This window comes from Micromonospora sp. NPDC047756 (assembly GCF_055587245.1).
Genome location: NZ_JBVJGQ010000002.1, coordinates 351,073 through 812,445 on the forward strand (window position 1 = coordinate 351,073; position 461,373 = coordinate 812,445).

A 461,373-nucleotide genomic window follows, 5' to 3' on the forward strand; every position below is an offset into this window, starting at 1 on the left:
GCCCCCCGGTGCCCGTGCGGCGCCGGCCGCCTCCCCGCCGGCGGCAACCGCGGGCCGCGGCCGTTCGGGCCCGCGGGGGGGGGGGGGGGGCCCCGCCCCCCCCCCCCCCCCCCCCCCCACGGCCGGCCGTCGTGTCAGTCGTGCCGTCGGGTCAGTCGGTCGCCTTGGCGGCGGCCTCGATCTGGTTGGTGACCACGCCCGCGTCGGTGACCATGGACAGGTGAGGCGCGTTGATCTCGGTCGTGTGCGCCTTGGCCCTCCTGGACATGGCGATCTGCTGGGCGGCGGGGATGACGGCGTCCTGCTTGCCGACCACCGACCACGAGGGGATGGTCAGCCAGGCGGGCTCCTTGGACTCCTCGACCAGGGCACCGAAGGCCAGCGGACGCTGCCGGGAGGCCAGCACCGCCACGTCCTTGGCGGAAATGCTCTTGTCGGCGAACGCCTTGCCGAAGATCGACGGCTTCACGTAGAGGTTCACGTTGTGCGGGTCGTCACCGGGGATCGCGACCTGGTCGAAGACGGTGGACACGTCGGCGGCGAAGATCGAGCCCGGCACGGCCGAGGTCAGCGACAGCACGGTGTCGTGCTCGTCCGGGATGTACGCGTCGACGTAGACCAGGGCCTTGACCTGCTCGTCGCCCCGGGCGGCGTTCGTGATGACCATGCCGCCGTACGAGTGCCCGACGAGGACGATCGGTCCGGTGATGGTGTCCAGGTAGGCGCGCAGGTTGGCGGCGTCGTTCTCCACGCCGGACAGCAGATTCGGCGGCGTGACCACCCGGTAGCCGTCGTGCTGGAGCTTGGCCGCCACCTTGTCCCAGCTCGACCCGTCCGCCCACGCCCCGTGCACGAGCACGACTGTCGGCTTGGCCGTTGCGGGCCGTGAGTGCAGGGTGTGAGCCGTCGAGGCCTGTGCGGTGCCGATACCGGCACCACCCAGGGTGAGCGCGCCGATGACCACGCCCACGGAGATGAGACGCCGCCGGGAAAACAATTTCACGGTGTTTCCTTTCACTTACTTCGCGCAGAAGTCGAGCAGGGCGGCGTTGACCTGATCGCTGTGGGTCCAGGCAATGGCGTGCGGCCCGCCCTCGATGACGAGCAGGCGCGAATCCGCGATGAAGGCGGACAGTCGCTGGCCGGTGACCCCGATGGGTAGGACCCGGTCCTGGTCGCCCTGGATCACGAGGACCGGCACGTCGATCTTGGGCAGGTCGGCGCGGAAATCGGTGAGCCACGTCGGGATGCAGGCCACCGCGGCGACGGGGGATCCGGCCACCGCCACGTTCACACTCGCCTGGAACGCCTCCTCGCTCACCAGCGAACCGCCGTAGACGTCGACGTTGTAGAAGTTCTCCAGGAACTGCTTGAGCCATCCGTTCCGGTCCGCCCGCGCGGCCTGGATGAACCCGTCGAACAACGACTGCGGTGCGCCTTCGGGGTTGTCGTCGGTCTTGAGGAGAAACGGTGGGATCGGCGACATCAGCACAGCCTTCGCGACCCGGTCGGTGCCGTGACGACCCAGGTAGCGGGCAACGTCGCCGGTCCCCATCGAGTGACCCACGAGGATCGCGTCGCGTACGTCCAGTTGCGTGAGCAGCGCGTTCAGGTCGTCGGCGAACGTGTCGACGTCGTATCCACCGTCGGGCTGGCTGGAATTGCCCCAACCCCGCCGGTCATACGTGATGGCCCGGTAACCGGCCGCGACCAGTGCGGAGACCTGCTTTTCCAGGCCTGCCCACTCAGCGGGTAGCCGTGGCTGAGTACCACCGGCCTACCGGCACCGTGATCCTCGTAGTAGATCTCGATCGGGTCGGCTCCCTCTGAGCCAACTGTGACATGGGGCATGCGCACTCCTTGGGCTTGCGTTCCGCGTTGGAACCATGCCGAAGGTACGGAGATGGCACTGTTTCCCGAATCACCCGAACCACGTAGTCCCCGTTTCGGCGACCGACTCGACGGACAACGAGAAATGGGCGATGCGGTGGCGCCGCGGCGAATCGCAGGCTGGGCCGAAAAGCGAAGCCGCTGCCCTTCCATCCCTAGGATGTCAATCGTGACGACGCCCGACCGCAGGCCCCCGGACGCGCCGCGGTCCCGCTGCGAGTTCAAGGTCTTCGGCGGTCTCGGCTGTCGGCGGGACGGCTCGGATGTCGATCTCGGCCCGGTGCGCCAGCGGATCATCCTGGCCAAGCTCCTTGCCGCCGGCGGTGACGCGGTCAGCCTCGACGCCATCATCGACGGCGTATGGGACGAACAGCCGCCGCCCAGCGCCGCCAACCAGGTCCACCGGCACGTCGGGCAGATCCGGCGGATCTTCGAACCGGATTTGGACGTCCGCGAAACCGGTCGCTACCTCCTACCGGCCGGTACGGGTTACCGATTGGTCCTTGCGACCGAGGACTCCGATCTGGCCATGTATCGCGAGTTGGTTCGACGGGCCCGCGCAGCGCTCGCCGGCGGTGACGTCATGGCCGGCGTCCGGGCGTACCTGACCGCTCTGGAGCTTGGCCGCAGCCCCGCGTTCACCGACCTCCCCGCCAGTGCGTCGAGTTCGCCGGAGTTCGTCGCCATCGAACGGGAGCGTGTCGCGGTGGCGATCGCCGCCAGCGAGGCGGCGATCGCCAACGGCATGGCCGACACCGTGTTGACCCCACTGCTGAGCGTGGCCGCCGCGGTGCCGCTGGACGAGGCGCTACAGGCGTGCCTGATGCGCGCGTACGTGGCCACCGGTCACCGGGCGGAGGGGGTGCGGGTCTTCGAGCGGACCCGTCAACGTCTCGCCGAGGAGCTGGGGGTCGACCCGGGGCCGGAGCTGCGCGAGGCGTACCGGGAGCTGCTCGCCAGCGGCTGGACTCTGCAGGAGGAACTGCGCCCGCCCGAGGCTCTCCGGCCCGCGCAGCTGCCGCCGCAGGTCGCGGGCTTCGTGCGCCGAAGCGACGTGGCCGCCGTGCTCGACGAGCAACTGTCCGACGGTTTCGGCGACGCGGCCGTCGTGATCACCGTGCTCGGCGGCATGGGTGGCATCGGAAAGACCGCGCTCGCCGTGCACTGGGCCCACCAGATCGCCAGCGACTTCCCCGACGGCCAGTTGTTTCTGAACCTGCGGGGTCTCGATCCGGACGGGCGCGTCATGTCACCGGAGGAGGCGCTCGCCACGTTGCTGGCGTCCCTGGGCGAGCCCGCGGTCTCGTCACCGCAGGAGACCGTCGACGCGCAGGCAGCCCGTTACCGCAGCCGCCTCTTCGGTCGTCGACTCCTGATCCTCCTGGACAACGCGCGCGACTCCGCCCAGGTCCGCCCGCTGCTGCCGGCCACCCGGGGCTGCCTGGTCATCGTGACGAGCCGCAACCGGATGGCCAGCCTGGCGACCCGGGAGGGCGCACGGTACCTGCACGTCGATCGGCTGACCGGGGCCGAGTCCCGACAGCTTCTGATCAACCGCCTCGGGGCCCGTCGCGCCACAGCGAATCCGGAGGCCCTGGACAGGGTCGTCACGCTCTGCGCCGGGCTGCCGCTCGCACTGGCGATCGTCGCGGCCCGCGTGGCCCTCAACCCGGCCCTGCCGTTGAGCGCGGCCGTCGACGACGTCTCCGCGCCCTCCGCCCGACTCGACGCGTTGTCCAGCGTGGACTCATCCGACGATGTCCGATCGGTGTTCTCGTGGTCGTACCGGGCCCTTGATCCCGCCACGGCGCAGGCGTTCCGTGCTCTCGCCGTCCACCCGGGGCCGGGGATCCCGCTGGAGTCGGCGGCCAGCGTCGCCGGAGTCGGTCGCGCACAGGCGCGCGCACTGCTCATGGACCTGGTGACCGCGAATCTGCTCGACGAGTCCCAGGCCGGGCGGTACGTGCTGCACGACCTGTTGCGGGCCTACGCGGGCGAACTCCTCGACGAGGATCAGGAACGACCGGAGTGCGAGCGGCGGCTCATCACGCATTACCTGCACTCGGCCCGCGCCGCGTACGCGAGACACCACCGACAGCCGATCGGCGACGTCGGCGAGCCGCCGTCAGAGGTGACACCTGAGTCGTTCGACAGCGTGCCACAGGCTGCCGCCTGGTACGCGCGGGAACGCGCCGCGCTGTGGGCGACCATCGACCTGGCCCTCGCGCACGGCCTGGGGCGTGACGCGGCGGCCATGGTCCTCGCCGCCTCGGCACCGGGCAGCAACTCCATACCCCCGGGCCGGACACCGACCGTACTCGCGATCCTCGATCTGGTCAGCGTGCTCGGTGAGCCGCTGGTGGAGGCCGAACTTCTGCGTACCGTCGGTGAGGTTCTCGCCCCGCTGCCGCAGGCCGACGACCACCTGCGTCGAGCCCTGTCCATCTTCGAGGGCGCCGGAGAGTTGACCGGACAGGCCGAGGTCCTGCGTAACCTCGCCGTGCTGTCGTTGTCGCGTGGCGACCACGACGCCGCCACCGCGTACGGCGACCGCTCGGTGGCTCTTGCCCGCCGGACGGGGCACCAGGAACTGCTGGCCGTCTCGCTGCTGACACTCACGAGGGCGCTCCTGGGGTCCGACCGGTTCGAGACCGGCACCCGGCTCGCCGACGAAGGACTGGCCATAGCCGTGGCGCAGCACCTCGATCACCTGAAGATCTACTACGCACAGCTCGTCGCCGAGTCGTCCTGGAAACTCGGCCGCCTCGACCAGGCGGTGAAGGTGTCGGAGTGGGGACTGACGGAAGGCGTCTGTGAGTCGGACGGTCCCCGGTGTGCCGTCGCGGCGATCCTCGCGCGGGCCGCGTTCGATCTGGGTGACCTGGTGCGTGCGGAACGGGGGTGCCAGCAGTTCGAGAACCTGATCGCGGACAACGGCTTCCGGGAACTGATCGAGTTCGCCGGCATGGAGCAGGCCGAGACATACCGGACAATGGTCGCGTATGTCCGGGCCCGCCTGAGCTTGATGAGGGGCGCGTCCTGAGCGCGTAGGGCGAGCACTCAGTCTGCACTCGTCGTGCACCACGGCGCGATCGGATGGTCGTCGAGACCCCGAACCTCGCCCGAGGAGCACCATGCGCCGTGTCGTAGCCGAGCCTGCCCGAGTCCGTCCCGACGCGGTACTGACCCCGCGGCAGGAACAGATCGCCCTCCTGGTGGCGGCCGGCTCCACGAACGTCGAGGTCGCGACGGACCTGGTCATCAGCACTCACACCGTCAAACATCACCTCCGCGGAGTGTTCCACCGGCTCGGCGTCGCATCCCGCCGCGAACTACGCAGCAGGCTGGCCGGCCACGACACGACCAACCACCTCACCCAGAGCCGCTGCCTGACCAGCCAGGAGCGGGACATCGCCCGGCGGGTCTCGAACGGCGCCTCCAACCGTGAGGTGGCGGCCCAGATGTTCATCAGCCCGAGCACTGTGGACTATCACCTGCGCAAGATTTTTCGCAAGCTCGGCATCACCTCGCGCCGCGAGCTGGCGGGACGGGACGCACCTGCCGTACCCCGATCGGACGGCGCACCGCCGGTCGTGGCGAGGCCGTTGCGGTGTGAGGCGTAACGAGGTGTTCGTCTGACCGACGACTCGGCTTGACGTCTCCGTCAGAACTATCTACATCAATATGATGATGACGGAACAGCACCCACACCACTGCCATCACGACCACGGATCCGACGACGACGCGCCGTACGGTCAGGTCGAGCTCCCCGCGGGCTTCGGCCGACGGGCGCTTCTGGCCGGCGCTGGCGGCACGCTGATGCTGGCCGCGCTGCCGACCGCCGCCAGAGCGGCCACCACGACGATGGCCGGCGGCCCGACCGCGGCGGACGGCGCCAGCCGGTCGTCCCGGATCACGCAGGGCACGACGTTGGTCCACGCGGACATGCACAACCACACGGTCATGTCCGACGGTGACGGCAGCGCCCAAGCCGCGTTCGCGTCGATGCGCGAGGCCGGTCTGGACGTCGCGGCCCTGACCGATCACGCCACTCTCTTCGCCATCGACGGGCTCAGCTCGTCCGAGTGGCGGACCACCGGCGACCTGGCCAACGCCGCCAACGACCCGGGTCAGTTCACCGCCGTCCGCGGGTTCGAGTGGTCGCACCCGTTGCAGGGGCACATCAACGTCTGGAACACCTCCGACTTCGCCGACCTGTTGCGGGCCAGCAGCCCCGGCAGCCTGTACGACTGGCTCGCCGGCCGACCCGGGGGCCTGGCGAGCTTCAACCACCCCGGCCGGGAGGCGGGCCGGTTCAACAACTTCTCCTTCAACGCCTCGGCCCGGAATCAACTCGTGGGGCTGGAGATGTTCAACCGGACCGACGACTTTCTCTTCGAGGGTTGGTCGTCGGGCGCGACGTCACCGCTGGTGGCCTGCCTGAACGCCGGTTGGCGGCCGGCTCTGACCGGCGTCACCGACGAGCACGGCACCAGTTGGGGCTTCCACGAGGGTAAGGGCCGCAGCGGACTGTGGGTCGCCGAGAACACCCGGGCCGCGGTGTTCGAGGCGATGGCCGCCCGCCGCTCCTTCGCCACGCGCGTCTCGGGCCTACGGGTGGACGCCACCGCCAACGGCGTACGCATGGGTGGGGTGCTGAACGTGACCTCTGGCGACGTCCGGTTCCTGCTGGATCTGGACCGCGGCCCGGCCTGGGACGGTAAGCCCCTGCGGATCCAGGTCCTCCGTCCCGGCACCTCGGTGCCGACCGTCGTCGACGTCATCGACACCGTCAACGGTCAGGTCACCGACTTCACAGTGCCCCTCGACGCCACCGACGGCGACTGGGTGGTGCTCCGGATCTCCGACCCGTCGGCGCCCAACGCCACCCCCGGCCCGGTCGGCCACCCGTGTAACGACTTCGCGGTGGCCTACACCAGCCCCTGGTGGCTCCAGCCCTGACCGGCATCCCGATCGGGATGCCGGGCAGCGTGACGGGGAGGTGGCTCTCGCCTCGGTCTGTCTACGATCGGCGACAGCACGGTCGGTATTCTGCACCCGTCATCCGACAACCTCCCCTGCGCGTGTTCGTGCTCGGTGACCTGAGCGCCCAGGGATGCGGCCCCTGAGAGGACCCGGCGATGAGCCTGTCGTTCCCGTTGCACCAGAATCCGAGCCCGGCGAGCGCGCAGCGGCGAGCCGAGATCATGGCCAATCCGGGGTTCGGCACGTACTTCACCGACCACATGGCACGGGCGGTGTGGAGGCCCGACGGCGGCTGGCAGGACTCCGAGATCATCCCCTTCGGTCCGATCCTCATGCACCCGGCGGCGGCCGTACTGCACTACGCCCAGGAGGTCTTCGAGGGGATGAAGGCTTACCGGCACCGTGACGGCTCGATCTGGTCGTTCCGGCCGCATGCCAACGCGGAGCGCTTCGCGCGGTCCGCCCGGCGACTGGCACTGCCCGAGCTGCCGGTGCCGGACTTCATGGCCTCGGTCGAAGGGCTGGTCCGCGCGGATCAGGTGTGGGTGCCGAACGAGGACGAGTACAGCGTCTACCTGCGGCCCTTCATGTTCGGCTCCGAGCCGTTCCTGGGGGTTCGGCCGGCGAAGGAGATCACCTACATGGTGATCGCCTGCCCGGTCGGCGCGTACTTCTCCGGTGGCGTCAAGCCGGTCTCCATCTGGCTCTCCACCGAGTACACCCGGGCGGCGCGGGGCGGCACGGGCGAGGCGAAGTGCGGCGGCAACTACGCCTCCAGCCTGGCGCCGATGGTCGAGGCCGCCGAGCACGGCTGTGAGCAGGTCTGTTTCCTGGACGCCGCCGAGGGTCGCTACGTGGAGGAGCTCGGCGGCATGAACCTCTACTTCATCACCGCCGACGGACGGATCGTCACCCCGGCACTCGGCACCATCCTCGAAGGCGTCACCCGGGCGTCGATCCTCATCCTCGCCAAGGATCTGGGCCTGGAGGTCGAGGAGCGCCCGGTGGAGATCCGGGAATGGCAGGAGGGTGTGGCCTCCGGCGCGATCACCGAGGTCTTCGCGTGTGGCACCGGCGCGGTGGTCACGCCGGTCGGACGCCTGGTCTGGGAGGGCGGCGAGGTGACGGCCCCGAACGCCGGCGCGGAGGACTCGGTGACCATGCGGCTGCGCAGCCACCTGCTCGACATCCAGTACGGTCGGGCCGCCGACCCGTACGGGTGGATGACCCGCCTCGTCTGACGGGGAACGCCCGGCCCCATCCCGACGGCCGCTCGGGCCAGCCGCTGCTGCCCGCTGTGGCTCCACCGGCGGGCGTACGCCTCACGGCGTGCGGTAATGGCCGGTGAGCCGGCCGAGCTTCATGGCCAGGTGCAGGCACAGCCGTTCGTTGCCGTCCTTGAGGTCGGTCCCGGCGAGCTGTTCCACCCGTTGCAGCCGGTAGTAGAGGGTCGTCCGGTGCAGGCGGAGCTTCTCGGCGGTGGCGTGCGCGTTGCCCGCCAGGTCCAGGTAGGCCTCCAGGGTCTCCAGCAGCACCTGGTGGGCATCGTCGCGCAGCAACCGCTCCAGCCCGGGGTGGACGCCCGCGACGGTGAGGTGCCGACTGTCCAGTTGGGACAGCACCCGGTAGATGCCGAGGCCGGCCCAGGAGACCACGCCGCCCAGCGCGGGCAGTTGCGTGCCGACCCGGGCGGCCTGCGCGCCCTCCTGGTAGGACTCCAGAGCGTCGGACAGCCCGCCACGGGGCTGGCCGATTCCGGTCACCGTCCGTTCCACCGAGGCCAGGCCGCGGGTCGCGGTGCCCAGCGCGTCGTTGAGGTGCGCGGCGGAGGCTTCCGGCGAGGGTCGGCCGGCGACCCGGTCGCCGCAGACCAGCAGCACCCCGTGGTCGTGCCAGACCAGGTGCAACGTCTCCCGCACGCCGATCCAGCGGCGGGTGTTGACCAGGGCCTGTTCCAGGGCGATCCGGGCCACCTCGTCGGGCTGCCGCCCGGCCGCCGGCACGAGCTGGGCGACGAGCGCGACCGTCGGCCCGTCGGCGACCACCACGCCCTCCTCCAGCAGCGCCCGCGCCGCGTGCTCGCGCGCCTGCCGGCTCTCCACCAGCAGGGTGCGGGTGGCCTCGGTCTCCCGCTGGGAGGCGAGCTCACCGAGCAGGTTCTCCCGGTACAGGGCCAGCGACAGGTCGGCGAACGGGCCGGTCGCGGTGGCGATGTCGGCATCGGTCATCGAACCGTCCGCGTCGATGAACCAGACGAACCCGAGCAGCAGGTCGTCGTGCCGGATCGGCACACACACCCTGGCCAGCAGGTCCAGTTCGGCGCAGGCGGGGGTACGGATCGGCGCGTGGGCCGTGAGCACGCCCATGCCCCGGAACCAGGCGATCACCTCCGGCGTCGTCTGCCGGCGCAGGATCGACGTGCGCCGGACGTCGTCCATCGGACCGTCGTGCTCGCTGTAGGCGACCACCCGCTGCCGGCGATCCTCGATGAGGGCGGGTCGCCCCACCCGGGCGGCGACGGCGTCGACGATTCGCTGGAGCTCACCGTGCATAAAACTCCCCTGGTTGCGCTGCGTGACAGGGATCGCGCGACCGCCAGTCCTTACCCTCCGGTGCCGATGGGTCATCGCGCAAGGTCCACTGTCGAAGTCACGACAAAAAGACGGGCGATGACGCGGCTGTTCCGGCATCTGTCCGAAGACCGCGGCGACGGGCGTTCCTAGGGTTCCGGTACGGATCACGTCGGCGCGCCACACCTGGCGGCGCCGGCGGAGAGGGGGCTTGCGAGTGGAAACTGGTAGGCCCTGGCGGGGCGTGTTGGTCTCCATCACCACGCCGTTCCGCGCCGACCTGTCGGTCGATGTCGACAAGCTCCAGGAACACGTGCGCTGGCTCGCTGCCGAGGGGTGCCACGGGGTCGTGCCGTGCGCGTCGGTGGGGGAGTACCGGGCGCTCACCGACGACGAGCGGGCCGCCGTGGTTCAGGCGACGGTGCAGGCCGCGCCGCCCGGCTGCGCGGTGGTGCCCGGCGTCGGTGGCTACGGCAGCAGGCAGGCCCGCCGCTGGACCCAGCAGGCCGCCGAGGCCGGTGCCCACGGCGTGCTGGCGCGGCCACCCGAGGGGCCCGCTGCCCGCGCCGCCGACGTGGTCGCCCACTATCGGGAGGTGGCGGCGGTCGGCCTGCCGGTGGTCGCGCACAACGATCCGTACGACACCCGGTTGGACCTCACGCCGGACCTGCTGGCGACCGTCGCCGAGATCGACGGGATCGTCGCGGTCAAGGAGGTCACCGGCGACGTCCGCAGGTTGCATCGCCTGCGGGACCTCTGCCCCCACGTCGACGTGCTGGTCGGCGCCGACGACGTGGTGCTCGAACTGATGCTGTGCGGCGCCACCGGATGGGTCGCCACCCTGCCCAACGCGCTGCCCCGCCAGGCCGTGCGCCTCTACGAGCTGTGCGTCGCCCGCGACCTGGGCCGGGCGCTGCCGCTCTACGCCGAACTGCACCCCATCCTCGGTTGGTCCTCCCGGCCCGAGTCGGTGCAGGCCGTCAAGCTCGCCATGGAGTGCGCCGGACGCTTCGGAGGGCGGTGCCGCCCACCGCGCGGACCCCTGTCCGAGGCCGCCCTCGACCGGGTACGCCGCGACGTGCGGCGGGCCCTGGCGGCGAGCACCGAACCGGTTCCCGGAGCCTCCCCTGGCGCAGCCGTCGGGGCGTCGGTCCTTCAGGTGTCGGAAGTGGCCGGCTCACCTGCCGACATCTGCACGGTGACCGGCACCGACCCGCCCTCCTAGATTCGCTGCGCGGCTTGCTGACAGGCGCTCCGCGAAAGCCCCCACCGGGGCGCCGGCACCGCGTTTCCTCCGACGAGAGGTGATTTCGTGCACCGTACCCCCAACCGAGCCCGGCTGAGGCGGGCCGTGCTGGCCGCCGCCGTGGCGACCACGCTCGTGGCGACCGGGGCGGCGCAGGCCGCCGCGGCCCCGGCCAACCCGGCCGGCGGCACCGCGCCGTTCCAGGTCCTCGATCCGCAGGCCTGGCAGAACCCGGACACGATGACCTGGAACGACTACAAGGCCGTGCCCGGCAAGAACTGGGCCGACCCGAGCGTGTCCGGCTCGGTCCGCAACTTCAAGATCGCTTTGGTGGCGCTCGACTATCCGGACGAGACGTTCGCGGTCTCCCAGCGGGCCCGATCGACGGTCTTCGGCAACCCCCAGTCCGTCGCGACCAACATTCCCCGGGCGGACGTGCCGACGTTCTACCAGGACTTCCTGAACACCCCGAACACCCTCAACAAGGGTCACACCCTGCACGAGTACTGGATGCAGGACTCCAACGGCCGCTACGGCGTCGACCTCACCGGGTTCGGGCCGTACCAGATGCCGGCCAAGTCCTACCAGTACGGTCTGGACAACGGGTTCAACCCGGGCGCCTGCCCGAGCGGGGACGTCTGCGGCAAGAACATCCGCACCGACGGCCTGGGCGCCTGGCGGGCGGCTGTCGGCGAGGAGGTCGCCAACCAGTACGAGTTGGTGTTCATCCTCAGCGCCGGCCAGGACGAGTCGTCGACCTGGCAGGAGTTCGGTCAGATGATCTTCCAGAACAAGGAGGACGTGCCGGACGCCTGGGGCCCGCCGGACCCGAACCTGCCGAACTGGGCGAAGACCCGCTACGTGGACTGGACCTCGTGGAAAGCGGCGGCGACACTGTGGCCGAACGCCGGCGGCGGCTCCTCGACGCAGGGGGAGAGCTCCGGCATGGGCGTCTACGCCCACGAGCTGACCCATCTGCTGGGCATCGGCGACAACTACAACAACCCGTACGGCGAGCCGCTGCGCAGGGCGTACACCGGGATCTGGAGCATGATGTCGCGCGGGTCGTTCAATGGCCCGGGCGGTCCGCACACCCGCTGGCAGATCCCACCGACCAACGGCGGTTCGATGGGCTCACTGCACACCGTGCGGGACAAGCTCAAGATCGGCCTGCTCGGTGAGGAGCACGTGCTGCGGTTGTCGCGGGAGTCGTTGGCCTCCTCGGGTCTGGTGGTCGCACAGGTCACGGCTCGGGCGGTCGACGCCGGTCCGAAGGGTCTGACCGGCGTGAACATCGCCCTGAACAAGGACCTGTCGCCGACGTGCGGTGTCACCACCGACCCGTTGTGCGACGGTGGCAACTTCAACAACTACACCGTCGAGGTCGTCGACCGGATGGGCGCGGACTCGTTCACCCCGGACAGCGGTGTGCTGCTCAGCAAGACGAAGAACGCCGACAGCGCGCCGTTCCAGTGGGTGGTGGACGCCAACCCGCAGGACATCGACATGATCGACTTCTACCGGCCCGACGGCACCCCGCAGAAGATCACCATGGGGGACTACCGGCAGCTCTCCGACGCGCTGTTCCACGCCGGCGCGGACACCGGCAGCCAGTACGAGTACGTCGACGAGGCCAACCGGCTGCACTTCTACATCATCGACCTCAAGCGGGACTCGGCCGGCTCGCTGACCTACACCGTGGCGGTGCGTTCGCTCGACGGCACCGGCGGGCCGAGCAGCCACGGCGTGACGCTGGGCAAGGGCGAGGCGACCGGTGCCGGAAAGCCGACCAACCGCGGCGTGACCTGCTCGTTCGAGCTGACCAACACCGGCTCGTACTCGGCCGGCGGGCAGCAGCACCCGGAGAACGTCAGCGCGTACCTGAAGTCGGACGTCTACCGCCTGTCGGCGGAGGTCGCCGGCAAGGGCTGGCGGACCTGGCTGCCCAACCAACTCGCCACCGCGCAGTTCGGTAAGGCCACCACCGTCAAGGTGTCGGTGGGCGCCACCGCCGCCGCCGCGAACACCGGCTTCGTGAAGCTCACCGCGACCTCGGAGAGCGACCCGACGAAGACGGAGACCAAGCAGTGCCGGGTCGAGAAGTCCTGACCGACGCCCACGGATGACCCCGCTCCTGCCGGGTCCGCGACGGCCTGCCGCCGCGGACCCGGCAGGCGGACGGAAGGAGGATGACGTGCGGCGAAGCACCATGGCTCTGCTGCCCCTGCTGCTGGTCGGCGCGACCGGCTGCGGTGCCGTCGGCGCTGCCGAGGAGGCGGTCTCCCCGACGACCGTCCGGGTCCTTGTTCGCGACATCAACATCCGGGCCGCGGGCGTGGACTGCGCCGGTACCGGCCCCTACCAGCACTTCCACAACCGGGCATCGTTCCGGGTGCTCGCCCCCGACGGAGCGGCGCTGGCCAGCGGGCGGCTGCCGGCGGGGACCGCCGTGGCCGCCTTCGCCGAGGACCTGGGGGTCGAGCGCCTACCCACCTACTGCGAGTTCGCCGTCGGTGTGCGCGTGCCGCAGCGGGACTCCTACCGGCTGGAGGTGGACGGCCAGCCGGCGCTCGACCTGACGCCGGACACCAGCGAGGGCCCGGCGCTGGTGGCGGTGGTCCCCTCATGAGGCGGGCACTCCTGCCGCTGGTGCTCGCGGCGGCGCTGCTGGGCGGATGCAGCACGCCCGAGCCAAAGCCCGCGCCGACGCCCGTCGGCGGCGCGGCGGCGCTGCCCGGGCCGGTCCCCGCCGACCTGGCGCTGCGCCCGGTGCCCGGCACCGCCCCGGCCGCCCCGGCATTCACCGGCGCGCTGACCGACGGCACACCGTTCGCCGCCGCCGAGCTGTGGGCCCAGCGCCCCGTCGTGCTCACCTTCTTCAGCTCCTGGTGCACCACCTGCGCCAGCAACCAGGCCGCCCTCAGTGAGCTGGCCCGCAGCTACCGGGACCGGGTGGTCTTCGTCGGCGTGGCCGGCGCGGACCAGGCCGACGAGGTCCAGGACTACCTCCGCGCCCACCGGGTGGAGTATCCGATCGTCGTGGACGACCAGCAGACGATCTGGCGTTCGTACGCGGTGCGGGAGCCACCCGCCGTCGTGCTGGTGGCCAAGGGCGGCGCCCTGCTCCGCGGCTGGCCGGGCGGTCTGGACGCCCCCACCCTCGACCGACGGCTGCGGGAGCTGGTGCTGGCCGACCAGCCGTAGTCCCGTCCCCCAGCACCTCGGTGCGGCGCCGACCCGGCACCGGTCGGCGCCGCACCGAGGCACGTGCGTACCCCGAGCGCCGCTGCCCGGCGACGACGGCCGCGCCCCGTCGAACCACATCCGGTGAACTTCCTACACGTGCAGGTGGTGGCACGAGGCCGTCGGCTCGTAGCGTACGCAGCCTCGGACACATCAAGGAGATTGCATGCCTACAGTGGGAACGCGCTGGCGCACCGGCGTGGCCGTACTGTCCGCGACCGTGCTCGCCGCCGCCCTCGGCGCGGCGCCGCAGGCGCAGGCGGCGGACGGCCCGCCGTCGATCGTCGTCCAGGACGGTGTCACCCAGCCGGTGTTCGGCTACGCCGACGCCATTCGGGAACGCCTGTTCATCGACTCCACCTTCGACAGCGACAACGACGGTCTGCGCGACATCATCGCGTTCGACCTGATGCGGCCGGCGGCCACCGCGCAGGGGCTCAAGGCCCCCGTGGTGATGGACGCCAGCCCGTACTACTCGACGGTCTGCCGAGGCAACGAGTCCGAGTGCAAGGCGGACCTCGACGGCGACGGGCTGCTCGACAAGTGGCCGCTGTTCTACGACAACTACTTCGTGCCGCGCGGCTACGCGGTCATCCTGCTGGACATGGTCGGCACCAACAACTCCACCGGCTGCCCGACCACCAACGCCAACCAGGACAACCTCAGCGCCAAGCAGGCCATCAACTGGCTCAACGGTCGGGCCACCGCCCGTAACGCCGCCGGTGAGGTCGTGAAGGCCGACTGGCACAACGGCAGGACGGGGATGATCGGCAAGTCGTACGACGGCTCGCTGGCCATGGCCACGGCGGTGACCGGCGTGAAGGGCCTGACCACCGTCGTGCCCATCAGCGGACCGACCGAGTACTACGACTACGTGCGCAGCAACGGCGTGGTCACCCGTGGCAACAGCTACGTGTCGTCGCTGGCCAACACGGTCACCAACCCCGAGCGACGGGAGTACTGCAAGCCGGTGCGCGACGCGATCGGCGCCGCCGACGGCGACGAGCACGGCGACTACACGGCCTTCTGGAACGAGCGCAGCTACGTCAAGAAGGTCCCCAACGTCACCGCGAGTGTGCTGCTCTACCACGGTCTCAACGACGACAACGTCCGGCCGGACCACTTCAGCAAGTTCTGGTACGCGCTGGCGGAGAACAACGTGCCGCGCAAGCTGTGGCTGTCGCAGGAGGGCCACGTCGACCCGTTCGACTCGCGCCGCGCGGTGTGGGTGTCGACGCTGCACCGCTGGTTCGACTTCTGGTTGCAGGGTGTCGCCAACGGCATCATGGACGAGCCACGGGTGGACCTGGAGCGCTCCGCCGACGTGTGGGAGACCCACGCCGACTGGCCGATCCCCGGCAAGGCGGACACGGAGGTGTTCCTACAGCCCGGCACCACCGGCGCGGGCGGTCTCGGGCTGGTGCCCACCGCCAAGCCGGCGACCGGGGCGTTCCAGGACAGTCGCACGCAGAGCCAGAACACCATGATCCTCAACCCGGACGTGGTGCAGCCCAACCGGCTGGCCTTCCTCTCCGCGCCACTGACCGCGCCGCTGCACATCTCCGGCACGCCCACGGTGCAACTGCGGGCCTCCGCCGATCAGACCGACACCAACCTCGGGGCAATCCTGGTCGACTACGGCACCGACGAGCGGGTCGCGCACCGGGCCTCCGGCGAAGGGATCATCACCCTGGACACATCGGACTGCTGGGGCGAGAGCAGCCCGACCGACGACGGCTGCTACAAGCAGACCGCGAAGCGGGTGGCCACCGCCGACTACGAGCTGGTCACCAAGGGCATCATGGACGCCCAGAACCGGCAGTCGATCCGCGTCGCCGTGCCGCTGGTGCCGGGGGAGTCGTACAACTTCAGCTTCCCGCTGCTGCCCGAGGACTACGTCTTCAAGCCCGGCCACCGGATCGGCGTGATCATCGTGGCCAGCTACCCGCAGTACTCCAGCCAGGCGGACACCACCGCCGCGAACCTGCAGGTCTCCCTGAAGAGCAGCAACATCGTCCTGCCCGTGGTCGGCGGAACCGCCGCCGCGCACGCCGCCGGCCTCTGACCGGCTGATCGACGGGCCGGCGCGGCTCGTCACCGGGGCGGCCCGGCGATCAGTCCTCCCGCGAGGGCGGACGATCGCCGGGCCGTCCCGCTGGCCACACCTGGCTGCCGCGCGTTGCGCCTCGACGAACACTGGGTACGCGGCCGCCGGAGGAACCCCGTACGCTGGCGTGGTGATCGACTTCCGCGCGGCAGTTGAAGCACGCGATCCCGATGCCATGACGGCGGCCCTCGCCGACGACGTGGTCTTCCGCAGTCCGGTGGCGTTCAAGCCCTACCCGGGAAAGGCCATCACCGCGGCGATCCTGCGCGGCGTGCTACGGGTATTCGAGGACTTCCGCTACACCCGTGAGCTGAGCGGTGACGGGGGTCGCGATCACGCGCTGGTGTTCGAGGCGAGGATCGGCGACGTCGCCGTCGAAGGCTGCGACTTCCTGCACCTGGACGAGGCCGGCCTGATCGACGAGTTCACGGTCATGGTTCGCCCACTGTCCGCCGCGCAGACGCTGGCCGCCGCGATGGCCGCCCAGTTCGCGCAGATCCAGCGGGAGGCGAGCGCCGGTCGCTCGTCGGAAACCTCCGTCTGACCCACACCTCCCAGGTCGATGATCCACCGCGAGCGCCGGTCCACCACCGCGCCGGCGGCAGCGCGAGTGCCACCGCCGGCGCGGAGCGGCGTCACAGCCGGGAGGTGAAGGTGGCCAGGAACCTGTGCGGAGTCACCGCGCCGGTGTTGTCGAAGCAGATCACGTCGACGTCGGCGTTGGTGGTGTACGGCCAGGGTTGGGTGAGGTGGCAGTAGTTGCTGCCGGCGCCCTGCGCCACCACCTGGGCGTGCGTCTCCTTGATGCCGATCTGCGGGAAGGTCGCCAGGTAGCGACCGGAGGGCGCCAGCGGCGCCACGGTGTTCGCGCCGACGCCGAGCACCGAGTTGTCGTTGGTCGGCCCGCCGACGGCGGTACCCAGGTAGCCGAAGTACGAGGGTGGGCCGAGAGAGCCGATCACCGGCCGCCGGCGGTGGTACGAGAGGGCGAAGTCGGTGTTGACGAACGCGCCTGCCTGGTCGTAACAGAAGACGTACACCTGCACGCCGGTGCCGACCGCGTTCCAGGAGTAGACCTTGCAGCGGCGGGGACCGGCGTTCGGCTGCACGGCGGTGACCTGCACGTTGCCGGCCAGCAGATCGGCCAGTCCCACCCCGGGCAGCCGCACCAGGTACTGCCCGACGCCCAGCGGCCCGACCGTGTTCACGCCGCCGGTGGAGTTGTACGACTGCGCCACCAGGCCGCTGCTCCACTGCACGTACGCGTGGGAGGTGCCGGCCGGCAGTACGCCCGAGCTGGTCGTCCAGAGCACTGTGAACGGAGTGTCTTCGCGCGTGCCGCCCGGCCGGTGGCACTGCACGTCGACGATCTCGTCGGTGCCGGACTGGAACCAGCGGACCACCTCGCAGTAGTGACCGGTCCGGTTCACCGGGGTCACGTGCGGTACGCCACGTGAGCTGGCACCGATCTGTGGGAAACGGACCTGGAACCGGCCGGGTGCGAGCTTGATGCCGTCGGCCCAGGCGGCGGGGAAGGCGGTCTTCCAGCTGCCCCACTGCCGGCTGGTGTCCAGCACGGTCCAGACCGGCACGGTGGGGTCCTTGACGTACGCGAAGCCCCAGCGGTCGGCGGTGGCCGCCGCGGCCGGCGTGGGCGGCGCGAGTGCGCCGGCGGCCAGGACGGCCGCCAGTGCCGTGGTGACGAACGATCGGAGACGCATCTGTTCCTCCAGTCGACGGGAACATGTCGGAGAGGAGTGTGCGCGCAGTGATTCGATGGTCACAGTCGGCAACATCGCGCTCCGGTGTCGGCTGTGAGACCAACGCGGAGCAGCCGGCGCGCGACCGCCTGCTCAGCGGAGTTGGTCGGCCAGGTCGCGCACCGCGTCAGTGAACGCCTTCTCGGATTCGCACGGCCGGTGTCCTTTGATCGCTGGCGGGAAGATGTCGCCGGACGGAGGTGTGACGGCGTACGGGTCGCGTAGCCGCCGGTCCACTGTTGCCTCCCGGTCGAACGCCGCGGATGCCTTGTCGGGGCCGTGCGGTGCAAAGACGCGACCCCCGATGGGGTCGGTTTCCCGCCACAGATTCACCCACCGCCAGTCCACCCGGTCGGCGATCTCGTGGATCACCTCGTCACTGACGTACGCGGGAAAGAGGCGGGCGTACAACCGTCGCAGGGGCGACCCGTGGGTCAGCAGCCCGACCCGGTCGGTGACCCGCGGCGGCAGTTGGAGCAGTGTCGCGGCGAGCAGGACGGAGCCGTGGCTGTGCCCGGTGAGCACCACCGCGTTGCCGGAGTCGACGAGGTGGGTGATCCGGCAGGTCAGTTCGGGAACGGCACGTTCGGCGTAGCACGGCGGCGCGAACGGGTGCGCGGCTCTGGGCCAGAACGTGCCCAGGTCCCACAGCACGCCGACGTACCGGCGGAACCCGGGGGTGCGATGGGCGAAGATTCCACCGACGACCAGGCCGAGGATGAGGGCGGCGATCAGATAGCTGCCGACACCGATGACGAAGTAGACGAAGCTGACCGGCAACCCGACGTAGCGCTGGACCAGTTCGCCGGGAGGCGTCGGCAGCAGGCCGAGCGCGACCGCTGCCATACCGATCCCGGCGAGGCAGGCGTAGAGCACCGCAAGCGGCAACAGCCGCTCGGTGAACCGGGCCCGGGCCAGGGTTTTGCGCACCTGCCGCAGTCGCGGTGTGGCATCGGCCGGCGCGTCCGGAAAGTCACGAGCAACGCTGGCGGACGCGGCCCGGAACCGTCCCGGTCGTGACGCCACGGACACCACGCCGGCGACGGCCAGCGTCACCAGCACCGCCAGCGAGAAGCCGAGAATCGCCCAGACGCAGGCACGGGGCGGGCTGGTTATCAACGCCTCGGCGGTGGGCGCGCCCCTGTTCAGAAAATCGGAGACCCGATAGACCAGCTCAGCGGAGAACGTGATCGCCAGACTGATCGCGGCTACGGAGCTCGCCAGGGCGCCGAACCCGAGCGTGGGCGCGACATCGGGATCTCGACCCCGGTGCCAGAACAGCACCACCCCCAGGGCGGCCAGCAGCACTGCCTGACCGATGAACAGCCCGACGATGGTCAGGTTGTATCCGGGCAGCCCGTTCCGCTCCGGCCAGGAGTCCGAGCTGGTCAGGACGAGGATCCAGACCAGCACTGTCAGAGCGAGGGCGATCGTGCGGAGCGCGCCGACCAATCGGTCGAGCCGCAACTCCGTGGGCATGGTCAGGGGCGGGGTGCAGAGCAGAACCGCGCAGGTGATCAGCAGAAGCCCGGCGGCTGCCGTCAGCGCGACGGTGACGATCGACAGACCCTGTGCGGAGCGGGCTCCGAGCAGGCTGAGGTCCAGCGCGGCAAACGCCGCCGCGACGTGAATCGAGCGCAGTCGACCGACCAGCGGCTCGTTGTCCCACCGGCCGACGGCGGTGAGCCGGTCCGCCGCACGAGGCTGGTCGGCCGCGCGGAAGACGTCAGCGGGAAGCGCCGGGCGGGCGCTGAGCCCCCACACCAGGCTGATGGCCGCGGCCGGTGCCAGTGCGAGCACCGCCAGGCGTAGTCCGGCAGGACGCCCTCCGAGCCAGGAGAGCCAACTACGGCCGGCCAGGCACTCCGGTGAGGACATGCACTTCCACGCGACCACGTCCAGCGCTACCCCCACGATGCTCAGCACGTACATCAAGGTCAGGGTGAGCGCCAACAACCGGCACAGGGCCTTGATCACTGGGTCGGAGCCGGCTCCGGTGGGACGCATCCAGATGGCGAGGTTGATCAGCATGAAGGGCAACAGGATCACCATCGACAGCGTTCGCAGCGCGTTGCCGGCGGGCAGGTTGTTCCAGCGGTAGGCCTCGAGCGTCACCGCGCCCGCCTCGCCGTCCTCGCGGTTCTCCGGCCGCGGCCGGTAGAAGCCGCCCCGGTGGTCACCCGCCACCTGCTGCACGTGCGGTCGATCCAGCAGGTCATCCGGGCCGGTGGCGGACACCCCGTGCACCCGCAGTTCCACCAAGCCGTCGGCCCCGGCGCGCCCGCCCCCGTCTCGATGATCCATCCGGTAGCGGCCCCCCGGCGTGTACGAGGCTCACACCGACCCGCTCGGGTGATCCGACGGCGCCCGTGTGGCCCAACGGGCGTACCCCGCGAAGGAAGATGCAACCCCGTGCCCGGGCCGCGAGGTCGACATCCGGGCGGCGATTTCGCCGGGCATTCTTCGGATATCGACCCGACGGCCTGCCCGGCGTGGTACCAATTACCCCGAAGGGCGAAGCCGGCAGGAATGGGCGGCCCATGTCGACAAGGGCAGCAGCGCTGCTTCGGAAACCGGGGCAACCGCAGCGACCAAGCCTTCTGGAACTCTTCTTCGACCTGGTATTCGTCTTCGCTCTCAATCGCGTCTCACAGCAGATCGTCGAGGAGCTGACCGAGCGGCGGATCGTGCTCGTCGACGCCGGCCAGATGCTCCTGTTGCTGCTGGCCTTCATGGTGCTGTGGTTCGTCACGGCATGGGTCACCGACCTCTACGATCCGCAGCGGCCCCAGCTTCAGGTGCTGGTCTACACGGCCATGCTCGGCGCGATGATGATGGCAGTCGCGGTGCCGGAGGCGTTCGCTGACCGCGGTCTGGCCTTCGCTGGTGCGTACGTCGCGGTCCACGTCATCCGTGGTCTGGTCATCGTGCCGATACTGCGCGGCCACGAAGCTCAGCGCCGAGCAGCTGGAGTGTTCTTCTGGTTCACGGTGTCGGCCGTGCCGTGGATCGCCGGCGCGATCATGACGGACACGGTCCGCGGCGTGCTCTGGACGCTCGCGATCGCCATCGACGGCACGGCACTGCTGCTGTTCTATCCCGCGCCCTGGTCCCGCCCCACCCCACGGCAGTGGCCGGTCCTGGCCGAATACCTGTCCGAGCGCTACCAGCAGTTCTTCATCATCGCGCTCGGCGAGCTGATTCTGACGACCGGCTCGGCCTACAGCGACACCTCGTTCCGGGGCGGCGGAGCCGCAGCCGCCTTCGCGGTCGCATTCATCACGACCGTGCTGCTGTTTCGCGTCTACATTTTCAGAGCAGGCCAACTGTTACCCGAAGCCATCAGGGCTGCCAAAGAGCCCGCGCACCTGATTCGGGAGGCTTTCCTCGCCCACGTACTCATGGTCGTCGGGATCGTCGTCGTCGCCGTCGGATACGAAATCGTGATCGAACATCCGTTCGGGGAGAACCACGCGGCCTGGATCCTCGTTGTTCTCGGCGGACCGATGCTTTTCCTGATCGGGCGAGCCCTGGTGGAACATGCCGTGTTCAGCCGGGTGTCCCGCTCCCGCATCATCGGCGCTCTGGCGCTCGCCGCCGCCTCGCCGTTCATGATCCCACTACCGCCGCTGGCCGTGGGCGTCACCGCCGTCGCCGTCCTCGCCGGCATCGCCGCCTCCGACGCCGTCCACGCCAGGGGGAAACCGCCCGAGGGACCGCACCCGCGCAATCCCAGACAGTGAGTGGCGACAAGCCGGTGCCGGGTGAGGAAACGGGTCGGACACCGTCCGGCTGTCTGCTCATGACCCCGTGGTTTCCGCTCGCTGTCCACCCCCGGGGCATTCTTCGGGCGGGGCGTAGGCACGAATGGTGCCGTTGTGCCGCGCAACCCCACCGTCAGCGGTGAGGGGGACGAGGCGTTTACAGACGGGGCACCGGCCCAGTTGGTGCTGCGGGCGCTGAATCACGGGGCCTCCCAGGTACGTCGTGCGCTCATCCGCGGAGCCGTGTCGCCCATCGTCGCCGATCGAGGCTCGCCGGCGCGCTGAGCGCGGTAGGCGCCGGCCACTCTCGGGCGGCCTGGCGCGCAGGCGCCGCTAAGGTCGCGGCAGCACGCTGATGGCCGCGACGGCGCTGTTGATGACGGTGGCCGTCACGGTGCGGGTCACGGCCGCCGCCGCTGCGTCGGCGCCCCAGTCGCCACGCTCGAGTTCCTTGGCCCGTGTGATGACCGGCGACGTCCACGGGATCTCGCGGTGGAACTGCGGGAGCGTTCCGCTCGCCGAGAGCAGCGCCGCGAGCGCGGCGACACGCGCCTGCGGCTGCGCACCGTCCACCAGGACCTGCCGGACGTCGGCGAGCAGGCGGGCCCGTCGTTCGGTTCTGCCCTCCCGTAGGGCCGTCGTCCGGAACAGGCCGAGCACCTTACGGGGCTCCTCGTCGATGTCGCCCCGACCGATGAGCCGCTCCAACACCGGCTTGCGCAGGCCGGGACCGACCGCGGCCAGGGCTGTCTGCACCCCTCTCGGTTTCTTGGCGAGGTAGTCCCACGCCGGCCGTAGGAGGTCAACCGAGGGTGGGCGACCTGCCACGCTGCTGACCCGACCCCGGCCCTCGGCGCTCAGGTGACCGCCGAGGGCGAGGTCCGCGAGAACCGCCCCGCCGAGGACGTAGTAGAGGGTGTTCTCGCCCGCGATGGTTCCGGAGTCGGGTTGGAACAGGAGCAGCAGAAGATCTTCCGCGACTGTCGGCGTTGCCGGCCGGGCTTCGGTGGTCATCGGCGGGGCTCCCAGCGGAAGAGTCGGGTGGCCAGGGCGACGGCGACGACTACCCAGCCGAGAGTGGGCGCGAACAGGGCAAGCGAATCGGTGACGGCGATGCCGCCGTTCCAGGCGTTCATGGTCAGTTCGGTGGCCGCGCCGCCGGGCAGCAGCCGCTTGAGCCCGGCGAGATTCTCGGTGCCGGTGATGCCGACCCAACTGGCCACGGCGATCACGCCGAGGGTGACCGGCAGGGTGGTGACCTGAGCGTGTTCGGGTGAGTTCGTCAGCCCGGCCGTGGCCAACGCCAGGGCGATCATCATGGCCAGGGTGGCGATGGTCGCGACCACGAGCAGGGCGATGTTCGCCGGTGCGCCGGCGACCACAGCCAGGGCGGTCAGGATCGCGGTCACCTGGATCATGGCGAGGACGACGACGGGCAGGAGCAGGCCGGCGAGGATGCTGGTGTCGCTTGCCGCGGTGGAGCGTAGGCGTTTGAGGAAGAGGTTCTGGCGTCGGGATGCCAGGGTGGTGACGGCGGTGGTGTAGAGCCCGAAGGCGGTGATCGTGAACAGGATGATCGCGGCGATGTAGCCGAGGCTGCCGAGATCGGCGAAGGTGTCGTGTTGGCGCACGAAGTACGCGCTGACGACGACGGGGATGATGAGGCTGGTGATCAGGACCAGTCGGTTGCGGAAGATCTGGATCAGTTCGCTGGCGGCGATGGGCAACACGGTGGCGCTCCTGTCGAGACGGGGGGTCAGTTGTTGATGGCGCGGAAGACGTCGTCGAGGCGGGTCGGCCCGGCTTCCAGGCCCTGCAGTTCGACGGTGTGGTCCTGCGCCCACCGGAGCAGGAGGTGCAGGTCGTTCTGCAGGTCGAAGGTCTCGACCACGACTTTCCCGTCCACGTCGGCGGCGGCCTGCACCGGCAGCGCCGGGGCCCCCGAGGGAAGGGTGAAGCGGATGACCGCGGGCAGGGTACGGGTCAGTTCGGCCACGGTGCCCTCGCGGTGCAGAGTGCCGTGGTGCATCAGTCCGATGCGGTCGGCGCGTTGTTGTGCTTCTTCCAGATAGTGGGTGGTGAGCACGATGGTGGCGCCGTTTTCGCGGAGCCGGTCGACGATCGTCCAGACGGCGTCGCGGGACTGGATGTCCAGGCCGGTGGTTGGTTCGTCGAGGATGATCAGCTCTGGGGTGCCGTAGACAGCGGTGGCGAAGTCGAGTCGGCGCTTCTCACCGCCGGACAACTGCGCCACCCTGCGGCGGGATCGGTCGGTGAGGTCGACGAGGTCGAGCACCCGGTCGACGTCGTCGGTACGTCCGCTGAGCCGTCCGATCAGGCCCACGGACTCCCGGACGGTGAGGTCGGGGGAGAATCCGCTCTCCTGGAGCATGACGCCCAGTCGGGGACGTACCGCCTGACGGTCGTCGGGGCTGTTCCCGAAGACACGCACCGTGCCGGAGGTCGACCTGCGGTGACCCTCGATGACTTCCAGGGTCGAGGTCTTCCCGGCTCCGTTGGTGCCCAGCAGCGCGTAGAGCTCTCCCGGTCGTACCTCGAAGGAGAGGTCCTTGACGGCGTGGAAATCGCCGTAGGTGAGATTCAGCCGGTCAACGTCGATGACGGGTGTGGTGGACATGCACCTATGACAGCGCGGGCGCGGCCGAACCGTCAGTGGCACCACGTCATCACCGCAAGTGACGTGGTGTCACTGGTCCTCGCCCCTGGCTGCCGGATACTGACCTGGTGACCGCGAGAGCGCCGCGCTTCACCCAGTCGACGCAGGGTAGGCTGCGCCGGCTCAACCTCGCGACATCACTGCCGCCGGTGGTGTTCGCCGCGGTGATCCTGCTCTACAACGACGCCCGCGCCTGGTGGCACTTCGTCGTCCTGGCGCCCGGTGCCGTGGCGGCCGTGGTGGCCTTCGAACGGTGGACAGCAAACGACCTCGCCCGGTTCGCGCTGCCCTGCGTGGTCGTGGCGGCGGCGGTCTGGCCGCTCGGGGTCCTGGTGACCGGCAGCCCCAACGCCTACTGGGGTGTCTGCGCCGTGGGTTCGCTGTCCCTGCGCGAGGTGCGACGGCACCGGGCTCTGACAATCGCCGGACTGTTCACCTACGTCGCCGTGGTCGGCGTGGCGCGGCTGCTGGTGCAGCGGGACGACATCGTGGGCGTCCTGGTCACCTACGTTCTCATCCCGACCGCTCTCACCGTCCTCGTGACGGTCTTCACCGTCGTGGGCGAGCGGTTCTACGACCTCATCCGGGAGCTCGAACAGACTCGGGAACGCGAGGCGGAGCTGGCGGTGGTCCGGGAGCGGGTGCGGTTCGCCAGCGACCTGCACGACATCCAGGGTCACACCCTGCACGTGGTCAAGCTGAAGATCGCCCTGGCCCAGCGGCTGCTGCTGCGCGACACCGATCGGGTGGAGAAGGAGCTGCGGGAGACGTACACGCTGGTCAGCGACACCATCGCGCAGACGAAGGAACTCGCCTACGCGCAGCGGCGACTCAACCTCACCGCGGAGATCGAGAACGCGAAGAACCTGTTCGAGGCCGCCGGCATCCGGGTCCGGGTGACCCGGGAGGCCGAGGTCGACGCCCGCGCCAGCGAACTGCTCGGGCAGGTGCTGCGGGAGACCACCACGAACATCCTGCGGCACGCGCAGGCCACCCAGGTGCAGATCACGCTCGCCGCATCGGGCATCACCATCGTCAACGACGGCGTGACCGCCAGCGCGCCCCCGCAGCTCCGGGGCCTGGCGGCGCTGAGGCAACGGGTGGCGGGCGACGGAGGTGAGCTGTCCGTCGAACAGAGCGACGGGCAGTTCCTGACCGCGGCGACCTTCCCACCCGTCGCAGCCGATGCGGGCCCGACGGCTACCGGGAAGGACGACCGATGACCACCATCGTGCTCGCCGACGACGAGGCGCTGCTGCGCACGGCCCTGGCCGCTTTGCTGCCGCTGGAGGGCGACATCACCGTTCTCGCCGAGGCGCAGGACGGCCGGACGGCGATCGCCGCCACCCTGCGGCACCGGCCCGACGTGCTGGTCATCGACCTGGAGATGCCGGGCGTGGACGGCCTGGGCGCGGTCGCCGAGATTCGCCGCGAACGACCGGAGCAGGTGATCCTCATGCTGACCCGGCATGCGCGCCCCGGCGTGCTGCGCAAGGCGCTGAAGCTCGGCGTCCAGGGCTTCGTCAGCAAGTCCGCCGAGCCAGCCCACATCACCTCGGTCATCGCCACCCTGCACGCGGGGAAACGCTGGATCGACCCGGACGTGTCCGTGCTCGCCGTCACCGAGGACTCCCCCCTCACCGAGCGTGAAGCCGACGTCCTGCGGGTCACCGGCGAGGGCTACTCGGTCGCCGACATCGCCACTCGGCTCCACCTGGCTCCGGGCACCGTCCGCAACTACCTCTCCAACGCGATGCGCAAGACGCAGACCCGGACCCGCCACGAAGCGGCCCGCTACGCCCGCGAACACGACTGGCTGTAGGTGCGTCAACCTCGCCGACCGTGTCCGTGGGGCGTGACTGTTCGACGAAATGTCACGGTGCCGTGGTGACGCGGTGGCACTGACGGCGAAGCGCCACGAGCGCTGCAATGGGAGCTTCACGCCGTCGAGAGGAAGCTCCCCGATGAACGCCCCCAGAGCCGCGCGACCCTGGACAGGGACGAGCCCTTCTGATGGGGGAGGCTCGCGCCCCCAGACGCCGGAGCATCCCCGGCCGGCCGTCGACACCTCCCGGCCGTTCGGTGCCCACCTTCGGATGAGCTGGTGGAAGCCGTTGGTGGTCATCGGCGTGCCGCCGCTGACGATGGTGGTGCTACAGGTTCTGCTCTACCAGCTCGTGGGCGTCGTCGAGGGCAGCGACGAACCGATGTCAGCCACCCTCACGCCGTTGAAGTTCCTGGCCGTCAACCTCAGCATCGGCACGGCGGGCGCCCTGGCGATCCTGCTCCTGGTCTGGATCGCCAGGGTGCCGTGGCGCAGCCTGATCAGTGCACCCCGAGCCTTCGACGCTCGCCGCCTGACGTACTACCTGACCGCGGCGGCGCTGCTGGTGGGTGCCGGGATCGGTGTCGTGGCGCTGGTCGCGCCCGACGCACCGGGCTGGACCGCCTTCGGTGTCACCGGCACGACGACCGGCATGCTGGCGATCATCGTGCTGAGCACCCCGGCGCAGGCCGTCGGGGAGGAGTTGATGTTCCGCAGTGCGGTGCTGCCCGCCGCCGCGTCCTGGGTGCGTGCGGTGCGCCCCGCCCTGGTCGTCGGGCTCGTCGTGTCCGGCCTGGGCTTCGCCGTGGTCCACGGGTCGGCTGATCCCTGGTTGTTCGGTTACTACACCGCGATCGGGGTCAGCACTGGCCTGATGGCCATCATCAGCCGTGGCTTCGAGGCACCGGTTGCCTTCCACGTCGCCAACAACGTCCTGTTCACGACCGTCAACACGGTGATGGCAGACGGCGAGGCATTCGCGATCGACCGGTCCACCGACTCCGGTGACGCGTCCCTGCTGATCCTCGGCGTCGTCAACGTCGCCATGGTGGTGCTGGTCTGGCTGCGCGAGCGGCGAGCCCGGCCGCGGGCCGTCAGTAGTCGGTGAAGGCGTTCACCCAGACGGGCAGCTGCTCGGACGGGAGGAACGTCTTGAGGTCGCCGACCGTATCTCAGTGGCGCACCCGTGCTCCCGCACCTCGCTCTCCTGGGTGAGTGGAACCGCCCGAGGGAGGGAGGCGTCACGCTGTCGGCGAGGCGAGGGTGTTGGTATGCCCACTTTCAGTAGTCGTCGCTGGGCGTACGGCGCCGTGGCTTGGTTGATCGTCTTTGTGGTGTCCCACGTGATCCTGGTGTTCTTCCCTGGTCGCGATCCAACCGGCGACGGACCGTGGGGCATGAGGGCCTATGTGATCTTCAACGTGGTGCTCATCTCGATGTCGGCGCTCGGAGCAGCCGTCGTTCTGGCCACTGTCCGCCCGCCGGCGCGACATCTTCCCCGGTGGCTACTTCTGACCCCTCTGGTGTTCGGCAGCGTGCTGCTCGTCATCCGGGGTGTGCCAGGAATGGCCGAGAACTTTGTGATGGTCAGCGGTGTCCGTCGCGGTGGTTTCGTGGGGGTGGCGGACGTCTCCACTGGCGAGTTCTGGGCCGGCATCGCCATCAACACCTACTTCTTCGCCGGAGCGGCGTTGCTGGTCGGGACAACCGTTTCCTACGGCCGGCGATCAGCGAAGTCGTCTCGCTGAGGCGTACCGGCGTCCGCGCGGCCAACACTCCTGCCGCAACAGCGCCGCCTCGTCGTCGCGGTCGCAGAGCAGCAGCACCTTGAACTCTGGTTGGCCGAACGGCCTGGTCCAGTGGTCTACGGCCCGCGACAGGATCCGCTCTACCAGCTGCTCATCAGACGATGACCAGGTTGGCCATGTCGACGACCGGCCGAAAGCCGAGGGCGGCGTAGATCTTGTTCGACGTCGGGTTGGCCTGGTCGGTGAAGAGGCAGACCTGCGTACCCTCGGCCTGGATTCGGCGGGAGACCTCGGCGACCGCGTTGCTGGCCCAACCGCGCCCCCGTTGGGCCGGCGGCGTGTAGACCGGGCCCAGTCGGGCCACCCCGAACGACGGTGGGTTGGCACCGGTGAGGTGCACCGGCTCCCCGGTCTCGTCGAGCCAGAACCACAGTCGTCCGGCGTGGATCCGGCGCAGCACCTCCGCATGGTCGGGCGCTTCGTGTGCGCTGGCACCGCGCGGGCGGCCCGCCTGTTCGTCGGCGTCGCCCATGAACGCGGCGAGCCACTCGGTGGCCAGTCGCGCGTCGCCCACGGTCGCGGTCACCAGGCTGCCGGGCGCTGGCGGCGGCGGTGTCAGCTCGCCGAGCTGGTGCAGCCGGGTGTGCCGGTTGACCCGGACTTCACCCCCGCCGCGCTGGGCCAACGCGGCGGCGCACAGATCGACCGCGGGCAGGGCGCCGTTGACCGCGAGGACCTCCTCGCCGCGCTCGTGCAGCGCGTGAGCCAGCGCGACGGCCGCCTCGTCGGGCATGGGCAGCAGGAACGGCGGATAGGGGGCGTACGGCGCCGAGCGCATCCCGGCGCCGACCACCGCGCCGGAGTCGTCGCTGACCACCAGCCACCAGTCACGGTCGGGCTGTGGGATCCCCTCGGCCCGCTGCGACAACTGCCGGTGCGCGATGGTGGTCACGACCGTGCTGACGACCGGATCGGCGCCCAGGTGGTGACCCGCGACGGCCAGGAACTCGCCCGGGTCGCTGAGGAAGCGCAGCCGCAAGCCGGTCCTCGGGACGATGCTCATTTGCGTACGCTAGCCACCACCCACCAGAGATCGACACCGGATTTTCCGCATCAACAGTGCGGCGGGCCCACGGTTGGTCTCGGTCGGGCGGGGTACACCGCCGCGAGTGGCGCGGGGGCTGGGTTCACCCGGTGTGCCACCGAAGGTGCTTCGGAGGGGCCGATGTCGGGTGCATCAGCGCGGCCGAGCGGGCCCCGGGCGTCCGATGACGTGGTGGAGCTGCGGGTCCACGGTGCCGCCAACGCCAGCGCCGCTGAGGTGTTGAACGCGGCGCAGGTCGAGCAGGTCGCGGGTGACCGCAATGGAGGCTTCTACCGACCCCACCGCCCATGTTCGTGTGGCAGCGGCGAACGGGTGACGGAGGCGTACCGCTGGGGTGACCTGCCCGCGGGAAGCGTGGTCCGAACACTGTCGCTGGTGTTCCTCCTGCCGTTCATGCTGGCCAACCTGGCGATCTGGATGCGACCGGCGAGCCCCGGCTCCGATGCGATGGTCAGATCGCTGTGCCGGTTGCTGGCGCTCACTCTCACCGCGCTGTATGTGCTGGCCTTCGTCGGCGTCACGCTGGACCTGATCGCGTGGAAGTGCATGGGCTCGCCACGTTGCCTGGACGGGCGCACCTGGTTGTCCTGGTTGGGTGGGCAACCGGTGGGCCTGCGCCTCGCCGTACTCGCGGTGGTTCCGGCCGGCGCCGTCGGCCTGCTCTGGCGGGCCAGCACCCGGCCGGGAAGAATGTTCGAGGCGTTTCGCGCTCCGGCGGACGAGGTCTCCGAGCATCGCCTCGGCGGGATCGGTCAGTGGGACGCCGGGCCGCTGGTGGGTCGGCTGCGCTCGGTTCACGTGGCTGCGGCGTTCGCGACACTGGACGTCGCTCTGCTGGCCGCCCGAGCCGCGAACGGCGCTTCGGCCAGCACCATCGCGTTGGCCGTGGCTACCGGGGCAGTGCTGGCCAGCTGCGTGGTCCTGCTCTGCCTGCCCCCGCTGCTCGACCGGGCCGCCTCGGACCAGCGGCTGGACCGCATCACGAGTGCGGTGCGGACGGTGGCCGTGGCCCTGACCGTCGTGGTGACGGCCCACGTCGTCGCCAGCCCGGCGCCGTGGCGCGAGGGGGGCGGCCTACCCGGCTACGGCCCGGTTCTCACCTCGCTCTTCGTCGCCCAGACGACTGTGCTGACCGCCCTCGGCGCGGTGCTGCTCTGGCGCCGGGTTCGCCAGCGGGATGCCGTCCCGCTGCTCGGGCTGGGCGCACTGGTGATGGCGGCCAGCGCGGTCAGTCTGGCGGTGGCGGTGTCCGCCGAGTTCGTCTACCGGGTGGCGGATTTCCTGGATCGTGACGCACCGACCGGAGAGGGCCTGGCCTCCGGTCTGCCGCCCGCGTTCACCTGGGCGATCTTCGGCTTTCTCCGGACCGTGCTGTTCACGGTGGTGGTGGCGGTTCCGGTCATCCTCATCTCTCGCCGCCGTCGACTCCATGCTGCGGCGGTGATTGTCGACTGCGACTACCCGGAGCGCCCGCCCTCGGCCGCGACCCGACTGCGGCAGGTGCGCAAGGCGATAGCCAGGGCCCGCTTCACGGAGAGACTGATTCCGTTGGCGGTGGTCTACGCCTGCCTGGCCGGGATCGGCACGGCCACCACCACCCTCGGTCTGCTGGACCTGCTGCCGAGCGAGTCCGTGCAGCGGTACGCACGGGTGCCCGGTGATCTGATCACCTTCTCCATCGCGTTCGGAAGCTGGGGGATTGCCGCGATCATTCTCGGCCTGACCATCGGCGGGATCTTCGCCTACCGGACGGTCGAGTTCAGGCGCCATGTCGGCGTCCTGTGGGACCTGGGCACGTTCTGGCCCCGGGCCGCCCACCCGTTCGCGCCACCCTGCTACGCCGAACGCGCCGTGCCGGAGTTGACCCGACGCATCATCCACCTCGTCGGACGCGGCAACCTCGTGCTGCTCACCGCGCACAGCCACGGTTCGGTCCTGGCCGCCGCGACAGTGCTCCAGTTACCGCCCCAGGTCAGCAGCCGAGTCGCCCTGCTCACCCACGGGTCACCACTGAGCCGACTCTACGCGCGGCTCTTCCCCGCCTTCGTCGACGACGAGGTGCTGCACGAGATCGGCGCTCGGGTGGACTGGCGGTGGGTCAACCTGTGGCGCGACACCGACTCGATCGGCGGCTGGATATTCACCGCCCACCGGGCAACCGCGCCGGTGACCGTCGGCGGGACGGCGGCGACGGTGGACCGCCGGCTACGGGATCCCGCCGACGTGGTGCCGCTCCCCGGCGACAGCGTCCCGCCGCCGATCCAGGGACACCGGCCCAGCGGATCGGAGCGGCGGTACGCCGAGGCGGCCCGCGAGTTGATCGAGCGCCTTCGCCACCCGGCGGCTTCGGTGCCGATTCCCGAGGAGCCGCCGAGCGGGGCAGCGGCGGATTCGCGGCAGTGACGCGGGGTGCGACTGTCGGCGCGGTCGGCTCACAGCGTGTCGAACCCCTGCCGCCAGGACGGATGGGCCGGGCTCCAGCCGAGGTGCGTACGGGCGTAGTGATTGCTCGCTCCCCGCGCCCAGCCGTGCCGCTCACCACCGGTCGCCGCTGGCGCCGGCACACCGGCCGCCGTGCAGAACGCGGGCACCCACTGTGCGGCGGGGGCTGGCTCGTCGTCGCAGACGTTGACGACGCCCACCGGCCATCGCAGAGCCGCGACCGCGGCGGCGACGGCGTCATCGATGTGCAGCAGGCTGCTCACGTCCGCGTCGGCGGGCACCTTGCCGGCGGCGGCGAACTGTGCCATCAGACCGTCGCGGGCGTACCAGGTACCCGGACCGTAGAGGGTGCCGTACCTCAACACCACCCACTCGGGCGCCTCCTGAACGGCGGATTCGAGCGCGGCGGCACCGGCCACGCTGGTCTGGCGTGGCTCCGCCGCGCCGAGGTCGAGCGGGGTCTCCTCGGTCGCGGGCTCGTCGCCCGGCTCGTACGCCCAGGCGATGCTCTGCGCCACGATCCGGCGTACCCCGGTGGCGAGCGCCGCGTCGACCAGGTTGCGCGTCCCGGTCCGGCGCAGCCGCGAATTGGCGGCGAAGTCGCCAGTGCTCAGGCTGGTCAGCTGGTGCATCACCACGTCGGGCCGGGCGTCGCGGACGGCAGCCGCGACCGCGTCCCGGTCGAGCACGTCGACGGCGACCGGGCCGTTTCGGGCCAACCCGATGACCTCATGGCCCTGGGCGGTGAGGATGGGCTCGAGTCGACGGCCGATGACGCCCGTCGAACCGGCGAGAAGAATACGCATGACGTGCCTCTCCGTCAGTTCGGCCGGGTCGAGCGGCGGTCCTTGCGCTGTTCGAGCTCGTCGGGGCTCACCAGCACCAGCATTTCCTGGTCGGGCGCGCACACCATCACGACCAGGAACTTCGTCACCCGATCGGACAGGTTGTTGGCGGACCGGTAGTGGATGACGTCGCCGCCCGGCTCCCAGAACGCCTCACCGGCCTTGATCACCCGTTCGGGCTCGCCCTCCAGCTCGAAGATCATCTCGCCTTCGAGCAGGTAGCCGAAGACCGGGCCGGAATGCCGGTGCGGCGGCGTGCCCGGATCGCCCGGTGGCAGTTCGATCGTCGCTGTCATCACATGGGAGCCCTCCGGCAGCTCCGGCGGCATCGCCGTGCCCAGCAGCACGATCTCGTTGTTTCCGATTGTCATGGTCTGCATGGACCGAACGTATCCCCGACCGGACCAGCCGGTTGGACCAGTTGGCGACCGCTCTGATGGACCAGTTGGCAGAGTGCGGACAGCGCCTCCTGCCAGGCATGAGCCGGCGGCGCCGCGTACCCGAGGACCAGCGCTGCGGCCTGCCGCTCGTCCGCGGGATCGTGCCAGTAGCCGTTGCTGTGCAATCCGATCAGGTGCAGTCCCTCGCGGCGTCCGGCCTGGATCAGCCAGCGCTCCTGCGCCACCGAGGCCAGCGGGAGCAGCGCGTGCACGCCGGCAGCGATGCCCTCCAGGGCGGTGGTGGTCACCTCGGCCAGGCGGCCGGCCAGCTCGGTCCGTCGACGCCGGTAGGTCAGGCGCATGCGGCGGATGTGCCGGTCGTAGTCGCCGTGCGTGAGCAGGTCGGCCATGGTGAGCTGGTCGATCGCGGAGACTGCGGCAGCGGCCTCCACGATCGTCGTCGTCAGTTCGCGACGCAGTGGCTCGGGGACGACGAACCAGCCCAGGCGGACTCCTGGCGCCAGTGACTTGCTGGTGCTGCCGGCGTACACGATCCGCTCTGGTGCCAGCGCCCGCATGGCGCCCACCGGCCGCTGGTCGTAGCGGAACTCGCCGTCGTAGTCGTCCTCGATCAGAAACGCGTCGTGCTTCCGGGCCCAGTCGATGAGCCGGTAGCGGTGCCGTGGGGCGAGCACCACGCCGGTCGGATGCTGGTGCGCCGGGGTGAGTAGCGCGGCCTGACCCGCCGCGTCGTCCGGGTCGGCCCCGCCGGGACCGACGGTGAGCGGGGTGACTGTCAGGCCCGCGGCACGCAGCACCATGCGGTGGTGGGCCAGACCGGGGTTCTCGGTGGCGATGGCGCGGACGCCGCGCCGGTACAGCGTCCGCGCGAGAAGGGAGAGGCCCTGGGTGAAGCCCGCCGTGATCACCACCGCACCCGGGTCGCAAAGCACTCCACGAGTGCGCGCGAGATAGCCGGCCACCGCCGCCCGCAATGCGGGTAGCCCGGTCGGTTCGGAGTAGTCCAGCGTGTCGCGCGACGCCGTTGTCAGCGCCCGGCGGACACTGTCCGCCCAGGCCGTACGGGGGAACGACGCGAGGTCGGGAATCCCCGGCCGCAACTCGATCGATGGCCTGGCGGGAGGCGACGGCCGCGGTTGCCCGCGCGAGCCGGGCGGGTCATGACGGACGTCCGCGACCCGGGTGCCTGAGCCGGGTGCCGCCAGCAGCCACCCCTCCGCCACCAGTTGCGCGTACGCCTGCACGACAGTGCCGCGGGCCAAGCCCAGGTCGGCGGCGAGGCTCCGGCTGCCCGGTAGGCGCGACCCGGCCCGCAGCCGGCCGGTCCGGATGCTCTCCCGTAACGCGCCCTCCAGCGAGCGACCCGGGAAACCCGCGCTCCGATCGAACTCCAGATGCAGGTCGAGCGACTTCGTCACGCAGCAACGATCCCACTCGCACGGGTAGCGCCGGCAGGTTCGCCGACTCAGGTGCCAGGCACCGCAGATCGTCGCAGGTGAGGGCTCTCTGGGGTAGTTTGGTCAGTTTTCGCCGCAGTGGGAAGTCCCGAAGAGGTAGAACCAGCAGTGACACCACAGCTGTCGAACTCTGTCACCCCGGTCCGGGTGACGCACTCCTGCGGCGTGACGGCGAGGCGGATCGGGAGGTAGCTCAGTGCGAGTCGGGGTAGCTGGCCGGACCGGCGGACTCGGACGTCCCGGCCAGCGGCTGGCCGGCCCGCAGACGCGGAACACCGCCGGGCGGACCCGATGAACGACGACGGCAGGTCACCCGCCCCGGCCGTACGGCAGGCACGGTCACCAGGTGGGCGGGACACCGTGCTGACCGCGTTGATTCGGATCGCCCTGGCCGTCCTCTTCCTCGACGAACTCGTTGTCGGGTTCTGGAACCAGGTCTTTCCCGAAAGCTTCTACGACAACTTCCCGACCGTCAGCCTCACCCCGCCGTTCAGTGAGCACTACGCGCGTGACTTCGGCGGCGCCACCCTCGGCCTGGCCGTCGTCCTCGGCACCGCGCTCGTGGTACCTCGGGCGGCGTTCACCATCCCGGCGGCGGCGGCCTTCTCCACCTTCGCCATACCCCACTTCTTCTTCCACCTGACCCACCTGCACCACGCCACTCCCGGCGAGAAGGTGTTCCTGACAACCGCCAACGCCGTCGTCGCCCTGCTCGGCCTTCTCGTCATCGCCCTGACGCTCGTCCGGGACGCCGGGCGTCGTCGCCGTCCGGGCACGTGAAGCGGGCGGACCCGGCGTCGCGCCGGGTCCGCCCGTTTCAGTCGTGCTGGATCTCGCCCTGTCGCTGGTCGACCCGCACACCCTCGAACAGGTGCTGCGCGGAGTCGGCCGTGATCAACGTGCGAGGGCGGCGAGCCGGAACTGCTGGTTGGTCTGGCCGTGGCAGTCGTAGAGCTGGATCTGGGCGCCGTTGGCGGTGCTCCAGACGTCCAGGCATCGCCCGGACTGGACGTTGCTGATGGTGCCGTTGGAGTTGACGTTCCACTGCTGGTTGGTCTGGCTGTGGCAGCTGTAGATCTGCACCGCCGCGCCGTTGCCGGTGCCGGCCGCGTCGAGGCACATGTTTCCGTACACCTGGAGTTGTTTGTTCGAGGTGTAGGTCCAGGCCTGGTTGGTCTGCTTGTTGCAGTTGTAGAGCTGGACCCGGGTGCCGTTGTTTCGGGAGGCGTTGGGCACGTCGACGCACCGGCCGGACTGGGTGCCGACGATCTCACTGGCGGAGCCCGGCGGGTTGGTCGGCGGGTCGGTGGGCGGGTCGGTGGGCGGATCGGTCGGGGTCGGCGTCGAGGGCAGCAACGGGCAGGTGCTGCGGTAGGTGACCACGCCGCTGGAGTCCAGCAGGGGGCAGAGGAACTGGCTGTACCGGGTGTCGTTGTCGATGAACATCTTGACGAACGGCAGCATGGTCCGGACCATCACCGGGTTCGACCGCCCGACCATGAAGCCATGATCCGCGCCGGCGACCTCCACGTAGACGCTTTCCGTCGTGGCCGGGAGGCTGTTGTACAGGCCGGTGGCGTAGGACGGGGTGACCACCGTGTCCGCCTGACCGGCGAAGATCATGGTGGGGACCCGGTCGTTGGCCAGGTTCGACGACGGCGAGTACGGCGCGATGCCGACCACTGCCTTCAACGACGGGCGTCGGGTGGCTGCGCTCAGCGCGCCGCCGCCGCCCATCGAGTGACCGGCGACCGCCAACCGGTTGGGGTCGACCCGGTCGCGTACGGGGCTCTGCTGCGTGAGGTAATCCAGTGCGGCGAGCAACTGGGTGCCGCGGGCCGTGTCGAAGTCGTTGCGGCTGTTGGTCTCGATGCCGATCACGACGAAACCGTGGGACGCCAGCCACGGTCCCATCCAGGCCAGCTCGGCGGAGAACAGCGCCGTGTAACCCGGCGAGATCGCGATGGCCCCGAAGGTTCCCTGGCTGGTGTCGGTCGGGTAGTAGATCCGGCCGCCGTTGAAGCCGTACCCGGTCGGGACGCTGACTGAGGTGTTGGCAAAGGGGCCGTTCACGGCGGTGACGCTGGTCCGGGTGGGGTCCGGGCCCCGCTGGTACGGGTTGTCGGCGGCCGACGCCGACCCGGTCGCCAGGGTGATGGTGAGCAACCCGACCGCGGCGGCGATCCCGGCCGCGGCGAGCTTGAACAGTCGGCCCCTCACACCGGTCGACACTCGGTCGGCCTCGGTGTTCCCCGTGGGCGGAGGGTGGTCTGCGGGTCCTCGCACTGTCGGTACCTCCTGGTGGTGGGGGAGCGAGAAGGCGGGCGGGCTCGTCGTGTGCCGAGCCCGCCCGCCCCCGGTGATGTCCGGTCGTCAGCGTTGCAGGGTCAGCAGACCCGGTCGGTACGGCAGGAGGCCGTAGTCACCGCCGGAGCTGGGCGAACGACCCTGGTAGAGCAGTTGCAGGTTGCAGGCGTCGACCGTCATGGTCTGGTCGGCGTTGGTGCGCAGCAGCTCACCGTGGCTGATGTCGTTGGTCCAGGTGGCACCGCTGTTGGCCTTACCCGCGAACGGGTTGCTCTCGCTGGTGGCCTGCGGGGTCCACGACCCACCCAGGCTGCTGGCGGTGAACGAACGGAAGTAGCGCCCGTTCGCGCCGATCGCCTCGACGATCATCAGGTACTTGTTCAGGCCCTGGAGCTTGTAGACCTGCACGGCTTCGAAGAGGTTGTTCGTCGAGTCGGTCATGATGGTCGTGTAGTTGGCGCCGAAGCTGCCGGGGAAGTTCCCGATCGGCATGCTGGCCCGGTAGATCCGGCCGTTGTCACCGGCGAAGAACAGGTACATGTTCTGGTCGTCACCGATGAGGGCCTGGTCGATCGGGCCGGTGTTCGAGTTGGAGATGCTGCCGGTGAACAGCGTCTGCGCCGACGACCAGCCGTTCGGGTTGGTCGGGTCGCTGGAGGTCCGGTACGAGAACGCCGTGCCACCCCACTGGTAGGCCAGCACCCAGATGTTGCGCGGCGCGAAGTAGAACAGCGACGGCGCGACGGTCGCCGAGTTCATCGCGTTCTGGCTGGCCGAGCCCATCTGGGAGTAGTTGTTGAAGAGCCCGAAGTTCATCGAGCCCCACGTGGTGCCGGTGTCGTGGGTGGTGGCGTAGACCAGTTGCTGGCCGTTGTACGGCGCGACGGTGAAGTCCTTCAGCGAGACCCAGCCCGACCTCGGCTGCGCCAGCACGCCCGAGGACGACCAGCGGTACGACGACGGAAGGTCACACGTGCTGGTCGGCGGCGGCGTCGTCGTGGGCGGCGTCGTGGGCGTCGGGGTGGTACCGCCGAGGGCGGCGAGCCGGAACTGCTGGTTGGTCTGGCCGTGGCAGTCGTAGAGCTGGATCTGGGCGCCGTTGGCGGTGCTCCAGACGTCCAGGCAGCGCCCGGACTGCACGCCGCTGATGGTGCCGTTGGAGTTGACGTTCCACTGCTGGTTGGTCTGGCTGTGGCAGCTGTAGATCTGCACGGCCGCGCCGTTGCCGGAGCCGGCGGCGTCGAGGCACATGTTTCCGTACACCTGGAGTTGTTTGTTCGACGTGTAGGTCCAGGCCTGGTTGGTCTGCTTGTTGCAGTCGTAGAGCTGGACCCGGGTGCCGTTGGTGGTTGCCGCGTTCGGCACGTCCACGCACCGGCCGGACTGCGTGCCGACTATCTCGTTGGCGGAGCCCCCCGGCGGGTTGGTCGGCGGGTTGGTCGGCGGGTCGGTGGGCGGGTTGGTGGGGCCCGCGCTGTTCAGCGCCTCCAGGGTGGCCGTGTAGGCGGCCTTCTTGGTGCCGTTGCACTCGAAGAGCAGCGGGGTGCCGCCGGAGCGCCACGAGTCACAGTCCCGCACGCCCCACACGGTGAGCCCGTTGCAGCGAGCCACGGCGAGGCAGTCGTTGACGACACTGCGGTAGGTGTTGGCCTGCGTGGTGCCGGACCCCTCGATGTCCAACTCGGTGACCTGCACGTCCACCCCGAGGGCGGCGAAGCTGGACAGCGTGGTGCGGTAGTTGCTGTTGTACGGCGAGTTGGCGTTGAAGTGCGACTGGAAGCCGACGCAGTCGATCGGAACGCCACGAGACTTGAAGTCACGCACCATGTTGTAGACGGCCTGCGTCTTGGCCCAGGTCCAGTTGTCGGTGTTGTAGTCGTTGTAGCAGAGCTTCGCGTTCGGGTCCGCCGCGTCGGCGGCACGGAACGCGGCCTCGATCCAGTCGTTTCCGGTGCGCTGCAGGTTCGAGTTGCGGCGGGCGCCACTGTTGCCGTCCTCGAACGCCTCGTTCACCACGTCCCACGAGTCGATCTTGCCCCGGTAGTAGCTGGCCACCCGGGTGACATGGTTCAGCATCGCGTTGCGCAGCGCGGTGCCCTCCATGCTCTGCATCCAGCCCGGCTGCTGCGAGTACCAGGCCAGGGTGTGGCCCCGAACCTTCCAACCCCGGGAGATGGCGTGGTTCACGATCCGGTCCGCGTTGCCGAAGGTGAAGTTGTTCTGCTGCGGCTCGGTCGCGTCGATCTTCATCTCGTTCTCGGGAGTGATGCTGTTGAACTCCCGGTTCAGGATCGTCGTGTAGGCGCTGTCGTTGAGCTTGTTGGCGGCGACGGCGGCACCGAAGTACCGGCCGGACTGGGCTGCGGCGGCACCGAGGGTCGTCTCGGCGGCCTGGGCCAGATTGGGCAGCAGCGACACGACCAGGGCCAGAATTATCGCGGCCATTCCGGAAAGAGTGAGTGTTCGTAGTCGGGTGCGCCCGATGGGACGGGTACGGGAAACCATGCTGATCCCTCCAGTGGTGGGGTACGGGATTCGTGTCGCTGGTGCAGCGGGAGGCCCCGCTCGGACGCGGCGGACGCGATGGTGAGCTCGCCCGAGCGAAGGCGGAACTCATCTCGGGTGCCCGCCCGGACCTGAGTGGGCTCGGGCTGTCTGGCCAGCGGATAAAGGGTGGTGACAGGTAGGCCCGGTCGCCCGTGGGGGAGCGGTTGCGGGCGTCGGGCTCGTTCGGTGGTGGACGTGCTCACCTGGCAGGTGGGTGGACCCGACGGTCGCGTGGAGCGCCTCCAGTGCTAACTGATCTTGTTAACGTTCACACTTGTCGATGGCTCTCAGGCTGGCAGAAAATTCCAGAGTTTTCAACCGGTAGTTTCGGACCTGTTACGGATCCGGGCGGAAGGGGTGGAGTCCGCACGCGAAGTGGCTGGTCGACAGCCGTCCGGCGTGGGCCAGGTCGGAGGCGACAGGCTGGACGTCCGCGTCGGCGGGCTCCACCGCCCGGTGGCGGGTCGCGGAACATGCCGGGTGTCCGGCGCGGAGCGCGCGAGTCCGTCGACCTAACCTCCTAGGATGCTCTACGGATTGTGCCTCGACCGACGGCGTCACCCGTTGGCCCGGGGGGAGCCAGACGTTCCAGCTGCTCGAACCGCCTGTGGCGACGCTTCTGGCCGGCGGAGTGTGACGCTACGGAGGTGCCCGCACACGCACGGGAACGCGGCGTTCCGCCGCCACGGGCGGCTGAAAATTCGTGTCGAAATCCGGTAACCAAATCGGCGTGCCAACCCGTCAGGTCAGTGACGGATCGCCACCGCGGGCGGTCGGCCGAGGAGGAACAAGGACATGGGCGACGTGCGTGGGAGTTTCAGGGACGACCTGGACCGACACCCCGCCCCGCCATTGGGTGACCTGGTCCAACAGTCGATGGTGCAGGGCCGCCGACTGCGCCGACAGCGTCGCCTGGCGCAGTTCGGTGCCGGCGGTTCGGCGTTGGCGATGCTGCTCGTGATCGGGCTGGCCGCCGGTCCGCTCGGCAGCGGAGCGGATGACACCGGTCAGCCCGGCGGGCCGAACCTGGTTTTGCCGGGCACCTCGGTCGCCACCGGCACGCCGTCCCCGACCGATTCCCCAACTGACGCCCCGGGCGGTTTCGAGCCGGGCACCGAAGAGAACCCCGCTCGGTCGGTGCCGCCGACTCCCTTCACCACAGTGATCGACACCGTGAGAATCGGGGCGGGGCCGGACGGTGACCTGGTGACCACCACCCCCGAGGGCGCCCTGGAACTGCTGACCCGGCTGCTGCCCACCGGGAAGACCAGCGGTTACGTGGGTCTTGAGAGCAGCGGAGCTGGCCCTGGCATGCCGTACGTCCAGCTCTACCTGGACCGTGGCGATGGACCGGGCATGCTGCGGCTCTCCATCTACCGGGACCGCCTCGGCGGCAACCCTGTCCCGGGGACGGTGGAGCTGACCGAGGTACCCGGCAACTGCGTGCAGACCCAGATGATCACCGTGCATCACGACGCCGGCCTCCAGGTCGATCTCATGATCGCTACCTGTCTGGTCTGGGGCCCCAAGGGAACCGTTCCGGCACCGGCCGTCCTCTCCCTGGAGGAGGCGATCGAGATCGCCGCCAACCCGGCCTGGGGGACGAAACTGCCGGCCGAGTACGTCATCAACGGCGCCAAGAGGTTCCCCAGGTTGGCCCGGTCGAATGGCTGACGAAGACTTCGTGGAGTTCGCGCAGGCGGCCGCCGGCCGGCTGCGCGACGCCGCGTTCCTGATGTGCCGCGACTGGCATCTCGCCCAGGACCTCACCCAGACGACGCTGGCCAAGGTGTACGCCAACTGGAGGCGGGTCCGCCGGGCCGACGATCCCCACGCGTACGCCCGCAAGATACTGCTGCGCTGCATGCTCGACCAGCAGCGACGGCGCTCCAGCCGCGAATTGGCGATGTCGGCGCCGCCGGAGCGGGGCGAGGAACATCCGGCCGAGCTGCGCATGACGTTGCTGGACGCGGTCGCCACCCTGCCGTTGCGGGACCGGGCGATCATCGTCCTGCGGTACTGGGACGACCTGAGCGTGGAGACGACCGCCGAGGTGGTGGGCGTCTCCATCGCCGTCGTCAAGAGCCAGAGCATGCGCTCCCTCAACCGGCTGCGCGAGCTGCTCGGCGAGACCCGTTCCGAGCTGTTCGCCGAGGAACGCCATTGACAGGTCCCGCCTGCGAGCGGGGTGTGCGCAGCCCGGTGGGGCTGGACCGTCGGCCGGCACATCGCCGCGGCGGCGACCAAGGGGCCGCCACGCGTCGTCGGCCGAAGCGCCACGTGTGGTGGCAGATATCTGCGTTTGGGGAGGTTTTCGGTGTCCGTATGGAGCAACCGGACGAGCCGAGGCCGGATTCGCGGCAGGGGCCGCGGTTCGGTGGCGCTCGTGCCGGTGGTCCTGACGGCGTTGGCGGTCATGGTCGCGGGGTGCCATCGGGGGGAGCCCGGTGTCGGCCCCGACGAGCCGCGCAGCGTGAACGCGGAACGGGGCGACCCACGTCTGCTGCTGGGGGCGGGCGATCTGGGAGCGGACTGGCATGCGGACGACGCGCGAGTCGGTCTGGCGTCCTGGCCGTGGGAGCAGGACAGCTGTCCCAACTACCGGAGCAGCGACTACCTGGCCAAGTCGCATCGGCGTGCTGCCGTGCAGCGCTACTACCGGCCGTCCGGCGGCTCGTCGCCGGCCCACCACGTCGTGGAGACGTACGAACCCGGATGGGCCGAGCGGAACGTCGACGACGTCCGTCGGGTCCTCCTGCGGTGTGCGAGCTACCCGGTCCTCGGATCGCAGGTCTCGTTCGACGTCGTGGACCCGCAATATCTGGAGGGCACCGGGATGCTCATTCGAGGTCGTATCGCGCACACGGACACCCCGGACACCGTCACGTACTTCGTGGTGGTGAGACGGGGTGAGACGGTCTCGACGGTCCGCCTGCCCGATCCGGGCAGCCAGGCCGTGGTGGACTCGATCGCCGCGAGGGTGGTGGCCCGCCTTGGCTGAGCGGACAGGGCGGCAGCTGTCGCGACGCTGGGTCCTCTCCGCGGCCACCGTGTCGCTGGCCGGCGTTGCGACGGCCGCCTACGGTGCCACGCGCGGCCGCGACGGTGACGAGGCCGGACCATCGCACGGTTCCTCCCCGACCAGTCCGATCCCCACGACGCCGGCCATCGACTGGATCGGCCAGGCGAGAACGCGCATCGAGGCTTACGTGGAGCGCTACGACGGCCACCTCGCGATCGCGGCACTGGATCGACAAGGGACGGCGTCGGTGACGGTCGGCGCCAAACGCTTCGAGACCGCCAGCATCGTCAAGGTCAACATCCTCGCGGCTCTCCTGCTGCGGCAGAACCCGGCGGGCAAGGCCCTGAGTGCTGGCACCCGACGGTTGGCCGAGGCCATGATCGTGTCCAGTGACAACGATGCGGCGGTGGCCCTGTGGCAGCGGATCGAGGGCTCGCGCGGCCTCACGGCCGCGAATCGCGAACTCGGTCTGCGTGAGACGAAGCCCAACTCGCACTGGGGGCTCACCACGACCACGGTCGCCGACCAGCTCCGCCTGCTGACCGCGCTGACGTCGCCGACGGGACCGCTGACCCCGCAGGACCGCACCTTCATCATGGGTCTCATGAAGAAGGTGACCCCCGAGCAGCGGTGGGGGGTCACCGCCGCGCGGCAGCCGGGCGGTCGTTCCGAGTACGTCAAGAACGGCTGGGACACCGCCGACGTCGACGGGGGCCGCTGGCTGGTCAACAGCATCGGGCGGATCGTCGACGCCGATCATGACTGGCTGATCGCCGTGCTCTCCGACCATCACGTGAGCCAGAAGGCGGGCATCCGCGTCGTCGAGAAGGCCGCCACCTACGTGCTCAAGGAGCTGCGCGCCGCCACCGCGCACGACGGGCTGTCGCCGGGGTAGGCCCCCGGTCCGCTCAGGCCCACAGTGGGTCGGTCGACCGGCCCGGCGGGCGCTTGTCATCGCCGGCAGCACACAATTCCCGATCTTGTACCCATCCGTCTGCGGGTCGGCCTCGAATGCCTCATGACAGCAGCAATCGAGTACAAGCATCTGAGGAGTTCGTATGAAGCGGCGCCTGTTTGCCACGGTCGGCGTGATCGCCGTGCTGGCCCTGTCCGCCTGCGGCGGAACCGACAGCGAGGACACCGCCGGCGGCACACCGAGTACGTCGGCCAGCGCGCCGATGGCCTCGGCGTCGCCGTCGATGATGATGTCGGGTCAGTTCGGCTCGGGGTGCGCGGCCGTGCCGACCGATTCGTCCAACCCGGGCAGTTTCGAGGCGATGGCGAAGGTGCCGGTGGCCACCGCCGCGTCCGGCAACCCACTGTTGTCGACGCTGGTCACGGCGGTGAAGCAGGCCAACCTGGTGGACTCGCTCAACGGCGCGCAGGGCGTGACGGTGTTCGCGCCGACCAACGACGCGTTCGCCAAGATCCCGAAGGCCGACCTGGACAAGGTCCTGGCCGACGACGCCATGCTGAAGAAGATCCTCACCTACCACGTGGTGCCGACCCAGTTGTCCCCGGACACCCTGGCCGGCACCCACAAGACGATGCAGGGCGACGACGTCACGGTGACCGGTAGTGGCACGTCGTTCACCGTCAACGGCACCTCGATGGTGGTCTGCGGGAACGTCTCGACGGCCAACGCCACGGTGTACATCGTTGACAGCGTCCTGATGCCCAAGAGCTGAGGGTGTCCACCCCCGTCGAGCCCCGGCCGGCGAACCGCCGGCCGGGGCCGTCCCGAAGCATGACAGCCATCCGCGGCCTCGTCGTCGGCGTGGTCAGCGCCGGGGTCGCCCTGGGCGTGGCCCACCTCGTCGCGGCGCTGGTCGATCCGGCCGCCGACCCGGTGCTGACGGTCGGTGGTGCCGCTGTGGATCTGGCACCACAACCGGTCAAGGCATTCGCCATCCGTACCTTCGGCACCAACGACAAGGCCGCCCTCCTGGCCGGCGTCTACACAGTGCTGGCGCTGAGCGCGGTTCTGCTCGGCGCGGCGACGTTACGACGCCGCCGGTACGGTCTGGCGGGCCTTGCCGTGTTCGCTGCCGTCGGTGTCGCCGCCGCCCTGTCCCGCCCGACGGCGACACTCGTGGACGTCCTGCCGGTACTGGCGGGGGCCGGCATCGGAATGGCCGCGATGCTGGTGGTGGCACACGCCGCTCGGACGCTCCCGGTTCCTGGCCCGGGTCGGCCGCGGCTGCTCAACCGCCGCCAGTTCCTGGCCACGGCGGCGGGAGCAGCGCTCACCGCCGCCGCCACGGCGACCATCGGCCAGACTGTCGGTCGCGGCAGAGCCGCAGGCGCCCGTTCCCGCGCGGCCGTCCGCATACCGCCGCCGACGCAACCCGCGCCGCCGCTGCCCGGCGGCGTCTCCGCTGGCGTGGACGGTGTCTCGGCGTTCCTCACCCCCAACCGGGACTTCTACCGGGTCGACACCGCCCTCACCGTCCCGCAGGTCGACGCGGAAACCTGGCGGCTGACCCTGGGTGGAGCGGTCGATCGGCCCCGTACCTGGACATTCGACGAGCTCCTCGCCCGCGGCGTGGTGGAGCGCGACATCACCCTCAACTGCGTCTCCAACGAGGTCGGCGGCCCCTACATCGGCACCGCCCGTTGGACGGGGATCCCCCTGGCGCCGCTGCTTCGCGAGGCCGGCATCCGCCCCGGGCAGGATCAGCTCGTCAGCCGTTCCGTGGAGGGCATGACCATCGGCACCCCGCTTCAGGCGATCCTCGACGGTCGCGACGCGCTGTTGGCCGTGGCCATGAACGGCGAACCCCTGCCCCTGGAGCACGGCTTTCCCGTCCGTATGCTCGTCCCCGGGCTCTACGGCTACGTCGGCGCCTGCAAGTGGCTCACCTCCCTGCAGGTGACCACCTTCGACGCGTTCGATCCCTACTGGGTGCAGCGCGGGTGGGCCGCCGAGGCGCCCGTCAAGACCGCGTCCCGCATCGACACCCCGAAACCCTTCGCCCAACGGCGCGCCGGCCCCGTGATGATCGCCGGTGTCGCCTGGGCGCAACGTCGCGGGATCACCGCCGTCGAGGTGCAGATCGACGACGGGCCGTGGCGGCAGGCCCGCCTCGCCGACGGCCCCTCAGCGGACCTGTGGCGGCAGTGGGCCTACCGCTGGGACGCCGGCCCCGGCAGCCACACCCTGCGTGTACGGGCCACCGATGCCACCGGCGCGACCCAGACCGATCAACGGGCCGCGCCCTTCCCGGACGGCGCGACCGGCTGGCACAGCACCACAGTGACCATCACCTGAGCTGGTGCGGACCGGAAAAAAGCCGGGCCGGGACCAATCCGCCGGACCGGAGGCGACGAATCCCTTCCGACAGCACCCGAGCATCGACGCCGTACCCAGGCGGAGACGGAGATTTGTTGTGAGATTGTCCCGAGCCCTGCTCACCGTGCCCGCAGCCGCACTGGTCCTCGCGTTTCCGGGGGTCGCGCACGCCGACGAGAGCGTGCAGGTCCAGTTGCAGGACCTCAACGAGACCGGTGCCACCGGAACCGCCACGTTGACCGCGACGAGCGGCGGTGACCTGAAGGTCATGATCCGGTCGAAGGGCATGACGCCGAACTCGCCGCACGCCCAGCACGTGCACGGCGCGGCGAACGGCATGGACTTCCACTGCCCGGACAAGTCCGCCGACGCCAACGGCAACGGCTTCGTCAGCACCGAGGAGGGCCTGAAGATGTACGGGGACATCTTCATCTCGCTGACCACCACCGGCGACACGACCAAGGCCAGCGGCTTGGCGGTGGACCGGATGCCGAAGGCCGACGCGAACGGCAACCTCCGTTACGAGCGCACCATCCCGGCTGCCGAACTGCCCAAGGGGACCATCGAGCACCTGAAGGACCTGCACCTCGTGCAGCACGGCATCGACGCCAACAAGAACGGCACGTACGACATGGAAGCGCTCGGCGAGTCGACGTTCGCCAAGTCCATCGGCGTCAACGGCATCCCCGCCGAGGCCACCGACCCCGCGACGTGCGGCATGGTCAGCGGCGCGGCCGCCGGCTCCGTACCCGCGGGGGGTGTCGCCACCGGAGATGGCAGCACCTCCGGCGGATCGCCGATGATGATCTACGCGGTGGGTGGTCTCGCGTTGCTGGGCGCTGCCGGTGCGGTCGTCGCGCGACGACGGCTCGCCGGCGAGCGCTGAGCCGGCGGCGATCGTGACGGACACCGGCGACGCACCAGTGCCGGCCGGCCGTCGCCGGGGGCGTCACGCGCTCCTGGCGGCGGCCGGCATCCTCACCGTGACGGCGGTCCTGACGATCGGTGTCGCAGTCGCCAGGCGGGGCGGCGACCCGCCCGGACCCGACAGGTCCGCTGCGGCACCAGCCGCGAACGCGTCGCCTGTCCCGGCGAGCGGGCCGGGCGAGTTGACCTCGGGACCGCTGATGGCCGGTTCACCACCGACGCGGGTGTCGATCCCGTCGCTGAAGGCCACCGCCGCCATCGTCGCGCTCGGTCTGCAGGCGGACGGCGCGATGCAGGTTCCGGACAGCGCCACCGATGTGGGCTGGTTCACCAAGGCGCCGACGCCCGGCGCTCTCGGGCCGGCCGTGCTGGCCGGGCACGTCAACTGGAAGGGCCGCCGCGGGACGTTCTTCGACCTGGGCAAGCTGCCTGTCGGCGCCGGGATCACCGTCGATCGTCAGGATGGCAGCACCGCGATGTTCACCGTCACCAGGGTCGAGCAGCATCCCAAGGACCGCTTCCCCACCACCGAGGTGTACGGGGCGACCGACCATGCGGCGTTACGCCTGATCACCTGCGGCGGCGAGTTCGACGACACCACCCAGCACTACCGCGACAATGTCATCGTCTACGCGCGCCTCGCCCAGGCCCGTCCCGCCTAGACACGAGTGCGGCGGCACACCGGGCCGTCGACAGCACAGGGAGAGGACATGCCGAGAATGAGCGGCGACCCGGAACAGGGGCGGCGGTTGCGAGCGGTGCCGCCGGACACCGCGACCCCACCGAACGCCGACGACTTGCTGACGCGGGTGGCGCGGGGCGACGAGGCGGCGTTCGCCATGCTGTACGACGCCGTGGCGGGCAGGGTCCTCGGGCTGGCCCGGCGGGTCGTGCGCGATCCGGCGCAGGCGGAGGAGGTGACGCAGGAGGTGATGGTCGAGGTGTGGCGCACCGCCGGCCGCTTCGACGCCGGCCGGGGATCCGCGTCGGCGTGGATCCTCACCATGGCGCACCGCCGCGCGGTGGACCGGGTGCGCTCCGAACAGGCCCACACCGACCGTGCTCTGCGGGTCGCCGCGACCGAGACACACGTTCCCTACGACGAGGTGGTCGAGGATGTCAGCGCCCGGTTGGAGCGGGAGCAGGTCCGCCGGTGCCTGGGCCGGCTGACGCCGGTGCAGCGGGAGTCGGTGACCCTGGCCTACTACGGCGGTCACACCTACCGAGAGGTCGCCGAGAAGTTGCAGACGCCGCTGCCGACGGTGAAGACGCGGATGCGCGACGGACTCATCCGGATGCGCGACTGCCTGGGCATCGAGATGGAGGGACGGGCATGAGCGCCGATGTGCACACCCTCGCTGGTGCGTACGTCCTGGACGCGGTCGACGACGTTGAGCGGGCTGCGTTCGAGCGGCACCTGGCCGAGTGCGAGCCGTGCCGCGTCGAGGTGGCCGAGTTGCGGGAGACCGTCGCCCGCCTCGCCGATGACGCCGTCATCGAGGCGACCCCGCCGGGTCTGCGGGAGCGGACCCTCGCTCAGGTGGCCCGGACCCCGCAACTGCGGGTCAGCGCCCCGGGTGCCAGCGGCGGACTGCGGGCAGGCAGGTGGCGACAGCTCGCGGTGGCCGCCGCCGCGGCCGTCCTCGTCGCCGGTGGCGCGAGCGCGGTCACCTGGACCGTCAGCAACGATCGGATCAGCGACGAGCAGGCCGGCAGCGACCAGGACCGGCAGATCGCCGCCGTCCTGAACGCCCCGGACGCCCGGGTGTTCGAGCGGTCGCTGCCGCCCGGTGGTGCGGCCACAGTGGTGGTCTCCCGTGACCGCGACCGCGGTGTGGTGCTGCTGCGCGACCTGCCCGCGCCCGGTGCCGGGCGGATCTACGAGCTCTGGCTCATCCGGGGGAGTGAGCCCCGCAAGGTGGGACAACTCGCCGAGGGGGACAGGGCGTCGACCACTGTCATCGGCCCGGTCGCCGAGGCGGGCACGTTCGGGGTGTCCAACGAGCCCGTCGGTGGTTCCGTCGCCCCCACTCAGATCCTGGGTACGGTGGCGCTGAGCTGAGGTCACCCCACCCATCCGGACGGTGGACCGCTCCGAATCACCCACATGGATGACGAGCTGCTCGCCGGCCGGTACCGCAGGCTTCTGCTGATCGGGGACACCGCGACCTCGGGACGCGTCTGGCTGGCACGCGACGAGGTGCTTGATCGGCACGTCGCGCTCAAGCAGATCACCCTCCCGGGTTGGGTGAGCGACGCGGAGCGGTCCCGGCTGCGGAACAGAACGCTCGGGGAGGTACGCGGCCTGGCCGGGCTGGATCATCCGGGCGTGGTCGCGATGTGGGACGTGCTGAGCACCGACGGATATCTGTGGCTCGTCATGGAGCACGTGCCCTCCCGGTCCCTGTCCGAGGTGGTTGTCGGCGACGGTCCGCTGGCGCCGGCCGAGGTGGCGCGGGTCGGCCTGCACCTGATCGCGGCACTGGGTGCCGCCCACGCGAGGGGAGTCACGCATCGGGAGGTCCGGCCGCAGAACGTGCTGTTCGCCGACGACGGACGGGTCATGCTCGGTGGGTTCGGTCTGTCGATCTTCGACTCCCGGGATCCCACGACCGTCACCGCGGGGAGCCTGTCGACGGTCCAGTACACCGCACCGGAGCGTGCCCGCGACGGCAGGGCCACTCCCGCGACCGACCTGTGGGCCCTCGGTGCGACGCTCTACCTGGCTGCGGAGGGCCGTCCGCCATGGAGCCGGCCATCGACCCTGGCCATGCTTGCCGCCCTGGCCACCGAGGCGCCGGACCGGATGACCGTCCTGCCGCTCGAACCCGCGATCACCGGTCTCCTGCTGCGCAACCCCCGCCAACGCCTCTCCGCGCAGGAGGCCCGCGACCAGCTGGAGCAGGTGGCCGCGGCGACGCCCGTGCCGGTGGCGCGGGCGGGCCGATGGGCGCGGGTGCGCGCCACGTCGCGCCGGCGAACCCGGGCCGTCACGCCGACGGCGTCGACCGCCGCGGACGCGATCACCACAATGGTCATTCCGGTCGTGACCCCCACCACCCGCGATCGGACGACCGGCTGGGCGTTCGCCGGTGCCGTGGTGGGCCTGCTGGCGGTCGCGGCCGTCGTCGTCACGGCAACCGGTGCGGTGATCGGCGGCTGGCGCGGCCAGGACAGCCTTCCGGCGGCCGAACCAGGCGGTGCGGCCGCCGGCGTGGTGGAATCGACTGCGCCGGCACCGCCGGCCCACCCCTGCCTGGGGGACGCCGACTCCAACGAGGCCGAGCCGCTGCGAGCGCCCGGCGCACCGCTGCCGTACGCCCTGCCGAACGGGTGGGCGTGGCACCAGGACCCGGCCGGTTTCCTGTTGGCGGTGCCCGAGGGATGGAGCCGGCACACCGAGGGTGCACTGGTGTGCTTCCGCGATCCCGCCGAGGTCCGAGCCATCGCCGTCGACCCCGCCGCGACAGCTTCCGCCGTACCGTCGAAGCGGTGGGAGGCCGCCGAGCGCGACGCGCTGACCACCGGAGCGCTCGCCGGCTACCAGAGGATCAGTATCGGGCCGGTCATCCGCCCGGGCGGCGCGGCGGAGTGGGAGTACACCTGCGACCAGGCCGGCGGCACGCGGCTGCACGCCCGCCGGCTGCTGATCAACGAGAGCAAGGCCCGCGCTTACAGCTTGTCCTGGATCACTCAGGACAGCCGGTGGAACGAGACCGAGCCGCTCCAACGACTGGCGCTGGCAAGCATCCGCCTCGACTGACGCGGCGGTTGCCGGTGTGCGCCTGAGGGTGGACGCGTGTGGGAGGGGTGCGGCCCGACACCCCACCCGATGGTCACTGCCGCAGGAGCAGGGCGAGGTCGAGGACCACGTGCCCGTTGAACACGCCTGTCGTCTGAGCCGCGCCGGTGAGGAGGTCGACCCGGTACAGCCGGGAGCCGCCGATGCCGTTGAGGACGGCGTAGGCGTTGTTGGCCACCGCGCGGTCTCCACTCAGCGGGCTGTGGATGTCGAAGCCTGCGTGGAGGTTCGCGTTCACCCCCAGTGCGCCGGTGGCGGCCAGTTGCCCCGAGTTCGCGGGGGATTGCAGGACAACCTGGTCGAGGGTGGTGTCGATGTCGAACAGGGTGGTAGCGGTGGCGGGGTTCAGGTCGTTGTTGGTGTAAGCCGCAGCGGTGACGCCGACGGCGGCGGTGCTGGGCGGGTAGGTGAGAGGGCCGTCGACAAGGGTCGTGCCGCCGGGGTTGATGTTGTGGCGTAGGTTCTGCCCGGTGTCGCTGATGATCCGGAGTCGGTCGGCGGCGGGGTTGAAGTCGACGCCGAACGACGTGCCGCTCAGTGCGACGGTCAGCTGGCTGATCTTCGTGGCCGCCGCGGTGCGCGTGTTCAGCGCGTAGATGCCGCCGTTGTTGCCGACGCCGTAGAGCCGTCCGTCCTGGACGCGAAAGTCGATGCCGATGAGCGCTTCGCTGCCGGGCAGGTCGACCGGGCCGATGGTGCAGGCCAGAGCGGGGCGGTTGGCGGCGAACTTGATCAGGCGCTGACCGTCGGTGAGACCGATGGCGACGAGCCCGTTCCGGCCTCCGGCGTTCAGCAGGTCCCACAGCAGGGTGCAGGTCCCAGTGCCCAACGAGGGCAGGCCGCGAGCCGGGATGCTCGCTGCGGTGCGGTGGCTTGGTGGGGCGGCGGTGACGGGCGTCGCGGTGATCGGGATGCTGACGACGATGAGTGTGGCGGCTGCGAGCAGCCCCCGGCGAAGCGTACGGTGCATGAGAGGCACTTCCTTGATCAGATGCACCGTCGGACTCCTCGGCGGAATCCGACGCCGTTGTCCGGCGACGGTGCAGGGATGAATTCCCTGCTCAGAGCCTATGTAGAGGCGATCCGCAGCATCTGTCGGGATTCGGCCTTTCCTTCAACTTTCGCACCTTCTGCACGGTGCAGTCGACGTGCGGCGACCAACCACACCCGACAGGGTCGGAAAAGCAATCCGGCTCAGGGCGTTGGCGCCCTGAGCCGGATCAACTCTTGCCGATCAGGTGACGTTGATGTCGCTGCACCACATGTAGGTCTGGTCCAGGTGCGACGCCCGCCAGAGCACGAACAGGATGTGGTTTCCGCTGCGGGACGGGAGCGAGACGTTGAACGAGATGTTCTGCGCCGGCGCGTAGCGCCCAGTCGTCGTGATCAGGTCGAGGTTGCCCCACCCGAGCTTCTGGGTGGATGGGTTGAACCCCTGCTTGGTGACGTAGACCTGGAAGTAGTCAGCGCCGTGGCTGGCCTGGTCGTACAGCTGGACCGTGAGGTTGCGGCTGACGGTGGTCGTCCTCCACGCCCCTGGCTGGTTCACGCTGTCGTTCCTGGACAGAGCGTTGCTGCACAGCTGGCCGTCCGGGGTGCGGGCCTGGTACTGGCCGCCGAGCCCGTCCCGCAACTGGCTCATCCAGTTCCACATGGTGTCGGGGTTGGCCTGGAACGCCCGCCAACACATCGGGTCCTGCTGCTGCATGGCGGGGTTCATGTGCTGGTTGCCCCACGCCTTCCAGCACTGGTAGGCGCGGCTCATCGGGTTGATGATCGTGCCGTGGGCCTGGGCCGCCCCGGTGAAGGGCAGCATGCCGGCCACGATGGCGAACACCATGACGAATGCTCGCAGGGACCGACGGACTGGTGACCGGGATCGTCCGCCGGATCGATCGGACTTGAGTGAACGCACTGTTCATCCTCCGCTCTTCGGGACTGCAACTCAGAATGGGAACGCTCCCAAGCCAACTGTTGCATCTATCGACTTAGATATCAATGCTTATCTATCTATGGTCGGATGTGGATCGAGCTGACCGGGGTGTCCGCAGCCGCCCGGTTCGCAGCCGGGTGCGGGAGCGACCATGCCACCGGCCGCCCGGCGTGATCAGAGACCGGCTGCGGTGTCGTAGCGGCGCCGAAGGTCGATCATCTCCGACTCGGTCAGTGCTTCCCTGGTCGCCGGCTCGGCGTACTTCGGTGGGAACATCTGCCGCAGTCGGTCGATGAACATGACGTCGGCGGTCGCCTCGACCACCTGGATGCCCGGAGGTGTGGTGGACACGTCCATGATCACCGGGCCGGCCAGCTTGACCGCCACGTCCCAGGGGCGCTGCTTCTCGGCGACCCCGCAGAGGTGGAAGCCGTAGACCGTCTGCACGTCGGCGAGCGCGGTGGCCTCGGTCGGCTCGTAACCGTAGACGCGGACCCCGCAGATCACGGCCGCCTTCTCCGCGGCGGCCGCCGCCTGGGCCCCGTGGCCGGCGTGGTTGTGCTGCCCCGGATCCGCCTTCTCCAGCGTGGTGCGCATCCGAGCGACGATCTGCGACTGCAGATCCGCCGGCTTCGCCTCCGGGCCGGTCCGGTTGACCAGGACGACGGTGCCGGCCGACACCACCAGCAGGATCACCGCTACCCACACGAAGCGGTTGCGGTACCAACCCGCGAAGTTCTCTCGGGAAATCATTGTTGCTTCTCACCTCGTCGCCGGTTCTGGTGCTGGCAGGCCGAATCGGACGCGCCCGGCGGGTCAGGCGTCGAGCGCGTCAACCGTGGGGACACGTGCCGGGGGGGGGGGTTACCTACGGCGGGCGAGGATGATTGCCCGGCAAAGCGCCCGTCGCCGTAGAGGTGGCCCGGCGATCCGCCAGGCGAGCGTCCGCCGAGGCGGCGCGCTGCCGGCGCTGCGATGCTCCCGTGCTGGCCGTTCCCAGCGCGGTTGCCCCCGCGCTGCGGCGATATGAGCCATTCCAACACGTCTGGATCGGCTTCGCAACATCGACGAACATCAGCGAGAGTTCGGCCGGCCACCCGCACCCTCCTCGCCTGGGCGCTCAGCGCCGGCATCGGTGCCGGGTCTTCCGGAACGAGAACCGCGGCGGGCGCAACGGGGATTGGCTATGGTCGGTATAACCCGATTAGCCGCCTTCAAGGGGAAACATGAGTCGCCTGCCGTACGTGAACCCCGCCGACGCCCCGGCGCCGGTCCGCGAGACGTTGCAGGCCGCGCTTCCGCTGGGCTTCTTCCGCGTCATGGCCCACGCCGAGACGGCGTTTCCAGACTGGATGCGCTGGGGCGGCGCGCTGCTCAAGGACCTGGCCCTCGACCCGCTGCTCCGCGAAATCGCGATCCTGCGAGTCGCGCAGTTGAGCGACGTGACATACGAGTGGGTTCAGCACGAGCCGATCGCCCGCTCCGTCGGCGCCACGGACGAGATGATCCACGCGCTCGGCCGCGACGAGATCGGGGACGACTGTTTCACGGCGGAGCAACGGATCGTCCTGCGCTTCACGACCGACGTCGTCCGTGACGTCCGCCCGCCCGACGCCACCGTCACCGCGCTGACCGGGCTGCTCTCCCCGCGCGAGGTGGTCGAGCTGCTGATGGTGATCGGGCAGTACATGATGATCGCCCGGGTCGCCGCGGTGGCGGACCTCGACGTCGACAAGCCGATGGGCGCCGCCGTCTATGGTGCGCGGGCCTGACTAATGTCATGAGTGCCTGTGCGCACCGCATCGAAGGTCGTGACTAAGCGCACTGGAGCCCGCCACGTCCCGTCGATGAGACTCGATTCGACGCCGGAACAACAGCCGGCCGAGTTCGAGAGGCGGCGAGACGGTGGACGAACGCTACGACAGCTACTGCGCCGCGGATCGGTTGTTCTACGACTCGCTCGGCAGCGCCGTCGCGCAGCCCGTCTTCCCGGCCGCCGAACGACCGGTTCCGACCGGCTGGCGTCGTGAGCCGCTCGACGACTGGCTGATCTACGCGCCGGACGGCGGTTCGCTGCCGCAGCAGGGGTGGAAGATTCATGTGTCGGCGGGTCTGGCGAACGCCGAGCGGGTGCTGGACGCGGTCTGGAACTACTGCGTCCCCCGTGGCCTGTCCTTCAAGTTCCTGCGCGGGCCGCGCACGCTGCTGCTGCGCAACTCCAAGTACGCCGCCCGGGCCGCCAGCGGCAAGTTCGTCACCGTCTATCCGCGCGACGACGCGGAGCTGGAGCTGGCCTGCAAGGAACTCGACGAGCTGCTCACCGGCGAGACCGGGCCGTACATCCTCAGTGACCTCCGCTACGGCGCCGGCCCCGTCCACGTGCGCTACGGCGGCTTCGCCGCCCGCTACTGCCACTCGCCCGACGGCCAGGTGGTGCCGGCGATCGAGGACGACTCCGGCACGCTGGTGCCGGACCGCCGCGAGCCCGTCTTCCACGTACCCGCCTGGGTCACGTTGCCCGACTTCCTCGGACCGCACCTGGCCGCCCGCAACGACACCAGTACCAACGAGGTGCCGTACCGGATCGAACGGGTGATCCACTTCTCGAACGGCGGCGGGCTGTACGTGGGCAGGGACCTGCGCACCGACACCGAGGTGGTGCTCAAGGAGGCCCGACCGCATGCCGGCCTGGACGCCGACGGCACCGACGCCGTCGCCCGGCTGGCCGGCGAGGCGCAGGCCCTGCGGAAACTCGCCGACCTGCCGCAGGTGCCTCGGGTGCACGACGAGTTCGCCATCGGCGAGCACCGGTTCCTCGCGCTCGAGTTCATCGAGGGCCGACCGCTGAACAAGGTGCTGGTCGACCGGTACCCGCTGATCGACGCCGACGCGACCGACGGCGACCGGGCGGAGTACGCCCGGTGGGCCCGCCACACCTACGAACAGGTCGAATCCGTCGTGGCGGCGATCCACGAACGCGGTCTGGTCTACGGGGACCTGCACCTGTTCAACATCATGATCCGACCGGACGACCGGGTCGCCCTGGTCGACTTCGAGGTGGCCGCCCCGATCGCCGGGCACCGCCGACCCGGGCTGCGCAACCAGGGCTTCGCGGCCCCGAGGGACCGCAGCGGACCGGCGGTCGACCGGTACGCCCTGGCGTGCCTGCGGTTGGCGCTGTTCCTGCCACTGACCCAGCTCGTCCGGCTGGCCCCGGCGAAGGTGACTCACCTGGCCGACATCATCGCCGCGAACTTCCCGGTGCCGAGGTCCTTCCTCGATCCGGCGGTCGAGGAGATCACCGGTGAGCCGCGTGTCACCGCGGAACCGCAAGGGAATCCCGGCGTCGACGACTGGCGCCCGTCGCGGGACGGGTTGGCGACCGCGATCCTGGCCAGCGCCACCCCCGAGCGCGACGACCGGCTCTTTCCCGGTGACATCGAACAGTTCCGCAGCGGCGGTCTCAACCTCGCCCACGGGGCGGCGGGAGTGCTGCACGCGCTCGACAAGAGCGGCGCCGGACGGTGGCCCGAGCACGAAGAGTGGCTGGTGCGGCGGGCGACAGCGCCACCGTCCGGCACCCGCTGCGGCTTCTACGACGGGCTGCACGGCGTCGCCTACGCCCTCGCTCACCTCGGACGCCGCCAGGACGCGCTGGACGTTGTCGACATCTGCCTGCGGGAACCCCTCGACGGGCTCGACCACAGCCTGGCCAGCGGACTGTCCGGGATCGCGCTCAACCTGGCCGAGATGGCCGCGCGTACCGGTGAGGTGTCGCTGCACGACGCCGCATGGCGGGCCGCCGAGCGTGTGATCGGGCAACTGTCCGACGACCCGGGCCCGGACGTCAGCGGCGGACGAAACCCGTACGCCGGGCTGCTGCGCGGCCGGACCGGACCGGCGTTGATGCTGTTGCGGCTCTACGAGCTCAGCGGCGACGCCGAGTTGCTGGGGCACGCCGCCACGGCGCTGCGCCAGGATCTACGCCGGTGTGTGCTGCGCCCGGACGGTGCCCTGGAGGTCAACGAGGGCTGGCGCACCATGCCCTACCTGGCGCACGGCAGTGTCGGGATCGGGCTGGTCCTCGACCAGTACCTGCGTCACCGGGCCGACGAGCGGTTCGCCGAGGCGAGCGCAGGGGTCCGCCGAGCGGCGCGCTCACCGTTCTACGCGCAGTCCGGGCTGTTCGCCGGTCGGGCCGGCATCATCGCCTACCTCGCCGCCTCGACCGACCCCGCCGACCGCCTCGAACTCCGCGCGCAGGTGGACCGGCTGGCCTGGCACGCGCTGCCGTACCGGGAAGGGACCGCCTTCCCCGGTGAGCAGTTGTTGCGCCTCTCCATGGACTTCGGCACCGGCACCGCCGGCGTGCTGTACGCGCTGGCCAGCGCGCGGCACGACCAGCCGCCGGCGCTGCCCTTTCTCGCGCCCCTGCCGGGCGCGGACAGACTCCCTCGCGACAGCGGGGGCGACCCGATCGGCGAACGGATGGAAGGGAGGTGAACGACATGGCACTTCTGGACCTCCAGGGCCTGGAGATGGCTCCGGCCGACCGTACCGGTGGCGGTAGCCGGGCGAGCCTGCTGCTCTGCGGCGACAGCTCGCTCTCCGTCACGACCTGCAACTGATCCACGCACACGTGGGGCCCTGGGTGGGTAGACGTGCCCACCCAGGGCATCCGTGTTCCAACGGGAGGACCGATGCCGACGTTCGCCGCGGGGGACAGGCTGCTGCGGCAGACGGTCCTGGCGGGCGGCGGCTGGACGGCTGCACTCGCGGCGGTCGCGCTGCTCGGCGCGGCCGCCGAGCTGTTGCTCCCCGCGGTCCTCGGGCGCGCCGTCGACGCCGCCCTCGACGGCGGCTCCGCCGGGTGGGCGGTGTCCGCCGGCGCCCTTGTCGTCGTCCTCATCTGCGTCGACACCCTGACGGACCTGGCCAGCGGGTACGGTGCGGCGCGCGCCACCGCCGGGCTGCGCCGGAGTCTCCTGCGTCACCTGTTCGCCGTGGACGTCCGGGCCACCCGCCGGTACCCGGTGGGTGACCTCGTCGGCCGACTGGTCGGCCAGGCCGCCGACGCGGGACAAGCCGGCAACGCGGTGGTCCTGGCCATCGTGGCGGTGCTTCCGCCGCTCGGCAGCGTCGTCGCGCTCGCCATCATGGAACCGGTCCTCGGAGTCACCCTGCTCGCCGGTCTCGGTCTGCTCGCCGTCCTCATGCGCGCCTTCGTGGCCGACGCCTCGACCGCGACCGCCGGCTACCAACGGGTCCTCGGCGACATCGCCGGCCGGCTGTTGGAGTCGCTCAGCGGTGCCCGGACCATCGCCGCCGCCGGCACCACCCGCCGCGAGGAGGACCGGGTGCTGGCGGCCCTACCGGAGCTGGACCGGCACGGCCGGCGGACCTGGGGACTGCTGGCCCGGGCGAGTGCGCGCACCTCGGCCGTGGCGCCGCTGCTGAATCTGAGCGTCATCGCGGTCGGCGGGTACGCCCTGACCGCAGGCTGGCTCACACCGGGTGAGCTGGTCGCCGCGGTCCGGTACGCGGCCATGGGCGCCGGGCTCGGTGCGGTGCTCGCCACCCTGAACCACCTGGTCCGCAGCCGCGCGGGAGCGCACCGCGTCGCCGAGCTGCTGACACAGCCCTCCACGCCGGTGGGCGATCGGCCCCTTCCACCCGGCGGCGGCGCCCTGCGACTGCGTGGGGTGTGCGTGCACGCCGACGACGGGCGACCCGTCCTGGACGGCGTCGACCTGGACGTGCCGGCCGGCGCGACAGTGGCCGTCGTCGGGGCGTCCGGTGCCGGCAAGTCGACCCTGGCGGCCGTGGCGGGACGCCTGTACGACCCCGACCGCGGTGAGGTGTGCCTCGACGGGGTGCCGCTGCGGGACCTCGACGCGATGGCGCTGCGTCGGGCCGTCGGCTACGCCTTCGACCGGCCGGTGCTGATCGGCGTGACCGTCCACGACGCGATCGGCTTGGCGCTGCCGGTCGACTCGGCGGTGCCGCCGGCCGACGGAAGCCCGGCCACGCCAGCGGTTCTGCGGGCGGCCCGGATGGCGGCGGTCGCCGACGTGATCGAGCGTCTGCCCGGCGGTTACCGCACCCCACTGGTGGACACACCGCTCTCCGGGGGCGAGACCCAACGCCTCGGCCTGGCCCGCGCGTTCGCCGCCGAACGGCTGCTCATCCTCGACGACGCCATGTCCAGTCTCGACACCGCCACCGAACACCGCATCACCGAGGCGGTTCTCGGGCGCGCCGGGGGGCGTACCCGACTGGTGGTCACCCACCGGACCGCGGCGGCCGCGGCCGCCGACCTGGTCGCCTGGCTCGACGGCGGTCGGCTGCGCGGCCTGGCGCCGCACCGGCAACTGTGGGCCGACCCGGACTACCGTGCCGTCTTCCAGCCGGCCGGCGGTGGGTCGTGAGCCGTCCCGGCGTACGCCGGGTGACCTGGCGGGCGCTGCGGGCCCGCCGGTGGGAACTCGCCGGGCTCGGCGGCTGGTCGGTTGTCGAGTCGCTGCCCGCGCTGCTCGCCGGCTATCTGGTCGCCCGCGCCGTCGACGAGGGTTTCCTGGCCGGACGTCTCCTCACCGGCCTGGCCTGGCTGGGGGTCCTCGCCGTGGCCGTGCTGGTCGGCGCGGCAGCCACCGGCCGGACGTACCGGAGCCTCGGCGCGGTGGTCGAGCCGTTCCGCGACGAGGTGGCCGCCCAGGTGATCCGGGGCGCGCTCCGCGACGCCACCAGGGCGGGTGGCCGCCCGGACAGCGCCGCGGTGACCCGGCTGACCCACCAGATGGAGATCGTCCGCGACACCTTCGCCGGTCTGCTGATGGTGACCCGCGGCTTCCTCTTCTCCGCCGGCGCGGCCCTGCTCGGCCTGCTCGCGCTGGCGCCGGTGGTGGCGGCGCTGGCATTCGCCCCGCTGGTCGTCGGTCTGGTCGTGTTCCTCGCCGCGCTGCCGTCGATGGTCACGCACCAGCGCGCCTACGTCCGGGCCGGTGAACAGCTCGGCCAGTCCGCGGCGACCGCCCTGGCCGCTCACCGTGACGTGCTGGCCTGCGGCGCCCAGGCACGCGTGTCGGCGGAGGTGGAACGCTGGGTGTCGGCGCAGGCCGCCGCCGAAGGCATGCTCGCCCGGATGGCGGCGATCCGCAGCCTCAGCCTCGGCATCGGCGGCTGGCTGCCACTGCTGGTGCTGATGGTGACCGCCCCGTGGCTGGTCGAGCGTGGTCTCACCGCCGGCGCGGTGCTGGGCGCGCTGATCTACGTCTCCACCGGGCTGCAACCCGCCCTGCACACCCTGGTGCAGGGCCTCGGCGGAGGCGGGCTGCGCTACGCGGTCACCCTGGAGAACATCCTGCGCGCTCATCCGGCCGCCGACGACCCGCTCCCGTCAGCCCTCACCACCCGGGCGCCCCGCTGCCGGCCACCCGCCGGCCCTGCCGATCGGCCGGCGGCCGTCGAGATCCGGGGACTGACCTTCAGCTACGGCCCGCGCGCCCGGCCCGTCCTGCGGAACTTCTCGCTGACACTGGCCGACCGGGACCATCTCGCCGTTGTCGGCCCGAGCGGTGCGGGCAAGTCCACACTGGCCTCCCTGATGGCCGGCATCGTGCCGTCGCAGGCAGGCACGGTCCACCTGGCCGGCACGGGGGTCACCGAGATCGAGCCGGCCGACCTCGCCCGGATGCGAGTGCTGGTGCCCCAGGAGGCGTACGTCTTCACCGGCAGACTCGCCGACAACCTCCGCTACCTCCGGCCGGACGCCGACGACGACACGCTGGAGGCCGCCCTCGACCTGCTCGGCGCGCGTCCCCTGGCGACCCGCCTGGGCGGCCTGGACGCGCCGGTCACGCCGGCCCTGCTCTCCGCCGGCGAGCGGCAGCTCGTCGCGGCGGTCCGGGCCTGGCTGGCACCCGCCCCGCTGGCGGTCCTCGACGAGGCGACCTGCCACCTGGACCCGGCGCTGGAAGCGACGGTCGAGGCCGCCTTCGCCCGGCGGCCCGGCACCCTCGTGGTGATCGCGCACCGGATCAGTTCCGCGTTGCGGGCCGGACGGGTGCTGGTCCTCGACGGCGACGAGCCCGTCCTGGGGACGCACGAACAGTTGATGGCCCGCTCGGCCACCTACCGGGTGCTCGTCGGCTGCTGGGACGACCCGGTGGTGCCGTCCCCGGCGGCGGCGCGGCAGAGCTGAACCCCGCGCGGCGGCGCCGGTCAGATCCAGCCCGCCTCGCCGGCCATCCGCACGGCCTCCACCCGGGTACGCGCGCCCACCTTGCGGGCGATCCGACCGAGATGGTTGCGGACGGTGCCACGGGTGAGCCCGAGCGACTCCGCCACCTCCGCGACCGGCGCACCCGCGGCCGTCAGCCGCAACACCTCCGTCTCGCGGCTGGTCAGTGGGCCGTCCGAGTGCAGCGCGGCCACCACGAGATCCGCGTCGAGCACGGGCTCCCGGCGGGCGAGCCGGCGGATCCCGTCGATGACCCGCTGGGGGGCGGCGTCACTGCGCAGGATGCCCACCGCCCGGGTCGGGCACAACATGCCTCGCAGGCGTCGGGCCCGATGCGGGTGTGCCAGCACCAGGACGGGACACCGGCCGAGACGGTCGGGATCGACTCCCTCGACGAAGTCGAGGTCGGCCACCACCACGTCGGGGCTCTGCGCGCGGACGGCCGCGGAGACCTCGTCGCCGCGATCCACCTCCGCCACGACACGAATGTCGTCCTCGGCGGCGAGGACGAGCGACAGCGCGCCCAGAACCAGGGCGCCGTCCAAGGCCAGCAGGGTACGGATCACGACGAACCTTCCCGCACTCCGACAATGATCACGTTACGTCAATATTCAAACACGCATCCGGTGGGGTCGCACGGCGACGGGTGGGCTCGGACATCGCCTCCGAACCCACCCCCGACGGCTACAACCAGCCGTTACGCCGCGCGTGCGACACCGCCTCCAACCGGTTGCGCGCCCCGGTCTTGCGCAGAATCACCGACAGGTGATTGCGCACCGTTCCGTGTGCCAGATAGAGGCGGACGGCGATCTCCTTCAGGGGCAGACCGTCGGCCGCCAACCGCAGCACGTCCATCTCCCGAGGCGTCAACGGCATCTCCGGAGGGCTCAGCGCCGCGATCGCCGCGGCGGGGTCGATCGCGCGCTCCCCGACCGCGAGCGCGCGGATCGCGCGCACCAACTCGTCCAGCGAGCTGTCCTTCCCGACCAGACCGCGCGCGCCGGCTGCCAGTGCGGCCTCCACCAGCGCCGGGCTCCAGCGGGGGCTCATCGCCAGCACGGCGGCGTGCGGCGCCTCGACGTCGATGCGGGCGACCACCTCCACCGGGTCGGGCAGCTCCGGTGTCAGTGCCAGCACCACCACCTGCGGTCGGCACCGCCGGACCGCCGTCAACAGCTCACCGACACCCTCGACGTCGGCGACCACCTCCATGTCCTCCTCACGTGACAGCGCGGCGCAGAGCGCCCCGCGGAGCAAACCCATGTCCTCGGCGACGACAACGTGGATCACCACGTCTTCTCCGATCTCCGGTACGCGTCACGACGGCCACCGACCCCGGAACGTCCACGGGTCGTCGGGACGGTCGTGCGCTACAGACAGGTAGGCGTCGGCCCACGGCACCGTCACGGCGGACGGGCGCGGACACGAATCGACCGACCAGCGGGGAAGCAGGCGCTGCGGGCACCAGTCACCGGGGTCGGTCGGCAGGCCTCAGCCGGGGCGGGTGATCGGGGAGAGGTTTCGGCTATCGACCAGGAGCGGCACGAGATCGGCGGGCGGCCCAGCATCGACGTGCGACTGCCTCTCGAGCGGCCGGGCCAGCCCGGGCCCGGGTGTCGAGCCATTGTCGACGCAGGCGACATCCTCGTCGGCGGGCGTGACCGGTTGGCCAGGGAGCACAGCCTGCGGGGCCAGCGGTTTGGGGCGTGCGGCGAGCTGCCCCGTCGGGACCGCGGCACGCGCGGCGTCAACGGCAGACATCGGCGGTGGCGCGGCCGGCGTCGGCGGCACTGCGGCGCGTACCGGGGCCGCCGCCGGACTGACCGGCGTCGGACCGGCCGGTGGCGTCGGCGCTGGCGGTGCGGGCGCCGTCTCGGTCACCGGGACGCCGCCCGGCCCGGGTGCCGGGGGACCGGGCAGTGCGGGTCTCGTCGACGGGACGGTCACCTCGCCGAGAGCCGGTGGTAGAACGGCGTCGGCGACCCGGAGGAGTGTCATGACGACGGGCCTGATCGGCACTCTGCTCACGACGTCGACGACGTACGGCAGTGCGGCGGTGATCGGGCCCACCACCGGTGATTCGCCTGGCAAGTGCAGCGCGGGCGGCGAGGGTGCGGCGGTGGCTGGCTTCCGTGGTGGATCCGCGGCCGGCTGCGACAGCCCGACGCGGTGAGCTGGACGATGAGCCGTGCGAGCGACGGCGGCCGGCCGGAGCTTCTCGCGCTCCGCCGCCGCGCGGGGTGGGACGGGTGCGTCGCGCCTCGACGTGCCCGTCAATCCGCGAGGCTGCGTCGCGGGTGGTTTCTCCCGGGGGGCGGCGGCGTCGCCGGTGGGCCCGGCCAGTGGGGTGCGGACCTCGTCGCGCCGACTGTCGTCGGCAAGTCGAGTGTCGTCGGCAACCGGCGCCAGGTGGCTGCCCTGGTGGGGGCGCTCGGTGACCGTGAGCCGCGCGACCGACTCGACCAGAACGCCGACCGTCCGATGAGGCTCGTCACCGGACCCGCTGCGCATTCCGTCGGCGGCGGCCGGGCCCTGGAACAGGACGGCCACGACGAAACCGGCCCCGGCGGCAGCCGCGATCAGCACCAGCAGCCGGGCGAGCCTGCGCAGCCGGCTGGTCGTGAGCGGCGCGGATCGGCCCGGCGCAGACGCCGACGCGGTCTCGGTGACGGGACTTCGCACGCGGGCACGCCCCCTTCCCTGTGGATTGCTGACCCATAGTAGCGATGTGCTCACGTAGCCGCATCCGGTGGGAGTGCACAGCTTGGCGGATCCGGGCGCGCATCAGGTCCGCAGTGGAGGCCGCCTGCTGACCGTCGTCTGGACCGACGCCCGCCCAGTCGGCTTCAGGCCTGCGCTTGCTCGTGGTCGTCGCAGGGCTCGCCGGCCGCCGTCATCGCGACGGAACCTGATCTCAGAAGCTGCTGACCAGCTTCACGAACGCCTCATCGATCTTGGTGGGATCGGTGGCGTCGAAGGCCTTGCCCGACGACGCCTTGGCGATCCGGTCCAGGGTGGCGAAGTCCGACTCCCGGTCGAAGGCGATGCAGAACACCTTCACCGGCCGCTTCGGGTCGAGGGCGACCTCGGCGAGCAATCCGGCCAGGTCGTTGTCCCTGATGTACTCGTTCTTGCCGTCGGTCAGCACCACGATCGCGTTGATCCGCTGCGGGTCGTACCGGTCGAGCAGTTCTCTGTGCGCGGCCCGGATCGTCGCGTAGAGCGCGGTGCCGCCCGCGACCTGCAGTCCGGCGATCTTGCTGTTGATCCGCTTCTGATCGAACCCGCCGAGAGGGACCTCCTGCCGGTACGGGCTCTTCGGCTGCTGCTGCGTCTCCGAGGAGAACGACCAGAGCCCCACCCGGTCTTCGGTGTTGAGCAGGGCGAGGCCCTTGCCCGCCGCCGCCGAGGCCACCTGGAAACGGGTCCGTGTGCCGACCTTCGCCAGCATGGACCCCGAGGTGTCCAGGGCGATCAGGATGTTCGCCTTCTTGCGGAGCGTGCGCCAGCCGTCCAGCATCGCGCTCACCACCTGCGGGTCCGGTGGCTCGAAGTAGTTCAACCCGCCGGTGGGCTCGGCGCCGACACTGGTCAGCAACTCCGCCGAGGCGCGGCGCTCGTGGTCCCGGAAGCCGAGGCGGGTGAACCTCTGCTGCTGGGTGTCCTCGGTCAGGAACTGCTGGAAGTCGGCTGCCGCCGCGCGCTGCCGCTCGTCAGCGGAGGGCAACACCACGAACGGGTGGTCCAGGTTGAACGTGCCCTCCTTCGGGTGGATGGCGACCAGCGGGACGTTCGGCCGGCGGCCCCGCTCCTGCCCTTCCAGCCGAGGGCTCAGCGCGCCCGTGTTGTAGAGGTCCACCAACTCCTCCTGGAGGACGACGGCGCTCATGTCGTCCGTGCTGCCCGCGCCGCCGGTCAGGTCAGCCTCGGCGAGGCTGCGCAGCAGGTCCACCGAATCGTCGCTGTAGTGCGACACGTTCGCCTCGATCCGGCGGACGAACTGGGTGACCGCCGGGTTGGCCAGGTCGGACTCGGTCAGGTCACTGGCCCGTTGTACGGCCGCGTAGTAGGTGGCGATGGTTGCCGCCAACCCGGAGGTGGACAGGTTCGGGTTGTCCTTGCCGAAGGTGAAGCGACCCCACTCCGGCTTGCCGAAGTCGGCCCAGCCGTCCCGCCCGGAGAGGCCCAGGATCTCGCCCCAGCCCAGCGATCCGCGCTCGCGTACCAGTTCGGCCTTGGGTTGCGGCATCGCGATCACCAGCGGGCTGTTGGCGATCGACGGGTAGTGGTCCGGAGTCTGCAACTCCCGCCCGGCGGCTTCGTCGAGCAGCCGGAGCTGGCCGGTCCACAGGCTCGACGTCGGCAGCCAGACCTGGGGTTGCGGCAGGCCGGTATGGGTCCAGCCGGTGGCCAGCGCCTCGGTGGCCTTGCCCGAGTTCAACGCGCTGACGTGCACCTGGGCGCAGCCACCGCCCTTGATCGACCGGTCGCTGCGGTTGTATTGCTCGGCCAGGTCGACCAGCAGCGCCGCCTTCTCCGTCGAGGAGTTGACCTGGAGGATGGTGGCGCAGTCGTTGCCCGCTTCGCGCTGTCGGACGAACACGAACGCTCCGGCGATGACCACCAGCCCGGCGGTGACGGCGGCGGTGTAGGGCAACCACTGCCGCGAACGCGTAGCGGGTGGGACCATCGGGACGTCCTCCTCGGCGGGTGGCTGGTGGCAGTCAACCTATCGATCGGACGCCAGTCGGGGACCTCGACCCCGGTGCACCCGTCACCCGCGGTCGGAGCGTCCCCCGACTGCCGTCGCGACCAGCAGCCGAACCAGGTAGACCACGACGAAGGCCGCCGCCCCGGTCGCGGCGGCCGGGCCGACCGCGCTCGACGCGACGTAGCCGGCGGCGGCGCCGACCGAACCGAGGAAGAGCGCGGTGGAGATCCCCCAGGCGTCCGGGGCCTCACGACGCAGCCGCCTCATCGCGCCGTCACTTCCCGCATCAACGCCGGGCCCCGTCGACGTAAGGTGCGCCGGTCGGGTCTGCGTCGGCACCGTCGGCTGGGCCGGTCGCTGCGGCTGCGTCGCCCCCGGTTGCGGTGCCGTCGGCGTGACCTGGGGGAGCGCGTGATCCGGCGTCGGTGCGCCGGCGGTCTCGTTGCCGACCTCGAGCAGGCTCTCCCGACGTAGCGGCGCGGTGACCCTGCCGTCCTGCCGGAGCAACCGCACCAACACGCGCTCGGCAACCGGCCGGTCCGCTGGATCCTTGGCCAGGCACTCCCGGATCAGCTCGTCCAGGACGGGAGGCAACGCCGGCAGGTCAGGCGGATCGTGCAGCACCCGGTGCATCACGGCGAAGAGCGAGTCGTTGCCGAAAGGCGGCCGACCACCGGCGGCGAAGGCGATCGTGGCCGCCCAGGCGAAGACGTCGCAGGGTGGACCGATCGCGTCGTTGCGGAACCGCTCCGGCGCCATGTACGCGGTGGTCCCCATGACCCGGCTGGAGGCGGTCTCGGTGTTGCCCAACGCCCGCGCGATACCGAAGTCGATCACCCGAGGACCGTCCTCGCCCAGCACCACGTTGTCCGGCTTCAGATCGCAGTGCACCACCCCGGCACTGTGAATCGCCGCGAGCGCCGTGACGGTGCCGACCGCGAGCCGGTGCAGGGCGTTGCCGGTCACCGGACCACGCTCGCGGACGTGCCGGTGCAGCGTCAGACCCTCGATGAACTCACTGACCACGTACGGTCGCTCGCCGTCCACCTCCGCGAAGAGCACCTGCGCGGTGCAGAACGGAGCGACCCGGCGGGCGGCGGCGATCTCCTTGACGAACTGCGACCGCGCCCGTGGATCACTCAGATCGACGTTGACCATCTTGACGGCGACCCGGTCACCGGCGTCGTCCTCGCCGAGATAGACGACCCCCTGCCCGCCCGCGCCCAACCGCCCGACCAGGCGATACGGCCCGGCGGTGACCGGGTCGTGCGTCCACAGTTTCGCCAACCCTGGCACCGGCGGGCCGGCCAGCTCCGACATCGAGACTCCATCAGTGTCGCGCCCGGCCACCGGCGGCGCAGGACACGGCCATCGTGCCACGTCGGCGGCCGGCGACCGAGGACGTTCGAGCGGCGGACAGTTTCGCCCATCCGCCGGGTACCGCCCCGGTCCGACACGGGAGGAATGCGCTTGTGTTCGTCGGTCCAATCTGGAGTGTGAGCGGTGTACCGTCGCCGCATGACGGTGCTGCAGGAGTTTGTCGCCGCTCTTTCCAGCGGCCGGATCCAGGTTGTCGACCTCACCGCCCCGCTCTCGGACCAGACCCCGATCCTGGGTCTGCCCGAGCAGTTCGGCCAGACCTGGCCGTTTCAACTCAGCGAGATCAGCCGGTACGACGACAGCGGTCCGGCCTGGTACTGGAACAACTTCTCCACCGGCGAGCACACCGGCACCCACTTCGACGCCCCGGTGCACTGGGTCACCGGTCAACAGGGCGCCGACGTGTCGCAGGTTCCGGTGAGCCAGTTGATCGCCCCGGCGGTGGTGATCGACCACTCCGCCGACGCCGCCGAGAATCCCGACTTCCTGCTCGAGGTCGAGCACGTCCAGGCGTGGGAGGCGGAGCACGGTGCCCTGCCCCGGGGTGGCTGGCTGCTCTACCGCACCGGGTGGGACGCGTACGGCGACGACCCGGAGCGGTACGCCAACGCCGGGCGTACCCCGGGTATCTCCGTGGAGTGCGCCCGCTGGCTGGCCGAGGAGTCACCGATCCAGGGCGTCGGGGTGGAGACGGTCGGGACCGACGCGGGCGCCGCGCACTCGTTCGACCCGCCCTTCCCGTGCCACTCGTTCCTGCTCGGTCAGGACAAGTACGGCCTGACCCAGCTCCGCAACCTGGCGCAGTTGCCGGCGACCGGCGCGGTGGTGATCGCCGGGCCGCTGCCCATCGTCTCCGGGTCGGGCAGCCCGTGCCGGGTCCTCGCGCTGGTCGAACGGTAGGCCGGAGCACCGATGCGGGTAGCCGAGGTGGTCGGGCGGGTCCTGTACGGACACGGCGCGCGGCACGTCTTCGGGGTGGTCGGCAGTGGCAACTTCCATGTCACGAACGCGCTCGTCGCGGCCGGCGCCCGGTTCGTGGCGGCGGCCCACGAGGGCGGCGCGGCGAGCATGGCCGACGGGTACGCCCGCACCGCCGCGACGGTGGGGCTGCTCTCGGTGCACCAGGGCCCCGGCGTCACCAACGCGCTGACCGGCCTCACCGAGGCGGCGAAGAGCCGTACCCCGATGGTGGTCCTGGCCCCGGAGGCGACCGCGCCGCGGTCGAACTTCTTCATCGACCTGCCGGCACTCGCCGCCGCGGTCGGGGCCGACTTCCACCGGATACGCGCGATGCACGCGGCGGAGGACGCGGGCGCGGCGTACCGGGCCGCCGCCCGGGGCGCGACGGTGCTGCTGGGCCTCCCGTTGGATCTGCAGCAAGCCGTGACCGGACCCTGGTCCGGCCCGGTCCCCGCGACCGTGCCGACTCCGGTCGCCGCCCCGGACGTCGAGCCGTTGCTGGCCGCGCTCCGGGCCGCCCGTCGACCGGTCTTCATCGCCGGTCGGGGTGCCCGGTCGGCCCGGGAACCGCTGATCCGGCTCGCCGACGCGTCCGGCGCGTTGCTGGCGGTCTCCGCGGCGGCGAAGGGGCTGTTCGCCGGGGACCCGTGGAACCTCGACGTGGCCGGCGGCTTCGCCACCCCGCTCACGGCCGAGCTGATCGGCGGGGCGGATCTGGTGGTCGCCTGGGGCAGCACGCTGAACATGTGGACGACCCGGCACGGCGAACTGATCCCGCCCGCCGCGGTCGTCGTCCAGGTCGACCACGACCCGAGCGCGTTCGGGGTGAACCGTCCGGTCGACCTGACGGTGGCCGGCGCGGTGTCGACCGTCGCCGAGGCGCTGCTCGCTCGGCTGAGCGTCGACGCCGCCGGGCCCGTGGGCGACGGGACCGGCGGGTGGCGTACGCCGGAGCTGGCACAGCGGATCCGCGACCACGGCCGGTGGCGGACCGTCCCGTACCAGGACGAGAGTGCGCCGGCACGTCCCGGCACACCGGCGACGATCGACCCGAGGACGCTCTCGACCGCCCTGGACGACCTGCTGCCGGCCGACCGGACGGTGGTGGTCGACTCCGGCAACTTCATGGGCTACCCGTCGATGTGGCTCGACGTGCCGGACGTGGCCGGATTCTGTTTCACCCAGGCGTTCCAGTCGGTCGGGCTCGGGCTGGCCAGCGCGCTCGGCGCGGCGGTCGCCCGCCCGGACCGGCTCACCGTCGCCGCGGTCGGCGACGGTGGCTTCGTCATGTCCGCCACCGAACTGGTCACCGCCGTCCGGTTGGCGCTACCCCTGCTCGTGGTGATCTACGACGACGCGGCGTACGGGGCGGAGGTGCACCACTTCGGCCCGGACGGGCACCCGTTGCAGACGGTCACCTTCCCCGAGACCGACCTGGCCGCGATCGCCGGCGGCTACGGCTGCGACGGGCTGACCGTCCGGACCGTCGACGACCTGGAACCGGTACGCCACTGGCTCGCTGGTCCCCGTACCCGGCCGCTGGTGATCGACGCCAAGGTCAGCGCCGCGCGCGGCTCGTGGTGGTTGGAGGAGGCGTTTCGTGGCCACTGAGCCACCGTCGTACCCGCACCGACGCGGCCGCCCGGCCGGCTGCTGACACGGTGGTCACCACTCGAGTACGTTGGCCCGGTGGCGACTCTCTGGACCCTGGGATGCGACGCCGACGATCCCCAACGGATCGCTGCCTTCTGGGCGTTGGCCCTCGGCTATGTCAGGGAGCCCGGTTTCGACGAGCCCGACAACGCCTCGATCGTCGACCCGGACGGCCGGGGCCCGGCCATCGGCTTTCTCAAGGTCCCCGAGGGCAAGTCCGCCAAGAACCGCATGCACATCGACATCCGGGTGGCCGGGCCCGACCCCGGCGACATGGTCGAGCGCGCCCGGCTGATCCGGCAGCGGGTGCCCGAACTGGTTGCCGCCGGCGCGACAGTGGTCCGCGAGGAGTGCTACGGCGACGTCCTCGGGCACGTCGTCATGCTCGACCCCGAAGGTAACGAGTTCTGCGTCGCCTGACGCCGCGCTCAGGCGTTTGCGGGTGGAGCCGGAGGGTCCGGTGGCGGGTGGCAGACTCATCGGCGTGGACGACGTGGCCGCATCGACGGTGGATGGTGAGCTGGAGAGCGTCAGCCTGGTGGACCTCGCCGTCTCTCGGCTGACCCGGGAAATCCTCAGCGGCAAGAGCGATCCAGGTGAGCGCCTGGTGGAGGAGCAGTTGACCCGGCGGCTGGGGATCAGCCGGGCTCCGTTGCGGGAGGCGCTGCGGCTGCTGGCCCAGCAGGGGCTCGTCGAGCACGTGCCCCGGCGTGGTGTTCGGGTCGCCACCCTGTCGGACCGCGACGTGCGGGAGCTGTACGAGCTGCGTGACGTGCTGGAACGCTTCTCGGTACGGGCGGGGATCCCGGTCGCCAGGGAGAGTGACCTCGCCGGGCTGCGGGCGACGCTGGACCAGTTGCGGGAGGCGACCCGGGCCGGCGACCGGATGGCGGTCGCCGAGTCGCATCGGGAGTTCCACGTCGCGCTTGTGGCGCTCGCCGGTAACCGTCAGCTTTCCGCCGTGTACGGCTCGATCCTGGTGAAGCTCCAGCTCTACATGGCTATCAACCTGCGCCGGGAGGCGGAGCTGGCGCAGCCGCTGGACGGTGTCCACCGGCATGAGCGGCTGTTCGAGGCGGTCGCCGGGGGAGACCGGGAAGAGGTGCTCACCGTGCTCTCCGGGCACGGCGCCCGCTCGTATCTGGGCTAGCTCGACGTCGGCCGTGCTCCGGCGGGTCGGGGCCACGCGCCGTCATGGTGTCGTTACGTGAGGCGCGGTTTCCCGTAACAGAACAGTCGACAATCGACAGTATGCCAGAGCGAGTGGGATCCATTTCGGAGCTTCGGTCGGCGTACCGTGAGGGCAGCCTTTCCCCGACGGACCAGGCCGAACGAGTCCTGGATGGGCTCGCCGGGCACGACGACGGACCGGTCTGGATCAGCACCGTGCCGGCTGATCGCCTGCGTGAGCGCGCCGAGTCGCTGAGCCGCTGCGGCGATCCCGAGCTGCCGCTGTACGGGATCCCGTTCGCGGTGAAGGACAACATCGACGTGGCCGGCATGGTCACCACTGCCGGCTGTCCCGACTTCGGTTACGAGGCTGTCGAGGATGCGCCCGTGGTGCGGCGACTCCTCGACGCCGGCGCGATGCTTGTCGGCAAGACCAACCTCGACCAGTTCGCCACCGGTCTGACCGGCGCCCGCTCGCCCTACGGCAGTTGCCAGAGCGTGTTCGGCGGCGGCCTCATCTCCGGGGGTTCCAGCTCCGGCTCAGCGGTGGCGGTAGCCGCGGGCCAGGTCAGCTTCGCCCTGGGTACGGACACCGCCGGCTCGGGTCGGGTGCCGGCGGCGCTCAACGGGATCGTCGGCCTCAAACCCACCCGGGGGCTGCTCAGTACGGCTGGCGTGGTGCCCGCCTGCCGCTCACTGGACTGCGTGTCGGTCTTCACCCCCGACGTGGCCGGTGCCCTCGACGTGCTGCACGCCGCCCGGGCGGTCACTTCGGCCGACCCCTGGGGGCGTCCGTTCCCGGCCGAGCGGGTGGTTCCTCGCCTGCCGGGGACGCTGCGCCTCGGGGTGCCCCGGCCGGAGGACCTGGAGTTCTTCGGCGACAGCGGGCAGCAGACCCGGTTCGCGGCGGGGGTGGAGCGGCTGCACAGCTTCGTCGGGTCCCGGCGGTCGGTACCGCTCGGTGCCTTCTTCGAGGCGGGCGACCTGCTCTACCGGGGGCCCTGGGTGGCCGAGCGGCTCGTCGCCCTGGACGGCTTCCTGCGGTCGCACCCCGAGTCGGTCTTCGAGGTGACCCGTGCCGTGCTGGAGACCGGGCGTCGCTACGACGCCATCGACGCCTTCCGCGGTCAGCACCGCCTACGGGAACTGCGCGCCCAGGTCGACCAGCTCTGGCAGGACGTCGACGTGCTGGTGGTGCCCACCGTCGGCACCACCTTCACGCTCGACGAGATCGCCGAGGACCCGATCGGGCGCAACGCGATGCTCGGCCGCTACACCCAGTTCGCGAATCTGCTCGACCTGGCCGCGGTGACCGTACCCAACGGGTTCACCAGCACCGGCCGCCCGGCGAGCCTGACCCTGGTCGGCCCGGCGTTCAGCGACACCACCCTGGCCCGGCTGGCCGCCGTGGTCACCGAGGGCGGGGCGTCGACCCCGGTGGTCGAGGCGAGCCCGCCGCCGCCCCAGCGCTCGGCCGAACTGCTCGTCGCCGTGGTCGGCCGGCACCTGACCGGCGAATCCCGCAACGGTGAGCTGCTCGGGCGCGGCGCGGTCCTCGCCGGTACCGCCCACACCGCGCCGCTCTACCGGCTGTACCGGATGGACACCCCCGATGGCGAAGGGCTGCCCGGCCTGGTCCGGATCGGCCCGGACGGGGCGAACGGACACCCGATCGAGGTCGAGCTGTGGCGGCTGCCCAGCGCGGCTCTCGGCGGGTTGCTGGCCGGAGTGCCAGCACCTCTCTCGCTCGGCTGGGTTCAGCTGCACGACGGGCGTGAGGTGCTCGGTTTCCTCTGCGAAGCGTACGCGGCGGGCCCGCCGGCCGAGGACATCAGCGCCAGCGGCGGGTGGCGGGCGTACCGCCGAACCGCCGCCCGGCGCTGACCCGCCAGCACCAGCGATCACGACAGGAGGCGAGAGGATGGGCAGCATCGGGCCGGTAACGGCCAACCCCTACCCGTGGCCCTACGACGGCGTGGTGGACACCGCGCGTACCGCACTGCTCTGCATCGACTGGCAGACCGACTTCTGCGGACCGGGCGGCTACGTCGACGCGATGGGTTACGACATCGGCCTCACCCGGGCCGGCCTGCCGGCCACTGCCCGGCTGCTCGAGCACGCGCGATCGCTCGGGATGCTTGTCGTGCACACCCGGGAGGGACACGACCCGCACTTGTCCGACCTGCCGGCGAACAAGCTGTGGCGTTCGGCGCGCATCGGCGCCGAGATCGGCGCGCCCGGCCCGGCCGGCCGGATCCTGGTCCGGGGCGAGCCGGGCTGGGAAATCGTGCCGGAAGTGGCCCCGGTGGCCGGCGAAGTGATCATCGACAAGCCCGGCAAGGGTGCCTTCTACGCGACAAACCTCGACCTGGTGCTCCGCAGCAGGGGCATCACCCACCTGATCCTCACCGGCATCACCACCGACGTCTGCGTGCACACCACGATGCGCGAGGCGAACGACCGGGGGTACGAGTGCCTGATCCTCTCCGACTGCACCGGCGCCACCGACAAGGCCAACCACGACGCCGCACTGCACATGGTCACCATGCAGGGCGGCGTCTTCGGCTGCGTCACCACATCCGACGACGTCATCGCCGCCACGGCCGAGTGAGGTGCCCATGGTGACCATCGCGGCGGCGCGGCCCGGCCCGTACGCCTTCGACATCTCGACCACGGCGCTGCTCGTCATCGACATGCAGCGCGACTTTCTGGAGCCCGGCGGGTTCGGTGAGAGCCTGGGCAACGACGTCGGCCAGTTGCGCCGCACCATCGCCCCGCTCGCGGCCCTGCTGGCCGTCGCCCGCGCGGTCGGCCTGTGCGTCGTGCACACCCGCGAGGGGCACCTGCCCGACCTGTCCGACTGCCCGCCGGCCAAGCTCAGCCGCGGTGCGCCGAGCAGGCGGATCGGTGATCCCGGACCCAAGGGTCGCATCCTGGTCCGCGGCGAGTACGGCCACGACATCATCGACGAGCTGAGGCCGCTGCCCGACGAGCCGGTCATCGACAAGCCCGGCAAGGGCGCCTTCCACGCCACCGACCTGAACGCCCTGCTGGCCGAGCGGGGTGTCCGTAGCCTCCTGGTCACCGGGGTCACCACCGAGGTCTGCGTGCACACCACCGTCCGGGAAGCCAACGACCGCGGGTACGAGTGCCTCGTGCTCGCCGACTGCGTCGGGTCCTACTTCCCGGAATTCCACCGGGTCGGGCTCGACATGATCGCCGCCCAGGGCGGCATCTTCGGCTGGGTCGCCGACTCGGCGCAGGTACGCGCCGCGCTACCCACCACCCCCGTGTTGCAGCCCTCCTCCTGACCGGGAGCAGTCATGGTCTCGACCACACCCACACGTGTCGCGCTGCCGTACTGGGTCCGCGGCGACACCAACGCGTTCTTCGGATTCGGCGTCAACGTCCTGGTCAACGTGCTCACCCTGACCGGGCTCTGCCTCGCCGTGGTCAACCTCCCCGAGGGGGAGGTGTTCGGCACCATCCTGCCGGCACTGGGCATCGCCCTGGTCGCCGGGAACATCTACTACACCTACCTGGCCCGCCGGCTGGCGCGACGCGAGAACCGCACCGACGTGACGGCTCTGCCGTACGGGCCGAGCGTGCCGCACATGTTCATCGTCATCTTCGTCATCATGCTCCCCATCTACCTGCGCACCCAGGATCCTGTCCGGGCCTGGGAGGCCGGGCTGGCGTGGGCCTTCATCATCGGCGTGATCGTGCTGATCGGCGCGTTCGTCGGGCCCTACATCCGTCGGTACGCGCCGCGGGCCGCGCTGCTCGGCACCCTTGCGGGAATCTCCATCACGTTCATCTCGATGAACCCCGCCGGGCAGATGTGGCGGATGGCCTGGGTCGCCCTGCCGGTCCTCGCGCTGCTGCTGATCGGGTTGTTGACCGACGTGAAGTTGCCGTTCAACTTCCCGATCGGGCTCGCCGCGCTGTTGCTCGGTACCGCGATCGGTTGGGCCGGCGGCGCGATGTCGGTGCCGGACGTCACGGCCGCCGCCCGGGACATCGCGATCGCCGTACCCTCGTTCAAGCTGGACCTGCTCTTCGCCGGGCTGGCCGACATGGCGCCGCTGCTGGCGACGGCGATCCCCCTCGGTGTCTACAACTTCACCGAGGGAATGACGAACGTGGAGAGCGCGGCCACCGCGGGGGACAACTACAACCTGCGTAGCGTGCTGCTGGCCGATGGTGCGGGTGCGGTGATCGGGGCCGCGCTCGGCTCGCCGTTCCCACCGGCCGTCTATGTCGGTCACCCGGGTTGGAAGGCCGCTGGTGGACGCAGCGGTTACTCGATGGCGACCGGCGTGGTGATCGCGTTGCTGTGCTTCCTCGGCATGTTCGGGCTGCTCGGCGCGATCTTCCCGACGGCGGCGATCGTGCCGATTCTGCTCTACATCGGGTTGCTGATCGGGGCGCAGGCGTTCCAGGCGACCCCCAGGGCGCACGCCGCCGCAGTGGTCGCCGCGCTGATTCCGAACATCGCCGCCTGGGCGACCGGGCAGATCGACAACGCTCTGGCGGCGGCGGGCACCACCGCCGCGGCGGTCGGCGACGAAGCGCTCAACGGTGCCGGCGTGATCTACGACGGGCTTCTGGTGCTGGGCCAGGGTGCGATCCTCGCCGGCCTGGTGCTCGGCGCGGTGGTGGTCTTCATCATCGACAAGCGGTTCGTCCGGGCCGCGATCTTCGCCGGCTCCGGTGCGCTGTTGTCGTTCATCGGGCTGATCCACGGCGAACGGATCGAGTGGAACGCCAACGGCCAGGTGGCGCTCGGCTACCTCTTCGTCGCGGTGATCTGTGTGGTCTTCGCACTGGGCCGCCCCACGCCCCGCGAGCCCGGCCCGGAGGAGGTCGAGCCGGACGTGGAACCGGGTCGGGTCGGGCCGGTCACCGATCGGTCAGCGGAGGAGCAGCGGACGTCGGCCCTGAGCGGGTGAGCCGGCGGGCACGGTCGGGGGCGTCACGGTTCCCGACCGGCCCGGGAAGTTCCTGACCGAGCGGATCGAAGGGACGTACCGCATGGAGATCGACCGGACGGACGTGGCCGCCGAGGTGGCGGCGGTCTTCACCGCCTACGAACAGGCGCTGGCGGCTGGCGACGCCGACCTGATCTGCGGGTACTTCTGGGATTCCGAGAGGACCGTACGGTTCGGCCTCGCCGACCACCAGTACGGGCTCGACGAGCAGCGCAAGTGGCGCGCGGCGCAGCCACCGTTGCCGGCCGGTCGCCGGCTGGTCGACCCGATTATCACCACGTTCGGCCCGGACCTGGCGGTCGTGACCACGCGGTTCGGGTACGACGGCACGGCCACCACCGGGCGGCAGACCCAGACCTGGGTACGCCTGCCCGTCGGCTGGCGGATCGTCACCGCGCACGTCTCCGTCTCGGCTGCGGCCACCGACTGACGCCGTACGCGCCGCCCGGGTCCTGCTCCGGGCGGCGCGTACTCCAAACTGGCTAGGTGCGCCTGCTCCACTGCTGGTTGGCGCCGCCGTGGCAGGCCCAGAGGTGAAGTTGTGTCCCGTTGGCCGTACCCGATGCGATGGCGTCGAGGCACAGCCCCGACTGGACGCCGGTGATGGTGCCGTTGGCGTTCAGGTTCCACTGCTGGTTGGCCTGGCCGTTGCAGTCCCAGATGATGACCGCGGTGCCGTTGCTGCTGCCCGCTCCGCTGGCGTCCAGGCACTTGTTGCCGTACACGGTCAGCGTGCGGTTGGCGGTGTAGGTCCAACGCTGGTTGGTGCCGCCGTGACAGTCCCACAGTTGCGGACGGGCACCGTTGGTCGTGCTCGAATTGGGAATGTCGATGCACCGGTTGGCCGGGCTGCTGGCGATCAGCACGTTCTGCTGGCCGGGCGGCGGGGTCGACGGCGGGGGAGTGGTGGGTGGCACGGTGGACCCGAACTGGGCGAAGAAGTTCCACACCTCCTGCTTGACCCAGCTCCGTGCGCCGCTCTCACAGCCGGCGCAACCGTCCACCGGCCCCTGCTGGTGGCCACCGTCGAAGGCGGCCCAGAGCACCGGGTATCCGGGCTGGCAGGAGTACGCGGTGGTGATGTGGGTCAGGCTGCCAGCCCTCGGCTCGGGCGGGCTCTGTGCGGCGCATCCGTTGTTGCGGACGAACCGGTCGCGCAGCGACCGTCCGCTGGGGATGTTGTCGTTGATGCCGTGGATCCCCAGGTACGCGACCGGTCCGGTGCCGCCGCTGCATCCGCTGATCGCCCCCGGGGCCGCGATGGCCGCGACCGCCCGGAACACCGTCGGTCGGGAGCACGCCAACGAGTAGCTCATCGCGCCGCCGTAGCTGAACCCGACCGAGAAGCGTTGGGTGGTGTCGACGCAGAGCGCGTTGTCGATCATGCGGATCATGTCGTCGGTGAAGGTGACGTCTTCACCGTTGGAGTTGCCCCAGCCGTTGTTGAGGCCCTGTGGGGCGACGAAGATGGTGCTGTTGTTCGCCTGCGACTGCATGCCGTAGTAGGCCCACGCCGCACCGTCGCTTCCACCCGAGGCCACCTGACTGGCGGTGCCGCCCAGCCAGTGGAACCCGAAGGCCAGCCGGTGGGCGTAGGCGTTGTTGTAGCTGTCCGGCAGCCGGAGGATGAAACTACGGGTCTTTCCGCTGCTCTGAATGGTGTGGGTGCCACTGTTCAGCCCGGGCGCCTTGCCGCAGCCGGCGGTGGTGGCCGCCGCCGCCGGTGCGACGGTCGTGAGAACGTACATTCCGACGGCGATCAGGACCAGGACCGCCATGGCTGCGCCCAGCCAGGGGCTGGAGAGTTTGCGAAGCGGCACGGTCGCGCCTCCCTGCGGGTTGTCGAACATCCGTTGGACCGGTCCCCGCTGCGGGAACCTCGTCGGGCTCAACTCCGGCTCCAGCGTTGGTTGGCCGCGCCGGTGCAGTCGGAGATCTGCACGCGCGTGCCGTTGGCCGTGCCGTTGCCGACCATGGTGAGGCAGCGGCCCGAACCAACTCCGGTGATCGAGCCGTCGGTGTTGAACCGCCACTTCTGGTTGGACTGGCCGTTGCAGTCCCAAATGATCACCGAGCTGCCGTTCGCGGTGCTGGCGCCGTTGACGTCGAGGCATTTGCCGCCAAAGACGCGCAGTTCCTGTGCGGCGGTCGAGGTCCAGCTCTGGTTGCTCTGACCGTGGCAGTCCCAGATGATCGCCGCCGCGCCGTTGGCCTGCGAGCCGCCGTTGACGTCGAGGCACCGTCCGGAGGACGTGCTGCGCAGGGCCGACGTGTCGCTCGACGGCGGCGGGGTGGTCGGTGGCGGGGTGGTCGGCGGCGACGTGGGATCGGTGCCACCGAACTGGGTGAAGAACCTCCACACCTCGCCCTTGGTCCAGGTCCTGGCGCCGCTGTCTCCGCCGCCGTCCACCGGGCCGGGGGTGTGCCCGCCGTCGAAGGCTGCCCAGACCACCGGATAGCCGGACCGGCAGCCGGAGTAGGTGGTGGTGATGTGGGTCAGGCTGCCGGCCCTCGGTTCGGGTGGGCTCTGGGCGGTGCACCCGTTGTTCTGGACGAACCTGTCACGCAGGGACCGTCCGGCGGAGATGTTGAGCACCGAGTCCCCGAGGCCGTGGATTCCCATGTACGCGACCGGCTGGGTCCCGCCGCTGCACCCGCTGAGCTGCCCACCCGAGTAGACCGCGACAGCGCGGAAGACACCCGGCCGGGAACACGCCAGCGAGTAGCTCATGCCCCCGCCGTAGCTGAAACCGAGCGCGAAACGCTGGGTGGTCTCGACACACAGATCGGCCTCGATCAGGCTGATCATGTTGTCGACGAAGGTGACGTCCTGACTGCCGGGGTTGGCCCAGCCGTTCCCGTTGCCCTGGGGAGCGACGAAGATGGTGCTGTTGTTCGCCTGCTGCCGCAGCCCGTAGTAGGACCAGGCCGCCCCGTCGGCCCCGCCGCCGTCGACATCGTTCGCGGTGCCGCCGTTCCAGTGGAACCCGAAGATCAACCGGTAGGGGTGGTTCCTGTCGTAGTTGTCGGGGATCCTGAGGATGAAGCTGCGGTTCTGGCCGTTGCTCTGAATGGTCCGCTGGCCACTGGTCAACGTGGGCGCCTTGCCGCACCCGGCCGTCGCCGCGGCCGCTCCGATGTCCGCGGCCGACGCGGTGGTGCTCAGGCCACCGGCCAGTGCCCCTGCGCTCACGGTCACGACGACGGCCGCCGCCGTCGCGAGCAATCCAAGGATGGGTCTACGTCTTGTCATGAAGGGGCTCCCGCCATTCGGCACGAACTGGTTAAAAGGGGTCCACGGCCGACCGGCTCATCGACGCAGGTTTCCGCCGCTGGTCTCGCCGCCCACGCGGGACCACCCGGCGATCGATTCGACAGTGGTCACCTCGTGCGCCCAAACATCACGAGACCGTTCGACCGACGGTGCCGGAGCACCTGGCTCGGCGTCGAATCGATTCGTCCCGACGCTAGATCGGCCAGTGAAAGATGTCAATGCCGTGTCCGGCAGGTTGCGACCCGGTCGGGTCGGTCAGGCGCTCGTGAGATCAGCCGCGCCGAAGGAGACCGCGAACCGCTTGCACCAGATGGAGACGCTCCGGAAGTCACCTGGATCCACCGATGCCGGCAGCTCGTACACCTGGTTGCCCTTGTTGCCCTTGAGCTTGGCCAGCTCGACCCATTCGCCGTCGTCGAACACCCGCCAGCCGGCCGTGCCCCGGATGACCGGTTGGTCGGTCAGCCACACTCGCAGGTCCGGGCCGTTCGACGTGTTCAGGTCGCGGATGACGAGCTGGTGGCGCCCGTCGGCGAGCCGGTGGATCTCGGCGCTGCCGGTCGTCCGGTGCTCATGCGTGACGAACTCGCCGGCGGTCAGGATCTCGTTCGCCGCCGGGGTGGATGTCGACGCCGCAGGGGCCGGAGTGGCTGCCGATGCCGCTGATGCCGGGCTCGCGGACGACGGGGTCGGGGTGACAGATGTCGTCGCGACGCCGGGAACAGCCTCGTCGACGTAGGTGTCGGTGACGAGCTTCCACGGCTGAAACCAGTACAGGGCCAGCGTCGACACCACGACAGCGCAGGCGAGACCGGCTCGGACCACCGGCGACCGGAACATCCGTTTTCCCATCACCGCAGCGTACGGCCGCAGCCGTCGTCGAACTGTTCGCGAACCATTTCGGAACTCTTACGACGGTCACGCCAGCGCCTGTTCGCACCGGCACCCTTCCCGGCCCTCCGGCAACGTCCGCACCGCGTCGCCGAGCAGGAGGCGCAGGCGCTCGATGTTCCGGGCGAAGACCGCGAACACCTCCTGCTGAGTCACGCCCTGACCGACCTCGACGCCCGAGTCGAGGTCGGTCACCAGGGAGAGCGCTGTGTAACACAGTGCCAGTTCGCGGGCCAGCACCGCCTCCGGGTGACCGGTCATGCCGACGACCGACCAGCCCTGCCGGCCGTGCCACAGCGACTCGGCACGGGTGGAGAACCGGGGCCCCTCGATGACGACCATCGTTGCCCCGTCGACCGGCTGCCAACCGGCGGATCGGGCGGCGTCGAGGACCCTGGCTCGTCCGACCGGACAGTAGGGATCGGCGAAGGGAACGTGAACGACCGGGGAGGGCTCCCCGTCCGCGCGCGGCTGTCCGTCGTAGTAGGTCTGCTCCCGGCCGCTGGTCCGGTCGACCAGTTGGTCCGGTACGACGAGGGTCCCCGGGCCCAGATCCGGTCGCAGGCCGCCCACGGCACCCGGTGCGAGCACCTGGCGGACGCCGAGCGCGCGCAGCGCCCACAGGTTGGCCCGGTAGTTGATCCGGTGTGGGGGGAGGGTGTGCCGGCGTCCGTGGCGGGGCAGGAACACCACCGGGCGCCCGCCGACACTGCCGACGGACAGCGCGTCGCTCGGCGGCCCGTACGGTGTGTCGACGGTGACCTCGTCGACGTCGTCGAGGAACTCGTAGAACCCGGATCCGCCGATCACGCCGACCGGCGGGCGACCGGTGGTGCTGATGTCTCCCGCTGACATGTTTACCCCTCCTGGACGAACAGTGAAGAACGACTGGGCCGGCTCAGCGACGGTCGGCTCGTCGGCCCGCGGCACGTCTGTCGACGGTGGTGGCGACGACCAGGACGACCACGATCACGGCCCAGACCACCGCCAGCCCGACAGCGAGCCCCAGCGGGTAGTCCCGGTCCGGTAGGCCCGGGTTCGGCGGCGCCGAGGGTGGCCGCCACAGCAGGGGCACCGCGATCAGCAGCAACGTGGCGCTGGCCAGCAGACCCGCGACGATCCAGGCCAGGCGTAGGCGGTTGCTCACCAGTCGGCCCAGCCCCAGCCCGACCAGTCCGACCAGCGGCGCCACCAGGACGTCGTGCAGCACCGGGCCGCCGATCAGCCACGGCAGGGCGGTGTCGAGCTGGGGGCGGAGCAACCAACCGCCGTACGCGGTGACCGCGGCACCGACCACGAACAGGATCAGCCGGACGGTTCTCACCGCAACACCTCCAGCCGTGCCACCCACTTGGTCTGCAGGACGCCCGGCCGGCTCGGTGCGATGAGTCGGCAGGGGTAACCGTGGTCGGGCGACAGTTGCTCGCCGTTGATCCGCAGAGCGAGCAGGGTCAGCGGGTCGCGGGCGTGGGCCGCGGGCAGTGTGCTGGCCGCGTACAGGCCCTCGGTCTCCAGGGAGGTGACCCGAACCGGTCGGCCGGTCGGTGCGCCGGCCCGGCGCAGCAACTCGACGACGGGCACACCGGTCCAGCGGGCCGAGGCGCTCCAGCCCTCGACACAGGCGATCGGCAGTTCCGCCGTCAGTTGCGGCAGGGCCGCCAGGTCCGCCAGGGACAGGCTGCCCCGCCCGCCCGGCCAGACGATCTCCAGTCGCCAGTCCGGGGGAACGGCGATGTGCGCGGCAGCGGCCGTGCGGTTGATCGGTACGCCCTGCGGCCCGGACGCGGAACGCCACGCCAGCGGTGACACCCGACGTAGCCACGGCACGGTGACCCCGGCGGTGGCCAGCACGGCGATGCCGGCGACGCCCGCCGAGGTACGCAGGAACGCCCGTCGCTCGGACGAGTCCCGGTCGTCAGCCCCCGGTGTCGCAGCCCGCAGCGCTCTGCTGCGCCCCAGTGGGGTGCCCAGCGCCGCGCGAGCGATCGGGAGCTTCACCGCGATGTGCAGCAGCATCGCGCCCGCCACCAGCCAGGCGACCGCGTAGTGCGCCGTCGGGAAGAAGAACCCCCACGGGTACGACTGGGCGACGTTGAACAGGCCCGTGACCAGTTCGAAGAAGGCCGCGCAGACCAGCACCAGGACGGATATCCGTTCGAGGGCGTGGGCGGTCAACCGGATCGGCTGACGTAGCGGCGGGCGCACGAACAACCGGGGGTAGACGCTCCACAGCTTGGCCAGCAGCAACGGGATCGCGGCGACACCGGAGAGCACGTGAACGCCCTGGGTGACGCGGTACAGGTCGACCGGTCGGGTCGGCCAGGTGAACCAGCCTGGCGGGTGCTGGATGTAGTGACTCAGCAGGCCGGTGCCGAAACACAGCCCGAACGCCACCCCGAGCCAGAGACCGAGCCGCGCGGCGACCAGCGGTGAGTGCGAGGGTGCGGTGAAGTCCTCGGGTACGGGGACGCGGGGCCGGCGGATCATGAGCGCGCCAACTCGGCGAACCAGCGTGGACCGAACCGGAAACGGTCGACGACCCGCAGGCCGGCAGCGGCGGCGGCCACTGCCACCGCCTCCGAACCGACCCGCGCCCAGGCAAACACCGGTCCGCGCGGTTCCCGATCGCCGGACGACCCGGACACGACGTACGCCTGCCCCTGCCACAGCCCGACCCCCGGGGGTTCCACCTCGACCACCAGCGTTCCGTCGGCAGCGATCAGGGTGCCGCACCGGCGCAGCAGGCGGACCGGGTCGCCACCGATGCCGATGTTGCCGTCGATGAGCAGGGCGTGCGCCCACCTTCCCTCCCCGGGGAGGGGTTCGAAGACGTCGCGTCGCAGGGCGACCACCCCTCGGCCCTGGGTCAGACGTACCGCCTCGGCGGAGATGTCCACCCCCAGTGCGACGAGGCCGCGGCGAGCGAGCGCCATGGTCACGCGCCCGGGGCCGCAGCCGAGATCGATCGTGGGCCCGGTGCAGCGTGCGGCGACGGAGTCGATGGCCGGCTCGGGCGGCCCGTGCCAGCGCCGCACCGGCAACAGGTCGCGTCGCCCGTCGGTGTGCACCAGCCAGTGGTCGGGTTGGGTGGCACGCCTCGGGCCGACCGGTCTGCCACAGGCGTCGTCGTCGGCGGACCAGCCGCCGAGTCTGCCCAGCACCACGTCGAAACCGTCGAGACTGACAGTCGAACTCACCGGGATTGTCCGTTCAGCAGTTGGCTGCCCACCGACGCGACGGCATCCGCGAACCGGGTGCCGGGTAGGTCGGCCGCGACCGCCAGCGCCGTCGACCAGTCGTCGACGTCCCGCTGCACGGGCAGGATCGCCGGCTGCACACCGTGCTCGCGCAGCGCGGCGAGGGTGCGGCGCCCGGTGTCGCCGGTCGACATGGGTACCTCGCGTACCGCGCTCGCGTACCTCGGATCGCGTAACCCGAGCGCCCACCAGCCGCCGTCCAGCGCCGGCCCGAACACCGCCTCGTGTTCGGCGAGCCGGTCCAGCGCGGCGCTGAGCAGGGCCGGCCCGATCTGCGGGGTGTCCATGCCGATCTGCAGCACCGGCCGGCCGGGAAACGCCGCGGCGGTGTCGGCGTGGGCGTTCGCGAGGCGGTCGGCGAACGTGTCGCCGCGTTGCGGAAGCAGGTGCCAACCCGCCAGCGCGGCAGTCAGCTCCGCGCTGTACTCGGCATCGGCGAACCGACCGGTGTGGGCCAACACGGGAATGGTCGAGGCGGTGGCGCGCACCGCCGCGAGGGTGTCCAACAGCGACGCCGCAGCGATCCGGGCCGCCTGGGTGGGATCGGCGGGCGGGCAGAGGCGCGTCTTGGCCTTCCCGGGGACCGGTGCCTTCGCGACCAGCAGCAGGACGTTCACCGGCCACCACCGGCGGCGTCGGCGCGCAGCACTCCGGCGAAGTCCCGGGTCGCCCGCAACGTGCCCCGGACCGACCCGGAGACCTTCGACGTGGTGCCGGCGGCGCGGGGCGCGTACGCGACGTCCAGTTCGAGGATCCGCCAACCCGCTCCGGCCGCGCGTAGCAGCAACTCCAGGGGGTAGCCGAACGCGCGGTCGTCGACACCGAGGCCCAGCAGCGCCGTCCGGCGGGCGACCCGGATCGGGCTGATGTCGTACACCGGCACGCCGCGACGCCGCAGCAGGGCGGCAATCACCGCGTTCCCAGCTCGGGCATGCCATGGCCAGGCCTTCGCGCAGACCGGCCGACGCCGCCCGACGGCGAGATCGGCCCTCCCGTCGTGCACCGCCGAGACGAGCCTGGGCAACTCGGCCGGGTCGAACGAGCCGTCCGCGTCGAGCACGCAGACCAGATCCGCCTCCGCGGCCAGCAGGCCGGCGTGCACCGCCGCGCCGTACCCGCGTCGCTGCTCGTGGACGACCCGGGCGCCATGCTCGGCCGCGACGACCGGCGAACCGTCGGTGGAGCCGTTGTCGACCACGATGGCGCGGTAGCCGGGCGGTAGCCCGCTCAGTACGGCAGGCAGTGCGGCCGCCTCGTCCAGACACGGCAGCACGACGTCGATCGGTGTGTGCATACCGGCGACGCTAGGCCCGCCACCGGCCGTCCGGACCGCGGTTTCCCCTTACGAATCGCTTACGCGGCAACGGATCTTACGACTCGCTGACGTGTCACCGTCGGGCAGCCGAATGCCTGGTGGGAGGCCGTAAGGTCGGCCGTCACCATGACCATGATGACCCGGCCGGGACGAACCCGGTCCGCCGACCTGATCGTCCTCGCCGTCGAGGTGGCGGTGCTCGCCGTCGCTGTCGCCGTCGGCGCCCTGCTCAACCACCAGGGCGTACGGCTGCACGCCGACGCGGCGCCGCTCTACGCGACTTGGCAGCCCCATCTGGGGCTCGGTACCCCCGCCGCGTTGCTCGTCGCGGCGCTCTTCGTCTGGCGGGGCGTGCGCTGGGCGACCGACACGCCGTGGCCGCGGCTGCTGGCGGTCGGCTATCTCGCCTCGCTGCTCTGGACGCTGTCGCTGGCGCTGGTGGACGGCTGGTCCGCGGGGTTGACCGAGCGGCTCACCGTGCAGGCCGAGTACCTGCACGAGGTGCCCCGGGTGACGGACGTCGGCGTCATGCTGTCCGGCTTCGCCGACCGGATTCTGGACTTCCAGCCCGATTCGTGGTCCACCCACGCCGCCGCTCATCCACCCGGGGCGTTGCTGATCTTCGTCTGGTTGGAACGGATCGGCCTGGGCGGCGGGACCGCCTCCGGGTTGGCCTGCGTGCTGCTCGGGGCCACGGTGTCGGTGTCGGTTCCGGTGACGTTGCGGGCACTCGGCGCCGAGGACGCGGCCCGGGCGGTGTGGCCGTTCCTGGTGCTCCTGCCGGGGGCGGTGTGGGTGGGCGCGTCCGCGGACGGGATCTTCGCCGCGGTGGTCGCGGCCGGGTTGGCGCTGCTGGCGGTGGGTGGTCGACCCGGTGCCGCCCTGGGCGGGTTGCTCCTCGGCTTCGCGCTCTACCTGTCGTACGGGTTCGTCCTGGTCGGGTTGCTCGCGTTGACGGTGGTGCTGCTCCGGGCGCGGGACCGCCTCAACGTGCTCCTGGTCGCGGCGACGGCGGTCGCGGCCGTCGTCGCCGTGTTCACCCTCGCCGGCTTCTGGTGGCTGGACGGCTACCACCTGGTGGCGCGTCGTTACTACCAGGGCTGGGCGGCGGAGCGCCCGTACGGTTACTGGGTCTGGGCGAATCTTGCCGCCCTGCTGCTCTCGGCCGGCCCGGTGGTCGGGCCGGCGTTGCGCCGGGCGGTGGCCGCCGTGTCGCTCCACGCACCGCGTCCACCGCTCGCCACGGCCCTCCGGCAGCGGATCGTCAGCGCCGGACCCGCTGTGTGGTTGCCCATCGCGGCGACGGCGGCGGTGCTCGCGGCGGACCTGTCCGGGCTCAGCAAGGCCGAGGTCGAACGGATCTGGCTACCGTTCGCCGTCTGGCTGCTGGTCGCGACCGCGCACCTGCCCCACGGTCACCGACGGTGGTGGTTGGCCGCGCAGGCCGCCACGGCTCTCGCCGTCAACCACCTACTGTGGACCGTGTCGTGACCGATGCCGGATCCCGCATCACCGCGTCGGTGAAATCGGCGATGCCGTCGGCGAAGCCGACCCGGGCGGTGTAACCGAGCACCCGGGCGGCGCGTGCCGGATCGGCCACGACGTGCCGTACGTCCGCCGCCCGTCCGCCCCCGACCGTGACCGGCGGCGGCCCGCCCATCGCCGACGCCAGCTCGTGGGCCAACTCGCCGACGGTGTGTGGTTCACCCGAGCAGACGTTGATCGGGGTCAGGGGATCCGGTGCCGGTGTCGTGAGGGCCAGCAGATTGGCCGCGGCCACGTCGGTCACGTGCACGAAATCGCGCCGTTGCCGGCCGTCCTCCAGCACCCGGGGCGGTCGTCCGGCGGCCAGGGCCGACCGGAATATCGACGCGACCCCCGAATACGGGGTGTCGCGGGGCATTCGCGGACCGTAGACGTTGTGATAACGCAGGGCCCACACCGATCCGCCGGTCTGCCGGGCCCAGGCACCGGCGAGGTGTTCCTGGGCCAGCTTGGTGGCGGCGTACGTGCTGTTCGGCTCCAGCGGCGCGTCCTCGGGTACGAGACCGGGGGAGAGCGCATGATCGCAGCGAGGGCAGGTCGGCTCGTACCGGCCCTCGGCCAGGTCGGCCACCCGTCGGTGGGCGGGCCGGACGATGCCGTGGGTCCGGCAGTGGTAGCGGCCCTCGCCGTAGACCACCATCGAGCTGGCCAGCACCAGTCGGCGCACCCCGGCGGCGTACATCGCCGCGAGGAGGGTGGCCGTGCCGAGGTCGTTGTGCGCGGCGTACCGGGGAGCGTCGGCGGGGTCGAGGCCGTGGCCGACCATGGCCGCCTGATGGCAGACCGCGTCGACCCCGGTCAGTAGCCGGGTCAGCAGTTCGTTGTCGCGGACGTCGCCGACCACCAGGTCGTGCCGTTCGGTCCAGGGCGGCGCCGTCGCAGCGTGCGCCTCGGGCAGGAGCGCGTCCACGGCCACCATCTCGTGCCCGTCGTCGGTGAGCAGGTCGGCGATGTGGGAGCCGATGAACCCGGCCGCACCGGTGACAAGGATCCGCATTCCGGTCACCGTATGACCTCACGTACGCCTGGGCGGGCTTCCGCGCGCAGCCGTAAGAACCTCGCAAGGTTTGCTGGTCCGGGCGGAGTCTGCGGCGTGGCTAGGCTGGGCCGATGGACATCTGGGGGAGACGTTGACGGGGCGGAACGGGGAAGGCCCGTGACGCAGCGCGTGCTGGTGGTCGACGACGATGAGACCGTGAGCGACGTCATCCGCCGCTACCTCGAGAACGACGGCTTCCAGGTGAGACTCGTGGCGGACGGCGCGGCGGCGCTGGCGGCCGTGGAGCGGCAGGCGCCCGACCTGGTCGTGCTCGACCTGATGCTGCCGCTGGTCAACGGCCTGGAGGTGTGCCGGGCGCTGCGGGTACGGCCGGACGGCGTACCGATCGTCATGCTCACCGCGCGCGGCGACGAGGCCGACCGGATCCTCGGGCTGCAACTCGGCGCGGACGACTACCTGACCAAGCCCTTCTCACCCCGGGAACTGGTGCTGCGGGTCCGTTCGGTGCTCCGTCGCGCCGGCGGCGCGATTCCACCGGAGCGGCCGGAGGCGCTCACCGACGGTGACCTGGTGGTGCACACGGCCTCCCGGACCGCAGCTCGCGCCGGTGCGGATCTGGCTCTGACGTTGCGCGAATTCGACCTGCTCGTCCACCTCATGCGGCATCCCGCCCGGGTCTTCGGCCGGGCCGAACTCCTCGAGCAGGTCTGGGGCTGGAACTTCGGGGACCACTCGACGGTGACAGTGCACGTCCGCCGGCTGCGGGAGAAGATCGAGGCCAACCCGGCGGATCCGCGGCGGATCGTGACCGTCTGGGGTGTCGGCTACCGGTACGAGCCAGCCAGTGCGTGACATCGTCCTGATCTTCGCGATCGCCCTCGGCGCGGCACTCGGCATCGGGCTCGCCGGTGCGGTGCTGCTCCGCGCTCTGCGACGCAGCTCGATCACCGTGCACCTCAACGTGCTGCTGGCCACCACCGTGGTCGCCGTCGCCGTCGGGGTGATGGCGGTCGCGGAAGCGATGTTCCTCTCCGCGCACGACCTTGAGGTGGTCCTGATCACCGTCGCGGCGGCGGCGGTGGTCAGCCTCGCCGTCGGCGGGCACGTCGGCCGGCGACTGGCCCGCGCCGCGGTCTGGCGCGACCAGGCCCGGGAGCGGGAACGGCAACTGGAGAAGGGCCGACGCGACCTGGTCGCCTGGGTCTCCCACGACCTGCGGACCCCGCTCGCCGGGCTGAGGGCCATGGCGGAGGCGCTGGAGGACCGGGTGGTTCGTGATCCGGACACAGTCGACGAGTACCACCGACGCATCCGACTGGAGACCGATCGGATGACCCGACTCGTCGACGACCTGTTCGAGCTGTCCCGGATCAACGCGGGAGCGTTGCGGTTGTCGTTGACGGCGGTGCCGCTCGGGGAGGTGGTCTCGGACGCGCTGGCCAGCACCACCCCGTTGGCCGACGCTCGCCGGATCAAGCTGATCGCCAGCGAGTCGGGGTGGCCCATGGTCGCCGCCAGCGAACCGGAGCTGGCCCGGGTCGTGGCCAACCTGCTGCTCAACGCGGTCCGCTACACCCCCGAGGACGGCACCGTACGCATCGAAGCCGGCCGGGAGGACGACCACGCCTGGCTGTCGGTCGCCGACACCTGTGGCGGCATCCCGCCGGCCGACCTTCCCCGCCTGTTCGACATCGCGTTCCGCGGTGAACCGGCCCGCACGCCCGGCCCCGGCGACGGTGGGGCGTCCGGAGGGCTCGGCCTGGCCATCGTCCATGGCCTGGTGGAGGCGCACGGCGGTCGGGTCGAGGTGCGCAACACCCCCGACGGCTGCCAGTTCATGGTCCGCCTGGCGACCGCCTGAGACGACCACTCGCTGGCTGGTGGAGGGCCGCCACCACCGGCCAGCCCTCAGCGAGGAGGGCGTAGGTGCAGCCGTCGACCCAGCCCAGTCCGGCGTGCCAGGAATCGCCGACGCCGTACTGTTCACGGCGCATGCCGACCTTCTCGAGGCGCACCCCGGCGAGACGCCCGGATATCTCTCCGGCGGCCCCCGCCCGACGCGTGGCGGCAGTGGGCGCGCGACTCAGTCGACCCGTTGGGCCAGCACCTGCCCCGGCCAGCTTCCCACCAGGAAGGTTTCGGTGGGGGTGAACCCGTGGCGCTCGTAGTACGCCACCAACTCGCCACCGCCGCCCGCCCAGCAGTCGACCCGTAGCAACCGCACGCCGGCGCGCCGGGTCTCCGCGACGGCGTGCGCCAACAGGGCCGAGCCGAGTTTCCGGCCGGCGAACCGTCGGTCGGAGACCAGGAGGCGGACGAACCGCTCGGGCTCTTCGGCGGGCGAGATCGGCAGCCGGGGGTCGGGCCCGGAATCCAACACGAGGGCCGCGGCCGGCGTCCCGTCCACCTCCGCGATGTACGGGAGTTTCTCGGTGAGGTACCGGTCGACCTGTTCGACCCTCTCGGGCTTCTCCGAGAACGACGTCGTGCCCCACTGCTCGGTGTTGCCCCGGTTGTTCATCCAGACCACCACGGAGTCGAGCATGCCCAGGACGGCGGGTGCGTCGGCCGGGCCACCGGGTCGGATCCGTACGCCGGCGGTGGTGTCGTCCATGGCGTAAGGGTAGTCCGGGGTCGGCCGGTCACGAGCGACGGCGTGCTCCGTCCTGGCCCCCGCCCGCAAGCCCGGAAGCTCCGGAGCCCAGGGTCCGGCTCATCGTCGCGAGGAGGCGTTCGAGCGTTCTGCGGTCGGTGTCGGTGAGGCCGCGGAGAATGGCCGCCTCGTTGGCCAGGTGTTCCTCGATAAGTCGGTCGGTCAGCGTCACGCCGGCCGGAGTCAGGCCGACCACCCTGCCGCGGGCGTCGGCTGTGGAGACCGAGCGTGACACGAGGCCGCGGGTGATCAGTCGGTCCACCCGCTTGGTCACCGCTCCGGTGGTGACGAGCATGCGTTGGCTGAGCTGGCCTGCGGTGAGCGTGTAGGGCGCACCCTCGCGGCGCAGCGCCGCGAGCACGTCGAAGTCGCCGTTGCCGAGGTCCGCCGCGGCGAACGGCGGTCGCAGGGCCACGTCGAGTACGGCGGCCAACTGTTGGATGCGACCGATGACCAGTAACGGGGTGGGGTCGAGGTCTGGGCGCTCGCGACTCCACTGCCCAACGATGTCGGCGATCCGGTCGGCATCCACTGTTGCATCTTAGCTTCCGGGGAAGATAACTTGTCTTCCATGGAAGACAAGTTGATCGGAGCGTCGGCTCCGACGGTCACGGCGTACGTGGATCCGTCCTGTCCGTTCGCCTGGATAACATCCCGCTGGCTCATGGAGGTCGCGAAGATGCGGCCGCTCGCCCTGCGGTTCGAGGTGATGAGCCTCGCCGTGATCAACGAGCATCGCGACCTGGAGCCCTGGTACCGAGAATTCAACGACCGGGCGTGGGGGCCGGCCCGGGTCTGCGTGGCGGCCGCCGCAGAACACGGCCCCGCCGCCCTCGCACGGCTCTACCCGGCGCTAGGTCACCTGATCCACGACGCCGGCGACAAGAACTTCGACACCGTCGTCCCGCTGGCTCTGGCCGAGGCCGGCCTCCCCGCCGACCTGGCCGACGCCGCTCACCGGAGCGACCTCGACCCGCAGATGCGGGCGAGCACCGCCCGTGCGCAGCAGTTGGTGGGTGAGGACCTCGGCACCCCGACGGTCGTCGTCGACGATGTGGCCTTTTTCGGGCCGGTACTGACCTCGATCCCGCGCGGGGAGGAGGCCGTCCGCGTCTTCGACGGTGCCCGCCTGCTGGCCGGCTGCGGAGCATTCTCCGAGCTCAAACGCGCGCGGTCCGACAGTCTCATCTTCGCCTAGCTCCACCAGGGACGCCTGGGGAGTAGGTCGTCCCCGACTCGACCGGTCGACTCTTCGTTACCGCTTGTTCCGTAGCGCGTCGACGTGAATCGATAGGGTGCGACAGCCGCCACCGAGGGCGGGTTCGTGCGGAGGGAAGACGATGCGCAGCACAACGAACTGGTCGGCCCGCGCGCTGGGCGCACTCCTGAGCGCGCTCGCGCTGGGGGTGGCCCTGTTGCCGGCGGCCCCGGCGACCGCCGCGAGCGTGACCTTCAGGGCGGCGACGCTGAACATCTACTACGGGTTGAGCCAGGCCGAGTTCGCACACGATCTGAACCTGATCGCGTCCAAGGCCGACCTCGTCGGGCTCAACGAGGTCGGAAACCGCAAGGCGTACCTGGAGAACTGGGCCGCCGACAACGGCTGGTGGTTGTACGCGCCGGGAGGCACCAACCAGGCCGGCGAGGCGCTGATCGCCAAGAAGAGCATGTTCGACGTCCTCGGCAAGGGCTCGATCTTCGTCTGCGACACCAACGGTCCGGGCGAGGTCCCGCCCGCGCGGTACAACAACTGGGTCACGTACCGGCACAAGGCCAGTGGCCGCAACGTCACCCAGATCAACGCCCACGCGGTGGCCAGCATCGAGACGGCCGGCCAGCCGCAGGACCTACCGCGCACCAGGTGTGCCGAGGCGCAGTTCCAGGGCCTCAAGGAGCTGGCGGTCAACAAGCAGGCCGAGGGACAGGTCATCGTGAGCGGTGACCTCAACGTCGACTTCAGCGCCGACCGGAGCTACGGGTACGCCAAGTTCCCGTGGCAGGTCTTCGAAGCCAACGAGCTGCCCAACCTGCGCTCCAACTACAACCTCTACGGCGAGAAGGGCACCGGGACGCACGGCAACCGGCACATCGACTACGTCTACTTCTGGAAGCGGCTGCCCGAGTACCAGCTGATGTGGATGACCGGTTACGACATCGTCGGCGGCACCAATTCCGACCACAACGGAGTCGTCGCGACGTTCTCCGTCCAGAGCTGACGTCTTCGGCGTTGCCGGCTACGAGTCGCGGCGCTCCGGATGCCCCCGGTGCGCCGCCCACTCGGGCGCGAGGATCGCCATCACCGTGGCGTCGACCCAGTCGTCACCGTCGCGCAGGACCTGCCGCAGCACGCCTTCGACGACGAAGCCGACCTTCTCGTACACCCGTCGGGCGCGGGGGTTGAAGGCGAACACCTCCAGCGAGATGCGGTGCAGGTCGAGGCTCTCGAAGCCGTAACCGACGACGAGGCGTACCGCCTCGGTGCCCAGGCCGCGGTCGCGGCCGGCGGCGGTGAGCAGGGTGCGGAAGGTGCAGTTCCGGTTGTCGGGGTCCCAGTCGTTGAGGACCACCTCGCCGACGCAGGCCCCGCTCGCGCGGTCCACGACCGCCAGGTCGAGGCGGTCGGTCTGGGCGTTGCGGCTGCCGTACCAGGACCGCATCCGCTCCTCGTCGGGAGCGTCGTCGACCGGACTGCCGGTCAGTCGGGCCACGTCGGGGTCGGCCACCGCCGCCCGGAAGGTGTCCAGGTCGTCCTCGACGAACGGACGCAGGATCACCCGCTCGCCGGTGAGGGTGGGCTTGGCGGAGAAGTCGGCGGTCGCCTGGTCACTGGGCATCGACTGATCCTCTGCGTGACGCCGCTGACGGGCAAGCGGTTTCCGGTCGCTGGTCGCAGGTGGACGGGCCCGCTGCGACGTCGGGGGAGCGTCCACTGTCGATGCCTTGACACTCGTGGATGCGATCGCTAACACTTGTCCGCAACGCGAACGTAACGAACCGAACACATTGTGCCTGTGTCGCCACGCGGCCAGAGGCGCCATATGCGAAGACCCCGAACCCGTCGCCAGGGCCGCTGGGCCCGGGGCCTGACGCTGTTGAATGTGTTAACGCTAACATAGATGATCTTGCGAGAGAGGCGGGGCCGGTGGACTCACGGCGCAGGAGGGTGGCATCGCTGCCGGAAGCATCGACCGCCCGTCTGCGTGCGCTCCTCGTGCTCTCCGCCGTGGTCGCAGCGGCGGTCGTGGTGGTGGCCGACAGGCCCGCCAAGGCCGCCACGCTGCCGACCGGGGCCGTCTCGCTGGAGGCGGTCAACCAAGCCGGACGGTACGTCCGCCACATCGACTACCTCGGTCAGCTCGACCCGGTGACCGCCGGCAGCGCCAACCAGACCAAGCTCGACGCCACCTTCACCGTGGTCAACGGCCTGGCGTCGCCGGCCTGCTACTCCTTCCAGACGAAGGCCGGCCTGTTCCTGCGACACCGCGACTACCGGCTGAGGGTCGACCCGAACACCGGCGACGCGTCATTCCGGGCCGACGCGACCTTCTGCGCGGTGGACGGCTCGGTCAGCGGGTCGGTGGCGCTGGCCTCGTACAACTATCCGACCCGGCGGATCCGGCACCGCGACTTCGCCCTGTGGCTCGACGCCCATCAGGACACGGCCGCGTTCCGCGCGGACAGCTCCTTCCGCCTCGTCGCGCCCTGGGCACCCAGGACCACCAAAGGGCCGGTGATCCCGGGCCTCTTCGCCGACCCGCACATCGCCGTGTTCGACGGCCGCTACTACCTGTACCCGACCACCGACGGCTACGCGAGCTGGGCCGGCACCTACTACAAGGCGTTCTCCTCCACCGACCTGGTCACCTGGACCGACCACGGCGTGATCCTCGACCACGGACCGGACGTCTCCTGGGCGGACAACTCGGCCTGGGCACCAGCGGTGGCCAGCGCCAATGGCCGCTACTACCTGTACTTCAGCGGCGGCGCGGCCAGCGGCAACACCGCCAAACAGCTCGGCGTGGCGGTGGCCGACAGCCCCACCGGCCCGTTCCGGGACGCGCTGGGCCGACCGCTGATCCGCAGCGACCAGTTCTCCGGCGGGCAGACGATCGACCCCATGGTGTTCACCGACGACGACGGGCGGTCCTACCTGTACTGGGGGCAGGGCATCGCGCGGGCGGTGCGGTTGAACGCCGACATGGTCTCCTTCGACGTGGCGCAGGCGCGGGTCATCACCCCGTCCGGCTACAACGAGGCGCCGTTCGTGTTCAAGCGCAACGGTCTGTACTACTTCATGTGGTCGGAGAACGACACACGCAGCGAGGACTACCGGGTCGCCTACGCCACCGGCTCCTCACCCCTCGGGCCGTGGACGAAGCGCGGCGTGGTGCTGCAGAAGCGTCTCGACGCGGGCATCAAGGGCACCGGCCACCACTCCGTGGTCCGGGCTCCCGGCAGCGACACCTGGTACATCGCCTACCACCGCTTCGCCGTTCCGGCCGGCAACGGCACCAACCGCGAGACCGCCATCGACCGGATGGAGTTCAACACCGACGGCACCATCCGGCCCGTCGTGCCGGCCCTGTAGCTGACTGCTAAGCCCCTGCGCTAAGGAGAGAGACACATGTCGAGAGTCCTCGCCCGGCTCTGCGCGGTCATGGTCGCCGCCTGTCTGCTGTTCACCACCTGGTCGGCGGCGACACCGAAGGAGGCGGCCGCGCTGGACCCGACAGTCGGCTACCTGATGGCGCACTTCACCGGCGAGTCGTCGACCGACCAGCAGATCTACCTCGCCCACAGCACCGACGGCCTGCGCTGGACGGACCTCAACAACGGCGGGCTCGTCCTGCGTTCCACGATCGGCACCCGCGGCGTACGCGACCCTGCCCTGGTCCGCTCGCCGAACGGCGACCGGTACTGGATCATCGCCACCGACCTGTGCATCGGCTGCGGTCAGGACTGGTCGGCCGCGATCAACAACGGCAGCCGCAACCTCGTCGTGTGGGAGTCCACCGACCTGGTCAACTGGTCGGCGCCCTGGCTGCTGAACGTCGCCGGCGCGATCCCGGACGGACGCAACGCCTGGGCGCCGGAGGCGATCTGGAACCCCGCCACCAATGACTACGTCCTCTACTGGGCGACGAACGTCCCGCTCAACGGGGCGACCAAGCACCGCATCTACTACGCGCGGACGACGAACTTCCGCAGCGTCACCACGCCGCAGGTCTACATCAACCGGCCCGGGAACCAGGAGATCATCGACACCCAGATCGTCGAGGTGCCGACCGGCGTCGGCGCCTACCGCTACGTCCGGGCCTCCCGGGACGGCCAGATCGGCATCGAAGGCAGCAACTCCATCCTCGGCACCTGGACCAGCCTCGGAAACCTCTCCGGCATCGGTCTGACCGGCGCGCAGGTCGAGGGCCCGATGTGGATGAAGATGAACACCCGCAACGAGTGGGTCCTCTACCTCGACCAGTACTCCAGCGGACGCGGCTACCTGCCGGTGCTGACCACCGATCCGTCGAGCCCGGGCAGCTACCGACTGCCGGCGTCCGGCTCGTACTCGATGGGTGGCACCAAGAAACGGCATGGTTCGATCCTCAACCTGACCGCGGCCGAACAGAGCCGGGTCCTCGCCCGCTGGCCCGCCACCGCTGTCAACCGGATCCAGTCGTACAACTTCCAGGACCGGTACGTGCGGCACTACGACTACGACGTCCGCATCGACCCGAACGTCAGCCCGGCCCAGGACGGCCAGTGGCGGCTGGTGCCCGGTCTGGTCGGCTCCGGAACCGTCTCCATCCAGTCGGTCAACTACCCGGGCCACTACCTGCGCCACTACGGGTACGACTTCCGACTGGAAGCCAACGACGGCACCTCCACCTTCGCCGCCGACGCCACCTTCCGGCAGGTCGCGGGTCTCGCCAACTCCTCGTGGACGTCGTTCCAGTCGTACAGCCACCCGGACCGCTACCTCCGGCACTACGCCTACCTGCTGCGGCTCGACCCGGTGCCCGACGCGCAGAGCCGGGCCGACGCCACCTTCCGCGTGACCAGCTGACGCTGGCCCCTGATCAAGGAGTTTCGACTGTGGCACTACATCGACGGGTGCTCGCCGCCCTGGTGGCCGCGCTGACGGCGATGGTGGGGGTCGTCGTCGCGTCGACGCCGGCCACCGCCGCCACCAACCAGTTCCGCGGCATGAACTGGGCCGTGTTGGGTGACAACTTCAAGACCGGCCCCCTCGTCGTGCAGGGCCTGAGCGCGTCCGACAGCAACGCGACGGTGCGGGCCAAGGCCAACGCCCTGTACGACGACATGGCGTCCACCATGGGGGTCAACACCGTCCGCCTGCCCATCAACACCCACACGGTGGGGACGGCCTGGTGGGAGGCGTACCGAGGCGCCATCGACGCGGCCACGGCCCGCGGCTTCAAGGTCATCCTCGCCTACTGGGAGGACGGTGCCGCCTCCGGCGGCAGGATCACGAACCTCGCCGCGTGGAACGCGATGTGGTCCACCGTGACCAACACGTACGGCACGAACACCAATGTCTACTTCGAGCCGATGAACGAGCCGCACGGCTACAGCTCGGCGGAGTGGCGCAACGTCGCGGCCAACTGGCTCACCTACCACTACTCGGCGGTGCCCGGCCGGGTGCTCATCGGCGGCACCGGCTTCAGCCAGGATCTGCGCGACATCTGCAACGACAGCCGCTTCAACTCGACCCTGCTGTCCTTCCACTACTACGCCTTCTTCTACGGCGCGATGACCTACGACGCCTTCCGCAGCCACATCCAGGCACGCCTCGGCAACTGCGCCTCCCGGGCGGTCGCGACCGAGTTCGGCGCGCCCATGAACGACGGCCGCAACTACGCCGACGCGGGCAGCACCGACAACTTCGTGCGCTACATCCGCGCCATGGCCCAGGTCATGCGCGACAACCAGATGGGCGGCACCTACTGGCCCGCCCTCGGCGGCAAGACCGGCACCATCGGCTACGACTGGTACTCGATGTTCGCGTTGAGCGGCAGCGGCACCGACCTCAACCTGACCATCCGCAACACCTCGGGCGCGGACCGGATCCGGTACGCGTGGGGCGACGCCGTCGGCGACGGCCCGACGACACCCCCACCCTCGACGGGAACGTTCTACCGGATCGACGCGCGGCACAGCGGCAAGGCCATGGACGTCCAGCAGCCGAACACCGCCAACGGCGCTCGCGTCGGCCAGTACACGTACGGCGGTGGTGCGTGGCAGCAGTGGCAGTTCCAGGATGCGGGCAGCGGCTACTGGCGCATCGTCAGCCGGCACAGCGGAAAGTGCCTCGACGTGGTGAGCGGGTCCACCGCCGACGGCGCCGAGCTCGTCCAGTACACCTGCGGCACGGGGGCCAACCAGCAGTTCCAGATGGTCAGCAACGGCGCCTACTTCCAACTCCGGGCACGACACAGCAGCAAATGCGTGGACGTGCCGGCCGCGGCGACTGCGGACGGAGTGGTCATCAAGCAGTATTCGTGCAACTCCGGCACCAACCAGCAGTGGTCGCGCACGGCAGTCTGAGGGTCGTCCGACGTAGGTGGGGCTGGCGTTGCGCTACCGTCAAGGCGCGCGCCCCGGCGTCGAGAGTCCGCGTCCGCCGGTCGTCGATGGCCCGCAGAACCCATCAGATCCAAGGAGACCCCGATGCCGGAGCCCGAGCCCGACCAGGACGCCCACGAGGCGGCAGCCGACACCTCGATCACGGCCGAGACCGAGGGCGAGACCGACCCGCCTGCCGTTCCCGCGAATCGGGCCGCCCGACGCGCGAAGGGCAAGGTCGCCTCACCTCAGCCGATCGGGAAGGGTCAGCACTTCGGCGGCCGGGGCTCGGTCCAGGGCCCCCGCCAGTGGGGTAACCGCCGTAGCGGTTGATCGCTTCGTCCGCGTACACCGAGGGCCGGCGCGGCGGTCGACATCAGACCGATGCCGGTCGTGAGCGCCGTGGCATTCCACCGCGGCGCTCACTCGTGGTGTGGCCCAAGCCGAGCGGGCAGAGTGGAATCCGGCGCCCGACGTACGTCGGCTTTGTCGGCGAGCACGGGTACGGTTTCGGTGCTCGGCACGTTCGGGCATCGACGATCCGTCGTTAGGGCGGGAGCGGCCAGCCCGGTGACGACGGCCGTGGGAGGGAGCGACGGTGGCGCAGCGGAGAGCACTGGTGGTTCGGGGCGGTTGGGAGGGGCACCAGCCGGTCAAGGCGACCGAGTTGTTCCTCCCCTTCCTCGAACGAAGCGGCTATGCCGTACGGGTCGAGGAGTCGACGGAGATCTACGCCGACGCCGCCGAGATGGCCCAGACCGACCTCGTCGTGCAGTGCATGACGATGTCGCAGATCACCGCGGACCAGGTGGCGGGCCTCAGCGCGGCGGTCATCGCCGGCACGGGCTTCACCGGCTGGCACGGCGGCATCGTCGACTCGTTCCGCGCGTCAGCCGAATACCTGCACCTGGTGGGTGGCCAGTTCGCGACCCATCCGGGCCTCGAGCCGTGTGAGCGTCACGGTGGCCCGGAGGACAACTTCCTGCCGCACACGGTGCGCGTCACCGACCTCGGCCGGGAGCACCCGATCACCGCGGGCATCGAGGACTTCGACCTGGTCACCGAACAATACTGGGTGCTGCACGACGACCTCATCGACGTGCTGGCCGTGACCACCCACCCGACGCAGGCGTGGCATCCGTGGCATCGGCCGGTCACCTCACCCGCCATCTGGACCCGACAGTGGGGTGCCGGGCGCGTCGTCGTGACGACCCCGGGGCACAGCCTCGACGTGCTGGAGCACGCGGATGTCCGTACCGTGATCGAGAGGGGGATGGTGTGGGCGACCCGCACCGCGTCGGCGTCATAGGTCTCGGGGTCATCTCCCGCGCGTACCTCGACACACTCGCGGACCATCCTGAGGTCGACATCGTCGCGGTGGCCGACCTCGACGCCTCCCGGTCGGCCGAGGTCGCGGCCACGATCCCGGGGGCCGAGGCGATGAGCGTCGAGCGTCTGCTCGCCCGCCCGGACGTGCAGACCGTGCTCAACCTGACCATCCCCGCGGCCCATGCCGACATCTCGCTGGGCACGATCGAAGCCGGCAAGAACGTCTATGTGGAGAAGCCGCTCGCCGTGACGTTCCCGGACGGCCGCTCGATCATCGAACGGGCCGCTTCGGCCGGCGTCCGGGTCGGGTGCGCGCCGGACACCGTCCTGGGTACGGGCACGCAGACGGCGCGCGCGGCGATCGACGGGGGGCTCATCGGCCGACCGATGTCCGCGTCGGCCGTCATGGTCACTCCGGGGCACGAACGCTGGCATCCCAACCCCGACTTCTACTACGCCCCGGGCGGCGGTCCGTTGCTGGACATGGGGCCGTACTACATCTCGGCGCTCATCCATCTGCTCGGGCCGGTCCGGTCGGTGACCGGTGCCGCCAGTCGCCTGCGCGCCGAGCGCGTCATCGGCTCGGGCCCCCGCACCGGCCAGCGGATCCCGGTGGGGGTGGAAACCCACCTCACCGGCGTGCTCGAGCACACGAACGGTGCGCTCTCCACGATCACGACCAGCTTCGACGGCGTCCGGACGACGGCCGCGCCGATCGAGGTGCACGGCGAGGGCGGCACGCTCGCGGTGCCCGACCCGAACTACTTCGACGGCGAGGTCCGCCTCTTCGCGCTCGGCGACAGCGAATGGCGCGCTCTCGAACCGCAGGCCGGATACGCCAAGGCTTCCCGGGGCATCGGCCTGATCGACCTGATCAGGGCCGACGATCAGCGTGCCCCACGTGCTGACGGCGAGGTCGCACTGCACGTCCTCGACACCATGACCAGCCTGCTGCGGTCGGCGGCCGACGGTCAGCGGATCGAGCTGACGACGGTGGTGGAGCGGCCCGAGCCGGTCCCGCTCACGCCGATCGAGGACTGGCAGGCGTACCACGCCTCGTGAGGTGGTCGCGTTGACCGGCGGAAGAGCCGGCCGGCGCCGACAATGGGAACGTGGCGCCCGCCTTCGTCCTGCATCATCACCGCAAACCGCGACCGCATTTCGACCTGCGGCTGGAGGAGAACGGCGTGCTGCGCTCGTGGGCGGTGCCCCGCGGCCTGCCGGACAGCCCCGGCGACAACCGGCTCGCGATCGCCGTGCCCGACCACGACCTCGACCACCTCACCTACGAGGACGTCGACAAGTCGATCGCCGACATCGGCACCTGGGAGGAGCATGATCGCACCGACCGCCGGATGCTGTTCACGTTGCACGGCCGCACCGCTCGCCGGCGGTACGCGCTCATCCGCACCGGCGAGGGGTGGCTGCTGCACCTGACCAAGGAACAGCCCTCGGACCAGCACAGATAGGGGGCAACAACACGACTCGGAGTCAGCCCGTCGCACCGCCGCGGGGCGGGTCCCATCGCGGACTCGACAGGCCTTAGCATCGCCGACATGGCGACCCGGCTTGTGCAGATCAACATGAAGGCTCGGAACGACTCCGCGCTGGGCGGTTTCTGGGCGCAGGCGCTCGGTTGGGACATCTCCAGTGAGGGACCCGGCGTGACCAACCTCGAACCCGAGGGCTTCGTCTACCCGGACCCGGTCGCTGTCTGCGTCGACCTCATCGCCTCGTCCGAGCCCAAGACGGGAAAGAACCGCGTGCACGTGGACCTCGCCACCACCTCGGCGGCGCACCAGGCGCAGGTGGTCGCCCGTCTGACGGAACTCGGCGCGACCGCCGCCGACGTGGGCCAGGGTGACGTGCCGTGGACGGTCATGGCCGACCCGGAGGGCAACGAGTTCTGCGTGCTGGAGCCCAGGGCGGTCTACCGGGACACCGGACCGATCGCCGCCGTGGTGGTCGACTGCGCCGACCCGCGAGCCATGGCCCGGTTCTGGAGCGAGGCCACGGATTGGACCCTGCACGAGGTGAACGACCGGGGTGCGAGACTGCGCTCCGCCAAGGGCGTCGGCCCCTACCTGGAGTTCGTCCGAACCCCGGACGTGAAGAGCGGGTGGAACCGCGTCCACCTCGACGTCCGTCCGTACCCCGGTGACGACCCGGAGGCCGAGGCGGCCCGGCTGCGGAGTCTCGGCGCGACCCCCATCGAGCTGGGGCAGGACGTCCCGTGGCGGGTGCTCGCCGACCCGGAGGGCAACGAGTTCTGCCTCCTCACCCCGGGCTGACGACCGCGGCGACAGTGAGCATCGCTGAACGTTGGCATTAGGGAAACCCCGCTCTATGGTGGGGGTATGCCGCCGGTGACCTTCCGCTCGCCCGCCGCCACTGACGTGGCGGTGGGCGGTGCTGTGCGCGTGCTGACGGCGGCACGCCCCGAGGCCGACATGCGGGTGCCGGTTGTCCGCGCGCCGCACACCGTGTCCGCGCACACACCGTCGTGCCCGATGCGAACCGGCCGAGGCCCACCTGCGGAGTCGTTGCATACCCAGAACGACCGCCAGGGCGAAGCTATCCAAGCTTCGGCCCTTTTTGTTTTTCCCACCCTCTCCCCGAAAGGCACACCATGAGCGTCGATCATCGTGGCACTCTCGACCAGAGTTGGCTGGCTGACCTCCGCGCGTCGCTGGCGGACGACTTCGCCGCCCAGACGGCTCGGCTGCGGGAGTTGACCGAGCTCAACGCGGACACCGGCGACCCGGGCGAGGCCCACAACCAGGCCGCGCTGCTGCTGGCCACCCGCCAGAACATCGAGCAGATCACCGGTGCGCTGAGCCGGATCAGCGACGGCACCTACGGCGCCTGCCAGAGGTGCGGCCAGAGCATCCCGGCCGAGCGGCTCGAAATTCTCCCGCACGCCCGTTTCTGCGTGCCCTGCCAGGAGAAGCAGAGCAGGTGACGCCCGGTGGCTGCCGTGCCGCCGGCACGGCAGCCACACCGCCCACGCGACGGGCCGACCGTGCGCTCAGTGAAGGCTCTGGTGCCCCGGAAAAGACGCCGCAGGGGACGAGCCGGCTCCGGGAACTGCTGCCGCCGCTCTCACAACCCGAGCCGGACGCCGCAGGTACCACTCGGCCACCGCAAGGTTGATCACCCAACCGGCGACCACCAGGCCGGCCCGCAGGTTCCCGTCGGGCTGCTCCCCGGTCGCGATCAGGTACGGCGCGTGGGTGAACGCCTGGGTGCCGGCGCCGAGGCCGATCGCGTAGCCGCGCACCATCCAACTGCGGTGTCGGGCGATGTCCCGGCGCAGCGCGGCGGCGAGACCGAGCACGATCGAGCCGGCCATGGCCGAGCCGAAGACGAGCCGCATACCGGCGAGCACGTCGTTGTCGTGGGCCGGCAGGTCGTACGCGACGGCCATCCACAGGCCGGTGAACGCCACCATCAGCCCGCAGGGGACGAGCACCCGGCCGGCGCGGCGGTGCCAGGAGTGGCGGCGCAGCCGAGGTACGAATTGGAACGCGCCGAGGATCGTGTAGACCACCGCGCCGACGATGTGCAGCACGACCGGCAGCGGATCGGCGACGAAGCGCGCGTTGGCCGAGGTGACCTCCGCTGCGCCGCCCAACTCGGTGAGCCGTCCCGCGCCGGCGAGCATCGGTATCAGGCCCAGCAGGATCAACGCGGCCGGTAGCCGCCACTCGCGGATCGTCATGCCACCGATGGTGGACGCCGCACCCGCCCCCGCTCATCGGAACAAGGGCCGCGATCGGGTCGGCCCATGGTCGGACGCCGTCGTCGTACCTCCGGCGCTCACCAGTGCCGGCGGCTGCGGTTGGTCTCGTACGCCCACATCGCCACCTCGACCCGGTTACGCACCCCCAGCTTGGTCATCAGGCTGGTGACGTGCGACTTGACGGTGCTCAACGTGATGTAGAGCTCGTCGGCGATCTCCTGGTTCGTGCGCCCCCGCGCGACGGCCACCAGGACCTGCTCCTCCCGATCGGTGAGCGCCTCGATGGGCTGCGTACGCGGCGCGGCCGGATCCGCTTCGGCGAACGCCTTCAACAGCCGCGTGGTGACGCTCGGCGCGATCAGCGCGTCCCCGTTCGCGGCCGCGTGCACCGCCTGGCTCAGCAGGGCCGGCCCGGCCTCCTTGAGCAGGAAGCCGCGGGCGCCGGCCCGCAGCGCCGCGTACACGTACTCGTCGAGGTCGAAGGTCGTGATGACGACCACCGCGAGCGGATCCGGGACCGCGGGCCCGGCGAGCGCCCGGGTGGCCTCGATGCCGTCCATGCCCGGCATCCGAATGTCGAACAGACACACGTCGGGGCGGAGCCGCCGGGCGAGCGCGACCGCCTGCCGGCCGTCGAAGGCCCCACCGACGACCTCGATGCCCGGCTGCGTGTTCAAGATGATGGTGAGCCCGGTACGGACGATCTCCTGGTCGTCCGCCACGAGCACGCGAACCGTCACCTGTCGACCCCCGCACGCGGTAGCACGGCCGAGACGGTCCACCCCCGGCCCGGGTTGGGGCCGGCCTCGCAGGTGCCGCCGAGCAGATCGGCACGCTCCATCATGCCCACCAGGCCGAAACCGGGCGAGCCGGCCGGACGGGCGGTGCCGGCCTCGCCGTCGTCGCTGACCCTCAGGCGCACGGTCGTGTCGTCGGCAGCGACGCTGACCTCGATGCGGGTGGCGTGGCGGGCGTGGCGTCGGGCGTTGGTGACCGACTCCTGGGCGAGGCGGTAGAGCGCGGAGCCCACAGTGGGCGGCAGGTCACCGAGATCGCCGTTCAGCTCCACATCGACGGTCGGTCCGGTGCGGGGCTGCCCGGCGAGGCGTCCGATGTCGGCGACCTGCGGGTGGGGCCCCAGATCGGCTGGTTCGTCGCGGCGTAGGACGCGAACCATCGCCCGCATCTCGGCAAGCGCGCGCGACGCCTCGGCCTCGATGGTGCGCAGCGCCTCGACGGCGGCGCCCGGCCGGCCCGCCGACGCGGCGATGCCGGCCTGGGCACGGATCGCCATCGCCGACACGTGATGAGCCACGGTGTCGTGCAGGTCACGGGCGAGTCGCTCCCGCTCCAACAGCTTCACCTGATCGAGTTCGCGCAGCCGGGCGGCGGCGCGGAAGCGGGTCGCGACACCCAGCGCGGCGGCGGCGAACATCACCGCGAAACCGGCGACCAACTCGCCACCGTCGACCGACCCGACCAGACCGGCGGTGGTCACCTTGGCCACCACGAAGAACGAGCCGATCACGGCATCCCGGCCGGAGCCCCAGCGGAACAGCGCGTGGACCAGGACGACCAGGAAGCTCGCCGTGAACAGCTGGCACGGATCGCCGGGCAGCACGAACGGGGCGACGGTCGTGCAGCCGAACGCGATCACCACCATCGCGAGCGGGGCCGTGCGCCGCCACAGAAGCGTCGGCAGCAGCGCGAGCGCGACGACGACGCAGCCCACCCGCCAGGGCAGATCGGGTCGGGAGACTCCTTCCAGCACGATCGCCGGTCCGAGAACGGCGACCACCGCCCAGTCGCGCCACGTCCGCGACGGGGCGGGGGAGACCCGCGGCTCGGCCAACACCGCGTGCAGGCGAGGGCGCATGGCATTCATCGTACGAACGGTGGTGCGACTGCAGATCGTCCCAAAGTACGAGGCGGTCGCGATCAGTGCCGCTGCAACTTGGCTCGGACGGCGGCGGCGTCCGCGTGCTCGAGCGCCGTGAAGATGTCCAGTGCCCGTTGCCAGTCGGCCCGGCCGGAGGCGGGGTCGCCGAGGGCGTGGCGGGTGTCGCCGAGCCGGCTGAGGGTGTCCGCCTCGCCCCAGCGGTCGCCGAGGTCGCGGGTCAGTTCCAGCGTCCGCTCGTAGCACTGCACGGCCCGGTCGAACCGACCGAGGTGATGGTGTGCGAAGCCGAGACTGTCCCAGGTGGCGGCCTCGCCGGCGCGGTCGCCGAGCTGCTGGAGGAGTTCGAGCGCCTGATCGCAGTACGCCAATGCCGCGAGGTGATCGCCGAGCTGGGCATGGCACCAGCCGACCGCGTTGAGCGCGTCGGCCTGCGCCCTGCGGTGACCGGCCGCCCGGGCCAGCACGAGGGTCCGCTCCGAGTGCTCAAGGGCCTTGCGCGGCTCTCCTCGCCGGTCCCACAACGAGGCGAGGTTCTGGTGCGTACGCGCCTCGCCCTCGGTGTCCGCGGCGCGGACATAGAGACCGAGAGCCTGTTCGAGGTGCTCCTGCGCGTCGGCGTACCGGTTGACCACGGTGTGCGCGCCGGCGAGGAAGCGGTGCGCGACCGCCTGCGCGACCGGGTCACCGAGACGCTCGGCGGCGCGCAGGGCCGCCCGACAGGTTTCGAGGCGGTCATGCCAGTGCCCCTGCCGGTCCAGGAACGTGTCGAGGGCCCGCCCCAGCCGCCAGGTGTGCGCGTCGAATCCCGCGGCGGCGGCCTGCCGGAGCGCGGCGAGCAGGACCGGGTGCTCCGCGGTCAACCAGGCCATCGCCTCCGCATGGGTGGTGGGCCGCTCCGGCCGCACACCGGCCGCGGACGGGGTCATGAGGTGGTCGACCGGGTCACTGTGCGGGCGCAGCAGGGCGTCGGCGGTGTGGGTGGTGTGCGTGTAGTGGTCGAGAAGCCGAGTGGTGGCGGCCCGCCGGTCCGGCTCGGGATCGGTGCCGTCGCTGAGTTCGGCGGCGTACGCCCGCAACAGGTCGTGCGCCGTGAACCGGCCGGGCCGGTACTCCGCCAGCAGGTTGGCGCGGGTCAACTCGGTCAGCGACCGGAGGGTTCGGTCCGCCGAAAGACCGGCCAGGCTCGCCGCTGCGGCCACCGTGATGTCCGGGCCCGGGTGCAGGCCCAGCAACCGGAACAGGCCGGCCCCCGGCGGGGTGAGCGCGGTGTACGACCAGGAGAACACCGCTCGTACCTCACCGACCGCGTCACCCGCGTCCAGCACACCGAACCGCCGACCGGCCGTCCCCAACTCGGTCGCGAGGGTGGTCAGCGGGAATCCGGACTGCTGGGCTCTGGCGGCGGCGATGCTCAACGCCAGCGGTAGCCGGGCGCAGGCGGCGATGATCGCCTCGGCGGCCACCGGCTCCGCGGCCACCCGTTCCGCGCCGAGCCGATTGGTGAGCACGTGACGTGCCGCATCGCGGCTGAGCAGGCCGAGCGGAATCGGGTGCGCGCTGTCGAGGCTGACCAGCGAGGTGAGCTGGTTGCGGCTCGTCACCAGCACCACGGTGGTGGACGTGCCGGGCAGCAACGGACGGACCTGTTCGGCGTCGCGCGCGTTGTCCAGCACGATGAGGACCCGCTTGCCGGCCAGCGCGCTGCGGTACAGGGCGGCCTGCGCGTCGAGATCGGCGGGCACCCGGGCGGCCGGCACCTCCAGCGCGTCCAGGAAGCCGTGCAGCGCCTTGGCGGCGCTCAGTGTCTGCCCGCGCGGGTCGAAGCCCCGCAGGTTGACGTAGAGCTGACCGTCGTCGAACCGGTCGGCGACCCGATGCGCCCAGTGCACGGCCAGGGCGGTCTTGCCCACCCCGGCGGTACCCGAGATCGCGGCGACCACGACGGCGGTGGGCGCGGCGACGAGCTTGTCGAGAAGGGCCAACTCGTCGTCCCGCCCGGCAAGGTTGGCCACGTCGGCGGGCAGCTGTCGGGGCACCATCCGGACGGCTGCGCGTGGGGCGCGGCGGCGGCTCTCCTCGATGCGGTCCCGGGCGGTGGCCAACGCGCCCTGCTCGGCCGGCGTGGCACCGAGGAGCCGGACCAGCGCGTCGAGCCGGTCGGTCGGTGGCAGCGTCTTGCCGGTGAGGTATTCGGCGACAGCGGTGTGCGACCAGCCGGTGCGCGCGGCCAGCTCCCGATAGCTCAGCTCACTGTCGCCCTGTTGGCGGGCGTGCCTGCGTCGCAACGCCCGCAACAACCCGGCGAGGTCGTCGGACGTTCGCGCCCCCGCAGCATCCAGCGCCCTGCTCCCCACCGTCGACAATCGACGTTCGTCAGTGTACGGCCGTGTACGGAATCCCGGCCAGGGCCGGGACCGATCGGCGATCCTGCTCGGGTGCAGAACGCACTGATCGAACCATTGGAGGTCATGTGTCCGTACATCTCAAGCCTCTGGTCCTGGCCCTGACCGTGCTCGCGGCGACGCTCACCGTGCCGGCGGCGGCCGCGTCGGCGGCGCCCGGCGCAGCCGTCTGCGAGACCAGGGCGGCCTGCGCCGACAACGGCCTCGGGGTGACCGCGTCGGGGAAGGCGGCGCGCACCACGGGTGACATCACGACGAACGCCATCCAGGTGCCCACGCCGCCCGCGTTCCCGCCGGGCACCCCCTGCTACCGCGAGGAGGTCTCCGAGGAGGTCTACGAGACCGCCACCTACACCACCATCTACGAGATGTACTTCCAGGCGAGCGTCTGCCTGTTCTCCAACGAGATCGTGCTGTACGGCCTGGACACCTCGCTCTCGTTCCCCAACGACGTGCAGGACCCCCGACTGACCTCGATGCAGTTCGTCGTGCGGGACCAGGTCGTGCACTACAGCCCGACCGAGAAGGATGGTTACTCCGAGCTGTGGGTGACCTTCTGCACCGACCCCGCGCAACCGGGCACCTGCCAGCGGTACCTGCACCGGCTGGGCCTCATCTTCAACCCCGCCTGGGTCTACCCGTTCTCCGTGTTCCAGCGCCTGAGCTGACGGTGTCGGGGGCGGCGTTGCTCCCATGATCGGTCAGGGCGTCTCCCAGGCGGCTCAGGGGACGCCCTGATCACCTGTTTCCGCACCGGTTGCCAGCGGATCTCCACCGCGTTACGTTGAGATGTCATCGACGATCGTCTACACCTTGAGGTACGGGGGTCGCATGTCCACGCCTGTCACTCGTCGCACCGTTCTGGCCGGAGGGGCCGGTGCCGCCTTCGGCCTGGCCCTGCCCGGCGTCGCCGCCCACGCCGGTGGTCACCACCCGACCAGCGTGAGCTTCACCCTCGACGCGAGAACGCTCGACGGCGGTGAGCAGGTCACCTCGGTCACCCTCGACACCGCCCGGCTCGGGTCGATCGACCCGGCCGGGCTGACCCCCGGCACGTTCAGCGTGCATGCCAAGGCCACCAGCCCGATCCCGATCGCCCCCGGCGACCTGATCTTCAGCGAGTACGACCTGGACCGCACGGTGACCGCCGCCCGACTCGACCGGCAGGGCAACATCGTGCTGGAGTTGAGCCACGCCGAGGGTCAACCCGGCGGTGGCACCCTCGGCTACATCCTGAGCAGGGGCCGCAACGTCCGGCTGGACCTCGTCTACACCATCACCCAGAACACCCCGATCGTCCGACGTCACGGCTCGCCGCTCACCATCACGCGCTTCGTGCAGGGGCGGCTGTCCAACCCCGAGGTCGACGCCTTCAGCCACCACGTCTCGCGCTCGGGTCTGAAGTACCGGCTCTACTCTCCCGACCACTCGCCCCGGCGCGGTCGGAGACCGCTGATCGTCTGGCTGCACGGCGGCGGCGAGGGCGCCTCACTGCCGGACGACTACTACGACAACGAGACCACGCTGCGCGCCAACCGGGGCGCGCTCGGTTTCGCCACCCCGCAGGCCCAGCGGATCTTCTCCGGCGCGTACGTCGTCGCCCCGCAGAGCACCTCCTACTGGATGGAGGACGGCCCCCGGTTCGCCCCGCTGATCCGCGAGATCGTCCAGGACCTCGTCCGCCGCAAGCGTGTCGATCCGGACCGGATCTACGTGGTCGGGTGCAGCAACGGTGGCTACATGTCACTGGAGATGACAGTCGCCTACCCCGACCTGTTCGCCGCGTCGGTGCCGATCTGCGGCATCGTCCAGCCGCTCAGCGGGGAGGGCCCGCCGCTGATCACCGACGCGGAGCTGGCGCAGATCAAGACCCCGACCTGGCTGGTCACCTCGCTCGACGACGACACGGTGCCGCCCGAGACCAACACGATCCACGCCCACGACCTCATCCCGGGATCACTGGTCAGCCTGTACGACCACGTCGTCTGGAACGGCTACCAGTTCCCCGGCCACTGGTCCTGGATCTACGTGGCCCGCAACGACCCGAGCCTCGACGGCACCCACCTCTGGCAGTGGATGGCCCGCCGTCGTCGGTGATCCTCCGTACGAGGTCGTGCCAGCCGGTGCCGGTGGCACCGGCTGGCGTCGATCACCGGTTGCGGCGTAGTTCCCGCAACACCCCGTGCCGGCGCAGGGCCCAGGCGAGACGCCGGACGCTCGGGTGCCGCACGAACAGCACCGCCGCCCGGCGGATCAGACCGAACCGGTCCTCGCTCAGCTGGTTCTCGATCGCCTGCCAGATCAGCTCGCGCACCGTGGCGCTGGCCAGCACCGCCCGCACCTCACGCCGCACCACCGGATCCTCGGCCGCCGACGCGATGGCGGCAGCCAGAGCCGGCCGCTCCGCCAGCGGCTCCACCGCCGCCGCGACGAGCGGCCTGCGCACCTCGTCCTGCTCCAGCAGCAGCAACACGGCTTCCCGGATCTCGACAGTGTCCAGGGCGGACCGCAGCAGGCTCAGCAGGCTGCGCTCCACCTCGTGGTCATGCTCCGGAACGGACAGCGTGGCCAGCAGCACCGCGACCTCATCGAGATCGATCACGTGTCGCACCCCGGTGCGGAACTCCGGCAACTCCCACGCGACCTGCAGAGCCTTGACGAGATTGCGGTTCATGGGCCATCGCTACCCGCAAGCGACCGCCGGCGAAACCCCGCGACCGGCCCGGTCCGGCGCACGAGCACGATCCGGCCCGGAGCGGCCGCCCTGGATCCGGGCGGCCGCACCGCGCCGGGTCAACACCACGTCAGCGTCGAGTTCACCCGGGTGACGTTGCTGATCGTGTTGTTCGCCCCACCGCAGGGGCTCTGGGTGATGTTGGTGCCGCTGACGGTCAGATTCTGGAACCGGATGCCGGAGGAGATCGGGAATTCACTCCGGGCCGCGATCCGCACCTCACCGCCCCCCGTGACCGTCCCGGAAACCCCGGCGATGACGACGTTGTAGCAGTTCTCCACCAGGATCGCGTTGTTCCCCGTGTTCGAGATCGTCACCCGGTCGATGACAGCGCCACCGGACTCGGACACGCAGAAGATCCCCCGGCCACCGCCGGACGCGAGCACGGTCCCGACCCGGATGTTGGTCGGGTACGAGTTGCCCACCCGGCCGTTGCGGTTGGCCATCCGGAACGCCGCGTACCCGGTTCCGGCCCCGGCGCCCTGCGCGTCGACAGTGCCAACGGTGGCGTTGATCGTGTCATTGAGCAGCAGACCCGAATCCCGGGTGTTCCGCGCGGTGACAGTGCCGATCGTCAGGCCGTCCACGCCGTACGTCTCCACCCCGTGGGTGCCGGTCCCCGACACGTACACCGTGTCGATGCGGATGTTGCGCACCTTGACCGCGCGATCTCCCCCGTGGTTGTCGATCCGGATGCCCAGACCACCGGAGAGCCGCATGTCGATCTGCCCGAGGGTCAGGTTGTTGACGTTGCGCATGAAGATCCCGTACAACGGCGAACCGGTCAGCGTGAGGTTCTGCACCTCGACGTCAGTGGTTCCCCGCGAGTACACCGGTGCCTGGTCACCCGAGCCCGACCCGGTCACGTTGATCGTGCCGCACACGGCCAGCGTCGTGTACGACGGCAGCGACAACCGCGAGCCCGCACTCATCGAGCCGGAGCCGCGAACCACCACCCGCTGCTTCGACGTACGACCCGCCGAGAGCGAGTTGACCGCCGCCTGCATCGCCGACAGCATGTCCGAACCCGAGTAGACCGTCGACGAGCCGTTGCGGGCCGTCCAGGTGCTCCCACTCAGTACGGCCTCGGCGTTCGTCGACCCGCTGCCACAGCCGGTGGTCGGCGGCGTGCCGCCACCGCCGACCGTGACCAGTTGCCACTGCTGGTTCGTCCCGTTGAGGTCGGCGTACTGGCTGATCCGACCGCCGTCGGCGGTGGACCGCTCCCAGACCTCGAGTGCCTTCGCGGAGTGGCGGTTGATCAGCCGGACATAGCCGCTGTCGGAGTCGAGGACCTGGAACTGCTGGTTGGTGCCGTTGGCATCGGGCCACTGGCGGAACTCGGCGCCGTCGGCGGTGTTCCACTCCCAGAGGTCGACGACCTTGCCACTGTGCCGGGCCTTGAGCCGGTAGTAACCGCTGCCGGAGGAGACGAACTGGAACTGTTGCCACGCGCCGTCGTTGCGGGACCACTGCTGGATCACCGCGCCGTCCGCGGTCGAGGTGTCCCGGACGTCGAGGACCTTGCCGCTGTTGCGGTTGACCAGGACGTAGTACGCGTTGGTGTCGATGCTCGCCGCCGCTGCCGGTGGTGCGCCGACCACAACGGCACCGGCGGCGCCGACCAGCATGGTGATCATGGCGAGCACCAGGCCCGTACGCCGGCCGCGACGGGTCGACCCACCGCCGGACGGTCTTCTCGTGCTGGTGAAGGGCATCGCTCCTCCTGGCTGGAATGGGCTCCGGGCGAACCGGAACGGGTGTCGACGACCGTGGGCACCTCGACCTGTGGGCGGTTACTCCAGGTGGAAGGTGGCCGAGGCGCGTTCGGCGCTCGAACTGACGGTCTCGATGTAGAGCAGCCCGTCGCGGTGGCGTACGTGGCGACCCGGGAAGTTCTGCGACTCCAGGGAGATCCCGGCGCTGTCGGCGAGGCCGGCTTGACGGCGGAAGCTCGCGTCGCCGCCGAACAGCGCCGAGCCGTCGTTCTTCTCCACGTACAGGGCGTAGCCCCGGTGACGTAGGTAGTAACCGGGGAAGTTGGTCGACTCCAGCGACACCGAGCCGGCACCGGCGAGACCGCTGACAATGCGGAACTGGGAGTCGGCCAGGTTCGCCACATTCGGCTCGACCCGCGCCCGGTAGTCGTAGTGCCGGATGTAGCTGCTGGCCTGATCGTGTGACCGCAGCCGCACCGGCGTGGCCCCGTCGGGCACCGGGATGCCGAAGTTGGGGGTGCCGTCGGCGTTCCAGTACACCTTCTGCAGCCGGGTGCGTCGGTTCGGGTCGTTGAGCGGATCGCCGGTGATGTCGCGGTAGTTCCGGTCGTGGTAGACGAGGATGTCGCTCTGCCCGTCCTCGGAGACGGTGAACGAGTTGTGGCCCGGGCCGTACTGGCTGGTGGCCGCGTTGCTGGCGAACACCGGGCTGGGGCTCTTGCTCCAGGAGTTGGCGTCGAGCAGGTTCGCGCCGGCGGAGGCGCTCAGCATGCCGAGGCAGTAGTTGGCGTCCGTGGCGCTGGCCGAGTAGGTCAGGAAGATCCGGCCGTTGCGTTGGATCACCGCCGGTCCCTCGGCGACCCGGTAGCCACGGGTCTCCCAGTCGTACGTCGGGACGACGAGCCGGGTCACGGTGCCGGTGATCTGCCACGGGTTGGCGCCCATCCGGGCGAGGTAGACGTTGGAGTTGTTCCCGATGGCCGGCTCCTGCTGGGCCCAGGTCAGATAGCGCACCCCGTTGGCGACGAAGGTCGAGGCGTCCAGACTGAAGGTGTCCCAGGGTGTGGTGATCCGGCCGCGTTCGGTCCACGAACCGGTCAACGGGTTCGCGTTGGCGTTCTCCAACACGTACATCCGGATCCGCCACACGTCGTCGGTCCGGCCCGCGGCGAAGTAGACGTACCACCGGTTGTTGATGAAGTGGATCTCTGGCGCCCAGATGTGGGCGCCCATCTCACCGCTGGTGTGGCGGCTCCAGATCGTCGTCTCCGCCGCCGTTGCCAACCCTTGCAGGGTGGTGGCCCGGCGCAGCACGATCCGGTCGTACTGCGGCACCGTCGCGGTCAGGTAGTAGTAGCCGTCGGTGTGCCGGAAGATGTGCGGGTCGGCCCGCTGGTTCACCAGCGGGTTGGTGTAGGCGACGGCGGGCGCGGCGTGCGCGGGCGCGGCCACGGGCAGGCCGGCCGACACGGACAGCACCACCAGGACCGCAGCCAGCAGCGACCGCACGCGTCGAGGGACGCCGTGGCCGGCAGGCCCCCGGTGGACGGCCCGACGGGTGTTCGGGTCGGTTCGAGGGGATGGCAGCGGCATCTGTCCTCCGCGAGCTCGGGGTGGCAACTGACCAGCACCGGGGGAGAGGCACGAAGGGCTGGAAATGTGACGGTGGCGTTACTACCAGGTGGCGGAGTTAATGTTGGCGTTAACATCGATAGATGTCAAGGTCTTCATCTCACCGGCACACCGGCGCGGTACACCGCGAGCGGACCCCGCAACACCGTGATGTCGTTCGTGGGATCACCGTCCACAATCAGCAGGTCGGCCTCGAATCCGGGGCGGACCCGGCCCTTGCGACGCCCCAGGCCACACACCTCGGCGCCGACCGAGGTCGCCGTGGCGAGGGCGACAGTGGCGGGAATTCCGCAGGCCACGTACTCGACGAGCGTCTCGGGCAGGATCCCGTGCGGCTTGGCGGGGCCGAGGCCCGCGTCCGAACCGGCCACCAGGCGGACCCCGGCCCGGTGCAGAGTGGCAACGCCGTCGCGCAGCGCGCCCTCGCTGAGCCCGGCCCGTGCCGCCATCTCCACCACCTCCGGTGGCGTGACCACGGCCGGGTCGGTGCCGAGCGTGGCACAGACCGCCACCCTGGACGCGGCCAGGCGGTCCGCGAGCTCCGCGGGGACACGGGCACCCGCAGCGGTCACGCAGGTGCAGTGCTCAATGCCGTCCACGCCCACGCGCAGCGCCTGCTCGACCGCGCCGAGCGCGTGCGCGTGCGCGGTCACCGGCAGGCCCAGATCATGGGCCTGCGTCAACGCGGCGGACAGCTCCTCGTCGGTGAACTGGGGCCTCGTGGTGTCGGTGCCCGGGGTGAACACCCCGCCGCTGGCCATGACCTTCACCAGATCGGCACCGGCCGCCGCCCGCAGACGTACGGCCTCGCGAACCCCGTCGGCACCGCCCACCTCACCCCCCAACGACCAGCCGTGCCCGCCGACGCTGGTGAGCGGTGCGCCGGACCCGACCACCGTCGGCAGGTCGTCCCGCACCCGCCGATCGCGCCAACGGAGCACCGCGCCACGCCGGTCGCCCAGGTCCCGGACCGTCGTCACGCCGGCGACCAGATGTCTGCGCAGTGACGCCTCGACGACCGCGTCGAGGTCCGTCTCGCGCTGCTCGGTGAGCCGGCCGAGCGCGTCCGGTCCGGCGTCGGCGCAGAGGTGTACGTGCGCGTCCACCAAGCCGGGTAGCAGGGTGCCGTTCGGCTCCTCGCGCACCGGCCAGCCTTCCGGCGCCTCGGCGTTACCCAGGTGCACATCGGCGATGCGCCCCTCGTCGAGCAGGATCAGCGCCCCGCCGCCCACGAGCCGTTCGCCGTCGAACATCCGGGCAACCCGGACCGCATGTCTCGCCATCGTCATCCCCGCCCACCCCGCTCGGCGCAGTCACCACCGGTGATGGCTTGACCATCGCACCGCCAGGTGCGCGCGGCCTCCCTCGCCAGAGCGATGTCTCGTCCCTCAGCCGAGTGAGCGGCTCCGCCGCGTGGTGTCCCGTGCCGGGAATTCGTCCTTTGCTCTGCACCCGCCCACGCACCAGGCACGGTCCGTAACTGGCGCATGGGCGGGTGCAGAGCAAAGGACGGGTGTCTCTGGTGTGGCAGGTCGACGCCCCCACCACCTGCGCGCCCCGGACGGATACCTGGTCGAGGCTGGAGACAACCCTCGACGCCCCCGGTCGCCGGGGTCGTCTCCGCATCGATGTCCTCCTGGCATTACTCGGCGGGCTACCCTGACCTGCGGTGTTTCGTGACCACGTGACCTGAGGAGTCGATGCTGACATGACGTCAGGGCGACCGGTGCCGAGCCAGGACGAGGTGCTCGGGTACTTCGACACGCTGTCGAACTGGGGGCGATGGGGTGACGACGACGAACTCGGCACGCTCAACCACATCACCGACGACGTCCGGCTCGCGGCGGCGCGGGCAGTGCGCCACGGCAGGAGCGTGTCCTGCGCCTGGGACGTCACCGCACCGGGAGACATGGAGCGGTCGACGACGACGTGCCCACGCGCCGCCGACATGCCGGGTGCGGAGAACATGCCGCCCGCCTTCCACGCCGACCGGCGCTGGGGCTTCTCGTCCGAGCAGCTCGGCATCTCGTTCCACGGCAACACCCTCACCCACCTCGATTCGCCGTGCCACATCTACTGGGACGGCGCCCTGTACAACGGACGGTCGCACTCACTCGTCGACGCGGCGACGGGCTCGGCGTGGGCGGCCGTCACGGCGGCCGCGAACGGCATCGTCACGCGTGGTGTCCTGCTCGACGTCGCGACTGCCCGTGGTGTGCCGTGGTTGGAGCCGGGCCAGGGGGTGTTGCCCGGCGACCTCGAAGAGGCCGAGCGCCGCCAGGGTGTACGGGTACGACCCGGTGACGCCGTACTCCTGCGGACCGGCTACGGGCGATTCCGACACGAGAACGGCGCGGCCAGCGGTTTCACCCAGGCCGGCTGGCACGCCTCCTGCCTGCCGTGGCTGCGCGATCGGGGGGTGGCGCTGATCGGCGCCGACACCCCACAGGACGTTCAACCGTCGGGGTACGACGACGTGCTGATGCCGGTCCACGCCGTGAGCCTCGTCGCGATGGGGCTGTGGATGCTCGACAACTGTGACCTGGAGGCCTGCGCGACGACGGCTGCCGAACTCGGTCAGTGGGACTTCCAGTTGGCGGTCGCACCGGTTCGCTTCGCCGGAACGTCCGGCAGCCCGATCAATCCGATCGCCACGTTCTGACCGTCGCGGCGGTGGCGGCTCCGTACCGGGTTCTGCCGCGCCATGAGGAAGGGGCTCCGGGTCCGACGCCGGTGCGGCATAATGCGGTAAGAGATAGAAGTCTATGAATCTCGGCAGGGTTGTCGGCCGTGGTGAGACGCGGTCGGAGCAATCAGGCCGGGCCGGCAGCCGCGGCGCGCCGCCGGGTCAGGTTCGGGAGGCCACCACCATGACCATGCCGCGTCAGGAATACGTACCCGCCCGGGTCCGCCCGGTCCTCGCCGCCGCCGTGTCCATCCTCGTCGTGGCGGTGCTCGCCGCCGCCGGTCCGGCCAACGCGGCCGATCCGCCGCCTCGGGTGGCCAACCCCTATGTCGGCGCCCAGGTCTACGTCAATCCCGAGTGGGTCGACCGCGCCGTGGCGGAACCCGGCGGCGACGCGGTCGCCGGTCAGCCGACAGCGGTCTGGCTGGACCGGATCGCCAGGATCGAGGGAGACGACGGAAGGATGGGCCTGCGCGAGCACCTGGACGCCGCCGTGGCACAGCACGCCGACCTCGTCCAGTTGACCCTCTACAACCTGCCGGCCCGCGACTGCGGCCGGCGGGGCCCGCAGGGTGAGCTGTCGATCGGGGACCTTGCCCTGTACCGGACGGAGTTCGTCGATCCGATTGTCGAGATCCTCGCTGCGCCCGACTACGCCGGCCTGCGGATCGTCGTCTTCGTCGAACCGAACTCGCTGCCCGACCTCGTCCTCAACACCGGCAACCGGTACGCGGCCACACCGGCCTGCGACGACGCGTTGGCGCGCGGCACCTACCAGCACGGGATCGGGTACGCCCTGGCACGGCTCGGATCCCTGTCCAACGTCTACTCCTACCTCGACATCAGTCACCACGCCGACGTCGGGTGGCCGGAGGACTCGGGTCCGCTGACGGCGCTGCTGTCGCAGGTCGCGACCACCGCCGGCAGCACGATGGCCGACGTTCACGGCTTCGTGGCCAACACCGCCAACTACTCGGTCCTGCACGAGGAACACTTCCGGGTCGACGATGTCATCAACGGCCAACCGGTGTACCAGTCGAAGTGGGTCGACTGGAACCCGTTCATCGACGAGGTGCCCTACGCGCGACACCTGCGGGGACTGTTGACGGAGGCGGGCTTCTCCCCGGACGCGGGCGTCGTCGTCGATACCTCCCGCAACGGTTGGGGCGGCCCGAACCGCCCCACCGGCCCGGCGCCCTCAAGCGAACTGAACCGGTACGTCGACGGCAGCCGGATCGACCGGCGGGCGGCGGTCGGGAACTGGTGCAACCAGCGGGGCGCCGGTCTCGGGCAGCGTCCGGTCGCCGAGCCGGAACCGGGCATCGACGCCTACGTCTGGGCCAAGCCGCCCGGCGAGTCCGATGGCGTCAGCGCCAGTCCGAACGTCGGCCAGCCGTACGAGCCGATGTGTGACCCGAACTATCTGCCGCCTCGCGGATCCGCCTACGACACAGGTGCGATGCCTGGTTCGCCACCGTTAGGAGAGTGGTTCCCGGCGCACTTCCGTCAGTTGTTGGCCAACGCCTGGCCGCCCCTGTGACGCTCCCGCCATGGCCGCGCGCCGGCGGTAGTCGGCGGCCACGGCGGCGTAGGCGGCCCAGGTCGCCCAGCGCGGCGGGGCGGCGGTCGAGACGTGGGCAGAGTCAGTGCGGCTCATTGATGCTCCGATCCTGAGAGTCGGTCCCAGCGTCCTCGGTCGATGTGGTTAGGGCGCCCAGCGGCGCGTGCACAGCGGCACCGGTCGGTAGCCACGTCAACGACAGCCATGGACAAACGATCGCCGGCCGCAGCCCGGTTCTCCTCCCCGACAGAAGGGGAGGTGCTCCCTCCGCCGGGGGACAGGCTGCGCGGGGTACGGACGTGGCGGCGCGGAGCGCCGACGCCGGTCGCCTCAAGGAATGCTCAAATTCGATCGCCGTCAACCCTTGCGGCCACGCACCCGCATACGCTCACCGGACCGGTCCGCCGGCAATCACCCGTCGTAGGCAGAAGGAGGGGGAATGCGGCGATCACAACGGCGCATCGCGCTACTCGCGCTGTCCACCCTGGTGGGCAGCATCCTCGTGACGACCGGCCCCGCGGGCGCGGATCCGACGGAGCTGGCAGCCGCCGCCAGCCGATCCCAGCCTGAGGATCGTGCGGCGGCACACCTCGTGCACATCAGGCTGACCGGTGCCGACATGCTGGACAAGGTGTCCGCGGCCGGCATCGACCTCGAACACGGCCTCCGGCGCGTGCCGGACGGCATCGAGGGCGAAGCGGTGGTGACCGCCGAGCAGGTCACCGAACTGACCGCCATGGGCGTCGAGGTGCTCGGCGACGACGCGGGCTTCGCCTGGAGCGACGAGGCCGATGGTGGCCTTGGCGTCGGCGCGGCCGGCGCGCGGGCGACCCAGCCGGCGAACCACGACGCGACGGTACGCGTCGTCCGCGCCGACTGGTTCACCACGAAGGGTCAGGGCTTCCTCTACGTCGAGGCGCGCACCACCGAGGGGCAGCAGGAAGACCCGATCGTCGGGATGCAGGTGGAGAACGACTCGGGGAAGGGTACGCCGTTCGGCTTCGCCCGGACGATGAGCCGGTTCGTCGACTCGGGGCAGTACATGTTCCATCGGAACCTGTTCAAGCTCGACGTACGCCCCAACAAGATCAAGCTGACGAGTTCCACCGGTGGCGTCGCGACCGGCGTCGTCTCCAACTGGCTGGAGGACGCCCCGCCGCCGCTGACGGCGAACCCGTCCTACAAGTCGGACTTCGTGGACGGCTACCGGCACCCGCAGCAGCTCTACAGCCGGGCCAAGGAGATCGCCCGGCAGTACCCGGACATCGCCGAGATCGTCTACCTGCCGAACCAGACGAACGGGTACCAACGCAAGGCGCAGGCCCAGATCGGCGGTACGGGGCAGTCGGCGGTCGTCGTCACCTCGGCGGCGTGGGGTCACCAGGGCGGCAACGACATCACGGTGGACTTCGTGGGCCGGGCGGACCCGGATCTTCCGCTGGCGGTGGAGGTCACCGGCACGGCGGTCCGGGTCCTGCTCGCCACGGACGCCTCGGGTACACCGGCGAGCACCGCCGTCGAGGTGGCCGAGGCGCTGCGGACCCGCTCCGCGGGGCTCATCGACCGGGCGCACCCGTACCGCGCCAATGCGGGCACCGGCATCGTCGCTGCGACGGCCGGCCCGGTCGCGTTGACCGACTCCCTCGACCAGAAACGCGTCGGAGCACCGGAGGGTGAGGTGCCGCGCGGGCCCGCGACGATCCCGGTCCTGCGGATCGGCAAGCATCGTGACGGTAAGAAGCCCGGTGTCCTCATCCAGGCGCAGGACCACGCCCGCGAGTGGGTGCCGGCGACGACCAGCCTGGAGTCGGCGGAACGTCTGGTGCACAACTACCGCTCCGACCGGGAGACGAAGAAGATCGTCGAGAACACCGATGTCTTCTTCATCCTGTCCAACAATCCCGACGGGGCGAACTACAGCTTCTACAACTTCGCCTCGCAGCGTAAGAACATGACGAACCACTGCCCGGACGCGAACGCCGATCCGGCGCAGCGGAACTCCTGGGGCGTCGACCTGAACCGGAACTACCGCGTCGGGTCGGGCCACGACGGCTACGCGGGAGGGTCGACCAACTGCGTCAGTGGCACCTACCAGGGGCCGGAAAAGCTGTCCGAGCCCGAGTCGAAGAACATCATCTGGCTGGTCGAGAAGTACAAGAACATCAAGTTCATGATGTCGGTGCACTCCAACGGCGGCCAGCTCTTCTGGCAGCCCGGCGCCTACATCGCGGACGGCCGGATCACCACGCCGCGCCCGCCGCTGGGTGACGAGGCGTTCTACTGGCAGTCCGCCGCCCGGATCCTGTCCCAGGTCAAGGCGCACCGGGAAACCGTCGTCACGCCGGAGAATGTCGGCGGGTCGTCCGACGTCCTGTACTCCTCGGCGGGCAACGTCCGCGAGGACCTCTACCACACCTACGGGATCTACGCGTTCGGCTGGGAGGTCGGGGGCTCCGTCTACAACCCGGCCACCGGCGACTGGCAGGGCGGTTCGTTCCAGCCGGAGTGGGACGGGAACCCCGAGCTGGTCAGTGGCCACGCCGAGACCATGGAGTACGCCAACGGGATCATGGAGATGTTCCGGGTCGCGGCGGACTGGGGTAGGGACAACAAGAACCCGACGTCGCAGCTGGTCCCCGGCGCGGGGCGTTACTCCGGGCCGGTCGACGTGCGCTTCGAGACGAGTGAGCCGGCCACCATCTACTACACGACCGACGGCAGTCGGCCCACGCTGGAGTCGCCCCGCTACGCCGCGACCGAGTTCCGTGAGCCGGGGCAAGTGTTCCACGTGACCGAGACGACGACGTTCCGCTGGTTCTCGGTCGACAGCGCCGGCAACATCGAGAAGAACTACGACCCGACGAAGAACGACAAGCGCAACAACTACCGCACCGCGACGATCAGGATCGCCAAGAGGTAACGCCCCGCGACAGTCGTTGCCCCGTCGGTGCGGACCCACCCGCATCGACGGGGCAACTTCTACAACAAGAGGTCACGGCGGTCAGCGGCCGTACACCTCCAGTTCCCACAGCGAGTAGCCGTACGCGGGCAGAGCCCGCTGGGTGCCCTGGACCCGCAGGTAGCGACCGGTCGCCGAGACGGCGATGTCGTCCACACCGCCGTCGCCGGTGGTCGTGGTGTGCGCCGGTGACCAGGTGGCATTGTCCGGCGACACCTGGACCTGGTACGCCCGCGCGTACGCCGCCTCCCAGGTCAGCCGGACCCGGTCGAGGGTGCGGGACGCGCCGAGATCCACCGAGATCCACTGCGGGTCGGCGTACGCGCTGCCCCAGCGGGTGGTCGTGCTGCCGTCCACGGCGTTGGTCGCCGCGTGCGTGCTCCCCGGCTCCACGCTGGACGTGGTGACCGGCCTGCCCCGGGAGAGCAGGGTGCTCCCGGCGGCGGTTCCGTAGACGTTGAGGTCCCACAGCGAGTAGCCCCACTGGGTGGCGCGTTGGGTGCCGTACACCCGCAGGTAGCGGCCGGTGCCGGTGCCGGTGAGGTCGTCGACGCCGCCGTCGCCGGTGGTCGTGGTGTGCACCGGCGACCAGGTGGCGTTGTCCGGCGACACCTGGACCTGGTACGCCCGCGCGTGGGCCGTCTCCCAGGCCAGCCGGACCCGGTTGATCGCGTACGAGGCACCCAGGTCGACCGTGATCCATTGCGGGTCCGCGTACGCGCTGCCCCAGCGGGTGGTCGTGTTGCCGTCCACGGCGTTGCCCGCCGCGTGCGCGCTGCCCGGCTCGACGCTGGACGCCGTCACCGGCCGGCCCTGGGCCAGGTCGGTGGCGGGCGGCTCACTCGGGCCGTCGGTCCTGACCCGCACGTTGCGATAGCTGATGTCCATTCCGGCGCCGTCGTTCTGCAACCCGATGTAGCCGTTGGCGATGGCCCGGCTGCTGACGTAATCGTTGATCTTGACGCCGTTGAGCCAGATCTCGACCCGCTGGCCGTGCACGCCGATCTCGTAGGTGTTCCAGGAGCCGGGTGGGTTGAGCGCCGCCGCGCGGGCGGCCTGGTTGGGCGCCTGGAAGCTGTAGACGCTGCCGGTGGTGCGCGTCGGGTCGCCGTCGGTGGCGTCGATCTGGATCTCGTGACCGGCGGCGACCGGGCCCCACGGGTCGCCCTGCGGATCGGGGAAACCGATGAAGACCCCACCGTTGTCGTCGCCCGGCATCATCCAGTCGACCTTGAGCGAGTAATTGGCGAAGGTACGTACCGGGTACCAGAGCAACCCCATGCCACCGTTCGACGTGAGGGTGCCGTCGGCCAGGGTGAAGCCGCCCGGGCCCGCCTGCCGCCACTGCCCGAGGCTGGCCTGGGTGCCGTCGAACAGCGGGGTGTAGCCGGGCTCCGGCCGGCAGTCGGCCGCCACTGCGCCCGCCGCCACCTGGATGCCGCCCAGCAGCATTCGAGTGAAGTTCGGGTCGGCGTAGCTCTGCTCGGTGTGGCCGAGGCCGGTGTACCAGGAGCGTCCGCCGCCGTAACTGTGGCACCAGGTGATCGGGTGGTCACCACCCATCGACCCACCGGTGTACGACGACTCGTCGAGGTTGGCCAGCACCTTGACCGCCGAGCGGGGATTGGCCCGGTAGTTGTACCACTCGTCGGTGCGGGTCCAGGTCGACGGCAGGTGCGCGGTCGAGACGTTGGCCCGGTCCTCGACCCGTACTGTCGCCTGCTGGGTGGCCGGGTGCGAGGCGAAGTACCCGCCGACCAGCCCGCCGTACCACTGCCAGTCGTACTCGGTGTCCGCGGCGGCGTGCACTCCGACGAAACCCCCGCCGGCGGCCACGTACGCCTCGAAGGCGCCCTGCTGCCCGGCGTCGAGCACGTCGCCGGTGGTGCTGAGGAAGACCACCGCCTGGTACTGGGCGAGATTGGCAGTGGTGAAGGTCGTCGCGTCCTCGGTGGCGGTGACGGTGAAGCCGTTCGCCGCGCCGAGCTGCTGGATGGCGGCGATGCCGTTGGGGATGGAGGAGTGCCGGAATCCGGCGGTCTTGGAGAAGACCAGGACCTTGCCCAACGGTGCGGCCTCGGCCGGGGCAGAGGTCACCGTCGCCGCACCGGCGGCGAGGGTGAGTACGGTGACGACGGCGGCGGTGAGTGGCGTCAACTTCATCGACACGATCTCCTCTGGATCGTCGTGCGGATGCAAATCTCGCACCCCGGGAAGTGCCCCGGTGTGCCCGCGTCCGCCGAAACGAGGGCGATGTCGAGACAACGCGGAGCGGCGTCACCGTGCCGGGTTGACGGCATCCGGATGAACATCGATCCACATCGTTGATGTGCAGTTAACAACGGGTGCCAGTGAGGGTCAATCCCTGGGGATGGCCCGGATCGGCCCGCCCGATCATCCGCCTGACAGACCCTGGCCGCGCACTCCGGGCTCGGGCGGCGACGGGTGGTCCTGGGCTCCTAGTCTGACGACCATGAAGACGCGCAGGCCGGTGCTGGTGGTCGCCCTCGTCACGGTCGCCACGATGGTGCTGGTGGCCGGCGGGTGCGTCACGGCCGGGATCCTGGCCGTTCGAGATGATCCTGCCGACGTGCGTTCGTGCCAGAAGTCGTTGCAGGTGTCCGAGGCGAAAGTTCGGACCGACCGCTGGGATCCGCCGACGGAGTTGCCGGACCTCGGCGATTACCTCGAGATCCACTGGCAGTTGCGTGCTGGCGGCAACCCGTGTTCCCGAGTGCCCGGCCCGACGGACTGGGCGTACCAGGGTGTGATCAAGCTGCGTCCGGAAGACGCCAGAGCGTTGGCGGAGCGGTATGAATTCCGGCCCTGGTCCTCCGTCAACCTGGATGAACTGTCCCACTCCAGCGAGCCCGCGGACGCGTGGCCCGCCCTCGTCCCCTTCCTACCGACCGCGCCGACATGGCTGCACAGCACGTTGTACAACGAGGGGAATCCGTCGACACGATGGCGCGTCGGATTCCTCGACGTCGAACATCAGACGCTCTTCTTCCTGCTCAACGACCACTAGAGTGGCTGGGCCCACGGCGGATAACCGGAAGGTCCCACAGCCGGCGGTCTCCGTCCCTCGCTCGGCGATCTTGCACTCGCTGTCCCGACATAAGGTGCATCTCGTCCGTGTGGACAACTGAAACTGCGTGATCGCCGCTGCTGGCAGCCGTGTCGACGCTTGATTCGATCGGCATCCATCAATAGATTGTGAGCGGGCGCCGCCGAGGTCCCGGGGACCGGGCCGTCGGCGGCTGACAGGTCCACCCCGAGCCGGGCATGTCGGTCGTACGCGCGACCGTTCGCTGTGGCGCACCGCCGCGCCGCAGCCAGGGCACGTTGCCACGTCTCGTCCGTCCAGGACGCGCCGCCGTGCCGCCTCCGCTCAGCTCGATGGCAGAAGGACCCTTCATGACGATCTTCCGTGCCCGCCCCGCCGCGATCCTGGTGGTCGCCGCCGCGCTGGCTGCCGCCGCGACCACCACCGGAGCGGCCCTGCTCACCGGCCCGGCCGCCGCCGCCCAGGGCTGCCGGGTCGACTACACACCCAACCAGTGGCCCGGCGGATTCACCGCCACCGTCAAGGTCTCCCCGGGGGACGCCGCCGTCTCCGGTTGGACCGTCACCTGGACGTACGCCGGGGACGAGCGGGTCACCAGCGGCTGGAACGCCACGGTCAGCCAGTCCGGCCCGACGGTGACCGCCCGCAACGCGTCGTACAACGGCAGCATCCCGGCCGGCGGCTCCACCGAGTTCGGGTTGCAGGGCACGTACGGCACCAGTGGCGGCGCGCCAACCGGGTTCAGCCTGAACGGCGTGCCGTGCAACGGCGCCGTGCCGCCGACCACCCCGCCGCCGACGACGCCTCCGCCGACGACGCCTCCGCCGACGACCCCGCCGCCCACCACGCCTCCGCCCACCGAGCCGCCGGCCGGGTGTGCCGGCGCGGTGCTCTGCGACGGCTTCGAGGGCCAGACCGGTTCGACGCCGTCCGGTGACTGGGTCGTGGTGAGCCCGGACTGTTCCGGCGCGGGTACCGCCACCATCGACACGGCGACCACGCACAGCGGCAGCCGGTCGGTCCGGATCAACGGCGCTGCCGGGTACTGCAACCACGTCTTCATCAGATCCACGAAGAACCTCGGCAGCGTGGGCAACGTCCGGTACGGCCGGATCTGGGTGCGACACACCACCGCCCAGCCCACCGAACACACCACGATGATGGCGATGGCCGACGCGGCTGACGGCAACAGGGACCTACGGTTGGGTGGCCAGAACGGCGCCCTGCAGTGGAACCGCGCCTCCGACGACGCGACCCTGCCCGAGCAGAGCCCGGCCGGGGTGGCGCAGAGCCTGCCGCTGCCCACCAACCGGTGGACCTGTGTGGAGTTCATGGTGGATGGCGCGGCCGGTCAGCTGCGTACCTGGGTGGACGGGACGGTCGTTCCCGGGCTGACCGCGGACGGCGCACCGACGCACGACATCGACGGCCAGTGGTACAACCGCACCTGGCGGCCGCAGCTCACCGACCTGAAGCTGGGCTGGGAGAGCTACGGCGGCGGAGCCGACACTCTCTGGTACGACGACGTCGCGCTGGGGTCCAGCCGGATCGGCTGCTGACCCTTCGGGGTTGTGGGCGAGGCCGTCGGCGACCTGCCGTCGGTCGATGGACGTGTCAAGGGTGTGACTCGGGCGTCGGGTCACACCCTTGGCGCATCGGCATCGGCATCGGCATCGGCATCGGCATCGGCGTCGGCGTCGGCGTCGGCGTCGGCCGGACCGGACCGGACCGGCGGGAGCCGGTGCGGCCTTCTCCGCGGGTCGGCGCGTCGCACCCCGCCTGCCGGGCCGCGGAAGCGCTGTTGATATGTTCCCGCTCATGAAAACCGTTTTCGTTAAGGCGGGCCTGTGTCTGGTCCTGGCCGCCACCGGTTGCTCCGACGGCCGAGCCGCACCAGCAGCGCAGGGCCACCTGGCCACCCCGGTGCACCTGACCAACTGCGGACTGCCGGTCAGCGTCACCGCGCCACCCCAGCGAGCGATCGCACTGGAACAGAACGCCACCGAGATCATGCTCAGCCTCGGTCTCGCCGATCGGATGGCCGGCACCAGCTACCAGACCGACCCGGTGCTGCCCGACCTGCGCCCCGCCTACGAGAAGGTGCCGGTGCTGGCCAAGCTCTACCCGTCCCGGGAGGCGGTACGGGCGGCGAACCCGGACTTCGTCTACTCGACCTACACCTCCGCGTACGCGTCGGACGCCGCCGGCTCGCGTGCCGACCTGGCCACGCTCGGCGTACCGGCGTACCTCTCCGAATTCGCCTGCGAGAAGCCGGCGGACGCGACCCAGACGGTCACCTTCGACGGGATCTTCGATGAGATCCGCGACATCGCCGGCGTCTTCGGCGTCCCGGAGCGGGCCGACAGGCTGATCCACGACCAGCAGAGTCGGTTGGACGCCGCCCGAGGTGCGGCGTCAACGGCCGCGCCGAACGCCGGCCCGTCACTGCTCTGGTACTACTCCGGAACGAGCACCCCGTACGTGGCCGGGCACGGCGGGGTTCCGGACGCGATCAGCTCGCTGCTGGGCGCCCGCAACACGTTCACGGATGCCAGCCAGAAGTGGCCGGCCGGCAACTGGGAGGAGATCGCCAAACGCAACCCGGAGGTGATCGTGTTGGCCGATCTGACCCGGGGTGGCGACGGCGACAGTGCCCAATCGAAGATCGATTTCCTGCGCCGAAACCCGGTGACGTCGAAGCTGGACGCGGTGGTCGCCGGACGGTTCGTCACGGTGCCCGGCTCGTCGATGGATCCGTCGATCCGCAGCGTCCAGGCGGCGGAACTGGTCGGGGCCGACCTGCACGGGACCGCCCGATGACCCCGCCGGCCGACGTCGACGTCGACGTGCTGGACCAGTCGAGCGCCCGCCGCCTGCTCGAACTCTGGAACGACCAGCAGTCCGCCTACGTGGCCCACCGCGACCTGCGATTCGACGCGATGGCCGACGTGCTGCGGCTGCACTGCCCGGACAACCTCGCGATCCTCGATCTGGCCTGCGGTCCCGGTGCGATCAGCGACCGTTTCCTGACCCGATTCCCCCGCGCCACCGCCGTCGCTGTCGACTACGACCCGATCCTGCTGACAGTCGCGCGGCGTGCTCTGGACCGGTACACCGCACGGGTCGAGGTCCACGACGTCGACCTGGTGGCCGACGGCTGGGAGCAGGCGCTGACCGGACGGCGGATCGACGCCGTGCTCACCTCGACGGCACTGCACTGGCTCGCGCCGGAGCAACTGCTGCGGGTCTACACCGTCGCGGCGCGGTTGCTGCCCGCCGGTGGTGTGCTGCTCAACGCCGATCACCTCCGCTACGACGAATCGGCGCCCACCCTGCGTGACATCGCCGGTCGGCACGACGCCCAGGTGCAGCGGGAGAGATTCGCCGCCGGAGCGCTCACCTACTCCGCCTGGTACGCCGAGGCGACCCGACACCCGGATCTGGCCGGGCTGGTCGCCGAGCGGGAACGGCGGTTCGCCGACCGACCGCCGCCGGCCCCAGCGTCACTGGAATTCCACCTGGCTGCCCTTCGCGCGGCTGGCTTCGCCGAGGTCGGCACGGTCTGGCAGTACCTCGACGACTACGTGGTGTTCGCCCGCCGATGAACGCCCGAGCCGCACGATCCCTCGTCTCGGCGAGCGGCCCGCTCGCGTCGACGGGACGGGACTCGCCATCCGCTACCAGCATCTCGAGAAACGGCCGGTACGTCCTGCCGGTGGCCCTGCTCCTGCTGCTGCTCACCATCGTGGCGGCGGTCAGCGTGGGTTCGGCCGACCTGCCGGTCGACAGCGTTCTGCGCGCGGTGGCCAGCCACCTGGGCCTCCCGGTCCAGCCCCTACCGCCGTTGCCGGACAGCATCGTGTGGGATCTCCGGTTACCCCGGGTGCTGTTGGCCGCGTTGGTCGGTGCCGGTCTGGCGGTGTGCGGGGCGGTCCTTCAGGCGCTCACGCGTAACCCGCTGGCCGACCCGTTCCTGCTGGGTGTCTCGTCCGGCGCCTCCACCGGGGCGGTGGCGGTGCTGGTACTCGGCATCCGGATCGGCGGCGGCCCGGTCGACCTGACCACCGGCGCGTTCGTCGGCAGCATGGCCGCGTTCGGCGCGGTGCTGCTGCTGGCCGGCCGGCGGGCCGGCGAGCCGACCCGGATCGTTCTCGCCGGGGTGGCCGTCTCGCAGCTCTTCAGCGCGGTCACCAGCCTGATCGTGATCTCCGACGCGCACACCCAGGACACCCGTAGCGTGACGTTCTGGCTGCTCGGTTCGCTGACGGCGGCCTCCTGGGCGTCGGTGACGCTGAGCGCCGTGACTGTCGGCGTCGGCCTGCTGGTCTGCTGGGCCAGTGCTACGGCGCTGGACGCGTTCGCGTTCGGCACCGACACCGCCCGCTCGCTCGGCTTCTCGCCCGGACGCACCCGGCTGCTGCTGTTCACGGTCACCGCTCTGATGGCAGCCGCGCTCGTCGCGGCGAGCGGTGCCATCGGTTTCGTCGGGTTGACGGTGCCACACGCCGTACGGTTCCTGTTCGGCTCGCCGCATCGCACATTGCTGCCCGCCTGCGCGGTGATCGGTGCGATCTTCCTGGTCTGGGCGGACACCGTGGCGCGGACCGTCTTCTCGCCGCAGGAGCTGCCGGTGGGCGTGCTCACCGCGCTGCTCGGGGTGCCGGTGTTCGCGCTGGTCATGCGACGCCGGACGAGTGCGCCGTGATCGCGCCGGGCACCGCCGGCCGGGGAGTGGTCGGCAGTGGACCGGCGACCGGCAACGACCCGTACCCGGCGGGAGCGTTGCCGGCCCGGCTGGACGCGGACGGCATCGGGTGGGGCGTGGCCGGCGTACGGATCCTGGTCGGGGTGGCGCTCACCGCCGAACCGGGCGCCACGGTCGGGTTGCTCGGGCCGAACGGCTCCGGCAAGTCGAGCCTGCTGCGGCTGCTTGCCGGGCTGACGCGGCCGGAGTCCGGGCGGGTGCTGCTCGACGACGTCGCGCTGGACGCGATACCCCGGCGCGCGCGGGCCCGGCGGATCGCTGTGGTCACCCAACAGGCGGCCACCGACGTGGAGATGTCCGCACTGGAGGTGGTCCTGCTGGGCCGGACCCCGTACCGGCCGCGTCTCGCCGGGGTCGGCGGCGCGGATCTGGACCTGGCGCGGCGGGCGCTCGCCGAGGCCGGCCTGACCGGGTTCGAGCAGCGGCGCTGGTCCAGCCTGTCCGGTGGTGAGCGGCAGCGGGTGGATCTGGCCCGCGCTCTGGTGCAGGAACCGGATCTGCTGCTGCTCGACGAGCCGACCAATCATCTGGACATCCGGCATCAGTTGGAGCTGCTGCGATTCCTCGCCGAGTCGCCGAGCACCGTGGTGGTGACCCTGCACGATCTCAATCTGGCCGCGCAGTACTGCGACCGGCTGGTGCTCCTGCAGAACGGGCGGGTGGTCGCGGCGGGTACGCCCGTCGAGGTTCTCACCACGAGCCGGATCGAGCAGGTCTACCAGGTGCGCGCTGACATCGACATCGCCGCTGGCGGCCGGCCCCGGATCTGGTACCGGGGTCAGGCGACAGGCGCCGACGGAGCTGACGAGGCGCGGGCCCCGACATCGCGGCACCCATCTGCGGGCCTCAGGCGGCAGGATGTCTGAACACTGTTTGGTCCGCGCGGTGCAACGGGCGGGGAAGCGCACTGCCGCGTCCGCTCTCGGCAGCCGCGCGGTCGGGGGACCGAGGAGAGTGCGACATTGGGCAGCACGTTGACCGACATCCTGGACGCGGCGGCGCACGGGTCCTTCCCGCCACCGGACGGCGGGACCACAGTGGTGCCACAGCCGAGCCGCCGGGACGCCGGAGTCATCGCCTTCACCGGGCATTCGGTGGTGTTCACCGACGAGGACCCCCAGTGGGTACGCCGGACGTTGGCGACCATCGACTGCGACCCGCTGGCGGCCACGATGAATCCGCGTTTCCTGGGTGCGCTGCTCGACCACACCCGGCGCTCCATGGACACGATCGACCTGTTGACCGTGGCGAGCAGCCTTGACGGACCACCTGCACTGCCGCTGACCGTGCTGGCGGACGCGGGTCATCCTCGCGAGGTCAGGGCTCGCCGTCGCCGTGACGAGGTCCGTGTCTGGGCCACCGACGGCGGGGTCGTCGTCCTCGGCCGAGGGGTGGCCGGCCGTTGGGAGGCGGCGATCGAGGTCGACGACGAGCGTCGCCACCGGGGCCTCGGGCGGGCGCTGGCGACGGCCGCCCGACACCTGGTGCCCGACGGCCAGCCGGTCTGGGCCCAGCAGGCCGCCGGCAACGCGCGCAGCGTGCGAGCCTTCCAGGCGGCGGGTTTTCGACCAGTGGGCGCCGAAGCGCTCCTCCTCGCGACCTAGACAGTGCACCGGACGAACCACTGTGGGCCGAACCGTGATCAGCGGGATGGTTTCCGCGATCACTCCCGGGGGCATCCCGGCGGACGAAGGCAACCGCCCTCTACCCCTGATCGAGGAGAACACCATGTCGGCCCAGGCTTTTCTCTACGTCGTCGCCGTCATTTTGATCGTGCTCGCCGCCCTGCCGCTGCCCACGAGGGGTGTCTCGCTCGCGCTTCTGGGTGCCGCCTGTGCCCTGCTCGCCTACGCCTGGCCGGTGATCACCGACTGACCTTCTGTGAGGCGTCGTCGCGCGGCCGGTGGCCGGCAGCCAGAGTCTGTGGGCTGCCGGCCACCGGCCTGTGTCGGGCGAGGTCACTGGCGGACACATCGATGCTTGCTGAGCTTGTTTCACAAGCGTAGGAAGGACACCACCCGTCGATCCGCCGTCCAGCGTCGAAGGAGATGCGTGTGACCACCTCCAGAGGGCTCCGTCTCGCCCTGTCCGTGCTGGTGACGGCGGGTGCCGTCCTGCTCGGCACGGCGGCCCCCGCCGCGCCGCCGACGACGCCCGCACCGGGTGGGCACCCGTCCTGCGACCCGATCGACCCGGCGGCGTGCCTGCTGCCGTTCCCGAACGACTACTTCACCGTGGCGGACCGGAGCAGCCCCACCGGCAAGCGGGTGCGGTTCTCCGCCGCCGCGATGCCCGCCAACGTGCAGGGAACCCCGATCGACCCGACGGAGTGGAACCGGCAGGACGGGTTCAGTCCGGGCTCACCGATCCTGGTGCGCGTACCCGGCCTCGACGCCGCGGCGAGCGGGATCGCTCCGGTCACCGACATCGGCCGCTCGCTGGCCCCGAACGCGCCGATCGTGCTGCTCAACACCCGGACCGGTGAGCGCACGCCGTACTGGGCCGAGGTGGACGCGCACGCCACCGGTCAGCCCGACCGGCAACTGCTGATCATCCGGCCGGCGGTGGCGCTGACCGAGAGCACCCGCTACGTCGTCGGGTTGCGCGGCCTGCGGGACGGCAACGGGGCGTCGATCCCGGCGCCGAAGACGTTCACGGCGTACCTGACCGGTGCCGGTTCCCAGCAGCGCGACGCGCGGGGGCCGCACCTGAGGCGGATCGTCGGCGAGCTGGGCCGGGCCGGCGTCAAGCGGCACAACCTCTATCTGGCCTGGGACTTCACGGTGGCCAGTCGGCACGGGCTGACCGGGCGGATGGTGGCGGTCCGGGACGACGCGTTCGCCGACCTCGGCCGGGCCGCGCCGCCGGTCACCGTCACCCAGGTGACCGACTATTCACCGGAGCAGGATCCGCTGATCGCCCGGCAGGTGACCGGCACGGTCGGCGTACCGTCCTATCTGAGTGGTGACGGCGGGCCCGGCTCCCGCCTGCACTACGGGCCCGCCGGCGGCGCCGGGACGCCGCCCACGCCGAACGCCCTGCCCACACCGTCCGGCGCGACGCTGGCGGCCGACTTCGTCTGCAACATCCCGCGCAGCGCCTCGGCCGCGCGGCCGGCCCACCTCTCGCTCTACGGCCACGGACTGCTCGGACGGCCGACCGAGATCAACGCCGGCAACGTCAGGACGATGTCGAACACCCACAACTTCACCTTCTGCGCGACCAGTTGGATCGGCATGGCCGCCGCCGACGTTCCCTTTGTGGCCGACGCGTTCACCGACCTCAGCGTCTTTCCCGCGGTGGCGGACCGGTTGCAGCAGAGCTTCCTGAACTTCCTCTTCCTGGGTCGCGCGATGATCCACCCGGCTGGGTTCGCCGCCCACCCGGCGTTTCGGGACGCCACCGCCCGGCCCCTGATCGATCGCGTCGGCGGGCTGCATTACGACGGCAACAGCCAGGGCGGCATCAACGGAGGTGCCCTCACCGCCATCGCCCAGGACTGGACCCGGTCGGTGCTCGGCGTACCGGCGATGAACTACTCCACACTGCTGCAACGCAGCGTGGACTTCGCGCCGTTCCAGACGGTGCTGGACGGCTACTACCCGGACAAGGTCGACCAACAGCTGGTCCTCGCGCTGCTGCAGATGTTGTGGGACCGGTCCGAGGCCAACGGGTACGCCCAGCACATGACCGACCGGCCGCTGCCGCGTACCCCGGCGCACCAGGTGCTCATGCACGTGGCCTTCGCTGACCAGCAGGTCTCGCCCGCCGCCGCGGAGGTGCAGGCGCGCACCATCGGCGCGCGCCTGCACACCCCCGCGCTCGCCGACGGCTGGTCACTGGACGTGCGGCCGTACTGGGGCATCACTCCGATCCGCCGCTACCCGTACACCGGTTCGGCGATGGTCGTCTGGAACAGCGGCGTCGCGTACGCGCCGCCACCGACCAACCTCGCCCCGGCCGGGCCGGAGTACGGCGACGATCCACACGAGTTCCCCCGCGCCCAGGCCGGAGCCCAGAAACAGAAGGCGGTCTTCCTGCTCACCGGCAAGGTCATCGACGTCTGTGCGCGGACACCCTGCCCGTGACGCCCGGCCCGCCGGGGCCTACCACCCCGGCGGGCGGGTGAAGCGTTCGTTGGGCGCGGGCCCGGCGTCGTCGATGGACCGCATCGATGGCGGCCTTGTCCCGATCGGTACCCTCTGGCACGCTCTGACAGCGCCTGACGACGTCGTCTGACATGGGGGAGTGATGAAGGATCAGCGTGCCGCCGCCCAGTCGCTTCAGGTCAGACAGGCGACCGAGAGATTCGCCGAGCAGCTTCGGACCTTGCGGACCAGCGTGGGTGACCCGTCGTTCCGGAAGATGGCCGGGCGCTCGGGCCGGATCTCGCACACCACGCTGCACGAGGCCGCCGCCGGCACCAGGTTCCCCTCCTGGGAAACGGTCCGAGAGTTCGTCCGAGCCTGCGACGCGGACGAGGCCCAGTGGCGGCATCGCTGGGAGGACGCGCAGCGTCCCGCGTCCGGTCCCGGCTCGGAGGACGGCGATACCACCCCGGAGGCGACCGGGCCCGTCGCGTCTGTGGTTCCCGTGCCGTCGCCGGAGCGGCAGAACCCGCTGCGGGGCACCGACCACCCACCCACCGACCAGGACGTCGCGAGGGGACCTCGGCGCCGGCTGCCGTGGCTCGCCGCCGCCGCTGTGGTCCTGGTGGTGGCGATGGTCGCCGTGCTGGGCGTCGTCGTCCGCGGCCGGTCGTCCCGGGACGCTCCCGGCACCGTGGCGGCGTCGTCCACACCGTCGCCGTCGGCGTTCTCGGACTCGCTGATCCCCGGCGACTCAAGCACGTTCATCGCCGACGTCACCGTCCCCGACGGCACCCGGGTGCGGGTGAACTCCCAGTTCGTCAAGGTGTGGGCGCTCAAGAACGTGGGGAAGGTGGCCTGGCACAACCGTTTCCTGGCGCGGACCAACCCGACCGCCGACGCCGACGGTTGCCAGGTGCCGGATCGGGTGGCGATCGGTGACACACCACCGGACGAGCAGGTGATGATCAGTGTCGAGGTCACCGCGCCCAGCCGCCCCGGGAAGTGCTGGGTGAGCTGGAAGATGGTCGACGAGAACGGGCAGGAGTACTTCCCCACCCGCCGACCGGTGTACTTCATGGTCACCGTCACCGCCTGAACGCGCTCCCGGTCGCTTCGGCCGGTGCCGGAGTGCGGTCGCCCGATGTCAGCCCGGACGCCAGCGGGATCTGACAACACCACATCCATCGAGGTCGGCGACGATCTGACGGATCTGACAGCACAGCAGGGGTACCGAACAGCACGCCGAGTCTCGCAAGGTGATGTCCGTTCCGATCGACTCACCAATCGCGAGGAGGATCGACAGTGCGCCGTCCCTGGTTGTCCGTCGGGCTCGCCGCGCTCTGCGTGGCCGTCGGCGTTCCGGCCCACGCCGGAGCCGCGACATCCGGCGCCGCAGCGCAGCGACCCGTCACCACGGCCGCGCGGCCGGTCGTGGACATGGAGGCCACCGTCCTGGCCGCCCAGATCGACCCCCGCCGCGCCGACAACACGCTGACCCCGGGCGCGAAGAACTCCGTGCTCGCCGTCGAGCAGGCGCTCCAGGCGCAGGGCCTGCTGACCGCACAGTGGGTCGACGGCTACTTCGGGACCGTGACCGTCTCGGCGTACGCGGCGTACCAACGCTCACTCGGCTACACCGGGCTGGCTGCCAACGGGCTGCCCGGCACGACGTCGCTGACGAGGCTCGGGCTGAACCGCTACACAGTCGGCAACACGATCGGCCCGGGCGCGAAGGTCCCGCGCGACGGGTACGTCGTCAACGCCCGCACCCAGGCCATGCTGGCCGAGGCGCAGCGTCTGCTCGGCTACTCCCTGGTGCTCGACCAGGGCTCCTACAACCCCGGGGGCGACCCCACCTCAGCTGGTACGCACGACGGCGGGGGTGTGGTGGACATCGCGGTCACCGGCATGACCGCGGCCAGGCGTACCGCCATCGCCCGCGCCCTGCGTCAGGTCGGCTTCGCCGCGTGGGTGCGCAACCCGGGTCAGGGCGACTGGCCGTGGCACATCCACGCCACGGCGATCAACGACACCGACCTGTCCACCCAGGCGCAGCACCAGGTCGGCGACTACTACCTGGGCATGAACGGCCTGGCCAACCAGGGGCCGGACGACGGCCCCCGGGTCCCGATCAAGACCTGGGAGCAGTACCAGCGCGGGCAGTGACCCGCACCCCCATCGTTTGGGAAAGGACACCATGAACATCCGGAAGAGCCTCGCCGCCGTCAGCGTCGCGCTGGCCGCGACCACATCGATCCTCAGCGCCGCATCGCCCGCGTCGGCGGCGGCCCGAGACGGGGTCTGCGACAGTGGCGAGTTCTGCTACTACTACAACAGCGGCAACGCCGGATCGATCTCGGACTTCACCGGCTCGCTCGACGACTACGGCACCGAGCAGCCCTCGTGCTACGACTTCAAGGGCGCCGGTGCCGGCAAGGGCCTGTGCATCAAGAACGAGGCCGCCTCGGTCTGGAACCGCAGCACCAAGACCGTTCGCGTCTACTACAACAGCGGCTACGCCGGTTCCTACCAGGACTTCGCGGCCGGCGCGAAGGGGAACCTCAACGCCACGCTGAAGAACAACAACGCCTCACACCAGTTCTCGCCGTCGGCGCGCACGAACCTGTCGTACGCCCTCTACCAGGCCAGCGGCGGCGCGGTGACGTGCGCCTTCGACGGGTACACCACCACGCCCGGCCGGCACGAGGGCATCGACATCGCCCGCAGCGTCGGCTCGGACGTGCGCGCCCTGGTCTCCGGAACGGTCACCTACGTCGCGCGGGGCAACACCGGCAGCGGCGGTCTGTCCACGATCTCCGTCTACAACTCCTCGCTCAACAAGACGGTGATCTACCTGCACACCGCGCCGAGGTCCGGGGTGGGCGTGGGCGACGCCATCAGCAAGGGCGAGATCATCGCCGACGAGTCGTGGCACGGGGTGTCCTCCAGCTCGGGCGCGCACACCCACGTCGAGGTCCGGGCTGGCCGGCAGACCCACGCGGCCGTCAGCGTCGGCGATCCCACCCTGGACAACGCCGACCCGACCGCGTTCTGGAACGCGCAGGGCTACAACGAGAGGTAGGACGCCGTGCATCTTCGCAAGGGTCTCGCCGTCCTCGGCGCCGTCCTCGCCATGTCCACCTCGATCCTCAGTGTCGCCTCGCCGGCAGCGGCGGCCGCACGGGACGGAACCTGCGACAGCGGCGAGTTCTGCTACTTCTACAACAGCAACCAGGCCGGCTCGGTCTCCGACTTCACCGACTCACTCGACGACTACGGAACGACCCAACCGACCTGTTACGACTTCAAGGGCGCCGGCAGCGGCAAGGGCCTGTGCGTGAAGAACAACGCGGCGTCGGTGTGGAACCGCACCGGCAAGACCGTGCGGGTCTACTTCAACAGCAACTTCGTCGGTGCGAGCCAGGACTTCACGGCCGGCGCGAAAGGCAACCTCAACGCCACGCTGAAGAACAACAACGCCTCGCACGAGTTGCTGAGCGGGCCGACGGGCTGTAGCACCGACGGCACCAACAGCAAGCTGCCGAGCAGCATCCTCGTCTACCGGGTCGGTCTCGGGCGAGTCGATCGGGTCGAGTTCAAGACGTACGTCAAGAACGTCCTGCCGAACGAGTGGATCACGAGCTGGCCGGCCGCCTCGCTTGACGCCGGTGCGATGGCCGTCAAGAGCTACGCCTGGTACTGGGCATTGCACTCGACCCGCAAGACGCCCGGTGGCCAGTGCTACGACGTCCGTGACGACACCGGCGACCAGGTCTACCGGCCGTCGTCGGCGCAGTCGTCGACGTCCGCCGCGGTGGACCGGACCTGGTCGGCCCGGATGACCCGGAGCGGCAACATCCTGCGGGCGCACTACTGTGCGACGACCACCGCGTGCGGTGGCTGGGTGGACGGGGACTGGATGTCGCAGTATGGCTCGCGTGACCTCGCCAACGAGGGCAGGACCTACCAGGCGATCCTTCGCTACTACTACCGCGACATCGCCCTCTCCTGAGATCACGCACCAACCTCGCTGCCCGCCGCAGATCCGCGGCGGGCAGCGGGCCCGTGGGTACGGGACCCACCTCTGTGGCCCACGCTCAGCCCGGTCGACGGGCCAGGACCAGAGGACGCAGTTTCGCTGTGAGGTCGTCGTTGAGCACCAGTTGGTAATAGGTGCCGCCCGTCGAGCCGCGGAGGATCGCCGCGCAGGAGTTCACCTTGCCCGGTAGTGAGAACTGGCTGACCAGCTTGGCGGTCTTGGCCTCGAAGACCCGGTAGGTGTAGCGCGCCGAGCGCAGGTCGGCGGTCGTCCTCCCGCCGGAGCTGCTGCGGTAGGTGCACGTCTCGACCTTCTTGCTCCGATGGTCGTCGTCGAAGTACTCGCAGACGACGAGTTGGGTGTACTGCTGTGGGTACATGCCCGGATGCCGTTGCGCCTGCCAGGTGTTGGGCAGCACGGACTCCCGATCACCGGGGGCGTGCGAGTGCATGACGAACAGCGCCGCCAGGTGGATGGGAGGCCCGGCGTAGGCCGGACCGTCCGGGTTGTAGGGGCGTACCGCCTTCGGGTTGAAGGTCGAGCCGCCGCACGCCTCCTCGTCGGTCCTGATGACCGGGCGCGGTGGCGGCCAGGTCGGGCTGGCCACTGCCGACGCGGATGGCAGTGGCGTCGGGTCGGCCGGTGGTGGGCCCGGCTCGCCAGTGCACCCGGTCAGCCCGCCCAGGCTGCCGACGACCACGACGAGGAGTCGCGCCAATCTCTGCGAACCGGTCACGCCGCTCCACCGTCCTGCTGTCGGCCCGGGACGAGCACCCATCGATGCTCGCGCCGATCTGCTGGGTGCCGACGATATTACCGCCCGTGTCGGTCGGTCGCCGGTTACGCCAGCGGCTCGATCGCCTCGACCAGCACCTCGAGCACATGCCGGTACGGCTGGCCGGTGGCCCGGCTCATGCCCATCTCGCAGGTGCGGTTGCAGGAGGCGTACGCGTCGAAGTCGCGCTGATTGATCTCGGCCGCCTGCGCCGCGGTGGCCCCGGCCGTGACGTCGGGGTGCAGCAGCCCCCGGTCGCCGGCGAAGGCGCAGCACCCCCAACTGTCCGGCACGGTGACGGTGTCGGCGACCGCCCCGGCCACCGCGCGCAGGTCGTCGATGCCGCCCAGGTGCACGGTGGAGCAGGTGGGGTGCAGCGCCAGCGAGCCCAGTCGCCGGGGCTGCGGCAGCGCCGGCAGGAGATGTTCGGCGGTGAAGGTCACGCTGTCGACGAAGCGCAGCGCGCCGTAGCGTGCCCGGTCCTTCCCGGCCAGCGCGGCGGTCAGCTGCGTCAACCCGTGCGTGCACGATGACGCGTCGCACACGACGGGCAGACGACCCTCGTTACTGGCCGTCCAGAGCGCTTCCAGGGTCCGCTGCGCCATCTCGCGGTGGCCGGCGGGGTAACCCTTGGACTGCCACGGGGTTCCGCAGCACAGGCCGGCCGTGCCGGTCGGTACGACGAGCGGCACCCCCGCCAGTTCGCAGAGGCGCAGGAACGCCGCCGCCGCACCGCCGGACGAGCCGTCCTCGGGGGCGAAGAGACTGCCGACGCAGGCTGCGAAGAACACCGCCTGGGCGTCCGGCGCGCTGCGCGGGGTGGGCCGGGGAGCGCCGGCCCGCGGCATGTCGTCTGCCCACAATGGCATCAGCTCGGTGGCGCCGAGCCCACGGATCATCCCGGTGGCGGCGCGGGTCACCGGTGTCGGCACGGCGTGCGCGGCGGTCAGCCCCACCCGGACGCCGGTCACGGCGGCCCGCCAGTGCTTCGCGGCGGTGCGGGCGGTGCGCTGGGCGCGAGGGCTGTGCCGCTCGGCGCGCAGCCGTTTCATCGCCGCCCCGGTGTCGATGCCGACCGGGCAGGCGGTGACGCAGAGGCTGTCGGCGGCACAGCTGTCCACCGCGGCGTACTCGTAGTCGGTGGTCAGCTCCCGGCGGCGCTCCTCGTCACCGGCGGCGGTGGCGAGGGCGATCTGTCGTTGCAGCACGATGCGCTGCCGGGGCGTGGTGGTCACGTCGGCGGTGGGGCAGACCGGCTCGCAGTAGCCACACTCGACGCAGGCGTCCAGCTCGGGGTCGACGGTCGGGACGGCCTTGAGCTGCCGCAGGTGCACGGTCGGGTCGTCGTTGAGCAGCACACCGGGGTTGAGTAGGCCGCTCGGGTCGCACAGCCGCTTGAGTTCGCGCATCACGTCGTACAGTTCGTCGCCGTACTGCCGGCGGACGAAGGGCGCCATCGCCCGACCGGTGCCGTGCTCCGCCTTGAGTGTCCCGCCCTCGGCGAGCACCAGGTCGACCATGTCGTCGGTGAACCGGGCGTAGCGGTCGATCTCGGCGGGGCTGTCGAAGGACTGCGTCAGCATGAAGTGCAGGTTGCCGTCCCGGGCGTGTCCGAAGATCACCGCGTCCGGGTAGCCGTGCCTGTCGAACAGGCGGATCAGCCCGTCGCAGGTGCCGGTCAGGCGTGGCATCGGCACCGCGACGTCCTCCAGCAGGGCCGTGGTGCCGGGCGGGCGGGCCCCGGCGACGGCGGTGTAGAGGCCCTTGCGCAAGTGCCAGAGGTTGGCCCGTTCGCGGGGGTCGCGGGTCAGCTCGGTGCCGCTGACGGCCGGCAGCCGGTCGAGCACGGGCTGGGCGTCGGCGAGCGTCGCGGCCAGCCGCTCCGCGCTGTCCTCGGCGAACTCCACCAGCAGCGCGGCGTGCCCGGTGACCGTCAGCCCGCGCAGGGCCGGGCTCGCGCCCGGGTCGCGCTGGCTGACCCGCAGCGCGGCCGCGTCGAGCAGCTCGGCGGTACGGGCGCCGGCGGCGAGCAGGGCCGGCAGCGCGTCGGTGGCGTCGGTGAGACCGGGCAGGATCAGCAGGCCGGTGGCGGCGTGGTCGTGGATCTCGACGGTACGGAAGACGGCCTCGGCCACGAAGCCGAGAGTGCCCTCGCTGCCGATCATCAGGTGGGCGAGCATCTCGACCGGGGTGCTGTGGTCGAGCAGCGAGTTCAGCCCGTACCCCATGGTGTTCTTCATGGCGAACAGCCGCTCGATGGTGGCGCGCGACCCCGGCGTCGAGCGCACCCGGTCGCGCAGGCGCAGCAGCCCGGCGTGCAGCTCGGGCTCGTCGGCCCGCAGCCGGTCGTCGGCGTCGCGGGCGCCGGAGTCGACGACGGTGCCGGACGGGAGCACGAAGCGCAGCGACTCCATGGTGCGGTACGCGTTGTCGGTGGTGCCGCAGGTCATCCCGCTGGAGTTGTTCGCCACCATGCCGCCCACCGTGCAGGCGGCCTCGCTGGCCGGGTCCGGGCCGAGCCGGCGTCGGTAGCGGGCCAACCGGGCGTTGGCCTGCCGGATCGTCAGGCCCGGCTGGAGCCGGATGCGGCGGCCGTCGTCGAGGACCTCGGCGTGCCGCCAGTCGGTGCGGACGTCGACGAGCACGCCCGCGCCGCCGGCCTGCCCGGCCAGGCTGGTGCCGCCGCCGCGCAGGGTCAGTGGCACGCCGGCCTCGCGGGCGCCGGCCATCAGCGCCCCCACCTCGGCGGCCGAGGCGGCGCGGACCACGGCCTGCGGCTCGAACAGGTACGGCGAGGCGTCGTGTGCCGCCGCCAGCCTCCGGGGCAGCTCGGCGCTGGCCCGGCTCGGATCGTCGAGGCGCGAGCGCAGCAGCTCGGCGACCTCGCGGGCGCGAGCGCCGGCCGCGCTCGGCGGCGGCACGGGTACGACGGTGCTCATGGGCGGATCCTCCGAGAAGGGATGGTCAGTCGGCCACCGGAGACGCGACGACAAGCAACCGGGCGGGCGCGGTGCTGGCCGGAGCCGGCAGCCGCAGCGGCTGCCGGCCGGGGGTGATGCTGCCGAGCACCGAGGCGTGCCGCGCGCCGGTGCCCGAGGGCAGGGTGCCCGGCAGCCCGTGCACGGTCAGGTAGCCCAGCAGCGCGAAGGCCAGCGCCTCCTTGGCGTCCGACGTGATGCCCAGGTCGTCGCTGGCGGACAGCGCGACGCCGGGCAGCTCGTCGGCGAGCATGCGCATCAGGGTCGGGTTGTGTGCGCCGCCGCCGGAGACGACGAGCCGGGTGACGCCGTGGTCGCGGCAGGCACCGGCCACCGTGACCGCCGTCAGCCGGGTGAGCGTGGCCAGCACGTCCTGCGGGTCCGGTGTGGGCGCGTCGGCGAGGGCGGCCAACAGGTACGGCAGGTGGAACAGCTCTTTCCCGGTGCTCTTCGGGCCGGGCAGCCGGTAGTACGGCTCGTCGAGCAGCCGCCGCAGCAGGTCCGGGTTCACCTGCCCGGCGGCGGCCCCGCGCCCGTCGGTGTCGTAATCCTCGGTGCCCCCGCTGAAGTGACGGGCGGCGGCGTCGAGGAGTGCGTTGGCCGGGCCGGTGTCGAAGGCGAGTGGGTCCGCGTCCGGCGCGACGACCGTGATGTTGGCGATGCCGCCCAGGTTCAGCGCGGCCGGTACGCCGGGTAGACCACCCAGCAGCAGTGTGTCGAAGAGGGCGACCAGGGGAGCGCCCTGGCCGCCGACGGCCACGTCGCGACTGCGCAGGTCGGCCACGACCGGAAGGCCGGTGGCCTCCGCTATCCAGGCCGGCTGACCCAGCTGGAGAGTGCCGCGGACCGTGCCCGCGTCGACCCAGTGGTGCATCGTCTGCCCGTGCGAGACGACCAGGTCGGCGTCGCCGTCGCACAGTTGGGCGAGGGCCCGCGCGCCGGCCTGGGCGAAGGCCTGACCGATGCCGGTGTCCAGCACGCAGATCGCCTCGGTGGTGGTCGCCGCGGGCGGCAGGGCCGCGGCGATCCGCGTGCGCAGCTCGTCGGAGTAGGGGTGACTGAGCCGGCCCAGCGGTCGCATCCGCAGGGTGTCGCCGCTCAGCTCGAACTCGGCCGCAGCGGCTTCGATGCCGTCGTAGGAGGTTCCGGACATCAGGCCGATCACGCGCATCACGTCCTCCTTCACGCCCGGCCCGCTGGCGCCGCCGCGGCGTCGTCGTCGACCTCGTCGATACGTCCATGGTCGTACGGAGTCTCCGGGGCTGGGTGGAACCGGCTGGCCACCGCGCCGACGACCAGGGTGATCAGGACGCCGATCGGGACCAGCCACTGCGCGGCGATGGCGGTGGCGGTGGTGGTGCCGGCCGTCGTCACGTCGATCTTGACGTAACGGACGATGTAGGTCATCACCGCCACGGTGACCAGGAAGGCGATCACCGCGTCGACCTGGTTGGCCCGCTTGACGAGGCGGCCGAGCAGGAAGGCCCCGAGCAGCGCCCCGTAGGTGTAGCCGGCGATCGTCAGACCGGTCAGGTAGACGTTTCCGGTGCTGGAGCTGAACGCGCAGGCGAAGATCGCCATCAGCACCGCCCAGACCAGGGTCATCACCCGGGCGAGCCGGAGCATCGTGTCGTCGGACGGCACCGTGCGGAAGAAGCTGTGGATGAAGTCGGCGACCGTGGAGTTCGACATCGAGTTCAACGCCGACGACAAGGAGCCCATCGCCGCGCCGAGGATGCCCGCCACCAGCAGACCCGAGATGCCCACCGGCAGGGCGTGCAGGATGAAGCTCGGGTAGAGGTTGTCGCTGCTGGCCAGGCCGAGCTCCTTGAAGGTCTGACCCTTGTTGTACGACCACAGCAGCGCGCCGACCAGGGAGAACGCCGCGAACTGGATCACCACGAAGATGCCCGACGAGATCATCGCCTGCTGTCCCTCGCGCAGTGTGCGGGTGGACAGGATGCGCTGCACGATCAGCTGGTCCGAGCCGTGGCTGGCCATCGCGAAGATCGCGCCGCCGATGATGGCGGTCGGCAGGGCGAACGGGCTGGTGAGCACGTGAGCGAGGTTGAAGTTGGTGTCGAAGAGCTGGAACTTGCCGGCGTCCAGTGCCTGCGAGTAGCCGTCGAAGCCGACGGCGTGGCTGAGCACCGCGATGGCGAGGATCGCCCCGCCCAGGTACAGCCCCATCTGGATGGCGTCGGTCCAGATGACCGCCTTGATGCCACCGAGGTAGGTGTAGACCACCGTGATGAGCGTCAGAACGATGATGATGGCCTGGTAGCCGACATTCAGCCCGAACTCGTCGAGAAGAAGTTTGATGGGGATGGCCGAGGCGAACAGCCGCACGCCCTCGGCCAGCAGGCGGGTGAAGACGAACGTCACCGACGCCAGCCCTTGAAGTTTCAGGCCAAACCGCTCACCGAGGTACTGGTAGGCGCTGACGAACCCACCCCGCTTGTAGAGCGGGATGAGCACCGCGGCCACCACGACCCGACCGATCACGTAACCCAGGGCCAGCTCGACGTTGCCGAAGCCCTGACCGCTGTAGGCGCCGCCGGGAACACTGATCACGGTCAGGACGCTGGTCTCGGTGGCAACCACCGAGAACGAGACGGTCCACCAGGGCAGCCGACCCTCGCCCACGAAGTAGTCCTTGGCGGACTTCTGTTTACCGGACAGGCGTAGTCCGACGAAGGCGATCACCACGAGGTACAGCACGATCACGACGAGGTCGAGTTGACGCACGGCTCGCTCCCAACCAGCGGTTGTCAATAAGTGACGTTGAGCCAGCCTAACTCGAAACTTTTTGCCACCGCCCGTCCGGGCTGGTTACGCTGTGGTTTCAGCCTGCTGATACGGGGACTGTTCGCAGCGACGCTCTCGGTTCGGCCGCGGCGGCGGGTCGCGAGACGCGCTCGACGGCGAGCCACCGCCGGGCGACCGGACCTCTCCCCGCCGGCCGGCGACTGCACACCAGCGAGAGGAACGAGCACCCCGTGGACCTCAGCACCCTCGGCACCGAGACCCGCAACGACAAGACCGGCGACCTCGACCGGATGTCTCCCACCGAGTTGCTTCTGGCGATGAACGACGAGGACCAGACCGTCGCCGCCGCCGTCCGCCGGGCCGTGCCGGACATCGCCGCCGCCGTCGACGTCATCGTGGCCTCGCTCCGTCAGGGCGGACGGCTGATCTACCTCGGCGCGGGCACCAGCGGCCGGATCGGCATGCTCGACGCCGTCGAGATCCCACCCACCTTCGGTACGACGCCCGAGCGGGTCATCGGTCTGCTCGCCGGCGGGGCACGAGCCTTCGGTGTCGCCGTCGAGGGCGCTGAGGACGACCCGGCCCGCGCCGTCTCCGACCTCGACGCCGTCGGCCTGACCGCCCGCGACACGGTGGTCGGGCTCGCGGCCAGCGGCCGTACCCCGTACGTGGTCGGTGGGTTGGACCATGCCCGCGCGCGTGGCGCGGCGACCGTCTCGGTGGCCTGCAACACCGGCGCGGTGACCAGCCGCCACGCCGACGTCGCCATCGAGGTGCCCACCGGTCCCGAGGTGCTGACCGGCTCCACCCGGCTCAAGGCCGGCACCGCCGAGAAGCTGGTCTGCAACATGCTCTCGACCGCCACGATGGCCCGGCTCGGCAAGGTCTACGGCAATCTGATGGTGGACATGAACGCCACCAACGAGAAGCTCGTCGACCGGGCGCGCCGGATCGTCGCCGACGCCGCCGACACCGATCTCGACACGGCCGCTCGAGCGCTCGCGGCGGCGCACGGGCACGCCAAGACGGCCATCGTGCTGCTGCTGGCCAACTGCACCGCCGAGGAGGCCGCCGCTCGGCTGCGCGCCGCCGACGACGACGTACGGGCAGCCGTCGCGGCCTGATCCACTCGGCAAGGTGGACGGCGTCCTCCCACCCGCCTTCGGTGATGTCGACCAGCAGCACCGTGGACCCGGCCGGCGCCCTCGTCTTCCCCGGCCTCGCGCTCTCGTCAGGTCGACGAAGCGCCCCGTCCGCGACGGACGGGGCGCTTCGTGGTGTCAGTTGAGCGGTGAATCCGGAACCGTTAGGTCCTCGTCGACGTCGAGAGCGCTGGCCAGCTCGATCCGGGGGGACCGGTCCGGCGGGAGGTGGGCGAAGTCGGCGATGACGACCACATCCACCTCTCCGTCGATCATCGACTGTTCGATGGTCTCCCAGGGGGCCCGCATGACTCCTGCGAATCGGTAGGAGTTTCGGCGGAGGTGACTGAGACACCTCGCGACGACTGGCTCTGACGGCTCGAGGTCGGCGGGGATCCAGATAACGGCGATTTCCATGAACCTCTCCTGATCAACGTCGTGGACGCGAGTGGGTGATCAGGAGTTGTCGGGGCGGGGGAGGGCCCCGCTCGACGGGTCGGCTGGTGGCGCTTATGTCGACGGCGGTGACGGTGCGCCCTGCGCGCAGAGGCGAGGTGGGCGGCACACCTTCGGCCGTCGAGGTGGGTGGATCGGCGCCGCCGGCACCGACGCCGGTCGGTGCGGACGCGAGCGCCAGGACGAACGTCGGTGGCCCTGGTGCGGGCCGGGCGGGCGGATCGGGCCGCTGTCCGGTGACGGCGGGCACCGTCTTCCTCGCCTGCCTCGACGCCTCGCCGTCGGACGTGCCGCCCTGGGACACCGTTGCCGGCACACGTGTCGGCGATGGCTGCGAGTCGGCCCGTGCCTTCGGGGACTTCGAGGTAGATGGTGCCGCTGTGGCCTTGGGCGATGCGGGTGGGTTGCCTGCCGGCCGACCTGGCCGGGCGGTGGAGGGGCTGGTCGACGGCGTCGGCACCGGAACCGCCGACGGCAGGGGCACCGGCACCTCCGACGGCAGGGGCAGCGGGTCCGTCGACGGTAGCGGCACGGGTAGGGAGACGACAGCGGTCGGCAGGGGCAGGGGAACGGTCAGCTGCACCTCGACCACGTCGGCCAGCGAAACCGTGACGGCCTCCGGCGAGGTGGCGACCTCCACCAGCGGGAGCCGCGACGGCGATGGGGTGTCGGCGTGGGCGGGGTCGGCACCCAGGGCAGCGCCGAGCGCCACCGCGCCGAGCGCCACCGGAGGGAGGCTGTGCCTCAGCCGCATCAGGCGCGGACCGCCGTCAGTGGGATCGCCGGCCGTACCTGCCCCGGGTCACCGGTCCGGTGCTGCTGGCCGAGCGGATGCCCCGCGCGCCCTGCCGTTCCCTCCATGGCGGGTTCTTGCCCCGCAGGATCGAGGGCTACACCTCCTGTCGATATCCGGTGGGTGAGGTGGGCAGATCGGCACCGCATCCGCCTGGTTCACACCCGTGCCTCGGCGGCTGTCGGCGTGGCGTCGAGCGGCAGGTCACGCAGTCGCCGGATCGGCGTCGACAGGTAGATGATCGGGGACAGCACGGTGAGCGCCCCGAAGATCAGCAGGGTGGTACGGGCGCCGAGTGGCCCGGCCAGGACGCCGGCCAGCAGGCCGCCGACCGGGATGGCGCCCCAGGAGACGAACTTGACCGTGGCGATCACCCGGGACAGCAGCTCCGGCGGGCTGGCGATCATCCGGTATGTACGGGTGGTCACGCTGAGCACCACAGTGGAACTCGCGAAGATGAGGTTCCCGACGGTGAAGGCCAGGAACGCGGCGGTGCCGGTGCCCAGCGGGATGATGAGAGCGCCGGCCACGCCGACGAAGGCCGCGATGATGAGGCCGCGGGCGGTGCCGAAACGGTTGGTGAAGCGGGTCGTCAGCGCCGCGCCGATGAGCGTGCCGAGGCCGTCGGTGGCGATCAGCAGTCCGACCATGAGCGGCGACGCGTGCAGCTCACGCATCAGGTAGAACGGGAACAGGGCCAGCATGGCGCCGTTGACGAAGTTCGTCGCGGTGGCGTCCCACATGGCCGGTCGCATGATCGGGTGCCGCAGCACGAAGTGCCATCCCTCGCGGATCATCGTGACCATCGGTGGCCGCTCGGCCGGTCGCTGCACCCGCCGGGCCGGAAGGGTGCGCAGCAGCGCGGCGGAGAGTAGATAGCTGACGGCGTCCACGAAGAGCGTCGGCACCGCACCCAGCACCTGCACCGCGAGGCCGCCCAGGGACGGCCCGCCCAGCGCGTTGGCGGCGTGCGTGCCGGAGGTGAGGCTGTTGCGGGCCTGCAACTGGGCGGCCGGCACGATCTCCGGCAGGAAGGTCTGGTTCGCCACGTCGAACAGCACGTTGGCGAAGCTCACCACCAGGGCGACCGCGATCAGTTGGGCCACCGTCAGCAGGTCGAACCACCAGGCCAGGGGGACCGATGCGATGGTGAGGGCCCGGACCAGATCCAGGGCGACCTGCATGCCGCGCAGCGGCAGACGCTGCACGATCACGCCCGCCGGCAGGCTGATCAGGAGGTACGCCAGATAGCTCGCCGCCGTGACCAGGCCCATTTCGAAGGCCGACGCGTGCAGCACGCTCAGCGCGGTCAGCGGTAGCGCCAGCGCGCCGACCGCCGAGCCGAGTTGGCTGGTCGTGCCGGCGACCCACCACCGCCAGAACGCAGTAAGTCTCATAATGAAACTCACTATAGGGTCCGTCGCGTGGGCAGGCGACCCCGTGTATCCGGGTGGTAATGGGCGATCGGTCGGGGTCATCGGCGAGCCGGTCGGGCTTGACGTTTCACACTCGCGTGACGGGTATCCAGGCGTACCAGTGCGACCTGCGGTAACAAGCTTCATCGGAGTGAGGGGGCACCTGTCATGCCTGATCCACAGCCCACGCTCGTGCTCGTGCACGGCGCGTTCGCCGAGTCGGCGAGCTGGAACGGTGTGCTCGAGCGGCTGGGCGCCGGGTACGACTCGGTGGCCGTCGCGAACCCGCTGCGCGGCGTGGCGGGCGACGCCGCGTACGTGCAGGATGTTGTGCGGGGGATCGGCGGTCCGGTCGTCCTCGTCGGTCACTCGTACGGCGGCATGGTGATCACGCAGGCCGCAGCCGGCGACACTTCGGTACGAGCTCTCGTGTACGTCAACGCCTTCGCCCCGGACACGGGTGAGTCGGCGATGACGCTGTCCGCGAAGTTTCCCGGCAGCACCCTCGCCGACACGCTGGTGCAGTACCCGGTGTCGACCGGTGGGAACGAGGTGGCGATCGGCCAGGAGCAGTACCACGCCCAGTTCTGCGCCGACGCGTCGGACGACATCGCCGCGCTGATGGCCCGGACCCAGCGGCCGATCACGGAACAGGGCCTGGGCGACAAGCTCACCGGCGACCCCGCCTGGCGATCGCTGCCCAGTTGGTTCGTGTTCGGTGACGCCGACAAGAACATCCCCGCCGAGGCGCACCGGTTCATGGCCGAGCGGGCCAACCCCCGGGGGCAGCGCGAGGTCGTCGGCGGGTCGCACGCGATGGCCGTGGCTCGGCCGAGCGAGGTCGCCGAGACCATCATCGAGGCGGTTCGCGGCGTGAGTTGACGGTCCGGACGGACAGCCGGTGGTGGGCCGACGACGAGAGGTCGCCGGCCCACCCCTGCCTGCTGGCCTAGCGGACCCGCAGCTGCTGGTGGGTCGCAGCGGTGGGGGCGTGGGCCGGGTCACCGGAGTAGGCGACGTGCACCGGGTGCGCCCCTGCGGGCAGCCCGGCGGTCGGCAGCTCGACGACGGCCGTGCCACCACGGAGCGCAACCACCCGGGTGGCCCCGCCGAAGGTGACGGCAACCTCACCGGTCACCTGTGGAGCCTTCCGGTGCGGCGACTGGGCCCGGACGTCGACGGTGAGCGTGAAGGTGCCACCGCGGACGACCGAGGCCGGCGTGGCCTTCGCCCTGACCTCGACCCGTCCCGGGCCCGGAGGCGTCAGGGTGACCTGGGCAGAGCGTGACCTGGTCGGGTCGACCACCGACGTCGCCACGACGGTCAGCGTCGACGCGGTCTCCGCGGCGGCGACCGAGAGCAGGCCGTCCGCGGAGATGCCGGTGCCGGTGGAGGTCGCTCCCCGCACCGACCAGGTCACCGCCGGGTTCACACCCGCGTTGGTCGTCACCTGGGCGGTGAACTGCCTGGCCCAGTTCCAGCCCTTCGTCAAGTTCATCGTCGTGGGCGTCACCGACACGGAGTCGACCCCCGACCACAGGTGATCCCGGGCGAAGATCGTGAACAGTTGGCCCGCCGTCATCCCGTCGTGCGCGCCGGGGACCTGGGTCGTCGCGGCGGTGTATCCCCGCGCCCGGAAGTTGTCCGCGATGGCGTTCTGGGCGTTGAGGTTGCCCTCGAAGACGCCGTTGCCGAGGAACACGGTGAGGTCGTCGTCCCCGACCGCGTTCGCGATGGTGTCGTAGTCCTGGGTGGTGAGCGACGGGTTACCCGAGAAGTGTCCGTAGAACGCGAAGGTGGTCGGGTAGTTCCGGATGACGACGCCGCCCGTCATCCCGCCGTACGAGAACCCCGCGTACGCCCGCCCGGAGCGCTCGGTCGAGACGTTGTAGCTGCTCTCGACGAGGGGCAGGATCGTCTGGACCAGGTTGTTGGCCGCGTTGGTCTGGTTGTAGGACGCGAAGCCGAGGCTGGTGCCCGTGAAGTGGTTGCCCATGGTGACGACCACGGTCGGCTCGATCTCACCCCTGGCCGTCATGTTGTCCAGGATGTTCGGGACGTTCGCGGGGACCATGAAGTCGGTCTCGTCGCCGAAGATGCCGTGGGCGAGGTACGCGACCTTGTACGGCTCCGCCCGGTTGGCGTCGTAGTTGGCCGGCAGGTAGACGCCGAGGTAGTGGCCGCTGTCGCCCAGGATGGTGGTGTACGGGACGTAGGCGACGCTTCCCCGCTTCGCGCGGTCGGCCACCGGCAACTCGTAGTCCGCACGAGCCTTCAGCACCGGGTCGTTCTGCTTCTTGGCGTACGGCACGTGGACGGCATCGAGGACGTCGTTGTTCCTGACCCGAAACGAGGATTCGCCCGGCGGTCGAGGGTTCGTCGAGGCCGGGTCCCAGATGCGCTTGTTCTCCCAGCCCTGCGTCGGGTCCCAGACGCGGTACCAGTAGCTGAGACCGCCGGCGTGCAGCGGGAGCGAGACCGACCAGTTTCCCTTCGGGTCCCTGGTCATGTCCCGCAGGAACTCGGTGCCGCCCGCGTGGTAGCGCCCCGGCTGCCACTCTTCCGGCTGGTAGCGGGTGGTGCCGGTGCCGACGTCGAGCAGGGTCAGGTCCCCGGCGAGACGGACCTGGGTGGCGTGTGGGTTGCGGTAGACGAACGTGACGGTGTATCCGGTCGGTGAGTGCCGGTCCACCTTGACTGTCGGGCCGGGGACGGGCGCGGGCCTGCCGACGGCGGCAGCCGGCGCGGGGACCACGGCCCCGGCACCGAGCGCGGTGAACGCGAGAATCGAGATCGCAAGCCGGAACCTGCGTCTTCCGGTCGTTTCCCTCATGCGCGAAGACTCCTTTGTGGTGGTCGCTCGTCGCGGTCTGGTGCGGTGGCGGGAGTTGAGGGCTCCGATGGTCGCTAAATCGAATTAGCATCGGGAGTGTGGCTGGGTACCCCTTTCGATGTCAAGGGCGTCCGAAGCCGAGGCCGGACAGCGCCTCGATGGGCTCGCATCCCGCGACCTGCGAGTTTGCCCAGGTGGTCACCGCCCGGATGGCAAGGTGAGGGCCGTGGACAGGAAGCACGTCGAGGATTGGATTGCCGCCTACGAGCGGCTCTGGCGGACCCCGGGCACGGACGCGCTGGTCAGCCTCTTCACCGAGGACGCGAGCTACCGGCAGGGGCCGTACTGGGCACCCGTCGTCGGCCTGCCGGCCATCGCCCGGATGTGGGAGAAGCAGCGCAAGGGCCCCGACGAGGTGTTCCAGCTGACCACGGAGATCGTCGCGGTCGAGGGCGACACCGCCGTGTCGCGCCAGGAGGTCCGTTACGGCGACCCGGTCGACCAGGAGTACCGCGACCTGTGGGTCATGCGGTTCGCCGACGACGGACGGTGCCGGTCATTCGAGGAGTGGCCGTTCTGGCCGGGACAACAGCCGGCCGACGGCTCCTGACCGGGAACGGTCACGGCGGCGACGCCCCAGCCACCGGGTGGCAGACCTGACCGACATGCCGTCGGATCGGTCGCACACCCACCGTGAGCTGGGGCGTCGCTGTGTCACTGCCGTCGCGTCAGACCGGGGCGGCCGGGCAGCTCGCGCCGGCGGGCGGCGTGGTTCTGGTGACGAGGTACCGCTCCACCTGACGACGGGTGCACTCGGTCCTCGGGTAGCTGACGTGGCCCGACCCCTCGTAGGTGACGAGGTGACCCCGGCTGCCAAGCTGGCGCACCACCCGCTGGGCGGCGTCGTACGGGGTGGCCGGGTCGAAGCGCCCGTTGAGCACCAGCAGCGGCGCGCTCGTCCGGACCCGCAGTCGGTGTTGGGGGTTGGTCGCCGTCCAGCCCAGGCAGACAGCGGCGAAGCGGACGGCCAACGGGGAGGCGCGCAGGTGCGGTGCCGTGGCGCGGGACAGGTCGAGATAGCGGGTCCAGTCGGCGAACCCGTCGATCGGCAGCGACCAGTCCTGGCAGAACACCGGTAGCGCGTACTCGGTCAGGTCCTCGTCGTCGTCGACCGCCACCATCGGGGACGCGAGTGGGGCCGGCTCGCCCCGCTCCAACGCGAGCAGCATGGACGCGAGATCGGCCCAGGTCGCGTCGAAGAAGTTGACGAAGGTCGCGAACCCAAGCTCGAACCAGCTCAGCGGGGCCCCGGTGGCCGTGTCGACGAGCGTGCCGGCATCGGCACGGCGCATCAGCCGGTCGTAGAGCGCCGGCACGTCGCGTCCGTGCAGCGCGCAGCCAGGGTTTCGCTCGCACCAGGTCACGAACTCGTGGAACAGCGCCTCGCTGCTGGCCGCGCCGCCGCGGAAGTATTCCCGGACCCCCTGGCTGTGGTCCATCACGCTGTCCATGACCAGTGCGCGGACGCGGTCGGGGAACAGCTCGGCGTAGGCCTGCCCGATCAGGGTGCCGTAGGACCACTGGTAGAAGCTCAGCTGCCGCTCACCGAGCGCGGCCCGGATGGCGTCCGTGTCGCGCGCGACGCTCGCACTGTCCAGGTGGTCGAAGAGTGGGCCACTGTTGGCGCGGCAGTCGTCGCGCAACTGCCGGTTGTAGGTGCGCAGCCGTTCGAACTCCGCCGCGTTCGCGGGGGTCAGGGAGGGTTGCCGGCCCAGCAGCGCCGATGAGCAGCGCACCGGTGCGCTACGGACCGTGCCCCGGGGGTCGAAGCCGACGATGTCGAAGCGGCGCAGCACGTCCGGCCCGAGCTGGCTGGCGGCCGTCAACGCCGCGTCCACCCCGGACAGGCCGGGACCGCCGGGGTTGAAGACCAGGACGCCGATGCGGGCGGCCGGATCGGTGGCGGGACGCCGGGCCAGCGCCAGGGGGAAGGTCTCCCCTCCCGGTCGGGACCAGTCGACCGGCAGGCGCAGGGTGCCGCACCGGGTGCCCGGATCGTCGGGCTGTTCCGGGCACACCTGCCAGTCGACGCGCCCGCTCCCACCACCGGTGACGTCCACTGTGACCGGCCTGGCACCGCCGGTCGTCGGTGTGGTGCCCGCGAGCGACGATGGGGCGTTGAGCGACAGGGTGACGAGGACCGCGACGACGGCCGAGAGGCTGCCGAGAAGTCGCCGTCGGCGACGGTCGGCCCCACGCGGAGGCCGGAGGGTGGTGCTCTTCGTGGTCAACATTCGTCCAGCCTGCCGACGCCCGGTCCACGTCGGATCCATGCCGGTCCGGGGACGGTCGGCGCGGGACGTTCACTGGTACGCCGCCAGACGTTCGGACAGCACCGCGGCCTGTGGATGACCGATCCGGTCGAGGATCACCAACGCCTGCCGCCACAGGTCGACCGAGGTGTCGTGGTCGCCCAACGCCTGCTGGGTGTCGCCGAGGCGGACGAGTGTCTCCGCCCTCCCGCACGGTTCCTGGATTTCGGAGTAGAGCGTGAGCGCGCGCCGGTAGCAGTCCGCCGCGCTCGGGTGTTTTCCGAGGCCGTGATGGGCGAATCCGAGACTGTCCCAGGTGTGGGCCGCACCGAGCCGATCGTCGGCCTCCTCGTAGAGCACGAGCGCCCGCTCGCAGTAGGCGATGGCGCGGGCGTGCTCGTCCAGCCGTGCATGGCTCCAGCCGAGCGCGTTGAGCGCCGCGGCCTCGCCGAGCCGGTCGCCGGTGTGGCTGGCCAGTGCCAGCGCCCGCCTGGCGTGCGGCAGGGCCGCTCCGGCGTCACCCTCGACGTCGGACAGCCAGGCGAGGTGGAGATGGGCGCTGACCTGCCCCGGGCGGTCGCCGGCCTGGTCGTACCGTGCCATGGCGCGCCGGAGGTGGTGGTGGGCCGCACCGAACCGGCGGTTCTGGACATGGGCCAGCGCGAGGTCCCGGTGGGCCAGCGCCTCGGCGCGTGGGTCATCGTGGCGGACCGCGACCGCCACCGCGATGGTCTGCACGGTGGCCAGGTCGTGCCACTGCGAGAGCCGCCCGAGCAGGGGAGTGAGGGCCTGGGCGAGCTGCCCGGCGTGGGCGTCGAAGCCGTGCGCGACCGCGTCGTCGACGGCGGCCAGCAGCACCCGCTGTTCGATGGTGAACCAGGCCAGCGCGGCCCGGTGGTCGGCGAACGCCGAGGGTGACGCGTCGGTGGGCAGGGGCGGCGGATCGAGCGGCTGCCAGCCCGGGTCGACACGTCTCGCCGCGTCACGAGCGGCACGCAGGTAGTGGTCGAGCATCCGCCTGCGGACGGCGTCACGCTCGGCCGGAGCGTCGAGACCGTGCGTCAACTCCTCCCCGTAGGCGCGGAGCAGGTCGTGACAGCGGAAGCGGTTGGGGGACTGCTCGGCCAGCAGGTTCGCCCGGGCCAACTCGTCGAGCGCCGGCCGGACCAGGTGCGGTGGCGCCCCGGCGAGGCTGGCCGTCGCGGCGGCGCTGACGTCCGGTGCGGGATGCAGACAGATCTGCCGGAACAGTCGGGCCGCGTCCGCGCTGAGCAGTCGGTACGACCAGGAGAGCACCGTGCGCACATCGGTGGCGGCGTCGTCGGTGGCCAGGGCGGTGAGCCCGCCCCGGCTCGCCGCCAGGTCGTCGGCGACGGCCTGGAGCGCAAACGTGGGCCGGGCGGCGGCCCGCGCGGCCACGATGGACAGAGCCAGGGGCAACCGCGCGGTACGCCCGATCAGCTCGTCGACCGCCGCCGGCTCGGCGCTGACCCGCTGCGTACCCAGTCGGCGCACGAGCAGTTGGCGCGCCTCGTCGTCGCTGGGCAGGTCCAGCGCGAGGAGCTGGGCGCCATCGGTGGCGACCAGGCCGGGCAGGGTGTGGCGACTCGTCACCAGCACCCCGCAGCGGGTCGACCCCGGAAGCAGGGGCCGCACCTGCTCGGCGTCGCGGGCGTTGTCGAGCAGCACGAGCAGCCGTCGGGCCGCGGTCAGGCTGCGGTACAGGGCGAACTGGGCCGCCGGCTCCGCCGGAATCTCCAGGAGCCGCACACCCAGCGCGGGCAACAGCGAGCGTACGACAGCCGAGGGGGACGCCCCCTGCGTCGCGGTGCCGAATCCGGCCAGGTCGACGTGGAGCTGCCCGTCGGGGAAGTGATGGCGGTTGTCGTACGCCCAGCGCAGCGCCAGCCAGCTCTTCCCGACGCCGCCCGTACCGGTGATGACGACGGTGCCGGCCGAGCGGGGGTCGTCGAGCAGCAGTGTGGTGAGCCGGGCCAGCTCCCCGGCCCGGCCGGTGAACAACGTCGGTGGGGCCGGCAGCTGTCGGGGGACGATTCGCGGCGGGGTTCCTTCCGGTGGCCGCGGTTCGGAGGCCAACAGCTCCGGTTCCGCCCGCAGGATGCGGGTGTGCAGCTGTTGGAGATCGGGACCGGGCTCGACTCCCACCTCCTCGGCGAGGAGATGGCGAAGCTTCCGGTACGTGGCCAGCGCGTCGGCACGCCGGCCGGTCCGCGCCAGGGCCACCATCAGTTGCCCCCACGGGCGCTCGCGCAGCGGGTCGTCGTCGACCTGGCTCCGCAGTGGTTCGATCAGCTCGTGATGCTCTCCGGCGCGCAGTTTGAGGTCCACGACCTCCTCCACCAGGCCGGACCGCTGTTCTTCGAGGCGCGTTCGGACCGAGCGCAACACCCCCCAGCCGGGGAGGCCCGCGAACGGCTCCCCACGCCAGAGCGCCAACGCGGCCTCGAACGACTGCTGGGCGGCTGACCAGTGACCCTGCCGCTGCGCGGAATACCCGCGCTGGGCCAGGTCGTCGAAGGCCACGCTGTCCACCGTCAGCCCTTCCAGGGCGAGACGGTAGCCGGTGGGCCCGGCGAGGATGGCGGGGTCGGGGAAGCCCGGGGAGCGCAGCGCGCGGCGCAGTGCCCAGACATAGGTCTTCACGTTGCCGGCTGCCGTCTTCGGCGGGCGCCCCTGCCACAGCTCGTCGACGAGTTGGTCGATGGACCAGCCGGTGCCCGGCTGCGACATCAGCACGGCCAGGAGGCGTACCTGCATCGGCGTGCCGAGGGCCAGCGGTTGCCCGCGGGCTGAGCGCGCCTCGACCGGTCCGAGCAGGTGGTACCGCGCCGCCGGTGGCGTCCCCGCGGGGTCCATCACCTCATCGTAGGGGCGCCAACAATCCGCTTCATCGGCTGGACGGCCGCAGCCCGCGCCCGGCTCCCTGGTGTGCTCCGTCACGCCGCTGGGCATGGTCAGGAGGTTGGGACGCCGCGAGGTGGCTGCTAGTGTCGAGATTGTTGCGGCCGCAAATTTATCAGCGGCAACTACTTTCTGGGAAGGATGCCTCCGATGACCAAGCTCTCCGTCATCTACTACTCGTCCACCGGCACTCTGCACGCCATGGCCAAGCGCCTCGCCGAGGCGGGCGAGAAGGCTGGCGCCGAGGTGCGTCTGCGTCAGGTTCCGGAGCTCGCCCCGGCCGAGGCCATCGCCTCCAACGCCGCCTGGAGCCAGCACTTCGACGCCACCAAGAACGAGGCGAAGGCGACCGCCGACGACGTCGTCTGGGCGGACGCGGTGCTGTTCGGCACGCCCACCCGCTACGGCAACGTCGCCAGCCAGCTCAAGCAGTTCCTCGACACCCTCGGTCCGCAGTGGGCGCAGGGCCAGCTCGCCAACAAGGTGTACGCCGGCTTCACCGCCTCCATGACCGCGCACGGCGGCCAGGAGTCGACCCTGCTCGCGCTCTACAACACCATCCACCACTTCGGGGGTCTGGTCGTCGCCCCGGGTTACACCGACCCGCTGAAGTTCGCCGACGGCAACCCGTACGGCGTTTCGCACGTCACCGGCGGCAGCAACGACGCCCCGCTGGGCGACGCCCAGTTCGCCGCGCTCGACCACATGGCCGAGCGGGTCGTCACGATCGCCGGGAAGCTCAACGCCTGAGTGCTGACGCCCGCCCGGACGCGGGTGCTCAGTGGGGCGAGGGCCGGTCTCCCCGAACGGGAGGCCGGCCCTCGGCGTTCTCACACCGCGATCGCCGCGACGGCGGCAAGTGGCCGATGCTCGTCGGTGGCGGGCCGCCGGAGGCGTTCCACCTCGCGAAAACCGGCCCGGCCGAGTCGTTCGGAGATCTCGTCGACCGGCCAGCGGTAGGCGGTCAGGACCTTGTGGTCGAAGGCGCCGACCTCCTCGGCGTCGAAGACGCCCAGGACCAGCCGCCCGGCCGGGACCAGCACCCTTCGAAACTCCTTGAGCATCCCGTCGAACTCCGGCGGCGGAAGATGAATCAACGAGTACCAGGCCAGGATGCCGTCGACGGAGTCCTCCGCCGCATCGAGGCGCTCCATCGAGCCGATGTGGAACTCGACGCCCGGGTGGGCCGCCCGCGCATGGGCGATGAACTCGGGGACCAGGTCGATCCCTGCTGCGTCGACGCCCAGCTCGCGGAGATAGCCGGTCAGGTGGCCGGGCCCGCACCCCAGATCGAGCACCCGGCCGGGCCTGCTGCCCAGGTGCCGCCGAATGAGAGCGAGATCGTCGGCGTTCACCTGCTGGCCCGTGCCGAACAGCTCGATGTAGAGCTCCGCGACGGACGTGTAAGCCTGTCGTACCGTGTCCGTTTCCATCGCGGAACCATACGGGTCACCGGGCCTTGCCGAGTCGGCCTACCGACTTCGGCGCGACGGTCACCGTCGCTGCGGCGCCCGGGGCAGTCGCCGCCCCCGATGCCCTCTGTGCCCAGCTCGGCCTGGGTGGAGGGCGATAACGGCGGCCGACGCTTGCCCATCGCGGCTAATCCGGTTAGCCTTTAGCTAATCACGTTAGCTTTGGTGGAGGAGCGTCATGACCGAATATCTGGACATCGCCGGCAACACTCTCGCCTACGAGGTGACCGGGCAGGGCCCACTCGTCGTCCTGGCGCACGGCATGGGCGACAGTCGGCACTCCTACCGGTTCGTCGCCCCGGCTCTCGCCGCGGCCGGCTACCGGGTCGCCAACGTCGACATCCGTGGCTGCGGCGACTCCGGTCTCGGCTGGGACGGCTACAGCCGCACGGACATCGCGGGTGACCTCGTCGCCGTCGTGCGCCACCTCGGAGGCCCAGCCGTGATCATCGGTCAGTCGATCAGCGGCGGGGCCGCGACCATCGCTGCCGCCACCGCGCCGGAACTGATCGCCGGCGTCATCGAGCTGGCGCCGTTCACCCGCGCGCAGTCCTTCGACCTGGGTGGGCTGGTGCGGGTGAAGCGCTTCCGCGCCGGCTACCTCCAACTGGCGCAGGTGCTCGTACGGGGCAGTGTGGCGAGTTGGCGCAGGTACCTCGACCTGGCGATCCCCACCAAGCCTGCCGACTGGCATGGCGAGCTGGCGCGCATCGAGGCCAAGATGAGTGAGCCCGGCCGGATGAAGGCCCTCCAGTCCATGGCCAAGAGCAGCCCGGCCGACGCCGGTCGCCAACTGCCGAACGTCACCTGTCCGGTCCTGGTGATCCAGGGCGGCGTCGACCCCGACTGGGCCGACCCGCGGGCCGAGGGCGAGCGCATCCTCGCCGACCTGCCACGAGGGCTGGGCGAGCTGGCCGTCATCGAGGGCGCGGGCCACTACCCGCACGTCCAGACGCCCGACGACGTCCTCGCGCTGGCCCTGCCCTTCCTCACCCGGACGCTGACCGGTGCCTAAGGCGCGGCTCACCCCGGCATCGGTCACCGAAGCCGCGGCCGCGCTGGTCGACGAGGTCGGCTTCGACAACCTCAGCATGGGCCTGCTCGCCGAACGGCTGGGAATCAAGACCCCCTCGCTCTACAAGCACGTCGCCAGCCAGGCCGACCTGGCACACCGGATCGCCATCCTGGGGATGACCCAGGCCGGCGATGTCCTCCGTGACGCCATCCAGGGTCGCTCCGGCAGTGCCGCCCTGGCCGCCGGAGCGCAGGCGATGCGGACGTTCGTGCGGGAACACCCCGGCCGGTACGCGGCCAGCAACGCCGCCCGCCCGACCGGCCCGGACGACCCGTTCATCCCGGCCAGCGAGCGGGTGCTCGCCTCGTGGGCGGCCATGTTGGGCGGGTACGACCTCGACCCCGGCCAGGTGATCCACGCCATGCGGACGCTGCGGAGCCTCCTGCACGGGTTCGCCACCCTGGAGGTGGCCGGCGGGTTCCAGATCGACGCGTCCGTCGACGAGAGCTTCGATTGGCTGGTCAGCTTCATGGATCAGGGCCTTCGCGCCGGCGCGGCTGGCGGCAGCGACCTCGCGAACTGACACCGGGATCGCCCGCCACCGTCGGATGACGTCGACGGGCGATCCGGCGCTTGCGCTCCCGGGGGAGAAGCGAATCGGTCACGGCGCGGCCCGGAAGGACCGCCGCTCGTTCGACGAGCCGTCGGGCCTGCTCGGACGCCGCCTGCCGAGGTGGAGGGCAGCCGCCGCGGCCAGCGCGGCCACGACGATCAGTGCGGCGAAGACCGGGTGCATGTCCTTGGACAGGCTCGGGGCGCGGTCGGGCCCGATGGCCCACAGGATCAGCGGGGTGGCGTAGGCGGTGGCGAGAGCGATGGTCCAGCGGCGTAGGCCGCGTAGGTGGGCGTGCCGCAGGCTGACGGTCAGCGCGAGGACGACCGGAATTACGGCCAGCATGGCGAACTCTCCGACGACCAGGACCGGGACAGCCCAGATCGAGATGGTGACGGTCCGGTCGACGCGGCGGGAAGGCGAGGTGGAGGGCATCGTCGTCTCCGTCATCGGGTCGGGTTGGTGGTCGCGGCGGCACGGCGCCTGGACCCGTCGGCGGCGGGACGCCACGCCAACCAGCCACGGCACAGCACGTACGCGGCCGCGACGACGGCGACGAGTCCGAAGTCGATGACGGCCGACAGGCGGGCCTCCGGAACGTCTCCGATGAGCGCGCCGAAGACGACGAGGGCGGCCTTGCCGGTGAGCACGATCTCCCAGACGCCGGCTGCTTGACGCGGCCTGACCGCGAGCAGGGCGAAGAGCGCGGCGAAGATGCCGAAGCTGGAGACCCGCCAGCCCTCGATGAACAGGCGATCGTCGCTGGCATTGATGGTCAGTAGTACGCCGTTGACGAACGCGACGCCGGTGGCGAGGGATGCGAGGGCGGCCAGCGCACGGCCGGCAAGGTCAGCGCGGTGGGCGGGGGCGATGGTGTCGATCCGGGTAGCGGTCGCTGTGGTCATGAGATGCTCCTTGTTCAAAACGCCCGTTAACTTACAGTCGTTAACTTAGACTCTCGCCTAACACCTGTAAAGTCAAGGGGTGACCACACCGAGAACACGGGCCCGCAACAAGCGCGGCGAAGGTGCCCAACTGCGCGACGAGATCGTCGATGCCGCGATGACGCTCCTGGAGGACGGGGCGCCGCAGGGCGTGACCCTGCGCGGGATCGCCCGGCAGGCCGGAATCTCCGCGCCGTCGATCTATCCGCACTTCCCGGACCTGGACTCGATCCTGCTGGCGGTCGCGCAACGCGCGTTCGAACTCCTGGAACAGGAACTCAGCACACCGGAGGACGCTGATCCGGTCGAGCGCCTCCGTGCGACCTGCGCGGCCTACCTGACCTTCGCCGAACGCCGACCCCACCAGTACCGGGTGATGTTCGGCGCCGTCTGGGACGCCGGGCAGGCCCTTGAGCGGGCCCCCGCCATGGCGGACGAGCTCGCCGTGCTCGGCATGGGGGCCTTCGAGGTCTTGCGGCGGACGCTCGCCGACTGTGTCGCGGCGGGTCGCTCGACCAGCGTGGACCCCTTCGGCGACGCGACAGCACTCTGGGTCGGGCTGCACGGGTTCGCCCAGCTCCGCGTGGCAGCGCCGCTGTTCCCCTGGCCGGCGGAGGTGCGCGACTCCATCATCGACCGGATGGCGCTGCTGCGCTGAGCGGGCGGCTCAGGCGTACGCCAGCAGGAAGTCGACGGTGCCCGTACCGCCGGGTTGACCGGCCGGGACGGGCAGGCCCGGCTCGCTGTTCAGGACGTAGAACCCGCCGCCGCCGACCAGGCGGGGCGTCACGGCCAGCATCTGCGCCGCCATGGTCGCTCCGGTCGGCCGCACCACGCTGTCCAGCAGGAGCCGGAAGAGGTTTCCGGTCAGGTTCGCGACGTGCAGAACCCGGTACGAGCGCGGGGCGGGCAGGCCGGCGCTGGTCAGGCCCCAGACCGGCACGATCTGGTTGCGCCACCGGGCCGGGTCGTTGCTGATCGCGCTGTCGTGGTTGTTCAGCTGCGTCTGAATTCCCGAGTGGATCCCGGCCAGGTGGATGTGGAGCTGGTCCTGCTGACGGATCGTCGGGTCGGCCGAGTTGACGCCCAGCCCGAGGTGGGGATAGACGACGTGCCCCGGCTGCCCCGGCTGGGCGTTGTTCCAGGCCTCCAACCAGTAGTTCGGCGCGCTGGCGGTGGTGATGAACGGGCACTCGATGCCGCTGATCCGGCAACTGGGCACGAGCAGGAAGTCGTGGTTCGAGCCGGACCCGCCATTGAGGACGACGTAGGTGGGAGTGGTGCGCAGACACTGGGGAAATGGCGGCCCCGTCTTCGTACCCTCGCAGACCTGGACCCGGTCCCACAGGTCGTACCTGCCACCGGTGTCGGTGGGGTAGCCGCACAGGGCCGAGGGTGTGGGGCAGGCCGCGGCGCCGGGACCGCCGGGTGTCGAGGGGGGCGGCGCGGGGGTCGGCCCCCCGTCTGCCAGCGCCCGGTCCGCGCCGACCAGTCCCAGCAGCCCTGTCGCGCCGGCGGTCCCGGAGAGTCTGACGAACTGACGCCGTGGCATTCCGCCCATCGTCACCCTCCGTGGTTGCCGTGCCGAGGCGAACATGAACGTGTCGAGATTAGGGCGATAGCCGGCATTCGACGCATCGGCCGGCGAGCGGGTCCCCTGATCGTGTCGCCGTCGTGCAACGATTTCCGGCGTGGCAGAGACCGCGACGACATTGACAGCGATCCGCGCTCGGATCGACGAGCTGGATCGGGACCTGGTCGGGCTGCTCGCCCGTCGGGAGGAGCTGGTCCGGCAGGCCGCCCCGCTCAAGAGCGATGGTCAGGCGGTCCGTGCGCCGGACCGGGTGGCGCAGGTGGTGGCCCGGGTCCGCACGTTGGCCAGCGAGGCCGGCGCCGACCCGGACCTGATCGAACGGATCTACCGGGGCATGATCCAGGCCTTCATCGACATGGAGACCGACGAGCACCACCGCATCACCGGCGGGTCGACGCCGGAAACGCGGTGATCGCCCGGGACGTGTGTGCTCAGGTAGCCGAGACGCTCTCGCCGTCCGGGCTGGTCACGGTTGGCGGCGGCGCGTAGCCGAGCTCGTACGAGATCTTGTCGGCGGTCTCCAGGAGCAGCGGAAGGTTGCTCCTGAGCTGGTCGAGGTTCGCGATGACCTCGATCGCCGTGATCGAGGCAGCGGCGATGACCTGCCCTCGTGAATCCCTGATCGGCGCGGCCACGCACATCACGTAGGCGTCGTGCTCACCGTTGTCCATGGCCCAGCCGCAGTCGTGGATGCGGGCGAGTTCGGCTTCCAGGGCGTCGTGGTCGGTGAAGGTGGTGTCGGTGAACTTCTCGAAGACGACGTGGGAGAGAAGCCGGTCGCGTTCCTGCCGGGGGAGGTAGGCGAGGATGGTCTTGCCCACGGCGCTCGCATAGATCGACACCGCGCGTCCCACCCGCGACGGCAGCTTGACGGCGTCGAATGCCGGGCTGTCCACCTTGTCGATATAGATGATCTCGTCGCCGGTCAGTTGCGCCAGGTGTACGGTATGGCCCGTCTCGCGTTGCAGCGCCCGCAGGTGTGCGGCGGCGGGCTGGCGGAGGTCCATCGAGCCGAGCGCGAGCTCGGACAACTCGATCAGGCCGCTGCCGAGCACGTAGGTGCCCGCGCCCGTCCGGCGGACGAAGCGCGCGGACTCCAGTGTTTGCAGGATGCGTAGCGCCGTGGACTTGTGGACGCCGAGCACGTCCGCAGCCTCCGTAAGGGACAGCGGGTGCTCCGCGGATCGACGGATGAGGTCGATCGCGCGGCGAATCGATTGCGCCAAGGCTGTGTCTCCCCTCGCGCGACGGTAACGCCGTCGCTGTCATTGCATATTGTGCAATATAGATGACGCGATGCGCAATCGCCACTTGACACCGTTGCACATGACGCTACGATCGTTGCAATTTCATCGACTTGACGTCACCTCGTAACAGTGGAGTAACGATGGGTAATAAGCGCGCTTATTTCGGCATCGCCAGGGCGACATGTGCCCTCGGCCTTGCCGCCACCCTCCTGACCGGTTGCGGCTCCGACGGCGATTCAGGCGACGGCGTCACCAAACTGACCTTCGCCGCTTCGACCTTCGGCGACCCGGGGCGCGGGCCCCTGCTGACGAAGTGGCTCGACGAGTTCAACCAGAGCCAGACCAAGGTCCAGGTCTCCGCCGCCGCCGTGCCGTACCCGACCTTCGGTCAGACCGTGCTCACGCAGATGGGCAGCGGCAAGGGCCCCGACCTGGTCCGCTTCGACATGCCCGAGTTCGAGGCGGCCTCGGACGCCGGTCTCGTCGCACCGCTCGACAAGGTGATCGACGCCAGCAAGTACGACCTGCTCAAGCAGCCGGACCAGTTCATGGTCCACGACGGTGTCCGGCACGGCGTCATCTTCGAGGCGTCGAACTACGCGATGTTCTACAACGCGGAGCTGATCCCGACGCCGCCGACCACCTACGAGCAGTTCACCTCCACCGCGAAGTCGCTGACCAAGGGCGACGTCTTCGGTCTGGCGTTCCGCCAGACGGAGGCCGAGGAGGCCGGTGTCTGGCAGGACATCTTCAACTACGTCTACGGCTTCGGCGGAGCGTGGTCGGACGGTAAGAACCTGACCATCAACTCGCCGGAGAACCTCAAGGGCCTGCAGGCGTTCAAGGACCTGTACGACGCGAACGTGATCCCGCGCGGCGCGGACGCTGCCACGTTCCGGCGGATGTTCGCCGAGGGCAAGGTCGGGATGGAGCTCAACAACGGCGGTTACGTGACCGCCACGCGTGGCCAGAACGCCAAGCTGAACTTCAACGTCGCGCCCATCCCGTTCCCGGTCCGCAAGCAGGGCGCGATTCTCGCACCCATCGTGATCAACGAGGCCAGCGAGGGCAAGGACGAGGCCGCCACCTTCATCACGTGGGCGCTGGAGCCGCAGAACCAGGTCAAGCTGCAGGAGATCCTCGGCGCGAGCAGCGTCGCCACCACCACGCAGCGCAGCGCGGAAGCGCTCAAGGCCACGCCGTTCCTCCCCGTCTTCGACGGGCTCACCGAGACCAGCCTGCCGCAGATCGTGCTGGGGTTCGAGGCCAAGACGCCGGACATCCGCAAGGTGGTCGTGCAGAACGTGGTCGCGGCACTGCAGGGCAAGGCCGACCTCAAGTCGGCACTGGACCGCGCCCAGCAGCAGGCGACCGAACTGGTCCGCTGACCGCTCGACACGGCGACGCCGCCGACGCAACGATCCGTGCGTCGGCGGCGTCCTTCCCCCAGAAGGACCGATCCGATGACTGTGGTCGAGCAGACCGGAGTACCGAAGACAACACCCTCAGGCCGGCCCCGACGTCGGCCCAGCCCGCTGGGTAGCAAGTGGACGCCGTACCTGTTCCTGGCACCCGCCGCACTGTTCATCCTCGTCTTCCAGGCGGTACCCCTCGTCCAGGAGGTGTACCTCAGCTTCACCAGGACGAGGCTGCTCAACCCCACCCGCAGTGAGTGGGTCGGGCTCGACAACTTCAACCGGATCTTCGGTGACCCGGAGTTCCACCGCACCCTGCTGATCACCGTCGTCTATGTGATCACCTGCGTGGTCGTCGCGATCGGCGCCGGGCTCGCCGTGGCACTCCTGCTCAACAGGAAGTTCCGCGGCCGTGGCGTGGCTCGTGCGCTGGTGACCGTCCCCTGGGCCGCTCCGGGCATCGCGGTCGCGCTCATCGCCACCTGGATGCTCAACGCGCAGTACGGCATCGTGAACCGATTCCTCGACGCGGTCGGGCTCGGCGTCCCGGGTGGCGCCATCCTCGACAGCCCGCGCTACGCGCTCCCGGCGGTCCTCGCCACGACCATCTGGCAGCTGTTCCCGTTCACCTCCGTGGTGCTGCTCTCCGCCCTGCAGTCCGTACCGCAGGATCTCAACGAGGCCGCGACGGTGGACGGCGCCGGACGGTGGGCCACCTTCCGGGCCGTCACGTGGCAGGTCATCAAGCCGACGGTGGGTCTGTTGGCCCTGCTGATGACGATCTGGTCGCTGCGGCGGTTCGAGCTGATCTGGCTGATGACCAAGGGCGGGCCGGTCGGTGCCACCGAGACGCTCGTCATCGACCTCTACTCGCAGGCCTTCGACTCGAAGGAACTCGGTTCGGCGGCGGCCATCGGCATGGTCGGCGTCGTCATCTCGCTCATCGTCGTCATCGGCAGCCGCCTGGTCGCCCGTGCCGTGGAGAAGGGGGACGTCCGATGAGGCGCTTCCGATTCGGTGTCACCGCACGGATCGTCGCCGTGCTCGTCGTGCTCGGTGTCGCGGTGTTCCCGCTGTACTGGATGTTCGTCACCGCGCTGACCAGCAACGGCGACCTCTTCGCCGACCAGCCCCGGCTCACGCCGGACCTCGGCCAGTTCGGGGTCTTCGTGGACGCGCTCGCCGAGGGCAAGGCCGCCGGCTGGCTGCTCAACAGCCTGATCATCGCCGTCGGCACGATGGTGCTCTCCGTCGGCCTGGGCATCCCGCTCGGCTACGCGCTGTCCCGCTTCTCGTTCTGGGGCAAGGCTGTGCTGACCGTCGTTCTGCTGTTCACGCAGATGCTTCCCGAAGCGCTCATGGTCGTCCCGCTGTTCGCGCTGTTCCGCCGCTTCGAACTGCTCGACTCGCTGACCGGCCTCGTCCTGGTGAACTCCGCCTTCGTCCTGCCGATCGTCGCGCTGATCCTCAAGGGCGCCATCGACGGCATCCCGAAGGAGTTGGAGGAGGCCGCGCGTGCCGACGGCGCCCGACCCTTCACCACCCTGACCCGCATCAACGTGCCGCTCATCGCGCCGTCGATCGCGGCCACCGCTGTCATCGCGTTCTTCCACGCCTGGAACGAGTACGTGTTCGCCGTGACGTTCATCTTCAACCCGGACCTGCAACCCGCCTCCGTCGGCATCGCCAACTTCATCGGTGAGCTGGGTACACCGATCCAGACGGTGATGGCCGTCGCCTTCCTGTTCACGCTGCCGGCCGTCGCCTTCTACCTGTTGGTGCAGAAGTACGTGGTGTCCGGCATGACCGCCGGCGCGGTGAAGGGTTGAGCCGAACGATGAAGATCGTCTCTGTCGACACACTCGTCGTCGACTTCTACCGCACGAACCTCGTCATCGTGCGGGTCCACACCGATGAGGGAATCGTCGGGCTCGGCGAGGCCACCCTGGAAGGCAAGGAACGTGCCGTCCAGGGCGCCATCGCCGAGCTGGCCGAGGCGGTGGTGGGCCTGGATCCCAGAAACATCTCGAAGATCATCTACGAGACCGCGCGGGACTGGTACTGGCGCGGCGGTCCGGTGATCATGACGGCGTTGAGCTCGCTGGAGATGGCCCTCTGGGACATCTCGGCGCGTGAGCTGGGCGTACCGGTCTCCCGGCTTCTCGGCGGCGCGACTCGCGACCGGGTCCGCGCGTACGCCAATGGCTGGTTCTCCGGTGCCGTCACGCCGGAGGACTACGCGGCCGCCGCGCGCCGGACTGTGGAATCCGGCTTCCGGGGCCTCAAGTGGGATCCGTTCGAGAACTACGACCTGACCATCACCACCGCCCAGTTGGACCGGGTGCTGGCCCAGATCGACGCGGTCCGTGGCGCGGTGGGCCGCGAGGTGGAGCTGTTCGTCGAGGGACACGGCCGCTTCGACGTCCGCCACGCCATCAAGGTGGCGAAGGAGATCGCCCAGTTCGACCCGGTGTGGTTCGAGGAGCCCTGCCCGCCGGACAACCTCGACGCGCTCGTCGACATCCGTCGCGCGTCGCCGGTGCCGATCGCCGCGGGGGAGCGGTGGTACGGGCGGCAGGGCTTCGCGCCGGCGCTGGCCCGCCAGGCGGTCGACTTCGTCCAGCCGGACGTGACGCACGCCGGCGGGATCGCCGAGCTGGCCTTCATCTCCACGCTCGCCGCGACCAGCTACGTGGGCTTCGCGCCACATAACCCGAGCGGTCCGCTGAGCACCGCCGCGACGCTGCAACTCGGGGCCACGTTGCCCAACTTCCGGTACCTGGAGATCATGGCGACCGACGTGCCCTGGCGTCCCGAGATCACCAACGAGCGGCTGATGCTGACCGACGACGGCGACATCCTCATCCCGACCGGGATCGGCCTGGGCATCGAGGTGGATCTCACAGCGATCGAGCGGCATCCGTTCACACCCCACCCGCTGCGGATGTTCCAGGACGCCGTCTTCGACATCCGTCCCCGTGACGAGCGGTCCTTCTTCAACCTGGAGAGCGACTCATGACGCTGCCACGGCCCCGAGGGTCGGCCGCGGACTGGGTCGGTACCGCCGCCGAGGCGTTGCCGGACGACGCCGACAGCGTCCTCATCGGCCGGATCTGGGACCCGTCCGGCGACGGACCCTCACCGGTGACCGTCCGCGACGGCGAGGTCATCGACATCAGCCACCGGTTCCCGACCGTCCGCGACATCTGCGAGCTGCCCGATCCCGCCGCGACAGTGGCTGGGCTCGACGGGCCGAGGGTTGGCGACTTCGCCGACATACTGGCCAACACGGGGGCCGCGACCCGCGACCCCAGCCGACCCTGGCTGCTCGCCCCGGTCGACCTCCAGGCGCTCAAGGCCGCCGGGGTCACCTTCCCGATCTCGATGATCGAGCGCGTGATCGAGGAGCGGGCACGGGGTGACCTGGCGCTGGCGGCGGACATCCGGCACCGCATGTTCGCCGATATCGGTGTCGACCTGCACAGCCTGGAGGCGGGCTCACCGGAGGCGGATCGGCTCAAGAATCTGCTGATCGCCGAGGGCATGTGGAGTCAGTACCTGGAGGTGGGCATCGGCCCGGACGCCGAGATCTTCACCAAGGGGCAGATCCTCTCCGCCGTCGGCACCGCTGTTCCGGTCGGCGTGCTCGCCGCGTCGACCTGGAACAACCCGGAACCCGAGGTCACCCTCATCGTCCAGTCCAGTGGCCGGATCGTGGGCGCCACCCTCGGCAACGACGTCAACCTGCGCGACATCGAGGGACGTTCGGCGCTCCTGCTTCCCCTGGCCAAGGACAACAACGCCTCCTGCGCCCTCGGCCCCCTGATCCGGCTCTTCGACGACCGGTTCGGCATGCAGCGGGTACGCGAACTCGAGGTGCGCCTGGAGGTTCGGGGCGTGGACGGCTTCCATCTGGAGGCGGTCTCGGAGATGACCCAGATGTCGCGTGACCCCGAGGAACTGGTCCGGCAGCTGATCGGGCCGCACCACCACTATCCCGACGGCGCCGCCCTGATGCTCGGCACCATGTTCGCGCCCATCCAGGACCGGGACCGCCCCGGTGAGGGTTTCACCCACAAGGTCGACGACGTGGTACGGATCAGCTGCCCAGCGCTCGGAACCCTGGTCAACCGGGTGCGGCACGCGGAGGAGTGCGAGCCCTGGCACTTCGGCGTCCGCGATCTCATGGGCAATCTGGTGAGGAGAGGACTGCTGTGAACGTGGTCAACACTGTCGATCCGCGCGACGGTAAGAGTCGCGCGACGGATCTCACCGAGACCGACGAGTCTCGGCTGGAGGTGATCGCCGGCCAGACGTCGGCGGCGGCACAGTGGCTGGCCGCCCGCGGGAGGCTCGGCCGCGCGGAGCTGCTGGACGCGATCGCCGCGTCCCTGGAGTCCCGCCGGGAGGCCCTGGTCGCTGCCGCGGAGGCGGAGACCGGGCTGAGCCACGCGCGACTCAACGGGGAACTCACCCGGGCAGCGCTGCAGTTCCGGATGTTCGGCGAGGTGTTGCGCGACGGAGCGTACGTCGAGGCCGCCATCGACCACGCCGCCGACACACCACTCGGACCGGGCCCGGACCTGCGGCGGATGCTCGTCCCCCTCGGGCCGGTCGCCGTCTTCGGCGCCAGCAACTTCCCGTTCGCCTTCTCGGTCGCCGGCGGTGACACCGCCGCCGCGCTCGCCGCCGGGTGCCCGACGATCCTGAAGGCCCACCCGTCGCACCCGCTGACCTCGCACGCCTCCGCCGCCGCGATCGAGTCGGCCGTCCGCGACCTCGGCGGGCCCGAGGGTGTCGTCGCGACCGTGTACGGAGAGCAGGCCGGTCGCTCGCTGGTGCGTCATCCGGCGATCCGGGCGGCAGCCCTGACCGGCTCGGTCAACGCCGCCCGCGCCATCCAGGCGGCCATCGACGAACGAGAAGACCCCATTCCGCTGTACGCCGAACTGAGCAGCGTGAACCCGATCGTCGTCCTACCCGACGCGGCCGCCGTTCGGGCAGACCAGATCGCCGAGGGGCTCTTCGGCTCCTTCACGAACTCGGGCGGCCAGCTGTGCACCAAGCCCGGCCTGGCGTTCGTTCCGTCGGATCCGGGTGGTGACGGTCTGGTCGACGCGTTGCGGGCGAGGGTCGACGCGTCGGGTGGGACGGTCCTGCTCAACGAGCGCATCCGGGACGCGTACGAGAACCGGTCCACGGAGTTCGAACGGGCCGGCGCCCGGGTGATGGCGCGGCCCACTGTCGAACCCGGGGAGGGCTTCACCGTGGCGCCGACCCTCCTGGAGGTCGGCCTCGCCGGGCTGAGCGCCGAGATCGCCGACGAGTGCTTCGGCCCGCTCCTGATCGTGGTCCGCTACGACGACGACACCGCACTCGACGCCGCGCTGGCCGCCGTCCCGCCGTCGCTGACCGGTTCGCTGCACCGCGGACCGGGCGACGACGCCGAGGTCGTTCGTCGACTGGTCGACGTGCTCGCCGCCCGCGCGGGTCGCATCGTCTTCGACGGATACCCCACCGGTGTCCGGGTGTCGTGGGCCCAGCACCACGGTGGACCGTGGCCGTCGACGAACGCTGTGCACACGTCGGTGGGCGCCACGTCGATCCGCCGGTTCCTGCGCCCGCTGGCGTGGCAGGACGCCCCAGCCTGGATCCTGCCCGAGGAGTTGCGCGACGAGTACACCGCCATCTCCCGGCGGGTCGACGGGAGGTTGCAGCCAGCGGTCGAATAACCGCCTCCGCCGGTTTCTCCCGGGCGCGTTTCCGGGCCACCTGCGACTGGCGCGCGAATTCCTCGAAGAATCAATCCGACAGAGAATTCGCGCGCCAGTTGCCCCGGTGTCGCTGAAGCGCGCCCGAATGGTGCGGGCACGATTTTCGATCCAATTTCCGCCTTGACCGTCAATGCAATTCATGGTTGTGTTTTCGACAGGGAACGATGTTAGCGCTCGCATCGCTGCATCGCTCGTTACTGGTATCCCTTCACCTCACCATCGAATGGTCGGTCGACCGCTCGATGCGGTCTGACCACACGCCGAAGAGGGAGCAGGAACATGCCCGTCGCACCTCCCCGTCCCCCGACGCCGGCACCGACACGCCGGCTGCTGCTCGCGCTGCTCGCCGCCGTCACAGTGACGGCCGCAACGGTCGCCCCCCCGGCGGCCTCGGCCGCACCGCCGGCACCGCTGGGCCCGACCGTCACCCGCACCGACAAGCCCCCGACCGGCTACACAGTCACCTTCCGGTACCGGGCGCCCGAGGACGTCGGGCAGGTCCACGTCTACGGCGACTGGTTCTACTCCCGACCGGAGACCATCACCTGCCAGGACTGCGGTGACGCGCGACCGCCCACCGAGTGGCGACCCGGCGACGTCGCGGCCACCCCGTGGCACACCCAGGCCATGCGAAAGGGCCCGGACGGGGTCTGGACCCTCACCACTCCGCTGCCGGCGGGCACCTTCCGCTACGCGTTCACCCACGATTGCGCCAACGAGCTCGCCACCGGCTGCGCCCTGCACGACGACCCCGCCAACCGCTGGCAGATCCAGCCGCAGTACCCGGGAGCGCCCGGCGCGGTACGCAGCACGATCTCCGTCCCGACCAGCAAAAGGTTCCCGACGTACGACACCGGTTACCAGGCTCCGGTCGCCAGGGTCGGCCGGCTGGAGTCCCGGCGGTACACCTCGCCACTGTCGACCAACCCGGCGGGAGTCCACGACATCGTCGTCTACCTGCCAAACGGCTACGACCCCAACCGGGCCACGCCGTACCCGACCCTCTACCTGAGCCACGGCAGCGGCGACCACTCGACCGCCTGGACGATGCAGGGCGTTGCCCACCTCATCCTGGAGAACGCGATCAAGGATCGTGCGGCGCAGCCCATGGTGATCGTGTCCACCGACTTCAACGGCCTCCCCGGTGGCAACGAGGGCTACGTCGACGAACTACGGAACAACATCTTCCCGTTCGTCGAGCAGAACTACCGCGTCTCGACCCGGGCGCAGGACCGCGCGTTCGCCGGCTTCTCGGCCGGTGGCAGCCGGGCGTACACCATCATGTACAACCACACCGACCTGTTCGGCTACCACGCGGCCTGGAGCGCGGGCGGTCCGGCCGCCACACAGGCCCAGGTCGACAGCATGAAGGCGGTGGCCGGCGGCATCATGATCGGCACGGGGTTGCAGGACCGGCTGGGCAACATCGCCGAGAACTCGCAGCGCAACGCCGCTGCCCTGCGTGCCGCCGGCGTCGAGCTGGACGAGTACAACGTGCCGGGCGTGCACACCTGGCACGTGTGGCGTCCGCTGCTGAACCACTACCTGCGTACGCTGACGTTCCGGGCCACCACCACCGACCTCGTCGTCACGACGTCACCAGCGGGCGGCTCCCACCACACCAGGGTCACCGCCACCGCGACGGTCGGCACGGTCAGCACCAGCACGTCGACGCCCTCCGGCACTGTCGACTTCTACGCGGGCGACACGCACCTCGGGTCGGCCCCGGTGCACCACGGCGTCGCCCGGCTGAAGAAGACCGTCCATGGTGAGCTGACCGCGCCGGTGGTCGCCCACTACCAGGGCGACAGGCTCTTCAACGACTCCCGCAGCACCCCGGTCGACGTCCGGTAGCGGCCGGCTCGACGCCGTACTCCCTGTGGTGGGGAAGCCCCGGCCGCGCGGCCCTGGTGAAGCCAGGGTGTGCGCGGCCGGGGCACGTCCGGGTCCGCTCGTCAGCCGGTCACGGGGTCGTGTCGGTGGCGCGGAGTCGCAGCATGGTCCAGGACGCGGGCGGAAGGGTCAGCTGGACGCTGGCGTCGGCAGCCCGTGCGGTGTCGTTGGAGCGCGGCGCGGCGTGGTCCGGACCGTCGGCCGTGTTCTTGGCGTGCAGGTCGGTGCCGCCGACGGTGACGCATTCGACGATGTCGTCGACCCGCGCGCCGGCGACGTCGATGGTCACCTCGGCCGGGGTGTCCAAGGCGCGGTTGACGAGGAAGACGGTCATCTCCCCGGTGGTGTCGTCCCAGGTGGAGACGGCATCGACGGCGTCGATCGCACCGTAGCGGTCGGTGCTCGTCGCGCTGCCCTCGCGGAGCACGTCCAACACGGCGCCCTGGGCGTGTCGAGCGGTGCGGGCGAAGGGGTGGAAGATGGTCTGCCGCCAGGCCGGGCCGCCCGTCTCGGTCATGATCGGTGCGATGACGTTGACCAGTTGGGCCTGACAGGCCGCGCTCACCCGGTCGCTGTGCCGGAGCAGGCTGATGAGCAGGCCGCCGACGACGACCGCGTCGGCAACGCTGTAGTGGTCCTCCAGCAGGGGCGGCGCGACCGGCCAGTCCTCGCCGCTCGGGGGCGTGGACGGGGCGGCGGACTGGTACCAGACGTTCCACTCGTCGAACGCGATCATGATTTTCTTGGTCGACCGACGGATCGCCCCGACCGAGTCGGCGATGGCGGTGACGGCGTCGATGTACCTGTCCATGTCCTCCGCCGAGGCGAGGAAGCTGGCCAGGTCGTCGTCGACCGGCTGGTAGTACGCGTGCAGCGAGATCAGGTCGACATCGTCGTACGCCTCGGTCAGCACGTCGCGTTCCCAGCTGCCGAAGGTCGGCATACCGAGGTGTGAGGAGCCGCAGGCGACGAGTTCGAGATCGGGATCGAAGCGTCGCATGGCCTTGGCGGTCTGTGCCGCGAGCCGCCCGTACTCGGTGGCGCTGCGCTGACCCACCTGCCACGGGCCGTCCATCTCGTTGCCCAGACACCACAGCTTGATGCCGTACGGCTCGACAGCGCCGTTGTCGCGGCGCTGGTCGGCGAGGTGGCTGCCACCGCGGTGGTTGGCGTACTCAAGCAGGTCGACGGCCTCGGCGGTGCCACGGGTGCCGAGGTTGACCGCCATGATCGGATCCACGCCGGCCTTGCCGACCCACCGCATGAACTCGTCGAGCCCGAACTCGTTGGTCTCCAGGCTGTGCCAGGCGAGGTCGAGCCGTGCCGGGCGTTTGTCGACCGGGCCGACGCCGTCCTCCCAGCGGTAGGAGGAGACGAAGTTGCCGCCGGGATAGCGGATGGTGGTGACGCCCAACTCGCGCACCAGCGCGAGGACGTCGCCCCGGAAGCCGTCGGCGTCGGCCGTCGGGTGCCCCGGCTCGTAGATTCCGGTGTAGACGCACCGACCCAGATGCTCGACGAACGAGCCGAAGAGCCGACGTGGCACCGGTGCGACGCGTCGACGGGGGTCCAGGGTCAGGCGGGCCGTGTGCACGCCGTTGTCCGGCGCGCTGTCGGGGTGGGTGTTCAGGGCTGGCTCCCTTCGTGCGGGTCCGACGCGACAGCACTGCTCGAACGCCGGGACCGAGGGGTGGTGGAGGCGGTGTGAGCTCTGGACAACGTGATCGTCTTAGATTACGTTCTCGATCAATGTAAACGTTACCGATTACGTTTACGTAAGGGAACCTGGCAGGTGGATCAACGTCCGGCCGTCTCGTCCGCAGCGCGCGGTCGGGCGTCGGCGGCGTGGTGACCGACGAGGCCGAAGGCCAGCTTGTCGCGGTGATTGGGGTGACCGGGTGACCACTGTTGAGCCGGCGGCAGCGACTTCCCGCACGAACTGTCGCGAACACCGGGCGCCGGGTGGGGGAGCAGGTGGTGCAGCTCTACGTCCGCGACCCACAGGCCACGATCACCCGGCCGGTGCTGGAGCTGAAGGCATTCGCCCGCGTCGAGGCCGCCGCCGGCCAACGGGTGGCGGTGCGGTTCACGCTCCCCACCGGCCAGCTCGGCTTCTACGACCGGAGCATGGCCTACGCGGTGGAGGCCGGGCAGATCGAGGTGTACGTCGGCTTCTCGGCTGCCGACCACACCCATGCCGGCACTTTCGTCATCGACTCGGACAGGTCGACGTCGATGGTCTTTACCGGGGCCGTCGAAGTTCGGCAGCTGTGATCGTTCACCCGGGTCGGGGAATTGTTCTTGACGGAGCGTGCCGTCCTGTTGTCGACGGGTAGCGTCGGCGCGAAATTCCGCCCCGGTCCAACCCCTGCCGGACGCTGCCGATTGCGTTATCCGCAACGGCATCCGAGGATCACCAGCACCCTCGCGGGCCTCCAGTTAGGACGGTCCATTCGAGGGGTCGGCTTAGGGTGAAGAGGTCTTGTGTTCGCAATACTTCTCCGTTACCTTGGCAACATCCTGGAAACGTAACCGATAACGATTGCAGTCCAGAGAGAGCGGCATGATTGAAGTCAATGCGCCGGTGACGATGAGTGATGTCGCCCGAGCTGCTGGCGTTTCCACCGCCACCGTCTCGCGCGTCGTCAACGGGCATTACGGCGTCAGCGCTCGCACTGTCGCTCAGGTGCGCTCCGCCATCGAGCAGCTCGGCTACGAGTCGAGTCTGGTGGCGACCAGCCTCCGGCGAAGCCGCACCAACGTCCTGGGCCTCGTGGCGCACAGCTTCCAGTCGTACACGGCGGAAGTGCTCAAGGGCGTGATGAAGGCGCTGAGCCGTTCGGGCTTCGATCTGATCATCTACGCCAACAGTGACCTCTACGGGTCGTATTCGGAGGGTTGGGAGCAGCGGCACCTGACCCGGCTGTCGGGCACCCTCACCGACGGCTGCATCGTCGTGACGCCCTGGGGTGACATCCGGAGCCGGACGCCGGTCGTGGCCATCGACCCGGTCCGGGGCTCGACGTCGCCCTCGGTGATGGCCGACAACCTCGCGGGCGCCACCACCGCGGTCGAGCACCTGGTCGACCTGGGTCATCGGCGCATCGGGTTCATCGCCGGCCGCGACAGCCTGGCCTCGGCCTGGTCGCGCGAGGAGGGATACCGCGCCGCGCTGACCAACGCCGGCATCCCGGTCGACCCGACGCTCATCGGTCGAGGGGACTTCAACCCGGAGTCGGCGACTCCGTTGGCGCGTGACCTGCTGCGACGACCAGAGCCGCCATCGGCGATCTTCGCAGCGAGCGACGGGATGGCCCTCAAGGTTCTGGAGGTCGCCAGGGAGCTGGGCCTGTCGGTGCCGGGGGACCTGTCCGTCGTCGGCTTCGACAACATCCCGGAAACGGCGTCCACCCAGCCGGGTCTGACCACTGTCGACCAGTCGATGTATCAGCTCGGGTACGAAGCCGCGCGGATGCTCAAGTCGCTGGTGACCGGGGAGTGGGACGAGCCGAGCCAGATCGTGCTTCCGACAAGCCTCGTCGTGCGCGACTCGACCGCGCCACCCAGGAGCGCGGCACGGCCATGACATCAGCCCACCGGTGCGCGAGCCTGATCGCTTTCGACACAGCGATCACGGCAGGTGCGCCCGTGGCGGCAGCCTGAAGGAGGTGTACGCAGCACGCACGGCCAGATCCACCGTTGAGTTGAGCCGGTCAGACGGGTCGCATCCGCTGCCGGCGCAGGAAGGGAGTGGAGTGTGGTTACCGGACAGTATCACGGGCGCTTACGCCAGCTAGGCGTACGCCGGCGACTCTCGGCGGCGTTCACCGCCGGGGTCATCGCCGCCGCGGCGGTGCTCCTCGCGCCGCAGCCAGCCGCGGCGGACACGCCGTGGCTGGACGTCTCCGCGGACCGCTACGCCACGTTCGCCGTTCCGGCGGCGTACGTCCAGGAGAACCTGGGCACCGTCTCGCAGGTCGTCGTCGAGGGAAACTTCGGCCCGTCGGCCAGTTGGGCGGAGTTCGGCCTGACCCGTCGGGGTGACGTGTGGTCGGGTGTTCTGGGCGCGTTGGAGCCGGGGCTCTACAACTACCAGCTCACCGCTGACGACACCTTGACCATCAAGGACCCGACGAACAGCACCAGTGTCGCGTCCAACCCGCTCCTGAGCACCTTCCTCGTCGCGGGTGACTCGGCACGATGGCTGCTCGACGCGCCGGCCGGCACCGGTGGAAAGATCGAGACGCTGACCTATCGGGCCGGGAACGCGCAGCGCTCCGCCCTGGTCTGGACGCCACCGGGTTACGCGGCCAAGGGCCCGAAGGGTTACCCGGCGCTCTTCCTCCAGTCGGGTGACGGCGTGGCCGCCACCGACTGGCTCGACCTCGGCCGAGCCAAGCAGATCCTCGACAACCTCTCGGCCGCGAACGCCATCCGCCCGATGGTGGTGGTGATCAACGATGTCGACGGCTCCGACGACAAGGGGTTGAAGGACCTCCGGAAGGCGGTCACCGACAGGTACCGGATCCTTCGCGACCCGGCGCACCAGGCCATCGCGGGCGTGTCCGACGGTGCGACGGACGCGCTGCGGGCCGCGCTCACCAAGCCGGGTCAGTTCGGTCACGTGGGTTGGTTCTCGGGCACGTCGGCGCCGGAGATCGACCGGAAGGACGCCAAGGCGATCAACCGCGGCGTCAAGCTGCTCCGCCTCTACACGGGCAACGTCACCGACCCCGCGCACAACACCGCGTACCGGCTGACGAAGGCGTTGGAACGGGCCCACGTCCGCTTCGAGTTCGACGGGGTCAACCCGGACGGCGGCGCGACCTGGACCACGTGGCAGGAGAACCTCGTCGACTTCCTGCCGCGACTGTTCGGCCACGTGCGGGACCACGGCCCGAGCCCCGGTCACCAGCCGCTCAAGCGGGAGTTCACCCCGCCGCCGGCCGGCACCACCCCGACGCCCTTCGTCACCGAGGACGGGTTCGTCACCTTCGAGACGACCACGGACTTCGCTGACGCTCAGCACGTCACGGTCTGGGCGAACGTCGCACCCGGCGGCAGTTGGCTGCGACTGCCACTGACCCGCGACGGTGACCGGTGGCGGGCCACTGTGGGCCCGCTGAAGCCCTGGTTCTACTACTACCGGCTGATCGTGGACCGGGTCGCGGTCAAGGACATCTCCAACCCGACGAAGGTCACCACCGAACCGATGTGGAGCACCTTCCTCATCCCCGGGCCCGGTGCCCGACTGCTGTCGGACGTGCCCGCCGGTCGTGGCGGGACGGTCGAGAGCATGACCTACCCCAGCACGGTGGCCGGCCAGGACCGCACCGCGCTGGTGTGGACCCCACCCGGGTACGACCCGAACCGTGCGCAGCCGTACCCGGTCCTCTACCTCCAGCACGGCGGCGGCCAGAACTACACGGACTGGGTCGAGATGGGCCGCGCCAAGCAGATCCTCGACAATCAGTTCCTCGACGGCGACCTGACGCCGATGGTCGTCGTGATGGGCAACGGCAACTCGTCGAACTTCAACCGGGAGTTGCGGGAGAACATCGTTCCGACGGCCCGTGACCGCTTCAACATCTCCAGCGACCCGTCCCAGCAGGCCCTCGCCGGCCTGTCGATGGGCGGCGGGCAGGCGTTCGGGGTGCTGAAGGCGTACCCGGGCGAGTTCGCCTACGTGGCGGCGTTCTCGGCCGGGTTCGGCAGCAGCACCGGCGTCGACGCGGCGGCGATCAACAACGGCACCAAGATGCTGCGCGTGTACGTCGGCGACCAGACCGACTTCGTGTACCCGAGTTTCATGACCTCGCTGACCACGATGGACAACCTCGGTATCCGCTACGAGTTCGACGGGGTCACCCCCGGGCCGCACGGCTGGGACGTGTGGCAGAAGAACCTCATCGACCTGGCGCCGCGTCTGTTCAAGCGCTAGGAGCCGTCTCAGGCGACGCCACCGGGAGCAGGTTTCCTGCCCCGGTGGCGCCCGCCACGGTACGGCTGACCCCTCCGCACCGCCACCCGAAGGGAACCACCTCAATGAAGAGAAGACGGATACTCGCCACGGTTGCCATGCTCGCGGTCGGGACCGGCCTCGCGGCCTGCTCGTCCGACGAGGGCGGCAGCGATGCGAGCAATTGCACGAACACCATCACCAAGAAAGAGTTGCCGGTCGTGACGATGTGGGGTTGGTACCCCAACACCCAACTCGTCGTCGACAACTTCAACAAGCTGAACACCGAGGTGCAGGTCTGCTGGACCAACGTCGGGCAGGGCGGGGACGAGTACGACAAGTTCCAGACGGCTATCTCGGCGGGCACCGGGGCGCCCGACGTGATCATGGTCGAGGCGGACCGGATCCCGACCTTCCAGATCCAGGGCGCGCTCGTCGACATCAAGCAGTACGGCTACGACGCGGTCAAGGCCAACTACAGCGAGGGTGCCTGGAAGGACGTGTCGGTCGGTGACGCGGTCTACGGCGTTCCGGTCGACGGCGGCCCGATGGGCATGATCTACCGCAAGGACATCTTCGACAAGTACAAGGTCACCCCGCCGAAGACCTGGGCCGAGTACGAGCAGGCCGCGCAGAAGGTCAAGGACGCCGGTGGTCCGCTCTTCGGGGACTTCGGCGCGAACGTCCCGGCGGTCCTGATGGCGCTCCAGATCCAGAAGGGCGCCAAGCCCTTCACCTTCGATCCGGCGCAGCCGAAGGCGATCGGTGTGAAGCTCAACGACCAGGCGTCCAAGGACGTGCTGGACTACTGGGGTGGCCTGGCCAAGAAGGGCCTGGTCGGCACGCAGAACCAGTTCACCCCGGAGTACATCTCCGGCGTGATCAACGGCAACTACGCGACGTACATCTCGGCGGCATGGGCACCCGGCTACCTCACCGGCGCGGGTGTCGGCAAGGGCCAGGACACCGGCAAGTTCGCGGTGGCGCCGCTGCCGCAGTGGGACCTGGCCAACCCGGTGCAGGTGAACTGGGGTGGTTCGGCGTTCTCGGTGACCAAGCAGGCGAAGAAGCCGGAGCTGGCCGCGAAGGTCGCCTACGGGCTCTACGCCGACAAGGAGTCGCTCACCGACGGCTGGACCAACCAGGTGATCTTCCCGCTGAACCTCACGGCGCTCAAGGATCCCGCCTTCGTGGACCTGAAGGTGGCGTTCTTCGGCGGCCAGCAGGCGAACAAGGAGGTCTACGTTCCCGCCGCCGACGCCTACCAGGGCGTCCAGTACGCCCCCTTCGGCCAGTACTACCTCGACGCCATGGAGAAGCAGGTCAGCGAGGTCATCAAGGGGTCCGTCACCGGCTCGCAGGCTGCCGACCGGATCCAGGAGGACGTGGCGAAGTACGCCAAGGAACAGGGCTTCACCGTTCAGTGACCGGCTGGGTGGGCCGCGCCGGCAGCGGGCGGCCCACCTCCCCCCTCAGCGTCCACGTCCCGGAGACCACAATGACATCCCTGACCGAGAAGCGCGCAGCGCGCGCACAGCCTGCGACGCGCAAGATCCGTGGCAAGGTACCCCTTCGCGAGCACCTGATGGGATGGCTCTTCGTCGGGCCGTTCGGGGTGGTGTTCCTGGCGTTCCTCATTGCGCCGCTGGCGTACGCGCTGTATCTCAGCCTCTTTCAGAAGAAGCTGATCGGCGGCACCAGCTTCGTTCTCTTCGACAACTACGTGAAGGCGTTCACCGACCCGAGCTTCCTGTCCGGGGCGTGGTTCGTCATCCGCTTCTCGCTCGTCTCGATCCCGGTGCAGATCGTCATCGCGCTCGCGATGGCGCTCATCCTGGACTCGGTGACCACGCTGTTCGCCCGCTTCTCCCGCCTCATGATCTTCCTGCCGTACGCGATCCCGACGGTCATCGGCGCGGTCATGTGGGGGTTCCTCTACAGCAGGGGTTTCGGCCCGCTCACCGACATCTTCGGGCTCTTCGGCGCCACCGCACCGGACTTCCTGAGCAGCGACCTGATCTTCTACGGGCTGCTCAACGTCGTCACCTGGCAGTGGGCCGGCTACTACATGATCATCCTGTACGCCGCCCTGCAGGGCGTCGACCCGACGCTCTACGAGGCGGCCCGGATGGACGGCGCCGGGCGGTGGCAGATCGCGACGCGGATCAAGATCCCGCTGATCGCGCCGGCGCTGATCCTGATCCTGGTCTTCTCGCTCATCGGCACCCTGCAGTTCTTCAACGAACCGCAGATCCTGCGGTACCTCGCCGCGGGCGCGATCGGCTCGGACTTCACCCCGAACATGTACGCGTACCAACAGGCGTTCTCCCTCGCCAACTTCAACTACGGCTCCGCGATCTCCTTCGCCCTGGGCGGGATCGTGTTCATCTGCGTGTACGCCTTCCTGTTCTTCACCCGCAAGCGGAGGAGCTTCCTGTAGATGACCGAGCACACGAGCGTTCGCGCCGGCGCCCGCCGACCGCAGCGCTACCTCCCCCTGCAGATCCTCCTCGGCTTCCTGGTGATCTATTTCCTCGTGCCGTTCTGGTGGGTCATCGTCAACAGCTCCAAGGACGCGCCGGGCCTGTTCGGCGGCGGCAACACCCTCTGGTTCACCGACCAGATCGACTACCTCGGGAACCTCAAGCAGCTCTTCACCTACGACGGTGGCATCTACCTGCGGTGGATTCTCAACTCCACGCTGTACGCCATCGCCGGCGGCATCGGCGCCACGGTCCTGGCGGTGATGGCCGGTTACGGGTTCGCCAAGTACCGCTTCGCCGCCCGACGCTTCAGCTTCGCCGTGGTGCTCGGCGCGCTGATGGTGCCCGCCACCGCTCTGGTCATCCCGACCTTCATCATGTTCTCCGGGCTCGGCCTGACCAACACGGTCTGGGCGGTCATCCTCCCGTCGCTGCTCAATCCGTTCGGCGTCTATCTGATGCACGTGTACGCGCGCGACGCGGTCCCCGACGAACTCCTGGACGCGGCGCGGGTCGACGGCGCGGGGGAGGTGCGGACGTTCATCCAGATCGCCCTTCCGCTGATGCGTCCCGCGGTGGTCACCGTGCTGCTGCTGTCCGCGGTGGCGTCCTGGAACAACTACTTCCTGCCACTGGCCATGCTCTCCGACAACCGACTCTTCCCGGTCACCGTCGGTCTCGGTCTCTGGCAAGGCATCGCGTCCGCGAACAACGCGGGAGGCACCTCGCTGTGGAGCCTCATCATCCTGGGCTCCCTGGTGTCGGTGATCCCGCTGATCATCGCGTTCTTCAGCCTGCAACGACACTGGCGTGGCGGCCTCTCCGTCGGAGGTCTCCGGTAGGCCGCGCCGACGCCACCAGCCAACCCACCACACGCGCATTGATCGCCGCGCAGGACGCGGCCGGACGGATGACAGAGAGGTGTGCTGATGTCGACGACGAATCGACCGCTGCGCAGCGGGGAGTGGTTCGGTGCGGAAGGCCGCAACGGGTTCATCCATCGGTCCTGGATGCGCAACCAGGGGTTCGCGGACGACGTCTTCGACGGTCGCCCGGTGATCGGCATCGCGACCACCTGGTCGGAGTTGACACCCTGCAACGCCCACCTGCGCGATCTCGCCGAGTCGGTGAAGCGCGGCGTGTGGGAGAGCGGGGGCCTGCCGCTGGAGTTCCCGGCGATGAGCCTGGGCGAGCCGCTGATGCGACCCACGACGATGCTCTACCGCAACCTGCTGGCGATGGAGTTGGAGGAGTCGGTCCGGGCCAACCCGCTCGACGGGGTGGTCCTGCTCTCCGGCTGTGACAAGACCACCCCCGGCCTGCTCATGGGAGCGGCCAGCGTCGACCTGCCGACACTGATGCTGACCGGCGGCCCGATGCTCAACGGCAAGTTCCGTGGCCAGGACATCGGCTCCGGCACCGTCGTCTGGCGTTTCACCGAGGAGATGCGGGCCGGTCGGATGAGCGCGGCCGACTGCTCCGAGGCGGAGGTCGGCATGTCCCGCAGCCGGGGTCACTGCATGACAATGGGCACCGCCTCCACGATGGCCTGCGTGACCGAGGCGCTCGGTGTGCAACTGCCGGGGGCTGCCGCCGTGCCGGCGGTCGACTCCCGGCGGTACGCGCTCGCGCACGCCGCCGGACGTCGGATCGTCGCCATGGTCGAACAGGACCAACGGTTGTCCACGGTGCTCACCCGGCAGGCGTTCGAGAACGCAGTCCGGGTCAACGCCGCCATCGGCGGCTCCACCAACGCGGTCGTACACCTGCTCGCGATCGCCGGACGCCTCGGCGTCCCGCTGTCGCTGGAGGACTTCGACACCCTCACCGCGGACGTGCCCATGCTCGTCAACCTCATGCCGTCCGGGACGTACCTGATGGAGGACTTCGCCTACGCGGGCGGCCTCCCGGTGGTGATGAAGGAACTTGCCCCGCTGCTGCACATGGACCACATCACCGTCAGCGGCAGGAGCGTGGCGGAGAACGTCGACGGCGCGCAGTGCTGGAACCGGGACGTCATCGCCACCATGGAGGAGCCGTTCCAGCCCGCCGGGTCGGGCACCGTGGTGCTGCGCGGCTCGCTCGCGCCGTCCGGAGCGGTGCTGAAGGTCTCCGCCGCCTCCGCCCACCTCCTCGCGCACACCGGCCCGGCGCTCGTCTTCGACCGGATCGAGGAGTACGTCGTCGCCGCCGACGATCCGGACCTCGACGTCACCCCCGACACGGTGATCGTCGTCCGCAACGCCGGTCCCCGGGGCTACCCCGGCTTCCCGGAGGTGGGCAACGTGCCCATGCCACGGCGGCTGCTCGCGGACGGCATCACGGACATGGTGCGGATCTCCGACGCCCGGATGAGCGGCACCGGCTACGGCACCTGCGTCCTGCACGTGGCACCGGAGGCGTCAGTGGGTGGCCCGCTCGCGCTGGTACGCAGCGGCGACCTGATCTCCGTCGACGTCGCGACGCGCCGTCTCGACCTGCTGGTCGACGACGCGGAGCTCGCCGTACGCCGTGCCGCCTGGCAGCCTCCGAAGCCGGCGGCCGACCGGGGATGGGTGCGGCTCTACAGCGAACACGTTCAGCAGGCAGACAGCGGCGCGGACCTCGACTTCCTCGTCGGTGGCAGCGGCAGCGCGGTGCCCCGTCACTCACACTGACGGCCACGAACGGACGAGGCCCACGAGGAACTGATTCCATGGAAGAACGGATGGCCCGCCAGTGCGAGTTCACACGAAGGCCGCTGTGACGGCGGCCGACCGGCCACCGGTCATGGCTGACGTCGCTCGCCTGGCGGGCGTGTCACACCAGACGGTCTCCCGGGTCATCAACGGCGCGCCCAGCATCAGGCGCGAGACCCGGGAACGGGTCCTGGAAGCGATCCGACGGCTCGACTACCGCCCCAACACGGCGGCCCGCGCGTTGGTTCGCGGGCGGTCCGGGATGATCGGCATCATCGGCACGGCCAGGACGTTGTTCGGTCCGACGAGCATCCATCGCAGCGTCGAGGACGCGGCCCGGGCGGCCGGCTACTTCGCCACCTCGGTGAGCCTGTCCGAGGTGACGGTACGGGCGCTCAGCGACGCCACCGAACACCTCATGCGCGTCGGCGTGGAGGGCGTCGTGATGATCGCCGGCAACGACGAGGCCCTCGAGGTGGTGCGGATGACGCGATCGAGCGTCCCGTTCGTCGTCGTGGAGGGCGACGTGTCCCGGGCCAGCGTGACCGTCGGCGTCGACCAGGTGCTCGGCGCCCGGATGGCCACCGAGCACCTTCTCGACCTCGGACACCGGGAGATCGTGCACGTGAGCGGTCCGCTCAACTGGGCGGAGGCCCGTGCCCGACTCGAAGGCTGGCGTCAGGCGATGAGTGCGGCGGGTCTACGCCCGCCGGAGCCGGTCGAGGGTGACTGGAGAGCGCACAGCGGCTACCTCGCCGGGCTGCGGGTCGACGAGATGCCCGGGGCCACAGCGGTGTTCGCCGCCAACGACCAGATGGCCATCGGTGTGCTGCGCGCGCTGCACGAGCGTGGACGGCGGGTGCCGCACGAGATCTCCGTCGTCGGATTCGACGACGTCCCCGAGGCGCCCTACCTCATCCCGCCGCTGACGACGATCCAGCAGGACTTCGACGCGGTCGGTCGGCGGGCCATCACCGCCGTCACCCAGGCCATCGACGACACGGTGCCGCACCGCCTGCCGCTGGTCGTCCCCAAGCTCGTGGTGCGGCAGAGCACGGCGTCGCCGACAGCCACCTGACCAGCCGACGGTCCGAACCGCGGCGACGGGCGGGAGCCCCAGCCGGTGGCCGGGGCTCCCGCGACGTACGTGGTGCTTCGGGTGATCGAGGTGTTCAGAGGGTGAAGACGAGGGTGGAGATGCTGCGGGCGCCGACGTTGATGGTGGCCTGGCCGCCGTTGACGCTGGTGGGCTGGCTGGCCGCGTTGGCGTTCTGCGAGGTGAGGTAGTGCTCGGCCCGGGTCACGTTCTGCGGGGCCTGGATCACGGCGTTGTTGACCGCGCTGTTGGAGCGGTTGAGGATCACCAGGGTGATCTTCCCGTCACCCTGGTAGGCGGTCACCTCCAGCGGGGAGGCCTTCGAGCTCTTCGTCAGGGCGACCCGCTGGTAGCCGGGGCGCACGTACTTCGCGTACTGCGAGAAGGCGTACCCGCGCTTGAGGGGTGCGCCCGCGACGGTGCCGAACGCCGACTCGCCATCGCCGATGAAGGAGTAGTAGCGCTTGCCGTACCACCAGATGTAGGCGTTCCAGTTGGCCTCCATCGACTTGTGCACGGTGCGCATGATGTCGTCCAGGGTCTCGTTCCAGACCGCCGTGTTGGCCGGGTTGCCCCAGATGTTGGAGCCGCCACCGTCGGCGGCGTGCAGGTTCCACTCGGTCATCCACACCGGCTTGTTGTGCTGCTGGGCCAGCGAGTACGGCCGCAGCCGGCCGGACTCCTCCGTGCCGTAGAGGTGCCCACCGATGTAGCCGATGTTGTTGCGGGCGGTCGCGTCGTTCAGGGTCGGGTCGGTGAAGTTGTAGTTCATGTTCACCGCCTCGGCGACCATCAGCTTGGTGTTCTGCACCTTCGTGCCCTGGTCGCGGACGAAGGTGCGCAGTTCGGTGCCGCTCCAGTCCATCGAGTCGTAGTCCGGGTGCCAGTCGGGCTCGTTCTGCACCGAGGTGACGTCGATGGGGACGCCCTGGCCACGCATGTACTGCACGTAGCTGTTGAGGTGGTTGGCGTAGTCGTCGTAGTAGTCGGTCCTCAGCTTGCCGCCGTTGACCCGGCTGTTGTTGGTCTTCCACGCCGCCGGCGCGGTCCACGGTGAGGCGAGGATCTTCACGTTCGACCCGTACGACTTCGCCGTCTTCAACGAGTTCACGTGCGTCGCCCACTCGTTGGACTCTGGCGACAACCCGGTCCGCACGATCGACAGCCCCAACTGGTTGGCACCCATCCCGACCAGCGTCTGGGTGTCCGTCGTCGACCAGGCGCTACCCCAGATCGACTGCGCGGCCCCGAACCCGTCGACGGTCTGGTACCTGGTCGCGTTGTTCACAGTGATGTCCGCCGGCCCGGTGGGGGGCGGTGGGTCGGTCGGCGGCGGAGTCGTCGGCGGCGGGGTCGTCGGCGGCGAGGTCGGCTCGGTGCCACCGGTGCAGCCCACCCCGTTCAACGCGAAGATGGTGGGATCGGGGTTGCTGCCGGTCCAGGATCCGTTGAAGCCGAACGACACCGTCCCGTTGGTCGGGATGGCCCCGTTGTAGCTGACGTTCCTGGCGGTGACCGCGGTGCCGCTCTGCGTCAGTGTCGTGTTCCAGGCCTGGGTGACGGTCTGGCCGGCGTTGTAGTTCCAGGTCAGCGTCCAACTCGTCACCGCGTCACCGAGATTGGTGATGGTGACGTTCGCGCCGAATCCACCCTGCCACTGTGGATTGGGAGCGCTCCCAGATGCTTGATTCAGAAAGTTAATTCGTCCAACGATTCCTGTCAATGCAATCCGCCCTGGATCGGCGGCCACGTCAGCGGCCGCAGGCGTCGCACGGGCTGCGAGTGCGCAGGTGGTAGTCGGTGGACGCGACGAGCAGACCCAACCCGATGACGAGGTACGCCGACATCGCCACCCACAGGAACGCGTCGGAGAACTCGCTGGGCGAGCCCGTCGTCACCTGCACCATGCCCATCCCGAAGTAGGCCACGATGCCCGCGCCGAGCCCGAAGCCGGGCACCAGAAGCACAAGGCGAGGAATTGTCCGTCCGGCGAGCAGTGGAACCCACCACGGCCAGACCTCGCCCCAGTGATGCGCCAGTGCCAGCGGCAGCAGCACTCCGGCCAGCACCAGGCCGATCTCCAACCCGAGCAGGGAGGCGCTCTGGTCGACGCTGTCGAACCCCACCACGAACTGGGCCGCGAAGCGGGTCACGAGACCGCCCACGGCGACCCACGCGGCCCGGCGCGCCCACCTCGCGGGTGCGGAGCGCCGCGTACCCGGTCGGACCGTCCGGCAGCAGGCCGGGCAGTCGCCCCGGGTGCGCCGCTGATAGCGCCCTGTGGCCAGGGCGAGCAGCACCGCTCCAGTGACACAAGCGAGCCGGCTGACGAACGCCAACGGGTCGAAGAACGGGCCGACGGTGAACAGCAGGAAGCCCACCAGCTCCGGCAGCAGGATCGCGGCCGCCGCGACCAGCGCTCCAGCGACGGCCCAGGCGAGCCCTGCCAGTGCTGGCCGCCAGGTCGCCACCCGGTCCAGGGCAACCGCCAACCCGCCCGCGGCCGCGCACAACGCCACCGACCACCAGCCGGTGAAGCCGAGCAGGTCCAGCCCGAGCCGCCCGAACTCCGGCGCCTCGCCGACCGTCCAGGCCAGACGTACGCCCCCGTATGCCACGGCCCAGCCGAGCACCGCGTACGTCAGGCCGTGGACGCTCCTCCCGGCGATCCGTGTCGATGTCGTCATGGACCGATCCTGCCGGCGTCCCAGGGTGGGTGGGACCCGCTGGCAGGGGAAGGCGCTCCCCCGCAGGGGGGAGTGCCGACGGCGCGCGCGGCGGGCGGACCCGCGGCGGTGCTGGCTATCCGGTTTGTGCCTCCGCGAGCGCGACTCCGGGCCATACCGCGCCCGGCCCGAGGGTGGGGGCGACCTTTCCACTTCAGCATGGCGAGAATGTCAAGCAGCTCGGCAACCCGAGGAATGATCGGCAGCAGAGATAAGTTGTCTGACAAACGATAGGTAGAAAATATGATGGGTTGATCAAACGATTGCGTGGATGGTGAAGCGATGTCGGACTACGGACACGAACTCCGGTTTGGGGCGTTTTTGACGCCCAGCGTGCACGACCCGGACCAGGTGGTGGCGCTGGCCGAGCAGGCCGAGGCCGCAGGGCTGGACCTGGTCACCTTCCAGGACCACCCCTACAACGCGGAGTTCCTCGACACCTGGACGCTGCTCAGTTGGGTCGCCGCCCGCACACAGCGGCTCCGCATCTCGGGGAACGTCCTCAGCCTGCCGCTGCGCCCGCCGGCCGTGCTGGCCCGGGCCGCGGCGAGCCTGGACCGGTTGTCGCACGGCCGATTCGAACTGGGCCTCGGCGCGGGAGCGTTCTGGGACGGCATCGAGGGCATGGGAGCTCGTCGGCTGACCCCGGGGCAGGGGGTCACGGCTCTGCGGGAGGCGATCGATGTCCTGCGCGGTGTCTGGGACGACACGGCCGCCGGCCCGCTGCGGCTGACCGGGGAGTACTACCCCGTACCTGGCATGCGGCGCGGCCCGAAGCCGGCCCATGACATCGATATCTGGCTCGGCGCGTACCAGCCGAAGATGCTGGCCCTGACCGGACAGAAGGCCAACGGCTGGCTGCCGACGCTGGAATACCTGCGGTCCCCGGACCGGGTGACCGCCAACCGGCTCATCGACGAGGCGGCCATCGCCGCGGGCCGCGAGCCCCGGGAGATCCGGCGGCTGCTCAACCTGTTCACCGTCGACGTCTCGTCGCGCAGCCGCGGCTTCCTCCAGGGTCCTGTCGCGCAGTGGGTCGACCAGCTCCTTCCGCTGGTCGTCGAGGAGGGGTTCAGCACCTTCCTGATCGGCCGTGACGACCCGCGCCTCATCCAGACCCTCGGGCAGGAGATCGCCCCCGCGCTGCGGGAGGCGGTGGCCAGGGAGCGCGCCGGCGCCGAGGTCGGCGGTGCGCCGGTCCGCACAACCGTCGCGCTGGCCCAGCGGCACCCCGCTCTCGACTACGACGCGCTGCCCCCGTCGCTGGTCAGCAACTCCGTCGAGCCCGGTGACACGGAGTACGAGGGGGTGCGCCACACCTACAGCCGGCACGGGTCGCCGGCCCTGGTGATCCGTCCGCGGAACGCCGCCGAGGTGGTCGACGCCGTGTCGTACGCCCGGACGCAGGACGTCCCCCTGTCGGTACGCAGCGGCGGGCACGGCATCAGCGGCCGGTCGACGAACGACGGGGGAGTCGTCATCGACATGTCGAGGATGAACAGGGTCCAGGTGCTCGACCGGGCGACCCGTCGGGTGCGGCTGGAACCGGGTGCCCGGTGGGGAGACGTGGCTCAGGCGCTCGCCCCGCACGGCCTGGCCGTGAGCTCAGGCGACTACGGAGACGTGGGCGTCGGTGGTCTCGCCACCACCGGCGGCGTCGGATACCTGGCGCGCAGGTACGGCCTGACCATCGACCATGTCGTGGCCGCCGAGATCGTCACCGCGGACGGCCGTCTGCTCCGCGTCGACGACGAGCACCACCCCGACCTGTTCTGGGCCGTCCGGGGCGCCGGCGGGAACTTCGGTGTGGTCACCGCGCTCGAGCTGGAGGCGTACGAGGTCGACAACGTCGTCTACGCGCACCTTGTCGCGGACGCGACCGACACGGCCGGACTGCTGCTCCGGTGGGGCCGGTTGGTCGAGGACGCGCCCCGGGAGTTGACGAGTTTCCTCTCCCTCTTTCCCGGCCGCCGTGGCAACCCACCGGCTGCCCAGGTGACCCTCGTCTATGCCGGTGACGATGTCGAGGCGGCGCAGTCCGCCCTGAGTCCGTTCCTGGAGATCGGGCCGATCCTCGACCAGCAGGCGCAGCTCGTGCCGTACCCGGCGATCGTCGTGCCGCCGGGCAACCAGCATCGGGGGCAGGGGCTGGAGGACACCCGCAGCGGTCTGTTGCACCACGTCACGCCGCAGGTGGCCGACCTCATGGACCACATGATCCATTCCGGTGACGTGATGATCGTGCAGGTGCGGTCCGTCGGTGGGGCGGTCAACGACGTCGCCAGCGACGCGACCGCCTACCCGCACCGGCAGCAGAACTTCTCGGTGCTCGCCGCCACCGTCGGGGAGCGCCGGCCTCAGCTCGACAAGCTGTGGGCCGAGCTGTACCCGCACCTCGACGGCCTGTATCTCAGCTTCGAGAGCGACACCGACCCGGCTCGACTGCTGGATGCCTGGCCCGAGCCCACCCTCGGCCGCCTGCGTGCCATCAAGGCCAGCTACGACCCGGACAACGTCTTCAACCGGAACTTCCCCATCCCACCGGCCGAGGCAATCGGCTAGAGGTTGCCGGACAGGTACTCGCGGCGACGCTGCGGTTCGAACTTCTCGATCGCGTACCGCAGCATCACCCGTGGCATCACCCGGTAGCGGCGGGCGAGGAAGTCCTCCTCCGCCGCTCTGTCCCGGTTGCCCACCTCGCGCAGCATCCAGCCCACCGCCTTCCGCACGAGGTCGTGCGGGTCGTGCAGGAGCCGGTCGCCGAGTCGGAAGGTCCACTCGAAGTCGCCGGCCTTGATGAAGGCGAAGGTCGCCATGATGGCGGTGCGCCGCTCCCACACGAGGCTGGACTCGGCCAACCGGTCCAGGACGTCCCGGTCCCTGTGGATCAGCCAGGGACCGACGATGTACGGCGCGGACGAGTCCACCAGGTCCCAGTTGTCGATGCTGCCGGTGTTGGCCAGGACGGTGCCGAAGATCTGACCCCGTTCCTGTTCGTCGCCCTTGGCGAACTTGCGCACCAGGATGAGCAGCGAGGTCAACCGTTCCTCGTGCGCGCCCTCGGTGAGCAGCTTCGTCGTCTCGGCCAGCGACAGGTCGCGCCAGAACCGGGCAACCAGCTTGCGCTGGTCGGGCACGGAGACACCGAGGGCCCGATCGCCCTCGCCGTACCCGCCGGGAACCATCTGGAGGAACCGGCTCGATGCCTCCGCGCGACGGGGGTCGGCGAGGCGGGCGAGTTCCCGACGCACGTCGGCGCTGGTGACCATGACCGCCCACGCTACCCGGGGCCGGCCGGCATCGCGTGGACCTCCGCACACCGGCCCGGCAGCCGCGGCCGTGAGCCGCGTGAGCTGCCCGGTGTGGGGGCTGGCCAGCACGCCTCGGCCGGGTGTGAGTGGGGGACCCGAGGGGTAGGACCAGGATTGCTGACGCCCCCTGCGGGCCGTGCCGGAACTGTCACTCCGGCGGACGCCGACCGAGAAGGGCCTTGAGCCGATGACGCAGCCGACGATGGATCCCGCGGACGCGTTGGCCGAGCTGGGCCGGGTCAGATTCGACGAGGTCAACCTCGACGACATGCTGCTCCGGATCGCCGAGCTCGCCAAGGCGAGCATTGCCGGGACGAGAGAGGTGACTGTCACGCTGCTCCGGGGTCCGGTCGGCTGGACCGGAGCATCCACCGGCGAGCTGGCCCGTCAGTTGGACGAGTGGCAGTACGAGGAGCACCGGGGTCCCTGCCTGGATGCCTCCGCCAGCGGTGACACCATTTCGGTGCCGGACATGGCGACCGAGGAACGCTGGCCGGTATGGGCGGAGAGGGCTCGCGCCGCCGGGGTGGGGAGCTCCCTCTCCATCGGGCTTCCGGTCCAGGCATCGGTGGTCGGCGCGTTGAACGTCTACAGCGAGTCGGTGAACGCATTCGACCCGTCCTCGATCATCAGCGCGGAGGGTTTCGGCGCGTACGCGGCAGTGGCACTGGCCAACGCGCACCTGTACGAGAACGCCGCCACGCTGGCGGCCCAGATGCAGGAGGCGATGCGCAACCGGGCGGTGATCGAGCAGGCCAAAGGGATCATCATGGGGAGCCGGCGGTGCTCGTCCGAGGAGGCGTTCTCGCTGCTGTCGAAGATCTCCCAGGACAGCAACCGGAAGGTGCGCGAGGTCGCGGAGTCCCTGGTCGCCCAGGCGGAGGGCAGGACCAAGCGGTGACTGCGCCCTGTCTGGTGGCCGCTCGTCGACAGGGCCACCCGCGCGAGGCGGGCGACCCTATCGACAGAACGCGGAACGGCTGACGTCAGTCAGCTCTCCGAGGGCTTGCGCACCGCGTCACGTACCCGGTCGATGACCGCCAGCACCGGGCCGGCGGCCAGGTTGCCCTTCGCGGACTGGGCGCTGGGATGGGGCCGCGTCGGCGCGGACGCCTCGGCCACCCGCACGGCCGTGGCGAGGCTGCGCAGCCGGTCGACCGGAACATGCTGGCGGAGCTGGGGAAACTCGTAGCGCTCCTCGTGCCGGGCGTGGCGGAGCACGGCGTCGCGCAGCAGGACGATGCCGGTGTCGAAGCCGTCGGCGTCCACGCCACCCTTGATCAGGGTTTGCAGGGTCTCCTTGGCCTGCCGCTCCTCGTCGAGGCGGTCGTCGACCATGGCGTCGCCGCCCCCGCCGGGCAGCGTCCGGGCGAGCGGGTGGATGACCTCCTCCTCCGCGGTCTCGTGGGCGGCGAGGAGCCTGACCAGGTCGTCGAAGGCGTCACGTCGGGTGTCGCCGGTGCCGCCGATGACCAGCAGGAAGAGCTGCTCGATCTCGGCGTGCTGGGCGAGCAACAGGTCGACCACATCCTCCTGCGGCGGCGAGGTGTGGGTGTCAGGCATGGCTGCCTCCCTTGGCGCGCAGCGTCTCGACGGGGTGCGGGCCCTCGGTCTCGATGCGGTACTCGTCACCGAAGCGTTCCCGGTGCATGTCGATGACCTGTTCGCTCGGCGGCTGCTGGCCGTCGTGCAGTTGCTGCTGCATCCACTCGAAGCGTTCGTGTGCCTCACGGACGTAGCCCTCGCCGAGTTTCGTCAGGTCGATCTGGGTGGCCAACAGGTGACGCAGGTAGTCCTTGTTGGGCTCGAAGGTCAGCGGCTCGGGAAGGCCGACACTGCCGACAATCTCCTCCGGCTCCCTGCCGTCGTGGCGACGGAGCAGGTCGGCGGCCTGCTGGAGGTGAGCCAGCTCCATCTGCAGGTGCAGCTCCCAGACCGCCTTGATCCGGGGGTCGCTCTCCTGCTGGAGGAAGGAGTAGTAGAGCCAGCACTCGTTGTACTCGTGGGTGAGCAGCCGCTCCCACCAGTTCTCGCCCGGGTCCAGCAGTGACTCGTAGTGGGTGACGTGCTCCTGCTCGATCAGGCTGATCTCCTGGTAGAGCTGGCGCGCGATCGGCTCCATGTACTGCGGGCCGACGTTCATGTAGTAGAACATCACCTGCTGCTCGGCCGACAGGATCGTCAACGCGTGCAGCTTCGAGCGCGGGTCGACCGAGTTGCGGTCGTACGGGGTGCGGACCTCGTCGAAGGGATGCCGGTGCTCCTGGATCGTCGGTCGGCCGGGCATGACCTCGGTGAGCCCGTCGACGATCTTCTCGGCCTTGCGCCGCTCGACCATCTCGTAGAGATTGGCGTAGCGGTACAGGTGGTCGAAGTCCTCCAGTACGCCGAACTCGTACGCCTGCTTGAGGTAGGGGTCGGGTTCGTGGCGGGCCACCCAGGCGGTGAGGTCGACGGCCACCTGCTCGTAGCCGAGAGTCGTCTCCAGCACACTGGCGACGCCGGGGAGCAGCCAGTTCACGACCCGCTGTTGCTGGCTCTCCAGGTATCGGACGTACGCGAGCTGTCGGCGGACCTCCTGGTCAGGGCAGTTCCGGGCGAACTGGTGCTGGAAATTGATCGCCTCGACCTCGATGCCGTTCATCGTGATGATCCGGCATCGGGTGTAGGGGTCGACCGCCTCCGGATCGATCGGCTCGACGTTCAGTTCACGCCAGTTGCGGATCTGGTCCTCGAGTGGAATTCCTTTGTGGTCCAACGGATTGAACATGTCTCTCCTTGTCGGGGGACGGTGGCCGCGCCGCCTACGGTTGGGCGGCGACGGACGGGCCGAGTGGCTGACGCGGCGGTGCGGCACGGCGGGGCAGGGGTGGGGGTGGGACCACTCCGCGGAGGCGAGCACCGGTCGGTGTGGATGTGCGGTAGAGGTGGAGGTGCCCCAGCACGCCGGCCACGTCGAGCACCCGGAGGGCGAACGGCGAGGGGTCGCGAAGCGTCAGCCGTCCGCCGGCCTGGGCGACCAGGTGAGCGGCGTGGAGCAGGGCGCTGACGGCGTGCGCGCCGAGGAAGCGGACCGCCGCGAGGTCCACGACAACCAGTGGGGTGGGCGTGCGGCAGAGAACCTGCACCAGCTCGGTGAGCAGATGGGCGTTGCTCATGTCGATCTCGCCGACGACCCTGATCTGGCTGGCGGCGCCGTCATGGCTCACCGACAGCGACATGATCGGCCGGTGCGGGCCGTACCGCGAGTTGGGTCCTGAAGACCGGAATGGGGGGTCCTGGTCGGTCACACGATGCCTCCGCCCTCGACGAGGGTGGCCGCCCGCCGCGTGCGTGCCGCGGCGAGGTGACCACTGGAGGGCGCGTGTCTTGACCCGACAAGGACCCTACCCGGGGGGTCGGGGCTCAAACCAACCCGGCGCTGCCGGACGACAACCCGTGGGCCAGCGGCATGTTGGGGTGTAGGGGAGCGCCCGGGGGGTAGGGCCCGCACATGCTGAAGCGAGCGGTGTGGCAGGGACTGGTGGCGGGTCTGGCCGGGGCAGCGGTGATGACGGCCGCGGAGAAGATCGAACAGCGGGTGACCGGTCGGCCCGACTCCTATGTTCCGGCCCAGGTTCTGGGGCGGCTGACCGGCCTGCCGGAATCCTCCGGTCAGCCGCCCCGGTGGCAGAACCTGGCAATGCACTACGGCCAGGGCGTGCTGGTCGGCGTGCTACGCAGCGTCATGGCGCAGACGGGCTTGCGGGGCGTGTGGGCGTCGACGATGTTCACCGCGCTGCGCCTGAGCAACGACCAGATCCTGGAGAACGCCACCGGCGTGGGGGCGCCGCCGTTCACCTGGCCCCGCTCCGAACTCGCCATCGACGTGTTGCACAAAGCCATCTACGCGTTTGCCACCGGAGCTGTGGCCGACGCGCTCGCCGCCCGCGACGGGGCGGGTCCCGGGCAGCGGCACGCGGCGCTCCGTCCCGGTCGTCACTCAGACGTCGGACCGCTGCCCCGGGCGGCCTGGGCACGAAGTGCTTAGCTGAACGGATGATCACACCCGTTCCCCTCGGTACCTGGCCGACGCCGCTGGAGGCCGCGCCCCGGCTCGCCGCCCGGCTGGGGCTGGCCGAGCTCTGGTTCAAGCGTGACGATCTCAGCGGCCTCGGTGGGGGTGGCAACAAGATCCGCAAGCTCCAATACACCTGCGCGCAGGCGATGGCCGACGGCGCCTCCACTGTCATCACCTCAGGGGCGCCGCAGAGCAACCACGCCCGGCTCACGGCGGCTGCGGCCGCGCGGCTCGGCCTCTCCTGCGTGCTGGTGCTCGCCGGCCCGCCTCCGGAGACCATGCGGGGAAACCTGCTGCTCGACGGGCTCGCGGGCGCGGAGATCGTCTGGAGCGGAGACCGTCCGCCCGCCGAGGTGGCGGCGGCCGAGGGCAAGCGACGCTCGGCGTACGTCATCCCGTTCGGCGGCACCTCTCCCGCGTCGGTACAGGGTTATGTGGACTGCGGTCGGGAGCTGCGGGCCCAGTTGCCGGACGCCGACGGTGTCGAGGTCGTGACGGCGCTCGGGTCCGGCGGGACGATGGCCGGCCTGGTGCGGGAGTTGGGCGCGCGGCGGGTCGTCGGCGTGGACGTCGGCGCCGTGCCGGACCCACGGGCGACGGTCGCCGGGCTGCTCGTCGGCGAGGTGGAGCCCGCGGAGCTGCGGATCGACGGCACCCAGGTGGGTGCGGGTTACCGCACGCTGACCGCCGCCGTTCGCGACGCGCTGGAGGTGACCGCGCGTACGGAAGGGGTCTTCCTGGACCCGACGTACACCGGTCGGGCGATGGCGGCGCTGCTGGCCGGCAGCTTCAAGCGCGGCGACCGGGTCGTCTTTCTGCACAGCGGCGGGCTGCCGGGGCTCTTCGGCCACCCCGAGCTGTAGGGCGCCGGCCGGGTATGCACCAGATCGAGCAGAACCGCGCCGACACCCTCGGCCCCGACCGGTACCGCGACTTCAGGGACGCGCTGGCACGTGGCATGGCGAGCCTTCCCGGGGCCGGCCAGGACACCGAGGGCTGAGCCGTGGGCATGTGTCGGCGCCGAACGGGTACGCCGCCGTGGCCCCGGGGGCCGGCGGAACGCGCAGGCTGACCGCTCTGAACGCAGCCGAGGAGCACCGACATGCCAATCGCCGGGCGGGCCCGACTCACGCCGACGGTCTCCCTGGTGCTGCTGGCGTCCATCCTCGTGTCGTTCCTGGCCGCGTCGGCGGCGCCGACCCCGCTCTACGCCACGTACCAGGAACGCTGGCACTTCTCACCGGTCACCACGACGATCGTGTTCGCCGTCTACGCCCTCGCGGTGCTCGCGTCGCTGCTCACCTTCGGCAAGTTGTCCGACCACGTCGGTCGGCGGCCGGTGCTGGGCGTCGCGATCGCGGTGCAGATGCTCGCGCTTGTCGTCTTCATCTTCGCCAACGGCGTACCGTCCCTGCTGGTCGCCCGCCTCGTGCAGGGGCTGGCGGCCGGGGCCGCCACCGGCGCCGTGGGCGCCGCCATGCTCGACATCGACCGGGCCCGGGGCACGCTGGCGAACTCTCTCGCCCCCGGTATCGGAACCGGAAGCGGCGCCCTGCTCTCGGCGTTGCTCATCCAGTTCCTGCCCGCGCCGACGCGACTGGTGTACGTCGTCCTGCTCGTCATCCTGCTGATCCAGGCCGTCGGAGTCGCGCTGATGCCGGAGACGGTGAGCCCGATGGGCGGGGCCCGCCGGAGCCTCCGGCCGGACATCGCTCTGCCCCGTCCGGTGCGCAAGCCGGTCCTGGTCGTGGTGCCGGTGCTCTTCGCGATCTGGGCACTGGCCGGGTTCTTCGGCGCGCTCGGCCCGGCGCTCGTCCGCAGTCTCATGAGCACGTCCATCGTGATCGGCGGTCTCGTCCTCTTCGTCTTCGCCGTCTTCGGGTCGGCAGCCGTGCTGATCCAGCGCAACACCGCCGCGCGGACCGTGATCCTGACCGGGATCACCGCGCTCATCCTGGGCATGGTCGTCACGTTGGTGTCGGTCATGGCGAAGTCCGTCCCGGGTTTCTTCGTCGGCCTCGCGCTCGGGGGCATCGGCTTCGGCAGCGGCTTCCAGGGCAGCCTCAAGACGGTCATGCCGCTGGTCGAGGCTCACCAACGTGCCAGCGTGCTGTCGGTGCTCTACGTCGTCTGCTACGTCGGCTTCGGTCTCCCCACGGTGATCGCCGGCTTCCTCGTGGTCTACGCCGGCGGCCTGCCGAGGACCGCCGACGAGTATTCGGTCGCCGTCGTCCTCCTCGCCGTGGTCGCCCTGTTGGGGGTGCGCAGGGCCACCCGGACGGCAGCGGGGTGATGCCGGAGAGCGGGTTGAGCAGTAACGCGAACAGTAGCGTGATGATCAGGAAGGGAGCGGGGGATGAGCCCGAAGGTTGACCAGGCGGACGCGGGTGCGACGTCGCGCATCGAGGGCCTCGACGTCAAGCTCGAGGTGATCGTCATTCCGGTGTCGGATGTCGACCGGGCGAAGGCGTTCTACGAGCGGCTCGGATGGCGGCTCGACCAGACGCCGCCCGGCATCGTCCAACTGACTCCGCACGGCTCCGCGTGCTCCGTGCAGTTCGGCCCCGGGCTCACGCCGGCGGCACCCGGCTCGGCCATGGCGTACCTGATCGTGTCCGACATCGAGGCGGCCCACGGCACCCTCGTCGCCGCCGGTGTCGAGGTCGGTGACGTCTTCCACGTCAGCCCGGACGGCCCGGTCGACGGGCCGGATCCGCAGCGGCGCAGCTACTTCTCGCGTGCCACGCTGCGTGACCCGGACGGGAACACCTGGCTCATGCAGGAGATCACCACCAGGCTTCCCGGGCGCATCGAGGGCGGCCTGACGTCGTTCGGCTCCACGAGCGACCTGGCGAGCGCGCTGCGGCGCGCGGCCGCCGCGCACGGTGAACACGAGAAACGTACGGGCGAGCATGACGACAACTGGCCCGACTGGTACGCGGCGTACATGGTCAGCGAGCAGTCGGGGGCGAAGCCGCCCGAGTGAGCTACGCCCACGCGTGGGACCTGCTGATCGACGTGCTGCCGGTGAGTCACCTGATGCCTCGCCGGCAGCACCGTCTCCGCTTCCTGAGCGCGCGACGCCACCCGTGCGCGCTGTTCGTACAGGCGATGTACGCGAGTTGTACGTCGAGCGCCGTACCATTCCCCGGACGCGATGATCTTCGATTCAAGCGGCACCGCCGGATTCAGAGCTGACCCGGGCATGCCGTGCCTCGTCGCCTGTGCGCGGTTCCCCGGCCGCCGGTAGGGAGGAGACCTCGATGACGAGTCCTGGTGCGGGCGGTGCGATGCCGTGACGCGGGTACGGTTTCTCGCCCTCGGCCCGCTGCACGCTGAGGTCGGCAGCGAGTGGCTGGACCTCGGGCCCGTCCGGCAACAGGCGGTCTTCGCGATCCTGCTGTTCAACGCGGACCGTGTGGTCACACCGGCGGCGATCCTGCAGGGCGTCTGGGGCGGCCAGATCCCGGCGACCGGCGTCAAGCTGATCCCGCCGTACATCTATCGCCTGCGACGCACGCTTCAGGCGGCGTGCGGAGGCCCCGACGACCCCGCGATCGACAGTTCCCGGATCGGCTACCGGCTGCGTCTCGGATCGGCCCGCACCGACGTCGCGGACTTCGACGAGGCGATGGAACGGGCCGCCGTGGCCGAGGCGGCCGGTGACCTGACCGGTGCCGCGGCGCTACTGGCGAAGGCCGAGCAGAGTTGGGCGGGCGAACCATTGGCGGGCCTGACCGGCCCGTACGCGGAGAGCCGTCGACAGCACCTGCTCGAACGCCGCATCGTCTGCCTGGAACACCGGCTGGAACTGCGCCTGCGGCTGGGCGACTGCCGCCGGGCGATCCCCGCGCTCACCGCGTTGCAGACGGAGTATCCGCTGCGGGAACGGCTGGCGATCATGCTGATGACCGCCCTGTACCAGACCGGCAGGCAGGGCGAGGCGATGGACGTGTTCGGGGCCTTCCGTACCCGCCTGGCGACCGAGTTGGGCGTCGAGCCGACCTCGGCGTTGTTCGCCGCGTACACCTCGATGTTGCGGGGCGACCTGGGCCCGGCCGTCGGTGCCGGGCCGTTTTTCCGGAGGACCCGCCCGGGGCCGTCCACGGCCACCCGCACCTGTCGGCCGAGGCGCTGACCACGCGCTGGGACGGGGGCCGGTCGACACCGTCTCCGGCCGCTGTAGCCGGGCGTCTCACTCGGGCGGGGTCACCGGGCCGCAGTGGCCGGGCGCGACGCGTACCAGCAGTTGCCGCACCACGTCCGCGGCGGGGTGGCCCAGGTCGTCGTAGATTCGGATGGCCCGCTGCCATGCCTCGGCGGCGGCCGGCGGGTCCGCCATCGCCTCGCGCGCCTCGCCGAGCCGGACGAGGGTCAGCCCCTCGTGATACCGGTTGGCCGACTCCTGGAAGCGTTGGACGGACTGCTCGTAGCAGAGCGCGGCTCTGGCCGGGTCACCGAGCCGGTGGTACGCGAAGCCCAGACTGTCCAGCGTCGCGGCCTGCCCGACGCGATCGTTGATCGCCTCCTGTTGGGCCAGCGCCTCGGCGCAGTCGACGACGGCCTGCTGGTAGTCGCCGGTCAGCGCGTGCAGGTAACCCTTGACGTTCAGCGCGCGCGCCTCGGCGTACCGGTTGCCGATGAGCTGCGAGACGCGCAGCGCCTCGGCGCTGTGCTTGAGCGCCTCGTCCAGCCGGCCGTACTGGGTGCAGTGCTCGGTGTACTGGCGCAGGATCAGCGCCAGGCTGTCCAGGTCCTCGAGCTGTTCGTACAGTTCCAGTGCCCGCTGTACGTGGTGCTCGGCCGCGTGCTGGTCGCCGAGCCGCATGAGCGCGCGGGCGAGCATCCGGCTGGCCTGCGCCTGCGCCCGGACGTCGCCGATCCGCTGCGCCGCCGCGAGCGCCGCCTGCTGGGCCGCGAGCTGCTCCTGGAACATGCCTCTGGGCGCGAGGTACGCGGCCAGGGCCCAGGCGAGCTGGCAGGCGTACCGCTCGAAGCCGGTCTCCGCGGCCTGACGCAGCACCCGCAGCAGGACGGGGTGCTCGGCGTGGAACCAGGCCGCCGCGACGACCCGATCTGGCATCGGCACGTGCACGTTCGCCGGCATCGGTGGTTCCACCTCGATGGGTGTCCAGGTCGGCTGGAGCAGCACCGCGCCGGGGTGCGCGCTGTGCAGGTAGTGGTCGTACATCCGGCGCGCGGCGACCTGGCGCTCCTCGGCCAGGTCGGATGCCTGGGCCAGTTCGGCGGCGTACGACCGGAGCAGGTCGTGCAGGGCGTACCGCTCGGGTAGGTGCTCGGTCAGCAGGTGCAGCCGGGTCAGCTCCTTCAGCAGCGGGGTGACCGCCGCCCGGGGGCGGCCGAGCAGCGCGGCGGCGGCGTCTCCGGTCAGGTCGGGGCCCGGGTGCAGGCCCAGCAGGCGCAGCAGGCGGGCCGCCTCGACGCTCAGCGCCCGGTACGACCAGGAGAAGACCCGGCGGACGTCCCCGTCGGCCAGTTGCTCAAGGCGGGACTCGGACTGGCGGAGTTGGGCCGCGACGGCGTCGATCGGGAAGGTGGACCGGGCGGTCAGCCGGGCCGCCACGATGGACAGCGCGAGCGGAAGTCGCCCGGTCGACTCGATCACCTCGCTGGTCGCCGCCAATTCCGCCGCCACCCGGGCGTCACCGAGGCGGCTGCGGAGCAGCCGCGTCGACTCGGCGGCGGTCAGCACCTCCAGCGTCAACGGTCGGGCGCCCTCGGCCACGGCGAGGCTGCTGAGCTGGTCGCGGCTGGTCACCAGGACCGCGCACCGGCCCACTCCGGGCAGCAGCGGGCGCACCTGGTCGGCGTCGCGCGAGTTGTCGAGGACGACGAGCATCCGACGCGAGGCGAGCAGGCTGCGGTACAGCCCGGCCCGAGCGTCGACGCTGCTGGGGATCCGGCCGACAGGTACGCCGAGCGCCTCGAGGAAGTCGACCAGGGCGTCGGCGGGGGACACCGCGTCCGCGTCGTCGTAGCCTCGGAGGTTGACGTACAACTGGCCGTCGGGAAAGCGGTCGGCGGCCCGGTGGGCCCAGTGCAGCGCGAGCGTCGTCTTGCCCACGCCGGCCATGCCGCTGATGGTGGCGATGTCCACAGTGGCTTGCCGTACGGCTCGGCCGCCGAGGGTCGCGTCGAGGAGGTCGAGTTCGGCGCTGCGCCCGACGAAGCCGGGCAGGGCCAGTGGCAGTTGCTGAGGGCGGCCCGGTGCCGCTCCGGCCGACGCGTCGTCCACCGGCCCGGCCGTCACGGTCTGCTGGCTGAGGCGGTGGTGCAGGATGTCGTCGTGCAACCGGGTCAGCTCGGGGCCGGGGTCCATCCCGGTCTCCTCGGCCAGCGCGCGTCTGGCCTGCTGGAAGGCGGCCAGCGCGCCGGCGATGTCGCCGATCTGGTAGAGGCCGGTCATGAGTTGGGACCAGGCCCGTTGCCGCAGTGGGTGACGGTCGAGTAGTGCCCGCAGCCGGGGGATCACCTGGGCGGCCTCGCCGAGCGCGAGCCGTGCTGCGGCGTGGTCCTCCTCGGTCAGCAGCCGCCGCTCGGTGATCCGCGCGACCCGGCCGGTGAGGAGCCGGGGCAGTGGCAGCCCGGCGAAGGCCGACCCCCGCCAGATGCCGAGCGCGCGGGCCAGCTCCGGCTGTGCCGCCGCCGGGTCGCCGGCGGTCAACGCGGCCCGTCCGCGCGCCGCCGCCGCGTCGAACCGGTCCACGTCCCGCTCGTCCGGCTCGACGCGAAGCAGGTAGCCGCCGGGTGTGGTGAGGATCCGGCGGCGCTCGTCCGCGGCGCAGTCGAGTGCCTGGCGCAGCCCTCGCAGGTAGGTGCGCAGGTTCGCGGCGGCCGAGGCGGGGGGCTGGTCACCCCACACCATCGTCATCAGCTCGTTGGCGGAGATCGCCTCACCCGGGCGTAGCAGCAGAGCGGCCAGCACCAGCTGCTGTTTCGTCGATCCGAGGGGGACCGGCCGGCCGTCCCGTGACACTGTCAGCGGCCCGAGCAGGTCGAAGTGGAGGGGCATCCTCACCTCAGGTTGCGGTGCCGGCCGGGCGAGACTGACGATCGCTTGAGCATCGATCGATGACGTTAGCACCGATTGAACATGATCTTCATGTTTGGTCGGGTGGTCGCCGGTGCGGCCCGGTCGGCCCGTCGCCTGTGCGGCCTGGTCGGCCCGTGGCCGGTGTGTGCGCCGGCCGGTTGCCGGTCAGCGCAGTCCGCGGATGAGGTTGTCGACCAGGGTGCGGGCGAAGTCCTCGGTGAGCGGCAGGTCGCCGATGAGGAGGCGGTGGTAGCACGCGCCCCAGAGCTGGTCGACGACGGATTCGGGGTCGATGTCGGCGCGTAGCTGCCCCCGGGTCATGGCCCGGGTGAGGGTCTCGACGGCGAGGGCCCGGCGGGGGGCGGAGTAGCGCTCGCGGTAGGCGGCGGCCAGTTCCAGGTCGGTCTGCGCCTGCCCGATGAGTTGGCTGATGACCCGTCCGGCGGTGGTGTCCCGCACCAGGTGGACGAAGGCGACCAGTTGGTCGGTCAGGTCGGCCACGATGTCGCCGGTGTCGGGGAACGCCAGCGTGGGCGCGACGACAGTGAAGTAACCGTCCAGGGCGAGCGCGCCCTTGGAGGGCCACCACTTGTAGATCGTCATCCGGCTGGCCCCGGCGAGAGCGGCGACCTTCTCGATGGTGAACCCGGCCATGCTCTCGGTCAGCAGGAGCTCACCGGCGGCCGTAAGGATCTCCGCTCGTACCTGATCGGTGGGCCGGCGGCCCCGACCACGGCGTGCTGGCGGCTGGGCCTCCGGCGTGAGCTCGGCCACTGGTCCTCCCGGTTATATGGACACGCTGTCTACTTGCTGGTTATATGGACACAGCGTACACAGCGGTGCCTGGACGCCACCAGCACCGACGACCGAAGGAGACGAGGGACATGACGGGTCTACGACGGCGACGGTTGGGTGCCTCCGGACCGGAGGTGTCGATCATCGGGCTCGGCGCGATGGGCATGTCCGACCTGTACGGGCCGGCCGACGAGGCGGAGAGCGTCGCGACGCTGCACGCCGCGATCGACGCCGGCGTGAACCTGATCGACACCGCCGACTTCTACGGCTCGGGTCACAACGAGATGCTGATCGGCCGGGTGCTGCGCGAGCGTCGCCGGGACGAGGTGGTGCTCAGCGTGAAGTTCGGCGCACGCCGGACACCAGACGGTGGCTTCCAGGCGGCACCGTACGACGTGTCGGCGGCGGCGGTGAAGGACCGGCTGGCGTACTCGCTGCGACGGTTGGGCACCGACCACATCGACATCTACCGGCCGTCGCGACTGAACCCGCAGGTCCCGGTCGAGGAGACCGTCGGTGCGCTGCTGGAGATGCAGCAGGCCGGCTACATCCGGCACATCGGGCTCTCCGAGGTGGGCGCCGACAGCATTCGCCGGGCGGCGGCGGTGGCACCGATCAGCGACGTCCAGATCGAGTACTCGCTGCTCTCCCGAGGCCCGGAGGACGCCATCCTGCCGGCGCTGCGCGAGCTGGGCATCGGGTTGACCGCCTACGGGGTGCTGTCCCGAGGTCTGCTCAGCGGCCACTGGTCGGCGGAGCGTGAGCTGACCGGCACCGACTTCCGGGCGAACAGCCCGCGCTTCCAGGGCGATAACCTGGCCGCCAACCTCCGCCTGGTGGACGCGCTCGGCCGGGTCGCACAGCGGCTCGGGGTGACCACCGGTCAGGTGGCGATCGCCTGGGTCGCGGCGCAGGGCGAAGACATCGTGCCGTTGGTCGGGGCGCGGCGGCGGGACCGGCTGACCGAGTCGCTGGCCGCTGTCGACGTGGTGCTCGACCAGGACGCGGTGGACGAGATCGAGCGGGCCGTACCGGCCGGCGCAGCCTCCGGCCAGCGGTACGCGACCGCCATGATGGGCCTGCTCGACAGCGAGAAGTGACGGCGGGGGAGCGGGCTCAGGAAGCTGCTCGCCAGACCCAGTTGCGGCGTTCGTAGAGCGGCACCAGCCCGGCCCGGCGCATGTTGTTCAGCGACGGGTTCTGCTGACCGGGCGCGGGCTTGCCGGTCTCGGCGAACAGCCACCGGCATCCCGCCTCGGCTGCGGCTCGGGCACGGGCGGCGATCAGCGCCGACTGCGCTCCGAGGCCGCGGTGACCGGAGGCGGTCGCGGCGGCGTTGAGCGACGCGGCCTCGCCGTGCAGGAACAGGTTGCCGCCGGCGACCAGCTCGCCGTCGTCCCAGGCCGCATGGGGTCGCCACGCCGGCTGGCCGACCGTCGCGGCCAGCATGTCGGTGAGCCCACCGGTCGGCATGCCGAACCCGGTGAGGAGCACGTCGGCCCAGGGCCGCGCCTCGGCGGCCGGCACCGGGGCAACGCGCAGACGGGTCTGCGCCGCGGCGACGTCGCCGGGTCGGGCGGCGAGCTTCACCCAGGTGCTCCCCGGCTCGAGCCCGCGCGCCGCGGCGACCTCGTCGAAGCCCCCCGGCAGCACCGACGGAACGAGCTGAAGGACTGCCTGGTCGACGCCCTGCTCCCGGTAGAAGTCGAGGACACGATCCAGGGTCTGCGCCGTGAACGGCTCGGCGGTGCCGAAGCCGAGGGCCTTGTTCCAGTACCCGCCGGAGGGATCGTTGCGCATGGCGAGAACGACACCGCCGCCGATGCGGGTGGTCGCGATCCCGAGCTCGGTGTACGCGGGCCCGGGCGCCTGCGACTCGTAGGAGTGCATGAATTCGCACTCCACGGCTTCGGCGAGCGGGGTCAGGTCGGCTGGCGCGGTCATCGGCTGATTATCGTCCGGCGCGTTCCCAGGCCCGCGCCAACTGCATCCGATTGTGAATGCCCAGCTTGTGGTATATGGAGCGGAGTTGGGTGTCCACGGTGTGGAAGGAGACGAAGAGACTCCTGGCCGCCTCCTTCTTCGTGGCACCGGTCGCGAGCATCTCGGCGACCCGCTCCTCGGCGGGGGTGAGCGCCTCGATGCCCCGGCTCGGCAGCTCGTCCGACGAGGGCCGGTGGCGCGGGGTGGCGGCGAGGTCGGCGTAGCGCTGGTCCGCGATCGCCTGGTCGCCAGGGGCCCCGATCCGGGCGTACAGGGCAGCCGCCTCGTGCGCGGCGTCGCGCGCTTCTCCGGACCGCGCCCGAGGGCAGTTGGCGAGGTCCAGCAGCGCGTCGGCCAGGGCCGGCCGGGCGGCGGTGGTGCGCAGGTGGTCGACCGCCGACCGGAGCGCGCCAGGGTCACCGTCGCGCAACCCTCGGCTCTGGTCGGCCAGCGCTCGCCACAGCGGCACCGGCGTCCGGACGGACACCAGCTCCACCAGTTCGGTGACCCGACCGGCGGCCTGGGTGTCGCCGGCGGCCGTCGCCGCGCGTACCAGTCGGGGGCCGAAGTGCGGCACGGGCAGGAGCGGCCGGACCGACCGGTGCAGGTCGGCGACGACCCTGGTGAGCAGGCCCGCCGGAGTGCTGAGGGTGGCATCGCGCACCGCCACACAGAACGCCAACGTCCACAACGTACGGTCGGGCCATCGGTCCTCGGCCAGGCAGGTGCGGAGGATGGCGCGGGCGTCGTCGTGTTCGCCACGGCGGTAGCGGACCTCGCCGATCACCGCGACCAACAGGGCACGTACCTCCCTGCTGAGGTTCGCCGGACCGGAGCTGAGCGTCGTGACGGCCAGTGCGGCCGCCTCGGGTAGCTCTCCCACCGCCACCATGCGCAGGCAGTCCAGCGCGGTCAGCCCGGTGAGTGAGCCGTCGGTCGCCTCGGGCGGCTGGCGGGTCGCGGCCCGCGCGTCCTGGTGCCGGCCCAGACCGAGCTGCACGAGGATGCGTTCCGCCCGGATGGACGGGGCGTCGGCGCGTGCCGCCCAGGAGTCCGGGTCGAGGGCCGCCAGCACGGCGTGGGCGCCCGGCAGATCGCCGTGCGCGAGTGAGCGGGCGGCCCGGCCAAGGGCCAGATGGCGAGCGGACGCCTGATCACCCGACGTGGCGTGTGCGGTACCCGCGTCGCGCAGCAGGGCATCGGTGTCCGGATGTCCCGTGCGGGCCGCGATCGTGGCGACCAGGGCGAGCACCGCGCTGCGGCTGCGGTCGTCCAGGCGGAGGTGCAACGCCTCCCGCAGACCGACGAGGGCGGTGGTCGGCTGTTCCAGTGCCACGATCTGCGCCAGGCGTCCGAGCAGCATGGTGCGGTGGCGCTCGCCGCCGCGACTCGTGGCGATCTCCGCCGCCAGGACGTGCAGCGCCTCCATCCCGCGCCCGGCCAACCGGAGCTGGTCCGCCGTGGCGAAGAGCCGGTGCCGTCGTTGTTCGGCGTCGGTGGCGATGTCGTCGGCCGGAAGCGTCCCGGCGTTGAAGGGTGATTCGGACAATGGCGTTCTCCCCGGTTGTTACCAGGCGCGTCGAAAGGCCGTCCTGCGACCGAGCCTATCCACGTCGTCCGGCAGGGGCGACCAGAATGACGAACCGGCTCGACTGGGCGGAATGGCCCGCGCCGTCCGGGGTCTGACCGGCGGCAATGGCGCGATCACGTGATGTGTCGGGCGGTGGTCGGCGCCAATCATCGAGTCATGGCCCAGCTCACCGAACTCCCCGGTCTGCACCGGCTCCGGGTCGTCCTGCTGATGTTCGTCCTCTACGCCGGCACCGGGGCGGGTGGTCACGCTCCGGCGTGGACCCGTCTGGTGCTGATGGCGACCGCCGCGGCGATTCCGGTCGCGATCACGGTCCAGTACGGCTGGCCCGGACTGCGTGCCCTGCTGGGTGCCTCGTCCCGGCTACGGCTGCGGGGCGGATCCGTTCCCGCGCCCAATCCGATCCAACCCGACTGAGGAGACAGCGATCATGGCGAACAGCGATCCCCAGCCGCGGCGCGGCGATCAGGGTGCCGCGCCGCTCGCGGGCCGCAACGTCGAGCTCGAGCGGCAGAATCCCGATCTGCTGGTGCCGCCGACGACCGACAGCCGGCTGGTACCCAACCTCAAGTTCTCCTTCTCCCAGGCGCACACCCGGGTGGAGAAGGGCGGCTGGACCCGGGAGGTCACCAGCCGGGACCTTCCGATCGCCACTCAGTTGGCTGGTGTCCAGTTCGGGTTGGAGCCGGGCGGATACCGGGAGATCCACTGGCACCAGCAGTCGGAGTGGGCGTACATGCTCAGCGGCAGTTGCCGGATCAGCGCCGTCGACCACGAGGGACGCAACTTCATCGAGGACGTGAAGGCCGGCGATCTGTGGTTCTTTCCGCAGGGCGTGCCGCACAACATCCAGGCGCTGGAGGACGGCGCACAGTTCCTGCTGGTCTTCAACGACGGGGCGTTCTCGGAGAACAACACGTTCCTGCTCAGCGACTTCTTCGCACACACCCCCCGGCACGTGCTGGCCAAGAACTTCGGCTGGACTCTGGAACAGATGGAGAACCTGCCCGAGCGGGAGAAGTACATCTTCCAGGGTGACGTCCCACCGCCCCTGCAACAGGACCGGGTGGTCAGCCCGACCGGTGACATCCCCCGCAGCTTCAAGCACCGGATGCTCGCGCAGACCCCGCAACGGTTCCGTGGCGGTACGGTCCGGGTCACCGACTCGACGAACTTCGCCGCCTCGGTGACCACCGCCGCGGCCCTGGTGGAGGTCGAACCGGGCGGGATGCGCGAGTTGCACTGGCATCCCACCACCGACGAGTGGCAGTACTACATCTCCGGCACCGGGCGGATGGGCGTCTTCGCCTCGCAGGCCGCCGCCCGCACGTTCGACTTCCAGGCCGGCGACGTGGGTTACGTCCCCTTCGCGTACGGCCACTACATCGAGAACACCGGCGACGAGCCACTGGTGTTCCTGGAGATGTTCCGCCATCCCCGGTTCGAGGACATCTCGGTGATGCAGTGGATGGCGAACACGCCCCACGAGATCATCGCCGACACGATCAACGTGTCGAAGTCGATGGTCGACAGCCTGCCGACCACCAAACAGGTCGTGATCTGAGCGAACCGTCCGTCCGTCCGGCCGTCCGTCCTCGGAGGACGGACGGCCGGACCGGTGGGTCAGCTCCCCGCGGGTGCCGGGGAGGTGGGAGCCGCGGCGGGTCGTCGGCGTCGGGACACCGCACCCACCACCACGTCGATGAGGAGGAAGGCGAGCAGGGTGAGCCCGAACAGGGGCAGCGTCCAGCCGATCGCCGCCGTCACCGGTACGCCGATCAGCAGCGCCCAGAGCGGCAGGCCGCGTACGCCGCTGCGGGCCGGCGGGGTGCCGGCGATCGCACGGCGGTCGGCGCGGGTGGGCCGGCGTTGCCACCACATGCGGTAGCCCCAGAAGATGACGCAGAGCAGACCGAGGGCGAGCGCGGCCAGCAGGATCTGGTTGACCAGACCGAAGAGGATCCCCATGTGGGCCTGGATGCCGAGGCCGCTCAGTTTCGCCAGCAGGGGCCAGTCGGCGAAGTCGCTGCGGGCGGTGACCGTGTCGGAGGCCGGGTCGACGGCGATCCGGTCCTTCTTGACCGGCCAGATGTTGTCGACCTGCGTGACGGTCCAGGCGGAGCCCGGCTCCGGCGCGGGACTGATCTCAACCGGACCGGAGAGGCCCGCGCCGCGAGCGACAGCCAGGACCCGGTCGAAGGTCGCCGACGGGACGACCCCGCCCGCGTCGGCGGGACCGTGTTCGTGGCCACCGCCGGTCTCGGCCGGGGCGGTGGAGCCGACGGTGAGGCTGGTGGAGATCTCGGGCGTACGGGCGCTCAGCGCGTCGAGGCCGGCGGCGAAGTTCGCCCCGGCGTAGCGGGACCAGGTCAGGCCGGTGACCGAGAGGAAGAGGAGTCCGACGGTGAGCCAGATGCCGGTGGTGGCATGCCACCCTCGGGTGCGGCGGACGCCCTTACCCGTGGACAGGTCCGGCACGAACAGGTGCCGGGCGGCGGCTCGTGCGGCCCCACGTCGCCGCCACCAGAGGACGACCCCACCGAGCGCCATCACCCACAGCCAACTCGCGGCCAGCTCGGAGTAGTGCTCGCCCACCGTTCCCAGGTGCAGGTGGCGGTGCAGGTCGTCCAGCCAGGTGGTGACCGGTGTGGACCCGAACCAGGTGGTGAGCTGCCCCTGGGACTCGCCGGTGTACGGGTTGATGTAGACGGTGTGTTGGTTCTCGCCCAGCTCGGGCAGGGAGAACACCACCTTGGTGGTCTGGTCGCCGGCGCCGGGTTGCACTGTGGTGATGCTGCCGTCCGGGTGCGCGTTGCGCGCGGCGCCGATCTGCTCGGCCAGCGGCAGTTGCCGGTCACCCACCTGCGCGACCGTCAGCTGGTCGCCGTAGAGGATCGTGTCGAGTTGCGGGGTGACGGTGTAGGCCAGGCCGGTCAGTGCGGCGACCAGCAGGAACGGGGCGACGAGGATGCCGGCGTAGAAGTGCAGCCGTAGCAGCAGCGCGCCGAACGGCGACGTGCGACGGGCGGCTCGGGCCGGTTTCTCGGCGGTGGTGGCGGGCTCCGGCTGCGGGGTGCCGGACAGTTCAGTCAGAGACATGGTGATCCGATCGGAAGAGTCGGGAAGCACGAAGGTGCTTCCCGTACTGGTCTGGTCGCCCGGTGAGGTGTCGCATCGGCCCTGACTGGTAGTCGGGGAGAAGACGCCGGCGGTTCCCGAAGAACGGTTCTAGGCGAGGTCGTCCTCCGCGCCGGTGGCGTCGGCCCGGTCTGCGGCGGGTCGGATCAGCGCCGGGCGGCCCGTCGCCACAGCAGCCCAGCCGTCACCAGGACGAGGAGGGACAAGGCGGCAGCCGCGACGAGGACACCGGCGCTCGGACCGCCGCCGGACGCTGCCGTGGCGGCGGGCGGGGTGGCCGCTGACGCGCTGACGGCCACAATCGGCGCGGCGCTGGACGAGGGATCGGCCACCGTGAACGGGTACGACCCCTGAACCGGGTGCCCGTCGACGGAGACGACCCGGTAGGCGACCGTGTACGTCCCGTTCGGCAGGGTGTCGGTCAGCTGGACGGTGCTCTTCGCTCCGGTGACCACCGGTTCGCCGGTGGGAACCTTCCGCTTGGCGGCGTCGGTGAGCACGATGGTGGTGAACGCGGGGTCGAGTCGCTGCATGAATTCGAGCGTGACCTCGGTCGGTGCGCTCGGCAGCGTCGCGTCCCGAGCGGGCGTGGCCGTCTTGAGCGAGTTGTGCGCCCAGGCCGGGCTGGCCGGGATGAGCACCGCCACGAGGACGGCGAGCACCGCCGCGCCGAGTCGGACGGCTGCGAGACGGGTCGGTGGCACGCTCATCCGAGCACCTGCTCGCCGATCCACCCGCCCGGTTGACATCCGGGCGGGATGGCGAAGACAGCGGAGCCGATCGGCGTGGTCCACTCGTTGAGCAGGTCCCGGTCGGCCAGCCGGCGCTGGATGGGCAGGAACTGTCGTGCGATGTCGGCCTGGTACGAGGCGAAGATCAGGCCGCTGTCCGCGTGGCCCTCCGCCGTCGGCGCACCGTCGTAGTTGTAGGGCCGGCGCAGAATCTTCAACCGGTCGTCGGTCACGTGGGCGCGGGTCAGGTGCGAGAAGTCGGGGATGACGGTGAGGCCGTCGGCGTCGGTGGCGGCGAAGTCGGGTTCGTCGTGTTCGGCGGTCCCGGTGAGCGGGGCGCCGGTGTCGAGCCGTCGCCCGACGGCGAGTTCGCGGTCGGTCCGGCCGAGCAGGTCCCAGGTCTCCATGTTCATGCTGATCCGCCGGAGCACCACTGTGGTGCTGTCGCGCAGCCACGCCGGGCCCTCCGGGACCCAGAGCGCGGTGTCCATGGGCGCGCCGGGTCTGGGGTTGGCGGTGCCGTCGAGCTGACCGAACAGGTTGCGTTGGGTGTGGCCGCCCGGCTCGACACCGGGGCTGCGCCGGAAGCCCTGCTGGACCCACCGCACCGTCGCGAACGGTCGGCTGTCCTTGATCAGGACCCGCTGGGCGTGGGCGACGGAGATCGCGTCGTCCGCGCAGATCTGCAGCAGCAGGTCACCGCCGGACCAGGCCGGCTGGAGTCGGTCGATGCGCAACGGCGGCAGTTCGGTGACCGACGCCGGCCGGCGGTCGTCGACGCCGGCCGCCCGGTAGAGGCCCGGCCCGAAGCCGAAGGTCACTGTCAACCGTGCCGGCAGCAGCCCGAGTTCGGCCTCGGTGTCGGCCAACGCGGGTCGGCCCTGGGTGAGCCGGGCGGCGTCGTCGGTGAGCAGCCGCAACATCCGGCCCAGCGCGGCCCGGTCGGTGCCGGCCCGCAGGGTGAGCGCCACGAACGACGCGTGCGCCTGCGGTTCGGTGGACACCCCCGCCTGCCGGGCGCCATGGAACGGCTCGACCAGGCCGCCGACGCTCGCCACCGGCGTGGTGTCGGCGACGGCCGGCGGTTGCCCGCCGCCGGTTCGGGTCGTGGCGATGGCGGCACCGCCGGCCAGGGCTCCTCCGGCAGCGAGCGCCCCTCCGGTGAGCAGGCCGCGCCTGCTCACCGGCCGGACGGGTGGCGTTCGCGTCACGATGCCGGGCTCATGCTCGTTCCCGGCGTGGCGCTCATGCCGGGCATCGGCTGGCCGTGCCCGGGGGCGTAGCTCTCCTGCGCGCCGGTGAACGGTTTGGCCACGGCCCTGAACTGCTGGGACCGGCCGTCGGCGAAGGTCAGCGTGAAGGTCAACTCGTCGCCGGCCTGGACGGGCTTGGTGAGGTTCATCAGCATGAGGTGGTCGCCGCCGGGCTCCAGCGCATGCGTGCTCTTGGCCTTGATCACGATGCCACCCTGCTTGGCCTGCATGACCATCTTGCCGTCTTTCATGGTCATCTCGTGCAGTTCCATCGGTGACAGGGGGTTCGTGGCACCCGTCACTGTGACATCGCTGTCGCCGTCGTTGACCAGGGTTCCGAAGGCCGCCGTCATGCCCTTGTCGGCGGCCTTCACCCACGGGTCACGAATGCCGAGCACGCCCGCGTCCGGGTTGGCTGAGGTCGACGCGGACGGGCCCGCCTGCGCGGTCGACGGAGAGTCGGACGCCCCGCAGCCGGCGGCGCCCACCGTCAGAATCGCGGCGGCGAGGATCGCGGCCGAGCGGCGGCGTGAAACGTTCGGGCTGGTGGCGCGCATGTGTTCTTCCTCCGATGATTGCTGCTGGGAGGTTGGTCGGCCGCAGCACGGAGAAAGTTCCGGAGTCAGGGGACGTTGATCGTGAACTCCCCGGTGTGCACCTTGCCGGCGACCTGGAAGTCGAAGAAGGCCCGGTACCGGCCTGAACTCGGCGCGGTCAGCCAGAACTTGACCGTCCCGTCGACCAGCTCCGGCTCGGGGTGCACGTGCACGTAGCCGAGGTCGCCCTCACGAACCACCACCAGGTGCCCGTACGCGGCAAGGTATCGCTCCAGCTGCGCGGGCGCTGCGCTGTCGGCGCTGGCGACCTGGAAGTGGATCGGTGCCGTCACCCCCACCGTCGGGGTGCCGGTCATCGACACCGTGTACGGACCAGCCGTCGCCTTCGCCTGCGCCGGCGGCAGCGCGGTCGGGGTGTGCGCGCCGGGCACCGTGTGGTCGACGCCCAGCACGAGCGGCAGCGGCGTGCCGTTGGCGGCGGTGACGGAGAAGTCGGCGTAGACGCGGTAGCCGCCGGGCCGGGCCAGCGTCATGGGGACGCTCCAGGTGCCGTCGGGTGCCATCGTCGGGTGCAGGTGCTGATAGCCGGTCAGGTCACGGCCCACGACGATCATGTGCAGCGGCTTGTCGTGGACGACCGCGAAGCGGGTCGCCGGCTGCCGGTCGGTGCCGACGATGCGGAAGCGGTAGTCGGCGCGTACCCCGGCGGGTTGGGTTCGTTCCAGCGGTTGCAGCGTGTAGCCGCCGGCGCTGACGGTCGTCCCGGTGGCGAGTGTCTCGCCGGTCGCGCCGTCACCCCGGTGCGTGTGCGGTCCGGTGCCCGCCGGGTGTTGGTGTCCGTCGTTCGCGGACCCTGCCGGGCCGGAGGCGGGCGGACCGCCGACCGGCTGCCGGGCGGTGTTGGCGGCCGGGCCCTCGTTGCCGCTGATGCGCGCCAATCCGAACCCGCCGAGCAGCGCCAGCACCAGGGTACCGACGAACAGTGCCAGGCTGGTGTTGCTCAGCCGGGATCCGGGCGTCGCCGTGGCAAGATCCGGCTCAGCCGATGCCCCGGAGCCGACGGGCGGTCGACTGTCCGTCGTGGCGGGGGCTTTCGCGTCCTCATCGGTCGGAGTTGGATCGACCGAGACGCCGGTCCGAGCCACGACGACCGCGGTCTCCTTGCGCGCGGCCGGCACGGCACCGGGCCGCCGCTTACCATCCGAGGTCTGCGTAGCGCTGCCGGTCGTCGCGACGGTTCTGCCCGCGTCGGTTCTGCCAGCGACGGCTCCGCCGTCGGTCTTAGCGACGGCGGCCTTGCTGACGGCGGTCTTGCTGACGGCGGTCTTGCTACCGGCGGTCTTGCTGCCGGTGCCCTTGCCGCCGGTGGTCCTGGTCCCGGGACGGGTGCCGGCGCCGCGTCGAGCGGATGTCGTCGGCGAGGTACGGCCACGGCCGGCGGGTCGGCCGGCGGGGGTCGTCCGCCGACGCCAGACGACGAATCCGGCCACCGCTGCCGTGGCCACCGTTGCCAGGCCGGCCCAGACGACTGCTCCCGGACCGCTCTCGTCCGTCGACCCGGTCGGCGCGGCCGCTGCCGCGGACGGCGGAACGGCGGTCTCGACCGCGACCGTCGGCACCGCCGACGCCTGCCCGGACGACCCGTGTTGCTCGGCGGTGGCCAACAGCGCCGGATCCGGCTGGGTCGACGGCGGGCTCCACCCCTTCGGTGCCGCCGTCGCCGGCCCGTCGTAGCGGAAGGTCAAGGTGCCGCGTACGGGGTCGCCGTCCGAGGCGACCGACAGGTAGCTCACCGAGTACTGGCCCTTGGCCGGCAGGTGCGCGACCGCCACCGTCGCGGGGAACCCGGTCGTGTACTCGCGTGGCTCGAACTGACCGTTGACCAGGAAGTACTCGCGCACCGGCTTGTCCAGCGGCTTCGGCTCCCCGTACGACCAGCCATTGTCGACCCGGATGCCACCCGGCGCGGTGATCGTGAAGAACGCGTTGGCAGCGGCCTTCTCGGTGAAGAACAGCTGCACCGAGGTCAACGGCTCGCGCACGGTCGCGCCACCCGCCGGCGTGGACATCGCGAGGGTCCCGTGAGCTGCGGCGGGCTGAGCGGACGCGAGGAGAGCGACAGCCGAGGCGAGGAGGAGCGCGAGGAGGCCCGAGACCACCCGCCCAGGAATCTGAGGGTGACGACGCATCTGAATATCCTCACTGGGCTGAGACTTTTTACAAGAGGTGACGAACTTTTTCCTCACATGGCTAAAGCCGAACACCTCCCGGGCGGAGGGGCCGTCACCCCTGGCCAGCTATGCTCCCGGTGGCGCTGGTTCGCCCGGTCGTGAGGTGGCTGGGCGTCGTAAGAGGGAACCCGGTGGGAATCCGGGGCTGCCCCGCAGCGGTGAGTGGGAACGACCGCCGTCATCAGCACTGGGCCAGTGGCCTGGGAAGCGACGGCCAGTAGGGGACCGGCGTGCAGCCGGTCGGGCCCGCGAGTCCGAAGACCTGCCAGTGCCGCGTACACAACCGTGTGCGCTGCCGTCGGCCTCGCGGGTGGGCTGAGCGGGTGACGTGTCGCGCTCTCTGCGTGGGCGCGTCCTCGTCAGTGTGCGTCCGTGGTCCGGGGGTGTGGTTTCCCGAGGGACGGACTACCGCTGTGCACGACACCACCACCACCACCGGCCGAGCACCGTCGGCGTCGCACCTGACCCTGTCGCAGATCATGGACCAGCACCACACGAACCTGATGGGTACGGTGCACGGCGGCCGGATCCTCAACCTCATCGACTCGGTGGCCGGGGTGGTCGCCGCCCGCCATTCCGACGGGCCAGCGGTCACGGCCGCGATCGACGAGACCGCGTTCCTGCGGGCGGTGCGGGTCGGCGACGTCGTGCACGTCGACGCGCGGATCACCTGGGCCGGTCGCAGCTCGATGGAGGTGGCGGTCAAGGTGACCGCCGACCGGTGGGACCGGGCGGTCCCGCCCACCGACGTGGCCACCGCCCACCTGGTCATGGTCGCCATCGACGACGATGGCCAGCCGAGGACGGTGCCGCCGCTGCTGACGGAGACCGACGGGGACCGGCGACGGTACCGGGAGGCGGAGATCCGCCGCGAGCACCGGCTGGCGTTGCGGCGGGCGCTGCTCGACGGTGCCGAAGACGACTGACCCGTGCGCGGTGCGCCCGTCGCGGCGCCGGCGCGGTCCGAGGAACCCGCCCCGCCGTCGATCTGGTCAACCCTCTCGACACGAAGATCCAGGCTGGAAAGGCCGCGCACGCGCGTGTCGAGCTGCCTGCGGTGCTCGGCCTGGACCTTGCCGGCGTCGTGGCGGCGGTCGGCGCGGAGGTGACCGACTTCGAGCCGGGGGACGAGGTGTACGGGCTGCGCGACGCTCGACGCGTCGTTCGCAGCGGTACGCACCTACCACGGGCATGTCGTCAGCGCGCTGGGCTGGGGATCGCATTCGCTCGCCCCGCTGTCGTTCCAAGGCGCGACCACGCTGGCGCTTCGAAAAACAAATCGCTATGGTGCTTCTGAATCAGAATCGCCCTCGGAGGTGGCTATGGCTCGCATACCCGCGCTCGAATCACCCTTCACCGCGGACGTCGAGGCCCAACTCGCCGCGATGATGCCGACCAGCATGCCGCCGATCGGCCTGTTCCGAACGTTCGCCAAGAACTTGCCGATGACCATCGCGATGAGCCACTGGGGCCGATACGAACTCGGCCGGCAACTATCCCTCACACTCCGTGAGCGCGAAATCGTCATCCTCCGCACCTGCGCACGCTGCCGCTGCGAGTACGAGTGGGGCGTCCACCTGATGGTTTTCGCCGACCGCGCCGGACTCACCCGGACCGAGATCGCCTCGCTCACCCACGGAATGCCGGACGATCCGTGCTGGGCCACCGGCCGGGAACAAGCGCTGATTCAGGTGGCGGACGCCCTGCACGACGCAGCGGACATCGATGATGAAATCTGGCGATTCGCCCACGAGGTTCTGGACGAGTCGCAGTTGCTGGACCTGTTCCTGCTCTGTGGGTGGTACCACGCGATCAGCTTCGCCGCCCGGGCCGCCCGCGTCGAACTCGAGCCGGGCGCGCCTCGCTTCGCCGACGTCACGCCCTGATGGACCGCCTCCAGGCGACAGCGGTGGACGCCTGCACCCGCGATGGGCAAGGTGGTAGCCCATCACGGTCGTGATCGACGATGCGCGCTCACCGACGACGAACGGCACTCGATCGCATCCACGGCCGGCACCTCCCACACCGCGTTCATCGACACCAGCGCCGCAGACACCCCGTCTTCACCACCGAGGGCGGCCGATGGGCGACAGCGATGGGATCAGTGCCGCGCGCCAGGCGCTTGGCCGTCGCCTCGCGAACCTACGCAAGGCTGCCGGACTCACGCAGCACGGCCCGCTCCTCTCGTGCGTTATGTCCGCAGCTCCATCGCCAGACCAGACCCGCGCCACCGGCTGCACGTTAGGTCGGTGGGCGAGGGCGTCGCCTTTGACGTGCAACCTGGTCGTCGTCTCGGGCGCCTGGCTCGGTCTTGTGATTAGACGTATACGCCTATAGGTTGCCTGGGTGCCTTTGGACGCGTCAAGGAACAGCCTGGTGTTGCCGATCCTCGGACTCCTCGTCGAGCAGTCGGCGCATGGCTACGACATCACGACACGCCTACGCGAGCGATACGGACACCTATCGGTCACCCGCAGCACGGTTACGTCCCTGTTGAAGGCGCTCGAGAAGGCAGGCTTGGTCTCCTCCGGGCGGCCCGAGCGAGTGGGGAATCGGCCGCCGCGTACGGCCTACGAGTTGACTGCCGTAGGTCTCGCCGACTTCCGCCACAAGGTCGAGGCTGGCGTACGCGACACCCCGGCCGCGTCCGTGGACTTCGTCATGGCGGTCGCCTACGTCGGAATTCTTCCGATCGACCAGGCGGCGTGCATCCTGGACGGTCGCGCCGACCGGCTCGACCAAGAATTGGCTGCCCTTTCGGGGCTGCCCGACGGTGACGTACTCGAAGTGCACATGCTCGAAGTCGCCTACTGGCGCACCATCGTCGCCACCGAAGCCACCTGGATCAGGACTCTGGTGCGGCGGATCTGCGCGCGCGAGATCGGCTGGCCAACCCAGAAAGCCCACCAATACGGGAGTGCAGAAGCGTGAAGTTCGGTATCTATCCGGGCGGGCGGGCCGGCACGGTCTGCTCCCACCCACCCGATGTCGCCGCGATCCGCCACCTCGTCGACGACCTCTCGAATGGTCGCCCCTTCGTCATCCGCGAGTACGTGCACTTCCTCGGCGACCCAGCACCGCCGGACGTCGTCACCTCGCTCGGCGCCGAACACGAACTCGCGCACCTCACGATGCCCGACGAGTGGTACGTCGACGGAAACCGTGAGCTGGACCTCGTGGTCAGCTACATCCCCCGGGCCGCCGACCTCTCCGGATGGCTGACCTTCCTCGACACCGTGATCGACCGCTACGGTCACCTGACGCGGTACCTCCAGGTGACGCTTGAGCCGAACTTCCCCATCCCGCTCATCGACGGAAGCGCACCGGGCGTGCTCGAGGCCCTGGTCCTCGGCATCCCGCACGCACGCGCCGCTCTGGACCGGCGGGGTCTCCAGCACGTACGGACCGGCTTTTCCGTCGCCGAACCACCCGAATGGTTGGGCGGCGACGACCAGTTCTGGTCGTACCTTTCCTCGGTCCCGTACCAGGACTTCGCCGCCCACGTCGACTACGTCGGCCTGGGCCTGTACCCCGACGCCTTCTCGCCCGTCGCCCCGCGGGGCAACCCGGGAGACACCGCATCCCTCACCACACACGCCCTGCACCACTTGCGGGGCGGGTTGCTGCCCCGCGCGCACATCCCGCCCAACACTCCCATCCACATCGTGGAGAACGGCACCCCGAGCGGGTCACCGCGCACCGAGCAGGCACAGTGCGACTCGCTGTCGGACATGCTCGGCGTCATCCTCACCGAACAAGAGCGTCTGAACATCACCCACTACGAACTGTTCAGCCTCAGGGACGCCGACAGCAACTCCACGGAACCCACCGGAACACTCGGCATCGTCACCGACACCTACCGACCCAAGCCCGCCCTCGCCGTCTACCGCGACATCGTCCGCACCGCTGGCCCGCTGCCCGTCACCAGACATCCCTGAGCGCGGCGAACCGAGACGCGGCGAGGCGGGCGATTGTCCACTATGGTCCGACCCCGCATCGTTTCGAAAGCCGACGCACCGACGGGCCATCACCGGCTCACGTCGCGCCGACGCGGTACGCCGACCTACGCTCGCACAAGTAGCCGCTGGCAAGGCGCGGCGGTGGTGAGCGTGCTCCCCGATCGACCGATGCGGCTGCGGGAGCCAGTGCTGGTGCCAACCAAGCACTGGGCAGGCCGCTCACACACCGGCCGGCGGTCGGCGGCCCGGCGCGAGACCGGTTTAGGGGGAGCAGGTTGGGAGCAGGCGCCCACATCACGAGAGGGTGCCCCCGCGCTCTGACTCGCAGGCTGACTGATGGCGGTAGTTCTGTGCTCTGCCCACTCGCCGGTCCACATTGCCAGGTCGCGTACCCGGCCGTCGATTTTTTGCCGGGACTTGGCCGCCCACTTCGTTGCGTCCTTTCACGCGAAGTCGTCCAGGACCTGGCGGTCAGTCGCGGTCGAGGCGGGAAGCCGCGCTATCCACTCTTCTGCCTGCTCGGCGCTGTGGCCGCTACCGATCAGCCATGGACGGGCTCTCCGTTGTCCTGCCGGCGGCAGGACTGCCGTGTGTGCCTTGACAGGAAGGCGGAGCAGCAGGACAGTCGATATATTCATAGACGTTGAACTATTTACGGCGAGGTGTGCCATGCGGAAGTCGCTGACTGCTGTGGCCGCCATCGCTGTTGCCATGGTCGCGATGATGGCCGCGATCTCACACGCCAGTGCGGCGAACGCGGCGGCCGGGTGTCGGGTGAACTACGTCGTCACCAGCCAGTGGACCGGTGGCTTCCACGCCGACATCGCGGTCACCAACTTGGGTGACCCAGTCAACGGGTGGACGCTGCGGTTCGCGTTCCCTGCAGTCGACCAGCGGCTCAGGCAAACCTGGAGCGCCACCTGGGCCCAGGAGGGCCAGCAGGTCAGCGCGACCCATCTCGGCTGGAACGCGACCCTGGGCACCAATGGCTCCGCGAACATCGGTTTCGTCGGCGCCTGGTCGGGCAGCAACCCCGTACCGGCGTCGTTCACGCTCAACGGCGTCACGTGCACCGGCGGCGTCCTGCCCAGCGTGACGCCGACCCGGACGACCACACCGCCGGTCGCTGACTGGCCGGCGATCGTCACCTGGCTCAGCCCGACCGCCGGCGCGGTATACACCACGCCGGGAGCCGTCCCGCTGGCGGCGACCGCGACCGTGGGAGGCGGACACAGCATCACCTCGGTGTCGTTCCGGGTGGACGGCGTCACGGTAGCCCGGGGGGTGAGGACGACCGGTGACCGGTACGAGGCGCTGTGGACACCACCGATCGGGGAGCCCGGCACCAGCACCACCTTCGTGCTGTACGTCTCGGCCGGCACCGACCAGTCGCTGCCTGGCAGTGCGCCGCCGTTGCTGGTCACGGTGGTGACGCCGGCGTCCAGCGGCACCAACCACCCGCCGGCGGTGGCGTTGAGCACCCCCGGCGGGCAGACCTACTTCCTCGAGCCGACGACCGTCACGCTGGTCGCCGACGTCGCCGACACCGATCCCGGGGACCTCGTCAGCCGGGTGGAGTTGCACCTCGGCGCAACCCGGCTGGCCGTGACGCCGACCAGCAGCGGACAGCGCTACCAGTTCCAGACGGCCCTGTCGGCCGGCACGTCGTCCACCTTCACCGTGCGGGTCCATGACTCCCACGGCGGCATCGGCATCTCGAACCCGCTGACCTTCACCATCCGTTAGCGCCTCGGCCCTTAGTTCCACTACAGCGGCGGCTCGCACAAGTGGACGTGGCGCGGTCGCGCCTGGTAGGCAGGCGGTTGTGCGCATCGTTTCCCTGCTGCCGGCGGCCACGGACATCGTGGCCATGCTCGGCCTGACCGGGCACCTGGTTGGCCGTACCCACGAGTGTGACTGGCCGCCGGAGGCCCTGGCCGACGTCCCGGCGGTGACCGCGACGTCCCTGCCGGAGACCTTGACGAGCCGGGAGATCTCGGCGGCGATCGCCGGTGACGCGCACCGAGGCTCGTCGCTGTACCAGCTGGACGTCGCCATGCTGGAAGGGCTGAAGCCGGATCTGATCCTGACCCAGGATCTGTGCGACGTGTGTGCGGTCTCCTACCAGCGGGTCAACGACGCGGTTGGTCTGATCGATCTCGACACCAGGGTGATGTCCCTGGAGGCGCGGACCATCGACGGGATCCTGGACACTGTCGATGCCGTGGCCGCGCTGACCGGCACCGAAGGCAGGGCGGCGGAGATCCGAGCTGACGCCGAGCGTCGCCTCGCCGCGTTGCCGGGGTCGGTGCCCGGCGCGCCGACGGTGCTGTTCGTCGAGTGGCTTGACCCGTTGATGCCGGGCGGGCACTGGGTTCCGGAGCAGATCACCCATGCGGGTGGGCGGTCGCTGCTGCTCGGGCCGGGTGCGCACAGCACCCCGCACCCGTGGTCGGTGGTCGCCGACCTGGCCCCCGACGTGGTGGTGTTCGGGCCGTGCGGGTTCACGCCGGAGCGGACCGTCGACGAGCTGTCCGTGGCGGTCGGGCAGCCCGGTTGGCCGGACCTGCCCGCGGTGCGTGCCGGGCAGGTGTGGGTGGTCGACGGGCCTGCCTACTTCAACCGCCCCGGCCCGAGGGTCGTCGACGGGGCGGAGGTCCTCGCCGGCATCCTCGCCGGCCGCCCCGACTCCCGCGCCCGGCGGGTGCCCCTCGACGTCGGCTGACGCTGTCGCGCCCGAATGGCGGAGGCGGACCTCTGATGCCGATCGCCCGGTCGCCCCCGGCATTCGCAACGCCCCGGACCGAGGGTCAGGTGCGCGCCCTCGCTGCACCGGCAAGGTCGACGATCCGGTCGGTCCAGCGGTCCAGCAAAGTCTGGTCGTGGCTGATGACCAGGACACCGGCCCGCTGGGTCCGCTGGTAGTCGCGGATGACGGCGGCGACGTGCGCCTGGGTCGAGGCGTCGAGCATCGCCGTGGCCTCGTCGCAGAGCAGGTAGTCCGGCCGATGTACGAGGGCGCGGGCGAGGCAGGCGCGTTGCAGTTGCCCGTCGGACACCGCGTGCGGCCGTCGGCCGCGCAGGTCGGCGGTGAGGCCGACGAGATCGGCGAGTTCGGCCACCCGCTCCCGGACCGTCGACTCGGGCGTCCGGGTGGCGCGTAGCGGCTCGGCGATCAGGTCGGCGAGACTCAGTCGGGGGTCGGCGGCGGCACGTGGGCTCTGGAAGAGGGCGGCGACGCGGGTCCGCAGGGCGACCGGTACGGCATACCGGACGCCGTCGACCGGGGTGCCGTCGATGCTGACCTGGCCGTGGTCCGGGCGGTGCAGCAGGGCCAGGACCCGAACCAGCGTCGACTTTCCGCAGCCGGAGGGCCCGCGCAGTCCTACCGCCTCGCCGCGGTCGATCCGCACCGTGACGCCGTCGAGCACGACCTGACGGCCGTACCCGACGGTCACCTCGTCGGCGAGCAGGTGCTGCGGGCTGGTCACGTGGTGGCTCCGGTGGGGATCGGGTGGTGGCAGGCCACCGTGCCGCCACCGGCGACCGGTGTCGGCTCTGGTCGGTCCGCGCAGGTGTCGGTGCGGCGCGGGCAGCGGGGTGCGAACGCGCAGCCGGGGGGCAGCGCGGTGAGCATCGGCGGGTCGCCCGGCACCGGCCGGAAGGCCCGGTCCGGCAGGGCGTCGAGCAACGCCGAGGCGTATGGATGGGTCGGCGCGGTGAAGAGCTGGCCGGTGTCGCGGTGTTCCACGATGCGGCTGGCGTACATCACGGCGATGGTGTCGGCGACGCGTTGCGCGGCAGCCAGGTCGTGCGTGATGAGCACGACCGCCGAGCCGTTGTCGCAGCGACGTCTCAGCAGGTCGAGGGTGTGGTCGACCAGGGGTCGGTCCAGCCCGGTGGTGGGTTCGTCGGCGATGAGCAGCGACGGGTCGGGTGCCAGGGCGAGCGCGGTGACCAGACGTTGCGCCATGCCACCGGAGAGTTCGTGGGGGTAGCGGTCCAGGTCCGCCGGGTCGAGCCCGACGTCGACAGCGAGTTGGTCGGCGTCGGCGCGGTCACGCCCGTGCGCCCGCAGCGTCTCGGCGAGCAGTCGACGTCCGGTGCGCACCGGGTTCAGGGCGGTGGCCGGGCTCTGCGGCACCAGCCCGACGCGGTGCCCGCGTACCCGGCGCGCCAGCTGGCGCTGACCGCAGGTGATCAGGTCGACCGGTTCGCTGCCCGGGTCGTGCAGGACGGCGTGGCCGGTGGTCGTGGCGTTGCCGGGTAGCAGGCCGAGCAGGGCGTGGGCCAGGACGGACTTGCCGCAGCCGGACTCGCCGACGATGGCCAGCAGTTCGCCGGCCCGTACGGTGAGGCTGAGGTCGCTGACGGCACGCACCGTCGTGTCGCGGAGCCGGAACTCGACCCCGAGGTCGTCCACGGTGAGCAGTGGCTGATCCGCGGCGGCGCGGGGAGACGCCGGGGCCGAAACCGATTCGGTGGTGGTCACAGGTGCAGCTCCGCTCGGATCCGGGGATCGAGGCGGTCGCGCCAGCGGGCGGCGAGGACCGCGATGGCGAGGGTGACGACGACGATGACCGCGCCCGGTGCCAGGCTCGCCCACCAGGCACCGGTCAGCAGCGACCCCTGGCCGTCATTGATCATGTTGCCCAGTGAGGCGAGGTGCGGAGGCAGGCCGAGGCCGAGGAACGACAGGGCGGTCTCGTGCCACACCGCGTGCGGGATCATCAGGGTGGTGGCCAGCGCCAGCCGGGGCAGGACGTGCGGCAGGAGGTGCCGGGTGAGGACCCGGAGTCGGCCGGCCCCACCGCTGATGGCGGCGTCGATGAACGGTCGGGTCCGCAGGCTCAACAACTCGGATCGGACGATGCGGGCGGTGGAGAGCCAGTGGGTGAGCCCGACGGAGGCGATCACGGCACCGAGGCTGGGACGCAGCATGGCGACGATGAAGATGCCCAGCAGCAGGTGGGGCATCGCGGCGATGGTGTCCACGACCCGCATCAGGATCCGGTCCACCCGGCCGCCGAGCGTGCCGGCGATCCCGCCGATGACGCCACCGAGCACCGTGGCCACGAGGGCGGCGACCGCGCCGACGAGCAATGAGACCCGCAGTCCGTAGACGGCCCGGTGAGCCACGTCGCGCCCCAGGTCGTCGGTGCCGGCGAGGTGGGTCCAGGACGGTGCCAACCGGGTCTGGTCCAGCGCGACCGCGCTCTGGTCGAGCGGCCAGACGAGCGGTGCCAGCAGCGAGCCGGCGACCGCCACCAGCAGGACCAGGCCGGCGACGACGACACCGGTCTGGCCGGGCCGTAGCCGCAGCCGGGACCGGGCCAGGTGCAGCAGCGGCGGTCGGGTGACAAGGTCAGCCATCGAGTCGCACCCTCGGGTCGGCGGCGGCGTAGGCGAGGTCGGTGGTGAGGTTCGCGGCCAGCACCACGGCGGTGGTGACCAGCGTGATCGCCGCCAACAGCGGGAAGTCGCTGCCCAGCGCGGCGGCCACCGTGACGGCACCGAGGCCCGGCAGCGAGAAGACCGTCTCGACGAGCACCGCCCCGCCGACCAGTTCGGGCAGGTGGGTGCCGACCAGGGTGAGGAACGGCAGCAGCGCGGTCCGCAGCGCGTGCCCGAACAGGACCGTCCGTCCAGGCAACCCGCGGGCCCGCGCCGCGAGCACGTGGTCGTCGCGCATGCTCTCCGCCACCGCGTCCCGGACGAACAGCACGAACCACGGTGCCTGGGAAACGGCAAGCACTGCGACCGGCAGGATCAGGTGGTGCGCCACGTCGGCCCAGGAGGTGCTGGTCGCTGTGACATCGGTGAGCCCGCCCGCCGGAAACCAGCCCAGGGCCAGCGCGAACACGGCGATCGCGGCCAGCCCCAGCCAGAACACCGGCATCGACTCGACCGCGTAGGCCGCCGCCCGCAGACCCCGGTCGAACAACCCACCACGACGGTACGCGGCCAGCGCGCCCAGCAGCAGACTGGCGACCAGGACCAGGGCGAGGGTCACCCCGATCAGCAACAGCGTCCAGCCGGCCCGGGCGGAGAGCACCGAGGCGACCGGCTCGTGACGACTGGTCGACCAGCCCAGGTCGCCCTGGACCAGATTGCCGATCCAGCGCAGGTACTGCACCGGCAGCGGGTCGTCGACACCCCAGTTGGCCCGGATCTGCGCCAGGTTCTCCTCGCTGGCGGTGAAGGCCGCCGCGCCCGCGTACTGCTTGGCGGGGTCGACAGGTGAGGCGGCCCCCAGGGCGAACATCCCGATGCTCGTCGCGGCGAGCACGGGCACGGCGACCAGGAGGCGGCGTCGGATCACCGCCCCGGCCCCGACCAGTCGCCCGGTGCGGGTCATGAGCGCGTCCAGGTGTTGATGTTCCACCAGATGCTGTTCGCCACCCCGTGCTCGTGCGCCTCGACCCGGGGGGTCGTGCCCTGGACGGAGGACTTCAGCACGTAGGTGTGCCGCAGGTAGGTGAGGAACAGCCACGGCACGTCGGCGGCCAACTGCTTCTGGAACTGCGCGTACGCGGCCTTGCGAAGAGCCGGGTCGATCTGGTCGCGGCCCTCCTGCAGAGCGCGGTCGGTCACCTCGGAGCGGTACGAGCCGGGGTTGAAGTAGCCCTGCCCGGCGAACTGGGAGCTGAACAGCTTGTACGAGACGAAGTCCGGGTCGTACGGCGTGCCGTAGCCCATCAGCAGGGCATCGGACTTCATCCGTGGGTCGATGGCGTCCCAGGTGAGCCCGGCCGGGGTGACCTCGATGCCGATCTTCTTCGCGTCGGCGGTGACGGCCAGGGCCAGGTCCTTGCGCAGGGTGTCGGTCGCCGGGTACATCAGCGTGAACCGGGCGGGCCGACCGTCCTTGGCCCGCACCCCACCCGCACCGGGCTTCCAGCCGGCCGCGTCGAGCAGCGCGCTCGCCGCCGTCGCGTCGGCGGTCGGCGAGCCGATTGTCGAAGGGTCGGCGAACTCGGAGGTCGGGGGGACCGGCCCGAACGCCGGCTCGCCGGCGCCACCGAGGATGCCGGACACCATCGCGGCCCGGTCGACGGCGAGGTTGAGCGCCCGGCGGACGGCCGGGTCGGCGAGGACGGGGTTTCCCGTCGGCAGCATCACGCCCCGGTAGTCGGCGGTCGGCACCCGCTGCACCCGGTACGCCGTGTCGGAGTCGAACCCGGAGGCGAGCTTCGGCGGCAGCTCGGCGGCGTCGAACTCGCCGGCCCGCATCCGCTGGGCGCGGACGTTGTCGTCGGCGACGAACGCCACCACGACCCGGTTGTTCGCCGGCCGGCCACCGAAGTAGCGCTCGTTCGCGGTGAGCACCAGCCGGTCGCCCGGCGTCCAGGACTCGACCTTGTACGGTCCAGTCCCGATCGGCTTCCGGTTGAACCCGGTGGTGTTGATGTCCTGCCCGAGCAGCAGCTTCGACGGCACGATGCCGAGGGTGAGTCGCTGGAGGAACGGCGCGTACGGGTAGCGCAGCCGGAACACGACGGTGGCCGCGTCGGGCGCGGTCACCGACTCCACCATGTCCAGGTCCGAGCGGAGCGTGGAGTCCACCGTCGGGTCCAGCACCGCCTGGTAGGTGAAGGCCACGTCCGCCGCGCCCAGCGTGGTGCCGTCGTGGAACTGCACCCCGTCACGCAGTTTCGCGGTCACCGTGCGCCCGTCGGGCGACACCGTCGGCAGGGCGGTGGCCAGCCCCGGGACGAGGCGGTTGTCACCGTCGCGGGCGACGAGTCCGTCGAAGATCAGCGCGGCGCCGTCGACGCCGAAGTTGAGCACCGGGTTCAGCGCGTCGGGCTCGTCGGAGGTGGCCACGACCAGGGTCGCGCCGCCGGCTGGGCTGTCCGGTGTGGTCGGGGCCGAGCAGGCGGCGAGGACGAGCATCCCGGCCGCTGCTGTCGACGCCACAAGGCGTCGGAAGGTCGGACGGATCCGGGTCACGGAACGCTCCTGTGGTGTGGGGAACGGGGCGTGGGCGCGCAGGTGCAGCCGCCTACAGTTGATGATCACGGTGACACAGTTGCAACTCATTGGCAATTGCGAGTCATGTGCATCATTCTCGGGTGCGGCCCGTCGGACGGGGCCTCGCTCTGTCGGTGGTGACGGTCACCGGTGACCGGCTAGGGTTCCGGGATGTTCCGCGCCGTCGTGTTGATCGCTGCCGTGGTGCTCGCCGCCGATCAGGCCACGAAGTTCTGGGCCGAGTCGGCGCTGTCCGACGGGCAGATCATCACGCTCCTCGGTGAGCTGTTGCAGTTGCGCCTCGTCTACAACCCGGGCGCGGCCTTCTCGATCGGCTCCGCGTACACCTGGATCTTCGCGGTGTTCGCGGCGGCGGCGGTGGTCGCGGTGACGGTGGTGGCCCGGCGGGTCACGTCGCGTCCCTGGGCGGTGGCGTTGGGCCTGGTGCTCGGCGGCGCGACGACGCACCTGCTGGACCGACTCTTTCGCGAGCCGGGCTTCGCGCGGGGACACGTGGTGGACTTCATCGACTACGCCGGGTTCTTCGTCGGCAACGTCGCCGACATCGCCCTGGTGGTCGGCGTGGGCATCGTCATGCTGCTCAACGTGCGCGGCGTCCCGCTGCGGGACCCGGCGGGCGAGCCCCGCGAGCAGGTGTCGTCAGACTCCTGACTCGACCAGGACGACCTCAAGGCGGCGCGGGCCGTGCACTCCCTCGACCCGGTTCAGCTCGATGTCGCTCGTCGCGGACGGGCCCGAGATCCAGGTCAGCGGCGCGCGTGGGTCCAGCCGGGCCAGCGCCTCCGGGAGCAGGCCGACGACCTGGTCGGTGCGGACGACACAGATGTGCCGGTCGGGCACGAGGGTGAGCGCGCGTCGCCCCTGCGTCGGGCCGGCGTCCAGGATGATGGTGCCCGTGTCGGCGACCGCCACGGCACAGCCGGTCAGGACGGCGTCCAGGCCGTCGAGCGTGGCCGGTGACAGCGGGGGCGCGTCGCGGTGCAGCTCTCCGGCGTAGCCGTCCAGCCAATGGGCGGGGGTGTCGGTGGGAACGGCGAGCCGGCCGATCTCGCCGAGCAGCCGGTGCAGCGCCCCGGTGCCACGGTGGACGACGGCCCGGTAGTCCTCCAGGCGGTCGACGAGGGTTTCGACCAGGTCGGGGTGGTCGCCGACCCGGCGATAGCCGCGGGGCACCCGCACCGGCGGCGGGCTGTCGGCCAGGGCCGTCCGGAGCCGCGCCAGGATCTCGTCACGTGCGCTCACTGTTTTCCCCACCATTCCCGGAAGGTCTGCGGCGCGGGCAGCGGCAGGTCACGCGACCGGGTCCACGCCGACGCGGGCCAGGGCAGTCGCCGCAGCGTGCGAGCGCCGGTGCGCCGCTGACGGTACGCCCCGAGAGGCCCCGCTCCGGCCCGGCCCAGGCGCAGGGCGGCGGCCCAGCGTCGGGGGCTGCGCATCACCCAGGACAGCAGCCGCATGGTGGCCCGTTCGGCGGGCGGGTGCGGTGCCTGCTGGCGGAGGTGGACCAGGATCTCCGGAATGTTGATCTTCACGGGGCACACGTCGTAGCAGGCGCCGCAGAGGGTCGACGCGTACGGCAGTGAGGCGTTGTCGGCAACGCCGGTCAGCTGCGGCGACAGGATCGCGCCGATCGGGCCCGGGTAGACCGAGCCGTACGCGTGCCCGCCGGCCCGTTCGTACACCGGGCAGACGTTGAGGCACGCGGAGCAGCGGATGCAGGAGAGTGCGGGCCGCCCGACCGGGTCGGCGAGCACCGCGGAGCGGCCGTTGTCGACGAGCACGACGTGCACGTCCTGCGGGCCGTCGCCGGGGGTGACGCCGGTCCACATCGAGGTGTACGGGTTCATCCGCTCCCCGGTCGAGGACCGCGGCAGCAGTTGCAGGAAGACCTCCAGGTCGGTGAAGGTCGGCAGCAGCTTCTCGACGCCGACGACGCTGATCAGCGTCTCGGGGAGGGTGAGGCACATCCGGCCGTTGCCCTCGGACTCGACCACCACGAGCGTGCCGGTGTCGGCGACGGCGAAGTTGGCCCCGGAGACGGCGACCCGGGCCGAGAGGAAACGGCGTCGCAGGTGAGCGCGGGCCGCTTCGGCCAGCGCGGCCGGTTCGTCGCTCAGGTCGGGCGGCGCGTCGGCCATGCGACGTTCGAAGATCTCCCGGATCTGGGACCGGTTGTAGTGGATCGCCGGCACCAGGATGTGCGAGGGGGTGTCCTCGCCGAGCTGCACGATCAGCTCGGCGAGGTCGGTCTCGTACGCGGCGATCCCGGCGGCCTCCAGCGCCTCGTTGAGCTCGATTTCCTGGGTCGCCATCGACTTGACCTTCACGACCTCGTCGGCTCCGGTGGCCCGGGTCAGCTCGACCACGATCCGGCACGCCTCGGCCGCGTCGCGGGCCCAGTGCACAGTGGCGCCGGCGGCGGTGACGGACGCCTCGAACTGCTCCAGCAACTCCGGCAACCGACGTTGGACGTCCGCCTTGATCGCCGAGCCGGCGTCGCGCAGCGCCTCCCAGTCGGGCACCTCGTCGACGACCCGGGCCCGCTTGGCCCGGATGGTGCGGGTGGCCCGGTGCAGGTTGGCCCGCAGTTGCGGGTCGGCGACGGCCGGCCGGGCGGCGGTGGGGAACGGCAGTGGTGTACGGATCCGCCCGTCCCCGGTGGCCGGTGCGACCGGATGGCTCATGAGCTGGCTCCCGTCTCGGCGAGAATCTCGGCGTAGTGCACGGCCCGTACGCCGGAGCGGTGGCGGTCGAGACCGCCGCCGATGTGCGCCAGGCAGGAGTTGTCGGCTGCGGCGAGCACCCGTGCGCCGGTGTCGCGGACCCGGGCGCACTTGTCGGTGAGCATGGCGGTGGAGACGTCCGGGTTCTTCAGTGCGAACGTGCCGCCGAAGCCACAGCACTCCTCGGCGTCGCCCAGCTCGACCAGTCGGATACCGCGCACCTGGCGTAGCAGGGTCAGCGGTCGGTCGCCGAGACGCAGCATCCGCAGCCCGTGGCAGGTCGGGTGGTAGGTGACCGTCTCCTTGAACTCGGCGCCCACGTCGGTGACACCGAGCACGTCGACGAGCAACTCGGACAGCTCGTACGTGCGGGCGGCCACCGACGTGGCCGGCGCGTGCAGGCGCGGATACTGGTCGCGGATCATCGCGGTGCACGACCCGGACGGCGCGACGATGGCGTCGTAGGAGTCGAAGACGTCGACGTAGTTGCGCACCATCGGCATGGCCTCGGCCCGGTAACCGGTGTTGGCGTGCATCTGCCCGCAGCAGGTCTGGTCGGCGGGGAAGTCGACGGTGTGGCCGAGTCGCCGCAGGATGCGGGTGACCGCGATGCCGGTGGCCGGGAACGCGAGGTCGTTGACGCAGGTGATGAAGAGGGCGATCCGCATGGCGGCTCCTCGGATCCGTGGGGGTGGGTCAGGCCGAGTCGCGCGGCGTCGCGGGGGTGGGGAGCCGGTCGAAGGCGGGCAGGTGGCGCTCCCGGGCGGCGCTGAGGTGCGCCCGCATCGCCTCGGTGGCGGCGATCGCGTCGCCGGCGACGATGGCGGCGGCGATGCGCTGGTGCTCGGTGTTGGTGTCCGCTGCGCCGGCGACCGGGAAGTACAGCCGGTGCAGGTGCAGGTGTGAGTGCAGCCGTGTGATGGTGTCCCGCAGCAACGGGCTGCCGGAGACCTCGGCGATCAGGTCGTGGAACGTCGCGTCCAGTGCGGTGAAGGCGGCGTGGCGGCGATATCCGTCGCCGGCCTCCACGTCGATGCTCGCCGCCGCCTCGACGCTGATCTGTTGGCGCGCTTCGGCGGAGGCGTGGGTGGCGGCTCGCCCGGCGGTGGCCCCCTCCAGCAGGTGCCGGACGTCGAAGAGGTCGTCGAACTCGGCACGGCTGAGCAGTGGTGTCGTGGTGTAGCCGGAAAGCGGGCGTTTGCGGACCAGACCGTCGGCCTCCAGCCGGGCGAGGGCCTCACGGACGGGGGTGGGGGAGACGTCCAGTTCCCGGGCGAGCGCGTCGATGTTGACCCGCTCGCCGGGCGGCAGGATGTGGTCCATGACCAGCGTCTTTATCGACTCGTAGACGTCCTCGGCGAGGGTGAGTCGACGGGCGGGTCGGAGTCGGCCCTCGCGAGGTTCCTGTTGGGCCATCTCGTCTCCTCAGCGACCCCTTGACTGTGCCGGTGTGAGCGAGTACACACGAGCCGAACAACATCCTATAGGAAATTGGGTCTTCACGACCCAGGCGGTGGAGGTCGGTTCGTGAGATTCATGCGCGTCGGGCCGGTGGGACGGGAACGCCCCGTGCTGTACGTCGATGGGCGGCACTTCGACCTCTCGTCACTCACCGTCGACATCGACGGCGAGTTCCTTGCCGGCGACGGCGTTCGGCGGGCCCGCGAGGCCACCGACCTACCCGAGATCGACGTCACCGGGCAGCGGGTCGGCGCACCGGTCGCCCGGCCGGGGGTGGTGCTCTGCGTCGGGCAGAACTACGCCGCGCACGCCGCCGAGTCCGGTGCCACGCCACCGACCGAGCCGATCATCTTCTACAAGGCGCCCAACACCGTCGTCGGCCCGTACGACGAGGTCCTGATCCCGCGCGGATCGACGAAGACCGACTGGGAGGTGGAACTGGCGGTGGTGATCGGCCGAACGGCCCGCTACCTCGCCTCGCCGGCCGACGCCCTCGGGCACATCGCCGGGTACGTGCTCTCCAACGACGTCTCCGAGCGGGACTTCCAACTGGCGGTCTCCGGCGGCCAGTGGTCCAAGGGCAAGTCCTGTGAGACGTTCCAACCGCTCGGCCCGTGGCTGGTCACCGCCGACGAGATCGGCGACCCGCAGGCGCTGCGGCTGCGCTCCTGGGTCAACGGCGAGCCCCGCCAGGACTCCAGCACCAAGGACATGATCTTCGACGTGGCGTATCTGGTCTGGCACCTGTCCCAGTACACCGTCCTGGACCCGGGCGACGTCATCAACACCGGCACCCCGCAGGGAGTGGCACTCTCCGGCCGATTCCCGTACCTGGCCGGCGGCGACGTGATGGAGGTCGAGATCGACGGCCTCGGTCGGCAGCGCAACACGCTCCGGGACGCCTGATGCGGTGCGACGGTCTGGTGGCGGTGGTGACCGGAGGTGGCTCGGGGATCGGTCTCGCCTGCGTGCGGGCGTTCGTCGCCGCCGGCGCCCGGGTGGGTGTCCTGGACCTGGAGCTGTCCGGGCTGCCGGAGGCACCCGGGGTGCTCGGCGTCCAGGCGGACGTGGCCGACCGGTCCTCCCTCACCGCGGCCGTCGCCTCGGTCGCGGAGACGTTCGGCGGCATCGACATCCTGGTGAACAACGCCGCCATCTCGGCCGTGGGCACCGTGGAGGAGAACGACGACGAGCAGTGGAGCCGCGTGCTCGACGTCAACGTCTCCGGTGTGGCCCGAACCAGCGCCGCCGCCCTGCCGTACCTGCGCCGGTCGTCGTCCGCGGCGATCGTCAACATCTCCTCGATCGCCGCGACCACCGGTCTGCCCAAACGCGCCCTCTACTCGGCGTCGAAGGGCGCCGTGCACGCCCTCACCCTCGCCATGGCCGCCGACCTGGTGACGGCAGGCGTCCGGGTCAACTGTGTCGCCCCCGGCACCGTCGACACACCCTGGGTGGCCCGCCTGCTCGCCGGTGCGGCCGACCCGACGGCCGAGAAGCGGCAGTTGGCCGCCCGGCAGCCGACCGGCCGACTGGTGACCGCCGACGAGGTGGCCGCCACAGTCGTCTACCTGGCCTCGCCCGCGACCAGGTCGGTGACCGGTTCGTCGCTGCCGGTGGACGGCGGCATGTCCGGTCTGCGCCTGCCCGCCCCCGTCCCGCCCGTGGCCAATCCTGCCGAATCGGGCGCGTGACATGATTGCGGCATGGGGAAACAGCAGGACGTCGGCGCGTCCGACCGTCACCGCGCGTCCGGCACCACCGCCCACCGTCCGATCGGTGGCAGCGCTGACGCTCGGCTCGCCATCGCTCAGGACCCCACGACGCCACACATGACCCTCATCGACCTGGCGTCCGACCCGTCGGTCCTGGTCCGCAAGGCGGTCGCCTCTCGGGTCGACGCACCCGCGCAGGCCCTGCGACCGCTCACCCGCGACCATGATCGTCAGGTCCGGGAGGCTGTGGCGAGGAACCCCTCCGCGTCGATCGCCAACCTCATGCGCCTGGTCAAGGACGCCGACCGGTGGGTCCGCTGGGCCGTCGCCGGCAATCCGGCCTGCGACGAGTCGATCCGCCAGGTCATGTCGAAGACCTCGGACAAGGAGCTTCGCGGGCTCCTCGCGGAAAGTCGTCAACTGGAGCCGGAGCTGGCCGCCAAGCTGATCGACGACGTGTCACCCGAGGTACGGGAACGACTCGGCACGCACACCCACGACCCCGACGTGATCGACGCCCTGCTGGCCGATCGCACCGCACGCGTACGCAAGGGGGTCGCCCGCAACCCGCGGACCACCGCCGCGCAGCGCAGCGCGCTCGCCGCGGACCCGGTGGTCGACGTCCGCGCCGCGCTGGTGCGGGCGGTCGAGCTGAGCGAGGCGGACCTCGCCCGCCTGGTCGACGACCGGGCGGTGCAGGTCCGACTGGCGATGGCGACGTCCGACGTCGTTCCGCCGCACATCAGGGAGACGCTTACCCGCGACGCCGACGAGATGGTGGCCAGCGCGGCACGGGACTACCGCCCGGGGTCGGGCAACGCCTCCGCGGTGCGGGCGCCCCGCATCGCGCACCGGCCGTCCGCCGCCGGCACGAGTCGATCGAGCGGCGGCACCTCGCACTAGCGCGACGATCGTCGCCTCCCGGTGACCCGTGCCTGCGCCCGGCGGGTCGCCTCCCGTCGCCTTTCAGGTCGTTCAGAGCGACCGGAGTGATGAGTTGTCGCATCCGCGCCCGTCATACCTACGACAGGACATGACGAGGCGGAAGGATGACGTGATGAGTGCGGACACGCGGCTGCAGGAGCTGGGCGTGAGCGGTCTGGGCGAAGTCGACGAGCCGGCGTTCTCGGGGCTGGCGCAGCGGCACCGGCGGGAACTGCACGTGCACTGCTACCGGATGCTCGGCTCGTTCGAGGACGCCGAGGACACCGTGCAGGAGACATTCCTGCGCGCCTGGCGACGGCGGGAGACCTTCGAGGGGCGGTCGACGTTCCGGGCCTGGCTGTACCGAATCGCCACCAACGCCTGCCTGGACCTGCTCGCCAAGCGCCGCCCGGAGCCGGCGACCGGCGGCGAGGTGCTGTGGTTGCAGCCCTACCCGGACCGGTTGCTCGACGAGCTGCCCGCTGGCGACGCGGACGAGCCGGAGACCGTCGCCGTCGCGCGGGAGACGATCGAGCTGGCGTACCTGGTCGCGGTCCAGCACCTCGCACCGCGTCCACGAGCCGTGCTGATCCTGCGGGACGTGCTCGGCTGGCCCGCCAGGGACGTCGCGGAGCTGCTCGGTGACTCGGTCAACTCGGTCAACAGCGCCTTGCAGCGGGCTCGCGCCGGCATGCGGGAGCACCTGCCCGCCGAGCGGCAGGACTGGACCGGCGGCGACGAGGACGCCGGCACCCGCGAGCTGGTGCGGCGCTTCACCGACGCCAGCGTGGCCACGAATGTCGACGCGCTCGCGGCCATGCTGCGCGACGACGTCCGCTATTCGATGCCGCCCACGCCGGGCCTGTACGTCGGCCGCGACGCGGTGGTGAACAGCTGGGTCGAGGACGGCTTCGATGGCATGAAGGGCCTGCGGGCGGTCCCCACCTCGGTGAATCGCCAGCCCGCCGTCGCCTTCTACCACTGGCGGGAGCAGGAGGGCGCGTACCTGCCGTTGACGATCGACGTCCTGCGCGTCACCGGCGGCGCGATCACCGAGGTCTTCATCTTTCACGGCGACCAGTTCCCGCGGCTCGGGCTGCCGGAACGCCTGCCGGCGGACGGCACGGAGTAGTCCCGGTGCGGACGCTCACCCTGCACGGCGGCGCGCGTGCCGAGGTGGTCGCGGCGGAGTGGCACGACGCGTTCGGCGTGGTCACCAGCGGGCGGGTGCAGTTGGAGCTGCGCGACGGTGAGCCCGGGCCGGTCCTCGGGCGCGACGCCGGCTTCTGGCTGCGCGGCACCGGCGTCCGTGCGCTGTGCAACCCCGACCGTCGCACGGCGCGAGTGCGTGTGTTCACGCCCGGTGCCGTCACACCTCAGCCACCACATCCGGTACGACAGCCTCCGTCTGAAGGAGACGACATGAACAGCATGAAGGACACCGGGATCGTCGCCGGCCCGGCATCGGGCCCACCCCGCCACACCCACCGATTTCGTGGGCTCGCCGGCACCGGCGTGATCGCGACGCTCGCGGCGATGGTGAGCACCACCCTCGCCGCCGCGCTGGCCCGGGCCGCCGGCGTCGATTTCGAGATCCCCGATGGTGGCGAGACGATTCCGTTGTCCGGGATCGCGGTGGTGACCGGCTTCTTCTCGGTGGTGGGTGTCGTCATCGCCGTGGCGCTGCTCCGGTGGAGTGCTCGGCCCGCGGACCGGTTCGTGTGGACGGCGGTGGCCCTGACCGTGCTCTCGCTGGTCCCGCCCCTCATCGCCGGGGCGAACGCGGCCAGCGTCACCGCCCTGGTCGGGCTGCACGTCGTCGCCGCGGCGGTGATGATCCCCGTCCTGGCACGAAGCCTCCGTGCCTGGACCGACCGACGCTGACAGTCTCTCGAGCGGGTGGGTGGTCACTCCGGTGGCCGCCCGCCCGGGTACGCAGGATGGCCGTTACGTATTCACATGTGTCATCCCGATTCCTCCTAGGCTACGTATGCCCCGCTTCTGGGCATACGTCGTCAAGGGAGGATCAGCGGTGCGATTCAGGAGATCAAGGTCCACGATCGGTGCGATGGCTGTGGCGACAGTGGTCGTCCTCGCGGGGGGAGCGTTTGCCGGCAGCACGGCGAGCGCCGCCGAGCCCTCTCCGTTCACCGTCGTGAACGGGGCGATCCGTACGGCCACCGGCACCCCGGTCCCCGCCTCCGGCACGCACGCCTCGCTCTGGAGCAACTCCAGCTACGCCAGCACCAGCATCAGCGGCTCCGGGAGAGTGCTGATCGGAGCCATCGGGGACAACTGCCAGGGCTGGCCCACCGTCCGGGTGACGGTCGACGGTGTCGACGTCGGCCAGACCACGATCGTCAGCGCGACCAGTTACGGCACCTATCCGGTCGGCGCTGCGGTCGGCGCCGGCCAGCACACGGTGCGGATCCAGCTCGTCAACGACTTCCGGGCCGACTCCTGCGACCGCAACGTCCACGTCGCGTCCGCACGGATGGAGACCGCTGGCACCACCGACCCGACGTTCAGCTTCGCCGTCCTGCCGGACACCCAGCAGGAGGTGCTCAACAGCTCGGACACCCGGTTCCTCAACCGCACGAACTGGTTGGCGCAGAACCGGTCCGCGCTGGACCTGCGCTTCGTGACCTCCTCCGGTGACGTGGTCAACTGGGACACCCCGGACCACGCGCAGTACGTCATCGCCCGTAACGCGATGCGGCCGATCGAGAACGCCGCCATCCCGTACGCGCTGGCTCTGGGCAACCACGACACCCAGGCGACCGGCGTCGGCGGCTCCGCCCGCGACCCCGCCCGCACCCGCGAACTCATCCGCGACACCAGCGTGTTCAACCAGTACTTCACCGTCAGCCAGTACCGCGCGGTCAGGGGGCAGTTCGAGGCCGGCAAGGTCGACAACTCGTACTCGACCTTCACGGCCGGTGGCGTGCAGTGGATGGTGCTGACCCTGGAACTCTGGCCCCGGGTCGCGGCCGTGAACTGGGCCAGGAGCGTCGTCGCCGCCAACCCCCGGCACAACGTCATCGTGGTCACCCACGACTACATCGACGGCAACGGCGCAATCGAGCAGAGTGCCGGGTACGGCGCGACGAGCCCGCAGTACCTCTTCGACAACCTGGTCAAGCAGTACGCCAACATCCGGTTCGTCTTCTCCGGCCACACGGGCATCGCCGCCAACCGGGTCGACACCGGGGTCAACGGCAACAAGATCTACTCGTTCCTCCAGACGTTCCACTCCAACAGCACGAACCCGGTGCGCCTGGTCGAGGTCGACACCGCCGCCAACTCGCTGCGGACCTGGATCTACGCGCCGTACACGAACCGGTCGTTCACCGAGTACGACAGGTCGTTCACGGGTATCGGCGTGGTCCGCTGAGGCGTACCCCCTGGGCTCAGGCTGGGTGATCGACTCGGCTTCACGGATGTCGGGGTGTCCGGGGTGATCCGACACCGCGACTTCCGGAAGGCCGAGTCGATCATGGGGTGCCCGGTCAGCGGATGGTCGTTCCGCGGTCGGGCTCGCCGGTCTGCTCCCACAGTGACTTCATCTCGTCGAACGCCTGCCCCATCAGCTGCACCATGGCCTGCCGGGCGCGCTCACCGTCGCGCCGCTGGATCGCCTGGGCAACGTCGGCGTGCATCTGGAGGGCCTGCTGATGCGGGTGGTGCGGCATGAGGTGGTGCTTGTGCCGGCCGGTGAGCACCTCCGCGACCAGCTCCTGGAGCCGGAGGAACATCTCGTTGCCGGAGGCGAGCAGGACGCGCCGGTGAAACTCGATGTCGAGGTGCAGGAAGCGCTCCTCGTCACCGGCCTCGCCGGCCGCCCACATCTTCGCCGCCAGCCCGACGAGGTCGCTCGCCTCGTCACGGCCGATCCGGCTGGCGGCCAGGTAGGCCGCGTGCGGTTCGACGGCGGTGCGTAGCTCGGTGATCGAGCGGAGCTGGGCCATCCGGCCGGCCGAGGCGAGACGCCAACGGATCACCTGCGGATCAAAGACGTTCCACGCGCTCGCCGGTCGGATCATCACCCCTACCCGTCGGCGCGCCTCGATGAATCCGATCGAGGCCAGCACCCGTAGCACCTCGCGGACGACCGAGCGGGACACGGCGTACCGGTCGACCAGCTCGTCGATGTTGAGGACCGAACCGGGTGCCAACTCGCCGCCGCAGATGGCGGTGCCGAGGTGTTCGAGGACGCGCGCGTGCAGCCCGGACTCGGCGGGGCGGGCCGGAACGGCTGCAACCTCTGGTAAGGACGGTTCCACTCAAAAATCATATCATTTGCATCTACCTCTTGAGGTAATCAGCTTTTTCGGCCTAGCATCCGGATGTTAAGCGGATGTAACGCCGAGGTAGCTGTCCTCTCGGGGGCGGCGACCACGACAGAAGGAGAGACAAGCGTGCGACGTCGATCGATAATCGGCACTTCTCTGGCTGTGGTGGCCGCCGTGAGCCTGACCGCCTGCGGCGGCGACGGCGGCGGCGAGGACTCGAAGACCGTTCGCGTGACACTGGTCAACCACGTGTGGACAGAGAACATCAAGAAGGTCCTGCCGGAGTTCGAGAAGCAGTCGGGCCTCACCGTCGAAGTCACCCAGCTCGGTGAGGACCAGCTCTCCGACCAGTACAACGTCAAGCTGAACGCCGGGTCCGACGACCTCGACGTGATGATGTACCGGCCCCTTCAGGAGGGGAAGCTGTTCGGCAAGAACAAGTACCTCGCCGACCTGGGCAAGAATGCCAAGTCCGACAGCGCCTTCGAGATCGGTGACTTCCAGGCCGGGCCGATGCAGGCGACGACCTATGAGGACAAGGTGGTCGGGGTGCCGATCATCACCGAGCAGGAGGTCCTCTACTACCGCAAGGACCTGCTGACGAAGTCGGGCTTCACCGCGCCGCCCAAGACCCTCGACGAGCTCAAGGCGCAGGCCGCGAAGATCGAGGCCGACAACCCGGGCGTCGCCGGCTTCGTCGCTCGGACCGGCAAGGCCGCCGCCGTCACGCAGTTCTCCAGCTTCCTCTTCAGCTTCGGCGGCGACTTCGTGGACGCCAGCGGGAAGGCCAGTGTCAACACCGAGCAGGCCAAGCAGGCGTACGCCTACTACGGCGGCCTTCTGCGGGAGCACGGCCCCGAGAACATCAGCACCGACATGAGCTGGTCGGAGGCGATGGCGATCTTCACCCAGGGCAAGGCCGCCTTCTACACCGAGGCCAACTCGCTCTACAAGAACGCCACCGACCCGACCAAGTCCAAGGTCGTCGACACCGTCGGCTTCGCCGCCTTCCCGGCCGGCCCGGCCGGATCGAAGCCGTACAACATCCCGTCCTGGGCGCTCGGCGTGAACGACAGCTCGGAGAACAAGGACAACGCCTGGAAGTTCATCCAGTGGGCGGCCGGCAAGGAGCAGGCGCTGGCGCAGCAGACGGCCGGCGTACCCGGTGCCCGCACCTCGGTCTGGGCGAACCCGGCGGGTACCGCCTCCTACCCGAAGGACCTCGCCGAGGCCAACACGGTCAGCACCGCCAACGGGGTCGGGCACGACCGTCCGCTGGTGGTCAAGGTGGCCCAGGCGCGGGAGATCGTCGGACAGCCGATCGTCGACGCGATCACCGGCAAGGACGCCGCCAGCTCGGCGGACACGGCGAACGCGGCGTTCCAGAAGTTCCTCGACGACGAGGCGAAGTAGCCCGACCGCCGGGCGGCGGAGCCGACGGGCTCCGCCGCCCCGCCGGGACCTGACCTGCGAACCCGGAGACCCCTCATGTCAGCCGTCATCACCCCCCGCACCGACACGCCCGAGGCCGCTACGGCGCCCCCGCACGACTCCGCCTGGTCACGGTGGGCCAACGAACACCGCAAGTGGCTCTTCGCGGCACCCGCCATGGCGTTCGTCGCCGTGCTGATCATCTTCCCGGTGGCGTGGACCGGGTACCTGAGCCTGACCGACGCCGAGGGTTCGGTGCGCGCCGACTTCGAGTTCATCGGCGTCCAGAACTACCTCGACGTGCTCACCGACACCGACCGGTTCTGGCCGGCGGTCTGGCGTACGGTCCTCTTCACCGGCGTCGTCCTGTTCTTCGAGGTCATTCTCGGCATGGCGATCGCCCTGCTGCTGTGGCGGCCTTTCCGCGGTGAGAAGTGGGTCCGCGTCGCGATCCTCCTGCCGCTGGTGGCCACTCCGGTGGCGGTCGGCATGATGTGGCGCCTGATCTTCGACCCCAACATCGGGATGGCGAACCAACTGCTCGGCTGGATCGGCATCGGCCCCCAGCCCTGGCTGGCCGGGCAGCACTCGGCCCTGCCGACGACGATGTTCATCGACATCTGGCAGTGGACGCCGATGGTCGTGCTGATCCTGCTCGCCGGGCTCACCTCGCTCTCCGACGAGCCCCAGGAGGCGGCCCGGATCGACGGCGCCAGCAGTTGGCAGCGGTTCCGGCACGTCACCCTCCCGCTGCTGATGCCCACGGTGATCGTCGCCATCCTGCTGCGCGGCATCGACGCGCTGAAGACGTTCGACATCCTCTACGCCACCAAGGGGCGCGGCGGCGGGTCCTTCCACGAGGTCGAGACCCTCAACGTCTACGCGTACGGCCTCAGCTTCGACTACAACGACTACGGCGTCTCGTCGACAGTCCTCATCATCTTCTTCCTGATCATCATCGGGGTGATGTGGGCCCTCACCTATCGCAAGAAGGGGCTGGGCCGATGAAGCCGAGCAAGCCGTACCGGGTGTTCCGCAACTCGGCTCTCGTCGTCGTGGTGTTCGCGCTGACGGCACCGCTGCTCTGGATGATCGCCGCGTCGTTCAAGACCAACGTGGACATCTACGACACGGCCAAGGCGTTCGTCTTCTCGCCCAGCCTGAAGAATTACGAGACCGTTCTCCAGCAGGCGAACTACCTCGAGTTCATCGGCAACAGCCTCTGGGTGGCGTTCGCGGCCACCACGCTCTCGCTCCTGCTCGGGGTGCCCGCCGCGTACTCGATGAGCCGGTTCACCATGAAGAAGTCCGCGCTCGTCGTGCTCATGGCCCGGGTCATCCCCGGCGTCTCGCTCCTGGTGCCCTGGTACTACGTCTTCTCGAACCTGAAGATGGTCGGCGGCTTCACCGTGCTGATCCTGAGCCACATGTTCGTGTCGCTGCCGCTGATCGTCTACATCATGATGGGTTACTTCGACGGCCTGCCGACCGAGTTGGAAGAAGCCGCGCTGGTCGACGGGCTGACCCACATCGGCGCGTTCCGGCGGATCACCCTGCCGCTGTCGGTGCCCGGCGTCGCGACCGCCGGCATCCTCTCCTTCATCTTCTCCTGGAACAACTTCATGTTCGCCCTGGTGCTCTCCGGCGCCGACACCAAGACGCTGCCCGTCGCGATCTTCGACTTCGTCGGCTACGCCAGCATCGACTGGGGCGGCCTGATGGCCGCCGCGACGGTGGTCACCCTGCCGATCATGCTGATCGCCCTGTTCGTGCAGAAGTACGTCGTCTCCGGCCTCACCGCCGGTGCCACGAAGGGCTGACCGGGACATGACGACGATCGCGAAGGTGGAGACGTTCCTGGTCGCGCCGCGTTGGCTGTTCGTCCGGATCGAGACGGAGTCCGGCATCGTCGGCTGGGGCGAGGCGACCTGCGAGGGCCGGTCCGAGACCGTGCGCACGGCCGTCCACCAACTCAGCGAGCTGCTCACGGGACGCGACGCGCTGCGCATCGAGGACCACTGGCAGGTGCTGACCAAGGGGTCCTTCTACCGGGGTGGCCCGATCCTGGCCAGCGCGGTGTCCGGTCTGGACCAGGCGCTCTGGGACATCGCCGGCAAGCACTACGGGGCCCCCGTGCACCAGCTTCTCGGCGGGCCGGTCCGGGACCGGATCCGGGTCTACGGCTGGATCGGTGGTGACGAGCCCGCCGAGATTCGCGACCAGATCAGCGCCCGGATCGAGGCGGGCCTGACCGCCGTGAAGATGAACGCGTCCGGGCGGATGGGCGCGCTCGCCTCGGTCGCCGACCTCGACGCGGTGGTGCAGCGGGTGGCCGTCGCCCGGGAGGTCCTCGGTGACGACCGAGACGTGGCGGTGGACTTCCACGGTCGGTTCACGGTCGCCAACGTCCGGCGGGTCGCCCCGCTGCTGGAGCCGTACCGGCCGTTCTTCCTCGAAGAGCCGGTGGTGCCGGAGAACTCGCACCTCATCGGTGAGGTCGTCCGCAGCACCACCATCCCCGTCTCGACGGGGGAGCGGCTCTACAGCCGGCAGGAGTTCCTTCCCGTCCTGCAGGCCGGCATCGCCGTGGCCCAGCCGGACCTCGCGCACGCCGGCGGCATCACCGAGGTTCGCAAGATCGCCACGTTGGCCGAGGTGTACGACGTGCAGCTCGCCCCGCACTGCCCGCTCGGGCCGATCGCCCTCGCCGCCTGCCTCCAGGTCGGTTTCGCCACACCCAACTTCCTGATCCAGGAACAGAGCATCGGCATCCACTACAACCAGGGTGCCGAGGTGCTCGACTACTGCCTCGACCAGACTCCGCTGACCTTCGTCGACGGGTACGTGAAGAAGTTGACCGCGCCCGGTCTCGGCATCGAGATCGACGAACACGCGGTGCGGACCGCGGACAAGCGCGGGCACGCCTGGCGCAGCCCGACCTGGCGGCACCCCGACGGCTCCTACGCGGAGTGGTGAAAACCCGACCGGCGAGAACGAAAGGCACCCCGTGAAGATCGTCGCAGCAGACATCATCGTGACCAGCCCCGACCGGAACTTCGTCACCCTCAAGATCACCACTGATGAGGGCATCACCGGTCTGGGCGACGCCACGCTCAACGGCCGCGAGCTCTCCGTCGCCTCGTACCTGCGCGACCACGTCGCCCCACTGCTGATGGGACGGGACCCGCACCGGATCGAGGACACCTGGCAGTTCCTGTACCGCTCGGCGTACTGGCGTCGGGGTCCGGTCACCATGGCGGCCATCGCCGCGGTGGACGTCGCGCTGTGGGACATCTTGGCCAAGGCCGCCGGCATGCCGCTGTACCAGCTGCTCGGTGGTGCGTCCCGCACCGGGATCATGGCGTACGGGCACGCGTCGGGGCGGGACATCCCCGAGCTGTTCGACTCGATCCGCAGCCACCTCGACGAGGGCTTCCGGTCGATCCGGGTGCAGACCGCGGTGCCGGGGATCAACGCGGTCTACGGCGTGGCCGCGCAACCCAGCGCCACCGGCCAGCGCTACGACTACGAGCCCGCGCAGCGCACCCCGCTGCCCGCCGAGGAGGACTGGGACACCCGCGCGTACCTGCGCCACCTACCGTCGGTCTTCGAGGCGGTGCGCGGCGAGTTCGGCCCGGAGTTGCCGCTGCTGCACGACGGTCACCACCGGATGACGCCGATCCAGGCCGCCAAGCTCGGCAAGGCCCTCGAACCGTACGACCTGTTCTGGCTGGAGGACTGCACCCCGGCGGAGAACCAGGAGGCGCTGCGGCTGGTCCGCCAGCACACCACCACCCCGCTCGCCATCGGTGAGGTCTTCAACACCGTCTGGGACTACCAGACCCTGATCCGGGAGCAGTTGATCGACTACGTCCGGTCCGCCGTCACCCACACCGGCGGCATCACCGCGATGCGCAAGCTGCTCGACTTCGCCGCCCAGTACCAGATCAAGTCGGGCATTCACGGCCCGACCGACATCTCCCCGGTGGGGATGGCCGCAGCCCTGCACCTGGACCTGGCCATCCACAACTTCGGGATCCAGGAGTACATGAAGCACACCCCGTTGGCCAACGAGGTGTTCCGGCAGTCGTTCACCTTCACCGACGGCTACCTGCATCCGGGCGACCAGCCGGGGCTCGGGGTGGAGCTCGACGAGGAGGCGGCGGCCCGGTTCCCGTACGAGCCCGCGTATTTGCCGTTCAACCGGCTCAAGGACGGCACGGTCCATGACTGGTGAGCCGGGTGGCCGGCACGTGGTGGTGATGGGCGTCTCCGGGTCCGGCAAGACCACTGTGGCGCGTGGGATCGGCGCGGCGACCGGGCTGACGTTCGCCGAGGCGGACGAGTTCCACTCCCCGCAGAACGTGGCGCGGATGCGCTCCGGCGTACCGCTGGACGACACCGCCCGGTGGCCCTGGCTGGCAGACATCGCCGGGTGGATCGCCGACCGCGGCGCGGAGGGCCGCTCGACGGTGCTGGCCTGCTCGGCCTTGCGGCGGTCGTACCGGGACGTGCTGCGCCAGGGCGCGCCGCGGGTGGACTTCGTGCACCTGCACGGGCCGGCGGAGGTCATCCGGGAGCGAATGGCGCGGCGCGAGGGGCACTACATGCCGGCGAGTCTGCTGGAGTCGCAGCTCGCCACGTTGGAACCGGCCGAGCCGGACGAGTCGGTGCTCGTGCTCGACGTCTCGCTCCCGCCGCGAGCCCTCGTCGCGATAGCGGTCAGGAGGCTCGGCCTGCCCATCTGGAGTCCGGCGGGGGAGCGGTAGCTGACGGGTGCGGACCGTCGATGCCGGCCGCTGCCGTCCATGGCAAAGCGGCCGGCGTCACCGCACTCCGGCGGCTACGGCTGGTCGAGGACGTGTTAGGTTAGCCTGCCCTCACCTACTGGAGTTCACCGCCATGCCCCCATCGATCCGAGCATGACAGTCGCCGAGGTCAGTGGGAGCGTGGTGCTGCGCCGCGCCCTGCGCCGACAGCGCCGCCGGGTGGCGCTCGGCATCGTGCTGCTCTGTGCCCACCAGGCCACCGAGGCCCTCGTACCGGTCGCCATCGGCGTGATCATCGACCGGGCGGTGGCCACCGGGGACGTCACCGCGCTGCTGCTCTCCCTCGCCGGCCTCGCCGCCCTGTTCACCGCCCTCGCCTTCGCCTACCGCACCGGCGCCCGGCTGGCCTACGCCGCCGTCGAACACGAGGCGCACGCGACCCGCGTCGAGATCGTCCGGAGCGCCCTCGACCCGCGCGGACACCGCTCGGGTCTGCGCGACGGAGAGCTGCTGTCCATCACGGCCTCCGACGCCGAGTTGTCCGCGCTGGTCGTACGCGTCGCCGGGCTCACCGCCGCGGCGATCACCGCGATCGTGGTCGCGGCCGTCGCGCTGCTCGTCGTCGACGTCCCCCTCGGGCTCGGGGTGCTCGTCGGCGTACCGCTGCTGGTCGTCGCCCTCCAACGGATGGCGCCGTTGCTCACCCGCCGAAGCACGTCGCAGCAGGAGGCCCTCGCGGCGACGACAGCGCTCGCCGTCGACCTCGTCAGCGGGCTGCGCGTGCTGCGTGGCATCGGCGCGCAGGACCACGCCGCCCGGCGGTACGCGGGCGCCAGCCGGCACGCCCTCGACGTGACCCTTCGCGCCGCCACCACCAAGGGCCTGCACCTCGGCCTCACCACCATGGTCAACGGACTCTTCCTCGCGACGGTCGCCGGCGTCGCGGGCTGGCTCGCGCTCCAGGGTCGGCTCACCATCGGCGAACTCGTCGCCGTCGTCGGGCTGGCCCAGTTCATCGCCGAGCCGGTGCAGACGCTCGGGTACTGCGTACAACTGTTCGCCACCGCGCGGGCCTCGGCGGCGCGGGTCGCCCGGGTCCTCGGCGCGGCGCCGGTCCTCGCGCCGGGTGACGCCGGGCCGCCTACCCCGAGCCCGTCCCGGCTCACCCTCGACGCGGTCTCGCACGCCGGCCTCGACACCGTCAGCCTGCACGTCCGCGCCGGTGAGATCGTGGGCGTGCTCGCGTACGACCCGAGCGAGGCCGAAGCGCTCGTCGCGCTGCTGGCCGGCCGGGTGCACCACGCGGACTACCGGGGGACGCTCTCCGTCGACGGCGTACCCGTCGAGGACCTGCACATCGACGCCGCTCGCGCCGTGGTCCTGCTGGAGCCACACGACGTGGCGCTGTTCGAGGGCACCCTGCGCGCCAACCTCAGCGCCGATGCCCAGGTCGACGACACGGTCCTGCGGGCCGCCGTGCGGGCCGCCGCCGCCGAGGACGTGCTCACCGCACACCCGGACGGTTTCGACCGCCGGCTCACCGAGCGGGGAGCGAACCTGTCCGGCGGTCAGCGGCAGCGGATCGGGCTCGCCCGTGCGCTCGTCGCCGACCCACCCGTGCTGGTGCTGCACAACCCCACCACGGCCGTCGACGCGGTGACCGAGGCGCTGCTCGCCGAAGGGCTGGCCTCGGTACGCGCGGCGGACACCCGCGCCACGGTGCTGATCACCACCAGCCCGGCCCTGCTGCACGTCACGCACCGGGTCGCCGTGATCGACAAGGGTCGGGTCGTCGCCGAGGGGCCGCACGAGCGGTTGCTCGCCAGCGACACCCGCTACCGGGAAGAGGTCCTGCGATGACCGACCCGTCGACCGCGAGCGGCCGGCAGTTGCTGCCGACGGCCACCGGCCGGCAGACCTGGGCCGCCCTCCGGATCGAACTGGCCCGCCTGCCGCTGCTCAGCGCCGTCGCCGGCACGTTGCTGGTCGCCGCGTCCGCGACCGGGCTCGTCGCGCCGTGGGTGCTCGGTCGCCTCGTCGACGACGTCATCGCCGGCACCGACACACCGCAGGTCGTGTCCTGGGCGGGCGTGATCGCCGGTGCGGCGGTGCTCGCGGGGCTCCTCACCGCGGCCGGAGCCGCGGTCGCCGCACGTCTCGGCGAGACGGTGCTGGCCCGGCTCCGGGAGCGGGTCCTCGACCGTGCGCTGCACCTGCCGTCGGCCACCCTGGAACGAGCCGGGACCGGCGACCTCGTGGCCCGGGCCGGCGACGACGTGGCAGTGGTGACGAACGTGATCGCCACCAGCGGCCCCGCCTTCCTCGGCGCGACGCTGTCCATCGTGTTGACCGCGCTGGGGCTCTTCGCCCTCGACTGGCGGCTCGGCATCGCCGGGCTGGCCGCCGCACCGGCGTACGCGCTGGCGCTGCGGTGGTACCTCAAACGGTCGGCGCCGTACTACGCCCGTGAGCGGGTGGCGACCGGCGAGCGTACGCAGGCGACGGCCGAGGCGCTGCGCGGCGCGGCGACGGTACGCGCCTACCGGATGGAGGACGCCCACGTCGCGCGGATCGCGGCTCGCTCCGGCGTCGCCCGCGACCTGTCGCTGGAGATCTTCGGCCTGTTCACCCGGTTCGGGCTGCGCATCAACAGGTCCGAGTTCGTGGGGCTCGCCGCCGTCCTGCTGGCCGGCTTCCTGCTGGTCCGCGAGGATCTCTCCACCGTCGGCGCGGCGACCACCGCCGCGCTCTACTTCCACCGCCTGTTCAACCCCATCGGCCTGCTGCTGTTCCAGTCGGACTCGGTGCTCCAGGCCGGGGCGAGCCTCGCCCGGCTCGTCGGGGTGACCACACTGCCGGACACCGCGTCGCCCGACCGCAGCCGGCCCAGCCGCCCGCAGCGGCCCGAGCCGGCGGCGCTGGAGGTGACCGTCGCGCAGCACCGCTACGACGACGGACCCGTCGTGCTGCGGGACATCGCCCTGCGTCTCGCGCCCGGGGAGCGCGTGGCGCTGGTGGGCGCCAGCGGCGCGGGCAAGAGCACCCTCGCCGGGATCATCGCCGGCATCGTCGAGCCCAGCCAGGGTGCGGTGCGCCTGCGGGGCGTGCCGCTGGCCCACCTCGGCGAACACCAGCTGCGGCGGGAGATCGCGCTGATCAGCCAGGAGGTGCACGTGTTCGCCGGGCCGCTCGCCGAGGACCTGCGCCTGGCCGACCCGGACGCCACCGACGCCGAGCTGACCCGCGCCCTCGACCTCGTCGGCGCCACCGGGTGGCTGCGTACCCTGCCGGACGGGCTGGCGACCGCGGTGGGAGAGGGCGGCCGGCAGCTCACCGCGGCGCAGGCCCAGCACCTCGCGCTGGCCCGCCTGGTTCTCGCCGACCCCGCCGTCGCGGTCCTCGACGAGGCCACCGCGGAGGCGGGCAGCGCGGGCGCGCGCGACCTCGACCGGGCCGCCGTGGCGGCCACCGAGGGCCGTACCACGTTGGTCGTCGCCCACCGGCTCAGCCAGGCGGCCACCGCGGACCGCATCGTCGTCCTGGACCAGGGTCGCGTCGCCGAGCACGGCACGCACGCCGAGCTGCTCGCGGCCGGTGGCGGCTACAGCAACCTGTGGCGGTCCTGGCGTACGCCCGAACCGGTGCCGCCGCCGGCCCGGAAGAGCACCGAGCGGATCCAGGACCACGGTCACCCGAATGTGGGAGCCCCGGGAACTTTTCCGGACCCGCCGGCGACAACCAGAGTGCGCGGCTGACCGGCGGCGTCCCGACGACGGCCTCTCGGCCGAAAAGGAGCGCCCGTGGCACACAGGACGGTGGTCTGTGCGGACCGGCGGCGTTGACGACGCCCAGGTCACCCGGTGGGCGCAGGAGGCGGGCCAGGGCGACCGGCAGGCCGCGACGGCGTTCATCCGGGCCCTCCAGGACCAGGTCTGGCGGTTCCTGTCGCATCTCGCCGGGCCGGGTGAGGCGGACGACCTGACCCAGGAGACGTTCCTGCGGGCATTGCGCAACCTCCCCGGCTTCGCCGGCCGCTCGTCGGCCCGCACGTGGGTGTTCACGATCGCCCGACGGGTCGCCGTCGACCATGTGCGCACGGCGGTGGCCCGGCCGAGGCTGGCGTCCGTGCCGGACTGGCAGGCGGCGGCCGAGGCTGCCGGGGCGATCACCGCCGGGGCCGACGAGAGCGTGACAGTGCACCAGCTGATCGCCGGCCTGGCCCGCGAGCGCCGCGAGGCGTTCGTCGCCACCCAGGTGCTCGGCCTGTCGTACGCCGAGGCGGCGGAGATCTGCCAGTGCCCGGTCGGCACGATCCGCTCCCGGGTGGCCCGGGCGCGTGAGGATCTCGCCGCGGCCTGGCAGCTCGACGGCGCCCCGAGCCACGATCGGCGGACAGGCTGAGGGTGGGCACGGTGGCGGCGGTCGGAACCCGCCGACCCCGATCAGTGCCGCCGGGCCTGCCGGATCAACTCTGGGCGTAGCGGGTTCCCGTCCAACGGTAGGCGCGATCCACCGACACGTCGGCGTACTTCTTCGTCGAGGAGATGACCAGTCGTGCCGCGGTGATCTTCACGTCGTCGACCACCTCGGCTACCGGTCCCACCCAACTGCCGACCAGTTGGCCGCTGCGCCCGGTGACGACCAGAACCTGACCGGAGGCGTCCTCGTCGCCGGAGCCGGCCAGGCACGCGCCGTACACGACCGCCTCGTCGCGGCCGTCGCCGTTCAGGTCGCCGAACGTCGGGGCGCCGTCGTCACCGTACGACGGGGAGATCTGGATGTGCGGAGCGTCGCCCGGCGCGCCGCCCCTGCCGTCGACGAAACGGATCCTGCCCGTCAGGCACTCGTCGCCGGTCGACGCCGTCATGGTGATCGTGGCGTTCGCCCAGTCGACGCCGCGCACGCTCACCGGCTTCGGATCGCTGCCGGTCTCGCTCGGTGTGCCGTTCGGGGACGTCGCCCGCGAGCGGTCCGGCGAGCCGGGTGGCGTCGAGGGCGGCGTCGTCCTCGGCGTGGGCGGCGACGGCGGCGGCGACGGTGTGGGGGAGACGCTCACCGATGGTGTCGCTGTGGGCCCGATGACCGGTGGATCCCAGTCCGGATCGGGACCGAACGCGGTGACCGCTGCGATGCTTCCGGCGGCGACCGCCACCACCGCGGCGAAGGACAACACCACCTTCGTCGTGGTGCGACGCCGGGCCCGGCGCACGATCACGTCGGCGGCGGGCGCGGTGAACGACAGGTGGCCACCGGCGGCGTAGGACCGCAGCATGAGACCGGCGACGTCGTCCCGGCCGGGATCCGGCTCCGCGGGAGTCACGACGCGACCACCTTCCCGCTCGACGTTTCGCTGAGATGTTCGGCCAGCTTCGCGCGACCACGGTGCAGCCACGACAACACAGTGCCCTGCGGTACGCCGAGGCCGGCGGCTATCTCGGCGGTCGGCAGGTCGGCGATGTAGTGCAGCACGATCACCCGGCGCTGCCGCTCCGGCAGCGTACGCAGGGCGGCGACCAGCGCGACGTGGTCCGGCTGGATCGCCGGCACCGGGGCCACGAGGGGCTGTCGGCGTAACACGCGGGCCGCGACGGTGATCCGGCGGAGACGGTTGGTGGCGAGGTTCCAGGCCACCCGACGCACCCACGCCACGGGATCGTCGTACGAGGAGATGTCGCGCCACTTCTGCCAGGCCCGCAGGAACGCCTCCTGGCTCACGTCCTCAGCCTCGGTCCGGTCACCGAGGTACGCGTGGATCTGCGCGGTGACCCGGCCGTAGGAGGTCTGGAAGAACCGGTCGAAGGCGGCGCGGTCGTCTGGCTGGTCGCCTGGCACGGCACCTCCTCCACATGTGGACTCCCACCACAGACACGTGCCGAGCCGGACGCCGATTGCACCCGGCCCGCGGCCAATAGTCGGCACCGCCTCGCAGGGTGTCCCGACGGACGCCGACAGGGCCGGCCCGGTTCCCTGTGGTGCGGGAACCGAACCGGCCCTGTCCGGTCTCGTCGGATCACCCCAGGCGGGCCTCGATGGCCTCGATGATGCGCGGACGCAGCTCGGCGGCGCGGATCACGGCGTCCACCGAGCCGACTTCGACGGCGCGGTGGATGTTGTGCACCCGGTCGAACTCCGCGGCCACCTCGCTGAGTTTCTCCGCGCGCACCGAGGACCGCAGCTCGTCGAGTTCCGCGGTCAGCGCGGCGCGTTCGGTGCCGCTGGCGGCCGCGACACCGGCCTCCAGGTCCCGCACCCGCGGGTCGGCGGCCGTGCGGGCGTTGACGTCGGCGGAGAACACCACAGCGGCGGCGGGTGCGCCACCGAGCACCGAGGCGAACGAGCCCTCCAGCGCCAGCACCGTCATGTTCGGGTTCAGCGCCTTCGAGAACACCACGAACGCGCCGCCGTGGTAGCGCGAGATCACGCAGAAGACGATGGGCCCCCGGAAGTTCACGATCGCCCGGCCGATCTCGGCGCCGTACTCCAGTTGCAGCTTGCGCATCGACTCCGGTGAGCCGTCGAAGCCGGACAGGTTAGCCAGTACGACGAGCGGCCGGTTGCCGCTGGCCGCGTTGATCGCCCGCGCGGCCTTCTTCGACGAGCGGGGGAACAGCGTGCCCGCCGTGTAGGTGTCCGGACCGTCGGTGGGCGGGAAGCCGTGCCTGGGCACCGACCGGGACTCGATGCCGAGCAGGCAGACCGGGATTCCACCGAGGTGGACGTCCTGCACGACGGCGGTGTCCGCGTCCGCCATGCCGGCCCAGCGCTCCAGCACCGGGTGGTCCTGGTCGGAGAGGGCCCGCATCACCGTACGGATGTCGAACGGCTTCTTGCGGTCCGGGTTGGACTCGACGGAGAAGATCTCCCCGACGGTGGCGAAGGCGCTGCCCGCCACGTCGTGCGGGAAGCCGGAGATGTCGCGGTCGGCCGGGTCGGTGGTGACCGCCCGCCGGGGCGCGTCCTCGCCGGGCGCGACGTAGGAGTGGTCGTAGTGCGCCATCACCACGTCGCGTGCGGCCGTCAGGTTCGGCGCCCAGTACTGCGCCTGCCCGTTCGGCCCCATCACCCGGTCGTAGCCGCCGATGCCGAAGTTGTCCTCAGCGGACACACCACCGGAGAAGTCGAGCGACTGCTTGCCGGTGAGCACCATCGCCGAGTCGGGCGTCATCACCAGGATGCCCTTGGTGTGCATGAGCATCGTCGCCTCGGCGTTCCAGTACGGCTGCGCGCCGACGTTGATGCCCGCGACCACGATGTTGATCTCACCGCCGGCCTGGGTGAACTCGACGATCCGCTTGAGCGCCGCGGCGACCCAGTCCATGTTCTCCGTACCGGAGGTCATCGAGATCCGGGCGCCGGCGGACAGCGCCCACCATTCCAACGGCACCTGCATCCGCTCGGCCAGGTCCAGTGCGGCGATCACGCGCCGGCACTCCGGCTCCGACAGGGCGCCCAGCGACTTCGTCGGGTCGCCGAGCAGCACCACCCGGGTGACCCCCTGGGGGTAGCGCTCGGTCGGTGTCGTGACGACCCCGGCCACGATGGCGGCGCTGTTGCGCCCCTTCGGCCGGTCCACCGGCACCAGCGCGTGGTCGTCGTCGAGGTCGTGCTCGACGAAGTCGCCGAGTCGGCCGGTCAGCTCGTACGGGTACACGGTGTTGCGGCTGCTGGCCCGCAGCACCTTGAGCCGGTACTCGTCGAGCGGCTCGAGCGGCTCGACCGGCGGCTCCCCGACGGCCAGTTCGGCACCGCCCGCGGCGTCGAACGAGATCCGTACGGCGATCTTGGTCAGCTCGCCGGTCCGGCGGTCGCGCTGGCGCGCGATGAACAGGATCTCCTCCAGGCCGGCACCCGTGGTCGTCGGGCGGACCCGCCCGGCGATCATCTCCATCTCCTCGCGGGTCAGCTCGCTCGGCGGCCACACGTAGACCACGATGCGGTTGGTGTTGAAGCGCGTCTTCGACGGCCGCCGCGACTGGGCGCGCCGGATCGAGTCGAGGCAGGCGGCGATGGCGTCCTCGGCCGTCGGCAGCGCGACCAGGCGGCCGTCCTGCTCGCGAAGCTCGGTCAGGTCACGCACCTGCGCGAACGCGACGAGGCGCTCGTCGGCGCGGTTCTCCCGGGCCACGCACTGGAAGAGGTAGACCTCCTCGTCCGACGACGGCAGCCGGGTCAGGTCGAACTTGTGCAGCCGCTCCAGCTGCATCCGCTGCGCGATGTACGGGTGCAGCCCACGGATCAGCCGGTCCTCGGTCAGCTCGGCGCCGGACGGGCGGAAGGTGAAGTGGTGGTGCATCACCGCCCCGCCGCGACCCGCGACGGTGGTGGTGACCCGACGGACCTGCGGCGGCAGCGGGTGCGCGGTGATGACCTCGGCCAGCGCGGCGGCCATCGCGTCGAAGTCCTCCGGCTGGTTCTCCCAGCCGAGGTAGATGTCGGCGTCCACGGCGTCCTCGCCGACGGCCAGCTCGGCCAGCCCGCGCAGGGCGCTGCCCAGCGCGTCGAAGCTGACCGCGGCGGAGACCACGCTGGAGTCGGTGCGCCCGGCGACCACGAACGTGCAGCCCGCGACCTCGCGGGTGAGCACGCCGGTGAGCGACCGGTTGCCGTAGTACCGCCGGGTCAGCACCTCCAACATGACGGCGTTGTCGAGGTGGTCGCGGACGAGTCGCTGGCCGAGCAGCCGGACCAGCGGTTCGGTGCTGCGCACCATCGCGGCGACGCGCTCGGCGCGGTCCGGGGCGTCCGGGTGCGCGTCGAGGTGCCGCAGGTGCCCACGGACCTCGGCGTAGACGCGGGCGCGGTTGCGGCGCAGCAGCGGTTGGGCGAACCAGGCGAACACCACGCCCCGGGCGAGGTCCGCGACCACGGGGAAGCGGACCTGCGTCGCGGCGATCAGCCGCTCCAGCGCGAGGCCGGCCGGCTCGCGCAGCGTCTCGTCCGGCGGGGTCTCCAGCAGCCACGCGCGCAACAGCGCCGCGACGACCTGCGCGTCCGCGGAGGCGCGCTGCTGGGCGAGGAAGATCCGGAAGACGGCGGCCTCGAGGGCGGGGGTGCGGTCCAGGTCGGTGACGCCGTACCGGCCGAGGGCCTTGCCGAGCCGGGTCTGGAAGGCGTCCGGCAGCCCGGCCCGCTCGACGTCGAGGCTCTGCAGGTAGGTGTGGAAGTACTCCCGGGCACTGTGGACGTGCGCGGCGCCGCCGTCCTCGCCCGTCGGCCGGTTGCGGCTCAGTTCGGCGAGATCGGCGAACACCTCGATGAGGTCGAGTTCGGCGGCCAGGGGCCGCTGACCGGCTTCGGCGGCCGTCCGCCGCGCGGCGAGGTAATCGTCGAGCACCCGGCGGTCGTCGTGCGGATCGACGTCGAAGCCGAGCAGCAGACCCCGCAGGTCCTCCTGGCCGCGCCTGCTGCGCTCGTACGCCGGGATGTCCGTGGCGGCGGTGGGCAGGTCCAGTTCGACGGTTTCGCTGCTCGCGTCGTCGGCGGTCTGCTCGGCGTCGTCCGCGAGCGGCTCCAGGCGCAGCAGCGGCGCACCGGCCTCCACCTGACTGCCCACCGAGACGGCGCACTCCTTGAGCCGCGCCCTGAACGGCGCCCGCAGCACCGTCTCCATCTTCATCGCTTCCAGCACCAGCACCGGCGCGCCCGCCTCGACCTCAGCGCCGACCTCCAGCGGCGTGGCGACGACCAGCGCGGGCATCGGGGAGCGCAGGACGCCACCCTCGTCCCGGCTGACCCGGTGCGTCACGCCGTCCACCTCGACCAGGTGGGTCGGCCCGTACGTGCCGGTGAGCAGGCGGTAGCGGATGCCGTTGACGACGATCTGACCGGTGTGCCGGTCGAAGCGGTCGAGCTCGACGTCGGCGGTGCGTACGACGGGGCCGGTCTCGATGCCGACCCGGAACCGGTGCGCGCCGACCCGCGCCACGCGGGTGCGGTAGCCGACGCCGCGCAGCTTGAGGTCCAACGGTCGGCCGCTGGCGTGCTGCACCTGCGGGCGCCCGCCGGCGGCCGTCGACAGCAGCCGCTGACGCTCGACGCGCTCCTCCTCCTCGTACGCCTCGATGGCGGCGGCGGCCAGGGCGACGGCGGAGTGGCGGTGCGTGACGAGGCGGCCCTCCGCGCGGACGCGGTCGATCCACCCGGTGTCCGCGCTGGCGTCGATCACCTCGGGCTGGTCGAGCAGGTCGAGCACGAAGCTCTTGTTCGTGGCCCCACCTTCGATGATCACCGTGGTGTTCGCCATCGCCCGGCGCAGCCTGCCGAGGGCCTCGTCGCGGTCCCGGCCGTACGCGATGATCTTCGCGATCATCGAGTCGAAGTCGGCGGGGATGGTGTCACCCTCGCTGACGCCGGTGTCCACCCGGATGCCGGGGCCGCTGGGCAGGTCCAGCCGGGCGATGCGGCCGGGGGACGGCGCGAAGTCGCGGTCGGGGTCCTCGGCGTTGAGCCGGGCCTCGATGGCGTGCCCGCGCTCGGCCGGCGGCGCACCGTCGAGCCGCCCGCCGGCGGCGACGTGCAGCTGGGCCTTGACCAGGTCGAACCCGGTGGTCAGCTCGGTGATCGGGTGCTCGACCTGGAGGCGGGTGTTGACCTCCAGGAACGCGAACAACCGGTCACCGGGGTGGTAGAGGAACTCGACCGTCGCCGCGCCGCGGTAGCCGACCGCCACGGCCAGACGCTCGGCCGACGTCTTCAGCTCGGCGGCCTGCGCCGGGTCGAGCACCGGCGACGCCGACTCCTCGATGACCTTCTGGTTGCGTCGCTGCACCGAGCAGTCGCGGACGCCGAGGGCCCACGCGGTGCCCTGCCCGTCGGCGATCACCTGGACCTCGACGTGCCGGGCCCCGGTGACCAGTCGCTCCAGGAACACGATGCCGCTGCCGAAGGCCCGTGCCGCCTCCTGGCTGGTGCGCTCGTACGCGTCGACCAGCTCGGCTTCGTTCCTGATCACGCGGATGCCGCGTCCGCCACCGCCGGCGGTCGCCTTCAGCATCAGCGGGTAGCCGATGTCGGCCGCCGCCGACCGGGCGGCGGCGAGGGTTTCGACGGCGCCTCGGCTCCACGGCGCGACCGGCACGCCGACCTTCTCGGCGATCAGCTTCGAGCCGATCTTGTCGCCGAGTTGACGCATGGCGTCGGCGCTCGGGCCGACGAAGGTGACGCCGATCTTCTCGCACAGCTCGGCGAACGCCGGATCCTCGGCGACGAAGCCCCAGCCGACCCACGCGGCGTCGGCCCCGGTCTCGGTCAGGGCGCGCTCCAGCACCGCCAGGTTGAGGTACGGGCGGGCGGAGGCCGGGCCGAGGTCGTAGGCGATGTCCGCTTCGCGGACGAACGTGGCGTTGCGGTCGACATCGGTGTAGAGGGCGACGGTTTCGAGCTGGATGCCGGTCTCCGCGGCCAGCTCGCGGACCGCGTGGATGAGCCGCATGGCGGCTTCACCACGGTTGACGATGGCGACACGGTTGAACACCCGAAGAACCCCTTAGCTAGACCTCGACCTGCGTGCGGAGAGACGACGGCTCCCAGCAGTGATCACCTTTCCGGGTGGCGGCGGCCAGCGCTATGGCGCAACCACCGAACCCACTGTCCCTCAGTTGTAGGAAGTCCACAAAACTTTTTGGCACCCCCCGGGGCTGCGTCGATCGGCTCCGGCCGCCCCGGCAGTTGATCAAGACGGTGAGAGCACGCCGGTGTCACTCCCACCTACTCTTCGTCCGGGCCGGAGATCGCCGACGGTGAGGAGTTGACGTTCGCGGTGCCGACCGCGCAGCGCTTCGGCCCCGGCCTGGCCCCCGGCACCTCGACCCGGGACGTGTTCGGCGTCGGGGTGAACGGCAAGGCGCGCGTCGACACCCTGAGCCTGGACGGCGAGGTGCGCAGTCGGCAGGCACTGATCGGTCCACCCCGCTTGAATTCGCCCCGTCCGGCCTCACCGGGCGCCGCGAATCCGCGTACCCGAGACTGTCGGCCCCGGGTCGGATAATGAGCCCGACCGAAGGGGCCTGATGACGATTCTCGACAGCCGTGCGCTCAACCGTGCGACGCTCGCCCGGCAACTGCTGCTCGACCGCGCCGAGCTGCCGGCGCTCGATGCCGTCGCCCACCTCGGCGGCCTACAGGCCCAGGAGTCGCAGGAGCCGTTCATCGGGCTGTGGTCGCGGCTGCGCGCGTTCGACCCGACGGTGCTCTCCGATCTGCTGACCCGGCGGCACGTGGTGCGTACCCACCTCATGCGCCGCACCGTCCACCTGCTCGTCGCCGACGATGTCGTGGCCTGGCGTACCCGTCACGACACCATGCTGCGCCAACGCGTGCTCGGGGTCTACCGCGGCGAGCTCGACGGGGTGGACCTCGACGAACTCGCCGCCGCCGCGCTCGCCGTGATGGCCGACGGTGAGCCCCGCTCGATGCCCGAGATAGGGCGGGCGCTCGGCGAGCGCTGGCCGACGCCGGGGCTGCGGGTGCTGGGTGAGATCGCTGTCGCGCTGCTCCCGATGACGCAGGTCCCACCGCGCGGGGTGTGGCGGGCGAAGGGAGGCGCGCGTTACGTCCTGCTCTCCGCCTGGCTCGGCCGGGACGTCGCTCCGCCGGCCGCGACCGGGGTCGACGAGGTCGGCCGGCTGCTCGTCCGCCGCTACCTGGCCGCGTTCGGCCCGGCGGCCACGGCCGACCTGCGCGCCTGGTGTGGTCTCGCCGGGCTGCCGGCGGTGGTGACCGGCATGCGGGACGAGCTGGTGACCTTTCGCGACGAGCGTGGCCGCAAGCTCGTCGACCTTGCCGACGCGCCGCGCCCCGACCCGGACACACCCGCCCCGGTGCGGTTCCTGCCGGCGTTCGACAACGCGATCCTCGGCTACGACGACCGCAGCCGGATCATCGACGACGCGCACCGCCTCCTCTCGGTGGCCGGCGAGCGCGTGGTGCTCGTCGACGGCCGGGTCGCGGCGACCTGGACCGTCGAGTCGGGCACGGTGACCGTCAACCCGCTACGCGACCTCTCCCGGTCGGAGCGGGATGCCGTGGCCGAGCAGGGGCAGTCCCTGGCGTCCTTCCTCTCCGACCGGGAGAGCGACCGGGTCCACGTCGGTTCGTCTCCCCGGTGACGGACCGGCCGGATCGGGATCGGCTTGTATCGATGCTGGTCGACTGTCATGCTGTGATTCGGTCGTGCTCGGGGAGCCAGCGCGCACCCGATCTCCTCCGGTCCGCGAGGCGCGCGAGGTGGCCATGTCACCCGTGCCGGGCAGCCTCGTCGATGACCGGAAACCCGAGCGCGCACCGGCTACCACCTCGGTCATCGGTGTCCGCTGACCACGGAGGTTCCGATGCTTCGCATGTTCCTCGCCGTCAGCACCATGGCCCTGGCCACCTGGACCGGGACGACCAGCGGCACCGACGCGACGCCCACCCTGTCGGCCACGCCCTCGCCGTCGCCGACCATTGCCTGCCCGCCGGCTCTGCCGATCAGCGGGAGCGTCACCGGGGTCACCACCACGAGCGTGACCATCTCGTACTCGATCTTCTTCCGGCCGCCCTGCGGCTACGACCCGCCGATGACCGTCAGCCTCTTCGCCAGCCGCGAGGACGCCCAACAGTGGCGCACGCCGGTGGCCGAGGCTGTTTCCGGGCCGGAGCGCTTCGGTACGGTGACCATCGGGGGTCTGACGCCCGACACGGAGTACTGGTACCGGTTCAGCGACCCTGACGGCAAGCGCGACCCGTACATGATCGGGCCGGCGCGGACCGCCCCGCTGACCGCGTGCCGGGCGACGGCCACGATCGACGCCCGCTGGGGCGGCGGTTTCGTCGCCACGGTCACGGTCCGCAACACCGGGACGCAACCCTTGGACCGCTGGCGCGTCTCCTGGCGGTGGGCCGCGGACGAGCGCGTCCAGACCGTCTGGGGTGGAGTGGTCGAGACCACCGGCGCCGACGTGTCGGTCCGCAACGCGTCCTACAACGGAGCGCTGGCCCTGGACGGGGCGACGACGTTCGGGCTGCTCGTGACTGCCGGTGCGGTTCCCGACGGGCTGACCATGAGCTGCGCCCGGTGAACGACGACCGCCCCGCTCCCGGCGCGACGGCGGGAGCGGGGCGGCGTCCTGTCGGTCAGGGCTTGCGGGCCACGGCCCCGTAGGCGTCGATCCCGACCGCGTCGGCGTCGTCCGGTCGCCACAGGGGGATCGGCACCAGGCCGGGCTCCACCTTGGTCAGCCCGGCGAAGCAGGTGTCGAGCTCCTCCGGGCTGCGCAGGATGTACGGCACTCCGCCGCTCTGTGCCAGCCGTTCGGCACCGGCGACCACGGCGGGGCTGGTGTCGGTGCCGTCCCAGAGCACGAGATAGCTGCCGGACGGCATCGCTGCCATGGTCCGCTCGACGATCGACCGCACCTCGGCCAGGGCGGGCTCGTAGCCCATCACGCCCATGTACATCACGGCGATGGGCTGGCTGAAGTCGAGCGTCCGCGCCGCCTCGGCGAGGATCTTCTCCGGGTCGTGGTAGTCGGCCGGAACGTAGGTGGTGACACCCTCCGACGTCGTGCTGGCCAGCAACGCCCGCGCGTGCACCAGCACCATCGGGTCGTTGTCCACGTAGACGATGCGGGCGTCGGGCGCGATGCCCTGGGCGACCGCGTGCGTGTTCTGCATGCTGGGTAGGCCGGTGCCGATGTCCAGGAACTGCCGGATGCCCGCCTCGGCCGCGAGGTAACGCACCGCCCGTACCAGGAACACCCGGGACTGCTGTGCCATGAGGACGATCTCCGGGTAGACCTCGGCGACAGCGTCGCCGGCCGCCCGGTCGGACTGGAAGTTGTCCTTGCCGCCCATCCAGTAGTTCCAGATCCGTGCCGCGTGCGGCACGTCGGGCTGAAGCTTCGCGGCGAGTTCGGGGTCCGGGCCGGCCATGCCAGGCTCCTATCGAGGGGTCGTCAGCTGGAGGTCACCACAGCGGTACGACCGGGATCGTACTCCGACTGTGTCCACTCTCGACCACGGGTGGACCGACCGCCAGTGGGCAGCCGACCAGGGACACGGTCACCGGTGAACCACCCCGTTCTGGTACGCCCACACGACGGTCTGTAGCCGGTCCCGCGCGCCGATCTTCGTCATGGCGCGCCCGAGGTGCGACTTGACGGTGCTGGTCTCGATGAAGAGCCGCTCGGCGATCTCGACGTTCGACAGTCCCTGCGCCAGCAACTCCACGATCTCGGTCTCCCGCGCGGTCAACTGGTGCGCCGCCGCCGCGTCCGAGCGCGGAGCGGGCGTACGCCTGGCGAACTCGGAGATCACCCGACGGGTGACGGCCTGGTCGACGAGCCCGTACCCGCTGGCCAGGCGACGAATGGCCTCGATCAGCTCGTCGGGCTCACAGTCCTTGAGGATGAACCCGCTGGCGCCGGACTCCAACGCGCCGAAGACGTACTCGTCGAGGTCGAAGGTCGTCACGACCAGCACCGCCGGTGGCGTCCCGCTCGCCTCGGCGACGATCTGTCGGGTCGCGGTGAGCCCGTCGCCGTGCGGCATCCGGACGTCCATGCAGATGACGTCCGGTTGCAGCCGGCGGGCCAGCTCGACGGCGGCGGACCCGTTCGACGCCTCGGCCACGACCTCGATCTCGCCGGCCTGCTCCAGGATGACGCGAAAGCCGGCGCGGACCACCGCCTGGTCGTCGACGAGCATCACTCTGATCATGCTGGGGCCTCCTGCTTCGGACGGGGTACGGCGGGACCGTTCGTCGGGAGCGTCGCGGCGACCGACCAGCCACCGGCCGCCGTCGGGCCGGCGGTGAACGTCGCCCCGATCAGCTGGGCCCGCTCACGCATCCCCACCAGGCCGACGCCACCGGTACGCGCCGCCGGTACGCGTCGCGGCGCGGCGGGTTCGTTCACCACCTCCAGCGACACCGAGCGCGGCTCGAAGCGGAGCACCACCCGCGCCGCGGCGCCCGGGGCGTGCTGGCGTGCGTTGCTGAGCGACTCCTGCGCGATCCGGTAGAGCGCGACGTCGGCGATCGGCGGCACCTCGCGCTGCTCGCCCTCCCGCACGAACTCGACCGGGCCGGCGAGGGTGCCCGCGGTGCGGACGAGGTCGTCGAGCATGCCCAGCCCCGGCACCGGAGTGGCACCGTCGCCGCCCTCGTGCCCCGGTCTGCCGCGCAGCACACCGACGACCAGCCGCAGGTTGTCCAGGGTCTCTTTCCCCTGGCTCCGGATCCAGGCCACACCGGCCTTCGCGGCGGCCGGGTCCCGGTCGATCAGCCGCTCGACCGCCGCCGCCTGCACGACCATGCCGGAGAGGTGGTGCGCGGCCACGTCGTGCAACTCCCGGGCCATCCGGGAACGCTCCGCGCCGATCGCCGCCTGGACCTTCGTGCGCTGCTCCCGGATCGCCTCGTCCGCCCGCACCCGGACCAACTCCACGTAGCGCCGGTAGGTGGCCACGTAGCCGCCGACGAAGGCCGCGCCGGCGTAGGTCAGGGCGCTCGCCGAGACGTACGCGATGGCCGTCACCAGATCCGGTGTCACCACGACGGCCGCCCCGATCGACTCCACCACCACGACCGCGCCGATGGCCAGCAGCGCACGGAGCACCGGCAGCAACAACCCGACGGTGTACGCCGCGACGAACGGTGCGAGGCCCCGGATGGTCACCTCGGGCAGGGAGAAGCCGATGATGGGCAGTTGGAGGCCGACGACGAGCGCGAGGCAGAGCAACGGCCGGACCCGACGCAGGCACAGCAGCACCGCCTGCGCGCAGCAGATGGCGACGAGCAGCCAGGCCCGCGCCGGGTCGAACGACACCCCCTCCTCCGGTGCCACGACCCAGAACAGTGCGGTGAGCAGTACGAACGTCAGGACGGTCAGCGCCGCGGCCAGCAGGCAGTCCCGGTGGAACACGCCGTTCACCCCGAGCCGGGTGAGCCGTCCGTCGAGCCACTTCGTCAGTCGCGGTGTGCCGGGTTCGGTGTCGTCGTGGTCCCTCATGCGGTGCGCATCCTTGCTCCGGATCGTCCCGGGTCGGGCGGGTCAGTAGGAGATGCTAGGCGCGAGCAGGTGGAACTCCACGGCGAACCAGCCCGCCCCGGCGAGAGCGAACAGGATCAGGCCGCTGCCGGTGATCCGCCGCCAGCCGAGGTGCCGTCGCACGTCGTCGACGAGCCGGACGGTGGCGGGCAGCACTCCGAGCAGACCGATTAGTTGCAGCACCTGGATGGCGCGCAGCGCGGGCCCGGGAACGTCCTGGAGGCTCATGATGCTGCCGATGCTCAGCACCCAACCGGCGAAGGCGAGCAGCGTGCCGGCGACGGCGAGGCGACTCAGGATCCGCGCGGTGCGCCCCGCCCGTTCCCGGGGAGCGCGCCCGAGCCGGCGGCGGACGATCGCGCCGACCGGCCAGGACAGCACGGCGAGCAGCAGCACGACGGTGGACACGGCCAGCACCGGGACGGCCACGGCGGTGGAGCGGGCCGGCGCGACGGGCAGCAACGCCAACGCGGGATCGACACTGATCGCCTCGACCCGGTCGTCGGTCGCTCGCATGGCGATCGTGCGCTGCCCGTCGACCTCGCGCCAGACCCAGGGGGCCACCTCCTCGTAGAGGGCGGGAGAGGCCGACAGCGGGCCCGGGTCGACCAGCAACCGGTCGCCGTCGGTAACGCTGACGGTGGTCCGACCGACCAGCCCGATCGCCGTCAGGAAGTTGCTCCCGATCGCTCGCGACGACTCGTACGTGCCGGCGGCCAGCGCGGCGTGTTCGGCGGTGGTCGCCGGGTCCACGCCGACGGTCTGCTGGTCGGCGGGGGCGGGGAAGTAGCGGTCGGCGAAGCCGTTCACGACCGAATCGCGCAGCTCGTGGCTGTCCAGGGCGCCGGAGCCGTTGCTGTTGAGGGACACGAAGATGCCGGCGCGGTGGTCGGGGTAGATCTGCAGGTGCGAGTGGAAGTACTTGGTGTCGCCGCCGTGGCCGAGGATCCGGTGGCCGTTGCGGTCCTCGGCGAAGAATCCGAGGGTCATCCGGGGCCCGTCGGCGAGCGTGCCCAACGACGTCGAGTCGAGTGCCGGCCGCTGCATCAGCTCACGGGTCGGTTGGTCGAGCAGGGGCGCGAAGCCCACCGGCTCGCCGAGCTGGGCGAGCATGAATCGCGCCATGTCCGTCGCCGGGGAGCTCAGCGCACCGGGCGGAGGCGTGCCGACGATCTCGAACGGCGCGGCAGGCCCGGCGGAGGTGTCGTACCCGTTGGACATCCGGTCGCGCAGCACCGCCGGGAGGGGCTGCGCGAAGGTCGACGACGGCATTCCCGCCCGGTCCAGGACGTTGCGTTGGACGTACTCCTCGAAGCGCGTCCCGCTGACGCGTTCGACGATGTAGCCGGCGAGCGCGTTGCTGTAGTTGGAGTACGCGGGGACGGTGCCGGGCTGGTAGATCTGCTCCGGTGGGTCGGTCATCAGGGCCCTGCGCAGGTTGAGGTCGCTGCTGTCGGTGCCGATGAGGCCGGCGATCCGCTCCTCGAAGCCGGCGGTGTGCGTCAGCAGGTGCCGCAGGGTGACGGCCCGCTCGTGGCGGAGAGGCAGTTCGAAGTCGAGGTAGGTCCTGACGTCGGTGTCGAGGTCGAGCTTGCCGTCCTGCACGAGTTGAAGCACCGCGGTGGCGGTGACGAGCTTCGACACCGATCCCATCCGGAACAGATGGCGGTCCGGGTCGACCGGTACGGCAGGGTTCCCACCGGAGCCGGTGTCGGCGTACCCGTACCCCCGGGTGGTGAGGATCTTGCCGTCGTTCACGACGGCGACAGTGGCTCCCGCGATGCCGGTGCGGTCGAGCGCGGCGGGCAGCAGGCCGTCGAGCCAGGCGTTGACGTCGGTGTCCGTCAGGGCGGAACCCGCCCCGCTCGCGGCGGCCGGTGCCGCCGGAGCGTCGATGGGTGGTGCGGGGTTGTGCTGCGTGGCGCCGCAGCCGGCAAGGCTGACGGCGAGGACGACAGTGGTCGCGAGCACCGCGCCGAGTCGGACGACGGGCCGGTGCCGTCGGAATGGGAGAAGAGAGAGTGGACGCATCGTCTGCCAGTGCCTTTCCAGCGAGCGGGTGTCCGGAGCGGGTCCGTACGGCGTCACCCGTCGCCGTGGAACAAGCCTGTTCGACTGATCGCCCCGAGCCATCTGGCGGGAGACGGCAATGCGCCTACGACTTGAGGAGGAGGGCGGGTGCGCCGATGGTGGGCACAAGCGCCGCCCCGGTGGCGTGAACCACCGCCCGCACCGGTGCATCAAACCCTGTGACAGACCCCGCGGAGGAAGGACCACCCATGCGCGGCAACCTGCTCGTCGGCGCGATGCTCACCCTCACGTTCGTCGCCGGTTGCACGTCACCGGTTGATCGGGTCGGCGGCGACGCCGGGCCCGCCGGCTCTCCGTCCACCAGCGCGAGCCCGCCGAGCCCGTCGGTGTCGAGCCCTCCGGCGACCGGCAGCGCCACCCCGGGTGCTCCGGCCACCCGCACCTCCCGGCCGGCCTCGCCGGTGAGCGAGATCAGGCGGACCGACTGGCCCAACGCGGTCATCCGCGATCTGACGTTCTGCGGCGAGTCCGACGACTCGGTGAAGTTCCGCAACGGGTCCAACGGCTTCGACATCCCCTGCCGGATCCTGCCGAACGGTGCCCGGCCGGTGTACGCCGACTTCGTCACCGAGGAGCCCGCGAACGCGCCGTCGACCGAGGACGCGCTCGTCCTCGTCGAACTGGGCAACCCCGGCGCGGCGCGGCGGCAGGCGCTCGTGCCGGTCCAGCTCTCGTACGACGGCCGAGAGCGGTACGCACGGCCGGTCATTCTGGGAGACGATTCCAGTCCGTTGGGCGACCGGGTCATGACGTTCGTCTCGTACCGGGTGGTGGACCAGACCGTGCAGGCCACCGTCCGCAAGCTGGACGGCGGTACCGAGACGCGTCGGTGGCGCACTGTCAACTTCGGCGGCGAGTGGGAACGGTACTAGCGTTGCGTGACCCGCGACGTGTCCACCCGCAGCGTGCCGAGGATCTCGTCGGTGCGGTCGACGTCGTCGATCTGCTTGACCTGGACGTACACCCCGAAGGTGCCGGCGGCAGCGACCAGGGTGACCTCGCTGAACGACGTTCGGGTGCCCCCGCATCGCGCCCAGTGCCGGACGGTCCCACTGAACGCGGCGACGCTGACCGCCCGACCGGCGACGGGGGTGCATCCGCTGTGATCGGGCAGCGCCGGCTGCTCCGCTGGGCGCAGGGCACGGCGCACTCCCACGAAGACCCCCGGTGTCACGCTGTCGACATCGGACCAGTCGCTGAGGTCCGCCCCGACGAGCAGGCCGGGGCGGCGCTCGTCCGGGAGACCGATCACCGCCGGGTCCCAGCCGCCGTCGCGCAGTTGCCGCGCCCAGCCGTCCGGGACGGCCACCGAGACAGCGCCGGTGGCGTCATCCACCCGGGTCCAGCCGTGCGGCGCGGTGGAGGCGGTGGCGGATCCGGCCATGACCAGCGTCGCGGCCACGGTGCCGACGGCGGCGAGGAGTCGGCGGATGCGCCGCGGCGGTGTGCGGGCCGTGAGCTGTCGGCTGGCCAGCAGACCCTCCAACGCCGAGGCGTATGCGGCAGCGGTGGGCCAGCGACGGCCGGGATCGCGATGCAGGGCCCGGCGGACGGCGCGCTCGACGGCGACGGGCACGCGGGGTGCCGCCACCACCGGCTGCCCAGGTGGCGAGCCGGTCAGCATGTGGTGCGTCAGCGCGCCGATCGCGTACACGTCGGCGCGCACGTCGATCCCGCCGCCGGGGACGAGCTGCTCCGGCGCCATGTAGGCGGGCGTGCCGGCGACCACCGTGAACCCGGACGCGTGCGCGAGCGTCTTGGCCAGCCCCAGGTCGGCCACCAGCACCCGGTCGCCGGCCGGGGTGTTGTCGAACAGCACGTTGGACGGCTTGAGGTCACGGTGCAGCACGCCGTTGTCGTGCAGCACCGCCACCGCTCGGGCGATGGCGGCGGCGATCCGCAGCGCCTCGCGCACCGGCATCGGCCCGCCGGTCAGCCGGTCGGCGAGCGTGCCGCCGGCGGCGTACGTCATCACCAGGTACGGCCGGCCGTCGGGCAGCTCACCCACGTCCAACACCCGGACCAGGTGATCGGAGTCGACCTGCCGCATGAACCGGGCCTCCTGGCGGAAGCGCCCCCGGATGTCGGCCCGCTGTGCCCAGTTGTCGGCGAGCACCTTCACGGCCACCGACGAGTGCAGCTCGTCGTCGTACGCCAGCCACACGGTGGCGAACGCACCGGCGCCGACGGGGCGCGCGATGCGGTACCGGCCAACCTGCGGCGGAATGGACACGGTCGTATTATCCGGCGACCGGGACTCCGGTGACGCCCACGAGCGGGGGAGCGCGGGTGGTGAAGGAATCTGACACCGAGGAGCTGGCGAGGCGGGCGGCGGCCGGTGACAGCGCCGCGCTCGACGCGCTGCTGGCCGCGATCGGTCCACGGGTGCTGGAGCAGTGCGGGCGGTTCCTGCCCTGCCGGCAGGACGCGGAGGAGGCGGCGCAGGACGCGTTGTTGCAGGTGGCCCGGCACATTCAACGCTTCGAGGGGCGGTCGCTCTTCTCCACCTGGTTGCACACCGTGGTCGCCAACTGTGCCCGCCAGACCTACCGCTCGCTGCGCCGCCGAGCAGCCGAGCGGCCGAGCGCGCTGCTGCCCGTCGACGTGCCCGACCCCCGGACGACGAGCGTCATCGCCGGCTCGCGCCTCGACCTGTTGGACGCGCTGGACCGGCTGGAGGCGCACCGGCCGGAGCTGGCCACGGCCCTCGTGCTCCGCGACCTGTGTCAGCTCGACTACCAGGAGATCGCCGGGCAGCTGGGCATCCCGATCGGCACGCTCAAGTCCCGGATCCATCACGCCCGTCGCCACGTCCGGGAGACGATGCGGGACAGCTGAGCGTTGCGTACGGCGTTTCGTGGGTTTGCCCCCGATCGAGAGACATCGTTTGACTTGTGTGACGAATGCATCTTTGATGGTCGATGTGCTTGTTCGGCGTGGTCGGGCGCTTCGTCGTCCGGGTGGGCCGGTCGGTGCCCAGAGCCTGGAGGACTGATGCGAGTCAACCCACTACGCCCACGACGACGGCTGTTGCCGGTGGCGATGGCGGCGGTGACGCTGCTGAGCCTGGCCGTGGGTGTGCCGGCGGCCGCCGCGGCACCGTCGACAGTCGTCGGCGTGGCCAGCGGTCGTTGCCTGGACGTGGTCGGCAACGTCAGGACCGCCGGTGCCGGCATCAACATCTACGACTGCAACGGCCAGGCCAATCAGGCGTGGACCCTCACCTCCGCCGGTGAGCTGCGGGTCTACGACGACACGATGTGCCTGGACGTGGTCGGTCAGGACACCACCGCGCCGGCCGCCCTACAGATCAACAACTGCACCGGTGGGGCCAACCAACGCTGGCGGACCACCACCTCGCAGACGATCGTCGGCGTCCAGTCCGGCCTGTGCCTGGACGTGAACGGCGCCGGCACCGCCAACAGCACCACAGTCGGTCTCTGGACCTGCAACGGGCAGTCCAACCAACGGTGGACGACATCCTTCGGCAGCGCCGACAGCCAGCCGCCGACGGCGCCGGGCAGCCCTCGGGTCAGCGGCCTGACCTGCAACTCGGTGACGTTCGCGTGGAACGCCTCGACGGACAACGTCGGCGTGGCCTTCTACGACATCTACCACGACGGCCAGTTGATGACGTCGGTGAGCGGTACGACGCTCTCCACCAACCTGACCGTGGTGGCCGGGGCGACCTGGGGCCTGTACGTCAACGCCCGCGACGCCGCCGGCAACGTGTCGCAGGCGAGCGCCACCGTCTCGATCACTCCACCGCCCTGTCAGGCCGACAGCCAGCCGCCCACCGCGCCCCAACAGCTCACCGGCACCGCGTCGGGCACCACCGTGACGCTGCGTTGGACCGCGTCGACCGACAACATCGGCGTGCGGGCGTACGACATCTACCGGGCCGGCGCGAAGGTGGGCACGGTCACCGGCGCGCCGCCGGCGACCACGTTCACCGACAGCGGCCTGACCGCGAACACCTCCTACCAGTACTACGTGGTGGCCCGGGACGCGCAGGACAACGCCTCGTCGCGCAGCGGCACCGCGACGGTGACCACCGGCGCGGCGTGCGCCAACCCGGTGTGCGGGGTTCGGCAGGTCACCACCGACACCGACATCCCGTGGGGTCTGGTGACGTTGCCCGACGGCAGCGTGCTCTACAACCGGCGCGACGCGCACGACATCATCCAGCTCAACCCGAGCACCGGGGCCAAGACCAACCTGGGCACCGTGCCGAACGTGCAGAGCACCGACGGTGAGGGTGGCCTGTTGGGGCTCGCCATCTCGGGCAGCTACTCCAGCGACCGTTGGCTCTACATCATGCACACCTCGCCGAGCGACAACCGCATCGTCCGGATCAGGCTGGAGAACGGGCGACTCAACACCGCCAGCGAGCAGGTCCTGCTCAGTGGCATCCGGCGGAACAAGTACCACGACGGTGGTCGCCTGCGGTTCGGCCCGGACGGCAAGCTGTACGCCAGCACCGGCGACGCCCAGAACGGCAACTACGCCCAGGACCGGTCCAGCCTCGAAGGCAAGATCCTGCGACTCAACCCGGACGGCACCGTCCCCTCGGACAACCCGTTCGGCAACTACGTGTGGAGCTACGGCCACCGCAACCCGCAGGGGCTGGCGTTCGACTCGCAGGGCCGGCTGTGGGAGCAGGAGTTCGGCAACTCGGTGATGGACGAGACCAACCTGATCACCAAGGGTGGAAACTACGGCTGGCCGGCCTGCGAGGGCACCAGCGGCGCTTGCGGCACGGCCGGGTTCATCGCGCCGGCACGCACCTACCCGACCGCCGAGGGCTCCTGCTCCGGCATCACGATCGTCCGCGACGCGCTCTACGTGGCCTGTGCCCGGGGCGCCCGGATGTACCGGGCGGTGATCAGCGGCAACAGCCTGACGAACGTGCAGACGTACTTCAGCGGCACCTACGGCCGGCTGCGGACGGTGGAGCCGGCTCCGGACGGCGGGTTGTGGCTGACCACCACCAACGTCGGTGACAAGGACAGCACCCCGAACAACAGCAACGAGAGGATCCTGCACGTCACGCTCGGCAACTAGGGCGTGTGGGACGGCCTGCGACCCGGCTTTCAGTTGCTGGTCAGGAGCACGAGTTGCTGGGTGGCCCGGGTCATCGCGACGTAGCGGTCGACGGCTCCCGAGACGCCGCTGCCGAACGCCTGCGGGTCGACGAGGACGACCAGGTCGAATTCGAGGCCCTTGGCCTGATCCGGGCTCAGCGACCGGACCCGCGACGTCGGCGCGAAGGTCGGGTCGCCGATCACGCAGGCGATTCCTTCGGCGTGGTCGGCGAGCCAGGTGTCGAGGATCGACCGCAGGTCGGCGGCCGAGCCGTGGACGACGGGGAGCCCGTTGTCGCGGATGGAGGTGGGCACGTTGGCGTCGGGGAGCACGCCCCGGATGACCGGCTCGGCCTGCGCCATGACCTCCGCCGGCGTCCGGTAGTTGATGCTCAACGAGGCCACCGTGACCCGGTCGAGCCCGACCCGCTTGAGGCGTTCCGGCCACGACTCGGTGAACCCGTGCCGGGCCTGAGCGCGGTCGCCCACGATGGTGAAGCTGCGCGACGGGCAGCGGGCCAGCAGCATCTGCCACTGGGCGTCGGTCAGCTCCTGCGCCTCGTCGACGACGATGTGGGCGAACGGGCCGGCCAGCAGGTCCGGGTCGGCGTCCGGCAGCGCGGAGTCGTCGGTCAGGACGTCGCGCAGGTCGGGTTGGCGCAGCATCGACAGCAGGCCCTCGCCGTCGTCGTAGGTGTCGGCGGCGAGCAGCTCGTCGACCACCCGGGCCATGTGCTCGCGTTCCGCTGCGGCGGCCGGGTCGCGCCGCCGGTTGCGGCCCGCCCTCTCCGCGTCGCCGAGCCGCTGCCGGGCCGCGTCGAGCAGTGGCAGGTCGGACACGCTCCAGGCCCGGGGCTCGTCGCGCTGCAGCTTACGGACCTCCTCCGGGCTGAGCCACGGCGCGCATTTGCGCAGGTACGCGGGCACCGACCACAGGTCACCCACGAGATCGGCCGCGTCGAGCAACGGCCAGGCACGGTTGACAGTCGCCCGCAGCTCCCGGTTGCGCAGCAGCGAGTCGCGGAGCACGGCGTCCGGCTCCTCGCCGTCGTACCGGCCGATGAGGATGGTCAGCAGCTCCTCCCAGATCTCCTCGCGCGCCTCGTTGTGCGGGGTGCCCGGACCCGGCGCCTGGAAGGCGTCGGCCCAGTCGTCGGCGCTCAGGCGGACATCGGAGTCGCCGACCGTGATCGTCATCGGGGCGACCGGTGGGTCCTCGTAGAACCGGACGGCCGCGTCGATCGCCCGGACCAGCTCGGCCGAGGACTTCAACCGGGCCACCTCCGGGTCGGCGTCGACGGTTGCCGTGGCGCCCTCGGCGACGAGGTCGCGCAGGGTGCAGGTCTGCACGTCCTCCTCTCCGAGGCTGGGCAGCACGTCGGCGACGTAGGCCAGGTAGGGCTGGTGCGGCCCCACGAAGAGCACTCCACCCCGGCGTTGACCGAGGCGCGGGTCGGAGTAGAGCAGGTATGCGCTGCGGTGCAGGGCGACGACGGTCTTGCCGGTGCCCGGACCGCCGTCGACCACGAGGGCGCCGGCCGACCCGGCCCGGATGATGGCGTCCTGGTCGGCCTGGATCGTGCTGAGCACGTCGCGCATCCGGGCCGACCGGGCGCCGCCCAGGCTGGCGATGAACGCGGACTGGTCGTCGAGCGTGACGGCGTGCCCCACGAACCCGTCCGGGGTGAACACCTCGTCCCAGTAGTCGCTGATCCGGCCGCGGGTCCAGCGGTACCGGCGGCGGCTGGTCAGGCCCATCGGGTTGGCGTGGGTCGCCCCGAAGAACGGCGCGGCGGCGGGGGAGCGCCAGTCGAGGAGCAACCGCCTACCCGTGCTGTCGGTGAGGCCGCGACGTCCGACGTACACCGGCTCGGGGTTGTCCGCCTCGACCACGTGGCCGAGGCACAGGTCCAGCCCGTAGCGGCTCAGCGAGCGCAGCCGAGCGGTGAGCCGGCCGACCTCCTCGTCCCGGTCGACGGCCTGCCGGCCCTTGCCGCCGGGCGCCCGGCGAGCGGCGTCCAGACGGTCGGACAGCTCGGCGTTCAGCTGCGCGAGGCCCCGCGCCATGGCCGCGAAGTGCCGCTCGTCGTGGGCGATGAGCACCGGGTCGGCCTTCGGGGCGAGGTGATCGGGGAGATCGAACACGGAGGTAGGCAAGGAATCCAATTCATGACTTCCATTTCGGCAGAATCTGGCCTCGGCCGACGATTCTGCGTCATAAACCGGGTCTTGCCGCAAGCCCCCCAGTGCGCTATAAGTTAGAAGTGGCGGGAGACCAGAGGTCTCCCGTTTTCCGTGTTCAGGGCGCGTCGACGACCTCACGGCCGAGCGGCCAGAACGCCGCCGGAACGAGCTTGAAGTTGGCGATGCCGAACGGAATCCCGATGATCGTCACGCAGAGGGCGATGCCCGCGAGGATGTGCGAGAGCGCCAGCCACCAGCCGGCGAGCACCACCCAGAGGACGTTCGCCAGGCCGGAGCCGACGCCCGCGCCCGGCTTGGGTACCAGGGTGCGGCCGAAGGGCCACAGCGAGTAGACCGCGAGGCGCAGCGAGGCGACGCCGAACGGGATGGTGACGACCAGGACGAAGCAGATCAGCGCGGCGATGCCGTAGCCGACCGCCAGCACGAGACCTCCGCCGAAGATGAGCCACAGCACATTCAGTACGAAACGAATCATTACTCCAGCATGAAACATGCTCGCCACCCGGTTGCCGCGCCCCCCGTTCCCTCAACGGGGAACGGCCACCACGTGACCCTCGGGGAGGGGCCTCACGTCACCGTCGGAGAGCTGGGCGAGGGCCTCGTCGCGGCTGTCGAAGATCGGAAACGCCTTGTCCAGCCGCATCGTGTGCAGGACCGTGCGGACGAACCGCGACGGCCCGGCGAGGCAGAGCGTGACACCGCGTTCGCGGGCGTCACGGTGGGCGCGCACGAGCAGACCGAGGCCGGTCGAGTCGATGATGTGCACCCGGCTCAGGTCGACCACCACATGCCCGCCCACGTCGGCCACGTGCCGCAGCGCCGTGCGCAGGTTGTCGCCGGTGTCGAGGTCGATGTCACCGGTGGCGGCGATGACTGTCGTGCCGTCGAGGTGGTCGATGCCGAGGATGCCACCGGGGCCATGCCCGTCGCACGAGGCGTGGCCACCGGTCGAGGCGGGCAGGAGGCTGCAGTGCGGGCAGCGGTGCGGCCCGGTGGCGAAGGGCGAACCGCTCCAGCCGTGCTCGGCCACCAGGGTCCAGACGACCTCGGCGTCGGGGAGCACGCACGCGGTGCCGCGGATGGTCTCGCCGCAGGTGTCGCAGATCAGGGTCATCAGATACTCGTCCGGGACGACGGTCATGCTGCTGGTCCTTCCTCATTGACGATCGAGAGCACCTGATCCAGGCGGGTGATGTGCAGGATGCGCCGTACCCGGGGGTTCGGATCGCGGACGGTGAGGGCCGCGTCGGCGCGAGTCAGCCGCCGGTGCACGTCGAGCAGCAGGCCGATGGCGGCGGCGTCGAGGTGCTGGCAGTCGGACAGGTCGAGCACGACCTGCGCGGGGCGCAGCGCCAACAGTCGGTCGAACACCGCGCCGACCTCCGGCAGGCAGGCCAGATCGAGTTCGGTGACGCGAACCTCGACCAGCGGCAGCGTGTACCTCGCGGGCAGCACCGGCGTCGCCATTGCCGTCCCCCTCTCCGTCGACCCTGCTTCCTCCCCACCGTGCTGGGCGGGGTTGGCGGTCACTGCAAGGCTCTGTGACAGTTGTGTGACAAAACCGCCGGCCGGCGGGCACGGTTGGCCCGCGGGCGGTCGGCCGAGGATGATTCCGGGATGACGGCCGTACTGGTGATCGAGGACGACGACCGCATCCGGCTCGCGCTGCTGCTGGCACTCGAGGAGGAGGGCTACGACGCCCTCGGCGCGGCCACGGCCGAGGAGGGTCTGCGCGCCCAACGTCACCACCCGGCCGACTACGTGCTCGTCGACCTGATGCTGCCCGGCCTCGACGGCTTCGAGTGCATCCGGCAGTTGCGCCGAGACGACGACGTTCCGATCGTGGTGGTCAGCGCCCGGGACGGCACCGACGACATCGTGGCCGCCCTCGAAGCCGGCGCCGACGATTACGTGGTCAAACCCGTGGCCATCCGGGAGCTGACCGCCCGCCTGCGGGCCCTGCGCCGCCGTGCCCGGCCGGTGGTCACGACCTCGGCGCCGGAGCCCGTGCCGGCGGTCGCCTTCGGCGAGTTGGAGATCAGCCCGGAGGCGGGGGAGGTGCGCCGCGCCGGCCAGCAGGTCACTGTCACCCGCACCGAGTTCCGGCTGCTCTGTGAGCTGGCCGAGCACGCCGGTCGGGTGCTGTCGCGTCAGCAGTTGCTGCAACGGGTCTGGGGGTACGACAGCGGCGACGAACGCCTCGTCGACGTGCACGTCGGTCGGTTGCGGCAGAAGATCGAGCCGGACCCGGCGAACCCCCGGCACCTGGTCACCCTGCGGGGCCTCGGCTACAAGCTGCAACGATGAGACGCCTCGGACTGCGTACCCGGGTGACCGCCGCGTTCGCCGTCGGCGCGCTCCTGCTCTCGGCGTCGATGGCCCTGATCTCCTACGAGCTGACCCGACGGTCTCTGCTCGACGACCGCGAACGCATCGCCCTGCGGGCCGCCTACTTCGACGCCGCCGTGGTGCATGCCGGCCTCGACACCGACACCCCCGACGTGGTGGAGGTGCTCCGGTCGTTGGACACCGGCGGAAGCCGCCGACCGGTGCTGCACCTCAACGGCGAGTGGTACGCGAGGGCAGCCGACCCCGGCACCACGGCCGCCATCCCCGACGAGCTGCTCCGGGTCGTCTCCGCCGGGGAGCCGGCCCTGCAGCGTGTCCGCGTCGACGGGCAACCGGCCCTGGTGGTCGGTGTGCCGCTGTCGGCGTCCGCAACGTACTTCGAGGTCAACTCGCTGCGCGAGCTGGAGCAGACCTTCCGGGTGCTGGCCCTCGCGCTGACCAGCGTCGCGGTGCTGGTCGCCGGGTCCGGGGCGGCCCTCGCCTGGTACGCCACCCGACACGGGCTGCGGCCGCTGACAGCCGTCGCCGACGCGGCCGAGAGGATCGCCGCCGGTGACGTCACCGCCCGGCTCGACCCGGCCACCGACCCCGACCTCACCCGCCTCTCCTCGTCGTTCAACCAGATGGTCGACCGCCTCGCCCTGCGCATCGAACGGGACCGCCGGTTCGCCGCCGACGTCAGCCACGAACTGCGATCCCCGTTGCAGACCCTCGCCGCAGCGGCCAGCGTCCTGGCCCGCCGTCGGGAACACCAGGACGAACGGACCGCCACCGCCGCCGGGCTCGTCGCCGACGAGATCGACCGTTTCCAACGGCTCGTCAACGACCTGATCGACCTGGCCCGCAGCGACCAACCGGCCCACCGTGCCCCGGTGGACGTGGTGGAGCTGGCCCGGGAGACCTGCGACGCGTACGAGTTGCCGGGCACCCTCGTCCGCCTGGCACCGGACGTGCCCGCGACGTGGCAGGTCGAGCGGCGGCGGGTCGCCCAGATCCTGACGAACCTGCTCGACAACGCGGCCACCTACGGCGGTGGCCCGGTGGCTGTTCGCCTGAACCGGGACGGGGACAGCGGCGTCATCGAGGTCGACGACGACGGTCCGGGCGTTCCGGTCGAGGACCGCGAGGCGATCTTCGACCGGTTCGTCCGGGGGCGAGCCGCCCACACCCGTGGCGCCGGCGACGGCACCGGCCTGGGGCTGGCGCTGGTCGCGCAGCACGCCGCCGCGCACGCGGGGCAGGTGACGGTCGCCGACCGTCCGGGCGGGGGCGCCTGTTTCCGGGTCACCCTGCCCGGGAGCCTGCCGTGAGGCCCCGCCGTCTCGTCCCGTTGGCCCTCGTCGTGCTGCTGAGCGCATGTGGCATCCCCACCGACGACACCCCACGCGCGGTGCCGGCCCCGCGAGGGCCGTTGAGCAGCGCGGCTCCCGCCGACACCACCGCACCGGCCGGCAGCGCCGCCGAGACGCTCTGCCTGGTCCGGAACAACCGCATCGTCCCGGTGGTCCGGCGCGTCGACAGGGCACCCAGCGTCGCGGACCAGTTGCGACACCTGCTGGCCGGGCCCAGCGGGGCCGAACGGGACAGTGATCTGACCAGCGCGCTGCCGGGTGCGGTCAACGCGGCCGGCGCGACAGTTACCGGGTCGCAGGCCGTCGTCGCGGTCGACGAAGCCGCCGAGGTGGGCGGTCGCAGCGACGAGGTCCTCGCCTTCGGCCAGATCGTCTGCACTCTCACCAGCCGTGAGGACGTCTCCGCTGTGGCCTTCCTGCGCGACGGCAGGGCGCTGGGCGTGCCCCGGGCCGACGGTTCCCTGTCCAGCATGCCGCTCACCCGCGGCGACTACGCCCCCCTCATCAGCGAACGCTGAACGCGAGGTCTCGGGGTCGCTCGGTGGAAGACCTGAGACGAAAGCCAGGGCGAGGCGAGGGAAGCTCCCGGAGGTCGGCAGGCGCCGGCGGTCACATGCTGGCTGGCATGAAACGCGCTGCGCTCTACGTGATCGCCGGCCCGGTCGGCATCGTGGCCTACGGCCTGCTCCGGCTGTGGGGGAAGTCCGACGGGGTGTACGGTCCCGGGCTCGACTGGCAGGCCGCCCACCTGGCAGCCCTCGCCGGCATGGTGTGCTTCGTCCCGGGGGTGCTCGCGCTGTCCCACCTACTGCCCCGCAGTCCGTGGCGCACCGGCGTGGTGGCCGGCACGTTGGTCGGCCTCGCCGCGACGATGGTGCAGTTCGGCGCGGACATCGTCGAGGGCCTGCTGGCCGAGGACCGGGCGGAGATGTCGAGGCTCGGCGCGGAATTCAAGGACATCCCCGGCGTGGAGGTGGCCTTCTACGACGTCGTACCCCAGTTCTTCTTCCTCGGCCTGCTCGTGCTCACGGGTATGCTCGCCGCCCGACGGCGGCTGCCGTGGTGGAGCGTGCCGCTGCTCCTCGTCGGCATCGTCCTGCCGGCGGTCACCCTCGACCTGCTTCCCATCGGCGGCCTGTGCATGGCGCTGGCGTTGGCCCCGGCGCTGCCGCTGGTACGGCAGCGGGGCGAGCGTGCCGGGTCACCGGTCGGCATCCGCTGAGGACCGGGTGGCGCTGGCCCCGTCGGACCAGCGCCACCCATCACGTCGCTACCTCAGGGCGAGGGTGCGGGCGTCGGCGGCGATGACGCTGGCGACCTCCGCCGGCACCAACTTGCCGGCCTGCCGGTCGGCGTAGGTGGCCAGCTCGGCGTACTGGGCGTGGGCCAGCTTGGTGGTCATCGCCGTGACGGCGGCCGGGTCCGCGCCCGAGGTGAAAATCAGATAGCCGAGGCCAGCCTGGCTCACCGTCACGGTGAAGGTGCTGGTCGCCGTGGCGGTGCCCTCGGGACCGGTCGCCTCGGTGGTGATGGTGTGCCGGCCGGCGGTCAGCTTGGCCAGGTCGAGCTTGCGCCCGGCGGCCGACCTCTTGCCGTCCAGCGTCACGGTGACGGTGTCGGCGTTGGTCGCGGCGACCGCGATCACCGGTGACTGTGCCCGGTCGAGCCGAGCACCGTTGGTCGGCGAATCGATCCGCACGCTCGGGTCGGCGAGGGCCCGCTGGACGAACGCCGAGTTCCAGCCGACCAGCTCCGCCGCCCGGTTGGTGATGATCGCGTCGGTGCCGATCCGCTCCAGCCGCTGCCACAGGCCGGCGGAGTCCATCGTCCAGGCCATCACGGCGACCCCGGCCGCGTGCAGCGGGGCGACGACCTCCGGCTTGGCCAACAGCGCGTTGCCGTCCGGGTTGTACGCGGTCAGGTGCAGCTCCTTCGCGATCGCCACCGGGTCGGCGTCCAGGGTGCTGCGGAGCAGGCCGAGCGGCAGCTCGGGGGCGATCTCGTAGGTGTACTTCAGCGCGTCGACCTCGAAGCTCTGGATGAAGACCCGGCCCATCATCTGCTCGTCCCGGATCACCTGGATGATCGTGGCGACCTCGTCCCGGGTGTGCTTGCCCTTGATCTCCACGAGCAGGTTGCCACCCCGCGTGCGCAGGTCGGCGAGCTGCTCCGCGAGAGTGGGCACCCGCTCGCCGACGTACTGCGGGCCGAACCAGGAGCCGGCGTCGAGCGCCTTGATCTGCGCGGCGGTCAGGTCCCGGATGGTGCCGGTGCCGTCGGTGGTCCGGTCGACGGTGCCGTCGTGCAGGATGAACGGGACACCGTCCCTGCTCGGTTGGACGTCGTTCTCGATCCAGTCGGCGCCGCCCCTACGGGCGATCTCCTGGGCGACGAGGGTGTTCTCCGGCGCGGCGGCGGACGCGCCCCGGTGGGCGATCACGGTGAACGGGCTGCCCTCGGGGCGGAGGTAACCGTTCGGCGCCAGCTCGGTGACGGTGACGTCGTCGTACGACACGGTCGCGCCGTTGACGAAGAGCCCCTGGACGCCGTCGGCGGAACGCTGGAGGCTGCTGGTCCGCATCGCCTCCCGCCCGTCGAAGATCCAACGAGCCTGGTTGCCGTGCACCTCGACGGCGACGCGCACGTCCCGGCCGGTGCCGGCGGCGGACAGGGCGGAGGCGGTGTTCGTCACGACCCAGGCGTTGGCGGTGGTCCGCTGGGCGAACTCGAGCCCGTTGGCGGCGGTGGTGCCGCTGCGCATGGTGGCGATCCACCAGGGGGTCGCGCCGCTGGCGGGAACGTCGATGCCGAGCGAGGCCCAGCGGGTGGCGGCCGAGACCGACTCGAAGCGCATGGTCGCCTCGAGGCGGAAGTCGTTCAGGTGTCGACCGAAGGTGATTTTGTTGTTCTCGCTGGAGCTGGCGGAGGTTCCGTACAGTCGGCCGTTCTCGACCTTCCAGGTGCCGTCGACCGCGTGCCAACCGGCGGGCAGCGATCCGGCCGAGAAGTCCTCCGAGACGACGACGCTGCCCGGCTCGGCCGTGGCGGGTGACGAGGTGGCGACGGCGACCGCGACGGCAGCGCCGGTGACGGCGAGAGCGGCAACGGCGGCGGCGGCCCGGGTGCCCAGGGCGCCGAGGCGTGACCCGGCGCGGCGCGGCGACGGTGATGCGGGTGGGACAGTCATGGTCGCGACGGTACGAAGCACGCCCGAACTGATGATCAATCACGCATGGCTGCCGCCGGAACGCCGGGTGTACCGCGCTTGATCCGGCGTGCCGGACTGGTCAGTTCGGCAGGCCGGCGCAGGCGACGCCGTCGATCGTGCACGCCTTGGGCGCGGCGCCGGTCAACGATCCATTCACCCGGAACGTCACCCGGACCGAGGCGTTGCCGGGGACCTGACCGGTGTCCGGGTCCGGCACGAACGTCCACACCGCACCGTCGCGGCTGGCCCGCGCCCCCTCGACCCCGCTGACGCCCAGCGACTCCCGGGGCAGGGTGACGACCAGCGTCCACCCCGGTGCCGCGACCGGGCCCGGATTGCTGATCGTCACTGCCGCGCCGTAGCTGAGCAGCGCGTTGTCAGTGATGGCGAAGTCCGCGCCCAGGGCCGCCGCGGTGGGTTCGGCGGTGGCGCCGGTCGGTGTGGGCCGGGTCGACGACGGGACCGCCGGTGGGACCGACGAGGCCGAGACGGACGGGGACGCGGCCACCGCGGGGCTGGTGAGTGCCGGTTGCGCCTGCGCGCGGGGGGTGGCGGACGGCGACTCGCCCACCTGCTCGACCGATGGCGGCGGATCGAGGGTCACCGGCGTCAGCTTCTCCGGCGTACGCAGCACCCCGACGACGGACACGGCCGTCGCGATCAGCACCCCGAGCGCCGCGACGACGGCCACCCAGGTGGCCCGCGAGACGTCCTCCCGACCGGTGAGCACCCGCCGTGCGGCCGTGACGATGGCCACGACCCGATCCAGCAGAATGATCGCCACGGTACGGCGTGGTTGGGGTGGTGTTGCCGGCACTGCCAGTTTCTCCTTCACATAGTCGCCGGGTGCGTGCCCACGGTCCGTCCGGGTCGCGGTCAGCGTCTGCCCGGTCACAACCCGCGAAGCCCGACGAGTATCGCCTCGAGCAGGTCCTCGGTCGGCAGCTCCGACAGCGTCGGCGGTTCGTGCGTCTCGATCAGCCCGGCCGCGAGCAGGTCACCGAGCAGCACCCGGACCGTCCCCAGCGGAAGATCCAACTCGGCGCCCACCTCGGCCACCGACACTGGATGGTGACACAGCTCGACGATGCGCGCCTGTTCAGGGAAGAGCGGTGTGGGGGGCGTGACCCCCCGCCGGGCGACGACCAGCGAGATCAGGTCGAACTGGCCGCGTGCGGGCGCGGTACGCCCTCCGGTCATCGTGTAGGGCCGGGCGACCGGGCCCGCGTCGTCGTCGTACCACGCCTCGTCAGCGGCGCCGCTGGAGTGCACCTGTGTCCCCGATCGTCACCGAGGAGGCCGGGCCCAGCGTGATCGGCAGGTGCTGCTCGGCCTGCCCCACGAAGAGCGCCACCTCGTACGCCATGTCACCGACCTCGACGTCGTCACCGGCGATCCGCACGGTGAGGATGGTCCCGTTCGGGATGGTGGCGATGAACAGGAACGCCCGCGACATCTGCACCACGACCTGACGCAGCTGACCCGCGTCACAGGTCCGGGTGGCGGCCAGTCCCAACGCGATCAGTCCGGCGACCACGCCGGAGATCTGCTCGGCCAGCTTCGCGCCCACCCGCCGCGAGCCACCGAGCGGCAGCCCGTCCGGTGAGAGCACCACTGCGAACTCCGCGCCGTGCACCCGGTCGACCAGGTTGTTCAGGGCGTCGGTCAGGCCGTTGTCGGTGACCACTGCAGACGTCATTGTTGTCTCCTCGCTGTTCTGGCGACCGGCAACTCGACCGTGTCGAGGCTGGTCCTGCCGTGTTGCGGGCCGGTCGGCCCGGGGTGACGGACCCGCGTCGGTAGCCCGCCGTTGCCGACCGGGCCGGTCAGGTCGGCGTCGGTGTGGGCCGGTGGGTACGGGCTGCCGGGTGGTGCGTTGGCCGGGATGCGGCCGGTGTCGGTGACCGTGATCAGCCGGGAGGGTAGGAGCACGACAGCGGCCGTCCCGCCGCGCCGGCTGGGGTGCAGCGAGACGTGGGCACCGCAGCGGCCGGCCAGTACGGCGACCGCGTACCAACCGGTGCGGCCCGCGGGCGGGCCGTCCGGTGGCGTATCGCCGAGCAGGTGGTTCGCCTCGGCCAGCGCGGCGGCGTCCAGGCCGGGCCCATCGTCGACGACGATCAGGGCACATCCCTGCGGTCGGTGCTCGCCGCTGACCCGGACGGTGGTCTCCGCCCCGGAGAAGGCCAGCGCGTTCTCGATCAGCTCCGCCAGCAGGTGGATGACGTCCGTGACGGCCGGTCCGGCGAGCGACCACGGCCAGTGCGGCGCGATCAGGACCCGGTGGTAGTCCGGCACCTCGGCGACCGCGCCGCGTGCCACGTCGAGCAGTGGCACCGGGCGTCGCCAGCGGCGGGCGGGTGTCGCGCCGGCCAGGGTGATCAGCTTCTCCACGTTGCGGCGGACCCGGGTGGTGAGGTGGTCGAGTTGGAACAGCTCGCCGGTCTCCTCGGTGGACCGTTCCCGACGTTGCATCCCGTCCAGCAGGCTGAGCTGGTCGCGCAGCAGGACCTGGTTGCGTCGGGTCAACCCCAGGAACAGCTCCCGCGCGGTGTCAGCCTCCGGCGTCGCCGGGTCGCGGGGTGCGGCCGGCGTGCCCGGTACCGGAGTCGAGGGATCGGTGTTGCTTCTGGTCAGTTCGTCGGTCAGGCGTCGGACGGTGCCCGCCCAGCTCAGCAGGAGCACGAGCACGACGATGAGGCCGAGCCCCACGACGGCACCGGTACGCGCGATGAGCATGGCGGCACCGGGGGTGGCCCGCTCGACGCTGCCGCGGGCGGTGTTCGTCACCACTGTGTGCAGCGCGCCGAGGGCGGCGTCCGCGGCGGCCCGCCAGTCCTGGACGGTGACACCGGTCAGGGCGTTGGCGGTGCCGCCCTGCAGCAGCCGGTCCTCCAGGGCGAGCAGAGCCGCGAACTCGGGCCCGGCCGCGAGGCGCTGATGCTCGGCCCGGCCGTCGGGCGGAAGCCCGGCCGCGGCCTCGGTGTGCGCGTACCGCTGGATGCTGACCAGCGCAGTCAGCCGGCGCTGCTCGTCGGCGCCGAGCCGGGCGGCGGCCAGGCCCGCGCTGACCAGCGTGTCCTCCCGGGCCAGTAACTCCCGGGCGCGGGCCAGCGCGATCACCGCGCGGGTGTCGGCGGCCAACCCGCTCTCGTACGCGGCCCACTCCGGGCCGTACACCCCGAAGGCGATGTCGATGACCTCGTCGTACCCGTCGACTGCCGCCCCCTGCTCGAGCCGCCCGGTGTCGACCAGGGACCGGGTCGTGCCCAGGCCGTCGAGCCGGCGGACCAGCTCGCCGGCCCGGTCGCGGACCGTGCCGGCGCTGAGCAGCCGGAGGTCGCGGCCCTTGGTGAACGCGCGGATCTCGGCGGCGGCCCGGTCGGTGCCTTCGCGGGCCCCGACCAGCTCGGGGGTCGTCCGCCCCGCCCCGGCGATCGTCTCGGCGGTGATCCGGCGTTCCGTCTGGAGGCTCAGAATCAGGCGGTCGATGGGCTGGCCCAGCGTGTCCGCCAGCGCCCGCACGCGCAGCAGGTCGACGGCGTCCTGGCTGGACACGTAGGCCGTGTACGACCAGAGCGTGACCAGCACGGCGGCCAGCACGGCCAGCCTGGTCCGGATCAGCCGGACGTCGTCACGGGTCATCGGGTCGCCCGCTGCGGCCACGGTTGCCCGGCCGTGTCGCTGGCCCGGTCGGCGACGAGGGTGCGCAGCAGCGCCAGCAGTTCGGTGCGGTTGGCGCAGTTGAGCCGGTTACGCATCCGCGCCACGTGGTGTTCGACGGTCTTGGCCGAGATGAAGAGCCGATCGCCGATCTCCCGGTAGGTCAATCCGGCGAGCACCAGCTCGGCGACCTCGTACTCGCGGTCGCTCAGGCCGTGTTGGGTGGGGCCGGCGATCCGCGCCGTGCTCGTACCGGCCGTCGGGGTCTGCCCGGTCTGCCCGCCGGAGGGCCGCCCCTGCAACGCTCGGGCGCATTCCAGCAGCGTGGTCATCGCCCGTCGGTCCGCGGTGCGGATCGCGGCCTGCCCGGCGAGGCGGGCGCCGTCCCAGCACAACCCGGTGTCGTGCAGCCCCCGGGCGGCGGCCTCCACCCGGATCGGGTCGACGACACCCCGGAGCACCTCCACCCAGCTCTCCGCGGCGGCGGCGACCACTGCCGCGTACCGGCTGTGGCCGGCGGCGGCCAGCAATGCCGTGACGTGTCGGTCGGCGATCGTCGGCTCGCCGGTCAGGATGGCGGCGTGCAGCTCGCTCCAGTGCAGCGGAACGCTCCACAGAGGTGGGTCGTCGAGGCGGTCGAGCAGCTCACGCCCCTGGTGCAGGTACGGCTCCAGCCGGGCCAGGTCACCCAGCCGTGCGCCCGCGATGGCCAGCTCACCCAACGGCAGCAGGGTGAACAGGTCGACGGGGTGCCGCACCACGGCCTCCAGCGCCTGCTCCCAACCACGCTTGAGCGCCCCGAGGTCACTGTTGCGCCGGCCGATGCCCATCCGGATCGCGGCGGCGAAGAGCTGGTCGCGTGACTCCAGTGGCCGCCCGTCGAGCGTCACAGTGGCGAGCCGCTCGCCGGCGGCGTGGATCTCGCCACGGACCATCAGGATCCAGGCCTGCAACAGCCGGTGGCGACGGGCCATCAGCGGGCCTCCGACACCGGCGGCGAGTGCGCGGTGCAGCACCCGCTCGGCGATCTCCAGCTCACCGCAGTGCACTGCCGTCAACGCGGCGAGCGCCGCCGGGCTGTCCGGCAGCAGCGCCGCCCGGCCGTCCGGCTCCAGCAGCGCGGCGGCCTGCACGAGCGCGGAGAGCGCGGCGGTCGGGGGGCCGGTCACGCTCTCCCGTACACCGTTGGCCATCAGTCGGGCGGCGCTGGCGTGCAGGGTCGGGGGGTCGCCTGCCGGGTCGGCCGCCGGTGACTCGGTGCGGGCGGCCGGGTCACCGATGGCCAACCCGCCGACGATGGCGAACGCCGCCGCCGAGGCGGTGCCCGACCACCGGAACAGCTCGACGCTGCGACCGATGTGACCACGGTGAGCCAGGGCGGTGGCGGCGACCACGGCCGCCTCGGAGCGATCCGGGGGAGCGGCCGTGGCCAGGAGGCGGTCCGCCAGCCGAAGCGCGTCGTCGAGGTCACCGGCGAGCGCGACGGCGAGCGCCTGCTGCGCGTTGGGCGGCCGGCCGGCCGCCGTGGCCGCCGCGAACAGCTCGGCGGCGAACGCCGGCTCGTCGGCCAGCGCCTCGTCCGCCGCGGCGGCCAGGGTCGCGGCCGGGCAGTCGCCGAGCGCGCCGAGCGCGCGCAGGGAGCGGACCAGCGGCAACACCGCGCCACCGCGGGCGAGCTGCAACTCGGTGAGCCCTCGCCAGACCGCTGTCCGGTCGGTGGTGGGGCTGAGTGTCGCGACGGCTCGCCGGACGATCGGTGCGAGCCGGCCGTCCGCGCCGAGCAGCCCAGCCGCCCTCGTCGTGGCGATCAGGTCGTCCACTCCGGCCGGGTCCCGGCCCAGCAGCGCGCCGAGCATGGTCACCGGCAGCGACCCGCCGGCCGCGACAGCGAGCAGCAGTCGTCGTACCCCGGGGGGTTGGACGTCCAGGTCCGGACCGAATTCGAGGATGACGGAGCGGGGTGGGTCCACCGTGCCGGTGCGGGTTTCCGCGCCGGCCAGGCCGCGGGCCAGCCGGGCCACGTCGCGGGGTACGCCGGCGGTCTGCGTGTGGACGAAGTCGACCAGGTCGGCCGGGCGGCCCAGCTCGGGCGTGCTGGCGAGATGAGCGGCGGTCTGCTCCCGGGTGAACGGTGTGAGCAGCACGGACTGCCCGTCGCGTCGCAGAGCGTCGACCAGCTCACTGAAGGCCGCCGAACGCGGCCACGGGCGGTGGGCGACCACCAGGCGGTGTCGTCGGCCCGCGACCAGACGCAGCAGTGCTTCGGCCCGTGCGTCGTCGAGCAGGTGCGCGTCGTCGACCAGCACCACCGTGTCGGGGTCGACCGGCTCGTCCGGCTCCGGGGCGGTCGTGCGGACGGCGATCCCGGCGCGCTGGTGAACGCGCTCCAGCTCGGCGAGGAACGCGGTCTTTCCGTGACCGGCCGGGCCGGCGACGCCGACGGCGAGTGGGCCGCTCGGGTCCTGCGCGACAGTGTCCAGTAGCGCCTGCAAACCCCGGTCCAGGATCAACCCTGGCGCGGCGAGGTCCTTCATGATCATCGGGGTCATCCTTCGCGTCCGCGGCCGCGGGCCAGCGCCAGGCGGGACGGCTTCGGCAGTTCCAGTGGGAGGACCCGCACCGGGGGCCGCGGTGGCGGATCGCCCGGAACGGTGTGGTGAGGGCGGCGTGGTGCCGGGAGGGTGGCCCGCCCGGCGCCGCTGACCGGGGCCGGGACTCGGGCCGGCGGTGGCTGGCGAGGGCGTGGTGACACCACCTGGCAGGCGGCCATCGCCGCCCCGGTGGCGGCGGTCAACTGTGCGTCCGGCTCCACCTCGACTGGCACCGCGAGAGCCGCGCCGATCAGTTCGGCCACCAGCGGGACCCGGGTGGAGCCGCCGGCCAGCAGGACGCCGTCGAGTTGGGCCGGGGTCAGGTCGGCACTGCTCACGGCCCGGAGCAGGAGGTCGACGGTGGCCTGCACCGTCGGGCGGATCATGGCCTCGAACTGCGCCCGCGTCACCGGCACCCGCGCCGGGCCGCTCGGCAGGGTCAGCATCACGTCGGCCGTGAGGTCGACGGTCAGCACCCGCTTGACCCGGTCACACTCCGCGCGCAGCCCGCGCAGCGCGGCCTGGGCGCCGCGACGCCCGGTCGCGGCCAACTCCCGGGCCAGCACGGTACGGGCATGCTCGGCGAGCGCCTCGTCGAAGTCGGCGCCACCGACCGAGTCGAGACCCTGCGGGGTGCCGAACGTCTCGTACGTGCCGCGCGGGGTGCGGCGCACCAGAGCCGCCTCGAAACTGTTGCCCCCGAGGGCGTAGACAACGGCAGTGCTTCCCGCGAACCCCCGAGCGGCGTGACTCTCGGCGACGGTGACCGTGCGGGGTAACAACGTCACGTGCCGTAGGCCGAGGTCCGACAGGGCCCGGTGCAACACCTCCCGCCGGTACGGGCGCCATCCTGCCGGGTGGCTGAGCACGATCGCCTCGGCCGCCCCGCCCTCCAGGGCGTGGACCCGCTCCACCACCCACGCCGCCAGTTCGGCGGTCAGCGTCTGCGGCGCGCACGGCTCGCCGCCGAGCAGCACCGGCACGTCGTCGCCGATCCGGTGGACGAAGTCCCGGGTGATGCGGCTGCCGTCGTCGGTCACCGGCTCGCCGACGCGCAGCGAACCGTCCTCGACCAGGCACAGCACCGAAGGCATGAGAGGTGAGCCGGCGCTCAGCGGGACGGCTTCGGGACGGGTCCAGGTCGCGCCGCGTCGCCGTGCGACGGCGGCGGCCGTGTTGCTGCTTCCGATGTCTATCCCCAGGACGTACGGCATCGTCTCTGTCTCTCCCCGTGAGTCAGCCGGTCGGTGGCGATGGCGTCGGCTGCCCGACGACCCACCCCCGGCGAACCCCGCGGGCTCCTACGTTCGTACCAGAGATCAGACCCTGGTCGGGACCCTAATCTCGTCGGGACGGTTTCCCCCTGTCCCCCTAACGTACGAGGTGGCGCAGCCCCTAGTTCAACCGGCCCGGATGCGGGTTCAGCCCCGATGCCCGGGGGCGCGCCCCGGCAATAGCGTCGTCACCGTCGACGTACGACACCCCGCCAATGCCACATCCGAGGAGAACCGGCACATGGACTCGCAGCAGACGCTCCACGACTTCGTGCTCGACCTACTGACGAACCCGGATGCGCGGTCGGCCTTCGACCTCGACCCCGAGGGTGCGTTGCGGGGCGCGGGGCTCACCGACATCACCGCTGCGGACGTGCAGGACGTCGTGCCGCTGGTCGTCGACTACGCGCCGGGTGCCGGTCTCGCGTCGTTGGCCTCGCCGGTCGGGCAGCTCGGGCTGGACCCGCTGCTCACCGACACCACCGACGTGGTGGGTCAGTTGCAGAGCGTGGCGCAGCAGATCAGCGTCACCAGCTCGCCCAGCGGGGTGGACGTCAAGGCCGGCGTGCTCGGCGCCATCGCCGTCGACCCGTCGACCGCCGCCGCCGGGGTCACCGTACTGCCGGGCATCGGTCTGGGCGTCGGACCGTCCGGCCTCGACACCGACCTGGCCGGTGTCTCCGACGTGGCGCACACCCTCGACGCCGACGTGGTGCAGCCGGTGGACGCGATCGCGGACCCGGTGCTCGGCGACGTCACCGGCACCGTCGGTGACCCGAGCGGTCTGCTCGGCGACGTCACCGACTCGAACCTGATCGGCGGCGGCCTGACCGGTGGTGTCCTCTCCGGCACCCACGGTCAGCTCGGCGGGGTCGTCAGCTCCCTCGGTGTCGACGACACCCTCAGCGGGCTGGGCCTCGGGCACGGCGACGGCATCGTCGGCGGGGTCCCGCCGCTCGACGTGCCGTCGACGGTGGGCGGCGTGACGCACCAGGTGGACAGCCTCCTCCCCGGTGTCACCGACACGGTCGGTGACGTGACCGGTGGGGTCACCGATGGTGTGCTCGGCGGCGACTCGCACGCCTCGACCGATCACGGGCTGCTGGGTATCACCGGCGGTCTGCTCTGATCCGGATCTCCGGTCGGAGCGAAGGGCCGGATCGTCTCGGGCGATCCGGCCCTTCCCGGTTCCACATCCGGTCCCTCTTGATAATTGAGCCGAAATCCGCACACTTGGTGCGGTGATGGCCGGGATCTGGTTGGACGTGCTGGACGAGATCGCCCGCACGTGCAGTGCACACGGTCGCGGTGACCTACTCCAGACGGTGCGGCAGAAGCGTGCGCAACTGCTGGATCCGACGCTGCGTGTCCTGGTCATCGGCGAGCCGAATCAGGGCAAGAGTCAGCTGATCAACGCGATCATCAACGCCCCGGCCTGCCCGGTCGGCGACGGCCGGACGACGGTCCTGCCGACCGTGGTGCGGCACGCCGAGGCCCCCACCGCGGCGGTGGCCCAGGCGCCGCCATCAGAGCCGGGCCAGCGCAGCGGCGCCGTCGACGCGGTGGCCGTCGAGCGGACCCCGGTGGCGCTCAACCAGGTCGCGGCGGGCGTTGCCGGCCTGGTCGGTCGCCGGCCGGGCGGCGGCCCGGCGTACGTGGAGATCGGACTGCCCCGTGCGCTGCTCGGTGCCGGGTTGGTGCTGGTGGACACTCCCGGCACCGACGAGGTCGCCGGCGTCGGCGCTGCCGTTTCGGTCGCCGCGCCGGCCCGCGCGGACACCGTGCTGCTGGTCTCCGACTCCACTCGGGAGTTGTCGGTCGCCGAGCTGAACATGCTGCTGCACATCATGCGCTCGCATCCGAACGTGGTGGTGGTGCAGAGCAAGACCGACCTGGTGGCGGACTGGCGGGCTGTCGCCGAGCGCAACCGGCAGCACCTGGCCGAGGCGGGGGTTACGGCGACGCTGATCCCGGTTTCGGCGGCGCTGCGACTGCGCGCGGCCGCCGCCGACGACCGTGGGCTCAACGCCGAGTCGGGCTTCCCCGCGTTGATCGCCCGCCTGCAAGGTGACCTGGCCGGGAAGGCCGACCACCTGGCCCGGGCGGCGGTGCAGACGGTGGCCCGGACGGTGGTGGAGCAGTTGGCCGCGCCGCTGCGCGCCGAGTTGGAGACCCAGGAGGCCGAGGAGCAGTCCGGGCCGATCTCCCGGCTGCACGCGGCGCAGCGCGAGGTCGACGAGTTGCGCCGGTGCTCCACCCGGTGGCAGAACACGCTGACCGACGAGATCACCGACCTGCTGGCCGACCTCGAGTACGACCTGCGTGACCGGACCAGACAGATCCTGCGCGCGGTGGACGAGGCGTTCGACACGGCGGACCCGTTGGTCGCCTGGGACACCTTCCAGGACTGGCTGGAGCGCAGCCTGGTGGAGGCGGCGGAGGCGAACCACGAGTGGCTGATCCAGCGCTGTGACTGGATCGCCCGGCGGGTGGCCGCCAACTTCGACAGGTACGGCTACGACGTGCTGCCGCCCTGGTCGATGACGATGCCGGACGACATCGGCGAGCGACTGCCCGACCTGCAACGGCCGACGATCGACAGGTTCACCACCGGTCAGAAGCTGTTCACCGGCATGAAGGGCTCGTACGGCGGCATGTTGATGTTCGGTCTGGCGACCACCCTGGCCGGCATGCCGATGATCAATCCGGTTTCGGTCGGCATCGGGGCGCTCTTCGGCGGCAAGAGCATCCGGGACGAGAGCAAGCAGTTGCTCCGTCGGCGGCAGGCGACGGTCAAGACGGCCATCCAGCGGCATGTCGACGATTTCTTCGTCCGGATCATCCGAGACTGCCGCGACGCCGTCCGGCAGGTGCAGCGGATGCTGCGGGACCACTTCACCGGGCTGACCGAGGAGCTGCAGGAGGCCATCGTGCAGTCGTTCCGCAGCGCGAAGCAGGAGGCCGACACCGATGCCTCGGTGCGCGAGCAGCGGCAGCGTGAGATCCGGCAGAAGATGACCAGGCTGGCGGCGGTGTACGAGCAGGCTCAGCAGTTGACCGGCGCCCGTTCCGCCCCGCTGCTGTTGGAGCCGCAGGCATGACTGTGGGAGTGCGCCTGGACGAGGCGGCGTGGGGGTTGCTGCACCAGGCCATCGAGCTGTACCAGGACAATCCCCGGGCCGTCGCCGAGCTTCGGCAACAGGTGGCCAGGTTGGAGCAGCCGCTGCGGATCGCCATCGTCGGCCCGTGGCGATCAGGTAAGTCGACGGTGCTCAACGCGTTGATGGGCGAGGAGGTCGCGCCGGTCGAGCGGGCGGACGGAGCCTTCACCTGGTACGAGGACGGCGCCGCGCCGCGTGCCACCGCCTACCCGGTCGGGCAGCCACCGCAGGAGTTGGCGGTGGTGAAGTCGGCAACCGGGCTGCGGGTGGATCTGGGCTGGGGCACGGGGGAGGTGCGGGACATCGTCGTGCGGTGGCCGACGCGGGCGCTGCGGCAGATCACGCTCATCGACACTCCGGCGGTCACCGGTGGCGCCGAGCAGGGCCGGTCGCCGGTGTTGGAGCGGGTGCTGCGCGACTCGGACGCGGTGTTGTACCTGACCCGCGACGGTCGCGACAGCGACCTGCGGGTGCTGGAGTCCGCACGGGACAGTGCCGTCGGGCAGTCCGCTCCGGTCAACGTGATCGTGGTGCTGTCCCGCGCCGACGAGACCGGTGGCGGCCGGATCGACGGGCTGCTCACGGCCCGCCAGCTCGCTCGCCGGCACTACCGCGACCCGAGGGTGAACGCGCTCAGTGTCAACGTCGTGGCGTGCAGCGGCATGATCGGCTTGGCCGGTCGGTTGCTCGGTGAATCCGATTTCGCCGCGCTCGCGACCCTGGCCCAGGTGCCTCGGGCGGAGCTGGACGCCCACCTCATCTCCGCCGACCGCTTCCTCCGTGGTGAGCTGCCGGTACGGCTGGACACCGAGGTGCGCGCCGCGCTGCTGGGCCGGTTCGGGGTCTTCGGTGTCCGGCTGGCGACCACGCTGGTGCGCAGCGGGTTCGACAGCCGGGTGAAGCTCTCCGCCGAGTTGATTCGGCGAAGTGGTCTCACCGAGCTGCGTGAGTCGGTGACGCGGTCCTTCATCGATCGCCGCGACGCCCTCAAGGCGCGGTCTGCGCTGGCCGCGGTGGAGGCGCTGCTGCGGGCCGAGCCGACCCGGGGTTCCGCCGAGCTGGTCGGCGCGGTGGAGCAGATCCTCGCTGGCGCGCACGAGTTCCGGGAGCTGCGCCTGCTGGTGGCGCTGCGCAACACCCGGCTGGGCTTCGACGCGGAGCTGGCCGCCGAGGCGCAACGGCTCGTCGGTGGCGACGGGGTGGGCCTCGCGGCTCGACTCGGTGTCGAGCATGAGGCTGACGTGCGGCAGCTCTGGGAGGTCGCCGCCGAGGCGCAGTGGCGGTGGCGGGACCGGTCGGAGGATCCGCTGCTCCCGCTGGCCCAGCGCCGCGGCGCCCAGGTCGTCGTCCGCAGTTGCGAGGGGATGATCGCCGAGCTGGCCGCGGGCGGTCGCTGAGCACCTGTCGGCCGGGCGTACCCGCGCAGCCGGCGTCGGGCCGCGGGTGGGGGACGGCGGTGACAGCCGTAGCCCTCACCCGCGTCGCGCCGGGATCAGCGCGGCTCGTACGTCTGACAGTCCGCGATGTCCTGGCCCGGACCCACCCGGATGGACGGCGCGTGGCACTCCAGCTCCGCGTTGTGCTGGCAGTCGGACCGCTTGCAGGCACCGACCTGGGCGATGACGCGGTCCAGCCCGCCCTTGGCCGAGGTGTCGATGAACGTGGCGCAGCTGGCGTTCTGCTGCCCGATGGTGATGGCGAACGCGTGGCAGCCGTCGTGGTTGTAGCCGCAGTCGGTGACGGTGCACTCGTGTACCCGCGGCATCTCCAGCATGTCGGTCATGACGATCTCGCTTCCGTCGGTGGCACCGGTTCATCTCCATACCCGGGTCCGACCGGACAATTCCCCATCCTTTGGCATGTTTTGCGTAGGCCAGCCTTGCCTAACCGCCGATGACGGCGACTCAGGCGCAGGTGTTGGCACCGGAGTCCCCGATGAGGGATCGTGGCCCGAAAACCGTTATTCGATCTCACCTCACACGGTCGTGCCTGACCTGCGGAGATAACGCTCTCACGGATGCTGGGAGAGTGCTTGACGCGGCCGTGATCCGACCGCAACGATGCATTCACATGTCTCGTCCCACCACCGCCTGGCGTGATCGGCGCACGCCGTCCCCCCGCACCGCGAAAGGACCCCACTGTGCGCAGATCCCTGAGATCGTGGCTCGGCCTCGCGCTGAGCGCGATCCTCGTGGCGGGCGGCATCGTCGCCTCGCCACCCACTGCCAGTGCCGCACCGTTCACCGTGCTGGTCTTCAGCAAGACCGCCGGGTTCCGGCACGGATCCATCACCCCGGGCATCGCCGCGATCCAGCAACTCGGTGCGGCAAACGGCTTCACCGTCGAGGCCACCGAGGACGCCGCCGGGTTCACCGACGCCAACCTGGACCGGTTCGCCGCGGTGATCTGGCTCTCCACCACCGGCGACGTTCTCAACGCCGCCCAGCAGGCCGCGTTCGAGCGCTACATCACCGGCGGTGGTGGGTACGTCGGCGTGCACTCCGCCTCCGACACCGAATACGACTGGCCCTGGTACGGGGGACTGGTCGGGGCGTACTTCGCCTCGCACCCGGCCGAGCAGACCGTCACGGTCAAGGTCGCCGACCAGGTGCACCCGTCCACCGCGGGGCTGCCGCAGCGGTGGAGCCGGTTCGACGAGCTGTACAACTACCGGACCAACCCCCGGGGCAACGCGCACGTGCTGGCCACCCTGGACGAGACCACCTACACCGGCGGCAGCATGGGTGCCGACCACCCGATCTCCTGGTGCCAGAACTACTCCGGCGGCCGAGCCTGGTACACCGGCCTGGGCCACACCGACGCCTCGTACAGCGAGGCGAACTTCCGCCAGCACCTGCTCGGCGGCATCCGGACCGCGGCGGGGGAGGTCGACGCCGACTGCGGCCCCACCGTCACCAGCAGCTTCCAACAGGTGGAGCTGGCCAGGGGCGCGGCCGAGACCGGCGAGCCGATGAGCCTGACCGTCCTGCCGGACCGGGGCGTGCTGCACACCTCCCGCAACGGCGTGATCCGGCACACCGACGCCGCCGGCAACACCAAGATCGCCGCCACCCTGCCGGTCTACACCGGCGACGAGGAGGGTTTGCAGGGCATCAAGGCCGACCCGAACTTCGCCACCAACCGCTGGGTGTACGCGTACTACGCCCCACCACTGAGCACCCCCGGTGGCGGCGCGCCGGCCACCGGCACCCCGGCCGAATTCGCCGTCTGGGAGGGTGTCAACCGGCTGGCCCGGTTCACGGTGAACGCGGACAACACCATCAACCTGGCCAGCGAGACGTTGATCCTCAACGTGCCGACCAGTCGGGGCATGTGCTGCCACGTCGGCGGCGACATGGACTTCGACGCGGCCGGCAACCTCTACCTGTCCACCGGTGACGACACCAACCCGTTCGACTCGGCCGGCTTCACCCCGATCGACGAGCGGGCGGGCCGCAACCCGGCGTTCGACGCGCAGCGCACCTCGGCGAACAGCAACGACCTGCGCGGCAAGGTCCTCCGGATCAAGCCGAGCGCGGCCGGCGGCTACACCATCCCGGCCGGCAACATGTTCGCCCCGGGCACCGCGCGGACCCGCCCGGAGGTCTACGCGATGGGTTTCCGCAACCCGTTCCGGATGAGCGTGGACAAGGCCACCGGCATCGTCTACCTCGGTGACTACGGCCCGGACGCGGGCACCGCCGACCCGAACCGGGGGCCGGCGGGCAACGTCGAGTTCGCCCGGATCGACCGGCCCGGCTTCTACGGCTGGCCGTACTGCACCGCCCGCAACGACGCCTACAACGACTACACCTTCCCGTCCGGGCCGTCCGGGGCGAAGTTCAACTGCGCCGGTGGGCCGGTGAACAACTCGCCCAACAACACCGGCATCACCCAGCTGCCGCCGGCCGTTCCGGCCTGGTTGCCGTACGGCGGATCCGGCTCGCCGCCGGAGTTCACCGGCGGTGGCCTCTCGCCGATGGGCGGGCCGGTCTACCGGTACGACCGCAACAACACCTCGCCCGTGGCGTTCCCCGAGTACTACGACGGGACCTACTTCGCCGGTGAGTTCGGTCGTCGCTGGATCAAGAACATCAAGCTCGACGCGTCCGGCCAACCGTTGAAGATCAATCCGTTCCCGTGGACCGGCACCCAGGTCATGGACATGGAGTTCGGCCCGGACGGCGCGCTCTACGTGCTGGACTACGGCACCGGCTGGTTCAACGGCGACGCCAACTCGGCGCTCTACCGCATCGAGTACGCCCGTGAGGGCAGAGCACCGGTCGCCAAGGTCTCGGCCACCCCGACCAGTGGCACCGCGCCGCTGACCGTGGCCTTCTCCTCGGCCGGCACGCTCGACCCGGACGGTGACCCGTTCACCTACGCCTGGGACTTCGACAACAACGGCACCACCGACTCGACCGCGGCGAACCCGAGCTTCACCTACACCACGAACGGGACCCGCAGCCCGACGCTGACGGTCCGGGACACCACCGGAAAGACGGCCACCGCGAGCGTGGTCGTCACTGTCGGCAACAGCGCCCCGGTGGTCACCGTCAACACCCCGTTGAACGGGCAGACCTTCAGCTTCGGGGACGCCGTGCCGTTCTCCGTCACCGTCACCGACGCCCAGGACGGCGCGATCAACTGCGCCCGGGTGAAGGTGAACTACGTCCTCGGCCACGACTCGCACGGCCACCAGCTCGGCAGCGTGCAGGGCTGCACCGGGGTCATCCAGACCTCGAAGGACGGCGAGCACGACACGGCGGCGAACATCTTCGGCATCATCGACGCCGAGTACACCGACCTGGGTGGAGGCGGCCAGCCGGCGCTGACCACGCACACCCAGGCCGTCCTGCAACCTCGGGTACGCCAGGCCGAGCACTTCGGTGACTCGTCCGGCATCCAGATCGTCGCCGGGGCAGCGGGCAACGGCGGCGCGGCGGTCGGCTACGTCGACAACAACGACTGGATCTCGTTCCGCCCGTACAACCTGACCGGTGTCCAGTCGTTCAGTGCCCGGGTCGGCGCACCGGCCGGTGGCGGCGGCACGTTGGAGTTGCGGGTCGACTCGCCGACCGGGCCGTTGGTGGGTTCGGCCACCGTCACCTCCACCGGCGGGTACGCGAACTTCGCCACGGTCACCGGTGGGGTCACCGCCCCGACCGGCACCCGGACCCTGTTCCTGGTCTTCAAGGGCACCGGCCCGTACTTCGACATCGACGAGTTCACCCTCTCCACCAGCCCCGGCGGTCCCGGACCTGACCCGGACCCGGACCCGGATCCCGAGCCGGGCGCCAACCTGGCCCGGGGCAAGCCGGCGCGCGCGTCCAGCTTCGAGGGCGCGTTCACCGCGGCCAACGCGTTCGACGGCGTCGCCGGAACCCGATGGGGCAGCGCCTTCGGGGACCCGCAGTGGATCGACGTGGACCTCGGCGCCACGTACGCCATCAACCGGGTCAAGCTGACCTGGGAGGCGGCGTACGGCAGTGGTTACCAGATCCAGACCTCGCCGGACGGGGTCAACTTCACCACGATCCGTACGGTGACCGGCGGTGACGGCGGGGTGGACGACCTGACCGGGCTCAGCGGCTCCGGCCGGTACATCCGGCTCCTCGGCACCACCCGGGGGACCGCCTGGGGCTACTCGCTGTTCGAGTTCGAGGTGTACGGCGGCACCGGAACCCCGACCGGCGGCAACCTGCTGCTGAACAAGCCGACATCGACGTCCAGCAACGAGGGGGCTGACGTGGCCGGCGCCCAGGCGGTCGACGGCAGCCTCACCACCCGCTGGTCGAGCACGTTCTCCGATCCGCAGTGGATCCGCGTCGACCTCGGCAGCCCCACCGCGATCGGTCGGGTCAAGCTGAGCTGGGAGGCGGCGTACAGCAGCGCGTACCAGATCCAGACGTCGAACGACGGCACCACCTGGACCACGGTGAAGACGGTGACCGGGGCCGACGGCGGCGTGGACGAGCACACCGCCCTCGGTGCCAACGGCCGCTACCTGCGGATCCTTGGCACCGCCCGGGGCACCGGATATGGCCACTCGCTCTGGGAGCTGGAGGCCTACGCCAGCTGAACCACCACCGAAGTCCGCCCCCACCCCCGATGGGCGGTGGGGGCGGACTCTCCCCGATCACGTGATGCTCATTGGCTCCGGTGGCCGCCTGATACGTAACGCTGCGGGCGGTTGTCGGCCACCCGGTCCGCCTTCAACCGGTCGCGCGCCCACCGCAGCTCCGCGCACCCGCCTGGCCGACAGTGCCAGCACGACCCATATGCCTGGTGCTGCGCGATGGTCTGCCGGGCCAGCATCGGCACCCACGCCGACCGGGGCAACTCCTGTTCGATCACCTGCAGTGCGCCTTGAGCGTGTCCCGCGCCCACGTCAGCATGTCGCACCGGTCGCCCTGGCACTGCCCGCAGCGGCGCGGTGGCTCGTGGTGCTGGGTGATCACCCGTTGCGCGGTCCAAATGACCAGCGCTGGCGTCACGGGTCCGTCGTCCATTGCCACGGCTCCACCTCCAGGAGGGCAGGTCCGGCCACCGATCCTCGATCAGGTGACCGGACCGCATCCGGTTATCGCCCCACTAGCCTCCCCTGCAACGTGCACACCGTCAAGCTTGCAAGTGGCAACCTGCGCCCCCGACACGTGCATACGGTCATGATGTGAGACTCGTGGCGCTCTCCGACATCGCGGACATGCTCGGCGGCGTGTCGCGCACCCGTGCCACCGAGATCACGAACCGCGCGACATTCCCGGCACCCATCGACACGGTGGCAAGCGGCAAGGTGCGGGTCTGGGATCGAGCCGACGTGGAAGCGTGGATCAAGAAGCACCGGCCGCACCAAGCGCGCGACGAAAGCTGAGACGGCCCGGACCCTGGCGGGCCAGGTGGGACACCGCTGCGTCCAGCTCCCGAGGACGGCCATCCTCGGGACCGCCTTGAACGGTCACGTCTGCTCATGTCCGAAGGGGAACAACCTCCGTGTGCAGCCGACTCAGTCGTCGGCGACTGACACCGGCTCCGAGCCGATGCAGCGCACCTTCAACTCGTACTCCCGGGTCGCCCCTTGGAACGTGACCTCGACGTCGTCGTCCGGACCCCGGTCCACGTCGCGGACCCGGTAGCCCTGCGCGGGCGCCCAGGAGACGAGGCGTACGCCGCCGACGCCGCACTCGGCGACCGCGGTACCGCCGTCGGTGGCGAACCCCCGCCGGGCCCCCGAGCTGGCGCTCGGCGCGGTGCCCGTCGTGCCCGGCGGGACCGAGGCGGTGCCCGGCCCGGCCGTGGGGACCGGCTCCGGCGAGGCGAGCGCCCGCTCGATATCGGCCTCGCTGCGCACCCCACCCGGGGTGCCGGTGAGGCTCTCGCCCACCAACCGGATCGCGCCCAGGCCGATCAGCGTGGCGATGGCGGCGGTGGCCACCCAACCGGTGGCGACGAGGATCGAACGACGGCCCATCCCCTGACTATCTCCGATCCGTCCTTGTCGTTCGCACATCCCAACGCTAAGGCGTGGTTAACGTGCGCCGTACCGACGACGGCAGCGGTTAGCCTGCCAGCTGTGGCCCGCCTGTTGCTCATCGAGGACGACCTGACGATCCGTACCCCACTGATCCGGGCCCTGCGCGAACGCGGCCACGCGGTCGCGGCGGCCTCGACCGCGATGGCCGGGCTCCGCGACGCGCTGGAGGACCGACCCGACCTCGTCGTGCTCGACCTGGGCCTGCCCGACCTGGACGGACGTGAGCTGCTGCGGATGTTGCGCGCGGTCAGCGCGGTGCCGGTCATCGTGGCCACCGCGCGCGACGACGAGACCGAGATCGTCCGGGTGCTCGACGCGGGCGCCGACGACTACGTGGTCAAACCGTTCACCGCGGCGCAGCTCGACGCCCGCGTCCGGGCGGTGCTGCGGCGGGGCCCCTCCGGCTCCGACGGGCAGGTGCCGGCGCTCGTCGTCGGTGGGCTCCGCGTCGACCCCCGGGCGCGGCAGGTGACCCTGGACGGGGTCGCGGTCGAGCTGACGCCCCGTGAGTTCGATCTGCTGCACCATCTCGCCGGCCGGCCGGGCCAGGTGGTCACCAAACGTGAGTTGCTCACGGAGGTGTGGCAGATCCCGTACGGCGGCGCCGACAAGACCGTCGACGTGCACCTGTCCTGGTTGCGTCGCAAGTTGGGGGAGAACGCCCAACAGCCGCGCTACCTGCACACGGTGCGTGGTGTCGGGGTGCGTCTGGAAGCCCCGGCGGCGCAGCGGTGAGGGCGCGTCTCACGCTGCTGGTCGCCGCGGTCAGCGTCCTCACCCTCATCGCGTTCCTGGTGCCGTTGGCGTTGCTGGTGCGCACCGTCGCCGAGGACCGGGCCACCGTGCGGGCCACCGCCGACGCGCAGAGCCTGGTGCCGGTGGTCGGCACCGCCGACGCGGCGACCATCCGGCTCACCGTCGAGCAACTCGCCGCGGAGTCAGGTCGACCGGTGAGCGTCTTCCTGCCCGACGGCACGGTGCTCGGCGCCCAGACACCGCGTACGCCCGCGGTGGCCCTCGCCGCGCGCGGACAGAGCCTCACCGGAGAGTCGGCGGCCGGCCGTGAGGTGGTCATCGCCGTGCAGGGCCGGGCGGACGGCACCGGGGTGATCCGGATCGCGGTGCCGCAGCACGAGCTGACCGCCGGGGTCACCCGGGCCTGGCTGGTGTTGGCGCTGCTCGGCGTGATCCTCGTGCTGATCGGGCTGTTGGTCGCCGACCGGCTGGCGCGCACCCTGGTCCGGCCGATCAGCGACCTCTCGGCCGTCTCACACCGGCTGGCCAACGCCGAGTTGGACGCCCGCGTCACGCCGGCCGGCCCGCCCGAACTGCGCGAGGTGGCCGGCGCGCTCAACCACCTCGCCACCCGGATCCAGGTGCTCCTGGTGCAGGAACGCGAACAGGTCGCCGACCTGTCCCACCAGCTGCGTACGCCGCTGACCGCGTTGCGGCTGGAGGCGGAGTCGTTGCGTGACCCGGACGACGCCGCCCGGATCACCGCCGCCGCCGACGGGCTCGAACGCGCGGTCACCGGGCTGATCCGGCAGGCCCGGTGGCGGCACGCACCGACGCGAGCGGCCGCCTCGGACGCGTCGGCGATCGTCGCCGACCGGGTCGCGTTCTGGTCGGTGCTGGCCGAGGACACCGGCCGCGCCGTCACCCTCGACCTGACGCCCGGCCCTCTTCCCGTCGGTGTGGCCGCCGACAGTCTGACGGCGGCCGTGGACGCCCTGCTCGGCAACGTCTTCGCGCACACCCCCGACGGAACGCCGTTCGCCGTCCGGCTCGCTCCTGCGGCGGGCGAGCCGGGCGAGGTGGTCCTCACCGTCGCCGACGAGGGGCCGGGCATGCCCGCCGGGGCGATCCGGCGGGGCGCCAGCGCGGCCGGGTCCACCGGCCTCGGCCTGGACATCGCCCGGCGCGCCGCGCAGGCCGCCGGCGGTCGACTGGAGTTGCGGGCCGGCCCACACGGCGGCGCGCAGGTGCTGCTCCGGCTCGGCCCGCCGACGTCGCCACCGGACGCATAGGCCCGGCGGTGCCGGGTAGCTGCCAGTCATGGCGCGGTATACGAAACCCGAGCTCAGAGAGCAGATCAAGGAAGAGATCCAGGCCTCCGACAAGGGCGGCAAGCCGGGGCAGTGGTCGGCGCGCAAGTCGCAGCTGGTCACTCAGGAGTACAAGCGGCGCGGCGGCGGATTCCTGGGTCAAAAGGACGAACGACAGAAGGCGCTCCAGCGCTGGGGCAACGAGAAGTGGCAGACGAAGGAGGGCGACACCCGTGCCCGCAAGGACGGCACGACGAGTCGCTACCTGCCCAAGAAGGCCTGGGACGAGATGTCGGAGAGCCAGAAGCAGGCGACCGACACGAAGAAGCGCGAAGCCTCTCGAACGGGCAAGCAGTACGTCTCCAACACCGGACCGGCCAAACGGGCGCGTCGGGACGCCACAACGGCCGGCCGGATGACGGAGATGTCGGTCGCGGAGGCGGCCAAGCTGGTCCGTGGCCTGGACACCCGACAGCTCAAGACCGCGCTGCGTAACGAGCGCGCCAGCAAGGACCGCAAGACCCTCGTGCAACGGCTCGAAGCCGAACTCAACCGGCGCGGCTGACCCGGCCCTCGACCGCCTTAACCGGGCCTTAGCGTCCGGACAGCGCGGTGCTATCCCGATCTGGCCGATCCTCGGAGTCGACAACCGAGGAAAGGTGGACACCACGATGAAGCGCACCAATCTGCTTCTGGCGTCGGTCGGCGGGTCGGCGGTGCTGGCGGTGGCCGGGGTCGCGCTCGGCGTCAACGCCGCGAACGACTCGCGGACCGGCGGCACGGCACTCGCCGCGGCAACCGTCGCACCGACGGCCACCGACGCGCCGGCAGTCACCGGTACGCCGTCGGTCGGCACCCCATCGGGTACGCCGTCGAGCGCAACGCCGTCCGGTACGCCGTCGACCGGCAGCGCGCCTGCGGGGAGCGCGGTCGACGAGAAGCGCGCCGGTGAGATCGCGCTGTCCAAGGCCGGTGGCGGTCAGATCGTCGAGGTCGAAGCCGAGAAGGAGAACGGCCGACCGGTGTGGAGCGTCGAGATCGTCGCCGGCGACACCGAGCACGAGGTGGACGTCGACCGGGACAACGGTTCGGTGGTCAAGGCCGAGCAGGAGCCGGTGGACGACGACGACAACGACGCTGACGACAGCGACGACAACGACGACGACGACAACGACGACGACGACTGAGCGCGGTCGCCGCTCACCCCGGGTGCTTCCACGGCGGTGAGCGGCGGCGCGCTGTGACGCGGTGGTCGAACTGTCCCTCCCGGGCGGATCGACCACCGCGTGCGTCATGTGACGACCCGCTGCTCCTGGCCCGTCGGTTGCGCCTGGGCGGTCGGTTGCTCCTGGCCCGTCGGTTGCTCCTGGCCCGTCGATTGCGCCGGGGTCGTCGGTTGCTCCTGGGCGAACTGGGTGCGGTACAACTCGTGGTAGCGCCCACCGGCCGAGAGCAAGTCGGTGTGTCGCCCGCGTTCGACGATGCGTCCGGCTTCCACCACGAGGATCTGATCGGCCGCCCGGATGGTGGAGAGTCGGTGCGCGATGACCACGCTCGTCCGACCGGTCAGCGCCTCGGCCAGGGCGTCCTGAACCGCCGCCTCCGAGGTGGAGTCGAGATGCGCGGTGGCTTCGTCGAGGATGACCACGCGCGGGCGGGCCAGCAGCAGGCGCGCGATGGTGAGCCGTTGCCGTTCCCCGCCGGACAGGCGGTATCCGCGCTCGCCCACGACGGTGTCCAACCCATCGGGTAGCGAGCGGATCAGGTCGTCGAGGCGGGCCCGCCGGAGCACCTCCCACATCTCGTCCTCGGTCGCGTCCGGCTGGGCGAACGCCAGGTTGGCGCGGATGCTCTCGTGGAAGAGGTGCCCGTCCTGGGTCACCACGCCCAACGCCGCCCGGATCGACTCGGCCGACAGTTCACGGACGTCGACGTCGGCCAGCTTCACCGCGCCGTCCTCGACGTCGTACAGGCGAGGAACGAGTTGCGCGATCGTCGACTTGCCCGCCCCGGAGGAGCCGACGAGCGCCACCATCTGCCCCGCTTCGGCGCGGAACGACACCCCGTGCAGCACTTCCTCACCGCCGCGCGTATCGAGCTTCGCCACGTCCTCCAGGGACGCGAGCGACACCTTGTCCGCTGAGGGGTAACCGAACCGGACCCCGTCGAACTCGACCGCGACCGGCCCTTCCGGAAGAGGCCGGGCGTCGGATTTGTCGAGGACCAGCGGCTTCAGGTCGAGGACCTCGAACACCCGCTCGAAGCTCACCAGCGCGCTCATCACCTCGACCCGAGCGCTGGCCAGCGACGTCAACGGTGCGTAGAGCCGCGACAGGAGCAACGCGAGGGCGACCACCGCCCCGGCGTCGAGGCTGCCCCGTAGGGCGTAGAGACCACCCAGCCCGTAGACCAGGGCCAGTGCCAGCGAGCCGACGACGGTGAGCGCGGTGATGAAGACCCACTGGAGCATCGCGGCGCGGATGCCGATGTCCCGGACCCGGCGTGCCCGAGCCGCGAACTCGGCGGACTCCTCGGCCGGCCGCCCGTACAGCTTGACCAGCGTCGCGCCGGGTGCGGAGAAACGTTCCGTCATCCGGGTGCTCATCGCCGCGTTGTGCTCGGCCGCTTCGCGCTGCAACTGGGCGAGCCTCGAACCCATCCGGCGGGCCGGCAGGACGAAGATGGGCAGCAGGACGAGTGCCAGCAGCGTGATCTGCCACGAGAAGGTGAGCATCACGGCCAACGTCAGCATCAGCGTGACGGCGTTGCCGACAACGCTCGACAGCGTGTCGCTGAAAGCCCGCTGCGCGCCGATGACGTCGTTGTTCAGGCGGCTGACCAGTGCGCCCGTGCGGGTCCGGGTGAAGAACGCCACCGGCATGCGCTGAACGTGGTCGAACACAGCCGTCCGCAGCTGAACGATCAGCCCCTCACCGATGCTGGCGGAGAGAAATCGCGTCACCAGCCCCAGCCCGGCCTCGGCGAGGGCGATCACGGCGATCAACACCGCCAACCGGATCACCACGCCGCTGTCGGCGCCGTCGACGATCGCGTCGACCACCCGACCGGCGAGAATAGGCGCCGCCACAGTGAGGACCGCCGTCACCACACTCAGCAGCAGGAACCTGACGATCAAGGCGCGGTGTGGCCGTGCGAACCGCGCGATCCGCTTCAAGGTGGCGCGGGACAGTGGTCGCTCGTCCTGCGCGTTCATCGCGTGATGCAGAGACGTCCACGCGGCAAATTCCATGCTCATTCGTTACCTCCGATACGCGAGGTTAGGACCTCACCCGAGCTTGAGGTCAAGCCGCCGCGCGGGGCTGCGGCAATGGGCTGACACACGGGTCGTCGCCCACGAACGCATCGGCGTCGTCCACGACGACAGGTGCCGCGCTCCAGCACCACGGCGGGCTGCTGTGAGCCGGTATCACCGACGACAGCGCGGTGCCCGCGATGCAGCAGACCCCACCATGGGCTGGCCTCTGCTCTGCTCTGCCCGGCCCGGCCGCGCGATGTCTGCCGAACGATGTCGCTCGGCGCTTCGGCTGTCTCAGCCTGCGCTGGCAGGCCGCCTCGACGCGGGGTGATTGGACTGAGCTGCTCCTATGTGCGTCGGTGGTAGTGGTTGCGGCGGGGGAGTTGTTCGGGGTCGAGCCAGGTGGGTGGGATGAATTCGGGGTGGCCGTGGTTGCTGAGTTGGATGGTCCAGTCGCTGTGGTGCAGGTGTCGGTGGTGGTGGCCGCAGAGCAGGACGGCGTTGGTCAGGCTGGTGGGGCCGCCGTCGGCCCAGTGGTGGATGTGGTGGGCGTCGCACCAGCGGGGTGGTCGGTCGCAGCCGGGGAAGGCGCAGCCGCGGTCGCGCAGGACGAGGGCGCGGCGGAGTGGGCCGGTGATGAGGCGGCGTTGTCGGCCGACGTCGAGGACTTGGCTGGCGCCATTGAGGACGGCGGGCAGGATGGTGGCGTCGCAGGCGAGTCGGCGTACGGCCTCGGGTGTGAGGGTGAGGCCGGTGTCGAGGGTGCCGCTGCTCAGCTGTCGGGTCAGCCCGTCGTAGGTGGTGGTGACGACGATCTGGGCGGGGTCGCCGCCGCTGTCGGGTAGTTCGCCGGTGCGGAGGGTGAGTCGGCACAGGTCGGCGAGGGCGTCGTGGCGTCGTTGACCGGGGGACCGGGAGTCGTCTGGTCCGGATGGGGCGGTCAGTGGGTCGATGGCGGCGCGGAGTAGGCCGGCGGTTTCGGTGTCGAGGGTGCCGGTGAGCCGGAGTCGGCCGTCGGTCTGTTCGGAGAGGGTGAGGTGGCGGTCGCGGGCGGCGCGGGCGGCTTCGGCGTCCAGGGCGGCGCGGGCGGCGGCGTCGGCGAGGTCGGGGGCGACGTGGTCGAGGATGCGGGTGCCGAGCTTGCGCAGGTGGGTGGGGTCGAACTGCCCGGCCCAGTCGGTGAGCAGGCTGACGGCCTTGTCGGCGACGTCGGTGCCGGCGGTGGCGTGCACGGTGGTGGCGGTGTCGGCGATGACCCGGGCCTGGTCGAGGGTGATGGTGCCGTCGGCCAGCGCCTGCCGGATTCCGGGGCTGCTGGTGTCCAAGGCGGTGGCGAGGTCGACCAGGCGGCGTGCGGCGGGGATGGTCAGTCGTAGCCGTTCGCGGAGCCAGACCGCGGTGCAGGAGGCTCCTTGGGTGCGGGCGGTGCCGCGGCCGTCGATCTCGCGGATCAGGGCGAGAGTGACGGCGGCGAGACGTTGTTGAAGGCGGTGTGCGGCGTCGAGCGCGGTGATCAGGTCGGGTTCCGCGAGGGCCCAGGCAGCGGCGTCGACGCAGGCGGCGACCGCCTCGTCTGCCTGCGCCAACTCCTCGACCATGACCCGAAACTAGAACAGGTGTACGACACTTTCGTCGACCATGATCGATCCGTTGTCGGGGGCTGACGAAGGGTGTCGCGCTGGTACGACTGCGGAAGTCGGCGGGTGACCGGTCGAGACGCGCGCTGCGGGCCCCACTGTCGTGCCGGACCGATCCCGCAACCGGCGACTACCTTGATCGCGAGCGGGTTGACGCGATCATCGACCGGGCCCTCGGCATGGAACCGTGGGCGTCGCTGGAGGGTCCGTCGGCCTGGTGCACCTGTCCTACCTGATGTGGTTCCACAACGGCGCGATGGCCAACGGCGCCGCCTGGCCGCTCGGCGTCTGCACCGCCGAGCAGATCGCCGCGTTCGCCGCGGTCGGAGCCGCCGGTCAGGAGCAGCAGGGCCGCGCCGGGCGGTGGAAGCGCCCGGGGTGGCGGGGCCGTCGGCGAAACGAACGACGACCCCGCCATCACTCAGCGAGCTAGCCGATGCGGAACTGGTCGCCGTAGACGGCGAACACCAGTGGGGTGTTGAGGTTGAAGTTGCCGTTGTTGAGGAACACCCGCTGGGCGGTGTCGACGCGGGAGGTGTCCGAGTGGGCCGCCTCCTTCTTCATCTCGATGACCCGCTCGTCGAGGAAGGCGTTGAGCCAGGTCCGCTCGTCGCCGCCCTGGGCCGGGGGCTTGGCCCGGTTCAGGGCGCGGTTGCGGATCTGGCGCATGCCCTCGTACCCGTGCATGACCGCCGCGTCGTAGTAGGCGAACTGGCCGAGCGCCCGGACCTGGTCGTTCTTGCCGTCGCGTACCGATGGGTTGAAGTAGACCCGGTCGCGTTCGGCTTCCTGGGCGGCCTGGAACACGGAGTCGTTGGCGGCGGTCCGCCAGTCGCGGGGGAAGTTCGGGTCGAGGCCCGAGTGCGACGGGGTGCCGTTGACGGCACGCAGCGCCGGCAGGTAGCCGGCCAGGACGTTGCCCGGCTTGGTGTTCGTGTACGCCTGGACCAGTTCGAGCATGTCGCCGGTGCCGGAGCAGAAGCCGATGATGCCGGCGGTGTAGCCGCGTCCGTCGCCGATGTCCTCGATGTAGGAGAACTGCGCGCGCCAGTCGAGCGAGGAGTTCTCGGCGGCCGAGACGAGCTGCATGGCGACGTCCTTCTTCGCCGGGTCGTCGAGGTTGGTGCCGGTCGGGGTGGTGGGCGGGGGAGTGGTGGGAGTGCCGCCGCCCGGCAGGGTCCACCGCTGGTTCGTGGTGCCGCCGCACGTCCAGATCTGCAACCGGGCGCCGTTGGCAGTGCTCCGGTCGGTGACGTCGAGGCACTTGCCGGAGGCGGTGTTGACGAGCGCGCCGTTGCTGGCGGTCCACTTCTGCGCGCCGGTGTTGTTGCAGTCGTACAGCTGCACCTTGGCGCCGTTGGCGGTGGAGGCGGCGGTGACGTCGAGGCACTTGCCGAGCGCCCGGATCGAGGTGTCGCTGTTCCCGACGGTCCACGTCTGGGCCGCGCTGCCGTTGCAGTCGTAGAGCTGGACGGCCGTGCCGTTGGCCGAGCTGGCGGCCGCGACGTCGACGCACTTGCCGCCGAGGCCGGTGATCGGGCCGGCGGTCGCGGCGCTCGCCGACGGCAGGCCGTAGCCGACGGCGGCGACGCCGACAAGCAGGGTGCCCACCACGTAGGCGGCTGTTCTCTTGTGAACCATGGGTGTTCCTCGGGGAAGGGGCGGCGTGCCGCCAGCCGGTCGGTGGCCCGGCGCGACGGTTCAGCCCCGGCGGGCACCGCAAGCATCAGGAAACTGTATTAACAGATACCAGTACGTCGATTCGCCGTCAATCGACGACAGCGAGGCGTGACGGCGTCTGTTCATCCCGTCGTTGGCGGGACGTACCGGGTGGTGGCTATCGTCGGGCCGTAACTGATCAACGGGCCGGTCCGTCGGAACCAGCACCCGTCCGACGGACAGAAGATGGTCATGGAGTCGAGTCTGCGCGCTCGGGTACGAGCCGGTGACCCCGGCGCGTTCGCCGAGCTGTTTGACGCGTACGCGCGCTCGGTGTACAACCACGCGTTCCGGCTGACCGCCGACTGGGCCACGGCGGAGGACGTCATGGCCGCCACGTACCTGCAGGCCTGGCGCTCCCGGGAGCGGGTCACCGAGGAGGGCGGGTCGCTGCGTCCCTGGTTGCTCGGCATCGCCACCAACGAAGCCCGTAACCACGCCCGTAGCAACCGTCGCTACCGCAGGGTGGCCGCCGCGCTGCTCGCCGCCGACTTCACCCTGCCCGACCACGCCGACGAGGTCGCCGGCCGGCTCGACGACAGCCGACGCATCGCCGCCGCCATCGACGCGCTGGCCCGGCTGCGTCGATCCGAGCGTGAGGTGCTGACCCTGTGCCTGTGGGAGGGCCTCGACTACGAGTCCGCGGCGGAGGCGCTGGGTGTTCCGGTCGGTACGGTGCGCTCGCGGCTGTCGCGGGCCCGCGCCCGGCTCCGTACCCTCGTCGATGCGTCGCCACGCGCCGCGCGACCGCCGGTCGTGGACGCCTCGCTCGTACGGGAGGGCAGCCAGTGAGCGCGCCGGACCCGGCCGAGTGGGCGGAGATCGCGCCCCACCCCGGTGACCACGACCTGCCGGCGGGCCGGCACGAGCTGCACCGCCGGCGCCTGCTCGCGGCGATCACGCAGGAGCCGCGTACCCGAAGAAGGGCTTTCGTGTCGTCGCGGCTGGCGCTCGCGGCGGCGGTGTTGGTCCTGGTCGTGGCGGGGATCGGCGGAGGGCTCGCGACCCGGTCCGGCGACGCGCCCCCGGCCGTGCTCTCGTCGCCCGAGGCGACCCGTCCGGCCGCTCGGCCGGCGCCGCCGGGCACGGCCGCCAAGAATCGTGGGTACGGCACGGTGCGCCAACTCACCGACACGGCCGACCTGGTGGTCCGCGGCGAGGTGGCGTCGGTGACGGACGGTCGGGCGGTCTACCGGGTGGCGGAGGTGCTCTACCGTGTTCCGGCGGCCCCGGTGCCCACCGAGATCATCGTGGCCGCGCAACCGGCCGGGACGGTCGGCCGACCGAGCGTCCTCTACCTGGGCCTCGTCGACCCGTCTGCCCGCGTCTACCACCCGCTCGGCGGGGAGTTCGGGATCTTCGACCTCGCCGGGGAAACGGCCACCAGCCGGTCACCGGCGATGTCGGTGACCGGTCTGCGGGGCGAGGACGACACCGCGGTGGGTCGCGCGTTCGTCACCACGCTCGCCGAGCTGCGTCAGCTCGCCCGTGAGCGGCGATGACCCCCGAAAGTGAGTCCGCAAAAAAATGGAACCCGGTGCCCGGGGCGCACAGATAGAAGGCGTGAGCAGTGCCGCGTTCCGAGCGAGACGGCCCGGGACGGCACCGAGACGCGAGGAGCGTTCCATGGCAGTCGACCTTCGCCGTACCCGGCCGCTGTGGGCCACGGCCGCCGCCGTGCTGTCCGCCGCGGCCCTGGCCGCCTGCGGCAGCGGCGGTGACGCCGACCGGGCCGCCGGGCCCGCCCCGAGCAGCGCCGCCCCGAGCAGCGCCGCCACGCCGACGGACGTGGCGCCCCCGCCGATCAAGGGCAAGCTGCGCGGGTACGCCACCGTGCGGCAGCTCAGCGACACCGCGGACCTGGTGGTACGCGGTGAGGTCGAGGAGGCCGGATTCCGGGTCGACGAGGTGCTGCGCGCGACGACCGGATCGACGGTGCGGGCCGGGGCGCGGATCACGCTCGCCCCGCTGCCCGCCGGTGTGCCGGACATGGCGCACATGTCGAAGCTCGAAGCCGGCCAGGTCGTGGTGCTCTACCTCGCCCAGGACCCGGCGGCTCCGACGTTCCGGACGCTCAGCGGCGACTTCGGCGTGTTCGACCTGAACGGCTCCGGCGCGGAGGCCGTCGCCACGACCCGCTCGCAGACCATGGCCGTCAGCGGCCTCAGCGCCGAGGACCCGGCCGCCTCCGGCCGTGGTTTCCGTACCACTCTCGGCCAGCTGCGGGCCGTCGCCGCTCAGGCCAGGTAGGAGCGCTCAGGTCGGGTAGGAGGAGTGGGCACGCGGACGGCACCCGCCGAACGCCGTCCGCGTGGTCACTGTTCCCGGTAGGTGGCCAGGTCGAAGTCGGCGTGCACGCCGTCCCCGCCCAGGTCCTGCACCCACAGGCCCAGGAACGCCCCCGTGAAGCCCCACGCCGCCGGCTCACCGTCGATGATCAGCGCGGCGTGCTCGTCGGACAGGATGGTCGCGTCCAGCTCGACGGGTAGCCGCTGCCAACCGGCACCGAGGTCGTAGTCGAAGCGCACCGCCGGCCCGTCGAAGACGGCCCGCAGGCCGACCCGAGTGACGCCGTCGACATCGACGGTCAGCTCGGGGTACGCGGTGCGCCGCCCGTTGTCGGAGCTGAGCAGCTCCAGCACCGTCCGGCCGTCGTCGGCCCGGGTCAGGTAGAGGTGGTGCCAGTTGAGCGTGTTGTAGTAGGCGGTGATCCCGGCGAGCTGACGGTGGTCGGCCGGTGCGAACTCCACCACGGTCTCCAGCGAGCACTTCGTCGCACCGACGCGCCGCCCGACCAGGCTGGGCGCCTGTCGACCGACCGGCGACTGCCCGCCGTGGACCCGCAGGTACGACGGGCGGGTGTGCAGGTCGACCCAGTCCGGGGTGGCCGGCCGACGCAGCGTCGACCAGCACGGGCCCAGCTCGGGGGCGTCGAAGTGGTCCGTCTCGGGCTCCGCCGGCCACGGGTGCGCGGGCAGGTCGGGTGCGACGACGTCGTTCGCCGGCACCCCTCCGGCGATTCGCGGCCAGCCGCCCGACGGCCACTCGACCCGCTGGATCGCTGTCTCCCGACCCAGCACGCAGTTACCCAGCGGAGAGTACGGGCGACCAACCAGGTGGGCCAGGTACCACTCGCCGTCCTGCGTCTGGACCAGACTGCCGTGCCCCGCCTTCTGCAACCGCAGGTCGGGCCGCCCGAAGGAGGTGAGCAGCGGCCCGTCCGGGTCCACCTCGTACGGTCCGAACAGCTCCCGGGACCGCGCCACGGTGACCTGGTGCTCCCAACTGGTGCCGCCCTCGGCGGTGATCAGCCAGTACCAGCCGTCGTGGCGGTACAGGTGCGGACCCTCGGTGAGCCCGGCCGGGGAGCCGGTGAACAGGATGCGGGGGCTGCCGACCAGACGGCGTGCGGCCCGGTCGTACTGCTGGATCTCGATGCCACCGAAGCGGTCGCGGCCGGGCCGCCAGTCCGCGCTCATGCCCAGCAGCCAGGTGGTGCCGTCGTCGTCGTGGAACAGTGCCGCGTCGAACCCGCGCCCGTGCAGCTTCACCGGATCGGACCAGGGGCCGGTGATGTCCTCGGCGGTGACCAGGAAGTTCTGTGGATCCCAGTAGCCGCTGGCGAAGCTGGCCACGTCGCTGTAGACGAGGTGGAACCGACCGTCGTGGTACGTCAGGTCGGGCGCCCACACCCCGTTGGAGTCACCGCATCCGCGCAGGTCGAGCAGGCGCCGGTCGGTGATGATCCCACCCAGGCTGCGCCAGTTCACCAGATCACGCGAGTGGTGCACGAGCACACCCGGATACCACTCGAAGGTCGAGGTGGCCAGGTAGTAGTCGTCGCCGACGCGCAGGATCGACGGGTCCGGGTGAAAGCCGGCGAGGATGGGATTGCGGATCGACCGGGTAGCGGTCGCCACGTCAGCGATGTCGGTCGCCACGAGCACTCCTCTGGACGGGCTGTCTGGAACTTCCGGAAAATCGGGTCCTGGATCACTGGAAGCTCTCCTTACGCTAGCCGGTCCTTTCGCAATAGGACAGAGGTCTTGACCGCTGAGACAACAGCTCGTAGCGTGCCGGCCATCGATCGGCATTACCGGCGAAGCATTGAAAGTTTCGGAGATCCATAGCTCCGCAGGGGGGACCGTGGGTACGGAGAACGGCCGAAACGTCACCATCGCCATGATCGCGCGGTTGGCCGGAGTTTCCGTGCCCACCGTCTCCCGGGTCATCAACGGCCGATCCGACGTCGCCCCCGACACCCGGGAACGCGTCGAGGAACTACTCAACCGGCACGGCTACCGTCGCCGCTCGCCGTCGCGGCGTACCGACGCCGCCCTCATCGATCTGGTCTTCAACGACCTGGACAGCCCGTGGGCCGTGGAGATCATCCGTGGGGTGGAGGACGTCGGCCAGACCAGTGGCGTCGGCACCGTCGTGTCGGCCATCCACTGGCGCATCTCCTCGGCCAAACAGTGGCTGGACAACATGCGGACGCGTTCCACCGAGGGAATCATCTTCGTGACCTCGATGGTGAATCCACCGTTGCAGGCCGAACTGCGCCGGCTGCACCTGCCGGTCGTCATCATCGACCCGGCCGGGGTCGACCCCCAGGAGTCACCCACCATCGGCGCCACCAACTGGGCGGGCAGCCTCAGCGCCAACCAGTACCTGATCAGCCTCGGTCACCGCCGCATCGGCTTCATCGCCGGGCCACCGCACCTGATGTGCAGCCGGGCCCGGATGGACGGTTACCGCGCCGCCCTCGGCGCCGCCGGGATCCCCATCGACGACGCCCTGATCCGCCCCGGCAACTTCTATCACGAGGCCGGCTTCACCGCGGGCACCCAACTGCTGGCCCTGCCCGACCCGCCCACCGCCATCTGCGCCTCCAGCGATCAGATGGCCCTCGGCGTCTACGAGGCGGTCCGTAAACGGGGTCTGCGGGTGCCCGACGACATCAGCGTGGTCGGCTTCGACGATCTGCCGGAGGTGCGCTGGTGCTCACCACCGCTGACCACCGTCCGGCAACCCCTGGCCGAGATGGGCATGCTGGCCGCGCGGACCGTGCTGCGCCTCGCCGGCGGCGAGCGGACCGAGAGCCCTCGGGTCGAACTCGCCACCGAACTCATCGTCCGCGACAGCGCCGCGCCAAGACGCTCGTGACCTCGCCTAGTCGCTGCGCAACGCGTCGTCGACGCCTGTCTCCCGGCGGCCGAGGTGCGCCGGATCCCGACCGGAGAGCAACTCCAGCGCGGCCTTCAGGCAGGCGCCGTTCTCCCGGTACGAACTGAACCACCACGTCTGGGCGTACCGCTTCGCGCTGTCGTCGCCCACGCCGTTGGCGTCGATGCCGAGGCGGCGGCACAGCGCCACGGCGCGCGGAAGATGGAAGGTCTGGGTCACCACCGTGGCCCGCCGCACCCCGAAGATCCGCTCAGCGCGCGCACACGAGTCGTAGGTGTCGAAACCGGCGTAGTCCGGCACCACCTTGTGCGCTGGCACGCCCCGCTCGACCAGCCAGTTCCGCATCGCGGCCGGCTCGTTGTAGTCGGCGTTCATGTTGTCGCCCGACACGAGGATCGCCCGCACCTTGCCGGCGTCGAACAGCCGCCGCGCGATCTCCAACCGCGCGGCGAGGACGGGTGAGGGCGTGCCGTCGGCGTTCACCTTGGTGCCCAGGACCAGGGCGACCGGGGCGTCCGGCACCTCGGACTCGCCGTAGAGGTGGCCCTGTGCGGTGTCGCGGATCCACGTCACGCTGGCCACCGTGCCGCCGCTCAGCACCACGATCCCCACCGCGAGCGCGACGACCGTACGACGGACCAACGGGTGCTTCCCGTACCAGCGTCTGGCCGCGCCGAATCGTCCCCGCATGCCGCAAGGCTATTGCGCCCGCGCTCGCGGCTGTCGTCGGCGTCGCTGTCGCCCCGGTGCCGCAGCCGAATCAGCGGCCAGCACTGGGATATGTGCCGCCGTCGTGGTTGGGGTCGCGTCGTGAGTCGCCTTTCCGACTGACCTGCGGCTCAGGGGCGTGCGTCTGCTTCGGTATCCGGGTCACATGCCCAGCAACCGACGGGAGGGCAGATGGTCGCGGCACCCGGGTTGAGGACGTCAGCGGTGTCGGATGGGTACGCCTGCGTGAACTGTGGTGACACCGTCCACGGCAGGGCCAACACGCGTCGGCGTGGTCCGGACATCGCCTGGTACGCGCACTGTCCTCCGTGCGCGGCGCTGGTCGCGGACCAGATGGAGCCTCTCGGCGTCCTTCCGGCCGAAAGCGGCGTCGACATCCACCGGTGCCGCGGCTGCGGCAACCACCGGATCTGCCGCAAGGGTTGGCGGACCCGCTGCCACATCTGCCTCGACGAGCGCTCCTCGGGATCAGCGCTCGACAGCGGCCGGGAGCTGCTTTCGCGGCTGTCGGCGGAGCCGGCACTGGCTCACCAGGTACGCCAGTTCGCCGATGTGGCCACCGACGACGCGGTCTCACCGCGCGTCGCCGCCGAGTTCCGCGCCGCGGTAGCGCTCGGCAATGACCTCGACCGTCGCCGCGGCGGCGGCTGGACTGATCTGGCCGGGGACGTTCACGGCCTACCCTGGTTCGGGCAACGGCGGCAATCCATGTCGCACGGGACCTGGGGCGTGCATCTCCGGTGTGGGTCCTGGCAGCGGCTGACCGGCCCGGGTAAGGGCTGCGTCACCTGTCCGCCGGAGGTCGGTGACCGGTCGTTCGCGGCGTTGCGGGACACGCCCTATCTGCTCTACCTGTTCAAGCATCGCGGGCTGCTGAAGTTCGGCGTGGGCGGGATGCCGAGGGTGCGGGAGCATCTTCGTGGGGGTGCCGAACTGCTGGAGGTCGTCGAGGGCCGGCACGCTGACGTCATCGCCGCGGAGGCGATCCTCAAGCGCCGTAAGCGGGAGGCGGCGAAGCCGCTGCGGGAGTGGCGGAAGCGGCGGATGCCGACCAGCTTCGGCAGGGGTACCGAGGTGGTCCGCACCCGCGTGCGGATCCGGTTGACGGACGTCCTGCCGGACGGCGTGGATGTCAGCGACCGCTTCGGTCGATAGCCGCCTCCTCGGTCCGTAAGGTAGCCGAGCTGCCGTCGCGAAAACCTCAGAGGCGGCGGTGTCGGTGAGCGGCAGCCCCTCCAGAGCGGCGGAGAAAGCGATTGTCTATGGACAATTGCTTACTGTTAACGTTAACGTGACGGACAGTCGTCAATGCTCGACCGATCTCAGGCCGCTGTGACGGAGCTGTCGCCATTGGCCCGGGGCGTGACGGATGACGATCGTGGCGTGGGGCGGGTGGCACGCGGCCGGCGCGAGACGGCCCGAGACCACCACCGGGCGACCCGCGCGCCACGCGGCCGAGGCGTGAACGGCCACCGGGATTCCAGGGCACCGCAGCAGCCGGGTCAGTCGTGCGACGACGACGACCGGCCCGCTCACCTGCCAGCGCACCGCTGAGCAGTGGCCCGCAGTTGGGCCGCCCTGATGGCGACCGTCGATCCCGGCCCTGGCCGCCGGGTTGCGTCCCGCTGTTCGGAGTCCGGGCCCGAGCAGCGGGACGCACACCCGCACGACCAACCGACGGGGTACGCCGCCGTCGGTCACCGCGTCAGCTTCGGGACCACCGTTGGCCGTTCGAGCCGTTGCAGCTCGACAGGACCGCAGGGGTGCCGTTGGCGGTTCCGCCGGCGTTGGGCGTCAGGCACAGGCCGGACTGCGCTCCGGTCACCGTGCCATCGGTGTTGACGTTCCACTGCTGGTTGGTGCCGCCGTTGCAGTCCCAGATGATCACCCGGGTGCCCGGCGAGGTCCCGGCGCCCTCGGCGTCCAGGCACTTCGTGCCGTACACCTGGAGTTGTTTCGCGGCGGTCGACGTCCACTGCTGGTTGGTGCCGCCGTTGCAGTCCCACAACGTCAGTTGGGTGCCGTTGGTCTGCGACCGCGACGGGACGTCGAGGCAGCGGTTGGCGGCGGCGTTGCGCAGCGGCGCGGACGTGCCGGCGGGTGGCGGCGTGGTGGGGCTGGTGGTGTCGAAGCCGAGGAACCGGATCGCCTGCGCGGCGTCGAACGGGATGGAATGGCCGTACCCCTGGAAGCTGATCGCCTCGACGGGCGCCGTGCCGCCGGTGCCTCCGTAGCGGGTACGGACGGCGCTGGCCTGCGGGGAGTCGGTGAGGCTGGGGGTCTGCGACACGCCCTGCACGTTGGTCCACTGCTTGATCTGCTCGCCGAAGTTGACGTAGCTCAACGTGGTGTCCGTGGTGCCGTGCCAGATCTGGAACCGGGGTCGCTTGCCGGAGTAACCGGGGTAAGCGTTGCGGACCAGGTCACCCCACTGCTGCCCGGTCCGGACGATCCGACCGCCGGAGCACTCGCTGTTCCACTCCGCGCCGTTGGTGGTGGCGAAGCACCCGAACGGGACCCCGGAGGAGCTGAACCCGGCGTGGAACAGATCCGGGTAGAGGCCGACCATGACGTTGGTCATCATGGCGCCGGAGGAGAACCCACCCACGCCGATCCGGTTGGCGTCGACCGGGTAGCGGCTCCGCACGTGGTCGACCATGGACTTGAGGCCCACCGGGTCGCTGCCGCCGTCGCGCCGCAGGGCCTGCGGTGACGATACGTCCCAACACTTGCTGCTCCGGGTCACCGACGGGTAGATCACGATAAAGCCGTAGCGGTCGGCGAGGGTGCTCAGGCCGAAGCCGCTGTGCACCGCCGGACCGCTGCCCGTGCAGTAGTGCAGGGCGAGGAGCAGGGCCGGCTGAGCCGCGACCCGGTCCGGCACGTACAGGTGCATCTGGAGGTTCGACGGGTTGGTGCCGAAGTTGGTCACCTGGGTGAGCGTCGCGGCCGACGCCGGGGTGGCGACCGTGACCACTGCCGTCATCGTCGCCAGCGCGGCGGCCAGCAGTGCGATCCTTGATCTCATCGGCGGCTCCTCTTGTCGTGAGTGGGGGACCCGGCGGCGGTCCGGCGCAGGCGCGTCGACGACGACGTACGGGTGGTTCCGGGCGCGCGACGCCCGCCGCGCGTCACCGGCGGCTGCTGACGGATCCTGATGCGACGTCCACCTGCCCAGGGACGTCCTGACCACTGAGGTCGAGCCAGCGAGGGGCCTCCCGGTGAGCCGCGCGCGCTGATCGCCTCGCATCGACTGTGAGCGATAACATGCCGTTCGTCAACCTGTAACGTTCGACGATTGCCGATCGCATGTCGGGGCGTTCACGGCTTCCACGTCTTGAGATTGTCCAACTGACAGTGCCATTGTGGTACGTCGATGAACAGCCGCGCGCGGGGCTGACGTCCGTCCACTGGGCAGCCGGGATCCAGAGGTGATCTCGGGGGGCGGTGACACGAGCGATGGACCAACCCGAGTCTGCCGTCCCCGAGATCGCCCGTCACCGGTCGCACCCTGACCGGTCGGGCGGCTCATCTGCGCGAAGGAACCCCGCCCATGCGTAAACCGAAGACCCGAGCAGCACTCCTGGCGGGCTTGCTGCTCGCCGCGAGCGCGCTCGCGGGCCTCAACCCACCAACCGCCAGCGCGGCGGCCGACCCGGTCACCGTGACCGTCAACACCCGCGCGGGACTGGCGAGCGTCCCGGACACCGCTCTCGGCGTCAACCACGCCATCTGGGACTCGAACCTCGGCACCGCCGAGACATCGGACCTGCTCAGGAACGCCGGTGTGCAGATGATGCGCTACCCCGGCGGCTCGTACGCCGACATCTACCACTGGAAGGATCACACCGCGCCCGGCGGTTACGTCGCGCCGGGCACCGACTTCGACACCTTCATGGCGGCGGTCCGGCGCGTCGGCGCGCAGCCGATGATCATCGCGAACTACGGCACCGGCTCGCCCGCCGAGGCAGCCGACTGGGTGCGGTACGCCAACGTGACAAAGGGCTACGACGCGCGTTACTGGACCGTCGGCAACGAGAACTACGGCAACGGCCACTACGGATCCGCGTGGGAGGCCGACGACCACCCCGACAAGAGCGCCACACAGTACGCGAGGCTGGTCGTCGAGTACGCCGACGCGATGAAGGCGGTCGACCCGAGCATCAAGGTCGGAGCGGTGCTGACCATGCCGGGCAACTGGCCGGACGGGATCACCGCCGGCAGCGATCCGGGCCCGTGGAACCAGACCGTGCTCTCCATCGCCGGCCCGAAGATCGACTTCGTGGACGTGCACTGGTACCCGGGCGGCACCGCCGCCGAGTCGCTGGCCCGCGTCAACCACCTCCCCGACGCCACCTACCTGCTGCGGCAGCAGCTCGCCCGGTACGCCGGCCCGAACGCCGACCGCATCGGCATCAGCTTCACCGAGCTGAACGTCGACGCCGGCCGGAACACCCAACCGGCCGCGCTGTTCCTTGCCGACGTCTACAGCGGTCTGCTGGAGAGCGGCGTCTTCACCGCCCACTGGTGGAACGTGCACAACGGCATGGGCACCGTGACGCAGGTGGCCGGTCAGACCGACTACGGCGACTTCGGGATGCTCTCCAGCGGGGCCTGCACCGAGGACGGCTCGGTCTGTCAACCGCCGCTGAACACACCGTTCGCGCCGTACCACGGGCTGAGCATGATGAAGCTCTTCGCGAAGACCGGCGACCAGTTCGTTCGCGCTGGCACCGACGAGCCTCTGGTCACCGCCCACGCCGTCCGCCGGAGCAACGGTGACCTCGCCGTGCTGCTGGTGAACAAGGACCCGGACAACGACCACCCGGTCACCATCGACTACTCCGGGTTCACCCCGTCGACCGTCGCGCCGACGGTGTCCACCCTCGCCAACGGGGCCACCGGCATCGTCACCAGCCAGTCCGGCTCGGCGACCAGCCGGACGCTGCCCGCGTACTCGTTGACCACGCTCGTGCTGCGTGCTGCCGGCACCACCGCCGGACGGCCGGCGACACCGGGCCAGCCGACCGCGAGCGGCGTCACCGACCGCGCCGCGACGATCACCTGGCCGGCGTCCGCCCCGGGCGCCAGCCCGATCGCGAAGTACGAGGTGCACCGGCAGTACGACGCGGTCAGCGAGCAGGTCGGCGAGACGACGAGCACCTCGTTCACCGTCGACAACCTCGTGCCGGGCAGCAGGTACACCGTCAACGTGCTGGCCCGCGACACCGCCGGGCGGATCTCCTGGGCCTCACCGCCGCTCACCTTCGCCACCGGCAGCCCTGCCGCCAGTACGTGTACCGTCCGCTTCAGCGCCAACAACGACTGGGGCAACGGTTACATCGGTGGCGTCGAGATCATCAACAACGGGTCCAGCCCGATCAACGGCTGGACGCTCACCTGGACCTGGCCCACCGGTTGGCAACAGGTGAGCAGCGGTTGGAGCGCCACCTGGGAACAGGTCGGCACCGCGGTGCGGGTCACGCCCACCACCGACAACCGGCAGATCGCCCCCGGTGGCACGGTGAGCGCCGGCTTCGTCGGCGCGTACGGCGGGCCGAACGTGCTGCCCACGGCGTTCACCCTCAACGGCACCATCTGTAGCACCAGCTGACACCACTGTGGTCCGGTCGACCCGTTCGCCTGGTCGGCCGGACCACCACGTGCCGCACCCGCGAGCCGCGGTCGCTGTGTCACGGCGAGTCGGCGCTGTCGAGTCGACGGCGCAGCTCGGCGATCTCCACCGGATTGTCGTCGGTGAGCTGGCGCAACGCCCGCAGCCAGGTGTCCCGGGCCGCCTCGACGTCACCCGCGTCGTGCAGAACGTCGCCCAGCCGGGTCGACGTCTCGGCCACGCCCCACCGGTCATCCGACTGCTCGTAGAGCTCCAGCGCCCTCCGATAGCAGGCGCCTGCCTCGTCGGAGTCACCCCGCTGATGGTGGACGTAGCCGAGGCTGTCCCAGGTCTTGGCCGCCCCGGTCAGGTTGCCAACCTCCTCGTGCAACGCGAGGGCGCGCTGGCAGTGGTCGGCGGCCCGATGATGGTCGCCGAGACGGGCGTGATCCCAGCCGATGGCGTTGAGGGCCTTCGCCCGCCCGACCAGGTGGCCGACCTCGCCGAAGAGGGCGAGGGCCCGCTCGTCGCACTCCAGCGCCTCCCGGTGCTGGCCCTGCCCCTCGTACACCCAGCCCAGGTAGAGCGCGACGTACGCCTCGCCGGCCCGGTCGCCAAGCCGCCCGAACAGCTCGCCGGCGCACCGAAGGTGGTCCAGCCCGTCGGCCAGCTCGCCGAGCTGGTGCAGCGCCAGGCCGAGATCGCGGTGGCCGTGTGCCTCCCCGACGAGGTCACCCACCCGCGCCGCCGCGGTCACCGCGGTGCGCTGGGCCGCGGCCAGATCCGACCATCGCGACAGCCTGCTGAGGTAGGTGGTGACGGCCCAGGCCAGCCGCCAGGCGTGACCGTCCAGGCCGGATTCGGCGGCCTGGTCGATGGCGGCGAGAAGCACGGGCCGTTCGGCGTCGAGCCACTGCTGTGCCTGCTCGCTGTCGGTGAACGACGCGACGGCCGTCCCGGCGGTCGGCGGCGGCAGGTCGATGCGGTCCCGATGCGGCTCGATCGTCAGCGCGGCAGCGTGAGCCGTGTGCAGCCAGTGGTCGTGCAGCCGGCGCACCGCGGGTGCCCGGTCGTTGTCGTCCAGCAGCTCGCCGGCGTACGCCCGCAGCAGGTCGTGGCACGCGTGGCGATCCGGGCCGGTGAGGTCCACCAGGTGGGCCCCGAGCAGTTCGTCGAGCGGTTCACGCACCTGCGCAACGGGCAGCCCGACGAGGCTGGCCACCGCCGGCAGGCTGACGTCCGGGCCGGCGTAGAGCGTGAGAAGGCGGAACAGCGTGGCCGCCGGCGCGCTGAGCGCCCGATAGGACGCGGCGATGACCGACCGCACGTCGGCGACGGCGTCGCGGTCGGCCAGGGCGTCCAACCCAAGGTGTTGATCGGTGAGTTCGTCGGCCAGGTCCTGGAGCGACAGGGCCGGGTTCGTGGCGGCCCGGGCCGCCACGATCGAGAGGGCGAGCGGCAGGCCGGCGCAGGCGGAGACGATGCTGGCCGCCGCGTCCGCCTCGGTCGAGAGCCGGTCCGGGCCGAGCCGGCCGGCGAGGAGGTCAAGGGCCTCGTTCCGGCTCAGGCAGCCGAGTAGCAGCGGACGGATCCCTTCGGTCGCGACCAGGCCCGACATCTGATTCCGGCTGGTCACCAGGACCGCGCAACTGGCCGAGCCCGGCAGCAGCGGGCGGACCTGATCGGGGTCCCGGGCGTCGTCGAGCATGATCAGCATCCGTCGGTCGGCCACCAGGCTCCGGTACAACCCGATCTGGGAGTCGAGGTCCGCCGGCACGGCGTCCGGCGCGACGTCGAGCGCGTCCAGAATCGCGCGTACCGCGCCGGCCGGGCTCATCGGCGGTTCGGTGGGATGAAAGCCGCTGAGGTTGACGAAGAGCTGACCGTCCGGGTACCGGTCGAGGTGGTCGGCTGCCCAGTGCAGCGCGAGCCAGGTCTTGCCGATCCCGCCGGTGCCGCTCACCGCCACCGCGGTAGCGGTCGTTTCCCCGTACGGCAGCAGGGCCGCGTCGAGCTGCGCCAGATCCTCGGACCGGCCGGTGAACGACCCGGACGGCATCGGCAGTTGTCGGGGGACCGGTGAGCCGGCCGGGGGCGGGTCCGCCGCGACATCCGGCGTCAGGATCGACCGGTGCAGCTGTTGAAGATGGGGGCTCGGCTCCACACCGAGTTCCTCGACCAGCAGGTCCCGAAAACGCCGGTAGTGTTCCAGCGCCTCGGCCGAGCGGCCGGCGCCGGAGAGCGCGAGCATCATCTGGCCGGCCAGGCGCTCGTTCAACGGTTGCCCCGACCCGAGCCGCGACAGGTCCGCCAGCACCTCGTCGTGGTGGCCGACCCGCAGCGCCGCATCGACGCGTTCGAGCTCCGCTGTGAGCTTCTCCTGCTCCAGATCCGTCCGCACGCTGTCGAGCCAGAATGCGTCCAGCCCGGAGAACGGGTCACCGCGCCAGAGACCGAGCGCCCTGTCGAACAGGGCGAGGCGGTCGTCCTCGGACCGTTCGGCGCGGGCCCTGTCCCGCAGATGGCGGAAGCGGTGCAGGTCCACCGCCAGCTCGTCGGCGGCCAGCAGATAGCCGCCGGACCGGCGAGTGATCGCCGCGTCGGAGACGTCGGCCAGACTGCGGCGCAAGCGGTACAGATAGCCGTAGAGGGTGTCCCGGGCGCGTTGCGGTGGGCTGTCGCCCCAGACCCGGTCGATGAGCTGGTCGACGGAGACGGCCCGATTGACGTCGACGAGCAGCGCGGCCAGGACGCATTGCTGTCGGGCGTGCCCGAGCGCGACCGGGCGGTCGTCGACGGTCGCCACGACGTCCCCGAGCAAGCCGAATCGCACCGCCACCCGCGTCTCCTCCCCGAGGCCCCGTCAATGCCTTACCCCGGTGGGACCAGCGGATACCAGATCCGTCCCAGACCGACCCCAGACCCGACGCCGATAGTCGGTCGGGACAGCCCAGGACGGGCTGGAAACGAGATGGAGGGCAACGACATGGGATGGCTGAAACGACCGCTCGTCGTCACCGCGACGACCGCGGCGGTCCTGCTGGGCACGGGCGGCATCGCCCACGCCGGAACCGACCGGGTGGCCACGATGTCCGGCGCGAAGGTGACGTTCACCAGTTACGGTGACTCGTTCTCGGTCTGCGACACCTCGACCGACGGGTTGAACGTCTACAACGAGTACAAGTACATCCGCAAGGACGGCAGTCTCCAGCACGACATCGAGTACAACGGCCTCGGTAGCGGGACCTGCGCCTCGTACGACCACAACTTCGGTGAGGGCCGCAGCGTCACCTTCCGTGCCTGCGCCGACATGCCGGGAATCATCCCGGACCCCTGCAGCAACTGGGTGGTGGGTGTCGCATGAGGACGGTCGGGAAGCTCAGTGTGGTAGCCGTCGCCGCGACGGCGACGATTCTCGCGACCGGAACCAGCGCGTACGCCGGGACCGACGCGTCGTCCTCGGTGACCGGCTCGTCGTCGCGGTTCATCAGTTACGGAGACAAGTTCGAGAACTGCGACACGTCCTCGGACGGTCTGATCTCGTACGTGGCCTTCGAGTACGTCCGCATCGACGGGTCCCTGCAGACCGGCTCGCACTACAACCCGGGAAGCAGCGGCGACTGCTCGCAGTGGGACCACAACTTCGGCGAGGGACGCACCGTCCGCTTCCGCTCCTGCGTGGACCAGCCCGCCTGGGCCACCGACACCTGTGACCGGTGGCGCAGCGGCGTCGCCTAGCGTCGGGTGACCTGGTCGCCGACCACGGCGACAGGTCACTGCCCCGCGCGAAGGACGCTCAACGGCCCGTCCCCGACCGATGCCTGGTCGGGGGCGGGCGGGCGTAAATCGATCATCCTGGGCGTTATGCTGCGGGACCGGGCAGCCGGGGGAGAGGTGGTCGATCATGACGCAGTCGCAGTCGCAGTCGCAGCCGGAGGTAGCCCTGCAACCGGACAGGCCGAACGCGGCGCGGATGTTCGACTACTACCTCGGCGGGAAGGACAACTTCGCCGCCGACCGGGCCGCCGCCGAGATGGTGTTGCAGGTGGCGCCGTGGATGCCCGAGGCTGCCCGGCAGGGCCGTGACCTGATCGCCCGGACGGTCCGGCACCTCGTGCAGGAGCGGGGCATCCGACAGATCATCGACCTCGGGTCCGGGCTGCCGACCCGGGACAACGTCCACGAGATCGCGCACCGCGTCGACCCGGACGTGCGGGTCGTCTACGTCGATAACGATCCGGTGGTCTGCGCGCACGGCCGCGCCTTGCTCGCCGGCTCGCCGTCGGTGTCGGTGGTCCAGGCCGACCTGCGCGATCCCCAGCAGGTGCTCGACCACCCGGAGATCAGCGCCGCGGTCGACCTCGGTAGCCCGGTCGCGGTGCTGATGATGTTCGTGCTGCACCTGGTACCCGACGAGCAGAACCCGCAGCGGATCGTGGCCACCTATCGCGACGCGCTCGCCCCCGGCAGCTACCTGGCGCTGTCGCACGCCAGCACCGACACGCACCCCGACCTGATGGCCCGGATCTCCGCTATCTACGCGCGAGCGAACAGCCCCTTCGTGCCGCGGAACCACGCGGACATCTCCCGGTTCTTCGGCGATTTCGTCCTGGAGTCGCCCGGCCTGGTCAACATGTGGCCGTACGCCGAACCGCCGGCCACCGAGGACCCACAGGTCGCCCGCACCGGCTACAGCGGCGTCGGCCGCAAGCCGTAAGCCGGCCTGCGCCACTCGGCCGAACTACCGCTGCGGCCTGGTCCACTCGGATGCCCAGCGCCGCCCCACCACCAGATCTTGGACAGTTTCCGTTACGGCGTAACGGAAACTGTCCAAGATCTGCTCGGGCCCTGGGCGAGAACGCCTCCACCGTGTTTCGGGGTCTCTTGCCAGCCGCGCCGGTGGTTACACTCCGCTGGGTAGGTGACTACGTTCAGGCAGTTCTTGCCGGGTGATCTGACGAAGCGTTCTACGTCGGGCAGCGGTGTGAGTAGTTGTGGGGGAACCAGCATGGCCGACTTGCCAAGCCCGCTCGCCGCGTTCATCGTCGCCGAGATTCGCCGCGCCCGAGGAGCCTCCGGGATGACCCAGGATGCCTTCGGCCGGGCCGCGGGCTTCAGCGCCTCCCACGTCAGCGCCGTGGAGAGCGAGACGCGGGCCCTGACGATGGACTTCATCAAGGGCGCCGACCGGGCGTTCAAGAACGGCGGCCTGTTCGAGCGCATGGTGGGAAAGCTCGGTGCCCCGTCGTGGTTCCTGCCGTGGCTGGACGCCGAACGCACGGCGACGCAGCTCAGGTGCTTCCAGCCGAGCCTCGTTCCGGGCCTGCTCCAGACGGAGAGCTACGGCCGCGCCGTCATCCGCTGCAACGACACCTTGAGCGACGACGAGGTCGAGAAGCGGCTTGCCCACCGGATGGACCGGCAGGAGACCCTCACGAAGGCGAACGCCCCGCACTTCGTCGCGGTCATCGCCGAGGCTGTGCTCCGCCGCACCAGCGCGGACTTCCACGACACCATGGCGGGGCAGATCAAGCAGTTGGCCACCCTCGCGGAGCGACCAAACGTCAGCATTCACCTGTTGCCCGACGACGTCATCATGCACGTCGGCCTGACCGGGCCGTTCAGCCTGGCCCGGTTGCCCGTCCACAAGTGGGTGGCCGAGATGGAGAACCAACTCGGCGGCGTCGTCATCGACCGCGACGACGATGTGGATACCCTCATGTCCCGGTGGGAGATGGTTCGCAGCGAGGCGCTACCCCGCCGGCAGTCGCTGGATCTGATGAAGGAAGTGGTGACGTCATGGACCTGATCGACGCTACGTGGCGCAAGTCCACCCGCAGCGGCTCCGGCGGCGGCAACTGCGTCGAGGTCGCGGACGACCAGCCCGGCATCGTTGGCGTGCGGGACTCGAAGGACCCCGAGGGGCCGGCGCTCGTCTTCGGGCCGGTGGCCTGGCGGGCGTTCGTCACCGAGGTAGCCCGGCGGTCGTAACCCTCAGCACGCACGGAAGCGCCCGCCCCCAATGCGAGGGGACGGGCGCTTCGCCGTGCACGGGTCGGTCAGCTGACCACCGACCGCAGCGGCACCTTCGCGTCGCGCAGGGCGCGTACCAGATCCCTCGCGAACGGGTGTTCGTCCACCTGGAGCCCTCGCGGGTTCGGGATCACGACGTACGCCGAGCCGTTCTTCTCGGACGCCTGCGCGTCGGTGCTGAAGCGTTCGACGATCGCCCGGGTGCGGGGCAGGTCGCCGGCCGCCACCTGGATGGTGATCGGCCGCCATCCGCCGCCGAGGTCCGGCGTCACCGGCGCGGCGGCGGCGCTGGCGCGCGCCTCGCCGACGCCGGCCGGTCGCCGCGCGTCGGGCGCGGTGGTCGCCGGGTAGAGCAGCGTGTTGGCGACCAGGTGCAGGCCATTTTCGTTGTACGCGCGGAAGAGCGGATTGAACGCGAACAGCACCGCCCGACCGGCGCCGGTCGGTTCGTCGACGACGGCCGCCGTGCCCTTCAGCGTGTCCGCGCCGACGGTGAAGCCGTTTGCCCAGAAGGTGTCGCCAGTCGGGTAGGTGAGCACGTTCGTCCCGGTGGTGCTTGGGGTGAGGATCGGGTCGCTGTTGTTGAACTCGAAGTCCTCCGCCGGGCGACCCAGCGCCACCGGGCTGTCCTGGTCGACGTCGACGCGCAGGTGCGAGCCGATCACCAGGTAGTCAGCGGGCTTCGTCTTCTCGGTGGTCGAGGTGAGCCCGGCGGCGCGGGCGATGCGGGTGCCCTCGTTGCGCAGCCCGAGGTAGGTGTGGCCCTGGCCGATCCAGTCACGCAGGTTGGCCTGCCCGGTGGCGGTCAGACCGCCGGTGGCGCTGCTGCCGTCCGGCACCACCAGCACGGTACGCCCGGTGAACGCCTCGGTGTTGTCGTTGATGTCGGCCGTGGTGACCGGAGTGAGGTCGAGCCCCCACCGCTTGCCGAGCACGTAGCGGGCCTCGCCGTGCGAACCGGAGGTGGTGGAGATGCCGGTGCCCTGGAACAGCCCCACGTCGGGCAGATCGAGGCGGGTGCCGGACGGCCGACCACCCGGGGTGAGGGTGACACCCAGCCTCGTGGCCGACTCGTCCACGGTCCGGCTCACCCTGGTGGCCGGGATGGCGACCCTGCTGGTCGTGAGATCCCGGACCAGGGGTACGCCACGGCCGAGCAGGGTGAAGGTGAACTCCGCGGCGGCGGCCGAATCCAGCGGGTACGTGTACGAGCCCCAGGGCCACGCCGCACCGGTGCGACCGCCGGAGACCTTGCGCACCAGTTCGGCCTTCGGCCGGACGGTGTCTCCGGTGTAGATGGTGTTGATGCCCATCAGCAGCGGGTTGCTCCAGGACGACACGTCGTAGAAGTACGGGAACGGGACGTACGGGTCCTCGCCCATGACGGCCTGGATCCAGTGCTTCTGCGGCTGGTCCATCGGAATCCAGTACGCGCCCTTGGGCACTGTCACGTTCGTGGCGCTGCGCCCGCCGAAGACCCGCGCGGTGGGCACCCGGGTCGCCTTCTGCACCTCGTACACCTCGACGTCCATCCGGCGTAGCCGCTCGACGAGTTGGCGGACGTCGGCGAGCTGCCGGTCGGGCAGCAGGAAGTACGAGCGGATGGTGAGGTCCGGCACCGGGAACTGCACCTCGTTGGTGGGCTGCACCACCTCGTTCGGCTCCAGTGTGCCCGCCCTGCCCTGGGCGAGCGCGTCGGTCCAGATGTCGAAGTAGCCGTCCAGCACCTCGCGCTTGTTCGCGGCGGCCCAGCCGAGCGTCGACCACTGGGTGTGGAACTGCTGCTGGACCCGGTCGGCCACCGCCGACGCGCTACCCTTCTCGTACGTCATGCCGGCCGCGCCGAAGCCGGTGGTCGGCACGGTGTCGCCGTAGCCCATGAAGAACATGTCGTACGTGTCGTAGTTGAAGTAGCACTCGGTGGTAACGGTGTCGTCGCAGGCCCCGTTGAAGCCGAAGCCGGCCTTGTTGGCCTCGCCGATGCGGTTGATCCAGTCCACCGCCTCGCCGGCGATCTCGTGGTGGATCGGATCGGCGTTGGGCGGGAAGAAGTACTGCCGGCCGCCCATCTCGTGGGCGTCGATGAACACCTGCGGCGGGTAGCGGCGCAGCAGCTCGAGCTTGCCGTCGGTCTCCTGTTGGGTGCGGGCGAACCAGTCCCGGTTCAGGTCGAAGCCAAACTCGTTCTGCCGGCGGGTCGCGTCACGGCCGTCCGGGTTCTGGGTGGGGACGATGATGGTGACCAGGTTGTCGTTGCGCCGGGCGACATCGCAGGACAGGCCCGCGGCCAACTCGTACAGCGTCTTGAGCGCCGCGTCGGCGCCGCTCTTCTCTCCGCCGTGCACGTTCGCGGTGACCCAGACGATGGCCGGGCTGTCCTTCGCCGTCCGGGCGGCCGTCTGGACGCTGGTCCGGCGTGGGTCGCGCAGGTCCCGGATGTCGTCGGCGATCTCGCGAAGCGCGGCGGGCCGCACGTGACGCTCGTTGGACACCACCGCGTACGGCAACGGCTGGCCGAGCACACTGGTGGTCATCACGCCGGTCACGACCCGGTTCGAGGCGCGATCGACCGCCCCGAGGTAGGTCCGGACCTCGTCGTTGGTGACGACCCGCTCCTGTCCCGCGCCGAGCGGGAAGCCGAGCACGGCGTCCGGGCTGGGCACTGTGGTCAGCCGGGCGGTCGGGTCGCTGCTGCAGGGGGTCGGCCGGGGCGCGCTCGCGGCTGCCGGGCCGCTGAGCAGGGGAGCCGTACCGAGCAGGAGCGCGATCGTGGCGGCGCTGGCCAGCCGCTTCGCAGGGAGGGTCCAGAACGGACGCGACGATGGGACCATCTCTCGGGTTCCCTTCCTGGGGGAAAGCCTCGCAGTGGCCGGAGCCTATGGACGGGCGGACGCGACGGTCAAGCTCTGATCGACTCCGGTGACTGCGCGGGCTGCCGATGGTCACGCCGGCTGGCAGGATGACGCAGTGGGGTTGGCCTTCGCCGGAAGGAGAAGACGTTGCCCGCGTCTCAGGAGACGATCACGTTGTCGGTCTGTCCGGATCTTCCCTCTGCCGATGCTCGACGTTCTCTGGGGTCCTGGCTTCGCGCCGAGGACCGGCTGCGTGAGGGTGTGACCACTGCGCCCGCCGCGGCCGCCACCGACGTGCTGGTGGTCGCCGTCCACGATGGCGGTGCCCTCATGGTGCTGGTGCAGGCGATCGCCGGCTGGTTGACCCACCGCCGCGACGACGTGACGGTGCGGCTCACCCGTGCGGACGGCTGGTCGGCCGAGTTGGACGTGCGCGGTGCTCGTGACATGGATCAGGTGACGGCGCTCATCGCGAGCGCGGTGCGTGCTCCGGCCGATCACCGGCCGAGGGTCGAGACGAACGACCGCTGAGCCGCTTCGACCTGACCAGGTCGACCGGCTGCCCGCACCCAACAGTCGTCGATGCGTCAATCGCCTCGACGATGACCGATATCGATCGCCGCACCGTGACCCGATCCCGCGCTCCGAAGTGGATCGATGTCGGGTTCTCGACCCAGCGCTACCGCCCGAATCCCCTTGCCCGGACAGTGCACTGCGCCGGAGGAGGTGGGGACGTTGGGGCAACCGACGGGCGAGACCGTCATGATCCGGGACTGGTTCAGCGTGCCGCGGGTGTCCGCCGAGAACCGGGCGGCGGTCTACGGGGCACGGACCCAGGATCCGCGGGTGGAGTTCGTCGCGCTGACCGTACGGTACTGGGTGGACGCGCACGCCACCCGCTCGATGACCCGCGACCGGGTGTTGCAGGCGATGACCGGCCGGATCTCCGCCGACAACGTCTGGGACCTGGTCGCGATGCTGACGAGGCTCGGGCTGACCGAGGAGTTCTTCGACCTGGCGGCCTCCGACGTCGACGCGGACGGCGCGTTCCGCCGGTTCCTGCTCGGCCTCGACCCGGCGCTGCTCGACGCGATGCGCCACTACGCGGCCTGGAACGGCATCAATCCGAAGCTGTTCCTCGACGGCTTCCTGGTGGGCGTCGGGGAGTCGTTGGCGACCGTGGTGGTCGACCTCGGCAAACTCGTGCAGCTCGTCGGTCGGCTCCAGCAGGAGCAGTTCACCACTCTGATCGTGCTCACCGTGGACCCCCGGGCCGGCCTGCGACGCCTAGCCGAGCAGGCCACCGTCGTCCGCGAGGCGCTGGCCGGCGTCGTGGCCGCGCTGGACCCGAGCACAGTGCCCGAGCGGCTGCTGACGCTCTGGCGCGGCTGGGCGACGGAATTCGGGCGGCACCTGGAGGACCTCGACCCGTTCGCCGCCGGCCGGCTGCTCGGCCGGATCGCCGGCGACCTGTTCCAGGTGCTGACCGGCCTGGTCCACCTGGTCCGGCTACTCGGTGGCGTGGCGGTGCGCGCCGCGATCCGGTACGTGCCGCTGCTGATCGTGGGCGCCCGGGAGGCCGCCGCCGAGGTCCGTCTCCTGACCACCCAGATCGCCGCGCTGCTCGTCGCGATCGGCCGGGCGGCACTGCTCGCCACGCCGCAGGTGGGCCTGGCGGTGCTGCGTACCCTGTTCCCCCCGAAGGTGCTCGACGCGTTGTTCCGGCAGGGCCGGGCGCTGCTCGTCGACGCCGAGTTGACCCTGACGGTGTTCAACCAGGCCGCACACGCCGAGGCGTTCGCCGGGGCGGGTGCGGGCGCCCGGCTCAGCGCGCTGATCAGCGCCGACGGCAAGCCGGTCCTGATGGCGTGCATGTCGGAGACCGTGTCGTCGGCCGGTCGTTCGGCCACCCGGGCGGAACTGAACCAGGCGCTCGACGAGATCATCAAGCGGGTCGAGGACCTGCGCGAGCTCAAACCCCCCAAGACCCCCCGCGACATTCGGGCCGCCGCGGTGCGGGCTGCCATCGCCCGTCAGCTCGAGCAGCGCCTGACCACCGTGTTCAACCGGGCGTTGCAGACCGCCGCGTACGAGGAGTTCCGCGCGTTGCGCAAGGCCGGGCAGGCGCAGCCCTGGCGGCTCGGCCAACAGGTACACCGGCGGATGGCGGCCGAGACCGCCCAGTTGGTCGCCCGCTCACCGGGATTGCAGCCGTTCGCGGAGAAGTCGCTGGCCACCGTCGTCGAGGCGGTCCGCGCGGCCAACCCGGAGCTGGCCGCGGCCCTGCGTGGCTCCGACGCGGTGCTCCGGCAGACGGTCGCCCAGCTCCTGCTCAGCCACCCGGACCGGGACCTGCTGCTGCGTCTCGTCGGGTTCACCAGGAGCCCGGCTGCGGCCGGCGCGGAGAAGGCGTTGGCCACCCACCTCGCCGAGCGGTTCGGCTGGAAGGCGTCCACCACCGTCGGTGAGCTTCGCAGCGACCTGCTGTTGGTCGATGCGGAGGCGGCCCGGGTCACCAACGTGGACTGGACCGCGTCGACGAAGCTGGAGCGCTTCGAGAAGACGTGGGGCACGGTCGCCGACGACCTCGGCGAGGCGTTCGACGGTCGCTGGGAGGCGATCGCGGACGCCTACCGGCGGGCCAGCAAGGGCGGGGTGCCGGCTGAGGTCGTCGCCGGCCTGGAGGAGCTGACGGCGCACGCGGTGCGGGAGACCGTCGTCCGACAGGCCGCCCTGAGTCAGTTGTTTCCCGGGTTCTTCGTCACCTCGCACGAGATGACCTACCAGGGTCTGCACGCTCTCTACCAACTGCCACTCTAGAAGGAGCACCGATGGGTGAAGTCGTCGTCGCCGAGGCGGACCTGGCGACGCTGGGGTTCAGTACCGCGCACTCCGACCGCTACGTCTACTCCAACTACTTCGTGCCGGTCCAGCTCACCTTCGACGACGGGCAGACGCCCCTGCTGCCCTTCTACGTCAAGCAGGCGTTGATCGAGGCGATGCGGTATGGCGGGCTGTCCCAGGACCGGCTGCCGCACCTGCTCAAGGAACTCGGTCTGTCGGGGCTGTGGAAGGCCAACGACATGGACGCCGCCGACGCGGCGCTGCCGGGGCAGGACTCCGGCATGATCTACCGGGAGCCGCCGGCTCGGCGTCAGAGCATCCTCGGTGACCAGGAGGCGGAGTTCGTCGCCGGTCTGCTCCAGTCCGACGTGGGCATCGCGTTCCTCGACCGGACCCGGATCCGGCCGGTGGGCTTCGCGCTCGGCGAGCACGTCTACGCGCTGGCGCTCGCGCCCGGCGAGGAGGCGGTGCTGGAGCAGCGCACCTACACCAAGCGTGAGCTGACCCTGGAGGAGCAGGCCGAGACCGAGAGGCAGACGGACGTCGAGCTGACCAGCGCGCTCACCACGGAACTGCAGGAGGGCTTCGAGCGGCAGAAGTCGCTCACCGACACCTGGGGGCTCAACGCCAGCCACACCGGCCAGTACACCAGCCCGACCGGCGTCTGGGGCACCTTCAACGCCAGCCACACGATCGGCTACACGCGCAGCGTGACGGCGGCCAGCCAGGAGACCAGCCGCCGCGCGGTGAAGGACAGTCAGACCGCCACCTCCAAGGTCGCCGCCCGCTACCGCACCCAGCACAAGACCGACTTCAAGTTGGTGAGCGAGACCGGCATGGAGTCGACCTCGAAGCGGACCGTCCGCAATCCCAACCGGGTGACGCCGATCACGCTGCACTACTTCAAGGTGCTGCAACGCCTGGAGCTGGCCCACGAACGCTACGGCGCCCGGGTGTGCTGGGCGCCGACGGTGAAGGACCCGGCGCTGGCGTTCGCCAAGAAGATCACCGACGGGCGCCAGCGGATCAGAGACAACGCTCTCGCCGCGCTGCCCACCATGCCGGTCAAGCCGGTGCGCCCGGCACCCGGCGTGCCGGCCGCCGTGGAGACCCGCACCATCCACTCCCCGGTGGTCACGCTCGACAAGTGGGGCTTCACCGGCGACATGAGCGCCGACTACGACATCGACGTCACCTTCGACAGCGGGTGGGAGTGGGACGGCGACATCGAGAGCATCCGGCAGAGCCTCAACCTGATCACCCGTCGGCCGCCGTCGGGCATCGCGGCTCGGGTGGTCGGCGTTCCGGTGGTCACCGACGCCAACGGTCAGCCCGCGCTGCGGGTGCGCATCCACGTCGGCGCGGCCAGCTGGCTCGCCGGTCCCGGCGCCGACGTGCAGCTCGCCGCCACGTTCCGGCGTACCCCGACACTGGTCGACCAGAATGCCGACGACGCCGCGTACAACGCGCTGGTGGCGGGCTATCTCACGGATCTGCAGGACTGGCAGGACACCCGCGACGCGGTGCTGGCGGCGGCCGAGGAGGCCGGGGACGAGTTCGAGGCGCGGCTGCGCGGCGGCTACTCACCGGTCAACGAGATGGTCTCGCAGATCGTCGAGGCGCACTTCCCGGCCAGTGTGCGGGACGAGGCGTGGGAGATCGACTTCTGGCACCGGGTCTTCGACTGGGAGCGCGCCTCGTTCGTGTCGTACCCCGGCTGGTGGTCGGCCGGTGACGCCCGTGCCCCCGAGCGCGACCCGAGTGACTTCCTCAACGCCAGCTGGGCCAAGCTCTACCTCCCGGTGCGGGCCGGTATGGAGCTTGCCGCGCTGCGGTGGATCTTCGGCAAGGCGGTGGCGACCCGGCTCGCGCCGGCGGTGGAGGAGCAACTGGCCGCGTTCGTCGACGAACTGGCCGCGTTCCGCACCAGTCACCTCGGCACCGGCGACGAGATGCCCGACCTGAGCAGCGAGTGCCAGGAGGTGCCGGAGCGGGTCTACTGCCTTGCCAAGTGGGCCGAGCTGATGCCCACCGACGGCACTCACCTGGAGGTCGTGCAGGGTGCGACGACCGCGGCCGACGCGGTCACCAGCAGGGAGATCACGGACGCGGAGGCGCTGCGGGCGGCACTGCTCGACGGCGAGGTGCAGACCAACCGGCTCAAGACCAGGGCGTACGACCAGATGACCGGGGCCGCCGACGTCGACATCCACCTCGGCACGTCGGGTAACAGCAGCCCGACGGCGTGACGCAGTGCCGGCCCGCCACCAGCCGACGAATCGGCCGGCGGCGGGCCGGATGGATCGGGTACGGCTACCAGGTCGTCAGACCGAGGCCGATCGTCTTGGTCAGCGTGGCGTTGTCGTCGTCGCCGTCGAGCGACCAGATCATGGCGCCGCCCAGGCCGGCCCGTCGGATGTAGAGCGTTTTCTGCAGCACGACAGCCGGGTCGTCGTACGTCCACAATGTCGTACCGTCGAAGAGCCAGGCGTGCCCGGCGCGCAGGTCGCGGTGCACGGTGTAGCCGTTGCCGGCCAGGGTCTTGAGGTTCTTGTAGTCCTCGTAGCCGGCCTCGAAGGTGGCCGGCGCTGGCCCGGTGGCCGGCTGGAACAGACCGTTGCCGCCGCCGGTGATGCCGGTCCAGCCGCGACCGTAGTAGGGGATGCCGAGCACCAGCTTGTCGCGCGGCGCTCCTCGGGCGATCCACCCGTCGATGGCAACCTCGACGGAGAAGTCCGGGTTGTCCGGGGCGCCCGCCGGGACGCGCAGCGCCGACTGCTGGTTGGCCCGTGCGTCCCAGCCGCCGTGGAAGTCGTACCCCTGCACGGTGGCGAAGTCCAGGTACTTGAAGATCTTGCGGCCTTCGTAACCGGCGTCCATGGTGGCCGGGCTGGCCGGCAGGAACGCGGTCAGCGGGTGGTGCGCGCGGGTCGTGCGCCCGTACGCGTCGAGCTGCCGGCGGAACTCGGCGAGCAGCTTGGTGAAGTTCTCCCGGTCCTCGGGGCGGATGACGTTGCCGGGCTCACCGTCCGAGCCGGGCCACTCCCAGTCGAGGTCGATGCCGTCGAAGACGCCGGCCCCGGCACCGGCGGTGGTGCCCGGCAGGTTGCCCTTGAGGTAGAGGTCGATGCAGGACGTGACGAACGCCTTGCGGGACGCGTCGGTGGCGGCCGCGTTCGAGAAGTACGTCGACCAGCTCCAGCCGCCCAGCGAGATCAGCACCTGCAGCTTGGGGTGCTTGGCCTTCAACTTGGCGAGTTGGCCGAAGTTGCCGTTGAGCGCCTGGCCCGGGGCGTCCGCGACACCGTCGACGCTCTCCTCGGCGGGGACGGGGCGCTGGTAGTCGGCCCAGGCGTCGCCCTCACCCGGCCCACCGTCGACGTAGCAGCGACCGTCCTCAGTGACGTTTCCGAAGGCGTAGTTGAGGTGGGTGAGGCGGCTCGCCGCCCCGGAGGTTTCGAGCTTCTTGACCGGGAAGGCCCGGCCGTAGATGCCCCACTGGGTGAAGTAGCCGACCCGGTGGTAGCCGGCGCGTTCCGGTTTGCCGCCCGCGTTCGCGGCGGTCGGTGGGGCGGCGGTGATCAGCAGGGTCGTCAGAGCGACGACGGCGGCGAGACGGCGGTGACGGAATGGTCGCATCGGCACACTCCCACGAGACATCAAACAGAATTAGTTAAGAGACTTATCTGATTGATGAAGTTAAGCCGGTCACCGTCTGCGGTCAAGAGGCGTCCGTCCGCACGGGGGATTGTGAAGGCGTTACCCGGTGGTAACGATGTTGTGCCATGGACTCCGCCCTGACACTGATCGGACTACCCGTCGCCCTCGGCATCATCATGCTCGGTCTGGGTCTCGGACTCACCATGGCGGACTTCCGCCGGGTGGCCCAGCACCCGCGGGCCGCCGTCATCGCCCTGGTCTGCCAGGTGCTCGTGCTGCCAGCGATCTGCTTCTGCCTCGTCCTCGCGTTCGACCTGGCACCCGAACTGGCCGTCGGCATGATGCTGCTCGCCGCGTCACCGGGCGGCACCACCGCCAACCTCTACAGCCACCTGTTCGGCGGGCACGTGGCCCTGAACATCACCCTGACCGCCATCAACTCGGTGCTCGCCGTGTTCACCCTGCCGATCCTGGTCAACCTGTCGGCGGCGTACTTCCTGCCCGACGGCAGGAGCATCGGCCTGCAGTTCGACAAGGTGCTCCAGGTCTTCGCCATCGTGCTCGTCCCGGTCGCGATCGGCATGCTCATCCGGGCGCGGGTGCCGCAGGTGGCCGAGCGGCTGAACCGCCCGGTCCGGATCTTCTCCGTCGTCGTACTCGTCGCGGTGATCGCCGGCGCGGTGCTCGGCGACCGGGAGAACATCGCCGACTACTTCGTCTCGGTCGGCCTGGCCGTGCTCGCCTTCAACCTGCTCAGCCTCGCCATCGGGTACGGGGTGCCGCGCCTCGCCGGTGTCGACCGGAGCGCCGCGACGGCCGCCGGTTTCGAGATCGGCATCCACAACAGCACCCTGGCCATCACGATCGCGCTCAGCCCGGCGCTGCTCAACAGCACCCAGATGGCGATCCCCGGAGCCGTCTACGGCATCGTCATGTTCTTCACCGCGGCGGCCTTCGGTTACCTGGTGAACCGCGCCGGCGCCCGGTCCGCCCCCGCCCTGACGCCCTGACGGCCGGCGCCCTGTCGCCCCGACGGCAGCCGTCGAGGCGACAGAGCGGACCGCAACGGTCAGCCGACCTGGTTGTTGTCCTTCTGCTCGCCCCACCCGTGCCAGCGGTCGATCTCGATCAGAGCGCTGACCCGGGCGCGTTCCCGGCGCGGGTACGCGTTGCCCGTGTAGTGCTTCGACAACCGGTCGATGTCCGCCAGGCCCTCGTCGGCGCGCAGTTCGATGACGTGCCCGATGATGCTGACGTGGGTGTACCAACCAGCCTCGTCGAGCACGGTCAGCGACACCCGGGGGTCGTTGCGGACGTGCTCCAACCGGCGGCGGCTCTCGTCCATGTTCACCAGGATCCGGCCGTCCTCCCACAGGTACCAGGTGGCGGCGGACACCGGCTGACCACCATTGCGAAGTGTGGTCATCACTGCCGGGTTCGGCTTCCGGAGCATGGCGATCGCGGCCTCGGGAAGCGGTGGCTTGGACATGAAGTCTCCTCGTCGCGACAACGTTTACCCCTGCACGTTACGCAGCAGACGCCCCGATCGCTCTGAGAACGGGATCAACGGGGTGGTCCTGGCCGGTGGGCCCGGGAGCAGTGACAACTCGATTGCGCGAGGTCGATACGTCGGGAAGCATCGCCGGGCACCACGCGGAGAGGTGATCATGACACGGACATTCCTGAAGCCCGACGACGTACGCGACCTGGTGGTGGACCAGTTCGGCACCGACCGCAGACTTGTCGATCTGGTCCGGCTGACCGGTGGCAGCAAGAAGGGCGTCTACCGGCTCAGACTGGACGACCAGGCGACAGTGATTCTCTACGTCTGGGCGGCCGACGAGAACTACTGGCCCCCGGGGCCGGCCGTCCCCGACGACCCGTTCACCGACGCGTCGGGCGCCGAACTGTTCGCCGTCAACCACGCCGCCCTCACCGCGGCGGACGTGCGGACGCCACGGCTGCTGATGCTCGACCGCGACGGCCGCTACCACCCAGCCGACCTCGCGGTGGTCGAGGACGTCGGTGGGGTGACGCTCGAAACCCTCCTGGAACAGGACCCGGCCGCGGCCGCGACGCCGCTGTCCACCCTCGGTGCCACCCTGCGTCGCATGCACACCACCCGGGGGTCCGAGTACGGCAGACTCGCCGCCATCGCGCACGACGCGGCACCCCAGGTGCGCAGCGCGGCGGACATCATCCAGGACCGAGCGCTCGGGCACCTCGACGCCGTGGCGGCCCGCGACACCCGGCTCGCCGACGCCCACGATCGAATCGCCGACCATGTCCGCCACCTGCGCCGAGCGATCAGCAACCGCAAGGAGTACGGGCTGGTGCACGGCGAACTCGGACCCGACCACGTGCTCGTCACGCCCTCCGGCGAACCCGTGATGGTCGACATCGAAGGGCTAACGTTCTTCGACGTGGAGTGGGAGCATGCCTGGCTGCAGATGCGCTTCGGTGACGCGTACCCCGCGCTGCGCCCGGTCGCGCTCGACCCCGACCGTCTGGAGTTCTACCGGTATGCCCAGGTCCTGTCGCTGATCGAAGGCCCCCTTCGGATCGCGGACAACGACTTCCCGAACCGCAGGTGGATGCTGGACCTGGCCGAGTGGAACATCGCGAAGGCCCTGGCGGCGATCTGACGTCTGGCGGTACCGCCGTCAGGGCGCAGTTCGTCGCCGGGAAGGATGTGGTCATGAGCATCCCCGCACTGCCCAGGCGTGTCGTCGTCACCGGCGCCACCGGAAAGCTCGGCCGCGCCGTCGTCGCCCACCTCCGGGCCGCGGGTGTCGACGTGCTGGCGGTGGACCGCGCCGGCGGTCGGGACCCCCGCGACGTGGACGGCGAATTCCTCCTGGTCGACCTGACCGACTACGGGCAGGTGGTGGAGGCGTTCACCGGAGGCGCCGACGAGCACGCGGGCGGCGTCGACGCGGTCGTGCACCTGGCGGCGGTCCCGGCCCCCGGTCTGATGTCGAACGCGACGACGTTCGCGAACAACTCCGCCGCCACGTACAACGTGTTCGCCGCCGCCCGCGCGGCCGGGATCAAGCGGGTCGTCTGGGCGTCCAGCGAGACGGTGCTCGGGCTGCCGTTCGACACACCGCCGCCGTACGCGCCGGTCGACGAGGAGTACGCGCCGCGCCCCGAGTCGACGTACTCGTTGAACAAGGCACTTGAGGAGGAGATGGCCCGGCACTTCTGTCGCTGGGACCCGGAGCTGGTCATGGTGGGTCTGCGCTTCTCCAACGTGATGGACGTCGAGGACTACCCGCCGTTCCCCTCGTTCGACGCCGACCCGCAGCTGCGCCGGTGGAACCTGTGGGGCTACATCGACGCCCGCGACGGGGCCCAGGCGGTCGAGCGCGCGCTCGCGCACGACCAGCCCGGAGCCGACGTCTTCGTCATCGCCAACGCCGACACCGTCATGAGCCGGTCCAGCGCCAGCCTGATGGCCGAGGTCTACCCGGGCGTCGAGATCCGCAAGGAGTTGGGTGAGCACGAGACCCTGCTCAGCATCGATAAGGCCCGCCGGGTGCTGGGCTACGAGCCGCGGCACTCATGGCGAGACCACGTGGACGGCCGGGGCCGCTGACTCCCCGACGGCGTACGCCCGGGGCATCCGGGAGAAGTCGTCCGCGCCGTGGCCGGCGTTGATCGCCCGCAGGGCCGCCGCGTGGGCCGCCCGCACCGTGCCGACGTCGAGGTCGTGCTCCTCGGCGGCCTCGACGATGTGGGCCATGCTGGCGGCGGCCGAGGCGATGGCGGAGACGTCGGCGGTGTGCTCGTCCGTGACCAGCCGATGGGCCATGTCGTCGACCAGGTCCGGTAGCAGTTCCGCGATGCCCCTGGCGTACGGAGCGAGGGCGGTCGGGCTGATGTGCTCGGCCTGGGCCAGTGCGAAGGCGTGGGCGACACCGCTCATCGCCGACCAGAAGAGGTCGAGCAGCGCGATGTCGTGGGCGGCGGCTCGGCCGGGCTCCGGTCCGAGCCAGTCGGCGGATCCGCCGATGTTCGCCAGGGTCGGCCGGTGTCTCTGCCAGACGTCCTCGGGGCCGCTGTAGAGCACGAGCGCGTCAGATCCGCCGATGGTGGGGGCGGGGGTCATGATCGCGCCGTCGAGGTAGTCGACACCGTGCGATCCCGCCCACTCGCTCATGGTCCGAGCGCGACTTGGCGTGTCGGCCGTGAGGTTCACCAGGGTGCGACCTTTCAAAGCGTCGGCGGCCGGTTCGACGATCTCGCGCACCGCCGCGTCGTCGATGACGCAGGTGAGCGTCAGCGGGCTGGCTCGGATCGCCTCGTCCACGGTCGTCGCCCGCCGTGCCCCGCGAGCCACGAGTGGGTCGGCCCGTGCCGCCGTCCGGTTCCAGACGGTGGTGGGGTGCCCGGCGGCCAGCAGCGCGGCCGCAAGCGCCTGACCCATCGGCCCGAGTCCGAGGACGGTGACCGGGGGACGGACGTGATCGGACATGGAGATGCTCCTCAAGAGACGGGACGGACTGACGCCGGAACGGTTGTTCGACGGGCCGATCCCATCCTTCGTCCGCCCTGTGGGAGGCAGCAAGTACTTACTATTTCCTCAGGTACCTACCTTTTGGTGAGCGGAGGGGCCATGAAGAAGCGCACCTACACGTGTGGTCTCGATGCGGCGGTGGACATGGTGGGTGGTAAGTGGAAGGCACTGATCCTGTGGGAACTGCACCAGGGCCCTCGCCGCTTCGCCGAGGTGCGGCGAGGGATCACCGGGATCAGCGAGAAGATGCTGATCGAGCAGCTACGTGACATGGAGGCGTACGGACTGGTGCACCGGGAGGTCTACCACCAGGTGCCGCCGAAGGTCGAATACTCGCTGACCGGTTTCGGTCAGTCCCTGAACGACGCCCTGATCCCACTCGGCGACTGGGGTGAGCGGCACCTGGCGACGATCGAGGCCATCCCGCGGGATTGACGACGCCCCGCGAGGTCAGCGCGCCGCCTGGTAGGCGCGACCGACGGCGGTGGCGGTGCTGCCGGTGCGGAACAGGCCGGTCTGGTCCTTGTCGGTGGCGGGCAGGCCGAACCACGCGTACCGCTGCAGCCAGGACAGCCCACCCAGCATCTTCGTCGCTGCGGTGAGGAACGCCGCCTGCTGTGCCTGGGTGGGGAAACGGACGCCGTTGGAGAAGTCGATCAGGGCGAACTCGGTGAGCCAGACCGGCAGGTCGTACCGGTCGTGCACGGCCTGGAGGTACGACTTGAGCTGGTTGACCGCGTTGGCCGTGGTGAAGTCCCCGCCGTACCAGTGCAGGGCGATGAAGTCGACCCGGTAGCCGCGCTGCTTGGCCCCGGCCATGAACCGGTCGAGCCACTCGCCCGGCCGGTCGCCGCCCCAGGCCACCGCCGGGCTGCCCAGCGGCAGGCCGGTGGCCTGCAACTGCGGCCACAGCTCAAGCGCCTGCTCGACGGTCATCTCGGCCTGACCCTTCAGGTCCGGCTCGTTGAAGCCGAGCAGGTAACGGCCGTTCTGCTTGGCCTGTTGCAGATTGCTCGCGGTGACGCTCTTCGCTCCCCAGATCATCGGGACGAACTCGGTGCCCTGCGGGCTGGTGACGCCCTGGTGCTTCACGTCCCAGGTGTAGTACCAACTCGCCCCGGAGCTGGCCAACGCCTGGTTGACGCCGTCGAAGGTCCACACGCCGACGCCTTTGCGCTTGGAGGTCACCGCGGTGGCCGCCGGGGCGACCGGACGCCGGGTTGTCGGCTTCGCCGCCGGCGTCGACGGGGGAGCCGTCCCCGTCGGGCTCGCCGTGGCGGCGGGCGTGGTCGCGGCGGGTGTGCCCGGCAGCGGGCTGGCGGACGGTGGCGCGTCGAGCGCCTGCGTCGCCGCCGGGGCGGGCGTCGGCCCGGTCGGCTGCACCACGACGATCACACCCGTCACCAGTACGGCGACCGCGGCGGCCGCCAGGAGCGGCCACAGCAGCCGCCGCGCGCCGATCGGGAGGCGGCCGAGCACCCCGCGTGGGGGCTCCGCGTGGACGCCCCGATTTCCCCTTGCGGCGTCCGCTGCACCCTGGCCGGTTGCGCGCATCGTCTCGACTCCCTCGTGTGTGGTCGCAGCACTGTTCCATGCCGCGCTGGCGGGGGAACCCGCCAACTCCTCACCTCAGGAGACTCGCCAGCCCTACCCGGATAACAGTTTCGTCGTCGGCGCGGCACCGAATGCACGTGGTCCGGGCCGTCCGACCGCAACCGCTGGCTCAATGGACTGACGGTACCCGGAGATCGAGCAACGCTGGTAGGTTCTGGGCCCCCTTGGTCAGTGTCTGCAACGGAGATCGCATGCCGCCCGCTCGATCGATGTTCCTGGCCAGTCGGCGGCATGTCGTCAGGGCTGCGATCATCGCGGTCGCCGGGGGCATGGGTGCGGTGTACGTGCTGCGCAACGTCGGACCACCGGCTGACAAGGCTGACGTGGTGTGGCAGGTCGACCTGGGTTTGTTCTCGGCCATGCTGACGGCGGTGACCATCGTGTTCGCGGTCACGATCACGCCGCAGACCCGGTGGCCGTCCTTCAGTGACCTGATGCGGGCGATGGCCGCAACGTCCTGGCTGGCGACGGCCACCGTCGGGATCACGTGTGCGGCGGCGGGCGACATCTGGTCGCACTCGGGTCTCGCGGCAGTCGGGGCGGTGCTCACGGTCGTGCAGCTCGGCTTCGGGCTTGACTCGCTGTGGGTCCTGATGCGGTTCCGGTCGGCGGCGGGACGCCGGAGGATTCTGATCAGGCTGGCCACCCGGCGACTGCATCGGGCGGCGGCTGACGGCACGCCGACGATGGAGCACCACGAGTTGACCGACCTGAACGACGAGATCGAATATTCGATCGATCGCGGTGACGTGGCCGAGATCGCAGCGCGGGTCACCGAGATCGTGGACGGATGCCCGGACGATCGGACCGCCGATCAGGCACGCTACCGGCTGGCTCTGCTCACCCACCTGCTGGAGCGGCTGGGTCGGTCGGTGCTGTTCGAGTCGCTTACCGGCGACGCGGCTCGCGCGGCGGTGCCGCCGTTGGTGCGCGGTGTGCTGCAGACCAGCTGGCGGCTCAGCGAGCTGACGTTCCCGAATCGGACCGCCACCGAGCGGGACGAGGTGGCTGCCGCAGTGGCCCTCGGGCAGGTGTGCCGCGTGATCGCGTGGCTGCAGCAGTGCGCTCAGGAGCGTCTGCAGACCGACCCGGGCGACCCGGGGAGCCGCCAGATCGGAATTGCGCTGAGCCAAGGTCGGCAGCGGATCGTGCAATTCGTCGACCCGGACCCGCCTGGCCTGTTCCGGGCACCGAACGACCCCTGGCCGTACGGGTTCAGTGATCCTCGCGCCGCCATGCTGTGGTTGTCGACCCTGTGCGAGTTCGGCGGCAGCCAGGCCGGGGTTGGGCTCTACATCCTCTGCGAGGTGCTGACGGGCGAGAAGTTCTTTGGCAACTACTGGGACGACGCCTGCGTTTTCAGCGAGATCGAGCGGCGGGTCGGGCCGTTCGGGGAGCATTCGGCCACGGCGAGCGCCCTCGTCGCCGGGTGTGGCGGCCTGGGTACCGTCAGCCTCGACCTGGCCGCCACCGTGATCGCGGGGCTTCGCAACCGCAACTTCGTCCCGCCCGCGGGCTGGGAATCCGATGCGAACTACTCGACCGACAAGCGTTATCTGCGCAGCCAGTTGACGATGTTCGCCACCTACGACTGCCTCGCCGATGAGGACGCCGCGCTCGACTGGGTCGCCGACGCGCTGCTCAGCGCGCCGACGAGACGGTGCGTGGAGAATGTCGTCCAGGACGCGTACGTCCAGCACGCTGAGCCGAGCCGGATTCCCATCCGGTCCCTGGGTGAACGCCCTGGAGCGGTCGTCCTGGCCGCGCTGATCCGGCTGGCGCTGCACCGACCGCCGCAGGCCGAGGCGTTTCTGCGTCGGCTGCCGCCGCCCCTGTTGGGTGGGGCGCTGCAGCAGGCCCGGTTCAGCCTCCGTGCGTCCACCCCGGCGGAGCCCGTGGCCGCCATCTGGACGGCGAGCGCTCGGCGGCTGCTGCCCTCGCGACCGGAGCAGGAGAGGGAGCTGATGAGCATCGTCGTGGAGGTGCTGGCCCGTGACTGACGACAGGGATACGCGGTGGGTGGAAGCCACGAACGCGGTCGAGGCGGCCGAGACGGTCTGGATCGTCCAACTGGCGGATCGTTGGCTCGTCGACCCGGCGACCGCCGGTGTCCGGGACGCCTTGGACCTGGCACTGTTCCGGCGGCTGCTGAGAGCCCCACGGGGCATCGCGATCCGCCGGCTCTTGCACTACGACCCGCCGAGCGACCTTGGCGGCGAAGTCGGGTACGAACGGGCCAAGCTCGAGCATGAGGACTGGGTAGCCAGGGTGCGGCGGCAACTGGCCTACGTCGGCGCGGCTGGAAGCATGAACCGCAACGACCCACCGGACTGTGACTACCTGATCCGGCTTGTCATCCTTCCGAGGGCGGGACGACAGGCGACCGTTACCCCACCGGACGGGATCTGGATCGACTCTGCACCACCGGACCAGGTGCTCGAAGCGTGGGCCGCCGACGGCTTGATCGTGCTCGACCCGCACGAGATGAACGTCGTCGGGCCGTACAGCGACCGCAACCCGCTGTGGGTGGGCATCATGACGTGACCAGCAGTGGTCACAACTTCGGGACGACCGGTTGCGGAAACTGGGCCGCCCATGACTTCAGCACTGCGGCGGCCTGGTCGTGAAGCGGGCCCTCTGCGGTCTCGACGCGCAGGGTGCGCTGGGTGGATTCGACGGTCAGTTCGCGGTAGAGCTGAAGGTCCTCGAATCCGTAGGTGCCGACATCGTGACTCGAAGCGCCGCAGACGAGCCGTGGAATCTGCGCCCAGTAGCAGGCGACCAGGCACATCGGGCACGGCTCACTGCTGGCGTACATGGTGGCGTCGGGCATCAGGTGGCGCTGAAGCTTCCTGCCGGCCCCACGGAGGGCCATGACCTCGGCGTGCGCGGTCGGGTCCCGTGATTCGACCACGCTGCTGGTGCCTTCGGCGATGACCGTCGTGCCGATGACGACGATGGCGCCGAATGGGGTCTTCCCCTCGTCTTCGAGTGCGTATCGCGAGATCTCGATCGCCCGGCTGAGGAACTCCGAGTCGGTCGGGCTGAGGCTTGCCGGCATCGTCGTATCCTTCGCGGGTTGTTCGGTGTCCGGTCAGCGTTGACGCTCACACGGGGGTGTCGCAAGGCAGGTGCGTCGGTAATAGCACAGGACCCGCCGACAGTGGTCCCACGCCCGGGACGGCACGACGCGCGACGGTCTGGTCAGCGCCGAAGGGTCGCGGACGGCGGCTCACCGAACCGACTCCGATACTCGGTCGCGAACCGGCCGAGGTGGAGGAAGCCGTGCTGGAGCGCGACCGTGGTCACGGATGTGCCCGGCGCGGCCGAGCGGAGCGTGCGGTGGGCCGCGTCGAGGCGGCAGGCCCGCAGGTACGCGGTCGGGGTGGTCCGCAGCTCGCGGCGGAAGCAGTCCTGCAAGCTGCGGACGCTCACCCGCAGCGCCTCCGCGATGTCACCGACGGTCAGCGCCTCGCTGTGGTGATCGGCGATCAGGGCGCAGGCGCGCCGGACGAGCCGCCCCGGGTTGGGGTGGTGGGCCGGCTCCGTCAGCAGGTCGGAGTGGCTGTGCCGGTGGGCGAGCAGCAGTTTTCCGATCAGCCCTTCCGCGAAACGGTCGGCGACCTGCGGATTGTCGAACAGGGACGCGTCGGCCGGCCGCGACAGCTCGTCGGCGAGGAACGTCACCCCGCGCGCCCACGCCTGCGCGGTCGGCGTGGTCATCACCATGCCGGCGTCGAGGCGGATCGGTTCGTCCACCGGGCGGCCCAGGAGGCGGGCGAGTTCCCGGTCGACGGCTCGCCGGTCGGCGTAGAAGATCCGGTGTGGTGACCCCTCGGACCAGCGCATGTCCGAGGAGTCGTACGGGGACAGCACCGAGGCGACGTCGGGAGTCGAGGTCACGGTCTGACCGGCGTGCCGGACCAGCGTGCTCCCGGCGGTGGGGATCTGGACGAGGTAGAACGTCTCCAGCGCGGGCGGTTGGATGCGCACCGCCTGCCCGTAGTCGAGGTCGATGATGCCGACCGCGCCCGCCCGGCGGGCCGCCATCCGCAGGTGGACGTTGCGTACGCCCGCCTCCGGGGTGAGCCGGTGCGGACAGAAGACCCGGCCCACCTCGGCGCGAGCCCGGTCGACGTCGTCCGTGCGGACCGTCACCGCGTCCATCCGACACCTCCGGGCGTCCTGATGCGCCGACCCTAAGGCGTGACCGGGCCGACACGGACCGGAGTGCCGTCGACCCGACAGCAGAACGGGCGCGACAGCGTACGGCGGATATCGGCTGCGCCGCGCGGATAGCGACCTTCCGGGATCGCTCGTTAGCGTGCGACCACCGCTGGCGTGGTGTTCGGCGGCGGTTCACCCGGTGGAGGAGATCATGAGGATTGCCGTCGTCGGCGCCGGATTCGCCGGTGTCAGCGCAGCCAAGGTGCTGCGGCAGAGCGGGTTCGACGTCACAGTGTTCGAGCGCGCGCCCGACGTCGGCGGGGTGTGGAGTCGTACCCGGCGATACCCCGGCCTGCACACCCAGAACGACAAGGGCACCTACCACCTCTCCGACCTGCCGATGCCCGCCGACTACCCGCAGTGGCCCTCGGGTGAGCAGGTCCAGCGGTACCTGGAGAGCTACGTGGAGAAGTTCGGGCTGGCCAACGCGCTGCGCCTGTCCACGGAGGTCGCCTCGGCCGAGCTGGTCAACGACGAGACCGGGTGGCTGGTGACCTCGCGGCCGGCGGGCGCCCCGGACCCGCTGACCGTGGAACGGTACGACCACCTGATCGTCGCCAACGGCATCTTCTCGGATCCGTTCGTTCCGTCCTTCGACGGGCAGGCGAGCTTCGCGGCTGCCGGAGGGCGCGTCCTGGCGACGGGGGAGTTCCACGACATCGAGGCGGCCCGGGGCAGGAATGTCCTCGTGGTCGGGTACGGCAAGTCGTCCTGCGACGTGGCGGTCCCGGTGAGCGAGGTCGCCGCCCAGACCCACGTGGTGGCGCGCGAACTGCTCTGGAAGATGCCCCGCAAGCTCGGTGGAGCGCTCAACTACAAGTACCTGCTGCTCACCCGGATGGGTGAGGCGCTCTTCCGTTACCTGCACCTGAAGGGCTTCGAGCGGTTCCTGCACGGCCCGGGGAACGGTCTGCGCCAACGGATGGTCGACAGCGTCGGCTCGGTCGCGACCCGGCAGTTCAAGCTGCGCCAGCTGGGTCTCGTGCCCAACGGCAGCTTCGAGGACATCGCCCGCAGCACGGTCAGCCTCGCCACCGAGGGCTTCTTCGAGCGGGTCGCCGACGGCCGCATCGCCGTACACCGGGAACAGGTGATCACCGAGTTGCTCGTCGACGACGGTGGCCGCCCGGCCGCCCGCCTGGCCGACGGCACGGTGCTCCCCGCCGACCTGGTGATCTGCGGTACGGGCTTCCGCCAGCACGTGCCGTTCTTCGACGACGCGTTGCACGCCCGGCTTCAGGACGACGCCGGCAACTTCATGCTCTACCGGCAGATCCTTCCGATCGGCGTGCCTCGGCTGACGTTCGCCGGCTACAACTCGTCGTTCTTCAGCCCGCTCAGCGCGGAGATGGCGGCGGTCTGGACGGCCGCGTACCTGCGCGGTGGGATCACCCTGCCGACCGAGGTGCGGATGCGCGACGAGGTGCGCGCCCGACTGTTCTGGATGACGAAGCGCACCAACGGACGGCACGCCCGGGGCACGAACATCATCCCGTTCTCGATGCACAACGTCGACGAGGTGCTCGACGAGTTGGGGCTCAACGTCGGCCCGCTGACCCGGGCGCGGCAGTGGTTGTTCCCCGTCGACCCCGGCTCGTACCGCAGGGTGACGGCGCAGATGATCCGGCGTACCGCCGACCCGGTATCCGCCATCGGCGGCGAAGGTCTGTTAAAGATGGATAAAGTACGCAGATAGCGTCGCGGTAGACGAGGGAGGCTCGGGGACGATGGCAGGCCAGCAGGGTCACCAGCATGGGGTGCCCGTGCCGGCGGCCCTGGCCCGCTGAGCTGTCCCGACGTCCGTGCTGAGGCGCGCCGAGTTCTTCCGGGGTCTCGGGGACAGCAGGAGCCCGAACTCGGCGACCGTCCTGGAACTGCTCTTCGACATCGTCTACGTCTTCGCGCTGGCCCGCCTCGCCGGGCGGGTCGCCGACGACCTGACCATCGTCCGGCACACGCTGCTGTCCGAGGCGGGCCAGACCGTCCTGTTCTTCACGGCGATGTGGATGATCTGGTCACTCAACGCCCTGCTGGCGAGCACCTACGACCCCCGACGCCCCGACCTGCAGGCCGTCCTGCTGGCGACGATGTTCGGCACCCTCGTGCTGGCGGTCACCTTGCCGCAGGCGTTCGGCCAACGTGGCGTGATCTTCGCCTGCACCTACGTGGTCATCCAGGTCGGCCGACCGCTCTTCCTGGCGTTCGCTCTGCGGGGCCACGTGGTGCACACGTTCTCGCTCCGGGTGCTGACCTGGCACGTGGCGTCCGGCGTGCTCTGGATCAGCGGCGGCATCAGTGGCGGTCTCGGTCGGGGCATCTTCTGGACCATCGCTCTCGCCATCGAGATGATCGGCGCTGCCACCACGTACCCCCTGCCCCGGATGGGCGGGCCGCAGCTCACCTCCCTGGGGGTCACCGTCTCGCAGGCGCACCTCGCCGAGCGGTACAACCAGTTCTTCATGATCGCTCTCGCCGAGGTGGTGCTCGAAGCCGGTGCCGCAGTCAGCTTCCCGGGCTTCTCCACCGAGGGAACGATCACCCTCGTCGCCTCGTTCGTGGCGGTGGTCTCGTTCTGGCGGATCTACTTCTACCACGTCAGGTCCGGTCACGCCGCGACCCCGAGTGGAGAGGGGATCCAACTGTCGCGCTGGGCGAGCTACAGCCTGCTGTTGATCGTCGGTGGCATCATCTGCACCGCCGTTGGCTTCGGACAGATCATCGAGGATCCGCACCCGCCGATCGACTGGGCGCTGGTGGCCATCGTCTTCGGCGGCCCGGTGCTGTTCCTGATCGGGCGGAGTTTCCTGGAGCAGGACAGCCGGATCGCGCCGCGCTGTCGGGCGCTGTTCCTGGGTGCGGCGGCACTTGTCGTGGCTGCCCCGGTGATGGTGTTCCTCCCGCCGGTCGCGGTGGCGGCATCCGCGGCGGTCATCCTGGCCGGCATCACCGTGTTCGACCAGCGGGCCCACAAGCGTGGGTCGGAGACCAACCCGACGCTGTGACACGTCATTGCGGGTCGGCGGCCACCCCGCGTATGGTCGTCGGGCACGCCGTCGAGTGGGAAGGAGGTCAGAACAATGTCCGATGTTCTGCGCCCCCTCCGCGCTCCGGCGTCCGCGCGGATCTGATCCGGGGCGCGCGCTTCCCGGAGGACCAACCCATGACTGATCTGGTCATCCGCCCGCTCGTCGCGGGCGAGGAAAACCTGTTCGACTCCATGCCCGACCCGCTGCCCCAGCTGCGCCAGGTCGCGTACGCCGACGGGATCGCCGGTGGCGGCTACCGTCCCGAGACCACCTGGGTCGCGCTGCGTGCCGGCCGGGTGGTCGGTCGGGCCGCCTGGGTCCTCCCACCGGGTGCCATCGGTGCCCCGTGGCTGGAACGGTTCGACCTGGACGCCGAGCCGGAGGTGGGCGCCGAGCTGCTGCGCGCCGCCCACGAGGCGCTGGGCGGTCCCGGTCTGTACTACGCCGCGTTGCCGGCGCACTGGCGGCGTCGGCCCGAGGTGCTGGCCGTGGTGCGGGCGCCCATGGCGGCCGCCCGCCTCGCCGGGCTGGTCGAGCGGGGGGAGCGGCTCCGCTGCTCCTGGACGGGCACCCCGCTGCCGGCATCCTCCAATCGGTACGACTTCCGTCCGCCCGTCGACGTGGCGGAGATCAACGCCCTGGTCGCCCGGATCGCCGAGCCGGACGTGCTGACCGGCGTCGAGAACGCACTAGCGGTCGGCGGCGTCGACCTGGCCACCGACCCGCTCGCCTGGTTGGGCGACAAGACCGAGGAGTGGCGCGTCGCGGTGGACGCCGGTGAGCCGGTGGGCGTGGCCGGAACGGCCGGAGACGCCTGCTACCCCCTGCTCGCCTACCTCGGCCTGCTCGACGAGGCCGCCCGGCCCGAACTGCTCGCCGAGGCGGTCCGGGTCCTGGCCGCCGGCGGTGCCCGCGAGGTCATCGCCGACGTGGACTCGCACCGGGTGGCGGTGCTGGCGGAGTTGGAGCGGACCGGCTTTCGGCAGCTGCGTACCCGGGTCGTCTTCGCGCCGCCGAACACCACGGAATAGCTGACCGGGTGCGCCCGGTCACCCGGGCGCACCCCCACAGCCCGTGTCGAGCGCGTCCCCTGTCAGCATCTGACCATGCCGGAGATCATCGCGCTCCTCGTCGGCGGGTTGGCGCTCGTCGTGGCGGCGGTCGCCGGGCTCTACCTCTGGCCGGTGGGCCGCCGTGGGTTACGGGTCGCGCCGGCCCGACCGCTCGACTTCGACACGGCCACCCGTGCCGCCGCGGCCATCGTCGCCGCCGAGACGGCCGATCCGGAGGTGCGACCGGAGTCGCGCAGTCGCCTGCTGAGCCACGGTTCCCGTACCGGCCGGGCCGTGCTGCTGTTGCACGGGTACACCCTCGCGCCCGAGCAGTACGAACGGCTGGCCGAGGAGTTCTTCGACAGTGGGTACAACGTCTGGGTTCCCCGGGCGCCCCAGCACGGGACCGTCGACCGGCGGGCACACCACCGGGTCGAGGCCGATGAGCTGACGACGTACGCCGCGCAGGGGTGGGCTGTCGCGGCGGCGCTGGGAGACGAGGTCGGCGTCGTGGGAATCTCCGGGGGCGCCGTGCTGGCCGCCTGGCTGGCCCAGGTGCCCGGAAACGTCGTACGGCATCTGCTGTTGCTGTCGCCGTTCTTTGCTCCGAATCCGCGACAGGCACCGGCCTACGCGGTGAAACCGCTCATCACGCTGTACGGGCGTCGCGTTCTGCGGGATCGCGTCACGTCGCGGGGATACTCCCTCGCCGCCGTCACCCAGTACCTGAGGATCGCGCGTACTCTGCCGAAGCCGCCGCGGCGGACCGGTCTGCGGAGCGCGGCGGTCGTGATCAGCCCGCTCGACGGCGTCGTGGACCTCAGGGCGGCGGTCGACGTGCCGCGCCGGATCGCCGACGCGAACGCGTCACCGCTGCGGGTGTGCACCCTGCCGGAGACATTGGGCGTCGAACACAACACCCTCAACCTCGCCGCCCTGGGCGCCGAGGGCGACGAGCTGCGCCGGCTCTACGTCGCGCTCTACGAAGGCGCACCAGCACCAGACCCCACACCAACCCACCGCTAAATCCCCCACCCCGCCGCCCCGCCCTCGCCCCGCCCCGCCCCGCCCCGCCCCCGCCCTCCGCCCCCCGCCCCGCCGATCTTGCACTTGGGGTTGTCGACATGGGCGGGACGCCCCTTATGTCGGGACAGAAAGTGCAAGATCGGCGAGGGCGAGGGCGAGGGCGAGGGCGAGGGCGAGGGCGAGGGCGAGGGCGGGGCGAGGGTGGGGGCGGGGGCGGGACGGGGGTTTGGTTTTTTACTTGGCGTTGAACACCGGCGGGGCGTAGCCGGCGGGCTTGTCGCCGATGGCGAGGCCGGGGCTGACCACCCAGGACTGGTACTGCGGGGTGAACATCACGTAGGGCACCCCGAGTTGCGGAGCGCTGGCCTCGTCGAGACGGCGACGGGCGTCGGCCGGGATCTCGAAGTCGAGCGCCTCGAAGTTGCTGCCGATCTGCTCGGGGCTGCTCGCGCCGATGATCACTGAGGCCACGGCCGGTTGGGTGGCTACCCAGTTGATCGCGACCTGGGCCATGCTGCGGCCCAGTTCGGTGGCGACGCTCTCCAGGGCGTCGATGACCTGCCAGTCGCTGGGGCTGATCTCGCGGCCTCCGGCGTTGGGAGTGGTCAACCGGCCGGTCCCGCTCAGGCCGTCGTCGCTGCGCCGGTACTTGCCGCTGAGCAGGCCGCCGGCGATCGGGCTCCACGCGGTGAGCCCCATGCCCATGGTCTGGGCCATCGCCACGAACTCCGCCTCGATGTCACGGCTCACCAGGGAGTACGGCAATTGCAGGTTGATCATCGGGGCCAGGCCGTGCGCCTCGGCGTAGCTCTGCGCCCGGGCGGCGTACCAGGCCGGTACGTCGGAGAGGCCGGCGTACCGGATCTTGCCGGCGCGTACCAGGTCGTCGAGGGTGTGCACGACCTCCTCGACGGGCGTGATCCGGTCCCAGGTGTGCAGCAGGTACAGGTCGATGTAGTCGGTGCCCAGTCGGCTCAGCGACGCCTCGACGGCCCGCATGATGTGCTTACGGCCGTTGCCACTCGCGTTCGGGTCGCTCGGGTCGACGGTGTTGGTGAACTTGCTGGTGAGCACGAGCCGTTCGCGCACGCCGGCCCGCTCGATCAGCCGACCGAGGATCTTTTCGCTCTCGCCGGCGGTGTAGAAGTCCGCCGTGTCGATGAAGTTCCCGCCCGATTCCAGATACCGGCGGAAGATCGGCTCGGCCTCCTCCTCGGTCTTGCCGTACGCGGCGTGGAACCCGTCGACGCCGAAGTTCATGGTGCCCAGCGCCAGCCGGCTCACCCGCAGACCCGACTTACCGAGCAGGTAGTAGTGGTTCATCGTGGCGTCCTCTCGATCACGTGGCGGCCCCGAGCGGACCGTTTTCCAGACCTTTGCTCGACAAAATTGGACCTGCAAGTCCAAAACCCGAGCTAGGGTCGGACGGGCAGGCACGAGGGGCAAGCGGTGAGGGAGGTCTCATGACAAGGGCGCTGACCCGCAAGGGCGAGGCCACCCGGGCGCGGATCGTCGCCGGCGCCGCCGCCGAGATCCGTGAGCGCGGCGTCGACGAGGTACGCCTCGAGGATGTGATGGCCCACACCGGCACCAGCAAGGGTCAACTCTTCCACTATTTCCCGGACGGAAAGGAAGAACTGCTGCTGGCAGTGGCCCAGCACGAGGCCGACCAGGTCCTCCTCGACCAGGAGCCGATGCTCAGCAACCTGACGTCCTGGCCGGCCTGGCTGGCGTGGCGCGACCGGCTGATCGAGCGCTACCGGGCACAGGGGGTGAAGTGCCCGCTCAACGGGCTGCTCGGCCAGACCGGGCGGCGGGCGCCGGGCGCACAGGCGATCGTGACCGGGCTCATGTGGCGCTGGCAGAACGCGATCGCCGACGGTGTCCGGCACATGCAGTCGACCGGGGACATCTCCTCGGACGTGGACGCCGACCGCGCCGCCGCGGCGCTGCTCGCCGGCATCCAGGGCGGCGTACTCCTGCTGCTCTCCACCGGAAAGACCGACCACCTGGAAGCGGCCCTCGATCTCACCATCGACTCCCTGCGGGCAGGTGCCCGGACGGCCTGATCGGGTCAGGATCTGCCGTCGGCCAACAGCTCGTCGAGCACGGGCGGGAGCTGAGCCGGAGCCGGCACGGTTATTGTTGTGCCCGAGTTCTGGGAGATCGGAGCAGACGTGGCAGGTGACGACGACATCTCCGGGTGAGCACCCGGACCGGCCGCCGACGGGCGCGTGATCTCGCCTTCGTCGCCGCGGCCTCCGTCGTCATGTCCTGCTTGCGCCGGGGTGCCGGTGTGCGCCCCGGATCGTCGTTATCCGAGGTTCCCCATGTCTGTTCGACCTGCTCTCATCGCCCATGATCTCGTGCGGGTCCGCGGCGACCGCCGGGTGCTCGACGGCGTCTCCCTGACCGCCGCGCCCGGCCACCGCAGCGGCCTGATCGGCGAGAACGGCACCGGCAAGACGACCCTGTTGCGGGTCCTGGCCGGCGTCGACGTACCCGACTCCGGCACCGTCACTCGTCCACCGGACGTCGGCTTCCTGCACCAGGAACTGCCGTTGCGGGCATCCGCCACCATCGCCGCCGTCCTCGACGACGCGCTGCGCGAGGCTCGCGCCGACCTCGCCGAGCTGGACCGGATCGGCGTCGTGCTCGCCGACGCGCCGGAGGGCACCGAGCGGCACGACCGGTTGCTGGCCGCGTACGGCGAGATGCTGGAGCGGGCGCAGCACCGCGACGCCTGGGACGCCGACCGGCGTGCCGCCACGGTCCTCGACGGCCTCGGTCTCGGCGGGCTGCCCCACGACCGCATGGTGGGTGTGCTCTCCGGCGGGCAACGTGGTCGGCTCGCCCTCGCGGCGACGTTGATCCGCCGGCCGAGCGCGCTGCTGCTCGACGAGCCCACCAACCATCTCGACGACGCGGCGGCGGCGTTCTGCGAGGACCAGGTCCGTGCCATGCCGGGAGTGGTCGTGGTGGCCAGTCACGACCGGGCCTTCCTGGACGCGGTCTGCACCGATCTCATCGACCTGGACCCGGCGGCCGACGGGCCGGTCCGCTTCGGCGGCGGCTACACCGCGTACCTGGCGGCGAAGCGCGCCGAGGCGCAACGGTGGCGGCGGCGCTACGACGACCAGCAGGCGCTCCTCGCCGACCTGCGCGAGGCCGCCACCGTGACCGGGCACCAGGTCGCCCCCGGCCGGGGCCCGCGCGACAGCGAGAAGATGGGGTACGGGCACACCGCCGGCCGTGTCCAGAACCAGATCTCCCGGCGCGTCCGCGACGCCGTCCGTCGACTGGAGACGATCGAGCGCGACCCGGTTCCGGTGCCGGCGGAGCCGCTGCGCTTTCAGGCGAGGGCGCTCGCCGTCGGCGACAGTGACGGCCTCATCGTCACGGCGGAGCGGCTGGAGGTTCCCGGCCGACTGTGGGTGTCGCATCTGGAACTCAGGTCCCGCGACCGGCTGTTGGTGACCGGCCCCAACGGCGCTGGCAAGTCGACCCTGCTGGCCGTCCTCGCCGGCCGGCTGACCGGTGCCGGAGCGCTCTGGCGACGACCGGAACTGCGGATCGGCCTACTCACCCAGGACAGCGTCTTCGCGGATGCGCGGCGAACGGTCCGGCAGGTCTTCGAGGCGGCCGTCGGCGTGGCGCGGGCCGCTGCCGTACCGCTGTCGTCTCTCGGGCTGTTCGCCACGGCGGACCTCGATCGCCCGGTGGCCGACCTGTCGGTGGGACAGCGCCGTCGGCTCGCCCTCGCGGTGCTCGTCGCCGATCCGCCGGAGCTGCTCCTGCTCGACGAGCCCACCAACCACCTCTCGCCGACGCTCTGCGACGAGTTGGAGGACGCGCTGGGCACCGGCCCGGGTGCCGTCGTCCTGGCCAGCCACGACCGCAGACTCCGCTCCCGCTGGCCCGGCCCACAGCTCCACCTCCCCACCTGAACCCACCCCCCACCCCCCACCCCCCACCCCCCGAGCCGTTGATCATGAAGTTATTGCCACGACACGCCGCTGCGCAGGGCAACAACTTCATGATCAACGCAGGGGTTGCGGGGGTGAGCGGGGGTGGGGGTGGGGGTGGGGTGGGGTGGGGGTCGGTGGAGTGGGGTGGGGGTTGCGGGGGTTGGAAACGTTTTCGTAACGGGCCCTTGACCTCTCCGCCACTTGCGGAGCAGACTCCCCGGAAACGTTTACAGCTATCGGGTGGAGGTGCCGAACGTGGGTCGTAAACGTTTACAGGAACCGGCGGACGGCCGGCCCACGGTGCACACCGTCGCCGCCCGCGCCGGCGTCTCCATCGCGTCGGCCTCGCGGGTGCTCAACGGCGTCGGCGGCAGCCCCGAGACGATCCGCAAGGTACGTGCGGCGGCGGCCGAGGTGGGCTACGTGCCCAACGCGATCGCCCGGTCGTTGCAGTCCCAGCGCACCGGTCTGATCGCGCTCGCGGTGGAGGACATCGGCAACCCGGTCTACGTGGAGATGATGCGGGCCATCGAGGCCGTGGTCGCGTCCTCCGGGCGGCAACTGCTGGTGCACGCCACCGGCGGGCGGATCGACAACGAGACCGCGCTGCTGCGGCGACTGGCCAACCGCTACGTGGACGGCATGATCGTCTCGCCGATCCGGGTCACCGACGACCATCTCACCGCGCTGGTGGACAGTCCGGTGCCGGTGGTGGTCGTCGGCCAGCTCGGCGCGGACGCTCCGATCGACAACGTGCGTACCGACTCCCGCCACGGTGTGGCGCTGGCCGTGGACCATCTCGTCGCCACCGGCCGACGGCGGATCGGTTTCGTCAACGGCCCGCTCGACACCGTTCCGGGCGCCGCCCGTGACGCCGGGTTCCGGGCCGCCCTGACCCGACACGGCATCCCGCTCGACGCCGAGCTGATCGAGGTCGGCGACTTCCAATACGCGGCCGGCCGCGCCGCCACCGAGCGACTGCTCGCCCGCGCCGACCCGGACGCCCTGGTCTGCGCCAACGACCTCATCGCGGTCGGCGCGCTGCACGCCCTGCTGGTCGCCGGCCGTCGGGTGCCGCAGGACGTCGCGCTGGTCGGCATGGACGACACCGAACTGGCCCGGATGATGTTTCCCCAGCTCTCCAGCGTCTCGCTCGGCTCGGCCGAGCGTGGTCGCCGGGCCGCCGAACTGCTCCTGCACCGCATCGCCGACGCCACACTGCCGCCGCGCCGCGAGCAGGTGCCGCCAAGTCTCGTCGTTCGCGCGTCCAGCGCCGCGACCCTGCCGGTCCCTCGACCCGCCGGCCCACCCACCACCCACCCGTCCAGCGAAGGGGTGACCGCATGACCACCCTGACCGAGCGGCCGGACGTCGAACGGGCCGAGCCGGCCCGCCGGCCCAGCCGGTTCCGCTCCGACCGCACCACCATCTACCTTCTCCTGCTGCCGTCGCTGCTGCCGATCCTGGTGCTGTCGGTGTTCCCGCTGCTGCGCGGCATCTACCTCGGTTTCACCGACGCTCGCGCCGGTCGCAATGTCGAGGTCAGCTTCACCGGCCTGGCCAACTACCGGGACCTCCTCGGCGACGAGCTGTTCTGGAACTCGTTCAAGATCGGCCTTCTCTGGGCGGTCGGGGTGACCGTGTTGCAGTTCCTGCTCGCCCTCGGGCTAGCGCTGCTGCTCAACCAGCAACTGCGGTTCCGAGGTGTGGCGCGGGTGCTGGCCGTCGTGCCCTGGGCGATGCCGCCCGTCGTCGTCGGCATCCTGTGGAAGCTCGTCTACCACCCCGACGCCGGCCTGATCAACGAGTTCTTCTACCGCGTCGGCGCCGACGGACTGCGGACGAACTGGCTGGGCGACTTCAGCACCGCCCTGCCCGCGGTGATCATCGTCGGGGTCTGGGCGGGCATGCCGCAGACCACCGTCGTCCTGCTGGCCGGCCTGCAGGGCGTGGGCCGTGAGCTGCACGAGGCGGCGGCGGTGGACGGGGCGAGCACCTGGCACCGGTTCCGACACGTCACGCTGCCCGCGCTGGCGCCGGTGATCGTGGCGATCACCTCGCTGGACTTCATCTGGAACTTCAACTCGTTCGGCCTGGTCTACGTGCTGACCGCGGGTGGGCCGGGCGGCAAGACGATGCTGCCGATGCTGTTCGCGTACGAGGAGGCGTTCCGCTACGGCAACTACGGCTACGCGGCGGCGCTCGGCAACGTCATGGTCGTGATCATCATCGCGCTGCTCGCGGTCTATCTCCGTCGCCGGCTCAGGGAGGCGAACTGACATGTTCGGAAAACCGAGCCGCACCAGCCGGACGTTGCAGTACCTGGCGCTCGCCGGCTACCTGATCTTCCTCGGGTTCCCGCTGGTCTGGCTGCTCTCCACGGCGTTCAAACCGCCGCGCGAGCTGGTCCGCCTGCACCCGACGTTGATTCCGGACAACCCGACACTGCAGAACTTCGTGCAGGCGTTCACCGAACAGGAGCTGGGCCGGGCGGCGCTCAACAGCCTCCAGGTCTCGCTCGCCTCGGCGGTGCTGACCGTGCTGGTGGCCATGCCGGCGTCGTACGCGTTGGCCCGGTTCCGCTCCAAGCTCGGCACCGCCGCGCTGGGCTGGGTGCTGCTGTCCCAGCTCTTCCCGTTCGTCCTGCTGATCATCCCGATCTTCCTGGTACTGCGGCAGGTCGGCCTGGCCAACACGCACGCCGGGCTGGTGTTGATCTACGTGGTCTGGGCGCTGCCGTTCGCGCTGTGGATGTTGCAGGGCTTCGTTCGCAACATCCCGCGGGAGCTGGAGGAGGCCGCGTCGGTCGACGGCGCCACCCGGGTGCAGGTGCTGCGGCGGGTGGTCTTCCCGCTGCTGGCCCCGGGCCTGGTCGCGACCGCGCTGTTCTCCTTCATCTCCGCCTGGAACGAGTTCTTCTTCGCCCTGGTGCTGATCAAGACCCCGGAGCTGGCCACCCTGCCGGTGGCGCTGGCCCGGTTCGTCGGCATCGAGGGGACCGCCCGACTGGGGCCCCTGGCCGCCGGCTCACTGCTGGCGACCCTGCCCAGCCTGATCTTCTTCGCGTTCATGCAGCGCCGGCTCTCGTCCGGGTCGCTGGCCGGCGCGGTCAAGGGCTGAGCCGTCCCCCACCCACCATCACCAAGGAGGTAACCCCCATGCTCCGTACCCGATTCCGCCGACTCGCGGCGGCTGCCGCGGTCGCGGTCGTCGGCCTCGGCGCGCTCAGCGCGTGCGGCGACGGCGGCGGCGACGAGGACGCGTCCGGCCCGGCCAAGCTGCGATTCCTCAGCCTCGCCTGGCAGAAGGAGTCGCTCCAGGTCAACAAGGACCTGGTCGCCAAGTGGAACGCCGAGCACCCGGACATCCAGGTCGAGTACGTCCAGGGTGACTGGAACTCGGTGCACGACCAGCTGCTGACCTCCTTCGAGGGCGGCGACGCGCCGGACATCGTGCACTACGAGGCGTCCTCGATCGGCGAGTTCAGCAAGCAGGGCTATCTGGCCGACCTCTCCGACCTGGTCTCCGACGACCTCAAGGGGCAGATCGACAAGGGCATCTGGGACACCGCCACCACCGACGGCAAGGTCACCGGCGTGCCGTTCCTGCTGGAGTCGCAGGTCGTCATCGCCAACAAGAAGCTGCTCGACGCCGCGGGTGTCGCGGTCCCACCGGCCGACGGCGGTTGGACCTGGGACGAGTTCCAGAGCAACGCGCAGAAGCTCACCAAGCCCGGCCAGTACGGCGCGGCGTGGGCGTTGAAGTCGCCGACCAACCGGGTGCTCAACCTGGCGCTCAACTACGACGGCACGTTCTTCTACGGCGACGGTGGGCGCACCGAGGTCAGGGTCGGCGACGCGGAGAAGGAGATCCCGAAGCGGATCCACGACATGCTCTACACCGCCAAGTCCGCCTCCCCGGAGGCGCTCGGCATGAGCGGCGCGGACACCCTGCCCGGCTTCTTCGGCGGGAAGTACGCGATGCTGCCCGGCTCGGTGTCGCTGCGCCAGCAGATGGTCGAGCAGGCGCCGGCCGGCTTCGAGTGGGTCACCCTGCCCCCGATCAAGGGCCTCTCCACCAAGCAGGCCGCCAACCCGCAGACGCTGTCGATCTCCGAGGACAGCAAGCACAAGAAGCAGGCCGCGCAGTTCCTGGAGTACTTCCTCAACCCGACCAACATGGCCGCCCTGGCCAAGGGCGACTGGCTGGTGCCGACCGGCAAGCAGGCCAACGAGCAACTGGTCAAGCTCACCGACGGCAAGCAGGGCTGGGACGTCGCCGCGGACAGCGCCACGGACCTGACCGTCGCCCCGTTCCAACAGGCCGACGGCTACCCGGAGTGGAAGACCAAGTACGCCACCCCGGCTCTCCAGCAGTACTTCGCCAACAAGATCACCCTCGATCAGCTCGGCACGCAGCTGGTCGACGGTGGCAAGCAGGTTCTGAGGTAACGACATGTCACTCTTGCTCGACACATCGGTTGGTTGCCTGGTCGGCGCCGCGGTCGGAGACGCCCTGGGTGGCGCCACCGAGACGGCGCTGCCCGAGCAGATCCGGGCCCGCTTCGGCGGCTGGGTCGAGGGCATCGTGCCCCCGTACCACGCCGACTGGGCCACCGCGCGACCCCTCGCGCCGTACCACAAGGGCGACGGGCACCTCACCGACGACACGTTGATGACCCACGCCCTGGTCCGCGCCTACGCGGCCAAACGGGACCACCTCGATGCCTTCGACGTGGTCGACCTGCTGGTTCCCGACCTGATCGAGCGGGTGGTCTACATCCCCGACCTGGAGCGCGACGGGGTGACCTTCCACCGGCTCGCCGCCGCCGAACGGTGGCTGGTCACCCGACTGCACCACGCCCACGCGGACCCCCGCGAGGCCGGGGTCGGCAACATCGTCAACTGTGGCGCGGCCATGTACATGGCACCGGTCGGCATCGTCAACGCGGGCGACCCGGCCGGGGCGTACGCCGAGGCGGTGGAGATCGCCGGCGCGCACCAGCACAGCTACGGGCGGGAGGCCGCCGCCGTGTTCGCGGCCTCGGTCGCGGCGGCCGCGACCCCCGGCGCGGGCGTCGAGGACGTCGTCTCCGCAGCCCTGGACGTGGCCCGTGACGGCACCCGCGCGGCCATCGACGCGGTGGTCAAGGAGGCCCGCGGCCACCACGACTGGAAGCAGGCCATCCCGGCGCTGCGGGCCGCGGTCGCCCCCTACGACACGGTGGGGGAGGAGTACCGCAGCCCCGGCCTCGGCGCGCGGCGGCCCAGTCGCCTGCACGCCATCGAGGAGCTGCCGGTGGCTCTCGGCATGCTCGTGGTGGCCGGCGGCGACTTCCGGGCCGCGGTGCTCGGCTCGGTCAACTACGGCCGCGACGCCGACTCCACCGCCACCATGGCCGCCGCCATTGCCGGGGCGCTCGGTGGCGCGGCGGCGGTGCCGGCGGAATGGTCCGACGTGGTCGCCAGCGCCTCCAAGACCAACCTGGTGGAACCGGCCCGGGTCCTCGCGACGGTGGCCGGTGAGGTCTTCGAGCGCGACCAGGCCCGGTTCGCCCGCCGAGCCGACCGCTTCGCGGCGCTGGCGCAGGAGTCGACCCGGTGAGGATCACCTGGGTTCAGCCGGAGGACCTGCTGCCGCACGAGCTGGCGGCCAGCCGGGACGAGGGGCGCGACGTCACCGCGCTCGCCGCGCGCTGGACGGCGGCCGGCGGGGACCTCACCCCGCCGGTCAGCGGGGCGTCGGTGAACCCGGCGTCGCCGCAGCTGCGGGCCCTCGCCACGGAGCTGCTGGACGCCGCCGACGCGTTGCCCGCCGTCGACACCACCGACGAGGCCGACGACCTGGCCTCGCTGCGCGCCGGGTGGCCGACCACCTGGTCGCTGCCGACCGAGGCGGCGTACGACCGGCTGCACGGCGGGTGGCTCGGCCGGGCGGTCGGCTGCCTGCTCGGCAAGCCGGTGGAGAAGATCCCCCGCGCGGGCATCCGGGAGATCCTCACCGCTACCGACCGGTGGCCACTGGGCGACTGGTTCACCGCGAAGGGGCTCCCGGCCGACGTGGCCGCCCGCTGGCAGTGGAACCGGCGCAGCGCGCCGACCAGCCTCGCCGAGAACATCGACGGGATGCCCGAGGACGACGACCTGAACTACGCGCTGCTGGCCCTGCGCGTGCTGGAGACGCACGGTCGGGGCTTCACCAGCGCCGACGTGGCGCAGGCGTGGCTGGACTGGCTGCCCGGCGGGCGGGTCTTCACCGCCGAGCGGGTGGCCTACCGCAACCTGCTGCTCGGCTACCCGCCGCCGCAGAGCGCCCGCCGGCACAACCCGTTCCGGGAGTGGATCGGCGCGCAGATCCGCACCGACGTGTACGGCTGGGTCAACCCCGGCCGGCCGGACCGCGCCGCCGAACTGGCGGTGCGCGACGCGACGGTCAGCCACGTCCGGGGTGGGGTGCACGGCGCGCTCTGGGCCGCCGCCCTGGCCGCCGCGGCCCCGGTCGCGAACACCGTGGACGAGGTGCTGGACGCCGCCGAGGCGGTGCTGCCGCCGAACAGTCGGTTCGCCACCACGGTCCGGGAGGCACGTGCCCTCGGCGCGGGCACCGACGACTGGGAACGCGTCGTCGACGAGCTGTACGCCCGACACGGCCACCTGCACTGGGTGCACGTCCGCAACAACGCGGCGCTGGTGGCCGCCGCCCTGGCGTACGGGCGGGGAGACCTGGAACGGTCGATCACCGCCGTGGTCAGCGGCGGCTGGGACACCGACTCGACCGGCGCGACGGTCGGCGCGGTGACCGGAGCGCTCACCGGCGCGTCCGGGTTGCCGCAGCGCTGGGTCGCCCCGCTGCGCAACCGGCTGGCCAGCAGCATCGCCGGCTTCGACGGGATCGGCTTCGACGAGCTGGCCGGGCGGACCCTCGCCCTGGCGCAGCCGGCGACGGAAGGGAGCGTGGCATGAGCGCGCGGGTGGCGGTGGTGGGCAGCAGCAACCTGGACCTGGTGGTCACGGCGTCGCGACTGCCCAGCCCCGGTGAGACGGTGCTCGGCGAGAACTTCCGGACCGTACCCGGCGGCAAGGGCGCCAACCAGGCCGTCGCCGCCGCCCGAGCCGGTGCGGCCTGCGACTTCGTGGGCGCGGTGGGCGACGACGAGTTCGGTACCCGGATGCGGGCGAGTCTCGTCGACGCCGCCGTGGACGTCCGGGGTCTGCGGACCGCTGCCGGCCCCTCCGGTGTCGCGTTGATCGCTGTCGACCGGGACGCGGAGAACTTCATCCTGGTCGCGCCCGGCGCCAACGGCACGCTGACCGAGCTGGACGCGGACGACCGGGCGACGATCGCGGCGGCCGACGTGCTGCTGCTGCAACTGGAGGTGCCGCTGACCGCGGTGCTCCAGGCGGCGAGCTGGGCCCGGGCCGACGGCACCACGGTGGTGCTGAACGCCGCGCCGGCCGCCGCGTTGCCCGCCGCCCTGCTCGACCTGGTCGACGTGCTGGTGGTCAACGAGCACGAGGCGGCGGTCGTCGCCGAGGTCACCTCCGACGACCCGCCGGTGCTGCTCGACGCCCTGCTGAAGCTGGTGCCCCGGGTGGTGCTCACCCTCGGCGCGCGCGGGGCCGCGTACGCCGATCGACACGGCCTGCGTCTCGCGGTCCCGGCGCCGCAGATCGACGCGGTGGACACCACCGCCGCCGGTGACGCGTTCACCGGCGCGCTCGCCGTGAGCTGGGCCGAACGCGGCGGCGCCAGCAACGAGGACACCGTCACCGCCAGCCTGCGCTGGGCCTGCGCCGCCGGCGCGGCCTGCGCCCAGCGGCCCGGAGCGTCCACCGCCCTGCCCGACCGGCCGGCCATCGACGCCCTCTACGACGCGACCTACCGAGGTGCACCGTGAGCTTCAACCCGTACGTCCCGCGCCCGATCGACCGGCCGACCGAGGTGCCGTTGGGCGGGCACGCCGACCTGAGCACCCTGGACGAGGCGAAGATCTTCGCCGCCCCCGCCGACCCGGCCGACTGGCCGGCCTGGCGGGAACAGATCGCCCGTTGGCGGGTCGACGCCCGGGACCGGATCGGCTACGTCGGCGAGCACTACGACGAGATCGCCGGTGACTGCTTCAGCGTCTGCCTGGCCTGGCTCTGGGACGGGACGCTCTACGACCACGAACGCGGCGTCTTCACCGTCGACGAGTTCCTCGACGCGGCCGGGCGGGACTTCGGCGGCTTCGACGGGGTGGTGCTCTGGCACGCGTACCCGGTCATCGGCCTCGACGACCGCAACCAGTTCGACTGGTACCGGGACGTGCCGGAGCTGCCCGATGTGGTGCGCGCGTTCCAGCAGCGTGGGGTGCGGGTCTTCGTCGACTACAACCCGTGGGACACCGGCACCCGGCGCGAGGTGGGCAGCGACGCCGAGGAGGTCGCCACGCTGGCCGGCAAGCTCGGCGTCGACGGGGTCTTCCTGGACACCCTCAAGGAGGGCGCCGGGGAACTGCGCACCGCGCTGGACGCAGTGCGCCCCGGCCTGGTCCTGGAGGGCGAGAGCCGGGTGCCGCTGGCCCGCATCGCCGACCACGCCCTGTCCTGGGCGCAGTGGTTCGCCGACTCCGAGGTGCCCGGTGTGCTGCGGGCGAAGTGGTTCGAGCGACGGCACGTGCTGCACCACACCCGGCGCTGGCATCGCGACCACCTCGACGAGCTGCACTCGGCCTGGCTCAACGGCGTCGGCGTGCTGGTCTGGGAGAGCGTCTTCGGCGTCTGGGTCGGCTGGAACGAGCGCGACCGCGCGGTGCTGCGGGCGATGCGCCGGGTGCAGAGCAGCCACGCGGCGTGGTTGCGCGCCGAGGACTGGGTGCCGCTCGCCGACCACCCCGGCGACGGCCAGGTGTACGCGTCCCGCTGGACGCACGACGACGAGCCGCTGTGGACGGTGGTGAACCGGGGCGCGGACCACGACGGCCCATGGCTGGTCACCGACCCGAGCGCTGGCCGACACTTCGTCGACCTGGTCACCGGTGTCGAACTGACCGTCACCGAGACCGCCGACGGTCGGCTGGCGGTGGGCGGCCCGCTCCCCGCCGGCGCTATCGCGGCCGTCGCGCGCGGACGCGCCTCCGCGTACCGGCACGAGCCGCCGACCGGCGACCCGTCCTTCCCGGCCCGCGCCGCGGTACGCGTCCGTACGCCATGGGCGCCCCGACCGCAGGTGCCGCCGGGCCTGGTCGCCGTCGAGGGCGGCCGGCACGACCTGATCGTCCGGCACCGGGTACGGGAGACCGGGCTGTACGGCGAAGCGCCCTACGTCGACGAGTGGAAGCCCCTGCCGCCCCGGCTGCACCACCCCGGCGCGCTGCGGCGCAGTGTGCGCCTCGGCCGGTTCGCCATCGCCGTGCACGAGGTCACCCACGGCGAGTACGCCGAGTTCCTGCGCGCCGCCGGCTATGTTCCGGTGCGCCCGGAGCGGTTCACCGCCGGCTCCGGTCCGGCCGACGCCCCGGTCACCGGGGTCGACCTGGCCGACGCGCGGGCGTACGCGGCGTGGGCCGGGCTGCGCCTGCCCACCGAGGACGAGTGGCAGGTCGCCGCCGAGGCGGGGCTGCTCGTACGGCGGGAACCGCTGGTGTGGAACCTGACCGAGAGCGAGCACTCCGACGGTCGTACCCGCTTCGCCATCCTCAAGGGCGGCGCCCAGTACCGGGCGCAGGGCTCCGACTGGTACCTCGACGGCGGTCCGCAACCGGCGGACGTGTCGGTGAAGCTGCTGCTCACCGGCGCCGGTCTCGCCCGCTCCGAACAGGTCGGCTTCCGTTGTGCGGCCGACCTGCCGGAGGTGACCCGGTGACCGCGCCACTGGACGGCGTCAAGGTCGTCGACCTGGCCACCCTCTTCGCCGGGCCGCTCGCGGCGGCGTTCCTCGGTGACTTCGGCGCCGACGTGGTCAAGGTGGAGCATCCGGCCAAGCCGGACCCGTCGCGGGGGCACGGCCCGGCCCGCGACGGTGTCGGGCTCTGGTGGAAGGTGCTCGGGCGCAACAAGCGCACCGTCACCCTCAACCTCTCCGACCCCGACGGCGCGGCATTGCTGCGTCGGCTGCTGGCCGACGCCGACGTGCTGGTGGAGAACTTCCGCCCCGGCACCCTGGAACGGTGGAGGCTCGGCCCGGCCGAGCTGCACGCCGTCAACCCCCGGCTGGTGATCGCGCGGATCAGCGGGTTCGGGCAGGTCGGTCCGTACGCCCGCCGGCCCGGCTTCGGCACTCTCGCCGAGGCGATGAGCGGTTTCGCCGCGGCCACCGGGGAACCGGACGGGCCGCCCACGCTGCCACCGTTCGGGCTGGCCGACTCGGTGAGCGCGCTCGCCGCCGCGTACGCGGTGATGCTCGCCCTGCGGGCCCGCGACGTCACCGGCGCCGGGCAGGTGATCGACCTCGCCATCATCGAGCCGATCATGGCGATGCTCGGGCCGCAGGTCACCTGGTACGACCAGCTCGGCTACCTCCAGCCCCGGCTGGGCAACCGGTCCAACAACAACGCTCCCCGCAACACGTACCGCTGCGCCGACGGGCGCTGGGTGGCGGTCTCCACCAGCGCGCAGAGCATCGCCGAGCGGGTGCTGCGGCTGGTCGGCCGCGGCGAGCTGATCGACGAGCCGTGGTTCGCCACCGGCAGCGGGCGGGCCGCCCACGCCGACGAGTTGGACGCGGCGGTGAGCGCCTGGGTGTCGCAACGCGACCGCGACGAGGTGGTGGCCGCGTTCGAGGAGGCCCAGGCCGCGGTCGCCCCCGTCTACGACGTGCGCGACATCCTCGCCGACCCGCAGTACGCCGCGCTGGGCACCGTGCGCACCGTGCCGGACGAGGAACTGGGCGAGGTACGGATGCAGAACGTGCCGTTCCGCCTCACCGAGACGCCCGGCGAGATCCGGCACGCCGGCCGGCGGCACGGCCAGGACACCGACACCGTCTTCGGCGCGCTCGGCCTGAGCGCCGAGGAGTTGGCCGCGCTGCGCGAGCGGGGGGTGCTCTGATGCTGTTGAGCTGGCTCTACGTACCCGGCGACCGCCCGGACCGGTTCGCCAAGGCGGTCGCCTCCGGTGCCGACGCGGTCATCCTCGACCTGGAGGACGCCGTGGTCGCCGGACGCAAGGCGTACGCCCGGGACGCCGTCGCCGAGTTCCTCACCGAGGCGCATCCGGTACCCGTGCAGGTCCGGGTCAACGAGCTGACCGGCCCGGACCTCGATGCCGACCTGACGGCGGTGGTTGGCCGGCCCGGGTTGGCCGGGCTGCGGCTGCCGAAGGTCGAGTCGGCCGCGACGCTGGCGGCCCTCGCCGAACGGGTCGACGTGCCCCTGCACCCGCTGATCGAGTCGGCGGCCGGGCTGGAGGCCGCGTACCCGATCGCCGCCGCCCACCCGGCGGTGGCCTCGATCGGGCTCGGTGAGGCCGACCTGCGCTCGGATCTGGGGGTGAGCGACGACGACGGGCTGCTCTGGGCGCGCGGCCGGGTGGTGGTCGCGGCCCGCGCGGCCGGTCTGGCCCCGCCGGCCATGTCGGTGTACGCCGACGTCGTCGACCTCGCCGGTCTGGCCGCCTCCTGCGCGACGGGCCGACGGCTCGGCTTCCTCGGTCGTGCGGCGATCCACCCACGCCAGCTTCCGGTGATCGTCGACGCGTTCCGGCCGGCCGACCGGGAGGTGGCCCGCGCCGCGGAGCTGCTGGCCGCCGTGGCGGACGCGCACCAGCGGGATACGGGGACCGTGGTCCTTCCCGACGGCCGCTTCGCCGACCGGGCGATGGTGGCCGCCGCCCGGCGCGTCGTCGACCTCGCCGCCCGCTACGCCGCCTGAGCCTCGTCGGCTGTTCCCCGTCGTCGGTGTGGTCGACCGCCTCGGGTCGGCCCCGCCCGGCCGCCCACTGAGCCCGCGGCTACGCGGGGTCGAGGTGTTCGAGGCGGGCGAGGTCGGCGGTGCCGGACCGCACCACGGCCGCCGCCAGCGCGACGGTCGCCGGCTGGACTCCGCTCTGCTGCTCCGCGGCGGCGATCCGGACCGACTGTGCGAGATGCGCCCGCAGGTGCCCGGCGAGCAGGCGGTGAAACGGCTGCCCGTTGGCCGCTCGCAGCGCGGCCATCTCCTGCGCGGTGGCCATGCCCGGCATGTCGTGGCCCTCGTGCGGATTCGTGGTCGGGGCGGCGGCCTCGGCCAGCAGCCGGCGGGCGGAGTCCAGATCGGCGCGGCGGGTGGTCGCCACCTGGGTGGCCGTCTGCCGCCAGGCCGGGTCGGTGGTCCGCGCCGGCACCAGATCGAGCACGGGCAGCAGGCGTTCGGTCATCGCCACGGTCAGTTGCAGCCAGGCGACGTCGGTGGGGTTGAACGCCGTACCCGTGGGGGTCGGCGCGGTCGTCGCCGGTGGCGCGGCCGCAGGTGGTGTGGCGGTGCTGGCCGCGTCCCGGGGCCCGGTGCCGCAGCCGGCGACGAGCAGCACGGCGACGAGCGCCGTGGACACTGCGCGCTGGCGCATCCGATCTCCCTTTCCGACCAGGGCGGCGGGCCCGGGTGACCGGACCCGCCGCCGTGGTGTGGAGCCGTCGTTCAGATCGGTCGGCCGTCGTGACCGCACTTGATGACGGGACGGATGCAGTCCTGGACCCGGCGGGCCAACTCCGCCACCGGCCAGGCGTTGAAGAAGTCGCCGTGCATGGTGTAGCCCGGCCCGGAGGCCAGCCGGAACCGCGACGGATCGCCGGTGACCGGGTACCGCAGCACCTGGCGCAACTTCGGCACGTGCACCGGGTGGGTGCTCGGGCAGGCCTGGTTCACCGGGTACGCCAGGTGGCTCTTGTGGTCCGGCGAGTCGAGGTCACGGCCGTTCCAGCACTGCGGGAAGTCCAGGTACGACTCCAGCATGGTGCCCGACGGGCAGTTGACGAAGTCCTTCGACGGCGGCACGTGCCCGGCGTGCAGGCAGGACCAGCGAGCGATGCTGTCGTTCGGCCCGGTGGCCTTCGCGTTGCCGGCGACGAGCCGCAGCCCGAGCGGGAACGGCTGGGTGTTCGCGACGACGTCGGCGCGTACGCCCTCGCCCAGGTAGTAGAACGTGGCGATTGCCGGCTCCACCGCGACGTTGTCCCGGTACAGGGTCGGCACCCAGTACGACGAGACGTCCACCCGCGGGTTGCAGGTGGTGGGCGAGTTGACCAGGTCGGGGAGGGTGGTCCTGGCGTTCGTCACGGTGCTGCCGAAGAAGCTGTGCATGTGCGACGCCCCGGGCAGCCCGGGGAAGATGATCGGGTCGTCGGGCAGTCGGTGGCTGTAGGTGCAGTCGGCGGGGAACTCGGCGACCCGGATGACGTTGGCGCCGAAGTCGGCGCCGGCTTGGCCGGGGGCGGCGTCGGCCCGGTTGGTGGTGGACACCAGGTACGTGCCGAGTAGCACCAGCAGGGCGCCGATCGCCGTGGCGAGGCGCAGTCGGCGGGGGATGCCGGAGAGGGGTGCGGCCCTGTCCATCGTGACTCCTGTCGGGGGACGGGTCAGGGACAGCTCCGGTGCCGCCGCCGAAGGCATCGGAGTTGTGCCTGACCAGACTGGGTGGTGGCCGGTTGGGCCGGTGCGAGAGAGCGCTCTCACTGCTCCCCAGCCTCACGCCGAAGTCGACAATTGTCAATACGTGCCGCAGATGGTGGAAAGACGACGAAGGGCCGGGCCCCGTGGTGGGGGTCCGGCCCTTCGGTGCTGGTGCTGGTGCTGGTGCTGGTGGTGGGGTGTGGGGGTCAGCTGGTGGCGTAGCCGCGGGTGGCGATCCAGTCGGCGAGGTGCTCGACGCTGATCTGGTAGGCGGCCTGGTTGGCGTCGGCGGAGTCGGCGATGGTGACGGTGTCACCGTTGTCGCGGTAGCCGACGACGCTGATGTAGTGCCCGCCTTCGTAGGAGTGGCTCACACCGGTGGTGTCGGTGCTGGTCCCGGCGATGTTCGCGACCACGGCCCTGCCGTCGTCGACGGTGCGGACGATGTCGGCGCGCAGCCGGTCGGTCTGCTTCGCGTCGGCGTCCGGGGTGCTGATCTCCACCGACCGGTAGGCGTTGTTCTTACCGGTCTCCTTGTTCAGCACCGGGGTGATGTCGTTGATCGAGTTCGTGCCGGCCTCGGTGGTGCCCATCTCCTTGGCCATGTCATCGACGTTGATGTTCTTACCCTGCACACTCAGGGCGTTACGGGTCGCGGCGGGCCCGCAGTAGTAGAAGTTCGGCTGCGCCTCGTACCGCACACCCAACTCCCGCTCACCATGACCCTTACGGTCAGTCTGCGTCCCAGTGGTGGGCTTGGCATCGGACATGGCGTAAGCGGCGGTCACCGGCCCGGCGATCGCACCACCGGCGAACGCGAGCCCGGCGGCGGTCAGGGCGGTCTTACGGATCAGATCGGTACGCATGATGGCGTGCTCCTCTGCCTTGGGGGGAAACCCACACCACAGCGGGGGATGGTGGCGCGGGAAAGTTCTTGCCCGGCGACCCGCAACGGGGTCGGCGTCGGGACAGGGATGTAACCGGTCGCGGTGGCCGGTCATTCCGGCCTGACCGCGAGGGGATCAGCCTGTTGTGGTGCTCGGCCGATCAGGGGGTGTAACCGGGGCGGGCTGCCCGGTGTTCCCGACGGCAGCCGGCCGTTTGGTGCTCGGCCGCGCGGGGGTGTAACCGGGTCGGCCTGGCGGGTGTTCCCGGCGGCGGCCCGGCGTGTGGTGCTCGGCCGTGCGGGGGGATGTAACCGGGGCGGCCTGCCTAGTGTTCCCAGAGGGCTGCCGTGGCGGCCGTGTGGTGCTCTGCCCTGCGGGGGTGTAACGAGGTGGCCTGCCGGGTGTTTTGGCGGGCCCTGGCCTGGGGTTGACCCGGGCTGCTGCGATGGTCTGCCAGGTATAACGACCCCGGCCGGCCGCGGATTCCGCCGCCGGGGTGGCCCCAGCCACCCGACATTCACCCCGAACCCGACAAAACACCCAAGTCGCCGCCGCAGTAAAGCCCGACATGGCGGTCAGCGCGGCATGATCCACTCGGTTTCCCGGAAGTCGCGGTATTCCGCTGCCCAGGATGCCCCGACTTCACGGAACCCGAGTGGATCATGCTTCCGTGCACCGTTCGTGTGCCGGACGGGGGTTGACGGCGGGGCGGCGGGTCGTGTGGTCGGCCTTGATCGCGGTCACCGCGTGGGTGATGTCGGCCTAGACGGGGGTGCGTGTAATATCGGGCCTGGTTGAGGTCACCGTGTGGTGCGGTCGGGCCTGGTTGAGGTCACCGTGTGGTGCGGTCGGGTCTAGTTGAGGTCACCGTGTGGTGCGGTCGGGTCTGGTTGGGGTTGCCGCCGGGTGCAATCGGGGCCTGCTCGGGTTACCGAGCGTTTGGCTCGGCTGGTCGAGGTTGCCGGAGGGGGCGGTCGGGTTGCCATGTCGTGTGACGCGGCCTGGCCCAGCTGGGCGCAGCGCGAACCCGGTGCAAGATCATGCTTGATCCAGGAAGCAGGGCCTTCCTTGTGCCACGAGACCACTACATCAAGGATCGAGCACGACCTTGCGAACGTGCGCAGGGTGCCGGAAAGGACGTGGCCCCCGGCATCGTGCGCACCGACATCCACGCCGACTCCGGGGCTCGATCCCCGACCTGAACGCGGTCGCGGAAGAAGAGCTGCAGTTCGCGAATCGCCCCGCCAGCGTCGTCGATCATGGAGTTGTGGTGGGTGACAATTCCCTTCTTCGTGACCAAACCGGGCACCACAACTCCATGATCGACGCTGGCGGGGGCGGGGGCGGGGGCGGGGACGGGGACGGGGACGGGGGCAGGGGCAGGGACGGGGGCAGGGGCAGGGACGGGACGCGCGGGGTGGCACGTGTGGGGCGGCACTCGCGGTGGTTCTGACGTGCGGGTGGGGCAGCCCGAACGTGTCGGACTGCCCCACCCGGGAGCGCGAAGATGAAATCAGAACCCGAGGACGCTCCGGCCGCCGACGACCGGCAGTCGTAGTTCGCTGTCGTTCGGGGCGACCCGCAGTTCGGTGCCGCCCAGCGGCAACAACGTGTACTCCTGGTCGCTGGAGAAGACGACGACGCCGATCCGGTGTCCCGCCGGGAAGATGTAGTCCTTCGGCTCCATGGTCCACCGGTAGTCGTACAGCTTGCCCTGCTTGACCGGCGCGGTCCGGGCGGCGCTGACGCGGTTCTGCGGGTCCATCCAACCTCGCGTCACCACGGTCGGGGCGTCGGTCGACCCGGCCGGGCCGTAGTCGACCAGGTACGCGGTGAGGTTCGCGTCCGGCTTGTTGTCGATCGCCATCCGCAACCGCATCTCCGGACGCCCCGAGATGCGCACGCTCTGCGTCAGCTCGGGAGAGCGGTAGGCGAGTCGGTTGGCGCTGGCGGTGTCCGGGTTGGACACCAGGGTGTCCGGGTGGATGGTCCGGCCCTCGTCGACGAAGCTCTGCTCCACTCTGGCCTTCGGCGGCTTGCCGGTGGTGAGCGTGCCGGGTGCGGTGGCGTCGGTGGCGGCGAAGCGCAGCCCGACCTCCCGCGCCGCCGGGTCGGGCCAGTTGGCGTACGTGGTGTAGGCGCGGTCCTCGCGCTGGAGCACCGCCGTCGGCTCGTCCATGATGCCGTTGCGCACGTTCCACAGCCAGAAGTCGAACCAGCGGTTCTCGGTCTGCTTGTACGTCCATGTCTGCCCACCGGGCAGGGTCACCGACGCGTTGCTGCCCGGGCCACCGTGGCCGCCCTGGTGCAGCCAGATCTTGCGGGGGACGTCGCGCTTGGCGAGCTGGTCCCACCAGCCGGCGAAGTGCTCGGTCTTCACGTTCCAGTCGTTGAGGCCGTGCACGACGAAGACGCTGGCCTTGACGTCGCGGGCGTCGAGGTAGTCGCGATCCTGCCAGAACGTCGAGTAGTCGCCGGTGACCCGGTCCTGCTTCGCGGTGATGTCCGCGAGCTCGTCGGCGCAGGGCCCCTCGGCGCGCGCCTGCCCGGCGGTGTACTGGGCCAGGATGTCGAGGTCCTCGCCCTGGAACGTGCCGGGCGCGACCACCAGGCCGTTGGCCCGGTAGTAGTCGTACCAGCTGCTGATCGCGGAGACCGGGACGATGGTCTTGAGCCCCTTGACGCCGGTGGTGGCCACCTGGTTGGGCAGGGTGCCGTTGTAGGAGACGCCGGTCATGCCGACCGCGCCGGTGCTCCAGCCGGCGGTGACCGGGGCGCCGTTGGCGTCGTACCCCTTGGCCCGGCCGTTGAGCCAGTCGATGACCGCCTTGGTGCCGAGCGTCTCGGCCTGGTCGCCGCTGGTCGGGCAGCCGTCGGAGTCGCCGGTGCCGACGCTCTGGCCGAGCACCACCGCGTACCCGCGGGGTACGTAGTAGTCGTCCAGCGAGCCGGGCAGGTTGGCCTTCGCCTGGGCCCGCTGCGCGCCGGCGTCGAGGGCACGACGCCCGTTGCGGTCGGTGAGGCCGTTCTGCGGCAGGTCGTCGACCAGCACGCTCGGGTACGGCACATCACCCCAGGTGCCCTTGCGGTACGGGCTGTGCTCGAAGATGACGGGCACCTTGAAGCCGGTGGTGGCGGTCTCCCCGGGTCGGGAGATGTCGATCGCGACCCGGTCGGGCCGACCGTCGTGGTCGGTGTCCACCGTGGTCTGGACGAACACCCGCTCCTCGATCGCGTCGGCGAGCGAGAACACCGGTTGGGTCATGCCGTCGCTGACCACGATGCCGGTGGGCGTGGTGGCGGCGGGCGGTGCAGCCGTTGCGGTGGAGGCTGCGCTGAGCACCAGAGCGCCGGAAACGCCGACGCTCAGGAGTGCCAGATGACGGGGTCGACGCATGCGCGTCTCCCTTCGGTTGGGCTGGTTGCCGGGGGTCGGCAGGGGCCAATCTCGAAGATCCATTCGTGGTCATGCTAGGTCCGCCGCGGCGTTCCGTCGATCCCGTCGGCTGTCCACCGTGGTCGGTCAGGGAGTCGGTGGCGTCACCGCGATGATCAGGTGGGCGCGCTGGTCGCTGGCGTTGCGGTAGAGGTGCGCGAGGCGCGAGTCGAAGGTGACCGACTCGCCGGCGGTGAGGGTGTACGGCTCGCCGCCGATCTCGGCGACGACAGCGCCGCTGATGACGATCGCGCATTCGGTCGACGGGTGCGCCCACGGTTCGGCGGAGCTGGCGTCGCCGGGCGCGAGGTGGGCCTGGAGCACCTCCAGGTCGCCGCGGCCGGGGGTGAGCCGTTCGTAGGTGATCTGGCCGGGTGGCGCGGCCAGCCGGGTGCGGGCGCCGACGCGGCTGACGTGCACCGGTGGGGCCTCGGGCTCGGAGAACAGCTCGGCGATCGAGGTGTCGAAGACCTGGGCCAGCTTGCGCAGAGTGGAGAGGCTGGGGTCGGTGGCGCCGTTCTCGATCTGGCTGAGCAGAGCGGGGGACACGTCGGCGGCTGTGGCGAGCTGACGCAGCGTGAGGGTGTGCTGCTGACGCAGGTCGCGGAGTCGGTCACCGAGCATGTGTCCTCGTTCCGAAAACAGTGTGGCTGAATCTTGATTGACCCGACTATACGGGTCTGTTTAGTATCGCTGAACAACAGGCGGCAACGTTCGACACCACTAGACAAGGCCGCGTCAAGACGAACCGGACGACGTCCCCGTCCGGCCTACATCCAACCCGAGACGACGCCTCCCGAGAACCCCGCGACGATCTCCCGCCGCTTCCGCCGGTGGTCTGGTCGCCCGAGGCGTCGACGCCCCGCGGTTCCCGCACGGCGGGCCGCGCGATACGAAGGTAGGAACAGCATGTCGGTGTCTCCCCGCCGGCTCCTCGCCGGAGCGTCCGCTCTGGCGACGCTGGCCGTCCTCTCCGTCAGCGCCTGTAGCGCCGGCGGCAGTGGTGGAAACGCGAACGGCACGGCCAAGACCCTCACCGTGAACACCTCGTTCGTGCTCAAGACCCTCGACCCCGGCCGGGTCTACGAGGCAACCGGTCTGACCGCCGTGCACGCCCTCTACGACACCCTGCTCACCTTCGAGGGTTCGGATGTGGGTAAGCCGGTCCCCGCGCTGGCCGAGTCGTACCAGGTGTCGCCCGACGCCACGACGTTCACCTTCAAGCTGCGCCAGGGCGTGACGTTCGCCGACGGCAGCCCGCTCACCGCCGACGACGTCGTCTTCTCGCTCAATCGGCTGAAGAACATCAAGGGCAGCCCTGCGGTCACCGTCAGCGGCCTGACCGTGACCAAGACCGACGACAGTACGGTCGTGGTCGCCTCGGCCACCCCCGACCCGAACATCCCGGTGGTGCTGTCGATGCCGTCGACAGCGGTGCTCAACGCCAAGGTCGCCAAGGAGCACGGCGCCCGTGACGGCGCCGACGCCGCCCAGGGCGACACCGCGCAGCAGTACCTGGACACCAACTCCGTCGGCAGCGGCCCGTACGTGCTGAAGTCCTACGACCCCTCGTCGCAGGTGGTGCTGGAGGCCAACCCGAAGTACTGGGGCGCGAAGCCGCAGTTCTCCCGGGTCGTGCTGCGCAACATGGATGTGCAGACCCAGAAGCTGACCATGCAACGCGCCGAGGCCGCCGAGATATCCCTGGACATCTCCGGCAAGCTCCTCGACGGACTGCCGGGCAGCCTGCAGACCTCCGGCGTGCAGGACACCGTCTACTTCCTCTTCCTCAACGCCGACCCGGCCGTCTCGGCGGTCACCTCGAACCCGAAGTTCAACCAGGCCCTGCGCGCCGCCATCGACTACCAGGGAATCGCCGCTCTGTACGGCAAGGGCGCCGCCCCGGGCGCCGGGCTGGTCGCGCCCGCCTTCCCCGGCGCGCTGCCGGCCGGCGAGGAGTCCAAGCGGGACGTGGCCAAGGCCAAGGCGCTGCTCACTGAGGCCGGCCTGACGAACCCGACGGTCAAGTTCACCTACCCGGCCATCACCTACAAGGGTGTGGATCTCGGCACGGTGGCCACCAAGGTGCAGGGCGACGCCGCCGAGGCCGGCATCAAGCTGGAACTCAACCCGCAGCCGCTGACCACGTTCCTCGACGAGATGCGCGGCGGAAAGTCTCCGCTCGGGTTCACCCCGCAGAGCCTGAACTACCCGGTCGCCGATTCACTGATCAACAACATGGCACCGGGCCAGGCGACCGCGCTGCGCTCCGGCTGGACTGTCGAGCGGGCCGACCCGGCCGTGGTGGCCGCCGGCAGGAAGGTCACCGAGACCCTCGACCTGGCCGGCCGGGCCACCGCGATGCAGGAGTGGCAGCGGCTGATGAACGCGTCCTCGCCGTACCTCGTGCTGGCCAGCAACTCCTCCATCGTCGTGGCGACCGCGGACCTGACCGGGGCGGACTACACCGCTGCCGGCTGGCAGGTGGACGTCGCCGCGGTCGGGCGCAAGTAGTCGGCGACGACATGACGACAGTCCACAACGGTGAGCCGGGCGCGGTCGCCACGACCGCGTCCCGGCCCCGGGGTGCGCACCCGCTGCTGACCTTCCTGGCCAAGCGGGTGGCGGTCACTGCCGGCCTGCTGCTCGGCGTCACCGTGGTGACGTTCGGTCTGGTCAACGTGGTCCCCGGTGACCCGGTCACCGCCAACCTCTCCGACCAGGCGCTCAACGACCCCGCCGCGGTGGCCGCCTTCCGCGAGAAGTGGGGCCTGGACCAGCCGCTCTGGGCCCAGTACCTGCACTACCTGGGCAACCTGCTGCACGGCGACCTGGGCCACTCCCAGCAGACCGGACGGGCCGTCCTGGACGACCTGCTGCACTACGTGCCGGCGACCCTGGAGCTGGCCCTCCCGAGCATGGTGCTGGCGCTGCTCATCGGCACCGGGGTCGGCATGCTGGCGGCGGTCCGCAACGGCCGGTTCACCGACCAGCTCGTTCGGATCGGCGCCCTGCTCGGGCTCTCCACCCCGCCGTTCTGGCTGTCCCTGGTCGTGCTCTACGTCTTCTTCTACCAACTCGGCCTGGCCCCCAGCGGCGGGCGACTGTCCACCGACTTCAGCCCGCCGCCCACCGTCACCGGCATGTACACGGTCGACGGGGCGCTGGCCGGGCAGTGGGACGTCGCCTGGGACGCCGCCCAGCACCTGTCCCTGCCGGTGCTCGTGCTGACCTCGCTGACGGTGGCGATGCTGGTCCGCTTCGTCCGCTCGGCGATGCTGGAGGTGCTCCAGCAGGACTACATCCGGGCCGCGTACGCCAAGGGCCTGCCGACCCGGGTGGTGCTGCGCCGGCATCTGCTGCGTGCCGGCCTCGTTCCGGTGGTCACCGTCTCCGGCCTGGCGTTCGCCTCGCTGCTGTCCGGGACGGTGCTCGTCGAGAGCATCTTTGGCTGGCCCGGCGTCGGCCAGTACGCGTACCGCAGCGCCACGGCGCTGGACCTGCCCGCGATCCTCGGCGTCAGCCTCTTCGTGGCGCTGGTCTACACGTTTGTCAACCTGACCGTCGACCTGCTGTACGGGCTCATCGATCCGAGGATCCGGCTGTCATGACGACACGTGCAGACCCGAAGGCGGAGCGGGCCCTGAGCCGACGCCGCTGGCTCGGCCGGCTGCGCGGCGGCTCGACGAGCCGACCGGTGTGGCGTCAGCCGATCACCGTGGCGGCGTTGACCATCCTCGGTGGATGGCTGCTGCTGGCGTTGCTGGCCGACGTTCTCGCACCGTACGACCCGCTGGCGCAGAGCCCCGTCACGTACGCGTCGCCGTCCGGGGCGCACTGGTTCGGCACCGACTCGCTCGGCCGCGACATCCTCAGCCGGGTCATCCACGGCGCCCGCCTGTCCATCCCGCTGGCCCTGGCCATCGTCTCGCTGGCCCTGCTGGTCGGCGGGCTGCTCGGGCTGGTCGCCGGATACGTCGGCCGGTTCGTCGACGAGGCGCTGATGCGCCTGACCGACCTGGTGTTCGCGTTCCCGCAGATCATCCTGGCCATGGCGGTGACGGCGGCGTTCGGCCCGAACACCCGCAACGCCGTGCTGGCCCTGGTGATCGTCTCCTGGCCGGTCTACGCCCGGGTCATCCGCAGCGCCGTGCTCAGCATGCGCGGCGACGACTATCTCAACGCCGCCCGCCTGCTCGGCGTCGGGCCGATCCGGGCGTTGCGCCGCGACGTGCTGCCCAACAGCATCGGCCCGGCCATCGTGCTGGCCACCCTGGAGCTGGGCAACGCGGTGCTGCTGCTCGCCGCCCTGTCGTTCCTCGGTCTGGGTCCGCGCCCGCCGGCCGCCGAGTGGGGCTCGATGGTGGCCCTCGGCGCGCAGGACCTGTCGATGTGGTGGGTCAGCGTGTTCCCCGGCCTCGCCATCCTCACCGTGGTGATGGCCTTCAACGTGCTCGGCGACACGTTGCGCGACCGGCTGGACCCCCGCTACTCGAAGGGACGCTGAGGTGGCACCGCTGCTCGACGTCGACTCCCTGGCCGTCACCCTGCCCTCACCGCGTGGCGCGCTGCCGATCCTGCACGACGTGTCGTTGACCGTCGACGAGGGTGAGCTGGTGGGCATCGCGGGGGAGAGCGGCTGCGGCAAGAGCCTCACCGCGCAGACCCTGCTCGGGCTGCTGCCCCCGGGGGCGGCGGTCACCGGCTCGGCCCGGTACGCCGGAACCGAACTGCTCGGGCTGGACGCCCGGGGCTGGCAGCGGATCCGTGGCGCGGGAATCGCCATGGTGTTCCAGGACCCGAGCGCGGCCCTGCACCCGATGCTCACCGTGGGCCGGCAGCTCACCGAGCACATGCGGGTGCACCTGCGGATGGACCGTCGCGCTGCCGGCCGCCGCGCGGTGGAGCTGCTCGACCAGGTCCGCATCCCGGACCCGGAGCGGGCGCTGCGCGCGTACCCGCACCAGTTCTCCGGCGGGATGCGGCAGCGGGTGGCGATCGCCATCGCGCTGGCCGCCCGGCCCCGGCTGCTGATCGCCGACGAACCGACGACCGCGCTCGACGTCACGGTGCAGGCCGGCATCCTGGCCCTGCTGGAACGGCTGCGCGCCGAGACCGGGCTGGCCGTCGCGTTCATCACCCACGACCTCGGGGTGCTCAGCGCCCTCACCACCCGTGGCTACATCTTCTACGCCGGGCGGGTCGTCGAGACCGGCCCGACCGGCAGCCTGCTCACCGCCCCCACCCACCCGTACACTGCCGCGCTGCTCGGGGCCCGACCGCACGGCACCCAGCACGGCGGGACGTTGCGGCCCATCCCGGGCGCCCCGCCGGCACCCGGCGAGGCACCGCCGGGGTGCCCGTTCCAACCCCGCTGCGGGTACGCCGAACCGTCCTGCGGTGTGGCCCCGCCCCCGCTCACCCCCGCCGGAGCCGACCGGTCGGTGGCCTGCGTGGTCCGTCCGCACCTGGAGGTGGCCGCGTGAACACCACAGCGCCCGCGCGACTGTCCTTCACCGACGTGGAGGTCGAGTACCGCTCCCGAGGGCGGGGCCGGGTTCGGGCCGTCGCCGGGGTCAGCCTGGAGGTGTCCCCCGGCCAGATCGTCGGCCTGGTCGGCGAGTCCGGGTGCGGAAAGTCCACACTCGCCCGCGTCGCGGTCGGGCTCAGCGCGCCGAGCGCCGGCACCGTCGAGTACGCCGGCCGACCGGTCACCCCGCTGGGCTGGCGGCCCCGCTCCGGTGCCGAGGTCGGCCTGCAGATGGTCTTCCAGAACCCGTACGCCTCGCTGAACCCCCGGCGCACCATCGGCTCTCAACTCCTCGACGGCGTGCCGGCGGCGGTCACCGGGTCGGCCCGCCGAGCCCGGGTGCACGAGCTGCTCGAACGGGTGGCCATGCCGAGCAGCGCCGCCCAGCGGTATCCGCACCAGTTCTCCGGCGGTCAACGGCAGCGCCTGGCGATCGCCCGCGCGCTCGCCCCGGAACCCCGCATGATCATCGCAGACGAGCCGGTCACCGCGCTGGACGCCTCGTCCCAGGCGCAGGTGGTCAACCTGCTCGTCGGGCTGGTCCGCGACCTCGACATGGGCATGCTGTTCATCTCCCACGACCTGGCACTGGTGCACGAGATCGCCGACGTGACCGCCGTGATGTACCTGGGCCGGATCGTCGAGGTCGCACCCACCCGCGAGCTGTGGAGCGAGCCCCGACACCCGTACACCCGGGCGCTGATCGACGCGGTGCCGCAGATCGGGCCTACCGCACGCCTGCCCGCCATCCTCGCCGGAGAGGTGCCCGACCCGGCCCACGCGCCCACCGGGTGCCGTTTCCGGCCCCGCTGTCCGCACGCGTTCGCGCCCTGCGGCGAGCAGCCGCCCACCGTCGACCTGGGCGGCCGCAGCGTCGCCTGCTGGCTCACCGACCCTGCCACGGCCCCGACCGCCGCGCGCTCACTCTGAGGACGCCCCATGCGCATGCCCACCGAACAGGTCCTGGTCAACCTCGCCCTCTACGACGGTGTCCAGGACGCCCTCCAACCGGACCGCGGCATCTGGATCGACGCCGACGGGATGATCCGCGCCGTCGGTCAGGTCGACGACGTTCTCGCCGAGGCCGGCGCGGCCCGGGTGGTCGACCTGGGCGGCGAACACGTCATGCCGGGTCTGACCAACATGCACGTCCACCTCTCACTGGGGTTGCCCGGCCACCTCGCCGACAGCGTGCACAACTCCAACCTGGCCGAGCTGGTGCTGCTGATGGCCGACTCGGCCCGGCGTACCCTGCACTCCGGTGTCACCACCGCCCGCCTGGTCGGGGAGAGCCGCTACGCCGACTTCGCCCTGCGTCGGGGGATCGAGGCCGGTGCGGTCGACGGCCCGCGCATCTTCACCGCGGGGCACGCGCTCTGCTGCACGGGTGGGCACGGCTGGGACGCCGACGCCCTGGAGGCCGACGGCGCGGACGGGTTCCGGCGGGCCACCCGCGAACAGCTCCGCGCCGGCGCCGACCTGATCAAGGTCTGCATCTCCGGCGGGATCGCCGGCCAGCACGAGGCGATCGACACCCCGCAGCTGCTCGACGACGAGATGGCCGCGGTCATCCGCGTCGCACACGACTGGGGGCGCAAGGTCACCGCGCACGCCGGCCCGGCCGACTCGGTCCGCCGCGCCGTCGAGCTGGGCCTCGACTGCGTCGAGCACGGGTACGAGCTGACCGACGACGTCACTCGGCTGATGGCCGAGCGGGGTGTCTGGTATGTGCCGACGATCGTGGTGAGCCGCTGCGAGCAGTTCTTCCGCGACTCCGGGGTGCCCGGCTGGCTGATGGACCGCGCCCTCGCGGCTGGCCCACGACACTGGGAGAGCCTGCAGCACGCGATCCGCAACGGCGTGCCGATCGCACTGGGCAGCGACATGCCCCCGCACGCCGGCTACGACGAGACCACCGCGACCGTCCGTGAACTGGAGTTCATGGTGGACGCGGGGATGCCGGTAGCGGACGCGCTCAAGGCCGCCACCACCCGCCCCGCGCAGTGGCTGGGTCGTGCCGACACCCTCGGCACCGTCGAGGCCGGGCGGCACGCCGACCTGCTGGTGCTGCGCGACGACCCGACCCGCTCGGTCTCCGCGTTGCGCACCCTGCACGCGGTGATGAAGGGCGGGGTGGCCTACCGCGACGACAACGGCCGGTTCGGCGTGCCGCGATGAGCAGCATCACCCAGGTCGCCGACGGGTACCTCGACGCGCTCGCCGAGCTGGACCCGCAGGCGGCCGAGGCGGTGGGGCGTATCCCCGGGTCGCACGTCCCGGATCTCTCCCCTGAGGGGTTCGACGCCCGCGCCGAGCTGGCCCGGCGCACCGCGACGGCCGCCGCGGCGGCGACCACGCACGACCCCGGTGAGCGGTCCCTGGCCGGGGCGCTGCGTGATCGGCTGGCCAGTGAGATCGACCTGTACGACGCGGGCTTCACCACCCGGCTGCTCGCCCCACTGGCCACGCCGGTGCACCTGCTGCGGCAGCTCTTCGACAATCTGCCCCGGCGCACCGAGGACGACTGGGCGGTGCTCGCCGACCACCTGCACCAGGTGCCCGACGCCCTCGACCGGTACGCCGCGACGCTGCGCCGGTCGGCGCGGCAGGGACACCTGGTCGCCCGCCGTCAGGTGCTCGTGGTCGCCGACCAGTGCGCCTCCTGGGTCACCGCCGACTTCTACGGGCGGTTGGTCGACGGCTGCCCCGACGGCCCGCTCGCCGTTCGGCTGCGTCGGGGCGCGCGGCTGGCGACCGCCGCCACCGCCGGGTTCGCCGCGTTCCTCCGAGCCGAGCTGGCACCCGGCGCTTCCGAGGTGGACGGTGTGGGTGGTGACCTGTACCGGGTCACCGCCCGCAGTTTCCTCGGCGCGACGGTCGACCTCGACGAGGTGTACGAGTACGGCTGGGCGGAGTTGACCCGCACCGCCGCCGAGCTGCGGACCGCCGCGGGCGAACTGGGCCACCAGCGGGTGGCTGCCGCGCGGGCGGCCCTGGACGCCGACCCGGCTGGTCGGGTGGCGGTCGGGCCCGCTCTGGAGGAGTGGCTGCGCCAGCGCACCGAGGAGCTGACCGACGCGCTCGACGGCATCCACTTCGACATCCCGGCCGCCACCCGCCGGGTGGTGTGCCGGATCAGCCCTGCCACGTCCGGGGTCATGTACTACACGCCCCCCGACCCGGCCTTGATGCGTCCCGGCGCGATCTGGTGGTCGGTGCCCACCGGCGAGTCGACGGTGCCGGTGTGGCGGCACGTCGGGACGCTCTGCCACGAGGGGCTGCCCGGCCACCACCTCCAGCACGCGCTCACCCTCACCACCGCCGACCTGCACCCGTGGCAGCGCACCCTCTGCCAGGTGCACGGGTACGCCGAGGGATGGGCGCACTACGCCGAGCGCCTCGCCGACGAGTTCGGCCTGTACGCCGACCCGGCCGAGCGTCTCGGCATGCTCGACGGTCAGCTGTGGCGGGCCGCCCGCGTGGTCATCGACCTGGGTCTGCACCTCGGGCTGCCGATCCCGGCCGGCAACGGCTTCACCGAGGAACGCCGTTGGACGCCTTCTCTCGCGGTGGACGTTCTCACCCGTGTCGTCGGGCTGGACGCCGAGACCGCGCGCTTCGAGGTGGACCGGTATCTCGGCTGGCCGGCGCAGGCGCTGGCCTTCAAGGTCGGCGCGCGGCTGTGGCAGCAGGCCCGCCGGGACGCCGAGCGGCGCGAGGGTACGGCCTTCGACCGGAAACGCTTCCACCACACCGCGTTGGCGCTGGGACCGATGGGACTGGACCCGCTCCGCGCCCGCCTGGCCGACCTGCCCTGACCTCCGCACCGCCGTACCCGATCGGAAGTGACAGCCGATGAGCGATGAGCTCGCCACCACCATCACCGACCTGTACCGGTCCCTCGGCGACCGGCCGGCCTTCGACGCGCACCTGCACCCCGACCTGACGTTCTGGGAGTCTGACGCCGGCGGCCTGCTGTCCGGCCTGGGCGCGCTGGACGACCTGCGGGACCGGCGGGCGAGGCGGGCGACGGGTTCCGCGCCGATCTCGGTCGCGCCGGAACACCTGCGTGCCGACGCCTGGGGCGACACCGGCCTGGTGCGTTACGTGCTGCGGGCCCGCTTCGGCGACGCCCGGCCGGACGAGTGTTTCCGGGTGACCGACGTCCTGCGCCGCGAGGCCGGCTCCTGGCGAATCGTGCACCACCACGCGGAGGCCGTGCGATGAGCGCCGAGGAACCCACCACCGACCTGTACGACCTGCGGGTCGTGGTGGAGCGGATCGAGGGCCGCTCGGTGTGCGGCCTGAAGCCGGGCGACCACTTCGACGTGACCGAGTCGAACCGGCTGACCATCCCCGCCGGCGGGCACTTCTGCCTGTACGCGCTGGCCGCGTGCCTGCCCCTGATCCCCGCCAAGCAGCGGGAGTTGGCCGAGGGGGACTGGCTGGCCCAGGACAGCCACGTCGCCTGCCCGGATCCGGAGGAGCGCCTGATCATGCGGATCGAGCGGACCGGCCGCCGGCAGATTCCCACCGGGGAGCTGACGTGAGCGAAGGGCTGGTCGGCATCGGCCTGCAGTCCGACAAGTCCGCCGACGAGTACGCGGAGTTGGCCGAGTTGACCGAGCGGCACGGGTTCGACGTGCTGTCGGTCTTCGGTGATCTGATGTACCAACCGCCGATCTTCCCGCTGCTGGTGGCGGCCCGGCACACCAGCCGGATCCGCCTGGGCGTGGCGTGCCTCAACCCGTTCACCCTGCACCCGGTGGAGGTCGCCGGTCAGGTGGCCGCACTGGATCTCGCCTCGCACGGCCGGGCCTACCTCGGGCTGGCCCGGGGCACCTGGCTCGACGAGATCGGCGTGCCGCAGATCCGGCCCATCCGGCGCATCGTCGAGACGGTCGCTGTCGTCCGGCTACTGCTCGCCGGGGACGACAGCGGTTTCCAGGGCAGCGAGTTCACCGTCGCGCCGGGCACGTCGCTGCGGTACACCCCGGCCCGTGCCGACGTGCCGGTCCTGGTCGGTACGTGGGGGCGGCAGACCGCGCGGGCGGCGGCCGGTTTCGCCGACGAGGTCAAGGTCGGCGGGTCGGCGAACCCGGCGATGGCCCGGCTGATGCGGGGCTGGCTCGACGACGCGACCGCACCCGACCGCGACCGGACGGGTGTGGTGCTCGGGGCGGTGACGGTGGTCGACGAGGACGGTGTCGTGGCCCGGCGGGTGGCCCGCCGGGAGGTGGCCATGTACCTGGCGGTGGTCGCCGCCCACGACCCGACGATCGGGGTGGACCCGGAGTTGCTGGCCCGGATCCAGCAGCACGTCGGTCGTCGGGAGGACGACCTCGCCGGGGCGCTGATCGGCGACGACCTGCTCGACCTGTTCGCCTTCTCCGGCACACCCGAGCACGTGGCCTCGCAGGCCGCGGCGGTGCTCGACGCCGGGGCGAGCCGGGTGGAGTTCGGCACCCCGCACGGGTTGACGCCGCACGGCGGGATCGACCTGCTCGGCCGGCGGGTGCTCCCACTGTTAAGAGCGTGAAAACCTCCTCGTCGAAGGCTCCCCGAAGATCGTTGACCTGCATATGATCTTGCAGAAAGTCGCCCGATGAGGCACTTTCGTCCACATTAGACGAGGAGCACCATGCTCAGAAGAACGCGGTGGCTGATGGCGGTCGCCGTCACGGCCACGACGCTGACCGCCCTACCGGGCGGCTCGGCCACAGCCGGCGGCATCGACCGACCGGGCGCACCCGCCGCCTCGACCGACGGCAGGACGCACACCGTCACCCTGCTGACCGGCGACGTGGTGACCGTTCGCACCAACGGCTCGGGCTGCCCGCAGGCCACGATCCGGCCGGTCGACGAGAACGCGGTCATCAACCAGAGCTGCGGCCCCGACGGTCACCTGCACGTCGTCCCCGCCCGCGTCGCGTCCCAGATCGGCTCGGTCCTCGACCCCGACCTGTTCGACGTCACCACGCTGATCGCCGACGGGTACGACGACGACAACTCCGCCGAGCTGCCGCTCATCGTGCAGCCCGCCACCGCGTCCGCCCGCGTCGCCGCGCTCGGTGACGTGCTGCCGTTGCCCAGCATCGGTGCGGTCGCCGGCCGCGTACCCAAGAAGAGCCCGGCCACCGCGAAGCTCGCGACCAACTCGCTGCTGGCCGGGGCGAAGAAGGTCTGGCTCGACCGCAAGGTCCGCGCCACCGCCCTGCCAGCCGGCGCGAAGCCCGCCGGCCTGGACCGCAACCTGACCCAGATCGACGCGCCGGACGCCTGGAAGGCCGGCTACACCGGCAGGGGGACCACCGTCGCGGTGCTCGACACCGGCGCCGACTTCACCCACCCGGACCTGGTCGGGCGGATCGCCGACCGGGCCGACTTCACCGCCGAGGGCGGTGACGCCGTGGACCACAACGGCCACGGTACGCACGTCGCCTCCACCATCGCCGGCACCGGCGCGGCCGCACGCGGTCAGCGTCGCGGTGTCGCGCCCGACGCCAAGCTGCTGATCGGCAAGGTCCTCGACGACCGTGGCTACGGCGAGGACTCCGGCATCATCGCGGCCATGGAGTGGGCCGCCCCCCGCGCCGACGTCATCAACATGAGCCTCGGTGGCAGCGACGCCGACGACGGCAGCGACCCCCTCTCGCTCGCCGTCGACGCCCTGAGCGCGTCCACCGGCACGCTGTTCGTCATCGCGGCCGGCAACAGCGGCGCGCAGATCTCCTCGCCCGGCTCGGCGTCCAGCGCGTTGACCGTCGGGGCCGTCGACCGCGACGACAAGCTCGCCGACTTCTCCAGCCGGGGACCACTGGTCGACAGCCACGTGGCCAAGCCGGAGCTGGTCGCGCCGGGCGTCGACATCGTCGCGGCCCGGGCCGCCGGCACCAACCTCCAGGACCCGATCGACGAGCACTACGAGGCGATCAGCGGCACCTCGATGGCCAGCCCGCACGCGGCGGGCGCCGCCGCGTTGCTCGCCCAGCGTCACCCGGACTGGACCGGCCAGCAGCTCAAGGCCGCACTGGTCGGCGCGGCCGATCCGCTGACCGGCATCGACCCGTACGCCGTCGGAGCCGGCCGGCTCAACGCGGCCCGGGCCCTCGGCGGCCCGACCAGCAACCAGCCGGTGGTCAACCTCGGCACGTTCGCGTACCCGCAGTCGGGGACCAGCGAGACGAAGCTGAGCTGGACCGCTGAGTCGACGACCGTACTCGACCTCGACGTGGCAGTGGTCAACCACGACGGCCAGCCGGTACCGCGCGGCGCGGCGTCGCTGTCGACGAGCCGGGTGCCCCTCAAGCGGGGCGCGACGGGGGCGGCGACCCTGCGGATCAACCGCGCGGCGCTGGGCAGCCGGCCGGGCCTCTACCTGGCCACCGTCACCGCCCGCAGCGGCCGCAAGCCGGTCGTGACCACGCCGGTGAGTTTCTACGTCGAGCCGCCCAGCTACGACCTGACCATCCACACCAAGCCGATGCCCGGTCTGCGGGACGGCGCGGACAGCTGGATCAACGTCATGGTCGCCAACCTCACCGACCCTCTGTTGTTCTACGGCGGGGGCGGTGGCACGCCGGGGGAGACCTTCACCCTGCGGGTGCCGGCGGGCCGGTACTCGGTGCTTGGCGCGTCGATCGCCTACTACGTCGACAGCGACGTGCAGGAGAGCACCCTCACCGCGGCCGGTGACCTGGACGTGCGGGGCCCGCGGAGCGTGACCCTCGACCCGGCGCGGGCCCGGCCGGTCACGGCGACCGTCGACGGGGCGGCCACCACGACCACCCGGACCGACGTCACCACCTTCCAGACCGCGGTGAACGGCCTGCCGTGGTGGCACCAGATCAGCGGGTTCGGGGTGGCCACGGCGGTCCGCAGCGTGGCGGTCCCGAAGCCCACCATCGGATCGCGGCGCACCTGGGCGGCCGTCAACATGGATTCGCCGGCCGGCACCGCGAAGCCGTACCGCTACAACATCGTGCACGAGTACGCCGGCGGCGTGCCGGCCGACCCGTCGTTCCGGGTCACCAGGGCGGAGCAGGCCCGGCTGGCCCGCATCGACGAGACGTTCCACCAGACCGACTCACCGGAGATGTACACCACGTTCGTCCGCTTCGGCGAGACTCCCGACGGGGTGCCGGTGACCCAGACCTTCGAGGGCGTCATGCCGCCGAGCCGGACGTCGTACCTGTCACCGGAGATCGTCTGGGCCGACCAGGGTGTCTACGGCGGACTGGGGGCCATGGAGGCGCCGCGCCAGTACCGGCCGGGCAGCCAGCAGTCCAAGGTCTGGGCGCGGCAGCCGCTGCACTCCGACTGGTACGACGACCCGGCCGGCGCCGACTGGAGTTGTGCCACCCCGCCGTCGCGGACCCGCGGCAACCTGCACCTGGACATGGTGACGCTGACCGACCAGCACCAGCGGGCCGACTGCCTGCAGGGCGAGGTGATCGGCGTGAAGCGCACGCTGTCGCTGTACCGCAACGGCAAGCTCGTCGACGAGCGGTCCGGCCCGTACGGCGACTTCACCGTTGCGCAGTCGATGGCCGACTACCGGGTGACGCTCGACGTCGACACGAGTCTGATCCTGCCGATCTCCACCAAGGTCAACACCTCGTGGACGTTCCGGTCCGCCGGCCCCGACGGGACCGGGAGCGTGCCGCTGCCGCTGCTCGCTGTCGACTACGCCCTGCCGATGGACCACGACAACCACCCGGTCGACGGAACGGCCGAGCTGGCCGTCCGGCAGGCGCACGGTGTGAAGACGCAGAAGGTGACCTCGTTCCAGGTCTGGACGTCGACCGACGACGGCGCCACCTGGACGTCGGCCCGGGTCACCGGCAGCGGCGACGCCTACCAGGTCGCGCTGCCGAAGGCCACCACCGGGCAGGCAGTCTCGCTGCGGGTCAAGGCCACCGCCAACGGCGGTAGCGGAATCGACCAGACCATCATCCGGGCGTACCGCGCCGGCTGACGGTCAACATGGTGTCGGCCCGGCTCCGGCCGGGCCGACACCAGACCGTCACTGACCTTCCCAGACCGCCTTCGCGCCGGAGTCGCCGGTGCGGATCACGTAGTACACGGCGATGCCGGCGGCGATCACCGACAGCACCTGCAACGCGATGGTCAGCGGTCGAGAGGGCCGTCCGTCGGCGCTCGCCTCGGCGGCTCTCGGCGCGACGAACCGGACCAGTGCCAGCGCCACGATGCCCAACAGGATCGCGGCCCAGAGCGTGATGTCGCCGAACTCCTGGTGCGTCTCCAGCGTCGGCAGGAACTCCGGGGTCACCCGATTGGCGGCACGCATGCGTTCGAAGAAGGCGTCGCCGCTGAGCTTCGCCAGCAGGGCCGCGATCGGCGCACCCACAGCGAGCAGCGCCAGCACCCACCGGGTGTGCGGCCGGATCAGCGGGACGAGCGCGTAGCCGATCGTCAGGAGCGCCAGCAGCGGCACGAACACGACAGCGGCGTGCAGCACCAGCGGGTGGGCGGGGATGCCCATGAACTCCTCGAACATCGGCGTCTCCTCCGGTCACATCGGCCTGGACGGTGATCGTCCACACCGGGACGCTAGCGGTACCAAGCGGGCGTGTCATCCCCGCCGATCGATCACCTGTCGCGACGTGACTCAGGTCGTCGCCGCGCGGACGCCGAGGCCGACCAGGATCACGCCGGTCAGCCGATCGAGCCTTCGTCGCACCGATGCGGTGCGGAGCAACCGGGCGGCGGCACCGGAGACGACGGTCCAGCCAGCGAGCCAACAGGTGTGCAGCGCGGCGTGCGCCGTGGCGAGCAGCACCATCGGCAGCAGCACCGGCCGGCCCGGTTCGAGGAACTGCGGCGCCAAGGTGAGGTAGATGGCGGCGGCCTTGGGGTTCAGCACGTTGCCGAGCAACCCTTGCAGGTACGGGTGGTCCACCCGCCAGGGCAACCTCCGGGCGGAACCCGTCGGTCGCCGTCCCGCCTCCGTGCGACGCCGCGACGCGGACCAGAGCATCCAGAGCCCGAGCCCGACCAGATAACCGGCCCCGACCAGCTTGACCACCCAGAACGCCTGCGACGAGCGGAGCACCAGCGCGGCCAGGCCGACAGCGGCCAGCGTGGCGTGCACGTAGAGCCCGGTCACCGTACCCAGGATGACCCACCAGCCCTGCCGCCGCCCGCCGGTGGCGACCCGCGAGACGACCAGGGTCAGGCTCGCGCCCGGCGTGGCGGTGATCGGCGCGACGGCGACCAGGAAGCCGAGCACCGCGACCCCGTGCATCCTCAGACCACCACCCGGTAGTGGGTCGTGAGCAGGCCGGCGTCGTCGTAGACGTGGAACGCGACGCCGGGCGGCTGGGTCTGGGTGGTCAACGGGCCGTCGCCCTCCCAGGGCATCCGCAGCGTGGAGACCACGCCCGGGGCGATCAGCAGTGGACGGCCCGCGAAGGTGCTCGCGGCGGCGGTGTGGAAATGCCCGGTCAGCACGGCGACGACCTGCGGGTGGGCGGCGACGAGTGCGGCCAGGGGGTCGGCCGGCAGCAGCCGCATCGGGTCGATGACCGGGTGGTGCAGCACCACCGGCGGGTGATGCAGGGCGATGAACGTGGGTGTCCCGGCCGGCACCGAACCCAACTCGTCGGCGAGCCAGGCCATCGTCTCCTCGTCCAGGTGACCGTCGTCGGCACCGGGCACGGAGGAGTCGGCCAGGAGGAAGACCGCCCCGGCCACGTCGTGGCGGGCGTTGATCGGGCCGGTGCCGCCGTCGTCGTCACCGAGCAGACCCTTGCGGTACGCGTCGCGTACATCGTGGTTGCCGGGGCAGACCATGACCGGCAGCGGGGATTCGAAGAGCTTCGCGGCGGTCTCGTACTCGGCCACCTCGCCGTGGTCGGCGATGTCCCCGGTGATCAGGATCGCGTCGACCTGTCGTGGCAGGCCGTGCAGGTAGTCCATGACCCGGGCGGTCCGTTCGGCCGACCGGGGATGGCTGTCGAGGTGGGTGTCACTGAGGTGCGCGATGACCAGCACGAGGCTCTCCTAACGGCTACCAACGTCAAAGCCGTCAGGGACGCTACTCCGGGCCAGGTCGACCGGCGCAGCGCGATGACCGCCGCGGTCAGCTCCGCGAGCGCGGCAGGCAGTCCTTCTTGTACTTCAGGCCCGACCCGCACCAACAGGCGTCGTTGCGCTCCGGCGGCCAGGCGATCCGCGCGCTGGGCCGCGCCGACACCTCGGCCGCGTACCCCGCGCGGACGCCCGCGTCGGCCGGGTCGCCGTCACGTCGACCGGCGAACGCGGTCAACCCGGCCACCGTCGCGCCGAACACGCCCAGCCCGGCCTGACCGGCACCCCGCAGCCGAACCAGCTCCGTCTCCAGCCGGCCCCGGTGCGCGTCCCAGTCCGGCCCGTACACCTCGCTGAGGGCGGGATGCTCGGCGAGCAGGCGATCGAACTCGGCTTGCGGCCAGAAGAGCAGATCCGACTCGGCGTCCCTGCGCTCCCCGGCCCGCCGGACGAGCTGGGTCTCCAGCCGGTCCGCCAGGTCGTCCTGCCGGTCGTGCGGCAGGTTGAGGTTCCGGCGTACCCGATGCCGTTGTTGCAGCAGGAAGAAGGTCACACCGGGCGCGTCCGGCGGACCGAGGTCGATCACCGGGTCGGTGGCGGTGATCGCCGACGCGCCGGCGCTCGCACGCTCGCCCAGCACGGAGTCGACTGCCTCGCTCAGCCACGTCTCGGCGATCGCCGACCGACCACCAGCGTCCAGCGCCGCGCTGACGTAGGCGGCGGCGTCGGGCCGCGTGAGCAGCAACGGGCGCAACACGGTCAATTCCGCTATCGCCTCGTCGTCGTGACCGCCGGCCCGGAACAGCGTGCGGGCCCGCAGCGCCCGGGCGAACCCGGCACGAGGATCATCGCCGGACGGGTACGCCGCCAGGGCCTGCTCCGCGTACCGCAGCGCGGCCTCGGGCCTGGCCCGGATCTCCGCGATCTCGGCGGCCAGCGTCAGCGCGTCCCCGGCGTCGTCAGGGTCCTCCAACCGGCCCTGCTCGACGGCCTCCGCGAGGTCGGCCGCGACACCGAGCGGATTCGCCGTCCCGAGCGCCGAGCGGCGAAGTTCGGCGAGGTCAGCCTTGGTGAGTGTTTCTCTCGTCGGCACGATCTCACGGTACGTCGGGGTGCTCGTGGTACGCGGGCAGATCACCTGTTACCCCGCTCTCATGCCGCCCGCCGGGCGGACTACGACCACGCGCCAGCCGCAGCGGCCCGCGTGGCGTAGGTGTCGAAGTCGAGCGGGTCCCGTCCGAGAACCCGACGTACCCCGTCGGTCGGCTCGGCGAGGTGGCCCGCCCGCATCCCGGCGAACAGGGCGTTCAGCGCCGTGGCCGCCTCCGCCGGATAACCCTCGGCGAGCAGTTCGGCGTGGTACTGATCCGGGGTGAGCTCCACGTAGCGGATCGAGCGGCCGGTCACCCGCGCGATCGTCGCCACCGCCGTAGCGAAGGTGAGCGCACGGGGGCCGGACAGGTCGTACACCTGTTCGTGGTGACCGGGCGAGGTCAACAGCGTCGCCGCCACGTCGGCGACGTCCTGGGCGTCGACGAACGGCTCGGGCGTAGCGCCCATCGGCAGGGCCAGCCGACCGTCGAGCAGCGGTTGGCGAAACAGGTCCTCGCTGAAGTTCTGACTGAAGTTGTTGGGCCGGATGATCGTCCACTCGATGCCGGACTTCCGCACCGCCTCTTCCGCGGCGAGCATGCCGGGGGAGAAGTCATCAACCCGGTCGATCCCGCGCCCGGAGAGCGCCACGATCCGGCCGACACCGGAGTCGACTGCCTGCGTCACGAAGTCGGTGGCCAGCGCCGGGTCCTCCGGAGCGAGCAGATAGACAGCAGAGACGCCTGCCAGAGCCGGCCGCCAGGTGTCCCGCCGCGACCAGTCGAAGCGCACCTCACCGGAGCGAGAGGCGGCTCGGACGTGGTGACCCGCCGCCCGCAACGTCTGAACCAAGCGGCGGCCGGTCTTGCCGGTGCCGGCCATCACGAGTGTCGAAGGTACGTCCGTCGTCATGACCACGAGTCAACGCGCCCGGTCGTCGGCGGGACATGTCCTGTCGTACGCCGGGCATGTCCGATCGTCCGCGGTCCATCCTCCGCGATCTATCGTCGGTGGCATGGACCCGTTCGACAATCTGCTGCGCGGTCTGCACGCCGACGGCGCGGCCTTCGGCCGGTCGGTGCTGACGCCGCCGTGGGCGCTGCGGTTCACCGACGGCGCCCCGCTGACGCTCTGTGTTCCGATGCGGGGCGAGGGCTGGATCTCGCATCCGGACAACGACAAGCCCCGCCCGGTCCGGGTCGGCGAGGCGGCCATCGTGCGCGGGCCGGCGCCGTTCGTCTTCTCCGCCGAGCCCCGGTCGAGCTTCGAGCCCGGGGAGCTGCGCGACGTCCGGCGCGGCCAGACCGGGGTCCTCGACCCGGTGGGCACGGATCACACCGACCGTCTCGTGCTGCTGGTCGGGGTGTACCAGGTCCGGGGTCGGGTGCCACAGCGGTTGCTGGGCGCGCTGCCGCCGGTGCTCGTCGTGCCGGAGGACCAGGACTGCGCAGCGCTGCGCGACTACCTGGACGCCCAGCTCGACGCGGGTCGGCCCGGACGGCAGGTGGTGCTGGACCGCCTGTTGGACTGGTTGTTGGTGTGCACGGTGCGGGACTGGTTCGACCAGCCGGAGGCCGAGACGCCCGGCTGGTACCGCGCGCTCAGCGACGACACTGTCGGCCCGGTGCTGCGCGCCATGCACGACGCGCCGGGCCGACCGTGGACGCTGGCCAGCCTGGCCGCCCAGGCCGGGGTCTCCCGGTCCACACTGGCGAAACGGTTCACCGCGTTGGTGGGCGAACCGCCGCTCACCTACCTGACCGACTGGCGCATGGCGGTGGCCGCGGACCTGCTGTCCGAATCGACGGCGACGGTCGCCGCCGTGGCGCGTCGCCTCGGGTACGCGGACGCGTTCGGCTTCAGCGCGGCCTTCAAACGCGTGCACGGGCTGAGCCCGAGCGGGCATCGACGACTCACCCGGGTCGACGCCACGGCGGCGTGAGCGGCACCCGTCAAGGACCCGGAGCCGGTCGACGAGTGGACGCAAAACCATCGAACTACGGTCATCTGCCGTCAACCCGTCGTCGGTAGCGTCCGGTCGCCAGTTTCCCGACCAGATCGCACAAAGGCGGAGTTATGGGCACAGTGGATCGCCGTACGCGTACCGCTGCGCGGGTCATGTCGAGAACGGTAAGGAGAGCATCAGCGACCCGGCTCTCGGCGGGCTCGTCTGGGCGACACCGCGTCACCCGGGCCGCCGCCGGCCCGGGTGACGCGGCTCGGCACCGCGGTCGGCGGCGGATTTGCGGATGAGCGTGATGACTCACAGGCATATTGATGCCGCACAGTCATCACGCTCGTCACGGCGCTCGCATGTCGGCTCGGTCAGAACTCCTCGTACACCGCCGGGTCCTGGTCCGAGAGCCGCCCGTCCGGGCGGCCCAGCGCGGTGATGGCCTCGACCTGCGCGTCGGTGAGCGTGATACCGAAGACGTCCAGGTTCTCGGCCTGCCGCTGCGGGGAGGCGGCCTTGGGCAGCGGAATCACCCGACGGGCCACGTGCCAGGCGAGGATCGTCTGCGCCGGGCTGACGCCGTGCGCGGTCGCGATCTCCACGACGACGGGGTGCTGCTGGAGGTCGTTGCCGTGGCCGAGCGGGCTCCACCCCTGCACCAGGATGCCGTGCTCCCGGTGGTAGTCGAGCGCCTCCTGCTGCGGGAAGTACGGGTGCACCTCGATCTGGTTGACCACCGGGGCGACCCCGGTCTCGGCCACCAACCGCTCGATGTGCTCGGGCAGGAAGTTGGAGAGCCCGATGTGCCGCACCAGGCCACGCTCACGCGCCTCGATCAGCGCCCGCCACGCCTGCACGTACCGGTCTTCCTTGGGGTTCGGCCAGTGGATCAGGTACAGGTCGACGTGGTCGAGGCCGGTGCGGAACACACTCTCCTCGATGGTGGTCAGCGCCTCGTCGTAGCGGTGGTGCCGACCCGGCAGCTTCGAGGTGACGACCAGTTCGTCCCGCAGGTCACCGGCCGACCGGGCGGCCCGGCCGACAGCGCCCTCGTTCTCGTAGTTCACCGCCGAGTCGATCAACCGGTAGCCCGTCCGGATCGCCTGACCGATCGCGTCGACGCCCGCCGAGCCGTTCAGCTTGTAGGTGCCGAGCCCGATCGCCGGCAGGGTCGTGCCGTCAGCAGCCGTCAGGTGCGGAATTGTCATGATCGGAACCCTACCCGCGTGGGGCGTCCCGGATGGCGAGCGCGGCCTGGATCAACGCGGCGTGGGTCAGCGTCTGAGGGTAGTTCCCGAGATGGGCGCCCGTCGCCGGGTCCACCTCTTCCGGGTAGAGGCCGAGCGGGCTGGCATGGTCGACCATGGCCTCGAACAGCTCGACGGCCTCACGGCGACGCCCGGTGCGGGCGAGGGCCTGAACGAGCCAGAACGAGCAGGGCAGGAACGCGCCCTCGGTGCCGGGCAGGCCGTCACGTCCGGGTGGGTAGCGGTAGAGCAGTGGCCCGCCGGCGGAGAGCCTGCTCCGGATGGCGTCGATGGTGCCGCGTACCCGGGGTGAATCGGTCCGGTCCATGTCGAGCAGCGGCAGGACGAGCAGGGCCGCGTCAAGATCCCGGGAGTCGTACCTGCGGACGTAGCTGCCCGCCGTCGGGTCGAAGCCGCGCGTGCGGACGTCGGCGGCGATGGCGTCCCGGGCGTCCTGCCAGCGTCGACGTTGCCGCTGCGGCAGGGGGTGCGTGCCGGCGATGGCCAGGGCGCGGTCCAGGGCGAGCCAACCCATGAGCTTGGAATGGACGTGCTGGGCCGGTGCCCGTACCTCCCAGATACCCGCATCGGGCTCCCGCCATTGACCGGCGACCACGTCAGCGAAACCGCGAACCGTCCGCCAGGTCTCGGCGGGGAGGCGGTGCCCGGCCTGAGCGAACACCCAGGCGGCGTCGATCACCCACCCGTAGCCGTCGAGTTGGTGTTGGCCGGCGGCGCCGTTGCCCATCCGTACCGGAACGCTGTTGTGATAGCCGGGCCAACCGGCCAGTTCACGTTCCGCGGGAACGCGCCGGCCGTGCAGGGTGAGCAGCGCCGGCAGGCGTGGCCGCTGCAACCGGGTGGCGTGCAACAGCCAGGCGAGGAAACCGCGCGCCTCGTCGGTTTTGCCGACGCTGAGGAAGGCGCTGACCCCGATGCTCGCGTCACGCGGCCAGACATAGCGGTAGTCCCAGTTCCGTACACCGCCGGGATCCTCGGGCAGTGACGTGGTCGGTGCGGCCACCGGCGCTCCCGAGGGTGAGTAGGTCAGCAGGCGCAAGGTGAGCAGACTGCGTACGACGTGGTCCCGGAACGGCAACCGCTCGTCGATCTCCGCGGTCCAGGCTCGCCAACGGGCCTCGTCCTCGACGAGTAGTTCCCAGGCGGCTGTCGGGTCGACGTGGATCACCGGTTCACGGTGGGCCACGGCCAGCACGAGGGTGACCGGGGTTCCCGGCCTGACCGTCATCGAGGTGGGCCGACCCGGTTCGATTCTGAACATGGGCGTGCTGTTCAGCGCGACCGCCAACGCCCCCCACTCGCAGACGAGCCCCTGGCGCCGGTGCTGTGCCCGGGGCCGGTGGTGCCGCGCGCCAAGGCGGGGATCGAACTCCACCACCGCCTCGACCGCTGCCTGCTCGGCCGACAGCCGTCGCACGATCAGTGTCGTGGGCAGCAGGCGACGGCTGACCTCGGCCACCATCGCCTCCGTGAGGCGGAGCCGCCCACCGTCTGCCGCCCAGGTGGTCTCCAGGGTGGCGGTGTGCTGCCGGTACCGGCGTTCAACGACGGTGGCCGGCCCGGCCGGTCCCACCCGGTACGTTCCGGCGTCCGGCCCCCCGACCAGTCGGCCGAACAGGGGATCGCCGTCGAAGCGTGGAACGCAGAACCAGTCCATCGCGCCGTCACTCGCGACCAGGGCAGCGGCGCGCGTGTCGCCCAGCAGACCGTAGTCGCTGATCGGTGGCACACCGGTCATGAAGATCGCTCCTCGACGCGCCACGCCGGTAAGCAGCCCGTGTCGGGCCGGGACGCGCCGGTCACCTGGGTTGCAGGAGCAGCCCGAGACAAACCCCGTAGACGACGTGGACGACAGCCGTGACCAGCGGGGTCTGGATGCCGTAGTTGAGTGCGAACAGCCCGGGCGGCTCCAACACCGCCGTGCTGGCCGGTCCCGCCCGTTGCGAGGCCATGCGCGGATGGACACCAGGAAGCAGCGGCAAGATCACCGTCAGCGCGATCCCGACGTGCACAATCCCGAGCAGCGCCCCGATCCACCAGTCCGCCCGGTGCAACAGCGCGAACGTGGCCGCGTAACCCAGGGCGAAACCCTGACCGGTGCAGAGGTGGAGGAAGAACCCGACGACCCGGGCCCGATCGGGGTCCTCGGTGACGAAGGCCCCGAGCACCAGGGGAATATCGAGCCGGGTGAGACCGGCCAGTTGAGCGGTGATCATCGCAGCGGTGAGCGCCGCGGTGGCGACCAACCCGAACAACGCCCATCCGGCCCAGTCCATCTCAGCAGTCGTTGACGTCGCGGGCGTTCGCGGTCATCGGTCACCCCTCCGGCTGAACAGCGTGAATCCCACGGCCCGGACCGGACACCCGGTGGCGGGTGTCCGGTTTATTACCATAAGCCACGGGAGCTGTCGCGCCGACGTGCTCGCCCATACGCCCCTTGCCGAGTTGGCAGCAGGTCGGCCGCCGCCAGGCAGCGCTGCGGTGTCGGTGCGTCGTCAGTGGTGGCCAGTCGTTCGAAGATCATCTCGATCAGCGGGGCGGTGGTCTGTGCGGGCTGGGTCATGGTCGTCTCCAGGCGTGTGTCCGCGGACCGACGGCTCGTCGATCCGCCCGGGCTGAGCGGTGGCAGTGGGGAGGCCACTGCCGGCCCGGCTGGGGCGAGCGGCAGAGTCGGGAGTCGGGAGTCGGTGATGGTGGTTGGACGCTGTAGAGCTGATGTCGCAGACGAATCAGAGGCTCAGCACCGGACGCTCGGGGCACCACGGGGAGAGCTCAGAGCGTGGTGTTCGCGTTTCAGTCGCGCAGGAACGCGTCGACCGGGGCGTGCGCCCGAGGACGCAGGTCGAAGGACTCCTCCCGCCGACGGCGAGCCACGTGCGACAGGCCGTCGGCCGCCTCGTTGAGGCGTGGCCGCTGTGCCCCTTTGACGTGGGCGAACGTCAGGCGGGGCGGTGGACAGCCTTCGTGCCGGCGGCCAGAGCGGCGCATTGAGCCGCAGCAAAACCCCTCGACGTCTCAGCGGCGCCGGTCCGTGACGCGGATGGTCAGGACCGTGCCGTCCCGGCCGAACGACACCACGCCGTTGCGCGGCCGGGACCGCGACCATCGGCGGCGGATAAGCGGTGCCGCCCGGAGGTACGCGGCGACCTGGCCGTCCGCAAGGTAGCGATAGAGGTTGCTCTCTACGCCGCGGGCGTGTCCAGTCTGTTCGGAGGAGGGCTTCTTGCGAGGCGGCTCATCGTGGCGAGACCCGTTGAGCAGGTGTCGCAAAGCCGACAGGACGTTCTTGGGGAATCCCTTCGACTTCCGCCTATCGTGGGCTGCTCCGCCCACAGTGGATTGCTTTAGCTGAGTGGTCGGAATCCGTGCGCCCACTCCGTTTCTGCCTTCATGACCGCCGCCTGCTGACGTGGAGCACGGAGTTTGCATCGATCGTCGGGCGGACAACCTCCGGCCGGACCACTGGAGCTTGACATGACGGCCGACAAGCCTGTTCCTGCCCTCCCGGATCGCCTCCGGGATCTGTTCGCGAGTTGGAACGCCGCTGGACGTCCAGCGCAGCGTGCCATGAAGTGGAACCGATCCACGTGGCAAGCGACGTTGCCGGACCATTACGACCTTCTTGCCGAGCTTCCGGACAGGATTGACCGTGACGTTGTGGCGCAGCGAGGGTGCCATGCCGGTGACGGCGAGGCCGAGGCGGTCCAAGCCTTCGTCAGCGCCATGGTGTGGGGTTATGGGTCGATCGGATACGGTGCGTTTCGGACGGCGCGCGTACTGCGGGTCAATCCGAATGCGCCAACCCTGCTCCGGGAGGCGGCAATACGAGTCCGCCGCGACGGCGGGGCTGAAGCCTTTGCCTGGTTAACGGATAACCGCCTGCGCTACCTCGGCGTCGCCTTCGCGACCAAGTACCTCTTCTTCTGCGGCGGGGCCCAGGCACCCGCGTTGGTGCTCGACAGTCTGGTGCAGCGCTGGCTGTGGCGGAATGCGGCCTTCTCGGTGAGTTTGAACTGGCAGGTAGCGCACTACCGCCGGTACCTGGCGTTGCTGAGCGGATGGGCCGACGAGTTGCGAATCACGCCGGAACAGGTCGAGCAGTTGGTCTTCACGGACTCCGCCTCGCAGCAGCCGGGTACTCCGTGGGGGTCTCCATTGCTGAGCGCAGCCGATAGCGCCGACGCTGCCTGTGCTGAGAGCGCCGTCCTGGATGCGCTCGATGAAGCCCTGGCTGCCTATGCCGAACTGGGCGACCGTGTCGGGCCAGGCGACATCGAGGATTTCGAACTCGGCGTACGCCAGTTGCGCCGCATCGTGCTGGCCCGCAGCGTCACACACCGCAGTTCGTCGACCTGACCAAGCCGGGAGTAGATGAAGCACCTCTGGCAGTCGACGACCCGGCGACTGCGGGAGTGTCGAACCAACGAGGAAAGGGCAACGGGTGCAGCGGGAGCGAATGTGGTTGGCGTTGTGGCAGCTATTGGTGGAGCGGCCTGGCCAGCACAAGCGGCAACTGCTGACAGGGCTGCAGCGCGTGGGCCTTGTCGACCTCACCACGACAGACGTCAACCGAATGCTGTACGCCAGCCCAGACACCTTTGCGCATGATGGTGGTGCGCCTCGGATCTGGCGCCTCACCGATCAAGCGCAACTCGTCCACCTGAACGGTCCGCTCACGCCGGCGGCACTATTGCCGCGCTGCTACATCGGCAAGGCCCCTCGTGCATGGCAGGCCGAGGCGTTCGCCCAGTGGCAAACCGGGGGCCGATGTGGAGTTGTGGAGGCCGTCACCGGGACAGGCAAGACGACGGTGGGGGTTCTCGCAGCGGCAGCGGCGGTGCAGGCCGGCGAGAAGGTGTTGGTGCTCGTGCCCGGCAGGGAACTGCTCGATCAATGGCATGAGGTGTTGAGCCGTGATCTTCGGATTACTCGCGTCGGACGACTCGGGGACGGCCACGGGGACTCATTCGACGACCACCAGGTTTTGGTGGCCACCGTCCACTCGGCAGCCAGGTACCAGATGCTGCGCCCGGGATCGGCTGGACTGCTCATCGCCGACGAGGTGCACCGGTACGGGGCGAAGACGTTCGCCTGGGCACTGGAGCCCGAGTTCGGTGCCCGGTTGGGGCTGACGGCGACGTACGCGCGCGAGGACGATGGTCTGGAGGAACACCTTGAGCCCTACTTCGGCGGCGTGGTGATGGGCTGCAGCTATCAGCGTGGCCTGGCCGACGGGATCCTTGCGCCCTTTCGCGTGGGCTTTCTCGGCACCGATTTTACTGCGGATGAGCGTGAGCAGTACGACCTCTACGACGAGCGTGCCAGGACTCTCCGTGGTCGGCTGATCCTCGATCATGGCTGTCCGGACGAACCGTTCGGTGAGTTCATGGCCCACGTCAATGAGCTGAGCCAAGGGGGCAACGGGAACCGCAATGCTACGGCGGACGCGCGCCGATACCTGCATGCTTTCAGCAAGCGGCGTCAGCTGCTCGCGGACTGCCACCACAAGCAGGAGACTCTCGCGTCCCTGGCACCGGTTCTGGCGGTGGCTGACCAAGGGCTGGTGTTCGGCGAGACCAGGGCCAGCGCCGAAAAGGCGGCGGCAGTGCTCCGCCACAACGGTGTCGCTGCCCTGGATTTCACGAGCGCCCTGCATCAGACGGAACGCAAGCGGCGGCTCGCGGCATTCAAGCACGGGCAGGTGAAGGTCCTGACCGCGCCGTGGGTCCTGGACGAGGGGATCGATGTCCCGCAGGCAGAGGTTGGCGTGATCATGGCCGGCAGTCGAAGTAGACGCCAGATGATCCAGCGCATGGGCCGGGTGATCCGACCCAAGGCCGACCGCCGTCCGGCAACCTTCTTCGTCCTCTACGCCAGGGGTACCTCGGAGGATCCGAGGATGGGCGCACACGAGGACTTTCGCGAGCAGCTCACCGTTGTTGCCCAGGACTTGAAGGACTTCCCGGCCCGCACGACGCTCGCGGACCTCTTGCGGTGGTACGGCGAGGGCAGGTTGATGAACTGATGCTTCCGTGGCGGAGGTCAAGCCCACGGCATGTGGCCTTCCTGATCCGTGACGGGGTAGCAGAGAAGGGCCAGCGGGTCGACTTTCCTCGTGAAGTAATCGCCACCGGACTGGATGGATTGGCTCGGCACGGGTGTTCAGTACGCACCCGCCGTTTGGTCCCGCACATCGGACTGCACGGGCCGTCCCCACCTCCGTGCGGCGGCGACGGTTCCGGCATGGTCGACGGGGCGCCCGCAGCGCTATCACGGTGCTGCTGGCCAGCCGAACTCAGCGATTCCGGACCGTGTCGGTCGACGACCTCGCGGATGCCCTGGTCGAGTTGATCGACGACTCGCGCTCATACGGGCGGCCCTACGACGTCGGCTCCGACGACGTGCTGACCATCGACCAGATGATGGAAATCGCAGCGGCGCACCTCGGTCGGCGACGCCCGATCAAGGTCCACCTGCCCCGGCGGGCCATTGCCGCCGCGGCTCTGCTGATCGAACGACTCGCCGGGATGCCCCGCGGTGCTGTCGGCGGCTTCGTCTGGCCGGGCGCGGACGCCGACATGATCGGCGACGCCACCTATCAAAGGTGGCCATCGCGCCGCGACACCTGGTCGGCCCGGAGCGTGACCATGGCGACGGTGCGGCCATCGGTGTCGGTGAACTCGACTTCGTACACCGGCGGGGGGCCGTCGAAGACATCGACGATAGCTCCTACTGCCCCGGCGGGCAGGTCTTCTCCGGGTATGGCCTCTCGGAGCTCAACCACGTCGTACAGCTCTAGCATGTCATCCTCCCTTTGGGGGGAACGAGATGGTCACCATCCGAGGTGCAGATGCCTCATTCTTCAATATCCAGGCTGTACGCACGATGATCGTGCCATCCGGTCCGGTGAGAGGTAGGTCCACGTTCCACCGCTGACCGAATTCGTCGGCCTTGCCGAGCAGAGGCTTGCCGGCGAGTACGCCTTCGCGGATCTGTTGCAAGACCGCGTCGACGTCATCCGTGCCGAGCCCGGTAGCCGAGTTGATGACGCGATACTTGTGCCCTCCGACAGGGTGGTCCGGGCTCAAGACGTAGCTGGCGATCTTCCGCGAGTCGATCTCGGCCGTGGTGAAGTCCGGTCCGGTGAGATCACCCGGAATTTTCGTCGGCTCTGGACCGTCGGGTCTGTGCGGATCGGGTGACTGCCTCCTGAGTCGCCCCAGTGCCTGCTTGAGTTTCTCGATGAGGTCGCCGAGCCGACGCATCTCCGGAATCAACCGCCGCAGGCTGGCCAGCAACCCGCGCAACAACCGCGCGATCCGCGCACCCCACGACGCCACCAAGGTCGTGACCTGCTCCACGACCAGCGGCGCGGCCAGTCCGCCGGTGATGAGGAGTTCGCCCGCGTACACGATGATGCGGGACACGCAGGCGGCGATGGCGTCGCGGACCAGGAGTCGGACGGCGGCCACCAGGCCGGCGGCCCCTTCGGTGATTGCGGCCATGGTGTCGGCGCCCTGGGCGAGGCCGGTGATGGCCTGTTGCTGTTCGGCGGTCCAGGTCCGGTAGGCGGGGCCGGCGCTGCCGCCCCAACCGGCGACGTCGGTGCGCACGGCGCGTGCCAGTTCGGCGGCGTCGTCGCGGAGTGACCCGGCGACGTTGCGCCAGGTCTGCGCGTGTGCGGTGATCTGCGCCGGGTCGCCGGCGAGCCAGTCCAGCGCCTCGCTGAGTGGCTTGACGTGTTCGATGAGCCAGGCGATGCCGTACTGGAGCAGGGCGCCGACCGGGTCGGAGACGAGGGCGAGGGCGTCCAGGCCGGCGCTCACGACGCCGAGGCTGCCGTCGACCCAACTGCCGGTGCGGACGCCCTGGGCGATGAGTTCGATGTCCTCACAGATCCACACGCCCGCCCAGGCGCTGGGTGGGGTGTCCGCAGCGGCGGCGACGAGCGGGTTCGACGTCACCTGTGTCGCCGCACCCCGTCGAGTAGCTGCTTGGCGCGGGCGTCGGAGTGTCGGTAGCGGTCGGCTCCGACGCGCAGCTTGCCGGCGGTGTCCCGTACCGATGCGGCGGCGACACCGATGCTGTCGACCAGGGTGCGCTGGAGGCCGTCGAGCAGTACCGGCATCATCGCGCAGAGCTGCCCGTACGCGTCGGTGCCCAATCGGACGTGCTGGCCTGCCTGCTGGGCGGTGTCGAGGCTGCTGGCGCAGCGGTCGAGGCGGGCCGCGTGGGCGGTCAGGTCGTCCGGGTCGACCTGGATGCCGTCAGCTGCGGACATCGTTCGATCCCTGGTCGGGGGAGAGTCTGCTGCGGTACGAGTCGATGATGGCCTGGGCGCTCGCGTCGTCGCCAAATGACTCCCTGGCTGCGGTGCTGACCTGTCGAAGCAGGTCGGCGCGCGCGGCAGCGGTGGTCTCCAGGATCTGCCGAGCGGTGTGCGCGGCGGGTTGTTGCCGGACGCGTTCGTCGAGCCGTAGGTCGAGCAGCAGGCCGGTTGAGTCGACTGTGACGTCGACAGTCCGGTCGGTGTTGTGGGCGGTGCCGGTCAGGCCCTGCACCGTCGCCGACATCGTCTTGGCCCGTGCCGCCCGTTCGGCGAGCGACGTCTCCCACTCGTCGAGCCGGCGCTCCGCCGCGTCGAGCGCAGCGTCGTCCGCCCACACGTCGACCCTCCCCAGGGGACCACCGCCGGCAACCACCGGCGACATCACCGGCACGCTACCAACCAGTGGCGCAGCGTGCATGCCCCCAGATTGAACGCCAAAAACGCAGCGCCAAGCGAAGCCCGCGCTCCGTGAACCCCCGCCCGCCCCGTCGATCATGGACTTGTGGTGGGCAACAAAGCGCCCGTAAAGGCGCTAAATCAGGCACCACAAGTCCATGATCGACGCAGTCAGGCCGCGATCTTGCAGTTTCTGTTGCGACAAATGACGCAGAGACCCGCATCTCGACGACCGAAACTGCAAGATCGACGGGGTGAGGGGCGGGGTGAGGGGCGGGGTGAGGGGCGGAGTGGGGCGGGGGCGGGGCTGGGGGTCCGTATCCTTTTGGGATGGTGGGGTTTTCTCGGCGGGCGGTGTTGCTGGCCGGGGGAGGGCTGCTCGTCGGATGTTCGGGGCGGCCTGAGGCGGGCGAGGTCCAGCTGCGCCTGGCCACCGGGCCGGCGGGGGCGGTCTACCGGCGGATCGGTGGGGCGCTGGCCGAGCACATCTCCGAGCAGGTGCCGGGCGCGACGGTGACCACGGTGCCGAGCGGGGCGTCCACCGACAACATCCGGATGTTGCGGGCCGGTGAGGTGCAACTGGGGTTGACCAGTCTGGACGCCCTGATCACCAGCGACGGCAGCGCGCCCGGTGGGCTGTCGGCGATCTGCCGGCTCTACGACAGTCACCTGCATCTCGTGGTCATGGCCGGCTCGGCGATCGACGAGTTTCCGGACCTTGCCGGCAAACGCGTGTCCCTCGGTGCCCACGACTCCGGTACGGAGTTCACGTCGCGGCGGGTCCTGCAGCTCGGCCCGCTCAGCGCCGACGACCGCAACCTCAGCCAGGCCGAGTCGGCGGCGGCACTTCGCGACGGCACGATCGACGCGATGTTCTCGCTCACCGGTGTCCCCACACCGGCCATCACCGAGTTGGCGCAGCGGCACCCGATCCGGTTGATTCCGTTGGACGCGCAGGCGGACGGGCTCTTCACGGCGTACCCGGGTCCGTATGCCCCGGCCATGATCCACGCGGCTGCCTACGCCGGCGTCCCGGCGACCCGCACGGTCGCCGTACCGAATGTGCTGCTGGCGCGCGACGACCTGCCTCACGAGCTGGTCTACGCCATCACCGACACGATCTTCACGCATACCGGGGCGATCACCTCCGGCGACCGCGACGATGCCGAGGCCCTTCCGGAGGCGTGGCAGATCAACGTGCGTACCGGGATCTCCACCGCGTCGGTCCCGCTCCATCCGGGCGCGGCCGCCTGGTTCCGCGACCGCAAGCGCTGAGGCCTGACCGTCAGACCGGCGTCGGAGCGTCGGACAACGACGCCACCCGGGGCGCGACCGGCAACACCACCACCGCGGCGAGCCCGTACCCGGAGCCGTCCGGACGGGGTAGGCCCTCTTCCAGCCGCAGCTCACCGCCGGCCGCCCCGATCAGGTCGGCGCAGATCGCCAGGCCCAGCCCGGTCCCGGGCACGTTCTGGTGCCGAGGTGAGCGCCAGAACCGTTGCGACGCCTGGGCCCGCTCGGACGCATCCATGCCCTGGCCGTCGTCGCGGACGGCGACGGTGACCGCGCCAGCGGGACCGACCTGCCCGGTCACCTCCACGGACTGCGCGTCGGACAGCCGCAACGCGTTGCTGATCAGCTCGTCCAGGATGCTGCCCAGGCCGCCCGGCGGTTCCATCAACCGCAACCCCGGGGGTACGACGACAGTCAGGGTCTGCCCGGCCGTGGCCGTCAGGGCCCGCCACCGGTCCACCCGGGTCGCCAGCACCTCGTCGAGGTCCACGGGTGACGCCGTCCGCAGGCTCTCCATCCGAGCGCTGGCCTGCAGCGAGTTCAGCATCCGCTGCATCGCCTTCAGCTCGTCGACGGCGACGTCGTACACCTGCTGCCCGTCGCCCTCGGGCCGCAGGTGTGGTGCGAGGCTCTCCACCGCGAGCCGGAGACTCGTCAACGGGTTACGTAACTGGTGCGACGCGTCGGAGACGAAGGCGCGCTGCCGCTGGGCGGCGTTCTCGACGGCGTCCATCATGGTGTTGAACGACCGCGCCAGCCGCCGCAGCTCGATCGGGCCGGCCTCGGCGTCGGCGCGGATGGTCAGGTCTCCCTCGGAGATCCGTGCGGTCGCCGCGTCGAGTTTGCGCACCGGTCGCAGCACCCACGCCGACACCGGCCAGGCGACGGCCGTCAGCGCGAGCAACGGCAGCAGCCCGAGCCCGGCCAGCCGGGCCCAGCGTACGAGGATGAGCTCGCGCGTCCGAGCCAGGTCGGAGATCGTCACGACGGCGCCGACGACCTCACTGTCCCGGCCGACCGGTTCCGCCACCACGAGTGCGGAATCGTCCCAGGGCGCCCACTCCCAGGACGGGTCGGAGCGGGCACCGGCGAGCGCGGCGGTCACGATCCGGGGCAACGCCGCCTCGGCCTGCGCCGCCTTCTGGTACGCGTCGGCCGGTCCGAGCAGCACCGCGCCCGACGTGTCGATCAGCGCGACGGGGATGCCGTAGAGATCGTGGTACCGCGTCAGCTCCTGCTGCAACGCCTCGGTGCGGCCGGTCGACAGCGCGGTCTCGGCCAGCGAGGCGAACCGGCCGACGTCACCCAGACGGTTGACGTACGTCTCCTGCATCTCACGTTCGGCGACGGTGATGCTGAGCGGCACCCCGAGCGCCGCGACGAGGAGCACGGCGAGGGGCACCAGGACGACGAGCAGTCGACGGTGCACGAGATCAGCCGATCAGCTCCGGCTGGTCGGCCAGCAGCCGATAGCCGACGCCGTGGACGGTGCGGATGACCACGTCCGGCCTCAGCTTGTGCCGCAGCGCCGCGATGTGGGTGTCCAGGGTGCGGCTCGACGACTCCCAGGTCGCGCCCCAGATCTGGTCGAGGATGACGTCGCGGCTGACCACGTTGGGCGCCCGCCGGGCCAGGAGCAGGAGCAGCTCGAACTCCTTGCGGGTCAGCGGCACGAGGTCGCCGTCGACGGTGACCTCCCGGGTGCCGACGCCGATGCGCATCGGGCCGAGGACGAGCGGCTCGTCGGTCTGGCCGAGGGCACGAGCGGCCCTTGTGCGCCGCAGGACGGCGTCGATCCGGGCGAGCAACTCGGGGATGCCGAACGGTTTGACGATGTAGTCGTCGGCGCCGGCGCGCAGGCCACGGACCCGTTCGTGCTCCTCGGATCGGGCTGTCACCGCGATGACGGCGGTCTGCGGGTGGTCCCGCAGCTTGCGGATCACGTCGAGCCCGTCGCCGTCGGGGAGACCCAGGTCGACGAGGACCACGTCGGACGGCGCGGCGCGCTCGGCTTCCGTGGCGGTGGCGACGCGGTGAACCTCGAAGCCCGCCTGGGTCAGGACGGTCACCAGACCCCGCGCCACGCGGTCGTCATCCTCGATGACGGTTATCCGCATACCGCCGAATTGTACGGCCCGGAGTGGGGCTCGCGCCGGCCCGGTTCTTGGGATTTTTCTGACACCATCCGGGCCCCGACCAGCAGAGACTAGGAGCCAACGAGGTGCCGAGAGATGTCCATGCGTTGATGGGGAGGTCGCCATATGCGAACGACCAGCAGGTACCGGACCGCCGCGCGGATGATCGCCGCGATCGGTGTCGTCTCGCTAACCGCCGCCTGTTCCGGCAACGGAGGGGCCACCGGCGGCGGGGACGCCGCGAACTACCCGGACGAGAACATCACGATCGTCGTGCCGTTCAGCGCGGGCGGCCCGACGGACACTGTCACCCGGATGATCGCCGGGCCGATGGCCGCGAAGCTCGGCGGCAAGATCGTCGTCCAGAACGTCGAGGGTGCCGGCGGCACTGTCGGCGCCGGCGATGTCGCGCGGGCCAAGCCGGACGGCTACACGGTGCTCATGCACCACATCGGCATGTCGACGGCGCCGGCCCTCTACAAGAGCCTCGGCTACCAGCCCCTGGAGGACTTCGAGACGGTCGGGCTCGTCACCGAGGTGCCCATGACGATCGTCGCCCGCAAGGACTTCGCGCCCGCGACCCTCCCGGACCTGGTGACCCACGTGAAGGCGAACGCCAACAAGGTCACGCTGGCCAACGCCGGCATCGGCGCCGCGTCGCACCTGTGCGGTCTGCTGTTCCAGAGCACCACCGGGGTGAAGCTCCAGGAGGTTCCGTACCAGGGCACCGGTCCCGCGCTGACCGACCTCGTCGGCGGCCAGGTCGACTTCATGTGCGACCAGACGACGAACACCAGCGGCCAGATCGCCGCGGGAAAGGTGAAGGCGTACGCGGTCACCACACCCGAACGGGTGAAGAGCCTTCCCGACCTGCCCACCACCACCGAGGCCGGGCTGCCGCAGCTGAAGGTCAGCGTGTGGCACGGCCTCTACGTTCCGGCCGACACGCCGCCGGAGATCGTTCAGAAGCTGTCCGAGGCGTTGAAGGTGGCGCTGGCCGACCAGGGGGTCATCGACCAGATGGCCAAACTCGGGACCGCGCCGGTCCCGGCCCAGGACGCGACCCCGGACGCCCACCGGGCGAAGCTCGACGAACAGCTCGGCACCTGGGCGAAGATCATTGCCGACTCCGGGGTCAAGGTCTCCTGAGGTGGAGCGCCGTCGGTCGTTCCCAGACGTCCTCGCCGGGGGGATCTTCGTCCTGATCGGTGGCGCATTCGTGGTGGGGGCGCTCGGCTACGAGCTGGGCACCCCGACCCGGATGGGCCCCGGCGCCTTCCCGCTGCTGGTCGGCGCAGCCGTGGTCGCCCTGGGCCTGGCGATCGCCCTCAAGGGTCTCGTCGCCGGTGAGGTGATCTCCTTCGGGCCGGTCCCGTGGCGGGCAGTCGCCGTCATCATGCTCGCGGTCCTGTTCTTCGGGTTCACCATCCGGCGGCTCGGGTTCGTCCCGACGACGGCGGTGACCGCACTGCTCACCACCCTCGCCAGCTCACGCGTACGGCTGCTCACGGCGGTGGCCGTGGCCGCCGGGCTGACCGTGGCCAGCACGCTCATCTTCGTCGTCGGACTTCAGCTGCGGATCCCGCTGTGGGGCCCCTGGCTGGGCCTCTGACGCGGCATCCGGATTGAGGCATGGAACTCCTCGACAACCTCGCGTTGGGCTTCTCGACGGCCCTGCTGATCCAGAACGTCCTCTACTGCTTCGTGGGAGTGCTGCTCGGGACCGCCGTCGGCGTGCTGCCCGGCATCGGGCCCACGGCCACGGTGGCGATGCTGCTGCCGATCACGTTCAGCTTCGAACCGGTCACCGCGCTGATCATGCTGGCTGGCATCTACTACGGGGCGCAGTACGGCGGCTCGACGACCGCCATCCTGATCAACCTGCCTGGTGAGTCGTCAGCGGCGGTCACCGCGCTGGACGGGCACGAGATGGCCCGCCAGGGTCGGGCCGGCCCCGCCCTGGCAGCCGCGGCGATCGGGTCCTTCGTCGCCGGCACCGTCGCAACAGTGGCGCTGGCCGCCGCGGCCCCGCCCCTGGCCAGCGTCGCGTTGAAGTTCGGCCCGGCAGACTACTTCTCCCTCGTGCTGTTCGGCCTGATCGTGTCGATCGCGCTGGCGCGCGGCACCGCGCTCAAGGCACTGGCGATGATCGCGCTCGGCGTGCTGCTCGGCACTGTCGGCCAGGACATCTACACCGGAACTCCGCGCTTCGTGTTCGAGCAGCGCGAACTGTACGGCGGCATCGACTTCGTGTCGGTCGCCGTGGGCCTGTTCGGGGTGGCCGAGATCCTGCGCAACCTGGAGAACGAGCAGACCCGTACGGCGATCGTCAGCAGGGTGACCAACCTCTGGCCGACCCGCGAGGACCGGCGTCGGATAGTCGCCCCGATCCTGCGGGGCACCGGTCTCGGCGCCGCGCTCGGTGTCCTGCCCGGCGGCGGCCACGTGCTGGCCTCGTTCACCTCGTACGCGGTCGAGAAGCGCGTCTCGAAGCGGCCACAGGAGTTCGGGCGGGGCGCGATCGAGGGCGTCGCCGGCCCCGAGTCGGCGAACAACGCCGCCGCGCAGACCTCGTTCATCCCGCTGCTCACCCTGGGCCTGCCCGCCCACCCGGTGATGGCACTGATGATCGGCGCGTTCATCGTCCACGGCATCACCCCGGGCCCGAACGTCATCAACGACGAGCCGGCGCTGTTCTGGGGCCTGATCGCCTCGATGTGGATCGGCAACGTGCTCCTGCTGTTGTTGAACCTGCCGCTGATCGGTCTCTGGGTGCGCATGCTGCGCATCCCGTACCAGGTGCTCTTCCCGATGATCATCCTGTTCGCGGCGATCGGCACCTACTCCCTGAACTCCAACGCGTACGACGTCTACGCGATAGCGTTCTTCGGGATCCTGGGCTACGTCCTGATCAAGTGCGGGTGCGAGCCGGCGCCCCTGCTGCTCGGCTTCGTCCTCGGCCCGCTGCTCGAGGAGAACCTGCGCCGCGCGCTCATCATCTCCCGTGGCGACCCGTCGGTCTTCGTGACCCGGCCGATCTCCGCCGCGCTGCTGGTGCTGGCCGTCGTCGCGCTCGTCGTCGCCGTCCTGCCGACGATCCGCCAGCGACGCGCTGTCGTCTTCGCCGAGGAGGACTAGCAATCCGGACCACGTGACGGTCAGGGCGACGAAGATTGTTTCCGTGACGAGCGACAACACGCAGCGAGGGTGGTCCGCCCGAACCATCTGGGACCGGCGGTTCGACGCCCCGCTGCGCTCGTTCCTGCGTACCGAGACCGGCGGCGCGCGGGTGGTGCTGATCGCCGCGGTGGCGGCTCTCGTCTGGGCGAACCTCAGCGCATCGTCGTACGAGTCGGTCTGGAACACGCCGTTCTCGGTCCGGCTCGGCGACTGGCAGGTGGCGCATGACGTGCGCACCTGGATCAACAGCGGCCTGATGACGTTCTTCTTCCTGGTCGCGGGGCTGGAGTTGCGCCGCGAGTTCGACATCGGTGAGCTGCGGGACCGGCGTCGCCTGGCGTTGCCGATGCTGGCCGGGGTCGGCGGCATGCTCGTGCCGATCGCCATCTACCTCGCCATCAACGCCGGGCACACCACCGCTGCGGGCTGGGGTGCGGTGATGGCCACCGACACGGCGCTCGCGCTCGGCGCCCTGGCCGTCTTCGGGCCACGCTTCTCGGAACGGCTGCGGGGTTTCCTGCTGACCGTCGCCGTCGTCGACGACGTGGTGGCGATCGCGGTGCTGGCCATCGCGTACCCGCATCATCCCTCGCTGACGGCGCTGGTCGTCGCGGCGGCGATCTTCGGCGTGGTGCTGCTCGTCCGGGGCTGCGGGGTGCGGTTCGGGCCGGTCTACGCGCTGCTCGGGGTGGCGGCCTGGCTCGCCGTCTCGATGTCCGGTGTCGACCCGGTCGCGGTGGGCCTGGTGATGGGGCTGCTGACCTACGCCTACGATCCCGGCCGCGGCGACCTGCAGCGGGCCAGCGACCAGTTCCGCCTCTTCCGGGAGCAGCCCACCCCGCAACTGGCCCGGATGGCCCGCGCCGGGCTCATCTCGGCGCTGTCGCCCAACGAGCGGTTGCAGACCCTCTACCACCCGTTGGCGAGCTACCTGGTGGTGCCACTGTTCGCGCTGGCCAACGTCGGCATCGTGATCGACGGCGACCTGCTGGCCAGGGCGGTGACCTCCCCGGTCACGCTGGGGGTCGTGGTCGCGTACGTCGTCGGCAAACCGGCCGGGATCGTCATCACCGCGTGGTTGGTGACCCGGCTCAGCGGCAACCGGTTCCGGCCACCCGTCGGTTGGGTCGCGGTCGCGGGCGTCGGCACGATCTCCGGCATCGGGTTCACCGTCGCCCTCCTGATCGCCACCCATGCCCTGAGCGGCCCCGCGCTGGACGAGGCGAAGTTCGGCATCCTCGTGGCGACGCTCGGCGCGTCGGTCGTCACCTGGATGGTGTTCCGGTCCGTCGGACGACTCTCGCCGGCGCGGCGGACCCGCGCGCTGCTGGGCGTCACCGAGGGGATCATCGACCTGATGTTGCCGGTCGATGCGGACCGCGACCACATGCGGGGGGCGCTCGATGCGCCGGTGACGGTCGTGGAGTACGGCGACTTCGAGTGCCCCTACTGCGGGCAGGCGGAGCCGGTGGTCCGGGAGCTGTTGGCTGACTTCGCCAACGTCCGGTACGTCTGGCGGCACCTGCCGCTCACCGACGTCCACCCGCACGCCCAACTCGCCGCCGAGGCCGCCGAGGCGGCGGGGGAGCAGGGCGCGTTCTGGGAGATGCACGACCTGCTGCTCGCCCACCAGGACGCTCTCAACCCCGCCGACGTGCTCGGCTACGCCGGACAGCTCGGCCTGGACCTGGACGGGTTCCGGGAGCACATGGTGAAACGCATGGGTGTGGACCGGATCGCCGAGGACGTCGACTCGGCCGACCTCAGCGGCGTCACCGGCACCCCGACCTTCTTCATCAACGGCCGCCGGCACCACGGCGCGTACGACATGGCCGCGCTCTCGGCGGCGGTGAAGGCGGCGTTCGCGAGCGCGAAGCTGCGCCCCGAGTACCACCCTCGGGACCCCGGTCGCCGGGAGACCGGACCGACGAGCTGACCTCGCGGGCGGCTGGACGTCTGCGCGCCGTACGGCCTGAGGGATCTGCTGGGGTGGAGAGGTGTTGGTCGGAGCCTTTGGAGCTGAATCGTTTGCGGCATCATGGTGACGACTCGGGGGTCTGGTCGTTTGCGGCGTCACCGTGGCCCCCGGGATCTGAATCGTTTGCGGCATCAGCTCCAAAGGCAGCGAGCCACTCCATAGCACCCCGCACCGCCGCTCCGAGTCGGTGAGTTCGTGGGCGACGTTGACGCGACCGGGACGCGACGCCGTTCCGGGTCGTCGGCATGATGGCGATGCCTGGCCGATTCCGATCACCAGGAGGATCGGCGGCCGTCTGTCGATGTCCGAAGTGGAACCGCTGCGGAACGTGTTCGGGGAATCACGATCGACTCGGACCCTTGACTCCGGAGAAACATCGGGCCACCATCTGACAACGTTGTCACAGACCCCCGTTATCTGACAACGTTGTCATATCTGGAGGCAAGATGTCCGAGCCATCGCCGATTTCCCGGCGTACCTTCCTCTCCGCCGGCGCGACGCTGCTGGCGTCGGTCGGGGTGACCGCGGTCCTCCCGAACGCCCCCGCATCCGCCGCCGCCGTGCCGCCGCCGAGCGCCACCCCCACCGCCACCGCCACCGACCTGGCCCGGTACCGCCCGGTGACGGTCTCCTCGACCGACTATGCGCCGACGCCGGCCACCTTCGCGGTGGACGGCCTGCCGCAGGCCGGCGTCCGGGGGAGTGGATGGCGCGCCGCCAACGGCGATCCACAGTGGATCTCGGTGGACCTCCAGGCGCTGTGCCGGATCGAGGCCGTCTCCCTGGTCTTCGAGGCCACGCTCGACGACGGGCCGTTCGACGGCAACTACACCGACACCGACGGTGACGAGATCCTCTCCAGCGCTGCGACCGCGTACCGGATCGAGGTCTCCACCGACGGCCACGCCTGGCGGTCGGTGTACGAGACCACCGAGGGTCGGGGCGGCGCACAGACCATCAAGCTGCCCGAGCCGGTCACCGCGAGGTGGATCCGGATGACCGCCACGAAGCGCTCGAACAGCAACCCGGTGGGGCTCAACGGCTTCCAGGTCTACGGCGTACCGCTGTCCGGCCGGCCGAAGGCCGAGGGCTGGACCAGTTGGGAGGGCGGCAACACCGGCCCAATCCCCGAACTGACGGTCGCCGCCGACGGCACGGTGCCGCTGGAGTCGGGCTGGTCGTTGACGATGGACGACTTCGCCGGCACCGCCGACGGCGCCGAGCTCTCCCGCGCCGGCGTCGACGTCCGGTCCTGGCTGCCGGCGACGGTGCCCGGCACCGTGCTGGGCACCCTGGTCGAGCAGGGCCACCTGCCCGACCCGGTGAGCGGCTTCAACAACATGCGCATCCCGGAGGCGCTGTCCCGGCACACGTGGTGGTACCGGCGCGCGCTGCGGCTGCCGCGCGACCTGGACACCTCGGCCGGCCGACGGATCTGGCTGGAGTTCGACGGGATCAACCACGAGGCGACCGCCTGGGTCAACGGCGTGCAGGTCGGCAGCGTCAAGCACCCGTTCGCGCGGGCCGCCTTCGACATCACCGACGCGTTGGCCGGTCACCGTGGCGAGCACGTGCTCGCCGTCCGGGTCACCCCGATGCCGCACCCGGGCACCCCCGGCGACAAGGGTCCGGACGGTCGTACCTTCCTCCAGTCAGCCCACCACTACCTTGACGCGCCGACCTACCTGGCGGTGTCCGGGTGGGACTGGATGCCGGCCGTGCGCGACCGGGTCACCGGCCTCTGGGACCACGTCCGGCTGCGCAGCACCGGCGCGGTGGTCATCGGTGATCCGCACGTGCAGACCACGCTGCCGGACCTCCCGAAGACCGACAGCGCCGAGGTCACCATCCGGGTGCCGGTCCGCAACGCGGCGGCCAGCGCCACCACCGTCACCGTCCGCGCCGAGTTCGACAAGGTACGCGTCGAGTCCACGGTGACCGTCCCCGCCGGCGGGAGCACCACAGTCACCTTCGCGCCGGAGCGCTTCCGCACGCTGCGGCTGCGCAACCCCCGACTCTGGTGGCCCAACGGCTACGGCGACCCCCACCTGTACGACCTCACGCTCACCGCCACCGTCAAGCGCTCGGTCAGCGACCGGCGTGCGCTCCGCTTCGGTGTCCGCGAGTTCGCCTACGACTGGCACCAGCCGATCGTCATCTCGCCGCCCGGCAAGCCCGCTCTCGAGTTCGTCAACGGCGCGGCGACCCAGACGGCCACCTTCGACCGGCAGCACGCCCAGCACGTGCGCATCCAGGCCGGCCAGCGTGCCACCGGTTGGGGCATCTCGATGTTCTCGCTGTCGGTGGCCGACGGCACCGGCCCGGATCTCGCCCTCCGTCGCGACGCCACCGCGTCCTCCTCGGAGAACGACGGCAACGGTCCCGGCAAGGCCGTCGACGGCGACCCGGCGACCCGCTGGGCCTCGCAGGCCGAGGACGATCAGTGGATCCAGGTCGACCTCGGCGCGGCGGTCGACTTCGACCGGGTCACCATCGTGTGGGAGCAGGCGTACGCGCTGGACTACCGGGTGCAGGTCTCCGCCGACGGGGACGCCTGGAGCGACGTGACGTCGGTCAGCAACGACACTCCGCTGGGCAGCCGCGCCACCCAGGTCGAGACGTTCGCCAACCAGACCGCGCAGCACCTGCGCATCCAGACCGGCGCGCGGGTCACCTCGTGGGGCGTGTCCATGTGGGCGCTCTCGGTGCAGCGGCAGGCCGAGCCGGACGTCGACCTGGCCCTGCGCCGGACCGCCACCGCCTCGTCGTCCGACGGCGACTCGAACGGCCCCGACCGGGCCGTCGACGGCAACCCCCGTACCCGCTGGTCGTCGCAGTTCGAGGACAACCAGTGGATCCAGGTCGACCTCGGCGCTCCGGTCAGCTTCGACCAGGTCGCCATCGTCTGGGAGCAGGCGTACGCCCGCGACTTCGTCATCCAGGTCTCCGACGACGGGCAGCGCTGGAGAGACGTCAAGGCGGTCAGCAACAAGATCACCGAGCTGAAGATCACGGTCAACGGCGTGCCGGTGTTCGCCCGAGGCGGCAACTGGGGCTGGGACGAGCTGCTGCGGCGGGTGCTGCCCGACCGGCTGGCCGACACGGTCGAGATGCACCGCGACATGAACTTCACGATGATCCGCAACTGGCTCGGCAGCAGCAACCGTGAGGAGCTGTACCAGGCCTGCGACGAGCAGGGCATCCTGGTGTGGAACGACTTCTGGCAGGCCGGGGCCTTCCTGCCCAACCCGCCCGGCTACGTCGACATCGCCGCCGACACCATCCGCCGGTTCCGCCACCACCCGAGCATCGTGGTGTGGTGCGGCGCGAACGAGGGAGACCCGCCGCCGATCGTCGACGCCGGGCTCAAGCAGGCCGTCGCCACCGAGCACCCCGAGATCCTCTACATTCCCAACTCCGCCAGCGGCATCGTGAGCGGGCGCGGGCCGTACGGCTGGGTCGACCCGACGACCTACACCGACAAGACGATCTACGAGGCGGACTCGTTCGGCTTCCACACCGAGATCGGTATGCCGGTGGTGTCGGTGGTCGAGAGCATGCGCAACCTCGTCGGCGACGCGCCGGAGTGGCCGATCGGCGAGGTGTGGAACTACCACGACTGGTCGACCATCGGTAACCAGCGGGTCGGCACGTACCAGGCGGCGATCGACGCGCGGCTCGGTGAGTCCGCCTCGCTCGACGAGTTCGCCGCCCGGGCGCAGTTCGTCAACTACGAGAGCCACCGCGCCATGTTCGAGGCGTGGAACGCCAACCTGTGGCAGGACGCCACGGGTCTGCTGCTGTGGATGTCGCACCCGGCGTGGCACAGCACGGTCTGGCAGACCTACGACTACGACCTCGACGTGAACGGCGCGTACTACGGCGCCCGCAAGGGGTGCGAGCCGGTGCACGTCCAGGCCGACCCGGGCACCTGGCAGGTCCGGGTGGTCAACCACACCGCCGCGCCGCTGAGCGGGGTCACGGTGAGCGCCCGACGCTACGACCTCAGCGGCCGTATGTTGGGTTCGACCCACCGTCAGCGGGTGGACGTGGCCCGCTCGGCGACCACGGCGGCCTTCGCGCTCGCCGCGCCCGAGGCCGGCGGGCTGCACCTGGTGCGACTGGAGCTGCGGGACAGCCGGGACCGGCTGCTGGCGGAGAACACCTACTGGCGCTACGACAAGGCCGAGCAGGTGCGGGCGCTCAACGACCTGCCGAGCACCCGCCTGTCGACGTCGTCGAGCACCGTACGCGTCGTGGACGGGCGCAACACCGTCACCACGACGGTCCGCAACCAGGGCCGTACGGTCGCCGCCCTGGTGCGGCTCGCCGTGCGCGACAAGAGCGGTGAGCGGGTCCTGCCGGCCCGCTACGACGACAACTACTTCTGGCTCCTGCCGGGGGAGAGTCGTGAGGTGCGGATCTCCTGGCCGGCCCGGTCGGGCCTCGCCCGCCAGGTCACGGTGACCGCGCAGGCGTACAACTCCTAGAAGTACGCGGTGGGAAGCGGTGCCGTGCGGCTCCGCTTCCCACCGCGCTCGTGCGCCGCCACCTGATGTGGGCGTTTAGGTCCGTTACCGCACCTCGGCTCGGGACCGAGATCCATGCTGAGCGGGTGAGACGGTCCGGTTCCACGTCCGGCGCGGTACGGGTCGCGTTCGCGTTCTGGATCACGCTCGTGGGCACCACGGTGCCGACGCCGCTCTATCCGCTCTACGAGATGGAGTTCGGCTTCTCGTCGTTGACAGTGACGGTGGTCTACGCGCTGTACGCGCTCGGAGTCGTGGTCGGGCTGCTGGTCTTCGGTCGGCTCTCCGACCAGATCGGCCGACGCCCGGTCATCCTCATCGCGTTGCTGCTCTCGGTCGCCGCCGACGCCGTCTTCCTCGCCGCCGTGGACCTGGCGATGATCATCGTGGGTCGGATCCTCGCCGGGCTGTCCGCCGCGCTGATCATCGGCACGGCGACAGCGGCGTTGGCTGAGCTGATCGACCCGCGGCACCCGAAGCGTGCCGCCACCGTGGCGATCTTCGCGAACCTGGGTGGCCTGGCCACCGGCACCCTGCTGTCCGGGATCGTGTCGGACGTGGCGCCCGAACCGCTCCGGCTGCCCTGGGTGATCGTGCTGCTCCTGGCGTTGGTCGCGATCATCGCGCTGCGCGGGGTGCCGGAGACGGTCCGGGAACGTTCGCCGGTGACCCTGCGGGTGCAGCGGTTGCACGTGCCGGCGACCATCCGCGGTGCCTTCGTCCGCTCGGCGATCACCGCTGGCGCGGGCTTCGCCGCCCTCGGGGTGCTCACGTCGGTGAGCGGGCTGTTCCTTGGCATGATCCTGCACGAGACCTCACACACCCTGGCCGCGCTGGTGGTCTTCGTGGCGTTCACCGGTGCGGCGTTCGGCCAACTGCTGACCCGCGTGCTGTCCTCGCGTGCGGCACTGGCCAGCGCCTGCGCCGGCCTGGTGGTGGGGGCGGGCCTGCTGGCGTTCAGCATGTGGATGGCGTTGCTGGTGACGCTGCTCGTCAGCGCGGCGATCATCGGGGTCGCGTCCGGGGTGGCGGTCGGCGACGGCATCGCGACGATCACGATGAAGACCGAACCGCGGCACCGGGCCGAGGCGGTGTCGACCTTCTTCGCCATCCTGTTCGCCATGCTCGGTGTGCCGGCGGTCGGGGTCGGTCTGCTGATCCAGACGATCGGTCTACGCCCGGCCGGGGAGCTCTTCAGCGCGGTGGTGGCGGTGCTCGCGCTGGTCGTCCTGCTCAGCCTGGTCAGGGGCGGCCGGACCCGGCCCGCGAGCTGATCGCCCGCCGGTCTGTTCCGGGTGCCAGGGGCGCCCCGTCGGCCATTCACGCAGCTCTTGCGGCGGTCATCGTATACAACATACGCTCGATCGAGACGTCCGGGTGGCGGCCAGTCGGCAGGTCGTACCGCAGATCCCAGTGAGGTGCTGTCATGACGTTCACCACCCGACCCACGTTGCAGGGCACCTTCGGCATGGTGTCCTCCACCCACTGGCTCGCCAGTCAGTCGGCGATGGGCATCCTGGAACGCGGGGGCAACGCCTTCGACGCGGCGGTCACCGCCGGGTTCGTCCTGCACGTGGTCGAGCCGCACCTGAACGGGCCGGGCGGCGAGGTGCCGGCCATCGTGGCCACCGCACGCGACCCCCGACCGACGGTGCTGTGCGGGCAGGGGCCGGCCCCGGCCGGCGCCACCATCGCGCACTTCCGGTCCCTCGGAATGGACCTCATCCCGGGCGCCGGGCCGCTCGCGGCGGCCGTACCCGGCGCGGTGGACGCCTGGCTCCTGCTGCTGCGTGAGCACGGCACGCTCACCCTCGCCGAGGTGCTGGAGCCGGCGATCGGCTACGCCCGCGCCGGGCACCCGCTGGTGGGCCGGGTCGGTGACACGGTGGCCGCCGTCCGGTCGCTGTTCGAGGAACACTGGCCCACCTCCGCCGCGCTCTGGCTGCGCGGCGGCCGACCGCCCGCCGCCGGTGAGCTGGTCACCAACCCGGCGTACGCGGACACCCTGCGCCGACTCGTCGAGGCGGGACGGGCGGCCGGTGCCGACCGGGAGGCCCAGATCGAGGCCGCCCGCCGGGCCTGGAGCACGGGTTTCGTCGCCGAGGCGATCGATGCGTTCAGTCGGCGACCGTTCCAGGACTCCAGCGGACGCCCGCACGCCGGGCTGGTCACCGGCGACGACCTGGCCGCCTACTCGGCGAGCTGGGAGCCGCCCGCCACCCTCGACTGGCAGGGCTACCAGGTGGCGAAGACCGGTTTCTGGGGCCAGGGCCCGGTGCTGCTGGAGTCGCTGGCCACCCTGGACGCGCTCGACGACCCGGGCGCGTACGACCCGGCGACCGCCGCGGGTGTGCACGCCCAGGTCGAGGCGCTCAAGCTCGCCTTCGCCGACCGGGAGGCCTGGTACGGCGACGGGGCCGACGTGCCTGCCAAGGCGCTGCTCTCGCCGCGGTACGCGCGGGAGCGGGCCGCCCTGATCGGCGATCGCGCGTCGGTGGAGGTGCGGCCGGGTCACCCGGACGGGGCGCAGCCGCGCCTGCCCGCCCACGTCCGACCCGGTGCCGCTCGACCTGCCGGGACGACCGACGCCACCACGGGAGAGCCGACAGTGCGGTCAGACGGGGTGACCCGCGGCGACACCTGTCACGTGGACGTGGTCGACCGGTGGGGCAACATGATCTCCGCTACCCCCAGTGGTGGCTGGTTGCAGAGTTCCCCGACGATTCCGGAGCTGGGCTTCCCGTTGGGCAGCAGGTTGCAGATGTTCTGGCTGGAGGAGGGGCTCGCCTCGTCGCTGGCGCCGGGCCGCCGCCCGCGTACGACGTTGAGCCCGACGATGGTGCACCGCGACGGCGAGCCGGTGCTGGCCTGCGGCACCCCCGGTGGCGACCAGCAGGACCAGTGGCAGTTGCCGTTCCTGTTGCGGCACCTCGTCGGTGGGCAGAGCCTTCAGGAGGCCATCGACGCGCCGGCGTGGCACACCGTCAGCCTGCCCGGCTCGTTCTATCCCCGCGACATGGAGCCCGGTGTCCTGGTGGTGGAGGACCGGCTCGACGAGGGTGTGCTGGCGGCGCTGCGGGCGTACGGGCACGAGGTGCGGGTCACCGACGGTTGGAGCCTCGGTCGGCTCTGCGCGGTGACCCGTGACCCGGCGACGGGTGTGCTGGCGGCCGGTGCGAACCCGCGGGGGATGCAGGGCTACGCGTGCGGCCGGTAGCGGGTGCCGCGGCCGCGTGCCCGTCAGCGCAGGCCGTAGCCGCCTTCGGCGTTCTCGTACGCGGCGGCGGATGCCGCTTCGAGGTGGTCGAGGGCGGCCCGCTCGGCGCGGTCACCGTCGCCCGACTCGATGGCGTCGACGAGTTGGATGTGCTCGGCCCACGAGTGTGGCGCGCGTTCGGCCGCCCCGAGCCGGAAGACCCACTGGACATGGAGGTAGAGCGACCTGGCGATCGACGACAGCCAGGGGTTTCCGCTGATCTGGAGGATGCGCAGGTGCAGCGTGCTGTTCAGCTCGGCGACCCGGGCCAGGTCGTGGCGTTGGGTCGCCTCGCGGCCCTGGTCGAGCAGGGCGCGCAGGGACGCCACGTCGGCCGCGGTGGCCCGCTCGGCGGCCAGCCGGGCGGCGAGCGCCTCCAGCCGCTCGCGCACGGCGAACATGTCGGTGATGGTCCCGCTGCTCGGTGAGGCGACGACGGCTCCCCGGCGGGGGAGGATCACGACGAATCCCTCCGCCTCGGCGACGCGCAGCGCCTCCCGGACGGGGTTGCGGGAGACGCCGAAGTCCTCGGCGAGCCGGTCCTCGGTCAGCCGTTCCCCGGGCAGGTAGTCGCCGTCGATGATGGCGGTCCGCAGGGCGGCGAGGACCTGATCGCGGAGCGGCAGGTGTTGCGCGCCGAGCTTGTCCCGTAGGTCTTCAGCCACCCGGTCGCCTCTCCGTGAAGTGTCCGGGAAAAGCGTATACGAAGAACAATTACTGGAAGCTCGCCGCGCGCAGCCCGTGGACGTCAGACCCCGCGCGCGAACAGGGCCAGGCGTACCCGGTTGGGGCTGTCGGTCTTGGTCATCAGGCTGGTGATGTGGGTCTTGACCGTGGTGACACCGATGTGGAGCTGGTCGGCGATCTCGGTGTTGGACAGGCCCTCGGCGACCAGGTCGAGCACGTCCCGTTCCCGGGCGGTCAGGCCCGGCAGAGCCGGTGGTGACCCCGGGCGGGCGTGCACCGCGCGCTGCACGAGGCGGCGCAGCACGTCAGGGCTGAACGGGCTGTCACCGACCGAGGCGCGGCGGATGCCGTCCAGCAACTCGGTCGGGGGGGCGTCCTTGAGCAGGAACCCGCACGCTCCGGCGGTCAGCGCGGGGTAGAGGTGGTCGTCGTCGCCGAACGTGGTCAGCACCAGGACGCGGGTGGCGGGGCGTTCGGCGAGGATCCGGCTGGTCGCGGTGATCCCGTCGACGCCGGGCATCCGCAGGTCCATCACGACGACGTCGGGGAGGAGCCGCCCGGCCAGCGGGATCGCCTCGCGGCCGTTGTCGGCCTCTCCGACGACCTCGATGTCGGGCTGGGCGTCGCAGAGCATGCGCAGCCCGGCCCGGATGAGGTGCTGGTCGTCGACCAGCAGCACCCGGATCACGCCGGCTCCGGCGTGGGCGACCCGGCCGGGGCCTCCCGCTCGCGGGGCACCGACCCGATGGGCGCGTCGGCGGATGCGGCGGCCACTGCCGGCAGGACGGTACGTACTCGCCACCCGGTGCCGGTCCGGCCCGCCTCCAGCCGGCCACCGAGGACCTCGACACGCTCGCGCATCCCGGTGATGCCGTGCCCGCCACCGGCCGGCACGCCTGCCGGGCCTCCACCGCGCCCGTTGTCGGTGACCTCCCAGTGCACGGAGCCGTCCCGGACGGCGACCACGAGATGCGCGAGCGCTGAGGCCCCCGCGTGTTTGGCCACGTTCGTCAGCGCCTCCTGGGTCAGTCGCAGCACCGCCATGCCGCGCACCGCGTCGAGTGAACCGATCGCCGGGTCCAGATCGGCCTCCACGATGACACCCGCCTGTCGGGCCCGATCCATGGACGCGCCGATCGCCGCCGGCAGCGCGGACGGGTCGATCGCGGTCAGCGCCGCGTCACCGCGTACCCCGTCGGGGTTGCGGAGCACCGCGACCAGCCGGCGCAGCTCAGCGAGGGCCGAGGTGCCGGTGCCGTGCACGTCGTCGAAGACCTCGCCCACCCGGGGGTCCAGGTCGGTGAGCACGTGCCGGGCCACGCCGACCCGCAGGACCATCGACGCCACGTGGTGCGCCACGACATCGTGCAGCTCGCGGGCGATGGCGCTGCGTTCGTCGGCGCGGGCCGCGCGGCTCTCCGACTCGCGCTGGCGTTGCTCGGCCAGGGCCCGCTCCACGGCCTGCCGGCCCAACTCGCGGTTGGTGCGGATGACCAGGCCGAGCAGGACCGGCACGCCGACCTCCACGGCGAGCCCCACGACGCCGGAGGCGAACCGGCGCGGCGGGTCGCCGATCGAGTCGGTCAGGTCGACCACCACCAGCAACGCGGTGGCCAGCCAGATGGCTCGGGGGCCGCGCGCCCGCATGGTCATCTCGAGCAACGCCCAACTGGCGCCGACCTGGTTGATGGTGAAGTCGTCGATCAGGTTGATGGCGACCGCCAGCAGGGCGGCCTGCGCCACCATGTTCACCACCGGTCGGCGGTGCGCCGCCAGCGCCACCGCGAACGCCGGCACCGCGAGGACCCACTGTGTCGTCGTGGGCGTGCTGGTGGAGTGCGGGACGACGAGCAGGTAGCACAACCCGGTGAGGTCGAGCAGGACCATCCGCACGAGGCTGTCCCGCAGGTCGAACAGTCGCCCCAGCCAGCTCACGACGGTCAGCCTAGGCGCTGTGCGCCGGTGGCGGCGGCTGCGGGCCGCCGCCACCGGGTCCGGACCGCGAGGTACGCGGCCAGGCCGAGCGGCCCGAGCAGGATGGTCAGCACCAGCACCGGAGCCATCACCAGCGCCGGCACCCCCCGTTCCCGGCTGTCCAACCACGCCCACCGCCCGACGAAAAGATCGAACGCGATCATGTGCGCCCAGCCCGCCGCCGCACCGTCGGAGGTGCCGAGCAGGTCCCGCACCCCGGCCAGGGTCGGCGACGCCACCGCCGGCAGCACCTCGCCGAACGCTGGCAGCACCAGCAGCGCGTAGATCACCACGACCGGCAGCACGATCAGCGGCGAGCCGACGATCCGGGCCGTCCACGACCAGCGCGGCAGCAGGATCATCAGCGCCCAGAACGGCGCGGCCACCGCGAAGGTCAGGGAGAACAGCGCCGCCGTCATGCCGCCAGCGCCAGTTCCGGTCGGCGGCGGCCCGCCAGCACGAGCCCGGCGGCGGTCGCGGTCGCGACCACCAGGGCGGCGACCGCGACGAGGGTGAGACCGTCCGGCCGCAGCAGCGGCTGCCCGCGCAGCGCCTGCCAGGTCAACAACACAGTGAGTACGCCGTACGCCGCGCCCGCCACGACCAGCAACCGGACGCGGGTGCGCGCGTCCAATCGCGTCGCGAACCGGCTCAGCAGGATCGCCAGGATCGGCAACGCCTGGAGGGCGTGCAGCCCGACGAAGTGCCCGATCCGCAGGTCACCGCCGGTGGTGCTCCAGCCGACAACCGGCAGACCCGCCCCACCATCGACCACACCGACGCTGTGCGCCCCGGAGATGCCGTCGATTCCCGGCTCCTGCATGGGCAGCACCATCGGCACCGCCGCGAGCATGCCCAGCAGTGACAGGCCGAGCCCCCACCCGACGGCGGTCGCGGCGGCCCGGTCCGGGATCCGCCGGATCAGCAGCACGATGCCGATGACGAGGTGCGCGAAGAACAGCACCATGATCGCTGCGGCCATCGCCGCGAACAGCGCCGTGTTCAGGGGAGCGCTGTCGTTGAAGTGGCTGGCCTGCCCGCGTACCACCTGGCCGACGATCACCACCATCTCCACCACCGCCATCGCGACGATCACTGTAGCGGCCCACTCGGCGGCTCGGCTGCGTCGCGGCAACAGGGTGAGCATCCAGGCGAGAGTCGCGCCGTACAGCACGAAGGACACCGCGAACTTGAACGGCTTGAGCCAGATCGGCGCGCCGACCAGAACGCGCGAGTCGACGAAGACGCCGACCGCGCAGGCGACGGCGAGCACCGCCATCACGTACACGAAGAACATCAGTGGGCGGTGCCAGCGTGCCGCCCGGCGCAGGTCGATACTCATGTCTGTAGATGCTGGTCGGGGTGCCCGCCGGTCGCGTCCGACCGGGAGCCCCGGTTGCGGCCGCCGGTCTGAGCGGGCCCTCCTCCCCGGGTAGGAGACGAAACCCGCCGAGGCCCGCCGTCGGTGCTGACACAATTGCCGGCCTGGCGACCGGATCGGGAGTGACCATGACGACCACCATGGACCGTGTCCAACCGAACGAGACCACGGTGCCGCTGCTGCACTGCCCAGCCCCGCAGGAGACCCTGGCGTTCTGGCGGGCGCTCGGGTTCGAGGTGACCTACGAGCAGTTGAGGCCGTACGTGTACCTGGCGTTTCGGTGGAGCGGCTTCGATCTGCACTACGGGCCGGCGCCGAAGGATCTCGACCCGGCGAAGGAGCAGTCCGGCGGCTGCCTGGTGATGGTGGACGCGGTCGCGGCGTACCACGCGGCGTTCGCCGAGGCGATGCGCCGCAGCTACGGCAAGGTGCTGGTCAAGGGCCTGCCTCGGATGACCCGCTACCGCGCCGGGGCGTCGCGGTTCAGCATCGTCGACCCGTCGGGCAACTCCATCGTCTTCATCCAGCGCGACGAACCGAACGACGTGGAGTACGGCGGGTCGAAGGAACTCGACGGGCTGGCCCGGGTGCTCGACAACGCGCGGATCCTGCGCGAGTTCAAGATGGACGACCGGGCGGCCTACCGGGCGCTCGACTCGGGGATGCGCCGTCGCGCCGAGGACTCCCCGGTGGTCGAGCAGGCGATGGCGCTGGCCGGCCTCATCGAGTTGGCCACGGCGTCGTTGGACAAGGCCGACCGGGTGCCCGAGTGGGGCGCCCGACTCCAGGCGCTGTCGCTGCCCCCTGAGCAGCGGCCGCAGGTGGCGCAGTACGTGGCCGACCCCACCCTCCTCGAACCGTGGTGGCCCGACCATCCCTGACAGTGCGCCCAGGCGAACGACGAAGACCCGTCTCGGCCTTCCCGGACGCCGTCACCGTCGGTTCGCGGACCGAGCGCCTGGTGCGGTGCGGCGCAACAGCGCCACCTTCGCCCGTTCGTCTGGTCATTTCTTTCTTTGGCATGAAATTACCCCTTTAGGGTAACGACGGCCAAGCCACCTACCTGCTCCGATACCTTCCGAAGGAGAGGAAAACTCGTATTCCTCCCTTCGGGTGCATAAGGAGTCAGTGATGAAGCGCAGTGTCGCGCTCGCGGCAGCCCTCCTCGCAGGTCTGACCAGCATCGGATCGATCCCCGGGGCAGCCTTCGCCGATGGCGGTGGCCCTGGGTACCACGACGACCGCAAGGGGGGTGATCACCACTACGGCGACGAGGGCGCTGTCTTCGTCCAGACCAACAAGGCCGAGGGCAACACCATCAAGGTGTACGACCGCGACGAGGACGGACGTCTCACCAAGGCGGGCGAGTACGAGACCGGCGGGCTGGGCGGCTTCACCATCGGCGCGCCGCTCGACGCGTTGGCCTCGCAGGGCTCCCTGACCTACTACCGCGGCTACCTGTTCGCGGTGAACGCCGGCAGCAACACCGTGACGGTCTTCCGGGTCGATGGCACCAAGCTGCACAAGCTCCAGGTCATCTGGTCCGGCGGTCTGCTGCCGGTCAGCGTCGCGGCCCGTGGCGACCTCGTCTACGTGCTCAACGCCGGCGGCGAGGGCTCGGTGCAGGGCTTCGAGCTGGACAAGGGGCGGCTGTCGCGGATCGAGGACGCCAACCGGTCGCTCGGGCTGCACAACGGCAACCCGCCCGCGTTCGCGTCCGCCCCGGCGCAGGTCAAGATCGACCCGGACGGCGAGTTCGTCCTGGTGTCCGCCAAGAACGCCAACGTGATGTTCAGCTACGAGATCGGCCGCCACGGCGACCTGGCCCGTAACCCCGTCATCAGCGACGCGGGAAACACGCCGTTCGGCTTCACCTTCGACAGCAGGGACTCGGTGCTGGTCACCGAGTCGGGAGCGAACGCGGTGAGCCGGTTCGAACTGGAGGACGACGGCTCGATCGATCAGGTCGGGCCGTCGGTGCCCAACGGCCAGCAGGCGCCGTGCTGGATCCAGCGCGTCGGCGACTACTTCTTCGTCGCCAACGCCGGCAGCTCCACCATCAGCTCCTACCGGGTCGACGACGACGGCAAGCTCGAACTGGTCAAGAACGTCGCCGCCGACACCAACGGCGGGTCGATCGACATGACCACCAGCGACGGCTTCCTGTACGTGCAGAACGCCACCGCGGGCAACGTGCAGGGTTACAAGGTGCACGAGGACGGATCGCTGAATCTCGTCACCACTGTGGAGGGTCTGCCGAAGTTCGCCGACGGCATCGGCATGGAGGGCATCGCCGCCTCCTGAGCGCACCACCCGCTGGTCCCGGTCGTTCGTCGACCGGGACCAGCTCTCGTCGTGTCCCGAGGCCGCGGCCACGCGCGCGGCATACCCCGGGTTCGGACCGAGCGGCCTGCGTTGGCTCGGTCGACGTCCGCCCGGTTAGTTCCGGCTGCCGGATCCCTGGTTTCTAGATGACCTCCGCTGAGTCCGGGCGCGTTCGCTCGCCCCATCGAACGACCGCCGGGGTGGCGAGCCCCACCGCAACGAAGATGCCGCCCATCAGCAGCCAGCCGGGGGCACCCCAGGCGATGCAGAGCAGGCCCAGAATGGAAGGGGCGGCGACGTTGGCCAGGCCGGTGCCAATTCCGGAGATTCCCATGTACTGCCCCTGCGCATGCGCAGGAGCGAGCCGGAACTGCAACTCGAGTGAGCCCGCCGCGTGCCACAGCTCGCCGACGGTGTGCGAGGCGACCCCCAGCGTGATCACTGTGACGGCGACCCATCCGGGCATCACCGACGTGGCGGCGATCAGGGCCATCCCGATCAGAAACGCCAACCCGGAGCGGCGCATCGCCCGACCTGCCGCTGAGCTGGAGTCGACTCCCCGGCTCACTCTGACCTGCAGCGTCGCCACGAGGGCGGTGTTGACCAGCACGGCCACTCCGACGAACCAGCGTGGCGCATCGGTCTGCGAGATGATCCACACCGGCAGCGCGAAGACCAGTACCTGACCCTGTATTCCCAGGATGGCGTCGAGCACGGTGACTGCCAGAAAAGGCCTGTCCCTCAGTGCGATCCAGCGCCCGGTCAGCTGTGGCGCTGGTACGGGCGGCAGCGAGGGCAGCCGAGTGATGATGGCGGCGCATGCCAGGAAGCTGACAGCGTTGCCGACGACCAGGGCCAGGTAGGCCGCGCGGGTGTCCAGTTGCACTGCGGCGCCGGCGGCGAGGGCGCCGCAACATCCCGCAAGGTTGGCGACCGACCGCAGATAGGCTCGATACTGGCCAAGGTTGGTGCCGCCGAAGCCACGCACCAGTGGACCGCGAGACGCGCCGCCGGCTGAGTGCGCGAGCTGGGTCAGGCAGACCAGGATGACGAACGGCCAGAACGTGTGCACGAAGGCCAAAGCGGCCATGGCGGCGGCTCGGATGAGCAGGGTCAGCAGATAGATCTCGCGCGGGCCTCGACGATCGGCGAGATGCCCCACCGGAACCCCGGCGAGCATCCCGACGAGCGCTGCGATGCCCATCCCCACAGCGACCTGAGCAAGGGGAAGCCCGACGGATCGCGTGAAGAAAAGCACGGCGGTGGCCATGAAAATGCCACTTCCGAGCATGTTGACGAAGGTTGCGAAGGCCAGGACGCGCCGAGGGCCGTGATCGGGGATGAGTCCTCGGGCAACGAGCCACGAGATGTCGCGCGGAGGGATGGGAACGGGCGTTGTCGCTGCCTGCACAGTGACGGACCTTCCGTGGAGGTCGTGGCGGGGCTGCATCCTGCCGGGAGTGTTAGTCGAGGCTGGCCAACTCGTCCGGCGACAGGACCAGAGCCCCGGCGGCCAGGTTCTCGACCAGGTGATCGGGGTTGCCGGTACCGGGGATGGCCAGCAGGTGCGGGCCGCGGCTGAGGGTCCAGGCGATCCGCACCTGAGCGGGCGTCGCGCCGTGCGTGCGGGCGATGGCCTCCACCGCCGTGTTGGCGGCCACGCCGCCGGCCTCACGTCGGTCCCCGGCGATCGCAAAGAACGGCACGAATGCGACGCCCTGCTCGCCGCAGGTACGCACGAGCAGGTCCTGCGTTCGTCGGGTGTCGACACCGTAGGTGTTCTGTACGCAGACCACCGGGGCGATCGCCTGTGCCTGCGCGAGGTGTTGCGGACGGATGTTCGACAGGCCGAGATGCCGGATGAGTCCGGTGTCGCGTAGCTCGGCCAGCGCACCGAAGTGCTCCGCTACCGACTCCAGTCCGTGCTGGCGCAAGTTCACGACATCCAGGTGGTCGCGGCCGAGTTGGCGCAGGTTCTCCTCTACCTGTCCACGCAGCTCATCCGGGCGGGCCAGCGGCAGCCACCCTCCCGACGGGTCGCGGCCCAGTCCGACCTTCGTGGTGATGACCAGGTCATCCGGGTACGGCGACAGCGCCGTGTTGATCAATTCGTTGGCCGACCGCAGTGGCGAGAAGTAGAACGCCGCCGTGTCGATGTGGTTCACGCCGAGGTCGACCGCTTGGCGTAGCAGTCTGATGGCTCGCGCGCGGTCGCTCGCCGCTCTGCCGTTACCCGTCAGTCGCATCGCGCCGAATCCGATTCGATTGACGCTCAGATCGCCGAGCGTCCAGGTGCCCGCGGATTCCGCACCGATCATGTTGGTAGACATCGGGCGAACTTAGCCACCGCCACTGACCTGCGCAGTCGGGCGTCTGCCCGATACCGATCGGGAGGAATCACTGTTAGGTTATCTATAGTCAGATAGCGCTCTGCCGGCAGTGCAGTGACAGTCGCGGCTCATGCGGTTCCTGACTGCATTCGCGTTTGGAGCCTGACGGCAGACCCTCCCAAAGGCGGGGCGTTTACCGAGTCCCGGCGGACAGCGGCGTAGGCAGCGAAGCGGCTCGGGCCCACCCCGTGGCGGCGTCCACAGGCTCGACCGCCGCGCGCTAGGAGGCCAACCGTTCTCGCGCGGGGCGCGTCGGCCGGGGGAGTTCGGCGCTGCCGTCCGAGGTGTTGATCTCCGACCAGGCGGCGTCGAGGGAGAGGCCGAGGACGTCGGCGATCGCCGCGATGGTCGGGAAGGCGGGGGTGGCTATCCGGCCGGACTCGATCTTTCGAAGGGTTTCCGGCGAGACGCCCGCGTCGAGCGCGGTGAGGAGCATCGAACGCTCTCCACGGGCCCGACGCAGGAGCGCGCCGAGGCGCTGACCGCGTTCGAGCTCTTCGGGAGTGAGTGGCAACCTGACCATGCTCCGATTCTAGTACCGGGATAATATGGCCGGGATACTTATTGGTCGTCCGAGGAAGGCGCTGCATGATCGAGATCCTGAGCCCCACCGACGTGCTGCGAGCGAAGGACACCGGCGCGCTGGTCGCCGGCATCCTGCAGACGCTGAAGAGCCGCTGCGTGGTCGGCACCAACCTCCTGGACATCGACCGGTGGGCGCAGGCCATGATCATCGAAGCCGGGGCGCAGTCCTGCTACGTCGACTATGAGCCGTCCTTCGGGCGTGGGCCGTTCGGCCACTACATCTGCACGTCGGTGAATGACGCCGTGCTGCACGGGCTGCCGTACGACTACCCACTCGCCGACGGGGACCTGCTCTCGCTCGACCTCGCCGTCTCCCACCGCGGAGTCGTCGCGGACTCGGCCGTCAGCTTCGTGGTGGGCGACGTGCGGCCCCCGGAGAGCGTCGCGCTGATCGACGCGACCGAGCGCGCGTTGCAGGCCGGGATCGCCGCCGCCGGCCCCGGCGTTCCCATCGGTGACATCTCCCACGCGATCGGCTCGGTTCTCACGGCGGCGGGATACTCGGTCAACACGGAGTTCGGCGGCCACGGCGTCGGCTCGACGATGCACCAGGACCCGCACGTCTCCAACACCGGGCGCCCCGGTCGCGGTTACCGGCTACGCCCGGGGCTGCTGCTGGCGCTGGAGCCCTGGGTGATGGCGGACACCGCCACGCTGATCACCGATGCCGACGGCTGGACCCTCCGCAGCGCGACGGGCTGCCGGACGGCGCACAGCGAGCACACCATCGCCATCACCGACGACGGTGCCGAGGTGCTGACCCTGCCGACGCCCTGACCGACGGCCCGGCGGTCGACCCGCAGCCACGGTGGACGATTAACCGGCCAGTCGACGGGCAGGTCTCTGTGGGGCACCCCTGCCAGGTCGCGTTCAGAATGAACCGATCGGTCATATTTTCCGTGATGACGGTCAGGGTCACCCACCAGAGTCGCGGAGGCACGATGTCAACGGTTCGAACTGGTCCGGTCATCGGACTGCTCGTGCAGATCGGCCTGCTGGCCCTGCTGGCGGAGACGGTCAGTCTGGGCGCGGCGGGCTGGGTGGCGGGGCTGGCGTACGGGGTGGTCCTGTGTGCCCTGCTGAGCCGGGGGATGTCCCGCTCGGGCGCGGGTGCGCTCAGCCCGGCCGACCGGGTGACACTGAGCCGGGCGATCCTCGTCGGCGGCGTAACGGCCCTGGCCGCCGACTCGTTCGGCCGGTCGGCTCCGGTCACCCTGATGGTCGTCCTCACCAGCGTGGCGTTGGCCCTCGACGCCGTCGACGGGTACACGGCCCGTCGTACCGGAACCACCAGCGAGCTCGGCGCGCGCTTCGACATGGAGATCGACTCCTTCCTGGTCCTGGTGCTCTGCCTGCACGTGGCCCCCGCGGTGGGTGGCTGGGTGCTCGTGATCGGCGCGATGCGCTACCTCTACGGCGGCGCGACCTGGGTGTTGGAGTGGATGCGGGGATCCGCGCCGCCGCGTTACTGGAGCAAGGTCGTCGCCGCGATCCAGGGTGTCGTGTTGACGGTCGCGATGGCCGACGTGCTGCCCGCGCCGCTGACGACAGTGATGCTGGTGGTGTCGGTGGCGCTGCTGGTCGAGTCGTTCGGGCGGGACGTGACCTGGCTCTGGACGACCCGGCGCCGCCGCCGCGCCGTCACCCACGCCACCCCGGCCGCGACGGTCCACGTGGGCAGCTCGGCCAGCCACAGTGCCCCGGGCGCGGTGACGGCGCTGGGCGCGAGCCGGCCGGACGGGCTGCCCTGGTCGGACCGCCCCACGGTCGCTGTCGCCCGACGCGGGACCGCCCGCGTCTGAGCCTCCTGGATGCTGCGCCGAACAAAGATCATGAAAGGATGCGCGGGTTGTCGCTCTTGACACGCGTACGTCAGCTGCCGAACCAGGGACGGAGGGCGATGGAGGTCGAGGTCTCGGACGGCACCGCCGACGGCACCGACGTCGAGGAGCGGCCGAAACGCTCCGTCGCCGCCCGGCTGACGACCGTGCTGGCAGCCCTGCTCGTGCTGCTCGTCCTCACCGTGCCGTACGACTACGGCCGGCTCAGCCCGGCGGCGTTCGCGCGGATTCCCCTGGAGGCGCTACTGGTCGTGGCCCTCCTGCTGGCCCTGCCGTCTCGCGGCAGCCGGATGGTCGCGACGCTGGCCGGCGTGGCTCTCGGCCTGCTCGGTGTGTTGAAGCTGCTCGACCTGGGATTCACCGCGTCGCTGAGCCGGGCGTTCGACCCGGTGCTCGACTGGGCGCTCCTCGACGAGGGGTTCGCCTTCCTCAGCGAGTCGTACGGCCGGCCCGCCGCCATCGGTGCCGCGGTCGCCCTGGCGGTGGTGGTCGTGTTCCTGCCGACGCTTGTCACGCTGTCGACGCGGCGACTGCGGGGGGTGGTGGTCCGGCACCGCACCGGTACCACCCGGGTCGTCGCCGCGCTGGTGGTCGTCTGGGTGGCCTGCGCCGCGTTCAACGTGCGGGTGGTCGAGGGCGTGCCGGTCGCCGACACCTCCGCGACCACGCTGGCCAACGGTCACGGTTTCCAGGTGCGCCTGCGCCTCGACGACCGCGAGACGTTCGGCGCTCTGATCGAGTCCGACACGTTCGGCGACACCCCGGGCGACCAGCTACTGACCGCGCTGCGCGGCAAGAACGTGGTCGTCGCCTTCGTGGAGAGCTACGGCCGGGACGCCGTCGAGGACCCGGAGTTCGCGCCGTGGGTAGGTGCGGTCCTCGACCGCGGCACCAGTCAGCTGGGCGCGGCGGGTTTCGCCGCGCAGAGCGGCTTCCTCACCTCACCGACCTTCGGTGGCGGCAGTTGGCTCGCGCACGACACACTGCTCTCCGGCCTGTGGATCGACAACGACCAGCGCCACCGCACCCTGCTGTCCAGTGACCGGATGACCCTCAACCGCGCCTTCCAACGCGCGAACTGGCAGACCGTTGGCGTGATGCCCGCCGTCACCAAGCCGTGGCCGGAGGGTTCCTTCTTCGGCTACGACCGGTTCTACGACGCCAGGACGCTCGCGTACCGAGGCCCGAAGTTCAGCTTCGGCACCCCGCCCGACCAGTACACCCTGGCCAGCTGGCAGCGCCTGGAGCAGGCGGAGCGCGACAGCAACGTGATGACCGAGCTGGCGCTGGTGTCGAGTCACGCGCCCTGGACGCCCGTCCCGCCGCTGCTCGACTGGAACGACGTCGGCGACGGCTCGGTCTACCGGGGGGCCGGCGCGGGCAGGTCGGACGACAAGCGCCGCAACACCGCCCAGATCCGGGCGGACTACCGGAAGTCCATCGAGTACACCATGGGCGCGCTCATCTCCTACGTGCGGACCTACGGAGACGACGACCTCGTGTTCATCGTCCTCGGTGACCACCAACCCGCCGCGGTCGTCACCGGCGAGAACGCCAGCCACGACGTGCCGATCTCGCTCATCACCCGGGACCGGGCCGTGCTGGACCGAATCTCCGGGTGGGGCTGGCAGGACGGGCTGAAGCCCGGACCGCAGGCGCCGGTCTGGCGGATGGACGCCTTCCGGGACCGGTTCCTGACCGCCTTCGGGCCGTGACCCGGCCACCACTCTCACGGACTGGACCAGACAGATGACGGCTGGCACCGACACCAGGATCGCCGCGCTGCGCAGCGACCCGGCCCTGTCCCTGCTGCACCGGTCGCTGGACGTCTACTACGGCGATCCCGAGCGGGACGCGAGGATGGACGCCTTCTACTCCCGTTTCGTCGACGGCGGGGACCTCGTCTTCGACATCGGCTCCCACGTGGGCGATCACATCGCCAGCTTCCGTCGCCTCGGTGCCCGGGTCGTCGCGGTGGAACCGCAGCCGTTGTGTCTGCGCGCCCTGCGGGCGATCTACGCCGACGACGACCAGGTGACAGTGGTCGACGCGGCCTGCGGCGCGCTTCCCGGGCGCACCCGGTTGCACGTCAACTCCGCCAACCCCACGGTGTCCACCGCCTCACCGGATTTCGTCCTCGCGGCGGAAGGGGCGGGCGGGTGGGAGGGCCAGGTGTGGGACACCGACATCGAGGTGGCGGTGGTCACCGTGGACGCGCTGATCGAGACGTACGGCGTGCCGACCTTCACCAAGATCGACGTTGAGGGCTTCGAGGACGAGGTGCTGGCGGGCCTGAGCCTCCCGCTGCCCGCGCTGTCGTTCGAGTTCACCACCATCGCGCGTGCGGTCGCCGACCGGTGTCTCGCTCGCCTGACCGCGCTGGGTTTTGACGGCTTCGACGTCGCGGTGGGCGACGACAAGTCGATGACCTTCCAACGGTGGACGTCCGCGACCGACCTGGCGACGCACCTGCACGACCTGCCACACGCCGCGAACTCCGGCGACGTGTACTGCGTGTCCGGCAATCAGGCGGTCACCACCGACTGATCGGATGCTGGCGGTGGCGCGGACCAGCGCGGGATGATCGACGTTCGTCTCGACGTCGAGCCGCGCCACGCGATCGCGGGGGAGAGGGCCGATGACCCCGACACAGCTGCGCGCGTACGTCGCCGTGGTCCGGCTGGGATCGGTCAAACAGGCCGCCGCGGAGCTTCAGGTGTCCGAGTCGGCGGTGTCGCTGCACATCGCCCAACTGCGCAGGGAGTTCGGCGACAAGCTCTTCGCCCGGACGGCGGCGGGCCTCGAGTTCACGGCGGGTGGGCTGCGGCTGGCCAGTCGGGCGGCGGAGATGCTGGGTCTACAGGACCGCACCATCCTGGAGGTCAGCGCCGCGACGCGCGGCCGACGGATGCTGCGGGTCGCGGCGTCGAGCCTGTTCGCGGAGTTCGCCGCGCCGGGGCTGATCGAACTCTTCGCGAAGCGCGCCGCCGACCTCGACGTCGAGTTGAGCGTGCGCAACCCGGGATCGTTCGGGTCGCTGCTGTCGACCCGCGCCGCGGACATCGCGATCGGGCCGCAACCGTCGGTCGTCGACGGCGCGATCGACTGCCGGCCGGTGATGAACTACCGGCTCGTGATCGCCGTCGGCCCGGAGCATCCACTGGCCGGCGTGGCGGCGTCACCCGGGCAGCTGCGGGAGCAGACCTGGCTGCTCGGGCCGTCGGCCGCCACCGAGTGGGGCGCGGTCCCGGCGCTGCTGCGCCGGCTGGCCGTACCGGACGAGCGGCAGCAGCTGTTCCAGAGCCACGCGGCCGCGCTGGGGGAGGCCAAGCGGGGCCGGGGGGTGGCGCCGGCCCTCGCGTTCACCGTCGCGCCGGACATCCGTCAGGGCCAGCTCGGGCAGGTTCTGGGGCCGCACGCCACGATGGAGGCGGTGTGGCATGCGCAGGTGCTCGCCACCCCCGGTGCGATGTCGGCCGCCGAGGAGCTGTCGCGCTTCTCGTCGACGCCGAGGGCGATTCAGGCGATGATGCGCGGTGCGGGCGTCAGCGTCGGCCATTTCCGGCCGTCGGTGCACGTAACGCTCTGGAGCTGACGGGCGACGACAAGCAGGTCGTGAAAGGTGCCGGCCGGCAGCATCCGGTCGCAGTAGGGGAGCGCGGCGGCCATCCCGCCGACGCGGGGGGCGAAGCCGGGTGCGCCGGCGCGGGGATTCAACCAGACGATCCGGTACGCGCGGCGGCTCAGCCGGGCCATCACCGCTGCCAGGTCGGCGGGCGGATCGCTGTCCCACCCGTCCGACCCGATCAGCACCACCGCCCCGCGTACGGCCTCCGCATGGTGGGAGGTGAGCAGGGCGCGCAGGTTCGTGGCGATCCGGGTGCCCCCGTACCGGTCGGTCACGGCGGCGCTGGCCTGTGCGACCGCCTCCGCCGCCGAGGTGTGCCGGAGCACCACGGTGAGCCGGGTCAGCGTCGTGGCGAACGCGAACACCTCCGCATCGGCGACCACCGCGAACGCCCGCATCAGATGCAGGTACGCGGTGGCCTGCGCCCGCATCGACTCGCTGACGTCACAGAGCAGCACGACCCGCCGCGGCCGCCGTACCGGGCGCGCGCGGACGACCTCTATCGGCTCCCAGCCGGTACGCCGGGACCGGGCGATGGTGGCCCGCAGGGCGATCCGGGCGCCGGCCGGGCCGACGGTGTGCCGTCGGGTGCGTCGGGTCGGCCAGCCGGCGACGGCCGCGCGCAGGGCGTCGCCGAGTTGCGTGACCTGCGCGGCGTCGAGTGCGTCGAACGGACGGTCGGCGAGCCCGGTGTGGGCGCTCGGGCGCCGCTCGGGCAGTCGGAGCGCTGTGTCGTCCTCAGGTGTCTCGGCGACGGCCGGCGGCAGTGTCGCCCAGGGCAGGCCGCCGCCCGGCCCCGCGTCGTCGGTGTCGGCCGGCACCCGGACGTATAGGTCGTCGGAACTGCCGGCCGAGGGCGCGGACCGCTGCGGTCGGGGCAACGGTGGGGGGTCCGCGAAGATCGCCGCGAAGACCCGGTCGAACGCGGGCACGTCGGTGTGCCGTCGCACCAGGCTGATTCGGGCGGTCCAGTAGAGCGCCGACATCGAGTCGGGTGGGCTGGCGGCGAGCGCCCGGACGAAGTCGTCGACGGTGGTCAGCCCGGCCGGAACCCCGGCCCGTCGCAGCCGACCGGCGAGGGCCACCGCGAACGCGGCCCGGTCTACGCCGCGCAGCACGCCCTGGCTCACCGGCGCGCGACCAGCCAGGCGATCACCGCGCCGACCGCGACCAGACCGACGACCACCGGTACGAGGCGTTTGGTCACCGACCCACCGGCGATGCTGAGCAGGTCGAGCGCCTCCGGCTCGGCGGCCGGCGCGACACGTACCGCATCGCCCGACGCCCCGACGCCCGACGGCCCGACGCCCGACGGCCCGACGCCCGACGGCCCGACCCCCGACGCCCCGACGCCCGACGGCCCATCGGCCGAAGCGGCCGGCGGCGGACCTGGCCGTGACGAGACCGGCGACGGGTCGACCGGTGACGGCTCGACGGGTGCGGGCGCTACGGCGGCAGTGCTGGGCGTGGTCGCGACCGCCGTGGCGGACGCGACCGCAGTTGCCTCGATCGCCGCGGCGGACGCCGCCGGGGTGGAGGGTTCGGACGCCGCCGGGGTGGGCTCGGACGCCGCCGTGGTGGAGGGCTCGGACGCCGCCGTGGTGGGCTCGGACGCCGCCGGGGTGGACTCGGGCGGCGCGGCGGAGGTGGCCGCCACGGTGTGGGCGTGCGGACGCGGGGCCGGCGGGTCGGCGGCGAGCTTGGTCTCCAGGTTGGCGACGAACTGGGCCAGCAGCTTGCCCGACACCTCCTTGATCATGCCGCTGCCGAACTGGGCCAGCCGGCCGGAGATCTTCAGATCGGTGTCCACACTGACCAGCGTCCGGTCGCCGTCCGGCCGCAGGTGGGCGGTGACCAGCGCGGACGCGGTGCCGGCCGAGCGGGCGTCCCGGCCCTTCGCGTCGATCACCCCGCGGTAGGCGGCGTCGTCCTTCTCGACGAACCGGGCGGTGCCCGCGAACTCCGAGACGACCGGCCCGACCTTGACCCGCACCCGGCCCTGGTAGACGTCGCCGTCGACATCGGTCAGCTGGGCGCCCGGCAGGCACGGCGCGAGCCCTTCCAGGTCGGTGAGCACCGCCCAGGCCCGGTCGATCGGGACGGTGACCGCGAACTCGTTGGTGATCTTCATGGGTGACTCTCCTGGTAGGCGCCGAGCGCGGCGGCGACCACGGCGCGGTCGTCGGGGGTCTTGGCGATGGTGCCGATGGTCTGCGCGACACCGTCGGCGGCCAGGTCGGTGACGCCCAGCACGGACAGCGCGCCCACCCAGTCGATGGTCTCCGCCATGCCGGGGGCCTTCTCCAACTCCCGGTGGCGTACGCCGCCGACGAACTGCACGGCCGTCTGGATCAGCGGCCCGGCCGCGCCCGGTACGGCCCGGCGGACGATCTCCACGGCGCGGGACGGTTCGGGGTATTCGATCCAGTGGTAGAGGCAGCGGCGGCGCAGCGCGTCGTGCAACTCCCGGCTGCGGTTGGAGGTGAGCACCACGACCGGTGGCGTGCGGGCGGTGAAGGTGCCGAGTTCGGGGATCGTGATGCCGGTCTCGCCGAGGAACTCGAACAGCAACGCCTCGAACTCGTCGTCGGCCCGGTCGATCTCGTCGATCAGCAGCACCGGCGGGACCGGCCCCCGGTGGCGTACGGCCCGCAGGATCGGCCGTTCCTGGAGGTACTCGGCGCTGAACAGGTCCGCGTCGGTGAGCCGGGTGTGGTGCGCCTCGGCGAGCCGGATGGCCAACAGTTGCCGCTGGTAGTTCCACTCGTAGAGTGCCTCGCCGGCGGTGAGCCCCTCGTAGCACTGCAACCGGATCAGCGGTGTCTCCAGCGCGCGGGCCAACGCCTTCGCGGCGGTGGTCTTGCCGACCCCCGGCTCGCCCTCCAGCAGCAGCGGCCGACCGAGGCGCAAGGCCAGGAACAGGGCCATCGCCATGCCGTCGTCGACCAGGTAGTCGACGGCGTCGAGGCGGTGCCGGACGGCCTGGGCGTCCTTCATGCCTCGCCCGCCAGCAGGCGCGCGTAGTCGGCCCGGGTGTCCACGTCGACGGGCACCGGCCCGTCGACCGTCACCTCGGTCACCGGGTGGCGTCCGGAGTGCAGGAGCTTCCAGACGGCCTTGTCGCCGTGCAGGTCGTACAGCTCGGGCAGGACCTCACGGCCGAAGCGGAAGGGATGACCCAGGCCGTTTGCGTACCGGCACACGGCCAGCGGGGTGCCGGCCGCGGCGACCCGGCGGACGTCCGCGGCGCGGACGCCGGGCTGGTCACCGAGGAGCAGCACGAGGGCGTCGGCGCGCGGGTCGAGCGCGCGAGCGGCGGTGCGGACCGACGACCCGCAGCCGGTGCTGAACGCCGGGTTCTGCACGACCTGGCAGCCGGTCAGGTCCACCCGGTCGCGGATGTCGTCCGCCGCGCCGCCCAGGGTGACGAGCAACTGGTCGAAGCCGCACCCGCGGGCCAGGTCGAGGGTGGCGTCGAGCAGCGTCCGCCCCCGGTACGGGAGCAGTTGTTTGGCCTCGCCGAGCCGCACCGACGCTCCAGCGGCGAGCACCACGCCGGTCAGGAACACCTGTCACGCCGCCGTGAAACTGGCGAGGCATCCGGCGCAGCAGAACCAGAGGTCCTGCCCGTCGACGCGCGTGTGCGGCGTCTCTGCCCCGACCAGCACCGTCATGCCGCACACCGGGTCGACGGCCTGCTGTGGTCGGGCGGCCGGCGGGCCGGCGGCCGGGGCCAACCCGTCCACCCGGATGGCCCGGACCACCTCACCCATGATCGCCAGGGCGATCTCCGCCGGCGTACGCGCGCCGATCTCCAGCCCGGCCGGGGTGTGGACGCGGGCGCGTTCGGCGTCGGTGAGGCCCAGCTCGTCGAGCAGGGCCTCACCGCGTCTGTCACTGGCGACCAACGCGATGAACCCGACGCCGGCGTCGAGCGCGGCCCGGATCGCCTCCGGCTCGCCCCTGCCCAACCCGGCCACCACCACAGCGGTGCAGCCGGTGCTGTCGTCGGCGGTGACGACGTCGAAGTCGAGGAACGCGGCCACTGTCGTCACGGCGGCGCTGATCGGGGTGTCACCGACCACGCGTAGCGCCGGCGCCGGCAGCATCGGCCGGAGGAAGACCTCGATCGCCCCACCGGAGTGGCACGGATTCACCACCACCCGTGCCCCCGGCGTCTCGGGGAACGGGGTCGCGCCTTCCGGCAGCACCCGCAGCAGCAGAGCGGTGCCGTCGCGCAGGGTGTCGAGGGCTGCCGCCCGCACCGAACTCTCCGCGCACACCCCGCCCACGAAACCCTCGATCGAGCCGTCGGACCGGATCACCGCGTCGTCGCCCGGCCGGGCCGACGTCGGATCCTGGGCGCGGACCACTGTGGCGTGGACGAACGGCTCCCGGGTGTCGGTCAGCTCCCGGGCGCGTTCGGCGATGGTGGTCATCCTCGGCTCCTCAGATCGGCGGCCGGGCCTGGCCGCGCATCGCGTCCCAGACCCGTGACGGCGTCAGCGGCATGTCGGCGTGGCGGACGCCGAAGGGCTTCAGGGCGTCGATCACCGCGTTGACGATCGCGGGCGGCGACCCGACGGTGGCGGACTCGCCCACGCCCTTCGCGCCGATCGGGTGGTGCGGCGACGGCGTGACGGTGAACCCGGTCTCCCAGTCGGGCACTTCGAGGGAGGTCGGGATCAGGTAGTCCATCAGGGACGCGCCGAGGCAGTTGCCGTCCTCGTCGAACGCGATCATCTCCATCAGCGCCATGCCGACCCCGTCGGTCAAGCCGCCGTGCACCTGCCCCTCGATGATCATCGGGTTGATCCGGGTGCCGCAGTCGTCGACCGCGATGAACCGTCGGACCTTCACCTGCGCGGTGCCGGGGTCGATGTCCACCACGCAGATGTACGCGCCGTGCGGATAGGTCAGGTTCGACGGGTTGTAGCAGATCTGCGCCTCCAGGCCACCCTCGATGCCCTCGGGCAGGTCGCCCGCGCCGTGCGCGCGCAGGGCGATCTCCTGGATCGTGACGGACCTCCCCGGGTCACCGGCGACGTGGAACGCGCCCTTCTCCCACTCCAGGTCGGCGACCGACACCTCGAGCATCCCCGAGGCGATGATCCGGGCCTTGTCGCGGACCTTCCGGGCCACCAGGGCGGCCGCCGCGCCCGAGACGGGCGTCGAACGGCTGCCGTACGTGCCGAGGCCGAACGGGGTGTTGTCGGTGTCGCCGTGCAGCACCTCGATGTCCGCCGGTGGGATCCCGATCTCCTCGGCGACGATCTGCGCGAACGTCGTCTCGTGGCCCTGACCCTGCGACTGCACGCTGAGGCGTACCACGGCCTTCCCGGTCGGGTGGACGCGCAGCTCGCAGCCGTCGGCCATGCCCAGCCCGAGGATGTCCATGTTCTTGCGCGGCCCGGCGCCGACGGCCTCGGTGAAGAACGCGATGCCGATGCCCATCAGCTCGCCCCGGGCCCGCTTCTCGGCCTGCTCGCGGCGCAGCTCGTCGTAGCCGGCCATCTCCATCGCCAGCCGCATCGTCGGCTCGTAGTTGCCCGAGTCGTACACCCAGCCGGTCTTCGTCGTGTACGGGAACTGCTCCGGCTGGATGAAGTTCTTCAACCGCAGCTCGGCCGGGTCCATGCCGAGTTCGTCGGCGAGGCAGTCGACGATCCGCTCGACCAGGTAGACCGCCTCGGTGATCCGGAACGAGCAGGCGTACGCGACGCCACCGGGCGCCTTGTTGGTGTAGACCGCTGTCATCTTGCAGTACGCGGCCTCGATGTCGTAGCTGCCGGTGAAGACCCCGAAGAAGCCGGCCGGGTACTTCACCGGAGCGGCGGTGCCGTTGAACGCGCCGTGGTCGGCCAGCACGTTGGTGCGGATGCCGAGGATCCGGCCGTCGCGGGTCGCGGCGATCTCCCCGCGCATGATGTAGTCGCGGGCGAAACCGGTGCTGATCAGGTTCTCCGAGCGGTCCTCCATCCACTTGACCGGCTTGCCGGTCACGATCGAGGCGACGATCGCGCAGACGTACCCGGGGTAGATCGGCACCTTGTTGCCGAACCCGCCGCCGATGTCCGGCGCGATCACCTGGATCTTGTGCTCGGGCAGGCCCGCCACGATGGCGTAGAGGGTGCGGTGCGCGTGCGGGGCCTGGGTGGTCGACCAGAGCCGCAACTTGCCGTCGACCGCGTCGTAGTCGGCGACCGCCCCACACGTCTCCATCGGCGCCGGGTGCACCCGGGGGTAGACGAGATCCTGGCTGACCACGACGTCCGCACGGGCGAAGACCGCCTCGGTGGCCGCCTCGTCGCCGGTCTCCCAGTCGAAGCAGTGGTTGTTCGTCTTGCCGTCCAGATCGTCGCGGATCAGCGGCGCGTCCGGCTCCAACGCCCGGCGCGCGTCGATCACCGGGTCGAGGACGTCGTACTCGACGTCGATCAGCTCCAGCGCGTCACGTGCCGCGTAGCGGTCGTCGGCGACGACGAACGCCACCTCCTGGCCCTGGAAGCGCACCTTGTCGGTGGCGAGCACGGCCTGCACGTCGTTGGAGAGCGTCGGCATCCAGGCCAGGTTCTGCTGCGCCAGCGCCGCACCGGTCACCACCGCCCGCACCCCGGGCGACGCCTCGGCGGCACTGGTGTCGATGCTGACGATCCGGGCATGCGCCACCGGCGACCGGAGGATCGCGAGGTGCAGCATCCCAGGCAGTTGGACGTCGTCGACGTACCGGCCGCGTCCCCGCAGGAAGCGCGGGTCCTCCTTGCGCAGCATCCGGCCGTACCCGACGGGCTTCTGGTCGTTGTCGTGGAACGTGTCCACGCGCTCGTGCACAGTGGTCATGCGACGGCCTCCGCGGGCTGGCCGGCGTTGTCGATCTCCCCGGCCTGGGTCGATTCGGTGGTCTCGGTGACCTGGGCCGCGGCCTGCGCCTCGGCCACGGCGGCCCAGCGGACCGAGCGCACGATGGTGGCGTAACCGGTGCACCGGCAGATCTGACCCGAGATCGCCTCCCGGATCTCCGTCTCGCTCGGGTCGGGGTTGCGGTCGAGCAGGGCCCGCGCGGTCATCATCATCCCCGGGGTGCAGAAACCGCACTGCAGGCCGTGGCACTGCATGAACCCCTGCTGGATCGGGTCCAGCTCGGCGCCCTTGGCGAGGCCCTCGACGGTACGCACCTGGTGGCCGCCGGCCATCGCGGCCAGCACCGTGCACGACTTCACCGGCTCACCGTCGAGCCAGACCACGCAGGTGCCGCAGTTGCTGGTGTCGCAGCCCCAGTGCGTGCCGGTCAGACCCAGCACGTCGCGCAGGAAGTGCACCAGCAGCAGCCGGCCCTCGATCTCCCGGGTGACCTCGACGTCGTTGACGGTCATGGTGACCTGCATGCTCAGCTCCTCGCCCGTTCGACGGCCCGGCGCAGGGTCCGCCGGGTCAGCTCGGCGGCCAGATGCCGCTTGTAGTCCGCGCTGCCGCGCTGGTCGGTCACCGGGTCGCAGCTGTCCGCCGCGATCGCCCCGGCCTGCTCGTAGAGGCTCTCCGAGGGTTCCTGCCCGCGCAGCGTCGCCGAGATCGCCGGGATGCCGGTGGTGTTGGGGCCGACCGCCGCGAGACCGACCCGGGCGTCGACGATCGCGCCGCCGTCGAGCCAGACCGCCGCGCCGGCCGACACCACGGCCCAGTCGCCGGCCCGGCGCTCGACCTTGGCGTACGCGCTGCCACAGCCGGGCCGTACCGGCAGCCGGATTTCGACCAGGATCTCGTCGTCGGCGACGGCCGTCTCGTACGGACCGACGTGGAACTTCTCCATCGACACGACCCGCTCCGCGCCACCCGGGCCCCGGATCACGCACCGCGCGTCCAGCGTCGTGCAGACCGCCGACAGGTCCTCGGACGGGTCGGCCTGGCACAGCGAGCCGCCCAGCGTGCCCCGGTTGCGCACCACCGGGTCGGCGATCACCCGTTCGGCGTCGGCGAAGATCGGGAACGCCGTCGCCAGAACGGGGGATTCGAGGAGCTCCCGATGCCGGGTCAGCGCACCGATGCGGACCTCGTCGGGGCCTGCCTCGACGTAGCCCAACTCGCCGTGCAGGTCGTTGATGTCGATCAGATAGTCGAAGTTCGCCAGCCGGAGCTTCATCATCGGCAACAGGCTGTGCCCGCCGGCGATCAGGCGGGCGGTTCCGCCCAGCCGCTCCAGCAGGCTGATCGCATTGTCCACACTGGTGGCTCGCTCGTACTCGAACGGTGCCGGCACCTGCATGTCGCACCTCCGTGGTCCGGCAGAATCTCTGCCCGGCGGGGGGCAAAGTCAACGGTGACCTAAGCAGTTGCTTAGGTCACCGTTGACGGTGTCGGCGAGGCTCGCGGATCGTGCGGCCATGCGTGACATCGTCGACGGGCTGGCCGGCTGGCGTGCGGAGGGAGTCGCGTTCGCCGTCGCGACCGTCGCGCGGACCTGGCAGTCCGCGCCGCGACAACCTGGCGCGGCGATGGCCGTCTCGGCGAACGGCGACGTGGTGGGCAGCATCTCGGGCGGCTGCGTCGAGGGTGCCGTCTACGAACTCTGCCGGGCCGCGATCCAGACCGGCGCGGCGCGCACCCAGACCTTCGGCGTCAGCGACGACGACGCGTTGGACGTCGGGTTGACCTGCGGCGGCACCATCGAGGTCCTGGTGCAACCGAGCGTGGCGATGACCGAGTTCGACGAGGTCCTCGCCGCGATCCGCGACGGCCGTCCGGTCGCCACCGCATCGGTGGAGAACGCCCAGTTGGTGATCTGGCCGGATCGGTTCGCCGGCAGCCTCGGCGCACCCGATCTGGACGACGCGGCGGCCCGGCAGGCGACCGGGATGCTCGCGCTCGGCCTCACCGGCACGATCCACCTGGGTCGGCAGGGGCAGCAGCGCGGCGACGAGGTGGCCGTGTTCGTCCAGTCCTACGTGCCACCACCCCGGATGATCATCTTTGGCGCGATCGACTTCGCCGCCGCGATGGCCCGGATCGGCACGTTCCTCGGCTACCACGTGACGGTCTGCGACGCCCGCCCGGTGTTCGCCACCCGTGCGCGTTTCCCGGACGTCGACGACCTCGTCGTCCGCTGGCCGCACGCCTACCTGGAGTCGACGACCGTCGACGACCGCACGGTGCTCTGCGTCCTGACCCACGACCCCAAGTTCGACGTGCCGCTGCTCCAGGTCGCCCTCGCCACACCGGCCCGTTACATCGGCGCGATGGGCAGCCGACGTGCCCACGACGATCGGATCCGCCGGTTGCGCGAGGCGGGTGTTCCGGAGAGCGCGCTGGCCCGACTCCGCTCACCGATCGGGCTGGACCTGGGCGCGCGGACACCGGAGGAGACGGCCGTGGCGATCGCCGCCGAGATCACCGCCGAGACCTGGGGCGGCACGGGACGCCCGCTCAGCGACCTGGCGACCCCGATCCACCACTGACGCGTACGCTCCGCGGATGGACCTCGACGATCTTCCGCTGGCCGAGTTCGCGTTTCCGGGGCCACTGCGGGACAAGCTCGTGGGCGCGATCCTGTCCGGGGCGAAGACCTCGACGTCGGGCCTGCTGATCGGGTACGAGTGCGCGAACGAGCCGCTGCCCGAGGTGGGTCAACTGTCGGCAGTGGTGGACTCCGCCGGCCGCCGCGTCGCGGCCATCGAGCTGACCGACGTACGGGTGGTCCGGCTCGCCGACGTCGACCTGCCGCACGCCCTGGCCGAGGGGGAGGGCGACGAGTCGGTCGCGCAGTGGCGTGCGGGGCACGAGACGTTCTGGCACAGCGCCGAGGTGCGCGCCGAGTTGGGCGACCCCGACTTCACGGTGGACGACGACACCCTGGTGGTGACCGAACGGTTCCGGCTGGTGCACGTCACCTGATCTGCGCCGCCCACTGTGGATGGTCCGTCGACGGACCACATGATCGTCGAAGGTCACCTATGCTCGGCGCGTGATCCCCCCGGCACTCGAGATCCGTGGCCTGGTCAAGACCTTCGCGGCGCATCGCGCGGTGGACGGCATCGATCTGACCGTGCGTTCCGGCACCTTCCACGGCATCGTCGGGCCCAACGGCGCCGGCAAGTCCACCACCATCGGGATGGCCGTCGGCCTGGTCACTCCCGACTCCGGGGAGATCCGGATCCTCGGTCACGACGCGCTGCGCGAGCGCGGCCTGACCCGCGCGCTGACCGGCGTGCTGCCCGACGGCCTCGACTTCCCGGAGCGCCTCACCGGCGCCGAACTGCTGCGCTACAGCGCCGGGCTGCGAGGGCTGCCCCGGGCGGAGGCCGCCCAGCGGGCAGCCGAACTCATCGACGTGCTCGGCCTGGTCAAGGGCGCCGGCACCCCGTTGGCCGACTGCTCCACCGGCACCCGCAAGAAGCTCGGTCTCGCCCAGGCGCTGCTGCACGCGCCGCGACTGCTCGTACTCGACGAACCGTTCGAGGCGGTCGACCCGGTCTCCGCGGCCACCATCCGCCGGGTGCTGCGCCGGTTCGTGGCCGGTGGCGGCACCTGCGTGCTGTCCACCCACTCGATGCTGCTCGTCGAGCAGATGTGCGACGAGGTCACCGTGATCCATCAGGGCCGGGTGGTCGCCGCCGGGTCGGTCGCCGAGGTCGCCGCCGGCAGCAGCCTGGAGGACCGGTTCGTCGAGCTGGTCGGGGCCGAAGCCTCCGGCAGCGCCGGTCTGGACTGGCTGACCGGGGCCCGATGAGCACGCAATCCACCGTCGCCGGAGCGTGGGGCGGCGCCCTCGGCGCGATGACGGTACCGGCCCGGATGCGCGCGACGATGTTGCGTCGCTCGCTGCGCGAACACCCCGGCCCCACGGTGGCCGGCCTGGTCGGTCTGCTCGCCGCCGCCTGGTTGATCCGGTACGCGCGCAACGGCGACCAGCACACTCTCGGCCTGCTCGCCGGGGCGTGGGTCCTCGGCTGGATCGTCCTGCCGCTGCTGCTCGGCGGCGGGCGTGGCCGGGTCCGCCCGGCCCACCTGCGGTTGGAGCCGATCGGCGGGGTCCCGGCCGCGATCGGCCTGCTCGCCGCGTCGGCGATCGGGGTCGGCCCGGCCGTCTCGCTGGTGGCCCTCGCCGCGCTGCCGGTGCACGCCGCCCGGTACGGCACCGTCGCGGTCCTCGTCACCGCCTGTGGCGCGGTGCTGCTCTGGCTGCTCGGGCTGATCGGCTCGGCCATCGCGCTGGAGGTCGTCGGCCACGCCGGTGGTCCGGTCGGGGCGCTGCTCACCGGCGTCCTCACCGGCACGGCGATGGGGGTCGCCGGGTCGCTCTGGGCCGTCTTCCCGTGGGTGTCGGTCCTGCTCGTGGCACCGCCGCAGGACGTGGTCCGGGCCATGGGGTACGTGCCGAGCGGCTGGCCGGTCACCGCCGTGGCCGGGCCGACCGGGCAAGGGGTGCGCCTGATGGCGGCGCTGGTGGGCATCGTGGCGCTCTGCGCCGCCGCGTACGTCATGCTCGTCCGAAGGGTCATCGCCACCGGCGTGCCGTTCCGGCCGCGCCGGACCACGGCGGCCTCACCGGCCACGGCGCAGCGGGAGTGGCCGGGGTGGGTGCCGGCCGCGACGCGGGCGGTCGTCGGCCGTGAGTTGCGGTCCTGGACGCGGCATCCGCTGCGGGTGCAGTATCTGGCGTTCGCTGTGGTGTACGGGGCGTTGCTGGCCGGGCTGCCGCTGCTGTCGGACGTGGACCTGCTGTTGCCGTGGGCCGGAACGCTCGCCGTGCTCGGCGCGGCGGCGATGTCGGCCGGGTTGGTCGGGCTGGACGGCACCGCGTTGTGGCTGCCGTTCACCACACCGGGCGGTGAACGGGCCGAGGTCCGGGGACGTGCCCTGGCCTGGCTGGTGCTGGTCACTCCGATCGGCGTGCTGCTCACCGTCGTCGGCATCGTCCTCGCTCCCGACGTCGACCCGCTGGCCGCGCTCTCCACCCTGCCGGCCCTGCTCGGCGCGGGCGCGTCGGTGCCGGTGTGGGTGTCGCTGCTGCGCGTACGTCCGGTGGCCGACCCGCGGCACCCCACCGCGGCCGACAACCCGACCGACATCGTCAGCGTGCTGGTCGCCACCGCTGCCGGGCTGCTGGCCGCCGGGCCGGTGCTCGCCCTGATGATCTGGGGTCCGCCGGCGGCGACACCGCTGCTACCGGTGGTCGGGCTGCTGTCCGGCGTGGCGACCTGGTCCGGTGGCCTGTGGTTGGCCGACGAGCGGCTCGCCCAGCGCGGCACGACGGTGCTCGCCGCGGCCGGTCAGCGCAGCCGGCCCCCGGAGGCGGCGCTCCCGCTGACCTGGGACGCGCAGTGGTATCGGGAGAACACGTCGACAGCGTGGGCGCTCGGGCTGCTGACGCTCGGGTGGGTCCCGGTGATCCCGCAGGGGCTGATGCCGCTGGCCTTCGGAATCGACAGCGGGTGGATCGTGGCCGGTCACCTGAGCGGGAGCGCGCACACGGCGGTGGGGTTGGCGATGGTCGGTCTGGGCGTCGCGATGCTGCTCACCGGCCTGGTGCTGTGGGATCGCCGACCGCAACCGGGCAGCCGTGCCCCATCACTTCCCCCCACCTGACCGCCCCTCCGGGGCGCAGTCGCCGCCTCGATCGGTGGCAGCTCAGCCGGGAACCGCTCGGCGTGTCGAACAGCTGATCTGCCAACGATGCGAGTGGAGTGGTGCGAGCCAGGCGAGACGACGGGGCCCGAGCTGGTCTTCGTAACCTTGGTCCGCCAGACTCCGCGGTATGGGTGATCGTTGGCGCCGGTGGGCGTGGGTCGGGGTGCTCGTCATCGGGCTGATCCTTTATCTGGCGGTGCTGCGGACCTTGGTCAGCACCAAGAATCCGAACTTCGTACCGGCGTTGATCCTGCTCGGGGCGACGTTGGTGCCGTTGACGTTCCTGACGTTCGCGCAGGCCCGGACCGGGCGCTGGCAGGTGCCGGCGTCGGTGTTGGTGACGTCGGCGTTCTTCGGGGGTGTGATCGGCACCGTTGTCGCCGGCACCCTGGAGTACGACACCCTGCGCGGCCTCGGCACCCTGCCGATGCTGTTCGTCGCGTTGATCGAGGAGTCGGCGAAGCTGATCGTTCCGGTGGTGCTGCTGTTCACGGTGGTGGCCCAGCGCCGTCGCCGGGTGCCCTCCGACGGGCTGATCATCGGCATCGCCGCCGGCATGGGGTTCGCCGCCCTGGAGACGATGGGTTACGCGTTCAGCGCGCTGCTGAGTTCGCAGGGCAACATCGGCGCGGTGGAGCAGACGCTCTTCATCCGGGGTCTGACGGCGCCCGCCGGCCACACCGCCTGGACCGGGCTGACCGCCGGCGCGCTCTGGGCGTTGCTGGCGAGCCCGAGCGTCGCCCGGCTCTTCGGGTTCATCGGCACGTTCCTGGGTGTCGTCGTCCTGCACACCCTCTGGGACACGTTCTCCGGTTCGCTCGTCTTCGTCGTGTTGGCAATCATCAGCATCGGGTGGTTGTTCTGGGAGCTGCGCCGCTACCGGACCTTCAGCGATCAGCACGTCGGCCAGTTGCAGCCGCACTGACCAACGCCGTCCTCCATGCCTCTCCCGGCCCGCAGCGAAGGGCTGGGAGAGGCATGACTGTTGGTGATGTCGCTGCGGCCGGGCCGGCACCTCAACTACCGTCAGAGTGTTCATATGTGGCGGGATTGGTCGGGAAGGTGCGGCGATGGGGGCGCGCGGCTGGTTCGAGGGTTGGCCGGTGTATCGCCAGCTCACCGGCACGGACCCGCTGGGCCGGGGTGCCGCGGCGAAGTCCGACGGGTCCCGCGCGCTCACCGCTCGGACCGAGACCGCCGACAGCGTCGCCCGCTCGGTCTGTCCGTACTGCGCCGTCGGCTGTGGTCAGCGGGTGTTCGTGAAGGACGGGCAGGTCAGTCAGATCGAGGGGGATCCGGACAGCCCGATCTCGCGGGGTCGGCTCTGCCCGAAGGGTTCGGCGAGCAAGAGCCTGGTGACCAGTCCGCTGCGGCAGACCAAGGTCCGCTACCGCCGGCCGTACGGCACCGAGTGGGAGGACCTCGACCTCGACACCGCGCTGAACATGATCGCCGATCGGGTCCTGGCCGCCCGGGACGAGACCTGGGAGGACGTCGACGCCGAGGGCCGGCCGCTCAACCGGACGCTGGGCATCTCCAGTCTGGGCGGGGCGACGCTGGACAACGAGGAGAACTACCTCATCAAGAAGTTGTTCACCGCGATGGGGGCGCTCCAGATCGAGAACCAGGCGCGTATTTGACACTCCTCCACCGTCCCCGGTCTGGGGACCAGCTTCGGTCGTGGCGGCGCCACCCAGTACCAGCAGGACCTGTCGAACTCCGACGTCATCGTCATCCAGGGTTCGAACATGGCCGAAGCACACCCGGTGGGTTTCCAGTGGGTGATGGAGGCCAAGCGTCGGGGCGCGAAGGTCTTCCACGTCGACCCGCGATTCACCCGCACCAGCGCGCTGGCTGACGCGTACCTGCCGATCCGGGCGGGCACCGACATCGCGTTGCTCGGTGGGGTGGTGCGCTACATCCTCGACAACGAGTTGGACTTCCGGGAGTACGTGGTCGCCTACACCAACGCCGCGACGATCGTGACCGAGGAGTACGCCGACACCGAGGACCTGCACGGGCTCTTCTCCGGCTTCCAGGAGGAGAACGCCTCGTACGACCAGACCAGTTGGCGCTACGAGGGCCACGGGCAGAACCAGACGACCCGCGACACGGAGATCCAGCGGGAGACCGGCGCCGGTCTGGAGCACGAGTCGCACGGCGCACCCGTCGGCGGCGAGACCGAACGGGACGAGACGTTGCAGCATCCGCGCTGCGTCTACCAGATCCTCAAGCGGCACTTCTCCCGCTACACCCCGGAGATGGTGGAGAAGGTCTGCGGCATCCCGCAGGAGAAGTTCCTCGAACTGGCCCAGGCGTGGACGGAGAACTCCGGCCGGGACCGCACCGGCATGCTCGTCTACTCCGTCGGCTGGACGCAGCACAGCGTCGGCGTGCAGTACATCCGCACCGGCGCGATCATCCAGCTCCTGCTGGGCAACATGGGCCGCCCGGGTGGCGGGGTGATGGCCCTGCGCGGGCACGCCAGCATCCAGGGGTCCACCGACATCCCGACGCTGTTCAACCTGCTGCCCGGCTATCTGCCGATGCCCCACCACGCCAATCACCCGACCCTGGACAAATGGGTGGACAGCATCGCCCACCCCGGGCAGAAGGGCTTCTGGGGCAACGCCCGCACCTACGGCGTCAACCTGCTCAAGGCGTACTGGGGTGAGGCGGCCACCGCCGAGAACGACTACTGCTACGGGTACCTGCCCCGGATGACCGGCGACCACGGCACCTACCAGCAGGTGCTCGACATGATCGACGGGAAGGTCAAGGGGTACTTCCTGCTCGGGCAGAACCCGGCGGTCGGGTCGGCGCACGGCCGGGCGCAGCGTCTCGGCATGGCCAACCTCGACTGGCTCGTGGTCCGCGACCTGTTCGAGATCGAGAGCGCCACCTTCTGGAAGAACGCGCCGGAGATCGAAACCGGCGAGATCGCCCCCGAGCGGTGCCGCACCGAGGTGTTCTTCCTGCCGGCCGCCTCCCACGTCGAGAAGGAGGGCACCTTCACCCAGACCCAACGGTTGTTGCAGTGGCGGGAGAAGGCCGTCGAACCCCCAGGCGACGCCCGCTCCGAACTCTGGTTCTTCTACCACCTCGGACGCGTCATCAGGGAACGGCTGGCGACGTCGACGAAGCCCCGCGACCGGGCGCTGCTCGACCTCGCCTGGGACTACCCCACGCACGGCCCGTACGCGGAGCCCAGCGCCGAGGCGGTGCTGCGCGAGATCAACGGGTACGACGTGGCCACCGGCCGCCCGCTGGCGTCGTTCACCGAGATGAAGGACGACGGCTCCACCGTCGGCGGTTGCTGGATCTACACCGGGGTGTACGCCGACGGCGTCAACCAGGCGGCCCGCCGCAAACCCGGCTCGGAGCAGTCCCTGGTGGCACCCGAGTGGGGTTGGGCGTGGCCGGCGAACCGGCGCATCCTCTACAACCGCGCGTCCGCCGACCCGGACGGCAACCCGTGGTCCGAGCGCAAGCGCTACGTCTGGTGGGACGCGGACAAGAGCGAGTGGACCGGCTACGACGTACCGGACTTCGAGAAGACCAAACCGCCGTCCTACCGACCGGCGCACGATGCCTCGGGCGTGGCGGGCATCGCCGGCGACGACCCGTTCATCCTCCAGGGCGACGGCAAAGGCTGGTTGTACGCCCCGACCGGTGTGCTCGACGGGCCGATGCCCACCCACTACGAGCCGGTCGAGTCGCCGGTGCGCAACCCGCTCTACCGACAGCAGGCCAACCCGACCCGCAAGGTCTACACCCACCCGATCAACACGCTCAACCCGAGCCCGCCGGAACCGCACAGCCAGGTGTTCCCGTACGTGTTCACTGTCAGCCGGCTCACCGAGCACCACACCGCCGGTGCGATGAGCCGGATGGTCTCGCCCCTGGCGGAGCTGCAACCCGAGATGTTCGTCGAGGTGTCGCCGGAGTTGGCGGCCGAACGTGGTCTCACCCACCTGGATTGGGCGCACCTGGTCACCGCCCGTGCGGCGATCGAGGCGCGGGTGCTGGTGACCGATCGGCTCACCCCGTTGCGGGTGGACGGTCGGATCATCCACCAGGTGTGGTTGCCGTACCACTTCGGTTTCGAGGGTCTGGTCACCGGCGACTCGGCCAACGACCTGTTCGGCATCAGCCTGGACCCGAACGTGCTGATCCAGGAGAGCAAGGTCGGCACCTGCGACGTGCGGCCCGGCCGCCGACCCAGGGGCCGGGAGCTGCAGGACCTCGTCGTCGACTACCGGCGGCGGTCCGGCGACCTGAACCCGCACTATCCACCGCAGGTCACGACCGACTCCGCCGACAGCGGCCCGGACCAGGAGGTCTGACCCATGCCCCACGCCAACGCCCTGTACGGGCCGCTGGACCCCGCACCGGACGCCGGCTACGACAACCCGCCGCCGCGAATGGGGTTCTTCACCGACACCAGCGTCTGCATCGGCTGCAAAGCGTGCGAGGTGGCCTGCAAGGAGTGGAACGGCGTCCCCGAGAGCGGCCTGGACCTGCTCGGCATGTCGTACGACAACACCGGCGCGTTGACAGCGAACTCGTGGCGGCACGTGGCGTTCGTGGAGCAGCCTCGGCCGGCCGGCTGGGCGACTCCGGCGTTCGCGGGGGACCCGGACGGGCCGGCGATCAGCCCGGTGACGGCGGCGGCCGGCGCGCGTACCGGCACCGACACCGGAACGGACCCCGGCCTGTCCACCGGCTCGCCCGGTGCGGCGGCCCGCATGTCGGGCGGGCCGGAGTTCCTGGGGATGCCGGGCGCGCAGCCGCCGGGGAGGGGCTCGGGCGCGCAGGGGCGGACGGATTTTCGCTGGTTGATGATGTCGGACGTGTGCAAGCACTGCACCCACGCGGCCTGCCTGGACGTCTGCCCGACAGGTTCCCTGTTCCGGACGGAGTTCGGCACTGTGGTGGTGCAGGAGGACATCTGCAACGGCTGCGGTTACTGCATCTCCGCCTGCCCGTACGGCGTCATCGATCAACGCAAGGACGATGGCCGGGCGTGGAAGTGCACGCTGTGCTACGACCGGTTGGGCGCGGGCATGACCCCCGCGTGTGCGCAGGCGTGTCCGACGGAGTCGATCCAGTACGGCGCTCTGGACGAGTTGCGGGAGCGGGCCGCCGCGCGGGTGGCGAAGCTGCATGAGCGGGGCGTGCCGGAGGCCCGGTTGTACGGGCACGACCCGAACGACGGGGTCGGTGGTGACGGGGCGTTCTTCCTCCTGTTGGACGAACCGGAGGTGTACGGGTTGCCGCCCGACCCGATCGTGACCACCCGCGACCTGCCGGCCATGTGGAGGCACGCCGGTGTGGCCGCCCTGGCGATGGCCGCCGCCACCGTCGTCGCGTTCCTGGGGAGGCGGTCATGACCCGCGGTGGTGAGCAGCTCACGGTGCCGCCGGCCGACTTCGCCTCCTACTACGGCCGGCCGGTGTTGAAGCCGCCGGTGTGGAAGTACGACATCGCCGGCTACCTGTTCACCGGAGGTCTCGCCGCCGGAGGCGCGCTGATCGGCGGGGCCGCCCAACTGACCGGACGACCGGGGCTGCGCGTGATCGGCCGTTGGACGGCCCTCGGCGGTATCGCCGCCAGTACGTACCTGCTGGTGCACGACCTCGGCCGGCCGACCCGGTTCCACCACATGCTCCGAGTGGTCAAGGTGACCTCACCGATGTCGGTCGGCACCTGGATCCTCGCCGCGTTCGGCCCGGCCGCCGGTGTGGCCGCGGTCGCCGAGCTCGCGCCGCGGCTCCCCGCGCACGGTGTTCTCGGCCTGGCCCGCCGGCTGGCGCCACCCGTCGGCGACATCGCCGGGTTGGCCGCGGCTGCCACCGCCCCGGCGCTGGCCACCTACACCGGGGTGCTGCTGGCCGACACCGCCGTACCTGCCTGGCACGAGGCGTACCCCTATCTGCCGTTCGTCTTCGGTGGCAGCGCGCTGGCCGCCGCCACCGGGGTCGGCCTCATCGCGGCGCCTGCCGCCCAGGCCGCTCCGCTGCGGCGACTCGCCGTCGTCGCGGCGACCATCAAGTACCTCGGCGGTCGCCGGATCGAACGGTTGGGCCTGACCGGTGAGCCCTACCGGCAGGGTCGCAGCGGTCGGCTGGTCCGTGCGGGTGATGTGCTGCTCGGCGTGGGCACCGTCGCCGCGCTGTTCAGCCGACGCAGCCGGGTGCTGGCGGCGATCTCCGGCGCCGCCCTCGTGGCATCGTCGGTGGCCACCCGGTTCGGCGTCTTCGAGGCGGGACGGGTGTCGGCCCGCGATCCGAAGTACACGGTCGTGCCACAACGGGAGCGGCTCGACGGGAAGCGGTCGGCGACCCGGCCCTGAGCGGATCGGCGCAACGGTAAGGCGCCCCCTGCCGAGGGGCGCCTTATTCGGCGTGCAAGAGGCCCGCGACTGGGCTGCCCGCGTCAGCCGGTGAACAGCTTCGCGGCGGTGATCGCGGTCTGGATGATGCCGTACCCGAGAAGCACCGCGACCAGCAGCCACGACAACCAGAGCCGCCCGGTCTGGTTACCGACGCGCGGCGGGGCGGGCGGTTGACTGTCGCGCCCGAGCGCGACCGGCTCGGTGACGGTGGCCTTCGCCACGGGCGAGGCCGGTCCTCGGTTCGGTTCGTGGAACCGTTCGGGCACGGAACGCACCAGCAGATTCGCGATGAACCCGATGGCGAGGATGCCGACCATGGTGAACAGCGCCGGCCGGTACGCCGCCGCGGTGAGCGTGCCGGGCTTGCCCTGCGTGTCGAGGATCCCGTTGACGATCAGCGGGCCGGCGACGCCCGCCGCCGACCAGGCGGTGAGGATCCGGCCGTGGATGGCCCCGACCTGGAAGGTGCCGAACAGGTCACGCAGGTAGGCGGGCATGGTGGCGAAGCCACCGCCGTAGAAGGAGATGATCGCGGCGGCGATCAGCACGAAGACCGCGGTCGCGGAGTGGCCCGCGACGGCGAGCAGCAGGTACAGCACCATGCCGACGCCGAGGTAGACCATGTAGATGGGCTTGCGGCCGATGAGGTCGGACGTCGTGGACCAGACAAAGCGTCCCGCCATGTTGAACAGCGACAGCACCCCCACGAAACCGGCCGCCGCCGTCACCGAGACCGTGGTGGCGGTCCCGTTGTCCCGGAAGAAGTCCTGGATCATCGGGCTTGCCTGCTCCAGGATGCCGATGCCCGCGGTGACGTTGCAGAACAGCACGATCCACAGCAACCAGAACGATCGGGTGCGCACGGCGTTCGACGCCGACACGCTCGCCGTCGTCACGAGGGGCCGGGCGGCGACGCTCGCGGGGTCGAACCCGGCGGGTCGCCAGTCCGGCGCCGGAACCCGGACGTTGAACGGGCCGAACATCATGATCACGAAATAGCCGATGCCGAACGTGACGAAGAGTGCCACGAGGGCGTGGCCCGACGCCACGGCTGCCGGGTTGTCGGGGTTGTAGCCGGAGTCGTAGAGGGAGAGCAGTTGGCGCGCGAGCGGGCCGGCGACCAGGGCGCCGCCGCCGAACCCCATGATGGCCAGCCCGGTGGCGAGGCCGGGGCGGTCCGGGAACCACTTGATCAGCGTGGAGACGGGCGAGATGTAACCGATCCCGAGCCCGATACCGCCGATCACGCCGTACCCGAGGTAGAGCAGCCACAGCTGCTGGGTTGCGATACCGAGCGCGCCGACCAGGAACCCGACGGCCCAGAAGCACGCCGAGACGAACATCGCCCGGCGCGGTCCGTTGCGCTCCACCCACCGTCCACCGACCGCCGCCGACGAGCCCAGCATGACGATGGCGATGCTGAAGATCGCCCCGATCGCCGTCTGGCTGACGTCGAAGTGCGCGATGAGGGAGTTCTTGTAGACACTCGTCGCGTACACCTGGCCGATGCACACGTGCACGGCCAGTGCCGCGGTCGGGATGAGCCAACGGCTGTATCCCGGGGGAGCGACAGTGTGCCGAGGATCGAGTAGCGACAGCATGGGCATCGTCCACACCTCCTGCGGCTGAACCGGCCGGCGGCGGTGCAGGGCTGTCCGACCCGGTCGTCGACCGAGCGGCACCGCCACGGTGGCGGCCCGGTGCACGCCTGCGTCAGCCGTCGTCCGGCTGCATCCTCACGTTACGTGTCAGTGAGCGCACAGCCTGTCATTACCGCAAAACGCGGGGTGCGGAGGCGGCCCGCCCCGCGCGCTCGACGTCCAGCAGCGTCGGGCCGGCTCCGCTGCCCGCACGCCGGACGTGCATGCTCATCACCGCTCGCCCACCGACGTCCGGCCGAACGAACGCCCGAGTCGGCGCACCTCGTCTTCCATCTGGTCGACCATCGTCCGGCCGCCGAACCGGGTGATCAACGCGTCCGAGAGGCCGCTCAGCACCACCGGCCGCAGCGCCTGCACCAGGGCGAGCGACCGCGGCACGTACACCTTGCGCCTGCGGCGCTCGATGCCGTGGAGCAGGGCCTCGACGCACCGCTCGACGGGTACGACGGTGGACAGCGGCCACGGCAGCCGGCGCAGCGTGGCGCGGAACGACGCCAGGTCGTCACGGATGTCGCGGACCAGGTCGGTGTCGATCCAGATCGGATGTGCCGTGCCGACGGTGACGCCGCGCGGGCGGGTCTCCAGGCGCAGCACGTTCGCGAACTGCTCCACGCCCGCCTTGGACGCGCAGTAGGCCGCCATGCCGGGCATCGCCGTGAAGGCGGCGGCCGACGAGACGATCAGGACGTGGCCGCGGGCGGCGGTGACGTGCGGCAGCGTCGCGCTCACCGTGCGGATCGCGCCGCAGAGGTTCACCTCGACGGTACGGACCAGCGCGTCCACCGGTCCGACGGCGACGGTGCCGAGGTTCGCGATGCCCGCGTTGGCCACGACGACGTCGATGCCACCGAGGCGGTCCACCGTGGAGGCCACTGCCGCGTCCAACGCCGCCTGGTCGGTGACGTCACACTCGTGCCAGTGCGCGTCGAGGTCGGCGCTGAGCTGTTCGAGCAGGTCGCCTTCCAGACCGACGAGGGCGACCCGGGCCCCGCGGGTGACCGCCTCGCGGGCCAGTTGTGCCCCGATGCCGCGCGCCGCGCCGGTGATGAACACGACCTTGCCTGCCAGGTCATACCGCATCGGCGTGCTCCCGCTCCGGTTCGTTGGGTGTGCTGCCGGTCGTGGTGATGCGGTAGTCGGCCGGGCGGAACCGGCGCAGCCTCATCCGGAAGCTGGTGGCGAACCCCGGCCAGATGGTGGTGTTGCGGCCGGTGGCGTCGAGGTACCAACTCGAACAACCGGTCTGCCAGACGGTGCCGGCCATCAACTCATCGACCCGCTCGGTCCAGCGTCGTTGCGCCTGCGCGGTGGGCTCGATGGCCCGGATGCCCCGGGCCCGCATGTGACGCAGGGCCGCGAGCACCAGACGCAGCTGCGCCTCGATCATCAGCACCACCGAGGTGTGCCCGAGCCCGGTGTTCGGGCCGAGCAGGAAGAACAGGTTGGGGAAGCCGGCGATGGCCGTGCCCCGGTACGCGTGCATGCTGGGGGTCCACGCGTCGCCCAGGCTGTGCCCGCCCCGACCGTGAATGCGCCGTACGACGGGGGAGTCGGTGACGTGGAAGCCGGTCCCGAGGATGATCGTGTCCGCCCGGTGGTGGACGCCGTCGTCGGTGACGAGACCGTCCGGCACGATCCGGGCGATGCCGGCGGTGACCACGTCGACGTTCGGGCGGGTGAGCGACGGCCAGTAGTCGTTGGAGATCAACACCCGCTTGCAGCCCATCGCGTAGCGGGGGGTGAGCTTGTCCCGCAGGATCGGATCGGGAACCTGACGCCGCAGCGTGCGCAGGGACCGGCGCGAGACGAGGCGGTTGACCGTCGGGCGCAGGAAGCCCAGGCCCATGCTCTCGCGGACCAGATAGGTTCCGGCCCGGGCGGCCCGCTGCGCACCGGGCACGGTGCGGAACGCGACCTGCTCGACCCCGCTGATCCGGCGCGACAACCTCGGCATGATCCAGGCGGGAGTGCGTTGGAACAGCGTCAACCTCTCGACCGTCGGCTGGATCTGTGGCACGAACTGGATGGCCGAGGCGCCGGTGCCGATCACCGCGACGCGCCGGCCGGTCAGGTCGTGGTCGTGCCGCCAACGGGCGGAGTGGAACACCGTGCCGGTGAACTCCTCGATACCCGGCAGGTCGGGGATGGCCGGGTCGCTGAGCGGGCCGGCGGCACAGATCAGGACCCGGGCGCTGTGGTCGCCGCCCGAGGTGCGCAACAGCCAGCGTTGGCCTTGGTCGTCCCACCTGGCCTCCCGTACCTCGTGGCGCAACCGCAACCTCGGGCGGATGCCGAAGCGGTCGACGCAGTCGCGCAGGTAGTCCCAGATCTCCGGCTGACTGGAGTAGGTGTTCGACCAGCCGGGGTTGGGGGCGAAGGAGAACGAGTAGAGGTGCGACGGGACATCGCAGGCGCAGCCCGGGTAGCTGTTGTCACGCCAGGTGCCGCCGACGTCCTCACCCCGGTCGAAGACGAGAAAGTCGGTGAACCCGGCCCGCTGCAGGCGGATGGCGGCGCCCAGGCCGCCGAAGCCGGCGCCGAGGATGGCAACGTCTGTCTCCACTCACCCCTCCGTGAGCTCGGGCGCTGTCGGGTCGGTCACCGGCGGCCAGGGCGGATCGCCCAGCTGGGGGCGGGCTCACTCGCTGCGGGCGAAGCCACCCTTCGGCGCGATGATCTCCAGGTTCGTCCCGTCCGGGTCATTGAAGTACGCGACCTCGGTGCCGACCGCCGCCGGCGGCTCCACCTCACCGGACGCGAACGTGTACGGCTGCCCGAGGAACTCGAACCCGGCCCCGCTCATCCGGTCGTAGACCGCGCGCACGTCGTCCACGTGGAAGCACAGGTGCATCGAGCCGGGCCGGTTGGCCGCCACCTGGGCGGCGTCGCCCACCGGCTCCTGGAACTGGATCAGGTCGATCCCGAGGTTGTCGAGGTTGAACGTGGCGTACCGCAGCTTCGTCGTCGGCAAGCCCTGCGACTGCGCGAAGCCGGCGCCGTGCATGCTCTCGTCCCGAACGACCGGCTCCGCGCCGAGCAGGGCCTGGTAGAACGCGACCGAGCGGTCGAGGTCACTCACCGCGATCCCGACGTGCGCGGCCTTCTTCAGCCCGATGGACACGGTCGAGGGATTGGGGAATGCCATCCTGACTCTCCTTGCCAGCGCTCTTCGTCGCCTGTGTCGATGCTGATCTTCGTGACGTACCCAGGGCTAGATCAGTTCATGCGACATCGCTGTCAGGCCCGTTCGACCCGTGCCTGCTGGTGATCGGTCAGCCGTAGCCCCACCCCGCGCACCACATCGATGGTGGCTTTGGTGCCCAGGTCGTGCAGCTTGCGGCGCAGCCGCTTGACCAGCGACTGTACGTCCGCCTTGCGTTCGCGCCCCTCGTCACCCCAGACCGACCGGTGCAGCTCGGCGTAGCTCCAGACCCGGGCCGGCTCGGTGATCAGGCAGGTCAACAGGTCGTGTTCCAGGCGGGTGAGGTCGATCTCACGGTCACCGCAGCGGGCGCTGGAGCGGGCCGAGTCGATCACCAGGGCGGCGACCGGCGTCGGCTCCGATGGGGCGGCCGACTGCTGCGGGGCGGCGATCAACCGGCGCAGCTCGTCGAGGTCGGAGACCAGCAGCAGCGGTGCGATGCCGTCGAGAAGCTCCGCGAGTCGGATGCGCTCGGCCGGCGAGGGGGTCACGGCGATGAGCAGTGGGAACGGCTCGTCGGCCGGATCACCCCTGTTCACCGTTGCCTCGTCGTCCTCGGCCACCGCACCGCCCGGGATCGATGGGCATCCCTGCCCAACTGTCGTCATGGTCCTGACAATGATTGGCAAGCACGCCGCCAGCCAGGGCAACTCTTAGCGACAAGTTGCTCACGGCAAGTTCTTGATCGTCCGTTCTTCTCGATCATAGTGTCCACTCGGGCAACCGGCGTGACCCGCGCGGTGCATGGGGGAGGTCCACCATGGCCCATTACACCCTGGGTCGTTCTGAGGGAGGCAGCACCGATGTTCAGACGTCCACAATGGCGGCGCGCGGCCAGATCGCTGGTGAGCGCCGGCGCGGCGACGGTCCTCGCCGCGACATGCTTGGCGACGATCAGCTCGGGCGCGCAGGCCGCGCCGGGCGGTGCGATGGGGGCGGGCGCCCAGACCGGGGACAAGATCCGACCGGAGCTCGCGAAGCAGCTCCAGGCCAAGAGTGAAGGGGACTTCTGGATCCGGTTCAAGGACCGGGCCGACCTGAGCAAGGCCAGCGCCATCAAGGACTGGTCGAAGCGGGGCACGGCGGTGGCGGACGCGCTGCGCAAGACGGCCGCCGCGAGCCAGGGCAAGATCCGGGCCGACCTGGACAGCTCGGGCACCAAGTACCAGACCTTCTGGGCGACCAACGCCATCAAGGTGAACAGCGGCTCGCTGGCGATGGCCCAGAAGTTCGCCGGGCACTCGGAGGTCGAGGGCCTCTACGCCCCGGTCTCGTACAAGGTGCCGGAGACGACCAAGGGCGCCGACGAGAAGACCGTGAACGCCCTGGAGTGGGGCATCGCCAACATCAACGCCGACGACGTCTGGTCCCAGTACGGCGTCAAGGGCGAGGGCATCACCGTCGCGAACATCGACACCGGGGTGCAGTTCAACCACCCGGCGCTGGTGAACGCCTACCGCGGCAACAACGGCGACGGGACGTTCGACCACAACTACAACTGGTTCAACGCCGCCAACGCGACCGGGGCCTGCGCCACCGCTCCCTGTGACGGCGACGGCCACGGCACGCACACCATGGGAACCATGGCCGGCTCCGACGGCGCGAACCAGATCGGTGTCGCCCCCGGGGTCAAGTGGATCGCGGCGAACGGCTGCTGCCCCAGTGACGCCGCTCTGATCAATTCCGGTCAGTGGATGCTCGAACCGCTGGACCTCAACGGTCAGAACGCGGACGCGAGCAAGCGCCCGAACATCATCAACAACTCGTGGGGTACCCGGGACCCGTCCAACGAGCCGTTCATGGAGGACGTGACGGACGCCTGGGCCGCCTCCGGGATCTTCAGCACCTGGTCCAACGGCAACAGCGGGCCGGCCTGCCAGACCAGTGGCTCGCCCGGCAGCCTCGCGAGCAACTACTCGACCGGCGCGTACGACGTGAACAACAACGTCGCCGGCTTCTCCGCCCGCGGCGTCGGTCAGAACGGCGAGATCAAGCCCAACATCTCCGCGCCGGGCGTGAACGTCCGGTCGAGCATCCCGGGCAGCGCCTACGGCAGCATCAGCGGCACCTCGATGGCCGCGCCGCACCTCGCGGGCGCGATCGCGCTGCTGTACTCGGCGGCACCGTCGCTGGTCGGCGACGTCAACGCGACCCGCGCGCTGCTCAACGGCGCCGCGATCGACAAGGCCGACGACCAGTGTGGCGGCACCGCCGCCGACAACAACGTCTACGGCGAAGGCCGACTGGACGCCCTCGCGTTGCTCAACGCCGCCCCGACCGGCGACATCGGCACGCTGGCCGGCACGGTCACCGACGCGACCTCCGGCGCCCCGATCGCCGGCGCGACGCTGACGCTCACCGGGGCGTCCGAGCGTGAGCTGACCACCGGCGCCGACGGCAAGTTCTCCACCCAGCTTCCCACCGGCGACTACCAGGTCGCCGTCGCGGCGTTCGGGTACGGCAGCACCACCAGGACGGCGACGGTCGCCAAGGGCGCGACCACCACGCTCGACGTCGCCCTCACGGCGGTGCCGAGCGTCAACATCACCGGAGCGGTCACCGACGGCTCCGGCCACGGCTGGCCGTTGTACGCCAAGGTCACCGTGACCGGGGTGTCCGGCGTCTACGACCACACCACCCCGTCGAACGGCCGCTACAGCATCAAGCTGCCGGCCGGGCAGACGTACACCCTGACGTACGAGCCGCAGTACCCGGGCTACCAGACCGTCACCAAGCAGGTCGTGGTCGGCTCGGGCAACGTCACCGCCAACGTCGCCGTGCCGGTGGACAGCAACGCCTGCACCACCGCCCCCGGGTACACGTACGGCTCCGACGGTGAGTACGAGACCTTCGACGCCACGACCACGCCGGCCGGCTGGACCGTCGTCGACAACGCGGGCAGCGGTCAGGTCTGGAAGTTCACCGACGACGGCGACCGGGGCAACCTGACCGGCGGCAGCGGCAACTTCGCGATGATCGACAGCGACGCGTACGGGGCGGGCACCACCCAGGACACCTCGCTGGTCAGCCCGGTGGTCGACCTGACCGGCGTCACGGCCCCGGTCATCCGGTTCAACCAGGACTTCAACCAGCTCAACGACGACACCGCCGACGTGGACCTGAGCATCGACGGCGGCGCCACCTGGACCAACGTGCTCCGGCAGGAGACGGATGTCCGGGGACCGAAGCTGACCGAGATCCCGATCCCGCAGGCGGCCGGTAAGGCGCAGGTGCAGGTGCGGTTCCACTACTACGACGCCTCGTACGAGTGGTGGTGGGAGGTCGACAACGTCCTGATCGGCAGCCAGGTCCTCTGCGTGCCGGTCGACGGCGGTCTGGTCGTCGGCAACGTCCGCGACAAGAACGACGACAGCTACGTCAACGGCGCGACCGTCACCAGCAAGGACCGGCCCGCCGAGAAGGCCGTCACGGTGGCGACCCCGGACGACCCAGGGTTGGCCGACGGCTTCTACTGGATCTACTCGTCGCTGACCGGCGAGCACCCGTTCACGGCGACCGCCGGCAACTACGTCAGCCAGACCAAGACCGTCGACGTCGAGGCCGACTGGGCGACCACCGCGAACTTCCAGCTCGCGGCCGGCCGGCTGTCGGTGGCGCCCACGCAGCTGAGCGCGACGCTCCAGATGCCCAACGGCAAGACCAGCAAGTCGTTCACCGTGACGAACACCGGCGGCGCGCCGGTCGAGGTCAAGTTCGGTGAGCGGGACAACGGATTCGAGTTGCTGCGGGCGGACGGGTCCACGGTCACCCGCCAGCAGGTGCTCGGCTCCAGCGGCGCGCCGGAGCAGCGGCTGACCGTACCGACCTCGTTCGCCGCCAAGGCGTCCGGCAAGGAGGCCAAGGCGGCTGCCGCGGCGGCCGGCCCGCAGGCGGCGCCGTGGACCGACATCGCCAACTACCCGGCCACGATCATGGACAACCGGGTGGTGAACCTGGACGGCAAGGTGTACTCGATCGGTGGTGGCGACGGTGAGGCCTCCACCACCAAGAACTACGCCTACGACCCGGCCGCGCAGACCTGGACGGCGATCGCCGACCTTCCCGGCGCGCGCAACGCGGTGACCGCAGGCGTGGTGAACGGCAAGATCATCGTCAGCGGTGGCTGGGGCGACTCCGGCCCGGACTCCGCCACCTGGTCGTACGACCCGGGGGCCAACACCTGGACGGAACTGGCCGACAACCCGGCTCCGCGGGCCGCGGCCGGTCAGGCCGTCGTCGACGGCAAGCTGTACGCGGTCGGTGGCTGCACGACGGCGGCCTGTCTGCCGATGTCGAACAGCGTCGTCCGGTACGACCCGACCGGTGACAAGTGGGAACCGATGGCCAACTACCCGAAGTCGGTGGCCTTCGCCTCCTGCGGCGGGATCGACGGCGTCCTCTACTGCACCGGCGGCAACGACGGATCCGCCGCGCAGAAGTCCAGCTACGCCTTCGACCCGGGTGCCAACACCTGGACCGCCGTCGCCGACGCGCCGGCCGACAACTGGGCCAGCTCGTACGCCGTCGCCAGCGGCAAGCTCCTCGTCGTCGGCGGCTCGCAGGGCGGGGCCATCAGCAACGCCGGCTTCGCCTTCGACCCGGCCGCCGGTTCGTGGTCCAACCTGCCGAACTCCAACACCGCGCGGTACCGCGGCGGCGCGGCGTGCGGCTTCTACAAGATCGGCGGCTCGTCCGGCAGCTTCAACGCGGCTCCGGACAGCGAGGTGCTCCCGGGCTTCGAGGGATGCTCCGAGTCGGCGGCCGATGTCAGCTGGATGACCATCGACAAGTCGGCGGTCACCCTCGCGCCGGGTGCGAAGGTCACCGTCACCGTCGGTCTGACCGCGAACGTGGACCAGCCGGGCACCTACTCCGGCGCGGTCGCGATCTCCGAGAACACCCCGTACTCGGTGGCACCGGTCGCGGTGACCATGACCGCGAACCCGCCGAAGACCTGGGGCAAGCTCATGGGTACGGTCACCGGCACCAGCTGCCAGGGTGCGACCTCGCCGCTGACCGGCGCGGTCGTGCAGGTCGACTCGTGGGCGGCGTCGTACACCTTCGCCACCGACGCCGAGGGCAAGTACGCCTACTGGGTGGACCGCCGCAACAACCCGCTCACGATGATCGTGGCCAAGGACGGCTGGAAGCCGCAGACCCGTCAGACCAGGATCGACACCGCCACCCCGACGGTGGAGAACTTCGGGTTGGCGCCCATCAGGTGCTGACGCCTGAGCAGTAGCCGCAGAAGTCCGGCCCGCCTGGTCCCCGACCGGGCGGGCCGGACCGTGCCCGGGATGATCAGACGGGCGCGAGCCGGAAGCCGACGCCGCGTACCGAGTGGATCGTCGCCGCGGCGTTGAGACTGGCGAGCTTGCCGCGCACCCGGCGGACCACTGAGTGGATGTCGGAGCCCCGGCCGAGGTGCCGGTTGCCCCAGACCTCGAGGTGCAGGCGCTCGTAGGTCCAGACCTGACCGGGCGCGTGCACCAGGCAGAGCAGGACGTCGTGCTCCAACCGGGTCAGGTCGATCTCCTGGTCGCGCCAGCGCAGCACCCGGCGGTCGGAGTCGACGGCCAGATCCGGTGGCGGTGGGCTCGGTGTCACCTCGGCGAGCGCCGCGGTGCTCGGAGGAGCCGGGGCGGCAGGCGCCTCGACCACCCCGAGGAAGTCTCGTGCCTGGTCGACCGTCGAGACGATCAGGAAGGCGTCACTGCCGCCGAGCAGCCGGGCCAGATGTCGCCGCTCGGCCGGCGAGGATGCGATGCCGATGACCAGGCTGGCCACTGGAGTTCCCTGCATTTGCCAACACCTTCCGGTTCCCCAACTCACTCCGGATGGATTTTTCGCACCGCCGACCGAAACATCGATCGGCGCCCTGACCCTAGTGGCGGCTGATCTCGGCCGGGTAAAACATAGTTGCATGTAAGCATGTGAATCCCATCGCGCCGTCCAGGCCCACCCGGCCCCACCGCCGACGATCCGCTTTCCGGAAGCGGTGGGGGTGGTTGTGACAGAACCAAGACAATTCGAGGACGGGGTACGGACCTGCCGAAGCGAGCATGGTCGCCATGTCCATCGGATCGTTGTACTCCGTCGGGCGGTCGACGCCGGGTCCGGCGCGCCCGCTGCCCCACGCCCGCGCGGCGGCACCTCTGGGGCTTCGGCTGCTCGCGGTGGCGCTGTCCGCTCTGGTCGCCCTGACCCTCACCGGCGCCGTCTTCGTGCGGACGTCCCCCGGGCAGTGGCTGGACGGGGCTCTCCTGCCGCGCGCCGAGCGGGGCGGAGGCTACGAGCAGCAGACCGTGCTGGTGGGCCCGGCCAAGACCGTGCTGGCCACCTTCGGCAGCCCGACCCTCATCGCGGCCCTGCTCGGTGTGGTGCTGCTGGTGGGTGTGCTGCGTCGGCGGCTGGTGGCGGGGGTGGTCGGTGTGGGCATCGTCCTCTGCGCGGTGCTGCTGGCCGGCGCGGTGAAATCGGAGCTGCCCCGCCCGGACCTGGAGGTCCTGAGCTCCACCACCCACAACAGCTTTCCCAGCGGCCATGTCGCGGCGGCGACCGCCCTGCTGCTGGCGTTCATGCTGGTCCTGCCCGGGTGGGCCCGGCGCTGGCTGGCGGTGCCGGGCGCGGCGGGGGTCTCGGTGATCGCCTCCGCCACGATGATCGCGGGCTGGCACCGGTTCAGCGACGTGCTCGGTGGCGTACTGCTGGGGGTGACCCTCTTCTGCCTGGCCGCGGCGGCGCTGGCGACCTGGTCCGGCGGCCGCGACACGACGGGCGGTTCGGATGCCGGCAGCCTCTGGCGCAGGCTGGCCGAGGCGGTGGTCGGGCTGGTCGTGCTGGTCTGGGCGCTGCTGGTGGTCGTGCCCGGTCTGGCCGCCTCGGTGCAGCGCGGCTTGTTGATCGCCATCGTGGCCGCTGCCGCGTCGACGATGGTCCTGGTGGGGGCGGTGGTGTTGCTGGTGCGTTCGACGGGTTTCGCGGTGCCGCTGTCCCCACGGAGCCCTCCGCAGCCACCGTCGACGACCGAAACCCGAAAGATCTCATGATGGGATACTTACTGACATGTCCCAGGTGCTGTTGATCGAAGACCACCAGACGGTGCGCGACGGACTGGAGCTGGCGCTCACCCGGCAGGGCCACACCGTGCACGCGGTGGGCACCGGTGAGCAGGGGTTGGAGCGGCTGCGTACGACCCCGTCCGATGTCGTGGTCCTCGATCTCATGCTGCCCGGGATGGACGGGTTCGAAGTCTGCCGCCGGATCCGCCAGCTCGGCGACCTGCCGATCATCATGCTCACCGCCCGCAACGACGACATGGACGTGGTCGCGGGCCTGGAGGCCGGTGCCGACGACTACGTGGTCAAGCCCGTGCAGGCCCGGGTGCTGGAGGCGCGCATCCGCGCGGTACTGCGACGGACCGGTGGTGACTCGCGGCGCGGCGGCGACCGGACCGGCCTGGAACAGCACGGTGAGTTGACCATCGACCGGGCCGCGCTGGTGGTCAGCAGGGACGGAACGCCGGTCAGCCTCGCGCCGACGGAGCTGCGGCTGCTGCTCGAACTCTCGCAGACGCCGGGCCAGGTGCTCAGCCGCCAGCAGTTGCTGGAGGCCGTCTGGGAGCACGGGTATCTCGGCGACTCGCGACTCGTGGACGCGTGCGTCCAGCGGGTACGCGCCAAGATCGAGGCCGACTCGTCCGCGCCGGTCTTCATCCAGACGGTCCGTGGTTTCGGATACCGGTTCGGGCCGCTGTGACGCTGTGGCGCCGGGTCGGCACGTGGGTCTCGGGTCTACGGGTCCGGCTCCTCCTGGCGTTCGCGCTGCTGGGCGTGACCACGACGGTGGCGGTGGCCGGTGGCAGCTACGTCCAGGCACGGACCGTCATCCTGCAGCAGGCGCAGGACGCCGCTGTGATGTCGTTGACCGACCAGCTCACCAAGGTCTACCCGCTCGCCCAGCTGCCGCCGACCCAGGACGACCTCGAACTGTTGGCCCAACGCCTCAGCGACCGGGAGAGCTTCGCGGTGGTCGTCTACCGGGACATGCGGGCACAGGGTAGCTCCGACCTCGCCGACCCGCTCACCCCCGAGCTGCGGCAGAAGGTCCGTGACGGTCGCATCGCCTGGCAACGGGTCTCACTCGACGGAGAGCCCGCGCTGCTCATCGGTACCCAGTTGGCGCTCGACCGCCCGGACGGCACGTCCCGCCCGTCCGGGCTGGAGGTCTACTCGGTGCGCGATCTCGTGCCCGAGCAGCAGAGCATCGACCGGCTCGCCGGCCGGGCGTGGCTGACCGGTGGGTTGTCCCTGGTCCTCGCCGTCCTGTTGGCCCTGCTGTCCGCTCGCGGAGTCCTCCGACCCGTCCGCGACCTCAGCCGAGCGGCGCGCCGCCTCGGTGAGGGCGACCTGAGCACCCGGTTGACGGTCCGGGGCGCCGACGAACTGGCGGATGTGGCACGGACCTTCAACGACACCGCCGGCACGCTGGAGCGGCAGGTCGGCGAGCTGCGGCGGTTGGAGTCCGACGCCCGCCGCTTCGTGGCCGACGTCTCGCACGAACTCCGGACGCCGCTGGCCGCGATGACGGCGGTCACCGACGTGCTCGACGAGGAGGCGGAGCACCTTCCCGGGGACGCGGGCCGGGCCGCCCGGCTGGTTAGCCAGGAGACACAGAACCTCAACCAACTGGTCAACGACCTCATCGAGATCAGCAGGTTCGACTCCGGCACCGCGCGGCTCGCCCTGGACGATGTGGACGTGGCCGCGGCGGTCACCGCCACCCTGCGGATCCGCGGTTGGCTGGACCGGGTACGAACGGAGTTGCCACCCGGCATCGTGGCCCGACTCGACCCCCGCCGACTGGACGTCATCGTCGCCAACCTGGTCGGCAACGCCTTTCGGCACGGTGCCGAGCCGGTGTCGGTGCGACTCGGCGCCGAACCGGACTGGGTCACCATCGAGGTGGCCGACCGGGGGCCCGGACTGGCCCCGGAGGTGCTGCCACACGTCTTCGACCGCCTCTACAAGGCCGACACCGCGCGAACCCGCTCCGAGGGCAGCGGCCTCGGTCTCGCCATCAGCTGGGAGAACGCGCGCCTGCACCGCCACGGGGAGCGACGGGGGAGTCTCGTCGCGGGCAACGACACCCACGGCGGCGCGGTGTTCACCCTCCGCCTGCCCCGCGAAACGGCCGACACCGGAGGGGCCCGGTGACCGGCCGGCGGACGGGCCGCGCGCTGCTCGTCAGCGGACTGCTGCTGACGCTGGTAGCGGCGGGCTGCGGGGTACGACCCAGCACTGTCATCACCGGTCGCCCGCCGATCAGCGGCCCCGCCCAGGGTGCCTGGCTCTACCTGCTCGCGCGGGGCGAACTGGTGCTGGTCCTCCGCCCGGCCAAGACCACCCCGCCGCCCGCCACCGCGCTCTCGTTGCTCGCGGCCGGTCCGGTGGCGAACGAACGTGCCCAGGGTTTCACCAGCGACGTTCCGGCGGGCCTGGACCCGGTCACGGTGACGGCGGCAGCCGGTCGGACCGGTGACCTCACCGTGCGGGCGGAGATCGCCGTGCAGGCGTTGTCAGCGCAGGCGGTCGACCAGATCATCTGCACCACGGTCGCCGCCGCGGAGCAGGTCAGCGCGGCGAACAGCGCCACCACCGTCACCATCGTCGGGTCGGACGGCGCCCGAGGTCCCCGTGCGTGCCCGATCGGGTGACCGGACGCCGACTCACACCAGGTGGTCGACCGCGCGTTGCGGCCGGGGCAGCCCGCTGTGGGGGCCGTGGTCCCGGTCGGCCAGCGCGCCGGCGATCAGGATGTCGATCAGGGCGGCGAAGCCGACGCCGGCCTGCTGCCAGATCTGCGGGAACTGGGACGCGGCGGTGAAGCCGGGGAACGTGTTGACCTCGTTAACGATGGGCTCGGTCGACCCCTCGGTGGGCAGGAAGAAGTCGACCCGCAGCAGCCCACGGCAGTCGAGGGCCTGGAAGGCGCGGATCGCCCGGTCCTGAAGCACCTCGGTGGTCGCCGCGTCGAGCGGGGCGGGAATCTGAAAGATCGCCCCGCCGTCGTACTTCGCGTCGTAGTCGAAGAAGCCGGCGCCGGTCACCCGGATCTCCAGCGGCGGACCGGCCTGCACCCGGCCGTCCGGGTGCTGGAGGACGGCCACGTCGATCTCGCGCCCCCGGGCCCCCTGCTCGACGAGCACCTTCGGGTCGACCTGGCGGGCCTGCTCCAGCGCGGCGGGAACTCCCGCCCAGTCGTCCACCCTGAACACGCCGAGGCTCGACCCGGCACGGGCCGGCTTGACAAAGACGGGCAGCTCCAGCCGACGCTGGTCCTCGGCCGACAGGACCTCACCGGGACGCAGGGTCACCCCCGGGCTGACCCGCAGACCGTCCGCCGCGAGGAGCCGTTTGGTGACCCCCTTGTCCATGCCAGCGGCGCTGGCGAAGACGCCGTTGCCGACGTACGGCACGCCGAGCCACTCCAGCAGCGAGGACACGGTGCCGTCCTCGCCGTACGGGCCGTGCAGGGCCGGGAACACCACCTCCTGGGCACGCAGCACACGCAAGGCCGCGGGCAGGGGCGTCGGTCGACCGCCGACGTGCCACCCGCCGGCGCGGTCGATGAGCACCTCGGTGACCTGGTACCGCTCACGGTCCAGGTGGGCCAGGATGCTCGCCGCCGAGCGGCAGGACACGTCGTGCTCGCCGCTCTGCCCGCCGTACAGCACTGCCAGTCGGGTTGTCATGAGTTCCGTGCCCTTCCATGGAGGTGCTCGCGGGCCACCCGGGCCCCGATGCCGGTCAAGATCTCGTGTGGGTTGGTGTCGGCCCAGCGGGCCCACTCGACGACCGTCGGAGGGTTCTGGTCGCTCTCGGCCGGGCCGAAGACCACGACCGGGTCGCCGATCGTCACGGGAAGATCCCCGGCGTCGACCACGCACTGGTCCATGGCGATGCGCCCGACGATCGGGCACCGCCGGCCTGCGAGCCACACCGAGGCGCTGCCCCCCGCGGCCCGGGGCAACCCGTCGGCGTAACCGAGCGGCAGCAGCGCCAGCGTGGTCGGTGTGCCGGTCACGTGGTCGGGCCCGTAGGAGACGCCCGTGCCGGCCGGCACCCGCTTGACGTTGACCACGCGGGTTCGCAGGGTCATCGCGGGGTGCAGTCCGAACTCACCCGGGCCGCTCACGCCGAACGGATCCACGCCGTAGAGGGCGATCCCGATCCGGCAGAGGTCGAACCGGGTCCGCGGTGCGGAGAGCGCGGCCGCCGAGTTGGCCAGGTGGACGAGATCAGGGTCCAGGCCCGCCGACCGCGCGGTCCGCAGCGCCTCCTCGAAGATCGCCACCTGGCGGGTGAGCGTCGGTGCGCCCGGAAGGTCGGCGTCGGCGAGGTGGGACCACACCCCGCGCACCCGGATCCCACCCTCTCGTTCGTACTTGCGGGCCCAACCGACCAACTCGGGCCAGTCGTCCCCGGCGGCCCCGTTGCGGGACAACCCGGTGTCCGCCTTGAGCTGCACCATCGCCGGTGCGCCGAGCAGACGGGCCGCGTCGGCGACGGCGTGCAGGTGCGTCGTCGTGGACACGCCGACGTCGACGCCACTCTTGATCAACATACCGAAGTCGTCATCCGGGCCGTGCAGCCAGCTCAACGTGGGCGCTGTCACACCCGCCTCGCGCAGGGTCAACGCCTCGGCCGTCGAGGTCACTCCCAGCCAGGAGGCGCCGGCGCGCAGCGCGGCCCGGGCCACCCGCACCGCGCCGTGGCCGAACCCGTCGGCCTTCACCACGGCCATCAGTCCGGTGCCGGCGACCGACGCGATCG

General features: G+C 70.9%; 391 protein-coding genes, 5 pseudogenes and 1 riboswitch (1 of these 397 only partly in view). Of the genes and pseudogenes, 230 read left to right on the forward strand and 166 right to left on the reverse strand.

Features of this window, described 5'->3' with window-relative positions; genetic code table 11:
* Nucleotides 1–151: 151 nt before the first annotated feature.
* Nucleotides 152–1,003, reverse strand: a complete 852-nt coding sequence (locus tag ACZ6NZ_RS06705; RefSeq protein ID WP_366608438.1) for an alpha/beta fold hydrolase — start codon at nt 1,001–1,003, stop codon at nt 152–154.
* A 15-nt stretch (nt 1,004–1,018) separates the two neighbouring features.
* Nucleotides 1,019–1,851, reverse strand: a pseudogene (locus tag ACZ6NZ_RS06710) (alpha/beta fold hydrolase).
* A gap of 208 nt (nt 1,852–2,059) precedes the next feature.
* Between ACZ6NZ_RS06710 and ACZ6NZ_RS06715 the strand changes: the two are divergent.
* From ACZ6NZ_RS06715 to ACZ6NZ_RS06730, 4 genes are all read left to right on the forward strand, one after another.
* Nucleotides 2,060–4,933, forward strand: a complete 2,874-nt coding sequence (locus ACZ6NZ_RS06715) for an AfsR/SARP family transcriptional regulator (protein ID WP_465856437.1) — start codon at nt 2,060–2,062, stop codon at nt 4,931–4,933.
* Nucleotides 4,934–5,024: 91 nt separating this feature from the next.
* Nucleotides 5,025–5,513, forward strand: a complete 489-nt coding sequence (locus ACZ6NZ_RS06720; RefSeq protein WP_465856439.1) for a response regulator transcription factor — start codon at nt 5,025–5,027, stop codon at nt 5,511–5,513.
* A 67-nt stretch (nt 5,514–5,580) separates the two neighbouring features.
* Nucleotides 5,581–6,852: a CehA/McbA family metallohydrolase gene (locus tag ACZ6NZ_RS06725; protein ID WP_465856441.1), complete on the forward strand. Its 1,272-nt coding sequence runs from the start codon at nt 5,581–5,583 to the stop codon at nt 6,850–6,852.
* Nucleotides 6,853–7,031: 179 nt separating this feature from the next.
* Nucleotides 7,032–8,117, forward strand: coding sequence for a branched-chain amino acid aminotransferase (locus ACZ6NZ_RS06730; RefSeq protein ID WP_465856443.1), 1,086 nt, complete (start codon nt 7,032–7,034; stop codon nt 8,115–8,117).
* 81 nt (nt 8,118–8,198) lie between these two features.
* Here ACZ6NZ_RS06730 and ACZ6NZ_RS06735 read toward each other — a convergent pair whose 3' ends face one another.
* Nucleotides 8,199–9,428: a PucR family transcriptional regulator gene (locus tag ACZ6NZ_RS06735; protein WP_465856445.1), complete on the reverse strand. Its 1,230-nt coding sequence runs from the start codon at nt 9,426–9,428 to the stop codon at nt 8,199–8,201.
* A gap of 235 nt (nt 9,429–9,663) precedes the next feature.
* Here ACZ6NZ_RS06735 and ACZ6NZ_RS06740 point away from each other — a divergent pair, with 235 nt between their 5' ends.
* From ACZ6NZ_RS06740 to ACZ6NZ_RS06765, 6 genes are all read left to right on the forward strand, one after another.
* Nucleotides 9,664–10,671: a dihydrodipicolinate synthase family protein gene (locus tag ACZ6NZ_RS06740; protein WP_465856447.1), complete on the forward strand. Its 1,008-nt coding sequence runs from the start codon at nt 9,664–9,666 to the stop codon at nt 10,669–10,671.
* Nucleotides 10,672–10,758: 87 nt separating this feature from the next.
* Entirely contained in the window at nt 10,759–12,801 is a 2,043-nt protein-coding gene (locus tag ACZ6NZ_RS06745) for a M6 family metalloprotease domain-containing protein (RefSeq protein WP_465856449.1), read from the forward strand.
* 85 nt (nt 12,802–12,886) lie between these two features.
* Nucleotides 12,887–13,321, forward strand: coding sequence for a hypothetical protein (locus tag ACZ6NZ_RS06750; RefSeq protein ID WP_366613349.1), 435 nt, complete (start codon nt 12,887–12,889; stop codon nt 13,319–13,321).
* On the forward strand, nt 13,318–13,896 hold the full coding sequence (locus ACZ6NZ_RS06755) for a TlpA family protein disulfide reductase (RefSeq protein WP_465856452.1): 579 nt from the start codon (nt 13,318–13,320) through the stop codon (nt 13,894–13,896). Before ACZ6NZ_RS06750 ends, ACZ6NZ_RS06755 begins: the two co-directional genes overlap by 4 nt.
* A gap of 205 nt (nt 13,897–14,101) precedes the next feature.
* Nucleotides 14,102–16,000 carry a CocE/NonD family hydrolase gene (locus tag ACZ6NZ_RS06760; RefSeq protein ID WP_465856454.1) on the forward strand — a complete coding sequence of 633 codons (1,899 nt, stop codon included), beginning with the start codon at nt 14,102–14,104 and terminating at the stop codon, nt 15,998–16,000.
* A 172-nt stretch (nt 16,001–16,172) separates the two neighbouring features.
* A complete protein-coding gene (locus ACZ6NZ_RS06765) occupies nt 16,173–16,586 on the forward strand; it encodes a nuclear transport factor 2 family protein (RefSeq protein WP_465856456.1) in 414 nt (137 codons plus the stop codon).
* Between the two features lie 91 nt (nt 16,587–16,677).
* On the opposite strand, the gene ACZ6NZ_RS06770 is transcribed toward ACZ6NZ_RS06765, so the two are convergent.
* Entirely contained in the window at nt 16,678–17,763 is a 1,086-nt protein-coding gene (locus ACZ6NZ_RS06770; protein WP_366613341.1) for a hypothetical protein, read from the reverse strand.
* A gap of 132 nt (nt 17,764–17,895) precedes the next feature.
* Nucleotides 17,896–20,106: a hypothetical protein gene (locus tag ACZ6NZ_RS06775; protein WP_465856458.1), complete on the reverse strand. Its 2,211-nt coding sequence runs from the start codon at nt 20,104–20,106 to the stop codon at nt 17,896–17,898.
* 236 nt (nt 20,107–20,342) lie between these two features.
* On the opposite strand from ACZ6NZ_RS06775, the gene ACZ6NZ_RS06780 reads away from it, so the two are divergent.
* Nucleotides 20,343–21,545 carry a low temperature requirement protein A gene (locus ACZ6NZ_RS06780; protein WP_465856460.1) on the forward strand — a complete coding sequence of 401 codons (1,203 nt, stop codon included), beginning with the start codon at nt 20,343–20,345 and terminating at the stop codon, nt 21,543–21,545.
* Nucleotides 21,546–21,899: 354 nt separating this feature from the next.
* On the opposite strand, the gene ACZ6NZ_RS06785 is transcribed toward ACZ6NZ_RS06780, so the two are convergent.
* The 3 genes from ACZ6NZ_RS06785 to ACZ6NZ_RS06795 are packed head-to-tail and all read right to left on the reverse strand — an operon-like array spanning nt 21,900 to nt 24,204.
* Nucleotides 21,900–22,580, reverse strand: a complete 681-nt coding sequence (locus ACZ6NZ_RS06785; protein WP_465856462.1) for a GOLPH3/VPS74 family protein — start codon at nt 22,578–22,580, stop codon at nt 21,900–21,902.
* Nucleotides 22,577–23,296 (reverse strand): ABC transporter permease, encoded by a 720-nt coding sequence (locus ACZ6NZ_RS06790; RefSeq protein ID WP_366613333.1) that lies wholly within the window; start codon nt 23,294–23,296, stop codon nt 22,577–22,579. The genes ACZ6NZ_RS06785 and ACZ6NZ_RS06790 overlap by 4 nt, the downstream gene beginning before the upstream one ends.
* A gap of 26 nt (nt 23,297–23,322) precedes the next feature.
* The gene (locus ACZ6NZ_RS06795) at nt 23,323–24,204 is read right to left on the reverse strand and encodes an ABC transporter ATP-binding protein (protein WP_465856465.1); all 882 of its coding nucleotides are present in this window, start codon (nt 24,202–24,204) and stop codon (nt 23,323–23,325) included.
* Nucleotides 24,205–24,311: 107 nt separating this feature from the next.
* Between ACZ6NZ_RS06795 and ACZ6NZ_RS06800 the strand changes: the two genes are divergently transcribed.
* The 4 genes from ACZ6NZ_RS06800 to ACZ6NZ_RS06815 all read left to right on the forward strand — a co-directional run bounded on the left by ACZ6NZ_RS06800 (nt 24,312) and on the right by ACZ6NZ_RS06815 (nt 27,816).
* Nucleotides 24,312–25,466: a sensor histidine kinase gene (locus tag ACZ6NZ_RS06800; RefSeq protein ID WP_465856467.1), complete on the forward strand. Its 1,155-nt coding sequence runs from the start codon at nt 24,312–24,314 to the stop codon at nt 25,464–25,466.
* Nucleotides 25,463–26,065, forward strand: coding sequence for a response regulator transcription factor (locus ACZ6NZ_RS06805; protein ID WP_366613327.1), 603 nt, complete (start codon nt 25,463–25,465; stop codon nt 26,063–26,065). The genes ACZ6NZ_RS06800 and ACZ6NZ_RS06805 overlap by 4 nt, the downstream gene beginning before the upstream one ends.
* Nucleotides 26,066–26,339: 274 nt before the next feature.
* Nucleotides 26,340–27,176 carry a CPBP family intramembrane glutamic endopeptidase gene (locus ACZ6NZ_RS06810; RefSeq protein WP_465856469.1) on the forward strand — a complete coding sequence of 279 codons (837 nt, stop codon included), beginning with the start codon at nt 26,340–26,342 and terminating at the stop codon, nt 27,174–27,176.
* Between the two features lie 235 nt (nt 27,177–27,411).
* A complete protein-coding gene (locus ACZ6NZ_RS06815; RefSeq protein WP_465856471.1) occupies nt 27,412–27,816 on the forward strand; it encodes a hypothetical protein in 405 nt (134 codons plus the stop codon).
* Between the two features lie 154 nt (nt 27,817–27,970).
* On the opposite strand, the gene ACZ6NZ_RS06820 is transcribed toward ACZ6NZ_RS06815, so the two are convergent.
* Nucleotides 27,971–28,879: a GNAT family N-acetyltransferase gene (locus ACZ6NZ_RS06820; protein WP_465856473.1), complete on the reverse strand. Its 909-nt coding sequence runs from the start codon at nt 28,877–28,879 to the stop codon at nt 27,971–27,973.
* A 162-nt stretch (nt 28,880–29,041) separates the two neighbouring features.
* Between ACZ6NZ_RS06820 and ACZ6NZ_RS06825 the strand changes: the two genes are divergently transcribed.
* Nucleotides 29,042–31,324: a hypothetical protein gene (locus ACZ6NZ_RS06825; protein ID WP_465856475.1), complete on the forward strand. Its 2,283-nt coding sequence runs from the start codon at nt 29,042–29,044 to the stop codon at nt 31,322–31,324.
* Between the two features lie 29 nt (nt 31,325–31,353).
* Here ACZ6NZ_RS06825 and ACZ6NZ_RS06830 read toward each other — a convergent pair whose 3' ends face one another.
* From ACZ6NZ_RS06830 to pdxR, 3 genes are read right to left on the reverse strand one after another with little or no spacing between them, the layout of a single operon-like run.
* The gene (locus tag ACZ6NZ_RS06830) at nt 31,354–32,169 is read right to left on the reverse strand and encodes an NAD-dependent epimerase/dehydratase family protein (protein WP_465856477.1); all 816 of its coding nucleotides are present in this window, start codon (nt 32,167–32,169) and stop codon (nt 31,354–31,356) included.
* A 14-nt stretch (nt 32,170–32,183) separates the two neighbouring features.
* The gene (locus tag ACZ6NZ_RS06835) at nt 32,184–32,588 is read right to left on the reverse strand and encodes a cupin domain-containing protein (protein ID WP_465856479.1); all 405 of its coding nucleotides are present in this window, start codon (nt 32,586–32,588) and stop codon (nt 32,184–32,186) included.
* On the reverse strand, nt 32,576–34,027 hold the full coding sequence (gene pdxR / locus ACZ6NZ_RS06840; RefSeq protein WP_465856481.1) for a MocR-like pyridoxine biosynthesis transcription factor PdxR: 1,452 nt from the start codon (nt 34,025–34,027) through the stop codon (nt 32,576–32,578). The genes ACZ6NZ_RS06835 and pdxR overlap by 13 nt, the downstream gene beginning before the upstream one ends.
* A 330-nt stretch (nt 34,028–34,357) precedes the next feature.
* Here pdxR and ACZ6NZ_RS06845 point away from each other — a divergent pair, with 330 nt between their 5' ends.
* On the forward strand, nt 34,358–34,846 hold the full coding sequence (locus ACZ6NZ_RS06845) for a hypothetical protein (protein ID WP_465856483.1): 489 nt from the start codon (nt 34,358–34,360) through the stop codon (nt 34,844–34,846).
* A gap of 114 nt (nt 34,847–34,960) precedes the next feature.
* Here ACZ6NZ_RS06845 and ACZ6NZ_RS06850 read toward each other — a convergent pair whose 3' ends face one another.
* Together ACZ6NZ_RS06850 and ACZ6NZ_RS06855 are read right to left on the reverse strand one after the other, a co-directional pair.
* On the reverse strand, nt 34,961–36,286 hold the full coding sequence (locus ACZ6NZ_RS06850; protein WP_465856485.1) for a poly(ethylene terephthalate) hydrolase family protein: 1,326 nt from the start codon (nt 36,284–36,286) through the stop codon (nt 34,961–34,963).
* 153 nt (nt 36,287–36,439) lie between these two features.
* Nucleotides 36,440–38,818: a non-reducing end alpha-L-arabinofuranosidase family hydrolase gene (locus ACZ6NZ_RS06855; protein ID WP_465856487.1), complete on the reverse strand. Its 2,379-nt coding sequence runs from the start codon at nt 38,816–38,818 to the stop codon at nt 36,440–36,442.
* A gap of 897 nt (nt 38,819–39,715) precedes the next feature.
* Between ACZ6NZ_RS06855 and ACZ6NZ_RS06860 the strand changes: the two genes are divergently transcribed.
* From ACZ6NZ_RS06860 to ACZ6NZ_RS06910, 11 genes are all read left to right on the forward strand, one after another.
* Nucleotides 39,716–40,594: a hypothetical protein gene (locus ACZ6NZ_RS06860; protein WP_465856489.1), complete on the forward strand. Its 879-nt coding sequence runs from the start codon at nt 39,716–39,718 to the stop codon at nt 40,592–40,594.
* Nucleotides 40,587–41,087 carry a SigE family RNA polymerase sigma factor gene (locus ACZ6NZ_RS06865; protein WP_465856491.1) on the forward strand — a complete coding sequence of 167 codons (501 nt, stop codon included), beginning with the start codon at nt 40,587–40,589 and terminating at the stop codon, nt 41,085–41,087. The genes ACZ6NZ_RS06860 and ACZ6NZ_RS06865 overlap by 8 nt, the downstream gene beginning before the upstream one ends.
* A gap of 150 nt (nt 41,088–41,237) precedes the next feature.
* Nucleotides 41,238–41,921, forward strand: coding sequence for a hypothetical protein (locus ACZ6NZ_RS06870; protein WP_465856493.1), 684 nt, complete (start codon nt 41,238–41,240; stop codon nt 41,919–41,921).
* Complete coding sequence (locus ACZ6NZ_RS06875) at nt 41,914–42,837, forward strand: serine hydrolase (RefSeq protein ID WP_465856495.1); 924 nt, start codon at nt 41,914–41,916, stop codon at nt 42,835–42,837. Before ACZ6NZ_RS06870 ends, ACZ6NZ_RS06875 begins: the two co-directional genes overlap by 8 nt.
* Before the next feature lie 163 nt (nt 42,838–43,000).
* A complete protein-coding gene (locus tag ACZ6NZ_RS06880; RefSeq protein ID WP_465856497.1) occupies nt 43,001–43,630 on the forward strand; it encodes a fasciclin domain-containing protein in 630 nt (209 codons plus the stop codon).
* Between the two features lie 59 nt (nt 43,631–43,689).
* Nucleotides 43,690–45,213: a molybdopterin-dependent oxidoreductase gene (locus ACZ6NZ_RS06885; protein WP_465856499.1), complete on the forward strand. Its 1,524-nt coding sequence runs from the start codon at nt 43,690–43,692 to the stop codon at nt 45,211–45,213.
* A 118-nt stretch (nt 45,214–45,331) separates the two neighbouring features.
* On the forward strand, nt 45,332–46,120 hold the full coding sequence (locus ACZ6NZ_RS06890; protein ID WP_465856501.1) for a hypothetical protein: 789 nt from the start codon (nt 45,332–45,334) through the stop codon (nt 46,118–46,120).
* A 241-nt stretch (nt 46,121–46,361) separates the two neighbouring features.
* Nucleotides 46,362–46,823 carry a class F sortase gene (locus tag ACZ6NZ_RS06895; RefSeq protein WP_366609055.1) on the forward strand — a complete coding sequence of 154 codons (462 nt, stop codon included), beginning with the start codon at nt 46,362–46,364 and terminating at the stop codon, nt 46,821–46,823.
* A 48-nt stretch (nt 46,824–46,871) separates the two neighbouring features.
* A complete protein-coding gene (locus ACZ6NZ_RS06900) occupies nt 46,872–47,498 on the forward strand; it encodes a sigma-70 family RNA polymerase sigma factor (RefSeq protein WP_465856503.1) in 627 nt (208 codons plus the stop codon).
* Nucleotides 47,495–48,223: an anti-sigma factor gene (locus ACZ6NZ_RS06905; protein WP_465856505.1), complete on the forward strand. Its 729-nt coding sequence runs from the start codon at nt 47,495–47,497 to the stop codon at nt 48,221–48,223. The genes ACZ6NZ_RS06900 and ACZ6NZ_RS06905 overlap by 4 nt, the downstream gene beginning before the upstream one ends.
* A gap of 45 nt (nt 48,224–48,268) precedes the next feature.
* Nucleotides 48,269–49,924: a serine/threonine-protein kinase gene (locus ACZ6NZ_RS06910; RefSeq protein ID WP_465856507.1), complete on the forward strand. Its 1,656-nt coding sequence runs from the start codon at nt 48,269–48,271 to the stop codon at nt 49,922–49,924.
* A 73-nt stretch (nt 49,925–49,997) separates the two neighbouring features.
* On the opposite strand, the gene ACZ6NZ_RS06915 is transcribed toward ACZ6NZ_RS06910, so the two are convergent.
* From ACZ6NZ_RS06915 to ACZ6NZ_RS06925, 3 genes are all read right to left on the reverse strand, one after another.
* Nucleotides 49,998–50,933 (reverse strand): DUF4394 domain-containing protein, encoded by a 936-nt coding sequence (locus ACZ6NZ_RS06915; protein ID WP_465856509.1) that lies wholly within the window; start codon nt 50,931–50,933, stop codon nt 49,998–50,000.
* Between the two features lie 264 nt (nt 50,934–51,197).
* Nucleotides 51,198–51,803, reverse strand: a complete 606-nt coding sequence (locus ACZ6NZ_RS06920) for a lytic polysaccharide monooxygenase auxiliary activity family 9 protein (RefSeq protein WP_366609060.1) — start codon at nt 51,801–51,803, stop codon at nt 51,198–51,200.
* A gap of 267 nt (nt 51,804–52,070) precedes the next feature.
* Nucleotides 52,071–52,649: a hypothetical protein gene (locus ACZ6NZ_RS06925; RefSeq protein WP_465856512.1), complete on the reverse strand. Its 579-nt coding sequence runs from the start codon at nt 52,647–52,649 to the stop codon at nt 52,071–52,073.
* A gap of 473 nt (nt 52,650–53,122) precedes the next feature.
* Between ACZ6NZ_RS06925 and ACZ6NZ_RS06930 the strand changes: the two genes are divergently transcribed.
* From ACZ6NZ_RS06930 to ACZ6NZ_RS06950, 5 genes are all read left to right on the forward strand, one after another.
* Nucleotides 53,123–53,668: a carboxymuconolactone decarboxylase family protein gene (locus tag ACZ6NZ_RS06930; protein ID WP_465856514.1), complete on the forward strand. Its 546-nt coding sequence runs from the start codon at nt 53,123–53,125 to the stop codon at nt 53,666–53,668.
* A 133-nt stretch (nt 53,669–53,801) separates the two neighbouring features.
* A complete protein-coding gene (lanKC, locus tag ACZ6NZ_RS06935; protein WP_465856516.1) occupies nt 53,802–56,399 on the forward strand; it encodes a class III lanthionine synthetase LanKC in 2,598 nt (865 codons plus the stop codon).
* A 5-nt stretch (nt 56,400–56,404) separates the two neighbouring features.
* A complete protein-coding gene (locus tag ACZ6NZ_RS06940) occupies nt 56,405–56,524 on the forward strand; it encodes a SapB/AmfS family lanthipeptide (protein WP_013734295.1) in 120 nt (39 codons plus the stop codon).
* 72 nt (nt 56,525–56,596) lie between these two features.
* Complete coding sequence (locus tag ACZ6NZ_RS06945) at nt 56,597–58,324, forward strand: ABC transporter ATP-binding protein (RefSeq protein ID WP_465856520.1); 1,728 nt, start codon at nt 56,597–56,599, stop codon at nt 58,322–58,324.
* Nucleotides 58,321–60,096 (forward strand): ATP-binding cassette domain-containing protein, encoded by a 1,776-nt coding sequence (locus tag ACZ6NZ_RS06950; RefSeq protein ID WP_465856522.1) that lies wholly within the window; start codon nt 58,321–58,323, stop codon nt 60,094–60,096. The genes ACZ6NZ_RS06945 and ACZ6NZ_RS06950 overlap by 4 nt, the downstream gene beginning before the upstream one ends.
* Before the next feature lie 20 nt (nt 60,097–60,116).
* On the opposite strand, the gene ACZ6NZ_RS06955 is transcribed toward ACZ6NZ_RS06950, so the two are convergent.
* The 5 genes from ACZ6NZ_RS06955 to ACZ6NZ_RS06975 all read right to left on the reverse strand — a co-directional run bounded on the left by ACZ6NZ_RS06955 (nt 60,117) and on the right by ACZ6NZ_RS06975 (nt 66,166).
* Nucleotides 60,117–60,701: a response regulator transcription factor gene (locus ACZ6NZ_RS06955; RefSeq protein ID WP_366609066.1), complete on the reverse strand. Its 585-nt coding sequence runs from the start codon at nt 60,699–60,701 to the stop codon at nt 60,117–60,119.
* Between the two features lie 118 nt (nt 60,702–60,819).
* On the reverse strand, nt 60,820–61,425 hold the full coding sequence (locus ACZ6NZ_RS06960; RefSeq protein ID WP_465856524.1) for a response regulator transcription factor: 606 nt from the start codon (nt 61,423–61,425) through the stop codon (nt 60,820–60,822).
* Nucleotides 61,426–61,626: 201 nt separating this feature from the next.
* Nucleotides 61,627–62,817, reverse strand: a complete 1,191-nt coding sequence (locus tag ACZ6NZ_RS06965) for a hypothetical protein (RefSeq protein ID WP_465856526.1) — start codon at nt 62,815–62,817, stop codon at nt 61,627–61,629.
* Nucleotides 62,818–63,049: 232 nt separating this feature from the next.
* Nucleotides 63,050–64,825, reverse strand: a complete 1,776-nt coding sequence (locus tag ACZ6NZ_RS06970) for a substrate-binding and vWA domain-containing protein (protein WP_465856528.1) — start codon at nt 64,823–64,825, stop codon at nt 63,050–63,052.
* 84 nt (nt 64,826–64,909) lie between these two features.
* On the reverse strand, nt 64,910–66,166 hold the full coding sequence (locus ACZ6NZ_RS06975; protein WP_465856530.1) for a serine/threonine-protein kinase: 1,257 nt from the start codon (nt 66,164–66,166) through the stop codon (nt 64,910–64,912).
* 198 nt (nt 66,167–66,364) lie between these two features.
* On the opposite strand from ACZ6NZ_RS06975, the gene ACZ6NZ_RS06980 reads away from it, so the two are divergent.
* The 9 genes from ACZ6NZ_RS06980 (at nt 66,365) to ACZ6NZ_RS07020 (ending at nt 75,430) form a co-directional block, all read left to right on the forward strand.
* Nucleotides 66,365–67,126: a cyclase family protein gene (locus tag ACZ6NZ_RS06980; protein WP_465856532.1), complete on the forward strand. Its 762-nt coding sequence runs from the start codon at nt 66,365–66,367 to the stop codon at nt 67,124–67,126.
* 12 nt (nt 67,127–67,138) lie between these two features.
* Entirely contained in the window at nt 67,139–68,797 is a 1,659-nt protein-coding gene (locus ACZ6NZ_RS06985) for a thiamine pyrophosphate-binding protein (RefSeq protein ID WP_465856534.1), read from the forward strand.
* A gap of 78 nt (nt 68,798–68,875) precedes the next feature.
* Nucleotides 68,876–69,259 (forward strand): VOC family protein, encoded by a 384-nt coding sequence (locus ACZ6NZ_RS06990; protein WP_465856536.1) that lies wholly within the window; start codon nt 68,876–68,878, stop codon nt 69,257–69,259.
* A 64-nt stretch (nt 69,260–69,323) separates the two neighbouring features.
* Nucleotides 69,324–69,989 carry a GntR family transcriptional regulator gene (locus tag ACZ6NZ_RS06995; RefSeq protein ID WP_465856538.1) on the forward strand — a complete coding sequence of 222 codons (666 nt, stop codon included), beginning with the start codon at nt 69,324–69,326 and terminating at the stop codon, nt 69,987–69,989.
* 113 nt (nt 69,990–70,102) lie between these two features.
* Complete coding sequence (gene atzF, locus ACZ6NZ_RS07000) at nt 70,103–71,893, forward strand: allophanate hydrolase (protein WP_465856540.1); 1,791 nt, start codon at nt 70,103–70,105, stop codon at nt 71,891–71,893.
* Nucleotides 71,894–71,930: 37 nt separating this feature from the next.
* Entirely contained in the window at nt 71,931–72,620 is a 690-nt protein-coding gene (gene biuH / locus ACZ6NZ_RS07005) for a biuret amidohydrolase (protein WP_465856542.1), read from the forward strand.
* Between the two features lie 7 nt (nt 72,621–72,627).
* Complete coding sequence (locus tag ACZ6NZ_RS07010; protein ID WP_465856544.1) at nt 72,628–73,320, forward strand: cysteine hydrolase family protein; 693 nt, start codon at nt 72,628–72,630, stop codon at nt 73,318–73,320.
* A 12-nt stretch (nt 73,321–73,332) separates the two neighbouring features.
* Nucleotides 73,333–74,961 carry a regulator gene (locus ACZ6NZ_RS07015; RefSeq protein ID WP_465856546.1) on the forward strand — a complete coding sequence of 543 codons (1,629 nt, stop codon included), beginning with the start codon at nt 73,333–73,335 and terminating at the stop codon, nt 74,959–74,961.
* Nucleotides 74,962–75,043: 82 nt separating this feature from the next.
* Complete coding sequence (locus ACZ6NZ_RS07020) at nt 75,044–75,430, forward strand: AtzH-like domain-containing protein (protein WP_465856547.1); 387 nt, start codon at nt 75,044–75,046, stop codon at nt 75,428–75,430.
* A 52-nt stretch (nt 75,431–75,482) separates the two neighbouring features.
* Here ACZ6NZ_RS07020 and ACZ6NZ_RS07025 read toward each other — a convergent pair whose 3' ends face one another.
* From ACZ6NZ_RS07025 to ACZ6NZ_RS07065, 9 genes are all read right to left on the reverse strand, one after another.
* Complete coding sequence (locus ACZ6NZ_RS07025) at nt 75,483–76,820, reverse strand: ricin-type beta-trefoil lectin domain protein (RefSeq protein ID WP_465856549.1); 1,338 nt, start codon at nt 76,818–76,820, stop codon at nt 75,483–75,485.
* A gap of 68 nt (nt 76,821–76,888) precedes the next feature.
* Nucleotides 76,889–78,253 carry a ricin-type beta-trefoil lectin domain protein gene (locus tag ACZ6NZ_RS07030; protein WP_465856551.1) on the reverse strand — a complete coding sequence of 455 codons (1,365 nt, stop codon included), beginning with the start codon at nt 78,251–78,253 and terminating at the stop codon, nt 76,889–76,891.
* Nucleotides 78,254–78,529: 276 nt separating this feature from the next.
* Nucleotides 78,530–79,126, reverse strand: a complete 597-nt coding sequence (locus ACZ6NZ_RS07035) for a DM13 domain-containing protein (RefSeq protein ID WP_465856553.1) — start codon at nt 79,124–79,126, stop codon at nt 78,530–78,532.
* Nucleotides 79,127–79,192: 66 nt separating this feature from the next.
* Nucleotides 79,193–80,020, reverse strand: coding sequence for an S-methyl-5'-thioadenosine phosphorylase (locus tag ACZ6NZ_RS07040; protein WP_465856555.1), 828 nt, complete (start codon nt 80,018–80,020; stop codon nt 79,193–79,195).
* Between the two features lie 43 nt (nt 80,021–80,063).
* Nucleotides 80,064–80,489, reverse strand: coding sequence for a hypothetical protein (locus ACZ6NZ_RS07045; protein ID WP_465856557.1), 426 nt, complete (start codon nt 80,487–80,489; stop codon nt 80,064–80,066).
* Complete coding sequence (locus ACZ6NZ_RS07050) at nt 80,486–81,652, reverse strand: molybdopterin-dependent oxidoreductase (RefSeq protein WP_465856559.1); 1,167 nt, start codon at nt 81,650–81,652, stop codon at nt 80,486–80,488. Before ACZ6NZ_RS07050 ends, ACZ6NZ_RS07045 begins: the two co-directional genes overlap by 4 nt.
* A complete protein-coding gene (locus ACZ6NZ_RS07055; protein ID WP_465856561.1) occupies nt 81,649–82,362 on the reverse strand; it encodes a class I SAM-dependent methyltransferase in 714 nt (237 codons plus the stop codon). The genes ACZ6NZ_RS07050 and ACZ6NZ_RS07055 overlap by 4 nt, the downstream gene beginning before the upstream one ends.
* Nucleotides 82,359–83,039 carry a TIGR04282 family arsenosugar biosynthesis glycosyltransferase gene (locus ACZ6NZ_RS07060; protein WP_465856563.1) on the reverse strand — a complete coding sequence of 227 codons (681 nt, stop codon included), beginning with the start codon at nt 83,037–83,039 and terminating at the stop codon, nt 82,359–82,361. Before ACZ6NZ_RS07060 ends, ACZ6NZ_RS07055 begins: the two co-directional genes overlap by 4 nt.
* The gene (locus ACZ6NZ_RS07065; protein ID WP_465856565.1) at nt 83,036–83,716 is read right to left on the reverse strand and encodes a glycosyltransferase family 2 protein; all 681 of its coding nucleotides are present in this window, start codon (nt 83,714–83,716) and stop codon (nt 83,036–83,038) included. Before ACZ6NZ_RS07065 ends, ACZ6NZ_RS07060 begins: the two co-directional genes overlap by 4 nt.
* A 147-nt stretch (nt 83,717–83,863) precedes the next feature.
* Here ACZ6NZ_RS07065 and ACZ6NZ_RS07070 point away from each other — a divergent pair, with 147 nt between their 5' ends.
* Nucleotides 83,864–85,228 carry a hypothetical protein gene (locus ACZ6NZ_RS07070; RefSeq protein WP_465856567.1) on the forward strand — a complete coding sequence of 455 codons (1,365 nt, stop codon included), beginning with the start codon at nt 83,864–83,866 and terminating at the stop codon, nt 85,226–85,228.
* Here ACZ6NZ_RS07070 and ACZ6NZ_RS07075 read toward each other — a convergent pair.
* The gene (locus ACZ6NZ_RS07075) at nt 85,200–86,279 is read right to left on the reverse strand and encodes an NAD-dependent epimerase/dehydratase family protein (protein ID WP_465856568.1); all 1,080 of its coding nucleotides are present in this window, start codon (nt 86,277–86,279) and stop codon (nt 85,200–85,202) included. The genes ACZ6NZ_RS07070 and ACZ6NZ_RS07075 overlap by 29 nt on opposite strands.
* Before the next feature lie 159 nt (nt 86,280–86,438).
* Here ACZ6NZ_RS07075 and ACZ6NZ_RS07080 point away from each other — a divergent pair, with 159 nt between their 5' ends.
* Together ACZ6NZ_RS07080 and ACZ6NZ_RS07085 are read left to right on the forward strand one after the other, a co-directional pair.
* The gene (locus tag ACZ6NZ_RS07080) at nt 86,439–87,134 is read left to right on the forward strand and encodes a response regulator (protein ID WP_465856570.1); all 696 of its coding nucleotides are present in this window, start codon (nt 86,439–86,441) and stop codon (nt 87,132–87,134) included.
* The gene (locus ACZ6NZ_RS07085) at nt 87,127–88,143 is read left to right on the forward strand and encodes a sensor histidine kinase (RefSeq protein WP_465856572.1); all 1,017 of its coding nucleotides are present in this window, start codon (nt 87,127–87,129) and stop codon (nt 88,141–88,143) included. Before ACZ6NZ_RS07080 ends, ACZ6NZ_RS07085 begins: the two co-directional genes overlap by 8 nt.
* On the opposite strand, the pseudogene ACZ6NZ_RS07090 reads toward ACZ6NZ_RS07085, so the two are convergent.
* The 3 genes and pseudogenes from ACZ6NZ_RS07090 to ACZ6NZ_RS07100 form a co-directional block, all read right to left on the reverse strand.
* Nucleotides 88,118–88,306, reverse strand: a pseudogene (locus ACZ6NZ_RS07090) (hypothetical protein); the annotation flags it as partial. The gene ACZ6NZ_RS07085 and the pseudogene ACZ6NZ_RS07090 sit on opposite strands and share 26 nt — an antisense overlap.
* 59 nt (nt 88,307–88,365) lie before the next feature.
* Nucleotides 88,366–88,896 carry a GNAT family N-acetyltransferase gene (locus tag ACZ6NZ_RS07095; protein WP_465856574.1) on the reverse strand — a complete coding sequence of 177 codons (531 nt, stop codon included), beginning with the start codon at nt 88,894–88,896 and terminating at the stop codon, nt 88,366–88,368.
* 28 nt (nt 88,897–88,924) lie between these two features.
* Entirely contained in the window at nt 88,925–89,467 is a 543-nt protein-coding gene (locus ACZ6NZ_RS07100; RefSeq protein WP_465856576.1) for a MarR family winged helix-turn-helix transcriptional regulator, read from the reverse strand.
* A 39-nt stretch (nt 89,468–89,506) separates the two neighbouring features.
* On the opposite strand from ACZ6NZ_RS07100, the gene ACZ6NZ_RS07105 reads away from it, so the two are divergent.
* Entirely contained in the window at nt 89,507–90,133 is a 627-nt protein-coding gene (locus ACZ6NZ_RS07105; protein WP_465856578.1) for a mycothiol-dependent nitroreductase Rv2466c family protein, read from the forward strand.
* A gap of 142 nt (nt 90,134–90,275) precedes the next feature.
* On the forward strand, nt 90,276–91,151 hold the full coding sequence (locus ACZ6NZ_RS07110; protein WP_465856580.1) for an endonuclease/exonuclease/phosphatase family protein: 876 nt from the start codon (nt 90,276–90,278) through the stop codon (nt 91,149–91,151).
* Nucleotides 91,152–91,169: 18 nt separating this feature from the next.
* Here ACZ6NZ_RS07110 and ACZ6NZ_RS07115 read toward each other — a convergent pair whose 3' ends face one another.
* Nucleotides 91,170–91,769 (reverse strand): GNAT family N-acetyltransferase, encoded by a 600-nt coding sequence (locus tag ACZ6NZ_RS07115; RefSeq protein WP_465856582.1) that lies wholly within the window; start codon nt 91,767–91,769, stop codon nt 91,170–91,172.
* A gap of 329 nt (nt 91,770–92,098) precedes the next feature.
* Here ACZ6NZ_RS07115 and ACZ6NZ_RS07120 point away from each other — a divergent pair, with 329 nt between their 5' ends.
* The 9 genes from ACZ6NZ_RS07120 (at nt 92,099) to ACZ6NZ_RS07160 (ending at nt 100,810) form a co-directional block, all read left to right on the forward strand.
* Nucleotides 92,099–93,523 (forward strand): family 43 glycosylhydrolase, encoded by a 1,425-nt coding sequence (locus ACZ6NZ_RS07120; RefSeq protein ID WP_465856584.1) that lies wholly within the window; start codon nt 92,099–92,101, stop codon nt 93,521–93,523.
* Between the two features lie 36 nt (nt 93,524–93,559).
* On the forward strand, nt 93,560–94,999 hold the full coding sequence (locus ACZ6NZ_RS07125; protein WP_465856586.1) for a glycoside hydrolase family 43 protein: 1,440 nt from the start codon (nt 93,560–93,562) through the stop codon (nt 94,997–94,999).
* 29 nt (nt 95,000–95,028) lie between these two features.
* Complete coding sequence (locus ACZ6NZ_RS07130) at nt 95,029–96,501, forward strand: RICIN domain-containing protein (protein ID WP_465856588.1); 1,473 nt, start codon at nt 95,029–95,031, stop codon at nt 96,499–96,501.
* Between the two features lie 123 nt (nt 96,502–96,624).
* Entirely contained in the window at nt 96,625–96,852 is a 228-nt protein-coding gene (locus ACZ6NZ_RS07135; protein WP_465856590.1) for a hypothetical protein, read from the forward strand.
* Nucleotides 96,853–97,117: 265 nt separating this feature from the next.
* The gene (locus tag ACZ6NZ_RS07140; RefSeq protein WP_366609093.1) at nt 97,118–97,828 is read left to right on the forward strand and encodes a ThuA domain-containing protein; all 711 of its coding nucleotides are present in this window, start codon (nt 97,118–97,120) and stop codon (nt 97,826–97,828) included.
* The gene (locus ACZ6NZ_RS07145) at nt 97,798–98,910 is read left to right on the forward strand and encodes a Gfo/Idh/MocA family protein (RefSeq protein WP_465856592.1); all 1,113 of its coding nucleotides are present in this window, start codon (nt 97,798–97,800) and stop codon (nt 98,908–98,910) included. Before ACZ6NZ_RS07140 ends, ACZ6NZ_RS07145 begins: the two co-directional genes overlap by 31 nt.
* A 50-nt stretch (nt 98,911–98,960) precedes the next feature.
* On the forward strand, nt 98,961–99,317 hold the full coding sequence (locus ACZ6NZ_RS07150; protein ID WP_366609095.1) for a DNA polymerase ligase N-terminal domain-containing protein: 357 nt from the start codon (nt 98,961–98,963) through the stop codon (nt 99,315–99,317).
* An 87-nt stretch (nt 99,318–99,404) separates the two neighbouring features.
* Nucleotides 99,405–100,139, forward strand: coding sequence for a VOC family protein (locus tag ACZ6NZ_RS07155; RefSeq protein ID WP_465856595.1), 735 nt, complete (start codon nt 99,405–99,407; stop codon nt 100,137–100,139).
* Between the two features lie 338 nt (nt 100,140–100,477).
* Nucleotides 100,478–100,810: a TraR/DksA family transcriptional regulator gene (locus ACZ6NZ_RS07160; protein WP_465856597.1), complete on the forward strand. Its 333-nt coding sequence runs from the start codon at nt 100,478–100,480 to the stop codon at nt 100,808–100,810.
* A 66-nt stretch (nt 100,811–100,876) separates the two neighbouring features.
* Here ACZ6NZ_RS07160 and ACZ6NZ_RS07165 read toward each other — a convergent pair whose 3' ends face one another.
* From ACZ6NZ_RS07165 to ACZ6NZ_RS07180, 4 genes are all read right to left on the reverse strand, one after another.
* Nucleotides 100,877–101,569, reverse strand: coding sequence for a DUF2306 domain-containing protein (locus ACZ6NZ_RS07165; RefSeq protein WP_465856599.1), 693 nt, complete (start codon nt 101,567–101,569; stop codon nt 100,877–100,879).
* A 98-nt stretch (nt 101,570–101,667) separates the two neighbouring features.
* Entirely contained in the window at nt 101,668–102,330 is a 663-nt protein-coding gene (locus ACZ6NZ_RS07170; protein ID WP_465856601.1) for a response regulator, read from the reverse strand.
* Nucleotides 102,327–103,466: a sensor histidine kinase gene (locus ACZ6NZ_RS07175; protein ID WP_465856603.1), complete on the reverse strand. Its 1,140-nt coding sequence runs from the start codon at nt 103,464–103,466 to the stop codon at nt 102,327–102,329. Before ACZ6NZ_RS07175 ends, ACZ6NZ_RS07170 begins: the two co-directional genes overlap by 4 nt.
* 62 nt (nt 103,467–103,528) lie before the next feature.
* Nucleotides 103,529–105,844, reverse strand: a complete 2,316-nt coding sequence (locus ACZ6NZ_RS07180) for a tetratricopeptide repeat protein (protein ID WP_465856605.1) — start codon at nt 105,842–105,844, stop codon at nt 103,529–103,531.
* Between the two features lie 116 nt (nt 105,845–105,960).
* Here ACZ6NZ_RS07180 and ACZ6NZ_RS07185 point away from each other — a divergent pair, with 116 nt between their 5' ends.
* A complete protein-coding gene (locus ACZ6NZ_RS07185; protein WP_366609102.1) occupies nt 105,961–106,560 on the forward strand; it encodes a hypothetical protein in 600 nt (199 codons plus the stop codon).
* Nucleotides 106,561–106,723: 163 nt separating this feature from the next.
* Nucleotides 106,724–107,989, forward strand: coding sequence for a prolyl oligopeptidase family serine peptidase (locus ACZ6NZ_RS07190; RefSeq protein WP_465856607.1), 1,266 nt, complete (start codon nt 106,724–106,726; stop codon nt 107,987–107,989).
* Nucleotides 107,990–108,041: 52 nt separating this feature from the next.
* Here ACZ6NZ_RS07190 and ACZ6NZ_RS07195 read toward each other — a convergent pair whose 3' ends face one another.
* The 4 genes from ACZ6NZ_RS07195 to ACZ6NZ_RS07210 form a co-directional block, all read right to left on the reverse strand.
* A complete protein-coding gene (locus tag ACZ6NZ_RS07195) occupies nt 108,042–108,566 on the reverse strand; it encodes a hypothetical protein (protein ID WP_465856609.1) in 525 nt (174 codons plus the stop codon).
* A 119-nt stretch (nt 108,567–108,685) separates the two neighbouring features.
* Entirely contained in the window at nt 108,686–110,344 is a 1,659-nt protein-coding gene (locus ACZ6NZ_RS07200; protein WP_465856611.1) for an RICIN domain-containing protein, read from the reverse strand.
* Nucleotides 110,345–110,422: 78 nt separating this feature from the next.
* A complete protein-coding gene (locus ACZ6NZ_RS07205) occupies nt 110,423–111,853 on the reverse strand; it encodes a family 43 glycosylhydrolase (protein WP_465856613.1) in 1,431 nt (476 codons plus the stop codon).
* A gap of 218 nt (nt 111,854–112,071) precedes the next feature.
* Nucleotides 112,072–113,265 carry an amidohydrolase family protein gene (locus ACZ6NZ_RS07210; RefSeq protein WP_465856615.1) on the reverse strand — a complete coding sequence of 398 codons (1,194 nt, stop codon included), beginning with the start codon at nt 113,263–113,265 and terminating at the stop codon, nt 112,072–112,074.
* A gap of 419 nt (nt 113,266–113,684) precedes the next feature.
* Here ACZ6NZ_RS07210 and ACZ6NZ_RS07215 point away from each other — a divergent pair, with 419 nt between their 5' ends.
* The 3 genes from ACZ6NZ_RS07215 to ACZ6NZ_RS07225 all read left to right on the forward strand — a co-directional run bounded on the left by ACZ6NZ_RS07215 (nt 113,685) and on the right by ACZ6NZ_RS07225 (nt 119,143).
* The gene (locus ACZ6NZ_RS07215) at nt 113,685–114,638 is read left to right on the forward strand and encodes a cyclase family protein (RefSeq protein WP_465856617.1); all 954 of its coding nucleotides are present in this window, start codon (nt 113,685–113,687) and stop codon (nt 114,636–114,638) included.
* Between the two features lie 208 nt (nt 114,639–114,846).
* Nucleotides 114,847–116,202, forward strand: a complete 1,356-nt coding sequence (locus ACZ6NZ_RS07220; protein WP_465856619.1) for a glycoside hydrolase family 6 protein — start codon at nt 114,847–114,849, stop codon at nt 116,200–116,202.
* Between the two features lie 460 nt (nt 116,203–116,662).
* The gene (locus tag ACZ6NZ_RS07225; protein ID WP_465856621.1) at nt 116,663–119,143 is read left to right on the forward strand and encodes a M14 family zinc carboxypeptidase; all 2,481 of its coding nucleotides are present in this window, start codon (nt 116,663–116,665) and stop codon (nt 119,141–119,143) included.
* A gap of 81 nt (nt 119,144–119,224) precedes the next feature.
* Here ACZ6NZ_RS07225 and ACZ6NZ_RS07230 read toward each other — a convergent pair whose 3' ends face one another.
* Nucleotides 119,225–121,345: a ThuA domain-containing protein gene (locus ACZ6NZ_RS07230; RefSeq protein ID WP_465856623.1), complete on the reverse strand. Its 2,121-nt coding sequence runs from the start codon at nt 121,343–121,345 to the stop codon at nt 119,225–119,227.
* 310 nt (nt 121,346–121,655) lie between these two features.
* Between ACZ6NZ_RS07230 and ACZ6NZ_RS07235 the strand changes: the two genes are divergently transcribed.
* From ACZ6NZ_RS07235 to ACZ6NZ_RS07295, 13 genes are all read left to right on the forward strand, one after another.
* Nucleotides 121,656–122,210, forward strand: coding sequence for a hypothetical protein (locus ACZ6NZ_RS07235; RefSeq protein WP_465856625.1), 555 nt, complete (start codon nt 121,656–121,658; stop codon nt 122,208–122,210).
* 389 nt (nt 122,211–122,599) lie between these two features.
* Entirely contained in the window at nt 122,600–123,808 is a 1,209-nt protein-coding gene (locus tag ACZ6NZ_RS07240; protein WP_465856627.1) for a cellulose-binding domain-containing protein, read from the forward strand.
* Nucleotides 123,809–124,067: 259 nt separating this feature from the next.
* The gene (locus tag ACZ6NZ_RS07245; RefSeq protein ID WP_465856629.1) at nt 124,068–125,069 is read left to right on the forward strand and encodes an ABC transporter substrate-binding protein; all 1,002 of its coding nucleotides are present in this window, start codon (nt 124,068–124,070) and stop codon (nt 125,067–125,069) included.
* Complete coding sequence (locus tag ACZ6NZ_RS07250; protein ID WP_465856631.1) at nt 125,066–125,854, forward strand: class I SAM-dependent methyltransferase; 789 nt, start codon at nt 125,066–125,068, stop codon at nt 125,852–125,854. The genes ACZ6NZ_RS07245 and ACZ6NZ_RS07250 overlap by 4 nt, the downstream gene beginning before the upstream one ends.
* A 110-nt stretch (nt 125,855–125,964) precedes the next feature.
* Nucleotides 125,965–126,954: a FecCD family ABC transporter permease gene (locus ACZ6NZ_RS07255; protein ID WP_465856633.1), complete on the forward strand. Its 990-nt coding sequence runs from the start codon at nt 125,965–125,967 to the stop codon at nt 126,952–126,954.
* A complete protein-coding gene (locus tag ACZ6NZ_RS07260; protein ID WP_465856635.1) occupies nt 126,951–127,880 on the forward strand; it encodes an ABC transporter ATP-binding protein in 930 nt (309 codons plus the stop codon). Before ACZ6NZ_RS07255 ends, ACZ6NZ_RS07260 begins: the two co-directional genes overlap by 4 nt.
* Nucleotides 127,881–127,976: 96 nt before the next feature.
* Nucleotides 127,977–128,618, forward strand: a complete 642-nt coding sequence (locus ACZ6NZ_RS07265) for a GNAT family N-acetyltransferase (protein WP_465856637.1) — start codon at nt 127,977–127,979, stop codon at nt 128,616–128,618.
* A gap of 124 nt (nt 128,619–128,742) precedes the next feature.
* Entirely contained in the window at nt 128,743–128,889 is a 147-nt protein-coding gene (locus ACZ6NZ_RS07270) for a hypothetical protein (RefSeq protein ID WP_366609120.1), read from the forward strand.
* A gap of 173 nt (nt 128,890–129,062) precedes the next feature.
* On the forward strand, nt 129,063–131,102 hold the full coding sequence (locus ACZ6NZ_RS07275; protein ID WP_465856639.1) for a hypothetical protein: 2,040 nt from the start codon (nt 129,063–129,065) through the stop codon (nt 131,100–131,102).
* Nucleotides 131,103–131,265: 163 nt separating this feature from the next.
* Entirely contained in the window at nt 131,266–132,201 is a 936-nt protein-coding gene (locus ACZ6NZ_RS07280) for an NBR1-Ig-like domain-containing protein (RefSeq protein WP_465856641.1), read from the forward strand.
* Between the two features lie 206 nt (nt 132,202–132,407).
* The gene (locus ACZ6NZ_RS07285) at nt 132,408–133,271 is read left to right on the forward strand and encodes a peptidoglycan-binding domain-containing protein (RefSeq protein ID WP_465856643.1); all 864 of its coding nucleotides are present in this window, start codon (nt 132,408–132,410) and stop codon (nt 133,269–133,271) included.
* A gap of 31 nt (nt 133,272–133,302) precedes the next feature.
* On the forward strand, nt 133,303–134,187 hold the full coding sequence (locus ACZ6NZ_RS07290; RefSeq protein ID WP_465856645.1) for a peptidase inhibitor family I36 protein: 885 nt from the start codon (nt 133,303–133,305) through the stop codon (nt 134,185–134,187).
* 6 nt (nt 134,188–134,193) lie between these two features.
* The gene (locus ACZ6NZ_RS07295; protein ID WP_465856647.1) at nt 134,194–135,117 is read left to right on the forward strand and encodes a peptidase inhibitor family I36 protein; all 924 of its coding nucleotides are present in this window, start codon (nt 134,194–134,196) and stop codon (nt 135,115–135,117) included.
* A gap of 85 nt (nt 135,118–135,202) precedes the next feature.
* On the opposite strand, the gene ACZ6NZ_RS07300 is transcribed toward ACZ6NZ_RS07295, so the two are convergent.
* The 4 genes from ACZ6NZ_RS07300 to ACZ6NZ_RS07315 all read right to left on the reverse strand — a co-directional run bounded on the left by ACZ6NZ_RS07300 (nt 135,203) and on the right by ACZ6NZ_RS07315 (nt 141,645).
* The gene (locus ACZ6NZ_RS07300) at nt 135,203–135,880 is read right to left on the reverse strand and encodes a hypothetical protein (RefSeq protein ID WP_465856649.1); all 678 of its coding nucleotides are present in this window, start codon (nt 135,878–135,880) and stop codon (nt 135,203–135,205) included.
* Between the two features lie 104 nt (nt 135,881–135,984).
* On the reverse strand, nt 135,985–138,858 hold the full coding sequence (locus tag ACZ6NZ_RS07305) for an FAD-binding and (Fe-S)-binding domain-containing protein (protein ID WP_465856651.1): 2,874 nt from the start codon (nt 138,856–138,858) through the stop codon (nt 135,985–135,987).
* A 25-nt stretch (nt 138,859–138,883) separates the two neighbouring features.
* Complete coding sequence (locus ACZ6NZ_RS07310; protein ID WP_465856653.1) at nt 138,884–140,068, reverse strand: anhydro-N-acetylmuramic acid kinase; 1,185 nt, start codon at nt 140,066–140,068, stop codon at nt 138,884–138,886.
* 11 nt (nt 140,069–140,079) lie between these two features.
* Nucleotides 140,080–141,645, reverse strand: coding sequence for a sodium:solute symporter (locus ACZ6NZ_RS07315; protein ID WP_465856654.1), 1,566 nt, complete (start codon nt 141,643–141,645; stop codon nt 140,080–140,082).
* Nucleotides 141,646–141,896: 251 nt separating this feature from the next.
* Between ACZ6NZ_RS07315 and murQ the strand changes: the two genes are divergently transcribed.
* Nucleotides 141,897–142,790 carry an N-acetylmuramic acid 6-phosphate etherase gene (gene murQ / locus ACZ6NZ_RS07320; protein ID WP_366609133.1) on the forward strand — a complete coding sequence of 298 codons (894 nt, stop codon included), beginning with the start codon at nt 141,897–141,899 and terminating at the stop codon, nt 142,788–142,790.
* Between the two features lie 156 nt (nt 142,791–142,946).
* Here murQ and ACZ6NZ_RS07325 read toward each other — a convergent pair whose 3' ends face one another.
* The 3 genes from ACZ6NZ_RS07325 to ACZ6NZ_RS07335 form a co-directional block, all read right to left on the reverse strand.
* On the reverse strand, nt 142,947–143,117 hold the full coding sequence (locus ACZ6NZ_RS07325; protein ID WP_465856655.1) for a hypothetical protein: 171 nt from the start codon (nt 143,115–143,117) through the stop codon (nt 142,947–142,949).
* Between the two features lie 121 nt (nt 143,118–143,238).
* The gene (locus ACZ6NZ_RS07330; RefSeq protein ID WP_465856657.1) at nt 143,239–143,991 is read right to left on the reverse strand and encodes a hypothetical protein; all 753 of its coding nucleotides are present in this window, start codon (nt 143,989–143,991) and stop codon (nt 143,239–143,241) included.
* 224 nt (nt 143,992–144,215) lie between these two features.
* Complete coding sequence (locus tag ACZ6NZ_RS07335; protein ID WP_465856658.1) at nt 144,216–145,454, reverse strand: MFS transporter; 1,239 nt, start codon at nt 145,452–145,454, stop codon at nt 144,216–144,218.
* A 186-nt stretch (nt 145,455–145,640) separates the two neighbouring features.
* Here ACZ6NZ_RS07335 and ACZ6NZ_RS07340 point away from each other — a divergent pair, with 186 nt between their 5' ends.
* Nucleotides 145,641–146,354 carry an alpha/beta fold hydrolase gene (locus tag ACZ6NZ_RS07340; RefSeq protein WP_465856659.1) on the forward strand — a complete coding sequence of 238 codons (714 nt, stop codon included), beginning with the start codon at nt 145,641–145,643 and terminating at the stop codon, nt 146,352–146,354.
* 67 nt (nt 146,355–146,421) lie between these two features.
* Here ACZ6NZ_RS07340 and ACZ6NZ_RS07345 read toward each other — a convergent pair whose 3' ends face one another.
* Complete coding sequence (locus ACZ6NZ_RS07345; RefSeq protein WP_465856661.1) at nt 146,422–148,305, reverse strand: alpha/beta hydrolase-fold protein; 1,884 nt, start codon at nt 148,303–148,305, stop codon at nt 146,422–146,424.
* A 226-nt stretch (nt 148,306–148,531) separates the two neighbouring features.
* Between ACZ6NZ_RS07345 and ACZ6NZ_RS07350 the strand changes: the two genes are divergently transcribed.
* Nucleotides 148,532–148,915 carry a YybH family protein gene (locus ACZ6NZ_RS07350; protein WP_465856662.1) on the forward strand — a complete coding sequence of 128 codons (384 nt, stop codon included), beginning with the start codon at nt 148,532–148,534 and terminating at the stop codon, nt 148,913–148,915.
* A 118-nt stretch (nt 148,916–149,033) separates the two neighbouring features.
* Here the strand turns inward: ACZ6NZ_RS07350 and ACZ6NZ_RS07355 are convergent, their stop codons facing one another.
* Complete coding sequence (locus ACZ6NZ_RS07355; RefSeq protein WP_465856664.1) at nt 149,034–150,599, reverse strand: alpha/beta fold hydrolase; 1,566 nt, start codon at nt 150,597–150,599, stop codon at nt 149,034–149,036.
* Between the two features lie 69 nt (nt 150,600–150,668).
* Entirely contained in the window at nt 150,669–153,494 is a 2,826-nt protein-coding gene (locus tag ACZ6NZ_RS07360) for an AfsR/SARP family transcriptional regulator (RefSeq protein ID WP_465856666.1), read from the reverse strand.
* A gap of 186 nt (nt 153,495–153,680) precedes the next feature.
* Between ACZ6NZ_RS07360 and wrbA the strand changes: the two genes are divergently transcribed.
* Nucleotides 153,681–154,289: an NAD(P)H:quinone oxidoreductase gene (wrbA, locus tag ACZ6NZ_RS07365; RefSeq protein WP_465856668.1), complete on the forward strand. Its 609-nt coding sequence runs from the start codon at nt 153,681–153,683 to the stop codon at nt 154,287–154,289.
* Nucleotides 154,290–154,369: 80 nt separating this feature from the next.
* Here the strand turns inward: wrbA and ACZ6NZ_RS07370 are convergent, their stop codons facing one another.
* Entirely contained in the window at nt 154,370–154,972 is a 603-nt protein-coding gene (locus tag ACZ6NZ_RS07370) for a class I SAM-dependent methyltransferase (protein WP_465856670.1), read from the reverse strand.
* A gap of 217 nt (nt 154,973–155,189) precedes the next feature.
* Between ACZ6NZ_RS07370 and ACZ6NZ_RS07375 the strand changes: the two genes are divergently transcribed.
* On the forward strand, nt 155,190–156,026 hold the full coding sequence (locus ACZ6NZ_RS07375; protein ID WP_465856672.1) for an alpha/beta fold hydrolase: 837 nt from the start codon (nt 155,190–155,192) through the stop codon (nt 156,024–156,026).
* Nucleotides 156,019–156,609 (forward strand): TetR/AcrR family transcriptional regulator, encoded by a 591-nt coding sequence (locus ACZ6NZ_RS07380; RefSeq protein WP_465856674.1) that lies wholly within the window; start codon nt 156,019–156,021, stop codon nt 156,607–156,609. Before ACZ6NZ_RS07375 ends, ACZ6NZ_RS07380 begins: the two co-directional genes overlap by 8 nt.
* Before the next feature lie 78 nt (nt 156,610–156,687).
* Here the strand turns inward: ACZ6NZ_RS07380 and ACZ6NZ_RS07385 are convergent, their stop codons facing one another.
* Both ACZ6NZ_RS07385 and ACZ6NZ_RS07390 read right to left on the reverse strand, forming a co-directional pair.
* Nucleotides 156,688–157,074 (reverse strand): hypothetical protein, encoded by a 387-nt coding sequence (locus ACZ6NZ_RS07385; RefSeq protein WP_465856676.1) that lies wholly within the window; start codon nt 157,072–157,074, stop codon nt 156,688–156,690.
* A gap of 11 nt (nt 157,075–157,085) precedes the next feature.
* On the reverse strand, nt 157,086–157,544 hold the full coding sequence (locus ACZ6NZ_RS07390) for a hypothetical protein (protein WP_465856678.1): 459 nt from the start codon (nt 157,542–157,544) through the stop codon (nt 157,086–157,088).
* 79 nt (nt 157,545–157,623) lie between these two features.
* Between ACZ6NZ_RS07390 and ACZ6NZ_RS07395 the strand changes: the two genes are divergently transcribed.
* Complete coding sequence (locus ACZ6NZ_RS07395) at nt 157,624–158,241, forward strand: TetR/AcrR family transcriptional regulator (protein ID WP_465856680.1); 618 nt, start codon at nt 157,624–157,626, stop codon at nt 158,239–158,241.
* A gap of 9 nt (nt 158,242–158,250) precedes the next feature.
* Here the strand turns inward: ACZ6NZ_RS07395 and ACZ6NZ_RS07400 are convergent, their stop codons facing one another.
* Nucleotides 158,251–159,135: a CDP-diacylglycerol diphosphatase gene (locus ACZ6NZ_RS07400; protein WP_465856682.1), complete on the reverse strand. Its 885-nt coding sequence runs from the start codon at nt 159,133–159,135 to the stop codon at nt 158,251–158,253.
* 139 nt (nt 159,136–159,274) lie between these two features.
* On the opposite strand from ACZ6NZ_RS07400, the gene ACZ6NZ_RS07405 reads away from it, so the two are divergent.
* Nucleotides 159,275–159,589: a chorismate mutase gene (locus ACZ6NZ_RS07405; protein WP_366609152.1), complete on the forward strand. Its 315-nt coding sequence runs from the start codon at nt 159,275–159,277 to the stop codon at nt 159,587–159,589.
* A gap of 19 nt (nt 159,590–159,608) precedes the next feature.
* Here the strand turns inward: ACZ6NZ_RS07405 and ACZ6NZ_RS07410 are convergent, their stop codons facing one another.
* A complete protein-coding gene (locus ACZ6NZ_RS07410; RefSeq protein WP_366609153.1) occupies nt 159,609–160,403 on the reverse strand; it encodes an IclR family transcriptional regulator in 795 nt (264 codons plus the stop codon).
* 161 nt (nt 160,404–160,564) lie between these two features.
* Between ACZ6NZ_RS07410 and ACZ6NZ_RS07415 the strand changes: the two genes are divergently transcribed.
* The 7 genes from ACZ6NZ_RS07415 (at nt 160,565) to ACZ6NZ_RS07445 (ending at nt 169,467) form a co-directional block, all read left to right on the forward strand.
* Nucleotides 160,565–161,812 (forward strand): ABC transporter substrate-binding protein, encoded by a 1,248-nt coding sequence (locus tag ACZ6NZ_RS07415; protein ID WP_366609154.1) that lies wholly within the window; start codon nt 160,565–160,567, stop codon nt 161,810–161,812.
* 75 nt (nt 161,813–161,887) lie between these two features.
* Entirely contained in the window at nt 161,888–162,841 is a 954-nt protein-coding gene (locus ACZ6NZ_RS07420) for a carbohydrate ABC transporter permease (protein WP_357227439.1), read from the forward strand.
* Entirely contained in the window at nt 162,838–163,668 is an 831-nt protein-coding gene (locus ACZ6NZ_RS07425) for a carbohydrate ABC transporter permease (protein ID WP_366609156.1), read from the forward strand. Before ACZ6NZ_RS07420 ends, ACZ6NZ_RS07425 begins: the two co-directional genes overlap by 4 nt.
* Nucleotides 163,669–163,676: 8 nt before the next feature.
* Nucleotides 163,677–164,858 (forward strand): mandelate racemase/muconate lactonizing enzyme family protein, encoded by a 1,182-nt coding sequence (locus ACZ6NZ_RS07430; protein WP_465856686.1) that lies wholly within the window; start codon nt 163,677–163,679, stop codon nt 164,856–164,858.
* Nucleotides 164,855–166,057, forward strand: coding sequence for a fumarylacetoacetate hydrolase family protein (locus tag ACZ6NZ_RS07435; protein ID WP_465856688.1), 1,203 nt, complete (start codon nt 164,855–164,857; stop codon nt 166,055–166,057). The genes ACZ6NZ_RS07430 and ACZ6NZ_RS07435 overlap by 4 nt, the downstream gene beginning before the upstream one ends.
* A complete protein-coding gene (locus ACZ6NZ_RS07440; protein ID WP_465856690.1) occupies nt 166,054–167,571 on the forward strand; it encodes an aldehyde dehydrogenase family protein in 1,518 nt (505 codons plus the stop codon). The genes ACZ6NZ_RS07435 and ACZ6NZ_RS07440 overlap by 4 nt, the downstream gene beginning before the upstream one ends.
* A gap of 321 nt (nt 167,572–167,892) precedes the next feature.
* Nucleotides 167,893–169,467: an alpha/beta hydrolase-fold protein gene (locus ACZ6NZ_RS07445; protein WP_465856692.1), complete on the forward strand. Its 1,575-nt coding sequence runs from the start codon at nt 167,893–167,895 to the stop codon at nt 169,465–169,467.
* Between the two features lie 109 nt (nt 169,468–169,576).
* Here ACZ6NZ_RS07445 and arfA read toward each other — a convergent pair whose 3' ends face one another.
* Nucleotides 169,577–171,100, reverse strand: coding sequence for an arabinosylfuranosidase ArfA (gene arfA / locus ACZ6NZ_RS07450; protein ID WP_465856694.1), 1,524 nt, complete (start codon nt 171,098–171,100; stop codon nt 169,577–169,579).
* Nucleotides 171,101–171,468: 368 nt separating this feature from the next.
* Between arfA and ACZ6NZ_RS07455 the strand changes: the two genes are divergently transcribed.
* The 8 genes from ACZ6NZ_RS07455 to ACZ6NZ_RS07490 all read left to right on the forward strand — a co-directional run bounded on the left by ACZ6NZ_RS07455 (nt 171,469) and on the right by ACZ6NZ_RS07490 (nt 181,704).
* Nucleotides 171,469–171,780, forward strand: coding sequence for a fibronectin type III-like domain-contianing protein (locus ACZ6NZ_RS07455; RefSeq protein WP_465856696.1), 312 nt, complete (start codon nt 171,469–171,471; stop codon nt 171,778–171,780).
* A 289-nt stretch (nt 171,781–172,069) separates the two neighbouring features.
* A complete protein-coding gene (locus ACZ6NZ_RS07460) occupies nt 172,070–173,092 on the forward strand; it encodes a LacI family DNA-binding transcriptional regulator (RefSeq protein ID WP_465856698.1) in 1,023 nt (340 codons plus the stop codon).
* A 171-nt stretch (nt 173,093–173,263) separates the two neighbouring features.
* On the forward strand, nt 173,264–175,447 hold the full coding sequence (locus ACZ6NZ_RS07465) for an alpha/beta hydrolase (RefSeq protein ID WP_465856700.1): 2,184 nt from the start codon (nt 173,264–173,266) through the stop codon (nt 175,445–175,447).
* A gap of 104 nt (nt 175,448–175,551) precedes the next feature.
* A complete protein-coding gene (locus tag ACZ6NZ_RS07470) occupies nt 175,552–176,892 on the forward strand; it encodes an ABC transporter substrate-binding protein (RefSeq protein ID WP_366609169.1) in 1,341 nt (446 codons plus the stop codon).
* Between the two features lie 71 nt (nt 176,893–176,963).
* Complete coding sequence (locus tag ACZ6NZ_RS07475) at nt 176,964–177,905, forward strand: carbohydrate ABC transporter permease (RefSeq protein ID WP_465856703.1); 942 nt, start codon at nt 176,964–176,966, stop codon at nt 177,903–177,905.
* On the forward strand, nt 177,906–178,790 hold the full coding sequence (locus ACZ6NZ_RS07480) for a carbohydrate ABC transporter permease (RefSeq protein ID WP_366609172.1): 885 nt from the start codon (nt 177,906–177,908) through the stop codon (nt 178,788–178,790).
* An 87-nt stretch (nt 178,791–178,877) separates the two neighbouring features.
* Complete coding sequence (locus tag ACZ6NZ_RS07485; protein WP_465856705.1) at nt 178,878–180,605, forward strand: IlvD/Edd family dehydratase; 1,728 nt, start codon at nt 178,878–178,880, stop codon at nt 180,603–180,605.
* Between the two features lie 112 nt (nt 180,606–180,717).
* The gene (locus tag ACZ6NZ_RS07490) at nt 180,718–181,704 is read left to right on the forward strand and encodes a LacI family DNA-binding transcriptional regulator (protein WP_366609174.1); all 987 of its coding nucleotides are present in this window, start codon (nt 180,718–180,720) and stop codon (nt 181,702–181,704) included.
* A 94-nt stretch (nt 181,705–181,798) separates the two neighbouring features.
* On the opposite strand, the gene ACZ6NZ_RS07495 is transcribed toward ACZ6NZ_RS07490, so the two are convergent.
* A complete protein-coding gene (locus tag ACZ6NZ_RS07495; protein ID WP_465857392.1) occupies nt 181,799–183,436 on the reverse strand; it encodes a cellulose binding domain-containing protein in 1,638 nt (545 codons plus the stop codon).
* A 37-nt stretch (nt 183,437–183,473) separates the two neighbouring features.
* Nucleotides 183,474–184,409: a hypothetical protein gene (locus ACZ6NZ_RS07500; protein WP_465856708.1), complete on the reverse strand. Its 936-nt coding sequence runs from the start codon at nt 184,407–184,409 to the stop codon at nt 183,474–183,476.
* A gap of 321 nt (nt 184,410–184,730) precedes the next feature.
* Here ACZ6NZ_RS07500 and ACZ6NZ_RS07505 point away from each other — a divergent pair, with 321 nt between their 5' ends.
* On the forward strand, nt 184,731–187,010 hold the full coding sequence (locus ACZ6NZ_RS07505) for an LLM class flavin-dependent oxidoreductase (RefSeq protein WP_465856710.1): 2,280 nt from the start codon (nt 184,731–184,733) through the stop codon (nt 187,008–187,010).
* Here the strand turns inward: ACZ6NZ_RS07505 and ACZ6NZ_RS07510 are convergent.
* The gene (locus ACZ6NZ_RS07510) at nt 187,007–187,717 is read right to left on the reverse strand and encodes a DNA alkylation repair protein (RefSeq protein WP_465856712.1); all 711 of its coding nucleotides are present in this window, start codon (nt 187,715–187,717) and stop codon (nt 187,007–187,009) included. The genes ACZ6NZ_RS07505 and ACZ6NZ_RS07510 overlap by 4 nt on opposite strands.
* Nucleotides 187,718–187,946: 229 nt before the next feature.
* On the opposite strand from ACZ6NZ_RS07510, the gene ACZ6NZ_RS07515 reads away from it, so the two are divergent.
* Entirely contained in the window at nt 187,947–188,660 is a 714-nt protein-coding gene (locus ACZ6NZ_RS07515) for a GAF and ANTAR domain-containing protein (protein WP_465856714.1), read from the forward strand.
* Nucleotides 188,661–188,749: 89 nt separating this feature from the next.
* Here the strand turns inward: ACZ6NZ_RS07515 and ACZ6NZ_RS07520 are convergent, their stop codons facing one another.
* The 3 genes from ACZ6NZ_RS07520 to ACZ6NZ_RS07530 are packed head-to-tail and all read right to left on the reverse strand — an operon-like array spanning nt 188,750 to nt 190,980.
* Nucleotides 188,750–189,322 carry a hemerythrin domain-containing protein gene (locus ACZ6NZ_RS07520; protein ID WP_465856716.1) on the reverse strand — a complete coding sequence of 191 codons (573 nt, stop codon included), beginning with the start codon at nt 189,320–189,322 and terminating at the stop codon, nt 188,750–188,752.
* Complete coding sequence (locus ACZ6NZ_RS07525) at nt 189,315–190,529, reverse strand: hypothetical protein (RefSeq protein ID WP_465856718.1); 1,215 nt, start codon at nt 190,527–190,529, stop codon at nt 189,315–189,317. Before ACZ6NZ_RS07525 ends, ACZ6NZ_RS07520 begins: the two co-directional genes overlap by 8 nt.
* A 34-nt stretch (nt 190,530–190,563) precedes the next feature.
* Complete coding sequence (locus ACZ6NZ_RS07530) at nt 190,564–190,980, reverse strand: STAS domain-containing protein (RefSeq protein WP_465856720.1); 417 nt, start codon at nt 190,978–190,980, stop codon at nt 190,564–190,566.
* Nucleotides 190,981–191,252: 272 nt separating this feature from the next.
* Here ACZ6NZ_RS07530 and ACZ6NZ_RS07535 point away from each other — a divergent pair, with 272 nt between their 5' ends.
* The 6 genes from ACZ6NZ_RS07535 (at nt 191,253) to ACZ6NZ_RS07560 (ending at nt 195,957) form a co-directional block, all read left to right on the forward strand.
* Entirely contained in the window at nt 191,253–191,789 is a 537-nt protein-coding gene (locus tag ACZ6NZ_RS07535) for a hypothetical protein (RefSeq protein ID WP_366609186.1), read from the forward strand.
* An 8-nt stretch (nt 191,790–191,797) separates the two neighbouring features.
* A complete protein-coding gene (locus ACZ6NZ_RS07540; RefSeq protein WP_465856722.1) occupies nt 191,798–192,682 on the forward strand; it encodes a pyridoxal-phosphate dependent enzyme in 885 nt (294 codons plus the stop codon).
* A gap of 14 nt (nt 192,683–192,696) precedes the next feature.
* The gene (locus ACZ6NZ_RS07545; RefSeq protein ID WP_465856724.1) at nt 192,697–192,819 is read left to right on the forward strand and encodes a hypothetical protein; all 123 of its coding nucleotides are present in this window, start codon (nt 192,697–192,699) and stop codon (nt 192,817–192,819) included.
* A gap of 102 nt (nt 192,820–192,921) precedes the next feature.
* Entirely contained in the window at nt 192,922–194,112 is a 1,191-nt protein-coding gene (locus tag ACZ6NZ_RS07550; protein WP_465856726.1) for an MFS transporter, read from the forward strand.
* 63 nt (nt 194,113–194,175) lie between these two features.
* On the forward strand, nt 194,176–194,805 hold the full coding sequence (locus tag ACZ6NZ_RS07555; protein WP_465856728.1) for a VOC family protein: 630 nt from the start codon (nt 194,176–194,178) through the stop codon (nt 194,803–194,805).
* 309 nt (nt 194,806–195,114) lie between these two features.
* Nucleotides 195,115–195,957, forward strand: a complete 843-nt coding sequence (locus tag ACZ6NZ_RS07560) for an AfsR/SARP family transcriptional regulator (protein WP_465856730.1) — start codon at nt 195,115–195,117, stop codon at nt 195,955–195,957.
* Nucleotides 195,958–196,014: 57 nt separating this feature from the next.
* On the opposite strand, the gene ACZ6NZ_RS07565 is transcribed toward ACZ6NZ_RS07560, so the two are convergent.
* Nucleotides 196,015–198,852 carry an AfsR/SARP family transcriptional regulator gene (locus ACZ6NZ_RS07565; RefSeq protein WP_465856732.1) on the reverse strand — a complete coding sequence of 946 codons (2,838 nt, stop codon included), beginning with the start codon at nt 198,850–198,852 and terminating at the stop codon, nt 196,015–196,017.
* 186 nt (nt 198,853–199,038) lie between these two features.
* Nucleotides 199,039–199,647, reverse strand: a complete 609-nt coding sequence (locus ACZ6NZ_RS07570; RefSeq protein WP_465856734.1) for a TetR/AcrR family transcriptional regulator — start codon at nt 199,645–199,647, stop codon at nt 199,039–199,041.
* Between the two features lie 110 nt (nt 199,648–199,757).
* Between ACZ6NZ_RS07570 and ACZ6NZ_RS07575 the strand changes: the two genes are divergently transcribed.
* On the forward strand, nt 199,758–200,768 hold the full coding sequence (locus tag ACZ6NZ_RS07575) for an aldo/keto reductase (RefSeq protein WP_465856736.1): 1,011 nt from the start codon (nt 199,758–199,760) through the stop codon (nt 200,766–200,768).
* A gap of 16 nt (nt 200,769–200,784) precedes the next feature.
* Here the strand turns inward: ACZ6NZ_RS07575 and ACZ6NZ_RS07580 are convergent, their stop codons facing one another.
* Nucleotides 200,785–201,612: a GNAT family N-acetyltransferase gene (locus tag ACZ6NZ_RS07580; protein ID WP_465856738.1), complete on the reverse strand. Its 828-nt coding sequence runs from the start codon at nt 201,610–201,612 to the stop codon at nt 200,785–200,787.
* Between the two features lie 7 nt (nt 201,613–201,619).
* Nucleotides 201,620–203,200, reverse strand: a complete 1,581-nt coding sequence (locus ACZ6NZ_RS07585; protein WP_465856740.1) for a helix-turn-helix transcriptional regulator — start codon at nt 203,198–203,200, stop codon at nt 201,620–201,622.
* A gap of 198 nt (nt 203,201–203,398) precedes the next feature.
* Here ACZ6NZ_RS07585 and ACZ6NZ_RS07590 point away from each other — a divergent pair, with 198 nt between their 5' ends.
* Together ACZ6NZ_RS07590 and ACZ6NZ_RS07595 are read left to right on the forward strand one after the other, a co-directional pair.
* A complete protein-coding gene (locus ACZ6NZ_RS07590) occupies nt 203,399–203,659 on the forward strand; it encodes a hypothetical protein (RefSeq protein WP_366609198.1) in 261 nt (86 codons plus the stop codon).
* A 13-nt stretch (nt 203,660–203,672) separates the two neighbouring features.
* Entirely contained in the window at nt 203,673–204,806 is a 1,134-nt protein-coding gene (locus tag ACZ6NZ_RS07595) for an oxalate decarboxylase family bicupin (RefSeq protein ID WP_465856743.1), read from the forward strand.
* 59 nt (nt 204,807–204,865) lie between these two features.
* Here ACZ6NZ_RS07595 and ACZ6NZ_RS07600 read toward each other — a convergent pair whose 3' ends face one another.
* The 5 genes from ACZ6NZ_RS07600 to ACZ6NZ_RS07620 all read right to left on the reverse strand — a co-directional run bounded on the left by ACZ6NZ_RS07600 (nt 204,866) and on the right by ACZ6NZ_RS07620 (nt 211,110).
* Complete coding sequence (locus ACZ6NZ_RS07600; RefSeq protein WP_465856745.1) at nt 204,866–206,341, reverse strand: PepSY-associated TM helix domain-containing protein; 1,476 nt, start codon at nt 206,339–206,341, stop codon at nt 204,866–204,868.
* 185 nt (nt 206,342–206,526) lie between these two features.
* Entirely contained in the window at nt 206,527–207,090 is a 564-nt protein-coding gene (locus ACZ6NZ_RS07605; RefSeq protein ID WP_465856747.1) for a copper resistance CopC family protein, read from the reverse strand.
* Complete coding sequence (locus ACZ6NZ_RS07610; RefSeq protein ID WP_465856749.1) at nt 207,087–208,295, reverse strand: Dyp-type peroxidase; 1,209 nt, start codon at nt 208,293–208,295, stop codon at nt 207,087–207,089. The genes ACZ6NZ_RS07605 and ACZ6NZ_RS07610 overlap by 4 nt, the downstream gene beginning before the upstream one ends.
* 23 nt (nt 208,296–208,318) lie before the next feature.
* The gene (locus ACZ6NZ_RS07615) at nt 208,319–208,921 is read right to left on the reverse strand and encodes a copper chaperone PCu(A)C (protein ID WP_465856751.1); all 603 of its coding nucleotides are present in this window, start codon (nt 208,919–208,921) and stop codon (nt 208,319–208,321) included.
* A gap of 65 nt (nt 208,922–208,986) precedes the next feature.
* On the reverse strand, nt 208,987–211,110 hold the full coding sequence (locus ACZ6NZ_RS07620) for a copper resistance CopC family protein (protein WP_465856753.1): 2,124 nt from the start codon (nt 211,108–211,110) through the stop codon (nt 208,987–208,989).
* A gap of 109 nt (nt 211,111–211,219) precedes the next feature.
* Nucleotides 211,220–211,436, forward strand: a riboswitch (cobalamin riboswitch).
* Between the two features lie 195 nt (nt 211,437–211,631).
* On the opposite strand from ACZ6NZ_RS07620, the gene ACZ6NZ_RS07625 reads away from it, so the two are divergent.
* The 8 genes and pseudogenes from ACZ6NZ_RS07625 (at nt 211,632) to ACZ6NZ_RS07660 (ending at nt 217,836) form a co-directional block, all read left to right on the forward strand.
* A complete protein-coding gene (locus tag ACZ6NZ_RS07625) occupies nt 211,632–212,078 on the forward strand; it encodes an acyl-CoA thioesterase (protein ID WP_465857394.1) in 447 nt (148 codons plus the stop codon).
* Between the two features lie 62 nt (nt 212,079–212,140).
* Nucleotides 212,141–212,449, forward strand: a complete 309-nt coding sequence (locus tag ACZ6NZ_RS07630) for an alcohol dehydrogenase catalytic domain-containing protein (RefSeq protein ID WP_465857396.1) — start codon at nt 212,141–212,143, stop codon at nt 212,447–212,449.
* A gap of 25 nt (nt 212,450–212,474) precedes the next feature.
* A complete protein-coding gene (locus ACZ6NZ_RS07635; protein WP_465857398.1) occupies nt 212,475–213,038 on the forward strand; it encodes a carboxymuconolactone decarboxylase family protein in 564 nt (187 codons plus the stop codon).
* Nucleotides 213,039–213,234: 196 nt separating this feature from the next.
* A pseudogene (locus ACZ6NZ_RS07640) lies at nt 213,235–213,374 on the forward strand (helix-turn-helix domain-containing protein); the annotation flags it as partial.
* A 154-nt stretch (nt 213,375–213,528) separates the two neighbouring features.
* Nucleotides 213,529–214,083 (forward strand): PadR family transcriptional regulator, encoded by a 555-nt coding sequence (locus ACZ6NZ_RS07645; RefSeq protein ID WP_465856755.1) that lies wholly within the window; start codon nt 213,529–213,531, stop codon nt 214,081–214,083.
* On the forward strand, nt 214,080–215,090 hold the full coding sequence (locus ACZ6NZ_RS07650) for a hypothetical protein (RefSeq protein WP_465856757.1): 1,011 nt from the start codon (nt 214,080–214,082) through the stop codon (nt 215,088–215,090). The genes ACZ6NZ_RS07645 and ACZ6NZ_RS07650 overlap by 4 nt, the downstream gene beginning before the upstream one ends.
* Before the next feature lie 690 nt (nt 215,091–215,780).
* Nucleotides 215,781–216,857, forward strand: coding sequence for a cellulose binding domain-containing protein (locus tag ACZ6NZ_RS07655; RefSeq protein WP_465856759.1), 1,077 nt, complete (start codon nt 215,781–215,783; stop codon nt 216,855–216,857).
* 79 nt (nt 216,858–216,936) lie between these two features.
* The gene (locus ACZ6NZ_RS07660) at nt 216,937–217,836 is read left to right on the forward strand and encodes an ABC transporter substrate-binding protein (protein ID WP_465856761.1); all 900 of its coding nucleotides are present in this window, start codon (nt 216,937–216,939) and stop codon (nt 217,834–217,836) included.
* An 85-nt stretch (nt 217,837–217,921) separates the two neighbouring features.
* On the opposite strand, the gene ACZ6NZ_RS07665 is transcribed toward ACZ6NZ_RS07660, so the two are convergent.
* Genes ACZ6NZ_RS07665 through ACZ6NZ_RS07685 form a run of 5 tightly spaced genes read right to left on the reverse strand, consistent with a single transcriptional unit; the run spans nt 217,922 to nt 223,064 of the window.
* Nucleotides 217,922–218,602: an ABC transporter ATP-binding protein gene (locus ACZ6NZ_RS07665; protein WP_465856763.1), complete on the reverse strand. Its 681-nt coding sequence runs from the start codon at nt 218,600–218,602 to the stop codon at nt 217,922–217,924.
* A complete protein-coding gene (locus tag ACZ6NZ_RS07670; RefSeq protein WP_465856765.1) occupies nt 218,599–219,603 on the reverse strand; it encodes an ABC transporter ATP-binding protein in 1,005 nt (334 codons plus the stop codon). Before ACZ6NZ_RS07670 ends, ACZ6NZ_RS07665 begins: the two co-directional genes overlap by 4 nt.
* Complete coding sequence (locus tag ACZ6NZ_RS07675; protein ID WP_465856768.1) at nt 219,600–220,484, reverse strand: ABC transporter permease; 885 nt, start codon at nt 220,482–220,484, stop codon at nt 219,600–219,602. The genes ACZ6NZ_RS07670 and ACZ6NZ_RS07675 overlap by 4 nt, the downstream gene beginning before the upstream one ends.
* Complete coding sequence (locus tag ACZ6NZ_RS07680) at nt 220,477–221,496, reverse strand: ABC transporter permease (RefSeq protein ID WP_465856770.1); 1,020 nt, start codon at nt 221,494–221,496, stop codon at nt 220,477–220,479. The genes ACZ6NZ_RS07675 and ACZ6NZ_RS07680 overlap by 8 nt, the downstream gene beginning before the upstream one ends.
* Nucleotides 221,466–223,064 (reverse strand): ABC transporter substrate-binding protein, encoded by a 1,599-nt coding sequence (locus ACZ6NZ_RS07685; RefSeq protein WP_465856772.1) that lies wholly within the window; start codon nt 223,062–223,064, stop codon nt 221,466–221,468. Before ACZ6NZ_RS07685 ends, ACZ6NZ_RS07680 begins: the two co-directional genes overlap by 31 nt.
* Nucleotides 223,065–223,256: 192 nt before the next feature.
* Between ACZ6NZ_RS07685 and ACZ6NZ_RS07690 the strand changes: the two genes are divergently transcribed.
* Nucleotides 223,257–223,757 (forward strand): signal peptidase II, encoded by a 501-nt coding sequence (locus ACZ6NZ_RS07690; protein ID WP_366609227.1) that lies wholly within the window; start codon nt 223,257–223,259, stop codon nt 223,755–223,757.
* Here ACZ6NZ_RS07690 and ACZ6NZ_RS07695 read toward each other — a convergent pair.
* Genes ACZ6NZ_RS07695 through ACZ6NZ_RS07710 form a run of 4 tightly spaced genes read right to left on the reverse strand, consistent with a single transcriptional unit; the run spans nt 223,746 to nt 227,245 of the window.
* Complete coding sequence (locus tag ACZ6NZ_RS07695) at nt 223,746–224,348, reverse strand: LutC/YkgG family protein (protein WP_465856774.1); 603 nt, start codon at nt 224,346–224,348, stop codon at nt 223,746–223,748. The two genes, ACZ6NZ_RS07690 and ACZ6NZ_RS07695, sit on opposite strands and share 12 nt — an antisense overlap.
* Nucleotides 224,345–225,790 (reverse strand): LutB/LldF family L-lactate oxidation iron-sulfur protein, encoded by a 1,446-nt coding sequence (locus tag ACZ6NZ_RS07700; protein ID WP_366609230.1) that lies wholly within the window; start codon nt 225,788–225,790, stop codon nt 224,345–224,347. The genes ACZ6NZ_RS07695 and ACZ6NZ_RS07700 overlap by 4 nt, the downstream gene beginning before the upstream one ends.
* The gene (locus tag ACZ6NZ_RS07705) at nt 225,787–226,497 is read right to left on the reverse strand and encodes a (Fe-S)-binding protein (RefSeq protein WP_465856776.1); all 711 of its coding nucleotides are present in this window, start codon (nt 226,495–226,497) and stop codon (nt 225,787–225,789) included. The genes ACZ6NZ_RS07700 and ACZ6NZ_RS07705 overlap by 4 nt, the downstream gene beginning before the upstream one ends.
* A gap of 28 nt (nt 226,498–226,525) precedes the next feature.
* Entirely contained in the window at nt 226,526–227,245 is a 720-nt protein-coding gene (locus ACZ6NZ_RS07710) for a GntR family transcriptional regulator (RefSeq protein WP_465856778.1), read from the reverse strand.
* A gap of 111 nt (nt 227,246–227,356) precedes the next feature.
* Between ACZ6NZ_RS07710 and ACZ6NZ_RS07715 the strand changes: the two genes are divergently transcribed.
* The 6 genes from ACZ6NZ_RS07715 (at nt 227,357) to ACZ6NZ_RS07740 (ending at nt 233,323) form a co-directional block, all read left to right on the forward strand.
* Nucleotides 227,357–228,196 (forward strand): fumarylacetoacetate hydrolase family protein, encoded by an 840-nt coding sequence (locus ACZ6NZ_RS07715; protein WP_366609234.1) that lies wholly within the window; start codon nt 227,357–227,359, stop codon nt 228,194–228,196.
* Nucleotides 228,196–228,984: an SDR family NAD(P)-dependent oxidoreductase gene (locus ACZ6NZ_RS07720; RefSeq protein ID WP_465856781.1), complete on the forward strand. Its 789-nt coding sequence runs from the start codon at nt 228,196–228,198 to the stop codon at nt 228,982–228,984. The genes ACZ6NZ_RS07715 and ACZ6NZ_RS07720 overlap by 1 nt, the downstream gene beginning before the upstream one ends.
* Nucleotides 228,985–228,996: 12 nt before the next feature.
* Nucleotides 228,997–229,908, forward strand: a complete 912-nt coding sequence (locus tag ACZ6NZ_RS07725; RefSeq protein ID WP_465856783.1) for a hypothetical protein — start codon at nt 228,997–228,999, stop codon at nt 229,906–229,908.
* 154 nt (nt 229,909–230,062) lie between these two features.
* Nucleotides 230,063–231,061 carry an RNA polymerase subunit sigma-70 gene (locus ACZ6NZ_RS07730; RefSeq protein WP_465856784.1) on the forward strand — a complete coding sequence of 333 codons (999 nt, stop codon included), beginning with the start codon at nt 230,063–230,065 and terminating at the stop codon, nt 231,059–231,061.
* Nucleotides 231,062–231,066: 5 nt separating this feature from the next.
* On the forward strand, nt 231,067–231,813 hold the full coding sequence (locus ACZ6NZ_RS07735; RefSeq protein WP_465856785.1) for a DUF6069 family protein: 747 nt from the start codon (nt 231,067–231,069) through the stop codon (nt 231,811–231,813).
* 184 nt (nt 231,814–231,997) lie between these two features.
* On the forward strand, nt 231,998–233,323 hold the full coding sequence (locus ACZ6NZ_RS07740; RefSeq protein ID WP_465856787.1) for a carbohydrate-binding domain-containing protein: 1,326 nt from the start codon (nt 231,998–232,000) through the stop codon (nt 233,321–233,323).
* A gap of 115 nt (nt 233,324–233,438) precedes the next feature.
* On the opposite strand, the gene ACZ6NZ_RS07745 is transcribed toward ACZ6NZ_RS07740, so the two are convergent.
* Nucleotides 233,439–234,212, reverse strand: coding sequence for a FadR/GntR family transcriptional regulator (locus ACZ6NZ_RS07745; protein ID WP_465856789.1), 774 nt, complete (start codon nt 234,210–234,212; stop codon nt 233,439–233,441).
* Between the two features lie 183 nt (nt 234,213–234,395).
* Between ACZ6NZ_RS07745 and ACZ6NZ_RS07750 the strand changes: the two genes are divergently transcribed.
* The 9 genes from ACZ6NZ_RS07750 (at nt 234,396) to ACZ6NZ_RS07790 (ending at nt 244,822) form a co-directional block, all read left to right on the forward strand.
* Complete coding sequence (locus ACZ6NZ_RS07750; RefSeq protein ID WP_465856791.1) at nt 234,396–235,634, forward strand: ABC transporter substrate-binding protein; 1,239 nt, start codon at nt 234,396–234,398, stop codon at nt 235,632–235,634.
* Between the two features lie 75 nt (nt 235,635–235,709).
* Nucleotides 235,710–236,660: a carbohydrate ABC transporter permease gene (locus ACZ6NZ_RS07755; protein WP_465856793.1), complete on the forward strand. Its 951-nt coding sequence runs from the start codon at nt 235,710–235,712 to the stop codon at nt 236,658–236,660.
* Nucleotides 236,657–237,472 carry a carbohydrate ABC transporter permease gene (locus ACZ6NZ_RS07760; RefSeq protein ID WP_465856795.1) on the forward strand — a complete coding sequence of 272 codons (816 nt, stop codon included), beginning with the start codon at nt 236,657–236,659 and terminating at the stop codon, nt 237,470–237,472. Before ACZ6NZ_RS07755 ends, ACZ6NZ_RS07760 begins: the two co-directional genes overlap by 4 nt.
* 7 nt (nt 237,473–237,479) lie before the next feature.
* Nucleotides 237,480–238,628, forward strand: coding sequence for a galactonate dehydratase (gene dgoD / locus ACZ6NZ_RS07765; RefSeq protein WP_465856797.1), 1,149 nt, complete (start codon nt 237,480–237,482; stop codon nt 238,626–238,628).
* A 31-nt stretch (nt 238,629–238,659) separates the two neighbouring features.
* Nucleotides 238,660–239,889, forward strand: a complete 1,230-nt coding sequence (manD, locus tag ACZ6NZ_RS07770; protein ID WP_366609249.1) for a D-mannonate dehydratase ManD — start codon at nt 238,660–238,662, stop codon at nt 239,887–239,889.
* On the forward strand, nt 239,879–240,421 hold the full coding sequence (locus ACZ6NZ_RS07775) for a gluconokinase (protein WP_465856799.1): 543 nt from the start codon (nt 239,879–239,881) through the stop codon (nt 240,419–240,421). Before manD ends, ACZ6NZ_RS07775 begins: the two co-directional genes overlap by 11 nt.
* 153 nt (nt 240,422–240,574) lie before the next feature.
* Nucleotides 240,575–242,281: an ABC transporter transmembrane domain-containing protein gene (locus tag ACZ6NZ_RS07780; protein WP_465856801.1), complete on the forward strand. Its 1,707-nt coding sequence runs from the start codon at nt 240,575–240,577 to the stop codon at nt 242,279–242,281.
* Nucleotides 242,278–244,176 carry an ABC transporter ATP-binding protein gene (locus ACZ6NZ_RS07785; RefSeq protein ID WP_465856803.1) on the forward strand — a complete coding sequence of 633 codons (1,899 nt, stop codon included), beginning with the start codon at nt 242,278–242,280 and terminating at the stop codon, nt 244,174–244,176. Before ACZ6NZ_RS07780 ends, ACZ6NZ_RS07785 begins: the two co-directional genes overlap by 4 nt.
* 67 nt (nt 244,177–244,243) lie before the next feature.
* The gene (locus ACZ6NZ_RS07790) at nt 244,244–244,822 is read left to right on the forward strand and encodes a sigma-70 family RNA polymerase sigma factor (protein ID WP_366609256.1); all 579 of its coding nucleotides are present in this window, start codon (nt 244,244–244,246) and stop codon (nt 244,820–244,822) included.
* Between the two features lie 64 nt (nt 244,823–244,886).
* Here the strand turns inward: ACZ6NZ_RS07790 and ACZ6NZ_RS07795 are convergent, their stop codons facing one another.
* The 3 genes from ACZ6NZ_RS07795 to ACZ6NZ_RS07805 all read right to left on the reverse strand — a co-directional run bounded on the left by ACZ6NZ_RS07795 (nt 244,887) and on the right by ACZ6NZ_RS07805 (nt 251,894).
* Nucleotides 244,887–245,741 (reverse strand): hypothetical protein, encoded by an 855-nt coding sequence (locus ACZ6NZ_RS07795; RefSeq protein ID WP_465856804.1) that lies wholly within the window; start codon nt 245,739–245,741, stop codon nt 244,887–244,889.
* A complete protein-coding gene (locus ACZ6NZ_RS07800) occupies nt 245,738–246,253 on the reverse strand; it encodes an RNA polymerase sigma factor (RefSeq protein ID WP_465856806.1) in 516 nt (171 codons plus the stop codon). The genes ACZ6NZ_RS07795 and ACZ6NZ_RS07800 overlap by 4 nt, the downstream gene beginning before the upstream one ends.
* A 178-nt stretch (nt 246,254–246,431) precedes the next feature.
* A complete protein-coding gene (locus ACZ6NZ_RS07805) occupies nt 246,432–251,894 on the reverse strand; it encodes an ATP-binding protein (RefSeq protein WP_465856808.1) in 5,463 nt (1,820 codons plus the stop codon).
* 273 nt (nt 251,895–252,167) lie between these two features.
* Here ACZ6NZ_RS07805 and ACZ6NZ_RS07810 point away from each other — a divergent pair, with 273 nt between their 5' ends.
* The 3 genes from ACZ6NZ_RS07810 to ACZ6NZ_RS07820 all read left to right on the forward strand — a co-directional run bounded on the left by ACZ6NZ_RS07810 (nt 252,168) and on the right by ACZ6NZ_RS07820 (nt 254,478).
* Nucleotides 252,168–252,407, forward strand: a complete 240-nt coding sequence (locus ACZ6NZ_RS07810) for a hypothetical protein (RefSeq protein ID WP_465856810.1) — start codon at nt 252,168–252,170, stop codon at nt 252,405–252,407.
* Between the two features lie 22 nt (nt 252,408–252,429).
* Entirely contained in the window at nt 252,430–253,527 is a 1,098-nt protein-coding gene (locus tag ACZ6NZ_RS07815) for a winged helix DNA-binding domain-containing protein (RefSeq protein WP_465856812.1), read from the forward strand.
* Nucleotides 253,528–253,749: 222 nt separating this feature from the next.
* Nucleotides 253,750–254,478 carry a cellulose binding domain-containing protein gene (locus tag ACZ6NZ_RS07820; protein WP_465856814.1) on the forward strand — a complete coding sequence of 243 codons (729 nt, stop codon included), beginning with the start codon at nt 253,750–253,752 and terminating at the stop codon, nt 254,476–254,478.
* Nucleotides 254,479–254,533: 55 nt separating this feature from the next.
* Here the strand turns inward: ACZ6NZ_RS07820 and ACZ6NZ_RS07825 are convergent, their stop codons facing one another.
* From ACZ6NZ_RS07825 to ACZ6NZ_RS07840, 4 genes are all read right to left on the reverse strand, one after another.
* The gene (locus ACZ6NZ_RS07825; RefSeq protein ID WP_465856816.1) at nt 254,534–255,331 is read right to left on the reverse strand and encodes an SAM-dependent methyltransferase; all 798 of its coding nucleotides are present in this window, start codon (nt 255,329–255,331) and stop codon (nt 254,534–254,536) included.
* A gap of 129 nt (nt 255,332–255,460) precedes the next feature.
* Nucleotides 255,461–256,117 (reverse strand): response regulator, encoded by a 657-nt coding sequence (locus ACZ6NZ_RS07830; RefSeq protein ID WP_465856818.1) that lies wholly within the window; start codon nt 256,115–256,117, stop codon nt 255,461–255,463.
* On the reverse strand, nt 256,114–257,409 hold the full coding sequence (locus tag ACZ6NZ_RS07835) for a sensor histidine kinase (protein ID WP_465856820.1): 1,296 nt from the start codon (nt 257,407–257,409) through the stop codon (nt 256,114–256,116). The genes ACZ6NZ_RS07830 and ACZ6NZ_RS07835 overlap by 4 nt, the downstream gene beginning before the upstream one ends.
* Nucleotides 257,410–257,451: 42 nt before the next feature.
* The gene (locus tag ACZ6NZ_RS07840) at nt 257,452–259,419 is read right to left on the reverse strand and encodes a serine hydrolase domain-containing protein (RefSeq protein ID WP_465856822.1); all 1,968 of its coding nucleotides are present in this window, start codon (nt 259,417–259,419) and stop codon (nt 257,452–257,454) included.
* A gap of 308 nt (nt 259,420–259,727) precedes the next feature.
* Here ACZ6NZ_RS07840 and ACZ6NZ_RS07845 point away from each other — a divergent pair, with 308 nt between their 5' ends.
* The gene (locus ACZ6NZ_RS07845; RefSeq protein ID WP_465856824.1) at nt 259,728–260,411 is read left to right on the forward strand and encodes a hypothetical protein; all 684 of its coding nucleotides are present in this window, start codon (nt 259,728–259,730) and stop codon (nt 260,409–260,411) included.
* Here the strand turns inward: ACZ6NZ_RS07845 and ACZ6NZ_RS07850 are convergent.
* Nucleotides 260,408–261,772 (reverse strand): serine/threonine-protein kinase, encoded by a 1,365-nt coding sequence (locus ACZ6NZ_RS07850; RefSeq protein ID WP_465856826.1) that lies wholly within the window; start codon nt 261,770–261,772, stop codon nt 260,408–260,410. The genes ACZ6NZ_RS07845 and ACZ6NZ_RS07850 overlap by 4 nt on opposite strands.
* Before the next feature lie 56 nt (nt 261,773–261,828).
* On the opposite strand from ACZ6NZ_RS07850, the gene ACZ6NZ_RS07855 reads away from it, so the two are divergent.
* Nucleotides 261,829–262,377 (forward strand): RNA polymerase sigma factor, encoded by a 549-nt coding sequence (locus ACZ6NZ_RS07855; protein WP_465856828.1) that lies wholly within the window; start codon nt 261,829–261,831, stop codon nt 262,375–262,377.
* Nucleotides 262,378–262,533: 156 nt separating this feature from the next.
* Nucleotides 262,534–264,603, forward strand: a complete 2,070-nt coding sequence (locus ACZ6NZ_RS07860; RefSeq protein WP_465856830.1) for a PQQ-dependent sugar dehydrogenase — start codon at nt 262,534–262,536, stop codon at nt 264,601–264,603.
* Between the two features lie 29 nt (nt 264,604–264,632).
* On the opposite strand, the gene helR is transcribed toward ACZ6NZ_RS07860, so the two are convergent.
* From helR to ACZ6NZ_RS07880, 4 genes are all read right to left on the reverse strand, one after another.
* The gene (gene helR / locus ACZ6NZ_RS07865) at nt 264,633–266,768 is read right to left on the reverse strand and encodes an RNA polymerase recycling motor ATPase HelR (protein ID WP_465856832.1); all 2,136 of its coding nucleotides are present in this window, start codon (nt 266,766–266,768) and stop codon (nt 264,633–264,635) included.
* A 154-nt stretch (nt 266,769–266,922) separates the two neighbouring features.
* The gene (locus ACZ6NZ_RS07870; RefSeq protein ID WP_465856834.1) at nt 266,923–267,303 is read right to left on the reverse strand and encodes a YccF domain-containing protein; all 381 of its coding nucleotides are present in this window, start codon (nt 267,301–267,303) and stop codon (nt 266,923–266,925) included.
* 51 nt (nt 267,304–267,354) lie between these two features.
* Nucleotides 267,355–267,969: an STAS domain-containing protein gene (locus tag ACZ6NZ_RS07875; protein WP_465856836.1), complete on the reverse strand. Its 615-nt coding sequence runs from the start codon at nt 267,967–267,969 to the stop codon at nt 267,355–267,357.
* Nucleotides 267,966–268,295 (reverse strand): STAS domain-containing protein, encoded by a 330-nt coding sequence (locus ACZ6NZ_RS07880; RefSeq protein ID WP_465856838.1) that lies wholly within the window; start codon nt 268,293–268,295, stop codon nt 267,966–267,968. Before ACZ6NZ_RS07880 ends, ACZ6NZ_RS07875 begins: the two co-directional genes overlap by 4 nt.
* 150 nt (nt 268,296–268,445) lie before the next feature.
* Between ACZ6NZ_RS07880 and ACZ6NZ_RS07885 the strand changes: the two genes are divergently transcribed.
* From ACZ6NZ_RS07885 to ACZ6NZ_RS07900, 4 genes are all read left to right on the forward strand, one after another.
* Nucleotides 268,446–269,135, forward strand: a complete 690-nt coding sequence (locus tag ACZ6NZ_RS07885) for a response regulator transcription factor (RefSeq protein WP_465856840.1) — start codon at nt 268,446–268,448, stop codon at nt 269,133–269,135.
* Nucleotides 269,132–270,487, forward strand: a complete 1,356-nt coding sequence (locus ACZ6NZ_RS07890; protein ID WP_465856842.1) for a sensor histidine kinase — start codon at nt 269,132–269,134, stop codon at nt 270,485–270,487. Before ACZ6NZ_RS07885 ends, ACZ6NZ_RS07890 begins: the two co-directional genes overlap by 4 nt.
* Nucleotides 270,484–271,047 carry a GerMN domain-containing protein gene (locus ACZ6NZ_RS07895; RefSeq protein ID WP_465856844.1) on the forward strand — a complete coding sequence of 188 codons (564 nt, stop codon included), beginning with the start codon at nt 270,484–270,486 and terminating at the stop codon, nt 271,045–271,047. The genes ACZ6NZ_RS07890 and ACZ6NZ_RS07895 overlap by 4 nt, the downstream gene beginning before the upstream one ends.
* A gap of 107 nt (nt 271,048–271,154) precedes the next feature.
* A complete protein-coding gene (locus ACZ6NZ_RS07900; RefSeq protein WP_465856846.1) occupies nt 271,155–271,751 on the forward strand; it encodes a hypothetical protein in 597 nt (198 codons plus the stop codon).
* Nucleotides 271,752–271,799: 48 nt separating this feature from the next.
* On the opposite strand, the gene ACZ6NZ_RS07905 is transcribed toward ACZ6NZ_RS07900, so the two are convergent.
* The 7 genes from ACZ6NZ_RS07905 to ACZ6NZ_RS07935 form a co-directional block, all read right to left on the reverse strand.
* Nucleotides 271,800–273,716 (reverse strand): glycerophosphodiester phosphodiesterase, encoded by a 1,917-nt coding sequence (locus ACZ6NZ_RS07905; RefSeq protein WP_465856848.1) that lies wholly within the window; start codon nt 273,714–273,716, stop codon nt 271,800–271,802.
* 100 nt (nt 273,717–273,816) lie between these two features.
* Nucleotides 273,817–274,521, reverse strand: a complete 705-nt coding sequence (locus tag ACZ6NZ_RS07910; protein WP_465856850.1) for a hypothetical protein — start codon at nt 274,519–274,521, stop codon at nt 273,817–273,819.
* Between the two features lie 107 nt (nt 274,522–274,628).
* Nucleotides 274,629–275,009: a DUF742 domain-containing protein gene (locus tag ACZ6NZ_RS07915; protein ID WP_366609290.1), complete on the reverse strand. Its 381-nt coding sequence runs from the start codon at nt 275,007–275,009 to the stop codon at nt 274,629–274,631.
* On the reverse strand, nt 274,987–275,436 hold the full coding sequence (locus ACZ6NZ_RS07920; protein WP_465856852.1) for a roadblock/LC7 domain-containing protein: 450 nt from the start codon (nt 275,434–275,436) through the stop codon (nt 274,987–274,989). Before ACZ6NZ_RS07920 ends, ACZ6NZ_RS07915 begins: the two co-directional genes overlap by 23 nt.
* Nucleotides 275,433–277,382, reverse strand: coding sequence for a sensor histidine kinase (locus ACZ6NZ_RS07925; RefSeq protein ID WP_465856854.1), 1,950 nt, complete (start codon nt 277,380–277,382; stop codon nt 275,433–275,435). Before ACZ6NZ_RS07925 ends, ACZ6NZ_RS07920 begins: the two co-directional genes overlap by 4 nt.
* Nucleotides 277,379–279,940: a helix-turn-helix transcriptional regulator gene (locus ACZ6NZ_RS07930; protein WP_465856856.1), complete on the reverse strand. Its 2,562-nt coding sequence runs from the start codon at nt 279,938–279,940 to the stop codon at nt 277,379–277,381. The genes ACZ6NZ_RS07925 and ACZ6NZ_RS07930 overlap by 4 nt, the downstream gene beginning before the upstream one ends.
* A gap of 5 nt (nt 279,941–279,945) precedes the next feature.
* Complete coding sequence (locus ACZ6NZ_RS07935; RefSeq protein WP_366609298.1) at nt 279,946–281,205, reverse strand: Hsp70 family protein; 1,260 nt, start codon at nt 281,203–281,205, stop codon at nt 279,946–279,948.
* 301 nt (nt 281,206–281,506) lie between these two features.
* Here ACZ6NZ_RS07935 and ACZ6NZ_RS07940 point away from each other — a divergent pair, with 301 nt between their 5' ends.
* The 3 genes from ACZ6NZ_RS07940 to ACZ6NZ_RS07950 all read left to right on the forward strand — a co-directional run bounded on the left by ACZ6NZ_RS07940 (nt 281,507) and on the right by ACZ6NZ_RS07950 (nt 285,823).
* Nucleotides 281,507–282,394, forward strand: coding sequence for an IniB N-terminal domain-containing protein (locus ACZ6NZ_RS07940; RefSeq protein ID WP_465856859.1), 888 nt, complete (start codon nt 281,507–281,509; stop codon nt 282,392–282,394).
* Between the two features lie 115 nt (nt 282,395–282,509).
* Nucleotides 282,510–284,366, forward strand: coding sequence for a dynamin family protein (locus tag ACZ6NZ_RS07945; RefSeq protein WP_465857400.1), 1,857 nt, complete (start codon nt 282,510–282,512; stop codon nt 284,364–284,366).
* Complete coding sequence (locus ACZ6NZ_RS07950) at nt 284,363–285,823, forward strand: hypothetical protein (protein ID WP_465856861.1); 1,461 nt, start codon at nt 284,363–284,365, stop codon at nt 285,821–285,823. Before ACZ6NZ_RS07945 ends, ACZ6NZ_RS07950 begins: the two co-directional genes overlap by 4 nt.
* A 95-nt stretch (nt 285,824–285,918) precedes the next feature.
* Here the strand turns inward: ACZ6NZ_RS07950 and ACZ6NZ_RS07955 are convergent, their stop codons facing one another.
* Nucleotides 285,919–286,209 (reverse strand): DUF1540 domain-containing protein, encoded by a 291-nt coding sequence (locus ACZ6NZ_RS07955; protein WP_357205816.1) that lies wholly within the window; start codon nt 286,207–286,209, stop codon nt 285,919–285,921.
* Between the two features lie 357 nt (nt 286,210–286,566).
* Here ACZ6NZ_RS07955 and ACZ6NZ_RS07960 point away from each other — a divergent pair, with 357 nt between their 5' ends.
* Both ACZ6NZ_RS07960 and ACZ6NZ_RS07965 read left to right on the forward strand, forming a co-directional pair.
* Nucleotides 286,567–290,508, forward strand: coding sequence for a ThuA domain-containing protein (locus tag ACZ6NZ_RS07960; protein WP_465856863.1), 3,942 nt, complete (start codon nt 286,567–286,569; stop codon nt 290,506–290,508).
* 600 nt (nt 290,509–291,108) lie between these two features.
* Entirely contained in the window at nt 291,109–291,300 is a 192-nt protein-coding gene (locus tag ACZ6NZ_RS07965; RefSeq protein WP_465856865.1) for a hypothetical protein, read from the forward strand.
* A 132-nt stretch (nt 291,301–291,432) separates the two neighbouring features.
* Here the strand turns inward: ACZ6NZ_RS07965 and ACZ6NZ_RS07970 are convergent, their stop codons facing one another.
* Nucleotides 291,433–291,897, reverse strand: coding sequence for a septum formation initiator (locus ACZ6NZ_RS07970; protein ID WP_465856867.1), 465 nt, complete (start codon nt 291,895–291,897; stop codon nt 291,433–291,435).
* A gap of 102 nt (nt 291,898–291,999) precedes the next feature.
* Here ACZ6NZ_RS07970 and ACZ6NZ_RS07975 point away from each other — a divergent pair, with 102 nt between their 5' ends.
* From ACZ6NZ_RS07975 to ACZ6NZ_RS07990, 4 genes are all read left to right on the forward strand, one after another.
* Complete coding sequence (locus ACZ6NZ_RS07975) at nt 292,000–292,695, forward strand: response regulator transcription factor (RefSeq protein ID WP_465856869.1); 696 nt, start codon at nt 292,000–292,002, stop codon at nt 292,693–292,695.
* Nucleotides 292,692–293,987, forward strand: coding sequence for a sensor histidine kinase (locus ACZ6NZ_RS07980; RefSeq protein ID WP_465856871.1), 1,296 nt, complete (start codon nt 292,692–292,694; stop codon nt 293,985–293,987). Before ACZ6NZ_RS07975 ends, ACZ6NZ_RS07980 begins: the two co-directional genes overlap by 4 nt.
* A 28-nt stretch (nt 293,988–294,015) precedes the next feature.
* On the forward strand, nt 294,016–294,570 hold the full coding sequence (locus tag ACZ6NZ_RS07985; protein ID WP_465856873.1) for a DUF5872 domain-containing protein: 555 nt from the start codon (nt 294,016–294,018) through the stop codon (nt 294,568–294,570).
* Between the two features lie 106 nt (nt 294,571–294,676).
* On the forward strand, nt 294,677–295,192 hold the full coding sequence (locus ACZ6NZ_RS07990) for a PepSY domain-containing protein (protein WP_465856875.1): 516 nt from the start codon (nt 294,677–294,679) through the stop codon (nt 295,190–295,192).
* A gap of 104 nt (nt 295,193–295,296) precedes the next feature.
* On the opposite strand, the gene ACZ6NZ_RS07995 is transcribed toward ACZ6NZ_RS07990, so the two are convergent.
* Together ACZ6NZ_RS07995 and ACZ6NZ_RS08000 are read right to left on the reverse strand one after the other, a co-directional pair.
* Nucleotides 295,297–297,261 (reverse strand): ABC transporter transmembrane domain-containing protein, encoded by a 1,965-nt coding sequence (locus ACZ6NZ_RS07995; protein ID WP_465856877.1) that lies wholly within the window; start codon nt 297,259–297,261, stop codon nt 295,297–295,299.
* A gap of 347 nt (nt 297,262–297,608) precedes the next feature.
* Nucleotides 297,609–298,859 carry an HNH endonuclease signature motif containing protein gene (locus ACZ6NZ_RS08000; RefSeq protein WP_465856879.1) on the reverse strand — a complete coding sequence of 417 codons (1,251 nt, stop codon included), beginning with the start codon at nt 298,857–298,859 and terminating at the stop codon, nt 297,609–297,611.
* Between the two features lie 226 nt (nt 298,860–299,085).
* Here ACZ6NZ_RS08000 and ACZ6NZ_RS08005 point away from each other — a divergent pair, with 226 nt between their 5' ends.
* On the forward strand, nt 299,086–299,331 hold the full coding sequence (locus ACZ6NZ_RS08005; RefSeq protein WP_465856881.1) for a hypothetical protein: 246 nt from the start codon (nt 299,086–299,088) through the stop codon (nt 299,329–299,331).
* Here ACZ6NZ_RS08005 and ACZ6NZ_RS08010 read toward each other — a convergent pair.
* Nucleotides 299,328–300,539: a chitosanase gene (locus ACZ6NZ_RS08010; protein ID WP_366609323.1), complete on the reverse strand. Its 1,212-nt coding sequence runs from the start codon at nt 300,537–300,539 to the stop codon at nt 299,328–299,330. The two genes, ACZ6NZ_RS08005 and ACZ6NZ_RS08010, sit on opposite strands and share 4 nt — an antisense overlap.
* Before the next feature lie 270 nt (nt 300,540–300,809).
* On the opposite strand from ACZ6NZ_RS08010, the gene ACZ6NZ_RS08015 reads away from it, so the two are divergent.
* The 3 genes from ACZ6NZ_RS08015 (at nt 300,810) to ACZ6NZ_RS08025 (ending at nt 302,867) form a co-directional block, all read left to right on the forward strand.
* Entirely contained in the window at nt 300,810–301,409 is a 600-nt protein-coding gene (locus tag ACZ6NZ_RS08015) for an RNA polymerase sigma factor (protein ID WP_465856883.1), read from the forward strand.
* Nucleotides 301,406–302,119: a hypothetical protein gene (locus ACZ6NZ_RS08020; RefSeq protein ID WP_465856885.1), complete on the forward strand. Its 714-nt coding sequence runs from the start codon at nt 301,406–301,408 to the stop codon at nt 302,117–302,119. The genes ACZ6NZ_RS08015 and ACZ6NZ_RS08020 overlap by 4 nt, the downstream gene beginning before the upstream one ends.
* A 124-nt stretch (nt 302,120–302,243) precedes the next feature.
* On the forward strand, nt 302,244–302,867 hold the full coding sequence (locus ACZ6NZ_RS08025; protein WP_465856887.1) for a hypothetical protein: 624 nt from the start codon (nt 302,244–302,246) through the stop codon (nt 302,865–302,867).
* Nucleotides 302,868–302,932: 65 nt separating this feature from the next.
* On the opposite strand, the gene ACZ6NZ_RS08030 is transcribed toward ACZ6NZ_RS08025, so the two are convergent.
* On the reverse strand, nt 302,933–304,558 hold the full coding sequence (locus ACZ6NZ_RS08030; protein ID WP_465856889.1) for a glycoside hydrolase family 43 protein: 1,626 nt from the start codon (nt 304,556–304,558) through the stop codon (nt 302,933–302,935).
* Nucleotides 304,559–304,799: 241 nt separating this feature from the next.
* Between ACZ6NZ_RS08030 and ACZ6NZ_RS08035 the strand changes: the two genes are divergently transcribed.
* On the forward strand, nt 304,800–305,783 hold the full coding sequence (locus ACZ6NZ_RS08035) for a LacI family DNA-binding transcriptional regulator (protein ID WP_465857402.1): 984 nt from the start codon (nt 304,800–304,802) through the stop codon (nt 305,781–305,783).
* 6 nt (nt 305,784–305,789) lie between these two features.
* On the opposite strand, the gene ACZ6NZ_RS08040 is transcribed toward ACZ6NZ_RS08035, so the two are convergent.
* Entirely contained in the window at nt 305,790–306,494 is a 705-nt protein-coding gene (locus ACZ6NZ_RS08040; RefSeq protein WP_465856891.1) for a SanA/YdcF family protein, read from the reverse strand.
* Between the two features lie 243 nt (nt 306,495–306,737).
* Here ACZ6NZ_RS08040 and ACZ6NZ_RS08045 point away from each other — a divergent pair, with 243 nt between their 5' ends.
* Nucleotides 306,738–307,688, forward strand: a complete 951-nt coding sequence (locus ACZ6NZ_RS08045) for a hypothetical protein (protein WP_465856893.1) — start codon at nt 306,738–306,740, stop codon at nt 307,686–307,688.
* A 550-nt stretch (nt 307,689–308,238) separates the two neighbouring features.
* Here ACZ6NZ_RS08045 and ACZ6NZ_RS08050 read toward each other — a convergent pair.
* Nucleotides 308,239–309,561, reverse strand: coding sequence for an extracellular catalytic domain type 1 short-chain-length polyhydroxyalkanoate depolymerase (locus ACZ6NZ_RS08050; protein ID WP_465856895.1), 1,323 nt, complete (start codon nt 309,559–309,561; stop codon nt 308,239–308,241).
* A gap of 525 nt (nt 309,562–310,086) precedes the next feature.
* On the opposite strand from ACZ6NZ_RS08050, the gene ACZ6NZ_RS08055 reads away from it, so the two are divergent.
* The gene (locus ACZ6NZ_RS08055; protein ID WP_465856897.1) at nt 310,087–312,147 is read left to right on the forward strand and encodes a cellulose binding domain-containing protein; all 2,061 of its coding nucleotides are present in this window, start codon (nt 310,087–310,089) and stop codon (nt 312,145–312,147) included.
* 79 nt (nt 312,148–312,226) lie between these two features.
* Here the strand turns inward: ACZ6NZ_RS08055 and ACZ6NZ_RS08060 are convergent, their stop codons facing one another.
* Complete coding sequence (locus tag ACZ6NZ_RS08060; protein ID WP_465856899.1) at nt 312,227–314,986, reverse strand: AfsR/SARP family transcriptional regulator; 2,760 nt, start codon at nt 314,984–314,986, stop codon at nt 312,227–312,229.
* A 132-nt stretch (nt 314,987–315,118) separates the two neighbouring features.
* Between ACZ6NZ_RS08060 and ACZ6NZ_RS08065 the strand changes: the two genes are divergently transcribed.
* From ACZ6NZ_RS08065 to ACZ6NZ_RS08085, 5 genes are all read left to right on the forward strand, one after another.
* Entirely contained in the window at nt 315,119–315,511 is a 393-nt protein-coding gene (locus ACZ6NZ_RS08065; protein ID WP_366609338.1) for a hypothetical protein, read from the forward strand.
* Complete coding sequence (locus ACZ6NZ_RS08070; RefSeq protein WP_366609339.1) at nt 315,508–315,885, forward strand: hypothetical protein; 378 nt, start codon at nt 315,508–315,510, stop codon at nt 315,883–315,885. Before ACZ6NZ_RS08065 ends, ACZ6NZ_RS08070 begins: the two co-directional genes overlap by 4 nt.
* A gap of 166 nt (nt 315,886–316,051) precedes the next feature.
* On the forward strand, nt 316,052–316,864 hold the full coding sequence (locus ACZ6NZ_RS08075) for an SAM-dependent methyltransferase (protein ID WP_465856902.1): 813 nt from the start codon (nt 316,052–316,054) through the stop codon (nt 316,862–316,864).
* A gap of 291 nt (nt 316,865–317,155) precedes the next feature.
* Nucleotides 317,156–317,956 carry a helix-turn-helix domain-containing protein gene (locus tag ACZ6NZ_RS08080; protein WP_465856904.1) on the forward strand — a complete coding sequence of 267 codons (801 nt, stop codon included), beginning with the start codon at nt 317,156–317,158 and terminating at the stop codon, nt 317,954–317,956.
* Nucleotides 317,947–318,138 (forward strand): DUF397 domain-containing protein, encoded by a 192-nt coding sequence (locus ACZ6NZ_RS08085; protein ID WP_465856906.1) that lies wholly within the window; start codon nt 317,947–317,949, stop codon nt 318,136–318,138. Before ACZ6NZ_RS08080 ends, ACZ6NZ_RS08085 begins: the two co-directional genes overlap by 10 nt.
* 68 nt (nt 318,139–318,206) lie before the next feature.
* Here ACZ6NZ_RS08085 and ACZ6NZ_RS08090 read toward each other — a convergent pair whose 3' ends face one another.
* Complete coding sequence (locus ACZ6NZ_RS08090) at nt 318,207–321,011, reverse strand: M14 family zinc carboxypeptidase (protein WP_465856908.1); 2,805 nt, start codon at nt 321,009–321,011, stop codon at nt 318,207–318,209.
* 195 nt (nt 321,012–321,206) lie between these two features.
* Here ACZ6NZ_RS08090 and ACZ6NZ_RS08095 point away from each other — a divergent pair, with 195 nt between their 5' ends.
* From ACZ6NZ_RS08095 to ACZ6NZ_RS08105, 3 genes are all read left to right on the forward strand, one after another.
* Entirely contained in the window at nt 321,207–321,563 is a 357-nt protein-coding gene (locus tag ACZ6NZ_RS08095) for an effector-associated constant component EACC1 (protein ID WP_465857404.1), read from the forward strand.
* Nucleotides 321,564–321,758: 195 nt separating this feature from the next.
* Nucleotides 321,759–323,852, forward strand: coding sequence for a hypothetical protein (locus ACZ6NZ_RS08100; RefSeq protein ID WP_465856910.1), 2,094 nt, complete (start codon nt 321,759–321,761; stop codon nt 323,850–323,852).
* Between the two features lie 11 nt (nt 323,853–323,863).
* Nucleotides 323,864–326,125 (forward strand): hypothetical protein, encoded by a 2,262-nt coding sequence (locus ACZ6NZ_RS08105; RefSeq protein ID WP_465856912.1) that lies wholly within the window; start codon nt 323,864–323,866, stop codon nt 326,123–326,125.
* Between the two features lie 64 nt (nt 326,126–326,189).
* Here the strand turns inward: ACZ6NZ_RS08105 and ACZ6NZ_RS08110 are convergent, their stop codons facing one another.
* On the reverse strand, nt 326,190–327,515 hold the full coding sequence (locus tag ACZ6NZ_RS08110) for a glycoside hydrolase family 18 protein (protein ID WP_465856914.1): 1,326 nt from the start codon (nt 327,513–327,515) through the stop codon (nt 326,190–326,192).
* Between the two features lie 146 nt (nt 327,516–327,661).
* Between ACZ6NZ_RS08110 and ACZ6NZ_RS08115 the strand changes: the two genes are divergently transcribed.
* Nucleotides 327,662–328,546 (forward strand): bile acid:sodium symporter family protein, encoded by an 885-nt coding sequence (locus ACZ6NZ_RS08115; protein ID WP_366609350.1) that lies wholly within the window; start codon nt 327,662–327,664, stop codon nt 328,544–328,546.
* Between the two features lie 59 nt (nt 328,547–328,605).
* Here the strand turns inward: ACZ6NZ_RS08115 and ACZ6NZ_RS08120 are convergent, their stop codons facing one another.
* Nucleotides 328,606–329,025: a PPOX class F420-dependent oxidoreductase gene (locus tag ACZ6NZ_RS08120; RefSeq protein ID WP_465856916.1), complete on the reverse strand. Its 420-nt coding sequence runs from the start codon at nt 329,023–329,025 to the stop codon at nt 328,606–328,608.
* A 178-nt stretch (nt 329,026–329,203) separates the two neighbouring features.
* Between ACZ6NZ_RS08120 and ACZ6NZ_RS08125 the strand changes: the two genes are divergently transcribed.
* Complete coding sequence (locus ACZ6NZ_RS08125) at nt 329,204–330,181, forward strand: phosphotransferase family protein (RefSeq protein ID WP_465856918.1); 978 nt, start codon at nt 329,204–329,206, stop codon at nt 330,179–330,181.
* Nucleotides 330,182–330,234: 53 nt separating this feature from the next.
* Nucleotides 330,235–331,134, forward strand: coding sequence for an NAD-dependent epimerase/dehydratase family protein (locus tag ACZ6NZ_RS08130; protein WP_465856920.1), 900 nt, complete (start codon nt 330,235–330,237; stop codon nt 331,132–331,134).
* Here ACZ6NZ_RS08130 and ACZ6NZ_RS08135 read toward each other — a convergent pair.
* Nucleotides 331,099–332,013, reverse strand: a complete 915-nt coding sequence (locus tag ACZ6NZ_RS08135) for an NAD(P)-dependent oxidoreductase (RefSeq protein ID WP_465856922.1) — start codon at nt 332,011–332,013, stop codon at nt 331,099–331,101. The two genes, ACZ6NZ_RS08130 and ACZ6NZ_RS08135, sit on opposite strands and share 36 nt — an antisense overlap.
* Nucleotides 332,014–332,154: 141 nt before the next feature.
* Between ACZ6NZ_RS08135 and ACZ6NZ_RS08140 the strand changes: the two genes are divergently transcribed.
* Nucleotides 332,155–332,490 (forward strand): winged helix-turn-helix transcriptional regulator, encoded by a 336-nt coding sequence (locus tag ACZ6NZ_RS08140; protein ID WP_465856924.1) that lies wholly within the window; start codon nt 332,155–332,157, stop codon nt 332,488–332,490.
* 15 nt (nt 332,491–332,505) lie between these two features.
* On the opposite strand, the gene ACZ6NZ_RS08145 is transcribed toward ACZ6NZ_RS08140, so the two are convergent.
* Nucleotides 332,506–333,534: a glycoside hydrolase family protein gene (locus tag ACZ6NZ_RS08145; protein WP_465856926.1), complete on the reverse strand. Its 1,029-nt coding sequence runs from the start codon at nt 333,532–333,534 to the stop codon at nt 332,506–332,508.
* Nucleotides 333,535–333,860: 326 nt separating this feature from the next.
* Between ACZ6NZ_RS08145 and ACZ6NZ_RS08150 the strand changes: the two genes are divergently transcribed.
* On the forward strand, nt 333,861–335,669 hold the full coding sequence (locus tag ACZ6NZ_RS08150; protein ID WP_465856928.1) for a hypothetical protein: 1,809 nt from the start codon (nt 333,861–333,863) through the stop codon (nt 335,667–335,669).
* On the forward strand, nt 335,662–336,213 hold the full coding sequence (locus tag ACZ6NZ_RS08155) for a hypothetical protein (protein WP_465856929.1): 552 nt from the start codon (nt 335,662–335,664) through the stop codon (nt 336,211–336,213). The genes ACZ6NZ_RS08150 and ACZ6NZ_RS08155 overlap by 8 nt, the downstream gene beginning before the upstream one ends.
* 10 nt (nt 336,214–336,223) lie before the next feature.
* Here the strand turns inward: ACZ6NZ_RS08155 and ACZ6NZ_RS08160 are convergent, their stop codons facing one another.
* The gene (locus ACZ6NZ_RS08160) at nt 336,224–336,730 is read right to left on the reverse strand and encodes a nucleoside deaminase (protein ID WP_465856931.1); all 507 of its coding nucleotides are present in this window, start codon (nt 336,728–336,730) and stop codon (nt 336,224–336,226) included.
* A 143-nt stretch (nt 336,731–336,873) separates the two neighbouring features.
* The gene (locus ACZ6NZ_RS08165; protein WP_465856933.1) at nt 336,874–337,836 is read right to left on the reverse strand and encodes an AraC family transcriptional regulator; all 963 of its coding nucleotides are present in this window, start codon (nt 337,834–337,836) and stop codon (nt 336,874–336,876) included.
* A 211-nt stretch (nt 337,837–338,047) separates the two neighbouring features.
* Between ACZ6NZ_RS08165 and ACZ6NZ_RS08170 the strand changes: the two genes are divergently transcribed.
* The 4 genes from ACZ6NZ_RS08170 to ACZ6NZ_RS08185 all read left to right on the forward strand — a co-directional run bounded on the left by ACZ6NZ_RS08170 (nt 338,048) and on the right by ACZ6NZ_RS08185 (nt 343,000).
* A complete protein-coding gene (locus ACZ6NZ_RS08170) occupies nt 338,048–339,592 on the forward strand; it encodes a flavin-containing monooxygenase (protein WP_465856935.1) in 1,545 nt (514 codons plus the stop codon).
* A 106-nt stretch (nt 339,593–339,698) separates the two neighbouring features.
* Nucleotides 339,699–340,898: a low temperature requirement protein A gene (locus tag ACZ6NZ_RS08175; protein WP_465856937.1), complete on the forward strand. Its 1,200-nt coding sequence runs from the start codon at nt 339,699–339,701 to the stop codon at nt 340,896–340,898.
* A 158-nt stretch (nt 340,899–341,056) separates the two neighbouring features.
* Nucleotides 341,057–341,953, forward strand: coding sequence for an acetyltransferase (locus tag ACZ6NZ_RS08180; RefSeq protein ID WP_465856939.1), 897 nt, complete (start codon nt 341,057–341,059; stop codon nt 341,951–341,953).
* 75 nt (nt 341,954–342,028) lie between these two features.
* The gene (locus tag ACZ6NZ_RS08185; RefSeq protein WP_465856941.1) at nt 342,029–343,000 is read left to right on the forward strand and encodes an alpha/beta hydrolase; all 972 of its coding nucleotides are present in this window, start codon (nt 342,029–342,031) and stop codon (nt 342,998–343,000) included.
* 234 nt (nt 343,001–343,234) lie between these two features.
* Here the strand turns inward: ACZ6NZ_RS08185 and ACZ6NZ_RS08190 are convergent, their stop codons facing one another.
* Nucleotides 343,235–344,323 carry an aldo/keto reductase gene (locus ACZ6NZ_RS08190; protein WP_366613423.1) on the reverse strand — a complete coding sequence of 363 codons (1,089 nt, stop codon included), beginning with the start codon at nt 344,321–344,323 and terminating at the stop codon, nt 343,235–343,237.
* 140 nt (nt 344,324–344,463) lie between these two features.
* On the opposite strand from ACZ6NZ_RS08190, the gene ACZ6NZ_RS08195 reads away from it, so the two are divergent.
* The 12 genes from ACZ6NZ_RS08195 (at nt 344,464) to ACZ6NZ_RS08250 (ending at nt 358,816) form a co-directional block, all read left to right on the forward strand.
* Nucleotides 344,464–345,069 (forward strand): TetR/AcrR family transcriptional regulator, encoded by a 606-nt coding sequence (locus ACZ6NZ_RS08195; protein ID WP_465856943.1) that lies wholly within the window; start codon nt 344,464–344,466, stop codon nt 345,067–345,069.
* A 261-nt stretch (nt 345,070–345,330) separates the two neighbouring features.
* Nucleotides 345,331–346,947 (forward strand): ABC-F family ATP-binding cassette domain-containing protein, encoded by a 1,617-nt coding sequence (locus ACZ6NZ_RS08200; protein ID WP_465856945.1) that lies wholly within the window; start codon nt 345,331–345,333, stop codon nt 346,945–346,947.
* A 276-nt stretch (nt 346,948–347,223) separates the two neighbouring features.
* On the forward strand, nt 347,224–348,315 hold the full coding sequence (locus ACZ6NZ_RS08205; protein ID WP_465856947.1) for a LacI family DNA-binding transcriptional regulator: 1,092 nt from the start codon (nt 347,224–347,226) through the stop codon (nt 348,313–348,315).
* Complete coding sequence (locus ACZ6NZ_RS08210; RefSeq protein WP_465856949.1) at nt 348,312–349,247, forward strand: carbohydrate ABC transporter permease; 936 nt, start codon at nt 348,312–348,314, stop codon at nt 349,245–349,247. The genes ACZ6NZ_RS08205 and ACZ6NZ_RS08210 overlap by 4 nt, the downstream gene beginning before the upstream one ends.
* Before the next feature lies 1 nt (nt 349,248).
* Nucleotides 349,249–350,088, forward strand: a complete 840-nt coding sequence (locus tag ACZ6NZ_RS08215; RefSeq protein WP_238667634.1) for a carbohydrate ABC transporter permease — start codon at nt 349,249–349,251, stop codon at nt 350,086–350,088.
* Between the two features lie 38 nt (nt 350,089–350,126).
* Nucleotides 350,127–351,419, forward strand: coding sequence for an ABC transporter substrate-binding protein (locus ACZ6NZ_RS08220; RefSeq protein WP_465856952.1), 1,293 nt, complete (start codon nt 350,127–350,129; stop codon nt 351,417–351,419).
* Between the two features lie 4 nt (nt 351,420–351,423).
* Entirely contained in the window at nt 351,424–352,572 is a 1,149-nt protein-coding gene (locus ACZ6NZ_RS08225; RefSeq protein WP_465856954.1) for an ADP-ribosylglycohydrolase family protein, read from the forward strand.
* Nucleotides 352,569–353,930, forward strand: coding sequence for an ADP-ribosylglycohydrolase family protein (locus ACZ6NZ_RS08230; RefSeq protein ID WP_465856956.1), 1,362 nt, complete (start codon nt 352,569–352,571; stop codon nt 353,928–353,930). Before ACZ6NZ_RS08225 ends, ACZ6NZ_RS08230 begins: the two co-directional genes overlap by 4 nt.
* Nucleotides 353,927–354,865: a ribokinase gene (locus tag ACZ6NZ_RS08235; RefSeq protein WP_465856958.1), complete on the forward strand. Its 939-nt coding sequence runs from the start codon at nt 353,927–353,929 to the stop codon at nt 354,863–354,865. Before ACZ6NZ_RS08230 ends, ACZ6NZ_RS08235 begins: the two co-directional genes overlap by 4 nt.
* Nucleotides 354,862–356,811, forward strand: a complete 1,950-nt coding sequence (locus ACZ6NZ_RS08240; protein ID WP_465856960.1) for an SUMF1/EgtB/PvdO family nonheme iron enzyme — start codon at nt 354,862–354,864, stop codon at nt 356,809–356,811. The genes ACZ6NZ_RS08235 and ACZ6NZ_RS08240 overlap by 4 nt, the downstream gene beginning before the upstream one ends.
* Nucleotides 356,808–357,995: a CaiB/BaiF CoA transferase family protein gene (locus ACZ6NZ_RS08245; RefSeq protein WP_465856962.1), complete on the forward strand. Its 1,188-nt coding sequence runs from the start codon at nt 356,808–356,810 to the stop codon at nt 357,993–357,995. The genes ACZ6NZ_RS08240 and ACZ6NZ_RS08245 overlap by 4 nt, the downstream gene beginning before the upstream one ends.
* Nucleotides 357,995–358,816, forward strand: a complete 822-nt coding sequence (locus ACZ6NZ_RS08250) for an HpcH/HpaI aldolase/citrate lyase family protein (RefSeq protein WP_465856964.1) — start codon at nt 357,995–357,997, stop codon at nt 358,814–358,816. Before ACZ6NZ_RS08245 ends, ACZ6NZ_RS08250 begins: the two co-directional genes overlap by 1 nt.
* Nucleotides 358,817–358,895: 79 nt before the next feature.
* Here ACZ6NZ_RS08250 and ACZ6NZ_RS08255 read toward each other — a convergent pair whose 3' ends face one another.
* The 5 genes from ACZ6NZ_RS08255 to ACZ6NZ_RS08275 form a co-directional block, all read right to left on the reverse strand.
* The gene (locus tag ACZ6NZ_RS08255; protein WP_465856966.1) at nt 358,896–359,489 is read right to left on the reverse strand and encodes a DUF305 domain-containing protein; all 594 of its coding nucleotides are present in this window, start codon (nt 359,487–359,489) and stop codon (nt 358,896–358,898) included.
* Between the two features lie 71 nt (nt 359,490–359,560).
* A complete protein-coding gene (locus ACZ6NZ_RS08260; protein WP_465856968.1) occupies nt 359,561–360,475 on the reverse strand; it encodes a DUF1996 domain-containing protein in 915 nt (304 codons plus the stop codon).
* 263 nt (nt 360,476–360,738) lie between these two features.
* Nucleotides 360,739–361,398: a C39 family peptidase gene (locus ACZ6NZ_RS08265; RefSeq protein ID WP_465856970.1), complete on the reverse strand. Its 660-nt coding sequence runs from the start codon at nt 361,396–361,398 to the stop codon at nt 360,739–360,741.
* A 1,534-nt stretch (nt 361,399–362,932) separates the two neighbouring features.
* Nucleotides 362,933–364,816, reverse strand: coding sequence for a Xaa-Pro dipeptidyl-peptidase (locus ACZ6NZ_RS08270; RefSeq protein ID WP_465856972.1), 1,884 nt, complete (start codon nt 364,814–364,816; stop codon nt 362,933–362,935).
* Between the two features lie 126 nt (nt 364,817–364,942).
* Nucleotides 364,943–365,479 carry a helix-turn-helix domain-containing protein gene (locus ACZ6NZ_RS08275; RefSeq protein ID WP_465856974.1) on the reverse strand — a complete coding sequence of 179 codons (537 nt, stop codon included), beginning with the start codon at nt 365,477–365,479 and terminating at the stop codon, nt 364,943–364,945.
* Nucleotides 365,480–365,764: 285 nt separating this feature from the next.
* Between ACZ6NZ_RS08275 and ACZ6NZ_RS08280 the strand changes: the two genes are divergently transcribed.
* The 11 genes from ACZ6NZ_RS08280 (at nt 365,765) to ACZ6NZ_RS08330 (ending at nt 379,362) form a co-directional block, all read left to right on the forward strand.
* Complete coding sequence (locus tag ACZ6NZ_RS08280) at nt 365,765–367,369, forward strand: ABC transporter substrate-binding protein (RefSeq protein WP_465856976.1); 1,605 nt, start codon at nt 365,765–365,767, stop codon at nt 367,367–367,369.
* 11 nt (nt 367,370–367,380) lie between these two features.
* Nucleotides 367,381–368,466, forward strand: a complete 1,086-nt coding sequence (locus tag ACZ6NZ_RS08285) for an ABC transporter permease (RefSeq protein ID WP_465856978.1) — start codon at nt 367,381–367,383, stop codon at nt 368,464–368,466.
* Entirely contained in the window at nt 368,463–369,362 is a 900-nt protein-coding gene (locus tag ACZ6NZ_RS08290; RefSeq protein WP_465856980.1) for an ABC transporter permease, read from the forward strand. The genes ACZ6NZ_RS08285 and ACZ6NZ_RS08290 overlap by 4 nt, the downstream gene beginning before the upstream one ends.
* Before the next feature lies 1 nt (nt 369,363).
* A complete protein-coding gene (locus ACZ6NZ_RS08295) occupies nt 369,364–370,341 on the forward strand; it encodes an ABC transporter ATP-binding protein (RefSeq protein ID WP_465856982.1) in 978 nt (325 codons plus the stop codon).
* A complete protein-coding gene (locus ACZ6NZ_RS08300; RefSeq protein ID WP_465856984.1) occupies nt 370,338–371,315 on the forward strand; it encodes an ABC transporter ATP-binding protein in 978 nt (325 codons plus the stop codon). The genes ACZ6NZ_RS08295 and ACZ6NZ_RS08300 overlap by 4 nt, the downstream gene beginning before the upstream one ends.
* A 9-nt stretch (nt 371,316–371,324) precedes the next feature.
* Complete coding sequence (locus ACZ6NZ_RS08305) at nt 371,325–372,563, forward strand: amidohydrolase family protein (RefSeq protein ID WP_465856986.1); 1,239 nt, start codon at nt 371,325–371,327, stop codon at nt 372,561–372,563.
* Nucleotides 372,560–374,203 carry a DUF885 domain-containing protein gene (locus tag ACZ6NZ_RS08310; RefSeq protein WP_465856988.1) on the forward strand — a complete coding sequence of 548 codons (1,644 nt, stop codon included), beginning with the start codon at nt 372,560–372,562 and terminating at the stop codon, nt 374,201–374,203. Before ACZ6NZ_RS08305 ends, ACZ6NZ_RS08310 begins: the two co-directional genes overlap by 4 nt.
* 37 nt (nt 374,204–374,240) lie before the next feature.
* Nucleotides 374,241–374,612: a nuclear transport factor 2 family protein gene (locus ACZ6NZ_RS08315; RefSeq protein ID WP_465856990.1), complete on the forward strand. Its 372-nt coding sequence runs from the start codon at nt 374,241–374,243 to the stop codon at nt 374,610–374,612.
* Nucleotides 374,609–374,935, forward strand: coding sequence for a TIGR04076 family protein (locus tag ACZ6NZ_RS08320; protein ID WP_465856992.1), 327 nt, complete (start codon nt 374,609–374,611; stop codon nt 374,933–374,935). The genes ACZ6NZ_RS08315 and ACZ6NZ_RS08320 overlap by 4 nt, the downstream gene beginning before the upstream one ends.
* Nucleotides 374,932–375,924 carry an LLM class flavin-dependent oxidoreductase gene (locus ACZ6NZ_RS08325; RefSeq protein ID WP_465856994.1) on the forward strand — a complete coding sequence of 331 codons (993 nt, stop codon included), beginning with the start codon at nt 374,932–374,934 and terminating at the stop codon, nt 375,922–375,924. Before ACZ6NZ_RS08320 ends, ACZ6NZ_RS08325 begins: the two co-directional genes overlap by 4 nt.
* 102 nt (nt 375,925–376,026) lie before the next feature.
* On the forward strand, nt 376,027–379,362 hold the full coding sequence (locus tag ACZ6NZ_RS08330) for a S8 family serine peptidase (RefSeq protein WP_465856996.1): 3,336 nt from the start codon (nt 376,027–376,029) through the stop codon (nt 379,360–379,362).
* 48 nt (nt 379,363–379,410) lie between these two features.
* Here ACZ6NZ_RS08330 and ACZ6NZ_RS08335 read toward each other — a convergent pair whose 3' ends face one another.
* The 5 genes from ACZ6NZ_RS08335 to ACZ6NZ_RS08355 form a co-directional block, all read right to left on the reverse strand.
* Nucleotides 379,411–379,905 carry a DUF2231 domain-containing protein gene (locus ACZ6NZ_RS08335; protein WP_465856998.1) on the reverse strand — a complete coding sequence of 165 codons (495 nt, stop codon included), beginning with the start codon at nt 379,903–379,905 and terminating at the stop codon, nt 379,411–379,413.
* Between the two features lie 111 nt (nt 379,906–380,016).
* A complete protein-coding gene (locus ACZ6NZ_RS08340) occupies nt 380,017–380,652 on the reverse strand; it encodes a LysE family translocator (protein ID WP_366606217.1) in 636 nt (211 codons plus the stop codon).
* A gap of 2 nt (nt 380,653–380,654) precedes the next feature.
* The gene (locus ACZ6NZ_RS08345) at nt 380,655–381,401 is read right to left on the reverse strand and encodes a metallophosphoesterase (protein ID WP_465857000.1); all 747 of its coding nucleotides are present in this window, start codon (nt 381,399–381,401) and stop codon (nt 380,655–380,657) included.
* Nucleotides 381,402–381,489: 88 nt separating this feature from the next.
* A complete protein-coding gene (locus tag ACZ6NZ_RS08350; protein ID WP_465857002.1) occupies nt 381,490–382,530 on the reverse strand; it encodes an SEC-C metal-binding domain-containing protein in 1,041 nt (346 codons plus the stop codon).
* Between the two features lie 80 nt (nt 382,531–382,610).
* On the reverse strand, nt 382,611–383,441 hold the full coding sequence (locus tag ACZ6NZ_RS08355; protein ID WP_465857004.1) for an NAD(P)H-binding protein: 831 nt from the start codon (nt 383,439–383,441) through the stop codon (nt 382,611–382,613).
* A gap of 103 nt (nt 383,442–383,544) precedes the next feature.
* Between ACZ6NZ_RS08355 and ACZ6NZ_RS08360 the strand changes: the two genes are divergently transcribed.
* The gene (locus ACZ6NZ_RS08360; RefSeq protein ID WP_465857006.1) at nt 383,545–384,471 is read left to right on the forward strand and encodes an AraC family transcriptional regulator; all 927 of its coding nucleotides are present in this window, start codon (nt 383,545–383,547) and stop codon (nt 384,469–384,471) included.
* Nucleotides 384,472–384,854: 383 nt separating this feature from the next.
* Here the strand turns inward: ACZ6NZ_RS08360 and ACZ6NZ_RS08365 are convergent, their stop codons facing one another.
* From ACZ6NZ_RS08365 to ACZ6NZ_RS08380, 4 genes are all read right to left on the reverse strand, one after another.
* Nucleotides 384,855–385,691, reverse strand: a complete 837-nt coding sequence (locus ACZ6NZ_RS08365) for an aldo/keto reductase (RefSeq protein ID WP_465857008.1) — start codon at nt 385,689–385,691, stop codon at nt 384,855–384,857.
* 10 nt (nt 385,692–385,701) lie between these two features.
* Nucleotides 385,702–387,513 carry a glycoside hydrolase family 15 protein gene (locus ACZ6NZ_RS08370; RefSeq protein WP_465857010.1) on the reverse strand — a complete coding sequence of 604 codons (1,812 nt, stop codon included), beginning with the start codon at nt 387,511–387,513 and terminating at the stop codon, nt 385,702–385,704.
* A 37-nt stretch (nt 387,514–387,550) separates the two neighbouring features.
* Nucleotides 387,551–388,027, reverse strand: coding sequence for a hypothetical protein (locus ACZ6NZ_RS08375; protein ID WP_465857012.1), 477 nt, complete (start codon nt 388,025–388,027; stop codon nt 387,551–387,553).
* A 517-nt stretch (nt 388,028–388,544) separates the two neighbouring features.
* Entirely contained in the window at nt 388,545–388,739 is a 195-nt protein-coding gene (locus ACZ6NZ_RS08380) for a hypothetical protein (protein WP_465857014.1), read from the reverse strand.
* Between the two features lie 486 nt (nt 388,740–389,225).
* Here ACZ6NZ_RS08380 and ACZ6NZ_RS08385 point away from each other — a divergent pair, with 486 nt between their 5' ends.
* Together ACZ6NZ_RS08385 and ACZ6NZ_RS08390 are read left to right on the forward strand one after the other, a co-directional pair.
* A complete protein-coding gene (locus ACZ6NZ_RS08385) occupies nt 389,226–390,107 on the forward strand; it encodes an 8-oxoguanine DNA glycosylase OGG fold protein (RefSeq protein WP_465857016.1) in 882 nt (293 codons plus the stop codon).
* A gap of 85 nt (nt 390,108–390,192) precedes the next feature.
* A complete protein-coding gene (locus tag ACZ6NZ_RS08390) occupies nt 390,193–391,776 on the forward strand; it encodes a DEAD/DEAH box helicase (RefSeq protein ID WP_465857018.1) in 1,584 nt (527 codons plus the stop codon).
* Between the two features lie 573 nt (nt 391,777–392,349).
* On the opposite strand, the gene ACZ6NZ_RS08395 is transcribed toward ACZ6NZ_RS08390, so the two are convergent.
* Genes ACZ6NZ_RS08395 through ACZ6NZ_RS08410 form a run of 4 tightly spaced genes read right to left on the reverse strand, consistent with a single transcriptional unit; the run spans nt 392,350 to nt 394,462 of the window.
* Nucleotides 392,350–392,553, reverse strand: coding sequence for a DUF4926 domain-containing protein (locus ACZ6NZ_RS08395; RefSeq protein ID WP_465857020.1), 204 nt, complete (start codon nt 392,551–392,553; stop codon nt 392,350–392,352).
* A gap of 1 nt (nt 392,554) precedes the next feature.
* A complete protein-coding gene (locus tag ACZ6NZ_RS08400; protein ID WP_465857022.1) occupies nt 392,555–393,715 on the reverse strand; it encodes a WXG100 family type VII secretion target in 1,161 nt (386 codons plus the stop codon).
* Nucleotides 393,712–394,032: a type VII secretion target gene (locus tag ACZ6NZ_RS08405; protein WP_465857024.1), complete on the reverse strand. Its 321-nt coding sequence runs from the start codon at nt 394,030–394,032 to the stop codon at nt 393,712–393,714. Before ACZ6NZ_RS08405 ends, ACZ6NZ_RS08400 begins: the two co-directional genes overlap by 4 nt.
* The gene (locus tag ACZ6NZ_RS08410) at nt 394,019–394,462 is read right to left on the reverse strand and encodes a YbaB/EbfC family DNA-binding protein (RefSeq protein ID WP_465857026.1); all 444 of its coding nucleotides are present in this window, start codon (nt 394,460–394,462) and stop codon (nt 394,019–394,021) included. Before ACZ6NZ_RS08410 ends, ACZ6NZ_RS08405 begins: the two co-directional genes overlap by 14 nt.
* A 344-nt stretch (nt 394,463–394,806) precedes the next feature.
* Between ACZ6NZ_RS08410 and ACZ6NZ_RS08415 the strand changes: the two genes are divergently transcribed.
* Nucleotides 394,807–395,751, forward strand: a complete 945-nt coding sequence (locus tag ACZ6NZ_RS08415; RefSeq protein ID WP_465857028.1) for a TAXI family TRAP transporter solute-binding subunit — start codon at nt 394,807–394,809, stop codon at nt 395,749–395,751.
* 10 nt (nt 395,752–395,761) lie between these two features.
* Here the strand turns inward: ACZ6NZ_RS08415 and ACZ6NZ_RS08420 are convergent, their stop codons facing one another.
* Complete coding sequence (locus ACZ6NZ_RS08420) at nt 395,762–397,198, reverse strand: sensor histidine kinase (RefSeq protein ID WP_465857030.1); 1,437 nt, start codon at nt 397,196–397,198, stop codon at nt 395,762–395,764.
* A 4-nt stretch (nt 397,199–397,202) separates the two neighbouring features.
* Nucleotides 397,203–397,886, reverse strand: coding sequence for a response regulator transcription factor (locus ACZ6NZ_RS08425; RefSeq protein ID WP_465857032.1), 684 nt, complete (start codon nt 397,884–397,886; stop codon nt 397,203–397,205).
* 144 nt (nt 397,887–398,030) lie between these two features.
* Here ACZ6NZ_RS08425 and ACZ6NZ_RS08430 point away from each other — a divergent pair, with 144 nt between their 5' ends.
* From ACZ6NZ_RS08430 to ACZ6NZ_RS08460, 7 genes are all read left to right on the forward strand, one after another.
* Nucleotides 398,031–399,053 (forward strand): tripartite tricarboxylate transporter substrate-binding protein, encoded by a 1,023-nt coding sequence (locus ACZ6NZ_RS08430; protein ID WP_465857034.1) that lies wholly within the window; start codon nt 398,031–398,033, stop codon nt 399,051–399,053.
* A gap of 1 nt (nt 399,054) precedes the next feature.
* Entirely contained in the window at nt 399,055–399,516 is a 462-nt protein-coding gene (locus ACZ6NZ_RS08435; RefSeq protein ID WP_366606257.1) for a tripartite tricarboxylate transporter TctB family protein, read from the forward strand.
* Nucleotides 399,517–399,536: 20 nt separating this feature from the next.
* The gene (locus ACZ6NZ_RS08440; RefSeq protein ID WP_465857036.1) at nt 399,537–401,042 is read left to right on the forward strand and encodes a tripartite tricarboxylate transporter permease; all 1,506 of its coding nucleotides are present in this window, start codon (nt 399,537–399,539) and stop codon (nt 401,040–401,042) included.
* Between the two features lie 43 nt (nt 401,043–401,085).
* Entirely contained in the window at nt 401,086–403,020 is a 1,935-nt protein-coding gene (locus ACZ6NZ_RS08445; RefSeq protein ID WP_465857038.1) for a Na+/H+ antiporter NhaA, read from the forward strand.
* 488 nt (nt 403,021–403,508) lie between these two features.
* Nucleotides 403,509–407,552: a discoidin domain-containing protein gene (locus ACZ6NZ_RS08450; RefSeq protein WP_465857040.1), complete on the forward strand. Its 4,044-nt coding sequence runs from the start codon at nt 403,509–403,511 to the stop codon at nt 407,550–407,552.
* Between the two features lie 125 nt (nt 407,553–407,677).
* On the forward strand, nt 407,678–408,865 hold the full coding sequence (locus ACZ6NZ_RS08455; RefSeq protein ID WP_465857042.1) for an MFS transporter: 1,188 nt from the start codon (nt 407,678–407,680) through the stop codon (nt 408,863–408,865).
* Between the two features lie 152 nt (nt 408,866–409,017).
* Nucleotides 409,018–410,808 carry a gamma-glutamyltransferase family protein gene (locus tag ACZ6NZ_RS08460; protein WP_465857044.1) on the forward strand — a complete coding sequence of 597 codons (1,791 nt, stop codon included), beginning with the start codon at nt 409,018–409,020 and terminating at the stop codon, nt 410,806–410,808.
* Nucleotides 410,809–410,831: 23 nt separating this feature from the next.
* On the opposite strand, the gene ACZ6NZ_RS08465 is transcribed toward ACZ6NZ_RS08460, so the two are convergent.
* From ACZ6NZ_RS08465 to ACZ6NZ_RS08485, 5 genes are all read right to left on the reverse strand, one after another.
* Nucleotides 410,832–411,512, reverse strand: a complete 681-nt coding sequence (locus ACZ6NZ_RS08465; RefSeq protein ID WP_465857046.1) for a GntR family transcriptional regulator — start codon at nt 411,510–411,512, stop codon at nt 410,832–410,834.
* A gap of 83 nt (nt 411,513–411,595) precedes the next feature.
* Nucleotides 411,596–412,222, reverse strand: a complete 627-nt coding sequence (locus ACZ6NZ_RS08470; RefSeq protein WP_465857047.1) for a response regulator transcription factor — start codon at nt 412,220–412,222, stop codon at nt 411,596–411,598.
* Nucleotides 412,219–413,469 carry a sensor histidine kinase gene (locus ACZ6NZ_RS08475; protein WP_366606271.1) on the reverse strand — a complete coding sequence of 417 codons (1,251 nt, stop codon included), beginning with the start codon at nt 413,467–413,469 and terminating at the stop codon, nt 412,219–412,221. Before ACZ6NZ_RS08475 ends, ACZ6NZ_RS08470 begins: the two co-directional genes overlap by 4 nt.
* 5 nt (nt 413,470–413,474) lie before the next feature.
* Nucleotides 413,475–413,927, reverse strand: coding sequence for an ABA4-like family protein (locus tag ACZ6NZ_RS08480; protein WP_465857050.1), 453 nt, complete (start codon nt 413,925–413,927; stop codon nt 413,475–413,477).
* Nucleotides 413,924–414,850, reverse strand: a complete 927-nt coding sequence (locus tag ACZ6NZ_RS08485; protein WP_465857052.1) for a hypothetical protein — start codon at nt 414,848–414,850, stop codon at nt 413,924–413,926. The genes ACZ6NZ_RS08480 and ACZ6NZ_RS08485 overlap by 4 nt, the downstream gene beginning before the upstream one ends.
* Nucleotides 414,851–415,017: 167 nt before the next feature.
* Here ACZ6NZ_RS08485 and ACZ6NZ_RS08490 point away from each other — a divergent pair, with 167 nt between their 5' ends.
* On the forward strand, nt 415,018–415,770 hold the full coding sequence (locus ACZ6NZ_RS08490; RefSeq protein ID WP_465857054.1) for a VOC family protein: 753 nt from the start codon (nt 415,018–415,020) through the stop codon (nt 415,768–415,770).
* Between the two features lie 250 nt (nt 415,771–416,020).
* Nucleotides 416,021–417,193, forward strand: coding sequence for a lactonase family protein (locus ACZ6NZ_RS08495; RefSeq protein ID WP_465857056.1), 1,173 nt, complete (start codon nt 416,021–416,023; stop codon nt 417,191–417,193).
* 163 nt (nt 417,194–417,356) lie between these two features.
* Here the strand turns inward: ACZ6NZ_RS08495 and ACZ6NZ_RS08500 are convergent, their stop codons facing one another.
* The 3 genes from ACZ6NZ_RS08500 to ACZ6NZ_RS08510 form a co-directional block, all read right to left on the reverse strand.
* Entirely contained in the window at nt 417,357–418,625 is a 1,269-nt protein-coding gene (locus ACZ6NZ_RS08500) for an MFS transporter (protein WP_465857058.1), read from the reverse strand.
* A gap of 52 nt (nt 418,626–418,677) precedes the next feature.
* Nucleotides 418,678–419,544, reverse strand: a complete 867-nt coding sequence (locus ACZ6NZ_RS08505) for an oxidoreductase (protein ID WP_465857060.1) — start codon at nt 419,542–419,544, stop codon at nt 418,678–418,680.
* 280 nt (nt 419,545–419,824) lie between these two features.
* Complete coding sequence (locus ACZ6NZ_RS08510) at nt 419,825–420,127, reverse strand: helix-turn-helix domain-containing protein (RefSeq protein WP_465857062.1); 303 nt, start codon at nt 420,125–420,127, stop codon at nt 419,825–419,827.
* 65 nt (nt 420,128–420,192) lie between these two features.
* Between ACZ6NZ_RS08510 and map the strand changes: the two genes are divergently transcribed.
* The 5 genes and pseudogenes from map to ACZ6NZ_RS08535 all read left to right on the forward strand — a co-directional run bounded on the left by map (nt 420,193) and on the right by ACZ6NZ_RS08535 (nt 425,625).
* On the forward strand, nt 420,193–420,966 hold the full coding sequence (gene map, locus ACZ6NZ_RS08515) for a type I methionyl aminopeptidase (RefSeq protein WP_366606283.1): 774 nt from the start codon (nt 420,193–420,195) through the stop codon (nt 420,964–420,966).
* A 164-nt stretch (nt 420,967–421,130) separates the two neighbouring features.
* Nucleotides 421,131–421,835 (forward strand): annotated as a pseudogene (locus ACZ6NZ_RS08520) (CDP-alcohol phosphatidyltransferase family protein); the annotation flags it as partial.
* 254 nt (nt 421,836–422,089) lie between these two features.
* Complete coding sequence (locus ACZ6NZ_RS08525; protein ID WP_465857064.1) at nt 422,090–423,745, forward strand: sulfatase-like hydrolase/transferase; 1,656 nt, start codon at nt 422,090–422,092, stop codon at nt 423,743–423,745.
* A 34-nt stretch (nt 423,746–423,779) separates the two neighbouring features.
* Nucleotides 423,780–424,577 carry an FkbM family methyltransferase gene (locus ACZ6NZ_RS08530; protein WP_465857066.1) on the forward strand — a complete coding sequence of 266 codons (798 nt, stop codon included), beginning with the start codon at nt 423,780–423,782 and terminating at the stop codon, nt 424,575–424,577.
* A gap of 91 nt (nt 424,578–424,668) precedes the next feature.
* Nucleotides 424,669–425,625 carry a LysR family transcriptional regulator gene (locus ACZ6NZ_RS08535; RefSeq protein WP_465857068.1) on the forward strand — a complete coding sequence of 319 codons (957 nt, stop codon included), beginning with the start codon at nt 424,669–424,671 and terminating at the stop codon, nt 425,623–425,625.
* Here the strand turns inward: ACZ6NZ_RS08535 and ACZ6NZ_RS08540 are convergent.
* From ACZ6NZ_RS08540 to ACZ6NZ_RS08575, 8 genes are read right to left on the reverse strand one after another with little or no spacing between them, the layout of a single operon-like run.
* Nucleotides 425,550–426,788 carry a vWA domain-containing protein gene (locus ACZ6NZ_RS08540; RefSeq protein ID WP_465857070.1) on the reverse strand — a complete coding sequence of 413 codons (1,239 nt, stop codon included), beginning with the start codon at nt 426,786–426,788 and terminating at the stop codon, nt 425,550–425,552. The two genes, ACZ6NZ_RS08535 and ACZ6NZ_RS08540, sit on opposite strands and share 76 nt — an antisense overlap.
* On the reverse strand, nt 426,785–427,789 hold the full coding sequence (locus ACZ6NZ_RS08545) for an SRPBCC family protein (protein WP_465857072.1): 1,005 nt from the start codon (nt 427,787–427,789) through the stop codon (nt 426,785–426,787). Before ACZ6NZ_RS08545 ends, ACZ6NZ_RS08540 begins: the two co-directional genes overlap by 4 nt.
* Nucleotides 427,786–428,655, reverse strand: a complete 870-nt coding sequence (locus ACZ6NZ_RS08550; RefSeq protein WP_465857074.1) for an AAA family ATPase — start codon at nt 428,653–428,655, stop codon at nt 427,786–427,788. The genes ACZ6NZ_RS08545 and ACZ6NZ_RS08550 overlap by 4 nt, the downstream gene beginning before the upstream one ends.
* Nucleotides 428,652–429,227, reverse strand: a complete 576-nt coding sequence (locus tag ACZ6NZ_RS08555) for a nucleotidyltransferase family protein (protein ID WP_465857076.1) — start codon at nt 429,225–429,227, stop codon at nt 428,652–428,654. Before ACZ6NZ_RS08555 ends, ACZ6NZ_RS08550 begins: the two co-directional genes overlap by 4 nt.
* Nucleotides 429,228–429,230: 3 nt before the next feature.
* Nucleotides 429,231–430,097 carry an XdhC family protein gene (locus ACZ6NZ_RS08560; RefSeq protein ID WP_465857078.1) on the reverse strand — a complete coding sequence of 289 codons (867 nt, stop codon included), beginning with the start codon at nt 430,095–430,097 and terminating at the stop codon, nt 429,231–429,233.
* 10 nt (nt 430,098–430,107) lie between these two features.
* Entirely contained in the window at nt 430,108–432,498 is a 2,391-nt protein-coding gene (locus tag ACZ6NZ_RS08565; RefSeq protein ID WP_465857080.1) for an aerobic carbon-monoxide dehydrogenase large subunit, read from the reverse strand.
* Complete coding sequence (locus ACZ6NZ_RS08570; protein WP_465857082.1) at nt 432,495–433,043, reverse strand: (2Fe-2S)-binding protein; 549 nt, start codon at nt 433,041–433,043, stop codon at nt 432,495–432,497. The genes ACZ6NZ_RS08565 and ACZ6NZ_RS08570 overlap by 4 nt, the downstream gene beginning before the upstream one ends.
* A gap of 2 nt (nt 433,044–433,045) precedes the next feature.
* Nucleotides 433,046–433,918 (reverse strand): FAD binding domain-containing protein, encoded by an 873-nt coding sequence (locus ACZ6NZ_RS08575; protein WP_465857084.1) that lies wholly within the window; start codon nt 433,916–433,918, stop codon nt 433,046–433,048.
* A 118-nt stretch (nt 433,919–434,036) separates the two neighbouring features.
* Here ACZ6NZ_RS08575 and ACZ6NZ_RS08580 point away from each other — a divergent pair, with 118 nt between their 5' ends.
* The 8 genes and pseudogenes from ACZ6NZ_RS08580 to nrfD all read left to right on the forward strand — a co-directional run bounded on the left by ACZ6NZ_RS08580 (nt 434,037) and on the right by nrfD (nt 444,634).
* Nucleotides 434,037–435,107 carry an XdhC family protein gene (locus ACZ6NZ_RS08580; protein ID WP_465857086.1) on the forward strand — a complete coding sequence of 357 codons (1,071 nt, stop codon included), beginning with the start codon at nt 434,037–434,039 and terminating at the stop codon, nt 435,105–435,107.
* A gap of 16 nt (nt 435,108–435,123) precedes the next feature.
* Nucleotides 435,124–435,543 (forward strand): ASCH domain-containing protein, encoded by a 420-nt coding sequence (locus ACZ6NZ_RS08585; protein WP_465857088.1) that lies wholly within the window; start codon nt 435,124–435,126, stop codon nt 435,541–435,543.
* Nucleotides 435,544–435,613: 70 nt separating this feature from the next.
* Nucleotides 435,614–436,378 carry an ABC transporter ATP-binding protein gene (locus tag ACZ6NZ_RS08590; RefSeq protein WP_465857090.1) on the forward strand — a complete coding sequence of 255 codons (765 nt, stop codon included), beginning with the start codon at nt 435,614–435,616 and terminating at the stop codon, nt 436,376–436,378.
* On the forward strand, nt 436,375–438,237 hold the full coding sequence (locus tag ACZ6NZ_RS08595) for a hypothetical protein (protein ID WP_465857092.1): 1,863 nt from the start codon (nt 436,375–436,377) through the stop codon (nt 438,235–438,237). Before ACZ6NZ_RS08590 ends, ACZ6NZ_RS08595 begins: the two co-directional genes overlap by 4 nt.
* Before the next feature lie 169 nt (nt 438,238–438,406).
* Entirely contained in the window at nt 438,407–439,204 is a 798-nt protein-coding gene (locus ACZ6NZ_RS08600; RefSeq protein ID WP_357195932.1) for a PrsW family intramembrane metalloprotease, read from the forward strand.
* A 145-nt stretch (nt 439,205–439,349) separates the two neighbouring features.
* Nucleotides 439,350–442,598: pseudogene (fdh, locus tag ACZ6NZ_RS08605) on the forward strand (formate dehydrogenase); the annotation flags it as partial.
* A 30-nt stretch (nt 442,599–442,628) separates the two neighbouring features.
* Entirely contained in the window at nt 442,629–443,672 is a 1,044-nt protein-coding gene (locus ACZ6NZ_RS08610; protein ID WP_366606310.1) for a 4Fe-4S dicluster domain-containing protein, read from the forward strand.
* Nucleotides 443,669–444,634, forward strand: coding sequence for an NrfD/PsrC family molybdoenzyme membrane anchor subunit (gene nrfD, locus ACZ6NZ_RS08615; protein ID WP_465857095.1), 966 nt, complete (start codon nt 443,669–443,671; stop codon nt 444,632–444,634). The genes ACZ6NZ_RS08610 and nrfD overlap by 4 nt, the downstream gene beginning before the upstream one ends.
* An 83-nt stretch (nt 444,635–444,717) precedes the next feature.
* On the opposite strand, the gene ACZ6NZ_RS08620 is transcribed toward nrfD, so the two are convergent.
* From ACZ6NZ_RS08620 to ACZ6NZ_RS08640, 5 genes are all read right to left on the reverse strand, one after another.
* A complete protein-coding gene (locus tag ACZ6NZ_RS08620) occupies nt 444,718–446,277 on the reverse strand; it encodes an OFA family MFS transporter (RefSeq protein WP_465857406.1) in 1,560 nt (519 codons plus the stop codon).
* 270 nt (nt 446,278–446,547) lie between these two features.
* Nucleotides 446,548–447,417 (reverse strand): SDR family oxidoreductase, encoded by an 870-nt coding sequence (locus ACZ6NZ_RS08625; RefSeq protein ID WP_465857097.1) that lies wholly within the window; start codon nt 447,415–447,417, stop codon nt 446,548–446,550.
* Nucleotides 447,407–448,900 (reverse strand): flavin-containing monooxygenase, encoded by a 1,494-nt coding sequence (locus tag ACZ6NZ_RS08630; protein ID WP_465857099.1) that lies wholly within the window; start codon nt 448,898–448,900, stop codon nt 447,407–447,409. The genes ACZ6NZ_RS08625 and ACZ6NZ_RS08630 overlap by 11 nt, the downstream gene beginning before the upstream one ends.
* A 75-nt stretch (nt 448,901–448,975) precedes the next feature.
* Nucleotides 448,976–449,482 (reverse strand): VOC family protein, encoded by a 507-nt coding sequence (locus tag ACZ6NZ_RS08635; RefSeq protein WP_465857101.1) that lies wholly within the window; start codon nt 449,480–449,482, stop codon nt 448,976–448,978.
* Between the two features lie 92 nt (nt 449,483–449,574).
* Nucleotides 449,575–450,147 carry a winged helix-turn-helix domain-containing protein gene (locus ACZ6NZ_RS08640; RefSeq protein ID WP_465857103.1) on the reverse strand — a complete coding sequence of 191 codons (573 nt, stop codon included), beginning with the start codon at nt 450,145–450,147 and terminating at the stop codon, nt 449,575–449,577.
* A 195-nt stretch (nt 450,148–450,342) separates the two neighbouring features.
* Here ACZ6NZ_RS08640 and ACZ6NZ_RS08645 point away from each other — a divergent pair, with 195 nt between their 5' ends.
* Nucleotides 450,343–454,767 carry a S8 family serine peptidase gene (locus tag ACZ6NZ_RS08645; protein ID WP_465857105.1) on the forward strand — a complete coding sequence of 1,475 codons (4,425 nt, stop codon included), beginning with the start codon at nt 450,343–450,345 and terminating at the stop codon, nt 454,765–454,767.
* A gap of 73 nt (nt 454,768–454,840) precedes the next feature.
* Here ACZ6NZ_RS08645 and ACZ6NZ_RS08650 read toward each other — a convergent pair whose 3' ends face one another.
* A complete protein-coding gene (locus ACZ6NZ_RS08650) occupies nt 454,841–455,341 on the reverse strand; it encodes a winged helix-turn-helix domain-containing protein (protein WP_366606323.1) in 501 nt (166 codons plus the stop codon).
* A gap of 269 nt (nt 455,342–455,610) precedes the next feature.
* On the opposite strand from ACZ6NZ_RS08650, the gene ACZ6NZ_RS08655 reads away from it, so the two are divergent.
* From ACZ6NZ_RS08655 to ACZ6NZ_RS08670, 4 genes are read left to right on the forward strand one after another with little or no spacing between them, the layout of a single operon-like run.
* Nucleotides 455,611–456,588, forward strand: coding sequence for a phosphatase PAP2 family protein (locus ACZ6NZ_RS08655; RefSeq protein ID WP_465857108.1), 978 nt, complete (start codon nt 455,611–455,613; stop codon nt 456,586–456,588).
* A gap of 16 nt (nt 456,589–456,604) precedes the next feature.
* The gene (locus ACZ6NZ_RS08660; RefSeq protein ID WP_366606327.1) at nt 456,605–457,297 is read left to right on the forward strand and encodes a response regulator transcription factor; all 693 of its coding nucleotides are present in this window, start codon (nt 456,605–456,607) and stop codon (nt 457,295–457,297) included.
* Nucleotides 457,294–458,754, forward strand: a complete 1,461-nt coding sequence (locus ACZ6NZ_RS08665) for an ATP-binding protein (RefSeq protein ID WP_465857110.1) — start codon at nt 457,294–457,296, stop codon at nt 458,752–458,754. The genes ACZ6NZ_RS08660 and ACZ6NZ_RS08665 overlap by 4 nt, the downstream gene beginning before the upstream one ends.
* Entirely contained in the window at nt 458,751–459,254 is a 504-nt protein-coding gene (locus ACZ6NZ_RS08670) for a hypothetical protein (RefSeq protein ID WP_465857112.1), read from the forward strand. Before ACZ6NZ_RS08665 ends, ACZ6NZ_RS08670 begins: the two co-directional genes overlap by 4 nt.
* 12 nt (nt 459,255–459,266) lie before the next feature.
* On the opposite strand, the gene ACZ6NZ_RS08675 is transcribed toward ACZ6NZ_RS08670, so the two are convergent.
* Nucleotides 459,267–460,292 carry a D-alanine--D-alanine ligase family protein gene (locus ACZ6NZ_RS08675; protein ID WP_465857114.1) on the reverse strand — a complete coding sequence of 342 codons (1,026 nt, stop codon included), beginning with the start codon at nt 460,290–460,292 and terminating at the stop codon, nt 459,267–459,269.
* Nucleotides 460,289–461,373, reverse strand: the 3' portion of a protein-coding gene (gene alr / locus ACZ6NZ_RS08680; RefSeq protein WP_465857116.1) for an alanine racemase. 58 nt of this gene lie beyond the right edge of the window; only the last 1,085 of its 1,143 coding nucleotides appear in the window; its start codon lies beyond the right edge, outside the window; its stop codon occupies nt 460,289–460,291. The genes ACZ6NZ_RS08675 and alr overlap by 4 nt, the downstream gene beginning before the upstream one ends.

Coding starts and splice junctions, on each gene's coding strand:
- ACZ6NZ_RS06720 (WP_465856439.1), top strand. CDS start 5,025: ATGCGCCGTGTCGTAGCCGAGCCTGCCCGAGTCCGTCCCGACGCGGTA.
- ACZ6NZ_RS06725 (WP_465856441.1), top strand. CDS start 5,581: ATGACGGAACAGCACCCACACCACTGCCATCACGACCACGGATCCGAC.
- ACZ6NZ_RS06730 (WP_465856443.1), top strand. CDS start 7,032: ATGAGCCTGTCGTTCCCGTTGCACCAGAATCCGAGCCCGGCGAGCGCG.
- ACZ6NZ_RS06735 (WP_465856445.1), bottom strand. CDS start 9,428: ATGCACGGTGAGCTCCAGCGAATCGTCGACGCCGTCGCCGCCCGGGTG.
- ACZ6NZ_RS06755 (WP_465856452.1), top strand. CDS start 13,318: ATGAGGCGGGCACTCCTGCCGCTGGTGCTCGCGGCGGCGCTGCTGGGC.
- ACZ6NZ_RS06760 (WP_465856454.1), top strand. CDS start 14,102: ATGCCTACAGTGGGAACGCGCTGGCGCACCGGCGTGGCCGTACTGTCC.
- ACZ6NZ_RS06770 (WP_366613341.1), bottom strand. CDS start 17,763: ATGCGTCTCCGATCGTTCGTCACCACGGCACTGGCGGCCGTCCTGGCC.
- ACZ6NZ_RS06775 (WP_465856458.1), bottom strand. CDS start 20,106: ATGGATCATCGAGACGGGGGCGGGCGCGCCGGGGCCGACGGCTTGGTG.
- ACZ6NZ_RS06780 (WP_465856460.1), top strand. CDS start 20,343: ATGTCGACAAGGGCAGCAGCGCTGCTTCGGAAACCGGGGCAACCGCAG.
- ACZ6NZ_RS06785 (WP_465856462.1), bottom strand. CDS start 22,580: ATGACCACCGAAGCCCGGCCGGCAACGCCGACAGTCGCGGAAGATCTT.
- ACZ6NZ_RS06795 (WP_465856465.1), bottom strand. CDS start 24,204: ATGTCCACCACACCCGTCATCGACGTTGACCGGCTGAATCTCACCTAC.
- ACZ6NZ_RS06805 (WP_366613327.1), top strand. CDS start 25,463: ATGACCACCATCGTGCTCGCCGACGACGAGGCGCTGCTGCGCACGGCC.
- ACZ6NZ_RS06810 (WP_465856469.1), top strand. CDS start 26,340: ATGAGCTGGTGGAAGCCGTTGGTGGTCATCGGCGTGCCGCCGCTGACG.
- ACZ6NZ_RS06820 (WP_465856473.1), bottom strand. CDS start 28,879: ATGAGCATCGTCCCGAGGACCGGCTTGCGGCTGCGCTTCCTCAGCGAC.
- ACZ6NZ_RS06825 (WP_465856475.1), top strand. CDS start 29,042: ATGTCGGGTGCATCAGCGCGGCCGAGCGGGCCCCGGGCGTCCGATGAC.
- ACZ6NZ_RS06830 (WP_465856477.1), bottom strand. CDS start 32,169: ATGCGTATTCTTCTCGCCGGTTCGACGGGCGTCATCGGCCGTCGACTC.
- ACZ6NZ_RS06835 (WP_465856479.1), bottom strand. CDS start 32,588: ATGCAGACCATGACAATCGGAAACAACGAGATCGTGCTGCTGGGCACG.
- ACZ6NZ_RS06845 (WP_465856483.1), top strand. CDS start 34,358: ATGAACGACGACGGCAGGTCACCCGCCCCGGCCGTACGGCAGGCACGG.
- ACZ6NZ_RS06855 (WP_465856487.1), bottom strand. CDS start 38,818: ATGGCCGCGATAATTCTGGCCCTGGTCGTGTCGCTGCTGCCCAATCTG.
- ACZ6NZ_RS06860 (WP_465856489.1), top strand. CDS start 39,716: ATGGGCGACGTGCGTGGGAGTTTCAGGGACGACCTGGACCGACACCCC.
- ACZ6NZ_RS06865 (WP_465856491.1), top strand. CDS start 40,587: ATGGCTGACGAAGACTTCGTGGAGTTCGCGCAGGCGGCCGCCGGCCGG.
- ACZ6NZ_RS06880 (WP_465856497.1), top strand. CDS start 43,001: ATGAAGCGGCGCCTGTTTGCCACGGTCGGCGTGATCGCCGTGCTGGCC.
- ACZ6NZ_RS06885 (WP_465856499.1), top strand. CDS start 43,690: ATGACAGCCATCCGCGGCCTCGTCGTCGGCGTGGTCAGCGCCGGGGTC.
- ACZ6NZ_RS06895 (WP_366609055.1), top strand. CDS start 46,362: ATGGCCGGTTCACCACCGACGCGGGTGTCGATCCCGTCGCTGAAGGCC.
- ACZ6NZ_RS06900 (WP_465856503.1), top strand. CDS start 46,872: ATGCCGAGAATGAGCGGCGACCCGGAACAGGGGCGGCGGTTGCGAGCG.
- ACZ6NZ_RS06905 (WP_465856505.1), top strand. CDS start 47,495: ATGAGCGCCGATGTGCACACCCTCGCTGGTGCGTACGTCCTGGACGCG.
- ACZ6NZ_RS06910 (WP_465856507.1), top strand. CDS start 48,269: ATGGATGACGAGCTGCTCGCCGGCCGGTACCGCAGGCTTCTGCTGATC.
- ACZ6NZ_RS06915 (WP_465856509.1), bottom strand. CDS start 50,933: ATGCACCGTACGCTTCGCCGGGGGCTGCTCGCAGCCGCCACACTCATC.
- ACZ6NZ_RS06920 (WP_366609060.1), bottom strand. CDS start 51,803: ATGGTGTTCGCCATCGTGGCCGGCATGCTGCCCTTCACCGGGGCGGCC.
- ACZ6NZ_RS06925 (WP_465856512.1), bottom strand. CDS start 52,649: ATGATTTCCCGAGAGAACTTCGCGGGTTGGTACCGCAACCGCTTCGTG.
- ACZ6NZ_RS06930 (WP_465856514.1), top strand. CDS start 53,123: ATGAGTCGCCTGCCGTACGTGAACCCCGCCGACGCCCCGGCGCCGGTC.
- ACZ6NZ_RS06940 (WP_013734295.1), top strand. CDS start 56,405: ATGGCACTTCTGGACCTCCAGGGCCTGGAGATGGCTCCGGCCGACCGT.
- ACZ6NZ_RS06945 (WP_465856520.1), top strand. CDS start 56,597: ATGCCGACGTTCGCCGCGGGGGACAGGCTGCTGCGGCAGACGGTCCTG.
- ACZ6NZ_RS06970 (WP_465856528.1), bottom strand. CDS start 64,825: ATGGTCCCACCCGCTACGCGTTCGCGGCAGTGGTTGCCCTACACCGCC.
- ACZ6NZ_RS06975 (WP_465856530.1), bottom strand. CDS start 66,166: ATGTCGGAGCTGGCCGGCCCGCCGGTGCCAGGGTTGGCGAAACTGTGG.
- ACZ6NZ_RS06980 (WP_465856532.1), top strand. CDS start 66,365: ATGACGGTGCTGCAGGAGTTTGTCGCCGCTCTTTCCAGCGGCCGGATC.
- ACZ6NZ_RS06985 (WP_465856534.1), top strand. CDS start 67,139: ATGCGGGTAGCCGAGGTGGTCGGGCGGGTCCTGTACGGACACGGCGCG.
- biuH (WP_465856542.1), top strand. CDS start 71,931: ATGGGCAGCATCGGGCCGGTAACGGCCAACCCCTACCCGTGGCCCTAC.
- ACZ6NZ_RS07010 (WP_465856544.1), top strand. CDS start 72,628: ATGGTGACCATCGCGGCGGCGCGGCCCGGCCCGTACGCCTTCGACATC.
- ACZ6NZ_RS07015 (WP_465856546.1), top strand. CDS start 73,333: ATGGTCTCGACCACACCCACACGTGTCGCGCTGCCGTACTGGGTCCGC.
- ACZ6NZ_RS07020 (WP_465856547.1), top strand. CDS start 75,044: ATGGAGATCGACCGGACGGACGTGGCCGCCGAGGTGGCGGCGGTCTTC.
- ACZ6NZ_RS07030 (WP_465856551.1), bottom strand. CDS start 78,253: ATGACAAGACGTAGACCCATCCTTGGATTGCTCGCGACGGCGGCGGCC.
- ACZ6NZ_RS07035 (WP_465856553.1), bottom strand. CDS start 79,126: ATGGGAAAACGGATGTTCCGGTCGCCGGTGGTCCGAGCCGGTCTCGCC.
- ACZ6NZ_RS07040 (WP_465856555.1), bottom strand. CDS start 80,020: ATGTCAGCGGGAGACATCAGCACCACCGGTCGCCCGCCGGTCGGCGTG.
- ACZ6NZ_RS07050 (WP_465856559.1), bottom strand. CDS start 81,652: ATGATCCGCCGGCCCCGCGTCCCCGTACCCGAGGACTTCACCGCACCC.
- ACZ6NZ_RS07065 (WP_465856565.1), bottom strand. CDS start 83,716: ATGCACACACCGATCGACGTCGTGCTGCCGTGTCTGGACGAGGCGGCC.
- ACZ6NZ_RS07070 (WP_465856567.1), top strand. CDS start 83,864: ATGACCATGATGACCCGGCCGGGACGAACCCGGTCCGCCGACCTGATC.
- ACZ6NZ_RS07075 (WP_465856568.1), bottom strand. CDS start 86,279: ATGCGGATCCTTGTCACCGGTGCGGCCGGGTTCATCGGCTCCCACATC.
- ACZ6NZ_RS07095 (WP_465856574.1), bottom strand. CDS start 88,896: ATGGACGACACCACCGCCGGCGTACGGATCCGACCCGGTGGCCCGGCC.
- ACZ6NZ_RS07105 (WP_465856578.1), top strand. CDS start 89,507: ATGGAAGACAAGTTGATCGGAGCGTCGGCTCCGACGGTCACGGCGTAC.
- ACZ6NZ_RS07110 (WP_465856580.1), top strand. CDS start 90,276: ATGCGCAGCACAACGAACTGGTCGGCCCGCGCGCTGGGCGCACTCCTG.
- ACZ6NZ_RS07115 (WP_465856582.1), bottom strand. CDS start 91,769: ATGCCCAGTGACCAGGCGACCGCCGACTTCTCCGCCAAGCCCACCCTC.
- ACZ6NZ_RS07125 (WP_465856586.1), top strand. CDS start 93,560: ATGTCGAGAGTCCTCGCCCGGCTCTGCGCGGTCATGGTCGCCGCCTGT.
- ACZ6NZ_RS07135 (WP_465856590.1), top strand. CDS start 96,625: ATGCCGGAGCCCGAGCCCGACCAGGACGCCCACGAGGCGGCAGCCGAC.
- ACZ6NZ_RS07155 (WP_465856595.1), top strand. CDS start 99,405: ATGGCGACCCGGCTTGTGCAGATCAACATGAAGGCTCGGAACGACTCC.
- ACZ6NZ_RS07160 (WP_465856597.1), top strand. CDS start 100,478: ATGAGCGTCGATCATCGTGGCACTCTCGACCAGAGTTGGCTGGCTGAC.
- ACZ6NZ_RS07165 (WP_465856599.1), bottom strand. CDS start 101,569: ATGACGATCCGCGAGTGGCGGCTACCGGCCGCGTTGATCCTGCTGGGC.
- ACZ6NZ_RS07175 (WP_465856603.1), bottom strand. CDS start 103,466: ATGCGCCCTCGCCTGCACGCGGTGTTGGCCGAGCCGCGGGTCTCCCCC.
- ACZ6NZ_RS07190 (WP_465856607.1), top strand. CDS start 106,724: ATGTCCACGCCTGTCACTCGTCGCACCGTTCTGGCCGGAGGGGCCGGT.
- ACZ6NZ_RS07195 (WP_465856609.1), bottom strand. CDS start 108,566: ATGAACCGCAATCTCGTCAAGGCTCTGCAGGTCGCGTGGGAGTTGCCG.
- ACZ6NZ_RS07200 (WP_465856611.1), bottom strand. CDS start 110,344: ATGCCCTTCACCAGCACGAGAAGACCGTCCGGCGGTGGGTCGACCCGT.
- ACZ6NZ_RS07210 (WP_465856615.1), bottom strand. CDS start 113,265: ATGACGATGGCGAGACATGCGGTCCGGGTTGCCCGGATGTTCGACGGC.
- ACZ6NZ_RS07215 (WP_465856617.1), top strand. CDS start 113,685: ATGACGTCAGGGCGACCGGTGCCGAGCCAGGACGAGGTGCTCGGGTAC.
- ACZ6NZ_RS07220 (WP_465856619.1), top strand. CDS start 114,847: ATGACCATGCCGCGTCAGGAATACGTACCCGCCCGGGTCCGCCCGGTC.
- ACZ6NZ_RS07225 (WP_465856621.1), top strand. CDS start 116,663: ATGCGGCGATCACAACGGCGCATCGCGCTACTCGCGCTGTCCACCCTG.
- ACZ6NZ_RS07230 (WP_465856623.1), bottom strand. CDS start 121,345: ATGAAGTTGACGCCACTCACCGCCGCCGTCGTCACCGTACTCACCCTC.
- ACZ6NZ_RS07235 (WP_465856625.1), top strand. CDS start 121,656: ATGAAGACGCGCAGGCCGGTGCTGGTGGTCGCCCTCGTCACGGTCGCC.
- ACZ6NZ_RS07240 (WP_465856627.1), top strand. CDS start 122,600: ATGACGATCTTCCGTGCCCGCCCCGCCGCGATCCTGGTGGTCGCCGCC.
- ACZ6NZ_RS07245 (WP_465856629.1), top strand. CDS start 124,068: ATGAAAACCGTTTTCGTTAAGGCGGGCCTGTGTCTGGTCCTGGCCGCC.
- ACZ6NZ_RS07250 (WP_465856631.1), top strand. CDS start 125,066: ATGACCCCGCCGGCCGACGTCGACGTCGACGTGCTGGACCAGTCGAGC.
- ACZ6NZ_RS07270 (WP_366609120.1), top strand. CDS start 128,743: ATGTCGGCCCAGGCTTTTCTCTACGTCGTCGCCGTCATTTTGATCGTG.
- ACZ6NZ_RS07275 (WP_465856639.1), top strand. CDS start 129,063: ATGCGTGTGACCACCTCCAGAGGGCTCCGTCTCGCCCTGTCCGTGCTG.
- ACZ6NZ_RS07280 (WP_465856641.1), top strand. CDS start 131,266: ATGAAGGATCAGCGTGCCGCCGCCCAGTCGCTTCAGGTCAGACAGGCG.
- ACZ6NZ_RS07290 (WP_465856645.1), top strand. CDS start 133,303: ATGAACATCCGGAAGAGCCTCGCCGCCGTCAGCGTCGCGCTGGCCGCG.
- ACZ6NZ_RS07305 (WP_465856651.1), bottom strand. CDS start 138,858: ATGAGCACCGTCGTACCCGTGCCGCCGCCGAGCGCGGCCGGCGCTCGC.
- ACZ6NZ_RS07310 (WP_465856653.1), bottom strand. CDS start 140,068: ATGCGCGTGATCGGCCTGATGTCCGGAACCTCCTACGACGGCATCGAA.
- ACZ6NZ_RS07325 (WP_465856655.1), bottom strand. CDS start 143,117: ATGCGGGCCCCCTGGGAGACCATCGAACAGTCGATGATCGACGGAGAG.
- ACZ6NZ_RS07335 (WP_465856658.1), bottom strand. CDS start 145,454: ATGAGACTTACTGCGTTCTGGCGGTGGTGGGTCGCCGGCACGACCAGC.
- ACZ6NZ_RS07340 (WP_465856659.1), top strand. CDS start 145,641: ATGCCTGATCCACAGCCCACGCTCGTGCTCGTGCACGGCGCGTTCGCC.
- ACZ6NZ_RS07345 (WP_465856661.1), bottom strand. CDS start 148,305: ATGAGGGAAACGACCGGAAGACGCAGGTTCCGGCTTGCGATCTCGATT.
- ACZ6NZ_RS07355 (WP_465856664.1), bottom strand. CDS start 150,599: ATGTTGACCACGAAGAGCACCACCCTCCGGCCTCCGCGTGGGGCCGAC.
- ACZ6NZ_RS07360 (WP_465856666.1), bottom strand. CDS start 153,494: ATGGACCCCGCGGGGACGCCACCGGCGGCGCGGTACCACCTGCTCGGA.
- wrbA (WP_465856668.1), top strand. CDS start 153,681: ATGCCTCCGATGACCAAGCTCTCCGTCATCTACTACTCGTCCACCGGC.
- ACZ6NZ_RS07370 (WP_465856670.1), bottom strand. CDS start 154,972: ATGGAAACGGACACGGTACGACAGGCTTACACGTCCGTCGCGGAGCTC.
- ACZ6NZ_RS07375 (WP_465856672.1), top strand. CDS start 155,190: ATGACCGAATATCTGGACATCGCCGGCAACACTCTCGCCTACGAGGTG.
- ACZ6NZ_RS07385 (WP_465856676.1), bottom strand. CDS start 157,074: ATGCCCTCCACCTCGCCTTCCCGCCGCGTCGACCGGACCGTCACCATC.
- ACZ6NZ_RS07390 (WP_465856678.1), bottom strand. CDS start 157,544: ATGACCACAGCGACCGCTACCCGGATCGACACCATCGCCCCCGCCCAC.
- ACZ6NZ_RS07400 (WP_465856682.1), bottom strand. CDS start 159,135: ATGCCACGGCGTCAGTTCGTCAGACTCTCCGGGACCGCCGGCGCGACA.
- ACZ6NZ_RS07415 (WP_366609154.1), top strand. CDS start 160,565: ATGGGTAATAAGCGCGCTTATTTCGGCATCGCCAGGGCGACATGTGCC.
- ACZ6NZ_RS07420 (WP_357227439.1), top strand. CDS start 161,888: ATGACTGTGGTCGAGCAGACCGGAGTACCGAAGACAACACCCTCAGGC.
- ACZ6NZ_RS07425 (WP_366609156.1), top strand. CDS start 162,838: ATGAGGCGCTTCCGATTCGGTGTCACCGCACGGATCGTCGCCGTGCTC.
- ACZ6NZ_RS07430 (WP_465856686.1), top strand. CDS start 163,677: ATGAAGATCGTCTCTGTCGACACACTCGTCGTCGACTTCTACCGCACG.
- ACZ6NZ_RS07435 (WP_465856688.1), top strand. CDS start 164,855: ATGACGCTGCCACGGCCCCGAGGGTCGGCCGCGGACTGGGTCGGTACC.
- ACZ6NZ_RS07445 (WP_465856692.1), top strand. CDS start 167,893: ATGCCCGTCGCACCTCCCCGTCCCCCGACGCCGGCACCGACACGCCGG.
- ACZ6NZ_RS07460 (WP_465856698.1), top strand. CDS start 172,070: ATGATTGAAGTCAATGCGCCGGTGACGATGAGTGATGTCGCCCGAGCT.
- ACZ6NZ_RS07470 (WP_366609169.1), top strand. CDS start 175,552: ATGAAGAGAAGACGGATACTCGCCACGGTTGCCATGCTCGCGGTCGGG.
- ACZ6NZ_RS07475 (WP_465856703.1), top strand. CDS start 176,964: ATGACATCCCTGACCGAGAAGCGCGCAGCGCGCGCACAGCCTGCGACG.
- ACZ6NZ_RS07480 (WP_366609172.1), top strand. CDS start 177,906: ATGACCGAGCACACGAGCGTTCGCGCCGGCGCCCGCCGACCGCAGCGC.
- ACZ6NZ_RS07485 (WP_465856705.1), top strand. CDS start 178,878: ATGTCGACGACGAATCGACCGCTGCGCAGCGGGGAGTGGTTCGGTGCG.
- ACZ6NZ_RS07490 (WP_366609174.1), top strand. CDS start 180,718: ATGGCTGACGTCGCTCGCCTGGCGGGCGTGTCACACCAGACGGTCTCC.
- ACZ6NZ_RS07500 (WP_465856708.1), bottom strand. CDS start 184,409: ATGACGACATCGACACGGATCGCCGGGAGGAGCGTCCACGGCCTGACG.
- ACZ6NZ_RS07505 (WP_465856710.1), top strand. CDS start 184,731: ATGTCGGACTACGGACACGAACTCCGGTTTGGGGCGTTTTTGACGCCC.
- ACZ6NZ_RS07510 (WP_465856712.1), bottom strand. CDS start 187,717: ATGGTCACCAGCGCCGACGTGCGTCGGGAACTCGCCCGCCTCGCCGAC.
- ACZ6NZ_RS07515 (WP_465856714.1), top strand. CDS start 187,947: ATGACGCAGCCGACGATGGATCCCGCGGACGCGTTGGCCGAGCTGGGC.
- ACZ6NZ_RS07520 (WP_465856716.1), bottom strand. CDS start 189,322: ATGCCTGACACCCACACCTCGCCGCCGCAGGAGGATGTGGTCGACCTG.
- ACZ6NZ_RS07525 (WP_465856718.1), bottom strand. CDS start 190,529: ATGTTCAATCCGTTGGACCACAAAGGAATTCCACTCGAGGACCAGATC.
- ACZ6NZ_RS07530 (WP_465856720.1), bottom strand. CDS start 190,980: ATGTCGCTGTCGGTGAGCCATGACGGCGCCGCCAGCCAGATCAGGGTC.
- ACZ6NZ_RS07535 (WP_366609186.1), top strand. CDS start 191,253: ATGCTGAAGCGAGCGGTGTGGCAGGGACTGGTGGCGGGTCTGGCCGGG.
- ACZ6NZ_RS07540 (WP_465856722.1), top strand. CDS start 191,798: ATGATCACACCCGTTCCCCTCGGTACCTGGCCGACGCCGCTGGAGGCC.
- ACZ6NZ_RS07545 (WP_465856724.1), top strand. CDS start 192,697: ATGCACCAGATCGAGCAGAACCGCGCCGACACCCTCGGCCCCGACCGG.
- ACZ6NZ_RS07550 (WP_465856726.1), top strand. CDS start 192,922: ATGCCAATCGCCGGGCGGGCCCGACTCACGCCGACGGTCTCCCTGGTG.
- ACZ6NZ_RS07555 (WP_465856728.1), top strand. CDS start 194,176: ATGAGCCCGAAGGTTGACCAGGCGGACGCGGGTGCGACGTCGCGCATC.
- ACZ6NZ_RS07565 (WP_465856732.1), bottom strand. CDS start 198,852: ATGCCCCTCCACTTCGACCTGCTCGGGCCGCTGACAGTGTCACGGGAC.
- ACZ6NZ_RS07575 (WP_465856736.1), top strand. CDS start 199,758: ATGACGGGTCTACGACGGCGACGGTTGGGTGCCTCCGGACCGGAGGTG.
- ACZ6NZ_RS07580 (WP_465856738.1), bottom strand. CDS start 201,612: ATGACCGCGCCAGCCGACCTGACCCCGCTCGCCGAAGCCGTGGAGTGC.
- ACZ6NZ_RS07590 (WP_366609198.1), top strand. CDS start 203,399: ATGGCCCAGCTCACCGAACTCCCCGGTCTGCACCGGCTCCGGGTCGTC.
- ACZ6NZ_RS07595 (WP_465856743.1), top strand. CDS start 203,673: ATGGCGAACAGCGATCCCCAGCCGCGGCGCGGCGATCAGGGTGCCGCG.
- ACZ6NZ_RS07600 (WP_465856745.1), bottom strand. CDS start 206,341: ATGTCTCTGACTGAACTGTCCGGCACCCCGCAGCCGGAGCCCGCCACC.
- ACZ6NZ_RS07605 (WP_465856747.1), bottom strand. CDS start 207,090: ATGAGCGTGCCACCGACCCGTCTCGCAGCCGTCCGACTCGGCGCGGCG.
- ACZ6NZ_RS07615 (WP_465856751.1), bottom strand. CDS start 208,921: ATGCGCGCCACCAGCCCGAACGTTTCACGCCGCCGCTCGGCCGCGATC.
- ACZ6NZ_RS07620 (WP_465856753.1), bottom strand. CDS start 211,110: ATGCGTCGTCACCCTCAGATTCCTGGGCGGGTGGTCTCGGGCCTCCTC.
- ACZ6NZ_RS07625 (WP_465857394.1), top strand. CDS start 211,632: ATGGACCAGCACCACACGAACCTGATGGGTACGGTGCACGGCGGCCGG.
- ACZ6NZ_RS07635 (WP_465857398.1), top strand. CDS start 212,475: ATGGCTCGCATACCCGCGCTCGAATCACCCTTCACCGCGGACGTCGAG.
- ACZ6NZ_RS07655 (WP_465856759.1), top strand. CDS start 215,781: ATGCGGAAGTCGCTGACTGCTGTGGCCGCCATCGCTGTTGCCATGGTC.
- ACZ6NZ_RS07675 (WP_465856768.1), bottom strand. CDS start 220,484: ATGGCTGACCTTGTCACCCGACCGCCGCTGCTGCACCTGGCCCGGTCC.
- ACZ6NZ_RS07690 (WP_366609227.1), top strand. CDS start 223,257: ATGTTCCGCGCCGTCGTGTTGATCGCTGCCGTGGTGCTCGCCGCCGAT.
- ACZ6NZ_RS07700 (WP_366609230.1), bottom strand. CDS start 225,790: ATGAGCCATCCGGTCGCACCGGCCACCGGGGACGGGCGGATCCGTACA.
- ACZ6NZ_RS07705 (WP_465856776.1), bottom strand. CDS start 226,497: ATGCGGATCGCCCTCTTCATCACCTGCGTCAACGACCTCGCGTTCCCG.
- ACZ6NZ_RS07710 (WP_465856778.1), bottom strand. CDS start 227,245: ATGGCCCAACAGGAACCTCGCGAGGGCCGACTCCGACCCGCCCGTCGA.
- ACZ6NZ_RS07720 (WP_465856781.1), top strand. CDS start 228,196: ATGCGGTGCGACGGTCTGGTGGCGGTGGTGACCGGAGGTGGCTCGGGG.
- ACZ6NZ_RS07725 (WP_465856783.1), top strand. CDS start 228,997: ATGGGGAAACAGCAGGACGTCGGCGCGTCCGACCGTCACCGCGCGTCC.
- ACZ6NZ_RS07730 (WP_465856784.1), top strand. CDS start 230,063: ATGAGTGCGGACACGCGGCTGCAGGAGCTGGGCGTGAGCGGTCTGGGC.
- ACZ6NZ_RS07740 (WP_465856787.1), top strand. CDS start 231,998: ATGGCTGTGGCGACAGTGGTCGTCCTCGCGGGGGGAGCGTTTGCCGGC.
- ACZ6NZ_RS07755 (WP_465856793.1), top strand. CDS start 235,710: ATGTCAGCCGTCATCACCCCCCGCACCGACACGCCCGAGGCCGCTACG.
- ACZ6NZ_RS07760 (WP_465856795.1), top strand. CDS start 236,657: ATGAAGCCGAGCAAGCCGTACCGGGTGTTCCGCAACTCGGCTCTCGTC.
- dgoD (WP_465856797.1), top strand. CDS start 237,480: ATGACGACGATCGCGAAGGTGGAGACGTTCCTGGTCGCGCCGCGTTGG.
- ACZ6NZ_RS07775 (WP_465856799.1), top strand. CDS start 239,879: ATGACTGGTGAGCCGGGTGGCCGGCACGTGGTGGTGATGGGCGTCTCC.
- ACZ6NZ_RS07780 (WP_465856801.1), top strand. CDS start 240,575: ATGACAGTCGCCGAGGTCAGTGGGAGCGTGGTGCTGCGCCGCGCCCTG.
- ACZ6NZ_RS07785 (WP_465856803.1), top strand. CDS start 242,278: ATGACCGACCCGTCGACCGCGAGCGGCCGGCAGTTGCTGCCGACGGCC.
- ACZ6NZ_RS07815 (WP_465856812.1), top strand. CDS start 252,430: ATGACGATTCTCGACAGCCGTGCGCTCAACCGTGCGACGCTCGCCCGG.
- ACZ6NZ_RS07820 (WP_465856814.1), top strand. CDS start 253,750: ATGCTTCGCATGTTCCTCGCCGTCAGCACCATGGCCCTGGCCACCTGG.
- ACZ6NZ_RS07825 (WP_465856816.1), bottom strand. CDS start 255,331: ATGGCCGGCCCGGACCCCGAACTCGCCGCGAAGCTTCAGCCCGACGTG.
- ACZ6NZ_RS07830 (WP_465856818.1), bottom strand. CDS start 256,117: ATGATCAGAGTGATGCTCGTCGACGACCAGGCGGTGGTCCGCGCCGGC.
- ACZ6NZ_RS07835 (WP_465856820.1), bottom strand. CDS start 257,409: ATGAGGGACCACGACGACACCGAACCCGGCACACCGCGACTGACGAAG.
- ACZ6NZ_RS07845 (WP_465856824.1), top strand. CDS start 259,728: ATGCGCGGCAACCTGCTCGTCGGCGCGATGCTCACCCTCACGTTCGTC.
- ACZ6NZ_RS07860 (WP_465856830.1), top strand. CDS start 262,534: ATGCGAGTCAACCCACTACGCCCACGACGACGGCTGTTGCCGGTGGCG.
- ACZ6NZ_RS07870 (WP_465856834.1), bottom strand. CDS start 267,303: ATGATTCGTTTCGTACTGAATGTGCTGTGGCTCATCTTCGGCGGAGGT.
- ACZ6NZ_RS07875 (WP_465856836.1), bottom strand. CDS start 267,969: ATGACCGTCGTCCCGGACGAGTATCTGATGACCCTGATCTGCGACACC.
- ACZ6NZ_RS07880 (WP_465856838.1), bottom strand. CDS start 268,295: ATGGCGACGCCGGTGCTGCCCGCGAGGTACACGCTGCCGCTGGTCGAG.
- ACZ6NZ_RS07885 (WP_465856840.1), top strand. CDS start 268,446: ATGACGGCCGTACTGGTGATCGAGGACGACGACCGCATCCGGCTCGCG.
- ACZ6NZ_RS07890 (WP_465856842.1), top strand. CDS start 269,132: ATGAGACGCCTCGGACTGCGTACCCGGGTGACCGCCGCGTTCGCCGTC.
- ACZ6NZ_RS07900 (WP_465856846.1), top strand. CDS start 271,155: ATGAAACGCGCTGCGCTCTACGTGATCGCCGGCCCGGTCGGCATCGTG.
- ACZ6NZ_RS07905 (WP_465856848.1), bottom strand. CDS start 273,716: ATGACTGTCCCACCCGCATCACCGTCGCCGCGCCGCGCCGGGTCACGC.
- ACZ6NZ_RS07920 (WP_465856852.1), bottom strand. CDS start 275,436: ATGACGTCTGCAGTGGTCACCGACAACGGCCTGACCGACGCCCTGAAC.
- ACZ6NZ_RS07925 (WP_465856854.1), bottom strand. CDS start 277,382: ATGACCCGTGACGACGTCCGGCTGATCCGGACCAGGCTGGCCGTGCTG.
- ACZ6NZ_RS07930 (WP_465856856.1), bottom strand. CDS start 279,940: ATGATCATGAAGGACCTCGCCGCGCCAGGGTTGATCCTGGACCGGGGT.
- ACZ6NZ_RS07935 (WP_366609298.1), bottom strand. CDS start 281,205: ATGCCGTACGTCCTGGGGATAGACATCGGAAGCAGCAACACGGCCGCC.
- ACZ6NZ_RS07940 (WP_465856859.1), top strand. CDS start 281,507: ATGGACTCGCAGCAGACGCTCCACGACTTCGTGCTCGACCTACTGACG.
- ACZ6NZ_RS07945 (WP_465857400.1), top strand. CDS start 282,510: ATGGCCGGGATCTGGTTGGACGTGCTGGACGAGATCGCCCGCACGTGC.
- ACZ6NZ_RS07950 (WP_465856861.1), top strand. CDS start 284,363: ATGACTGTGGGAGTGCGCCTGGACGAGGCGGCGTGGGGGTTGCTGCAC.
- ACZ6NZ_RS07955 (WP_357205816.1), bottom strand. CDS start 286,209: ATGACCGACATGCTGGAGATGCCGCGGGTACACGAGTGCACCGTCACC.
- ACZ6NZ_RS07970 (WP_465856867.1), bottom strand. CDS start 291,897: ATGGGCCGTCGTTCGATCCTCGTCGCCACCGGTTGGGTGGCCACCGCC.
- ACZ6NZ_RS07985 (WP_465856873.1), top strand. CDS start 294,016: ATGGCGCGGTATACGAAACCCGAGCTCAGAGAGCAGATCAAGGAAGAG.
- ACZ6NZ_RS07990 (WP_465856875.1), top strand. CDS start 294,677: ATGAAGCGCACCAATCTGCTTCTGGCGTCGGTCGGCGGGTCGGCGGTG.
- ACZ6NZ_RS07995 (WP_465856877.1), bottom strand. CDS start 297,261: ATGAGCATGGAATTTGCCGCGTGGACGTCTCTGCATCACGCGATGAAC.
- ACZ6NZ_RS08000 (WP_465856879.1), bottom strand. CDS start 298,859: ATGGTCGAGGAGTTGGCGCAGGCAGACGAGGCGGTCGCCGCCTGCGTC.
- ACZ6NZ_RS08010 (WP_366609323.1), bottom strand. CDS start 300,539: ATGGTTCACAAGAGAACAGCCGCCTACGTGGTGGGCACCCTGCTTGTC.
- ACZ6NZ_RS08015 (WP_465856883.1), top strand. CDS start 300,810: ATGGAGTCGAGTCTGCGCGCTCGGGTACGAGCCGGTGACCCCGGCGCG.
- ACZ6NZ_RS08025 (WP_465856887.1), top strand. CDS start 302,244: ATGGCAGTCGACCTTCGCCGTACCCGGCCGCTGTGGGCCACGGCCGCC.
- ACZ6NZ_RS08035 (WP_465857402.1), top strand. CDS start 304,800: ATGATCGCGCGGTTGGCCGGAGTTTCCGTGCCCACCGTCTCCCGGGTC.
- ACZ6NZ_RS08040 (WP_465856891.1), bottom strand. CDS start 306,494: ATGCGGGGACGATTCGGCGCGGCCAGACGCTGGTACGGGAAGCACCCG.
- ACZ6NZ_RS08050 (WP_465856895.1), bottom strand. CDS start 309,561: ATGAGATCAAGGATCGCACTGCTGGCCGCCGCGCTGGCGACGATGACG.
- ACZ6NZ_RS08055 (WP_465856897.1), top strand. CDS start 310,087: ATGCGTAAACCGAAGACCCGAGCAGCACTCCTGGCGGGCTTGCTGCTC.
- ACZ6NZ_RS08065 (WP_366609338.1), top strand. CDS start 315,119: ATGGAGGGCAACGACATGGGATGGCTGAAACGACCGCTCGTCGTCACC.
- ACZ6NZ_RS08070 (WP_366609339.1), top strand. CDS start 315,508: ATGAGGACGGTCGGGAAGCTCAGTGTGGTAGCCGTCGCCGCGACGGCG.
- ACZ6NZ_RS08075 (WP_465856902.1), top strand. CDS start 316,052: ATGACGCAGTCGCAGTCGCAGTCGCAGCCGGAGGTAGCCCTGCAACCG.
- ACZ6NZ_RS08080 (WP_465856904.1), top strand. CDS start 317,156: ATGGCCGACTTGCCAAGCCCGCTCGCCGCGTTCATCGTCGCCGAGATT.
- ACZ6NZ_RS08085 (WP_465856906.1), top strand. CDS start 317,947: ATGGACCTGATCGACGCTACGTGGCGCAAGTCCACCCGCAGCGGCTCC.
- ACZ6NZ_RS08090 (WP_465856908.1), bottom strand. CDS start 321,011: ATGGTCCCATCGTCGCGTCCGTTCTGGACCCTCCCTGCGAAGCGGCTG.
- ACZ6NZ_RS08105 (WP_465856912.1), top strand. CDS start 323,864: ATGGGTGAAGTCGTCGTCGCCGAGGCGGACCTGGCGACGCTGGGGTTC.
- ACZ6NZ_RS08110 (WP_465856914.1), bottom strand. CDS start 327,515: ATGCGACCATTCCGTCACCGCCGTCTCGCCGCCGTCGTCGCTCTGACG.
- ACZ6NZ_RS08115 (WP_366609350.1), top strand. CDS start 327,662: ATGGACTCCGCCCTGACACTGATCGGACTACCCGTCGCCCTCGGCATC.
- ACZ6NZ_RS08120 (WP_465856916.1), bottom strand. CDS start 329,025: ATGTCCAAGCCACCGCTTCCCGAGGCCGCGATCGCCATGCTCCGGAAG.
- ACZ6NZ_RS08125 (WP_465856918.1), top strand. CDS start 329,204: ATGACACGGACATTCCTGAAGCCCGACGACGTACGCGACCTGGTGGTG.
- ACZ6NZ_RS08130 (WP_465856920.1), top strand. CDS start 330,235: ATGAGCATCCCCGCACTGCCCAGGCGTGTCGTCGTCACCGGCGCCACC.
- ACZ6NZ_RS08135 (WP_465856922.1), bottom strand. CDS start 332,013: ATGTCCGATCACGTCCGTCCCCCGGTCACCGTCCTCGGACTCGGGCCG.
- ACZ6NZ_RS08140 (WP_465856924.1), top strand. CDS start 332,155: ATGAAGAAGCGCACCTACACGTGTGGTCTCGATGCGGCGGTGGACATG.
- ACZ6NZ_RS08150 (WP_465856928.1), top strand. CDS start 333,861: ATGCCGCCCGCTCGATCGATGTTCCTGGCCAGTCGGCGGCATGTCGTC.
- ACZ6NZ_RS08160 (WP_465856931.1), bottom strand. CDS start 336,730: ATGCCGGCAAGCCTCAGCCCGACCGACTCGGAGTTCCTCAGCCGGGCG.
- ACZ6NZ_RS08165 (WP_465856933.1), bottom strand. CDS start 337,836: ATGGACGCGGTGACGGTCCGCACGGACGACGTCGACCGGGCTCGCGCC.
- ACZ6NZ_RS08170 (WP_465856935.1), top strand. CDS start 338,048: ATGAGGATTGCCGTCGTCGGCGCCGGATTCGCCGGTGTCAGCGCAGCC.
- ACZ6NZ_RS08180 (WP_465856939.1), top strand. CDS start 341,057: ATGACTGATCTGGTCATCCGCCCGCTCGTCGCGGGCGAGGAAAACCTG.
- ACZ6NZ_RS08185 (WP_465856941.1), top strand. CDS start 342,029: ATGCCGGAGATCATCGCGCTCCTCGTCGGCGGGTTGGCGCTCGTCGTG.
- ACZ6NZ_RS08190 (WP_366613423.1), bottom strand. CDS start 344,323: ATGAACCACTACTACCTGCTCGGTAAGTCGGGTCTGCGGGTGAGCCGG.
- ACZ6NZ_RS08195 (WP_465856943.1), top strand. CDS start 344,464: ATGACAAGGGCGCTGACCCGCAAGGGCGAGGCCACCCGGGCGCGGATC.
- ACZ6NZ_RS08200 (WP_465856945.1), top strand. CDS start 345,331: ATGTCTGTTCGACCTGCTCTCATCGCCCATGATCTCGTGCGGGTCCGC.
- ACZ6NZ_RS08210 (WP_465856949.1), top strand. CDS start 348,312: ATGACCACCCTGACCGAGCGGCCGGACGTCGAACGGGCCGAGCCGGCC.
- ACZ6NZ_RS08215 (WP_238667634.1), top strand. CDS start 349,249: ATGTTCGGAAAACCGAGCCGCACCAGCCGGACGTTGCAGTACCTGGCG.
- ACZ6NZ_RS08220 (WP_465856952.1), top strand. CDS start 350,127: ATGCTCCGTACCCGATTCCGCCGACTCGCGGCGGCTGCCGCGGTCGCG.
- ACZ6NZ_RS08225 (WP_465856954.1), top strand. CDS start 351,424: ATGTCACTCTTGCTCGACACATCGGTTGGTTGCCTGGTCGGCGCCGCG.
- ACZ6NZ_RS08235 (WP_465856958.1), top strand. CDS start 353,927: ATGAGCGCGCGGGTGGCGGTGGTGGGCAGCAGCAACCTGGACCTGGTG.
- ACZ6NZ_RS08250 (WP_465856964.1), top strand. CDS start 357,995: ATGCTGTTGAGCTGGCTCTACGTACCCGGCGACCGCCCGGACCGGTTC.
- ACZ6NZ_RS08255 (WP_465856966.1), bottom strand. CDS start 359,489: ATGCGCCAGCGCGCAGTGTCCACGGCGCTCGTCGCCGTGCTGCTCGTC.
- ACZ6NZ_RS08260 (WP_465856968.1), bottom strand. CDS start 360,475: ATGGACAGGGCCGCACCCCTCTCCGGCATCCCCCGCCGACTGCGCCTC.
- ACZ6NZ_RS08265 (WP_465856970.1), bottom strand. CDS start 361,398: ATGCGTACCGATCTGATCCGTAAGACCGCCCTGACCGCCGCCGGGCTC.
- ACZ6NZ_RS08270 (WP_465856972.1), bottom strand. CDS start 364,816: ATGCGTCGACCCCGTCATCTGGCACTCCTGAGCGTCGGCGTTTCCGGC.
- ACZ6NZ_RS08275 (WP_465856974.1), bottom strand. CDS start 365,479: ATGCTCGGTGACCGACTCCGCGACCTGCGTCAGCAGCACACCCTCACG.
- ACZ6NZ_RS08280 (WP_465856976.1), top strand. CDS start 365,765: ATGTCGGTGTCTCCCCGCCGGCTCCTCGCCGGAGCGTCCGCTCTGGCG.
- ACZ6NZ_RS08285 (WP_465856978.1), top strand. CDS start 367,381: ATGACGACAGTCCACAACGGTGAGCCGGGCGCGGTCGCCACGACCGCG.
- ACZ6NZ_RS08290 (WP_465856980.1), top strand. CDS start 368,463: ATGACGACACGTGCAGACCCGAAGGCGGAGCGGGCCCTGAGCCGACGC.
- ACZ6NZ_RS08305 (WP_465856986.1), top strand. CDS start 371,325: ATGCGCATGCCCACCGAACAGGTCCTGGTCAACCTCGCCCTCTACGAC.
- ACZ6NZ_RS08310 (WP_465856988.1), top strand. CDS start 372,560: ATGAGCAGCATCACCCAGGTCGCCGACGGGTACCTCGACGCGCTCGCC.
- ACZ6NZ_RS08315 (WP_465856990.1), top strand. CDS start 374,241: ATGAGCGATGAGCTCGCCACCACCATCACCGACCTGTACCGGTCCCTC.
- ACZ6NZ_RS08320 (WP_465856992.1), top strand. CDS start 374,609: ATGAGCGCCGAGGAACCCACCACCGACCTGTACGACCTGCGGGTCGTG.
- ACZ6NZ_RS08330 (WP_465856996.1), top strand. CDS start 376,027: ATGCTCAGAAGAACGCGGTGGCTGATGGCGGTCGCCGTCACGGCCACG.
- ACZ6NZ_RS08335 (WP_465856998.1), bottom strand. CDS start 379,905: ATGTTCGAGGAGTTCATGGGCATCCCCGCCCACCCGCTGGTGCTGCAC.
- ACZ6NZ_RS08340 (WP_366606217.1), bottom strand. CDS start 380,652: ATGCACGGGGTCGCGGTGCTCGGCTTCCTGGTCGCCGTCGCGCCGATC.
- ACZ6NZ_RS08355 (WP_465857004.1), bottom strand. CDS start 383,441: ATGACGACGGACGTACCTTCGACACTCGTGATGGCCGGCACCGGCAAG.
- ACZ6NZ_RS08360 (WP_465857006.1), top strand. CDS start 383,545: ATGGACCCGTTCGACAATCTGCTGCGCGGTCTGCACGCCGACGGCGCG.
- ACZ6NZ_RS08365 (WP_465857008.1), bottom strand. CDS start 385,691: ATGACAATTCCGCACCTGACGGCTGCTGACGGCACGACCCTGCCGGCG.
- ACZ6NZ_RS08375 (WP_465857012.1), bottom strand. CDS start 388,027: ATGGACTGGGCCGGATGGGCGTTGTTCGGGTTGGTCGCCACCGCGGCG.
- ACZ6NZ_RS08380 (WP_465857014.1), bottom strand. CDS start 388,739: ATGCGCCGCTCTGGCCGCCGGCACGAAGGCTGTCCACCGCCCCGCCTG.
- ACZ6NZ_RS08385 (WP_465857016.1), top strand. CDS start 389,226: ATGACGGCCGACAAGCCTGTTCCTGCCCTCCCGGATCGCCTCCGGGAT.
- ACZ6NZ_RS08395 (WP_465857020.1), bottom strand. CDS start 392,553: ATGCTAGAGCTGTACGACGTGGTTGAGCTCCGAGAGGCCATACCCGGA.
- ACZ6NZ_RS08405 (WP_465857024.1), bottom strand. CDS start 394,032: ATGTCCGCAGCTGACGGCATCCAGGTCGACCCGGACGACCTGACCGCC.
- ACZ6NZ_RS08410 (WP_465857026.1), bottom strand. CDS start 394,462: ATGTCGCCGGTGGTTGCCGGCGGTGGTCCCCTGGGGAGGGTCGACGTG.
- ACZ6NZ_RS08415 (WP_465857028.1), top strand. CDS start 394,807: ATGGTGGGGTTTTCTCGGCGGGCGGTGTTGCTGGCCGGGGGAGGGCTG.
- ACZ6NZ_RS08425 (WP_465857032.1), bottom strand. CDS start 397,886: ATGCGGATAACCGTCATCGAGGATGACGACCGCGTGGCGCGGGGTCTG.
- ACZ6NZ_RS08430 (WP_465857034.1), top strand. CDS start 398,031: ATGCGAACGACCAGCAGGTACCGGACCGCCGCGCGGATGATCGCCGCG.
- ACZ6NZ_RS08440 (WP_465857036.1), top strand. CDS start 399,537: ATGGAACTCCTCGACAACCTCGCGTTGGGCTTCTCGACGGCCCTGCTG.
- ACZ6NZ_RS08450 (WP_465857040.1), top strand. CDS start 403,509: ATGTCCGAGCCATCGCCGATTTCCCGGCGTACCTTCCTCTCCGCCGGC.
- ACZ6NZ_RS08460 (WP_465857044.1), top strand. CDS start 409,018: ATGACGTTCACCACCCGACCCACGTTGCAGGGCACCTTCGGCATGGTG.
- ACZ6NZ_RS08480 (WP_465857050.1), bottom strand. CDS start 413,927: ATGACGGCGGCGCTGTTCTCCCTGACCTTCGCGGTGGCCGCGCCGTTC.
- ACZ6NZ_RS08485 (WP_465857052.1), bottom strand. CDS start 414,850: ATGAGTATCGACCTGCGCCGGGCGGCACGCTGGCACCGCCCACTGATG.
- ACZ6NZ_RS08490 (WP_465857054.1), top strand. CDS start 415,018: ATGACGACCACCATGGACCGTGTCCAACCGAACGAGACCACGGTGCCG.
- ACZ6NZ_RS08495 (WP_465857056.1), top strand. CDS start 416,021: ATGAAGCGCAGTGTCGCGCTCGCGGCAGCCCTCCTCGCAGGTCTGACC.
- ACZ6NZ_RS08505 (WP_465857060.1), bottom strand. CDS start 419,544: ATGTCTACCAACATGATCGGTGCGGAATCCGCGGGCACCTGGACGCTC.
- ACZ6NZ_RS08510 (WP_465857062.1), bottom strand. CDS start 420,127: ATGGTCAGGTTGCCACTCACTCCCGAAGAGCTCGAACGCGGTCAGCGC.
- map (WP_366606283.1), top strand. CDS start 420,193: ATGATCGAGATCCTGAGCCCCACCGACGTGCTGCGAGCGAAGGACACC.
- ACZ6NZ_RS08525 (WP_465857064.1), top strand. CDS start 422,090: ATGGAGGTCGAGGTCTCGGACGGCACCGCCGACGGCACCGACGTCGAG.
- ACZ6NZ_RS08530 (WP_465857066.1), top strand. CDS start 423,780: ATGACGGCTGGCACCGACACCAGGATCGCCGCGCTGCGCAGCGACCCG.
- ACZ6NZ_RS08535 (WP_465857068.1), top strand. CDS start 424,669: ATGACCCCGACACAGCTGCGCGCGTACGTCGCCGTGGTCCGGCTGGGA.
- ACZ6NZ_RS08545 (WP_465857072.1), bottom strand. CDS start 427,789: ATGAAGATCACCAACGAGTTCGCGGTCACCGTCCCGATCGACCGGGCC.
- ACZ6NZ_RS08550 (WP_465857074.1), bottom strand. CDS start 428,655: ATGAAGGACGCCCAGGCCGTCCGGCACCGCCTCGACGCCGTCGACTAC.
- ACZ6NZ_RS08560 (WP_465857078.1), bottom strand. CDS start 430,097: ATGACCACCATCGCCGAACGCGCCCGGGAGCTGACCGACACCCGGGAG.
- ACZ6NZ_RS08565 (WP_465857080.1), bottom strand. CDS start 432,498: ATGACCACTGTGCACGAGCGCGTGGACACGTTCCACGACAACGACCAG.
- ACZ6NZ_RS08570 (WP_465857082.1), bottom strand. CDS start 433,043: ATGCAGGTCACCATGACCGTCAACGACGTCGAGGTCACCCGGGAGATC.
- ACZ6NZ_RS08575 (WP_465857084.1), bottom strand. CDS start 433,918: ATGCAGGTGCCGGCACCGTTCGAGTACGAGCGAGCCACCAGTGTGGAC.
- ACZ6NZ_RS08580 (WP_465857086.1), top strand. CDS start 434,037: ATGCGTGACATCGTCGACGGGCTGGCCGGCTGGCGTGCGGAGGGAGTC.
- ACZ6NZ_RS08585 (WP_465857088.1), top strand. CDS start 435,124: ATGGACCTCGACGATCTTCCGCTGGCCGAGTTCGCGTTTCCGGGGCCA.
- ACZ6NZ_RS08595 (WP_465857092.1), top strand. CDS start 436,375: ATGAGCACGCAATCCACCGTCGCCGGAGCGTGGGGCGGCGCCCTCGGC.
- ACZ6NZ_RS08600 (WP_357195932.1), top strand. CDS start 438,407: ATGGGTGATCGTTGGCGCCGGTGGGCGTGGGTCGGGGTGCTCGTCATC.
- ACZ6NZ_RS08610 (WP_366606310.1), top strand. CDS start 442,629: ATGCCCCACGCCAACGCCCTGTACGGGCCGCTGGACCCCGCACCGGAC.
- nrfD (WP_465857095.1), top strand. CDS start 443,669: ATGACCCGCGGTGGTGAGCAGCTCACGGTGCCGCCGGCCGACTTCGCC.
- ACZ6NZ_RS08620 (WP_465857406.1), bottom strand. CDS start 446,277: ATGCTGTCGCTACTCGATCCTCGGCACACTGTCGCTCCCCCGGGATAC.
- ACZ6NZ_RS08625 (WP_465857097.1), bottom strand. CDS start 447,417: ATGCGGTATGACCTGGCAGGCAAGGTCGTGTTCATCACCGGCGCGGCG.
- ACZ6NZ_RS08635 (WP_465857101.1), bottom strand. CDS start 449,482: ATGGCATTCCCCAATCCCTCGACCGTGTCCATCGGGCTGAAGAAGGCC.
- ACZ6NZ_RS08640 (WP_465857103.1), bottom strand. CDS start 450,147: ATGACGACAGTTGGGCAGGGATGCCCATCGATCCCGGGCGGTGCGGTG.
- ACZ6NZ_RS08645 (WP_465857105.1), top strand. CDS start 450,343: ATGTTCAGACGTCCACAATGGCGGCGCGCGGCCAGATCGCTGGTGAGC.
- ACZ6NZ_RS08650 (WP_366606323.1), bottom strand. CDS start 455,341: ATGCAGGGAACTCCAGTGGCCAGCCTGGTCATCGGCATCGCATCCTCG.
- ACZ6NZ_RS08655 (WP_465857108.1), top strand. CDS start 455,611: ATGTCCATCGGATCGTTGTACTCCGTCGGGCGGTCGACGCCGGGTCCG.
- ACZ6NZ_RS08660 (WP_366606327.1), top strand. CDS start 456,605: ATGTCCCAGGTGCTGTTGATCGAAGACCACCAGACGGTGCGCGACGGA.
- ACZ6NZ_RS08675 (WP_465857114.1), bottom strand. CDS start 460,292: ATGACAACCCGACTGGCAGTGCTGTACGGCGGGCAGAGCGGCGAGCAC.